A 461,373-nucleotide genomic window follows, 5' to 3' on the forward strand; every position below is an offset into this window, starting at 1 on the left:
GCTTCGTCGTGAATTTGAGCAAGTGATTAACCTCCGACCTGCAAAGCTTTTAAAAGGGATTCGTTCACCCCTAGTTAACCCGAAGGACTTTGATTTACTTGTCGTTCGCGAAAATAGTGAGGGGGAGTACAGTTCTGTTGGAGGTAGAATTTATCAAGGAGAAGATGAAATAGCGATTCAAAATGCTATTTTTTCAAGAAAGGCCACAGAACGGGCGATGCGCTATGCGTTTGAATTGGCGAAGAAGCGCAAACAACATGTAACCAGTGCGACTAAATCAAATGGAATTGTCTATTCAATGCCATTTTGGGATGAAATATTTCAGGACGTAGCGAAGGATTATCCTGAAATCAATACTGACTCACAGCATATTGATGCTTTAGCGGCCTTCTTTGTGACGCGCCCCGAACGTTTTGATGTTATTGTTGCAAGTAATCTATTCGGTGATGTTTTAACAGATTTAGGTGCTGCCATTATGGGAAGCATTGGCGTTGCACCTGCTGCCAATATCAATGTGAATGGAAAGTATCCTTCGATGTTTGAGCCTGTACATGGGTCTGCACCAGATATCATTGGGAAAGGGATCGCAAATCCAATTGGTCAAATTTGGACAGCAAAAATGATGTTAGACCATTTTGGTGAAGAGGAACTTGGCTCGCAGTTGTTGAGTGTTATCGAGAGTGTAACAAGTGCTGGCATTTATACACCGGATATCGGTGGGACTCATTCGACGTCTGAGGTAACAACCGAAATCATTGCAAGATTAAAAGCGTTATAGAAAATGAAAAATTCATACCTATACATTAAAAAACCCCCATATTAAATGGGGGTTAAGGACGATAAACACTATCACATGAACCTGCCTTTGGTTCGTAATAACAATGGTCTTTGAATTGTCCTGCAAATGGTTGACCGTACCATGTAGGTGGACACGGAGCATATGGATTAAAATACCAAAGAGAATACTTTGAAGGATGCTCGCGCCAAAAGGTTAAGGTTTGCCTAGCTAATTTTCTTTCAACCTCTCTTGCTGGGTTATAGAACAGATTCCCTTTTTGTACCGCTTCAAAGGAATAATTGCCACCTTGTACTTGATAAATCACGTCCCTGATTGTTCTTACATCTTTAAAATCTAAACAATCCGCTACAGCTCGATTGACTATGACGTTACCAACCATAAGCATACCCTGTCGCCCTTCGCCTTCAGCTTCTGCCCTCATCATCCTTGCTACTAAATCAACATCCTTGTCTGTATGTTTTACTCTTGCCATTTTCCATCACCTCTACAAAAATTGTATGAAAACACCCTAAAAAGATGTCGGTTTTCCATAAATTTAAACCCAATTTTCAAACAGATATCCATTGGTCACCAAGGATATGCTAATTTTGTTTATTGATCAAACTTCTATAAAAATAGGAAATAATGAAACTTTATTGCTATAGTTATCGTAAATATGTCTAATACGATTAATCATAAGGAGCTGCTAGAAGTGAGTGATATAAAATTAGAAAATCAATTATCCCCTGATTTTCCTAAAATACGATTACTATCTGAATCGATAACGAACATGATCGGATTTTTGGTGCTGGGATTATTGTTTTGGTTGAATTATTATTTTTCCTGGCCAACTTGGGCGTTTTTGATTTTAATTGCATTGCTCGCGTTTGCCATTCTCGGAACGATTTGGTCTTTTATTGAACCCCAATTGCTTTATCGAAACTGGAGTTATCAGTTTGATGATGAATACCTTCAAATGCGTTATGGAGTACTTACGAAAGAGTGGGTGACTGTGCCAATGACGAAAATCCAGTCAGTTTCGACAAGCCAGGGTCCCATCTTGAAAAAATATCAGGCACGTTCCATTAAAATTGAAACTATGGGCTCATCTCATACAATACCTGCTTTGGAAGAGGGTATTGCCCTTGAATTAAGCGAGAGAGTAGCAGATTATGCAAAGTTAAAGGAAGTAGATGAATGATGAAATATCATCCACTCAGTATTGGTTTTAAGATCTATCAACTAATAAAGAATAACTTCATCTTGTTGGTACTTTTGTTTGTTATCCAAAGAGATTCAGAGTCTTGGTACTTTGTGTATGGAAGGTATGCGTTTTTATTATTTGTATTCTTGCGATTGCTTCACATAGTGGCTAGTTGGTTTGTGGAAAAATATGAGTGGAAAGACCGTACATTCCATATTCATAAAGGGATTTTTGTGAAGCGTACAAGCACCATTCCGTTTTCCAGAATCCAAAACGTAACTCGAAAAACCACCCTCTTTCATAAAATTGTTGGTCTAACATCTCTAACATTTGAAACGGCAATGGACGGGGAGGACGATTCCATCCATTTCGACGTACTATCAAAAAAACATGCTGATTTTCTAATTGACCTCGTTCAGACTGGTAAGCAACAGGCGGGAGCACTTAAATTTGAACATGTAGAGCAGATTCATGAAAATCATGCACTAGATTATGCAAATGAAGAGTCAATAGAAAAATACGATGAGAATGTACCAGGATACGTAGAAAATGGACAGCAGAATGTTCTTGAAAAAAGACGTCATGTTCATTTTACGCCAGAGAAGAAGGACTTGTGGAAAGCTAGTTTTACATCCCTAAGCTTCCTAGCTATTATTCCAATTATTTTTGCCGGGCTGGATACGTTAAGACCGTTCTTACCAGATACCAATCAGCTAGAAGGAGTACTTAAGGTCTTGCTTGCAAGTAAATGGCTGTTTGTTATTGTCCTGATTATTGCGATCATTATTGCCGTTACATTTGGTGTAGCTCGAACATTTATCCGGTATGGAAGATATGAAATTTCTTCAGATTCACGATATATCTACATTGACCGAGGGGTACTTGATGAAAGTTATTTTGCGATTGAAAAAAAGAAAATTCAAGGTTTAGAAATAAAGCAGACGTTGATGAAGCGAATATTTGGTTTAGCGGAAGTCAAATTAATCAGTTCTGCCAATCCGAATAAAGGCGATGAATCCATCAATGTGAACTCACTTTATCCATTTTTACCTCTCCAAAAAGCATATGAATTAATTGAAGAATTGCTACCAATCTATCAGGTGAAAACAAGTAAATTAGAAAGGTTACCACGCAAATCGTTGTGGGTTAAATTACTGAAACCAAGCTGGTTATGGCTTATCGTAACAATCGGTTTATTTTACTTTAAACCTGAGCTTTTTGGGATTGAGCAAATCTGGTGGATCTTATCTGTTGTCTTCTTATGCTTCATTATATTGCAGAGGTTTCTTGATTATCATCATACGAGATATGCCGTGAATGAGTCACAGGTACAATGGTGGCATGGTGGACTAACCAGTCGCATGTTTATAACGAAACGGAGACATTTGATTGAAATGTCTTACTCTCAATCGAGATTACAAAGCCTTTTCCAAGTTGCCTCGATTACAACGATGAATCGTTCAACTCCAACACATATTGAGACCATTGATGATATTCCATTACCGTTTGCTCAAGCATTTGAAAAATGGTATATGAAGCGTCAAGAAGATGTAGATCTTGTTGAAGAACATTATAGCTATTGGAAATCATAAGCGCTATCAGTTGCTATCTATCTCCTAACTTGTAATAATAAAGGAAATGGAAAAGAAAGGGGCTAGATTGATGAAAGTTTGTGTAGTCGGTGCGAATGGTCAAATTGGAAAACAAGTGGTGGAGCTTCTAAAGGAAAGTAGTGAGCATACACCCATTGCGATGGTGCGTAAACAAGAGCAAGTAGCCCATTTTGAGAACTTAGGTGTCGAAACCGTTTTAGCAGATATTGCAGATAATGTTGATAAAATAGCAGAAGCCATTACAGGCTTGGATGCGATTGTGTTTACCGCAGGCTCAGGTGGACATACAGGTCCTGATCAAACGTTGTTAATCGACCTTGATGGTGCGGTGAAAACGGTTGAAGCGGCAGAAAAGACAGGCGTTAAGCGCTTTGTGATGGTAAGTGCATTAGGTGCGAATCAACGTGAAAAATGGAATGAGGCAATTCGTCCATACTATGTTGCAAAACATTATGCCGATCGAATTCTTGAACAAAGTGATTTAAGATATACAATCGTTCGACCTGGTGGCTTGTTGAATGAAGAAGGCTCTGGGAAGGTTGCAATTGGGGAGAATTTGACAAGAAACACAATCCCTCGTGCAGATGTAGCAAAAGTGATTGTAGCTTCCTTATCTGAGGAAAATACATATTATCAATCATTTGATCTTGTAAGTGGAGAAATTCCAATTGTAGATGCATTGAAAAATGTAAAAGGTGATTAAAAGAGACGCTTGCGACGGTTCGGTCGCAAGCGTTTTTTTACCTGTCAGCAGGAAATTTTAACCCGATTTGCTTGCGGGCTTCGTCTAATAATTCCATAACTGCAATCGAATTTTCATACGTGTTGACGGTTGATTCTAAGGAACCATTTTTAATCAGTTCGATAAATTCTTTGGTTTCATAATACATGGTGTGGTGCTCCGGGAGGTTAGAGATATCTTCAACTCGACCGTCCCGATAGCGAATTTCAACTTTTTCGGGTTCTGAAATTTTATCGATGAGAATACTGCCTTTTTCACCTTGTATTTCTGAAGGGATAAAGGAGTTCGTGATCTTTGAAAACATCATCGTACCTTCCATGTCCTTGTAATGGGCAAGAATACCGCCTTCACCATCGACACCTGACTCGAGCATAAGTCCACTTGCTTTGATTGAATCTGGCTTTCCGAATAATTGCACCATCGGATAAATACAATATACCCCAATATCCATTAATGAACCGTTTGAAAATTCTGGTTTAAAGGCATTCAATACTGTTCCTTCTTTATACGCATCATAGCGGGATGAATATTGGCAAAAGCTCGCAAAATAACGACGAACCGGTCCGATTTTATATAAGTTCTCCCGAATGCTTGAATAGGAAGGGAGAAAGCCTGATTTGAGCGCCTCCATTAACAGCACTTTATTTTCCTTTGCTGCCTGAATCATTTCCATAAGCTCTCTCGTGTTTGAGGCAATTGGCTTTTCACAAAGAACATGTTTTCCGTGTTTCAATAGACTAATTGCATGAGAGGCGTGAAAGGAAGTAGGACTTGCTATGTACACAGCGTCCACTACATCAGATTGTGCCATTTCCTCAATCGAAGTAAAGGCATACGGTACATGGTGTTTAGTGGCAAATTCCTTTGCGCGCTCATCCGTTCGTGAATAAACAGCGGTTAATGAAAAATCCTCAATTTCATTTGCTGCTTCTAAAAATGAATCTGTAATCCAGTTAGTTCCGATAACTCCAAAACGAATCATAAATTTTCCTCCAAAAGTAAAGCATATATATTCATTATATCAAACATGCAAATTTATAAAAAAATGGTAAAATGGGAGAGCACATAACTTTATTCAGCAGAAGTCCACAATTTGCTGAGATTAATGCAGAAAGAGTTACAAGGTGGTCAAACCGATATTGAATAAAGTTATAGCCTCCGGCGGATGCCACGATTTTTCAGCGGTAATTTTTCGAGCAGTAAGTTCAAAGACTAAGAACGCCACATCGTGTGGCAACGTCTTTATGACCCACTTCCTGTGGGCCTAAAAATCGGGCGCAAATACGCCAAGGCGCATTTGATAGAAGAATAGGGATGAGAATTTTGAAAGTTTTTTTTAGTTCAATTCAATGGCTAGCCTTTATTATTGCTAGTTCCATCGTAGCACCAATCGCGATTGCAGCTCTATATGGAATGGACCCAGTTGAGACAGCGAGTTTTGTCCAAAGGACCTTTCTCGTATTGGGATTATCCTGTTTAATACAAGTGTATTTTGGTCACCGTTTGCCGATCAATGAAGGACCTGCTGGCTTATGGTGGGGCGTATTTATTATTTATGCAAGCTTAGGACCGACATTATATGGTTCAGGTGAAGAAACACTTCGGGCGATTGAAGCCGGTATTTTGGTGAGTGGGATTCTTTTTATGCTCTTAAGTATCTTCGGGATTATTGATCGACTGTCGAAATTATTTACGCCAGTTGTAACAGGCACTTATTTAATTCTACTTTCGCTACAATTGAGCGGTTCCTTTTTAAATGGCATTTTCGGTGTTGGTTACCGTGGTGCAGAGACGGTTAACTTAAAAATCGCCGGTATTTGTTTATTTATTATTTTATTTACCTTTGTTTTTGCCGAAAAAGGACCTCGAGCTTTAAGACAATACTCCGTTTTAATCAGCTTGGCCCTTGGTTGGATTATTTTCGCTGTACTTGGATTAATCGAACCAACCAAAGTTACGTCAACCAAATGGATTGAGGTACCTGAAATCTTTCCTTTCGGTCAGCCAATCTTTGATAGTGGAATGATTACGACCTCGATCCTTGTGACACTGTTGCTTTTAACCAATCTTATAGCGAGTGTTAAGGTCGTTGAACAAGTGCTTCAATCACAAAACGTATCATTAGAAAAAACAAGATTTCGTCCAGCGGGCTTTATGGCAGGAATTAACCAAATGTTAGCTGGTCTCTTCTCAGCGGTCGCACCTGTTCCGATATCAGGGGCTGCGGGATTCATTGCCACTACGAAAATTAATACTCGACTCCCATTCATTGTTGGAAGTTTCATCTTGGTCGGTATTAGTTTCCTTCCGAAAGTGATGAATTTCGTTTCAGGCTTGCCTGCACCAGTGGGGTATGCAACGGTTTTTATCATTTTCGCTAACCTTATGCTCCCGTCTTTAGCAATGTTTGAAAATCTTGAAAACAAATATAAATCCAGACTGATTATCGTTTTTTCGTTATTCGTTGGGGTAGGGGCGATGTTTGTTCCTTCAGAAGCGTTTGCGGATGTACCGCCTATTTTAACTTCAATCTTGAACAACGGTCTTGTGCTTGGAACGCTTGTGGCCGTCTTGATTGAGCAAACCGTTTCAAGACTTGGTTCTAAAAAGAAAGAAAGAGTCTAGTCGGAAGTAGTAGAATTATGCTACTATAGAGAAAAATCTGTTAAAAGTAAGGGAGTTTGTTATACCTTACTTTTAACTTGTGTTTCATAGTTTACTAGAGGTGAATGAATGGATACGGTAAAAATGTATACGGCTTTTACGAAGAAAGCCTTTATGAGATCAGCTGCCTATCGTTTTGACGTGTGGACAAGGCTGGTTTCAAATATCATCTTTTTGTTAATGTGGATGTCAATTTGGTTTGCACTTTATGCTGGCAAAGAAGAGGCGAGTGGAATCTCTTTAACGGCAATGCTTACATATGTTGTTGTCAGTCAATTTTTAACGGCAGTCAATGGTGCTGGAACACCGCTGTGGGAACTTCAAGAAAAGGTTCGTACAGGAGACATTGCACTCGAACTTATGAGGCCATTTGATGTACCGCTACGTTATTTATTTGCTGACTTTGGTAGTGTAGCTTTTTATATGCTGACTGCACTTGTCCCTTTATATGTTCTCTTGTTTTTCTTTGTTGATTTAAGCCTGCCGACATCATGGATGACCTGGATTTTATTTGTTATTTCTGGATTTTTAGGGTTTTTAATTCGATACTGTATTGAGCTGACATTTGGATTATTTACATTTTGGCTTATTGAAACAGGAGGAATAGAGGATATCTTCTATTTTTCTGTATCTCTTTTATCGGGTTCGGTCATTCCGTTGTGGTTTTTCCCAGGTTGGTTGCAAACGTTTGCAGCATATTTGCCATTCCAAGGGATTTATTTTATTCCAAATGCGATTTTTATCGAAGAAATTTCTGGCAAAGATGTGTTTATTTCAATTGGGATTCAGTTGTTTTGGGTAGCTGTGTCTTATGCAATCCTCCGTTTTGTTTGGCGAAAAGCATCAAACAAAGTGATTGTACAGGGAGGGTAAAGGATGACAAAGATTATTGAATATGTTCGTTTGTATTTCCGACTAGTAGGAGCGGGAGTACGTGCCCAAATGCAGTATCGTTTTGCGTTCATCATGCGCATTGTCGGTATGGTCGCGGCCTATACGGGGACGGCGGTAACAATGTGGATTATGCTCTATCAATTTAAAGAACTAGGAAAATGGAATTTTTATGAGCTGTTATTTCTATTTGCGTTAGCTGTTCTATCATGGGGATTCTGTATTATCCTCTTTTTCCATTTTAGAAGTTTGGATACGTATATTGTGAATGGAACCTTTGACCGATTTCTCGTTCGTCCAATCAATCCATTTTTTCATTTTATGGCGATGAAATTTGATATTGGTGCAGCAGGTCAATTTATTTTTAGTATTCTTGTATTTATATGGGTCAGCAATGCCCTTGATATTCATTGGCAATTTGGAAAAGTCCTCTTTTTACTTGGGGCAATTATCGGTGGGATCTTGGTTCAAGGTGGACTGCTTGTTTTCATTTCAGCCATTGCCTTCTGGACGATGAAGTCAGAGCGCTTTTACTGGGTTGTGATGTACCCAGCTCGAAATTTAACAAACTATCCACTTGCTATCTATCCTAAGATTGTTCAATGGGTAACAGCATTTGTTGTTCCTTTTGGGTTTGTAAATTACTTCCCAGCAGCGGTTATATTAGATAAGGACACACCTAATTTTCCTTCTTATATCGGCTATTTTACACCGCTTGTGGGTATCGTGTTTTTTGTGATTGCATATTATGTTTGGATGCTCGGCTTAAGTCGATATAAGAGTGCGGGATCGTGATTAAAGGGGGGATTGTGTCTTGGCCATAATTGAAGTAGAACATTTAAACAAAGAATTTAAAATTGCAAAAAGAGAAACGGGTTTTGTAGGGGCATTAAAAAGTGTCGTAAACCGCCAGTTTGTCACGAAAGAAGCGGTAAAAGATATTTCCTTTTCCATCGAAAAAGGGGAAATGGTTGGATATATTGGACCAAACGGAGCTGGGAAATCAACTACGATCAAAATGCTTACAGGTATTCTTGTGCCATCAAACGGCTCCATTATTGTAAACGGGATTGTACCGTATGAAAATCGTAAAGAAAACGCGAAAAACATTGGTGTCGTGTTTGGTCAACGGACACAGCTATGGTGGGACCTCCCGACAATAGAATCATTTGAGTTATTAAAGGAAATATACCGCGTTCCTGATGCGCGTTATAAAGAGAACATGAATACCTTCTCGGATATTCTTGGCTTAGGCGACTTTTTGAACACACCAGTTCGACAGCTATCGTTAGGTCAACGTATGAGAGCGGATATCGCAGCATCCCTTTTACATGACCCTGAGATTTTATTTTTAGATGAACCAACGATTGGACTGGATGTTGTTGCGAAACAGAAAATGCGTGAATTTATACAGGAAATTAATAAACTTCGCGATGTGACGGTGATTTTAACGACACATGATATGGAGGATATTGAAAAGCTTTGTAAACGAATGATATTAATTGACCATGGCCAAAAGGTCTATGACGGTGATATAGCAGCAGTTAAGTCTCGCTTTGGAAAAATGCGGACGTTGATCGTTGATGTTGAGGAAAATGGCGTTAATCTACACGTTTCAAACGGGGAACTCATGAAAGAGGAAGGGAACCGTAAGTGGATTCGTTTCAACCGTGATGACTTTTCCGCTTCGGACGTGATTTCACAAATTACGCAAACCCATAATATCACCGATTTAACAGTTGAGGAGCCCGAAATTGAGTCGATTATCAGCCGAATTTATCAAGAAGGATTCACGAAGGAAGAAGTTCCGGTGAAAGTCTAGAAGTATATGGTAGAGAAGCTTGAATACTGTCACTATCTCCAAAATACTGTCACTAACATTCACTTGGCACAAAAAAAGCCCCGAATCAACTTCGGGGCTTAACCTATTATCTTAAAAAAACAAATACGCCATTCCAACAATAATTGGTAAGGTAATAAACGTACGCAGTAAGAAAATCAATACTAAGTCCAAGAAAGAAACCGGTAATTTTGAACCAAGTAGCAATCCACCAACCTCTGACATGTAGATTAACTGAGTGATGGATACTCCTGCAATCACAAATCGTGTCAGATCATTTGAAATGTCTGCTCCAATAATGGCCGGTAAGAACATATCTGCAAATCCAATGACCATTGTTTGGGCTGCGGCAGCCGCTTCTGGCACTTGAAGCAGTAAGAGAATCGGTACAAACGGAGCTCCTAAATAGGTGAAGAACGGTGTGAACTCCGCTATAATAAGTGCGATTGTTCCGATTGCCATTACGACTGGAACTACGCCCAGCCACATATCTAACACGTTCTGAACTCCGCCTTTTACCACTTTTGAAAAGTCTCCACTTTTTCTCGCTTGAATGACTGCTTGCTCCATGCCCCACTGAAAACGACCTACATTCGCCGGAATGTTTTCGTCCGCTTTTTGAGTAGTGCCTTCATAATACGTATCCGACTTCCTTGATAATGGCGGGATTCTTGGCATGATGATTGCCGCAACCAAGCCTGCAAGTAAGATTGTGAAATAAAATGGTACAAACATATGCTCTAAACGCATTTGGGCTAAAATAACGACTGTAAATGTGATGGAAACAACAGAGAATGTTGTTCCAATGATAGCTGCTTCCCTTTTTGTATAATAGCCTTCTTCGTATTGTTTATTAGTAAGAAGGACCCCAACGGTTCCATCACCTAACCATGAAGCGATGGCGTCAACAGATGAACGTCCAGGTAATCTGAAAAGAGGACGCATCACCTTTGTTAACAATGCTCCAAATAGCTCTAATAAGCCAAAATCAAGTAACAATGGTAAAAAGAGACCTGCAAATAAGAATACGGAAAATAATACAGGAATCAAATCAAATAGCAACGTTCCACCAGTTGTTTCCGACCAAATTGCGGATGGACCAACCTTGTATAACGTCATAATAGCGAAAATCGTTCCAAGAATTCGTGCAATCACCCATACTGGAGATACATAAAAGAGTCCAGATAAAAAGGGAGATTTTGTAATGAATGAAGGTTTAAAGAAAACGGTCAACATAGAAATAATCCCGGTAATTGTAATCAATGCCGTCATAATATAAGGAATTGAACTGCCTAATAATTCTTGTACAATGTCCGCCAAAATCGCAACCGGGATCGTGAAAGAATCTTTGTATTGAAACGGTACAATAAATAACATAATACCGATTAAAGAAGGGATTAGAAATCTTAAATATTCAGTTGTTGCTGTTTTAACTTGTTGTTTTTGGATTGCCATGTTGTTTCACCTCAAATACTATTCGAAAAAAAGTCACAATGATTACTTTATAACAATTTGCATAAAAATGCGAGGGGTTTTTAAATAAAAATGCTTTCAAACGTATAAAAATACTATTCTGAAAAAGCGGTTATTTCTACCAGCATATTTTTTAGCATTCCCAACTCAAACTAAAACATATATGGGGATACTAAAAGAAAGGAGTTGGATACTGATGAAGAAACGCCAAAAGAAGGACGATGCAACCATTGCAGTTGGAATGGACACAGAAACAGATTTACAAGAGGAAGCAACAATGGAAGAGATAGAAAAGGGCGATTACACACAGGTTACGACGTTGTCTTATGACGAAAATGATCCTAGCTAAAGAAGTCGTTAAGGAGCATATCACCATGGTGATTATGCTTCTTTTTTTGTTTGGTGTCATACTTTCTAACATAATCAATCTAAAAATTTTAAAAAATAGTTGATTTTAATCTATATTTTAGATTAATATTAATAATCATATACATGATGTTATATTTTCTAACATCAAATGTAATGTAAAATAACAGTTTGCTTAGAGGGGGAAGTTGAAAATGGACGTTTCTTACTTAATGAACAGTCTATGGGTAATGGTTGGAGCAATTTTAGTTATTTTTATGTTAGGTGGATTCATACTTCTTGAAGCAGGTTCAACCCGAATGAAAAATGCAGGGCATATCGCAGGTAAAACAATTTTTACATTCGGACTTTCGTCATTAGTGTTTTGGGCAGTTGGATTTGGATTTATCTTCGGTGGCAACGCAAACTTTTTTATAGGATTATCTGAATTCTTTTATTCTGGAAAAGAACTTGATTTAGGTCTTAATTCATCTGTTTTCTTTTTATTTCAATTAGCATTTGCAGGAATAGCGATTACAATTGCAACAGGCGGTTTTGCAGAAAGAGCGAAATTATCAGTGTACCTTGTATTTACCATCCTTTTCGCAGCGATTGTTTATCCAGTGGTTGCTCACTGGATTTGGGGTGGCGGCTGGTTAGCGGAGCATGGCAAGCAAGACTTCGCGGGATCGACGGTTGTTCATTTAACAGGGGCAATGGCAGCTTTTGCAGCCACGATTTTATTGAAACCGCGTATTGGAAAATACAATAAGGATGGTTCATCGAATACTCTGTTTGGACATAACCAAGTGTATACAGCGTTGGGGGTATTAATTCTTTGGATCGGTTGGTTTGGGTTTAATGCAGGTAGTACGGTATCTGTAGATGCTGGATTCTTTGGATTCGTTGCACTAAATACGAATTTGGCAGCAGGGGCTGGAGTGGTAGCGGCATTATTCATTTCATGGATTGTATTAGGTAAATCAGATATTCCGACTATGTTAAATGGTGCATTAGCAGGGTTAGTTGCAATTACAGCATCTTGCGCATTTGTTGATACATGGGCAGCTGTGGTGATTGGTTTTGTAGCCGGAATTCTTGTCTTTTATAGTGCGCGATTCTTTGAAAAGAGAAAGATCGATGACCCGATTTTCGCTTTATCAGTTCACGGAGCAGCGGGTATTTGGGGTACATTATCGACTGGATTCTTTGCAACACCAGAGCTTGCAACGGTTGGTCAGGCTGGATTGTTTTATGGTGGTGGATTCACTCAATTAGGCGTACAGTTCTTAGGGGTTGCGACATCAGGTCTCTATGCATTTGTTGTTTCCTTTATCATTCTTGCCGTTCTTAAAAAGGTGATGGGTGGTCTGCGCGTAACAGAGGAAGAGGAAATTATGGGGCTAGACATTAGTGAGCATGGCAGCTATGGTTATCCTGAAGTTTTCTTAGCTAAAGAAGATAAGTTAAGTTCGTAATAGAAACAGCAAGCCTTCTAGCAATAGAGGAGCTTGCTATCATTATGGTTTAGGGGGTGTATTGATGAGCAAGGACATGCAAACATATGAATCAATTAAAAATTTAAGGGAGCAGTTGATTTTCCAGTATCAGATTGATACAGATTCACTAAACCATTTTCATGATAAGGTGATGAAATATATTTTACATTTGGCACTGGAGCAGCAGGTGCAAAAAACCAAAACTCCTCCCTGTGAATTTGTATGGTTTATTACTGGTAGTGGAGGTCGATTGGAGCAAGGATATGTAAGTGACCAAGATCATGGAATTATCTACGCTGAACATTCAAAAGAAGCTTCTCATTTTTTTAGTGAATTAGGAAAAGAGCTTTCTTACGGTTTATACAAAATTGGATATCCATATTGTGAGGGAAAAATTATGCCATCCAATCCTCTATGGTGTAACTCTGTAGAGGGGTGGCAACATCAGATTTCATTATGGATGGAAGAAGAAAGTTGGGAGGCCATACGTTATTTGCAGATTTTTTATGATTCACGAGTTCTTGTAGGAAGTAATCCATTATTACGTGAGATAAAGTCTCATATGCTTGCCAATCAGGAGGTAAATACAAAACTGATAACAAGGCATTTGGAAAACATTAGGTTTGTCAAAAAAGCGATTGGTCCACTTGGTCAACTTGTCGGAGAAGAAAAAGGAGAATACGTAGGAGCGGTCGATTTAAAGCAGACTGCTTTTCTACCTTATGTAAACGCGATTCGAGTGCTTGCGATCAAAGAAGGCTTGTTAGAAACATCCACGCTTGATCGTATTGAGGCTTTACTAAAGAGAGGATACCCCCCTGATTTTAAGAATTATCTCGAACATTTCAAGCTTTTACTCGCACTAAGGAATAATCTCTACAATCATACTCAGTCTTACGAAGCAAGTCATTTTATACCCATTAAGAGTTTAGATAAAAGACGAAAAAAAGAACTCCGCGACATTTTGAAGAGTGGTTACAAACTACATCAGTATGTTCGTTCAATTATCGTCTAGAGGAGTGGTTGAATTATGGCATTTGAACCATTTGTTCAATTTGTACGTGGGCTTCATGGAAAAATAAATACAAGTGGAATGGGTGGGAATCAAGGCCTTAGTTTTCAACAGGTTGCTTTTCTACGTCAAATTCATAGAGATCTTCAACAAGAGGATAAGTTGACAGTACCGTTAGATGAGCTATCTGTTGTCGTGTTTGATATCGAAACAACGGGCTTCTACCCAGACCAAGGGGATGAAATTATTTCACTTGGTGCAATTAAAGTGGAGGGCGGAGCAATTCGCGAAAATGAACAATTTTATTCACTTGTATCCACTAAAAATGAGGTTCCTCAGAAGATTCAAGTATTAACGGGAATAACATCTGAAACGTTAAAAAATGCCCCACCACTTTCGGAGGTTCTCATTCAATTTTTTGAATTTGCGAAAGGGAATCCCCTCGTAGCACATCATGCGAATCATGAGAAAACTTTCATGCATACAGCAAGTTGGAAGCAATTTCGGACCCCATTTAAACATCGGATTATTGATACCTCCTTTTTATACAGGTTAGTAGAACCGGATTTACGATTAACTAGATTAGAAGACTTATGCGAATATCACCAAATCGCAGTAACAAATCGACATCATGCGTTAGGAGATGCTGTTTTAACAGCCAAGCTTTGGTCACTTTATCTACAAAAAATCCAAGAGTTAGGATGCCGTACATTAAGGGATGTTTATGATCGGCTAGCAAAACTTTAAAGAAGCACTCGTTTAAGGTGTTTCTTTTTTATGTTAATTTTACCCAAATTTATGTTGGACAACTACTGTCGTGCTAAAATTGTAGTATACTAAAATAACGGTCTTACAGAAATGATACTCAGTCCTTAGGAGAATGATAATGTTACAGAAACTCAATAAAAAACTAGAAAAACTTATGCCGCTCATTACACCTACAAGTGTAGTACTTGGTGTTTTATTAACTGCGTATTTAGCTCCGTTTTCATATTTAGTACCGTGGATTTTTGCATTTATCACTTTTTCAGGGGCATTAAGTTCAAGTTTTAGTTCTTTAAAGAGAGCTCTCACTCATCCATTTCCAATCTTGATTGCTCTTATAACTTTACATTTAATCATGCCTGCCTGGGCTTGGGTTGTCGGTCATTTAACCTTTCCTGGTGACAGTTTTACGATCACCGGAATGATTTTAGCAGTTGTGATACCAACCGGGATATCAAGCTTTATCTGGGTGGCAATGAAACATGGTAATATTGCATTGACGCTTTCGATTATATTAATTGATACATTAATTTCACCTTTTGTTGTGCCGTATAGTTTAACTTTGTTTGTCGGCAGTAATGTTGAAATGGATATTCTTAGCATCATGCAAGGCCTCCTTTTTATGGTTGTGCTACCCTCTATCCTTGGTATGCTCGTCAATCATTTTACAAAGGGCAAATGTACAAAATCGCTTAGTCCGACTTTGGCTCCATTTTCAAAGATTGGTCTCGGTGTCGTGGTGATGATTAATAGTGCAACGATTGCGCCTTATTTGAAAAATGTGGACTTGAAACTAATCATGACGGGCGCAGTTGTATTTTTTATCGCGTTTTGTGGTTATATGATTTCATGGGGAATCGGTCGCCTGCTAAAGCTAGAATCTGATGTCATTATCGCCCTTATTTTTACGGGGGGGATGCGGAATATTAGCGCAGGTGCCGTCATTGCGATTGCATTCTTCCCGGCCGAGGTTGCGGTTCCGGTCGTTGTAGGAATGCTCTTCCAGCAGATACTAGCTTCAATCTATGCATTCTTCATTGATCGTGTATACTCATTTGAACGTGTTGAACAAAAGTTCACCGCATAACAAACGTTAGTCATTTGGCTAACGTTTTTCTTTAAAAAAAGATTGAAATATTTAGCCCGAACGCATACGATTATATGTTGGGAGGCCATAAAACCTCCTTATACTAATGTATCGGGGGATACTCACTTGACAGTGACCTTACAAAAAATCACACGTGATAATTGGGAGGAATGTATTGATTTAAAAGTAAGTATGGACCAACAAGGTTTTATCGCTTCAAATCTTTATTCATTAGCAGAAGTACAGTTTTTGCCAAACTTTGAGGCGCTCGCTATTTATGCAGATGATAAAATGGTGGGTTTTACAATGTACGGTTTAGATGAGGATGATCATAATTATTGGATTTACCGTATTATGATTGATGAAAAATACCAGGGGAATGGCTTCGGCACTAACGCTCTTTTGCAGGTAATTGAAAATATTAAAGTTAAACCAGATGCCAAAGAAATCATCATCGGGTATAACCCAGATAATATCGAGGCAGAAAGAACGTATTTACGTACAGGCTTTCAACCGAATGGGGTAGCACCTTGGGGAGAAAAACTCGTTCGTTTGAAATTGATCTAATACGTGAAGAATATAAAAAAATAGCGAAGGAGGACATACATATGGAAGAGGCAAAGTACTGCAAAGAATCCTTTGTTGTGAAGACAAGTAATGTTTTTCCACCTGATACAAATTACCATGGAACCATGTTTGGTGGTAAACTGATGGCCTATATTGATGATGTCGCTTCTATTTCAGCCGTAAGACATTCACGTTCACCGGTTGTTACAGCATCAACAGATTCTGTGGATTTTCTTCATCCGATTAACGAAGGTAGCTCTGTTTGTCTAGAGGCTTTCGTTACCTACACGGGACGCTCGTCTATGGAGGTCTTTGTAAAGGTGATTGCAGAGGACTTATATACGGGAGAACGTCATATTTGCGCACTGTCGTTTTTAACCTTTGTTGCCTTAGATGAGAAGGGGAAACCAAAACCCGTTCCAAAGGTCATTCCGAAGTCTGAAGAAGAAAAGATGCTTCACGAATCAGCAAAAGACCGTGCAGAAAATCGGAAAAGACGCAAAAAAGAAAACGAAAAAATGGCGTCTAAATTTAGCATTGCATTACCTTGGGAAGTATAAAAAAGGTTGTCCATAGTCAATTATGACTCGGACAACCTTTTTCAATTAGCTGCGTTGTTCTTTTAGTAAATCACGAATTTCAGTAAGCAATTGCTCCTCTTTTGATGGAGTTGGATCGGCAGGTTTTTCTTCTTCTTTTTTCTTAAACCGTTGGAAAAAGCGAATAAAGAGAAAAATAGAAAAGGAAATAATTAAAAAGTCCACGACTGTTTGTAGAAAAGCACCGTACATGATTTTTTCACCATTAAAGGGGATTGAAGCTTTAGATATGTCGACTCCACCTAGTAAGAAACCAACTAGAGGCATAATAATATCATTCACAAGTGATGTAACGATTTTTCCAAATGCTCCACCAATGATAACCCCGACTGCAAGATCAATTACATTGCCTTTGAGGGCAAACTTTTTAAATTCATTAATCATGAGTAAATTCTCCTTTCAAACCATTTCTTATTTTACATAAATCCTTGGAAAAGAAAATAGTACATAAGGCTTATCCCTTAAATCTTTCTAATTGGTGGAGCATGTTTTCATTTTTTAAGATTTCAATTTGTCTTTCTCCTAATAAATCGAAGTGGGGGAATCCAGTCCGGTTATGGATATACTTTGAAGGAATGCCATATTGTTTGCCCCAATTTTTAAGTTTTTCAAGGTCAGCACAGCCGACTTTTGTCACGGTCGTCATCCCAGGAAAACGGTCGTCAATCCAATAATGCGTCAAAAACGCAATTTCTCCTTGTGAAACCTTCCTTTTCCACTCGAGAAGCTCCTTGCGTCTAATTCCAAAAGCCATAAAAAGTCTCTCCTCTATACAAACATCTATCTTTATTTTACCCATTATATCAAAAACCTATTGAAATAATAGACTGTGACAGTTGTCTTACGATTTATCATTTTAGTTCTATAACAAAATTTTGCTAATAAAATTGTAACATCATCTTAGAAAAAATCGTAAGGAGTGGGATCTTGAAAAAAGCTAACAAATTTATCGTACATGCAGACCGAGAAAGTGTCTATTCAGTTTTTATGGACCCAATGAAATTAGGCCCATGTTTTCCCGGCTGTAAAAAAGTGAAGCAATTAAGTCCAACAAAATATGAAACATTGGTAGAGGTGAAGGTGCAGTTTGTCCCGATTAAAATTCAGGGAGTTGGGGAGTTAAAAGAGTCAATCGAAAATGAAAAGATTGTCGTAGAAATGAAAGGGAAACCCGTTTCACTTGCGGGCTCCTTTACAAATACCCTTACGGCAAACTTAAAAACAATCGAACCGAATCAAACACTTGTTGAATATGAAATGGACTTTGAAATGACTGGTAAATTAGCTTCAATTGGAGAGCTTTTGATGAAAGGATCAAGCAATAAACAGTCTGAGGAGTTCATGAAAAACGTACAAGAGCTGTTTCAACACACGTAAATGAGAGGTATGGCCAATAATGAAGAATATGGCTGATCATTTGAATTTATGGCTGATACCGAAAAAATATGGGTGATACCCAAAAAATATAGCCGATAGGAAATAGTATCGAAAAAAGAGATTAGTAGAGGGAAACCTACTAATCTCTTTTCCTTTTATCTCGTAGTCTCAACCAAATTCTGCACAATTCGTTCTGGATGTGAATAGACATTTAGCTTTCCTCCGCGGATAAAACCAACGGCAGTTATATTCAGTTCTTCAGCCATTTTAATAGCCAAATCGGTTGGTGCTGACTTTGATAAAACAATCCCAACCCCAATTTTCGCGGCCTTTAATAATACCTCAGAAGAAATTCTACCACTAAACACAATCACTTTATCACGAACAGGTATTTTATGATTTAAGCAATATCCATAGATTTTATCAAGAGCATTATGTCTGCCAATATCGGTTCGATTCACAATCATTTCGTTTGGAGTGCAAAGTGCTGCGTTGTGTACACCGCCCGTATCTTTAAAAACAACACTGCTTTGTTGCATTTCGTTCATTAAGGTTATGCATTCTTCAGGTGTGAGGGTAATGGTTGATGTTGATGTTTTGGCTGTTTTTGAGTCATTCACAAAATAGAATTGTCTACCTTTTCCACAACAGGAACCGATAAAACGCTTTGAATAATATTCCTGGCTTGTTGTCACTTCTTTAGTCGTATCAACATACGCATAGCCTTGGCCTTCATCGATATGGAGACTTTTAATTTCGTCTCTAAAACGGATGACTCCTTCTGAAGCTAAAAAGCCAATTACCAGTTCATCAAGCTCTGAAGGGGTACAAACCATCGTTGCAAATTCCTGCTGGTTCAAGATAATAGTCAAAGGAAATTCAGTCACAATTTGATCTTCCTCATCAAAAAGCTGACCATCTTCAAATTTGATAATCCCTTTTCTAACAGTAATGGAATCCATCATCTATACACCTCACTTTCCTTTCAAGATTGAATAACGCATCTAGTTACTAAATATATAATCATACTTTTATTGGAAGGACAACAATAAAAAATTTTCACTACTCGTAATAGTTAAATAAAAGCTATTGTTTTATTTTGCTAGCTTTGGTAATATTTTATTATATAGTTCACAATATTGACACACTTTTGTCACAGGATAGCGAACCTGTCTCTGCTGCAAAAGGTGCGATTTTGGAAACGATTACTGTTAATTTTGTAGTAGCGAACCTGCTAAGGAAATTAACCGTCATCATCCTTTTTATGCTTATTCAAGCATAAGGCTGCTGGCGGTTTTTTTATTTTTTCTAACTACTGCAAAATGTAACCTATTATTTCAAAACAAAGGAGAGAAGAAATGGAAAAGACAAAAAATCGTTGGCTGATTGCAGCCTCGGCCGTTGGAATTCACTTATCAATCGGTTCTGTTTACGCCTGGAGCGTATTTACAAAACCTCTACAATCAGAATTCGGATGGGATTTAACTGACATCAGCATGACCTTTAGTATCGCGATTCTTTTCTTAGGATTATCAGCAGCTTTCCTAGGGCATTTTGTTGAAAAATATGGCCCTCGCGCATCTGGCATTTTAGCTGCTATATTCTTTGGTGTCGGTATCACGGGATCTGGTCTTGCGATTAACCTAGAATCATTGCCATTATTGTATTTATTCTATGGTGCGTTAGGTGGAATTGGTCTAGGCGTTGGATACATTGCTCCAGTATCAACACTTGTAAAATGGTTCCCTGACAGACGTGGCATGGCAACGGGCCTTGCGATTATGGGGTTTGGATTTGCGTCGTTGATCAGTAGTCCCATCATGCAAAAACTCATTGTATCAGTAGGAATTGCAAATACGTTTTATATTCTTGGAATCTCTTATTTTATCATTATGATCTTGGCGTCACTTTACCTTGCACCACCGAAAGAAGGCTGGTTACCGGCTGGCTTTAAAGAGAAGGTTTCGAGTGGAGCGAAGAAGGTAAAACAGGATTTATCACAATTAACGGCAAACCAAGCGGTAAAGACAAAACGTTTTTATTATTTATGGATTATGCTCTTTATCAATGTTACGTGCGGTATAGCAATCATCTCTGCTGCTTCTCCACTTGCACAGGAAAGCGTAGGCTTAACTCCAGTTGCAGCTGCAGCGTTAGTAGGAGTCTTAGGCGCATTCAACGGGCTTGGTCGAATTGGTTGGGCGTCAGTGTCTGATTACTTAGGGAGGCCTAATACATATACAGTATTTTTCCTTATCCAAGTAATTGCGTTTCCGTTACTACCACATGTGTCGAATCCAGTGTTATTTCAGGTATTACTGGCACTTATTTATACATGTTACGGTGGTGGGTTCGCTGCAATCCCAGCTTACATTGGGGACTTGTTTGGAACAAAACAGCTTGGTGCAATTCACGGCTACATTTTAACGGCATGGGCAGCGGCAGGTCTTGCTGGTCCAATGTTCGCATCTTGGATTCGGGACACAACTGGAAGCTATACACAAAGCTTAACAGTATTTACTGCACTCTTTGCAGTGGCACTAGCGGTTTCACTGCTAATTCGTTTGGATATTAAAAAACTTCGAAAGCAACAATCTACGAATGCTGCTGAGCTTGCTGGTTGACATTCTTTGTAATCTTGATTAACTTTAGGTTAATGAGTAACTAGTAAGAGGTAGACAAAAAATGAATAAATACGAAGCCGAGTTTAGCAATCTAGTAAGGTCGTTTCGGAAAAAGCACATGGGGAAAGGACCTAGCAAAATCACCACAACCTTTTGTAAAAATTGGGCCATATGTGAGATGGAAGGAAACCTATCACCAGTTGAAAAATTTATTGCCGGTGCGGATGAAGGAAAACAAATGCTTCGTGCGGCAAGAACCGAAATGGTAAAAGAAATGTACCGAAAAAATAGACCAGTTGAAATGGAAGAGTTTTTAGGTTCAAACCTAGTTGATCTGTTTGTTGATATTGATATTGATCGAGATTTCGGAATGTCAGTCTTTGTATTTGATCAAGATTTAGAGAAGAAGTTTAAAACAAAATAATCTTGTGTTGGCACTTGGTAGCGACCCTGCTAAAGACTAACCACCGTTTCATTTTTCTATGTAAGTAGAGAATCATGTTTCGGTGGTTTTTTCTATAATTTTAGAGTTTTAGAAGGATTAAGATGTTTAAATGCCGAAAGCTTAGTTAAGATTATTCAGCAATCCCAAGTGCTTTGCTGAATAATCTTAAAGCCTCCGGCGGATGCCACGATTTTTCAAAGGTAGTTTTTCGAGCGAGCTCGAAAAAAATCGGGCGCAAATACGCCATGGCGTATTTGAATATATATTGACTTTGACCATAGACATAGTAATAACGAGAAATGAGGAGAAGGAGGAGTAAGACGTGGGAGAAACAAAGCATCAGGGACCTATAAAATCAACAAAAATGCCACAACCAAAGCATTGGGTCAGTCCAATCCCATTTGGTTTAGGAAAAGTGAAGCCAAAACACATACGAGATACAATGAAAGTTGCATGGGAAAACAAGGACAATCTAGGGTATGCGACTCGTATATTAACGCAAGGTGTTTGTGACGGATGTGCACTTGGTGTTTCTGGACTTTATGATCAAACATTGACAGGTCCACATATGTGCACGACACGTTTAAATGTACTGCGTTTAAGTACAATGCCAGCGATTCAATCGGATATTCTACATGCAGATATCGATGAGCTCCGTAAGCTTAATAGCACTGAACTAAGAAAGCTCGGAAGAATTCCGTATCCGATGATCCGTCGTAAAGGAGAAAGAAAGTTTTCTAGAATTTCCTGGGATGAAGCGATGGACATGATTGCAAATAAAATGAAGAAGTTGAACCCAAAGCAGTATGCATTTTACCTAACTTCCCGAGGGATTACGAATGAATCCTATTATGTGGCTGCTAAGGTATCTCGTTTCTTAGGAACGAACCATATTGATAACGCTTCCCGTATTTGTCATTCACCTAGTAAAACAGCGATGAAGCGTTCTATCGGTGTTGGGGCATCAACATCCAACTATCAGGACTGGATGGGTACAGACGTATTGGTATTCTGGGGAAGTGTTGCATCAAACAGTTCACCTGTTTCAACGAAATACATGCTTGAAGCTAAAAAGCGTGGTACCAAAATTATAGTTATTAACCCACACAGAGAACCTGCAATGGATAAATACTGGATCCCATCTAATATGGAATCTGCCCTATTTGGAACAAAGCTCGCAGATGATTTTTACCAAGTTAGCATTGGCGGAGACATTGCCTTCATGTTTGGAATTATGAAGCATTGGTTTGAAATGGAAGAAAAACAACAAGGTTCTGCGATTAATCATAAGTTCGTGAAGGAACATGTAAATGGGTATGAAGAATTAAAAGCACATGCCAAAGCGCAAAGTTGGGACGAAATTGAGAAGTCATCCGGTGTATCAAAAGAAAGAATCGGAGAACTTGCACAACTTTTAGCCAAAAGTAAAAATGCTGTGTACACATGGGCAATGGGCTTAACGATGCATTCATTTGCAACTGATAATATTTCACAGGTTGCAAATCTTGCCTTGCTTCGTGGCCACTTAGGTCGCAAGTATAACGGACTAATGCCATTTCGTGGACACTCTTCTGTACAAGGTTCTGGTGAAATGGGAGCCGATCCATTTGTACTGCCAGGTGGCGAATTTGATGAAAAAAATAGGAAGCGCCTTGAAGAGATTTGGGGCTTTGAGATACAAAATTGGCAAGGGGATATTGTGGGTGTTACTCTCGAAAATATCGTACTCCCAGAGGATCATGAGCGAAAGGTAAAACTTTATTATATGTCTGGAGGCAATTTCCTTGAAACGATGCCAGACCCTACGTTTGTTGAAAAAGCATTGTCTGAACTAGATATCCGTGTGCATCAAGATATTATTTTAAACACTTCAACACTCGTGGATGCAAAAGAAGCCGTTATTGTTTTACCGGCAAAAACAAGATATGAACAAGAGGGTGGAGGAACTTCAACATCTACAGAGCGCATGGTTTATTTTTCACCTGAAATTGAAGGGAATAAAAATGAAATTGCTGAAGCACGCGCTGAGTGGAAGATCTATGTTGACCTTGCCAAGCGAGTTAAACCTGAAAACGCACATTTAGTTGATTTTAAAAGCGGACAGGAAATTCGCGATGAAATTGCGATTGCCAATCCGAACTACAACGGTATACAACACCTCAAGAAAAAAGGAGATGTGTTCCAATGGGGAGGAGCATGGCTTTGTGAAGGTGGAGTGTGTCCGACTCCGGATGGAAAGGGAAGTCTAATCCCTGTTGATATCCCTGATTTCGGTAAAAAGGAAGAACAATTCGTACTCACGACTCGCCGTGGAAAGCAATTTAATTCGATGATTTATAAAGAGGTTGATCCATTCAATGGGGCTGGACGTTATGATGTATTAATTAATCCAATGGATGCGAAAGAGCTTCGTGTTGCAGACGGTGAAGCAATCGTTGTTCACAATGGCTTTGGAGTATTCCAAGGAAAAGCCAAGTTTGCTGATATCGCCAGAAAAAATCTAGGCGTTCACTTCCCAGAAGGTAACTTTTTATTACCAAGAGGACGCTATGAAAAATTTGCTGGTATTCCTGATTATAATATTGCGGTGTATGTGGAAAAAGCAGAGCGCTTCAATGCTCGAAAAGATACACAATATCAAGAAAAAGAAATTGCGGATGATTTAAATATTGATCCTCCAGCATAACACTATCGCCCCCAAGCCAAAATTGGGGGCATTTTCATGGGCAAAAGCGGGAATGGCTAACAATATACTCTGATTGGATGAAGGGATGTTACCATTGATTTCGTTTCGTGGAGATGCACATAAAATTTATCTTAGGCTAAAAAAGAATATAGAGCATGACTCGACTTTCCAACATGTAAAAGATATGGAGGAAGTCCGAGGTATCAAGTCTTTTTATGAAAAAATTGATTCACACACGTTACAAATCATTTATTACCGCATGTTAAAAGAGCAAAATGGTTCTGGCATCATTCCTATATTAATTACGGCAATCCCGTGGTTTTTGTTTCTTTTTGCAAGCCAATTACAAAAGTTCCTGTTTGGGAAGGGTTATTTGTATTTGATCCTTTTCAGTATCATTTACTTTGCCTTGCTTTTCTTTAGTGTGATTCTTCATTTTCGTGAAAAAGCATGGGCTTCCTTTCACATCCAAATGATTTGTGACATCTTAGAGGAACGAAAAGAAGTTGGGCAATGAATTTGTGGTATCACACTAGGCTTGTTGCTAACTGCAGAAAAGATATTTTGAACAAGTATTGGTGAAGCGCTTTAACAAGAATGTAATAGTTGAGGTTTCGGACAGAAATCGCCGGGAATTATAAAGTTGGGTCAGAATCAGCTGTGAATTCTGACAGCCATCGCCGAAAATTATCAAGTAGAGTCTGAATCAGGTGTGGATTCTGACAGCCATCGCCGGAAATTATCAAGTAGAGTCCGAATCAGGTGTGGATTCTGACAGTCATCGTTGGCAAATAACAAGTGGAGTCCGAATCAGGTGTGGATTCTGACAGTCATTGCCGGAAATTATCAAGTAGAGTCTGAATCAGCTATGGATTCTGACAGCCAACGCCGGAATTTCTTATGTAGAGTCCGAATCAGCGGTGGATTCTGACAGCCATCGCCGGAACTTATTAAGTAGAGTCCGAATCAGCCAGAAATTATGACAAACAACCTTGGAACTAATCGATCTAAGTCTGAAATACCCACATTCCCACTTGCGAACGTACTACAAATCTAGTAAATAAGAAACTTGGTTTCTTCGTTAAGAACATAAAAAAGCATGTCAGCCTAATTAAAGGTGACACGCAATTATTTTTTATCCAGAATATCACTAACTTCCATAGTCACCTGAAGGAAAACCTCAATTTCTTTTCTAATAAAGAAGTTGGATAATAGTTAGTGTTAACAGCCCCATCATGACAGATGAGAGTAACCCTAAGAATAATGGACGTAGGCCAACTGATTTGATCTTTTTGAAATCAGTACCTAGCCCCACACTTGCCATGACCATAATGATTAGAAATTTGGCAACCCCATCTGTTACACTCGTAATCGATGTTGGAAGCGAGAAGATCGTATTGACCGCCACCGCTCCAGCGAAAAATAAGATAAAAATCGGAAATACTTTACTTATTTTGACTTTGCTGCCCGCGGCTCCCTTTGATTTCATAGAAACAATGATAGATAGAATGAGAGTAACTGGTACGAGCATAAGTGTTCGGATCAATTTGATGATGACGGAAGTATCGCCTGCAGCACTGCTATAGCTATATCCAGCAGCTACTACGGATGAAGTATCATGTATTGCGACACCTGCCCAGATTCCAAAAATATGGTCTGGCATGGAAAAAAGTTGTCCTATTAGTGGGTAAAACAACACCGCCAGCACGTTGAAAGCAAAGATGGTATTAATCGCATAGGCGGTTTCTTCCTCTTTTGCACGAACAATGGGGCTTGATGTCACAATGGCTGTAGCTCCACATATCGCCGTTCCAAGAGAAACAAGAATGGGAATATTTCCACTCAACCTAAAGAGCTTGGCCAATAAAAATGTAAAAACAATCCCCGCTAAAACCGCTATTACAACTAATAGAATGGCTTCATATCCTAGTTGAAAGATACTCGCATAACTAAGACCAAAACCAAGTAGAACAATGGCTGTCTTAAGCAACGTTTTCAATGTGTAGGAAATTCCTTCTGAGAAAACAGTCGGAATACCCAAAAAGTTTCGGACCATGATTCCGATGATGATGGCAATTACCGCTCCGCCGATCAACGGAAAATCCTTACCTAATGAGTTCGCCAAAACGCCTATAATAAAAACAAGAGCCACACCAGGAAGTCTATTTCGAAGTGAATGTGTATGCTCTAATAAAAAAGATTTTTTTTCGTAAGATTGTGATACTTGTAGATTTGCATTACTCACGTGTTTCATCCCTCAATATATTTAATAAGTTTTATCTTACCATATCGTGGACACCCTTCACACCTTTAAGTTCTTCCTTTATAATTATCTTATCTATTGATCAAAGACAAAATGTCACGTCCTGTGGCAACGTCTTTGTAAACTCAAATCGTTTTGGACTAAAAAAAGAGGAAGTGAATACTCACTTCCTAACACGAACAGATAAAGAATAAGGAGCTAACACCACACTGTATAGTATGCACAAAGTCATGCGGACATGTGGGGTAGTACACTACGTCAAACGCACATTTTTGCCAAAATCAGTAAAATAATTTTAAAAAGGTGTTTTTTATGATTGAACAAGCGAAACAGGTATTACAGTCGTATTTTGGATATTCTTCCTTCAGACCTGGGCAGGAATCCATTATTGAGAACATTTTAGAAGGAAACGATACACTCGCGATTATGCCAACTGGGGGCGGGAAGTCTTTATGCTATCAAATTCCAGCCTTGATTTTTGAAGGAATAACAATCGTCATTTCTCCTTTGATTTCCTTGATGAAGGACCAGGTAGACACTTTGCTCGGAGTTGGAATTGCGGCTACTTATATCAATAGTAGTATTTCCTTGCAGGAAATTCAGGAAAGGCTGCAGGATGCAAGGCTTGGCCGTTATAAAATCATTTATATTGCTCCTGAACGACTCGAATCCTCTCAATTTCGATCTCTATTATCTTCTATCCCCATTTCAATGATTGCTGTTGATGAAGCACACTGTATTTCACAGTGGGGACATGATTTCAGGCCTAGCTATCGAAACATCCAATATATGATTGCGGAACTTTCGGAAAAGCCAGTTGTTGCTGCATTAACTGCAACCGCAACTGTTGAAGTAAAGGATGATATTTGCAGCCAATTGCAAATTACCCCATCTGCTGTCTTTATTACCGGGTTTGCTAGAGAAAATCTAACATTTAATATCCTAAAAGGTGAGAACAAGCGAGATTTTGTCAAAAGCTTTTTAAAAGAAAATAAGAACCAATCTGGAATTGTGTATGCTGCAACGCGCCGGGAAGTCAATGAACTTCATGCGTTTTTAGAAAAAGAAGGACATTTAGTAGGAAAATACCATGCAGGACTTTCCGATGAGGAGCGAAAAAGGGCTCAGGAGGATTTCTTATTTGATACGGTCAATGTCATGATTGCGACTAATGCGTTTGGAATGGGGATTGATAAAAGTAACGTAAGATTTGTCATTCACTACAACCTCCCGAAAAATATAGAAGCGTATTATCAAGAAGCGGGACGAGCAGGGCGTGATGGTGAAAAAAGTGATTGTTACCTCTTATTCGCTTCACAGGATATCCAGCTACAAAAGTTCCTGATTGAGCAATCGACAATGGATGAAGGCAAAAAAGAGCAAGAATATTATAAGCTACAGCAAATGATTGATTATTGTCATACAGAAAAATGCCTACAAACCTATATTCTAGAATACTTCGGAGAGAACGAAAGTCCCGAATGTGGTCGTTGTTTTAACTGTACGGATGACCGTGAAAAAATAGATGTAACCACAGAATCGCTCATGGTGTTTTCCTGTATCAAACGAATGAAAGAACGATTTGGAAAGACGTTAGTTGCCCAGGTGTTGAAAGGATCAAGAAACAAAAAAATCCTTGAATTAGGGTTTACATCCTTATCCACATATGGCCTGCTCAAGCGATATTCTGAAAAACAAATTGTCGGATTAATCGACTATTTAGCTGCCGAAGGCTATGTCAAACTGACAAACTCACAGTATCCAGTGCTTATTCTTGATGCAAAAGCTCTGCCTGTTCTTAAAGGGGAAGTAAAAATTTATAAGAAGGAACAGGTGATGAAAAAACAGGTTGTAACTGATAATACATTATTTGAAATTCTTCGCGAGGTCAGAAAAGAAATTTCGACCCGGGATCAAGTGCCGCCATATATTGTCTTTTCCGATAGTACATTACGTGAAATGAGTGAAGTGGCGCCGACGGAAGAAAAAGAGTTGCTTGAAATTAAAGGCGTTGCTAAGACAAAACTAGAGCGTTACGGGGAAGATTTCCTTTCTGTGATTCGCAAGTACATCGAGGAGAAAAGTGCAGTTGTCGAATAAAAGGATAGTCGAAAGGCACCACAGTTGATTGTGGTGCCTTTCGTTATGCTTGGAAGAGTTCCTCCATTGCAAGATTACGCTTTTGTTGTTCTTCTTCAGTCACTAAATCATATTTTTTTAATAGGTGAAACAATTCATTTAATGTGAGTTGCGTGTGCTCTTGCTCTAAAAACAGTGCCGCCTTGTTATAGAGTTCGTTGGGCAAAAAGCTTTCCTGGCTCTGGAGCTTTTTAACAACATCGGCTTTCGAATGATCGATATTACAAGTAGACATCAAATTCCCTCCATTTTCCTATTCTATTTTAATTTTAGCACGTTTGTAAGTAGATTAGGAGGATGGAAACTAATATGCTGTTAATGAGAAGCTTGTGGGAAGAATGATTGTTGGAAAACAGTGTTACCTTCATTGTGTTTAGTTGTGTTTAGGAGAAGGCTAACCTGGGGACTACATTACCGTCCTTGCACTTGGATAAAATTAGGAGAGAGCGAACCAGCAAACTTAGTAAACATCCTTGCATTTGGATGAAATTAGGAGAGAGCGAACTAGCAAACCTAGTTAACATCCTTGCACTTGGTTAAAATTAGGAGAAAGCAAACCGGTAACCAGTAACCAATCTATCAACTCCGCAGATGCAAAAAAAGTAGAAGATAGCAATCCTATACCACTGTACACCTAGTGACATCCCACACAACAAGTTTCATAACCATCTGTTAAAATGGGAACAAGAGAGAAGGGGAGGTAAGAGATGGCCTATTTTATTTGGATTCTTTTAAATGCACTACTCGTGATCAGTACGTTTATATACATATGGATTTTTAGGTCGCATGACTCGCAGATCGTCACACTAGGGCAGGTTTTCGCTCAAATCGCAATCATTTTATTTATTGTAAATGTGAATATGTATTTTATCTTTCTCGTCATCCGCAGGACGAAGGTACGGAAACTCAAAATAGCACTTGCGAAAATGTCACGAAAAATGATGAAATCTCATATCAAGCTTGCATTCATCGGAACGATATTAATTGTGTTTCATGGGGGAATCATGCTCGTAAAGCTAGGGGAGTTAATCGGGTATACAAATCCGAAGATGATAAGTGGTATGTTAGCCATTCTATTTTTAGCAATTACTCTTTTTGCAGGATATCTTCGTCATAAAAAATCCTCCGGGTTTCGCCGGAAATTCCATTACACAACGGCTTTTCTTTTTACTTTTCTCTTTTTGTTCCATTTATTTTTACCCATCTAAACACATAAAGAGACCGCCCGCATTTCCGTTCTGGTTAGTCCCGCAACGTTGCGAAGTTGGAAGTGGTGGACGGTCTCAAATATAGTATATGTTTTAGTGTTCAAAAATTATGCGTTTTTTAATGTAGCCATTATACTATTTTTAATGTCTCTCCAAAGCACTTCATCTGTAGTGATCCGTTCTGTGAATGATTTAATAAATGCTTTGAAAGCCGCATCGTATTCAGGAGACTCTTTATCAGGTACATTTGCCTTCAACTCATCAGCAACCGCTTGAGCCTCTGGAGATCTTGGTCCCCATTTGCCCACCTCTTCAAACTCTTTATTAACGAAAATGATGATTGGAATTGAACGGGCTTTACCATTTGTAAGGTATTGATCCATCAACTCTAAATTCTCATCACGGATTAAATAGCGAGTTTCTAGTAAGGCCTCATCTGCAATTCTCATTAAAATAGGGAGATTGACCATTGCATCTCCACACCAATCAGCGGCTAAAATGATTGCTTTTAACTCTTTTTCCTGAAGTGCATGAAGTAATTCTTTGTCAGTTTCGTCTAATTGAAACCCATTATATACTTTTAATAGGTTCTCCTTGTGAACTTGCATGCTGTTAATGTAATCGTATTGGTTCATGCCTTTTTCAAACCATGGTTTTAAGTTTGACATTATGTATTCCTCCTTCAATTTTTAATTGTTTGCATTTACTATAAATGAAAAAGGAAAATCTAACCACAAAGATGCTTATGAAAAGTCTGTAACCGTTTCGTAGAATTCATAGGAATCCTGAGTTGGAAAACGTGGTATAACCGGTTCCCCTTCTATAAGTACATCTGTTACCACGTTATAGTCCCCATTGGATGATGGCATTTCTGTTTGTTCCCATCTCCAACATGCACCTGAAAAAGCAATTTGATTTCCAGCAAGGAGTCTAATCTCATGCAGTACACCATTTAATTCAACAAATCCATATCCGTTATTTGATTCAAGTTTTTGAACTAACTCTTGTTTCGAAATTTTCATTTTTCATTCCCCCAATTATTGATAGTTTTACCTTTGCGCACGCCTATAACCTATCCAAGTATTGTTATTTAAACCGTTCATATTTGGTCGAAAAACGTGACAAAATAGTGGAGCCAAGGAGAAAACTGAGAGCGACTCGCCCAGAAACGAGAAAATTGGCCGACTAAGGCGCCACGTCCTGTGGCAAAGTCGGCACTAGCACTTCCTGTGCGTCGGATACTCCGACTAAGAGGCGCCTTTTGCCTCTTCGGATGAGTTGAAATTTCTCGAGTTTCTAGTCGCTTAAGGTAGACAGGTAATCATCCTTTGGTGATTATGCATGAGGAGTTGAGGATGCGTGAGATGGCAAAGGTCACTAATGGGTTTACTTAAGGACCGTAAAGGCAAAAAAATAGCATTAGCAGTTGATACATCAACAAATCAGGTCCGTTCAGTTTTGATAAACAATATCATAAAGTTTTTTGGTGAAATGATCCCAGAAACACAGCTTGTCCAAGCTGATTTTAAAATAAGAACCATCACACCGATTCAAAACCCTACCATTAAATATTTTACGCATGGCAAGTCCTCCTATACTGAGGTGCTGGAATGGGCGGACGAAGAGAAAATTGATACTCTTTTTTATATAACCGATGTTACCGGTTATTTTTACGATGAGTTAGATGTAAAGGCTGAAGTGTTTTGGCTTGTACCAGATGATTATGTACCAAAAGTCCCGTTTGGCAAGGCAATAAAAGTTGCATAAAGATTGGATGAACGCGTCTAGAATCATGTGGTTCTAGGCGTATTAAATTTGAGGGGAAATCCATATAAATTTTTAAATTAGGCTATTTTGTACTTGACGTATGGTCAGTAAGCAATTATATTTTAATACATTAGTAAATAAAAGGGGGTAATACATATGAGTTTACTTGGTATTGTAAATATCGTTTTTATGGTCTTATTACTACTATTATTGTTTTATATGCAGAAAAAACATGTCTCGTTTTCAAAACGTGTATTTGCAGCACTAGGACTAGGGATTGTCTTTGGTCTCGTCCTACAACTCATTTATGGTGTTGATTCAGAAATCATTTCCGAGTCAATTAGTTGGTTTAATATCGTTGGAAATGGTTATGTGAAGTTTTTACAAATGATTGTTATGCCACTAGTGTTCATTTCCATCGTATCAGCTTTTACAAAAATGAAATTGGCAAATAATATCGGAAAAATTAGTGTTCTAATCCTTGGGATTTTAGTAGGTACAACTGCACTTTCAGCACTTGTTGCGATTGGAACAACGGTTGCATTTGACTTAGAAGCTATTCAAATTGAAGCTGGAGAGGCAGAACAAGCTAGAGGAGCATCTCTAGAAGAACGATATGCTGGTATTCAAGATAAAACATTCCCAGAGCAGATTGTTGACTTATTGCCTGCAAACCCATTCTTAGACTTTACTGGGGCTCGTTCCACATCAACGATTGCTATTGTTATCTTTGCAGCGTTCATAGGGATTGCTTTCCTTGGAGTTCGTCGTAAAGATCCTGAGAATGCAGAGTTGTTTGCGAAAATTATTGATGCCCTTTATTCGGTTATCATGCGCGTTGTAACGTTAATTTTACGTTTAACTCCATATGGAGTTCTTGCGATTATGACACGTGTGACGGCTACGAGTGATTATGGTGCGATATATAAGCTTGGTAAATTTGTTGTAGCATCTTATGTTGCGTTATTGATAGTGTTTGCAATCCATTTATTGTTGATTACATTAGCTGGATTAAATCCAATTACGTATGTGAAGAAGGCTTTTCCTGTTTTAACTTTCGCGTTTACGTCACGAAGTAGTGCGGGTACGTTACCACTTAACATCAAAGCACAAACGAATGATTTAGGTGTTCCAGAAGGAATTGCAAACTTTGCGGGTTCATTTGGACTTTCCATTGGACAAAACGGATGTGCGGGTGTGTACCCAGCGATGCTAGCGGTGATGATTGCACCAACAGTTGGTATTAATCCATTGGATCCAACTTTTATCTTAACAGTCGTAGTGATTGTAGCGATTAGTTCCTTCGGTGTTGCTGGAGTTGGTGGAGGAGCAACTTTTGCTGCCATTCTCGTATTGTCAGCACTTGACCTTCCAGTAGCATTAGCAGGTTTATTGATATCTGTTGAGCCTTTAATTGACATGGGACGTACAGCACTTAACGTTAGCGGTAGTATGACAGCAGGTGTTCTTACAAGTAAAGTAACGAAAGAACTTGACACTGAAACATACACAAACCCATCTCAACAACTAGGTGCATAAGAAAAGCGAAAAATAAGACCCCGATTGTAAGGGTCTTATTTTTTTAATGGTAAAATGTAATTAAAATTAGGCTAGGGGGAAGATTGATTGGATATTCATTTTGACCATGTTGTCCATTATGTTAAAGATCCATATGAGGCAATGACAGCATTTCAACTTCTTGGATTCCATACAGCAAAAGGTGGTAATCATGAGATTTGGGGGACCTATAATTCATTATGTTATTTTAAAAACCTTGCTTACATTGAATGGATTGGGATTAACAATCTAGAGGTTACAAAGAAAGGTAGCCACCCATTTAGCCGTCATTTGTATGAAGATTTTAAACGAGGAGAAGGCCTTTCACAAATTGCCTTTCGGACCAACTCGATAGAAAAAACCAACCAAGAACTTATACAAAAAGGTATCAAAACAATTGGACCTTTCCCAGGCTCCAGAAAGCGACCAGATGGCTCCATTCTCCAATGGTCAATGCTCTTTATTGATCATACCCACCCAATGCCATTTTTCATTGAGTGGGGGGAAGACGATAAAGTTAGGGAACAAGAGCTTGTTGAAAAAGAGGTTTATGTTCCAGACTCAAAATCCATTTCCTTTATTGCATACGCTGTGGAACAGGCAGAGTATCTTGCAGATATTTGGGCAAAAGTATTAAATGGCACAGTTGATAACTCAACGATACCGGGTACTGAACAAAAAGCTATAAAGGTCCATTTTGACACAATCGATGTGTACTTTATTAGCTTAAAGGAACATCCAAGAGGGGAACGTCCTTTTCTAGTTGGAATAGAACCTAAAGCAAAAAAGGAGATTAGTCTCCACGGCGCTAAGTATTTATTGTAAAATGAAAAAGAACCAACCGCTATACACGGTTGGTTCTTACTTTTGGGCGTAATAAAACTTTAATTACATAATTGATGATACATACATGCCGCGGTAGATTTGAAAATCTTAAACAACGAAAGCCCTACCTCTCTTTCGTCCTTTCGGCTCCGAAGCCGGTCCAGTGTGAATAAGTCTTTCCCAAATGTAAAAGATAAAACGTAAAATTAAATTTATCTATATCTATATAAAATAATTATGTTAAATTTAATAGGGAACAAATTTTTATTATACAGGAAAAAATTCTTGTTGTCAAATGGTAATGGGGTGCTTGTCATGTCTATAAAAACACTTTTCAAGAAGAGATTGCTACTTATCTATTTCTTGGCAAGCCTAATATGGATAACTTTCTCTGAATATGTAATTGATCTATTTCCTTCCGTTTATGATAGTTATTATCAAATCGGTAAAGGTTTGATCTTTGTCGTTTTCACAACCGTTCTTATTCATCTTATTATTAAGAAACATGATGCCTATATTAAGGCAATGGAGGAACAAAATGAGTTGTCGACACTGATTAATGCGATGCCTGATTTTGTTTGTTTTAAGGATGGAGAGGGTAGGTGGATCCGTGTAAACGAATATGGAAAAGACCTCTACCAACTTCATGGTAAACCATATAAAAACAAAACAGATAAAGAACTAGCAGAAATGTTTCCGTTCTTTAAAGAGCCATTCTTAGGGTGTGTTGACTCGGATGAGGAAGCCTGGAAACAAGGAATGACTACTCGTATGGAAGAATCATTTCCCGTCCTAAGTGGAGAAATCAAGACATTTGATGTAATTAAGGTTCCTTTATTCGATGATGAAGGAAGTAGAAAAGGTCTAGTCACAATTGGTCGAGATATTTCAAAGGTAAAAGCAGCAGAAGAGCTTGCACTTAGAAGAGAGAAACTCTCTGTGGTAGGAGAATTAGCTGCGGGAATAGCCCATGAAATCAGAAATCCACTTACGACGATAAAAGGCTTTGTCCAATTACAGAAGGAAAAGAATGAAGCAACATCTCATATATCCGACATTATCCTTTCCGAACTGGAACGGATTAATCAGATTGTGAGTGAATTACTCGTATTTTCTAAGCCGCAAAGCAAAATCTTAAAGGAATTTGAATTAAAAGAACTGATCGATTATGTCATCAAGCTCACATCTCACGAAGCTACCCTATATAATGTCAAGGTTATCGTGGAAAATGACGCTGAACATGCTGTTCTTTATGGAGATATGAATGAACTGATCCAAGTGTTTGTCAATGTTATTAAAAATTCAATTGATGCGATGCCAGATGGAGGAAGAACGAAAATTCGTACTAAACTAGTGGGAGATCATGTTCAAATTGAAGTGATTGACACAGGAGTGGGTATCCCCAAAGAGCGACTTGAAAAAATTGGGGAACCATTTTTCACATTAAAAGAAAAAGGAATGGGACTTGGGCTCACGATGAGTAACAAAATTATCCAAGACCATAAAGGAATATTTAAAATTAAAAGTAAGGTTGGATTCGGAACAAAAGTTATCATTACTTTACCTGTCAGACAGACATCACAAAAAGGATAGTTGAAATAAACTCCTTCTTTTTGTTCGTTCACTTTGTCTTTCACATGATTAACACAATTCATTAGAAGGTAAAATAATTGATTTCTTTTTCTTGCTCATATACGATAAGTTTTGTATGTCTAAGCAAAAAGTGGGGAATTAAGATGTCTGTCATTACTATATCTAAAGTTTTGAATAATAATGTCGTCATTGCAGGTCACTCCGACTATGGGGAGGTCGTTTTAATAGGAAAGGGCATCGGCTTCAACCGAAAGCAGAAAGAGGTGCTCGAAACAGCTAGCGTAGAAAAGCTGTTCGTCCTTAAAAATGAAAAAATACAAACGAACTATATTAAGCTTCTACCATATTTAGAGGATGACTTACAGAAAGTGATTATTTCCGCTATTGAGTTAATCAAAAGCAGGGCAGATGCTTCGTTGAATGAACATATCCATGTAGCCTTGACCGATCACTTAATGTATACGGTTGCCAGGGTTTCACAGGGGTTAGAAATTCGAAATCCTTTTTTAATAGAAACGAAAACCATGTATCCTAGGGAATACGATATTGCCAAAGAAGTAATGAAATTATTTAGAGAAGAATGTAATATACACTTGCCCGAGGGAGAAGCTGGTTTTATCGCCCTTCACATCCACAGTGCAATAACCAATAAAGAATTATCAGAAGTAAATCAACATTCTCAACTAATGACAAAATTAGTTCAGTTGGTAGAGGAACAGTTGAAAATGGTGATTGACAAACAGAGCATTGATTATATGAGACTTGTACGACATTTGAGATTCGTCATTGAACGTGTAAAAGTGGGAGAAAAAGTAGAAGAACCAGAAAAAATTACTGCTCTCTTGAAAGAAGAATATCCATTATGTTATAATCTCTCGTGGAAACTCATTAAGGTAATACAGCAAGCGCTGAAGAAACCAGTTTTTGACGCAGAAGCAGTCTATATAACGATGCATCTGCAAAGGCTTCAGAAGAAAATTAAATAGTATACATTGTTTTTAACGTGTTACTGATTCGATCAGGCATGAGTAAAGAGAATGATTGAAATAAGTTTGACAGGATATATTGCCCTTTATGGGGGGAATATTATTCAAGTAACTTCTTTCGATTAACCTCTTTCTCATGCCTTTTTTATGTTTATGCGATTACCTCATGAGAATGAAAAATTAGTAGGGGGTTTTAAACCGTGTTTAAAAAAGTTTTTGGTGTCCTGCAAAAGATTGGTAAAGCGCTTATGCTACCTGTAGCCCTTTTACCGGCAGCAGGTCTTTTACTTGGAATAGGAAATGCGATGCAGCAGGAAACAATGCTTCAATATCTTCCGTTCCTGGAAGCTGATTGGATTCAACTTATTGCTTCGGTGATGGAAGATGCTGGGGGAATCATATTTAGTAATCTAGCCCTTCTCTTTGCAGTTGGTGTAGCGATTGGATTAGCTGGAGACGGTGCAGCAGCACTTGCTGCATTAGTCGGTTATTTAGTTCTAAATCAGGTAATGAGCTCATGGCAGGGAGTTACTCCTGATATGCTTTCTGATAATCCTGCTTTCGCGTCTGTATTAGGAATACCTACATTACAAACAGGTGTATTTGGGGGAATTATTGTTGGTCTTATAGCTGCTTTTGCTTATAACCGCTTTCATGATATTGAAATGCCTTCATTTCTTGGGTTTTTTGCAGGGAAACGATTTGTTCCGATTGCAACTGCCGCGTTTTCTTTTATAGCAGGTCTTTTATTATTGGTCGTATGGCCACCAGTTCAAGAGGCAATGAATAGTGCGTCACTATGGTTGATAGAAGAAGGTTCGTATTTTGCTGTCTTTTTCTTCGGATTAATTAAACGATTATTAATTCCGTTTGGTTTACATCATATTTTCCATGCACCGTTCTGGTATGAATTCGGTTCTTATACAACAACATCTGGTCAAGTCGTCAGGGGAGATATGACGATCTTCTTTGCCCAATTGAAAGATGGAGTGGAAATTACTGCTGGTAACTTTATGGCTGGTGAATTTCCAATTATGATGTTTGGTTTACCGGCTGCTGCGCTTGCTATGTATCATGCTGCACGCCCGGAAAATAAAAAACTTGTAGCTGGTTTATTAGGTTCAGGTGCCCTAACATCGTTCTTAACGGGTATCACCGAGCCACTTGAATTTTCATTTATGTTTGTATCACCTATTCTTTTCTTAATCCATGCAGTGCTGGATGGATTATCATTTGTTTTAATGACAGCGTTGAGTGTTAATATCGGCTACACCTTCTCCGGTGGAGGAATTGACTTTTTCTTATTTGGTATTTTGCCAGGTAAAGAGCCATGGTGGATTGCTATCTTATTAGGTCTCGTTTTTGCAGTTATTTATTATTTTGTTTTCCGTTTTGCAATAAAGAAGTTTAATCTCATGACACCTGGACGTGAAGTAAAAGGTGAAGAGGAAAAGAAAGGGCAGGCTGGAGATCTTGCTTATAACATCCTGAATGCAATGGGCGGACAAGAAAATATTGCCCATCTTGATGCATGTATTACCCGACTACGTGTCTCTGTGAATGATATTAAAAATGTGGATAAAGATGAATTGAAAAAACTAGGTGCAGCTGGTGTGCTAGAGGTTGGAAATAATATTCAAGCCATCTTTGGACCACGTTCTGAAACCATTAAAAGCCAAATGCAAGATGTAATGAGCGGAAAAAAACCCCGTGAAGTAGAAAAGAATCAAATTGAAAAAACAAATCCAGTAAGTAATGAACAACAAAGTGTTGATCGTTTTAATTCACCTATTAAAGGTGAAATAAAGCCAATTACTGAAGTTCCTGATGCAGTGTTTTCTGGTAAAATGATGGGTGATGGTTTTGCAATTGTACCATCTGAAGGTGTCGTTGTTTCACCTGTTGATGGAAAAGTAATTAACTTGTTCCCAACAAAACATGCGATTGGGATTCTATCTAATTCAGGCCGAGAAATTCTGATTCATGTTGGGATTGACACAGTTAATCTTAAAGGACAAGGGTTTGAAACGTTTGTGAGTGAAAATGATAAGGTCGAAAAAGGTCAACAACTTTTAAAAGTTGATTTAGACTTTATTAAGAAAAATGCAACGTCCATTATTACGCCGATTGTCTTTACAAACCTTGCAGAGGGAGAAGAAATCGTTCTTAAAAAGCAAGGAAACATCAATCTTTCTGAAGAAAATATCATCGAGATTACAAAAGGATAATGAATACAACAGGCAGACCTTGGTTAATTCTAGGGGTCTGTCTGTTTTTATTTAAAGGAGCGCAAGAAAGAGAGTTTAGTACTCTCTTTTTTTAAAAGGACAAAATTCATGCAATGCAGGATAATTATGTTGGAAAATACCTACATTTTTGATAAATTTAAATTGTCACATGATTACTAATTCAATAAAAACAGGGGGCAATTATGTCTGCAAAAGAGAATGTTCTAAAAATCAAAGAGAATATTGGGAAAGTCATCATTGGGAAGGATGAAGTGATTGAACTTGTCCTAAATTCCCTTATTAATAAAGGTCATATTTTACTAGAAAGTGTGCCTGGTACGGGAAAAACGATGCTTGCGAAGAGTTTTGCAAAGTCTACTAGTGGTAATTTTAAGCGCATTCAATTTACACCAGACGTACTACCTAGTGATATTACTGGGATACAATTTTTTAATCCGAAAGAGCAGGAATTTCAGCTGCGTCCGGGTCCAGTTATGACTAATATTCTATTAGCCGATGAAATTAACCGTGCAACTCCTAGGACTCAATCAAGTTTGCTCGAGGTCATGGAGGAGCGTCAGGTTACGATCGATGGAGAAACGTTAAAACTTCCATCACCGTTTGTCGTAATCGCAACTCAAAACCCAATCGAATCACAGCAGGGGACTTTTCCATTGCCAGAGGCGCAAATGGACCGTTTCTTTGTCCAAATTGATTTGGGTTATCCAAGCTTTGAAGAGGAAAAGCAAATTATGAGAACCTATCGTCAAAATAATCCGATTGAGGAAATTTTGGAGGTCCTTACAAAAGAAGAGATTATATCAATGCAAGCTGAGGTTGGGCAAGTGAAACTTTCCGATGAAGTAGAAGACTATTTACTAAGAATCGTACATGCAACAAGAAAGCATACTGATGTTGAAGTGGGAGTCAGTCCAAGGGGGACGTTAGCACTTATGAAGGCTGCTCAAGGAAAAGCGTATTTGGATGGGCGTATGTTTGTCACCCCAGAGGATATTAAATATATGGCTCCATATGTCATTTCTCATCGCCTTGTGCTCACGATGGAGGGGTCACTAAAGAAAACGAATCGCCAGGTTATACATGAACTGCTTTCAACGGTTTCTGTCCCGGTGGAAGCTGGAGCAGTGAAGTAATGGACTGGAAACGGCAAATATCCATTGGAAATGAATTGTCGTATATGTCATTTCTTTCTTCTGTTTTTATACTTGTAGGGATTCTCTCACAGGTGTTTTTGCTGCTTTTTGTAGGGGTCTTGTTTCTTTTATATGTATTTGTGAACAAATATTATTTAAAACATGTTGGAAATAAAATCAACGTTTCGATCGATAAAGAAACCGTAAAGCTCTTTAAAGGAGAAGATGGTGATTTTTCACTAACATTAAAGCAAGAAGGTCGTTTACCAATCATAAATGGTCAAATCCGGCTAACTGTAGATCATGTTGTAGGATTTCAGAACGAAAGAAAAATACTAGAGACAGAACAAATCGAACTATCCTTACCACTTACTCTAATAGGAAGACAGGCACAAATCACAATGCTGCCATTTGAAGGGAAGCAAAGGGGAGTTGCGAAAATCCGTACGCTCGAGCTAAGAATTCCTCATTTATTTGGGTTTGGTGAGGCATATCTTCAATATACGAAACCGGTTGCCTTTGAAACGATTATTTTTTCTTCCCCGGAAACGGTTGGAGGGATTGAGAAAATTGTCCCGAAAAATCAGGGAGAGTATCCAATTCGGAGTTCATTTTTTGAAGACATGACACAAATAATCGGAACGAGAGGTTATGTACCAACCGATCCGTTTAACCGGGTGCACTGGAAAGCAAGTGCACGTACAAATCAATTGCAAACGAAGATTTTTGATAAAACAGCTCAATTCTCTTGGACAATTATTATCAATGTACGCGAACGAAAACTAGAAGATTATTTAAGCGGGTTAACGTATATGCTTGAAGCAGCAACATTAAAAAACATTCCATTTGAAGTGTTCGTTAATGTCAGAAGGGCAGGGAGAACCCCTTTTATCCACCTACCAGTAGGAAAAGGAAAGGAACATTTAGCGAAAGCACTGGAATTAATTGCTAGACTTAGTAAGCATAGTGTAACAATTCCATTTCATTTTATGATCCATGCAATCGAAAGACAGCAACAACTTTCACCTTACGTCATTGTGATAGGTGAAATAGAAGAGAACGAGGAACTGATCCTAAGTAGGTTTGCAAGAAAAGGTGTCGATTGTTTTAAACTAATTGAGAATGATGACTCCATTTATTTACAAAAGGCATCCTTGGCAATGAGAAGGGGGGATTCCCATGCGATTTAGTCAGTCTTTACTTAAGTCGTATCAATACGTAATGGAGATGATCCTTCTCTATGTTTTACTAATGTTGTTCTATATTCACACTGACTATTTGCCGCCCATTATACCATTTCTGTTCCTTACGGGCATCGGAGCAGTCATCATTGCATTCCTGTTATCACTGATGAAATCAAATACCCCGTATTTTTTCATTATGTTAATCGTTCCATTGCTTGCACTGGTTAGCAGTGAAATAGGGCTATCTTTTGGGCAAAGTATTGTGATTGCGGCTGTTGTTTGTTATCGAATTATTATCCATTACCACAAGAATCCTAAACTGACAGAAGCTATGATTTTAAATGGTAGTTTACTATTTGGTGGGTTAACTTATTTTGCAGCAAAGGTCCAAGGGTATGTCCACAGTGACCTTATCTTATATTTACTTGTGACTCAATTGCTTTTCTTTATGATTGGAAAAATACTAAACAGTGTAAGTACAAGTTCACTCGTAAAAAAAACAATCGCAACAAAACAGAACACCCGGTCCGTTGTCGGGCTGTTTAGTGGCTTGTTTGTGGGTGCTATTGGTGTCGCGGTTATTTTTCCAATCGTTCTTGTTAAGGGTTTGTCTTTGATTACATCCATTATTGGAACTGGCTTTTATTGGGTTTCAAAGCCACTTTTTAATGCTGTCGAAAATATCGATTCCTATAGAGGTTCTCAGGGTGAAAGTGTTGGAACTTTGAACTGGGAAGAAACCGAAAAGAAAAATCCACTTTTTGAGCTGATCGGTAGCTTTGATATTTGGTTTTATCTATCTATTCTTGGCCTACTTCTATTAGCAGTGATTCTTTTCTTCCTAGCAAAAAAGAGATTTGTAAAAGAAGCTGCTGTGGTTGGCGACGTATACCAATATGCAACGATTACAGAAGGGGTTACAAGTTCTACTGCAAAATGGAGACGTCCAAAACGACAGACACCACAAATAAAAGTACGAAAGCTTATCCTTGAACTCGAAGTGCTCGCAGCAAAGCATGGATTTGGACGATACCATCATGAAAGTGTATCAGAATGGTTAGGAAGAAACCATTTCCTTGACTATCGACTTGTTGAACTCTATGAGAGAGTACGTTATGGGGATGAAGTATTGACCGATGAGGAAAACAAGGCTTGTGAGGAGATTGTTCAGAAAGTAAAAGAGAAGATTAAATCATTAAAGAAGCTGAAATGAAAGAAGAAGAACCTGGGTGTCCAGGTTCTTTTTCATGTTGCTTATTTTTTCTTCTTTTTCTGTTTTTTAGGTGTTCCGCCAATTTCTTCGCCAAATTCTTCGTTATGAGAAACAGTTGGGTTTGCCACTTCTTGGCTTACCTTGTTTTGTCTACCTTTTTTAGCCATTATGTTGACCCCCTTATTGAAATTTATGTTCGATTATTAGTATGTGTTATCTTACGGTATAAAATGAACGAACTTTTATAGTTTTTCCATGAATGTTTCAATTAATTGATTGAATGTATGTGCATGTCTCGTCGGTACTTGATGTCTAGCTTTATTAACAAAGACTCTCTCTGCATTTGGAATTTCCCTCTCTAAAAAACGTTGATAGGAGTGCATGTAGAAATCGAAGGAACCATCAACTAATAGAACAGGGACTATTATATCTTTTAATCGATGTGAACAATTATATTCGAGTCCTCTTATGTACATTTGATAGAGAATATCTACATTTGCTTTTTTTACATATTGTTCAATTTCCTTTTTATATTCTTTTGTTGTACCATGTGCCTTCCCTAATACCTTTGCTAAAACAGATAATCGATTCATTCTAACGGTGGAAATTCCAAGCTTAAATTCTGACCGTAATAAAAATGTGTTCACTTCCGAAAAACCACCAATTAATATAATCCCTTCAACACGATCGGGATTGGAAAGGGCAAATTCTAATGCAATGGACCCGCCATTTGAATAACCACATACGACAACTTTTTCGAATGCTAGTTGATCTATCAGTTGCAGAATATCATTTGCTAATAGTGAAATGGTGATATCCTCTGTTCCTGGATCACTTTTCCCATTTCCACGTAGATCATATGTAATGACTTGAAACTTTTTTGAAAGTGGTTGTTGCAGTTTAAAGGTTACATGTCCCATGCCAGGAGGGTGAACGAAAACAATTGGTTTCCCCTTACCATGGCTTTCGTAATAGATTTGGGTCTGGTTCGTACATCTTATATAAGGCATCTCTTCTTCCTCCAACAAATCAGTGCAAATGATTTTGTTTAGTTTTTGGTTAGATGCTTTCTTTTATGACACAAAAAAGACTCGAATTTCTTCGAGTCTATTTTAAACACTTTGTTTACTATTTTCTTTTAAAATCATTTCAACCGCTTCGGCCACAGATTGAACCACAAATTTTGCTTCTTTTTTCACTTTGTCATGTGCAGTCTCCATCACAAAACTGTAAGGAGTTAAGCGGAACATCGGAATATCATTAAACGAATCCCCAATGCATGCAATTTCCTCTGGTTTTAAAGAAAGATCCTCGAGAAGTTTTCTAATTGCATTCCCTTTACTGATTTGCTTTGGCATAATATCTAAAACATGTTTTTCGGAAATGAACAAATCAATTTCATCTGAATAATCATTAGAAAGTGTTTCGTACGTCTCAACAATATCGTTTTCGAAACCAATCAGGGTAATCTTTGATGGTTTAATTTCTCTAAACTTCGTACTTACTTCTGGATCAATGATGATAGGATGGAACATTCTTTTTTGAACACCCTCAACATACTCATTATTTTCATGGGTGTAATTCGTGTCATAACTACAGACAATCGTAACGAACTTCGGATTCAATACTTTATGATAGATTGCTTCTGCTATTTCGGTTGAGAAGGTACGAGAAAAAATGGACCGATCATCTATGGTTGAAGCAAATGCCCCATTTTGGCTAATTCGATGAAAGTTTTGCCCAATTGATTTTAATACTTCTTTTATTTCAGTATCCATTCGACCCGTGGCGATGCTAATTTGAAGTCCATCTTGTGCGGCCTTGGTTAATGCTTTAGTATCTTCAGGATTTACAGAATTGTCTTCCCGCAGTAGTGTTCCGTCTAAATCACTAACGATCAGTTTGATCAATTTAAGCACCTCCAACTTTATTATGTAGATAAAATACAATATTTGCTTATTATACATGACTACCTTTAAGGATTGTAATCTTTACATGCATTGTTTGTAAAGAATAGTACATTCGATTAATAAGTTATTGTAAATGAAAAACTTTCTCAATTTTCGTTTTAAAACGATTATTTGCCTTTCTGTTGAAATAAGTTCTATTCCTATGCTATACTTTTCGTGTAAAAGGTTAGGTATAAAAGGTAAGAGCATGTTAACCAAATCTAAATCTAAAATTTACATATTTGTAATGTATTACGTGTTACTGATTCGATCAGGCATGAGTAAAGTAGTGGTAAAAGCTATGGGCAAAGAATCACATTTTTTGCATAGGTTTTATCGTCTTTCTCATGCCTTTATTTATTGTATTTAGGGAACACAATAATACTCTTTCTTTACATATCTACCGGAAACGAACAAATACTACAAGTAATTATTATTAAAATAAGTGAAAAGGGGAAATAAACATGGCAGAAAAAACATTTAAAATTACAAGCGAATCAGGGATTCATGCACGTCCAGCAACTGTATTGGTACAGGCTGCTAGTAAATATAACTCAGACATTCAATTAGAATATAACGGAAAGTCTGTAAACCTTAAGTCAATTATGGGCGTTATGTCTCTTGGAATTGGACAAGGCGCAGAGGTTAAAATCGTTGCAGAAGGTTCTGACGAAGCAGAAGTAATCGCTAACTTGACAGAAATTATGGCAAATGAAGGACTTGGTGAATAATGTCTGAAATGATTAAAGGAATTGCTGCTTCAGCAGGTATCGCAATCGCGAAAAGCTTTCGTTTAGAGCATCCTGATTTAACTGTTGAAAGACAAACAATTAGTGACAAGGATGCCGAAATTAAGCGTTTTGAAGAAGCAGTTAATCAATCAAAAGAAGAATTAGAAGCGATTAAGGATCGAGCAAATGTTGAACTTGGGGAAGACAAAGCGGCAATCTTTTCAGCCCATCTTCTTGTTTTAAGCGATCCAGAACTCCTTAATCCTATTAAAGATAAAATAAACTCTGAAAATGTGAATGCAGAGTTTGCGTTACAGGAAGTAGCGAATATGTTCATTACCATGTTCGAAGGAATGGACAATGAATATATGGCAGAACGAGCTTCTGATATTCGTGATGTAACAAAACGTGTTTTGGCTCATCTACTAGGAGTGACCATCTCTAATCCAAGTATGATTTCAGAAGAAGTCATCATTATTGCGGAAGATTTGACTCCTTCAGACACAGCTCAATTAAATCGAAACTATGTAAAAGGCTTTACCACTGATATTGGTGGCCGTACTTCACACTCTGCGATTATGGCTCGTTCCATGGAGATTCCAGCAGTAGTTGGAACAAAAACGGTTACTTCTGATATTGAAAATGGGGTAATGGTTATTGTTGATGGACTTGATGGTGCTGTCATTGTTAATCCATCTGAGGAAGTTTTAGCTCAGTACCGCCAAAAGAAAGAGCAATATGAAGCACAGAAAGCTGAATGGGCTAAACTAAAAAATGAAAAAACGGTTACAAGTGATGGGGAGCATGTAGAACTTGCTGCCAATATCGGAACTCCAGAAGATGTAAAAGGAGTTCTCGAAAATGGCGGAGAAGCAATTGGACTGTATCGTACAGAGTTCCTTTATATGGGTCGTGACCAACTTCCTACAGAGGAAGAGCAATTCGAATCCTATAAAACCGTTCTTGAAAAAATGGAAGGCAAGCCTGTTGTCGTTCGTACACTAGATATTGGTGGTGATAAAGAGCTTCCATACTTAAATCTTCCGAAAGAATTAAATCCGTTCTTAGGATTTAGAGCGATTCGTCTTTGCTTAGAGGAACAGGATATTTTCCGTACACAATTACGTGCGCTACTTCGTGCAAGTACATATGGAAACTTAAAAATCATGTTCCCAATGATTGCAACTCTTGATGAGTTTAGACAAGCCAAAGCGATTTTACTTGATGAAAAAGAAAAGCTTGTAGCGAGTGGAACTTCTGTATCTGATACAATTGAAATCGGAATAATGGTAGAAATTCCTTCCACAGCTGTATTAGCTGACCAATTTGCAAAAGAAGTAGATTTCTTTAGTATTGGCACAAATGATTTAATCCAATATACAATGGCTGCTGACCGAATGAACGAGCGCGTCTCATATCTTTATCAGCCATATTCTCCATCAATCTTACGACTCATTTCAATGGTGATTGAAGCGGCTCATAAGGAAGGCAAGTGGGCAGGCATGTGTGGAGAAATGGCTGGGGATACGATCGCAATTCCAATTCTGTTAGGATTAGGATTAGACGAATTCAGTATGAGCGCAACATCAATCTTACCTGCAAGAACTCAAATCAAGAAGCTTTCTAAAGCTGAAATCGCAAGCTTCAAAGAAAAGATTCTTTCGATGAGCACAACAGAAGAAGTAGTTGAATTTGTAAAAGCAAACTTCATGAACTAAAGAAAAAACGAGTCTAATTCTTATTTAGACTCGTTTTCTTTCATATTGAAAAGGGTTTTTCCATTCCATTAATAACCCATAATTACAGGACTCATCATCATCGAGGTAGTTTTCAATAAGCTGGACAGGACTACGTCCACAACGAAGAAGAAAGGTAATCACGGGATCCTTTAGTTCACCTGTCATTACTTTTTCAATGTATTCTTCGGCACTCAAATCTGTAGCGTGTTTAGAGTATCCGGAAATTCGCCCGCCACCTAATAAACGGTCTAATTTTAAATGTACAACAACCTCATACATCGACTGCATCAACCATTTTCCCAGGCCGAATTTTCGATAGGCTGGGCTCACACAAATATCAACAATGTATAACGTGTTTCCATCTAAAGTATGATTACGTATGTATCCGTTATCTGTGATTTCCTCCCACGTATGTTGTGGATGACTAGGGTCGAATTGAACAATTAATCCAGTCATTGAACCACATATTTGTCCGTCAATCTCGACACATAGGGCACCTTCGGGGAATAGTGTCACATGGTTATGTAATTGTTCCTTATTCCACCATAAGTCAGAAGGAAATGGTGGAGGGAAACTTTCTTGTTGAACACGAATCAGGTTGTCAAAATCATTTTCTTGATAATTACGAATTACGCACTTTTTAGGTGTATTTCCATCAAACACATATATTTCTTTTCGATACATGTTATCACCTCACATCCACATTGTACGTTACATTCAAAGGGATGAGAAGTAAAACTATTCTATTCTTGGTGTGTATCAAAAAACTCATCAACCACATTTTCTATTAAAGCAGGATCTGGTTGCTCCCCTCTAAATGAGAAAGACAATTCCTTGATAAATTCACCATCCCGATAGACATGAATTGCCCCTTTTTGACTAATGACACTATATTCTGTTTCAAACCGATAGCCTTCGCGATCAATCGCACCCATTACAATCTCTCCTCTTTTCTTAATCTTGTTCTTATTGTTCCTCTTTGTTGTGTAAAAAGTACATATTTTTGATAAAACACGCCACGTTAATGGTGAGGAGGTAGAGAAAAATGCCGGACAATGATCGCGATTATCATGAAAGAGACCCTCATTTCGATGGACGCTATGAAGGTATTATCAATGATGATACCGCAGGAAATCAAATAGGGATTAGGTCTGATGTGAATACAGAAAACATGGTTCAACCGAAAAATCCTTATCATATGAAGCCCAAAGTGGATAAAGAAATGAAGAAGTTCCAGGATATTTTTGAAGGAGAGTAAAGTAAAAAGCCAGCAACTATTTAAAGTTGCTGGCTTCCTTCGTATTACTGTTAATTGGTTATCTTAGAACCAAGCAGCTCCGACGATGATTAAAAGAATGAACAATACAACAATCAACGCAAAGCCTCCACCAAATCCGTAGCCACCATAACCATGGCCACCATAACCGTATCCACCGAATCCACATCCGCAGCTCATTATACATCTCCCTTTCTAGTTTATCATTAATCTTTAATTGTCTTAAAGAATTAGTAACCTACAAAAGCAGCTCCTACAATGATCAATAGAATGAACAATACAACAATCAAAGCAAAGCCTGATCCATATCCTCCGCAATTTCCTCCACTCATTTAGAACACCTCCATATCTATTTGTTATATCCTATGGAACATGCGCCGTTTTCGTAAGGTACAAATCCCCAATTTTCCCAGATTTTTTTTGGGAATATATGATATGATAAAAATAAAAAATTAAGGGAGATAACGTGATGGTACATAAAGATGTTTTAAATGAAAATTCGGTTGTGGGGTTTATTGGAATAGGTGTTATGGGAAAAAGTATGGCAGGCCATATCCTTTCGAAAGGATATAAGGTTCTTGTTTATACACGCACGCAAGAAAAAGCGGAAGAACTTGTGAAACAAGGAGCCGTTTGGAAACAGTCTGTAGCGGATATCGCAACTGAAGCGAATATCGTCATTACAATGGTTGGCTATCCCTACGATGTGGAAGAGGTCTACCTTGGTGAAAATGGTCTTTTGGCACATGCAAAGGAAGGAACTTATTTTATTGATATGACAACTTCAACTCCGTCTTTAGCAACTAAAATCTACGAAGAAGCCAAACAAAAGGGGTTGTATTCCTTAGACGCGCCAGTTTCTGGCGGAGATGTTGGTGCAAAAGAAGCAAGGTTAGCTATTATGGTTGGTGGGGATGAAGAGGTATTTGAAGCCTGCAAGCCGCTATTTGAGATTATGGGAGAGAATATTGTGTATCAAGGTCCAGCTGGGTCTGGCCAACATACAAAAATGTGTAACCAAATAGCAATTGCATCCAATATGATTGGTGTCGCTGAAGCAATGGTTTATGCTAAAAAATCTGGACTTGACCCTGAAACGGTTTTAAAAAGTATTTCAACAGGAGCGGCTGGAAGTTGGTCATTAAGCAATCTTGCCCCAAGAATGATAGCAGGCAATTTTGAACCAGGTTTTTATATCAAACATTTCATTAAAGATATGGGAATTGCACTCGAAGAAGCAAAAGCAATGGGAATGGATACACCAGGTCTAGAACTTGCAATACAAATGTATGAAGAACTAGCCGAAAAAGGCGAAGAAAACAGCGGAACTCAAGCCATCTACAAACTGTGGGATTAATGAGTCAAAGGGATCTTTGTCCACGACCTTGCTTAAAGTCATAACGAAATTTATTCACTAACAAGCTCAAGTGCAGTTACCTATTGTTGCATAGGAAACCCTCAAGGAGAAGAAAATAATGATGATTATCTCTAAGGGGGTGCACTAAAAATATGGCAAAGCGTAATAAAAAGAATGATCCTGAACAAAAAAACAAAAAAGGCTTTGATTCAGCTGTAACAGATACTGAGTTCGGTAAGGAATTTGGTAGCGCAGCAGCGAACAAAGCACATAAGAAAAAAGCGAAAAAAGAAAAAGCCTCTAAGAATGACGGTAAATATGAAGGTGGACTTTAATACTTACAAACTCGACAGGCAGGGCTTGTCGAGTTTTTTTACCTTAGGATAGTGATGAATTGCTTTTATAGCTTAAAACAGGTCTTTCTACCTATGGATATGAACTAAACCCTAAATTAATGTAATAGTATAGTAAAAAAATGGTTACCATTATAAAATTTTAAACAGATTTTCGATCTCAAGGATACGTCTAAATCGAAAGGGAGGGGGTTCAACACATGGAGTTTGGCAATCAAACTAGTGCTCAACAGCAATTACCACAAACGCAATGCTCGGTTAATCTTGTGTTAACAGTTACGGTAAACAGTAAAATTCTCTATATATCAAGTAATTGTAAAGAAATCTTAGGTTACACAAATGAAACACTAATTGGATCTTCCATTAAAAACATTATCCATAAGGATGACCGATTCATGCTTGAAAGTTATTTTTTCAATAAGCATGAAGTTTCAGTTTGTGCACTTAGGGTTATGAAGAAAAACGAAGAATTTATTTGGTTCGAAACAACTGTTGAACCTGTTTATTACTCCGATTCCTTCGAATATGACGAAATTTTATTGAAAATGAGATTGCTAGTCGAGCCTGAAAATAGTCGGACACACGAGGAAATCCCTACTAATAACCTATTGTCATCAGTTAATTCGGAAATTGTTCTTCATCAAAATCGATTAAAAGATGCATCCATTCTAATCGATGAGGCTCCATTTCCAATTATCATTTCTAAATTCGGTAGGATTTTATATATGAATAATGAAGTTACGAACTTACTCGAAATTCAGAATCCTATGGATGTTCTGGGAAACTCGATTTATTCATTTATCAATCAAGAATTCCATGAAGTTGTAGAGAAACGAATTCAACAGCTACAAAGCGGGTATCGATTGGGTATTATTGAACAAAAGTGGAAGAAACAAAATAATGATGAAATCTTTGTTGAAGTAAAAGAAGTACCGATTTATATTAATGATGAAATCTATGAATATCTTGTACTACATGATATTTCATCAAGAAAGTCTTTTCATGATATTATCCATAGAAGTCGTGAACGATATCAGCGAATTGTCCAGAATTCTATTGATACAATCGCGGTTATTTATCAAAACAATTGGGTCTTTATCAATGACTCAGGTGTAAAGATGTTTGGGGCGAATAGCTACACAGAAATGCTTGGGAAAAATATATATACCTTTCTCCATCCAGAAAATCACGATCAGGTCAGAGATTTTATCGAAATTGTAAATGCTGAAAAAAAAGAATTTAATTTTAGCAAGCAATCCTGGTATACGATCCAAGGAAAGCAGGTCTATACAGAATTAATCGGGATTCCAACTACTTATTTTGGAGAAGATGCTGTTCAAGTAATCATTCGTGACATATCTGATCGAATCAAAGCAGAAGAATTAATGATTAAATCTGAAAAACTGTCCATCGCCGGACAGCTTGCTGCTGGTATTGCACATGAAATTAGAAATCCATTAACTGCTATAAAAGGGTTTTTACAATTGTTTCATAATGATTTTCAAGGGAAACAAAACTATTTCGATATTATTTTTTCAGAACTGAATCGAATTGAATTGATTTTGAGTGAGCTATTGTTATTGGCAAAGCCATCAGAAATTAAATTCAAAAATAAAGATATCCGAATCATTTTGCGGGATGTTGTAACATTGCTCGAGACGCAAGCTATCCTGCAAGATATCCAAATCAATATCGACTTTATGAATAAAGAGTCCATTATTACATGCGATGAAAATCAGATAAAGCAGGTCTTTATCAATCTTATTAAGAATTCCATCGATGCAATGGATAAGGGCGGTAATATTTTTATTCGTACAATGGCTACGGACGACTCCATTTATATTTTGTTTATAGATGAGGGGTGTGGGATACCAAAATCGATCCTTGATCGAATCGGGGAGCCTTTTTACACAACGAAGGAAAAAGGGACGGGGCTTGGCCTTATGGTTAGTTATAATATTATTGAAAATCATAACGGTGAAATTAAGGTGGATAGCAAAGAAAACGAAGGAACAACCTTTGAGATAAAGCTTCCACGTGTAAATGAGACGGTGTAACTCTTAGAAGTTACACCGTTTTTAATAGGAAAAATAAAAGGCTAGTGCATTTCGCACCAGCCAATTAACTTTATTCAGTTGAAAATCCATAGTATTAAAAATCATTGTAAAAAGAGAAGTCGTTTCAAATACCGGCTGAATAAAGTTAAAGCCTCCGGCGGATGCCACGATTTTTCAAAGGTAAGTTTTCGAGCAAGCTCGAAAAAAATCGGGCTCGCAAATACGCCAAGGCGCATTTGATCTATTGTAAAAAGCTATGTTGAGACAGTAACATATTATATTGTTTTGTTAGTTCCATAAATAATGTTTCATCTTTGTTAATAAGTGATTGGTCGATTTGTTTAAGTAATTGTTCTTTTCTAAAGGAGGCCTGTGATTGGATGAGAACCATTTCGGCTACCTTTTCATACATTTCTTCATCAGGCGTTTGAGAAATTACGACTACCTCATTCTTTTGCTCTTTGTTAAAATGGTTCATTACTTAATCACTCCTTTGATTTTTTCACTTCTTTATAAATCAAAAACCCCTTCACCTTATACATGTAACTAGAATCATTTTATTTAATAATTTCTAGTTGTCTTTCTATTATGAAGGTAATTAGGCAAAAAGTAAAGTATTATTTAGAAAATTTGGATATGTCAGAATTTAGATGAATTGGCAAACTTGGATATAAGGTTCGCGGAATATGAAAAAATGGGCTACTTTCCTAATAAATTTCATAGTATGAAATGAACAACTTTTTAACTTTTTTCAGTTTTGCTGAATAAAGTTAAAAGAATAAAAGGAGGTACCTGTCATGAATCAACCATATGGTGGATATCCAATGAATCCATACACTCGCGTGGTTCCAAACTATTATTATCCTTATTATCCCACAAATGGCTACCAACAGGCTAATTATATAAATACCCCCACTACAGACCAGCAGCAAAGACAAACAGAAGAATTTCAGAATGTATGGAAAGAAGTACGAAAAAATTTAAAGCCTTACTATGATCAATTAGCTGAATTTAATGTAAACCGTAGTTTATCGCAGTATATAGCTATGCAACTTGTCATGTTCACGTTGATGACTCAAAATCAATTCTCAGGTTCTTTAGATCAAAAAGTGAATCAAACGTATCAGGCATTTCGTCGTCAAGCCAACTGGGTCTTTGGTGTGTTATCGCCTTACCGAATTCCGGAACGTGAGCTTGAAAGAATATTTAAAGCGATTATTCGGCTTACTTATGAAAATATTGGCTTTTCACCAGAAAAGAATTGGAGTGAATGGGAAGATCTTGGAGGCTACTTAACATCTGGACCTTCTGTTACTGTACCCGGAAGAAATCAGTTAGATGTCTATGTGCGTGGAAGAAACCGTGTGTTGTATCGGCGGATGTGGAATGGAACTAATTGGACAGATTGGGAATGCCTCGGAGGTACTCTAACATCTTCACCAGCTGCTGTCTCATGGGGACCTGGCAGGGTAGATGTGTTTTCTCGTGGTGAGAATAACCACTTGATTCATAAATATTGGAACGGGTCCACTTGGAGTGAGTGGGAAGATTTGGGTGGAGTCTTAACATCATCACCTGCTGTCTCATCTTGGGCTGAAAATCGCCTAGATGTATTCGGAAGAGGCACAGATCGCCATCTTTATCATAAATATTGGGATGGGGATAGTTGGAGTGAGTGGGAGAACTTAGGTGGTGTTCTTACGTCTGCACCTGGAGCAGTGTCGTGGGGGCCCAATCGTATCGACGTCTTTGCACGAGGTGAAAATAGAGCCCTTTATCATAAGTATTGGAATGGCTCAAGTTGGAGCAATTGGGAAGATCTTGGTGGGCAATTAACTTCAAGTCCAGCTGCATCTTCAAGAGAGCCTAATAATCTTGATGTTTTTGTAAAAGGTACAGACGATCATTTATATCTAAAAAATTGGGATGGAAGCCGTTGGAATGAATGGGAGGACCTTGGTGGTACATTAACATCCGAACCATCCTCAGCCTCATGGAATCGAAACCGAATTGATGTATTCGCTAGAGGAGAAAACAACCAACTTATCCATAAATGGAAATCATAATTTCAATTGAACAGGGGTTGTGGATATGCCTAGATATGTGTGGGGAGTGGATTCAGCGGTAACTGCTGATGAAGAGCTATATACATGTGTAAAATCTAAATTTGGGAACCCGAAATTCTGGGGCCGTTATTTAAGTGAAGGTCCCAATGTTTCAGAAGGACTAACAAGAGCAGAAATTTCATTCTTGCGGAACCGAGGAATCAAGGTTTTGCCTCTCTATAATGTTTTTTCTGATGCAATAGGATATGAAAAAGGGCAGCTTGCTGCAAGAAATGCTGTATTTAATGCAAGACGTCTTGGCATTCCAAACAATGTAGCGTTGTTTGCAAATGTAAAACGTTTTTTAGCTGTAGACGAGGCTTGGATTCGGGGGTGGGTGGAATCAATTTACCCAAGTGGATTCCGTCCAGGGATTTACAACGATCCCGTCAAAGGCGATTTTGCTGTAGCTTATTGTGAGGCTGTCCGAAAAAATAAACAGGTAGCTGTTCATACAATCCTTTGGAGTGCTGAACCTGAGCCTGGGGTGACAAAGGAACGAAATGCACCTAAATACAAACCAATATCACCAAAATGTAAGGCAAATGTATGGGTTTGGCAATATGGAAGAGATTCGGAAGACTGTCCAATTGATACAAATTTAGCTGACCAGCGGGCTTTAAATTACCTATATTAAAAAAACCAGGTACATCGTCCTGGTTTTTTTAATTTTCCTTCCAGCTCAGCGCCTAGCCCCTCGAGGTCACAAGCCAATCCGTCAAGAAGGTCAAAGAGCAACCTTCTCGCCCGCTCGTCTTGTGCTTGTCGGACTTGCACAGGAAGTGCTGACATCGACGTTTGCCACAGGACGTGGCAGTAGTTAGTCGATGTTCCTTTATGAACGCTTGCACATTTGGTTATTAACGATAACTTTCTCCTAGTTTTTTGAATACGGGTTTTTGGTATGTTCGTTTGTTTGGTCGGTTTGTATTCTCGGTTTTTTCTTCAATTCCAACGTATTGCTGTAGCAGGCTTTTTGCTAGAGAAAGTGATAGATAGGTTTTTGGATTTCGATATGTCTGATTCAATTGTCCAAGGTGTGGTAGGCGAGAGAAGTCTTCTTTTGTAGGAGGCATGTGAAAATAATAGTCTCCGGCTGAAATTAAGACATCGGATTGCTGTTGACTATTTTTCGGATTTCTGGAAAAATGTAGTCCTTCCTTTTTGGCTTTCCCTTCGGATATAAGCTTTTCTAGTGCTTTTCGTTTTAGTAAGTATAAGAATTTCGGGTTTGTAGCCGTTTTGGCATGTCGGTTTACAACAAATATGGCACGTGCTAGGTTGTCCACATTTGGTTCAAGCGGGGCTTGATTTACCTGTTTTTTCATACTTTCTCTCCTTTCTATCTTTTATTATACTGGTAGTAGTGTATTTTGACAAATTCATCTAGCTTATCGTTTTCGTTAAATCTTTCAAGTGATTATATAAAAATAATTATTGGAAAATTAAAGGTTTTTGTCGATGTATGCCGAAGAGATAAATATTAATCTGTAGCAGGGAATGGTCTCATGAACAACATTAATCATGTAATTTTGAAGGATAAGCAATTTAGCCACTTTGGTGAGAAAATTGAAGCAATCATCTTTGAAATTATCCTTAAACATATCAAGGATTTAATATATGTCATGAAAGTAGAAGAAGGCGACATTTTTACCTACGTCTTCTTAAATGAAGAAGCAAAGGGGCATGCAAAATTAACGAACTCAAGCCTTGGGAAAACACTTTACGAGGTGTTACCTAATGAAACGGCTGATCATTTGCATGCACAATATAAATCTGTTTTGGAGAAAAGGGAGGCAGTCTCGTTTCAGGATGTTGTGATTCTACCAGATAATAAAGTTGTACACGGTGAATCACTTTTAACCCCAGTCTTTGATGACAAAGGAAATATTCTATTCATCGTAAGTGTCACTCGTGACATCTCTGCAAGGGTTGCTGATAAAGAAATGATTACCTATATGGCCTATCATGATCAACTTACTGGTTTACCTAATCGCAGTTCATTAAAGAAGGACTTAGATAACGCGGTTGCCCAAGCAATAGAGCGTGATCAGGAATTTGCATTAATGTTCATAGATCTTGATCGTTTTAAATTTTTCAATGATTCTATGGGACATATAGCGGGGGACCATTTATTAAAAGAAGTTGGCAGACGGTTATCTTCAATTAGTCAGAGAGGCTATAAGGTTTTCCGTCAAGGCGGGGATGAATTTATCATCATTGTTCCAAATTCATCAAGAGAGCATTCTCAAGCCTTTGCGGAGAAACTGAACCGAATGTTTGAAAAGCCTTTCATACTAGAAAAAAAGGAATTCTTTATTTCAGCAAGTATTGGAATTAGTCTCTTTCCAACTGATGGCAATGATGTTGATACATTAGTGAAAAATGCCGATACAGCCTTGTATCGTGCTAAGGAATTAGGCAGGGCGCTCTATCAATTTTATAGTACTGATTTACAGAAGCAGTCTTCCCATTTGATGCACCTTGAGACAGGTCTTAGAAGGGCTATTGAGAAAAATGAACTTGAAATCTACTATCAACCACAGTTGGATCTTAGTTCAGGTAAGGTGACTAGCTTTGAGGCTTTGTTAAGATGGAATCATCCGACACTAGGGTTTGTGTCACCTGCTGAATTCATACCGATAGCTGAAGATACCGGACTCATTTTATCAATTGGAGAATGGCTCATTCACACAGTTTGTCAGAATTTAAAGCGTTGGAAAGAGAGTGGATATGGGACTGTATCCATTGGTATTAATGTATCACCGAAACAATTCCAACAACCTGAATTAGTAAATATGATTCAACGAAATATTGAGGAGAATCAAATCTATCCAGGTAGTCTTGAAATTGAACTTACCGAGGGAGCCATGTTAGACCCGAAGAAAACACTGCTCACATTGGCGAAATTAAAGGAAATTGGAGTTCGAATTGCCGTGGATGACTTTGGTACAGGCTATTCTTCCTTAAGCTATATAAAAAAATTTCCAATCGATACATTAAAAATCGATAAGTCCTTTGTAAAAGATGTTCTCCGTGATGAAAAGGATGCTGCGATTACAACTACAATCATTCACTTAGCCCAAAGTTTAGGGCTTTCAGTGATTGCTGAAGGGGTTGAAGAGGAACAACAGGTTGAGTTTTTCAGGATTATGGGGTGTCATAAAGTACAAGGCTATTTCTTTAGTAAACCAATACCAGAACATGAGTTGATTGAGCATTATTTAACTAATAAGTAAGAGGATGGCCTAAGGGTCATCCTCTTTCGTTATTTCGATTGTAATGTAAAAATGGAGATTTCAGGTTTTGCTAGAAATCGTAATGGAAGTCTAGTTGTTCCAAGTCCGCGATTAACATAGAGGAACATTTTAGTAGCACCAATTTCATGGGCACCCTCATAATAGATACTTCCTAGCGGGGGAGTAATTAATGGTCCCACAAATGGTAGCTGAATTTGTCCACCATGACTATGACCGGATAATTGCAAATGCGCTCCCACTTCAGCTGCTCGGTCAGCAATATCCGGCTCATGAGCAAGTAGAATTGTATAACTAGACGAATCTACGTTTTGAAAGGCTTGTTCAAAACTAGGACGTCCAAGCATGACATCATCCAATCCCACAATGGTAATTTTTGAATCTCTCAAATAAATTTCCTTCGAACTGTTCATTAAGAGAGTAAAATCGGTTTGTTCCATTAGTTGTTTATAAATCTCAGACCCATAACCCCCATGGTCATGGTTACCGTAAATGGCAAATTTCCCAAGAGGAGCTTCTAAGCGTTTTAGGATCGGGATGAGATGATTGGCAGCTGCATATTTATTAGGCTCATCCATTAAATCTCCGGTGAAAAATAGAAGATCCGGTTTGTAGCTATTGATTTGATCGACGAGATGTGTAAGTTGTTCTAGTGTGTAATAATGCCCAACATGAGTATCGCTAAATTGGACAATCCTAAGATTGTCAAAGTCTTTTGGAATAGTAGGATGTACAATTTTATGAGATGTGATATCTAGCTGTTTTGGCTCAAAATATCGGGCATACCAATACCCGAAAGAGGACGCAATTGCAGCTGTTGCTGCTGTGGCAAACGCCCGTTTAATAAATTGTCGTCTTGTATATTTTTTTGCCATCCTAACCGCCAACCTATTCTTTATAATCAATTGAAGCTATGAGACTAGTGTAGCATATTCATATTCACATAAATTTTAAATATGTATTACAGTTGTAAACAAAATCATGATGTAAGCGGTTTTTTCATCTTGTTTGTCAAAATTCATTCTTTTTTTCACTAGATTTATGAATTTATTGTTTGTATATAAATAAACATGTCAAAATCTGCAATTATTTAACGAACGATTCATATCCACGGGTACTTTAGAACTTGTTAAAATGAGGGTACTTGTACATAACCAGTCACTTAATGAAAGGATGATAATTTGAGCAAGCGAATCTCACTACTACTCATTGTCATTTGTTTAATCGGACTAGTTTCTGTTCCAACAGCTAAAGCGTCATCTAATCAACCTCTTACACAAGAGGAAGCGTTCACATTCTTACAAGAAGCGTTTCAAGCGCAATCTTCACTAACATCTGAATTTCGTACCTATGAAGAAGTTCAACAAGTTCTTGCTCCTTTTTTCCATTCAGATTATGCAAACACATTTTTAGAGGAGAATTTAATAAAGGAAAAAGATGGGTATATTGTGTATGGATCTGATTTTGCCCTCTACTTTGTTCCGTTTTATTCGTATACAGACGAAACAAAAATTTTATTCGATCAAAACGAAAAGAAGATTTTTGTCTATGAGTTATTTAAAGCCCCAGAGTCAGGTCCGGTTGCTTATAAAGATCATTATGAAGTCATCACAATTGAAAAAATAAACTCAAACTGGCTTATTACGGATTTACAATTACAAGATGAAGCTCCTTCTGTAAAAGAGACTATTACACATAAGGAAACAATTAAACAGGATTCAGCATTTTTAACGTGGAATCCCTTTAAAACCACGATTTATTCCTTACTTGAAATGGATAATCGAACATTCACTCATTTTGGATTTTATCAAGGCATCTTTTAAATACCAAAGAAAAATAGAAATCCCAATTGGGATTTCTATTTTTCTTTGTGAAGGGAATCAACAATTCCCATCGCACAAATATCAAGGTCGAGACTAATAATTTCGTATACTTCATGATGTCTTGGAACATTCTTTTCATCAAGATAAGTTCTGATTTCCTTTAAAATTAATTCTTTAATAAAATTTTTATGTTCAACTTCAGTTGCTGAAGGATGTTCGATAAACGATTGCTTCCCAGCATTCACAAAAATAGGTAGCCATAGACGGAGTTGGTCGAACACTTCATTCACATTTGTTGACATCCCGTAATGGCCAAAATAAATAGCCGAGACCCCAAGTTCATTCACTCTTTTTGCAGATTCGAGCATTGCATCAGGACGGAATTGATTAGGAGATGTCGAAGGCAAATACAGTTCAATATTATCTTTGACTAGTTCATGATAATAAATGCCGATTGTGTCACCTGTGAAAATCCCGTTGCTAACAGGGTCATAAATACTAAAGTGATGATTGGCGTGGCCTGGTGTATCGTAAAAAACAAGGCTGCAATTCCGGCCTATTTCCAGTTCTTCCTGATCTGATTTTACAATTAATTTTTCCTCAGGAATTGGCAAAATTGGATCAAATAAAGAATCAAACCTTTTTCCATATACAGCCTTTGCTCCAGCGATCAATCGACTTGGTTCAGCCAAATGTCTTGCTCCCTTAGGATGGACAACGACTTTTGCATTTGGACAGTGCTGTAACAGGAGGCCTGCTCCTCCAGCATGGTCTAAATGAATATGGGTTACAATTATATACTGAACATCAATTGGATCAATGTTTAGCTCTTTAAGCCCCTCTAAAATGTACGGTATAGAAGGACTTGCACTTGTTTCAACAATTGTAATCTTCTCCTCTTTCATTATGTAAGAACCTGTTCGAGCCTTTCTCCCCAAATCATGTGCGTCAATTAGAAATATTCGCTCATTTAGTTGTGTAAGATTTCCCATGTTCTCCTCCCACTTTTTTATTGTTTCATCGCTAATTTTATTGTATTGTTACATAGTAGTTACTGTAAAGGTATTGAAAGAAATATTCTGAATATATAAGTCCGTGAGAAAAATGGTCAATACCGTGGATAGAAGAGAGGATATTGCTCAATCCTAAAAGTAGAGAAAGGAGAGGCTACATATGTCACAGTTACAAGGAATCATATCTCGTCTTATTAGCCTTCAGGAAAATGCAAATGGTGGGGAGCCCCCACAACGTTTTTTTGAAGTAAATGGTGAAAGAAAATGTAGTGTTAAGTATTTTAACAAAACAAGTACATTTGAACTCGAAGTATACCAGCAAGGGGAAAAGCCCAAAACATATCAATTCGATAATATTGACATGATTGCAATTGAAATTTTCGATTTAATTAGCTAATCACACTTCTTAGGCTCGGCACTGTGCTGAGCCTTTTTCTTTCTTCCAAAGTACTAACTCTAAATCACCCTTAAATAATACAAGTTCTCCCCCTAAAATTATGGTAAAATAAAAGAGGAGAATGAAAAATGAAATCTGGTAATATATGAAAATAATTACAATGTGAGGTTGTGAGGCTTACATGTTTGGTCTTCAAAATGAAAATCTATTTGAAACAACAATTAAAGACTTGCTTATTCCTGCAGATAAAGTAGCTCACGTTCAAATCGGGAATAGCTTAGAGCACGCACTACTTGTCCTTACAAAAACGGGATATACCGCAATCCCCGTATTGGACCCAAAGTATAAGCTGCATGGCTTGATTAGTTCAACACATATTCTAGACTCAATCCTTGGATTAGAGCGAATTGAATTTGAGCGTTTAGAGAAAATGAAGGTTGAAGAAGTCATGAACAGGGAAATCCCGCGATTAAATTTAAATGATAATGTCATAAAGGGTCTTCAATTAGTCATCGATCACTCATTTGTCTGTGTTGAAAATGACGATTTAGTATTTGAAGGAATTTTTACCCGTCGTGCTATTTTAAAACAATTCAATAAACAATTAAAAATTAAATAAGTTATTTAAAATCCTCCATGCTGTTCGGGAGGATTTTTTTAGGTGTATAATGATAATTTTTAATAAATCTTTTATACTATAAGTAAAACTTATACCTGTGTGCAGGAGGAAACAATGTGCAATTTTCCGAATTTCAATTATTAGTAGTACTATCATCTGAGTTAAATATGCGAAAAGCATCTGAACGTTTATTTGTTACACAACCTGCGTTATCCCAGCGCTTACAATCGATTGAAAAAGCATGGAATACAAAAATATTTATTCGTTCACAAAAAGGACTCACACCAACACCTGCTGGAGAAAAAATAATTGATTTTGCAAAAGAGGTTGTTGAGAAGGAAGAAAAAATACGGGAGCAGCTACAAGGACTCAATCAAGAAGTGCACGGCACCCTTAAAATTGCGTGTGCGTCCATTATTGGACAAAATTGGCTTCCAAAAGTATTAAAAAAATATGTAAATAAATATCCACATGCTAAAATTTCATTAATTACCGGCTGGAGTAGTGAAATATTAAAAAATCTCTATGACGACACTGTTCATATCGGGATCATCCGTGGCAAACCCGACTGGAAAGGTGCGAAACATCATTTATTAACCGATACGATGTATATGGTTGATACAGAAATCCAAAAAATCGAACAGGTGTGGGAAACAGATCGACCGTTTATTCAATTTAAAAGTGACTCAACTTATTATCAAGAAATTCAGGAATGGTGGCACCGCACCTTTCAATCAACACCACGTCGCACCATTGTGGTTGACCAAATTGAAACATGTAAGCAAATGACCTTAAATGGAATTGGTTATGCGATTTTGCCATCTGTCACTTTAAATGATGATGAAACGAAACACATTTATAAAATTCCTTTAATGAACGAGAATAACGAACCAATGAAACGCGATACATGGTTGGTCGGTTATGATTATGCATTTGAACTAAAACAAGTCCAAGCATTTGTTGAGATGATTAAAGAAAACATAGATTCTTTATGAAATGATTCTAGGAATCGCTATTGTACTGAATTCAATCCACGAATATGTGTAGAATAATCACAGTCTGATTGTGACAAATTACATATATGAGGAGGTGGATGATTAATGGCGAAAATTGGTGTTGAAGGTTCTCTAACAAATGTTCAGCAGGCTCTTCAAGAAAAAGGCTATGAAGTTGTTCAGCTAAAACAGGAAAGTGATGCACAAAACTGTGACTGCTGTGTTGTTACAGGCTTAGATTCAAATGTAATGGGAATGGCTGATACTGTCATGAAAGGGCCAGTTATTGAAGCAAACGGACTATCTGCTGACCAGGTTTGTCAAGAAGTAGAAAGTCGTTTAGGACAGGCGTAAATAAGTGATAGACGAAATGACGAGACTAGGTATTTCACCTAGTCTTTTTTTATAAATCCATCGTTTTTCAAATAATATATTATAAAATTGTAAAGATTGTATAATTTTAAAAAAACGACGGCATTTTACTTGAATCGACAGCTACCTCTTTGTTAAACTAGTCATTGTTGATAGCGATTACCCCATGTATAAACCGTATAAAGCTGGTTATACTTGGATATTGGTGTTAGCGTTATCAATCTACTTATAAAAAATATTTGGAGGTCTTACATATGGCAGAACGTATGGTAGGTAAACAAGCTCCTCGATTTGAAATGGACGCTGTTATGCCAAATAAAGAATTTGGTAAAGTTAGTCTTGAAGAGAACATGAAAAACGATAAGTGGACAGTATTATTTTTCTATCCAATGGACTTCACTTTCGTATGTCCTACAGAAATTACGGCAATGTCTGATCGTTACGATGAGTTTGAAGACCTAGACGCTATCGTTATCGGCGCTTCTACGGATACAATTCATACTCACTTAGCTTGGATTAACACTGACCGTAAAGACAACGGATTAGGGGATCTTAATTATCCGCTAGCTGCAGACACTAACCATGCTATTTCTAAAGAATACGGTGTTCTGATTGAAGAAGAAGGTATTGCATTACGTGGTCTATTTATCATCAGCCCAGAAGGGGAAATGATGTATTCTGTCGTTAACCACAACAACATTGGTCGTGATGTTGACGAAACTTTACGTGTTCTTCAAGCATTACAGACTGGTGGCCTTTGCCCTGCTAACTGGAGACCTGGACAAGCTACGCTTAATGTCTAATAGATAACAAATAACAACAGGGTCTAACGAATGTTAGGCCCTTTAATCCATAATGTGGAGGATAAAATCGATGAAATTACGTGATCAATTGCCTGAGCTTGATGGAGAAAAAGCTTGGTTAAATGGTGAAGTTAGTAAAGCTGACCTTGTTGGTGAAAAACCAACCCTCATTCATTTTTGGTCAATCAGCTGTGGTCTTTGTAAAGAAGCAATGCCTCAGGTGAATGAATTCCGTGACCAATATCAGGACAAGTTAAATGTTATTGCTGTTCATATGCCAAGGTCAGAAAATGATCTTGATTTAGATGAAATTAAGCAAGTTGCCGAGCAGCATAATATCACTCAACCAATCTTTGTTGATAGTGATCTTAAATTGAATGATAAGTTCGAAAACCAATATGTCCCTGCTTATTATGTATTTGATAAAGAAGGCAAGCTTCGGCATTTCCAAGCAGGCGGTAGTGGCATGAAGATGCTAACGAAACGTGTTAACCGCGTATTAGAAGAAACTCAAAATGCTGATTCATAATGAGGTTTGCTCATAAGGCTAAGTCAATTTGACTTAGCCTTATTTATTTTTAAATAAAATATTTAACATTTTCTGAAAATGCACTAGATATTTATTTCGAAAACCGATATATTATATGTTACGTACATTTTAGGTTTTTTATGGAAACACCGAGGGGGGACTCATATGGATACTTTTAGGAAATTAAAGGGGTTTTATTGGCCGTACCGGAAATATTTTTTCTGGTCATTATTTGCCATGATTTTTGTCACAGGAATTACAGTTGTCTATCCAATCGTGCTTCAGATAACCATAGATGAGGTTATCCGGGCAGGAAATTATCAGTATGTACCATATTTAGCATTCGGTTTTATTGCCATCATGATAATTAAAGGGGTAGCTACATATTTCAACCAGTATCTGGGGGATTTATTTGGTATAACGGCTGTTTATAAGGTAAGAAATGCATTGTATGAAAAACTACAACGATTACCTTTTAGTTATTATGATAATGCAAAAACAGGAGACCTAATGTCGCGTTTAACTGCCGACGTTGAGGGGATTCGATTCTTCCTTTCATTTGGATTTGCGGAACTACTTCGCTTTACACTTTTAATTATTTTCAGTTTAATCGTGATGTTCTCATATTCCATTCCACTTACATTGGTAACAATTATGGCATTACCGTTTCTCGCGATTGTTGTTTATCGTTTTGATAAGCGAGTCCACCCAGCATTTCGAAAGGTGAGAAAAACATTTGGTCGCTTGAATACAAATGTTCAAGAAAATATCAGCGGAATTAATACTGTAAAGTCATTATCACGAGAAGAGTTTCAAATCAATAAATTCAACGATTCCAATGAAGATTACCGAGATGTTTCACTTGCTACGTCAAAGATTTGGGCAAAGTTTTTCCCGTTAATGGAGTTTATTGGAAATGTTTGTGTTGTCGCTTTACTATCTTATGGCGGATATTTAGTAATTGGTGGGTCAGTATCATATGGGGAACTCGTCGCATTTTTTAGTTTAGTTTGGTACCTGCTCAACCCAATTATGAACCTTGGTTTTATTATTAATATGTTTTCACAAGCGAAGGCTTCTGGTGAACGTTTACTCGAGATCCTTGAAGCAGATGAGAAAATCTTCGATAAAGAGAATGTTGTTAACAGTGATAGCTTGCAGGGGCATGTAGAATTTAAAGATGTTACTTTAAAGTATACAGAAGATGATGAGGCAGCATTACAGTCGATTTCATTTACAGCTGAACCAGGCAAGGTTATTGGGTTAATAGGGGCAACAGGCTCTGGGAAAACCAGTATTACACAGCTAATGACAAGATTTTATGAGCCGGTAAAAGGCCAAGTCTTTATTGATGGAAGAGATGTTTCAGACTATTCCATTTCTACGTTAAGGAGTAATATTGGATTTGTCATGCAGGAATCATTCTTATTCTCATCCACAATTCGTGCAAATATTGCTTATGGCAAACCGAATGCTTCGATGGAAGAAATTATTGATGCAGCAAAAAGAGCCCAAGCACATGAGTTTATTATGGAGCTTCCAAATGGCTATGATACGATGCTTGGTGAACGTGGTATGGGATTATCAGGTGGACAAAAGCAACGAATTGCAATAGCAAGGTCAATCTGTATTGATCCTAGCATTCTCATTTTAGATGATGCAACAAGCGCAGTAGATATGGAAACTGAATTTTCAATTCAACAGGCCTTAAAGGAAGTAATGAAGGGGCGGACTACATTTATCATTGCACATCGAATTTCTTCGTTGAAACATGCGGATGAAATTTTGGTATTCGATAATGGAACCATCGTTGAACGTGGAACACACGAGGAATTGTTGAAAAGTGAAGGACCATATCAACGCATTTATGATATTCAGTATAAGGATCAAAAAGTTGTCCTACAGTCACAAGTAGGTTAGGTAGGTGAGATGAAATGTCAAAAAATGAAAAACAAGATATAAAACATCGGTTCCATTATTCGACGGACCAAGCAATTGAAAAACCGTTTAACTGGAAACAAATGCTCAGATTATTAAGCTATATGAAACCATATTCAAAAAGTTTATTGCCTTTAGCAATCATCATGGTTTTATTAACCACCGCTGTAAGGTTGATCGCACCTATTTTAATTGGGAAATATACAATTGACCACGCGATTGCGAATAAAGATACAGATTTATTACTGGTCTTAGTTACTACGATTGCTGGGTTATATGCGATTAATTATGTTGCGAACATTTATCGGATCAAATGGACCAATATGCTTGGTCAAAATATAATATACGACTTACGAAAACATCTTTTTACACATGTTCAAGGTCTTTCACATCGATTCTTTGATAAGCGCTCAGCAGGATCTATTTTAGTTCGAATTCTAAATGACGTGAACTCACTTCAGGAATTATTCACAAATGGGGTTATTAATCTATTAATGGATTTTGTGCTCCTATTTGGAGTCATTTTTATTCTTTTCGGTTTAAGTCCAAAGCTTACATTGGCAATCTTAATTATCCTGCCACTGATGGTCTTAATTACAACTAAATTAAGAAGAAAAATTAGAAGATCTTGGCAAACAGTAAGAATCAAGCAATCGATGCTTAACTCACATTTAAATGAAAGTATTCAAGGGATTCGAGTGACACAAGCATTTACTCAGGAAAAAGAAAATATTGAGTTCTTTGATGGTATTAATAATCAAAACTTTGAGAGTTGGAGAGATGCAACCCAGAAAAATGCGATGTTCCGTCCATTTGTTGAAATGACAAATGCGGTTGGAACTGCCATTTTGATTTGGTTCGGGGCTACGCTAATCCAAGCTGACGGACTAACAATCGGGGTATTCGTCTCCTTTGCCTTCTATTTAGGAATGTTCTGGGAGCCTATTTCACGTTTAGGTCAAGTATATAATCAATTACTTGTGGGGATGGCTTCTTCTGAACGTATATTCGAATTTATTGATGAAAAACCAATTGTTGGTGAAAAAGAAAACCCAATTCACTTATCTGATATGAAAGGCAAGATTGAATTCAATCAAGTGGAATTCGCATATGACGAAAGCCGAAAAGCCTTGAAAGGCATTTCCTTGACGATAGACGCAGGTCAAACCATCGCCCTTGTAGGTCATACTGGTTCAGGTAAAACGACGATTGCTAACCTGATTAGCCGCTTCTATGATGCAACAGGTGGAGAAGTAAAAATCGATGGAATCAACATAAGAGAATTATCTCTACAGAATGTTCGTTCTCAAATAAGTGTAGTCCTACAAGATACGTTTATCTTCTCTGGTACGATAAAAGACAATATCCGGTTTGGGAGACCAGACGCAACGGATGAAGAGATAATTGCCGCTGCACAAGCAGTGGGTGCCCATCAGTTTATAGAGAAACTTGTAAATGGGTATGACACGGAAGTTGAGGAAAGAGGGAATATCTTATCAGTTGGGGAACGACAATTATTATCATTCGCTCGTGCACTACTTGCAGATCCTAAGATCTTAATTTTAGATGAAGCAACTGCAAGTATTGATACCGAAACAGAAGTCAAAATTCAACAGGCTTTAAAACAATTATTAAAGGGGCGTACAGCAATCATCATTGCCCATAGGCTATCGACTATTCGTGAAGCGGATAATATATTTGTATTGGATCATGGTGAAATCATTGAACAAGGAAATCACCATGAATTAATGAATCAGCAAGGTGAATATTTTGGATTAGTAAAAGCACAGTTTAAGATGCTTGAGGCCATGTAGAAACCTTAAGAAGGACTAGGAGACCCTAGTCCCTTTTTACTTTCGGAGTGCCACTTCATGAAGGGTGACAGTGATGCTTCCAAATTATAGATTAGTTGTGATACAATCTAAGGTATCTCAATTTGATGGGGGAATAGGTAGTGAACAAAAAAGAGTTTGCGGTAATAGGCCTTGGACGCTTTGGAGGTAGCATATGCCGCGCATTAAGTGATGAAGGCATGGAAGTCATGGCCATGGACCTTGATGAAGATAAAGTGAATGAATTCTCAACTATAGCTTCTCATGCAGTTGTTGGCGATTCAACGGATGAATCAGTTCTCAAGAGCATAGGGATTCGAAATTTTGACTTAGTCATTGTAGCCATCGGGGATAACCTGAAAGCGAGTATATTAACGACCATTATTCTAAAGGAATTAGGGGTCAAGCAAATTTGGGTAAAAGCACAAAATGACTACCATGAGAAAATATTAAGTAAAATTGGAGCGGATCGGATTGTACATCCAGAGCGTGATATGGGAAAACGAATTGCCCATAATATTATCTCAAACAATGTCTTGGATTATCTGGAACTTTCCGATGAGCATAGTATTATTGAAATTGTTGCAGGAAAAAAGATTGATGGGAAGTCTTTAATTGAATTAGATGTACGTGCGAAATATGGGGTAACCATCGTCGCGATGAAAAGGGGAAAAGACATCATTGTATCTCCATCAGCAACCGAGCAGATACATAAAGGGGATATCCTAATTATTATCGGGGCTGACACAGACATTAGCCGTTTCGAAAAAAATCTAATCGAAGAATAAACGTCTCAGCATGAGGCGTTTTTTTTATGGACATATTAAAAACCCACTGAGGAAAGCCTCAGTGGGAATCAACATTGAATATGACAAGGGTTAATGGACTAGCTTAAACCTCCATAATGATCGGTAAAATCATTGGGCGGCGTTTTGTCTTTTCATAGAGGAACGGTGCAAGTGTGTCTGTAATTTCATTCTTAATTTCAGACCATTGGGTCGTGCGACGCTCCATTACTTTATTTAAATGCTTTGTAATCAGACTCTGTGCATCATTGATTAAATCTCCAGACTCACGCATATACACAAATCCACGAGAAATTAAGTCAGGTCCTGCAGCAATCTTAAAGTCCTTCATATTAATACTTACGACAACGATCACAAGACCTTCCTCAGAAAGAATGCGGCGGTCGCGCAATACAATATTTCCGATATCACCAATACCGCTACCATCAATATACACATTTCCTGATGGAATCTTACCTGCAACAGATGCTTCATTCTCACTTAAAGCAAGAACCTCTCCATTGTCCATAATAAAGCAGTTCTCTTCAAATACACCACAATCTACAGCAGATTTCGCGTGCATCTTTTGCATCCGGTATTCACCATGAATTGGCATAAAATACTTTGGCTGCATGAGACGAAGCATTAATTTTTGCTCCTCTTGGCCACCGTGGCCCGAGGTATGGATGTTACTTAGTGGACCATGAATAACATCGGCACCTGCGCGGTAAAGCATATTGATGATTCGACTAACACTCAGTGTATTCCCTGGAATAGGCGATGATGAAAATACGACTGTGTCCCCAGGGATGATTTGAATTTGTCGGTGTGTACCATTTGCAATTCTTGAAAGGGCAGCCATTGGTTCCCCTTGGCTTCCAGTACAAAGAATTACAACCTTATTAGCTGGGAGACGGTTGATTTGGTTAGCATCAATAAACGTATCCTTTGGACATTGAATATAGCCTAAATCATATCCAATTGTGATGGCTGATTCCATACTTCTGCCAAATACTGCAATTTTTCGATCGTTTTGAACAGCGGCTTCAACCACCTGCTGTAGGCGATGAATATTAGATGCAAAAGTAGCAAATATGATACGGCCATCTACCGTTCGGAAAATATCTTGAATACTTTCTCCTACGCGTCTCTCAGACATTGTAAAATGTGGTATTTCTGCATTTGTACTATCTGAGAGCAGGCATAGCACTCCATCTCTTCCAATTTCCGCCATTTTTTGAAGGTTCGCTGGCTCTCCAACAGGTGTGAAATCAAATTTGAAATCTCCTGTATGTACGACTTGTCCAGGAGGTGTTTTTACAACAATTCCGTATGAATCTGGAATACTATGTGTTGTTCTAAAAAACGTAACCGATGTTTTGCGGAATTTTATAATATCTTCTTCTTTAATTTCAATCAACTTTGCTTGGCGAAGTAGTCCGTGCTCTTCTAGTTTGTTACGAATTAAACCTAAGGCAAGCTTACCTCCATAAATCGGTACATTGATTTCACGAAGTAGATACGGAATTCCACCAATATGATCCTCATGACCGTGCGTAATGAATAAACCTTTAATCTTGTCTTCGTTCTTGACTAAATAGCTGTAATCAGGAATCACATAGTCGATTCCTAACAGCTCGTCCTCTGGGAATTTAATCCCAGCATCGATCAGGATAATTTCATCCTGAAACTGTACGCCATAAGTGTTTTTACCAATTTCCCCGAGTCCACCTAAGGCGAAAACAGCTGTTTGATCGTTCTTTACAAATTTCATAATTCATCAAATCTCCAATACATTATAATCTTCATTTAGTTGCTCATACTCAAGATAGGCCCCTTCCACCTTTTGAATATATTCAATGTTAATTTTCCGTTCCTTTAATTTTTGGCGAACCTCAACTTGAGACTCTGCTTCAATATACAAAGTTTTTGTATGTTCTCTTACTGGAACTTCTAATACATCCTCTTGGTAGTAAACTTTAAAAATCATTGCCAAATCTCTCCTTAATTTCCGAAAGTTAGAGTAACTTTTTCTATTATATAAAAATATAACAAGTTTTTCATGTTTTTTCTTGCTTTTCCTAAATATTTCTTAACATTGCATCGCTAATAGGTAAAAAGAGGAGGTTAGTTTAGGGGTTACTATGTATTTTTTTGTTAAAATCATTGAACCGTACACCTAAAGGTCTATTATACCATTGAAGATCATGATAGTACATAACCAGCCCTCCATAACGAAGGGCTCTTTTCGTCACTATTATCTTCAACTTCATTACGAGGTAGGTTTTATGTTATTAATTTTTATGCAATTGATTTCCTTTTTAATAAATCTTGCCACTGCTTCATTATCTTTTTCCGTAACTTTTTTAGCATGACTATCATCTCCTTTTTTCTCAAACTTTAAACATTACAAGAACGTTGCTTTTGGGTTTAAGTTTTGTCCTTATTATGTGGAAAAAAGGGTCAAATTATCATAGCTAATAAAAGAAAGGTAAATTGACTGAAGATGAATAAGTCAATTCTACTTAACAAAAAGCACTTAAAAATTTAGCGGGTGGAAACTTACTTTCTATCGTTCGATAGGTATCGCGTTGTCAGGTTCAGCAAACGGATCTTCCTCATTGATATGATCATAGAACATTACACCATTTAAATGATCTATTTCATGCTGAAAACAAATAGCAGGTAAACCTTTTAGTTTCACAATTACTTCCTCGCCCTCAAGGGTGGTTCCTTTTACCTTGATTTTTGAGTAACGCGGTACATATCCTGGTACAGCCCTGTCAACAGACAAACAACCTTCGCCAGTTGTTAAATAACTCTTTTTAATAGAATGACTAATAATCTTTGGATTAAACAAAGCATAGCTGTATAGCTCATCATTCTCATCTTTTAAATGGACAGCAATCATACGCTTTGACACATTAATTTGCGGTGCAGCAAGCCCTATGCCTGGTCTTAATCCATATTTTTCAGCAATTTCAGGGTTCTGACTGTTTATTACATATTCTAATAGTTCGTTTAGAATTTTGCTGTCTTCCGCTGATGCCGGTAAAGGAACCTCAGCTGCAACCTTCCGTAATGTTGGATGTCCTTCTCGGATAATATTATCCATTGTTATCACAATTATCACTTCCTGATCTTGATGCTTATATTTATCTTAAGTTTAACAAAGGTTTTTTCCTTTTTAAATATAAAAGTAGGCCTCAAGTCTGTTCTAAAGCATGTACTAACTCATATATTTAGTTGAAACCTAAAAAATGTTATGAAATCGTATTATAATATAGTATATTTGAAGTAGCTAAGGGGGAGCAGATATTGAAAAATAATACGTTTAAAATTGTATTTCTTTGTGTTTGTATGAGTTTTCTCTTAATGGGGTGTTTGGGCGGTCCCACACCTGAAGAACAGATTTATGAGACATTAGAAAAAGTGGTAACGGTTGAAAAGGACTTTGAAGAGCAACAAAACCCATTGGTGGAGCTTGAGAAAAAAGAGAAAGAGCTTTACGATGAAATATTAACACTGGGTATGAAAGAATTTGATCAGATTGTTTCCTTATCGAATGATGCATTGGCAATTGTTGGTGATCGCGAAACTAGAATTAACAATGAACAAAAGAGTATCGAAGCCTCCAAGAAGGAATTTCAAAAGGTCGATGCACTTATTTCTGAAATTAAAGAGGACAGTGTAAAGGAAGAAGCAAATGAGCTAGTATCGTTAATGAACGAGCGCTATGAAAGCTATGAGGATTTATACACTGTCTATAAAGAAGCGATCGAGCACGATAAAAAATTATATGAAATGTTTCAAAATGAAGAATTAACATTGGATGAATTGGAACAACAAATTACTCTTATAAATGAAACTTACGAAAAAGTAGTTGCAGCAAATGAAACGTTTAATAAATTGACAGACCAATACAACAAAGCAAAGGTTACTTTTTATCAAAATGCTGGACTAGAAGTTGTCTTTAAAGAGGAATAACAATATGAAAACTGTGAAAGGGCTATCAGTGTTGATAGCCTTTTTGTTTTGGCTATTTTAGGGCATAATCCGAGTAGTATTTTAAAAAATCATTATAAAAGCAGGGTTTTTATAGTACAGATGCAAAATGTGTACTGATACAGTTTGTAAAAATGGGAATTTATACAAAACAGAAAAAAATGGTGGACAAGTAATAAAACAGTAAACAAACAATTTGACGTGTGTCTTACGTTGTTGTAAACTTGGAAATGGATAGGGAGCAGTTGTATTAATTGCTTTACTAAAATAATTAATACAGCTTCATTTAGGAGTCAGAATATCCTTTTCGAGCATGACAAAAAGTTATTACATCTAAAGACTTAGTCCTTTTGGATATAGTGTGTGTTCAAAAAGGAGAATGAAGAGGACCGAGAATTTCAAGGCGACGCAGTTTTGAGTAGCGGAACGTATGCAGTTAATACGTGAGCAACGGAGAAACAAGTCAACGAAGAAATACGATGTGTCATATTTATTCGATTTTTTGAACTTCCTCTTAATTATGTCTTTGAAAAGATATATTTTTGGGTAACCTAATGCTGTATGTTTTGTATCATTCTTAACTTTATACTTGGTTTCTTCACCATCATAAAGTTAAAGCCCCTTACTAGAATGGTCAGGGTGCATTTGATAAAAGAAAATAGGGTAAGAAAGGAAGCGAGAAAAGATGGCTGTAAAAGCAAATGTCTTTGATTTACAAGGGCAACTGGATAAAGTTGCTGAAAACTTTCCTATGTTTCAGATCTTAAATGAAGAAGGAGAAGTAGTTAATAAAGATGCTGTTCCTGATTTAAGTGATGATCAATTAAAAGAATTAATGAGAAGAATGGTTTATACAAGAATCCTTGATCAACGTTCTATTTCGTTAAACCGTCAAGGGCGTTTAGGTTTCTATGCACCTACTGCAGGTCAAGAAGCTTCACAACTTGCATCTCAATTTGCATTAGAAAAAGAAGATTTCATTTTACCAGGTTACCGTGATGTACCTCAAATCGTTTGGCATGGTTTGCCATTATATCAAGCGTTCTTATTCTCACGTGGACATTTCCATGGAAACCAAGCTCCAGAAGGAGTTAATGTACTATCACCACAAATTATCATTGGTGCACAATACATACAGTGTGCTGGTGTCGCTTTAGGTATGAAAAAACGTGGCAAGAAATCAGTTGCAATCACTTATACTGGTGACGGCGGTACTTCACAAGGTGACTTCTATGAAGGAATTAACTTTGCGGGAGCATTTAAAGCACCAGCAATATTTATCGTTCAAAACAACCGGTTTGCAATCTCTACTCCTGTTGAAAAACAATCAGCAGCAGCAACTCTAGCTCAAAAGGCTGTTGCAGCTGGTATTCCAGGAATTCAAGTTGATGGTATGGATCCACTAGCTGTATATGTAGCTGTTAAAGAAGCTCGTGAGCGTGCAGTGAATGGTGATGGTCCAACTCTAATTGAAACAATGACATACCGTTATGGTCCACACACAATGGCTGGGGATGACCCAACAAGATACCGTACATCAGAGCTTGATAATGAATGGGAAAAGAAAGACCCACTCGTTCGTTTCCGTAAGTACCTTGAAGGAAAAGGAATTTGGAATGAAGAGTTAGAGAACCAAGTCATTGAAGAAGCTAAAGAAGACATCAAGAACGCAATTAAAAAAGCGGACGAAACACCTAAACAAAAGGTTACTGATCTTATTTCACATATGTACGAAGAGCTTCCTTTAAATTTAGAGGAGCAAATGGAAATCTATAAAGCGAAGGAGTCGAAGTAAGCCATGGCGCAAATGACAATGATTCAAGCAATCACTGATGCGTTACGCACAGAATTAAAGAATAACCCAGATGTCTTAGTTTTCGGTGAAGACGTTGGAGTTAACGGCGGTGTGTTCCGTGCTACTGAAGGTCTTCAGGCTGAATTCGGTGAAGATCGCGTGTTTGATACTCCACTAGCTGAATCAGGTATTGGTGGTCTTGCTGTTGGTCTAAGCTTACAAGGCTACCGTCCGGTTCCAGAAATCCAGTTCTTTGGATTTGTCTATGAGGTTATTGATTCTATTAGTGGTCAATTAGCTCGTATGCGCTATCGTTCAGGTGGTCGTTACACTGCTCCAGTAACGATTCGTTCACCATTTGGTGGCGGTGTACATACACCAGAACTACACGCAGATAGCTTAGAAGGTTTAATGGCACAGCAACCTGGTCTTAAGGTTGTTATTCCTTCAACACCTTATGATGCAAAAGGACTATTAATTTCCGCAATTCGCGATAACGACCCTGTTGTCTTCCTTGAGCATATGAAGCTTTATCGTTCATTCCGCCAGGAGGTTCCGGAGGGTGAATATACAATTGAACTTGGAAAAGCAGAAGTTAAGCGCGAAGGTACAGACATCACTATGATTTCATATGGTGCGATGGTGCATGAGTGCTTGAAAGCTGCAACTGAGTTAGAAAAAGAAGGCATTTCTGCAGAAGTTATTGACTTACGTACAGTTAGCCCATTAGATATTCCAACAATCATTAGTTCTGTTGAAAAAACGGGACGAGCTATCGTTGTTCAAGAGGCACAAAAACAAGCTGGAATTGCAGCTAACGTTGTTGCTGAAATCAACGATCGTGCAATCTTAAGTTTAGAAGCTCCAGTATTACGAGTAGCTGCAGCTGATACAGTATATCCATTCTCTCAAGCAGAATCAGTTTGGTTACCAAACTTCAAGGATGTAATTGAAACTGCAAAGAAAGTATTGAACTTCTAATATAACTAATCAATCGAGGATTAACTATCCTTATCGGAATAAATAAGCCTGTGGCGTATGAGAGTTCAACTAGATAAGAGGTTCAACAAAGTAGACATGCGCCAAGGCATCTTTGACAAGAAACTAACAATTTTAGGAGGCGAAAACCGTGGCATTTGAATTTAAGTTGCCAGATATCGGTGAAGGTATCCATGAAGGTGAAATCGTAAAATGGTTTGTAAAACCAGGCGATGAAGTAAATGAGGACGATGTTCTATGTGAGGTCCAAAATGATAAAGCAGTAGTAGAAATCCCTTCTCCTGTTAAAGGGAAAGTACTTGAAGTACTTGTAGAAGAAGGAACTGTTGCAATTGTAGGTGATACACTAATTAAGTTTGATGCTCCTGGATATGAGGACCTTAAATTTAAAGGCGATGAATCTGACGAAGCTCCTAAACAAGAAGAAGCTCAGGAAGAACAACCAGCTGCGGCTGCTTCAGAAGCAACAGCACCTGCTGCAGACGTTGATGAAAATCGTCGTATCATTGCTATGCCTTCTGTTCGTAAATATGCACGAGAAAAAGGAATTGACATTAAAAAGGTTGCAGGAAGTGGCGAAAATGGTAGAATAATGAAGTCGGATATTGATGCGTTCACTTCTGGCGGTGCACCTGTTGCTACAGAAACACCTGCAGCTGAAGCTCCAAAAGCAGCAGCGGCAGAAGCAGCGACAGCTCCTGCAAAACAACCAATTCCTGCGGGCGAATACCCTGAAACTCGTGAAAAGATGAGTGGAATTCGTAAAGCAATCGCTAAAGCGATGGTTAACTCAAAACATACAGCTCCACACGTTACATTAATGGACGAAGTAGATGTGACAGAGTTGGTTGCACACCGTAAGAAATTTAAGGCTGTTGCAGCTGAAAAAGGTATTAAATTAACGTACCTACCATATATCGTAAAAGCTTTAACTGCAGCATTACGTGATTTCCCTGCGTTAAATACATCACTTGATGATGCAACTAGCGAAATTATTCATAAGCACTACTTCAATATTGGTATTGCTGCTGATACAGAAAAAGGTCTTCTTGTTCCTGTTGTTAAAGATGCGGATCGTAAGTCAATTTTCTCTATCTCTAATGAAATCAATGAATTAGCTGGAAAAGCTCGTGATGGCAAGTTAGCTCCTAATGAAATGAAAGGTGCATCATGTACTATCAGTAACATTGGTTCAGCTGGTGGACAATGGTTCACTCCTGTTATTAACCACCCAGAAGTTGCTATCTTAGGAGTAGGCCGAATTGCAGAGAAGCCTGTTGTTAAAAATGGTGAAATTGTTGTAGCTCCAGTCCTTGCTTTATCATTAAGCTTTGACCACCGTATGATTGATGGTGCTACTGCACAGAACGCACTCAACCAAATCAAACGTTTGTTAAATGATCCACAATTATTATTAATGGAGGCGTAATACAACATGGTAGTAGGAGATTTCCCAATTGAAACAGACACAATAGTTATTGGTGCTGGACCTGGTGGATATGTTGCAGCGATTCGTGCAGCACAACTAGGACAAAAAGTTACGATTGTAGAGAGAGACACTGTTGGTGGTGTTTGTCTTAACGTTGGATGTATCCCTTCTAAGGCGCTAATCTCCGCTGGACACCGTTATGAAACAGCTAAGAATTCTGAATCAATGGGAATCAAAGCTGAAAATGTAACACTTGATTTTTCAAAAGTTCAAGCTTTTAAAGATAGTGTTGTTAAGAAATTAACTGGTGGAGTTGCAGGACTATTAAAAGGTAATAAGGTTGAAGTTGTACAAGGGGAAGCATATTTCGTAGATGCAAACTCTTTACGTGTTATGAGTGAAAACTCTGCACAAACTTACAATTTCAAAAATGCAATTATTGCTACAGGTTCTCGTCCAATCGAAATACCATCTTTTAAATATTCAAAACGCGTTCTTGATTCAACTGGCGCACTTGGACTTAAGGAAGTACCAGAAAAAATCGTCGTAATCGGCGGTGGTGTAATTGGTATTGAACTTGGTGGTGCTTATGCAAACTTTGGATCACAAGTAACAATTCTAGAGGGAGCAGATGACATCCTTCTTGGTTTTGAAAAGCAAATGACTTCTATTGTTAAAAAGAACCTTAAGAAAAAAGGTGCGGAAATAATTACGAAGGCTCTTGCTAAAGGTGTAGAAGAGACTGAAAATGGTGTAACAGTAAAGTATGAAGCAAAAGGCGAAGAACATTCAATTGACGCAGACTATGTATTCGTAATGGTAGGTCGTCGTGCTAATACTGATGAGCTTGGTTTAGAGCTTGCTGGTGTTAAAATGAATGAAAGAGGCGTAATTGAAATCGATAAACAATGCCGTACAAGTGTAAGTAATATCTACGCAATCGGTGATATTGTTCCTGGACCTCAATTAGCACATAAAGCTTCATATGAAGGTAAAATTGCAGCAGAAGCAATTGCTGGTGAGCCATCAGAAATTGACTACTTAGGCATTCCTGCTGTTGTATTCTCTGAACCTGAACTAGCTACAGTTGGATACAATGAGCAACAAGCAAAAGACGAAGGAATTGAAGTTGTAGCAGCTAAATTCCCATATGCTGCAAATGGTCGTGCGCTAGCACTTGAGGCTACTGACGGTTTTGTAAAGTTAATTACTCGTAAAGAGGATGGACTACTAATCGGTGCTCAGGTAGCTGGTGAAAGTGCATCAGATATTATTTCTGAATTAGGCCTTGCAGTTGAAGCTGGTATGACAGCTGAAGATATCGCAATGACAATTCATGCTCACCCAACTCTAGGTGAAATTACAATGGAAGCAGCAGAAGTTGCTTTAGGATCTCCAATTCATATTGTGAAATAATAAATGTAAAAAAATCGCTCCGAATCCGGGGCGATTTTTTTTACTCATTTTTTTGAACTTGTTGAAGTCGACAAGACGTTTTCAAGGGGAATGATAATTTCTTCTTTGTCGACATTCCCTTCAATTTTTTCAAGGACTTTATCTTGTTCAATAATTAATAAAGAAGGATATTCTTCAACCTTATACTTCGTATACAATCTATTATCTTCAGAAGAAACAACCTTCATATTTGCGATTTCAGTTGGGAATTTATTTCTAAGCTCCAGTAAGGCATCATAATAATTACTTTCATTGTGAAGATTATCTTCATCGGAAAAAAAAATGATTTGTTTTTCTTCGGTTTCTGGCAATGTAGGCTGCGTTTGGTATGAAGAACATGAGGAAAGAAAAATAAAAGAAAGTATGATTAGGGTAAATGCTTTCATTTTGTTAATCACTCTTCCATAAAATAGTCAAAAGTATAGGTCTTTACTTCTAAATTTGTATAATACAAAACACCTATTTTTCAATTTAAATTCATTTTATCATGTATTCATAAAATTCTTTCCAATGTCATCGATTTGTTACATAAATGAAAAATACTACCATATTTCTGTGCATATTAATTAATATAGTAAAAAGAAATTCATAGAGACAAGCATGCGCACGAGGTCTTAGTTCCTTTATTGCTGATAAAAGGGGAGTTTCTTCATGAAGGTATATGTAATTGGATTAATCCAGGTATTAATATGGAGTACATTTTCTTTAGTTACATGGTTATCACGTTCTGATAGTCTTTTTGCGAAAGGTATTTTATTGGGGATCTTTTGTTATCTTGCTTTTTTAATCGCTAACAAAATTGGACTAACACGAAAGAGTTCCTTCTTGATTACGGCCATTTCGTTTTTATTTTTTTTCTCATTTGAAAAAGTTTTTTGGGCGTTTACATAGAAATAGACCACATCTTAGTGATATGGTCTTTTCTTCCTTTATCTAGATTATTGAAGCTATAGAAAACAGATAACCTTAATGGTTATTTTCGTTTGTAAAAATACATGATTCTTCCGTTAAATAGATGTAATTCTCCTTCAAGCTTCTTGGCTAAAAACTTACAGAACTCATTTGCTTTTCCTTTATCGCCAGTGGTTGACACTTGTGGAAGGGTGACTTGGATATATGATTGCTCGATTGTCTCACCGTTTTCACCTTCAAGCTCCTCTTGGCCAACGCCCACTACGATCGCATTATATTTTTGATGATCGGATTTTAAATAAAACCAATTAAGTTCTTGGTTCATCTCTTTAATGTGGTATGGAAAGGCAGCATTGTCGTAATCCCAATCTAGCTGTTGTCCCGTTTTACTTGTAATTTCCTTGTAATAGCTAAAGAGATCTTTTACAACATCTAGTGATACACTGTGTGTGTTTGATGCAGGAACAAGCTTTATGAATGCGTTTTCCAAACTCTTCACTCCTACTCTAGATTGATTAATTATGTATGTTTCTATCTCTACTACTATTCTAGCATTTAATGGGTAATACTTACAACTTTGTGTTGTATGACGTGAATATACATCGTAATTCGACAAGTATGATAAAAAATAACTGAAAATATTTTAAAATGTTATACAATTAACTATTGACGAACCAATTGTGACATACTATTATATAAATAACATAACATAAAACGTTTTCAAATGAAGTTTAAGAATCTACTTTTCGAAAGGGGCTTTGAATAATGGGTACAATCATCTGTCAAACATGTAGTGAAACAATTGAACATTTTGAGTATGAGAAGGTTACAACACTTTATTCAACATGCGACCATTGCGATTGCAATCACGAAGAGAAATAACTTTATAAATAATTAAAAGCATGCAATAAAATTTGCATGCTTCTTTTTCGTCTTTATTATTTAATGGCTTTGTGTTCTTTGATCACTCTCAAGTATTTTAATTCATAATCCTCTGGTCCTTGGACCGGGAGACCTGCTTCAATATTGGTTTGAATATAGGTTAAGTTCTCCTCAGTAATAATTTCTCCAGGGATAAAAATTGGGATGCCTGGTGGATACACCATGATAAACTCAGCAATTACTCTGCCAGCGGATTCTTCAAATGGAACAACTTCTGTTTCAGAATAAAATGCATCCCGAGGTGATAAAGCAAGTACTGGGATATCTGGAAGTAAAACTTCTGGTACAATTCTAGATTCTGAAAGATGTGAAACTTCTTCAGATAAATTCGCAAGTGCAGCAATTAGTAATTCAGCTTCTTTCTTCGTATCACCAGGTGTTACGATACAAAGAATGTTGTAGAGGTCGGACATTTCCACTTCGATATTGTATTTTTCACGAAGCCAAACTTCTGCATCAGAACCTGTAATTCCAAGATCTTTTACAGAAATTATTAATTTTGTTGGATCGAAGTCAAATGTAGCTTTAGAGCCTAAAATTTCACGTCCGATACATTTCAGTTTTTCTATTTCATTGATTTTGTCCCGCATATAGTTGGCTAATTGAATGGTTTTTTCAATCAGGTCATATCCTTCTGTTACTAAGCGTCTTCTCGCAACATCCAAAGATGCTAATAATAAATAAGATGTTGACGTTGTTGTGAGCATACTTAAGATCGTTTGAACCCTGTTAGCTGACACTAAGCCTTCTCTTACATTTAAAATAGAGCTTTGTGTCATTGAACCACCTAGCTTATGGACGCTTGTTGCAGCCATATCTGCACCAGCCTGCATGGCAGATAGCGGTAGCCCATCATGGAAGTGAATATGAACACCATGTGCTTCGTCAACGAGTACTGGTACTTCATAAGAATGAGCAATATCTACAATTTTCTTTAGGTCAGCAGCAACGCCGAAATAGGTTGGATTAATCACAAGTAATCCTTTTGCGTCTGGATGTTGTTCAAGTGCTTTTTTAACAGAGTCTGTGGTGATTCCATGAGAAATTCCCAAAGTATTATCAATCTCTGGATGAATGAATATTGGGACTGCTCCGGAAAATACTATGGCCGACATAACGGACTTATGGACATTTCTAGGTACAATAATTTTGTCTCCAGGTCCACATACAGCCATGACCATTGTCATAATTGCCCCACTTGTACCTTGAACGGAAAAGAAAGTGTGATCTGCACCAAAGGCTTTAGCTGCAAGGTCCTGAGCTTGCTTAATGATGCCTTTAGGTTGATGGAGATCATCTAAGGGTCCGATATTAATGAGATCGATTGAAAGGGCATTGTCCCCGATAAAGTTTCGAAATTCTGGATCAATCCCAGCGCCTTTTTTATGTCCAGGTATATGGAATTGAGTTGGATTCTTTTTTGAGTGTTCAACAAGACCAGTAAATAATGGTGTTACATTTTGTGACAATTGATAACCACACCTCTTTATTTATATTTCAGAATAAAATTGAGTGTTTTATTCTATTTTTTTCTACATAAAACAAATGAATTATAGCATTTCTCTTACCGTTTGCATATAAAAATATTTCTTACTTTTAAATTGTCACAACCAGTAATTATTAAACCTTTTTTGGACTGTTAAACTTTGCTTATACCTTTTACCAGATCGTTATAATTCGCGATTTAACTTTGACTAAAGGAAAAAAAGAGGAGTTTGAAGTAGTAATATCGAAAAGGATTAATGAAAGGTGGGAGTATTATGAATTGGGAAACAAAGATTTCAACTTTATTAGGAATTAAGTATCCAATCATTCAAGGAGGACTTGCGTATTTAGCCTATTCGGAACTTGCAGCAGCAGTATCAAATGCAGGTGGTCTTGGTCAAATCACAGCGATGTCACTTGACACACCAGAAGATCTTCGCACTGAAATTAAAAAGGTAAAAGAACTTACAAACAAACCGTTTGGGGTTAATTATGCGATTGGACAACATGGAAGACCGTTCTCGGACATGCTTGAAGTGGCAATTGAGGAAGAAGTTCCTGTTATCACAATGACTGGCGGAAATCCTGCTCCTATTTTTGATCAATTAAAGGGAGTTAATATGAAGAAACTTGTTCTAGTTGCTGCCAGAAGACAAGCAGAAAAAGCAGAGGAGTTAGGGGCAGACGCTGTTATGGTAGTTGGTCAAGAGGGTGGTGGCCATCTTGGGAGACAGGATATTGGAACAATGGTTCTTATTCCGCAAGTTGTAGATGCAGTTTCCATTCCAGTTATCGCATCTGGTGGTATCGGTGATGGTCGAGGTTTGATGGCTGCGTTAAGCTTGGGTGCAGAAGGTATTGAAATGGGTACACGCTTTATTGCGACGAAAGAATGTGTTCATGCCCATCAAGGATATAAGGATGCATTGATTAACGGAACCGAAAATGATACAGTCGTAATTAAACGATCACTTGGTGCGCCGGGTCGTGTCATTTCAAATGAATGGTCCTCAAAAATCCTAGAGTTGGAAGCGGCAAACAGTGGATATGAAGGATTAAAGGCATACATAAGTGGTCAAGCTAATATGAGCTATATCTATGATGGTAAACTAGATGGAGGATTTGCTTGGGCTGGTCAAGTAATGGGGCTCATCAAGGATGAACCAACAGTCGCTGAGCTGTTTGAGCGAATGATTACTGAAGCTGAGCAAATTAGGTCTAAGTGGAGTAAATAGAGGTGAAGTCGTTTGGATTATCAATACCCGATTTCATATGAATGGAGCACAGACGAGGTAGTCGATGTGATTGCCTTTTTTGAATGTGTTGAAAGGGCATATGAGAAGGGAATCCCAAGGGAAAAAATGATGCAGGCTTATAAACGCTTTAAAGAAATTGTCCCAAGCAAAGCAGAAGAAAAACAAGTTTGTGGAGAATTTGAAGAAACAAGCGGGTATTCTGCATACCGTGTTATTCAAAAAGCAAAAGAAAATACGGAAATAATTAAAATGTAAACAAAAAGGATGTCTTTTACAATAAGACATCCTTTTTGTTATGTAAGCTTGTCGAAAAATGAATTCCTTTTTGAAACTTACTTTGAACTTTCTTGCGCTAACTGGTATAATGAAAGTAACTTTCTGAAAGTTCCATCAATTACTCGTACTAATTCTTCAGCGTTCATATCAACCACTTCGTCTCGAGGAATGTTAATTCCACATAGGATTTCGGCCTTTTTAACAGTTTGTAGTCTTGTGAACATTGATTCAAGTTCTTGTTCGCTCAACTCCTGATGTATTAGAGTTTCTGGTTTTGTGTGATCGACTGACCATACAAAATGGTTTGGGACACTTTCTCTAATTTCTTTCGAGTGCTCCATTAATATATGACCAAATTCTGCCTTGATAGGTGCCTCATAAATGACAGCAAACCAAACAAATAAATGTGTATTCCATAATCCGATTTGAAAATGAGGCAGCATTTTATACCCACGCTTATTATTTGCAAAAGCTACCCAAGTATCTTTAGGTGGATTAATCGTCCTTCTTGCATGTTTTGCAACATGAGCAAACATTTCATCTCCTGAGAGACTCGAGAGTGTAGGGGCAAAATGATTCCCTAACTCCTCTAGTTTTGGTCGAACATGTCTAATTAGGGCATCCATGCGGTCTTCAAGTCCATCTATTGTAAATACATTAAAGTCTTCTTTTGTAAACCCTGTAAAAGCCATTGAAATTTCCTCCTAATGATATTCCTTCTTATATTTTAGCAAAAACATTTAAAAAGCTAAACTAGCATGCTCGAAAATTGAACGTAAAGCTTATCTAGGTATACGCACATATTTGTTACAATACTCTAGTTTTTTTCATAAGATAAAAGTAACTAGCAGAATTAGTCAATATGGGAAAGTGGAAGATCGAAATAGTGGAAAGGGGTGCGGAAATTGAAACAAGTGATAAATGACTTAAAGCGAAAAGACGGAGAAAAACGCTTGGCTGTGTTACGTTTAGAAGTAGATTATGAATTGGCAACCCTTTATGATGCGATGATTGAAAAAGATGAAGAGAAAAAAGCTGAATGTAAAAAGAAATTACAAAAATTAAGCCAAGAAATGATTAAAATTGAAGTATAAATAAGGTGCGAAAGCGAACCTGAGATGGTTCGCTTTCCTTATTGCTTGCATGTCCATAAATAAGTAAAGTATGCTTTTAAAGAAAGATACATAGCACATACTATCCTTTGAGATGAAAAAAGTGAGGTACTGATATGGTAAATTGGGACGAAATAGATAAATATGCAAAACATTGGATAAAAGAGGCGGGGGAACGAATTCGGGATTCTTTTAAAACAAAGCTTGTAGTTGAATCAAAATCAAACCCAGATGACCTCGTGACTAACATGGATAAGGAGACGGAACAATTTTTTATTGGAAAGATTCATGAGACGTTTCCGTCGCACCAAATTCTTGGGGAGGAGGGCTTTGGAGATAAGCTCCAATCCTTAAATGGCATCACTTGGATTATCGATCCGATTGACGGTACAATGAATTTTATTCATCAACAACGTAATTTTGTCATTTCGGTTGCAGTATATGAAGATGGAGTGGGGCAAATTGGCCTTATTTACGATGTTGTTCATGATGAGCTATATCATGCACGTAAAGGTCAAGGGGCTTACTTTAACTCCACAAAAATCGAACCGTTAGGGGAAGTCCCTCTGGAAAAAGCAATTGTAGCCATAAATGCAACATGGGTAACCGAAAATAAACGAATTGATCCTAAAATTTTGATACCGATTGTCAATGCTGTTCGTGGCACTCGTTCTTATGGCTCAGCAGCACTGGAACTGGCTTATGTTGTGACTGGCAGAATTGATGTCTACATTACAATGCGTTTATCACCTTGGGATTTTGCAGCTGGGGTTGTTCTTTTAAATGAAGTAGGTGGGATCGTCACAACACTTGATGGAGAGCCATTAAACTTCTTAAAGGAAAACAGTGTATTTGTTGCAAGACCGAATTTACATAAAGAGATCTTTACCCAATTCTTAAAAAGGAAATAAAATCAAAAATAAAGCGTGAGGAAAGCAGAATTTAGATTCTGCCATTCTCACGCATTTTTTTCTTTGTGGTAAATCCTAAACCTGTCACAATAATTACAGCAATAATAGACAGAATAATACCTAACAGACTTCTTTCAGCAATTGATACTCCAATTAACATTATGCAAACTGCAGTTGCAATCGCGAACAAGAGCATTGGCAAATTTACGTTTTTCATAGTATGGGCCCCTTTCCATAATTTATTTTACAGATAAATGTGTATTATTTCTACTGTTTGGTATATAATGTTTTAGTTCCAGTTCTTTTCGAAAGTAAAAAAATGTAAAATTAATTTATCCTTAAATTGATACTAGGAGATGTGTAAATAGTGACAATACGAAATGATTTACGAAATATAGCAATTATCGCTCACGTAGACCATGGTAAAACAACACTTGTTGATACAATGCTTCACCAATCAGGAACTTTCCGTACAAATGAGCATGTAGAAGAACGTGCGATGGATTCAAATGACATAGAACGTGAACGTGGTATCACCATTCTCGCCAAAAATACGGCAATTAATTATAAAGATACACGAATTAATATCATGGATACACCTGGACACGCTGACTTCGGTGGAGAAGTTGAGCGTATTATGAAAATGGTTGATGGAGTATTATTAGTTGTTGATGCTTATGAAGGCTGTATGCCACAAACTCGTTTTGTATTGAAAAAAGCATTAGAACAAAATCTTACACCTATCGTAGTTGTTAATAAAATTGACCGTGACTTTGCTCGACCAGAAGAAGTTGTAGATGAAGTAATTGACTTATTTATCGAACTTGACGCTTCTGAGGAACAATTAGAATTCCCGGTTGTATATGCTTCAGCTATTAATGGAACGGCAAGTACAGATCCACATCAACAAGATGAAAATATGGAAGCATTATTCAACTGTATCATCGAAAACATTCCTGCTCCAGTTGACAATAGTGAAGAACCACTACAATTCCAAGTAGCATTACTTGATTATAATGATTATGTAGGAAGAATTGGAATTGGCCGTGTATTCAGAGGAACCATGCACGTAGGACAGCAAGTTGCCTTAATGAAATTAGATGGAAGTGTTAAACAATTCCGTGTGACAAAGATATTTGGTTTCTCGGGCTTAAAACGTATTGAAATCCAGGAAGCAAAAGCAGGAGATCTCGTTGCGGTTTCTGGTATGGAAGATATCAATGTTGGTGAAACGGTATGTCCAATTGAACACCAAGATGCTTTACCTGTCCTTCATATTGACGAACCAACTCTACAAATGACGTTTTTAGTTAACAATAGTCCTTTTGCTGGACGTGAAGGGAAATATATAACTTCTCGTAAAATCGAAGAGCGCTTGCGTTCACAGCTTCAAACAGATGTAAGCTTACGAGTTGAGAACACTGATTCACCAGATGCATGGGTTGTTTCTGGTCGTGGAGAGTTGCACTTATCAATTTTAATTGAAAATATGCGCCGTGAAGGATATGAACTTCAGGTTTCGAAGCCAGAGGTTATCGTAAGAGAAATTGATGGCGTTCGTTGTGAGCCAGTTGAGCGTGTTCAAATCGATGTACCTGAAGAGCACACTGGTTCTATTATGGAGTCTATTGGTGCTCGTAAAGGTGAAATGTTAGACATGATCAACAATGGTAATGGGCAAGTGCGACTCATCTTTATGGTGCCTGCACGTGGTCTAATTGGATATACAACTGAATTCTTAACTTTAACTAGAGGATTTGGTATTTTGAATCATACCTTTGATAGCTACAAACCAATGGCATCAGGTAATGTTGGTGGACGTAGACAAGGGGTTCTTGTTTCAATGGAATCAGGAAAAGCTTCTCAATACGGTATCATGGGTGTTGAAGACCGTGGAACTATCTTCGTTGAACCAGGTACAGAAGTTTATGAAGGTATGATTGTTGGTGAACACACTCGTGAAAATGACCTAACCGTTAATATCGTGAAAATGAAACAAATGACAAACATGCGTTCAGCAAACAAAGATCAAACAACAACAATGAAAAAGCCTCGCATCATGTCATTAGAAGAATCACTTGAATACCTAAACGATGATGAGTACTGTGAGGTTACACCAGAATCCATCCGTTTACGTAAGAAAGTTCTTGATAAGAATGAACGTGAAAAAGCAGCAAAACGAAAAAAACTTGCTGAAGTGAATCAATAATGTTGTGAACCTTGTCCCTTTCTGATACTTTAACTTTATACAGCAAAAATCCCTGCTTCTCTAAGTGGGGAACCTGTAAAAAAATATACAATTAATTCAGGGTTCAAAACCCAGCTGTATAAAGTTAAGCCTTCGGCCGATGCCACAGATTTTTTAAAGGTAGTTTTTCGAGTAAGCTCGAAAAAGATCTGGGCGCAAATACGCCAAGGCGCATTTGATAATAGGAAAGTGTGAGAAGGAGGGGTATGAATGGATGTATACGAACATATGTGGCCAGTTGCAAAAACAATCTATAGTTCGACAACTCCAAGTGTCGGTTCAAATATGTTATACATTGTGATCTTGCTTTTGACAATTATTGTCTTCAAGTTAGGTTTTGCAAAGAAGTTGCCATTGTTAAAAAATATTGTGATTTATTTATTTCTTGCCTTAGGGTGTACAATTTTAACGTTTTTAGGTGCATTCCTACCAATAGCAGAAGGATTGGCGATTGCCGCTCTTATTTTAATCATTTATAAAATCCGCCTTCACCAATCAAAAAAAAGTGAAGCGTAAGATAAGGGGGCAACTCAATGAAATCCTTGCAGGATGCAATCTATAATTGGTTAACGATTAAAGTTGTGGCTGAGGCAAGACCTGATGATAAAGCCGCAAAGGAAACGTACGATCTTTTTGAGGATATATTAGTGAATGAGTTTAAACTGAAGGATATCGAAATTGTAAAAGATGATGTTATGTACTTTGTGAAGTATACAATTGACGGGGAAGCAAAAAGTGCAAGGTTTCCGATTGAATTAATCGATATCATGCACGACCAAATTCAGCAACATCCTGATAGATATCAGAACTACGAATAAAACAAAAAAGCCGAGCGGATATGCTCGGCTTTTTGCTTTAAGGTGGATAACTTGTTGCGTTGTCTATCTACATCCAGTTCCAGCGCCTAGCCCCTCGAGGTCACAAGCCAATCCGTCTGGAAGGTCAAAGTACAACCTTCAAGACGTCTCGTCTTGTGCTTGTCAGGGCTGAACAAGGCGCTTGCACATTTGTTTTTACCACCAATCATCGTCTGTTTTCTTTTTTCGGTATAGCTTGAACTTATTTGTTGCGATACGTTCTCTTGTTCTGGTTTCGATGCGGTCATGGCATTCTTGGCACATATATGTATGGATTGGTCGATTTCTCAAACGTTTAGCTTGGCTTGATTCATCCTCGATGTCCTCAATCTTATCACAAATTACACATTTTACTTTCATTTTTATGAACCCCTCTAGTATTATCAAGTATCTTTTTTCCCATTATACAACAACCCACACTTTTCTGACAAAGTTTGTCTTTTTTAGGAAGTTTTTTTATTTGAGTCAGTTGTAACAAGGTCGAGGAGAAACCAAGGTTGAAAGATGGATTTCGGTAGGGTGGATGAAGTCCCGCACGAAGCTCAGGCAGGGTCGTAAAGTCCTTCATAGGGTGTATGAAGTCTCGAACGGAGCAAAGGCGGTATCGTAAAGTCCTTCAGAGGATGGATGAAGTCCCACACGAAGCATAGACATGTGCGTAAAGTCCTTCATAAGGTGGATGAAGTCTCGAACGGAGCAAAGGCGGTATCGTAAAGTCCTTCATAAGGTGGATGAAGTTCCGCACGAAGCACAGTCAGGAACGTAAAGTCCTTCATAGGGTGGATGAAGTCTCGAACGGAGCAAAGGCGGTATCGTAAAGTCCTTCATAAGGTGGATGAAGTCCCGCACGAAGCACAGACACGTGAGTAAAGTCCTTCATAACCTCAATGAAAGCAAAACCAACTTATTTCGCGCTATAAGTCCTTTATCATCACAAAAAATTAAGAACCAATACCCAAAAATAAAATCAGCACGAGAAACCATGTTCTCGTGCTGCAATATCTTTTATTTATTGCCCATTTTATTATTGGACTGATCTTGCTGTTCTTTATCAAATTTCTGTTGTTCTCCTTGTTTAAGCTGGCTATCATTGGTTTTCGTTGGCTCTGTATTGTTATTATCAATTAAATCGCTTGGAATGTCAGGGACTAATCTGCCGACAATCTGGGCCAATTCGTCCAAAATACCTGTAACAGGTCGTCCATCTTCAATTTGCTTTCTCATTTGTTTTAAACGCTCATACGTATCAGCGTCAGCAACTACAATTGCATTTGCTCCATGAGGGTCATGCTGCAGACTTTCAGCAACCGAGTACTTAATTGTTTGTACTCTTGACCGTTCTAATTTTGCATTCACATCAATTCCAACGATTGCATACTTCCCAAGAACAACGGCGGTTGCATCATTTACATTTGGGACACTACTTGCGAGTTCGACAAGATGACTCGCAATTTCTTGTCCTGTTTTTCTGTCAACATGATTTTCAACTGAATTTTGAACTTTTACACGCGTATCTTTCTCATTTTCTCCAGCATTATTTGTTGTACCGCAACCAGAAATAATAAAAATTATAGTTAAGAACAGAAGGATATTAATATATCTCACCGTTTTGCCTCCCATCGTTCAATGTGTTTTCTTTTTTTATTGTTCAATTATTCTTCTATCTTTATGCATTCAGACATATATTTTTATCAAAGGTCGTCCTTATACGAACAAAAAGAGGATTGACTAATATAATAAAATAAAAAATTCTCACACGATGGATAACCTGTTTCACTCCTAAAACAAAAAATGAAACCGACTTGAGTAGGAGGCGTGATTTTGGGGAAAATTTATGTATTAGACACGAATGTATTACTGCAAGATCCCAGAGCAATATATTCATTTAAAGATAATGAGGTTGTTATACCAGCGGTTGTGTTAGAAGAGGTAGACTCAAAAAAACGTTATATGGATGAAATAGGTAGAAATGCAAGGCAAGTTTCAAAACTCATTGATAACTTGCGAAAAACAGGGAAGCTCCACGAAAAAATACAGCTTGAAACGGGTGGTAGCTTAAGGATTGAATTAAACCACAGATCCTTTCATGAATTACAAGATATCTTTGTTGAAAAAACAAATGATAATCGCATCTTGGCTGTTGCCAAAAATCTCTCATTAGAAGAACAAGAAAAAGAAAATGGGAAACAGGTCATTTTAGTTAGTAAAGATGCACTGGTTCGTGTGAAGGCAGATGCATTAGGATTACAATCTGAAGATTTTCTGAATGACCGTGTCGTTGAGGTTGATCATATATACTCGGGGTTCCTCGAGATTTATATAAATCGTAACCTACTTGACCTTTTTTATGAAAAAGGGGAGCTTCACGTTACAGAATTAGTTAACCACCCATTTTATCCAAATCAATTTATCCTTTTAAAAGATGCCCTTGGAGGTTCCTCATCTGCTATTGGAATCGTCGATAAGACAGGCAAAGTCGTTAGAAAGCTTAATTTTAAACAGGATCATATTTGGGGCATTAAACCTAGAAATGTACAGCAAACAATGGCGTTTGAGCTGTTATTACGAGATGATATTCCATTGGTGACTTTAATAGGCAAGGCCGGTACAGGAAAAACCTTGTTGGCCCTTGCGGCTGGTTTGATGCAGACAGAGGATATGGGCAAGTATAAAAAGCTTTTAGTCGCTCGTCCAATCGTACCAGTTGGTAAAGACATCGGATTCTTACCAGGAGAAAAGCAGGAAAAGCTGAGGCCGTGGATGCAGCCAATTTATGATAATCTTGAATATTTGTTTAATACGAAAAAGCCAGGAGAACTTGATGCCATTTTAGCTGGAATGGGTTCGATTGAGGTGGAGGCTTTGACTTATATTCGAGGAAGAAGCATCCCTGAGCAGTTTATCATTATTGATGAGGCTCAAAATTTAACCAAGCATGAGGTTAAAACAATCCTCACTAGAGTAGGGGAAAAAAGTAAAATCGTGTTTATGGGTGATACTGAACAAATTGACCATCCCTATTTGGATGAATACAATAATGGGTTAACATATGTGGTAGAGAAGTTTAAGGACCAAAAAATAGCCGGGCATATTCGATTAGTAAAGGGAGAAAGATCTGGCCTTGCCCAATTAGCTGCTGATATTCTTTAAATAATAAAAGCCTGTCATGTTTCCTGATTAAAGGGTTAGTGACAGGCTCTATTCTCATGTCTAGTTTCAGCGCCTAGCCCCTCGAGGCAAGCTTCACCCCTCCTACGGCGGCCATAGCCTCCTCGTCGGGGTTCCAGCGCTAGTCGGGGCTGAGCAAGGCGCTTACACTTTTCTAAATTATTCAATGATAAAACGAGTTATATGTTTTATTGGGTTTTCACGGTTTGAGCCATTACCAAAATAAAAATGGACAGGACCATCTTCACGTAATGGTTTACCTACATTTGAAAATCCAAGGATCGCATCATATGCTTCACTAAGTGCAATTGTTGTTTCTTGTTCCTTTTGTACGATTTTTAAAGTTGTAGCATCTTCTAATGGTTCTGCATTTTTAATAAAATCACCAAATGGAATACCGTATGTACCGGTCAATATTTTTTCTTTCAAAAATTTCTTTTCTGTTTTAAGAGTTGGAGGGTAGATCGCACCTTCGCGGATTTCTCTATCCCAATGCTTTGAAACTGACTTTGTGTATTCGCTTAAATCTTCTTCTACTTTTTGATTTGAATCGAAATATGTAAGTAAATCTACTCTACGATCATCAAAAATCCACACACTAGGATCAAGTGTAATGTTAAACTTAGTCTTTCCTTCAATCATAATAATCATCGTTAAATCATTCCTTTCATAAATATTATAGAGGTTTTGAAACGTAATAGGAAGTATCAGCACTTTTATTATTGGAGTGAAACCTGATAAATGCCTAATTGTTAATTAGTTCCATTTATAAGAGTACTAGTCTTTTCTATTTATTCTTGCAATTTTACTGTATACAGGTTAATATTTATAGATAGGATTAGGTATCGCTTCGCAAACGGAGGGGTTATGAATTGACTTCAGAGATTTCGGTGAATCACCGTGAAAAAGCACTGTCTTTACTACAAGCAGATGCTGAAAAAATATTAAAACTTATCAAAGTTCAAATGGATAATTTAACAATGCCTCAATGCCCATTATACGAAGAAGTACTGGATACGCAAATGTTCGGATTATCCAGAGAAATAGACTTTGCGGTAAGATTGGGATTAATAGAGAGCAATGAAGGTAAAGAGCTCATCTCAAAACTTGAGCGTGAATTATCCGTTCTACATGAAGCTTCTACCCGAAAGTAGGAATTTTATAGATAAATTAACTCAAATTATCATGACTCTAGGATAATTTGAGTTTTTTTATAATTTGGGTTTACAGTTTTCGCATTTTACAGTATTTTTTATTAAAGGATTTCACTTAATTTTGTTTTAATAGGTTATAAGATAAAAAGAAAATGCAGGTTTTTTGCAATATATATTGCAAAAATATAGTACAATAAATAATTATACCTTGTATTTAGAGGAAGATGCCCAATGCTCAAGAAAATTTTAAAATCATATGATTATACTTTAGTACTTGCTGTTTTTCTTTTATGTTCTTTTGGACTAGTCATGGTCTATAGTGCAAGCATGGTCATTGCCTCAGCTCCTAAGTTTGGAGAAAACCCATCCTTCTTTTTTGATAGACAAAAGATGGCCTTACTAGTAGGTGCAGTTGCATTTTTCGTAACCATGATTTTACCTTATAAACTATATGCTACAAAAAAAATTCTTCTTTTAATTGTCCTAGGTTCAGTTGCGATGCTTTTATTGGTATTTGTCGTTGGACATACAGCCAATAATGCCCAAAGCTGGATCATGGTCGGTGCAAGAGGAATTCAGCCCTCCGAGTTTACAAAGCTAAGTGTTATTATTTATCTTGCTGCAGTCTATTCTAAAAAACAATCCTATATCGATCAATTTGATAAGGCTGTCATGCCACCTATCATATTCACTCTATTTATTTGTATTACAGTTGCCATTCAGCCCGACTACGGTACAGCATTTATTATTGGATTAATTGCCTTAACTGTTATCGTATGTTCAGGGATGGGCATTAGAAGCTTAGGGAAATTATTGTTGCTTGGTCTCATAACCGCTGTACTTTTATCACCGGTTATTTTCTTTCTATCAGATGAGATTTTTTCCCAAGAGAGGATTGGTCGGTTTGTCGGATTTTTAGACCCATTTGGGGAAGCGGAAGATGATGGACATCAATTAGTTAACTCTTACATTGCTTTAGGAGCTGGTGGTTGGAAAGGCCTTGGCCTTGGACAAAGTATTCAAAAGTTTAATTACCTTCCTGAAGCACATACCGATTTCATTATGGCAGTTATTGCAGAAGAATTAGGTTTATTTGGAGTCTTATTTGTATTAATATTGTTAGCATATATTGTTTTTCGAGGATTCCAAATTGCTAGAAAATGTACTGACCCATTTGGTAGTTTACTAGCAGTCGGTATATCATCCATGGTTGCCATTCAAACTTTTATCAATTTAGGTGGTTTGACGGGCCTTATTCCAATCACGGGTGTTACATTGCCATTTATTAGCTATGGTGGATCATCATTATTGTTATTAATGGCATCTATGGGAATTCTAATCAATGTTTCGATGTTTACAAACTATCATTCTATGTATAGTACAAAAGACAAGAAACCACAAAATCAACCAGCTCGTACTTATCAAAAAAACTATGTCTCTTATAGATAACTATTATCTATATGTTGATGATAAATTAACGTTCTTATTTAAAGGAGGATTTATATGGAGAAACGCATCAAGAAGGTACTAGTTGCCAATCGGGGAGAAATCGCAATACGTGTATTCAGGGCTTGTACGGAGTTGCATATTCGTACAGTTGCAATATATTCCAAGGAAGATGCAGGCTCATACCATCGTTATAAAGCTGATGAGGCTTATTTAGTTGGTGAAGGAAAAAAACCAATTGATGCATATTTGGATATTGAAGGAATTATTGAAATCGCAAAAGAAAATGATGTAGATGCGATTCATCCAGGTTATGGATTCTTATCTGAGAATATTGATTTTGCAAGAAGATGTGAAGAAGAGAATATTATTTTCATAGGACCAAAATCCTCTCATTTAGATATGTTTGGAGACAAGGTAAAAGCTAGACATCAAGCGGAAAAAGCGGAGATCCCAGTTATTCCTGGTAGTGATGGCCCTTTGAAAAATTTAGAAGAGGCTGTACGATTTGGAGAAGAACACGGTTATCCAGTCATTATCAAAGCATCTCTTGGTGGTGGCGGACGTGGAATGCGGATTGTCCGTAGTAAGGCTGGATTAAAAGAGTCATACGAACGTGCTAAATCAGAAGCTAAGGCTGCATTTGGTAATGATGAAGTATATATCGAAAAGCTCATTGAAAATCCAAAGCACATTGAGGTCCAAATTATCGGTGATAGTCAAGGTAATATTGTTCATCTATATGAACGCGACTGCTCTGTTCAACGACGTCACCAAAAAGTTGTTGAAGTAGCGCCAAGTGTATCGTTATCAGAAAAATTACGCCAAGACATTTGTGATGCTGCTGTCAAATTAATGAAAAATGTACAGTATTTGAATGCTGGAACTGTTGAATTCTTAGTTGCGAATGGTGAGTTTTACTTTATTGAAGTAAACCCACGCGTACAGGTTGAACATACAATTACAGAAATGATTACAGGAATTGATATTGTACAAACACAAATCCAAGTTGCTGAAGGTCATTCGATACATAGTAATGCGATTGGCATTCCGGCACAAGAAGATATCAAAACACATGGCTATGCAATTCAATCCCGTGTTACAACAGAAGATCCATTAAATAACTTTATGCCTGATACAGGTAAAATTAGTGCCTACCGAAGTGGTGGAGGATTTGGTGTTCGTCTTGATGCAGGAAATGGATTCCAAGGTGCAGTTATTACACCATATTATGATTCATTACTAGTTAAGTTATCTACTCAGGCCTTAACATTTGAACAAGCTGCATCCAAAATGGTCAGAAACTTGAAGGAATTCAGAATCCGTGGAATTAAAACCAATATCCCGTTCTTAGAAAACGTTGTTAAACATGAAAAATTCCTATCAGGAGAATACGATACATCCTTTATTGATTCATCACCTGAGCTATTTATCTTTCCTAAACCAAAGGACCGTGGTACAAAAATGCTTTCCTATATCGGAAATGTAACTGTCAACGGTTTCCCTGGCGTCGAAAAGAAAAGAAAGCCCGTGTTTGATAAGCCGTTTTTACCAAAAGTAAAACATAATGAACCAGTACCTTCAGGAACCAAACAAATTCTAGATCAACATGGCCCAGAAGGCGTAGTGAATTGGGTAAAAGAACAAAAACAAGTCCTCTTCACTGATACAACATTCCGTGATGCGCACCAATCACTACTTGCAACTAGATTTAGGACAACTGATATTAAGCATATTGCAGACCCAACTGCAAGATTATTACCAGAATTATTCTCACTTGAGATGTGGGGTGGGGCTACATTTGATGTGGCGTACCGCTTCTTAAATGAAGAGCCATGGGATCGACTTGCAACATTACGCAAGCAAGCACCAAATATTTTATTCCAAATGTTGCTTCGTGCATCAAATGCGGTTGGTTACAAAAACTACCCAGATAATCTAATTCGTGAATTCGTAAAAGAATCAGCGGAATCAGGAATCGATGTATTCCGTATATTTGATAGCTTGAACTGGGTTAAAGGTATGACACTTGCTATCGATTCTGTTCGCAACAATGGAAAAATTGCAGAAGCTGCGATTTGTTACACAGGTGACATAACAGATCCAACACGTTCAAAATATGATTTACAATATTATAAAGACTTAGCAAAGGAGCTTGAGCAATCAGGTGCACATATGCTAGGTATTAAGGATATGGCAGGCTTACTTAAGCCACAAGCGGCTTATACTTTAATCTCAGCATTGAAGGAAACAGTTTCAATTCCTATTCATTTGCACACACATGATACTAGTGGTAATGGACTCTTTACGTATGCAAAAGCAATTGAAGCTGGTGTTGATATTGTTGACGTAGCAGTGAGTTCAATGGCAGGCCTTACGTCGCAACCAAGTGCAAACTCATTATTATATGCATTAGAAGGTACAGAAAGAAAACCTGAACTTTCTGTAACAGCATATGAAGAGATTGCTCGTTATTGGGAAGGTGCTCGTAAATATTATCACGATTTTGAGAGTGGTATGACTTCGCCACATACTGAAATCTATCAGCATGAAATGCCAGGTGGACAGTATAGTAACCTTCAACAACAAGCGAAGGGAGTTGGCCTCGGTACAAGATGGGAAGAGGTTAAAGAAATGTATCGCCGTGTAAATGATATGTTTGGAGACATTGTGAAAGTAACCCCTTCTTCAAAAGTAGTTGGAGATATGGCGCTCTACATGGTTCAAAACAATCTTACTGAAGATGATATTTATGAAAGAGGAGAAACACTAGATTTCCCTGATTCAGTAGTCGAACTCTTTGAAGGTTTTTTAGGTCAACCGCATGGTGGTTTCCCTAAGGAACTTCAACGAATTATCCTTAAAGGACGTGAACCAATTACAGTTCGCCCTGGAGAATTACTAGAGTCTGTTAATTTTAGCGAGATAAAAGATACTTTAACACATAGCTTACACCGCGATGTAACGAATAAAGAAATGCTCTCTTACGCGTTGTATCCAAAGGTATTTATGGATTATCAAAAAATGTTTGAGCAATTTGGCGATATTTCAATGTTAGATACACCTACTTTCTTTTATGGAATGAGACTTGGAGAAGAAATCGAAGTAGAAATTGAACAAGGAAAAACATTAATTGTTAAGCTTGTTTCGGTAGGTCAAGCTCAACCAGATGGTACAAGGGTTATCTATTTTGAATTGAATGGTCAGCCTCGTGAAGTAATCGTTAAAGATACAAATATTAAATCAACAGTTGTTGCAAAGCTAAAAGCTGATCGCGATAACGAAAACCATATTGGCGCAACTATGCCAGGTACCGTGATAAAAGTATTAGTAGAAAAAGGTGACAAGGTGAATAAAGGGGACCATCTCATGATTACAGAAGCCATGAAGATGGAAACTACTGTACAAGCACCTTACACTGGAATAGTGAAGGATATTCACGTTGCAAACGGTGAAGCTATTCAAACAGGCGATCTCTTACTTGAACTTACAAAATAATCATAGAAAGCCCCAAAGTTTACTTTGGGGCTTTGTTATGCAAAAAAATCCGAGGAGAGCCTCCTCGGATTTTTTGACTTATTGAACTGGAATTGTTTGATTTGCATTTACAGACTCTTCATTCGAATTTTCAGCCGCTGTTCGCAATGCCATCTCATTTTTCTTGCTCCTTGAAGATAATAGAATAAAGTAACTAAAAACTCCAAATAAACAAGCAATAAATAAAGCGTGTGCTAGAGCAATAAATAGATTAAGTCTGGAAAAAATAATGACGGCGCCTGAAGCAACTTGAATCGACACTAAACCAAGAGCAATCATCCAGCCGCGATAGAGAACTTTTTCGTGCTTATAATGCTTGTAAATGCGGATAAAAAGCGATAATACCCAAATGAATAATATACCGGCTAATGCTCGGTGCCCCATTTGAACCCATTCATGAATCTGAGTGGGGAGGCCGATATTGTTGTAAGTACACACAGGCCAATCGGGACAAGCAAGAGAAGCTCCGATATGTCTCACGAGTGCACCAGTATATACAACAACTAAGCTGTAAATAGTTATGGCGTAAAATTGAGTTCGTAGCTTTTCGTCAATCACAAGTGAGTCGGCATCAAACTTTTTATCAATCTCGAAAATAAGCAACGTCAACAATAGTACCGAAGCAAAGGAAATCAGCGAAATTCCGAAATGAAGGGCCAGTACAATATCAGATTGTCCCCACATAACTGCTGCAGCACCAATCAGTCCTTGTAAAACTAAGAAAAAGAAGGATATAAATGCTAAAAATTTCGTTTCTCTGATGTGACCGATTGCTTTCCAAGCCCAAATAGATAAAGCTAATACTAATATCCCCACAACTCCAGAAACAACCCTATGGCTTAGTTCAATGACTAATTCAAACGTTATTTCTTCAGGGATTAACTGTCCATGACATAAAGGCCATGAATCTCCACAACCAGCTCCTGATTCTGTTTTCGTTACAAGCGCACCACCGATTAATACAAATAGCATACCGATCGTTGTTAAAACCGATAACCATTTTAATGAACGGCTCAAAAAATCACCTTCTTACTTTTATAAAACTATAACATGGTCTAGTATTTAACTTTACTTCGCAGATATCCCTAAATTCTACCTTTATTTTTACGATATATATCATACTCAAAGAATAGATAAATTTCAAAGGAACACTCTTATCGATATTACACAATTTACGATTTGTTTACAACCCACACGAAATTGAAAAAAATTTATTATTGTAGTAAAAAAGGTTGAAAAATATGAAGGAGTTTGCTAGAAATAGATAGGGGAATTGTTTTAAATTTCGACAAGTACCTGTAAACAAAAGATTAACACTATTAATATAGTGATAATAGTGTTTAAATAGCGGCTTTGCGGTCATTTAAAGGTCACAAAAAAGTCATAAATTATTAACGAAATGTTCACAAAAAAACTAAAAAATGTGATTTAATATACAGAAAGGGTATTTTTTAATATAATTTATAATATCTACAACATAATAAACTAGATAACATAAAACTTGTACTTTTTATACATACCTCACATCTCGAAAACGCTTTATTTTTATAATTGCGTTTTTTAAGATTGAAGATAGTGCAGAATGATGGTATCACATTAATTGAAAAGAATGAGGCTGATGAGATTGCTGTTAGCAATGTTTGAAAGTATCGTTAATAAAATAAGGAGGCTTCATGATGACGACGACAAGATCTGTACTTAGTGCAGATGAAAAAATACAGAATGAAAAAAATCGTGATCAGGAATATCGAACCACTGCCTATAAAGATTTCCTAGCAATCATAAAAATTGGGATTGTCAATTCCAATCTAATAACCGCCTTTACGGGTGTATGGCTTGCCTTGTTCTTTACGGGCCAAAGCTTTTTGCAGGAAATCGATATCGTTATATATGCGCTAGTCGGTTCTGCATTGGTTATAGCTGGTTCCTGTGCGGTGAATAATTATTATGATCGAGATATTGACCATGTGATGGAACGTACAAAAGTACGTCCAACTGTAACCGGTAGAATTAATCCTAAACATGTTTTAGTATTGGGATTAATACTCATACTAATAGGAACTGGATTTCTACTTCTCACTACAGTTACTGCTGCAGTGATTGGATTAATTGGAGTTTTCTCTTATATCGTTTTATATACAATGTGGTCAAAACGTAGATATACAATTAATACCGTAATCGGAAGTATATCTGGTGCTGTACCTCCTCTTATTGGGTGGGCAGCGATTGACCCAGACTTACACGTTCTTGCGTGGCTCTTGTTTTTTATTATGTTTATCTGGCAACCGCCTCACTTTTTAGCTCTTGCGATGAGACGAGTTGAAGAATACCGTGCAGCAGGAGTTCCGATGTTGCCGGTTGTTCACGGGTTTGCAATGACAAAGAGACAAATCATGATTTGGGTTCTTTGCTTGCTTCCACTTCCTTTTTATATGTTTTCTTTAGGCGGCCTATTTGTAATCATTGCAACTCTCCTAAATATCGGATGGTTAGTCCTCGGTATTAGTGGTTTTAAAAAGAAAGATGATATCAAATGGGCAAAACAGATGTTTGTTTACTCGCTTAACTATTTAACGATCATGTTTGTAACTATGATAATCGTTACTTTAGTGTAAGTGGGTTTCAAAATATAAATAATTCTTCTATATAAAGTAGAAGGATTTAATATCTTTATCATAAAGATAGTAGCAAAATATTATTGAAAGAGGGGTTTGATTAAGCTATGAAAAAATGGCTACCAAAAGTGCGCTTGTTCACACTGTTTAGTTTCATGGCGCTGCTGTTAGCAGGGTGTGGGGAACCATTCGTTTCTGCACTTACCCCAGCAGGGGAAGTTGCGAAAATGCAGTACGATTTAATGATCTTAGCTACATTGATCATGGTCATCGTTATTGCAGTAGTTACAATTATCTTCGTTATTGCCTTAGTAAAATTCAGACGTAAAAAAGGTGACGAAAACAAGATTCCTAAGCAAGTCGAAGGAAATCACACTTTAGAAATTATTTGGACTACTATTCCAATACTTTTGCTTTTGGTTCTTGCAATTCCAACCGTATCTGCAACATTTAAATTAGCAGATGTAAAGGCGATGGAACAAGATGAAGATGCGGTAGTAATAAATGTTACTGCAAATTTATATTGGTGGGAATTTGAATACCCAGGTCATGGTATTGTAACTGCCCAAGAGTTAGTTGTTCCAACAGATGAAAAAGTTTATTTTAACCTTATTGCAGCTGATGTAAAGCACTCATTCTGGATTCCTGCTGCGGGTGGGAAATTGGACACTAATACAGATAACGTAAACAAATTCTGGTTAGAGTTTGACTCTGAAAGTACAGAAGAGGCTGGCGGCTTATTATATGGTAAGTGTGCTGAACTTTGTGGTCCTTCACATGCTTTAATGGATTTTAAAGTAAAACCAGTTCCACGTGCTGAATATGATCAGTGGATTGACAAAATGGTTGCTGCTAAGGATGTAGAACACGTAGCTGCAAATGATGTTGCAAAAGCTGGGGAAGAATTATTTACTGCAAACGGCTGTATCGCGTGTCACGCAATCAACCCAGGTGAAAAGCGTCCGACTGCACCAAGCTTAGCTAACTTCGGTGATCGTTCTAGCATTGCTGGTAAATTAGAATACAACAAAGAAAACTTGAAAAACTGGTTGAAGGATCCTGAATCAATTAAGCCGGGTAACAGCATGACAGGAACCTATGATAATAAAGGTTTATCAGACCAGGATTTAGATGCTTTAGCTGAATATCTAATGGGCCTTAGTGTCGAAGATTAATGTACAAAATTTAGAATAAGGAGGTCACATTGTGAGTACTGTAGCTCAGAAAAAAGGGTTTGGCGCTACTTTATGGGATTATTTAACAACCGTTGACCATAAAAAGATTGCTAAACTTTATTTAATAGCTGGTGGATTCTTCTTCCTTCTCGGAGGAATAGAAGCTCTTATTATTCGTATTCAACTTGCTGTACCAGATAATAACTTTGTAACTGCTGGTTTTTTCAATGAAATCATTACAATGCATGGTACAACAATGATTTTCTTGGCAGCCATGCCGCTTTTATTAGGATTTATGAATGCCGTCATGCCCCTTCAGATTGGTGCACGTGACGTAGCTTTCCCATTTGTTAATGCGTTAGGTTTCTGGTTATTCTTCTTTGGAGGAGTATTCTTAAACTTAAGTTGGTTTATGGGTGGAGCACCTGATGCAGGTTGGACTTCTTATGCTTCGCTTGCATTACACTCCGAAGGTCATGGTATTGATTTCTATGTACTTGGTCTTCAAATTTCGGGTATCGGTACTTTAATTGGTGGTATTAACTTCCTAGCAACTATCATCACAATGAGAGCACCTGGTATGACTTATATGCGTATGCCATTATTTACATGGACTACGTTTGTTGCTTCAGCATTAATACTATTTGCATTCCCTCCATTAACTGTAGGGTTGTTATTAATGATGTTTGACCGTATCTTTGGTACTGCGTTTTTCGTTCCATCAATGGGTGGAAACACAATTATTTGGGAGCATTTATTCTGGATCTTCGGTCACCCAGAAGTTTATATCTTAATTCTCCCAGCGTTTGGTATTTTCTCTGAGATCTTTGCAACATTCTCTAGAAAAAGACTTTTCGGATACTCTTCAATGGTATTCGCAACAGTATTAATTGGTTTCTTAGGATTCATGGTATGGGCTCATCACATGTTTACAACTGGTCTAGGACCGATTGCGAACGCGATTTTCGCAGTTGCTACTATGGCAATTGCTATACCGACCGGTATTAAAATCTTTAACTGGCTCTTCACAATGTGGGGCGGTTCAATTAAATTTACAACACCGATGTTATATGCAGTTGCATTTATTCCATCATTCATTATGGGTGGGGTAACTGGTGTAATGTTAGGTTCTGCACCTGCAGACTACCAGTATCATGATACTTATTTCGTAGTTGCTCACTTCCACTATGTTATTGTTGGTGGAGTTGTATTAGCCGTATTCGCTGGTACTCACTACTGGTGGCCAAAAATGTTTGGTAAAATGCTAAACGATACTCTTGGAAAAGTAACTTTCTGGTTATTTTTAATTGGTTTCCATTTAACATTCTTTATCCAACATTTCCTTGGTCTAATGGGAATGCCACGTCGTGTATTCACATTCTTACCAAATCATGGTTGGGAACTTGGAAACTTAATCAGTTCAATAGGTGCTATTGGTATGGCATTAGGTGTAATTGTTCTTCTTTACAATATTGTAATCACTTCAATTAAAGGGGAGAAGGCAACAGCTGATGCATGGGGAGATGGTCGTACCCTAGAGTGGGCTATTTCATCACCACCACCAGAATATAACTATAAGCAATTACCTTTAGTCCGTGGATTAGATCCTTTATGGGTAGAAAAAATGCAAGGCAAGAAAGAGATGACTCCAGCAGAACCACTTGGAGATATTCATATGCCAAACAGTTCAATCCTACCTTTCATCATTTCTTTAGGACTATTTATTGCAGCTTTCGGGTTCTTACACCATCCAGATGGTGTTAGTTGGTCAGTTCCAGTAATGATCATTGGAGGCATCATCACATTTGGTGCGATGCTACTACGCTCAATTATCGATGATCATGGCTACCATATTCATAAAGCAGATTTAATGGATGATGATGACAAGAAAGGGGTTGAGGCATAATGCATGTAGAAGAAAAATTAACAGCTGAAACTTTTCCTGCAGAGCCTGAGAAAGCGACCCTTGAAGGAAAAAATAAATTTATTGGTTTTTGGCTCTTCCTTGGAGGAGAAACAGTTCTATTCGCTTCCCTCTTTGCAACTTATTTAGCATTAAACAAGAGTAATGGTACAGGTCCATCGTCACAGGATTTATTTGAAATACCACTTGCTTTTACGATGACAATGATTCTTTTAACAAGTTCATTAACAAGTGTGTACTCTATGTACCATATGAAGAACTTCAACTTTAAGAAAATGCAACTTTGGTTAGGTCTAACTGTACTTCTTGGTGCAGCTTTCCTAGGATTGGAAATTTACGAATTTAACCACTATGTACATTTAGGTCATACAATCACAGGAAGTGCATTTGGATCTGCTTTCTATTTATTAGTTGGAACTCACGGTGCTCACGTACTATTTGGACTATGTTGGGCTCTTGCACTTATGATACGAAACGCTAACCGTGGATTAGATTTATATAATGCACCTAAGTTTTATGTCTTTAGCCTTTACTGGCACTTTATTGACGTAGTATGGGTGTTCATCTTTACTGTTGTATATCTAATGGGAATGGTGGGATAAACACATGACAAATAATACTAATAATTCGAATGTTGATTTAGCCTATCGTAGAAGAAAAAGTGCGGAAGAAATGAAGCACCATGTCATTTCTTTTGCTCTCATGATATTCCTTACTATCATTGCCTTTATTGCAGTTGGTTCTGAACAATTTTCACCTTGGTTCGTTGTACCATTTATTATACTTCTAGCGGTGATTCAGGTTATTTTACAATTGTATTACTTCATGCACATGAATCATAAAGGACATGAAGCACCAAAAATGTTCATGTTTTCAGGAGTATTAATTGCTGCTATTACTGTTCTATGCTTCAGTACAATTATTTGGTGGTAAAAGTAGGAGAAAGTCGGTATAATGCCGGCTTTCTTTTTTTAGACACTAAAAGTTCATAAATGGTTTGTTTGCATGACTATTTCCCTAAAGGTATAATTAATAGTATGTGTACATTGTTTATATTATTAAGAGAGGTGAGATAGAGATGTCTATCGATATCTTTGGTTTTCGGGCATTGTGGAGTCCCTATTTTTTAGGATCACTTATCGCCATTTTGATTCTATATTTTATGATTGTTGGTCCATGGAGACATCGATTTACTCATTCTGAACCTACTTCAATTAAGACAAAGATTTTGTTTGTGATTGGAATGGCACTGCTTTATTTTTGCAAAGGAAGTCCGATTGATTTATTAGGCCATATGACTATGACTGCTCATATGACGCAAATGGCAACACTATATTTAATTGTACCGACATTTTTTATTTTGGGTGTGCCTAATTGGCTATGGAGAACCTTTATAAATCTAAAAGTAATTAAGCCACTTTTTACATTTTTTACAAAACCTTTAATTGCTTTAGTTGTATTTAATGGTTCATTTTCTTTATATCATATCCCACTTATTTTTGATTTTGTAAAAACCAATGTGTTCATTCATGCTGCAACAACGACTTTTATTTTTATTGCTGCTTTCTTTATGTGGTGGCCTTTAATTAATAAATTAGAAGAGTGGAACACATTGAGTGGACTTAAAAAAGTTGGTTACATTTTTGCAGACGGTATGTTATTAACACCTGCGTGTGCACTTATTATTTTTTCAGATGTAGCTATGTATTCAACATATACAGAACTTGGGTCATGGGTAACTGCTCTAGAGCTTTGTGTACCAGCCTCAATGCTAGCCAGTCTAAATCTTACTGGACCAGAGATGTTTAATTTCATGCCTCCTCTTGAAGACCAACGTACGGGCGGCGTTATTATGAAAATTATTCAAGAGTTTGTTTATGCGATTTTACTAGGGAAAGTATTCTTTGAATGGGTTCGTAAAGAACGTGAGGAAGAAAAAATACTCGACGAGCAATTACTCAAGCCCCAAACGAATTAATAAAAATATAGAGAGAACGATGTGAGAGAGGTTTACTATGAATTTACCGATTCTGCCTACAGTGAGCACCACTTTTATTGTTTTAAGTGCAGTAACAGTTGCCATCGGTTGGTATCTAATTAAACAAAAGAGAATTGATGCACATAAAAAAGCGATGACGACCGCTGCTATATTTGCATTGATTTTCTTCATTATCTATATGTCGAGAACGTTATTTGTTGGAAATACTTCATTTGGCGGACCTGACGATGTTAAGATATACTATACGATATTTTTAATCTTTCATATATTCTTGGCAACAACAGGTGCAATATTCGGAGTGATTACATTATACCTTGGTTTTAAAAACAAAATTGCAAAGCACCGTAAGCTGGGACCCATCACAAGCATCATATGGTTTTTTACAGCCTTGACAGGTGTAGCGGTTTATTTCTTGTTGTATGTCTTTTACAAGGGTGGAGAAACAACATCGATGTTAAAAGCAATTTTAGGTTTTTAAACAATGGTAGAATGGATTGTTTGTAATATGTATAAGGTGTTCTAGAATACAATATTCTAGAGCACCTTTTTATTTTGTTATTCTATGCACATAATGTATCTTTCTTAGAGGGGAGTGTTAAGGATGATTGAGATCTTTACAGAAAACTTATTATTGGTTCCATGTTCTTTGGATATTGCCAAGTCATTAGTTTTTCATCGCAAAGAACTTGAAAAGCGATCACCTATAACGATTCCACAAAATTGGCCATCTCCATTAATAACAGGTATTCTTCCGTTTTATATAGAACAGCTTGAGAAGGATAAAAATCAATATGGCTGGGGATTATGGCTAATCATTAATTATGCCGATAAACGGATTATTGGCGATATTTATCTTCATGGCAAACCAGATAAGAAAGGTAATGTCCAATTGACGTATACAATGAATCGAGATTATCAGAAAACGAGCTTAACTTATGAAGCGGTGGACGCTTTAATTGATTGGCTTGTTTCACAAGCGGACGCAAAAAAAGTACTTATGGAATGTAGTGATAGTAACTATCAATCAATCCAGCTTTTTGAAAAGCTAGGAATGAGATGTACAAAGAAAGATGGTAAGTTTTTAACTTGGGAACTTCGTAAAGTTATTTAATAAAGAATAATTTTTCTAGACTAGTGCCCAATTCATTCCTTATTGCATATGGTAGGAGTAACCATGGTGGTCTTGAAATTGAGAAGGAGTGTGGTTGGGGTGGTTAGAAAAGCATTAGAAAATGGATCGCTTTATATTAAGAATGATGTATTAGCAATGATTGCGTCGATTTGTGCCGAAGATATTGAAGGGGTTACGATTGTATCAGGATTAAAGGATGGGGTCTCTGGCATTCTTAATCGGAATTTTCATAAAAATGGTATTACCGTAATCGAAGATGAAGAAGAAGGGATTGCCCTTGAGGTAAAAATCGCTATCGAATACGGCTTAGAAATAAAAAAGACATGTGAACTCCTGCAAGCAGCGATTTTACATGAAATAAAAAGTATGACCGGGATTAGCTTATCTAGTCTTACAATTAAAGTGGAAGGTCTTACGAATAAACAACCACTACCATCAACGTAAAAAAAGGAACAGTTACGACTGTTCCTTTTTACATTGCAAGCTTATGCGTTTACAACCGCTTCAATATTTTCTTTTACTTTTGCTAAGATGCGTTCACATTGATCTACTAATGTTTTAGGGAAAACTTCATTTTCGCCATATTCGACACCATGTGGGTAATAGTACTTACCAACGAAAGGTGTAAGTAGTTTAACGACTGCATCAGTTGCATTTTCTTCGATTACTCCCTCAACAGCATGACCTTGTACACGAAGGTAGTAAATATCACCTTTAATCTCAAACTTACGGTCGTATGTAATTCTCTCGTAATCCCACTGACCTGCAAGAATAAAACCTTCTGATCTCATTATGTCAGTTAGTCTTGGTAATTCGATTGTTACGTTTTCAATCCCCGTATTTTCAAATCTCATTTAATATCCCTCCAAAAACCGTCAAACAACGATTTATATGTTCTCAGTATAATAATAGTACGAAAACATGCAAGTTGCAACGTTTGACATTAATATGTCACGAAAAATAAAAAATTATTTTATGTGGAATTTCTTCAGTTTTGGTCAAACTAACAAAGAAAGGAGGGATAAGATGAAGAAATTTCTTTTAATTCTTACGGGTTTATTTTTTATTTTAAGTGGTCCAATGATTGCGAATGGACAAGGTACGACTACATACACCGTGCAGCCAGGTGATACTTTATGGAAGATTTCTGTACGCTATCAAGTTGGTTTGTCCGAAATCATTTCAGCAAACCCGCAGTTTAAAAACCCAAACCTCATTTATCCGGGTCAAAAGGTAACAATTCCAATTCTGGAAAATGTCAAAAGCGTTGAGAATCAGGTTATCTCTTTAACCAATCAACAACGTGCAAAATATGGATTGCCTGCATTGAAAATTGATTGGGAGCTGTCACGTGTGGCACGTTATAAATCTGTGGATATGAGAGACCGAAACTATTTTGACCATACTTCACCTACATATGGCTCACCATTTACGATGATGCGAAACTTTGGGATTTCTTATCGAACAGCAGCTGAAAATATTGCCGCTGGACAAAGAACACCTCAAGAAGTTGTGAACGCGTGGATGAACAGCCCTGGACATCGAGCAAATATTCTTAAAAGCGATGTTACGCATATTGGTGTAGGGTATGCAGAAGGTGGTTCAAAAAGACATTATTGGACCCAAATGTTTATCGGTAAATAAGATTAATAAAGTAAGTTTTTAAAAAGGAGGATACAATGGAATCTGTTCGTGATGTAATGAGTACTGATGTTGAATATTGTACGCCCCTTGATAATGTGTATGAAGTAGCAGTTAAAATGAAGGATTTAGATGTTGGTGCAATTCCTATATTAGAAGATCAAAAGTTAATCGGAATGATCACTGATCGCGATTTAGTTGTTCGAGGGTATGCTGAAAAAAGATCAGGCTCCAATCAAGTAACAAATGTGATGAGTGATAATCTAGTTACTTGCTCACCTGATACGTCACTTGAAGAAGCGTCCGAATTGATGGCAAAACATCAAATTAGACGTTTACCAGTGGTAGAGAATGGTCAATTAGTTGGGATTGTTTCATTAGGTGACTTGGCAACAAATAAAATGTCGGATAATCATGCAGGAGAAGCATTAAGTGACATATCTGAACAGGACCAACTACACTAAATTAACAGGCACCTAATTGGTGCCTGTTTTATTATTCTTTCGTTTAACGCATAAAACTAGGAAAAGTTTAATATATATGATAGAAAATGATTGATGTTAGGAAGTGGTTCTTCTGAAATTGGCTAAGATTGCAGTTACTATCTTACTTTTAGCTTCTAGCATTTATTATATTTCTATCAAACACGGAAGAACAGAAATAGTGAATGGTATTGATGATAATAAGTTGTTATCAAACCATGTAAGTACTGAAAAAACCACTATACCCTATCAAAAGGAGATTCATCAATTTGAAGGGCTCTATTCGTTCATTGGAGTGGAGAGTTCAAAAATAGAAGAAATACTGGGTAAGCCCAACCGAATAGACCGTTCATCCTATGATTATAATTGGTGGGTGTACAACTCTACCCCACAAAATTATATCCAGGTGGGAATCGAAAATGATCGTGTTGTTACCGTGTTTGGAACAGGGAATGATGTACAAGTTGAACCATTTGAAATTGGACAACCTATTGCAGAGTTACGTTCAAAAGGCTTAATAAAACCTAAGGTCTCTTTGAATGTGGACAAAAATCCTTATCGATTTGAGTTAACTGAAGAAGAAATGAATGCTAGACCTTTGATTGCGATGGGGAATGTCTATGTACAAGTATATGTGGATACGTTTACGAATGAGATTTCGAGCATTCGTTTTTTAGATGGAGAGACGTTGATTAAGATTCGTCCCTATGAATTAGCGTATCGAGGTGAATTACTGTCCGCAAAAGAAGTTTCAAAGGTAGAATGGAAGGAAGTAGAACAAGGAAACTCTGCCCAAATTTTAGATATAACCAATGTGATCCGAACTAGACATGGACTTCATCCACTAAAAGTGGACGAAAAGTTAGCGAGTGTTGCATATTTACATAGTAAAGATATGAGTACGAATGAATATTTTGACCATACCTCGCCGACAAAAGGGGGACTAGCTGACCGCTTAGCTAATGGAGAAGTAAGCTATCAACTTGCGGGAGAAAATATTGCGGCTAAATATGTTGACGGTATCGCAGCTGTTGAAGGATGGCTTAATAGTGAGGGACATCGTGAGACTCTTTTAAGTGAGGATTACAATTTTCTTGGGGTAGGTGTCTACGAAAAATACTACACGCAAAACTTTATTCAAAAATGGGAGTAAGCAATGCAACTAAGTGTATTGCTTACTTTTTATTTACTATGATTTGATATTTGTAGAACTGGAAATGATCTTTTGTCCATTCACCAATACACGAAATTTCATCACCTATTTTAATTTGAGCAGGCGTATGTCCATCTCTTAGTGGAATGATCCGTTTAGCTTTAATGATGCCTGTGGCTGTTTTTATTATTAATTCAGTCACGAGAACGAATTTATGATAATAATAGCGTTGCTTTTCTTCGTTCTTACTGATAACTCGACCTTTAATTACGGCTTCTTCTTTTACATTTTCAAGAGCTTTCCAGCTTTCCTCATATTTCTTTCTTTCCTTTTTTGAAAGTACATAAAAATAGACAATAATGAGTGGAATGACAATGGCTGTAACCATTCCTACACCTCGTTATTTTTTGCTTGGACGATCAATAATAAAGAAACTGCCTGTTGCATGAGCAATTAATGTTCCATCGTCACGGAATACTCTTCCCTCAGTCACGCATATTTTTGAACCTCTATGTATCATTTGCGCGACACAGCGTAATTCTTTTCCGATTCCCGGAGCCACATAATTAATTTTCATTTCAGTTGTTACCGCTGCTTTATTGTGAGGGAGGACATGGTGAACTACTGAACCCATAGCAGAATCAAGGAGAGTTGCTGTAATCCCCCCATGGACGATTTTTAATGGGTTTTGAATTAGCTCCGTATTAGGAATGGTAATTTCATAGGTTTGATCATCAAGAACTTTTCGACTTGTTTGTAATAAGCCACCAATATACGATCCATTTTGTTTTGTTTGTTTACGAATTACGGCATCGATTACTTGTTCTAATGCCTGTCTTTCTTCTTCGTTTGCCTCAACGAAAAACGTTTGTAATTTTTGTAGGATACGGTCTTCCATGATAATTACCTCAAATCCATAATATTTTTATTATTCTTATTTTAACAATGATATTGGGCTTAATGCAATTTAAAATGGGCGAACAAATCAATTTATTATAGATAAACTATAGTAGGCAATCGTATGAAAAAGAGGTGATTGGTATGGGAAAAAAACTTCATCCATCCGTTCAAGAATTTAAATCTTTTGTTAAAAAACATCCAATTCTGGTTCAGGAAGTGCGAAAAGGAGTACTTAACTGGCAGGAAGTATATGAAGATTGGTATATACTTGGTGAGAATGATGAGAAGTGGGAAAAATATAAAAATAACAGCAGTAAGACAGAAGAAAGTGAAAAAGAAGATTTTATTGGGAAAATCTTTTCATCCTTTAAAAATGCCGATATGAATAATCTTCAGCAGCAAATCTCAAATGTAAGTGAAGCCATTTCAACGATCCAAGCAGTCATCCATCAGTTTCGTGGAGAAGAAAAGCCGAATCAAGGGCAGTCTTCGCACCGACAACCTCAACCGTTTGCCTTTCGAAAAGACTAGGTGAGAAGGGGGAGTATGATGCGAAAAGATACCTATGAATACCTCAAAACAAAGAAACAGCTTCGTACTTTTGTACGTCAAAACCCAATTTGGTACAGAAAATTAACTAGGAATCCTAATGATTTTCAGAGCCTTGAAATGGAGTCAAAGTCGTATTTTAAACAGACCCTTCCACATAAAGTGCAAAAACTCAACCAGTCTTTAGAAATGGCCTCTTTCACGCTACAAATGTATCAAGGCATGCGACAAAGTGATTAAAGGCAAGGCGACTCTTTAAGAGTCGCTCTTTTTTAGGGAAGGCGGGATATTTGTAATGCGATAGGAAAAACTAGGAAAAAAAGGAGTGGTAGAAAGTTGTACAAGTTTGTTTTGTCCCTTTTTATTCTAAGTTTCCTGTATGTTTATATAGATAAAAATCCGGTTGAGGCTACGATTACTGAGAACGTCTCGAATAAATCAGAACGAACTCTGCATGTGACACACCATGTTAGGGGAAATGATGTATATCTGGAATGCATGATCCAAAATTTTACGTTCAAACAAAGTGGTGGCCATAAGATTGAAGGTGAGGGCCATCTTCATGTTATAGTCGATGGACGTCGGACAGAAAAGATATCCACGGCTGCATTTATCATCAAAGGGCTAACAAAGGGCGAACATACCTTAAAGATTCAAGTAGTCCATAATGATTTAACAAATTACAATCTCGACCACACGATTCATGTTCAAATAAAGTAATAAAGTTATAAAGTATTCATAAGATGCGATTCGTGAAAAATCATGGTATAGTGATTATGGAGGTGTTTTTTTTGATAGCTACAATTGAGAGAGTTGAGATACTTGAAGAGGCGGAAAGCCTAGCATCAATGATTCTACAATCTGAACTGGCTGAGGAGTATCGCAGCTGTTTATATACATTACAAAAGGATAAGGAAGCACAAAAACTGATCGCGGAATTTCAGAATATGAAAGAGAAGTATGATGAGGTTCAACGATTCGGGAAATACCATCCTGATTTTCGAACGGTCTCAAAAGAGACAAGGGAGTTAAAAAGAAAGCTAGATCTTCATGAAACCATTGCTGAATTTAAAAAGGCAGAAGATAATATTCAAAAAGTCCTTGATGAAATCAGCGTGTTACTAGGTGGAGCTGTATCAAAACATATTAAAGTACCAACAGGTAACCCATATTTTGATTCCATCTCAAGCTGTGGCGGCGGCTGTGGTAGCGGCGGAGCATGTGGTTGTCATTAATAGATTAGCAAAAAATATGAATATCCTACCTATATTTTCAGAAAAAAGTAAGTTTTCTACTTTATTTCATATTGTAAAATTTTAACTCATTGTGCTACACTATAAAAAAGTTATTGAAATAAGGAGAAAACACTATGATTGGACAACGCCAAGGAATTATCGTTTGGCTACATTCGCTAAAGCATTCAAAAATGCTGCGTAAATTTGGTAATATTCATTATGTATCAAAACGTCTAAAATACGTGGTCCTTTATAACGATATGGAAAATACCGATTCAATCGTAGAAAAGTTAAATTCGCTTGCCTTCGTAAAAAGAGTAGAGCCATCATATAAACCATTTTTAAAGATTGAATTCGAGAACCGAAAACCAGATCGCGCTAAGGAATACGACTATAAGATTGGACTATAAAAAGCTTATCAAAAGCATCCTGCTTTTGATAAGCTTTTTTTATTGCATCGGTGGTATGTATCGGTTCATTCTTAGAATCCCAATTAAGTGTTGATAATAAAGTTCTTTTTCACTAAACATTGTGGATGGTTTAACATCAAGTGTAATAATGGATAAATCAAGATCATTAGCCAATTCAGCAAAGAGAGAGTACCTCTTATTCGGTTTGATTTCCGGGTTCGGTATTCCTTCCCTACAAATAAAGATAGCTTGAAAATTACCAGGATTTGTTGGTTGGAAAGCTACTGCTATAGAGGATACCTGCCTATCTTGAACGGTAGTGTTAAAGGCAAATAGCTTCGAGACCCTATCCCTATTATTTTTCATAAGCTCTAGAAGTTCATAAATATCAGAGTATCCTTCACCCAACTCTATAAATCGTTGTATCATACTAAATTCCCCTTACTTTCATATTTTCCATGTTTACTGTATCACGATTTGATCAGAATTAACAATTACAAACAAAAAAACCCTGCAAGTTACTTGCAGGGTCCTTCCATTCCATGTTTTTCGTTACCGTTCACATGGAAGAAGGCAAAGGGAGAGGAGAAACCGGAGGAAGAACTTATGGGGAAACGTAAGTCTTCTCCGCGGTTGGCAACAACATCCTCGAATGATGTTGTTAGTACTAATTATGACCAATTGAAAATTGTGTATACATGCTCTAGCGTATTTTTATTATCGAAGTAAAATTTTTGCTGACCTTTCGTCCTCGAATTATTCTTTATTGATTAACAAACGATAATGTTTATGGTAGGATAATGTTATTCATTTTACATAGACAGTGGTGATAGTAGTGAGGGTTGTATCTGGGATAAAGAAAGGTCTGCACTTGAAAGCGGTACCAGGGACGTCTACACGCCCAACAACAGACAAGGTGAAAGAAGCGATCTTCAATATCATCGGTCCCTATTTTGATGGTGGTGTTGGCCTTGATTTGTTCGGTGGAAGTGGCGGACTTGGAATTGAAGCACTTAGCCGCGGGATCGACAAAATGATTTTTGTAGATCGTGATCAAAAAGCGATTCAAACGATAAAAGGAAATTTAGAAACATGTCGCCTTCAGGATCAAGCAGAAGTATATCGAAATGATGCTGTACGAGCATTAAAGGCAATCGTGAAGCGGGACATTACATTTGATGTAATCTTTTTAGATCCGCCTTATAAACAGCAAAAATTAACGGAACTTATTGAAGAAATTAGTAAACATCAGTTGTTAACAAATGCTGGAGTTATTATTGCAGAACATGATTCAGAAGTAGTACTCGAAAAGTCGATCGGAAACTTTGAATTAGTTCGCCATGAAGAGTATGGAATCATTGGTGTATCAATTTTTAGATATGAAGAGGGATGGGAAGGTGAATAGAAATGACAAGAATTGCAGTATGCCCAGGAAGCTTTGATCCTGTAACAAATGGGCATCTTGATATTATTAAAAGAGGCGCAAAAGTATTTGATAAAATTTACGTGTGCGTATTAAATAACTCATCAAAAAAACCTTTGTTTACAGTAGAGGAACGGATCGAACTTTTACAAGAAAGCACAAAGGACATACATAATATTGAGGTTGAATCTTTTCAAGGTTTGTTGATGGACTATGCAAGTCAGAAAAATGCAAATGCAATTTTACGTGGACTTCGTGCTGTTTCCGATTTCGAGTACGAAATGCAAATTACTTCAATGAACCGTATTTTAAATGAAGATATCGAAACCTTTTTTATGATGACCAATAATCAATATTCATTTTTAAGCTCAAGTATCGTAAAAGAAGCTGCAAAGTATCATGGTGAAATTTCAGAGCTTGTACCTAAGCCAGTAGAATTTGCCCTTAAAGAGAAATTTAACACCAACCATCAAGGCTAAGTAGCATATAATACAAACAGTAAAAAGCCCCGCATATTACATGCGAGGGCTTTTCATTCTAGTGGAATAGATACCGATATAACAAAATAAAGATAATATGGTAAAAAGCGGTCCGTAAGTTAATAATCCACTCCATACCGTTTCTACCCATAAAGGTGTATGCTCCGGTATCAACGGAGCGAAGACGCCTGTAGTTTCTTCTGAGCCTTTATTTTTCACATAAAGTGGATTCCATAAAAAGAAGGTGATCACTCCAGCCAAAAAGCCGTGCATAATTCGGGCCATAAAAAATGGCTTAAAACTCACATCAGTTTCCGCTAGAATACTCGCAACCTGTGCTTGAACAGATAATCCGCAAAATCCAAGAATAAAGCTGACAGCAATCACTTTAGGAAGTAAGTCAATGTGTTCTAGTTCACTTGTCATCATCGATCCTGTTGTAATTTCAAATATTCCGGAAATAAGCGGAATGCTGAGTTCAGTTGGCATTTGGAATAGTTTTAATAACACCGATAATCCTGCCCCGATTATGGCAATAACATTAATTAAAGACAGAAGCTTATTAAACACAGAGAATAAAATGATAAATCCACCAATCATTAACAAGGTATGAATAGAGGTGGTTACTGCATCACCTAATAATTGACCAAATGGCCTCTTCTCCTTCAGTCTTGTACGGTGGAGTTCCTGTAAGGCTTTCACAATAATACTCTTTTTCTCTTCATCTTTTGGTGTATGTTCGTCGTCTTTTTTACCATAGAACCTCATAATTAACCCAACACAAAAATTTCCGACATAATGACTAACTGCAAGCAAGATTCCTAACCTTGGGTTTTCAAAAAAACCTACAGAAATGGCGGCGAATATAAAAAGAGGATTTGAAGCATTCGCAAAGGAAACAAGTCTTTCTGCTTCGACCCTAGTAATCTGTTTCTCCTGTCTAAGCCGTGCGGTTAGCTTTGCGCCGGCAGGAAAACCTGAAGCCATACCCATTGCCCATGCAAAACCACCTACACCTGGAACACGAAACAGCGGTCTCATGAGTGGTTCAAATAAGACACCGATAAATTTTACAACACCAAAACCAATTAATAATTCAGAAATGATCAAGAAAGGGAGTAAGGATGGAAAAACGATCTTCCACCACATTTCCAAACCGACCCTTGAGGCTTCGAGTGATTCCTTTGGAAAATAAATTAGTGCAATGGTAAGTAGGGTAATACCTGCTGCAATTGCTACTGTTTTGAACCTAGAACGTATCAATGGTACTCCTCCTATAGAAGTCTTCTTTTCTATACAATTAGTTCATTTAAGTGATAGAATAAGAGAGTCCACAGTTTTCTAAATTTTCTTTTTCTTTAATTTTGACGTCGTGAGTGTAATGAAAAAGTATCAACAAATATCAACCGATGGTTTGTACATCTATTTAAATATACGTGTATAGGTGGCAAATTTAGACCAAAAGTTTGTACAAGTTTTCATTTCTTTTTTCATATACTGTTATAGTTTCAATGTTAGGGGATGATTGTATGAACGAACCTGTAATCGGATTGGCACTTGGATCTGGTGGGGCGAGAGGATTTGCACATTTAGGAGTAATAAAGGTACTATTGGAAGAAAATATTCCAATTCATCTCATCGCAGGAACAAGCATGGGTTCTTTGGTCGCAAGCTTTTACGGCGCAGGGTTGGATATTGACCGATTATATAAGCTTGCACTTGCATTTAAACGCAAATATTATTTAGATTTTACCGTTCCTAAAATGGGATTTATTGCTGGAAAAAGGGTAAAGGAACTAATACGTGTATTCACACACGGCAAAAATATAGAACAACTTGATATTCCAATTGGTATTGTAGCAACTGATTTATTAACAGGTGAAAAAGTGGTGTTTCGAAATGGTCCCGTTGCAGATGCTGTCCGAGCAAGTATTGCCATCCCTGGAATATTTGTACCTGAAAAAATTGATGGTCGAATCCTAGTCGATGGTGGTGTAATTGATCGTGTTCCCATTTCTGTAGCAAAAGACATGGGCGCAGATATCGTTATTGCGGTGGACGTCTCACATGTTAAAATAAATGAAGAGGTTGCTTCAATATTTGATGTCATATTACAGAGTATAGATATTATGCAGAAGGAACTTGTGAAGTATGGGGAATTTTCCTCTGATATCATGATCCGTCCGCATGTAGGACATTATAGTTCCCGTGCTTTTACAAATATTGAGGATATTATCCGAATCGGGGAAGAGGAAACGAGAAAACAACTTCCTATGATCCAAGAGGCAATTGCAAAGTGGAAGGAGTCTGCATTGAATGAAGAGAAAGAGAAATAAAGCGTATTTAAAAGCCCTCGTAATAGGTGTGGTGCTTGCAATTTTGGGCACCTTTATCCAACTCCCATATTACGTGACAAAACCAGGGATGGCCACAGAGCTCGACCCCATCATTAATGTTGAAAATGGCTATGAAGAAGAAGGGGAATTCATGTTAACGACGATTCGCCTTGGCCAAGCCAATATTTTTAGCTATGCATGGGCTAAGTTCCAAAAGTATCATGAAATTTTACCGATTAATCATGTGCGAAGAGACAATGAGAGTGATGAGGAATATACGAATCGTCAATTATTTTATATGGAGGATTCACAGGAATCAGCAATTACGGTTGCCTATAAGTATGCGAACAAACCTGTAACGGTAAAAAATCATGGAATCTACATAATGGGTATTGTCGAGGGAATGCCGGCTGAGAAAGTGTTAAAGCCGGGCGATCGAATTTTTGCAGTAGATGGGAAACAAATTGAAGAACATACAGAATTTATGAAATATGTAGCTGATAAAAAAGAAAATGAAACGATAAACATTGAGGTTGATCGAAATGGAGAAGAGAAAACAGTCTCTGTTTCACTGGCGCCTTTTCCAAAGGATCCAAACAAAATTGGAATTGGAATTGAGTTAATTACAGATCTCGAAGTGGTAGCAGATCCAAAAATTAAAATTGATTCGAAAAAAATTGGTGGTCCTTCGGCTGGTCTCATGTTTACACTTGAGATTTATAATCAGCTAACAGAAAAGGATTTGACACACGGATTACGCATCGCTGGTACTGGAACAATCAATACCAAGGGACAGGTCGGCCCAATAGGAGGGATTGGACAAAAGATAGTCGCGGCGGATAACACAGATGTTGACATATTCTTTGCACCGAATGAAAATGGTGCAGCAGATTCAGACTATCGACAAGCTTTAGAAACCGCTAAAGATATTAAGACAGACATGAAAATCGTTCCTGTAGATACTTTTGAGGATGCACTTCATTATCTTGAGAATCTTGATGAAAAGAGTAAATAAACAATCAGCCGCTTCCAAAATGGATGCGGCTGATTGTTTTATAAATATTTTTGCTGTTCTTCATCATATCTAATCGGTGGAGTAGCATATTCCTGTCGTAGAAGTGACGAGCGAAGTGGTTCAGGGAATATCGCTAAATAGGTTTGAGTAGCCTTTACATCAAGTGTAAATAGTTCATCCGAAAACCCTGATATTTTTGAAACAATGGGAAGTTCTACTTCCTTTTTTATATGATTCAAATAGTTCTGTCCTTTTTGAGACATACCTAGTAAACGAATATAGGTGGCAAGTGGGTTTTCATTGATTGGTTTTAGCTGTTCCTTTGTTGTATTTGTTAATATATGTACGCATAATCGTTGAAGTCTTGTCCATGTGTATCGTTTTGTTTTGATTTTTTCCATAAAGTCCATGAAAGAGGTTGCTTCTGTAATATGGGCTAGCAATCTATTTTCAATTCCTTCTTCGGCCTCATAAATTTTTGCTAATTCATCCGGTGTAGACGTTAGTAACCTATATTTTAATAATGTGAAGTATTCCTCCCACCGATGGAATAATTGGTTCTCTCGAAAATAGGAAGAGAGCCATTTGGAAGTTGAGGGTGGAAGATAATTTTTAATCTGATCCATATTTTTCTCAGTTGAAAATAATGTTTTCCGAATACTAGTTGCACTGGCGATGGATTCATGAGAAAAGGTTTCATCATGATAACCGGCAGATGTTCTCATAATTGTTTCAGCTTTAACGCTACTATTTTGATCATAGATCGCTTTTACGTAATGATAACCTAAAATATTATTTGGTTTTGATAAATCAACGTATGTATCATTATTTGAAAGTGAAGAATAAGCGAGAGAAGCTGCTTTAGGATAGCTATATCCTTTTTTCATATTCTGCCGAGTGGTGGAATCATAGGATTGTTGATTTTTTTCCATAAAATCCACAGTGTTTTTGAAGTCGTCAATTGTTCCATTTTCACTACCAAAGCAAACTTTTTCACAATGAAGTGCACTTAATAGTGATATTGCACCATTCGCAAAGTTTTGTGCTTTCTGAGTGGCAAACGCATATGGTAATTCAATGACGATGTCAACGCCTGCTTCTAACGCCATTTTGGTCCTTGTCCATTTTGAAACAAGTGCAGGTTCACCGCGTTGTAGAAAATTTCCACTCATTACTGCAATCGTACAATCTGAATGTGTTTTCTTTTTTGTTTCTTCAAGATGGTACTTATGTCCATTATGAAATGGATTGTATTCAACAATTACACCTACAGCCTTCATCATTTCACCCTTTTTTCAATGTCTAGCATAAGCGCCTAGCCCCTCGAGGTCACAAGCCGTTCCGTCAAGAAGGTCAAAGAGCAACCTTCTAGCCGGCCCGTCTTGTGCTTGTCAGGGCTGGTCAAGGCCCTTATGCATTTCTATTATAAAACTTTATTTTTAAATATCATTTTTTTGGAAAAGCTGATATAGTAGATAAGTATCTACACTTTAAGTATAGTGTAAAGAAAAAATATTGACAAATGTAATCCGCAAAGCTATAATTACCTTTGTTGCCTTGAGGTGATTTCACTTGAAATGGACAATTAATCAATTAAATCAGTTAGCTCGAAAAGGTCTAATGATTGACGAAACTGTTGATGTAAGAGACTTAATGGAGATTGAGAAATCAATTCGAGATATTTCACCGGTACAAATAACCGGTCGTGCTGATCTCAGCTCCACAAAAGCAAGCTTTCATATAGCAATCTCTGGATCAATGATTTTGCCTTGTTCTCGAACCTTGGTTGATGTAAAATTTCCATTCGAGATCAAAACAACTGAAACGTTTTTACTTAGACAGACATCTGAATTTGACTTAGAGTCGGAAGAGGATGTTCATCAAGTTAAAGGAGAAGTAATTGATTTACTTCCGCTAATCAAGGAAAATATTTTACTTGAAATACCAATTCAGATTTTTTGTGATGATGATTCGGATTCTGAAGATGCAGCACCGCAATCAGGACAAGATTGGGAAGTTATCAGTGAAGATGATAAACAGAACAAGATTGACCCACGGTTAGCAGGATTAGCAAAATTCTTCGAAGACGAATAAAATCCATCTTGATCTACTCTTTTTAAGGAGGTGGGAATAATGGCTGTACCTTTTAGAAGAACTTCTAAAACAAGAAAAAGATTACGTCGTACACATTTCAAATTACAAGTGCCAGGTATGGTGGCATGCCCAAACTGTGGTGAAATGAAATTAGCACACCGCGTATGTAAAGAATGCGGTACTTACAAAGGAAAAGAAGTTGTTAACAAATAATTTGTTAACATGTTAAAGCGTATTGATAACATTGTTATCGATACGCTTTTTACATTGTCTAGATCACTTTCTAACCTCCTCCACTCAAAGAAAACACCTCTGATTCTTTCTAATGTTATTCAATCCAATGTTGCAAATCTCAATTTTTTACCAGTACAATAAGATAAAAAGGCTTAAGGGGTATATCCATGTCAAAATACATAGTGAAACGAGATGAAGAGGGAATCGTTTGGTTTACAATCAATCGCCCTGAAAAATGGAATGCAATCGATTACGAAGTGATGGATGGGCTTAAAAAGACAATCACTGAAGTAGAAGAAAATGATGATGATAAAGTTTTAGTGATTACGGGTACTGGACAAAAAGCATTTTGCTCAGGTGGAGACTTATCTGTTTTTCAAAACCTTAATACAGAGCAAGAAGCATATCAAATGCTTAGTAAGATGGGGATGATTCTATACTCACTTGCTACTTTAACGAAACCAACTATCGCTCTACTGAACGGACTAGCAATTGGAGGTGGCTGTGAGCTTGCGACTGCCTGTGATTATAGACTAGCATCTCGTGGAAGTAGATTCGGCTTTGTTCAAGGGAAACAGGGGATTACTACCGGCTGGGGTGGTGCAACTATCCTATTAGAAAGAGTATCGATTGACAAAGCGTATCACCTTCTTCTAACAGGTGAAATTTTTTCAAGCGAAGACGGTAAAGAGCTTGGTTTTATTCAACATATCTTGTCAGAGGACAATTCTATTATGGAATGCAAAGAATTTATATCTAAAGAATTTTTACATAATACTAAAGTAGTAAATGCATACAAAAAGGTAGTAAATAGGAAATGGTCTGCAACCAGGATGAAGGAGAGAATAACGGAGGAAATCAAGGAGTGTACTACTTTGTGGGTAACTGAAGAACATCTAGAAGCAGTACGTAAAATCATGCAAAAAGAATAATTATTTCCATGCTAGAGTGTGAGTAGTCTATCTTTTCTATTACATGCATATGTATTAATAAAAATGAAGTTTAGGAGGGAAAGATATGACTTCAACACGTCAAGATGCATGGACTCAAGATGAAGATTTATTGCTTGCAGAGGTAGTATTGCGCCATATCCGTGAGGGAGGCACACAATTAGGTGCATTCGAAGAGGTGGGCCGAACATTATCCCGAACCGCAGCAGCCTGTGGTTTTAGATGGAATTCATATGTGCGTAAACAATATAAATCAGGAATTGAACTTGCCAAAAAACAGCGCAAGGAATTGAAGAAACAAACCAATAGTGAACAACTTCAGGATCATTCATCTGAACCAGTGGTCACTGAAAATGTAAATAGCGAACAACAAGAATTGCAATTGAGAGATGTCATTCGGTTCCTTGAAGAATATGAAAAGACGGAAAGTGAGTTCCAGAAGGTCGTAAATGAAAATCGGAACTTGAACACTCAAATAAGTAAGCTTCAAGAACAAGTCAAAACCTTAAAGGCACAAAATAATACGTTAGAAAATAATATTCAATTAATTGAAGAAGATTATAAGGCCTTAATTGAAATCATGGAGCGTGCTCGTAAAATGGTGGTTCTCCAGGAGGATGAAAGAAGTAAGAAGGTTAAATTTCAAATGGATCGAAATGGGAATTTGGAACGTGTTGAGAAATAAAAAGGAAAACAGCTGACAATATGTTCAGCTGTTTTCTTCTTTTGGTGTCTAGCTCCATGCGCCATCGGCTCTCTGGTCTAAGCCAATCCCTTCGCAAGGTAAAGGACACCTTCTGTCAGCGCTTGTCTTATGCTTGTCGCCTAAAGCTGTGCGTCTTGCGCTTTTCTATTTATCAGTCGATTTCATGTACTCCATCTGGGAACCAGAGGAGTGGGTTTTCTCCAAGGTCACGTTCCATATTGTAGGATGCAGGGATAAAGCCCATTTTCTCCCAAAAACCGGCGGATTTCACACGTGGATTAGTTTTAATCGGTAGATTATACGATTTTGCATAATCCACTAATGCTTTCCCATATCCTTTTTGCTGATAATTTGGAAGGACTTCAAGCTTCCAAAGCTCTAAATAATCTTGTGCGGGTTCAAAATATTTATTGAATTTTTTATCTACACGATAAAGACTCATACGTGCCACTAATTTATCACCAAAGAAAATTCCGTAAAACGGTGAAACGCTATCATTTTCAATAATGTTTGATTCAAGGTCTTCCAGCATGGATAATTCTTGAAGACCATATTCTTTAAATGCTTTAAATTCTTCAAGTGTTTTGTAGTTTACTAATAATTTCTCAACCTTTGCCGTATACATTTTGTATCCCCCTTGCGATTCTACTAAGAGAAACTGTAATTATGAATATAAAATCATTATACAACAAAAATACAAAAAATTCTGTAGAAAAATATAGAAAGCGTTTTCAAACAAATGCAGGATTATGTAGATACGTGTAGAAATTATTATGATGGGTGGATTTGATCTTTAACGAAAGGGGAAAAGATCTTGAAAAAAGTATTGATTGCAAACAGGGGAGAAATCGCTTTACGTATCATGAAAACATGCCACGAGATGGGGATTGAAACTGTCGCTATTTATTCAGATGCGGACCAGCAATTACCATTTGTAAAAAACGCAACTGTAGCGCATCGGATCGGTGAGGCACCTGTTATAAAATCCTATCTTCAAATGGATAAAATCCTCGAAATTGCCGAGAAGGAGCATGTTGATGCCATCCATCCAGGTTATGGGTTTTTATCGGAAAATGCAACTTTCGCGAAGGCAATTGCGCAAACGTCGATGGTTTTCATTGGCCCCTCACCCTCGATTATTTCATTGATGGGCGATAAGGTAAAAGCGAGACAAACAATGATTGAAGCGGGTGTCCCTGTTGTACCGGGAAGTAATGAAGGTATTCAAACAATAGAGGAAGCATGTACGCTTGCAGCAGAATATGGCTACCCAGTAATGCTAAAAGCAAGTGGTGGCGGCGGTGGTATTGGGATGATTTGTTGCAATTCTGAGGAAGAACTAGAAAAAGCGTTTCACGCAACAAAGACTAGAGCTAAGACGTATTTTGGAAATGATGAAGTGTTCATTGAAAAATTCATTCCCAATGCAAGACATATAGAAGTACAAATCTTTGGTGACCAACACGGAAACATTGTTCACCTGTTTGAAAGAGATTGTTCGATTCAACGTCGAAACCAAAAAGTAATAGAGGAAACACCTTCTCCATTTTTATCTAATGAAACGCGTGAAAAAATATGTCATGCAGCCAAAAAGGCAGCAGAATATGTGCACTATACAAATGCTGGTACGATTGAGTTCATTGTCGATGAAGAAGAAAATTTCTATTTCTTAGAAATGAATACGAGACTCCAGGTTGAACATGCCATTACGGAAATGATTACGAATACGGATCTCGTAAGGTGGCAAATTCTTGTGGCGAGGGGAGAGAGACTTCCGTTGACACAGGAAGACATATTATCATTAGGTCACTCGATTGAGTTTCGTGTGTATGCAGAAGACCCGGTAAAGTTTTTCCCATCTCCAGGAAAAATAGAGGAATATACATTGCCGGAAAATGTTCCAAATGTACGAATAGATAATGGTTATGAGGTAGGAACAACTGTTACACCCTTTTACGACCCGATGATTGCAAAAATTATTGTGAATGGAAACAGCCGAAAAGAAACGATTGAAACAGCAAAGGACTATCTGAATCAGATTGTAATCAAAGGAATAAAAACGAATATCCCTTTATTCCAACGAATTATGAACGAGGAATCCTTTTTAAAAGGAGAATATACCACAAAATATCTCAATTAATAGGGGGAATTAATATGAAAGAAATAACAGTGAGTATGGCAGGGACAGTTTTACAAGTGTTGGTTTCAGAAGGAGATGAGATTAACGAAGGCCAAGTTGTGGTCATGCTGGAATCAATGAAAATGGAAATACCGATAGAAAGTGGACAGATTGGCAAGGTTGCATCTATTAAAGTAGAAATCGGTGATTTTGTAAACGAAGACGATGTATTACTTGTACTAGAATAGGAGGGTAATAATGCTTCATACAAAGGATTTGGACCAACAGTTAGTAGAAAAAAGCAAAGAAATCGAGTCGGGTGGTCATGAAAAATACCATCAAAAGCTGAAAGAACAAAATAAATTATTTGTTCGTGACCGTCTTGCGCTTTTGTTTGATAAAGGAATATACCAAGAGGATGGAAAGTACGCAAACAATTCAGCGGGCGACCTTCCAGCAGACGGTGTCGTTACAGCAATTGGGGAAATAAACGGACAAAAAGTATGTGTAATGGCAAATGATTCAACTGTTAAAGCGGGTTCATGGGGAGCTAGGACGGTTGAGAAAATCATTCGGATTCAAGAGACTGCTGAAAAGCTTCGTGTACCGCTATTATATTTAGTAGATTCCGCTGGAGCTCGGATTACAGACCAACTTGAGATGTTTCCGAATCGTCGCGGGGCAGGGCGTATTTTTCATAATCAAGTAAAACTTTCAGGTATGATCCCTCAGATTTGTATTTTATTTGGTCCATCAGCTGCTGGAGGGGCTTATATACCTGCATTTTGCGATATTGTGATTATGGTTGATAAAAATGCTTCCATGTATTTAGGTTCGCCAAGGATGGCCGAAAAAGTCATTGGTGAGAAAGTGACCTTAGAAGAAATGGGCGGGGCAAGAATGCACTGTACAGTTAGTGGCTGTGGAGATGTACTTGCTGCCAATGAAGAGGAAGCGATTCAAAGTGCACGACAGTATTTACAATTTTTCCCATCGAATTATTTGAACAAACCCTCTTGTATGGAAGGGAGATTCCCAAAGGAAGGTAAAAGCCTACAAGAGATTATTCCTGTAAATCAGAATGCTCCTTTTAATATGTACGAAGGCATTGATGCCCTCATTGACGAAGGAAGCTTCTATGAGATTAAGAAACTATTTGCTCCAGAAATAATTACAGGGTTAGCACGTATAGATGGAAGACCTGTTGGAATTATTGCTAACCAACCAAAGGTAAAGGGTGGCGTCCTATTTGTAGATTCTGCAGACAAAGCGGCAAAATTTATCACATTATGTGACGCATTCCATATCCCGTTAGTGTTCTTAGCTGATGTTCCTGGGTTTATGATTGGTACAAAGGTTGAAAGGGCGGGCATTATTAGACATGGAGCAAAATTGATTGCTGCAATGAGCTCCGCAACTGTACCGAAAATTTCAGTTATCGTGCGAAAAGCATATGGTGCTGGACTTTATGCAATGGCAGGTCCTGCCTTTGAGCCGGATTACTGTGTCGCACTTCCGACAGCCCAAATTGCAGTTATGGGGCCTGAAGCAGCGGTTAATGCGGTATATTCAAATAAAATTAATGAAATTGAAGACCCAAAAGAGCGGGTCGCTTTTGTTCAACAAAAACAACAAGAGTATAAAGAGACGATCGATATTTACAAGCTTGCTTCTGAGCTAATTGTTGATGATATTGTTCCAGCTGCAGAGCTTAGACGTGTCCTCATTGATCGTTTGGCTGCTTACGAAACGAAGGAACTTGAATTCGGCCAGAAAAAACATCCAGTCTATCCAGTATAAATAAGAAGAATAATTAGACCCCAAGGTATTGCCTTGGGGTTATTTCTGTCTTGGTATGATTTTGCCTACCTTTTATAGTAAGTATCTAGTCATTTTGTCGGGCTTTTTGGTAATATAAAGGTAGGACATACTATGGAGTTGGAACTATGAAAATTGGAATAATTGGTGGGGGTTCTATCGGGTTGTTATTTGCAGGCTATCTTGCAGAATACCATGATGTAACCCTATACACGAGAACTGAACGTCAGGCATCTGAAATTAATCAAAACGGCGTAACAATAGACATTGAAAATACTTCAAATACATATCGAGTACAAGCCGTAACAAGTACAACAAGTGTAATGGGGGAAGATATACTTTTCATCGCGGTGAAACAATACATATTGAAGGACCTCCTTTCACAGATCAAAGATTTAGAAAAGGTACAAACAGTTTGTTTTCTACAAAACGGAATGGGTCATCTTGATTTTATGAAAAAACTTGATAATACGAATATCCTTGTGGGTGTTGTAGAACATGGTGCATTAAAATTCAATGACACTACCATCATACATACCGGCATTGGACGTACAAAGTTAGCGAATTTTAAAGGGGATTTTCCCGCATTTGATATTCCGGTCAAGGAGTTCCAAATCGAATTTCATAGTGAATGGTATGAAATGATAACTTCAAAGCTGATTGCGAATGCTGTCATCAACCCATTAACAGCTTTATATGGTGTTAAGAATGGGAGATTGCTACAAAATGAGTATTTCAAGAACCAAGTGAGGACTTTATTTCGTGAAATTGTGTCTGTCATACCTTGTAATGAAGAACAAATGTGGGAGCTCGTGACGACAATTTGTAAAAATACTGCTCAAAATAAATCATCCATGTTACGAGATATTGAAGAAGGAAGAAAAACGGAAATAGATGCCATTTTAGGATATGTTTTAGCAGAAGCAAAGAAAATAGAGCGGGAAGTAGCGGTAACACAATTTCTATATGATTCTATAAAAGGTATGGAAAGAAGAGGGGGATAGGGAATGATCAATTTTTTTGCCGGTATTGCAGCGACCTTTGTTACAGTTCCTGTGTTTGGTTTTATACTAGTCTATTTAATTAGTAGATTTATAGTGAAAAATAACAGAAAATCATTTTTTCTTTCGGTTGATATTACAACCGTATTTTTCCTCATCGCAGTGCATTATTTATTGCTCGTAATTGTTGGAAAAAGCATGCTTTGGCTAATCATCCTGATCCTTGTTTTTTCCATTTTACTGACTGGTTTTGTGACTTGGAGAAAAAGTCATGAAATAGATACGGTGAAAGTATTGAAGAAATCTTGGCGATTTGTTTTTCTTGCATCTACATTTGCTTATTTTCTTTTACTATTAATCGGCTTGGTTCAACGAATTTTCGTCACAACCATAAATTAATCCATCATGAGCGAATATTTTTGGTTTATAGAAAAAGCGTGCTATACTCATCTAAGATACATACTGGATAAGAAAGGAAGAACAAGAATTTATGGAGGTTTTGGATCTCTCTTTGCCATCATCAAATCGATTAGTCAATGACTATCTTTTAAATAAAATGGATATAGAGAAATTTTTCGATTATGATATACATTCTCCCCTTGTCTATAAGATAAGAAAAAAGGATCTACAAAAAAGACATTTTGAACGTGAAAAACTTGTTGAGCATTTGCTTATCTTTAATAAAAGATTCAATTATCATCAACACACGATCGAGAATATTAATAAGTTACTTGATCCAAGCAGTGTCGTGGTGATAGGTGGGCAACAAGCGGGGATTTTAACTGGGCCATTATATACGATCCATAAAATCGTATCTATTATAAAACTTGCAAAAGAGCAAGAAGAGAAATTAAATGTACCGGTTCTACCAGTGTTTTGGATTGCGGGAGAGGACCATGATTTTGCGGAAATCAATCATCTCTTTGTTAATCTGCAAAATGGTATTCGAAAAAGGGCTGTTCCACAATACCACAATCGTAAAACAATGGTTTCATCGATTGAGATTGAACAAGCGGGCTTTTTAGAATGGATAGAAGAAATCTTCGAGACATATGGTGAAACAACCCATACGAATCGACTTCTGGAACGTTTGACTGGGTTTGCAGAAAAATCAAAAACATATGTTGATTTCTTTGTACAGATTATTAATGATCTTTTTGGAGAAACCGGTCTTATCCTCGTTGATTCAGGATCAAAAGAAATTAGAACCATTCAAGCACAATTCTTAAGAAAAATGGTTGAAAAAAATAGAGAGATCCATGATGGATTGTTGCTTCAACAAGAGGTATTGTCATCTAATCAATACCCAAAAATGATTGAAATGAACGAGTCGAGTGCAAACCTTTTTTATACTCAAAATGATGAACGTATTTTACTTGAGTATAATCTGGAACATGATGTGTTTAGCGGGAAAAACAATGAATGTATACTTTGTGGAGACGAATTGCTTGAAGTTGCGGAGAAACAACCAGAACTTCTAAGTAACAATGTGGTAACAAGACCAGTTATGCAGGAGTTCTTGTTTCCAACACTAGCTTTTATTTCTGGACCTGGTGAGGTTTCATACTGGGCCGAGTTAAAAAAGGTGTTTGCTGTTATGGAGATTCAGATGCCTCCTGTTGTACCAAGACTCATGATGACAATTGTTGAAAGGGCGATAGAGTCTAATATCGAAGAAGTGGGATTAACGATTCAAGCTACCCTTTCTGGAGAACTTACAAAAGTGAAACAGTCATGGTTGGAACAACAAACAGCTGATGTAGACGGGATTATCCTCGATGCGAAAAAAGAAGTAGAGCAAATTCATAAGAAGATACGAAAAGTGGGGCTTGAAGTTGATTCAGGATTAGGGGATCTTCTCTTAAAAAATGCTCAAAACATCCAATCGCAGCTTGATTTCGTGAAGAACACAATTAACCGAAGTATTTTAAACCGTAATGAAATTGAATTGAATCGTTTTAACCGAATTGAAAAATCTCTTCTACCACTTGGCTCTCCACAGGAGAGAGTTTGGAATGTTTTTTACTATTTAAATAAATACGGAGACGATTTTATCCAAGATTTATTAACACTTCCGTTTGAGTTTAACGGAAAGCATAAGGTAGTAAAAATGTAGAATATGACGAAAATCCTCGGAATTCCGGGGATTTTTTTTATTTGGAAAAATATTATAAAAACCGGTGGTGGAAAGTGGGGGATTGTGGTAATATAAAGTCAGAAAGTGGGGACAATAGATATGTTCATGGGAGAATACCATCATACTGTTGATACGAAAGGCCGAATGATTATACCTGCTAAGTTTCGAGAAAACCTAGGAGAAACATTTGTTTTAACTAGAGGTTTAGATCAGTGCTTATTCGGTTACCCACAATCAGAATGGAAAATACTTGAGGAAAAATTAAAAACACTCCCACTTACTAAAAAAGACGCGCGTGCGTTCACACGTTTTTTCTTTTCTGGAGCCATTGAATGTGAACTTGATAAACAAGGAAGAGTAAATATTGCTACACCGTTAGTTTCATACGCTGGGCTTGAGAAGGAATGTGTAGTACTTGGAGTATCAAACCGTATTGAAATTTGGAGTAAGGAGAAGTGGGAAGAATATTTCGCTGCTTCCGAAGAATCTTTTTCTGATATAGCTGAAAATATGATCGGTTTTGATATATAACTTTATTCAGCAGGATTCACTTTTCTTATGGTGTGATGAATGCTTTATTAGTATAATATTTTGGGAGGATTCAAACCCAGACTGAATAAAGTTATAGCCTCCGGCGGATGCCACGATTTTTCAAAAGTAATTTTTCGATCTTAAGATCGAAAAAAATCGGGCGGCAAATACGCCAAGGCGCATTTGAATGAACTCTTGTGTATAAAATAAGTGTATTACTGAATTAAGAGGTGCTAACATGTTCAAACACAAAACCGTTCTATTAGAAGAAGCTGCTGATGGATTGAAGATTCGTCCAGATGGAATATACGTAGACTGCACACTTGGTGGTGCAGGACATAGTTCATACATAGCTTCAAAGCTTTCAAGCAAGGGTAAGCTATATGCTTTTGATCAAGACGATATTGCAATTGCAAATGCAAAGGACAAGCTTGCGGAATATGGTGACATTGTTACCATCATCAAAAGTAATTTTGCCCACATAACTGAGGAATTACATGAACAAGGTGTAACGGCTGTTGATGGAATCCTGTTTGATTTAGGGGTATCATCACCACAATTAGACACACCGGAAAGAGGATTTAGCTATCACCACGATGCACCACTTGACATGAGAATGGACCAAAATGCAACATTATCAGCTTATGATATTGTCAACAACTGGTCATATGAGCAAATGGTAAGAATCTTTTTTCAATATGGTGAAGAAAAGTTTTCCAAACAAATTGCTAGAAAAATAGAGGCTGCAAGAGAAAAGAAACCAATCGAAACGACAGGAGAATTGGTTGAGTTAATTAAAGAGGGTATTCCTGCTGCGGCTAGAAGAACTGGCGGACATCCAGCAAAAAGAATTTTCCAAGCGATTCGAATTGCAGTTAACGATGAATTAAAGGTATTTGAAGATGCTATTCACCAGTCAATTGAGCTTTTAGCAACAGGTGGGCGAGTAAGTGTCATAACCTTCCACTCACTGGAGGATCGGATTTGTAAGGTTGCCTTTAAAAAGGCGAGTGAAGGTCCACCCCTACCACCAGGAATTCCAATTATACCTGATGAATATAAACCTACATTAAAACTTATCACTAGAAAACCGATATTACCTACAGAAGAAGAATTAGAGGCAAACAAAAGGGCCCGTTCTGCAAAGCTAAGGATTGCAGAGAAACTTTGAGTTTCGTGGCTACATTCATTAATAAATAGAAGAGATACTTAAGGAGGGATATGATGGGTAATTTAGCATACAAAGTTAGACAAACAGAAAACTATCAACCAAATCAGGCACCAAAGACACGACCGGAAAGAAGACAGAAATTTCGATTTTCGTTAGGGGAAAAGTTATTAGGGATTATATTCTCTGTAGCTGTGATATTCTTCGCAATTCATATCATATCTAACCAAGTATCAATCTACAAAACAAATATCGAAATCCAACAAATCGAAGCATCAATTAGTCAACAAACAAAAACAAACAATGACCTTTATGTACAAGTTCAAGAACTAAGCGAATATGAGCGTTTATGGGAAAAAGCAAGGGAACTTGGACTTGTCTTAAATGAGAATAACGTTAAAGTGGTTCAAGGAAACTGACCATGAAAATAAAGGTTAAAAATAACAATATAAACAGAGGAGCAGCATTTATTAGTATAATATTTGCTTTGCTCTTTTTTACATTGATGGCAAGATTTGTGTATATCCAAGGTACGGGTAAGGTTGATGGTGTTGTTTTAGCTGCTTTAGCAGAAAAAAAATATACAAAACAAAGAGCAATCGAAGCGAAACGAGGAGCAATATACGACCGCAACGGAAATCCTATTGCTGAGGACACTTCTTCATTTACAGTGGTCGCAATCCTCGACGAAGAATTAACGATAGATGAAGATAATCCGAAACATGTAGTCGATCCTGAAGAAACGGCAAGCAAGCTCGCACCGCTTTTAAAAATGGAAGAAAACGATATGTATAAAATTTTAACAAAGCCTGATCGAAAACAGGTTGAGTTTGGTACGAATGGTCGCGATATTAGTACATCACTAAAGCAAGAAATTGAAGCATTAGAATTGCCGGGCATCGCCTTTAGACGAGAATCAAAACGCTACTATCCGAATGGGACGTTTGCATCACATCTTGTGGGGTATGCCGGTAAAGTAACTGATAAGGAAACAAAAAAGACGGATACCGTCGGGATGTTGGGGGTTGAAAAAGACCTCGATAAATATCTTCGTGAAGAAGATGGTTATATGAAATTTCAAAGTGATACAAAAGGGTATAAGCTGCCGGACGCTAAAGAACAGATAGTAGCTCCCGATAATGGAAGTAATGTTTATTTAACGATTGACCAAACAATCCAAACTTTCTTAGAGGACGCCATGAACATGGCTGTTAAGGAATATAAGCCGAAAAAAGTGATTGGTGTTGTTGCTAATCCAAAGACCGGTGAGATCTTGGCTATGTCAACAAGACCGAGCTTTGACCCAAATGTTAGAAATATCGAAAATTACCTGAATGATGTGATTGCCTATCCTTATGAACCAGGTTCTACGATGAAAATATTCACATTGGCAGCAGCGATAGAAGAGGGAGTCTATAATGGGAATGCAAAATTCGCATCCGGAAGCTATTCTGTGGGTGGAGAAACCATTCGTGACCATAACAGGGTAGGTTGGGGTTCGATTACCTATGATGAAGGCGTGCTTAAATCTTCAAACGTTTCATTTGCAAAGATTGCAAATGAGCAATTGGGTACGGATAAATTATTGGAGTATTTAGGTCGTTTTGGTCTTGACCGACCAACTGGTATTGATTTAGAAGGCGAAGTTGAAAATAAGATAAACTTTAAATGGGAGATTGATAAAGTATCTACGGCATTTGGACAAGCATCTTCTGTTACTCCAATACAGCAGGTTCAGGCCGCAACAGCTATTGCGAACGGCGGAAAGATGATGAAACCATATGTTGTCGATAAAATCGTTGACCCTGATACGAATAAAACGGTTGTCGACCACGAGCCTAAAGTAGCAGGTCAACCAGTGTCAGCCGAAACTGCTAAGCATGTGTTAAATTTGTTAGGTAAAGTGGTAACGGATGGAACTGGAAGACAATATAATCTAGAAGGTTATCAAGTGGCAGGGAAAACGGGTACTGCCGAAATTCCTAGTCCTCAGGGTGGGTATTTATATGGAAGAGGAAATTATTTATATTCATTTCTTGGGATGGCCCCACTGGATAACCCGAAACTTGTTGTTTACGTTGCAGTCCAACAACCAGAGCTTAAGGATACGGACATTGGAAACGAACCAGTTGCGATGGTATTCAATCATGTTATGAAAAACAGCCTACAGTATTTAAATATTCAACCAACTGATCAAAGTTCAGAAAATAACGAGAATGTAGATCAAGAAATAGTAACTGATTCTTATGCAGGAAAATCAAAAGAAGAGGCAATAGCAGCGATCGAAAAGCAAAATCTTAAAGCGACTGTGATTGGAAATGGAAAGAAAATCATTGCTCAAATTCCAAAACAAGGCGAAAAAGTTCTGCCAAATGAACATATATTCCTTCGTACTGACCAAGATGCAACCCTTCCGGACATGACAGGCTGGTCTTTACGGGACGTCATGATGTTAGCTGATTTAACGAATATCAAAGCATCTTATAGTGGAAATGGTTATGTTGTCAAACAAAGCTTAGAGCCAGGATCCATTTTAAAAGATGGAGATAAGCTAACCGTAAATCTTGAAACACCAAATACACCGGGAGAAGAAGAACCCGTTGAAGAAGAGAATAGTGAGAAAGAACAATAAAGGAGCTGATTTTTCAGTTCCTTTTTTGTTGCTTATTTTTTGGATTATCGACGTACAGTGCTTGCGCATTTGATTTGTTCTATTCATTCCTGTACAAGCATATATTTAGACGAGCCTTGGATTTTAAGGAGATTTTCACTTTTTTTAAAGGCGCTTACGTTTTAATAGGAGGTACAACAATATGCGAGTTTCGAATGTAACAGTACGAAGAAGATTATCAATAGTACTATTTATAGGGTTTCTATTATTTCTGATTATTGATGTTCGCTTAGGGTATGTTCAATTTTTTGTAGGAGAAAAGCTAACTGCTCTCGCGAAAGATTCATGGAGCCGGGACATTCCGTTTGAGCCTGAACGAGGGAAAATTCTCGATCGCAACGATGTTGTCCTCGCCACCAATCAAAGTGCTCCAACTGTTTTAGTTGTTCCTAGACAAATTGAAAACCCTGCTGAGGCAGCAGAAAAATTAGCTGCAGTATTAAATATGTCAAAAGAGAAAGCATTTAAAAAAATATCCCAAAATGAGTCAAAGGTATATATCAATCCTGAGGGCAGAAAAATTTCTCATGAAAAAGCGAATGAGGTCCGTGCACTTGGGATAAAGGGTGTTTACATAGCGGAAGATTCGAAGCGTCATTATCCTTTTGGCAGCTACCTTTCTCATGTATTAGGCTTTGCTGGTATCGATAACCAGGGGTTAACAGGCCTTGAGAAAAGTTATGATGAAGAATTAAAGGGCGAAAAAGGAAGTGTTCAGTTCTATTCAGATGCGAAAGGTAGAAGAATGCCAGATATCGCAGATGATTATACACCTCCGAAGGACGGTTTGGATTTGAGGTTAACGATTGATACGAAAATACAAACCGTAATTGAACGGGAACTTGATAATGCAGAAGCACAATATAACCCTGATGGAATCATTGCGATTGCGATGAATCCAAATAATGGAGAAATTTTAGGAATGTCTTCAAGACCTGATTTTGATCCAGCCAACTTCAGGAACGTCCCACAAGAGGTATATAACCGTAACCTCCCAGTTTGGAGTACGTATGAACCTGGTTCAACTTTTAAGATTATTACACTTGCAGCTTCCTTAGAGGAAGGAAAAGTCAACTTAAAGAATGATCATTTTACGGATCCTGGTTTTGCAAAAGTAGGGGGAGCAACACTTAAGTGCTGGAAAAGGGGCGGACATGGGCATCAGACCTTCTTGGAGGTCGTTCAAAACTCATGTAACCCAGGTTTTGTAGAATTAGGTACTAGATTAGGAAAAGATACTTTATTTACGTATATAAAGAATTTTGGATTTGGACAAAAGACTGGAATCGATCTTCAAGGAGAAGGGACAGGAATTCTATTTAAACCCGAAAATGTAGGTCCTGTCGAGTTGGCAACAACAGCATTTGGTCAAGGGGTAGCTGTAACACCGATTCAGCAGGTCACGGCTGTAGCTGCAGCTGTAAACGGAGGGACCTTATATAAGCCATATGTGGCTAAAGAATGGGTGGACCCTATAACAGGTCAGGTTGTTAAACGGAATGAGCCTGAAGCTGTACGGAGTGTTATTTCAAAAGAAACATCTGAACAGGTTCGTTTTGCGCTTGAAAATGTTGTTGCCAAAGGTTCTGGTGGTGGAGCTTATGTGGATGGTTATCGTGTAGGTGGTAAAACAGGTACAGCCCAAAAATCGAAAAAAGGTGGCGGCTATTTACAAAATAACCACATCGTATCCTTTATTGGATTTGCACCGGCGGATGACCCACAAATTGTTGTATACATTGCCGTAGATAACCCTAAAGGTACTGTGCAATTTGGTGGAGTAGTAGCAGCGCCAATCGTTGGAAATATTATGCGTGAAAGTTTACCGTTGCTTGGTATTGAAAAGCGTGATAATCAAATCGAGAAAGAGATCAAATTGTGGACCGATAAAAAATATCTTGAAGTTCCTGATGTGATTGGTTTGACTAAAAAGGAGCTGCAACAACAATTAATGAATATAAAACTAGATATAAGTGGCGAAGGAAATGTTGTCGTTGACCAAGCTCCAAATGCAGGGGAACGAGTTCAAGAAGGAACAACATTACGGATCCATCTCGGGGAAGGCGCAGATAAAAAAGAATCAAAAGATAAGAATTAAGTAGCCAAAGGATTCCCCTTTAGGCTTCTTTTTTCTATAAAAAGGAATACCTTTAATATAGAGGAATAAAATTTTTTGTAAGGTGTCCTTTTGTTAAAAGTCTAATAGGTAAATAGGGTACTAGACAACAGCGTAAGTCTGGAGTAACATGTTAATCTGGTGCCCATTCGACAGAGTAAATCTTTCGAGGGGAAATGGTAAAATTCATGATGAGATTACAAGAATTATTAGCTAACTTGCATGATTTTACGGAAAAAGGTAGTGACAACCCACTTATCACATCTCTTGAAATGGACTCGAGGGCGGTAGGAAAGGGAAGTTTATTCTTTTGTGTAGAAGGTAGTACGTTTGATGGCCATTTGTTTGCAAAGCAAGCGGAAGAACAAGGTGCTGTTGCGATTATTGCTGAAAAAGAAGTCCAGGTGTCCATTCCGGTTATCAAGGTAAAGAACACCCGAAGAACAATGGCTGTGTTGGCTGACGCTTTTTACCATCACCCGACACATCAACTCCATTTAATTGGAGTTACAGGGACAAATGGTAAAACGTCAATAAGTCACATAATTGAGGAGATTTTTAGAGAAGCAGGCCAGAAAATTGGCTTAATTGGAACCATGCATACGAAAATTGGTGAAAAAACCATTGAAATGAAAAATACAACACCAGAATCAATCATGCTGCAAAAGTATTTTAAGCAAATGGTTTCTGAGAATATAAACACCGCAGTTATGGAGGTTTCCTCACATGCCCTAGATATTGGTAGGGTCCATGGATGTGATTTTAATATTGCTGTTTTTTCTAATTTGACTCAGGATCATTTGGATTACCACCAGACAATTGACGAGTATCGTAGAGTAAAAGGTCTGTTGTTTACTGGTTTAGGTAATCGATTTGACAAAGATAATCCCAAATTTGCTGTATTGAATAATGATGACCCTGCTTCAAGGGAATATGCAAGGTCTACTTCAGCAACCATCATCTCATATGGAATTCACCATTCAGCTGATATTATGGCATCAGGTATCCGCATGACCGCTTCAGGAACAGAGTTTACTATAACAACTCCGTTCGGTTCTTACGAGGTGAAAATGAAATTAATTGGTATGTTTAGTGTTTATAATGTGTTGGCAGCAATTGCTACTTGTATCATTTCAAGAATACCTATTACAACCATTATTGCAGCAGTTGAAAAGGTAAAAGGTGTTCCCGGACGTTTTGAAATTGTGAACCTAGGGCAAAATTTTACTGTAATTGTGGATTATGCACATACGCCTGACAGCCTTGAAAACGTTTTGAAAACGGTAAAAGAGTTTTCAAAAGGGAAAATCTTTGTCATTATTGGATGTGGTGGGGATCGTGATCGCTCAAAGCGCCCAATCATGGCCAGGATTGCTGCAAAATTTGCGGATATCCCTATTTTTACATCAGATAATCCTCGCTCAGAAGACCCTGTTCAAATACTAAAGGAGATGGAAGCGGGAGTAGTAGGAGAAACATACTTCACAATCCCTGATCGTGAAAAAGCAATATTTTATGCTATTTCAAATGCGGGTGAGAATGATATAATAATCATTGCTGGCAAAGGACATGAAACTTATCAAATCATTGGGAATAAAGTTCATTCGTTTGATGACCGCCTTGTTGCAGCACGTGCAATTAAGGAGTTGAAATAATTGTTATCCAATCACGATTTATGGATTCTTTTTCAAGAATCATATGGATTAAAGAGTCAAGATTTTTATTTTGAAGAAGTGATTACTGATCCAAACCTCATCACGAAAAAAGGGCTATTTATTTCAATAGAACAAGAAAAAAGGGATGAATTATTAAAGCGAGCGCTATATAATGGTGTGGTTGCAGCAGTTTGGCCCAAGGATGAGAAATTACCGGGATTTCTTCCCAATCATTTCCCTGTATTCGTAGTACCAGAACCACTACCAGCACTTAAACTAATCCTAGAATTCTATCTTAAAAAAATCGAAGAAAATGGGTATGATCAAATGACAAAATTTAGACTATTTAAAGATGAAACTGAAGAAATGATTCAAAACAATCCCATAGTGGATGAAATAACAAAGCTAACAAAAAAAGTAGCAATGTATGAAGAAGGGAGGGGATAAGGATGATAGAAGAAGTAGTCATTTACTCGATAGCAATAGGGTTTATAATAAGTGTCATTCTTTCCCCTATTTTTATCCCTTTCTTACGTAGATTAAAATTTGGACAAAGTATCCGTGAGGAAGGACCTAAATCCCACCAAAAAAAATCGGGAACACCGACGATGGGTGGAATCATTATTCTGGTTTCCATCTTACTAACTACACTATTAGTGTCAAATCGTTTAGGTGAATTGTCTGTTACTACATATTTGCTTTTATTTGTAACAATAGGATATGGGGTACTAGGCTTTTTAGACGACTTTATCAAAGTGGTATTAAAAAGGAATCTCGGTTTGACTTCGAGACAAAAACTGTTTGGTCAAATCGTTATTGCTATCATTTTTTATTTTATTTTCAAACAAAATAATTTTTCAACAGCGATCTCTATACCAGGTACAGATTTTGAGTTTGATCTAAAACTTCTGTATGTACTGCTGTTAATTATATGGTTAGTAGGGTTCTCCAATGCAGTCAATTTAACAGATGGTTTAGATGGATTAGTATCAGGTACAGCAGCAATTGCATTTGGGGCATTTGCGGTTTTAGCTTGGAATCAAGCGCAATATGATGTTGCTATTTTCTGTGTAGCTGTAGTCGGAGCAGTTCTTGGATTCCTCGTATTTAATGCCAACCCTGCTAAGGTGTTCATGGGTGATACAGGTTCACTTGCACTTGGTGGAGCAATTGCGACAGTTGCTATCATGCTAAAGCTTGAAATATTATTATTATTAATTGGTGGCGTATTTGTAATAGAGACATTGTCTGTTATTATTCAAGTCATTTCCTTTAAAACAACGGGCAGACGTGTTTTTAGAATGAGTCCTTTGCATCACCATTATGAATTAGTAGGATGGTCTGAATGGCGAGTTGTTGTGACATTTTGGACTGTTGGATTATTGTGTGCCATTCTTGGAATCTATATTGAGGTGTGGATTTAATTGAAAAAATCAGAGAAGTTTACTAATAAGCATATTTTAATACTTGGACTTGCCAAAAGCGGCTATGCTGCAGCAAGAGTTCTCCATGAGGTTGGGGCTATTCTAACTGTTAATGACCAAAAGCCATATGAAGAAAATGAGGCTGCTCAGGAACTAGAAAAAATGGGAATTAAAGTAGTGTGTGGAGGTCATCCAATTGACATTTTGGATGATCATTTTGACTTTATTATCAAAAATCCTGGAATCCCATATAGTAATCCTATTCTTGTTAAGGCGATTGATAAAGGCATCCCTATTTTAACGGAAGTGGAGTTAGCATATCATATTACTCCAGCCGATTTTATTGGGATTACGGGGTCTAATGGAAAAACAACGACCACCACGTTGATTTATGAAATGCTCGAAAAAGGAGAGAAATCTCCATTAATTGCAGGAAATATTGGAACAGTTTCTTGCGAGGTTGCACAAGGGGCGGCAAAGGAAAATATTATCGTGACTGAGCTTTCTTCTTTTCAATTAATGGGAATTGAAGATTTTGCTCCTAAAATTGCCGTGTTGTTAAATATTTTCGATGCCCATCTTGATTACCATGGAACAAAGGAAGAGTACATTAAAGCAAAGGCGAGAATTTTTGAAAATCAAACAGAAGCTGATTATTGTGTCATCAACTTAGATGACAAGGATGTGATGTTTGCTGCTGAGAATGTAAGAAGTAAGAAAGTTCCTTTTTCAACCACGAAAGTATTACAAGAGGGCGCTTATATAAAAGATCAGGCGATTTATTTTAATGATGAAAATATCATTGAAATTAAAGATATTGTTTTACCAGGTGTTCATAATCTCGAAAACATCTTGGCCGCAGTTGCGGTTGCGAAGCTCGTATCAACACCTAATCGCGCCATTATTGAGGTCTTAACAAGTTTTACAGGTGTTAAACACCGCCTCCAGTACGTCACTACAATTGAAAATCGTAAATTTTATAATGATTCAAAAGCAACTAATATTCTTGCTACAAAGAAGGCAATCTCTGCCTTTGAACAACCGGTTATTTTGTTAGCAGGTGGACTAGACCGTGGAAATGAATTTGATGAACTTGTAGATGAACTAACCCGTGTAAAAGCAATGGTTCTATTTGGTCAAACAGCTAAAAAGCTGGAAAGAGCTGGCCAACTTGCTGGAATAGAAATCGTAAAAACTGTCGATAATGTTGAAGCAGCGGTAAAAGTAGCTTATGATCTTTCAAATGAGGGTGATGTCATTTTATTATCACCTGCATGTGCTAGCTGGGATCAACATAAAACATTTGAAGAAAGAGGAGACATTTTTATAAACGCCGTGCATAAGCTTAAGTAAGGGCTTGGACAATCTAGAGCTCTGAATCTAGAATGTAGAGGTGTTTTGATTGTGACCCAGAGAACGACCCCGGATATCATTTTAATAATTACAACACTTACACTTTTAGCAGTTGGATTAATTATGGTGTACAGTGCCAGTGCAATATGGGCTACATATAAATTCGATGATTCGTTTTTCTTTGCTAAAAGACAATTATTATTTGCAAGTGTTGGAGTCATTGCGATGTTTTTCATCATGAATGTGGACTATTGGACTTGGAGAACCTGGGCAAAAGTCCTTATCATTATTTGTTTTGTATTATTGGTTGCAGTACTAATCCCTGGAATTGGAATGGAACGTAATGGTTCTCAAAGTTGGATTGGCGTTGGAGCATTTTCAATTCAACCATCTGAATTTATGAAATTAGCAATGATTGCGTTTTTGGCAAAATTCCTATCTGAGAATCAAAAGAAAATTACGTCCTTTAAAAAAGGACTAATGCCGTCACTAGGTCTTGTTTTTCTGGCGTTTGGTATGATTATGCTACAGCCGGATTTGGGAACGGGAACAGTAATGGTTGGAACTTGTGTTGTGATGATCTATGTTGCGGGGGCAAGAATCTCCCATTTTGTAGGTCTAGGCTTGATCGGAGTGGCCGGATTTGTTGCTTTAATATTATCGGCTCCGTATCGAATTAAACGGATTACATCCTTTTTAGACCCATGGGAAGACCCATTAGGAACTGGGTTTCAAATCATTCAATCTCTTTATGCAATTGGACCTGGAGGTTTATTCGGTTTAGGTTTGGGGCAAAGTCGACAGAAATTTTTCTACTTGCCAGAACCTCAGACTGACTTCATTTTTGCCATTCTGGCAGAAGAGTTAGGCTTTATCGGTGGTTCGTTTGTCATCATTTTATTTAGTATTCTTCTTTGGAGAGGAGTACGGATTGCTTTAGGTGCACCTGATTTATATGGAAGTTTCCTAGGAATCGGAATTATCGGGATGATTGCGATTCAAGTTATTATAAATATTGGAGTTGTAACGGGTCTGATGCCGGTAACAGGTATTACACTTCCCTTCTTAAGCTACGGAGGGTCGTCCTTAACCTTAATGCTCATGGCAGTCGGTGTCCTTTTAAATATTAGTAGGTATTCAAGGTATTAACCCAAAAACACATGAATATATGTTATACTTAGAAAAAAGTTTAACCCTGTTTACTTGAACAGGGTTAAACTAATTTTAACGATAAACTTCCAAAAACGGGAGGAGTTTCCTTGAAAATAGTTGTTAGTGGTGGTGGAACAGGAGGGCATATTTATCCTGCGCTTGCCTTAATTAAAGAAATAAAAAAACTGAATCCTTCTGCCGAATTTCTCTATATCGGTACAGAAAAAGGGTTGGAAAGCAGTATTGTAACCCGTGAAGGGATACCATTTAAAACAATCCATATCACTGGATTCAAACGAAAGCTTTCCTTTGAAAATATTAAAACAATTACTCGGTTCCTAAAAGGTGTCCAAGACAGTAAGAAGTTGATAAAAGACTTTAAACCAGATGTTGTAATTGGTACAGGCGGTTATGTATGTGGACCTGTTGTTTACGCAGCATCAAAATTACATATACCAACAATCATACATGAACAAAACAGCATACCAGGTCTTACAAATAAGTTTTTAAGTCGATATGTTGACAAGGTGGCCATCTGCTTTGAAGAAGCTGGTCAGTTTTTCCCAAAAGAAAAAGTAATCCTTACAGGAAACCCGCGGGCGTCTGAGGTAATCGGTAAAGACGGAGATGCGGGGAGAGAATCTGTTGGGCTAAATAGTTCCCAAAAATCCGTTTTACTAGTTGGTGGAAGCAGAGGTGCTAAACCACTTAACGACGCATTCTTGAGTGCTTTATCCGAAGTGAAGGAAAAAAATTATCAATTCCTCTATGTTACAGGTGAGGTTCATTATGAAAATGTACTTAATCGGGTAAAGGCGGTTGGAAATCCTGATAATGTAATCATCAAACCGTTTATTCACAATATGCCGGACGTACTAGCAGGTGTTGACCTCGTTGTAGCTCGCGCAGGTGCGACAACTTTAGCTGAACTAACTGCTTTAGGACTACCAAGCATCTTAGTACCAAGCCCATATGTAACAAATAATCATCAAGAGAAAAATGCAAGATCCTTAAGTGATAAAGGGGCTGCCATTTTAAGACTTGAAAGAGATCTTACAGCTTCTCAGCTAATTAAGGACATTGACTCAATTCTATTAGATCCAATAAAACTTGAGGAAATGAAAAAAGCTTCTTCAGAAATAGGGATACCAGATGCCGCTAGTCGTCTATACAATGTAATGAATGATCTAATTTAGGCAAATGTACCATGAAAGCAGCAACGAGCATATACTACAGTAATGTCTGTTCTGAGTCGAGATGCAGATGAAGGAGGTAATCATGGAAAATATAGTGAAAGAACTTCAAGAGTCGAATGTTGGCAAGGTTATAGAGAATGAACCTTTATCTAAGCATACAACCATTAAGATTGGTGGTCCGGCTGATTTATTTATCGAACCAAATAGTGTTGAATCCTTAAAAAAGACCCTTGAAATCATAAAAAAACACGGAATTAAATGGCGGGCCATCGGAAGAGGTTCAAATCTCCTGGTTTCTGACAAAGGTATTGAAGGTGCAGTTATTAAACTAGGAAATGGCATTAATCATATGGACTTACAAGGTACAACGTTAACTGTTGGCGCTGGTTATTCAATCGTAAGTCTCGCTGTACAAATTGCAAGAAAAGGATTGTCAGGACTTGAATTTTCAAGTGGAATTCCCGGTTCCATCGGTGGCGCTGTCTATATGAACGCTGGGGCACATGGGTCTGATATTTCCAAAATATTAACGAAGGCACATATTTTATTCGATGACGGTAGTTTGGAATGGCTTTCCAATGAGGAAATGGAATATTCCTATCGTACTTCAATCCTTCAAAAGAAACGCCCTGGAATTGTAGTAGAGGCAACGTTTCAATTAACTGAAGGGGATAAAGCAGATATTTCGGCAGTCATGAAAAAAAATAAAGACTATCGAAGGGACACTCAACCATGGGATTTACCCTGTGCTGGAAGTATTTTTCGCAATCCACTTCCGCATTATGCTGGTCAATTAGTAGAAAAATCAGGCTTGAAAGGCCATACCATTGGCGGAGCAAAAATATCCGAAATGCATGGTAATTTTATTGTAAATGCTGGAAATGCAAAAGCGCAGGATGTTCTTGATCTCATTCAATTCGTAAAGGAGAAAATCTATACTTTACACGGTGTGCGAATGGAAACAGAAGTTGAAATAATTGGTCGAATCTAGACAGATTCTACACCCATTTCTTAGGAAAATATGATATAATACAATAACATGTATGTGTTACTGTATAAGTTACTAAACGGCATGTATACATGCCGTTTATTCTTTCGTTCAAAGCATTTTTAAAATACATGTTTTTGCTTATATAAAATGGACAGGTTGTTATATTAAGATGATTACAGGAGATTTTTGATTCGCGGGGTGAATGTATTTGGCAAAGCAAAAGGTTGTTACAATAGAAGACCGAATTCCAAAGCTGAAGCAAAGAAGAAAACAAAAAGCTAATCGTCGATTGATTATGTACATAACCTTTTTCTTTTTATTGCTTTCCGGAATTCTTTATTTCCAATCTCCTTTAAGTAAAATCGGCGAGATCACTATTACAGGCAACCAAAATATCACATCCGAACAAATTTCAAAGCTTAGCAAATTGACTGTTGGGACAAGCTTTTGGAAGGTCAATCAGGATGAAGTTAAACAAAATATAAAAGAACACCCTGAAATTAAGGAAGTTACGATTCAAAAGAAATTTCCCAACGATATAAAGATAAATGTCAGTGAGCTAAAAAGGGTAGGATATATAAGTGGTCATAATACTTTTTACCCAATCCTTGAAAATGGGAAGATTATTGAGAATGCCCAAAAATTTGGTTCAAAAGCGATTCCAGTGGATGCGCCAATCTTAGTAGACTGGGATGATGAAGCATTAAAGTTGCTTACAAAGGAACTAAATAAAATCCAACCCTCAATTTCAAAGCTTATTTCTGAAATTCACCATACTCCTACAGAATATGATCCTCTTCAGATGACCCTTTACATGATTGATGGGTATGAAGTTAAAGCTACTGTACGAAATTTCGCGAAGAATATTCCAGCATATCCTACAATCGTCAGTGAATTGGATCCATCTTTAAATGGATATATTGAACTAGATGTAGTGCCAACTTTTATTCCATATGAAAAAGAGAGCACCAGTGAAGAAGGAGAGATGGTAACAGATGAAAGTGAAGGGTAAGCATGTGGTTCTTTCATTTGTCTGCTTAGTCCTTGGCTTTATGATTTCATTCTCGTACCAATTTACAAAAGAACAAATGGAATCAAGTCGGGTCACTGAACAACAATGGAATGAAGAAACAAAAATACGAACGGAATTGAATGAACAAAATGAAAAAAATAATGACCTTCAACTGAAGCTTATTGAAAAACAAAATCAAATACAAGCAATTGAAGAAGAACTTGCGAAAGAGGAACAAGAACAAATTTACTATAATCTTGTTGAAGAAGTAGAAAAGTATCGGATGGTCGTTGGTGAAATTGGTGTAAAAGGCCCAGGAGTTTCAGTTACACTCGAAGATTCCTCTTACGTTCCATCAGGACAAGATGTTAATAATTATTTAGTTCATGAGAGTCATTTATTTAAGGTCATTAATGAACTTTATGTATCAGGTGCCCAAGCGGTTTCGGTAAATGGAAAAAGACTTAGTCATGATTCGTATATATACTGTAATGGACCAGTTGTTGTGGTTGATGGCAAACCATATCCGGCACCATTTGTGATCACTGCAATTGGTGATCCCGATGTCCTCATACCGGCTCTAAATATGAATGGTGGAATTACAGACCAATTGATTCAAGATAATATAGTCGTGAAAATTGAGAACAAAACACAAATTCAAATGGACCCATTACTTCAAGCGAATGAATAAACCGGATGTTTGATATAGAAGGCTAGGTGGTTTTCTTGGACAAAAAAACAGGCATTAGCTTCACTGTGATTACGTGTATAATTGGTTTTATGGTTGCTGTCCAATTCCAAACCATTAAAGAACCTGAAGTGCGAGATACACGTGATTTATGGGAATTGCGTGAGGATTTGAAGCAATCACAAGAATTATATACAGAATTATTAACAAAAATTTATACATATGAAGCAAAGTTAGAACAATACGAGAATCAACGTGATGACAGTAAAATGCTTATTCTTAAAGATACGCTTGATGAATTAAAGAAACAGGCAGGGCTTACTCAAGTATCAGGTCCTGGGCTTACGATTACAGTTGAGCAATCGTTCAATGAAGCAGGAAGACAAGCGACAACTATTTCTCCGAGTTTGTTGAGATGGCTAGTAAATGAATTGAATTCATATCAGGCAAAGGCGATTTCAATTGACGGCCACCGTGTTATTACGACAACGGTCATACGGGAAATTCAAGGAAGACCGAAAATTGATTCGTATTCTCTAAATCCATTACCAATTGAAATAAAGGTCATTGCAGACGATGCTGAACGACTTTATAACAAGTTAAAAGCATCAGAAGCAGAGCGACAATTCTTTATTGATAATTTGCGATTAAAAATATCAAAACCGAGTAAAGTTGTAACAATTCCTGCATTTGATGACCCAATTAGGATTACAGAAATGCAACCTAATATGGAACCAGATAATAAGTGATAAAGGTGGAACATAGTCATGTGGCTTCCAATTTTCGGTCTAATAGTCGGAATCATTCTCGGACTGTTATCGGAGTTCAAAATTCCAGCAGAGTATTCGAATTATTTATCGATTGCCGTTTTAGCAGCTCTTGATACTTTGTTCGGTGGCATTCGTGCACATCTGCAAAATATTTATGATCAGTCCGTATTTGTTTCTGGTTTCTTTTTTAATATTTTATTGGCAGCAAGTTTAGCTTTTCTAGGTGTGCATCTTGGTGTAGACTTGTACTTGGTAGCCGTTTTCGCATTTGGAGTAAGGCTTTTCCAAAATATTGCGGTGATCCGACGAATAATTTTATCCAAATGGAGCCTTTCTCGTGATAAAATAGAAAAAAATTGATTTTTATAAAGGGAAAACCCCTATGGTTGTTGAATATTTTTCATATACAAAAATTATTATGAAAAATGTCAATTGTTGTTCGAAAAATGCTATACGAAATGTGTTATGTGAAAAAGGAGGTGCCACAGAATGAACAGCAATGAAATATGTGTTAGTCTTGACATCGGTACATCCAATGTTAAGGTTATCATCGGTGAGATGGTTGATGATTCTCTTAACATAATAGGTGTGGGTAATGTTAAATCAGAAGGTTTGAAAAAAGGTTCAATTGTAGACATAGATGAAACCGTTCATTCTATTAAGAAGGCAGTTGAGCAAGCAGAAAGAATGGTAGGCATTTCTATTAATCAAGTAGTTGTATCCGTCCCAGCTATCAATGTTCAGTTACAGGATGCACATGGAGTAGTGGCAGTTTCTACTGAGTCTCGTCAAAATCGTGAAATAAGCAATGAAGATGTCCTACGTGTAATCGATGCCGCACAATTTATTTCTCTACCACCTGAAAGAGAAATTATCGATATGATTCCAAAACAATTTATTGTAGATGGATATGATGAAATTAGTGATCCACGTGGTATGTTAGGTGTTAGGCTTGAAGTGGAAGGAACTATTATTACAACTTCACGTACGATTTTACATAACCTGCTACGTTGTGTAGAAAAAGCAGGACTTGATATTACCGCAATTTCCTTACAACCTCTCGCATCAGGTTCAATTTCCTTATCTGATGATGAGAAAAATTTAGGGGTTGCTCTAGTTGATATTGGTGGAGGTTCTACAACTATTGCACTCTTCAATAATGGTCATTTAAAAACAACAAGTGTTCTACCTGTTGGTGGGGACCATATTACAAAGGATTTAGCAATTGGATTACGAACATCTACTGAAGATGCTGAGAAAATTAAAATTAAACATGGACATGCCTTTTACGACGATGCTTCTGATGAAGAAGTATTTGATGTTCCAATTATTGGCAGTGATCAACATGAACGATTTACCCAATTACAAATTTCTGAAATCATCGAAGCTAGATTAGAAGAAATTTTAGAGTTAGCACAAAAGGAAATTAAGAAAATGGGTGTAGGAGATCTTCCTGGTGGCTTTGTTCTTACAGGTGGTGTAGCAAATATGCCTGGAGTATTGGAGCTATCTCAAATTGTGTTACGAAACAATGTTAGAATTGCAAAGCCAGACTATATTGGTGTCAGAGAACCTCAATACGCAACAGGTGTAGGGCTGTTGCAGTTCGCATATGAGCAGGCTAGAATCCAAGGAAGAAAAATAAGTACTACGGTCCAGGTGGAAAATCCTGAAAAAAGACCTGCTAGACAGCCGCAAGCGAAAAGTCACCCTAAAAACTCAAAAGAAGAGCAAAATATCGGGAAAAAAGTTAAAAGGTTTTTCGGTCTCTTCTTTGAATAGTCAGTTTAAAAGAGAAGTATATTTGCAAATTAGGAGGATCTTATAATGTTAGAGTTTGATACAAACGTTGATCAATTAGCTACTATAAAAGTAATCGGTGTAGGTGGCGGTGGAAACAACGCGGTTAACCGAATGATTGAACATGGTGTTCAAGGAGTCGAATTTATCGCAGTTAATACTGATGCCCAAGCCTTAAATCTTTCAAAAGCTGAAATAAAAATGCAAATCGGTGGAAAATTAACTCGTGGTTTAGGTGCCGGAGCCAATCCTGATGTAGGAAAGAAAGCGGCGGAAGAAAGTAGAGAACAAATCGAAGAAGCCCTTAAAGGAGCAGATATGGTATTTGTTACTGCAGGTATGGGTGGTGGAACAGGTACAGGTGCTGCCCCTGTTATTGCTCAAATTTCAAAAGATTTAGGAGCTCTAACAGTTGGTGTAGTAACTCGACCATTCACTTTCGAAGGTAGAAAGCGTCAAACGCAAGCGGCCGGTGGTATTGGTGCAATGAAAGAATCGGTTGACACACTGATCGTCATTCCAAACGACCGTCTTCTTGAAATTGTTGATAAAAATACGCCAATGCTCGAAGCGTTCCGTGAAGCAGACAATGTGTTACGTCAAGGGGTACAGGGTATTTCTGACTTAATCGCTGTACCAGGATTAATCAACCTTGACTTTGCTGACGTAAAAACAATTATGTCTAACAGAGGTTCCGCTCTTATGGGAATTGGTGTTGCAACAGGAGAAAACCGCGCTGCAGAAGCTGCAAAGAAGGCTATTTCAAGTCCATTGCTTGAAACATCAATTGATGGTGCACAAGGTGTCCTTATGAATATTACAGGCGGAACAAACCTAAGTCTTTATGAAGTACAAGAGGCAGCAGATATTGTTGCATCAGCTTCAGACCAGGAAGTTAACATGATTTTCGGGTCTGTTATTAATGAAAACCTAAAAGAAGAAATCGTCGTGACGGTTATTGCTACTGGTTTTACAGAAGCAGAAGTTAACCCAACACGTCCATCTCGTCCTTCATTTGGTGCAAAACCACAAGCACAACAGCATCAGCAACCACAGGTTCAGACTTCGCCAAGAAGAGAAATGAGACGTGAGGAGCCAGTCCAGGAAGTAAATACACGTAATGCAGTACATGTAGAAGAAGAAATTGATGTACCAACATTCCTACGTAACCGTAACAGAAGAGGTTAAATAGAAAAGCGCAAGGCACCCGCCTATCGGCGACAAGCATAAGAACAGCGCTGACAGAAGGCTCTTTTTGCCTTCAGAAGTGATGGGCTTAGACCAGAGAGCCGATGGTGCCTGGAGCTAGCCAATAAAAAAGTCCTCATAAATATATAAAAAGGCATTTGACAATTTAGTTGTCGAATGCCTTTTTTCTATTTTTTCACCTATTTCTTTGGATTCCCCTTCATTCTAACTTAACTGACAAAATAAGAACTAATCTTCCAAAATTTCTCTTTTATTATCGGCATGAAGTGACAGACTTCCATATAAGATGTACTATATACTATTTTTTAAGCTAACTAGTTTACCAAATGCAAAAACATATATCTAGGTGAAGTGACTTTTGGTGAAAGGAGAAATGGGGTGTCTATTTATTTAGATGTAATCTGGTTGTTAAACTTTTTCTTTGACGCCTTATTATTACTATTAACTGCGATGATCCTAAAGCGAAAGATTGTAAAATGGAGAATCTTAGTAGGCTCATTTATTGGATCTTTGTTAGTTCTCTTAGTGGTTTCTCCTTTTGCAGAAATTGGGTCTCATCCGGTTACGAAACTTCTCTTTTCAATTGTAATTGTAGGAGTTGCTTTCGGATATAAACGATTTCGCTATTTTTTACAAGGATTACTAACCTTTTATTTTGCTACTTTCATGATTGGAGGTGGGATGATAGGGGTTCATTACTTTTTAGAATTCGATGTTCAAGTATTTGATGGAACAATCATGACTCAGTCAACTGGCTATGGAAACCCAATTAGTTGGGGATTTGTATTAATCGGCTTTCCACTCTTATGGTATTTTTCAAAAAATAGAATGGATGACATTGAAACGAAGCAAGTTTTCTATGACCAGATTGTTGCTGTGAAGCTTGAAGTAGATGATGTCATCTTACATTTACAAGGTTTGGTCGACAGTGGAAATCAATTGTTCGACCCAATTACAAAAAGCCCGGTTATGATCTTAGACACCACAAAATATGAAGAACTCTTTCCTAAAGCCCTTATGGAACAATCCAAAAATATAGAGCTCTTAACAAATGATTCTTCCACAGAATCTCATAAATGGGAAAGTCGTGTAAGACTTATTCCATATCGTGGGGTTGGCCAAGAACATCAATTCTTATTGGCTGTTAAACCTGACCGAATAACAATCTATCATGGAAATGAAGAAAATATCGTAAAAAAAGGATTGGTTGCATTCAACCATACTACCTTATCAACTGATGGGGAGTATGATTGTATCGTACATCCCAAAATGCTTGTTTCAAGCTCCATTCAGACAGCTTCTTAAGGGGAAATAAAACAAATTAATTCTAATAAATATCATACTCACGTTTTTTACAAAATAGAAGGGAGAACTTATCTGTGGCTAAATTAAAATTAAAACTTACATATTGGTGGTATAAACTTTTAATAAAATTAGGTTTGAAGACAGATGAAATATATTATATTGGTGGGAGCGAAGCCCTACCTCCACCCCTATCGAAGGATGAAGAAGAGGTTCTCTTAAATAAGTTACCGAGTGGCGACCAAGCTGCAAGGTCAATTCTTATTGAAAGAAACCTAAGACTTGTTGTATATATCGCACGAAAGTTTGAAAACACAGGAATAAACATCGAGGATTTAATTAGTATTGGAACAATTGGGTTAATCAAGGCTGTCAACACGTTTAATCCTGAAAAGAAAATCAAACTTGCAACCTATGCATCAAGATGTATTGAAAATGAGATTTTAATGTATTTGCGTCGAAATAATAAAATAAGGTCTGAGGTTTCTTTTGATGAACCATTAAATATTGATTGGGACGGTAATGAACTATTATTATCGGATGTTCTAGGAACAGACGAAGACATCATTACAAAGGATTTGGAAGCGAATGTCGACCGTAAGTTATTAGTGAAAGCCCTGCATCAGTTAAATGATCGCGAGAAACAAATCATGGAATTAAGATTTGGATTAATTGGTGGAGAAGAAAAGACGCAAAAAGATGTTGCTGACATGCTTGGGATATCGCAATCTTATATTTCAAGACTGGAAAAGCGAATTATTAAACGACTTCGAAAAGAGTTTAACAAAATGGTGTAAAGAAAAAATAATTTTCCTTTAAAGCTATTGATTTTGCTGTTTTTATACACTAGCTATGGAAATAGTTGTGAATTCGAAATGCATATTTTTCCCTCTAACGGAGATACTTAACTTTGTACAGCAACTCCTGTTAGGAGGGAAAGAATTGACTCGAAATAAAGTAGAAATTTGTGGTGTTGATACTTCAAAACTTCCAGTACTAAAGAATGAAGAGATGCGGCAATTATTCCGACAAATGCAAAGTGGCGATTTGTCAGCTCGCGATAAGCTCGTAAATGGGAATTTACGACTTGTTCTCAGTGTAATCCAACGGTTCAACAACAGAGGAGAATTTGTGGATGATTTATTTCAGGTCGGATGTATCGGTCTGATGAAATCAATCGACAATTTTGACCTTGGTCAAAACGTAAAATTCTCCACCTATGCAGTCCCGATGATTATCGGCGAAATTCGGCGCTATTTACGAGACAACAATCCTATCAGGGTGTCGCGCTCATTGCGGGACATTGCCTATAAGGCTTTGCAAGTAAGAGAGCGTTTGATGAGTGAAACATCAAGGGAACCTACAGCAGAAGAAATCTCAAAGGTTCTTGAAGTGCCACATGAAGAAATTGTTTTTGCACTTGATGCGATTCAAGACCCTGTATCATTATTCGAACCGATTTATAATGATGGTGGGGATCCAATTTTTGTGATGGATCAATTAAGTGATGAACGAAATCGTGATTCAAATTGGATTGAAGAGATTGCCTTAAAAGAAGGAATGAGACGACTAAATGATCGTGAGAAACTAATCCTTCGAAAACGATTTTTTCAAGGAAAAACACAAATGGAAGTTGCTGAAGAAATCGGAATCTCTCAAGCCCAAGTCTCACGTCTTGAAAAAGCAGCAATTAAACAAATGAATAAGAACATCCAAAATTAATGATGGATTCATCCATTAAATGGACAAGTTATAGCATGAATAGGGTAAATATCAGACATTCGGTGAAGACGAATGTCTTTTTTAACGCCTTTTTATCGTATGAAATTAAAGCCTTCCCACTTCGTCTAATTTTGTCTCATAAAAGGCAGTAAGCCAGTCATATAGTTTACTATAAGGAGGCGGAGGGAAATGGTGAAAATTTCTGATTTTCAAGCGAAGGATGTTGTAAGTGTTGTCGATGGAAAAAGACTTGGGAATATTGGTGATATCGACATTAACTTAACAACTGGAAAGATAGAGTCCATTATTATAGGTGGCTATGGAAAGGTACTAGGCATATTTGGCCGCGAGGAAGAGATTGTGATTCCATGGAGAAACATTATCAAAGTCGGTAAAGATGTGATTTTAGTGCGAACTCAGAATACGACTGAGTAATCGCGCTAAATTTTGACATTTTTCCTAACATATTCTCCTTTCTTTTGCTAAGATGTGATAAAATAGGCAGAAGAAGGGTTCATTTTTCTAAAAATAAAATATTGTCTTCATGTCTAGGTAAGATGTGTTGATAATTGTTGAATAAAAGGATGTTGTTATGAAGCTTGAACCATTTACTCAAAAGGCAGAACAAGTTTTAAATCTTTCCAGTTGGAGCCATATTTCTGATAAACTGGTTGCTGGTTTTACGACTAAAAATGGCGGAGATAGTGAAGGGGATTTTAAATCCTTTAATCTTGGTTTACACGTGAATGATGAGGACAACTCGGTTATTTCAAACCGAAAGCTGCTTGCAGACATTCTCCGCTTTCCACCTGAAAACTGGGTATGCTCAGAGCAAACACATAAAAATAGCATCGCTAAGGTCACTAAAAAAGATCTTGGTGCAGGTGTTTTTACATACGAAGATAGCATCAAGGATACTGATGGGTTATATACAACAGAGAAAAATATTCTGCTAACCCTTTGTTATGCAGACTGTGTTCCACTTTATTTTTTTGCACCATCTAAACAAATCATTGGAATAGCTCATGCAGGGTGGAAGGGAACTGTTCAGGATATTGCAGGTGAAATGATTCGTGCTTGGGGTCATGAAGGTGTTAAACCAGATGGTATCCAAGCAGTAATCGGACCCGCAATTGGTAAATGCTGCTACATAGTGGATGATTACGTTATAAATTTCGTGAAAAATTTGGACAAAATAGAGTCAAAACCTTACGAAATAGTAAGTGACAACCAATATCGGTTAGATTTAAAAGAACTAAACTATCAGCTTATGGTGAGGGCAGGAATTCCTCCGGAAAATATTCAAGTTTCCTCGTATTGTACGTCCTGTGAGAATCAGAAATTCTTTTCGCATCGAAGGGATGCCGGGAAAACGGGAAGAATGATGAGTTTTATTGGCTTTAAGGAGGATTAATTTTAAAATGAGTGTAAAAGAAAATCTAATCTACATACAAGAGAACATAGAACAAGCATGCAAGCGTTCAAATCGGCCTGCAGATTCTGTTTCAATTATTGCTGTAACGAAATATGTAAGTGTTGAAACAGCTAAGGAAGCAATCGAAGCAGGAATTCAACATATTGGAGAAAATCGCGACGAAGGTCTGACAAAGAAGCGAGAAGAACTTGGGAATGAACCAACTTGGCATTTTATTGGGTCTCTTCAAACAAGAAAAGTAAAAAACATTATTGATAAGGTCGACTATATTCATTCGCTCGATCGAATATCGTTAGCAGAGGAAATTCAAAAGCGGGCGAGCGATAAAATAAAATGTTTTGTACAAATCAATGTATCTGGAGAAGAGTCCAAACACGGAATGTCACCGGAAAATCTTGAGTCGTTTATAAAGGAACTTGGAAAATATCCTTCTGTTGAGGTAGTCGGATTAATGACAATGGCTCCGTTTACCGATGATCAAGATGTTATTCGTTCATGCTTCCAAAGACTTCGAAACCTAAGAGACGATGTACAAGCTCTTGGTTTGCCACATGCTCCATGTACTGAATTATCTATGGGTATGTCGAACGATTTCGAAATTGCAATTGAAGAAGGAGCTACCTTCATTCGAATAGGTACTTCATTGGTTGGCAAAGAATTTTAAAAGAGAGGTGTTACAATTGAGTATAAAAACCAAATTTAAAAGCTTTTTTGCATTAGAAGATGAATATGATTATGATGAAGAAGATTATTTTGAAGAAGAGGAAGTAGAACCGACAAGGGCTACAAAACCAGCTGCGAAGCAAAATGTAGTTAGCTTGCAAAGTGTTCAAAAGTCTTCCAAGGTTATTTTGTTTGAACCTCGAGTGTATGCAGAGGCACAAGAAATTGCCGATCATTTGAAAAACAGACGAGCGGTTGTTGTTAATCTCCAACGTGTTCAACATGATCAAGCAAAGAGAATCGTTGATTTCCTAAGTGGAACTGTTTATGCCATTGGTGGGGATATTCAACGCATTGGTGCAAATATTTTCTTATGTACTCCTGACAATATCGATGTGTCCGGAAATATCTCTGAGATTGTTTCTAACGAAGAATTCGCTGAAAAGGGGTGGTAATCGAAAATGGGTATTATTTTCGGTATCTTAAGTCAAGCGCTGGTACTTTATTCGTATGCGCTGATCATTTACATTTTAATGTCTTGGTTTCCAAATGCACGTGAATCTGGGATTGGTCAATTTTTAACAAGAATTTGTGAACCATATCTAGAGCCATTCCGCAGATTTATTCCACCACTAGGGATGATAGATATTTCCCCAATTGTTGCAATCCTAGTGCTAAATTTCGCTGGTAGAGGAATTCATGCTTTGCAAAGCATGTTCTAAAAAGGGCCTTGTTTCAAGGTCCCTTTTCTTTATTTTTGTCTAGCTCCAGGCGCCATCGGCTCGAGGTCATAAGCCAATCGCTTCGGAAGGTAAAATGCACCTTCTGTCAGCGCTCGTCTTATGCTTGTCGCCGATAACCAGGCACCTTGCGCTTTTCTATTTTAAACGAGGTATTATACATATGAATCTATATCAACATTTTCGAAAAGAAGAGCATGCGTTTATTGATCAGGTGTTGGAATGGCAACAGACTGTTCTGAATCAGTACAGTCCTAGGTTAACCGACTTTCTTGATCCACGTGAACAAGAAATTGTGAAACAAGTGGTGGGAACCGGTGGAGATGTCCTTGTTCATTTTTCTGGTGGAAAAGAAGGACTTGAACGAAAACGTGCATTATTGTATCCATCTTATTTTGAGCCAACGGAAACAGATTTTAATCTATCCTATTTTGAGGTGAAATATCCTGTTAAGTTTGTTTCTGTTGACCACCGAAAGGTTCTTGGTTCATTAATGTCTCTCGGTCTAAAACGTTCCAAATTTGGTGATATCCTAACACAGGATGAGCGTATTCAAATTGTTGTTGCCGGGGAAGTTGCTGATTACGTCCGAATGAATTTAACATCTGTGGGAAAGGCAACGATTTCTTTATCAGAGATTGCTGCTTCAGAACTCGTATTCGCACATGAAGAATGGACTGAGCAAACAGTCACTGTTTCCTCCTTACGATTAGATGTTATATTGGCATCCATTTTAAATTTGTCTAGGCAAAAAGTGCAAGTCTTAATAGAAAATGGACTTGTAAAAGTGAATTGGAAAAAAGTTGAACAATCTTCCTTTGAATGTAAGGAAGGAGATGTTCTTTCTGTTCGTGGTTACGGAAGAAGTAGACTTCATTCAATTGAAGGGAAAACAAAGAGAGAAAAATGGAGAATCATTGTAGGAAGACAAAAATAATTGTAAATAATGCAGGAATTTCTTCTTTTTTGTCGAATTGTAAAGTATCATTTGTTTGAAGAATGTTTGAAAAACAAACGCATTTATTAATTTTTGGAGGTGGCATTCGTGCCTTTAACGCCATTAGATATTCATAATAAGGAATTTAACAAAGGTTTTCGCGGCTATGATGAGGACGAGGTTAATGAGTTTCTTGATCAAGTTATTAAAGATTATGAAATGGTTATTCGTGAGAAAAAAGAACTTGAGTCAAAACTTTCAGAGCTAAACGAAAAACTAGGTCATTTTACAAATATCGAAGAAACGTTAAATAAATCGATCTTGATTGCGCAAGAAACAGCTGAAGAAGTGAAACGTAATGCTTCAAAGGAAGCAAAGCTTATCATCAAGGAAGCAGAGAAAAATGCAGATCGTATTATTAATGAATCGTTAGCTAAATCTAGAAAGATATCAATCGAAATTGAAGATTTGAAGAAACAGTCAAAAGTATTCAGAAACAGATTTAAAATGTTAGTGGAAGCTCAGTTAGATATGCTTAACAATGATGATTGGGATCATCTCATGGAATACAATGTAGAGCCTGTTTTTGCAGAATCAGAAGAAAACTAGTATTGACACTTGACTCTTTTGATTAATACGCATATAATTTTAAAACAACTAATTACTTTAATATACTAGCAGCTTTGAAAGGGACAGTAGTTCTTGTCAAACTTATATAGCGAGTCGGGGATGGTGGAAGCCCGGTATAAGTGATAAGAATGAAAATCACCCTGGAGTTCGGTGCTGAACATATAAATTGATTCAAAAGAGATTGTCTTTTGAACATTTCTAAGTAAGCATTTCGCGTCTCATTCACGTTACGAATGTCGAGTGGACGAATGGAAATTCGTCTATAAGGGTGGTACCGCGAGAGGCCTTCTCGTCCCTTTTTGGGATGAGAAGGCCTTTTTCTATTCTGATTAAAGGTATCACAAATCATCCATACTGTAACAAGCTGCAAATAATTAGGAACTATTATTAGGAGGAAATGGTAATGGAGTATAAAGACACGTTATTAATGCCAAAAACAGATTTCCCAATGCGTGGAAACCTTCCGAATCGCGAACCACAGATTCAAGAACAATGGGAAGAAATGAATATTTACCAAAAGGTTCAGGAACGTACGAAAGGTCGTCCATTATTCGTTCTTCATGATGGGCCTCCATATGCGAATGGTGACATTCATATGGGGCATGCATTAAATAAAATCATTAAGGATATGATTGTTCGTTTCAAATCAATGAACGGGTATTGCGCCCCATATGTTCCAGGATGGGATACTCACGGACTTCCAATTGAAACAGCTCTTACAAAAAATAAGAAGGTTAATCGGAAAGCAATGAGCGTTGCGGATTTCCGTAAGCTTTGTGAGGAATATGCCTACGAGCAAATCAATAACCAACGCGAACAATTTAAACGTCTAGGGGTTCGTGGTGATTGGGAAAACCCGTATATCACATTAAAACCAGAATACGAAGCACAGCAAATCAAAGTATTTGGTGAAATGGCTAAAAAAGGTTATATCTACAAAGGACTTAAGCCTGTTTATTGGTCTCCTTCATCTGAATCAGCACTAGCAGAAGCGGAAATTGAATATCAAGATAAACGCTCACCTTCTATCTATGTAGCGTTCCCAGTGAAGGATGGTAAAGGCGTATTAGAAGGTGATGAAAAAATCATCATCTGGACAACAACACCATGGACAATTCCAGCAAACCTTGGAATTAGTGTACATCCTGATCTAGAGTACTCTGTTGTTAGTGTTGACAACAACAAATACGTCGTTGCTTCTGCATTATTAGAAGCAGTAACTAAAGAAATCGAATGGGAAAATGTATCTGTTGTGAAAACATTTAAAGGTCGTGAATTAGAAAATGTTGTAGCCAGCCACCCTATCTATGGTCGCGATTCCCTTGTAATGCTTGGTGAACACGTTACAACTGATGCAGGTACTGGATGTGTACATACAGCACCTGGTCACGGGGAAGATGACTTCATCGTTGGACAAAAATATGGCATCGGCGTGCTTTGCCCTGTAGATGAAAAAGGCTATATGACAGCAGAGGCAGAAGGGTTTGAAGGTTTATTCTATGATGAGGCTAACAAACCAATCACTGAAAAATTAAATGAGGTTGGAGCTCTTCTAAAGCTTGCCTTCATTACTCACTCTTATCCACATGACTGGCGTACGAAAAAGCCAACTATCTTTAGAGCTACAGCTCAGTGGTTTGCTTCTATTAAAGATTTTAGAAACGAACTGATGGACGCTGTTAAAGAAACGAAATGGGTTCCAGCTTGGGGTGAAACAAGACTTTATAACATGGTTCGAGATAGAGGAGATTGGTGTATTTCTCGTCAGCGTGCATGGGGAGTCCCAATCCCAGTATTCTATGGTGAAAATGGGGAGCCAATTATCACAGATGAAACCATTAATCATGTCTCTAACCTATTTAGAGAATATGGTTCAAATGTTTGGTTTGAACGTGAACCTAAAGACTTATTGCCAGACGGATTTACACATGAATCAAGTCCAAATGGTATCTTCACGAAGGAAGATGACATTATGGACGTATGGTTTGACTCTGGTTCATCCCATCAGGCAGTCTTATTAGAAAGAGAAGACCTACAACGTCCGGCAGATCTTTACTTAGAAGGTTCTGACCAATATCGTGGTTGGTTTAACTCTTCTCTATCAACGGCTGTAGCTGTAACAGGTAAAGCACCATATAAAGGTGTACTAAGCCATGGTTTTGCCCTTGATGGTGATGGCCGTAAAATGAGTAAGTCATTAGGAAACGTTGTTGTTCCGGAAAAGGTAATGAAGCAATTAGGAGCAGATATTCTACGTCTTTGGGTAGCTTCAGTTGACTATCAGGCAGATGTTCGTGTATCCGACGCAATTCTAAAACAAGTTGCAGAGGTTTACCGAAAAATTAGAAACACATTCCGTTTCTTACTTGGTAATTTAAGTGACTTCAATCCGGAAACAGATGCAATTCCAGTGAATGAATTGCGTGAGGTAGATCGTTATATCCTTGTTAAATTAAACAAATTAATTGATAAGGTAAAAACATCTTATGAAAATTATGAGTTTGCAGGTGTTTATCATTCCGTTCATAATTTCTGTACAATCGAGTTAAGCTCATTCTACCTAGACTTCGCAAAGGACATTTTATATATCGAGGCAGCGGATCAACATGATCGCCGTTCAATCCAAACTGTCTTATATGAAGCTTTATTAAGCTTAACTAAGCTTGTAACACCGATTCTTCCACATACAGCAGATGAAGTATGGAAGCATATCGATTCTGTTAAAGAGGAAAGTGTTCAATTAGTTGATATGCCAAATTCAGTTGAGATTCCAAATGCAGATGCATTGGAAGCAAAATGGGATTCATTCATGGAACTTCGTGATGATGTTCTAAAAGCTTTAGAAACAGCGAGAAATGAGAAAGTTATTGGAAAATCTTTAGCTGCTAGCATTACTTTATATCCAAACAACGAAACAAATGCTCTTCTCGATTCAGTGGAGGAGAACTTAAAGCAGTTGTTTATTGTATCAGGATTTGCGATTGGTGGCTCATATGAAGAAGCTCCAGAAAATGCACAAGTTTTCGATCAAGTAAAAATCGTTGTAGGTGTAGCAGAAGGTGAAACCTGTGATCGTTGTTGGGTCGTAACACCAACAGTTGGTGAAGACTCAGATCACCCAACACTTTGCACACGTTGTGCATCTGTTGTAAAAGAAAATTACCAAAACTAAAATAGGAAAAACGCCATGAATCCATAGGTTCATGGCGTTTTTTTGCAAAAAATTGGTATCTTGAAATATTTCATTAATAGAACTGTAACCCAACAATTTGCTCGTCTGCCGTCAAAAATTTATGAGAATTACGTAGTATGTAATTAGAAAACATTAAAAAACATTTGAAGATAGGAGGATAAAAAGGACCGCGTCGACAAAAACGCCACTTCCTGTGGCATTGTCGACACTAGCACGTCCTGTGCGTTGAAATTTCAAGGCGGCGCAGCTTTGAGTACCGGAGCGAGGCAACTGCTTGGTTAAACATCCTTGCAGCCTTGCGCTGAGGAGTTGACTTCTAGAATATACTAGTAGACGCAAGCGCATATCGGAGTTAATCACCATTTTCTAGGAGTAATGTTCACAGAAATTCGATGCGTCATTTTTATCCTACAGGAAAAACTTGTTGGCTTTAACGAAAACCATTATGGATAATACTATTTCTACTACCTTATAAAGATGATCTTAAGCATTAATCAAAAGCATGATAAGGAGGCGTTCCAATGAACGATCAGTATGCAGAGATTAAAGCGGAATTGGAATTAACAAAGAAAGAACTAATATCCAGGTTAATGAAGTCAGCACAATATGAGGTAAGTCAAGAACTACTTTTTCAGAATGAACAATCTGAGAAAGAGAAAATTGTAATGAATCATATAAAAGAAGACCTAAGCGACGTCGAAAGAGCTTTAAATAAAATTAATTCCGGCACTTTTGGAATTTGCGAAGAGACTGGTGCTGAGATTCCGATTGAGAAACTACGGATACTTCCAACAGCTCGAACTATTTTCGAATTTTCCTTCACTGATCTATATGACAGAAGTAATGTCATACCCCTTCAGCGTAAAAACCATCTTTCTTTAGTGGAGCAAAAGTGAAACCTTTGCTTTTGCTCTGCTTTAATCCCTTAAATAGATTGTACAGACGTCCATTCATATGCTAAAATTCAAAAGTATAGTTTGTATGGATGGGGGCGTATTCGTGTATTATAATTTAATTGCTTTATTTATCATTTTATTAGATCAGGTTACAAAATGGATGATTGTCCGTTTTATGGAGCTTGGAGATTCGATTCAAATCATTCCTAACTTTTTGTATATAACGTCGCATCGAAACCGTGGTGCAGCATGGGGAATACTACAGGGGCAAATGTGGTTTTTCTATATTGTGACCATTATCGTGGTAGTTATGCTGGTTTTATACATACGGAGCCTCAAACCAAATCAGCGCTTGTTTGGCATTGCGCTTTCATTTATGCTCGGAGGTGCAATTGGTAATTTTATTGACCGTATCTTTCGTAAAGAAGTTGTCGATTTTATAGATACATACATTTTTACATATAACTTCCCTATTTTTAATATTGCCGATTCAGCACTAGTAATTGGTGTTGGCTTGATTTTAATTTTAACTATTTTTGAAGGGAAATTAGAAAAGGAGAAAACAAATGAATCAATTCGAACTAACGATTGAGGATCAACAGCAAAATGACCGAATTGATAAAGTCGTTTCAGCCTTTAACTCTGACTGGTCGAGGACACAAGTCCAGTCTTGGATAAAGGATGGGAATATAAAAGTCAACGGGAATAATGTTAAAACCAATTATAAAGTTAATATAGGGGACCATATTCATATTGACATTCCTGAACCGCAAGCTTTGGATGTGGTACCAGAAGAGATGAACTTAGATGTTTATTATGAAGATGCAGATGTTCTCGTAGTCAATAAACCAAAAGGAATGGTCGTACATCCTGCTCCAGGCCATGTTAGTGGAACGTTGGTAAACGGTCTTATGGCTCATTGCAAGGATTTATCAGGAATCAACGGTGTTCTACGCCCAGGGATTGTTCATCGAATCGATAAGGATACTTCAGGCTTATTGATGGTTGCAAAAAATGATGTTGCGCACGAATCCTTAGTGAATCAATTGGTCGAAAAGTCAGTTACTCGTAAATATAAAGCACTAGTCCATGGCGTCATACCGCATGACCAAGGTACAATTGATGCACCCATTGGACGGGATAAAAAGGATCGCCAAAGTATGACTGTTACAGATGAGAACAGTAAAGATGCAGTGACTCATTTTAATGTATTAGAACGATTTAAAGACTTTACATTTGTTGAGTGTCAGTTAGAAACAGGGCGTACCCATCAAATTCGTGTTCATATGAAATATATTGGTTATCCATTAGCGGGTGATCCAAAGTATGGCCCAAAGAAAACATTAGATCTTGGTGGACAAGCTCTACATGCAGGACTATTGGGCTTTGTTCACCCCAGAACGAATGAATATCTTGAATTTGAATCTCCACTTCCTGCTTATTTTGAGGAACTTCTGGAGAAGCTGCGACATTGATTTTGTTCCTTACAAAAAAGGATTGACAAATTTCGATAATGAACGTAGAATGAACTTAATTAAATGAGCCCCTTTAAGATCAGTCCCGTGAGGCTGAGAAGGAAACGGAACTACATTTGGATTATTGTATCCTCATGTATGAGTGTCTATGTCCTTTCACTTACGGTGAGAGGACATTTTTATTTTAAAGAGGGAATCAATGTTAAGTGAGGTGTAACAAATGGCTGAAACTGATAAAGCTGTAGTTTTAGACAATCAAGCAATTCGAAGGGCTTTAACAAGAGTAGCTCACGAAATCATTGAAAAAAACAAAGGAATAGAGAACTGTGTGATTGTTGGGATCAAGACGAGAGGTATTTACTTAGCAAAGCGCATTGCCAGCCGAATTGAACAAATCGAAGGCAAGAAGATTGCAATTGGTGAATTAGATATTACCTTGTACCGTGATGACTTAACAACAAAAACAGAGGATCGCGAACCAATTGTAAATGGCTCCGATATACCAGTTGACATTACGAATAAAAAAGTCATTCTTGTTGATGACGTGTTATACACAGGTAGAACAGTGAGAGCGGCACTCGATGCCCTCATCGACATTGGTCGGCCAGCACAAATTCAGTTAGCTGTTTTAATTGACAGAGGTCATCGAGAGTTCCCAATACGGGCAGATTATGTTGGAAAAAATATTCCAACTTCTAACTCGGAAAAAATTGTGGTTGAACTAGAAGAAATAGACAATTTAGATCAAGTAACGATTCATAAAAAATAAATAAAGTACCCTTTAAATGTAGTCCAGAGAGGCTAACAAAGGGGTAAACATTCCTTCTCAAAAGATAGGGATTTGTATACCTCTTTGTGTAAAAAACACAAAGATTTTTTTGTTTTGGGTATCTTAAAATGAGGGGGAAATTCAAAAATGAGTAATGATAACCAAAAGATTGTATTAGGGATAAAAGATAAACCATCTCCAGGACTATTCGCAATACTGAGCCTGCAGCATTTATTTGCCATGTTCGGTGCAACTATCCTTGTACCGTATTTAGTAGGAATTAGTCCTGGGGTAGCTCTCATCTCAAGTGGGTTAGGTACACTAGCATTTTTACTTATAACAAAGGGTCAGGTTCCAGCATACTTAGGATCATCCTTTGCTTTCATTATCCCACTTCAATCAGCAATAGCTGCTGACGGTCCTGGTGCTGCTATGATGGCAAGCTTACTTGCTGGGCTTGTATATGGGATGGTAGCCTTGTTAATAAAAGCAACAGGACATAAATGGCTTGTGAAGATTTTACCACCTGTTGTTGTTGGACCAGTTATTATCGTAATAGGTCTTAGCCTAGCTGGTACAGCAGTTGGAATGGCAATGAATGATGCTAGCGGAGCATATAGTCTACAGCATTTTTCAGTAGCATTAGTTACACTAGCAATCGTGATTATAGCAACCATCTTTTTTAAAGGCTTCTTAAACCTAATCCCGGTCTTAATCGGGATTATCGGTGGATACGTATACGCATTATCAATCGGATTAGTGGATTTTACTGCAGTAAAAGAAGCAAAGTGGTTTGAAATGCCAGACTTTATTATTCCGTTTGTTTCATACACACCGCAGTTTTCATTAGATATGATTGCATTAATCGTTCCAGTAGCGGTAGTTACCTTATCAGAGCATATCGGACATCAAATGGTCTTAAGTAAGGTTGTACAAAAAGATTTAATTAAACAACCTGGATTACATCGCTCAATTATGGGTGATGGAGTAGCAACGATGATTGCTTCACTACTTGGTGGTCCACCAAATACAACATACGGAGAAAACATTGGCGTTTTAGCCATCACTCGGATCTTTAGTGTATATGTAATCGGCGGTGCAGCTGTTGTGGCGATTGTCTTTGGTTTCATTGGCAAAATCAACGCCTTAATTAGTACGATTCCAACACCAGTTATGGGTGGGGTATCCATTCTCTTATTCGGAATTATCGCTTCATCTGGTTTACGGATGTTAGTAGATAGCAAAGTTGATCTTGGCGATAATCGTAACTTGGTGATTTCATCAGTTATCCTTGTCATCGGAATCGGCGGAGCATTCATCCGCGTACTTGGCTTTGAAGTTCACGGCATGGCATTAGCCGCAATCATAGGTGTTTTACTTAACCTAATCCTTCCTGGCGGAGTAGTTCCGGAAGACGAAGATATATATGAGACTCATCTTGAGGATGATAACTCTGTTGCATAATGATTCACCTTTTAAAATAACCCAGAGAGGTTATTAAGGGTGTAAGGTTTTTGCGAAAAGGGTATTGGCTTTCTAATACCCTTTTTCAAACAAAACCTTGTTTTACACCCTTACCAATAAAGGTAAGGGTGTTTTTTTATAAGAATTGGAGGAGAGAAAATGAATCATTTACTTACGATGACCGAGTTAAGCATTGAGGATATTGACCGAATTCTATTTGATGCAAGCCTGTTTGCCGAAGGAAACAAATGGAAGCTAGAAAAACAAACATTTGTTGCAAATCTTTTCTTCGAACCAAGTACACGTACACGCTTTAGTTTTGAAGTAGCCGAGAAAAGATTAGGTGCAGACATCCTGCAGTTAGATGAAATGACTTCAAGTGTTCAAAAGGGAGAAAGTCTATATGACACAGTTAAAACCCTTCAATCAATCGGGGCAAATGCAGTCGTGATTCGTCATCCAAAGGATGAGTATTTTAAGGAATTAATAAATGGCATCCATATTCCAATCATTAATGCAGGTGACGGATGTGGTCATCATCCTACACAATCTCTCCTTGATTTATTAACCATTAAACAAGAGTTTGCTAGATTCCAAGATTTAAATGTGTTAATCGTTGGCGATATTCGTCATAGTCGGGTTGCAAGATCCAATGCCGAAGTCTTAACGAGATTAGGCGCAAATGTTCGCTTTTCAGCTCCATTAGAATGGCAAGATGATACAAATCCTAATGGTGAATATGTAGACCTTGATAAAGGCATTAGAGAAGCAGATGTCGTCATGTTGCTGCGTATTCAACATGAGCGCCATGAGTCATCGATGGGCTTAACGAAAGAAGAATACCATGAACAATATGGTTTAACGATTATGCGAAGCAAAAACATGAAAAAGGGTAGCATTATTATGCATCCAGCTCCCATCAATCGTGGAGTTGAAATAGCAAGTGAATTAGTAGAAGCACAAAACTCAAGAATTTTTAAACAGATGGAAAATGGTGTATTCGTAAGAATGGCCGTACTTAAAAGAGTGTTACAACAGGTTGAAGGAGGAATTTTAATATGAGCACATTATTAAAAAATGCAAAAATTTTAAACGAACAAGGTGAATTAGTAAGTGCAGATATCAAAATCACGAATGACTTGATTGAAGCGATGGGTACAAACCTTGATCCAACAAATTGTGAAGTAATTGATGTAGAAGGAATGTTTGTATCAGCAGGTTTTGTTGATGTCCATGTCCACCTTCGTGAACCAGGAGGCGAACATAAAGAAACAATTGAAACAGGAAGTCTTTCGGCAGCAAAAGGTGGATTCACAACAATTGCAGCAATGCCTAACACAAGACCAGTTCCAGATTCAGTTGAACAAATGAATTGGCTGCAGGCAAGAATCCAGGATACGGCTCATGTGAATGTTCTTCCATATGCGGCTATCACCATTCGTGAGCTTGGTCAAGAACTTACGGATATGAATGGATTAAAGGAAGCAGGAGCATTTGCATTCACAGATGACGGCGTTGGAATTCAATCTGCTGGGATGATGCTTGAAGCCATGAAGCAAGCGGCCGCGATTGATATGCCAATTGTAGCCCATTGTGAGGAAAATACGTTAATCAATAAAGGTTCTGTACATGAGGGTGAATTTTCGAAGAAACATGGAATCAATGGAATTCCTTCTGTGTGCGAATCCGTACATATTGCAAGGGATGTTTTATTAGCTGAAGCAGCTGGCTGTCACTACCATGTATGTCATGTAAGTACAAAGGAATCAGTCCGTGTCATCAGAGATGCAAAACGTGCTGGTATCCATGTAACAGCTGAGGTTACACCACATCATTTATTACTATGTGATGAAGACATCCCTAGCCTCGACACAAATTATAAAATGAATCCTCCATTACGTGGAAGAGAGGATTTGGAGGCCCTTATTGAAGGACTCTTTGATGGAACAATCGATTTTATCGCTACAGATCATGCACCACATGCAAGTGAGGAAAAAGCACAGGGAATGGCTCTAGCGCCATTTGGCATCGTTGGTTTAGAGACAGCATTCCCACTTCTTTATACACATTTTGTTGAAACCAACAGAATGACATTAAAGCAATTAGTAAACTTCTTAACCAATAAACCAGCCAGTACATTTAAATTACCATTTGGAACATTAGAAATTGGTAAGAATGCTGACTTAACTGTAATTGATTTAAACGCTACAGAAACAATTGATCCAGAAAGCTTTGTTTCAAAAGGAAAAAACACACCATTTACTGGCTGGGAATGTAAAGGATGGCCGGTCATGACACTTGTAAATGGCAACATTGTATGGCAGAAAGGAAGTGTTCTAGTATGAAGCGACAGCTTATTTTAGAAGATGGAACCATTTTTGTTGGTGAAGGATTCGGAAGTGAGATTGAGAAGTTTGGTGAGGTTGTTTTTAATACTGGAATGACAGGTTATCAAGAAATTTTATCGGACCCATCGTATTGTGGCCAAATCGTAACATTAACCTATCCCTTAATTGGAAACTACGGTGTTAATAGAGATGATTTTGAATCAATCAACCCAGCTATAAGTGGTTTTATTGTGAATGAAGTGTGTGACCAACCATCAAATTTTAGAAGTCAATTTAATTTAGACGAGTATTTTAAGTCAAAAAGTATTCCAGGACTTTCTGGAATTGATACAAGAAAGCTTACAAGAATTATCCGTCAATATTGGACATTAAAAGGTGCTATTTGTGGAATGGATGTCAATGTAAGTGAAGTGATGAACCAACTTGGTGGTCGCACTTTACCCACTGACCAAGTAAAACAGGTTTCTACAAAAGGTTCTTATCCAAGCCCAGGTAGAGGACATCGTGTTGTTTTAGTCGATTTTGGCATGAAACATGGAATTTTACGCGAACTAAATCACCGTGACTGTGATGTAATTGTCGTCCCTTACAATGTAACAGCCGAAGAAATTCTTCGACTAAAACCTGACGGAATCATGCTAAGTAATGGGCCTGGGAATCCAAAAGATGTACCTGAAGCTATTGAAATGATTAACGGTGTTTTAGGGAAGGTTCCTTTATTTGGAATTTGCTTAGGTCATCAATTATTTGCTTTAGCAGGTGGTGCCGATACTGAAAAAATGAAATTTGGACATAGAGGATCGAACCATCCGGTTAAACACCTAAAATCCGGAAAGGTTGCTATTACCTCTCAAAACCATGGCTATACAGTTAATGAAAAGTCTTTAGCTTCTACTAAACTGGAAGTAACACATATAGCACTTAATGATGGATCAGTAGAAGGACTGCGCCATTTAGATTATCCAGCATTCACTGTTCAGTATCATCCGGAGGCCTCACCTGGACCTGAGGATGCAAATAGCTTATTTAACGACTTTTTACAGATGATTGAAAACTTCAAGAAAGAAGGCGAAGAGCTATGCCAAAACGCTTAGATATTAACACTATTCTAGTAATCGGATCAGGTCCAATCGTTATTGGGCAAGCAGCAGAATTTGATTATGCAGGGACTCAGGCCTGCTTAGCATTACGAGAAGAAGGCTATAAGGTAATCTTGGTTAACTCAAATCCTGCAACAATTATGACAGATGTTGAAATTGCAGATAAAGTTTATATAGAACCCATTACATTAGAATTTGTCAGCAAAATTATTCGTAAAGAAAGACCGGATGCAATCCTGCCAACACTAGGTGGCCAAACCGGCTTAAATATGGCTGTAGAACTTTCAAAATCTGGCGTTCTTGAAGAATGTAATGTCGAGATTCTAGGGACAACTCTTTCAGCGATTGAAAAAGCCGAAGATCGTGATTTATTTCGAACCTTAATGAACGAACTGAACGAGCCTGTGCCAGAAAGTGAAATTATCCATAACCTGGACGAAGCATACGGATTTATTGAAAAAGTAGGATACCCCGTAATTGTTAGACCAGCCTTCACCTTAGGAGGTACTGGTGGTGGAATTTGTAACAATGAAGAAGAATTGATTGAAATTGTTACAAGCGGATTGAAAAATAGTCCTGTAACCCAATGTCTACTAGAAAAGAGTATTGCAGGGTTTAAAGAAATTGAATACGAAGTAATGCGCGATTCTGCAGATACTGCAATTGTCGTTTGTAACATGGAAAACGTAGACCCAGTTGGAATTCACACTGGTGATTCAATTGTTGTTGCACCGAGCCAAACATTAAGTGACCGAGAATATCAACTATTACGAAATACATCTTTAAAAATCATCCGCGCACTTGGGATTGAAGGTGGATGTAATGTACAGTTAGCACTTGATCCGTATAGTTTCAATTACTATATTATCGAGGTAAATCCACGTGTGAGTCGTTCATCAGCGTTAGCATCTAAGGCGACGGGGTATCCAATTGCCAAACTTGCAGCAAAAATTGCAGTAGGTTTAACGCTTGATGAGATGATAAACCCTGTGACAGGAAAAACATATGCAGCCTTTGAACCGGCACTTGACTATATCGTTACAAAAATCCCCCGCTTTCCATTTGATAAGTTCGAGTCTGCAAACCGCCGACTTGGAACGCAAATGAAAGCCACTGGTGAAGTCATGGCGATTGGACGTAATTTTGAGGAATCCATACTTAAAGCAGTTCGATCCCTCGAGTCAAATGTTTCTCATATTCAATTAGAGGATGCAACAAATGCAGATCTTGCCACAATTGAAAAGAGGATTAGGAAAGCAGGAGATGAGCGTCTATTCTATCTTGCGGAGGCGATTAGACGTGGCATCACCATCCAACAAATTCATGAGTGGAGTGAAATTGATTTATTCTTCCTCCAAAAATTTGAAAATATAATCACGCTCGAAAACACAATACGGGAAAACAAAGGTGATTTAGAAACATTGACGGTGGCAAAAAAGAAAGGATTTGCTGACTCCATCATCGCGGAGTTATGGAATCGGGCAGAAATTGAAATTTATGAAACTCGTAAACAAGCAGGAATAGTTCCAGTATATAAAATAGTCGATACATGTGCAGCTGAATTTGAATCAGAAACACCTTATTATTATGGAACATATGCGGATGAAAATGAATCAATTGTAACGGATAAGAAGAGTGTTATCGTTCTAGGTTCAGGTCCAATCCGCATCGGGCAGGGTGTTGAGTTCGATTATGCAACCGTTCATTCTGTTTGGGCGATAAAACAAGCAGGCTATGAAGCAATCATTATTAACAATAACCCTGAAACAGTGTCAACTGACTTCAGTATTTCAGATAAGCTATACTTTGAGCCATTAACTATTGAGGATGTTATGCATATCATTGACCTTGAACAGCCTGAAGGTGTAGTTGTACAGTTTGGTGGTCAAACAGCTATCAATCTAGCAAGTTCTTTAGTTGAGCGCGGAGTGAAAATTTTGGGTACGTCTTTAGAGGATTTAGACCGTGCAGAAAATAGAGATAAATTTGAGCAAACGGTTATTTCACTTGGCATACCACAACCTAAAGGGAAAACTGCAACCTCGGTTGACGAAGCAGTTGTCATTGCGGAAGCGATCGGTTATCCAGTGCTTGTGAGACCTTCATATGTATTAGGTGGAAGAGCCATGGAGATCGTTTATCAAACAGAAGAACTTCTTCATTATATGGAAAATGCAGTGAAGATTAACCCGGAACATCCAGTCCTAATCGACCGCTATTTAACTGGTAAGGAAATTGAAGTAGATGCCATTTCTGATGGAGAAACAGTATATATTCCGGGGATAATGGAACATATCGAACGTGCTGGAGTACACTCGGGTGACTCGATTGCCGTATATCCACCACAAACTTTATCAGACCATGTAAGACAACAAATCATTGACCATACGATTGCACTTGCAAAAGGATTAAATATTATCGGTCTATTAAACATTCAATTTGTGGTTTATAACGAAGAAGTCTTTGTTATCGAAGTAAACCCAAGATCAAGCCGTACAGTCCCATTCTTAAGTAAAATAACTGGCGTACCTATGGCAAATATCGCGACTAAGGTAATACTTGGACAATCATTACCATCACAAGGGTTTACAACAGGATTACACCCGGAAATTGAAGGAGTTTATGTAAAAGTCCCAGTCTTCTCGTTTGCAAAACTTCGCAATGTGGACATTTCGCTTGGACCAGAGATGAAATCAACTGGTGAAGTAATGGGAAAAGACTATACGCTAGAAAAAGCATTATATAAAGGCCTAGTTGCATCCGGAATCACGATTCCTAAATATGGATCTGTGTTATTAACAGTAGCTGATAAAGACAAGGAAGAAGCGCTTGAAATTGCAAAACGATTCCACACAATTGGGTATCAACTTTTAGCAACAAGTGGAACTGCTAGCTACTTACAAAAAGCAAACATTCCTGTTACGGTCGTTAATAAAATTGGTGCAGAGGCTCCAAATTTAATTGATGTCATTCGTCAAGGAAAAGCTCAATTTGTTATTAACACATTAACAAAAGGAAAACAGCCTGCTAGAGATGGCTTTAGAATCCGCCGTGAAACAGTTGAGAATGGAGTTGCATGTTTAACTTCACTAGATACAGCTAAAGCAATCGTGAAGGTTCTAGAATCCATGACATTCTCAAGTGAAGTGATGGGTTCCCACGTGCAAAAGCGTGAGGTGGTACATTCATGATTAAAAAGGAACAAATGAAAATTGTGAGTCACACTCAAATCGCAGAGGATATTTTTGAACTAACATTAGCAGGGGATTTGGTTCAGGCAATGAACGATCCAGGACAATTTGTCCATGTAAAAGTCAGTGATGGAATTGACCCGTTGCTAAGAAGACCCATTAGTATTGCAAATATTAATCAAGAAAAGCAAGAATGCACACTGATTTACCGAAAGGAAGGACTCGGCACACGAGTCCTTTCTGAAAAAAACATCGATCAATCAGTCGATGTGTTAGGTCCACTTGGAAACGGCTTTCCTGTTGATGAAGTAGGTATTGGTGAAACTGCCCTGCTTGTCGGTGGAGGAATTGGAGTTCCGCCACTTTACGAATTATCGAAGCGTCTGGTTGCAAAAGGTGTTAAAGTGATTCACGTCCTTGGATTCCAATCAAAATCTGCTGTGTTTTATGAAGAGAAATTTAGTGGATTAGGTGAAACTTATATCGCAACAGTGGATGGAACACTTGGAACGAAAGGATTTGTAACAGATGTCATCTCAAATAACGGTATAACATTTGACACACTTTATTCCTGTGGTCCAACACCAATGCTAAAGGCACTTGAAGTGGCCTTTCCTGATCGAAATGCTTATATCTCTTTAGAAGAAAGAATGGGCTGTGGAATTGGTGCATGTTTTGCATGTGTATGTCATCTTCAAGATGATCCAGACGGTTATACCTATAAAAAAGTATGCAGTGATGGGCCAGTATTTAAGGTTGGAGAGGTGGTACTATGAACAGACTTCAAGTTGAACTACCAGGTTTATCACTAAAAAACCCCATCATGCCAGCATCCGGTTGCTTTGGATTCGGAAAAGAATACTCGAAGTTTTACGATTTGAGTACATTAGGCGCGATTATGATTAAAGCAACAACTGTAGAACCAAGATTCGGAAACCCAACTCCACGTGTAGCAGAGACAAGTGCAGGGATGTTAAATGCAATTGGATTACAAAATCCAGGACTTGAGAAAGTCATGGCTGAAGAGCTTCCGTGGCTTGATCAATATGATGTACCAATTATTGCGAATGTTGCCGGTTCACAAATTGAAGATTATGTTGAGGTAGCAAGGGAAATCTCGAAAGCATCAAACGTTCATGCACTAGAATTAAATATTTCATGTCCAAATGTAAAAACGGGTGGAATTGCTTTTGGTACGATTCCTGAGGTGGCTGCAGAGCTTACGAAATATGTAAAAGAAGCATCAAGTGTTCCAGTATACGTTAAATTATCACCGAATGTTTCAAACATCGTTGAAATGGCAAAAGCAATCGAAGAAGCGGGTGCAGATGGTTTAACAATGATTAATACATTAATCGGAATGCGGATTGATCTTAAAACAGGAAACCCAATTTTAGCAAATAAAACAGGGGGCCTATCAGGTCCAGCCATTAAACCTGTTGCCATCCGAATGATTCATGAAGTGAGTCAGGCAGTGTCGATACCGATTATCGGAATGGGTGGCGTTCAATCAGCTGAAGATGTTCTTGAATATTTTTATGCTGGTGCAAGTGCTGTAGCAGTTGGGACTGCCAATTTTGTGGACCCATATGTGTGCCCGACAATTATTGAAGATCTTCCAAGATTACTAGATAAATATGGTTTTGAGCATATCTCGGAATGTCAGGGAAGGAGCTGGAAGTAATGCAACGACCGTTAATTATTGCTCTCGATTTTCCCAATTTACCATCTGCGAAAGACTTTCTAAAGGATTTTGGGGAAGAGCCACTATTTGTGAAAGTTGGAATGGAGTTATATTATCAAGAAGGACCAGCTGTCATTCACTTTTTAAAAGAACAAGGTCATTCTATTTTCCTAGATTTGAAACTTCATGATATTCCGAATACCGTATATTCTAGCATGAAGCGTCTGGCGGGTCTTGGTGTTGACTTAGTCAATGTCCATGCTGCTGGAGGGCGCGGAATGATGGTCGCAGCCCGCGAAGGACTTGAAGCAGGAACTACAATGGGGCAGTCAAGACCTAAGTGTATTGCCGTCACACAGCTTACGAGTACAACTGAAGAAGTGATGAGAAACGAATTACTAATCGAACGTGATTTGTTAGATGTGGTTGCCCTGTATTCAACTATGACAAAGGATAGTGGCTTAGATGGTGTCGTATGTTCCTCTCTTGAAGTTCCGGTAATCAATAGAAAGCTAGGAACCGAATTTATGACAGTTACGCCTGGAATTCGGCAAGCTAGTGATGAAGTAGGAGATCAAGCCCGAGTTGTAACACCTGAAAAAGCAAGAGAATTAGGATCAACTGCAATTGTCGTTGGTCGATCCATCACACGAGCGAAGAACCCATTACAAACATATAAACAAATGAAAGCAGCATGGGAAGGGGTAGGAGTATGAATAAAGAAATAGCAGCACATTTATTAGAAATCGGGGCCGTATTTTTACAACCAAATGAGCCATTCACATGGTCTTCAGGTTTAAAATCTCCTATTTATTGTGATAATCGAATGACTCTTTCTTTCCCACAGGTTCGCAAGGAAATTGCAAAGGGATTATCTGAATTAATTAAGATTCATTATCCTGAGGTGGAAGTAATAGCTGGAACTGCAACTGCTGGGATTCCTCATGCAGCATGGGTAAGTGATGTATTAAATAGCCCAATGTGCTATGTACGCAGCAAAGCAAAAGCACATGGCAAAGGTAATCAAATTGAGGGCAAAGTGGTTAAAGGACAAAAAGTTGTCGTTATAGAAGACCTTATTTCAACGGGGGGCAGTGCTATTACAGCAGCTGAAGCACTTCGTGAAGCAGGGTGTGAAGTACTAGGTATTGTTGCAATCTTCTCGTATCAACTTCCAGCAGCAACAGCTAGCTTAGAAGCAGCAAATATTTCAGCTCACACCTTAACCGATTATCCAACCTTAATTAATGTTGCGCTTGAAAAAAAAGTCGTGTCTGAAAACGATATTGAAAGTCTGAAGAGTTGGAGAGAAAATCCAGTTGACTGGTATACAACTAAAGCATAATAAACAAGCCCTAGGAATCAAGTGATCCTAGGGCTTGTATTAATTTTTTCATTTATTTTCTTAGCTTTAAAATTAAATCTTCTTGTGGTGTCACATATACAGTTTGTTGATTATCATAGATGACATAGCCAGGCTTTGAACCATTCGGTTTCTTAACATGGCGCACCAGTGTGTAATCAACCGGTACAGAGGATGAATTTTTTGCTTTACTGAAATACGCTGCAATTGTCGCTGCCTCAAGAATTGTATTTGGTAATGGTTGTTTGCTTCTAATAATCACATGTGAACCGGGTATGTCCTTTGTGTGCAACCATATATCATCTCTTGCTGCTAGTTTATTTGTTAAATAATCATTTTGTTTATTGTTTTTACCAACAAGGATTTCTGTCCCATCACTTGCTACATAGAGCTCAACAGAAGGTTTCATAGGTTTCATCTTCTTGTTGCCTTTTTGTTGCTTTTTCTTCAGATAACCTTCTTCCATAAGTTCCTCACGAATTTCTTGCAAATCCTTTGGTGCTGCTGAATCGATTTGTTGTAATAAAGACTCGAAATAAGTAATTTCTTCATTAGCTTTCGCAATCTCATGTTCTACATAGGAAACTGCATTCTTTGCTTTTTGATACTTTGAAAAATAACTTTGCGCATTTTCAGATGGTGATTTTTGTGGATGTAGTGGAATTTTCACCATCTCATTTTCCTCTGAATAGTAATTCAACACTTCAATTTCCTTGTCGCCTCGAGTGATCGCATACATATTCGCTGTCAGAAGTTCACCAAAGAGCTTATATTTTTCAGCTTTTTCAGATTCGACTAAGGTTGCTTCCAGTTTCTTGATTTTTTTCTCGTTTTTTGTTTTTTCATTATGGATAAACCGTTCTAAATCATTGCCTTGCTGCTTAACCCGATCACGTTCAGCTTTTCCAAAATAAAAACGATCGAGCATTTCACTAATCGTAGCGAATGCCTTTGCCTCACCACCAATATGATCTAAAGGAAGGATATAGAAAAAATCCTTTTGGCCCTTTGTTATGATCTGTGGTGTAATTTGATTTTGTTTAATCATCGTAATCATCGATAAAAAAGGATTAGGTAATGTTTTTCGATTAGCTATTCCGGCGCGAAATATAACTTCTTTCGCAAATACAGGGGAGATCCCTGAAAATTTATTCACAATCTGCTGATCTAATCGACCAGCATTAAAGTCAATTTTCCTCAAGAATGTCTCTTCATCGACTGTAAAAGGATTTATCTTTTCCTGAGCAGGCGGAAAAACATATGTATACCCTGGTAATACAGTGCGGTGACGATTGACTGCTGGTGAAATATGTTTGATGCTATCAAGGATTGTCTGTTTTTCCGAATCCACGAGGATGATGTTACTATGTCTACCCATAATTTCAATAATCAGTTGCTTTAGAGAAACATCACCTAGTTCATTGCGGCCTTTTATATCAAAAATGATAATCCTATCCATATCAACCTGACGGATATTTTCGATGATACTGCCTTCTAGATGTTTGCGGAGTAACATACAAAACATCGGCGGCTCCTGTGGGTTATCATATAATTCATTTGTTACATGGATCCGGGCATAACTTGGGTGTGCTGAAAGTAGTAGCTTATGATTCTTTCCATTTGCACGAACCTGAAAGATAAGTTCATTTTTATATGGTTGATAGATTTTTGAAATCCTACCACTATCTAGTGTTTCTTGTAATTCATTCACAATTGCATGTGTGAAGATTCCATCGAATGTCATACGTGTTTCCTCTTTTCCATATCAATAGAAGACAAGGTCTTCTAGTTCCTCTTCAATGTTATTGTACCAATAAATAGGTAACTTAGAAAAAGTATAGCATTTTTTTGGACGAGACTGAATAAGCTTTCATAGATAGAATTTACTTCATCAGAAGTGCGCCACTTCTGATGAAGTAATTCAGCCTCCGGCGGATGCCACGATTTTTCAAAGGTAATTTTTCGAGCATAAGATCAAAGACTAGTTACAGTTACGCCACGTCCTGTGGCAACGTCTTTGTGACCCACATCGTGTGGGCCTAAAAAATCGGGCGGCAAATACGCCAAGGCGCATTTGATTATGATTTAATGTGAGGGGTGTGTAAAAGACGGATGAAGTGGTATGAGCTTAGATCAGAAGAGGTCGAAAAAAAAGTTAATACAAGCCTTTCTCATGGTCTTTCCGACCAAGAAGTAAAGCAGCGACAAAAGCAATTTGGATATAATGAATTGAAGGAAGCAGAACGCCCTTCAGCAATTTTGCTTTTTTTAGCTCAGTTTAAGGACTTTATGGTTCTTGTATTACTTGCCGCAACCTTGATTTCCGGGTTGTTAGGGGAATACATTGATGCTATCGCAATTATGGCTATTGTTTTAATTAATGGATTTTTAGGTTTTTTCCAAGAACGAAAAGCAGAAAAATCGCTTCAAGCTTTAAAGGAACTCTCTGCACCACAGGTGAATGTTTTTCGAAGTAATGAATGGGGTCGTGTTCTTTCAAAGGAACTCGTTATAGGGGATATCATTAAATTCACCAGTGGTGATCGTATTGGTGCAGATGTACGTTTAATTGATGTGAAAAGCTTAGAAATTGAAGAATCCGCACTTACAGGGGAATCTGTTCCTGTTACAAAGCATGTTGAACCGATTCGTGATGGTGATGTATCACTTGGTGACCAAGAAAATATGGCATTTATGGGTACAATGGTTACACGTGGTAGTGGTGTAGGTATCGTAGTAGGAACTGGTATGAATACAGCGATGGGCCAAATTGCAGAACTCCTTCAATCAGCCGAAGCGATGATCACTCCATTGCAAAGAAGGTTGGAGCAATTAGGTAAGATTTTAATTACCGTTGCCTTAATTTTAACTCTCTTAGTTGTAGTCGTAGGTGTTATCAATGGACATGAGCTTTATGAAATGTTCTTAGCAGGAGTTTCATTGGCTGTTGCTGCAATACCTGAAGGATTGCCGGCAATTGTTACTGTTGCGCTTTCTTTAGGTGTTCAAAGAATGATTAAGAAGAACGCAATTGTCCGACGCTTGCCTGCTGTTGAAACTTTGGGCTGTGCCTCGGTCATATGCTCAGATAAAACTGGAACAATGACTCAAAACAAAATGACGGTTACACATCTTTGGTCTGGTGGCAAAACTTGGTCTGTTACCGGTACAGGCTATGATGTAGATGGGAAGTTTTTCTCGGGAGATAGAGAAATCAAACCATCAGAACATAAGACTCTTCAACAATTATTAACTTTTGGAGTGTTGTGTAATAATGCATCATTAAAGCAGAAGGATGATGATATTATCCTTGATGGAGACCCGACTGAAGGAGCATTACTTGTTGCAGGTATTAAAGCGGGACTTACAAATCAATTATTAGTAGAGCAATTTGATATTGTTGAGGAGTTCCCATTTGATTCTGCAAGAAAAATGATGAGTGTCATTGTAAAAGATAGAGCTGGAAATCAATTTGTTGTTACAAAGGGTGCACCAGACGTATTACTAGGTGTTAGTAAATCGGTCCTTTGGGATAATAAACAACAGCCATTAACAGCAGGGTACGAGAATGAGATTAAGGACGCGATTGAGGGCTTAGCTTCGGATGCACTTCGAACGATTGCAGTTGGCTTTAAACAATTACGGCCTAATCAAAAGTTAGTGTCGGAAAGCGAAGCCGAGAGCGAATTAACCTTTATTGGGATTCAAGGAATGATCGATCCACCAAGACCGGAAGTAAAAGATGCCGTTAAAGAGTGTAAAGATGCTGGCATTAAGACGGTTATGATAACAGGAGACCATCTTATTACAGCAAAAGCGATTGCTACACAGCTTGGCATTCTACCTCCAGGGGGTAAAGTGTTAGATGGATATGCTCTTTCGAAAATGGATGTGGAAGAGCTAGAGGAGATCGTCGATGATGTATATGTATATGCAAGGGTGTCACCTGAACATAAATTAAAAATCGTTAAAGCTCTTCAAAGCAGAGGACATATTGTTGCGATGACAGGTGACGGTGTAAACGATGCGCCGGCGATTAAAGCATCCGATATCGGAATTGCGATGGGCATTACAGGTACAGATGTAGCAAAAGAAGCATCATCCTTAGTCTTACTTGATGATAACTTTGCGACGATTAAAGCAGCAATAAAAGAAGGACGAAATATCTATGAAAATATTAGAAAATTTATCCGATATTTATTAGCTTCTAATGTGGGTGAAATACTTGTTATGTTATTTGCGATGCTAATGGGCTTACCATTACCACTTGTACCAATCCAAATCCTTTGGGTTAACTTGGTAACGGATGGATTACCAGCGATGGCGCTTGGACTTGATCAACCAGAGGGGAATTTGATGAAACATGGCCCACGCCATCCAAAAGAAGGGGTTTTTGCAAGAGGCTTGGGTTGGAAAATTGTCAGCCGTGGCTTTTTAATTGGGATAGCAACCCTAGCTGCCTTTATGGTTGTCTATCATAGGGACCCAAGCAATCTTGGATATGCCCAAACCATTGCATTTGCAACACTTGTAATGGCTCAACTTATCCATGTATTTGATTGTCGTAGTGAGCGGTCTATTTTCCACCGGAATCCATTCCAAAATATGTATTTAGTATGGGCGGTTATCTCATCTATCGTATTAATGTTAGTTGTAATTTACTATCCACCATTACAACCGGTCTTCAAGACATTTGCTATTGAACCAAGAGATTGGCTGCTAGTTATAGGAATGTCAGCAATTCCAACATTCCTTTTAGCAGGATCATTATTAACAAACAAGCGTTCCACAGCTCGTGCATAAAGTGTAAGACTTGGATTTTAGTTATAAAACTATGTTATAATTCATGAGGTAATGGAGGATACACTCTATTACCTTTTTTCTTTTTTTTTGTTGAAATGCTTTCAAATACGCCTTGGCGTATTTGCGCCCAGATTTTTTCGAGCTTGCTCGAAAATTTACCTTTGAAAATCTGTGGCATCCGACGGAGGCTTAACTTTATTCAGCCGGAGGTTGGACCACGATTGAATTGTACACTCTGTATGCATTCATCCCCCCACTTAAAAAAGTGGGAGACTTCTGCTGATTAAAGTTAAAAACTATTCGATTTTAATAAACAATGGTAAAATAAGTATAGAATGAAGAAATTTTATCTATAAAGTAATGTCTCTTTTATGTTAGATTGGAAGTGAAAAGATGATAGCAAGTATGACAGGTTATGGTCGTGCCAATAAGGAATTGGATGGCTACACCGTTCATGTAGAACTGAAATCTGTAAACCATCGATTCTGTGAAATCAATATAAGATTACCTAGACAACTACTGTTTCTTGAGGATAAAATAAAAAAAGCGATATTAGAGCATGTAAAAAGAGGACGCGTCGAAGTTTTTTTAAATATTGAAGGTGAAGGACTAGTCACGAAAGCAATTTCCATTGACTGGGATTTATTAGAAGAGCTCGTTTCAACAACCAAAGTCATCCAAGAAAAATACCAACTTAGTGATCAAATTACTTCACAGCAGCTACTTTCAAACGATAATATTCTTTCTATTGAAGAGAAGGAAATGGAGAATAATGAACTGGAATCAACGGTCCTTGAGGTGATTCAAAGTGCTACACTCCAATTAAAACAAATGAGGGAAGCTGAAGGAAAGACATTAATCGAAGTGATTTTCTCTTTTCTCGACCTAGTTGTAGAAAATGTACATACTATTAAAGAATATGCACCAATTGTGGTTACTCAGTATCGGGATCGAATTGAAAAAAGGATCAAAGAATATGTGGGGAATGAATTTGATGAAAATCGTATCCTCACGGAGGTTGCTCTATTTGCGGAAAAAGCTGATATCAGTGAAGAACTGACCCGTCTCGAAAGTCATATTAGTCAGTTTAAAGAAACTGTAAGTACGAATGAACCTATTGGTCGAAAACTCGATTTTATCGTTCAAGAAATGAATAGGGAAACCAACACAATCGGTTCAAAAGCGAATGATCCTACGATTGCTAAACATGTAGTGGAGATAAAAAGTTTACTAGAGAAAATAAAAGAGCAAGTTCAAAATATTGAATAAGCTTGATTATAAAGCCATTATCACGGCAAAAATAGAGGGGTACTTATTGGGGGAGTTTACGTGCAAATCAAATTAATAAATATCGGATTCGGGAATATTGTCTCGGCCAACAGAATTATATCGATTGTGAGTCCCGAATCTGCTCCGATTAAACGAATTATTCAAGACGCTCGTGATCGAGGAATGCTCATTGATGCTACATACGGAAGAAGAACCCGTGCGGTTATGATTATGGATAGTGACCATATTATACTATCCGCAGTCCAGCCAGAGACGGTTGCACAAAGACTATCAAAAGAAGATGAGCTAACAGACGAAGGGTAGGTATTAGAACGAATGAAAGAAAGAGGTTTACTAATTGTTTTATCAGGTCCATCTGGTGTCGGGAAAGGGACTGTTCGAAAAGCTATTTTTTCTCAGCCTGATACAAAATTTCAATACTCCATTTCGATGACGACGAGAAAACCGCGCGAGGGAGAAGTAGATGGTGTAGATTACTTCTTTAAATCGAAAGAAGAGTTTGAGGAATTAATAAAAAATGACAAGCTTCTAGAATGGGCAGAATATGTAGGAAATTATTATGGAACCCCAATTGACTATGTGGAGTCAACCTTACAGGATGGTAGAGATGTCTTTCTAGAAATAGAGGTGCAAGGTGCACTTCAAGTAAGAAAAGCATTTCCAGAGGGGTTATTCATTTTCTTAGCGCCGCCAAGTTTGAAGGAATTAAAGAACAGGATCGTAACGAGGGGTACTGAAACTGATGATTTAATTCTTAACAGAATGAAGGTAGCAAAAGAAGAAATTGAAATGATGGACGCTTATGATTATGTCGTTGAAAATGATCAAGTAGAACTTGCGTGCGATCGAATTAATGCAATTGTAACGGCTGAACATTGTCGAAGAGATCGAGTGTCAAGACGCTATAAAAAAATGCTGGAGGGTGATTTTTAAATGTTAAATCCATCTATTGACTCATTATTAAATAAATTGAATTCCAAGTATACACTTGTAACTGTTGCATCAAAAAGGGCAAGAGAAATGCAAGAGAAGAATAATGGAATGGTACAGAAGCCTGTATCCTTTAAATCAGTTGGTAAAGCATTAGAAGAAATTGATGCCGGTTTACTTTATTATTCGACTGATAATAAAACTGACGTTGATACAACACCAACAATTACTGAATAACCAAAAATAACAACCTCTCATGTAGGTTGTTATTTTTTTAAGAAATGGGGGATTCAAGTGCTAAATAAAAAAATATTACTATGCGTGAGTGGTGGGATTGCGGTATACAAGGCGGCAGCTTTGACAAGCAAGCTGACTCAAGCAGGAGCTCAAGTAAAAGTAATCATGAGCGAATCTGCTATGAAATTTGTTACTCCATTAACATTCCAAGCATTGTCAAGGAATGATGTTTATTTTGATACATTTGATGAAAAAAATCCTGCAGTTATTGCACATATTGATCTTGCAGATTGGGCCGATTTAGTTGTAGTTGCACCTGCAACAGCAAATATAATCGGCAAACTCGCAAATGGAATTGCAGACAATATGATCACGACAACATTGCTTGCAACTACTGTCCCTGTATGGATAGCTCCTGCAATGAATGTCCATATGTATGATCATCCTGCTGTAAAACGAAATATCGAGATCTTAGCTCGGGATGGATATCAATTTATTGAACCTTCTGAAGGGTATTTGGCATGTGGTTATGTTGGAAAAGGACGCCTTGAAGAGCCTGAAAAAATTGTTGAACTTATTACTGCTCATTTTTCTGAAAAACCAATACTACATGGTAAAAAGGTCTTAATAACTGCTGGGCCCACACGTGAGAAACTTGACCCTGTCCGATTTTTCACAAATCGTTCAACCGGTAAAATGGGGTATGCTCTTGCAGAGGCTGCAGGTAAAGCGGGAGCAGAAGTAACCTTGATTTCTGGACCGACTAATCTTCTGGTTCCACCTAATGTTCGAATGATTTCAGTTGAATCTGCAGAAGAGATGTTTACAGAAGTGATGTCCCACTATCAACGAAGTGATATTGTCATAAAATCTGCCGCTGTTGCGGATTATCGTCCAAAGCAAGTCTATGATGGAAAAATGAAAAAGAAAACGGGTGACCTTGTACTAGAACTAGAAAGAACAACCGATATATTAAAAACGTTAGGAGAAAAAAAGAATCATCAATTATTAATTGGGTTTGCTGCTGAAACAGATAATATAGATGAATATGCAAAACGCAAACTTACCTCGAAAAACCTTGACATGATCGTTGCAAATAATGTGACGACACAGGGGGCAGGTTTCGGTACAGATACAAATTTAGTAACGCTTTATAAGAAGGATGGGACACAAAAAGATTTGCCGATGATGACTAAACTTGAAGTTGCAAAAGCAATTCTTCAAGAAGTGAAAAAACTCTTGGATGGCGAGACTAAATGAAAATCGCAAGCATAATCGTCGATGTTCCGGCAATGCAAACAGATAAAACCTATGATTATCAAGTTCCTGATAAATGGAAGGACATCGTCGTACCTGGTATGAGGGTCGTTGTTCCATTTGGTCCCCGCAAAGTGCAGGGATTTGTTATGAGCCTATCAGCTGAGGGAGAAGTGAAAAAGCTAAAGGAAATTCATTCCTTGCTTGACCTTACACCTGCCCTGAACGAGGAGCTTCTTCATATTGGGAAATGGTTAACAGAAAAAACGCTTTGTTTTACAATCTCTGCGTTACAAGCGATGCTTCCATCAGCCATGCGGGCGAAATATGAAAAAGAAATAAGATTACTTGAACCTTCTAACAGAAGTGAATTGGATCCAGCTATACAAGCTTCATTTATCCAACATGATGTGGTGAACTGGGAAGATGCGGAAAAAAATGATTTACTACATATTTACCAAAAGGATATAAAAAAAGGCCTCCTTGAAGTTGTCTACAAAGTAAAAAATCGTAGTAACAAGAAGACAATGAAGCAGGTGCAGCTTTCGATTTCAGCAGATGAGACTGAAAAAATAATCCACGAACTTCCTGCAACTGCTAAAAGACAAAAAGATGTACTAGACTATTTTTTAAAGGACAATAAACCAATCTTTTTAAAAGAACTTATACAGAAGGTTGGTGTGACGGATAGCACGATTCGAACAATGGTCAAAAAGGGCCTTCTTTCAGAAAAAAATGTTGAGGTATACCGTGATCCATATGCGGACAAGCATTTTGAGCAGACTACACCAATGCCACTAACAACTGAACAACAAAACGTGATTTCTCCGATTCTTTCCTCAATTGAGGATGTTCTTCATAAGGTGTTTTTAATGTACGGTGTTACAGGAAGTGGGAAGACCGAGGTCTATATGCAGGCAATTGATGCAGTCTTAAAAAGAGGTAAAGAAGCGATTGTACTTGTGCCAGAAATCTCTCTGACCCCACAAATGGTGAGTCGCTTTAAGGGTCGATTTGGTTCTCGGGTTGCTGTAATGCATAGTGGCCTAGGAATCGGAGAGAAATATGATGAATGGCGAAAGATTTACCGTAAGGAAGTTAGTGTTGTAGTTGGGGCAAGATCTGCTATTTTTGCTCCGTTTGAGAATCTCGGAATCATCATTATTGATGAAGAACATGAATCCAGCTATAAACAGGAAGACAATCCAAGATATCACGCGAGAGATGTTGCAATTTTTCGTGGGCAACTCCATAATGCTCCTGTTATTTTAGGAAGTGCGACACCGACGCTTGAATCATTCGCGCGAGCCTCAAAGAATGTTTATGAGCTTGTAACATTAAAGGAAAGAGTTAATCAAAGGCCACTACCAAGTGTTGAAATCATCGATATGCGCGAGGAATTACGCAATGGTAATCGCTCCATGTTTTCAGGCTCTTTATTTGAAAAATTAACAGAGCGACTTGAACGAAATGAACAATCGGTTTTATTCTTAAATAAGCGTGGACATTCCTCGTTTGTTATGTGCAGGGATTGTGGATATGTCGCAAATTGCCCACATTGTGAAATTTCGCTAACCTATCATAGAACACATCACCGTTTAAAATGCCATTATTGTGGTTACGAAACATTCATGCCTAATACTTGCCAAGAGTGTGGAAGTGAGCACATTCGCTTCTTTGGAACAGGCACTCAGAAGGTGGAAGAAGAACTTGCTAAGGTGTTACCAGAAGCAAGGGTCATTCGAATGGATGTAGATACAACAAGCCGAAAAGGTGCCCATGAGAAGTTATTAAAAGAATTTGGTGATCGAAAAGCTGATATTTTATTAGGTACACAAATGATTGCAAAAGGATTAGATTTTCCAAATGTTACATTAGTTGGTGTATTAACGGCTGATACCATGCTTAACCTGCCAGATTTTCGCTCATCCGAAAAAACGTTTCAGCTTCTGACACAAGTTAGTGGAAGAGCGGGACGTCATGAGTTGCCAGGTGAGGTTGTGATTCAGAGTTATACTCCTGAGCACTATAGTATAGAGCTCGCGAGTCATCATGATTATGACACCTTCTATCAAAATGAAATGAGAATCAGAAAAGCTCATGCCTATCCACCTTATTATTATCTCGCATTAGTAACCGTGACACATCCAGAGTTAACGAAAACGGTGGATGTTGCCGAGAAGATTGCAATCTATTTACGAAAGTCCTTATCTAATCAATCCATCATCCTAGGGCCGGTTACCTCACCGATTGCTCGGATTAATAATAGATATCGATACCAATGCATGATAAAATACAAAAATGAGCCAAATCTTAATAAGCTTTTAAAAGGAATACTAGATCGTTATCAACGAGAAATTTCTCAAAACTCACTTACATTATCAATTGACTTAAACCCATATATTATGATGTAGTTTAAAGTTGTGAAAAAAGAGAGAGACTAGTAGAAAAGCGATAAGCGCGCCCGCTTCTCGGCGACAAGCATAAGACGAGCGCTGACAGAAGGTGCTTTTTACCTTCAGAAGCGATTGTTATGACTCGAGCCGATGGCGCCTAAAGCTAGACATATAAAAAAGTAGAATGTTGGAGGAACACATTTGTCAGTATTACCAATTGTTAAATACCCTAATGAAATACTAGAGGTAGAATGTGAAAAGGTGACCACCTTTGACCGGAAATTGTCAAAACTAATTAAAGATATGTATGATACAATGCTTGAGGCGGACGGTGTTGGCTTAGCTGCCCCTCAGGTTGGAATTGCAAAACAAATCGCAATCGTTGATATCGGAGACGAGAGCGGACTTATTGAACTTATTAATCCCGTGATCCTTGAACGTAAAGGTGAACAGGTAGGTCCAGAAGGCTGTCTCAGTTTTCCGGACCTTTTTGGTGAAGTTACGCGCAATGATTACGTGAAGGTTAGAGCGCAGAACCGAAGAGGGAAAACATACATAATTGAGGCAAGAGAATTCTTGGCCCGTGCGATTCAACATGAAATCGATCATCTCCACGGTATATTATTTACTTCGAAGGTGAACCGTTATTATGAAGAAGGAGAAATTGAAGGGTAGGTAATTACATGGAACGTATAGTATTTATGGGTACTCCAGACTTTTCAGTACCTGTTTTACGTCAAATAATAGAAGATGGATATGAAGTTGTTGCTGTTGTAACGCAACCTGATAGACCAGTTGGTAGAAAAAGAGTTTTAACCCCTCCTCCTGTAAAGGTAGAGGCATTAAAACACAATATTCCAGTCATACAACCAAATAAAATTCGTGAAAAAGAAGAAATTGAAAAAGTTCTAAGTTATGAACCTGATTTAATCGTAACTGCTGCTTTCGGACAAATTCTCCCTAATGAATTATTGGATGCACCTAAGTTTGGTTGTATTAATGTACATGCATCCTTACTTCCTGAGCTTAGAGGTGGTGCACCAATCCATTATTCCATTCTCCAGGGGAAGAAAAAAACAGGTGTTACGATCATGTATATGGTTGAAAAGCTGGATGCAGGGGATATTTTAACTCAAGTTGAAATTCCAATATTAGATACAGACCATGTAGGTTCTTTACATGATAAATTAAGTGTTGCAGGTTCAAAGCTATTATCTGAAACGATTCCTTTGCTTTTAGCAGGTAAAATAACACCAATTAAACAGGATGATTCTAAGGCAACATTTGCATCAAATATTAAACGTGAACAGGAAAAGATAGACTGGACAAAAGATGGAGAGGATATATACAACCATATTCGTGGACTTCACCCATGGCCAGTTGCTTACACTACTTTAAATGGCGATGTAATGAAAATATGGTGGGGCCAAAAGGTACCTTCCTCAACTTCTGCAAAGAGCGGAACGGTTGTTTCAATCGAAAAAGATGGGTTTATTGTTTCGACTGGGAATACTACTTTTATAAAAATCACCCAACTTCAGCCTGCCGGTAAGAAAAAGATGAGTGCAGAGCAATTCCTGATGGGGTCGACTATACAGGTGGGAACTCAGCTAGGAGACAAAAATGACGAAAACTAATGTTCGAAATGTTGCACTTGAAATCTTATTGCAAATTGAAAAAAACCAAGCATATAGCAATCTTCTTTTAAACCAAATGATAAAAAAGCATGAGGTGAAAGGAAAGGATGTAGGTTTACTTACAGAGATTGTATACGGAACAATTCAACGCCGTGATACATTGGATTTTTATTTAGCCCCGTTTTTAAAAAAGAGTAAAAAACTCGATCAATGGGTAAAAATCTTATTAAGACTTTCCTTATATCAAATGATTTATTTAGACCGAGTACCTGAACGAGCTATCTTTTTTGAGGCAGTCGAAATCGCCAAAAAAAGAGGGCATAAAGGTACAGCTTCGCTGGTGAATGGTGTTTTACGTTCCATTCAACGAGAAGGCTTGCCTTCATTAAACCAAATTACCGATGAAGTTGAAAGAATAGCTATTGAAACCAGTCACCCTATTTGGCTTGTCAAACGTTGGGCCCAACAAATTGGAATAGAAGAAACCCGGAAAATGTGTGAAGTGAATTGTACCCCACCGGAGCAAACAGGACGTGTTAATAATTTGGTGACAACGAGAGAAAAGCTTATTCATATGCTAAAAGAAGAAGATATTGAAGCTGTCGAAGGTGATGTGTCTCTTGATGCGATTAAGTCTGTTCGTGGGAATTTGGTTCATTCAAAGACCTTTAAAGAGGGATATTTTACGATCCAAGATGAAAGCTCAATGCTTGTTGCAAGAGCACTCGGTGTTGAAAAAGGTGAACAAATCCTCGATAGCTGTGCGGCACCTGGTGGTAAAACAACACATATCGCCGAATTACTAGGAAACACGGGCAAGGTTTACTCACTTGATCTTCATGAGCATAAAATAAAATTGATTAATGAAGCAGTAAAACGTTTAGGGATTGAAAATGTTGAGACAAAAGCTCATGATAGTCGAAAAGCAAGGGAAATCTTTGAAAGTCAAATGTTTGATAAAATTCTTGTGGATGCACCGTGCTCAGGGTTTGGTGTTATAAGAAGAAAACCGGATATTAAATATACAAAATCGGTATCAGACAATCATAACCTTGCAAAAATACAGTTAGACATACTAACAGAGGTTTCATCTTTATTAAAAAAAGATGGTATACTCGTGTATAGCACATGTACAATAGATTACGAAGAAAATGAAGGTGTAATTAAAACCTTTCTAGAACAAAATCCCGATTTTATACTAGATGAAACAATGCAAAATGATCTTCCTGAAATAGTGAAACCTTATATTAAAAATGGACAGCTCCAGCTTTATCCACATTATTTTGGTACGGATGGATTTTATATTGCAAGATTAAGAAAGCAGGTGTAATGTAATTGGAAGAAGTACAAACAACGAGAAGAAAAAAACAAAATTTACCGAGTTCAAAACCATCAATTTATTCACTTCAATTAGAGGAAATTGAAAACTGGCTCATCGAAAATGGAGAGAAGAAATTTCGTGGAGATCAGATTTTTGAATGGCTCTATTTGAAGCGTGTTACAACATTTGACGAGATGACGAACCTTTCAACTTCATTAAGACAAAAGCTAGCTGAGCATTTTACAATTACGACCCTTAAAACAATCATTCAGCAAACATCAGCTGACGGTACAATGAAGTTTTTATTTGAACTTCATGATGGCTATTCGATTGAAACAGTGCTTATGAGACATAGCTACGGAAACTCTATTTGTGTAACTACACAGGTTGGTTGCCGCATTGGTTGTACGTTCTGTGCTTCAACGTTAGGAGGACTTAAACGTAATTTAGAGGCTGGCGAAATTGTGGCTCAAGTTGTAAAGGTGCAAAAAGCACTAGATGAGCTAGGTGAACGTGTAAGCCATTTGGTCATAATGGGTATTGGAGAGCCATTTGATAACTACGATCAAATGCTTTCATTCCTAAAAATTATAAACCATGATAAAGGTTTAAATATTGGTGCTCGTCATATTACCGTTTCAACAAGTGGGATCATTCCAAAAATCTATAAGTTTGCAGATGAAAAATTACAAATAAATTTTGCAATCTCTTTACATGCACCTAATACTGAAATTAGAAGTAAGTTAATGCCGATTAATCGTGCATATAAACTACCTGATTTAATGGAAGCTGTACGTTATTATATTGATAAAACAGGGAGAAGAATTAGCTTTGAATATGGGTTGTTTGGCGGAGTCAATGATCAAGTTGAACATGCTGAAGAACTAGCAGAGCTACTAAAAGGAATTAAGTGTCATGTGAATTTAATTCCAGTCAATTATGTTCCTGAGCGCGATTATGTTCGAACACCGCGAGAGCAAATCTTTGAATTTGAAAAGACATTAAAGAAGCATGGTGTGAATGTGACAATTCGACGTGAACAAGGTCATGATATTGATGCGGCCTGTGGTCAATTACGTGCAAAGGAGCGTAAAGAGGAGACGAGGTGAACATATGAGGTCGTTCTTTTTGACAAACCGGGGAAAAGTAAGACAAATCAATGAGGATAGCTGTGGTGTATACCATAACAAAGCAGGACAAGTATTAGCAGTAGTGGCTGATGGAATGGGTGGTCACCGAGCTGGTGATGTTGCGAGTAGTATGACAACATCCCAGCTACGGTCTTATTGGGAGCAAGTTGACAAGATCGCGACATCCGAATCAGCAGAAGAGTGGTTAAAAGAGCATATTTCTAAAATAAATTCAAACCTGTATACACATTCACAGGAAAATGATGAATGCAAAGGTATGGGAACGACTGTTGTAGCTGCTATTTGTACAGAGTTGTTCTCAACTGTATCGCATATTGGAGATAGCCGCTGTTATGTTCTAAACAGTCATGGGTTCCAACAAATTACCGAGGATCATTCATTAGTCAATGAACTTGTTCGATCTGGCCATATTTCGAAGGAAGATGCAGAGCATCATCCACGTAAAAATGTCGTTTTACGTGCGTTAGGAACTGAAACACATGTGCAAATGGACCTGAAAACCCTTATTTTAGATGAAGGGGACATGCTCTTAATTTGCTCTGATGGGTTATCAAATAAAGTACCCGAGGCTGAATTAAAAAGCATTCTAGAAAGTGACGAAAGTATTGAAAACAAGAGTGAACAACTTATCCAATTAGCCAATGATAATGGTGGAGAAGATAATATCACACTCGTAATCGTCGATTACACACCTGAAAGTGAGGGAGAATAACCCTATGCTTATTGGAAGACGATTAAGTGGTCGATATAAAATTCTCGAGGTTATTGGTGGAGGCGGGATGGCCAATGTCTATCTTGCACGAGATGTTATTCTTGAAAGAGACGTAGCCATTAAAGTACTTCGTTTAGATTTCTCCAATGATGAAGAATTTATCAAGCGATTTAGAAGAGAAGCGCATGCGGCTACAAGCTTGGCACACCCAAATATTGTAAGTATCTATGATGTTGGTGAAGAAGAGGACATTTATTATATTGTAATGGAATATGTTCCTGGCCAAACTTTGAAACAATACATACAACGAAATGCACCGCTTCATCCAAAAGAAGCGATTAATATTATGTTGCAGTTGACCTCTGCAATCACACATGCCCATCAAAATCAAATTGTTCACCGTGATATCAAACCACAAAATATTTTAATTGATCACGATGGAACGGTTAAGGTAACAGATTTTGGGATAGCAGTTGCGCTAAGTTCAACAACAATAACTCAAACAAACTCTGTACTTGGTTCGGTTCATTATTTATCACCAGAACAAGCGCGGGGTGGAATGTCTACTAGAAAGTCAGATATTTACTCACTAGGTATCGTGATGTTTGAATTATTGACAGGTCGAGTACCTTTTGAAGGTGAATCAGCGGTATCTATCGCCTTAAAGCATCTTCAATCAGATACCCCATCACCAAAAAGATGGAATGCGACCATACCACAGAGTGTTGAGAATGTTATTTTAAAGGCAACTGCAAAAGATCCATTTCATCGATATGATTCAGTTGAAGAGATGGAAGAGGATTTGCAAACTGTGTTATTTCCAAACAGATTAAATGAAGAAAAATTCGTGATCCCTGATATGGATGATGAAGTTACAAAGGCGATTCCAATCATTAAGGATAATAGTCCATTAAAAAGTGCTGAAACAATGGTGAGAGATTCTCAAAAGAACTCAAAATCAGTTGATCAGGACGAACCAAAACCAAAGAAAAAGAAGAAAAAGAAAAATAAGCTTTTAGTTTCTCTGGCCATCATCTTTTTCTTAATTCTTGCTGCTGGAGTTGCTGCAGTAACGATTTTTCCAGCCTTGTTTTTACCGAAGGATGTCGAAGTTCCAGATGTTTCAAACATGACTTACGATCGAGCTGTTAACAAATTGGAGGAAGCTGGATTTACGATTGGTGACACGATTGAAATTAGTGACCAAGAAGTAGAAGAAGGCTATATTGTTCGTACTGATCCTGAAGCAGGAGATTCGGTTAAGGAAGGCGCCACAATTGATTTATATGAAAGTACTGGTAAAAAGAAAGTGGCTTTTAAGGACTATGTCGGTAAGGATTTCGAGGAAGTAAAAGAGAAATTAATTGATAAAGAAAAATATTTAGCTGTGTTTTCAGAAGAAGAATTTTCTGACAGTGCCAAAGGAACAATTCTTAGCCAATCAATTGATGAAGGAGAAGAGGTTGTACCAGAAGAAACAGAAGTAACTTTTACGATTAGTAAAGGACCTGAAACTATTAAACTTGCTGATTTAACAAAATACCCTGCAAATGCACTCGCTGAATATGCGAATAGTACTGGTTTGAATATTGACTCTGCTGAAGAGCAATACTCGGATGAAATCTCTGCTGGCCAGGTGATTTCTCAAACTCCTGCAGCAGGTGCTGAATTAACAAAGGGTGCTAAGGTAAAAGTAATCATGTCAAAAGGTCCTGAGCCCAAGGAGCCAAAAGAAGAAAAACGCACGATAACGATTGATTATACGCCGGATGAAGAGGAAAGCCCGCAGTTAGTGGAAATTTATATTCAGGATGCGAATAATAACATCAACAAGGTTTATGATGATTTTGAACTCAAGGAAAAACGTTCAGTAGAACTTACCTTTGTGATTAACCCAGGTGAAACTGCCGAATACATGGTTTTAATAAATGGAGTATTAGATCAGCGAGATAAAATTCCGTATCCAGAACAATAGGCGTCAAAAGGTATAGGGAATTTTAATCTACCTGACATATTCGTGACGAATGAAATGAAACAAGGAGTGAAACTATGCCAGAAGGCAAAATTATTAAAGCATTAAGCGGATTTTATTATGTCCAAGGTGAAAACAGTGAACTGATTCAATGTCGTGGTAGAGGGGTATTTCGTAAAAATAAAATTACTCCATTGGTGGGAGACCATGTTGTTTTTCAAGCAGAAAACGAAACAGATGGGTATATTTTAGAAGTACTAGAACGGAAAAATGAATTAGTACGGCCTCCGATTGCTAATGTTGATCAAGCCATCTTGGTATTTTCAGCAATTAAACCCGATTTCAGTCCATTGTTGTTAGATCGCTTTCTTGTTTTAGTTGAATCCAACGATATAAAACCTATTATTTGTATTAGTAAAACGGATTTAATTTCTAATGAGTTGTTACAGGAGATTCAGGAGTATGCAAAAATCTACCGAGAAGTGGGCTATCATGTCCTGTTAACTTCAACGAAGGAACGTGAAGGTCTGGACCAGCTTCTGCCTTTACTGGATAATCAGATTTCGGTTTTCGCGGGGCAATCAGGGGTTGGAAAATCTTCATTATTGAATACGCTACGACCGGATCTTGAATTGAAAACGGATGAAATTTCATCATCTTTAGGTCGAGGAAAGCACACAACGAGGCATGTTGAATTAATTGAGGTTGGTAGTGGCCTTGTCGCAGATACACCCGGTTTTAGTTCGTTGGAATTTTTGACAATCGAATTAGATGAACTTTCATACTGCTTTCCAGAAATTTATGATGCAGGAGCAAATTGTAAGTTTCGAGGATGCACCCATATTTCTGAGCCGAAATGCGCTGTTAGACAGGGTATAGAGGATGGTAGTATTGCGCAATTCCGATATGACCATTATGTGAGTTTTTTTGAAGAAATCAAGGATAGAAAGCCGAGGTACTAAGAATGATCAAAATTGCACCATCCATTCTTTCAGCTGATTTTGCAAAGCTTGGAGAAGAGATTAAGGATGTCGAAAATGGAGGAGCAGACTATATTCATGTAGATGTCATGGATGGTCACTTTGTTCCTAATATTACAATTGGTCCGTTAATTGTAGAGGCGATTCGACCAATTACTAAACTGCCATTGGATGTTCATTTAATGATTGAAAACCCTGATCAATACATTTCTGCTTTTGCTAACGCAGGAGCTGACATTATAACGGTACATGTCGAGGCATGCCCTCATCTTCATCGTACCATTCAATTAATTAAATCTCATGGCGTAAAAGCTGGAGTTGTATTAAATCCTGCAACTCCTGTAGATACAATTAAGCATATTATTGAGGATATTGATTTAGTGTTACTAATGACAGTGAACCCTGGATTCGGAGGGCAAAAATTCATTCATTCCGTGCTTCCTAAGATTGAGGAAGTTGCCAGGATGGTGAAAGAAAAGAACTTGAATGTTGAAATTGAAGTTGACGGAGGAGTCAATGAAGAAACAGCAAGGCTTTGTGTCGAGGCTGGTGCTAATGTCTTAGTTGCTGGATCAGCTGTATACAATCAAGTGGATCGGAAAGCAGCAATTGAAAAAATCCGTAATATGTAAAAAAGAGCAGAATGTCTGCTCTTTTTTTTCATACTCTTTTAACAAGGCATACTATGTTTTCGAAATGAAAAAATAGATTGAATTGTACTTTTTTTTATCAAAAGGGCATATGAATGTTTTAAGTAGGATAAAAGAAAATGCTTTTATTTATATGTATGTACTATGGTACTATTTTTTTTCATTTGAATAATATTATAAAGTAGACTGTATGAATTCAATGAAAGTACGTGGATATTTGCATTGAGGAGGGAAAGTATGAAATTTTATACGATTAAGTTGCCAAAGTTCTTAGGTGGTATTGTCCGTGCCATGTTAGGATCATTTAAAAAAGGATAAAAGAGGCACCGCCCTTAGGTGCCTTTTTTTGTGGCAAAAATTATAGCTCTTACACATTTGTAAGAGCTAAAGGTCTTTCTTTATTACACGCGTTCTACTTTACCAGATTTTAATGCTCTTGCAGAAACATATACGCGTTTTGGTTTACCGTCAACTAAAATACGAACTTTTTGTAAGTTAGCTCCCCATTTACGTTTTGAAGCGTTCATTGCATGGGAACGAGCATTACCAGTAGTAGTTTTTCTACCTGTGATTACACATTTACGTGCCATTCTATTTCCCTCCTAACTTGCACAGCAACAATCATACATATCGCTTTCTTCATAGAAATACTTATATAATTTATCATACAAAATCGGATATTGCAATACTTCTTAACGTGGGTTTAAAGGAAAAATACTTGTCAAGACATAGAATTTCGGTAAAGCTATATAATAAAAGGTAATGAATACATGAGCCAACCTGATGAATTACTTTAAAAATCTGTAATGTTATAGTAAAATGACTGTAGCCAAGGTGAACAATTATAAAGGGGGAGACTTGCATGTCCATTGAATTAAAAACGAAATACGGACAAATTGATATATCGAACGATGTAATTGCAACAGTTGCTGGAGGAGCTGCTATCGATTGTTATGGAATCATTGGAATGGCGTCTCGAAAGCAAATTAAAGATGGTATTACTGAGCTTTTACGGAAAGAAAATTTTGCCCGTGGTATTGTTGTTCGTCAAGAAAATGACGAAGTACATATCGACATGTACATAATCGTAAGTTATGGCACGAAAATTTCTGAGGTTGCCCACAATGTTCAATCAAAGGTGAAATATACATTAGACCAAACAGTAGGACTTGCTGTTAGTTCGGTTAATATTTACGTGCAAGGAGTTCGTGTAACGAACCCATAAGAAGGAGGAACTTTGAGTGTCAATTACTACATTAGATGGAAAACGTTTTGCGAAAATGGTGTTATTAGGTGCTACTCACTTATCTAATAACGCAAAGATGGTAGATGCACTAAACGTTTTCCCTGTCCCAGATGGTGATACAGGAACGAACATGAATCTTTCCATGACATCTGGTGCAAAGGAAGTAAAAAATAATGTTACCCCACATATCGGGAAAGTTGGTGCATCCCTAGCGCGCGGATTATTAATGGGTGCACGAGGTAACTCAGGTGTTATCCTTTCTCAGCTCTTCAGAGGCTTTTCTAAGGCAATTGAACAGAAGGAAACTTTAACTGCCGCTGAATTTGCCCATGCATTTGAAAATGGTGTAGAAACAGCTTATAAAGCAGTTATGAAACCTGTTGAGGGGACGATTTTAACAGTTGCTAAGGATGCTGCGAAACGTGCGGTTGATGTAGCAAAAAATGAAACTGACATCATTATCGTGATGGAAGAATTAGTGAAAGAAGCAAAAGCTTCATTGGATCGTACACCTGATCTGCTCCCCGTACTTAAGGAGGTTGGGGTTGTAGACAGTGGTGGTCAAGGTTTATTACTTGTTTATGAAGGTTTCCTTTCTGAACTAAAAGGTGAAACCATTGATAATATGTCCATTTCTTCACCATCAATGAACGAGCTTGTTAACGCAGAACATCATAAAAGTGTTCAAAGTCATATGAACACTGAAGATATCGTGTTTGGTTACTGTACAGAATTCATGGTGAAGTTTGAAGCTGAAAAAACGAGCAAAAATCCATTTGCTGAAGAAAAGTTTCGCAATGATTTAAGCAAATATGGTGATTCATTATTAGTTATTTCAGACGATGATATCGTAAAAGTACATATCCATTCCGAACAACCGGGTGAAGTTTTATCATATGGACAACGGTATGGAAGCTTGATTAAAATGAAGATCGAAAATATGCGAGAGCAGCATACTGCAATTCTAAATGAAGATGAAACACAAACACCTGTACAAGTTAAAAGTAGTAAAGAAAAAGAAAAATTTGCAATTATCACTGTTGCAATGGGTTCAGGAATTACTGAACTCTTTAAGAGTATCGGTGCTCATGTAGTTATCGAGGGTGGACAAACGATGAATCCAAGTACGGAAGATTTTGTAAAGGCAATGGAATCAGTACATGCGGAGAACTTCATTCTTCTACCTAATAACAAAAATATTATTATGGCAGCTGAACAAGCAGCAGCTGTTGTTGAAGCAAATGTTGTTGTTGTCCCATCAAGAACAGTGCCACAAGGGATGTCTGCATTGTTGGCATTTAATCCATCCGGTGAATTGGAAGCAAATCAGTCATCCATGACAGATGCATTAAGTAATGTCAAAACGGGTCAAATCACATATGCAGTCCGTGATACAAATATAGATGGAATTGATATTTCGAAAGATGATTTCATGGGGATTGCTGAAGGTAAAATTGTTGTTACAGATAAAGATAAGCTGAAAGCGGCAAAAGATCTTTTAGCAAAAATCATTTCTGCTGAGGAGGATGAAATTGTTACCATTATATATGGACAAGATGCCTCAGAAGATGATGTGAATGCAATTGTCGAATATCTTGAAGATGAGTTTGAAGATATCGAAGTTGAAGTGCATAATGGTGATCAACCGCTTTACGCATTTATTTTCTCAGTTGAATAAGCTATAAAATAGAAGGGATTTTTCCCTTCTATTTCAATGTTTGGGGACAATTTCCTGTAGCTAAAATAGTTTTAGAGAAATAGAGTAATATGTAGGAACATAGTTTGACCTAACTCCATAATTCTATAGTATGTAAGGAGGAGATAATATGAAATATAGAAGTGTTTTTGATATTATTGGTCCGGTTATGATTGGTCCTTCAAGCTCGCATACAGCTGGGGCAGCTCGTATCGGAAGGGTTGCAAGAAGCTTATTTGGTCGTGAACCAAAATGGGCAAACATCTCCTTCTATGGATCATTTGCAGAAACATATAGAGGCCATGGAACAGATGTAGCAATTATTGGTGGTCTTCTTGATTTTGATACATTTGATGAAAGAATTAAAATTTCATTGGATATCGCCAAAGAAGCAGGCATTCAGATAAAGTTCATCGAAGAAGAAGCTGTTCCTGAACATCCTAATACAGCCAGAGTATTGATTGGTGATGATGAAGGGGAACTAGAGCTTGTAGGTATTTCCATTGGCGGGGGAAAAATTGAGATTACTGAACTAAACGGCTTTAAGCTGCGCTTATCAGGTAATCATCCGGCAATTCTTGTTGTCCACAATGATCGTTATGGTGCGATTGCAGGTGTTGCCAACGTACTTGCAAAATATGCGATCAACATTGGGCATATGGAAGTAGCTCGAAAAGAAAAAGGGATGCAAGCCCTTATGACAATTGAAGTGGATCAAAACATCGAAGGACCTGTCTTAGATGAATTATCTTCTTTACCCAATATTATTAAGGTAGCTAAGATTGTCGACTAAGTTCATTGTTAATTGGATACAAGTTTAATCGACAGGAGGATTTTATATGTTTCGTAATGTTGCTGAGTTAGTAGAGCTTGCTACTTCTAAAAATATGAAAATAGCAGAAGTGATGATCGAACAAGAGGTTGAAGTAACAGGAAAAACTCGTGAAGAAATCATCACGCAAATGGAACGAAATCTTGAAGTAATGGAAAAAGCTGTCGAGAGAGGATTGGCTGGCGTTTCGTCGCATTCCGGTTTAACAGGTGGAGATGCTGTTCTCTTACAGAATTATATACAAAAAGGAAACTTTTTAACGGGTAAAACAGTCTTGGACGCTGTTAGCAAAGCTGTTGCGACTAATGAAGTTAATGCAGCAATGGGAACGATTTGTGCGACTCCAACTGCAGGCTCAGCAGGTGTTGTACCAGGTACTTTATTTGCTGTGAAAGAAAAATTGAATCCAACTAAAGAGCAAATGGTTCAATTTTTATTTACTGCTGGTGCATTTGGATTTGTTGTTGCAAACAATGCTTCTATTTCGGGTGCTGCTGGAGGCTGTCAAGCTGAGGTTGGATCTGCTGCTGGAATGGCTGCTGCAGCGATTGTCGAGATGGCAGGTGGTACTCCACAGCAATCTGCAGAAGCAATGGCGATCACTTTAAAAAATATGCTTGGACTAGTATGTGACCCTGTGGCAGGACTTGTCGAGGTCCCTTGTGTTAAGAGGAATGCGATGGGAGCAGCGAATGCAATGGTTGCTGCAGATATGGCATTGGCAGGAGTTACAAGTCGAATTCCATGTGATGAGGTAATCGATGCGATGTATAGAATAGGTCAGACAATGCCAACGGCACTAAAAGAAACAGCGCAGGGAGGACTAGCGGCAACCCCAACAGGTCGTGCTCTAGAAGCAAAGATTTTTGGGATTTCGCTAAACAAAAGTGAATAGTCAACTCAAGCAACCTGTCACTGAAGTAAAAGGAATAGGCGAGGAGACAGGATTACAGCTTAACGAGATGCACATCTATTCCATTCTTGACCTACTTTTGTATTTTCCATATCGATTTGAAGACTATAGTCTAAGAGACCTTGCAGAGGTTAAGCATGAGGAGAAAATAACGATTGAGGGAAAAGTTCATAGTGAACCACTATTAACCTATTACAATCGTAAACGCTCGCGCTTAACTTTTAGGGTCTTAGTTGGTCGTTACCTTATTACAGCGACCTGCTTTAATCGGCCATATTATAAAAATAAAATATCGTTAAATGATACTATTACGATTTCGGGAAAATGGGATCAGCATCGTCAAACAATAACCGTTAGTGAAATTGTTTTTGGTCCAATGACAAAAGACAATCGGATTGAACCGGTTTATTCAACAAAAGGGAAGATCACCGCTAAAGGAATGAAGCGGTTTATGGCACTTGCTCTTGGGCAGTTTGGTGATCAAATTGAGGACAATCTCCCAGAACAATTATTAACCACATACAAGCTCTTACCTAAGAAAGATGCCATAAAGATCATGCATCATCCATTAAGCCATCAAGATTTAAAACAGGCTAGAAGACGCTTTGTGTATGAGGAGTTTCTCCTTTTTCAGCTGAAGATGCAGGCACTTAGGAAATTTGAACGGGAACAAACGATGGGTTCAGCAATGGACTTTCAGATAGAGAAATTAGAAGGATTCATGAAGGCACTGCCATTTCCTTTAACAAATGCTCAAAATCGGGTTGTTACTGAAATTATCAATGATCTCCGCTCTCCATATCGAATGAATCGCTTGTTGCAAGGTGATGTGGGTTCAGGTAAGACGGTTGTTGCTGCTATTTCATTATATGCCGCAATCCTTTCTGGGTATCAGGGAGCATTAATGGTACCTACAGAGATTTTAGCGGAACAGCATTCACATTCGTTAATGGAGTTATTTTCCGAGTACGGGTTAAATATTCAACTGTTAACAAGCTCTGTCAAGGGGAAACGAAGAAGAGAAATCCTCGAGCAGCTTAAAGCTGGTGAAGTTCATATTTTAGTTGGTACTCATGCTCTAATTCAAGATGAAGTTAACTTCCATAAGCTTGGCCTGGTCATTACAGATGAACAGCATCGCTTTGGTGTTGAACAGCGCAGGATTTTGCGGGAAAAAGGTGAAAATCCTGATGTGCTCTTTATGACGGCAACACCAATTCCAAGAACTCTTGCGATTACTGTTTTTGGCGAGATGGATGTCTCGGTCATCGATGAAATGCCAGCGGGAAGGAAAAAAATTGAAACATATTGGGTGAAGCATGAGTTACTAGAACGGATATTGGTGTTTATCGAAAAAGAGCTTGCTAAAGGTAGACAAGCCTATGTAATTTGCCCTCTGATTGAGGAATCAGATAAGCTCGATGTACAAAATGCAATTGATGTTCATTCAATGCTTTCATTTCATTTTCAAAACAAAGCAAAGGTCGGTTTAATGCATGGTCGATTGTCCGCAGACGAAAAAGAGGATGTAATGAGACAATTTAGTGAAAATGAAGTTCAAATCCTAGTTTCGACAACAGTAGTCGAAGTCGGTGTGAACGTTCCCAATGCGACTTTGATGGTGATTTATGATGCAGAACGATTTGGACTATCTCAACTTCACCAATTGCGGGGACGTGTCGGACGGGGAAGTGAACAGTCTTATTGTATCCTTCTTGCTGATCCAAAATCTGAAGTGGGAAAAGAAAGAATGCGGATCATGACGGAAACAAATGACGGCTTTGTCTTATCAGAAAAAGATTTAGAACTTCGTGGACCAGGTGACTTCTTTGGACGAAAACAAAGTGGTGTTCCCGAATTTAAAGTTGCGGATATGGTCCACGATTACCGCACCCTAGAGGTCGCGAGAAATGATGCTACTAAACTCATAAATTCTCAAGTATTTTGGAAAGATCCATCATACAAACACCTTAGGGAGGATTTATTACAATCCGGTATTTTAGATGGTGAAAAACTTGATTAAACCCATTTCGTTTAGGGCAGCTTGTGAGGAGGATTTCTTCTTGCAATCTGCTTTTTTTAATTATATACTAACTATTAGTACCTAGTCTTAAGAGTGCGGACGGTGTGTTTTTAAATGAGAAAGAGTAAAAAAGAACGGCAAAAACAACTGCAGGAAACAATCCAGGTAAATCCATTTATAACTGATGAAGACTTAGCAGAAAAGTTCTTGGTAAGTGTTCAAACAATTCGATTGGACCGATTAGAACTATCAATTCCTGAACTGCGTGAGCGAATCAAGAATGTTGCTGAAAAAAAATTAGAAGATGAAGTTAAATCTTTACCAATTGACGAGGTTATTGGTGAGATTATTGATATTGAATTAGATGAGAATGCAATTTCTATCTTTGATGTAACACAGGAGCATGTATTTAAACGTAACCATATAGCTCGTGGACATCATCTCTTTGCCCAAGCAAATTCACTAGCAGTTGCTGTCATTAATGATGAGCTAGCACTTACGGCAAAAGCGAATATTCGTTTTACGCGACAAGTAAAACTAGGCGAGCGTGTCGTCGCGAAAGCAAAAGTGAACGGTTCTGAGGAAAAAGGGAGAACTATCGTAGATGTAAATAGCTATGTCGGAAATGAACTGGTGTTTTCCGGTGAATTTACGATGTATCGTTCTAATAAACAAGTTAAAATTGATTCATAATAGAGAACAAACTAGGTATTGAGCATCTGACTACCTAAAAGCAAACAAAAGGAATGATACAAAGATGAAACTTGCAATTGATGCAATGGGTGGAGATCATGCCCCGGAGGAAATTGTAAAGGGAACAATAACTGCATTAAAGCATTATAAAGACCTTGAAGTGACTCTAATTGGTGATGAAGCTAAAATTCGCAAATACTTAACTGAAGATGAAAGAGTCACAATTATACATACAACAGAAGTAATTGAAGGTACGGATGAACCTGTAAGGGCTGTTAGAAGAAAAAAGAACGCATCGATGGTTTTAATGGCGAAAGAGGTTAGTGAGGGACGTGCAGATGCCTGTATTTCTGCAGGAAATACAGGGGCATTAATGACTGCTGGACTCTTTATCGTTGGCCGAATTGAGGGAATTGATCGACCAGCTTTAGCACCGACTTTACCAACTCTAGATAAAAAGGGATTCCTCATGCTTGATGTTGGTGCAAACGTTGATGCAAAGCCTGAGCATTTGCTTCAATATGCGATTATGGGCTCCATCTACTCGGAAAAGGTTCGTGGAGTTGCAAATCCGAGAGTAGGCCTATTAAATGTTGGAACAGAAGATAAAAAGGGCAATGAACTAACGAAACATGCATTCGAAATGATGAAAGCAACAAATCTTAATTTCGTTGGAAACGTAGAGGCAAGAGACCTGCTTGATGGAGTTGCTGATGTTGTTGTTACAGACGGATTTACAGGCAACGTAGCTTTAAAGACAATTGAAGGTACTGCACTTTCTATGTTTAAAATGTTGAAAACAGCTTTTACAAGCAATCTAAAAAGTAAAATAGCTGCTGCTCTATTAATGCCAGAATTAAAGGTATTAAAAAAGACATTAGATTACTCGGAATACGGAGGAGCAGGATTATTTGGATTAAAGGCTCCTGTTATAAAAGCCCATGGTTCTTCAGATGCAAATGGTTTATTTAGTGCCATCCGTCAAACCTATGAAATGGTAGAAAAAGATGTAGCTGGAACAATACGTAAAACATTAGAGGATATGAATCCTACAGTAGACGAATAGGGGGAATAGAGAATGAGTAAGATTGCATTCGTTTTTCCAGGACAAGGTTCTCAGACCGTGGGGATGGGAAAGGAATTAGCAGATTCTTCAGAAACGGTTCAAGATATTTTTACTAGAGCAGACCAAGCACTAGGAGAGGAACTGTCCTCACTTATCTTTAATGGACCACAGGAAAAATTAACACTGACTACTAATGCCCAACCATCTCTTTTAACGACGAGTATAGCGATTCTTGAAAAATTCAAGCAAGCAGAAATAACACCTGAGTACGTAGCGGGACATAGTCTTGGCGAGTATACGGCATTAGTAGCTGCTGGCGCGCTGAGCTTTGAAGATGCTGTGCGTACAGTACGCAAACGTGGCGAATTTATGGAGGAAGCTGTACCTGCAGGCCAAGGCACAATGGCAGCGATCTTAGGGATGAGTAGTGAAGACTTACACGCTGTAACCGAAGAGATATCTGCTTTGGGTCATCCGGTACAGCTAGCGAATATTAATTGCCCTGGCCAAATTGTTATTTCAGGATCTGCTGAAGGGGTAAAGAGAGCTTGTGAATTAGCAAAGGAAAAAGGGGCAAAACGTGCGATTCCACTTGAAGTAAGTGGACCATTCCATTCATCTTTAATGGAGCCTGCCGCTGAAAAATTACGTTCCGTATTGGATCAAATTGAGATTATTGATGCATCTGTTCCAGTAGTGGCTAATGTAAATGCGGAAGAAATGACTTCAGCTGAACAAATTAAAGAAAATCTAGTAAAACAATTGTATTCACCTGTTTTATGGGAAAATTCTGTTCAATATATGCTCGACCAAGGCGTAGATACTTTTATCGAAATTGGCCCTGGAAAAGTTCTTTCCGGTTTAATCAAGAAAGTAAATCGCAGAGTAACAACATATGCAATTAGTGATACAGAAACACTCGAAGCAACAATTCGTGCTCTAAAGGAGGGAAATTAGGATGTTAAATGGCAAAGTAGCATTAGTTACCGGTGCTTCACGTGGAATTGGCCGAACAATTGCAATTGAGTTGGCAAAAGCAGGTGCAAAAGTTGCGGTAAACTATTCTGGTAGTGAACAAAAAGCAAACGAAGTTGTTGATGAGATTAAAGCACTAGGTCAAGAAGCATTTGCGATTCAAGCGAATGTGTCAGATGCAGATTCGGTGACAAATATGGTCAAAGAAGTTATTTCCACTTTCGGCAGTCTTGATATTCTCGTTAATAATGCAGGAATCACTAGGGATAATTTATTGATGAGAATGAAAGAGGAAGAATGGGATGATGTTATTAATATTAACCTAAAAGGTGTATTTCTAAGCACGAAAGCAGTCACTAGACAAATGATGAAGCAACGTTCTGGAAAAATAATTAATATAGCTTCAATCGTAGGTGTTAGTGGAAATCCTGGACAAGCTAACTATGTTGCTGCAAAAGCTGGTGTAATTGGGTTAACTAAAACAGCGGCTAAGGAATTAGCTAGCCGTAATATTACGGTGAACGCTGTAGCGCCTGGATTTATTACGACTGATATGACAGATAAACTTCCTGAAGACGTTAAAAATGAAATGTTAAAACTAATTCCTCTTAATAGATTTGGTGAAACAACCGATATCTCTGGAGTTGTTCTATTCCTTGCATCAGATAATAGCAATTATATGACAGGTCAAACCTTGCATATTGACGGCGGAATGGTAATGTAAATAGAAAAGTGCAAGGCGCACGTTTATCGGCGACAAGCATAAGGCGAGCGCTGACAGAAGGTGTATTTTACCTTCAGAAGCGATTGGCTTATGACCTCGAGCCGATGGCGCCTGGAACTGGACAATACGAAAAACTATTGTAAAGGCTCTTGCGCTTTTCTAGTAAAACAAAATATAATACCTTGAGGGGAGGTGAATGGAAATGGCAGATGTGTTTGAAAGAATTACAAAAATCGTGGTTGACCGCTTAGGTGTTGAGGAATCAGCAGTAACTTTAGAGGCTTCTTTTAAAGATGATCTTGGAGCGGATTCACTAGACGTAGTTGAACTAGTTATGGAACTTGAAGATGAGTTTGACATGGAAATTTCAGATGATGAGGCTGAAAAAATTGCTACAGTTGGTGACGCTGTAAATTACATAAAAAGCCAGCTATAATATTTCTTAGAATGTAAGTCCCGTTAATTAAACGGGGCTTTCTCCTTGGAGGTTCATAAGGTGAAGCGGATAAATAAAGACAAAGGTAATAAATTCGCTCTAAAATTCAAAGCTTTTCAGGAGCGACTTGGAATTCAGTTTCATGATGAAGGATTACTTATTCAAGCATTTACACATTCATCTTATGTGAATGAGCATCGAAAAAAGCCTCACGAAGACAATGAACGGCTTGAATTTTTAGGTGATGCTGTTTTAGAACTAACCATTTCCAAATTCCTTTTTAAAAAGTTTCCAATCATGAGTGAAGGTGAGTTAACAAAGATGCGAGCGGCAATTGTTTGTGAGCCATCATTAGTAACCTTTGCAAATGAATTAAAATTTGGGGAACTTGTTTTACTAGGAAAAGGAGAAGAAATGACGGGTGGTAGAGAGCGACCAGCCTTACTTGCTGATGTATTTGAGGCATTTATTGGAGCACTTTATCTTGATCATGGATTAGAGGTTGTCAACCAGTTTTTAGATAAAACAGTCATACCTAAAATTAATGCGGGTGCTTTTTCTCATGTGATGGATTTTAAGAGTCAGCTACAAGAGCTAGTCCAGCGGGATGGAACTGGTGCTATCGAATATAAGGTTCTCCAAGAAAAAGGGCCAGCCCATAGTCGCGAATTCGTTTCACGCGTTTCTTTAAATGGCGAGGAACTTGGAATAGGCACAGGAAGATCGAAAAAAGAAGCTGAACAACATGCGGCAGAAATTGCCTTAATAAAGCTTAAGAACAAACAAAAATAAGTAGCGTACCCCACGATATCGTGGGGTTATATTTTTGCCTATACAAGTATGGATAGAAAAAGTAATCCAATAAAATACTTGTTTATGATAAAATATGTAGGACTTTAAATTGTAATTGAGGGGGAAGTTTATGTTCCTCAAACGTTTAGATATAGTAGGATTTAAATCGTTTGCTGAAAGAATTGCAGTAGATTTTGTACCTGGGGTTACGGCGGTCGTTGGACCAAATGGTAGTGGTAAAAGTAACATTACTGATGGTATACGATGGGTTCTCGGAGAACAGTCAGCAAAATCATTGCGTGGGTCGAAAATGGAAGATATCATTTTCGCAGGAAGTGATAGTCGCAAAGCACTAAATGTGGCTGAAGTAACATTAACGCTGGATAATGAAGATCAATTTTTACCTATCGATTATCATGAAGTGAGTATAACTCGTCGTGTATACCGGTCTGGTGAAAGTGAGTTTTTAATAAATAAACAAGCATGTCGTTTAAAAGATATTGTTGATTTATTAATGGATTCTGGACTTGGCCGTGAAGCTTTTTCAATCATCAGTCAAGGAAAAGTAGAAGAAATTTTAAGCAGTAAAGCTGAAGAACGACGAAGCATTTTTGAAGAAGCGGCAGGAGTGTTAAAATACAAAACCCGTAAAAAGAAAGCAGAATATAAGCTTGCTGAAACACAGGAAAATTTAAATCGTGTTAACGACATCATTCATGAGCTTGAATCACAAATAGAGCCACTGCAAATCCAGTCTTCGGTTGCGAAAGATTATCTTGAAAAAAAGAAAGAGCTAGAAACAATTGAAGTTGGCTTAACTGTTTATGAAATTGAAGATCTTCATGAAAAATGGGTGAAGCTATCAAAGCTTGTCGAAGAGCATAAAACGCAAGAACTTTCTTTAAACACAAAACTCCAAGGCAAGGAAGCCAAAATTGAAGAACTACGAACTGGAATTGAAGCGGCTGATTCATCAATTCATGAACTTCAACAACTCCTATTAAGGACAAGTGAAGAGCTTGAAAAATTAGAAGGTCGCAAAGAAGTTTTAAAAGAACGTAAAAAAAATGCATCGCAAAACAAAGGGCAGCTTGAAAATTCAATTCTTGAACTTTCCCAAAAGCTGGAGACGCTAAAAGAAAGTAAACAAACAGAGCAGCAAGAGCTTTCGAAGCTAGTTGAAGAAGTTAAAGTACTTGGACAGCAGTTAAAAGAAAAACAAACGTTACTTGCTTCGTATGACCAAAATATTGAAGAGAAAATTGAGAATTTGAAGAGCGATTATTTTGAGTTGCTTAATAAACAGGCTTCTTATCGAAATGAAATTGGCTATATTAAGGAGCAACTTTCGCAGCAGGAAGCGAAAGTAACCCGTTTAGATGAGTCAAATCAAAAATATTTAGTAGAGCGCAAAGAAATTCTTGATGAAAAAGTACGTCTACAAACAAAGCTCTCTGTAATCGAACAAGAGATTAATCACCAAATTGTTTCTTTTAGAGACTTACAAGCAAAGCTTGAGAATGGAAAGAAAAACTATCAGAAGCAAGAAAGCATGCTTTATCAGGCCTATCAATACCTGCAACAAACGAAGTCTAGAAAAGAAATGCTTGAAGAAATGCAAGATGATTATTCTGGTTTCTTCCAAGGAGTAAAGGAAGTTTTAAAGGCAAGAAATGATCAACTCGAAGGAATCGCAGGTGCGATTGCAGAATTAATTCAGGTTCCAAAAGAATACGAGACCGCTGTTGAAATTGCATTGGGTGCGGCGACACAGCATATTGTCGTGGACAATGAAAAAAATGCAAGATCTGCAATCCAGTATTTGAAGAAAAATTCGTATGGTCGAGCAACATTTTTACCGATGAATGTCATAAAAGAACGTTCGATACCTGCAACCCAACTTGTCGCAATTAAAGGACATCAAGCATTTATTGGAGTAGCTTCTGAATTAATTTCCTACGAAGGAAAATATCAATCTGTCATTTCCAACCTCTTAGGAACAATTATCATTACAAAAGATTTAAAAGGTGCGAATGAGCTTGCATCGCTTGTTGGACATAGGTATCGAATTGTCACCCTTGATGGTGATGTTGTAAATCCTGGTGGTTCGATGACTGGGGGAGCTGTCAAACAAAAGTCGAATTCTTTATTAAGTAGAGGCCGTGAACTTGAGGCAATAACAACAAAATTAACGGATATGGAAGTTAAAACAACAGAACTCGAAAAAACGGTCAAAGATAAGAAAAAGCTAATTTCCGAGCAAGAAGAAATGCTTGAAAAGCTCCGTCAAACAGGAGAAACATTACGCTTAAAAGAGCAAACTATTAAAGGTGAATATCGAGAGGTTGCTTTGAAAGAGCAAAATGTGAATGAGCATTTAGAGTTGTATGATGATGAGAAGCAACAATATCAACTAGATAAAGAAAAGATGACAACACGATTAGCAGAGCTTAAGGATAAATTAACTGCTCTTGATGAAGAGCTTCACTCTTTAGACGAGACGATTGCCCAATTGAATTCACAAAAGTCTGACCAGCAAACTTCACGTGAAACGGTACAAACAGAAATAACAGAGCAAAAGATTATTTTAGCGAGAAAAAAACAAGCACTTGAACATCAACAAGAAAAGGTGAATCGATTAGAGGAAGAGTTTGTTGACGTGCACGCTAAGCATACTGACTTAAAAGAGGATCTAGCGCTTCTAGATAATGAATTGACTTCTAGTAACTCAGGTGAATTAGAGCTTGAAGAAGCAGCAAAGAAAAAATTAAATGATAAGAACGAAGCAATCGAAATGATTAGCAACAAGAGAGACCATCGCCTCCAATTACAAATGACACTTGAAGATTTAGAGCGTGAATTAAAGGAATCAAGACGACAGTATAAGCAGCTCGTAGACATACTTCAAGATGAAGAGGTAAAGGTGAATCGCTTAGATGTTGAACTTGAGAATGGTTTAACACATCTTCGTGAGGAATATTTATTAACGTATGAGGCTGCTAAAGAACAATTTCCTCTTCAAATCGAAGTTTCCGAAGCAAGAAAGAAGGTAAAACTGATAAAGCTTGCTATTGAAGAGCTTGGTACTGTCAACCTTGGAGCAATCGACGAATATGAAAGGGTATCTGAACGCTTTACATTCTTGACAGAACAACAAAATGACCTGCAGGAAGCTAAGGATACGTTGTTCCAAGTGATTGATGAAATGGATGACGAAATGAAGAAGAGATTTGAAACTACTTTTACAAGTATTCGTTCCCATTTCGAAAAGGTTTTCCAGGCTTTATTCGGTGGTGGACGAGCAGACCTTCGTCTAACTGACCCAAATGATTTATTGAATACAGGGGTAGAAATTGTTGCTCAGCCTCCAGGGAAGAAACTCCAGAACTTAGGGCTTTTATCTGGTGGGGAAAGAGCATTAACTGCAATTGCATTGCTATTTTCAATCCTTAAAGTACGTCCCGTTCCATTCTGTGTACTTGATGAGGTGGAGGCTGCACTTGATGAAGCAAATGTGTTCCGATTTGCGCAATATTTAAAGAAATTTAGCAATGAAACACAATTTATTGTTATTACTCATCGTAAAGGTACAATGGAAGAAGCTGATGTACTATATGGGATAACGATGCAGGAATCTGGGGTTTCTAAACTTGTTTCGGTTCGACTTGAAGAATCGAAGGAATTTGTATCGCAAACATAGATCGAAAGGGGATTTACATGAGTTTCTTTAAAAAATTAAAAGACAAGATTTCAAATCAGGCTGACTCAGTAACCGAAAAATTTAAGGATGGATTATCAAAAACTCGAAATTCCTTTTCAGAGCGAGTTAATGATTTAGTTGCACGCTATCGAAAGGTTGATGAGGACTTTTTTGAAGAACTTGAAGAAATATTAATCGCAGCAGATGTTGGCGTATCTACTGTGATGGAACTTATTGATGAATTGAAGATGGAAGTCAAACGAAGAAACATTCAAGACACAAAAGACGTCCAAAGTGTGATCTCGGAGAAACTTGTTGAGATTTACCAAGGAAACGAGGAACAATCACCCAAGCTAAATATTCAGGAGGAAGGCCTTACTGTCATTTTAGTTGTGGGTGTTAATGGTGTGGGTAAAACCACATCTATTGGTAAAATTGCAAACCGTTTAAAAAATGAGGGGAAAACTGTTCTTTTAGCGGCGGGAGATACATTCCGTGCAGGTGCAATTCAGCAGCTTGAAGTTTGGGGAGACCGTGTCGGTGTAGATGTAATCAAACAATCAGAAGGTTCAGATCCAGCGGCAGTTATGTATGATGCTGTACAAGCGGCAAAATCCCGAAATGTTGATGTGTTAATATGTGATACAGCGGGACGACTTCAAAATAAGGTCAACCTGATGAAAGAGCTTGAAAAAGTTAAACGAGTCATTGAACGTGAATTACCAGGTGCTCCGCATGAAGTCTTACTTGTTCTTGATGCGACAACAGGACAAAACGCATTAACCCAAGCTAAAACATTCTCAGCAGCTACAGATGTGACGGGAATTGTATTAACAAAATTAGATGGTACAGCTAAAGGCGGAATCGTCCTAGCAATCCGTAATGAACTAAACATTCCTGTAAAATTGATCGGACTTGGGGAAAAAGTAGACGACCTTCAGGAATTTGATGCTAAAAACTATGTGTACGGTCTATTTGCAGACCTTGTCGAGAATGCAGAAGAATAAGTAAAGATATAGAGCCTGATTATTTAGGCTCTTTTTTTAAAGGTAGTTGGACAATGAGTATTTGATAGTAAAGTAAATTAACTTGACAACCCATTGTGAAATAGGTAAACTATTGAGTTGTAAAGGTATTTCACTTAACAAGGGGGAGATACTATGCTTGAAAAAACAACGAGAATGAATTATCTCTATGATTTCTATCAATCGTTGTTAACGCCAAAGCAAAGAAACTATATGTCTTTATATTACTTAGATGACTTTTCCCTTGGTGAAATAGCAGAGGAATATGAGATTAGTCGTCAAGCTGTCTATGATAATATTAAGCGTACAGAGACAATGCTTGAAGAGTACGAGGAAAAACTGTTACTATTTCAGAAATTTCAAGAGCGAAGAAAACTGATTACTGAGCTAAAACGACTTTCACAACAATATGATGATAGCGCAGAGCTTGAAAATGTGATACAGTTGCTTGAGAAATTAGAATAAGGGGCGGTGAAAAAATGGCATTTGAAGGATTAGCCGACCGACTGCAAGGGACACTACAGAAAATTCGCGGTAAGGGAAAAGTATCAGAATCCGATGTAAAGGAAATGATGCGAGAAGTACGTCTAGCACTACTTGAAGCTGACGTAAACTTCAAAGTTGTAAAAGATTTTGTAAAGCGTGTCAGCGAACGTGCTGTTGGACAAGAGGTAATGAAAAGCTTAACACCAGGACAACAAGTTATAAAAGTTGTTCAGCAGGAGCTTACAGCCCTTATGGGTGGAGAGCAAAGCAAAATTGCGGTTGCCAAAAGACCGCCAACCGTTATTATGATGGTTGGTTTACAGGGTGCAGGTAAAACCACAACTACTGGGAAGCTTGCCAACCTATTACGTAAAAAACACAATCGTAAACCACTTCTTGTTGCTGCAGATATCTATCGTCCAGCTGCGATTGACCAATTACAAACATTGGGGAAACAACTTAATATGCCGGTCTTTTCACTTGGAGATCAGGTCAGTCCTGTTGAAATAGCAAAACAAGCAATCGATAAGGCAAAAGAAGAGCATCATGATTATATGTTGATCGATACAGCGGGGCGTTTGCACATTGATGAAGAACTGATGGACGAGCTTAAACAAGTCAAAGAAGTGACTCAGCCTGATGAGATTTTCCTTGTTGTTGACGCAATGACAGGTCAAGATGCAGTCAATGTCGCACAAAGCTTTAATGATCTATTAGGTTTAACAGGTGTTGTTTTAACGAAGCTTGATGGGGATACCCGTGGTGGTGCAGCACTATCAGTTAAAGCTGTTACAAACACACCAATTAAATTTGTGGGTCTAGGTGAAAAATTAGATGCTCTAGAACCATTCCATCCTGAACGTATGGCTTCACGTATTTTAGGGATGGGGGATGTGCTTTCACTCATCGAAAAAGCCCAAGCTTCCGTTGATGAAGATAAAGCAAAAGAGCTAGAAAAGAAATTTAAGTCAATGTCCTTTACATTTGACGATTTCCTCGAACAGTTAGCACAGGTGCGTAAAATGGGTCCTCTTGATGAGGTTCTTGGTATGCTCCCAGGTGCTAACAAAATGAAGGGCCTGAAGAATGTTCAGGTTGATGATAAACAAATCGGTCATGTCGAGGCTATCATTCGTTCTATGACAAAGGCCGAAAGGGAACAACCTGAGATCATCAATTCAAGTCGTAAAAAGCGAATTGCAAAAGGTAGCGGTCGAACTGTTCAAGAAGTAAACCGTCTCTTAAAGCAATTTGAAGACATGAAGAAAATGATGAAGCAAATGACAAACATGACAAAAGGTAAGAAAAAAGGATTCAAATTTCCTTTTATGTAAGAAAAGGTGCAGCTTTTTCTTGAAAAAATGTAGTAATAATAACCATTTCATTGATGTAAAGAAAAAACACTTTACAAACAGATGTGGAACAGTTAATATTATATCTTGTTGAAATATTTTCGGAGGTGCTATATAAAATGGCAGTAAAAATTCGTTTAAAACGCATGGGAGCAAAAAAATCTCCTTTCTATCGTATCGTTGTAGCTGATTCTCGTTCACCACGTGATGGACGTCAAATTGAAACAGTAGGAACTTACAACCCAGTTGTTCAACCTGCAGAAGTTAAAATTGATGAAGAATTAGCATTAAAATGGTTACAAAATGGTGCTAAACCATCTGACACAGTTCGTAACTTGTTCTCAAAACAAGGAATTATGGAGAAATTCCATAACGCAAAAAACGGTAAGTAATGGGTAACTTACAGATGAAAGAGTTAATTAAAACGATCGTACAGCCACTGGTTGATCATCCTGAAGAAGTCGAAGTCACTGAAGACTCAGACGACCGTAATATCACTTATTTGCTAAGCGTAAATAAAGATGATATGGGTAAGGTTATCGGGAAGCAAGGCCGTGTTATTAAGGCGATTAGAACTGTTGTCTATGCAGCAGGAACAGGACATAATAAACGAATTCATCTAGAAATTAACGAATAATCTTAAAAAAGGGAGAGGGCAACCTCGCCCTTTTTTTCTATAAAAAATCATGAGGGTTGTGTACGTGTGAAAATCATCCAAACAGTTGAAGTTAAACAAATCTTAACGGATATTAGCAAAACAAAGCTCATCGATTCATTACAAACCAATAAAGATCAACTACTTAAAGAATGCGAGCAGCTCAAGTTTGAACTAAAAAAGATGGAAAAGCTTAAGAAATTTGATTCTGCGAAAATTAACCTTTATTTCACTAATGAAATGAACCTTAGGCAAGAAAAAATCAAACAATTTGAGTTCCAAATCGAACAAATACATATGCTACCCATAGGCAGTGAAATAAAAGAAAAAGAAGTACAATCTATTATTGATATAAATGTAGGGGATAACTGGGATGAAGTAACAACTGCACGAACAATTATAATTAAAGAAGGAATAGTTGAAGAAATTCGTTAGAGGTGAAATAAATGGACAAGTGGTATAACGTCGGAAAAATTGTAAATACACATGGAATCAAAGGTGAGGTTCGCATAATCTCGAGAACGGATTTTCCTGAAGAACGTTATAAGGTTGGAAATACATTACATATCTTTATAGCAGATAAAGAACCTATTGAAGTTACAGTCCAATCGCACCGAACTCATAAAAATTTCGATTTAGTTACTTTTGAGGGCTACGACAACGTTAATGATGTGGAGAAGTTTAAAGACTCCCTAGTGAAAGTACATGAAAGTCAACTCGGTGAATTGGAGGAAGGAGAATATTACTTCCACGAAATTATTGGCTGTACTGTTATTACAGAGGAAGGCGAAGAATTAGGCGCTATCAAAGAAATATTAACACCAGGTGCGAATGATGTGTGGGTTGTAAAAGGTGGAAAGGGTAAGGAAATTTTGATTCCGTTTATTGATGATATCGTAAAAGAAATTGATATTGAAGAAAAAAGAATCACCATTCACCTCATGGAAGGATTAATCTAACATGAAAATTGATATCTTAACCCTTTTTCCAAATATGTTTAATGGTGTACTTGGTGAATCCATTTTAAAAAAGGCACAAGAAAAAGAGAAAGTTTCGTTTAGAGTCGTAAATTTTCGTGAATATGCCGATAACAAACATCAAAAAGTTGACGACTATCCTTATGGTGGTGGAGCTGGAATGGTATTAATGCCACAGCCCATCTTTGATGCCGTGGAAGACCTTACTACACAAACGGAATCAAAACCTAAAGTGATACTCTTATGCCCGCAGGGAGAGAGATTTACCCAACAGAAAGCCGAACAATTGGCAAAGGAAGATCATTTGATTTTTATTTGTGGTCACTATGAAGGCTATGATGAACGGATAAGAGAAAATCTAAGTACAGAGGAAATTTCAATTGGTGATTTTGTCTTAACTGGTGGTGAACTGGCAGCAATGGTTATCTCAGATAGTGTTGTTCGACTTTTACCAGGAGTATTAGGTAATGAGGACTCACCAGTGCTTGATTCTCATAGTACGGGATTACTAGAACACCCTCATTATACAAGACCTGCAGATTTTAGAGGCATGACCGTACCTGATGTCCTTTTATCTGGAAATCATATGCATATTGAAGAATGGCGGGAAAAAGAATCGCTTAGACGAACATATAATAGAAGGCCTGATTTACTTGAAAGCTATAAACTTTCACCAAAGCAAGAAAAATGGTTAAAAGAAATTAAAATAGATGAAGAGTAACTATTGCAACGGTAACAGGATTATGGTAATATACTCTTTGTGACTTGGGCAAATTGTCCGTTGTCTTATTAAGATGTTCCGCTGCAATGAATGAATATTGGTAAGAGCATCTGTTGGAAGGAGTTGAAAAGACGATGCAAAACATTATTGAAGAAATCACAAAAGAACAATTAAGAACTGACCTTCCTGTTTTCCGTCCTGGAGATACAGTACGTGTACACGTTAAAGTTATCGAGGGTACTCGTGAACGTATTCAGGTATATGAAGGTGTTGTGATTAAGCGTCGTGGTGGTGGAATTAGCGAAACTTTCACTGTTCGTAAGGTATCTTACGGAGTTGGTGTTGAACGTACATTCCCAGTGCATACACCAAAAATTGCGAAGCTTGAAGTAGTACGCCGTGGTAAAGTACGCCGTGCGAAATTATACTACTTACGCGAACTTCGTGGTAAAAAAGCACGTATTAAAGAAATTCGATAATAAACGAGAAAGGAGCTTGTATAAATTTAACAAGCTCCTTTTACATTTGCGCAAATTCTATTTATAATAGTAGGATAATACATACTCTATTCTTATATAAAAAAGTTATTTGGTAGATGAGAAAAGAACAAGTGGAGGAGCAATGATGGCCAAACAAAAAAATGAACTTTGGGAATGGATTAAAGCGCTAGCCATTGCTGTCATATTAGCAGCAGTAATCCGTTATTTTTTCTTTGCACCAATTGTAGTAGACGGGCTTTCAATGATGCCAACCTTACATCACCAAGACCGCATGATTGTGAATAAGATTGGCTATAAGGTTGGTAAACCAGATCGCTTTGACATCGTAGTCTTCCATGCAACCGTCGAAAAAGATTACATCAAGCGGATAATAGGATTACCTGGTGATCGAATTGAATATAAAAACGATATCCTCTACATTAATGATGAACCGTACGAAGAACCCTATCTTGATGAATATAAGAAAAACCTAATTGATGGACCACTTACAGATCCATTTATTTTAGAAGAAGTCCCAGAAGGTCACCTGTTTGTCATGGGGGACAATCGCCGTTACAGTAAGGACTCACGCCATATCGGCCCAGTTCCAATCAGCGAAGTCCTAGGTGAGACAAGCCTAATCTACTGGCCACTATCTGATTTTGGTATTGTAAAATAGGTTATAAGCGACAACTTCCAAAAAAATTAACCATATAAGTTGGTGAAGATATTGACAATTCAATGGTTTCCAGGCCATATGGCAAAAGCGAGAAGACAGGTTACAGAAAAACTCTCTCTCATCGATATTGTATTCGAACTTGTAGATGCTAGGATTCCTGCATCATCCCGAAACCCAATGATTGATGAAATCATAAAAAATAAACCAAGACTTCTCCTTTTGAATAAAGCAGACATGGCCGATCCAAAAGTAACAAAAGAATGGATTTCATATTATAAAGAAAACGGCATACATGCCCTTGCTATTAATTCACAAGAAGGTAATGGCATGAAGCAAATCGTTAGTGAAGCAAAGGTAATTTTAAAAGATAAATTTGACAAAATGGCTGCAAAAGGGATTCGACCACGAGCAATCCGAGCATTAATCGTAGGGATTCCGAATGTCGGTAAATCGACATTAATTAATCGCCTAGCAAAGAAAAACATTGCACAAACGGGCGACCGTCCCGGTATTACGAAAGCTCAGCAATGGATTAAGGTTGGTAAAGAGTTAGAGCTCCTTGATACACCGGGAATTCTATGGCCAAAATTCGAGGACCAAGAAGTGGGTCAAAAATTAGCAACAACTGGAGCTATTAAAGATACAATTCTAAATCTGCAGGATATTGCTGTGTATGCCCTTCGATTTTTAGAAGAAAATTATCCTGAGAATTTAAAAGAACGTTTTGGTCTTGAAGAAATTCCAGATGATATCGTATTGCTATTTGATGAAATTGCCAAACGTCGTGGTAGCATGATGTCTGGTGGATTCGTAGACTATGATAAAACAGCTGAATTAATTATTCGAGAAATTCGAACTGAAAAATTAGGCAGGCTTACATTTGAGAAACCTTAAGGTTCGCTTTATAGCGAGCCTTCATTTTTTTTAAAAGATGACGATATAACTTACATACAGCACTAGAAATTGAAGGTGAAGGCATGTCACAATTGACAATCAAAGATATCGAAAATAAATTATCCATGATACATAACGAACAGGATCAGTTTCTAAAAGACTGTGAAAGGGATTCCCGTAAAGGGGTTCAAGTTCTATTGCAACGATGGAGAAAGAAAAAAGACGAAGAAAAGGCCTTAGAGCAACAATTTAAAGAAATGACCCAATACGAGCAAGGCCTTTATAATAAAGGGTATCGTTTTATAGCAGGTGTCGATGAAGTCGGTCGTGGCCCATTGGCAGGACCTGTAGTTGCGGCTGCTGTCATTTTACCTCAGGACGCCTTTTTACCGGGCGTAAATGATTCAAAAAAACTAACGGAACAAAAGCGAGAGGAATTATTTCATCAAATAACAGAGTGCGCGATTTCGATCGGCATCGGGATCATACCGGCAGAAGTTATAGATGAAGTAAATATTTATCAAGCAACAAAACAAGCAATGAAAAAAGCACTTTTGGCTCTTTCTGAAAAACCCGACCATCTTTTAGTTGATGCAATGGAAATACCAATTGATATCCCACAAACGTCAATCATTAAAGGCGATTCAAAAAGTGTATCAATAGCAGCAAGCTCAATTATCGCAAAAGTGACTAGAGACCGTTTAATGGTTCGCTTAGGTCATGAATATCCACAATACGGGTTCGAAAAGCATATGGGATATGGTACAGCATATCATCTTGATGCGCTAAAAAAATATGGCGTTACAAGTGTACATCGACGTTCATATGCCCCCATTCGAGAGTTAATAGAGGTAAAATGATGATTCCAATTCATTTAATTCAAGCAATATTTAAGAGTGGAGCAGTACAAAAGCTTCACTCTCTTTCAAATTCAAGTCAAGGAGAACAAAAAACACAGAGTTCATCCACCAACCTACCAATCTTATTATCAGCTAATACGAGTGAAATCTCTAGTACCTCTCAACATAGCCCTTTACATCAAATGGACACAGTTGACCTAACATCAAATGATTTAAGCCAATTTCTTCAGCAACAATTTAACTTTCAAACCCCAGATAATAAGAACATTTCACTTCGGATGTCTGGAAGGAAGAAAAACGGGGAAATTGACTCTAATTTTTGTCGTCTACTTTTTTCGCTAGAACTCAAAAATTTAAATGAAGTAGTCATTGATGTTAAGGTTCAAAATCGCATTTTATCACTAGTCATCTATAATCAATCAGAAGGAATTGAGTCTATAATTAGTGATTTGAAATCAACACTCCAAACTAATTTGGAACCTTTAGGGTATCAGCTTTCATCTATAAAAATAAGTAACCCAGTAGACAGGAACAAAGTGATAGGTCAAACTGACTCAACTAAGGTTCATGAAAGAGTAGATTTGAAAATATGAAAAAAATACAAAAGAACAAAGCAAAAATGGCTGTTGCTTTGTCATACAACGAAAAAATAGATTCTGAGCCTAAGGTAGTTGCAAAAGGTAGAGGGCTCGTAGCTAAAAATATAATTGATAAGGCCAAGGAACATAAAGTCCCAATCCAAGAGGATACAGCTTTAGTCGAGATATTAGGTGAACTTAGAATAAATGAGGGGATTCCAGAAGATTTATATCAAGTCATTGCAGAAATTTTTGCTTTTGTTTATCAAATGGATAAAAACCTTGAAGAATCGAAAAAATAGTTTCGTGGTATAGTAAATAAGTCATTATTTGCAGAAAAAAGAACAAATTCATGCGAAATGGTAGACAAGTAGTTAATTCAGTTATAAAATGAAAGCGCAGTCTAATTTTGTCGAGTTAACGTCATAAAGATTTGGGAAAAAAACCTATCTCAGTATGATGTAAATTTCTATGCAAATAAGATTTTTCGGAAAAATTATAATTGTCATAGAAAGTTGAAAAAAGAAAATGTATAATAACATTTGGACTGACAAAAAATTCTTTGCTTTTATACATAAGAATGGAGGATGGGAAATGAATATCCATGAGTATCAAGGAAAAGAGATCCTCAGACAATATGGGGTAGCTGTTCCAAATGGTAAGGTTGCTTTCACGGTTGATGAGGCTGTTGAAGCTGCAAAAGAACTTGGTTCCCAAGTTTGTGTTGTTAAAGCACAAATTCACGCAGGGGGTCGTGGTAAAGCGGGTGGAGTTAAAGTAGCAAAAAACCTAGATGAGGTTCGTACATATGCTAATGAAATCCTAGGTAAAACGCTTGTAACACACCAAACAGGACCAGAAGGTAAAGAAGTAAAACGTCTTCTAATTGAAGAAGGTTGCGATATTAAAAAAGAGTACTATGTTGGACTAGTACTTGATCGTGCTACTTCTCGCGTTGTTTTAATGGCATCTGAAGAAGGTGGAACAGAAATCGAAGAGGTTGCTGAAAAAACACCTGAAAAGATTTTCAAAGAAGTAATCGACCCTGTAGTTGGATTATTACCATTCCAAGCTCGTCGAATTGCTTTCAACATTAACATTCCAAAAGAATTAGTGAATCAAGCTGTTAAATTTATGACTGCTTTATACACTGCATTCGTTGAAAAAGATTGCTCAATTGCTGAAATTAACCCATTAGTTGTAACAGGCGATGGTAAAGTAATGGCACTTGATGCTAAATTAAACTTTGATTCTAACGCATTATACCGTCAAAAAGACGTACTTGAGTACCGTGATTTAGACGAAGAAGATGCAAAAGAAATTGAAGCATCTAAATATGATTTAAGCTATATTTCACTAGACGGAAACATCGGATGTATGGTAAACGGTGCAGGTCTTGCTATGTCTACAATGGACATTATTAAGCACTACGGTGGCGACCCCGCGAACTTCCTTGATGTTGGGGGCGGCGCTACTGCTGAGAAAGTTACTGAAGCATTCAAAATCATTCTATCTGATGAAAACGTTAAAGGTATTTTCGTAAATATCTTTGGTGGAATTATGAAGTGTGATGTAATTGCTGAAGGTGTTGTAACTGCAACGAAACAAGTAGGCTTGGAAATTCCTCTAGTAGTACGTCTTGAAGGAACAAACGTAGATTTAGGTAAAAAGATTTTACAAGAATCTGGTCTGAACATTACAGCTGCTGAATCAATGGCAGACGGTGCACAAAAAATCGTATCACTAGTAGGATAGAAAGGCAGGGGACAAACATGGGTGTTTTTGTTAATAAAGATACAAAAGTAATTGTTCAAGGGATAACAGGTGCTACTGCATTATTCCATACAAAACAAATGCTTGAATATGGTACTAAAATTGTTGGTGGTACTTCACCTGGTAAAGGTGGAACTGAAGTAGAAGGTGTTCCTGTATTTAATACTGTAAAAGAAGCAGTAGAACAAACAGGTGCAACAGCATCAGTAATTTATGTTCCTGCTCCATTTGCAGCAGACGCAATTATCGAAGCAGTTGATGCTGAATTAGACTTAGCAATCTGTATTACTGAGCATATACCAGTATTAGACATGGTGAAAGTGAAACGCTATATGGAAGGTAAGAAGACTCGTTTAGTAGGTCCTAACTGTCCTGGTGTAATCACTGCTGATGAATGTAAAATCGGAATCATGCCTGGGTATATCCATAAAAAAGGACATGTAGGCGTTGTGTCACGTTCTGGTACATTAACATATGAGGCTGTACATCAATTAACTCAAGCTGGAATTGGTCAAACAACTGCAGTAGGTATTGGTGGAGACCCTGTAAACGGAACGAACTTCATCGATGTGTTAAAAGCATTTAATGAAGATGAAGAAACATATGCGGTTATCATGATTGGTGAAATCGGTGGAACAGCTGAAGAAGAAGCTGCTGAATGGGTTAAAGCAAACATGACTAAACCAGTTGTTGGATTTATCGGTGGACAAACTGCACCTCCAGGAAAGCGTATGGGCCATGCTGGTGCGATTATTTCGGGTGGTAAAGGTACTGCTGCTGAAAAGATCAAAACAATGAATGAATGTGGAATTAAGGTCGCTGAAACACCGTCAGTAATGGGTGAAACTTTAATTTCTGTTCTTAAAGAAAAGGGTTTATACGAAAAGTGTAAAACTCACTAATAAATACTCGAAAGAGGCAGTTCTTGTCTAAGAACTGTCTTTTTCTGATGAAAAAAAGGAGAATATATGGACAAATTTCGAGAAAAATTAATACATCTTCATCACTGTCGAGGAATAGGTTGGAAATCAATTTATAAAATTCTACAGCATGATTTGACCCTCTCCAATATCTATAAATACTCCCCATCCTTTTATGAAAAAATCCTTCCATTGTCTAAAAATCAACTAACTATTTTTCTAAAAGATTTGCATTCTTTATCAATCCAAAGTATGCTAAAACAATATAGCGATAATAATGTTGGGATTATTACCATATTTGATCAAGAGTATCCTAGACTATTGAAACAGATTTTTGATCCACCGTGGGTCATTTATACGCTTGGAGACAAATCCTTATTAAATAGTAAGAAATTATTAAGTGTTGTTGGTTCACGTACACCATCATCAACAAGTTTACAGAGTATGAAAAAGGTCTTAGAACCTTTGATTAAGCAAAATTGGGTATTGGTTAGTGGTTTAGCGCGTGGTATTGATACAATGGGACACCAATTAGCAATCCGAAATAATGGAAAAACAATTGCAGTCATCGCTGGCGGTCTTCATCATATTTATCCTCACGAGAACAAAGAGTTGGCAACTACCATCACTCAGAATCATATACTTATTTCTGAATATCCCCCATCCACAAAGCCTGAAAAATGGCAGTTTCCGATGCGAAATCGAATTATTAGTGGTTTAACTCAAGGAACTCTTGTTGTTGAAGCAAAAGAAAGAAGCGGTTCTTTAATTACCGCTGATCAAGCTCTAAACCAAGGCAGAGAGGTCTTTGCGATACCAGGTTCGATATTAGAACCTTCATGTGTAGGAACAAATAAGTTAATCCAATCTGGAGCAAAATTAGTCCTTACAAGTGAGGATATTTTATCAGAAATTCGTACTTTTGAATAAAAATAACTAGTAAAAATGTATAAAAATAAATTTAACAGTTTGACAAACGGTACATGAATATTTAATAATATGGAGGATTTAACTTATTCAGTGGGGTTTAAACCCCGACTGAATAAGTCAAAGCTTCCGGCGGATGCCACAGATTTTTAGAGGTAGTTTTTCGAGCAAGCTCGAAAAAATCTGGGCGCAAATACGCCAAGGCGCATTTGATTACAGTAACTTAGGTAAAATTTATTATAAATGGAAAATTAATTTAACCTCTAAGGAGGAAGCGATACATGTCGGACTATTTAGTCATAGTTGAATCACCAGCAAAAGCAAAAACAATTGAGAGATATTTGGGGAAAAAATACAAGGTAAAGGCTTCAATGGGCCATGTACGAGATCTCCCAAGAAGTCAAATGGGTGTAGATGCAAAAAACGATTTTGAAGTAAAATATATTACAATTCGTGGAAAAGGCCCTGTATTAAAGGAATTAAAGACAGCCGCAAAGAAGGCAAAGAAAGTTTATCTAGCAGCTGACCCCGATCGCGAAGGGGAAGCAATCGCTTGGCATTTGGCTCACTCGTTAGATCTTGATATAACCTCTGATTGTCGAGTTGTTTTTAACGAAATTACAAAGGATGCCATTAAAGAGTCCTTTAAACATCCACGTCCAATTAATCAGGCTCTAGTAGATGCACAACAAGCAAGACGTGTTCTTGACAGATTAGTAGGCTATAATATTAGCCCATTGCTATGGAAGAAAGTAAAGAAGGGTTTAAGTGCAGGACGAGTTCAATCAGTTGCAGTTAGATTGATTATTGATAGAGAAAAAGAGATTCAAGATTTTGAACCGGAAGAATATTGGTCAATCAAAGCGAACTTTTTAAAAGAAAATGAAAATGTACAATTTGAAGGGCAATTTTACGGTGTAAATGGAAAAAAATTAGAGTTAACAAATGTGACTGAGGTAGAAGATATCCTTTCTCAAATTGAAGCTGAATTCTCTGGGAGCGATGAAGAGTTAACAGCAGTGATTTCTAAGAAAGCGAAGTCATTTACCATTACTTCTGTCACAAAAAAAGAGCGAAAAAGAAATCCAGCACCACCGTTTATTACATCTTCCCTACAACAGGAAGCAGCACGTAAATTAAATTTCCGTGCAAAGAAAACAATGATGCTAGCACAACAATTATATGAAGGAATTGACCTAGGTAAGGAAGGAACAGTTGGTCTAATCACATACATGCGTACAGATTCAACTCGAATTTCAGATACAGCCGTTGAGGAAAGCTCCCAATATATTGAACAGACATTTGGAAAACAATTTGTAACAGATACGAAAAGAAAAGAGAAAAAAGGTGCGAATACGCAGGATGCTCACGAAGGGATTCGCCCGACTTCAGTTTTCAGAGAACCAAATAGTGTGAAACAATATTTAAGCAGAGATCAATTAAGATTATATAAATTGATTTGGGAACGATTTGTAGCAAGTCAAATGGCTTCCGCAATTATGGATACGATGAGCGTTGACCTAAATTATGGAGACGTTGTGTTCAGAGCCACTGGTTCAAAAGTTAAATTCCCTGGATTTATGAAGGTTTATGTTGAGGGTAATGATGACAATGTTGAAGAAAAAGAGAATATGCTACCTGATTTAAAAGAAGGTGACCGTGTATTTGCTACAGATATTGATCCGAAGCAACACTTTACACAGCCACCTCCTAGATATACGGAAGCTCGACTTGTTAAAACCATGGAGGAACTTGGAATAGGAAGACCTTCCACTTATGCACCAACTCTTGATACGATTCAGAAAAGGGGCTATGTGTCCTTAGATAATAAACGGTTTGTTCCTACCGAATTAGGGGAAATCGTAGATGAGTTAATGCTTGAATTCTTCCCGAGAATTTTAGATGTAAAATTTACTGCGAAAATGGAACATGACCTTGATGAAATTGAAGAAGGAAAAACAGAATGGATCAAAATAATTGATGAATTTTATCAGGACTTTGAAAAAAGATTAGAAATTGCAGAATCAGAAATGAAGGAAGTAGAAATTAAGGATGAGCCTGCAGGCGTGGATTGTGAAAACTGTGGTCATCCTATGGTTTATAAAATGGGTCGCTATGGCAAATTCATGGCCTGTTCGAATTTTCCTGATTGTCGCAATACAAAACCGATTGTTAAAGAAATCGGGGTTCCTTGTCCGAAATGTGAAAAAGGAAATATTGTTGAGAGAAAAAGCAAGAAGAAAAGAATTTTTTATGGTTGCGATCAATACCCAGAATGTGATTTCCTATCTTGGGATAAACCACTTGCTCGGAAATGTCCGAAGTGTGAAAACCTGTTAGTTGAGAAAAAACTCAAAAAAGGAATTCAGGTACAATGTGCCCAGTGTGATTATAAAGAAGAAACGCAGAAGTAACATGTGGTGGTGAGCAACTTTCAGCTCACCACTTTCCATTTTTCGTCAGAAAAAAGTGGATTTCTTACGCAATTCAGAATTTTGTAAAAAAATCAGAGTTTTTATTTGCAAGGGCTACTAAATTGTGATAATATTTAGTAGCCCTTGTGAGGTGAAAATATTGGAAGATGTGAACAAATCGTTACAGTTATTCAAAGAATATTTACAAATTGAGAAAAATTATTCAGAATATACTATTGTGCATTATGAACAGTCAATTGAACACTTTTTCTTATTTATGAAACGAGAAACGATCTCAAATCTTACTGACGTCACATATTCCGATGTGCGTTTGTATCTAACTGAGCTTTATAAGAAACAATATGCAAGACGTACTGTTGCAAAAAAAATATCAACATTGCGCAGTTTTTTTAATTTCCTATTAAGGGAAAAGCATATTTCTCAAAATCCTTTTATTCTTGTGTCATTACCGAAAAGGGAACAAAGACTTCCCCATTTTTTATATGAAGAAGAATTGGAAAAGCTATTTAAAGTTTCAGATGTTTCAACTAGCTTAGGGAAACGGGATCAAGCTATACTTGAGTTGCTTTATGCGACTGGAATCCGTGTGAGTGAATGCTGTAAGCTTACACTCCAGGACTTGGACTTTTCAACTGGGATTGTGTTTGTTCACGGAAAGGGAAATAAACAGCGATATGTCCCTTTTGGAAGCTATGCTGAGCAAGCACTAACGAACTATATATCCATAGGTCGCAAGGAACTACTTGAAAAAGCTTCAGTACATACAAACCATTTATTTCTTAATTTCCGGGGTGGACCTCTAACAACAAGAGGAGTCAGGTTAATCTTAAATAATATGATAAAGAAGACATCTTCTACCATTCATATTAGTCCACACGTATTAAGACATACTTTTGCTACACATCTTTTAAACGAGGGCGCTGATATGAGGTCTGTACAAGAACTGCTGGGTCATGAAAGTTTGTCATCAACACAAGTGTATACACATGTTACAAAGGATCATTTGCGAAATATCTATAAGTCCTCACATCCACGTGCATAAGGAGGTTGTTTGAGAAATGTCTAATTTTCATGCAACAACAATATTCGCTGTAAAACACAAAGGAAAATCAGCAATGGCAGGTGATGGTCAAGTTACCTTTGGAAATGCCGTTGTTATGAAACATACAGCAAGAAAGGTACGAAAACTATTTCAAGGAAGGGTTATTGCTGGATTTGCAGGGTCGGTCGCAGATGCGTTTACCTTATTTGAAATGTTTGAAGGACGCCTAGAAGAGTTTAATGGAAATTTGCAAAGGGCAGCAGTTGAACTTGCAAAAGAATGGAGAAGCGACAAAGTTCTTCGTAAATTAGAGGCAATGCTGATTGTAATGGATGAGAAGGATTTGCTTCTTATATCTGGAACAGGCGAAGTAATTGAGCCAGATGATGGGATTTTGGCAATTGGCTCTGGTGGGAATTACGCGCTTTCTGCAGGACGTGCATTGAAAAAATATTCAGGTGATCATTTAACTGCAAGAGAAATTGCAAAAGCTTCATTAGAAATTGCAAGTGAAATTTGTGTGTATACAAATGAAAATATTATAGTTGAGGAACTATAAGGAGGGGACTACTTTGAAGACGAATCTAACCCCAAGACAGATTGTAGAAAAATTAGATCAATACATTATTGGCCAACATGAAGCAAAAAGAGCTGTGTCAGTGGCTTTAAGAAATCGATATCGTCGTAACCTGCTTAATGAAAAGTTAAGAGATGAAATTGTACCCAAGAATATTTTGATGATCGGGCCAACTGGAGTTGGTAAAACTGAAATAGCTAGACGACTAGCAAAACTAGTTGGTGCACCTTTTATCAAAGTAGAAGCAACGAAATTTACTGAAGTTGGATATGTCGGACGCGATGTTGAATCAATGGTTCGTGATTTAGTAGAAACGTCAGTTCGCCTCGTTAAAGAGGATAAGATGGTTCAAGTTTCCGAACGTGCTGAGGAAAATGCAAATAAACGAATTGTTGAACTACTTGTCCCAAGCTCTAAAAAGCAAACATCTTATAAAAACCCACTTGAGATGCTTTTTGGAGGCAATAACACTGAGCCTGAAGTAGAGAAAACAAATGAAGAAGAAAGCTTGAGTGAACGAAGAAAGCGAATGGCGCATAAGCTTGCGCTTGGTGAGCTCGAGGATTATTATGTAACTGTCGAAGTAGAGGAGCAACAGGCATCTATGTTCGACCTTTTACAAGGCTCTGGTATGGAAAATATGGGAATGAATATGCAGGATGCATTAAGCAACCTCATGCCGAAAAAGCGCAAAAAGCGTAAATTAACAGTTAAAGAAGCTCGTAAAGTCTTAACAAATGAAGAAGCAGCCAAGCTAATTGATATGGATGAGGTAACACAAGAAGCTGTAAACCGTGCTGAACAGTCAGGTATTATTTTTATCGATGAGATCGATAAGGTTGCAGGTAAAAGTCATAATTCTTCTTCTGCAGATGTTTCAAGGGAAGGAGTCCAACGTGATATTTTACCGATTGTAGAAGGTTCAACAGTTGTCACCAAATATGGTTCTGTTAAAACAGATCATATGCTCTTTATTGCAGCTGGAGCTTTTCATATGTCAAAGCCTTCAGATTTAATCCCTGAATTACAAGGTCGTTTTCCGATTCGTGTTGAGCTAACTAAGTTAACAGTAGATGATTTCTACCGTATCTTAGTTGAGCCAGATAATGCACTATTGAAACAATATTCAGCATTATTAGAAACAGAAGGTATACAACTTGAATTTTCTGACGATGCTATTCGTAAGATAGCTGAAGTTGCCTTTCAAGTGAATCAGGATACAGATAATATTGGTGCTCGTCGTCTACATACAATTTTGGAGAGACTATTAGAGGATCTATCATTTGAAGCGCCGGACATTACGATGGAACAAATCACAATTACTCCTCAATATGTCGATGAGAAATTGAGTACAATTGTGAAGAACAAAGATTTAAGTCAGTTTATTTTGTAAGATTATCAGGAGGAACAAGAAAAATGCAATTATTAGAAAGAACTAGAAAAATTAATGCAATGCTGCAAAATGCAGCAGGTAAACCAGTTAACTTTAAGGAAATGTCAGAAACATTAACCGACGTAATTGGAGCGAATACCTTCTTATTAAGTCGTCGTGGAAAACTTCTTGGTTTTGCCATCAAGCAAACGATTGAAAACGAAAGAATCAAGAAAATGATTGAGGATCGTCATTTCCCTGAAGAGTACACACAAAGCTTATTCAACATTCACGAAACATCCTCTAATCTCGATATTGAAAGTGATTATACTGCTTTTCCAATCGAGAATAAGGAATTGTTTAAGAATGGATTAACAACGATTGTACCTATAATCGGTGGTGGAGAAAGATTAGGAACACTCATCCTTTCAAGACTTGATGAAAGATTTGAAGATGATGACCTCATTTTAGCTGAATATGGTGCAACAGTTGTTGGTATGGAAATTCTGCGTGAAAAAGCGGAAGAAATTGAAGAAGAAGCTAGAAGCAAAGCTGTTGTGCAGATGGCAATCAGTTCATTGTCTTATAGTGAATTTGAAGCAATTGAACATATCTTTGAAGAGTTAAATGGCAACGAAGGGTTACTAGTTGCAAGTAAAATTGCAGACCGCGTGGGAATTACAAGATCAGTTATCGTTAACGCATTAAGAAAGCTTGAAAGTGCTGGTGTAATTGAATCTCGTTCACTAGGAATGAAAGGTACGTACATTAAAGTACTAAACGATAAATTCTTACTTGAATTAGAAAAACTAAAATCACATTAAATTATAAGAAAAACGAAGATGCATTTCCCATCTTCGTTTTTTTATTTGCATGATTATCATAAAAGCGATTTGTAACATAATTTGTCGAGTATTTGAAGTGGAAATATGTACTTGACGATTTTTGTAAAAAACAGGTGAAACTCCTCCTATGAAATTCTATAATGATAAACGGAAACCATGAGTAGAAAGTCCTAAATTGTCGAAAATTATCACTTTTTATCGTAAGCTTCATAGACAGATAGAATTAATTTCATTACAATAATAAAGGAGTTAATACGATTCGTTATATTTATTCGAATGATAGTACTTTTTTGTGAGGGGTCTCTATGAAACTTTTTTCTAATACAATATATTCGCTTGAAAAAGCTTTGGATTATTCAGCTTTAAGACAGAAGGTCATTTCAAATAATATAGCAAATGTGGATACACCAAATTATAAAGCACAAGATGTGAGCTTTAAAAACCTTCTTGCTAATGAGACGGACAGCCTAATGCGAGCTAATCGAACAAATGAAAAACATATCGAATTTACAAGCAGCAAACGTTCAAACAGTCCACTCATTGCCAAGAATGATACTGCATATAACCATAACGGTAATAATGTCGATATCGATAAGGAAATGGCGCTATTAGCAGAAAATCAAATCTATTATAATGCGATAACACAAAGAATTAGCGGGAAATTCAATACATTAAAAACAGTCGTAAAAGGAGGGAACTGAAGGTGTCAATTTTTCATAGCCTCAATACAAGTAGCTCAGCCCTAACTGCGGGACGACTTAGAATGGACGTTATTTCTTCTAATATGGCAAATGTGGATACAACAAGAGGGAAACTTGTAGATGGACAGTGGCAACCGTATAGAAGGAAAATGGTTGTTCAGCAGCCACAAGGTAACAGCTTTTCTTCCCACTTATCAAAAGCAATGAATCAATCAAAAGCAGGAAATGGCGTTAAGGTGACAGGTATCGTCGAAGATCAAACCCCATTTCAGCTCGTATATAACCCAGATCATCCAGATGCAAATGCTGACGGATATGTGGCTCTTCCGAATGTAGACCCTCTAAAGGAAATGGTCGACTTGATGAGTGCTACAAGATCCTACGAAGCGAATGTAACAGTTTTTAATGCGTCAAAAGGAATGTTAATGAAAGCTTTAGAAATAGGAAAATAGGTGATTAGTCATGATTGATAAGATAAATATTGCAACATCGCAGGTTTTGTCGAAGCCTATTATACAGCCAAAGACTGCGAATGCTGTTCAAAAGGAATTTAGCAACTTTTTAAAAGATGCCATAAATAATGTAAATGAAGCTCAACAGACTTCAGATAAAATGACCGAAAAGCTTATTAAGGGTGAAAATGTAGATTTACACCAAGTAATGATTGCTTCTGAGAAAGCAAGTGTGTCATTGCAAACGACACTTCAAATTCGAAACAAAGTTGTGGAAGCATACCAAGAAATCATGAGGATGCAGGTTTAATCCGGGATTTAAATATTCTACTTAGGGGTATGTCATGAAAGAGAAACTACTATTATATAAGACAAAAATAGGAGAGTTTTGGAAAAAACAGTCCAGCTTTCAAAAAGCTACAATAATTGGGTTGCCATTGCTTTTCATTTTCATTATTTCGCTTACTGTGTTTTTTACAACGAAAACAAACCTAGTCCCTATGTATAGCAATCTATCTCCACAGGAAACAGGGCAAATTAAAGCGACGTTAGATTCAAGAGGAATTCAATCAGAAATAGCGGATAATGGATCGACCATTAAGGTTCCAGAGGAATTGGTAGAACCATTAATGGTCGAACTTGCGGCAGAAGGAATACCGGATAGTGGTAACATTGATTATTCATTTTTTGGTCAAAATGCTGGTTTTGGGATGACCGATAATGAATTTAATATGTTAAAACTTGAATCCACTCAAACTGAATTAGCAAATATGATCAAGAGCATCGATGGGATAAACGATGCGAACGTTATGATCAGTATGCCGAACGAAGGAATTTTTGTGAAGGATAGCCAAGCAGAGGCTTCCGCATCAATCGTTCTTAACACGAAACCTGGATATAAGTTGGACGCACAGCAGATAAAATCCTTATATCACTTGGTTTCAAAAAGTATTCCTAACTTACCTACTGATAATATCGTCATAACGAATCAAAACTTTGAGTATTTCGACTTAGAAAATGAAGAAAATGTATCAGTTATCGGAAATGTGGCCTCACAGCTTGATTTGAAACGTGAGATTGAAAGAGATATTCAAAGACAGGTACAGCAAATGCTTGGAACGATGATGGGACCAGATAAGGTTTTTGTATCTGTTACTACTGATATTGATTTCACACAAGAAAACCGTCAAGAAAATTTAGTCACACCCGTTGACCCTGAAAATATGGATGGTATCGAAATTAGTGTTGAGCGTATTACTGAAACCTATACAGGTGAAGGGGCACAGGCTGGTGGAGTTGTTGGGACAGGAGAAACAGATATTCCATCCTATAATGCTGATGGACAAGCTGGTAATGGGGATTATGAACGAATCGAAGAACGTGTGAATAAAGATGTGAACCGTATCACAAAAAATATTGTTGAAGCACCTTATAAAATTAGAGATTTAGGAATCCAGGTAATGGTTGAAGCGCCAGACCCGAAAAATCCTACCTCTATGCCACAAGAAAGTGTCGATGATATCGAGAGAATATTGAGCACTATCGTAAGTACTAGTATTAACCAAGATGAAAATACTGAATTAACACAAGAAGAGATTCAGGATAAAATTGTCGTGTCAGTTCAAGAATTTAGTGGGAAAACGACCACTGTTACTGAATCGCCTACCATTAAAACAATCCCTTTATGGGTTTATATTGTAGGTGGTATTTTAGTCCTTGGCCTAATCATTCTATTATTCTTATTTTTACGTAAAAAGAAAGAAACAGAGATTGAAGAAGAAATCCCTCAATCAGAACCTGTATTCTTTGATCATATTCCAGACGTTAATGAAGAAAAAGAATCGGAAACTACGGTTAGAAGAAGACAATTGGAGAAGCTTGCGAAAGATAAACCTGAAGATTTTGCGAAATTATTACGTTCTTGGTTAGCAGACGAGTAGGAGGTGGAGAAATGGCAAAACGAGATATGCAAATGGGACTTACTGGAAAACAAAAAGCGGCCATTCTCCTCATTTCACTTGGCCCGGATGTTTCGGCTTCAGTGTATAAGCATCTTTCAGAGGAAGAGATTGAGAAACTAACATTAGAAATTTCAGGCGTTCGCAAGGTGGAAGCCAATACGAAAGAACAAATTATGGAAGAGTTCCATCAAATTGCGATGGCCCAAGACTATATCACTCAAGGTGGGATTGGGTATGCAAAAACAGTGCTCGAAAAAGCACTGGGTGAGGAGCAAGCAGGAATTATCATTAATCGCCTAACATCTTCATTACAGGTTAAACCGTTTGATTTTGCAAGGAAAGCAGACCCAGGTCAAATTTTGAATTTCATTCAAAATGAACATCCACAGACAATTGCCTTAATTTTATCGTATTTGGATTCAAGGCAGGCTGCACAAATATTATCTGAATTGCCACAAGAAGTTCAAGCAGATATCGCTAGAAGAATCGCCATTATGGATCGAACTTCACCCGAGATTATCAATGAGGTGGAACAAATCTTAGAGCGTAAACTCTCTGCTACAGTGACACATGATTATACACAAACAGGTGGTATTGAGGCAGTTGTAGAGGTATTAAATGGTGTCGACCGCTCGACTGAAAGAACGATCTTAGATGCACTCGAAATACAAGATCCAGAACTTGCTGAAGAAATTAAGAAGAGAATGTTTGTATTTGAAGATATAGTGACACTTGATAATCGTGCAATCCAACGCGTGATTCGGGATGTTGAGAATGAAGATCTTATGCTTTCCCTTCGTGTTGCAAGTGAGGAAGTCAAGGAAATTGTCTTCAAAAACATGTCGAAGCGAATGGTTGAAACATTTAAAGAAGAAATGGAATATATGGGGCCGGTTCGATTGCGTGATGTTGAAGAAGCACAAACTCGTATTGTAACGGTTATCCGTAGACTCGAAGAAGCAGGTGAAATTGTCATCGCTCGTGGCGGAGGAGATGATATTATTGTCTAACGTAATTAAGTCAGGTTCATTACAGACTACAAATGATTCTCCTAAGAGAGTTATTGGACTTAAAGTTCTACAAACAAAAGAGACGAATCAAGTCGAACCACAGCTAAATTCACAGTTAGTCTCTCAAAAAATAATAGATGAGGCTAGAGAACAAGCGGATAAAATTGTGAAAGATGCGATTTCCTATTCCAACTCACTTAGGCAACAAATATTAGTAGAAAAACGAGAATGGGAAGAAGAAAAACAACTGTTAATCAAAAAAACATCAGAAGATGGCTTTCAAGCTGGATTGATTGAAGGTAGAGAACATGGCTATCAAGAATATAGAGATTTACTTGCTGAGGCACGTAAAATTATTGATCGATCAAAGCAAGATTATGATCAATACCTTGATTCTTCTGAAGAAGTCATTGTTAAGCTCGGCTTGACAGTAGCAGAAAAAATTATTGGGTCTCATCTTTCTGAGAAACCGGAGGATTTTGTTTTTCTTGTTAAAAAGGCGACGAAAGAAGTAAAGGAACATTCTAACATTACAATTCAGGTCAGCCCACATTATTTTCACTATGTAATGGAGCAAAAAGAGGAGTTAATTGCCATCCTTAATCGGGAAACGGATCTTTTTATCTATCCGAATGAAGATTTCAAAGAAGCAGATTGTGTGATTGAATCATCCTTTGGAAAGATTAATGCAAGTGTAGACACTCAGCTTACAGAGATAAAAGAAAAACTTCTTTCTTTGCTATTGGAGGAATAGTTTGTGAAGGCAATCGAGCTGCTAGATCAAATCCATACAATCGATGCATATAAGCGGTACGGTAAGGTGACGAGAGTTGTTGGCTTAATGATTGAATCTCGTGGTCCGGAATGTTCGATAGGCGATTTATGTCATATTTATGTAGGCTTAACACATAAAAGATGTATTCAAGCTGAGGTAGTCGGTTTCCGTGAGGAGCATGTAATCTTAATGCCTTTTTCAAATGTGAAGGATATTTCACCAGGCAGCATTGTCGAAGCGACTGGCAAGCCACTTGATATAAAAGTAGGCTCAGGTTTACTTGGGAAAGTATTAGACCCGTTAGGACATCCGCTTGATGGAAGTGGACTGCCTCGAGGATTGTCGTCAGCACCTACTGAACAGGATCCGCCTAACCCACTATCTCGTCCTCCAATTCAAGAGCCAATTGAGGTTGGTGTCAAAATGATTGATACCCTTTTAACGGTTGGTAAAGGACAACGTGTTGGTATTTTTGCAGGAAGTGGTGTTGGTAAAAGTACATTATTGGGAATGGTTGCTCGAAATACAACTGCTGACATTAATGTAATTGCACTTGTTGGAGAGCGTGGACGAGAGGTAAGAGAGTTTATAGAAAAGGATTTGGGTGAAGAGGGCCTTAAAAGATCGATTCTTGTGGTGGCAACTTCAGATCAGCCAGCTCTTCTTCGAATTAAGGCAGCAATGACTGCTACAGCGATTGCAGAGTATTTCAGAGATAAAGGTTTAGATGTCATGTTAATGATGGATTCTGTCACCCGAGTTGCAATGGCGAGCAGGGAAATTGGCTTAGCGATTGGGGAACCACCAACGACGAAGGGATATACACCGAGTGTGTTTACAACACTTCCTAGACTTTTGGAGAGAACTGGTACCAATCATCTAGGTTCAATTACTGCTTTTTATACAGTACTGGTAGACGGTGATGATATGAATGAACCGATTGCGGACACAGTTCGGGGTATACTCGATGGGCATTTTGTTCTTGATCGAAGTTTAGCTAACAAAGGTCAGTATCCTGCAATTAATGTATTAAAATCGATTAGTCGTGTAATGAATCAAATTACATCAAGCGAACATAAATCTTATGCTGAAAAAATTAGAGGGATTTTGGCCACTTACCTCAATTCAGAAGACTTAATCAATATTGGGGCTTATAAAAGGGGTTCTTCAATTGAGGTTGATGAAGCAATCAGGTATTATCCAAAGATTATTTCTTTCTTAAAACAACAAACCGATGAGAAATTCACGTTTGAAGAAAGTTTACACTTATTGGCACAATTGGCCGAAAAAGGTGAATAAAACAAATGAGTTATAAGTTCAAATTTCAAAAAGTTATGTCGATAAAAGAAAATGAGAAGAATCAAGTTCTCTCAGATTATAAATCATCTGTTAAAGAATTCGAAGAAGCTGCAGAAGCTTTATACGATTCTTTAAAAAAGAAGGAAATACTTGAAGAAAATCAAAGACAGCAGCTACAAAGTGGTTTATCCATTCAGAGTATTCGGCAACAACAGTCTTTCATTACTAGCTTAGAAAAAACAATTATGTATTACCAAAATCTTGTTATAAAAGCAAGGAACAAAATGCAACAGCTACAAACATTGCTAACCGAAAAAAATATTGAAGTTAAGAAATACGAAATCATGCATGAAAAAGATTTTGCAATACATGAGGGACTATTAAAAATGCAAGAAAGTCATATGATGGATGAAATTTCAATCCAACAATATATGTCAAAAGGAAGATAGGTGATCAAATGGAGACAAACGAAAAAGAATACAGCAGATTTCAATGGTTCCTGTTTGTCATTCTTATACCGTCTATCTTTACTTTAGTTGTCGTTTTTGCACTTCTTTCTGTTGCTGGTTTTAAGCCACTTGGAGTTATGAAAGATTTCGTTGCCAAAGTACCAGCAATTAGTTCTCTTATTAGTGATGAAAAAAAAGAGCAGAATCCAGAAGAGGATGAAATAGTAATCGCTGATTTAGAGTCTGAGATACAGGAAAAGGAAACGGAGATTACGCAATTAGAAAACGAATTGGTAACAAAGAGCGATGAAATCGAGACATTAGAAAATGAGATTAATAACCTTTCAGATGAGCTTGTAAAACTCCAGGAAGAACGTTTAGCTAAAAGCAAATCATTAAATGAATTAACCAAAATGTATGAGCTGATGTCTCCGAAAAATGCGGCAAGAATTATTCCGAATTTAAAAGAAGATGAGGCAAGGGAGATTCTTTCAAGTATTGATACTGAAAAACTAGCCGCAATCTTTGAAAAAATGTCGCCTGAGGATGCAGCGAAATTCACTCAATTAATTACCCAATAATGGTTGAACTAGACTTGAAGGGAGGTGAAGTAATGTGAATATGGTAGTGAATTTGGAACCATCAACAGGAGCAATTAGAAAGGCTGTTAAATCAAGTCTGGGTAATGGCTTCCTCCAAGGAAATAGTACTTTACAATTGTCTTTTCGGGAAAAATTAGATGCTATTACAGAGAGCGATCCTAAACTTTTCAAAGATTCTAAGCTAAAGCTTACTCCTAGTCTTGGCGCAGTAAAAGAAGAGGATTCCTCATCTATGGCTTCAACCAACCAAGTCTTATCTGAATTTCAGACTTTTATAAAGGAAGAATTCGGTTTATCTGTTTTAGAAGATGTATTTCTGACACTTCCATCTGATTTGGTCGACCAAATAAAAGGATTTATCACTGGAATTCAAAATGGTGAAATCGAGCTGGAAGTTGGACAAACGTATGGAGAGGCTGAACAATCTGCATTGCTATTAGTAGTTACACATTTAGTAGAAGAAAAACCAGTCATTAATAAGGTTGATCTATTAAACCTACTAACGCAATTGAAGGTCGCTTCTAACGAGGAATTGACAACAAGTCCTAAAGTTTCAAAGGACCCAACCGATATAAAGTCACTTAAGCTTATTCAAGAGTTGATGCAATCGCTAGAAAACAAGACTGCTTTAGTCGAGAAACCATTGACTGAATCTCAGTCGCGTCTTCAATACTTGCAAACTGTACACTCGAGATATTTTGCGGCACCAAAAGGGATTGAAACGACACAGGCGGTTACAGCTGATAAGTTAATGCAAAAAGCAAGTACTCACCAAGTTATAGCAACTTCAAATGAAGCTAATTCTGTAGGTGATATCAGTTCCAACCAACTTTCTAAGGTCGAGCAATTTACTTTACACGTTGAACAAACGAGTAAACCGTTACCGAATCAACAACAATTCATTAAACAGTTTCAAAACATCTTAGCAAGAAGCAGCTTTTTGAATAGTGGCGGGCAGCAAAAATTATTAATTAACTTATATCCAGAACATCTTGGTTCACTACGAATTGAAATTCTTCAAAGTGAAGCAGGTATGATTGCAAGAATCTTGGCTTCAACGAGTCAGGCAAAGGAATTAGTAGAGTCACAGTTAACAAACCTAAAACACTCTTTCTTAGCACAAAACATTTCGGTCGAAAAAATTGAAGTTTCAACACAGCTTCAGTATCAAACTGAAAGAAATCTGCAAAGAGAAAATGAACAACATGGTCAGCAATCAGGAAGACAACAGAAGGAACAAAATAATCAAGAGCCTAATGAGGATGTTTCCTTTACAACTGCTCTATTGGATGAGCTTGTCAATATTAAAGTGTAGGTGGTGATGAATGTGACTACAAAAATAGATTCGAGTCTTTACCTTTCAAATCTAAAGCAAGAAAGAAAAACTGGAAATGATATTTTAGGAAAAGATGACTTCTTAAAGATTTTAATGACACAGCTCCAAAACCAAGATCCAATGAATCCAATGGAAGATAAGGATTTTATTGCTCAAATGGCAACCTTTACTTCACTTGAACAAATGACAAATATGAATAGTACGTTAGAGAAATTCGTGACTAGCCAGAAGGGTGAACAGCTTTTAAAATATAGCTCTATGATAGGAAAAGAAGTTGAATACAGCTTTAAAACTGAAGATGAGAATGGAAATGAAATCATCAATAAAGGACAAGGAATTGTAACATCTGTATCACAAAAATCAGGATATATTGAGCTAGAGTTAAAGGGCGGAACTAAGATTTATAGTGATGAAATTTTAAAAGTGAAGGAACCTTCTAACGAGGAAGAATAGGAGGTGTAAAGATGGATCATCGTATTCTACAAATACAAAATCATCCTTTGTCATTACAAACACGGAACAAAGTGCAGCATAGAGAGCAGCCTACCGTTTCTTTTAAAGATACTCTAGCAAAAGAGTCAGGCTTAGTAATAAGTAAGCATGCACAAAAAAGATTAGATGAAAGAAACATTAACATTCAAGATTCTAAATGGAAAGAAATCCAAACAAAAATAACAGAAGCAAAAACGAAGGGAATTCGAGATTCATTGGTCGTTACCAATAATGCAGCATTAATTGTAAATGTCCCAAATAATACAGTTATCACAGCAATGAATCGAGATGAAGCAAATTCTCAGATTTTCACTAATATTAATGGAACCATTATTTTAGATTAATCATTTATCAGGCTGGACCTTAACAGGAAGCCAAGGTGTGCCGACCGACAGACGCCACCTATAATTGAAAGGGGAAAATAACATGTTACGTTCAATGTATTCAGGAATCAGTGGAATGAAAAACTTTCAAACTAAACTAGATGTAATTGGTAATAACATCGCTAACGTCAATACTTACGGATTCAAGAAAGGGAGAGCAGTATTTTCCGATATGATGAGTCAAACGATTCAAGGTGCAAAAGCTAATGATGGTACAAGAGGCGGTGTGAATCCAAAGCAGGTTGGTTTAGGTTCAACATTATCTACAATTGATACTATTTCTACACAAGGAAGTATTCAATCTACTAACCGTCCACTTGATTTAGCTATTTCCGGATCTGGTTATTTTACTGTATCTGACGGTACAACTGACTTCTATACAAGAGCAGGTAATTTCTATTTAGACGAAACAGGAAAATTAGTAAATGGCAGCGGACTAAATGTTGTGCCAGATATTACAATACCTTCAGATGCCCAAAGTTTTAGTATTGACTCAGCTGGTGTTGTAAGTTATGTAGACAATGCTGGTAATTTACAAACGGCAGGAACATTAGAAATCAGTATATTTGCGAATCCTGATGGACTTGAAAAATTTGGGGATAACCTTTTTATTGAAACGCTCAACTCGGGAACTCCAACAGCAGTAACAGCTGGAAATGGGGGAAGTGGAAAATTAATGGCTGGTGCTCTTGAAATGTCTAACGTTGACCTTTCTGAAGAATTTACAGAAATGATTGTTGCTCAGCGTGGATTCCAAGCGAACACTCGTATCATCACCACATCCGATGAAATCCTTCAAGAACTCGTAAACCTAAAACGTTAAGGGGGTAAGGGGTTTTAGTCAACTCTAAAACCCCGACAAAAAGTGATTACTTTAACGAAATTAAATGATAAAAAGTTTACATTAAATGCATTATATATTGAACAGGTTGAATCCTTTCCTGATACAACCATTACCTTAACAAATGGTAAAAAATTTGTTGTAAAAGAAACAGAAGAGGATGTACATGTGAAGGTTCATGAATTTTATCAAAAAATAAATGTACTTGGCCTTCGTTAATGCTTGGGGAGGATAGGGTGCTATGAAAAATAAGCTTCTTGTGGTAATGGTCATCATTTTAAGTACGATCACATTAGTCGGTACCACTGCATTTGTCATTTTAACGAAGGTGACAGCGGGTGAAGGTGAAAAGGAACCATCGATTGATCAGGTACTTAAAGCGACTGTAGAAATTCCAGAAATCACAACAAAACTATTAAGTGATGATTATATCCGTATATCCTTTAACATTCAAACAGATGGTAAAAAAGGCAAAGTTGAATTGGAAAAACGAGAATTCCAAATAAGCAACATCATTATTAAGGAACTTTCCAATATGACTTCTGAAGAATTTAAAGGTGAAGAAGGAATCGTGAATCTTGAAAATAGATTAAAGGACCGAATAAATGAATTAATGCAAGATGGTACTGTCGTAAAAGTCTATGCGACATCCTTTCTTCCGCAGTAACCAATTTAATTAAATGACGTAATGAGCGGAGGTGGAACCTTGCCTGGTGAAATATTATCGCAAAGTGAAATAGATGCTTTACTTTCAGCCTTGTCAACCGGTGAAATGAATCCGGAAGAACTAAAGAAAGAAGAAAGTGAGCGTCGAGTTAGAGTATATGATTTTAAAAGGGCACTTCGATTCTCGAAGGATCAGATTCGAAGTATCACCCGAATACATGAAAATTTTGCACGATTATTAACAACCTATTTTTCAGCTCAGCTTCGAACGTATGTACAAATCACAGTAGGAACAGCTGATCAAGTGCCATATGAAGAATTTATACGTTCGATTCCCAAAATGACCATTCTAAATGTGTTCGAAATGCCTCCACTCGAAGGGCGAGTTTTACTAGAAGTCAACCCTAATATTGCCTATGCCATGCTCGATCGAGTACTTGGAGGTAAAGGAACAGGACTAAATAAGATTGAGAGTTTAACTGAAATAGAAACAAAAATTATGAGTAATATGTTCGAAAAAGCATTTGATCAAGCCAGGGAAGCATGGGCTAATTTAGTTGAAGTTGACCCAATTTTAACTGATTTTGAAGTGAATCCACAGTTCCTTCAAATGGTTTCTCCAAATGAAACGGTTGTTGTTATCTCACTAAATACTCAAATTGGTGAGACAAGTGGGATGATTAATATTTGTATCCCCCATGTGATTCTTGAGCCAATTATTCCTAAACTTTCGGCACATTACTGGATGCAAACGGCTCCTAGAAAAGAACGGAATACAGAGGAACTGGCCACTATTAAAAACAATCTTAAGGACACAAAATTACCAATTGTTGCAGAATTAGGTACAGCCAATATTGCCATTCAGGAGTTTTTATTATTAGACGTTGGCGATACAATTCAGCTTGACAAAATGATTGAACAGCCAATTGATGTAAAAATTGAAGGTATCCCGAAATTTTATGCGCAGGTTGGTAAGGTAAATAAGAAACAAGCCATTCAAATCCTAAAGGAAATAAAAGAGGGGGGCAGTGAAGATGAATAATGGTAATATGCTATCTCAAGATGAAATTGATGCATTACTTAGAGGTACAGCAGACTTAGACAACGAAGAACCGGTAGCAGACAATAATAGACCCCTTATCGAGGATTTTTTATCTTTAATTGAACAGGACGCACTCGGGGAAATTGGGAACATATCTTTTGGGAGTTCGGCAACCGCTCTTTCTACATTACTTAATCAAAAGGTTGAAATTACTACCCCAAATGTAACGCTTATCCAGAGTTCTCAACTTGCAGATGAGTTTCCACACCCATGTGTAACGGTCTATGTAAACTATACAGCTGGTTTTACAGGAACAAATCTGTTAGTCATTAAACAAAGTGATGCATCCATCATTGCTGATTTGATGCTTGGTGGGAACGGTCTTGCAGCACCAACACACTTAGGAGAACTTCAGTTAAGTGCTGTACAAGAGGCGATGAATCAAATGATGGGTTCTGCCGCAACTTCAATGTCAACTGTCTTTAGCAAGAAAATTGATATTTCTCCACCTAGCATTGACATGCTTGACATGAGCCATAGCAACGGTGTAGAAAATCTTCCGCTTGATGATATTTTAGTGAAAATATCATTTCGATTGAAAATTGGAGAACTTATTGATTCCACAATCATGCAGCTCGTGCCAGTTCAATTTGGAAAAGACCTTGTTGGAGAGCTTCTCTCCCCACAGGCAGAGGTGGTAGCCCCAACAATGGAACGATCGTCTTCCCATGTTGACGATGAAATGTTAATAAAGAATCAACATAATACTGATCACCATGATGTGCAAAATACATCCTATCAACCTACTCAGCAGGTTCAACAACCTGAATATAATCAGCCAGTTTCAAATAGTGGCCCGCAGCATCTAGGAGGATTCCAGGTGAAACAACCCGAAATTCAACCTGCGGTGTTCTCAGAATTTGAATCGATCCATTTACAAGAAGCTGAATCTAGAAACTTAAATATGTTACTCGATATTCCACTTCAAGTTACGGTCGAATTAGGTAGAACCAAACGTTCGATTAAAGAAATTCTTGAATTGTCTGCGGGTTCCATAATTGAGTTGGACAAGCTTGCAGGAGAGCCGGTAGATGTTTTAGTAAACGGGAAACTTATCGCACAAGGTGAAGTAGTTGTTATTGAAGAGAACTTTGGTGTTAGGATCACCGATATTATTAGCCAAAGTGATCGAATAAAAAAATTGAATTAAAAAGTAGGGGGCTATTCTAATGGCACACAGAATTCTTATTGTAGATGATGCAGCATTTATGAGAATGATGATTAAGGACATCCTAACTAAAAATGGATACGAAGTTGTAGCAGAAGCAGCCGATGGAGCACAAGCTGTTGAAAAGTATAAAGAAACTCAACCTGACCTCGTAACAATGGATATTACTATGCCAGAAATGGATGGAATTACAGCATTAAAAGAAATTAAAAAAATAAATCCAAATGCAAAAGTTATTATGTGTTCAGCTATGGGTCAACAAGCCATGGTTATTGATGCTATCCAAGCGGGTGCGAAGGATTTTATTGTAAAGCCATTTCAAGCAGACCGCGTGATTGAAGCAATCAGCAAAACACTAAGTTAACAATAACTTACCGAATAATATAACACCTAAGTCGAGCTTTGTAATTCTATTTATTCAGGAGAGTGGCAACAAAATTGAAATATATTAAAAAAGTTATTCTTGCACTTATCTTCTTTCATGCCTTGCTTGTCACTTTTCCTGTACAAGCTGAAGATGGTCACATTGATAAAAGTGTAAGTGATGCACTTGGAAATCAAGAAAAACAAGTAGATAAAGAGCAGGAAACGGACGCTATTGAAACCGCAGAATCTGCCAATGAACTAACAGCAGGCGATTTTTTTAAAATGATCTTTACAACGTTATTTGTCATTGCACTCATTTACCTATTATTAAAATTTGTTAATAAAAGAAATCGCATGTTTAATCAGCATAGGTTCATTGAAAATCTAGGTGGGACAAGTTTAGGAACAAACCGATCCATTCAAATTGTGAAGGTTGGGGAGCGGATTTTAGTAGTGGGGGTTGGAGATACCGTTCAACTTCTCAAGGAAATCAAAGACACGGATGAAATTAATGAAATTTTGGAACAGCATAATGCATCATTGGATTCCATGATTCAACCTAGAGATATTCTAAACCGGATGATTCAAAAAAGAAAAGAAGTCAAAGATGGGGACCAAACTCATTTTTCCTCCATGTTACAAAAGCAATTATCAGAATTAAAACAAGGGAGAAAGAAAATTGTCGAGCAACTTGAAAATAAGGAGTCTAGTAAAGAATGAATGAATTTATGGAATTTTTTAATACTAGTGCCCCTGAAAATGTATCGACATCAGTTAAACTTCTACTTCTTTTGACTGTTCTTTCACTAGGTCCTAGTATTTTGATCTTAATGACGAGTTTCACAAGGATAATTGTTGTGTTGTCATTTGTTCGAACTTCACTTGGGACACAACAAATGCCTCCAAATCAGGTACTGATCGGACTGGCATTGTTTTTAACCTTTTTTGTGATGGCGCCGACATTAAGTGAGGTCAATGAACAAGCCTTAACCCCTTTGTTTAATGAGGAAATTAATTTAGAGGAAGCCTATAATCGTGCCTCTTTACCGTTCAAGGAATTTATGAGTGTACATACCCGGCAGAAGGATTTGGAGTTATTTTTAAATTACTCAGGAGCTGATAGGCCGGAAACAATAGAGGATATTCCATTGACCGCTTTGGTACCAGCTTTTGCGATTAGTGAGCTTAAAACAGCATTTCAAATTGGTTTTATGATTTTTATACCGTTTCTTGTAATCGATATGGTTGTTGCAAGTATCCTTATGTCCATGGGGATGATGATGCTTCCGCCAGTAATGATTTCTTTGCCGTTTAAAATATTATTATTTGTCCTTGTGGACGGGTGGTATTTAATTGTTAAATCCTTATTACAGACCTTCTAAGAGTAGGTGAACAGTTTGAGTCCTGAAGCAGTTATTTCATTAGCAGAAAAAGGTGTATATACGACTTTAATGATTTGTGGTCCACTATTATTAGTGGCATTAGTTGTTGGGTTGGTAGTGAGTGTGTTCCAGGCGACAACCCAAATTCAGGAGCAAACTCTGGCATTTATCCCCAAAATTATTGCCGTTCTAGTCGGGTTGGTATTTTTTGGACCGTGGATGCTGTCAAGGATGCTCGCATATACGCATGATATTTTTAGTAATTTAACAAGATTTGTAGGGTAAAAAAATGACTGAGGTATATACCTATTTTCCTGCCTTTTTACTTGTACTAGTAAGGGTAACAAGTTTTTTTGTAACGATGCCATTGTTTTCATATCGGACATTACCGGCATCACATCGAATCGGAATTGCTTTCTTTATTTCATGGATTATGTTCCTATCTATGGAAAAACCAATTCTCCAGATTGATGGTTTTTTCATCATGTTAATTCTTAAAGAGGCTATGGTAGGTCTCCTAATTGGGTTAACAGCTTATATGATTTTCGCTGCGATTCAAATTGCGGGAGGCTTTATAGATTTTCAGATGGGGTTTGCCATCGCCAATGTTATTGATCCACAGACGGGGGCGCAAAGTCCATTGATGGGACAATATTTATATACGTTTGCACTCCTCTTTTTATTGGCTATTAATGGTCATCATTTATTGTTGGATGGAATTTTTTATAGCTATGAATTTATTCCAATGGAACAACAAGCTCTGCCATTTGGTGATAAAAATATAGTGGTATTTGTTCTAAAAGCCTTCGGTACAATGTTTATCATTGCATTTCAAATGTCAATGCCAGTCGTTGGTGCATTATTTTTAGTAGATATAGCTCTAGGTATAGTGGCGAGAACAGTCCCACAATTAAATGTATTTGTTGTAGGTCTTCCATTAAAAATCGGGGTTAGTTTTGTTGTATTATTTATCGCGATGACGATGATTTTTATGCTCGTGGGAAACCTGGTCGACAATATGTTATTTACGATGCGAGGTTTAATGGAACTATTAGGAGGAAGCTAGATGTATTTTGTGCGTCTTGACCTGCAATTTTTTGCAGGTGAAAAAACAGAAAAAGCCACTCCTAAAAAACGTCAAGAAACTAGAAAAAAGGGGCAGGTTGCAAAAAGTGCAGATATTAACACCGCCCTCCTGCTGATTTCGATCTTTTTTACACTGCTTGTTTTTGGTGGTTTCATTTTAGATCGTATATTAACTCTTATTAGTCATTCATTTAGTCATTATTTATTGATTACTCCGACTGAACAAAGTGTTCAAGAAATTTTTATTGAACTATCTTTAGAGGCCGCAATTATATTAGCACCGATTATGATTGTTGCCCTTGTCGTTGGAATTGCAGCGAACCTGATGCAGGTTGGTTTTTTATTTTCAACAGAAGCGATTCAAATGAAGTTAAATAAACTTGATCCGATTCAAGGATTTAAACGAATTTATTCGATACGTGCGCTTGTTGAGATGCTTAAATCAATTTTGAAAATTGTTATCGTAGGTGGCGTTACGATTTCGATTCTTTGGTTCCGTTTGGAAGATATTTTGTCTTTGTCACAGAAAACCGTTGGAGCAGCTTTGATTGTTCTTGCCAAACTTACAGTTCAGATGGGGTTATTTGCTGGTGGGGCACTTTTATTCTTATCGTTCTTAGACTATCTTTATCAACGATATGATTATGAAAAAAACATAAGGATGTCTAAGCAGGATATTAAAGATGAATATAAGAAGACGGAAGGAGACCCCCTGATTAAATCAAAAATAAAGCAAAAGCAACGTGAAATGGCAATGAGTCGAATGATGCAAGAGGTGCCAAAAGCAGATGTCATAATTACAAATCCAACTCATTATGCAATTGCTTTAAAATATGATGAATCCAAAATGGATGCTCCCTTTGTAGTTGCAAAGGGTGTAGATTTTGTTGCTGGGCGAATTAAGGAAATTGCAAAAGAGCATGAAATCACGACCATCGAAAACCGTCCTCTTGCAAGAGCCCTCTATGCTGGGACGAATATTGGGGATGCCATACCAGAAGAGTATTTTAAAGCGGTAGCCGAAATTCTTGCTTATGTATACCGCTTGAAAGAAAAGATTTAAACAATATTTAAGAGATTATTACAAATTCCTCATCAACTTATGTGTTTTTTGACTTAAAGGAGAGAAAACAATGCGAGCAAGAGATTTATCAGTTTTATTAAGTGTCATCTTAATAGTTGCGATGCTTATTATTCCATTTCCATCTTGGATGCTAAGCATTTTAATTATTATTAATATTTCTCTTGCATTGTTAGTTCTTTTAACTTCGATGAATATGCAAGAACCACTTCAATTTTCAATCTTCCCTTCTTTACTGCTTCTATTAACCTTATTTAGATTAGGGTTAAACGTTTCTACAACTAGATCTATTCTCGCTACAGGGGATGCCGGTGGGGTTGTGCATACCTTTGGTACCTTCGTTGTTGGTGGGAATGTGGTTGTCGGATTTGTTGTCTTTTTAATCCTTGTTATTATTCAATTTGTTGTTATTACAAAAGGTTCTGAACGTGTTTCTGAGGTTGCAGCACGTTTTACATTAGATGCAATGCCAGGGAAACAAATGAGTATCGATGCTGATTTAAATGCGGGTATGATTTCTGACACTGAGGCCCGCGAGCGCCGTGATAAAGTAAGTAGAGAAGCAGACTTTTACGGGGCAATGGACGGGGCAAGTAAGTTTGTAAAAGGGGATGCAATAGCAGGGATTATTATTGTTCTTATCAACTTGATTTTTGGGTTTATCATTGGAATGACACAGCATGGCTTGGGATTCCAAGAGGCGCTTTCTAAATTTACCCTTTTAACTGTAGGGGACGGTATTGTTAGTCAGATTCCTGCTCTATTAATTTCAACAGCAACAGGGATTGTGGTTACTCGTGCTGCGTCTGAAGGTAATTTAGGAACAGATATTACAAAGCAATTATTTGCATATCCAAAGATGCTATATGTGACTGCAGGGACGATTTTCCTTTTAGGCTTGTTTACTCCAATCCATGATTTTTTAACAATTTCTATCTCAAGTTTTTTAGCTATTGGTGCCTATATGATTTCTAAAAGTAAGGATCAGGAGAATCAATTAGAGCCTGATACTGAAGAAGAAGTACAAGTAGAGGATTTAAAAAGTCCAGAAAGCGTCGTGAGTCTGTTAAATGTCGACCCCATTGAGTTTGAGTTCGGTTATGGATTGATACCGTTGGCTGATACAAACCAAGGTGGAGATATTCTGGACAGAATCGTGATGATCCGTAGACAATTGGCGATTGAGTTGGGGTTAGTGATTCCAGTTGTTAGAATTAGGGATAATATTCAATTACAACCAAACGAATATCGCTTGAAAATTAAAGGTAGTGAAATGGCAAGAGGGGAACTTTTACTTGATCACTTCTTAGCAATGAGCCCAGGTTATGAGGATGATTCGATTGAAGGAATCGATACCATCGAACCCTCTTTTGGCTTACCGGCAAAATGGATATCTGAGGATATGAAAGATCAGGCAGAAATGCTAGGATATACGGTCGTTGACCCTCCTTCTGTTGTGTCAACACACATCACTGAAGTTATCCGAAGGAATGCCAATGAATTACTGGGTAGACAAGAAACAAAGCAACTGATTGACCATCTAAAAGAATCATACCCAATATTAGTAGATGAGGTTACGCCAAACCCACTAGCAGTAGGAGATGTTCAAAAGGTTTTAGCTAAATTACTTAAAGAAAATGTGTCCATTCGGAATCTGCCTATCATTTTTGAAACACTCGCAGATTTTGGACGAATGACAACTGATACAGATTTATTAACTGAATACGTTAGACAATCGCTTGCGAGACAAATAACCAATCAATACATTGTCCAAGGTGAAACAATGAAGGTTGTAACACTATCAGGTAGAGTTGAAAAGTTTGTCGCAGATGGTGTTCAACAAACGGAACATGGAAACTATCTGTCAATTGATCCAAATGTGTCACAATCCATCATTGAAGCGATAGCGAAACAAATCGAAAGTGTTAGTATACAAGAGCAAACACCGATCTTACTATGTTCTCCAGCGGTCAGAATGTATGTAAGACAATTAATTGAACGATATTTTCCGCAAGTTCCTGTACTTTCTTATAACGAGCTTGAGGCGAATGTTGAAGTTCAAAGTGTTGGGGTGGTGAATATAGATTGAAGGTAAAAAAGTATATAGCTACTACCATGCCAGAAGCAATGAAAATGATTCGTGCTGAATTAGGTAGTGATGCGGTAATCTTAAATTCTAAGGTTGTTCAAACAAGAGGGTTTTTCGGCCTTTTTCGTAAAAAGAATTTTGAAGTGATAGCAGCTATTGATTCTGAAGTCCCTAAGAATCAAACAATGCAACCGAAAGAAAAAAATAAAAAACCAGCGGTTATCGATATAAAATCTGAACCAATCTCAATTAAACAAGATATTCCCAAACCTGTAAATACACAACAAGCAAAGGAACCGTCAGAGTCGGCACCAGAACTTGTAAAAGAAATGAAAGAACTAAGAGCTGCAATAAAAGAATTATCTGTTGATAGTAGTCCTTATCCAGCACCTTTACAGGAAATAAATCAAATGCTGATCGATCAAGAAATCGATCCATCCATTCGAAAAGAAATGATGACTACTTTAATGGAAAAATGGTACATGACATCAGATAAAGCATCATTTGAAGAAGTCAAGAAATGGACAAAGGAATGTATGGCTTCCGTCATTTCCGGAGTTGAATACGGTGGCTTAACCTTTCAAAAAAAATATATTAATGTGGTTGGTCCAACAGGTGTTGGAAAAACTACGACCATCGCTAAAATTGCAGCGGACAGCATGTTGAAGGACAAAAAGAAAATTGCCTTTATTACAACGGATACATTTCGAATCGCTGCAATTGAGCAACTAAAAACATATGCAAAAATCCTTAGTGCTCCTGTTGAGGTTTGTTATTCTTTTGATGATTTTAAAAAAGCAAAGGAAGCCTATAAGGATTATGATGTTATATTCATTGATACTGCAGGCAGGAACTTCCGAAATGAAAAATATATTGACGATTTGAATGATTTAATCCATTTTTCAAATGATATGGAAACATTCTTAGTGCTTTCACTAACATCAAAAATGAGCGACATGAAAGTGATTTATGAACAGTTTTCTAAAATTGCAATTTCCAAATTCATATTTACGAAAGTGGATGAAACGGCAAACTACGGAGCGATGGTCAATTTAATTGCTGATTCTGGTATCGGTGTCGCATATTTAACGAATGGTCAAAATGTGCCAGATGATATTGTCGTGGCTACGCCAGCTCTTATCACTAATACTATCCTTGGAGTCGATGAATCATGATAGACCAAGCTACAGCTCTTCGTAACAAGCTAGGATCGATGAATAACGAACAAGACCAACCGAAGACAATAGCTGTAATCAGTGGAAAAGGTGGAGTTGGTAAATCCAATTTCTCATTGAATTTTTCCATTGCCCTATCACAATTTGGCAAGAAGGCTTTGTTGTTTGATATGGATATTGGAATGGGGAATATTGATATTTTAATGGGAATAACAGCCCACCATACGATTGTGGACTTGTTTGAAAAAAATCTATCGATCACAGATCTGCTAATCAAAGGTCCAGATGGCATTGACTATATTGCGGGTGGTAATGGCTTACCTTCGCTGTTTAAGCTGGATGAAAGCAAATCGCAGTATTTAATTGACCAATTGCAATCCGTACTACATGATTATGACTACATTATTTTTGATATGGGCGCTGGTATGTCCGAGGAAAGTGTTAAATTTCTTATGGCAATGGACGAAATATTTGTCATTACCACACCTGAGCCAACCTCTATTACTGATGCATACTCAGTCATTAAATATATTTGTTTATTTGACCAATCGATTCCTATGTATTTGATTGTGAACCGAGCTGATAATGAGTCTGAAGGAATGCAAACCTTGAAAAGATTAAAACAGGCTGTTCTTCAATTTCTAATAAAAGAGATCAACCTACTAGGTGTATTGCTCGATGACAAAACTGTCCAAAAGGCAGTTAGTCACCAAGAGCCATTCTTACTATATGCCCCTAAAGCAGTAATCAGCAAAAATTTACTTGATATTTGCAAAAGTTATCTTGGTAATGAAAAAAATCAGGAGAAAAATCAACATACGTCCTTTATATCAAAGTTACAGCGTTTTTTCGTACGTGGTAGATAGGAGTTTAGCGATGACAAAAATAAATGTTCTTATTGTAGACGATTCAGCATTTATGAGGAAGCTTATTTCAAATTTCCTTCAGGAAGATTCAAGAATTAACGTTATTGGAACTGCGAGAAATGGAATCGATGCCCTGAACAAAATTGAAAAACTCAACCCAGATGTTGTAACGTTAGATGTTGAAATGCCTGAAATGAACGGAATTGAAGCATTACAACGGATCATGAATGAACATCCCCGTCCAGTTGTAATGCTTTCAAGCACAACAAAAGAAGGAACAGACAAAACATTACTTGCGATGCAAAACGGGGCTGTTGATTTTATTCAAAAACCATCAGGACCTATTTCTATTGATCTTCACCTGATAAAAAATGAAATTGTAACAAAAGTACTGAATGCTGGAAAAATAAACGTAACCTTACTTAAAAGTCCAATAAAAATACAAGAAATTTCTAATAATAGAATAGTAGATTATAGTAAAATAGACCTAGAACCAAATAATAGTATGAATAAAATTGTTTGCATGGGTACTTCAACAGGGGGACCTCGGGCTTTGCAACAGGTCCTCCCAGAGTTTCCGAAAAATTATCCAGCACCAATTGTAATTGTTCAGCACATGCCAGCGGGTTTTACTAAATCATTAGCCAACAGGCTCAATGGTTTATGTAATATTACCGTTAAAGAAGCTGAAGATGGGGAAATGTTAAAGGCCGGTACAGCTTATATTGCCCCTGGTGGTTATCATATGAAAATAAAAAAGAGTGGCACTATGCTCGCTGTCAATCTCGATGACAGTGAAATACGGAATGGACACAGACCATCTGTAGATGTCCTATTTGAATCAATTAGTGAATTGAAGGAGATTCAAACAATTTCGATCATCATGACAGGAATGGGAACGGACGGTTCAAGTGGATTAAAAAAACTAAAACAGACTGGACGAGTGGTTTCGATAGCAGAATCGAAGGAAACTTCAATCGTTTTTGGTATGCCAAAAGCAGCTATTGAAACAAATTTAGTTGATAGAGTTGAAAATTTAGAGGATATAGCAAGGACCGTACTTAGCCTTTCATAAGTAAAGGGGTGTTGATAAATGGATATGGATCAATATTTAGAGGTATTTATTGAAGAAAGTAAAGAGCATCTCCAGGCATGTAATGAAAACTTACTGAAATTAGAAAAAGAGCCTGAAAACATTGCAATTGTCAACGAAATTTTCCGTTCTGCCCATACATTAAAGGGGATGTCCGCTACGATGGGATATGAAGATCTAGCGAGTCTTACGCATCAGATGGAAAATGTTCTAGATGGCATTCGTAATACGAAAATAAAAGTAACCCCATCTCTTTTGGATGTTGTTTTTAAGTCAGTTGATTATTTAGAGGATATGATTTTTTCTATTGCTGATGGTGGTGATGGCAAAAAGGATGTTACAGATGTCGTTTTATTACTTAAAAAAGTAGAGAGCGGAGATATAACAACGGCAGAAGAAGCTACTGATTCAGTTGATCAAAATAATGTGGATGAGCCTACCATATCTATAACTAATTATGATGATTTTGAACTGACGGTTATCCAACAATCGAAAGAACAAGGTTTTAATTGTTATGAAATATCGATTCAACTTCGTGAAGATTGTTTATTAAAAGCTGCCCGAGTTTTTATGGTATTTGAGGTTCTTGAACAACTTGGTGAAATCATCAAGTCATTTCCATCAGTCAGCCAGCTGGAGGAAGAACAATTTGATAGTGAATTTCGTGTAACGGTCGTTTCAATGGAAACATCCGAAAATATTGAAAAACAAATTACCAAAGTATCTGAAATAAGCAAGGTAATTGTTAACGACTTTCAAATTAATTCAAATAAGACTCAAGTACATGAACAAATACAGGCACAGGCTGAAGTTGCTCCAACTCTTGCTCCCCAAGAGAAACAAATAACCGATAAAGAGGAGAATCTTTCTTCAAAATCGAACAGCAAGCATGTTGGAAATCAAAAAACAATCCGAGTAAATATTGAAAAACTTGACACTCTAATGAACCTATTTGAAGAGCTAGTCATTGATAGAGGTCGTTTAGAACAGATCTCTCATGATTTAAAACATTCAGAGTTAAATGAAACTGTTGAGAGGATGTCAAGGATATCTGGAGATTTACAAAATATTATCCTTACAATGAGAATGGTTCCGGTCGAGACTGTTTTTAACCGCTTTCCTCGTATGGTTCGTCAATTAGCGAAGGATTTACATAAGAAGATTAATCTTCAAATTATTGGCGCAGAAACTGAATTAGATCGTACTGTAATTGATGAAATTGGTGATCCACTTGTGCATCTATTACGAAATGCACTAGACCATGGCATTGAAACACCAGAAATTAGAATGCAAAATGGAAAACCAGAAGAAGGTACGGTCATTTTACGTGCTTACCATAGTGGAAATCATGTATTTATCGAAATAGAAGACGATGGTGCAGGAATTAGTAGGGAAAAAATTATCCAAAAGGCTGTTAACAAAGGACTGATTGAAGAAAAGACGGTAGAGTCTCTAACAGATAGTCAAGTATTTGATTTTATTTTTTCTTCTGGGTTTTCAACAGCTGAACAAATTTCAGACGTCTCAGGTCGCGGCGTAGGACTAGATGTTGTGAAAAATACGATTGAGTCATTAGGTGGGTCAATCACTATCCATTCTGAAATTGGTAAAGGTTCAACTTTTTCTATACAGTTACCACTCACTTTATCGATCATCGCTGTGATGCTCGTTACGATTCAGAATGAAAAGTACGCAATCCCACTTTCTTCTATTATTGAAACAGCCATCATTAAGAAAAGCGAGATTCTTTATGCTCACAATCAGATGGTAATTGATTATAGAGGTAGGGTCGTCCCATTGGTAAACTTGAAAGATATTTTTGAAGTTCCTACAATTACTGAAGATGATGAAGACTTTTCTATTCTAATTGTGAAAAAAGGCGATAAATCAGCTGGTCTCATCGTTGATTCCTTCGTCGGACAACAAGAGATTGTATTAAAATCACTAGGAAACTATTTAACAAATGTGTTTGCAATTTCAGGGGCAACAATACTAGGTGATGGGCAAGTTGCCCTCGTAATTGATTGTAATGCTTTAATCAAATAGAAAGTAGGATTATAGCAAGTTAAGGAGGATAAGTATGTCTGTACAAGCTGTTGTGTTAAAGGTCATTGTTTTTTCACTCGAGGATGAAGAATATGCAATCCCAGTTTCACAGGTACGTTCGATAGAAAAACTGCAACATATAACTCGGGTTCCTAGAACAGAGCCATTTGTAAAAGGTGTGATTAATTTAAGAGGGGTTGTTACTCCGATTATTGATTTAAGAACCCGTTTTGGTATGGATGAAACGGAGTATCTGGATAGCACAAGAATTATTATAGTTGCGACAGATGATGTTGAAGTAGGATTAATTGTGGATACGGCCAATGATGTAATGGATATCCCAGTTGATTCAATTGAACCACCTCCTGAGATTGTTGGAAGTGTAGAGGTCGAATACTTAGAAGGTGTAGCCAAGCTCGATAAAAGATTACTGATTCTATTAAATTTAGAAATGGTTCTTACCCCCGATATTCGTAAGGGAAAAGAGTAAGGAGCAATCGTATGTCATTTTTTCAATGTATTAATTCTACTCATTTAGATATTTTAAAAGAGATTGGAAATATCGGAGTGGGGCATTCTGCTACTGCTCTTTCAAAGCTTTTAAATCGAAAAATTGATATGCAGGTACCGAATGTAAAAATTGTTTCTTTTGATGAAATGATGGATTTTGCTGGTGGGGCTGAAAATGTTGTTGCGGGTATCTTTTTTCGAATTGAAGGGGATATAACGGGAAATATGTTTTTTATTTTACAGCTCCCACAAGCTACAAAACTAATCCAAGATCTCTTAGGCGACAAGGACTTTTCATTTGAAAGTAAACAAAGTGACATGGGGATATCTGCTTTACAAGAAGTCGGAAATATCTTGTTCGGCTCTTATCTTACATCGTTATCTGATTTTACCCAATTAAATTTATATCCTTCTGTTCCAGGTTTTTCGATCGATATGGTTGGTGCCATCATAGGATATGGTTTAATCGAACTTTCACAAGTAAGTGATTATGCAATCGTGATCGAAACGGCTATTAGTGAAACTGAAAAACAAGAACACAATAATATTAATGGGCATTTTCTATTGTTACCAGATCCCGATTCTTTTGGAAAAATATTTACTGCATTAGGAGTTCAAACACATGAATGAACTTAATCAGATTATAAAGGTTGGGATAGCAGATATGAATGTCATAACTGCACCAAACTTAATCCGAACATCTGGATTAGGTTCCTGTGTAGGTGTAGTCATTTATGATCAACCAAAAAAGGTTGCAGGACTTGCCCATATCATGCTGCCAAGTTCTGCTTCAACAAAAGCCGGGAACATGAATATTGCTAAATATGCCGATACTGCAATTGAGGAGCTTATAAAGAAAATCATCGAAATCGGCGGTAGAGACAAGAGTTTGAAAGCCAAAATCGCCGGTGGTGCTCAAATGTTCCAATTTCAATCTACTAGTGATATTATGCGGATTGGTCCTCGTAATGTTGAGGCGGTAAAAGCAGAGCTAAAACGCTTTAACATCACGATGATTGCATCAGATATTGGTGGGAATAATGGACGAACCATTGAATTTGACCCTGAAACTGCCATCCTCAAAATCCGGACTGTCAATCAAGGAATTAAGGAAATATAGAAAGTAAAAAATATAATACATTCACAATACAAAGAAAAGGAGGAGTAGAATGTCCAGATTATCATCTACAGATCATCAAGAATATTGGCAGAAATGGACCGACTCACGAGACACAGATGCAGGGGATGCCCTTGTCAGAAAATATATGCCGCTCGTTTCATATCATGTACAACGAATATCTGTTACACTTCCGAAGAGTGTAAATAAAGATGATTTAAAAAGTCTTGGGATGATTGGTTTATATGATGCACTGGAAAAATTCGATCCCTCTCGTGATTTGAAATTTGATACATATGCATCCTTTCGAATTAGAGGTGCAATACTTGACGGGCTTAGAAAGGAAGATTGGTTACCTAGGAGTTCAAGGGAAAAAACAAAGAAAGTTGAAACTGCCGTTGAAAAGCTAGAACAAAATTTAATGAGAAATGCCTCAATACCTGAAATAGCAGCAGAAGTCGGAATGAGCGAGGATGAAGTTTATCAAACGATTAATGAAGGCTTCTTTGCCAATGTTCTTTCTATGGACGATTACCAACATGATGACGAGGGCAGTGAAAAATCAGCATTCTCAATTAAGGATCATGCAACTTTAACGCCAGAAGAACATGTCGTAAAAAAAGAAGTAATCAATCAACTGATCAATGTTATCCAACAATTGAATGAAAAAGAGCAGCTAATTATTAGTTTATTTTATAAGGAAGAACTAACACTAACTGAAATTGGACAGGTAATGGGCTTATCGACATCTAGAATATCTCAAATTCATTCAAAAGCACTTTTTAAACTGAAGGATATATTACAAAAACACATCCATTAGAAACGTAATCAAAAGTGAAAGTACAACAAAAAGAAGATTTCAATCAATGCATTTCTTAAAAATAGGAAACGGAAGAAGTGAATCAATTGAGTCTAAAGTTAGTTGAATTACAAGTTGCAATCCCAAGGACACAAGATGCGGGAAAAATACATGAACAACTGATGATGCGTGGCCAGCACATGCAAAATCACATTTCTGCAGAAACCGAAAAAATAGAGAAAAGGAACCGTACCATTGTAAACGAGAACAATAAATCAGAAAATGCACAACTACATAAGGATTCATCATCAAATACATTTTCAAAGCAAACGCCACATATGACTCAAAACCCTGAACAAGAAGAAAAAGAACAACATCCATACAAGGGTAATTTTATTGATTTCGTTGGATAGAGGGAAATTTGAATGACAACCATTTTATTTATAATCTGCTTTGCATTACTTGCATTAGCCTTTTTTTTAATTATTCTTTTATATTTGAAAATGACACAACTAAAAGAAATTGAAATCAAACAAGAACGGTTACTCAAAGAATTTGAAAATGTAATCACTTCATATGTAATGGAAATCAAAGAGGACAATGAAGTGTTTTTAAATAGAATTCAACAAGTTCAACAAACTCGGAACAAGTCAGAAAATAACGGAAATATCGATATCTATGAACTAGAAGGAAAGAGTAAAGAATCGATACAAATAATAGAACCGGATTTAACAACTGAGGATATTCAAGATCTTCTACCTCCTTATGCAAATCAAAAAGAAACTGAACAAAATACTATATCAGAAATAGAATCTACACAAAAAAAAACAGAGGATACTGAAAGTAATGAAGATGTGCTTGTCAAAGACATTGATCATCTCATCAAATTAGGACTCACATATGAAAATATTGCAAAGAAATTAAATAAAGGTCAAACCGAAATTGAACTTTTACACAAATTTCGTCAAAACAACTAATTTTTCTTGATTGAAAGATTTTATTATGATATATTAATTTTTGGTGTTATCACACACGTTCGTAGATTTAAGCATTGGTGCTGTTCAAACAGTTTTGCTTAAAGATGATATGAACGGAGGACAAAAAACCATTAGGAGGATTTATTCATGTCAGTAATTTCTATGAAGCAATTGCTTGAAGCTGGTGTTCACTTCGGTCACCAAACTCGCCGTTGGAACCCAAAAATGAAGCGTTACATCTTTACAGAGCGTAACGGAATCTACATCATCGACCTTCAAAAAACAGTTAAGAAGGTAGAAGAAGCTTATAATTTCGTTAAGGAATTAGCTGGAAATGGTGGAACTATGCTTTTTGTTGGTACAAAAAAGCAAGCTCAAGATTCTGTAAAAGAAGAAGCTGAACGTTCTGGAATGTACTTTGTTAACCAACGTTGGTTAGGTGGTACATTAACAAACTTTGAAACAATTCAAAAGCGTATCAAGCGTCTTAAAGACATCGAAAGAATGCAAGAAGACGGTACTTTTGACGTTTTACCTAAGAAAGAAGTTGTAGGTCTTAAGAAAGAATTAGAACGTCTTGAGAAATTCTTAGGCGGAATTAAAGATATGAAGCAATTACCAGATGCTTTATTCATCATCGACCCTCGTAAAGAGCGTATTGCTGTTGCAGAAGCACATAAATTAAACATCCCAATCGTTGGTATCGTTGATACTAACTGTGATCCAGATGAAATTGATTATGTAATCCCTGCAAACGATGATGCAATTCGCGCAGTTAAGCTTTTAACAGGAAAAATGGCAGACGCTATCCTAGAAGCTAAACAAGGTGAAGAAACATCTGCTTAATGAGCGAAAGGTGATAAGAGGGTTATGCCTTTTATCACCTTTTTTAAGAATTATATATTTTTGCGAAATAAGTCATAATAGAAACAGATTGTCTACACGATATTAAATCGTAAAAATGAAATAGTACATAGTGTTAAATAAGGAGGAAAACATAATGGCAGTTACTGCACAAATGGTAAAAGAGCTCCGTGAAAAAACAGGAGCAGGAATGATGGACTGTAAGAAGGCTCTTACAGAAACTGATGGTGATATGGAAAAAGCAATTGATTACCTTCGTGAAAAGGGTATTGCGAAAGCTGCGAAAAAAGGCGATCGCATCGCTGCAGAAGGTTTAACTTCTATTGAAGTTCAAGGTAATGAAGCAGTTATCTTAGAAGTTAACGCTGAAACAGACTTCGTTGCAAAAAATGAAGGTTTCCAAACTTTAGTAAAAGAATTAGCTGCTCATCTATTAGCGAAAAAGCCAGCTAACGTTGAAGAAGCATTAGAACAACAGATGGACAATGGTACATCAGTTGCTGAGCATGTAAATGCTGCAATCGCAAAAATTGGTGAAAAGCTATCACTTCGTCGTTTTGAAGTAGTAACAAAAGAAGACGGTGATGCATTTGGTGCATACCTTCACATGGGTGGACGTATCGGTGTTCTAACTGTTCTTGGTGGTACTTCAGATAGCGATGTTGCAAAGGATGTTGCAATGCACATTGCTGCTGTAAATCCTAAATATGTAACACGTGATCAAGTTTCTGCTGAAGAAGTTGAGCGTGAGCGTGAAGTGTTAACACAACAAGCATTAAATGAAGGCAAGCCTGAAAATATCGTAGCTAAAATGGTAGAAGGACGTCTTGGTAAGTTTTTCGAAGACGTATGTCTTCTTGACCAAAGCTTTGTTAAAGACCCAGATCAAAAAGTTCGTAAATTTGTCGAGTCTAAAGGTGCTACAGTGAAGAGCTTTGTTCGTTACGAAGTTGGAGAAGGTATCGAGAAGCGCCAAGATAACTTCGCTGAAGAAGTAATGAGCCAAGTGAAGAAATAAAAAGATAACAGGGAACACATTATGTGTTCCCTCTTTTTGAAATGTCTAGTTTTAGCGCTAGCTTTTATTTAAGCGCTAGTACTTTTTCTTTAAAAGATGGAGGTTTTTTATTCGATGAGCGGTGCCAAATATAGACGTGTAGTGTTAAAATTAAGTGGGGAAGCATTAGCGGGTGAACAGGGATTTGGTATAAATCCATCTGTAATCCAGTCTGTTGCAAAACAAGTGAAAGAAATTGCTGAACTTGGAGTGGAAGTTGCTGTAGTTGTAGGTGGCGGAAACATCTGGAGAGGTAAAATTGGCAGTGAAATGGGAATGGACCGTGCAAATGCTGATTACATGGGAATGCTTGCTACAGTGATGAATTCCTTAGCGTTACAAGATAGCTTGGAGAATCAAGGAATCCAAACTCGTGTCCAAACATCTATTGAAATGCGACAAGTTGCAGAACCATACATAAGAAGAAAAGCGATTCGTCATCTTGAGAAGAAGCGAGTTGTCATTTTTGCGGCGGGTACAGGAAATCCTTATTTCTCAACTGATACAACTGCTGCTTTACGTGCTGCTGAAATTGAAGCAGAGGTTATCTTAATGGCTAAAAATAATGTTGATGGTGTGTATAGCGCTGATCCATCTATAGATAAAACAGCCGTGAAATATGAATCATTAACCTATCTTGATGTTATTAAAGAAGGATTAGCTGTGATGGATTCCACTGCCTCTTCACTTTGCATGGACAACGATATTCCGTTAATTGTCTTTTCAATTATGGAAGAAGGAAATATTAAACGTGCCGTACTAGGAGAAAATATCGGAACAATTGTAAGGGGGAAATAACTTTATGGCAAATAACACGTTAAATCAAGTGAAAGATAAAATGTCTAAAGCAGTCCAAGCATTGTCTCGTGAACTAGCAACTGTTAGAGCTGGTAGAGCGAATCCGGCAATACTTGATAAAGTTACGGTTGATTATTATGGGGCACCTACCCCTTTAAATCAGTTAGCTTCTATTAATGTTCCTGAAGCTAGAATGCTTGTTATTCAACCATATGACAAGTCTGCATTAGGAGATATGGAAAAAGCGATTCAAAAGGCTGATTTAGGCTTAAACCCAACAAATGATGGCACTATTATTCGTATTTCAATTCCGCCATTAACAGAAGAAAGACGTCGTGATTTGGTCAAGCTTGTTAAGAAGTATGCAGAAGAGTCAAAAGTTGCGGTTCGAAATGTTCGTCGTGATGGTAATGATGATTTGAAAAAGCTTGAGAAGAATGGTGAAATCACAGAGGATGAATTACGTAGCCTTACAGATGATATTCAAAAATTGACAGATGAATCTATTAATAAAATTGATTCAGTTGCAAAAGAAAAAGAAAAAGAAATCATGGAAGTCTAATCCATTTCAATGTACAATATATTGTAAAAAGACCCTCTTACGTTTACAGGGGGTTTTTTTGTTAATACTGTCTACTAATTAGTTACCTCGAACGAAACGAATGGTAAAATGAGTGAAACTCGATTGAGACGGGTGTTGGAGGACTTGTTCATGTTTGGAAAATTTAAAAAGACAAAAAAGGAGCCAGTTTCTATTTCTGAAGACGAAATAGTAAAAGGGCCAATACCTAACCATATAGCAATTATCATGGACGGAAATGGGAGATGGGCAAAAAAACGATCATTGCCACGAACCGCTGGTCACCATGAAGGAATGAAAGTAGTAAAGAGAGTAACAAAGCTTGCAAGTAGACTTGGAGTGAAGACTTTAACCGTCTACGCATTTTCAACAGAGAACTGGAAGCGTCCAGAGGATGAGGTTAATTATTTATTAAAACTTCCCCAAGAATTTATGGGCACATTTCTACCAGAGCTTATAGAAGAAAATGTACAGGTTCGAATCATGGGGAATAAAGATGCAATACCTGCACATACTCAAAAAGCGGTAGATAAAGCGGTAAACGATACAAAGAACAATACAGGCTTAGTATTGAATTTTGCACTTAACTACGGTGGCCGTGCAGATATCCTGGATGCGGTAAATCAGATTCTTTCAGACTATCGTGAGAAAAACCTCCACAATAAGATTGATGAAGATCTTTTTAATCAATATTTAATGAGTGCTGGTTTAGAAGATCCCGACTTATTAATTCGTACAAGCGGGGAAATTCGCTTAAGTAATTTTATGCTCTGGCAGCTTGCATACACTGAATTTTGGTTCACCGATGTATTATGGCCTGATTTTAAGGAACATCATTTATTAGAGGCCATTCATGCATTTCAAAAGAGAGGTAGACGATTTGGTGGTATATAACCATTACGACCAAATCGTATAAAAAAGGAATGATACAATGAAACAAAGAATTATTACGGCAATAATTGCAGCAGCAGTCTTCCTACCGATTGTTATTTTTGGTGGCGTCCCGTTTACTATTTTAGTCTATTTGATGGGAGCAATTGCGATCTTTGAGCTTTTACGGATGAAGCAAATTAATATTGCATCAATCCCTGGCGTAATCTCTATTATATTGTTATGGGTTATTTTAGTTCCCAGTCAATACAATAATTTCTTTGAGACCCTTCAAATTACGAAGATTGAAATAGTTCTTCTAATTGTTTTATTTATTTTAACGTATACTGTTATTTCAAAAAATAGCTTCAGCTTTGATGATGCTGGCCTTGTGATCCTGTCAGCTCTATACATAGGATTTGGTTTTTATTATATGATTGAAATAAGAGCGATGGGATTAGCATATATATTCTATGCATTCGTTGTTATTTGGACAACCGATTCAGGTGCCTATTTTGTAGGGAGAAAGCTTGGTAAAAATAAGTTATGGCCGGAAATTAGTCCTAATAAGACCATTGAGGGCTTTGTCGGCGGTATTGTGACTGCTATTGTATTTGCATTCATTTTTAACATGATTGCAGATTTATTTGATTCCTTCTTATCACTAATTATCGTGACATTGTTTGTGTCTGTTTTTGGACAAATTGGGGATCTAGTAGAATCTGCGCTTAAAAGGCATTATAATGTGAAAGATTCTGGAACATTACTACCTGGCCATGGCGGAATATTAGATCGATTTGACAGCATGATATTCATCCTGCCAATCCTTTATTTCTTAAGTGCAATTATTCAGTAGTGGTTGTTTATTAGGAGTGAGTTTGTGAAAAAAGTAAGTTTATTAGGAGCTACGGGATCGATTGGGCAACAAACGTTGGATGTAATTGAACAGCATCCTGAAAAACTTCAGCTTGTAGCCATGTCAATAGGGGAAAATGTTACCCTTGGTCGACAAATTATCCAAAAGTTTTCACCGAAGCTTGTATCTGTGAAGTCAAAAGAAACATGTGAAAAATTTAAAAGTGAGTTTTCAAGTAATATCCGATTTGTCTACGGGGATGAAGGATTAATTGAGGTGGCTACTTACGATGAAGCAACCATTGTCCTAAATTCAGTAGTAGGAAGTGTGGGGCTGTTGCCTACATTAAGAGCTATCGAAGCTAAGAAGACGATTGCCCTTGCTAATAAGGAAACGTTAGTTACTGCAGGACATCTAGTAATGGATGCAGCAAATCGGAATGGGGTTCCAATTTTACCAGTAGATAGTGAACATTCGGCTATTTTTCAGTGTCTTCAAGGAGAAAAAGAAAAAAATGTCGAGAAAATCATTCTTACCGCTTCAGGTGGAAGTTTCCGTGACCGAACACGTGAAGAACTTGAGAATGTTACAATTGAGGATGCTTTAAATCATCCGAATTGGTCAATGGGTGCTAAAATTACAATTGATTCTGCGACAATGATGAATAAAGGGTTAGAAGTAATTGAAGCTCATTGGTTATTCAATCTTCCATATGAACAAATTGAAGTACTTCTTCATAAAGAAAGCATTATTCATTCAATGGTCGAGTTCCATGATAGTAGTGTCATTGCACAACTAGGTACACCGGATATGAGAGTACCCATTCAATATGCCTTTTCATATCCAGACCGATTTCCAATGGCTGCATCAAAGGAGAGACTACGACTTTGGGAGATAGGTAAACTACATTTTTCAAAGCCCGATTTTGACAGATTTAGATGTCTTGGGTTTGCATTTCATGCCGGAAAAACAGGTGGAACCTTACCTACTGTATTAAATGCGGCAAATGAAGAGGCAGTTTCAGGGTTTCTAAATGGAAAAATCTCGTTTTTACAAATCGAAGAAATCATTGAGGGAACAATTGAGAAGCATGATACTGTACAACACCCAAGCTTAGATATCATCCAAGAGGTAGATCAACAAACACGGGTCTATGTTCGTGGATTAATAGAGAAAAAATAAAGATTTAGATACACTTTTTATAGTCAATCTAACAAAAGGTGGTTAAATATGTGGAGACTGTGATAGCCTTTATCATTATTTTTGGTGCACTCGTATTTTTTCATGAGTTGGGACATCTTGTTTTAGCAAAGCGAGCAGGAATTCTCTGCCGTGAATTTGCAATTGGGATGGGGCCAAAGGTATTTACCTTTAGAAGAAATGAAACATTGTATACGATTCGTCTCCTTCCGATTGGCGGATATGTTAGAATGGCTGGCGAAGACCCAGAAATGGTTGAAATTAAACCCGGTCATAATATCGGGTTGTTATTCGATAGTGCTGGAAAAGTAGAGAAGATTATCTTAAATAATAAGGATAAGTATCCAAATTTAAGAGTAATTGAGGTTGAGGAAGCAGATTTAGAGCATAATCTTTTTATTTCGGGCTATGAGGATGGAGAGGACGAGGTTCTAAAAAGATTTGAAGTTAGTGAGACTGCGTTTTTTGTGGCCGATGGACAAGAAACTCAAATTGCTCCATATAATCGCCAATTCGCTTCCAAGACGTTATTGCAACGGACACTGGCAATTGCTGCGGGTCCGGCAATGAATTTTGTCCTAGCCTTTATCATTTTAATTGCAATTGGTTTATTACAAGGTACACCAATTGATAAGCCGATTCTAGGAAAGCTAACCGAGGATGGGGCAGCACTTCAAGCAGGTCTCCATGAAGGTGACATTGTTCGTGAGATTGATAATGAACAAGTTTCTACATGGAATGATATTGTAAATATTATTCGCGCAAATCCGGAAGAAGAAATTGGATTTGTAGTTGAACGTAATGGAGAATTACTGGATATACCTGTAACTCCGAAAGCTCAACAAATTGAGGACCAAACAATTGGTATCATAGGTGTTTATGGGCCTGTTGAAAAATCAGTATTGCCTTCCTTAAAATATGGGGTTATGGAAACCTTCATGTGGACAAAGGAGATTTTACTTGGACTTGGAAAGCTGATTACAGGTCAGTTCTCGATCGATATGCTTTCTGGACCAGTTGGAATATATGTATCAACCGATACAGTTGTTCAATCTGGAATCTATTATGTAATGAAATGGGCCGCAATTCTAAGTATTAACCTCGGAATCGTGAACCTTTTACCATTACCTGCCCTTGACGGAGGGAGACTCGTGTTCTTTGCGTTAGAGGCCGTTCGTGGAAAACCAATTGATAAGCAAAAAGAAGGTATGGTTCATTTTATTGGATTCGCCTTATTAATGCTTTTAATGTTGGTTGTAACGTGGAATGATATTCAAAGATTCTTTTTATAAAATAAGCTGAAATTATAATGAGGTGCAAGATATGAAACAAAGTATGACGCTTATACCTACACTACGAGAAGTACCAGCTGATGCCGAAGTCAAGAGTCACCAGCTTTTAATTCGAGCAGGTTTTATTCGACAAAATGCGAGTGGGGTCTATAGTTACCTACCTTTAGCAAAGCGTGTTTTACAAAAAATTGAAACGATCGTCCGTGAGGAAATGGAGCGTGCAGGTGCTGCTGAGCTACTAATGCCTGCATTAACGCCTGCAGAGTTATGGCAGGAATCAGGACGATGGTATTCTTACGGTCCAGAACTAATGCGCCTACACGATCGTCATGAACGTGACTTCGTATTAGGACCAACCCATGAAGAGGTTATTACGAGTCTCGTTCGTGATGAAATTAAATCCTATAAGAGACTACCAATCACCCTTTATCAAATACAAACTAAGTTCCGCGATGAAAAAAGACCTCGTTTCGGGTTATTACGAGGACGAGAATTTATCATGAAGGATGCATATTCATTCCACGCTAATCAAGAAAGCCTTCACGATATCTATGAAAAAATGTATACTGCATACTCCAATATTTTCTCTCGTTGTGGACTGAACTTTCGTGCCGTGATTGCGGATTCTGGTGCGATGGGTGGAAAGGATACTCATGAATTCATGGTGCTTTCAGAAATTGGTGAGGATACAATTGCTTATTCTGATACGTCTACATTTGCAGCTAATATTGAAATGGCGCCTGTTGTTATGGAATATCCAAAAAGTAATGAGTCAGTAAAAGAATTAGAAAAAGTAGAAACAATTGAGAAGAAAACAATTGAAGAGGTTGCTGCTTTCCTTGATGTAACAAAGGAAAAATGCATTAAATCACTCCTTTTCCAAGTAGATGAAAAATTTGTACTTGTATTAGCACGTGGGGACCATGAAGTAAACGATATTAAAGTGAAGAACTTACTAGAAGCAACAAATGTCGAATTAGCAAGTCCAGAGGATACCAATCGCGTTATGGGCTGTACAATTGGTTCATTAGGCCCGATTCAAGTATCGGAAGACATCACTATAATCGCAGACCATGCTGTAGCATCAGTTGTGAATGGTGTTTGTGGGGCAAATGAAGAGAATTATCACTTTATAAATGTAAATCCAGACCGTGATTTTTCAGGAATTCAATATGCAGACCTTCGCTTCATCCAAGAAGGAGACCCATCTCCTGACGGTGAAGGGAAAATAGTATTTGCTGAGGGCATTGAGGTAGGTCATATCTTTAAACTCGGAACACGTTATAGTGAGGCAATGAATGCAACCTTCCTTGATGAAAATGGAAGATCACAACCAATGATTATGGGTTGCTATGGTATTGGGATTTCCAGAACATTATCTGCAGTAGCAGAGCAATCAAATGATGAAAATGGTCTGATTTGGCCTGCAAATCTTGCACCATTTGACCTACACTTAATCCCTGTTAACATGAAGAATGAAGAACAAAAAGTAATTTCCGAATCTTTATATGTAACCCTTAAGGAAAGCGGCTTTGATGTATTATTTGATGACCGTGCCGAACGCCCAGGTGTGAAATTTGCAGATTCTGATTTAATTGGTCTGCCAATACGTATCACAGTTGGAAAACGTGCGGGCGAAGGGATTGTCGAAGTGAAGGTTCGTAAGACAGGGGAAACATTGGAAATAAATATTGAAAATCTTATCGAGACAATTAACAAATATGTAGTAAAATAAATAGTAGAAAAGAAAAGGGTACCTCGGTAGTATGGGGTACCCTAAATATTTGAAATGTGGCAGCGACTTGCCCAGAAACGAGAAATCTGGATACTCCGACAAAGAAGCGTATTTTTGCTTCTGCCGGAGGAGTTGAAGATTCTCGAGTTTCTAGTCGCTGAAACTAGACATTCTGTCTGAAGAGGGGGAACGAGGATGGAATTATCACCACAACAAAAAGAACGGTTTATGGTCTTGCTTCAACAGCTTGAATTAACCGAAGATGCATTAGTTGGACACTTTGCAAATGCAGGTATAGAAAAACTTATGATTGATAAAGAGAAGAAGGCATGGCATTTCTTATTTTCTTTTGAAAAAGTAATTCCAGCAGATGTCATGAGGATATTTTCAACGCAACTACGAACAAAATTCACACATATTGCATCCGTAACCTTCTCATTGCATGTACAATCACAACATGTAACTGAAGAAATGGTACAAGCCTATTGGCCGCTTTGCTTACAAGAATTAGATGGAATTGCACCGCCTATTCTATCTTTATTGCATAATCAACTTCCAACACAACAAGGTCTTAAGCTTCATATCAAGACAAGAAATGACACGGAATCAATTGCGATTAAGAAAAAATACGGGCAATTATTAGGAAATGTGTATCAATCCTACGGCTTTCCTATGTTTACACTTGAAACAGAAATTGAGGCTTCTAATCAAGAGTACGAACAGTTTTTAGAGAAAAAACAACAGGAAGATCAGGAAAGAGCGTTATTAGCTGTTGCTGATATGCAGAAGAAAGAGAAGGAAAAGGATCAGAATACTGTTACTGGTCCGATTACAATCGGATATACAATCAAAGATGAAGAAGATTTTAAAGAAATCAGTTCAATTCTTGATGAAGAACGTAGAATTGCAATTCAAGGATATATTTTCTTTGCTGAAACAAAAGAATTGCGAAGTGGAAGAACTCTTCTAACCTTTAAAATCACAGACTATACGGATTCAATTCTTGTTAAAGTATTCTCACGTGATAAAGAAGATGTCCATCTACTACAATCCATTAAAAAAGGTATGTGGGTCCGCTGTCGTGGTAGTATTCAAAATGATACATTTGTTAGAGATTTAGTCATGCTTGCAAATGATATTAATGAGATACAGCCGATGAACGAAAGAAAAGACACTGCGCCAGAAGGAGAAAAACGTGTAGAGTTGCATGCACACTCTCCAATGAGCCAGATGGATGCTGTAACTTCTATTAGTCAATTAGTTGGCCAAGCTAAAAAATGGGGTCATACAGCGATTGCATTAACAGACCATGCGGTAGCTCAATCTTTCCCTGAAGCTTATTCAGCAGCAAAGAAAAATGGGATAAAGATGATTTATGGTGTCGAAGCAAATTTAGTAGATGATGGTGTCCCGATTGCCTATAATTCACAGCATCGTAATTTAGAAGAGGATACGTATGTCGTATTTGACGTAGAAACGACAGGATTATCTGCAGTTTATAATACAATTATTGAGTTAGCTGCTGTTAAAGTGAAAAATGGTGAAATCATTGATCGATTTGAATCATTTGCAAACCCTCATCACCGATTAAGTGCAACAACCATTGACTTAACTGGAATCACAGATGATATGGTAAGAACGGCACCAGAAGTTAGTGAAGTCCTGGTTAAATTCAAGGACTGGTCTGAGGATGCAATATTCGTTGCCCACAATGCAAGCTTTGATATGGGCTTTTTAAATGTTGGTTATAAAAAGGCGGGGCTTGAACAAGCGACAAATCCAGTAATTGATACGCTGGAACTCGCGAGATTTTTATATCCAGAATTAAAAAACCACCGATTAAATACATTATGTAAAAAGTTTGATATTGAATTAACCCAACATCACCGGGCAATCTATGATGCAGAAGCAACAGGTTATTTAGTCATGAAATTATTAAAAGATGCTGCAGAAAAAGAGATTCAATATCATGATCAGTTAAATGATTATATGGGTCAAGGTAAAGCATACCAACGTTCAAGACCTTATCATGCGACTTTGCTAGCACAAAATGATGTAGGACTAAAAAACTTATTTAAATTAATTTCGATTTCACATATTAATTATTATTATCGTGTACCACGGATTCCACGATCCCAGTTGCAAAAATATCGAGAAGGTATTTTAGTGGGCTCTGCCTGTGACAAAGGGGAAGTATTTGAGGGGATGATGCAGAAATCACCTGAGGAAGTTGAGTCCATTGCTCAATTCTATGACTATCTAGAAGTTCAGCCACCATCAAATTATAGACATTTACTCGAATTGGATTTAATCCAAAATGAGCGTGAACTTAAAGACATCTTGAAAAATATTGTTAACCTTGGGGAAAAGTTGAATTTACCGGTTGTTGCTACGGGGAATGTGCACTATTTAAATCCTAATGACCATATTTATCGAAAAATTTTAGTTCGGTCCCAAGGTGGTGCAAATCCATTAAATCGACATTCATTGCCAGAAGTTCATTTCCGCACAACCAATGAAATGTTAGACTGTTTTTCTTTCCTTGAAAAAGAGAAGGCGAAGGAAATTGTTGTTACGAATACACAAAAAGTCGCAGACATGATTGGTGAAGTGAAGCCAATAAAGGATGATCTGTATACACCTAAAATCGAAGGTGCGGAAGATGAAATTAGGAATATGAGCTATAGTATGGCGCGAAGCATCTATGGAGAAGAATTACCTGAAATCGTTGAGAAAAGGTTAGAGAAAGAGCTTAAAAGTATTATTGGGCATGGATTCGCAGTAATCTACCTAATTTCTCATAAGCTTGTTAAAAAATCACTTGATGATGGATATCTCGTAGGTTCACGTGGGTCGGTTGGTTCATCATTAGTTGCAACGATGACGGAAATTACGGAGGTAAATCCATTACCACCACATTATGTATGCCCAGATTGTAAGCATTCAGAGTTCTTTAATGACGGTTCAGTTGGTTCTGGATTTGACCTTCCAGACAAAGATTGCCCAAATTGTGGAGCGAAGTATAAGAAGGATGGACATGATATCCCGTTCGAAACGTTCCTTGGGTTTAAGGGGGATAAGGTACCTGATATCGACTTAAACTTCTCTGGTGAATATCAGCCTCGTGCTCATAACTATACGAAAGTACTGTTTGGTGAAGAATATGTATATCGTGCTGGAACTATTGGTACAGTTGCTGAAAAAACGGCCTATGGCTATGTTAAAGGTTATGCAAATGATCATAATTTGACGATGCGTGGTGCAGAAACTGACCGTTTGGTAGCAGGTTGTACAGGTGTTAAACGAACAACGGGTCAGCATCCTGGAGGTATTATCGTTGTCCCGGACTACATGGATATCTTTGATTTTTCGCCTATTCAATTTCCGGCTGATGATACAAGTTCTGAGTGGAAAACCACACATTTTGATTTCCATTCTATTCATGACAATGTACTAAAACTTGATATACTCGGGCACGATGATCCGACAGTCATTCGGATGCTCCAGGACTTGAGTGGAATTGATCCAAAAACTATTCCAACCGATGATCCTGAGGTAATGAAAATTTTCAGTGGTACTGAGTCTCTAGGCGTAACCGAAGAGCAAATTATGTGTAAAACAGGTACTCTTGGGATTCCGGAATTCGGAACACGCTTTGTACGTCAAATGCTTGAGGATACAAAGCCGACTACTTTCTCGGAATTAGTTCAGATTTCAGGGCTTTCACATGGTACGGATGTATGGTTGGGTAATGCACAGGAGCTTATCCATAATAATATTTGTACATTAAGTGAAGTTATAGGTTGTCGTGACGATATAATGGTTTACCTTATTTATAAAGGTCTAGAACCATCTCTAGCGTTTAAAATTATGGAATCCGTTCGTAAGGGTAAAGGGTTAACGGATGAGTTTATTGAAGAAATGAAGAAGAATGATGTCCCTGATTGGTATATTGACTCATGTTTAAAAATTAAATATATGTTCCCGAAGGCCCACGCAGCCGCATATGTTTTAATGGCCGTAAGGATTGCATACTTTAAGGTTCATTTACCGTTGCTTTACTATGCAGCATATTTTACAGTTCGTGCAGATGATTTTGATGTAGAAGCTATGGTACGCGGTTCTAGTACAATTCGCGCTAGAATGGAGGAAATCAATGCCAAAGGGCTTGAAGCTTCAACTAAAGAAAAGAACCTCTTAACAGTTTTAGAGTTATCTCTAGAAATGTGTGAACGCGGATTTGCTTTTAATAAGATTGATTTATACCGTTCGAGTGCAAGTGAATTTATAATTGATGGAGATGCCTTAATTCCACCGTTCAATTCGATTCCTGGACTAGGAACAAATGCTGCAATCAATATTGTGAAAGCTAGAGAACAAGGTGAATTTTTATCCAAAGAAGATTTACAGAAGCGTGGTAAAGTATCTAAAACAATTATGGAATATCTCGAAAACCATGGCTGCCTTGAAGATATGCCAGAACAAAATCAATTATCCTTGTTCTAATCAGGACTTTTATTTGCATATAAATAGCGATTATGTTATAGTTTTTATGGAAATGCTATGTATATTACTGGTAAAAGAGTGGGGCTTCCCACTCTTTATTCTTTGGCTGAGGCTAAAAATTGTGTAACAACGTTTATTTAGATGGAACTTCACTATATTTTCCAACTGCCTCCCTGCTATTATAGCAGGGTGTTTTTACACTACTTAGGAAATACTATGAATAAAACAAAGGAATTCCTTATCAGCTTAGGAGGAAAAACATGAGTAAAAAGGTAACACAAATAGTGGAAGAATTAGTGATACCTATTGTAACTGATTTACAGATGGAACTTGTTGATGTTGAGTATGTAAAGGAAGGGAAAGACTGGTTTCTACGTGTCTTTATCGACTCCGAAAAAGGGGTAGATATTGAAGATTGTGGATTAGTAAGTGAAAAATTAAGCGAAAAGCTTGATGAAGTAGATCCCATTCCTTATAACTATTTTCTAGAAGTTTCTAGCCCTGGTGCTGAACGCCCGTTAAAAAAGGACAGTGACTTTGAAAAGGCAATTGGAAAACAAGTGTATGTGAAAACATACGAACCAATCGACGGTGAAAAGATTTTTGAAGGAGTGCTTACTTCATTCGATGGAAAGCTAGTAACAATCAATGTAGTGGTCAAAACACGCAAAAAATCTGTAGAAATTCCGTATGAAAAAATTGCAAATGCAAGACTTGCTGTTACTTTTCATTAATAGGTTTGAGAGAATAAAGGGGGATTAGGAAACTAATGAGTAGTGAATTATTAGATGCCTTAACATTGCTCGAGAAAGAAAAAGGCATTAGCAAAGATATTATTATTGAGGCAATTGAGGCAGCACTTATTTCTGCATATAAGAGGAATTTTAACCAGGCTCAGAATGTAAGAGTAGATTTAAACTTAGCAAACGGTTCTATGCGTGTGTTTGCTAGAAAAGATGTAGTAGACGAAGTGTTTGACCCTAGACTTGAAATTTCTGTAGAAGAGGCAAGAACCATCAATCCTAATTACCAGGTCGAGGACGTTGTCGAAATTGAAGTAACACCAAAAGACTTCGGTAGAATTGCTGCTCAAACTGCGAAGCAAGTTGTAACTCAACGTGTACGTGAAGCAGAAAGAGGAGTTATTTACTCAGAATTCATTGACCGTGAAGAAGACATCATGACAGGGATTGTTCAGCGTCTAGATTCCAAGTTTATCTATGTTGGCTTAGGGAAAATTGAGGCATTGCTTCCATTAAATGAACAAATGCCTAATGAAAAATATAAGCCTCATGACAGAATAAAAGTCTACATAACAAAGGTTGAAAGAACGACAAAAGGTCCACAAATCTTTGTTTCTAGAACACATCCTGGATTATTAAAGCGCCTTTTCGAAATAGAGGTTCCTGAAATCTATGACGGAACAGTTGAAATTAAATCAGTTGCCAGAGAAGCGGGAGATCGTTCTAAGATTTCTGTTCACTCTGATAATTCAGAAGTAGATCCTGTAGGTTCTTGTGTTGGTCCTAAGGGTCAACGCGTTCAAGCTATTGTGAATGAACTAAAAGGAGAAAAAATCGATATTGTAAAATGGTCAGATGATCCAGTAGTTTTTGTAGCAAACGCTCTAAGCCCATCTAAAGTACTTGATGTTATTGTGAATGAAGAAGAAAAAGCAACAACAGTTGTTGTTCCTGACTATCAATTATCATTAGCAATCGGTAAGCGTGGGCAAAATGCTCGTTTAGCAGCAAAATTAACTGGTTGGAAAATTGATATTAAGAGTCAAACAGATGCAGAGCAAGTTGGAATTTACCCTAGAGAAGGCTTTGGATTATTTGACGACGATCACGAAGATGAACATGAGGAAGAAGCATTCGATTTGCAGTCTGAAGAAATCGAGTGAGGTGAAGAAAATTGGTAGGAAATAAAAAAATACCATTACGTAAATGTATTGCCAGTGGTGAAATGAAGCCGAAAAAGGAACTCGTACGAATCGTGCGTTCCAAAGAGGGTGAAGTTTCCATTGACCTTACTGGAAAAAAGTCTGGCCGCGGTGCATACCTAAGTAAAGATAAAGATTGTATCTTACTCGCAAAGAAAAAGAACATTCTTGCTGGTCAGCTGAAAGCCACGATTGATGATTCACTTTATGAAGAATTACTCCAACTAGTAGATAAGGAGAAGCCTTCATAGATGGAAAATAAGGAATGGTTTTCATTATTAGGTCTTGCCAATCGAGCAAGAAAGGTCATTTCAGGTGAAGAACTCGTTGTGAAAGAAATTCGCAATGGAAACGCAAAACTTGTTCTCTTATCTGAAGATGCATCAGCAAACACTACAAAAAAAATTACGGATAAAAGCACGTATTATCAGGTTCAACTTCGTACTGTAAGCGATCGGTATACACTTGGACATGCGATTGGTAAGGATGCCCGAGTAGTTGTCGCGATAACGGAGAGTGGGTTTGCAAAAAAAATTAGTCACTTGCTCGATTAACATATTTGGGGGTGAACATATGAGTAGAATGCGTGTATACGAATATGCAAAACAACAAAATATCTCAAGTAAAGAAGTTATTACAAAGCTTAAAGAGATGGACATAGAGGTAAAAAATCATATGGCAACAATTGAAGGAGATATTTTGAAAAAATTGGATCAAACATTTGGTAAAAAAACAGAAACTGCTAAGGCTACAAGCGAGCAAAGTAAAAATAATAACTCAAAACCAACAGCTAATAATAATGCTACAACTAAAGTGGCTGACAAAAAAGAAGTTAAGAATAAGCCTGCAACTCCTAAAAACCGTGATGCTAAAAAGCCTGAAAATCAAGGACAGAAAAAAGGTTTTCAGTCAAATCATAACAATAATAACAGAAGAAATAAAAACAACAGACAAAAAGGTAATAACCGTCCAAATCATCAACAACAACCGGTTCAACCAAAGCCTGAAAAAAAATTACCTGAAAAGATTACTTTCATTGGTTCATTAACCGTTGGGGAATTAGCAAAAAAATTAGGTAAAGAGCCTTCTGAGATTATTAAAAAGTTATTCATGTTAGGTGTTATGGCAACAATTAACCAGGAGCTTGATAAAGATTCAATCGAATTAATTGCTTCTGAATATGGTGTTGCGGTCGAAGAGGAAATCGTCTTTGACGTTACCGAATTCGAACAGTATGTAGAGGAAGATAAAGAAGAAGATCTAATTGAAAGACCTTCGATTGTTACAATCATGGGACATGTAGACCATGGTAAAACAACTACCCTTGATTCCATCCGAAATACAAAGGTTACGGCTGGGGAAGCTGGTGGAATTACACAGCATATTGGTGCCTATCAAGTTGTTGATAACGGAAAGAAAATAACCTTCTTAGACACACCAGGACACGCTGCTTTTACCACTATGCGTGCAAGAGGTGCTCAGGTTACCGATATTACTGTTTTAGTAGTCGCAGCTGATGATGGTGTAATGCCGCAAACAGTTGAAGCGATTAACCATGCAAAGGCTGCTGAGGTGCCAATTATCGTAGCAGTGAATAAAATGGATAAACCAACAGCAAATCCTGATCGGGTTATGCAGGAATTAACTGAACATGGTTTAGTTCCTGAAGCTTGGGGAGGAGACACAATCTTCGTTCCGATTTCGGCGTTAACAGGAGAAGGAATCGACAACCTGCTTGAAATGATTCTTCTAGTGAGTGAAGTTGAAGAATATAAGGCAAACCCTAAGAGAAGAGCAACAGGTACTGTCATTGAAGCGAAGCTCGATAAAGGAAGAGGTTCTGTTGCTACACTACTAGTCCAAAACGGAACGTTACGTATTGGTGACCCAATCGTAGTTGGAAACACATTTGGTCGTGTCCGTGCAATGGTAAATGATTTAGGCCGTCGTGTTAAGGAGGCAGGTCCTTCTACTCCAGTTGAAATCACTGGACTAAGCGATGTCCCACAAGCCGGTGATCAATTCGTTGTTTTTGAAGATGAAAAGAAAGCACGACAAGTTGGAGAAGCCAGAGCTCAGAAGCAATTAGTCGAGCAACGTAGTGACAAAGTGAAAGTAAGTCTCGAAGATTTATTTGAGCATATTAAACAAGGTGAAATGAAGGAAATTAACTTAATCGTAAAAGCTGACGTTCAAGGTTCTGTTGAGGCTTTAGCAGCTTCTCTTCAAAAAATTGATGTAGAAGGTGTTAAAGTTAAGATTATCCATACTGGAGTCGGTGCGATTAATGAATCCGATATTACACTTGCATCAGCTTCAAATGCAATTGTAATCGGCTTTAATGTACGACCTGATGTGAATGCGAAACGAACTGCAGAAGCTGAAGAGGTTGATATCCGTCTTCACCGCATTATCTATAAAGTAATTGAAGAAATTGAATCTGCAATGAAGGGTATGCTTGACCCTGAATTTGAAGAGAAAGTAATTGGGCAAGCAGAAGTGCGTACAACCTTCAAGGTATCGAAGATTGGTACAATTGCTGGTTCTTACGTAACAGATGGTAAAATCACTCGTGACAGCGGAATTCGCCTAATTCGTGATGGAGTCGTTATCTTTGAAGGAGAAATTGATACTTTAAAACGTTTCAAGGATGATGTGAAAGAAGTTGCGCAAAACTATGAGTGTGGTATAACAATTGCGAAATTCAACGATATTAAAGAAGGAGATATCATTGAAGCATTCGTGATGCAAGAAGTTGATCGACATTGATCGGCTATGTAGAGTGTGAATGCGTCATTTATGATGCGAATTCTTTAAAAGCAAAACGTGCCGTTTTGCAAAGTGTCATTACTCGACTCAAACAAAAGTTTAATATTTCAGTTGCGGAGGTAGACCATCAAGATACATGGCAACGCACTAAACTAGCCATTGTTACTGTATCTTCAAGTCGAAAGCACTCTGAACTCGAATTAAACAATGCTCTAAAGTTTATTGATTCGTTCCCGGAACTAGATCGAACAGTAACCGATTTTGAGTGGTTATAAACGAGGTGATATAAAGATGAGTTTACGACCAAATCGTGTTGGAGAACAAATGAAAAAGGAATTGAGTGACATAATTGGACGGAAGATAAAAGATCCACGCATCGGATTTGTAACTGTTACTGACGTTCAAGTTACTGGAGACCTTCAGCAAGCGAAAGTTTTTATTTCGGTTCTAGGTGATGAAGAGCAAAGGCAAAACACATTAAAAGGTCTTGCCAAAGCGAAAGGCTTTATCCGTTCAGAAATCGGTCAACGTATTCGTTTACGGAAAACACCTGAGATTCTTTTTGAATTTGATGAATCAATTGATTATGGGAATCGAATTGAAACGATCCTACATGAAATAAATAAAGATTCAAATCAAGAATCTAACCGAGAATAGAGTAGAGGATAGGCTTTAATATAAAGTCTATCCCTTTTTTCAATCTATTTAAGAAAAGTGTATAAAAAAACGCCTATCTAAAAGTTTAGGGGAGTGCTCTAAGTGGATGGAATTTTACTGCTTAATAAACCAAAAGGGATGACTTCCCATGATTGTGTCTTCAAGGTTCGGAAGTTAGTGAAAATGAAAAAAGTAGGACATACAGGAACATTAGACCCTGACGTATCGGGTGTTCTACCAATATGTTTAGGAAGAGCGACTAAAATCGTAGAATATGTAACCGCAGCTAATAAGACCTATGAAGGTGAAGTGAAAATAGGTTTCTCAACTACTACAGAAGATGCCTCCGGTGAAGTGGTAGAAGAAAAAAGAGTAGACCGTGATATAACCGAAGATGAAGTGTTGAATGTACTTCATTCGTTAACTGGTGAAATCATTCAAACTCCTCCAATGTATTCTGCTGTTAAAGTCAATGGAAAACGCCTTTATGAGTATGCTAGACAAGGAATGGTAATTGAAAGACCATCTCGTAAAATTACCATACATAAGTTGGAGCTACTTAGCGATATTGTTCAAACCAATCATACAGTATCATTTCGTTTCCGTGTCACCTGCAGTAAGGGTACGTATGTGCGAACGCTCGCTGTACAAATTGGTGAAAAGCTAGGGTATCCATCTCATATGTCTGATTTAATAAGGATCTCTTCTGGTGAGTTTAAACTCCAACAATGTATGACACTTGAAGAACTAGAAAGCATAGTGAAAAATGGACGCATTCAGGAACATCTCCTATCAATTGAAGATGCTCTTTCCCATTTGCCCAAATTAATAATTAATGATAAAGTAGCAGAGAAAGTAAAAAATGGGTCTGTCTTGCCGGTTCCACAGGAGTTAAATAATATCCAGGTTGGAGAACCTATTGCTACCCTACATAATGGTGATATCCTAGCAATATATCAAATGCATCCAGAAAAACCCAATTTGATAAAACCTATTAAAGTATTAGTCAATAATCAAGAATTAAAATAGGTTATTCGTGTAGAAAAGGTGAAATAGAAGTGAAGACGATATATATCACACATCCACATTCCTTTAATCAAACAGATTTGCCACCAACAGTATTGGCATTGGGATATTTTGATGGGGTTCATTTAGGCCACCAGAAAGTTGTTGAAACTGCAAAAAAGGAAGCAGAGAAACAAGGAATTGCCTGCTCTGTTATGTCTTTTGATCCTCATCCATCAATCGTCCTAAAAAAAGATGTTACACATGTTGAATATATAACTCCTTTGCATCATAAAGAAGAGTTATTTGCTCAATTTGATATCGACTATTTGTATATAGTCAATTTCACATCTGAGTTTGCGAGGCTATCGCCTCAACAATTTGTTGAGCAATACATTATCGGTCTTAATGTAAAACATGTTGTTGCAGGATTTGATTTTACGTACGGACGGTTTGGAAAAGGAACAATGGAAACTCTTGCGGAACATGCTAATGGACGATTTACCCAAACAACTGTAGATAAATTAACCTTTAATAATGAAAAGGTAAGTTCAACGCTTATCCGGGATTTTATACAGAGTGGTGAGGTTGACCAACTTCCACCTTTATTAGGTAGATTTTACACAGTAAATGGAATTGTAGTTGATGGTGAAAAACGTGGTAGAACCATCGGCTTTCCAACTGCAAATGTTAAAACGAATGAAGATTATATTATTCCTAAAATGGGCGTGTATGCTGTTCGTTTAAAAGTTGGTTCAAAATGGTATAATGGAGTATGTAACCTTGGGGTTAAACCCACTTTTCATGACAATGTAAAGTTGCCATCAATTGAAGTTCATCTGTTTGATTTTAATGAAGATATCTATAAGGAAAAGGTTATTGTTGAATGGCACAAACGAATTCGTTCGGAAAGAAAGTTTTCTTCCATTGACGAATTGGTGAAACAAATTGGACTTGATAAGGAACAAGCAAAGGAATACTTTGAGAAAATAGACGAACATACTTGCTTTTTATCGTAAAAAGTTGTATTCTAGTTAAGTATGAAAAAGAACCATTGCGTGGCAGTTCGAATCACCAACGTCTGCTAGGTAATCGGGGATACTTATAATAGGAGGTGAATAGGATGGCTATCACACAAGAGCGTAAGAACGAAATTATCAGCGAGTACAAAACTCATGAAAATGACACTGGTTCACCAGAGGTTCAAATCGCTGTCCTAACTGAGCAAATCAATAAGTTAAATGATCATTTACGTACACACAAGAAGGATCATCATTCACGTCGTGGTCTATTAAAGATGGTTGGTAAACGTCGTAATTTATTAACATATCTTCGTAATAAAGACGTAACTCGTTACCGTGAATTAATCAACAAGCTTGGACTACGTCGATAATCTACGAAAAAGCGGGAGCATTCCCGCTTTTTTATTAGGTTAAAAAATGAGGGATTTTTTTCCTCCATTTCTACTATTTGAACAAAAATTCACTTTACATATTTAACGAGTATTGATATGTTCGAATAAATTAGTTCATACTATCATTACATATATTTGAATGTGATTTAGAGAGGGGTACTATTATATGGAACAAGGAAAGCAAGTTTTTTCCATGGACTGGGCAGGCCGACAGCTGACCGTTGAAGTTGGTCAACTAGCAAAGCAAGCTAACGGGGCTGTATTAGTTCGTTATGGAGAGACTGCTGTCTTAAGTACAGCAACAGCATCGAAAGAGCCAAAACCATTGGATTTCTTTCCGCTTACTGTAAACTATGAAGAACGATTATATGCAGTTGGGAAAATCCCTGGAGGATTTATTAAACGTGAAGGTAGACCAAGTGAAAAGGCGATTCTAGCAAGTCGATTAATAGACCGACCGATTCGACCTTTATTTGCTGATGGATTCAGAAATGAAGTTCAAGTTGTCAGTATCGTTATGAGTGTTGACCAAGATTGTTCTTCAGAGATGGCAGCAATGTTTGGTTCGTCATTAGCGTTATCTGTTTCAGATATCCCATTTGAAGGTCCAATAGCAGGTGTTACTGTTGGTAGAGTTGACAATCAATTTATTATCAACCCGTCAGTGAAAGACCAGGAAATGAGCGATATCCATCTAGTTGTTGCCGGCACAAAAGATGCGATCAATATGGTTGAAGCAGGTGCTGAAGAAGTTCCTGAAGAAGTGATGCTTGAAGCAATTATGTTTGGACATGAAGAAATTAAACGATTAATTGCCTTTCAAGAAAAAATTGTTGCTGAAATCGGTAAAGAAAAAAGAGAGATTGTCCTTTACGAGCTTGATTCAGAATTAGAAGCACAAATTCGTGCGAAAGCGGAAGAGGACATTAATAAAGCTGTACAAGTTGCTGAAAAGCATGCAAGAGAAGATGCAATTAATGAAGTAAAAGCTGCAATCTTAGCAGAATACACAGAACAAGAAGTTGACGATGCGACACTTAAGCAAGTGAAAGAAATTTTAAATAAACTTGTAAAAGAAGAAGTTCGACGCTTAATCACTGTCGAAAAAGTTCGTCCTGACGGAAGACAAATCGACGAAATTCGTCCACTTTCATCAGAAGTAGGATTATTATCTCGTACACATGGTTCTGGACTCTTCACACGTGGACAAACCCAAGCATTAAGTATTTGTACACTCGGCGCATTAGGTGATGTGCAAATTCTTGATGGGTTAGGTATAGAGGAAACAAAGCGTTTTATGCACCACTATAATTTCCCTCAATTCAGTGTCGGTGAAACGGGTCCTATGAGAGGCCCAGGACGTCGTGAAATTGGACATGGTGCTTTGGGTGAGCGTGCATTGGAACCTGTTGTACCTAATGAAAAGGATTTCCCATATACGATCCGCCTGGTTTCTGAAGTATTAGAATCAAATGGTTCTACTTCCCAAGCGAGTATTTGTGCAAGTACATTAGCGATGATGGATGCAGGTGTTCCAATTAAAGCTCCTGTAGCTGGGATTGCAATGGGGCTCATTAAATCAGGAGAGCACTATACAGTATTAACGGATATTCAAGGGATGGAAGACCATCTAGGAGATATGGACTTTAAAGTTGCGGGAACATCAAAGGGTGTAACTGCTTTACAAATGGATATTAAAATAGCGGGTCTTTCACGTGAAATCCTTGAGGAAGCATTGCAGCAAGCTAAAAAAGGCCGTATGCAAATTCTAGATTCAATGTTAGCAACACTAACAACCCCTAGAACTCAGCTTTCTAAATATGCACCGAAGATCTTAACATTAAAAATTAATCCAGATAAAATCCGTGATGTTATTGGGCCAAGTGGTAAACAGATCAATAAGATCATTGACGAAACTGGCGTAAAAATTGATATTGAACAAGACGGTACAGTCTTTATTTCTTCAGTTGATGAAGCAATGAACCAGAAGGCCAAGAAAATCATCGAAGATATTGTTCGTGAAGTAGAAGTTGGCCAAATGTACCTTGGAAAAGTAAAACGTATTGAAAAGTTCGGCGCATTTGTTGAAATTTTCAGTGGAAAAGATGGACTTGTTCATATTTCTGAACTTGCTGAAGAACGAGTTGGAAAAGTTGAGGATGTTGTCTCAATTGGTGATGAACTCCTTGTAAAAGTCACTGAAATTGATAAGCAAGGTCGTGTAAACCTTTCAAGAAAAGCCGTTTTACGTGAACAAAAAGAAAAAGAAAAGCAACAACAATAATAATCTTTCTAAAGCCTGGTAAACCGGGCTTTTTAGGTTTTTATTTATATTATGACATCGTTTTTAAAGTTTGAACATTAGCTATTACACTTTTCTCAATTTGTGTTCTACCTTGTCCCTCCCTTACATATTTTCTAGTAAAGAGGGGGATTGTTATGAAAAAAAGGTATATACAATTTATTGCTTTTATATGCATATTATTGGTTTCAATTGGATCATTACATAATCCGTTCACAAATGATTACGTTCAGGGATTAAAAGAAAGTTCTTTAAAAGAAAGCGCTGACGCAATCCCTGTTAGTAGCAAAGGTGACCAACTTTTAAATGAAATTGAAAAAAAGGCAATTGAATATAGTATTCCTGCAGAAGATGCGAAGATTGACCCTGTTTGGAAAGCGACACCTGGCCTAAATGGACTAGAGGTAGATATTAAAGCTTCATATGAAAAGATGAAAAAAGAAGGCGAATTTGATGAAAATAAGCTGGTATATAAGCAGCTATCACCTAAAGTTCATCTTGAAGATTTACCTTCGTCCGCGATTTATCGCGGGAATCCAAACAAACCACTTGTGTCATTTATCATAAATGTTGCATGGGGGAATGAATATATTCCTGATATGCTTGCGACGTTAAAAAAGCATAATGTAAAAGCAACTTTTTTCTTAGAAGGAAGATGGGTAAAGGAAAATCCAGATTTAGCTAAAATGATTGTGGATGCTGGACATGAAGTAGGCAACCACTCCTATACACATCCTGATATGAAAACCTTGTCTTCAGATCTTGTTAGAGAGCAATTAATGAAGACAAATCAGGTCATTGAGGCTGCTACAGGGAAAAAGCCTACCCTCTTTGCTCCACCTAGTGGAAGCTACCGTGATGAGGTCGTTAAAATTGCAGATGAACTCGGTATGAAAACAATTATGTGGAGTGTGGATACAATCGATTGGCAGCGTCCACAACCCCATGTTTTAGTTCAAAGGGTAATGGGCAAAGTCCATCCTGGTGCCATGGTTTTAATGCATCCAACATCACCAACTGCTCAAAGTCTTGAAAGATTAATTATATCTATTAAACAAAAAGATCTTGCTATCGACAACGTTTCTACATTATTAAACGAAGAACGTATCATACTAAAGAAAAAGTAGTGGTGTAAGAACAGGAGGAATCCAGCATTGATTAAAAAGTATACTTGTCAAAATGGTGTAAGAATTGTATTAGAAAACATCCCAACTGTTCGATCAGTTGCAATTGGTGTTTGGATTGGGACAGGATCACGAAATGAAAGCCCTGAGAATAATGGTATTTCTCATTTTCTAGAGCATATGTTTTTCAAGGGTACGAAAACAAGATCTGCAAGAGAAATTGCGGAGTCTTTTGATAGTATTGGTGGACAGGTAAATGCATTCACCTCAAAAGAATACACTTGTTATTACGCAAAGGTATTAGATGAACATGCAAAATATGCACTAGATGTTCTAGCGGACATGTTCTTCAATTCGAACTTTGATGAAGAAGAATTGAAAAAAGAAAAAAATGTTGTCCTAGAAGAGATTAAAATGTACGAAGATACACCAGATGATATCGTCCATGATTTATTAAGTAAAGCTACTTATGAAAATCATCCATTAGGTTATCCAATTCTAGGTACAGAAGAAACATTGGAAACCTTTAATGGTGATAAACTTCGTCAATATATGAATGCTATGTATACTCCAGAAAATGTGGTCGTGTCTATAGCTGGTAATATTGATGAGAACTTTATTTCTGAGGTTGAGGCATACTTTGGTAGTTATTCAGGAAATCAGACGAAATATGAGTTGCAAAAACCTTCATTCCATACAAATAAGATCACTCGAAAGAAAGAAACCGAACAAGCCCATCTTTGCTTAGGCTTTAATGGCTTACAAATTGGAGATAAAGATGTGTACGACCTAATCGTGTTAAATAATATTCTTGGCGGTAGTATGAGTAGCCGTTTATTCCAAGACGTACGTGAGCAAAAAGGATTAGCGTATTCTGTATTCTCTTATCATTCCTCTTATAAAGATACTGGGATGGTCACCATTTATGGGGGCACAGGAAGTAAACAACTTAATTTGTTATTCGAAACAATACAGGATACATTAGCAAAGCTTAAGGCAGAAGGTATCACTGAGAAGGAATTAAAGAACAGCAAAGAGCAAATGAAGGGTAGCCTTATGCTCGGACTTGAAAGTACAAACAGTAGAATGAGCCGAAACGGTAAAAATGAATTATTACTAAAGGAACATAAAAACCTTGATGAAATTTTAGATGAAATTAACGCCGTTAGTGAAAATAGCGTCAATGCAATGGCAGAACGAGTCTTCACAGATGATTTTTCACTTGCATTAATTAGCCCTACAGATGATTTACCGATTAAGCTTTCAAATTGATTTTGATTCTAAAAATGTGGACTACTCCATACACTGTACAAAGGACATGTGAGGGGTGGTCTTTTTGAGGCTAAGTGAATTAAGTGGAAAAGAAATTGTTGATGTAAAACGAGCTGAAAGACTAGGTGTTTTAGGTCAAACTGATTTAGAAATTGATGAGAGAACCGGTCAAATAAAGGCACTCATCATTCCGTCTTTAAAATGGTTTGGACTAAAGAAACAAGGTAATGAAGTTCGCGTATCATGGCAGCATATACGTAAAATTGGTACAGATATGATCATCATTGATATTCCAGATGATTTTGGAACAGAAGAAGCTGAATAGTCATACAATGTTAACCCACGGGATTCCGTGGGTTTTTTCACTTTTTTTTAGAAAAATGTTATTCTGAGCAAATTTCAGCTTGTTCTTTCACCTATTTAAGCAATGCCTCATAGTATGGTGAAGTAAATAAAATTATGGTGATTTTATGGATTGTTGAGGGGCTATCCCTCAAAAAACGAAATGAAGAAACCGAAGTTCACCGACGTGATGACTAACATACACTCGGGGTTCACTTTAGGTAAAAGAAGGTGATAAAACGTATGTTAACTGATATGCATGTGGCTATTATAGGTGGAGATGCACGACAGTTGGAAGTAATTCGTAAACTAATTGAATTAGATGCAAGGCTTTCTTTAATTGGATTTGATCAATTAGATCATGGATTCACTGGAGCTTCAAAAGAACGATTAGACGAAATCGACTTTACAGATATAGATGCGATTATTTTACCGGTATCAGGAACAAACAGTGCGGGAGAGGTTGAAACGATTTTTTCAAATGAAACAGTTGTCTTAACTGAAGATATTCTATCACAAACACCTGATCACTGTGTTGTTTATTCGGGAATTAGCAATTCGTATTTAGATGGGATTATTAAGGCAACCAATCGAAAATTAGTACGTTTATTTGAAAGAGACGATGTTGCGATCTATAATTCCATTCCAACAGTTGAAGGAACCATTATGATGGTGATTCAACATACTGATATAACCATTCATAATTCAAGAGTGGCAGTACTAGGCCTTGGCAGAGTTGGAATGAGTGTTGCTAGAAGCTTTGCTGCTTTAGGGGCAAATGTTAAAGTGGGTGCCAGAAAAACAGAGCATATTGCAAGAATTACGGAAATGGGATTAACGCCTTTTCATCTTTCAGATATTGCTGAAGAGGTTAAGGATGTCGATGTTTGTATTAATACGATCCCACACTTAATCGTGACCGCAAGTGTGATTTCGAAAATGCCTGCCCATACATTGATTGTTGATCTAGCCTCTAAGCCTGGGGGAACTGATTTTAGATATGCAGAAAAAAGAGGGATTAAAGCATTATTAGCACCTGGGTTACCTGGTATTGTCGCTCCAAAGACAGCCGGTCAAATTGTTGCGAATGTATTATCCCAACTACTTCTTGAGTTATTACAACAAAGAGAGGAGAAAGAATAGTATGACTTCATTAAAAGGAAAAAGAATCGGATTTGGTCTTACAGGATCTCATTGTACGTACGATGCTGTATTTCCAGAAATAGTTAGACTGGTAGATGAGGGTGCAGAAGTGATCCCTGTTGTATCTTGGACTGTTCAATCAACCAATACACGTTTTGGAGAAGGCGCAGAGTGGATTGAAAGAATTGAAAAAGCGACAGGGAATAAAGCCATTGATTCGATTGTAAAAGCAGAACCATTAGGTCCAAAAATTCCACTTGATTGCATGGTCATTGCACCACTTACAGGGAATTCAATGAGTAAGTTCGCGAATGCGTTAACAGATTCTCCGGTCTTAATGGCAGCTAAAGCAACATTACGTAATCAATCTCCGGTTGTTTTGGGAATTTCCACAAATGACGCATTAGGTTTAAATGGTGTTAACTTAATGAGATTAATGGCAACAAAAAATATATACTTTATTCCGTATGGCCAAGATGACCCAACGAAAAAGCCAAATTCAATGGTTGCGCGTATGACAATGCTAAGGGACACTGTTGCTGCAGCAATTGAAGGAAGGCAATTACAACCGGTAATTGTAGAAAGATTCCGTGACGGCGAAGAATAACGAAAATTTTTTGAATAAAGGAGAAAGAATGAAAATTCTTCTCTCCTTTAGTACTTGTATGTGGTAAAATATATATCATTAAACGTAAATTAGACGTTCTAGTAATACTAGGAAGGGGAATATCAAATGACAGTAGAAAAAGAATTACATGTTGCGGTTGTAGGTGCTACAGGTGCTGTAGGAATGCAAATGATCAAAACACTTGAAGAAACGGATTTTCCATTAACTAAATTAACTTTATTATCATCAGAACGTTCTGCTGGTAAAAAGATAGAGTATAAGGGTAAAGAAATAACAGTTGAGGTTGCAACACCGGAAAAATTTGAAGGTGTTGATATTGCTTTGTTTAGTGCTGGAGGAGGAGTATCAAAAGAACTTGCTCCTGAAGCAGTTAAGCGAGGTGCAATTGTAGTTGATAACACAAGTGCATTTAGAATGGATGAAAATGTACCATTAGTAGTACCTGAGGTAAACGAAAATGACCTTTTGAAACACAATGGTATTATTGCAAATCCAAACTGTTCTACCATTCAAATGGTTGTAGTTTTAGAACCAATTCGTAAGGCTTATGGTTTATCCAAGGTTATTGTTTCAACATATCAAGCAGTTTCAGGTTCCGGAGTTGCTGCGATTCAAGAAATGAATGAGCAAACGAAGGATATTATCGAAGGTAATGAAGTTACTCCAAAGATCTTACCTGTAAAAGGTGACAAAAAGCATTACCAAATTGCTTTTAATGCGATTCCACAAATCGATAAATTTGAGGATAATGGATTCACTTTTGAAGAAATGAAAATGATTAATGAAACTAAGAAGATTATGCATTTACCTGATCTTCATGTAGCTGCAACTTGTGTTCGTTTACCAGTTGAAACAGGACATTCAGAATCTGTTTATTTTGAAACAACACAAAATGATGTGTCTGCACAAGACGTAAAAGAATTATTATCTTCTGCACCAGGAATTGTATTAGAAGACAATCCAGCAGAGCAAGTGTACCCAATGCCAATTCATGCAGTTGGTAAAAAAGATGTGTTCGTAGGAAGAATCAGAAAAGACTTAGACCAAGATAATGGGTTCCATATGTGGGTAGTATCTGATAATCTACTAAAAGGCGCTGCATGGAACTCCGTACAAATTGCTGGCAGTCTTATAAAGCTAGGCTTAGTAGCAAAATAATCGTTTGAACCAAAACATGAGGTGGTTTCATGAATATCGTTGTTCAAAAATTTGGCGGAACCTCAGTACGGGATGAAGAATCAAGGGAAAGAGCAAAAAAACATATTGAAAGTGCCGTCTCGGATGGATATAAAGTAGTTGTCGTTGTATCAGCTATGGGGAGAATGGGTGACCCATACGCAACTGATACACTTTTAAGCTTAGTGGGGGAGCAAAATCCAACTATTAGTGATAGGGAAATGGATATGCTCGTGTCCTGCGGTGAAATCATTTCTAGTGTCGTTTTTACCAATATGTTAAATCAAGCTGGGATCTCTGCAGCTGCTTTAAATGGTGGGCAGGCGGGTTTCCGGACCAATGGTGATCACACAAATGCTAGAATTATTGAAATGAAGTGTGACCGTCTGCTGCAAACACTCGAAACCCATGATGTGGTAGTAGTCACAGGCTTTCAAGGGATCTCTAAAGTAGGTGACATTACGACATTAGGTAGAGGTGGAAGTGATACATCTGCTGCGGCACTTGGAGTTGCATTACAAGCTGAGTGGATTGATATTTTTACAGATGTAGAAGGTGTTATGACAGCAGACCCACGGATTGTTGGTGATGCGAAGCCATTATCAGTCGTCACATATAACGAAATCGTGAACATGGCATACCAAGGTGCAAAAGTCATTCATCCACGCGCAGTTGAGATTGCGATGGATGCAAAGGTACCCATTAGGGTGCGTTCAACATATTCGGATGCACCTGGAACACTTGTAACAACAATTGATAAACGTCGAGGTGTCGAGGTTAAGGATCGATTAATTACAGGTATTGCACACGTGACAAATGTAACGCAATTAAAAGTTCAAGCAAAAAAAGGCCAATATAATCTTCAAACAGAAGTATTTAAGGCAATGGCCAATGAAAAAATAAGTGTGGATTTCTTTAACATCACACCCAATGGTGTTGTTTATACGGTTTCGGGAGAAATGACAGCCCGCGCGGTTAATAAACTTAAAGAATTGGGTTATGAACCTCAGGTAACTGAAAAATGTGCGAAGGTTGCGACTGTTGGAGCGGGAATGAACGGCGTACCTGGAGTGACTGCACGAATTGTAACAGCACTTTCAGAAAAAGGAATTCAAATCTTGCAATCAGCAGATAGTCTATCAACCATTTGGGTACTTGTTAAAGAATCTGAAATGAAGGAAGCTATTAACGCACTTCATAAAGCATTCCATTTATCTGATGGACCTGTTGGAGCAGAAGTGGTAGACTTTTAAAGGGACAATTAAGGGAACCTCCGTGATGGAGGAGTCCCTTTCTTTAACATATTTGTTTCATATATAATTTTTTAGAGCAAGCCTAGGTTTTTAGTAAATAAGCCTAGCGTAATTGATGGGAGTAGGTGTAAAAGCATGATTGATTTTGGAAGAATCTCTACAGCTATGGTGACACCATTTGATAATAAAGGAAATATCGATTTCGGTAAAACAACTCAGTTGATTAATTATTTAATAAATAATGGTACAGAATCTCTGGTTGTAGCAGGGACAACTGGTGAATCTCCTACGTTATCTTCCGAGGAAAAAGTAGCTCTTTTCCGTCACGTTGTAAAAGTTGTCGATGGTCGAGTTCCAGTAATAGCAGGAACAGGCAGCAATAATACGTATGCATCCATGGAGTTATCAAAAAAAGCACAAGAAGCCGGTGTCGATGCAATTATGCTTGTTGTTCCATATTACAATAAGCCAAGTCAAGAAGGACTTTATCAGCATTTTAAAACAATTGCTGAAAGTACAAAACTACCTATTATGCTTTACAATATTCCAGGTAGATCGGTTATTAATATGTCAGTAGAAACCATTATTAAATTGTCGAAGATACAAAATATCGTTGCTGTTAAAGAAGCAAGTGGAAGCCTTGAAGCAATGACTGAAATAATTGCGAATACTGATGAAAGTTTTGATTTATACAGTGGGGATGATGGGATCACATTGCCGGCTCTTTCTATTGGAGCAAAAGGTGTTGTTTCAGTTGCTGCCCACGTGATTGGTAATGAAATGCAGCAAATGGTAAAAGCATTTTTAACAGGAAACAATACTGAGGCAGCTAGACACCATCAAAAACTTCTACCAATTATGAAGGGACTATTTACGGCACCAAATCCGGTTCCAGTAAAAACAGCTCTTCAAATCAAAGGATTAGACGTTGGCTCTGTTCGTTTACCACTAGTTCCGTTAAACGAACAAGAACGAATTGAATTAACAAAATTAATAGGGAAATAAAAAAACATGTTTAAAAAGTCAATCTTACTGATTGGCTTTTTTTCTTTCACCCACTTTCGAGAATGAAATAGAACCATGTGTTTATACTAAATGGTAAATGGGTTGAAAGGAGAATACGATGAATAATAATCAATACATAAATGCAGATCAACCACAAGGGGATCAGGATAAAAATGAAACAAAGGGCTCATCATTAGTTGATAAGATTCAACAACTAGGACAAACCAATGTCCCTCAAATGTCAAATGACAGTAAAATACATTGCCTTACAATTGTTGGTCAAATTGAAGGACATATTCAATTACCTCCTCAAAATAAAACAACTAAATATGAACATGTTATACCTCAAATTGTTGCGATTGAACAAAACCCAAAAATTGAAGGTTTATTAGTTATTTTAAATACAGTTGGGGGAGATGTTGAGGCAGGGCTTGCAATATCAGAAATGCTTGCGTCGCTCTCAAAACCAACTGTTTCAATTGTTTTAGGAGGCGGTCACTCGATAGGTGTTCCAATTGCCGTGGCTTGTGATTATTCTTTTGTGGCTGAAACGGCGACGATGACAATCCATCCAGTAAGACTAACGGGTCTAGTTATCGGTGTACCTCAGACGTTTGAGTACTTAGATAAAATGCAAGAGCGCGTGGTTAATTTTGTTACAGGGCATTCGCAAATAACCGAAGATAAGTTCAAGGAATTGATGTTTTCGAAGGGTAATTTAACAAGGGATATTGGAACCAATGTTATAGGCTCTGATGCGGTAAAATATGGCCTAATTAATGAAATTGGTGGAATTGGACAGGCGATTAAGAAACTAAATCAGTTAATTGATGAGAGAAATGTTACGGAAGAAAGCGGGCAGATGATTCAATGATTCTATATACTATGATGCCACAAGAGCTAATTTATCCACAAACTGAAATGGAAGAAAGTAATTTTAAGTATGTCGATATTAACGGTGTTTCACTTGCTGTTAGCCATGCCCAAAATGGTGAATATACAATTGAAAGAGTTATGAGTACTGACCCACAGCACTTTTTAGACGGAAGATACTCGCCCGGGCAGAAAATCAAATTATAGTTTACAAAACATTAATTGCTGATTCTTGTGAAATCATTGGTTTGACAAGACGTTTCAGGCTGGGACGAAAGGTTGCTAAAGTGAACATTTATAGAATTAAACCTATCATTTCATCAATTGTCCTAAATTGGTATAATGTGCTATAATTTAACTAATTTCATCACGTAGGCAGCCATAATGTGGCTGCTTCTTTCTTATTATTGATAGGTAGAGTAGGTGTAGTATGGCAAAACGAAAACGTAGACAGTCGAAGCGGAAAGATGAGTGGAAAAAAACTCTTAAATTTGAATTGCTAGGATTATTATTACTAGCTTTAGCTTGTATTGGTTTAGCAAGACTTGGAACGGTAGGAACAGGTCTTGTCTATTTATTTCGATTTTTCCTTGGAAATTGGGACATTCTTGGATTAATTGGATTATTGCTTATTTCACTTTATATTATTTGGAATCGATCCTTACCGAAAGTGATTACTAGGCAATTGATTGGTGTCTACTTAATTATAAGCGCCATGCTGTTATTAAGTCATATTCCATTATTTAATTTACAAACTAACGAAGGCAAATTTACTGATCCGAGTGTTATTAAAAATACCTGGAGCATGTTTTGGGCTGTTGTAAATGGTGATACAAGTACTACTGATTTAGGCGGAGGAATGATTGGATCAATCCTTTTTGCAGCTTCTTATTTTTTATTTGATGAAGCGGGGACAAAAATCATCTCTGTCTTTTTAATCGTCATTGGTGGTGTACTTGTTACTGGAAAATCACTTCACGATACAATTGCAAAAATCTTTGGCCCAGTTGTTTCATTTATACGAAATCAATGGATAGCGTTTATGGATGACATAGTGAATTGGTTTCATCAACGCAAGAACCAGCCTAAAAAAGAAAAGCAGAAAAAGAAAAAGGAGCATAAAAGTAAGGATGCTCAAGTTTCAACAGATGATGATATCGATGAAGCACCTGTTGAAATTCCTATTGAACCGATTATTTCAAACTTTGCGGATAAGGCCTACACAAAAGAACAAGTTGCTCAACCTGAAAAACATCAGCAAAAACAAAAAGTCGCAGAAGAAGATAATGATGAAAAGATGCCAATCACCTTTACAGAAGGTGAGCTTGAGAATGTTGATTATGAGCTACCACCGATTGAGTTGCTACATCCACCAAAGCAAACTAGTCAAAGCGCAGAACATGAAAATATTTATGAAAATGCTAGAAAGCTAGAGAAAACATTCCATAGCTTTGGTGTAAAGGCAAAGGTTACAAAAGTCCACCTTGGTCCTGCTGTAACTAAATATGAGGTATACCCGGATGTGGGTGTTAAAGTTAGTAAAATCGTAAATTTAAGTGATGACCTAGCCCTAGCATTAGCTGCAAAAGATATCCGGATTGAAGCTCCAATTCCTGGAAAATCGGCAGTTGGAATCGAGGTTCCTAATTCTGAAATTGCTGTAGTATCTTTACGTGAGGTACTTGAAGATACTGAACCCCAGCGCTCAGATGCTAAATTGTTAATTGGACTTGGCCGGGATATCTCAGGTGAAGCAAAATTCGCTGAACTAAACAAAATGCCTCACTTGTTAGTAGCAGGTGCAACAGGCAGTGGTAAGAGTGTTTGTATTAATGGCATCATTACTAGCGTGCTTATGAGGGCCAAACCACATGAAGTAAAAATGATGATGATTGACCCGAAAATGGTTGAGTTAAATGTCTATAATGGAATACCACATTTATTAGCTCCTGTTGTGACCGATCCTAAGAAGGCGTCACAAGCTCTTAAGAAAGTCGTAAATGAAATGGAACGAAGATATGAATTATTCTCCCATACCCACACAAGAAATATTGAAGGTTATAATGAATATGTTCGTCGCCATAATAGTGAAGAAGAGGCGAAACAACCAACTCTTCCTTATATTATTGTAATCGTAGATGAACTAGCAGATCTTATGATGGTCGCTTCAACTGATGTTGAGGATTCTATCACTCGTCTAGCACAAATGGCACGAGCTGCTGGAATTCACTTAATCATAGCAACACAAAGACCATCAGTAGATGTTATCACAGGGGTTATTAAAGCTAATATCCCTTCCCGAATAGCTTTTAGTGTATCGTCTCAAACTGACTCAAGAACGATTTTAGATATGGGTGGAGCAGAAAAGCTGTTAGGACGAGGTGATATGTTATTCCTACCTGTTGGAGCATCAAAACCTGTACGTGTTCAGGGAGCCTTTTTATCAGATGACGAAGTTGAAGAGGTTGTTAACTTTGTAATTGCCCAGCAAAAAGCTCAATATCAAGAAGAAATGATTCCTACCGATACCGTTGAAACAACAGAAGAAGTGGATGATGAATTATATGATGATGCTGTTCAGCTTGTAATTGAAATGCAAACGGCATCTGTCTCAATGTTACAACGTAGATTTCGAGTAGGTTATACAAGAGCTGCAAGATTGATTGACGCTATGGAAGCAAGAGGTGTAGTCGGCCCTTACGAGGGTAGCAAGCCAAGAGCAGTGCTAATTTCTTCAAAAAATGAAGAAGTAGGAAGTTAGTTTTTTTCGAGTAAAGTTCCAGTTTGAAAAGCAAGTGTCATTTGACTTATTCTTGACAAAAGAGGAGCGGCTGCTCTTCTTTTTTTTCGACAAATTACGCAATTCTTATTTATTTCTTTTTGAAAAGATGATATATTTAATTCGGATTAACATCGGTCTAACATCAGAGGTCTGATGACTATACATAAAAATGGAGGAGTAGCATATGACTATCAAGTTAGATAATCGACCATTGTACTTGCAAGTAATAGATCAAATCAGACTTGATATCGAAAATGGTGTCTACAAAGAGAAAGAAAAACTACCATCAGAATTTCTCTTAGCAAAGCAATTAGGAGTTAGTAGAGCAACTTTAAGAGAAGCGTTGCGAATTCTTGAAGAAGAAAACGTCATTATTAGAAGACATGGTGTAGGTACCTTTGTAAATGCGAAACCTCTGTTTAATTCAGGAATTGAGCAAATAAGTAGTATTACAGATATGATAATTCAAGCTGGTATGTCACCTGGGACGATCTTTCTATCGAGAACGGTAAAAGAACCTACGGATAATGACATAAAGAGTTTTAGTTGTCCGGAAACTGAAGAACTTACAAAAATAGAAAGAGTCCGTACCGCAAATGGCGAGCCTGTTGTGTACTGTATAGACAAAATTCTTTCAAAAAATTTACCAGCCAATTATTCACATGAGGAATCTCTCTTTGATTTATTGGAAAAAAAAGCAGGAAGAAAAATAACCTACGCGGTTACCTATATTGAGCCGATTGGGTATCACGATACGATTTCGCCAATCTTAAACTGTGACCCTGAGACAGCATTATTGTTATTAAAACAAATGCATTATGATGAAAAAGATGAACCAATTCTTTTTTCACAAAACTATTTTAGAGCGGATAAGTTTTCATTCCATGTCGTTAGAAAACGTGTGTTATAAATTGTAAGTAAAAAGCAAACTTTAAGGAGGTGAATAAGTAATCCGTTACTAACAGATATTTAAAGTAAGGATTTGTTTTTTATTAAAATTTATAGGGGGTTAATCCATGTTTAAAAAGAAAGCTGGTTTTGGTCTTGCATTTCTTCTTGCAGCTGGTACATTATTAGGTGCATGTGGAGGCGCAGACGAAGAAGGAACAGGTTCAGGAGAAGGTAATAATAAAGGTGCCGATCTTAAAGTAGGTATGGTAACTGACGCAGGTACAATTGATGACAAATCATTTAACCAAGGTACATGGGAAGGAATTCTAGCTGCTAAAGAAGAGCTTGGCATTCAAGAAAAATATCTTAAGCCAGCAGGTACAACTGAAGCAGAGTACTTAAAAGAGATGGGCAACCTTTACGATGCAGGTTATAAATTCATCGTAGCACCAGGTTTTAAATTTGAAACTGCAATCTATCAAGCACAATCTAAATATGAAGATGCAAAATTCGTCATTCTAGATGGTAACCCACACAAAGGTGACTTTGTTCCAGCAGTTGCTGACAACAGTGTTGCAGTATTTTTTGCTGAACATGAATCTGGTTTCTTAGCTGGTGTAGCTACTGCACTTGAATTAAAAGAAGGAGAAGCTGGATTTATCGGTGGTATGGAAATTCCAGCTGTTCAAAAATTCAACTGGGGCTTCCAACAAGGTATAGCTTATGCAAATGAAAACCTAGGAACGAATTTTAGTATTAAAGAAGACAATGTAGTATATCAAGGTTCATTTGATAATTCAGCAGCTGGTCAACAAATTGCTGCTCAAATGTATGACCGTGGTGTAAATGTAATCTTTGCTGCTGCTGGTGGTGTTGGTGTAGGTGCGTTTACTGAAGCTAAAAACCGCGCTAAAGCAGGAGAAGAAGTTTGGATGGTCGGTGTTGACGTTGACCAATATTCTGAAGGAATTTATGAAGGTGAAAAATCAATTACTTTAACATCTGCAATGAAGAAGCTTGCACATGCAACTCAAGAAATAATTGAACAAGAGCTTGATGGAAAATTCCCTGGTGGAGAAACTCTAACATATGATGTTAAAAATGATGGAGTTGGTATTCCAGAAGAAAATCCTAACTTAAGCGAAGAAACTGTCAACCAAGTTAAAGAGATTTTTGAAAAGATTAAATCTGATGAAATCAAAGTCTCCGGTGAACAAGGTAATTTAATCAAGTAAGATTAGTTGAAAAAGAGACGGTTGTTTTCATCCGTCTCTTTTGTATATAACCTCAAATGTCAATATCTACACAAGTCTGGTGTAAAAAGGATTTGAGTCTATTAAAAAGGTGAGTGCTACTATGGAATATGTTGTAGAAATGCTGAATATTAGGAAGGAATTTCCTGGTATTGTGGCAAATGATAATATCACTCTTACTTTGAAAAAGGGAGAGATACATGCTCTACTTGGTGAAAATGGGGCAGGGAAATCCACGCTAATGGGCGTATTATTTGGGATGTATCAACCGGAACAAGGAATCATTAAGGTAAATGGTGAACAAGTTCATATTAACAACCCTAATGTGGCAAACCGTCTAGGGATTGGTATGGTGCATCAACACTTTAAGCTTGTTGATAATTTTACAGTTACTGAAAACATCATATTAGGGAGCGAACCATTAAAGGGCGGTGTGGTCCTTGATATTGATAGTGCTGCAAAACGTATTGAAGAATTGTCAAAATATTATGGGCTAAATGTCGACCCGCATGCGAAAATAGAAGACATTTCAGTCGGTATGCAACAACGGGTTGAAATCATGAAAATGCTCTTCCGGGAAGCGGATGTGCTTATTTTTGACGAGCCTACAGCTGTATTAACTCCAAATGAAATAGATGAATTAATGAAAATCATGCGTAATTTAATTAAAGAAGGAAAATCAATCATTATCATTACTCATAAATTAAAGGAAATCAAAGCAGTTGCAGACCGCTGTACAGTTATTCGTCGTGGAAAATATATTGGAACAGTTAATGTTGCTGATTCAAGTGAAGCTAGTTTAGCTGAAATGATGGTTGGTAGACATGTTTCATTTAAAGTTGATAAAGAAGAAAGCAAACCAGGTGAAATGGTATTAGAAATAGATTCTCTTTCTGTGAAAAATAACAGAAAAGTAATGGGGTTAAAGAACTTTTCACTGACTGTTAAGAAAGGTGAAATAGTAGGGATCGCTGGTGTTGAAGGAAATGGTCAATCTGAGCTAGTGGAAGCGATTACAGGACTTCGCAAGGCAGAGTCAGGAAAAATCCTATTAAATGGGGAAGATATTACGAATCTCCCTGTCCGTCAACGAATTGATAAAGGGATTGCCCATATTCCGGAGGATAGACAAAAACGTGGACTTGTTTTAGATTACACACTTCAATCCAATATGGTGTTAGAGGTATATAATAAACGTCCATTTTCAAAACATGGACTTCTGAATGTATCAGCAATGAAAGAGTATGCAAAGAAGATTCTAGAAAACTTCGATGTGCGTTCAGGTGAAGGAGAAGTTTCAATTGCAAGAACCTTATCCGGTGGTAACCAACAAAAAGCGATTATCGGGCGTGAGCTTGAATTAGATCCTGAATTGCTAGTAGCTGTTCAACCAACTCGTGGATTAGACGTTGGTTCAATTGAATATATTCATCAACAATTGATCGCTCATCGAGATAAAGGAAAAGCGGTACTTTTAATTTCACTCGAATTAGATGAAGTATTGCAGCTATCTGATCGAATTGCCATCGTCAACAACGGTGAACTCATTGGGGTTGTTAATGCCTCAGAGACGAACGAAAATGAGGTTGGCCTCATGATGGCGGGTGTAGGTAAGGAGAGAAGCGTATGAGAAATACAATTATTTCATTAATCGCGGTACTGTTGGGGCTAATTGCCGGTGGATTATTAATGTTATTTATCGGTAGTAATCCTTTTGAAGGGTATGCTTACCTTTTCCAAGGCGGATTAAAAAATATATCAAGAATCGGGGATACATTGGCGACAGCAACACCATTGATCTTTACTGGTTTATCGGTTGCTTTTGCTTTCCGTACGGGTTTATTTAATATCGGAGCCTCTGGTCAAATGCTGATAGGTGGGCTGCTAGCAACTGCAGTTGGCTTAACATTTGACTGGTCGAGACCAATTCTTCTCCTTGTAATGATTTTAGTAGGATTTCTTGGTGGCGCTCTATGGGCATTTATACCAGGATTACTTAAAGCAAGATTCAATGTTCATGAGGTTGTTTCAACGATCATGATGAACTGGGTTGCTTATTGGACTGTATATTATGTAGTTCCTGGTTATTTCAAAGGTGAATTCCTTGAAACAGAATCAAAAAAGTTACCAGACGAAGCAACGTTAAGAGCACCATTTTTAACAGATATGTTCCAAGGGTCTTATATTAACTTAGGTTTATTCTTAGGTGTTATTGCGGTTATCATTGTTGGGTTTATCATCAACAAAACTACGTTGGGATTTGAATTAAAAGCAGTTGGTTTCAACCGTCATGCTGCAGAATATGCTGGTATGCGTGTAAATACAAATATTGTTTTATCTATGCTAATTTCTGGTGGACTAGCTGGTCTCGCAGGTGTTGCGATGTATACAGGAAATGCAACGAGCATGCAAATCGGTATCTTACCATCTCAAGGTTTTGATGGTATAGCAGTAGCATTGTTAGGAGCAAACAGTCCGATCGGTGTGTTCTTTGCGGCAGTATTCTTCGGAATCCTTTATTCTGGAACAGGGTTTATGAATGCAATGACGGAAATCCCTCCAGAGATTGCAAATACCATTATAGCTATTATTATCTATTTCGCTGCTACGAGTATATTAATTGAGCGCTTATTGAATAAGTTTAAAAAACGTCGTACTGACAGTTCAGCTGTGAAAAAGGAGGAAGCGTAAAATGTGGGCTTTAGTTGAACAGATTTTTCCATACGCAATTGTTTTTACAATCCCTCTTCTAATAACAGCACTTGGAGGACTATTCAGTGAACGAAGTGGTGTTGTTAACATTGGCTTAGATGGGCTTATGATCTTTGGAGCTTTTGCAGGTGCCCTAACGATCTATTATCTTCAAGATACAATGTCAAACCATAATTTAGTTCTATGGATCGGTTTATTAGTTGCTGCGATTGTGGGAATCCTCTTTTCTCTTTTACACGCATTTGCTAGCATTAACTTAAATGCCAACCAAATTATCAGTGGTACTGCTATCAATATGATTGCTGGTGCACTTACCGTATTTTTAGCTAGAAATATTACAGGTAGTGGGAATATTCGTATTACTAGTGGATTTACACCAACAGATATTCCGGGGCTATCCTCGATTCCTGTTATTGGAGATTTGTTTTTTACGAAAACCTATCCAACTACTTGGTTTATCTTACTTGTTTTATTAATAAGCTCGTTCGTATTATATAAAACAAAGACAGGGCTTCGATTACGTTCTTGTGGTGAATTTCCACAGGCAGCAGAAGCAGCTGGTGTAAACGTTAGAAAGATTCGTTATCTAGGTGTTATACTTTCAGGTGCTTTTTCAGGCTTGGGAGGGGCACTTATCATCGTAACGTATGCAGGGGAGTTTACTGGAACAGTTTCAGGTTTAGGCTTCTTGGCACTTGCATCTTTAATCTTTGGACAATGGAAACCACTTGGGATTCTTGGAGCAACTTTATTCTTTGGTTTTGCAAGTACAGTTGCGAACGTTTCACAAGTTATCCCAGAGCTTGCAGTTGTCCCACCAATCATATTAAAGATCTTCCCATATGTGGTAACTTTAATTGCATTGGTTATCTTTTCTAAATCTTCTCAAGCACCTAAAGCAGCGGGAGAACCATTTGATTCTGGGAAACGATAAGATTATACTTTTAAAGGAATGGCAGAAGTGTCATTCCTTTTTTAAATTGAAATGGGAGGACAATAATGAGCAAAAAAGAATCGTTTTGGGGGCTATTATGCCTCTTCTTAGTGCTGTTAGCCTATATCATTCCTTATGTTTTTTTAACAGATGTAACCGCATGGTACGGCAGTTTTCTATTGTGGATTGTTTTGGCATTAGTCATTATTATAATAAATTACATTCTGACACGGAACTGGAGGTGAGGATTGATGAGTGCTACTTATGTTTGGTGGGGAATTGCCATTTATATTGTGATGTCAATTTTTATCGCCTATTTATCAAGAAGTGAAAAGCAAGTAAATATGGAGGGCTACTTTTTAGGGAACCGAAAAATGAACGGTTTTGTGTCCGCCTTAAGTTATAGCGCAACGACTTATAGTGCTTTTATGATGGTTGGACTAGCTGGTTTAACCTATCGTGGTGGTGTAGGTGCATTAGGTTTTGAAATTGTTTATTTTATGGGGGTTACTCTTGTTGCATTTTTTGGACCTCGTTTTTGGATTGTCGGAAAGAAATTTGGCTATGTGACACCGTCTGAGATGTTAGGGGATCGTTACGATGATAAAAGGGTTGCGGCTATAATTTCGATTTCAAGCTGTATTTTTCTAATTCCATATAGCGCCGTTCAATTAGCGGGTGTGGGGTATTTATTACAAGGGATTACAAATGGGGAGATAAGCTTCACTACTGGAGCGATTATTGCAACTATTTTAGCACTAATTTTTACATATATTTCTGGAATTCGCTCTGTCATGTGGACAGATTCCCTCCAGGCGCTTGTGATGATTGTTTCCTCGAGCCTAGTTGTTATTTTATTAGTAAATGCATTAGGTGGGTTTGGTAGCTTCTTCAACGAATTGCGGACAAGTCATCCAGATTCATTAACAGTACCGGGGAATGGGTACTTTAGTTTCCCTACCTTTTTATCATTAACCATTCCATGGATTTTCTTCAGTCTTTCTAATCCTCAGGTGAGTCAGCGTTTATATATGCCTTCATCTTTAGGAAGTTTACGAAAAATGTTATTAGGTTTCCTCGTATTCGGCTTTATTTATACGATTGTATCGGTAATGTGGGGATATTCGGCGATTTTATTATTCCCAGGACTTGAGAATCCGGATGTAGCAACGCCTAATCTTCTATCTTCCGAACATGTTCCAGTCGTTTTAGGGGTGATCGTCATGGTAGCGATTATGGCAGCAGCTATTTCTACAATCGATTCGATATTATTAACCCTTTCTTCTCTTTTTGCGAGAGATGTATATGGCATGTCCTCTAAAGCGAAGGATGAAAGACAACAATTAAAGGTAGGGAAAATCATTATTCCTGTCATCGCAATTCTCGCTTATGGATTCGCAGAATTACAATTAGATCTAATTGCCGTTCTTTCTGTTGCATCGTCGGCAGGTTTAATCGTAGTGGTTCCAGCAATTATCGGAGCTTTCTTTTGGAAAAGAGGCACCGCAATAGGGGTTATGACTAGTGTTACGATAAGTGGATTAGTTGTAATATTGCTTGAAGCTATGAAGTATAAACCATTTGGCTATGGGTCAGGTGTATGGGGACTGCTTCTTTCTATTGTGTTATTTGTAGGGGTGAGTCTTGCAACTAGACCACCTGAAAAGAAAGCGAATGAATTTTTATCGTATTTAAAAAGTGAACTTTCAAAAAATCAATGATTTAATTAGCAAACTAGTACTAGTACTGGTTTGTTTTTCTTTATTAAGAAAATTTTAGGAGGTGAAACTTGAATTTATTACTAATTTGAGGTTATAGTGATTCTAAGATTAAAAATTAGTTTTGGTTAAAATATAGCCATATAGTGTTTTGCTATGACCAAAAAGGAGGCTATGTATAAGATGTTTTTATTGGATGAAAATGAGCATAAATTAAACGGCTTCACGCTCCATACGGTTAAAACAGATAAATTTAAAACGAATACAATTGTACTTAGAATGAAAGCCCCGCTGGAAGAGGAATATGTTACCCAAAGAGCATTACTTCCATATGTATTGCAAAGTGAAACACCTAGCTACCCCTCAACAACGAGTTTGCGCTCCTATTTAGATGAATTATATGGTGCTGTATTATATGTGGATCTAGCAAAAAAAGGGGAACACCATATTATTACTTTTTTCGTGGAAATAGCAAATGAGTTATTTTTAAAAGATCAATCACCTTTGCTAGACAAAGCAATCACCTTGTTGCAGGAAATTGTACTATCTCCTGTAACAGAAAATGGCGCTTTTAAAAGCAAAGTCGTGGAAAAAGAAAAACGAAGCCTTAAACAACGAATTCAAGCTGTCTATGATGATAAAATGAGATATTCAAATTTACGTTTAGTTGAAGAAATGTGTAAGGATGAGCCTTATCACCTTCATGTGAATGGAAGAATTGAAGATCTAGACAGTATTTCTGCAGAAACTCTCTATAATTATTATCAAAAAGCATTGGCTGAAGATGAAATTGATCTATATATTATCGGAAACATTGAACCTGATAAAGTAAAAGAAGTGGTCTCATCAACATTTACGTTTTCTGAGCGTAGCACACGTCCACAAATTGAATCGAAAACCAAGCAGGTTGAAAAAGTGAATGAAGTAATCGAAAACCAAGATGTAAAACAAGGTAAGCTCAATATCGGCTATCGAACAAATACAACTTATAGTGCCCCAGACTATGATGCTCTTCAAGTGTTTAACGGAATTTATGGTGGTTTTTCACACTCAAAATTATTTATAAATGTTCGAGAAAAAGAAAGCCTTGCATACTATGCAGCATCAAGGGTGGAAAGTCATAAGGGTCTTCTGATGGTGATGTCCGGGATTGATGTAAATAATTATGATCGAGCAGTAACCATTATCAAAGAACAAATGAAAGCAATGATTGATGGAGATTTTACAGAGGATATCCTAGCTCAAACAAAAGCCGTCATTCGAAATCAGTTACTTGAAACAATCGATACATCCCGTGGTATCGCTGAAGTTTTATATCATAATGTTATTTCACAGAAGTCAAGAAAGCTTGAGGATTGGATAGCTGGAATTGAAGCAGTCACAAAGGAGGAAGTAGTCAATGTTGCCAAGAAAGTCGAACTTGATACGATTTACTTCCTTACTGGATTGGAGGGGCGGTCATAATGGATAAAATCACATTTGATCAACTTCAAGAGGTTCTTTTTCACGAGAAACTTGATAATGGTCTTAACGTCTACATCCTTCCGAAAAAAGGATTTAATAAAACATATGCAACCTTCACGACTAATTATGGTTCAGTTGATAACCAATTTGTACCATTAGGGAAGAATGAATTAACGACAGTTCCTGATGGGATTGCTCATTTTTTAGAGCACAAGTTATTTGAAAAAGAAGATGGAGATGTGTTTCAGGACTTTAGTAAACAAGGTGCCTCTGCGAATGCTTTCACATCATTTACTAGAACAGCCTATCTTTTTTCGAGTACATCCAATGTTGAACTAAATCTAGAAACATTAATTGACTTTGTCCAAAGTCCTTATTTTACAGAAAAAACAGTTGAAAAAGAAAAAGGAATCATCGGTCAAGAAATTACAATGTACGATGATAACCCTGACTGGAGACTTTATTTCGGTGTAATTGAAAATATGTACAAAAATCATCCGGTCCGAATTGATATTGCTGGAACAATTGATTCCATTGCCAAAATTACAAAAGATATGCTCTACGAATGCTATGAAACCTTTTATCATCCGAGTAATATGGTTCTATTTGTTGTTGGTCCGATTGACCCGGAAAAAATTATGGCGCAAATCAAATCTAATCAAGCCAAAAAAGATTATCAGGACCAGTCTGAAATCAAACGCCATTTCGAGGACGAACCAATTGAAGTAAACGAAAAGAAGAAAGTACTAGAAATGAACGTCCAATCTTCAAAGTGTATGGTTGGTGTGAAGGCTCTAAATCCTTCACGTAAAGGTGACGAATTACTTAAACAAGAATTATCGATGACGATTCTCTTGGATTGGCTTTTTGGAAAAAGTTCCAAGCATTATCAGGCATTGTATGATGAAGGCTTAATTGATGATACTTTTTCATATGATTACACGGAAGAACAAGGATTTGGTTTTGCGATTGTGGGAGGAGATACCTCAAATCCCGATGAATTATCAGCAAAATTACGAAATATTATGCTCTCAAGTAAAAAACAAGGGATCACTTCAGAAGAATTGGACCGTGTTAAAAAGAAAAAGATTGGAGCATTTTTACGTTCCTTAAACTCACCAGATTATATTGCAAACCAGTTTACAAGATATGCATTTAATGATATGAATTTATTTGACGTCGTTCCTGTAATGGAAAGTATAACTGTTGATGATATAACGAAAACTGGAAATGAAATTTTCGATGAAATTAGAATGACGGAGTGTCAGGTAATACCTAAAAAGTAGTAAATGCTTAAGCATCCTTTACCAAAAGGATGCTTTTTTAAGGGGAAATGAATATGAAGAAATACGCATTAATTACAGGTGCCAGTGGAGGAATCGGAAGCGCTATTGCAAAAGAAGTTGCCAGTTTAGGTTATTCGTTATACCTACATTACAACGAAAATGAAAAGGCGGTAAAAAATTTAGCGGAAGACTTGGTTAGTAAAGGTGTAGAATCATATCTCGTAAAAGCTGATTTAAGTCAAAAAGACGGTGTGGAATCTGTGGTTACTCAATTAAAGCACCCAATTGACACAATAGTTCATAATTCAGGGAAAAGCGTGTTTGGACTAATGACTGATTTTAATCAAAAGACGGTTGATCAAATGGTGCAGCTCCATGTAAGTACACCTTATATGTTAACGCAAGCCCTTCTTCCTACTATGATTACGAAAAAAAGTGGGAATATCATCGTTATTTCATCCATTTGGGGATTAACAGGAGCATCTTGTGAAGTGCTTTATTCCATGGTAAAGGGAGGTCAACTCTCGTTTGTAAAAGCATTAGCAAAGGAAGTTGCGTTAAGTGGAATACGAGTGAATGCGGTCGCACCCGGTGCGATCAATACAAATATGCTCCAGGAGTTCACTGAAGAAGACTTACAAGGTATAAGTGAAGAGATCCCAATGGGGAGAATTGGCGAACCAATTGAGGTAGCAAATACAGTTGGATTTTTACTCTCCGACAAAGCCTCTTATATAACTGGACAAGTTTTGTCTGTAAATGGTGGTTGGCATTGTTAGTTTTTTTAATAAGTGCAAATGAGAAAACGCGACATAAATTTCAATGAATAATTTAGCTTGCAATCGACAAACTAACATTGTATTAACCTTATAAGGAGGGTCACTTATGTCAGTACTAGACAATTTTGAAGAGTGGAAAGATTTTTTAGGTGATCGCTTGCAGCATGCTAAATCTGAAGGAATGGACCAACAAGTTATCAGTAATATGGCTCAACAATTAGGTGATTACCTAGCTAATGAAGTAGAGCCAAAAAATGCTCAGGAAAAAGTATTACGGGACCTCTGGACCGTTGCTTCTGAAGAAGAGCAACAAGCGATTGCAAATGTAATGATTAAACTTGTCCAATAGGTTTGGTAGTAGATGAATGTAGAGAGGATTTTCCTCTCTTTTTTATTTAAGTAAATTTCCCTCAAATTTTTTATACCCCTCTATAAAATATGAATTGATTAGTTTATAATAATAATGATGCAATATTTCATAGTTGGAAATTTTAACCACTGATTGTATGAGGGGCTGGGACACTTGGAGAAAAAAGAGTGGTATTTGGAATATGAAATAGCAAAAAATCGCCCAGGACTCCTAGGGGATATTTCTTCCTTACTAGGAATGCTTTCGATAAATATTGTTACAATAAATGGTGTAGACGATCGCAGAAGGGGCATGCTTTTATTAAGTGATAGCAATGAGCAAATTGAGAGACTTGAATCAATTTTACATACAATGGATACGATAACCGTTACAAAGCTTAGGGAACCGAAGCTTCGTGATAAGCTTGCTGTTAGACATGGACGATATATTCAACGTGACGCTGATGATAAAAAAACTTTCCGTTTTACGCGTGATGAATTGGGGCTGCTTGTTGATTTCATGGCAGAGCTGATTAAGCAAGAGGGTCATAAGTTAATTGGAATTCGGGGTATGCCAAGGGTTGGTAAAACCGAATCAGTTGTTGCTGCTAGTGTTTGTGCGCATAAAAAGTGGTTGTTTGTGTCATCGACATTATTGAAACAAACGATGCGAAATGAATTAATCCAGGATGAATATAATGCTGATAATCTTTTTATTATTGATGGCATTGTTTCAACAAGAAGGGCAACTGAAAGGCATCTACAGCTTGTTAGGGAAATTATGAGACTGCCCGCTGTTAAATTAGTCGAGCATCCGGATATATTTGTACGTCATACAGAGTATACGTTGAATGATTTTGACTATATTATTGAACTTCGAAATAATCCTGAAGAGGAAATTACATACGATATAGAAGACCAACAGTTTTCTAGTTCTGATTTTTCCGGTTTTAATTTTTGAATTTATTAATCGATTAATCCTTTACTGAAAAAGAGAAAAATGCTAGTATTATGAACGCGAATAGACCAATAGGTATCCCGGAATTGGTAGGTGAAAAAAATGACTGAATTAGGATCTCGGCTTAAAGAAGCAAGAGAGCATAAAGATTTAAGCCTTGATGATTTACAGCAAATTACAAAAATCCAAAAAAGGTATTTGGTTGGGATTGAAGAAGGAAATTATAATGTTATGCCAGGTAAATTCTATGTCCGTGCATTCATTAAGCAATATGCTGAGGCTGTGGGACTTAACCCTGAAGAATTATTTGAAGAGTACAAGTCAGAAATTCCTGGTACAAATAACGATGAAATTCCTGAACAAATATCAAGAGTGCAATCAAGAAGACAAATTTCTACAACAAATTCGAAAATTGTTGATAAAGTACCAATCATCATATTGGCTCTTTTTCTTCTTGGTGGTGCAATGACAATCTACTGGTTTGTTTCTAAAAAGGATGTTGCCGAAGAACCAGAAACACAACTAGAGAGTCAGGAAACGGAATACGACGAATCAAATGAACCACCTCCTGTTCAAGATCAACAAAAAGAAGAGCCGAAAGAAGGGGAGCAGGTAGCCGGTGAAACGGATAATACCCCTACAGAAGAAGAGGAACCTGTGGAAGAAACTCCTGCTCAGGAGCTTATAGAGGTTGAAAAAGGTTCCAGTACTGCAACCTTTGAGTTGAAAAATGCAGATTCATTTAAGGTGAAAGTAACGGCGGCAGATGCTGGTCAATCTTGGGTCACACTTCAAAATCGCCAAAACGAAAGATTTATTTATGATACCATTGCGAATGGCGCAACTAAAGAGGTTGATTTAACAAATCAAACTGAAGTGATTTTAACAGTTGGAAGGTCCTCTGATCTTCAAGTCGAAATCAATGGAGAGCCTTTTACGTATCCATTTGATACGGGCCAGATTGTTCGTCAAATTATTACGATAAAGTATACTCAAGGAACTGAAGAATAACAAAAGTCATCATTATGATGGCTTTTTGTTTCGTATAAATGGTATTATCACTATTATAAGAATTTTAGTAAATGTTGGAGGTATAAGATTGTGAATTTACCAAATAAGATTACGGTAGCAAGAATTTGCTTAATTCCACTTTTTTTAATTGTTATGTTTGTTCCGTTTGGCTGGGGTGATGTTTCGATTGGCTCTATGTCCATTCCCGTTGCCCATTTAGTAGGAGCGATTATTTTTATTGTTGCTTCTAGCACTGATTGGATTGACGGTCATTTGGCAAGAAAGCATAATTTAGTAACAAACCTTGGAAAGTTTTTAGACCCTCTTGCAGATAAGCTACTTGTATCAGCTGCATTAGTTAGTTTAGTTCAGTTTGGACTAGCACCTGCCTGGATGGTTGTTATTATTATAAGTAGGGAATTTGCGGTAACTGGCTTACGTTTATTACTAGCCGAGGGTGGAGAGGTTTCAGCAGCAAAAATGCTCGGGAAAATTAAAATGTGGGCTCAAGTAGTAGCTGTTTCTGCATTATTATTACATAACTGGCCGTTTGAATATCTTTCTATCCCATTTGACATGATTGCACTCTGGGTAGCAGTTATATTTACAATTGTGTCTGGTTGGGATTATTTTGCGAAAAACAAAGGTGTCTTTGCAAACTCTAAATAGGATGGTGTGGTTCTTCAATGAATGCTGAAATAATTGCTGTAGGTTCTGAGCTTCTTTTAGGTCAAATCGCAAATACGAATGCGCAGTTTCTTTCCAAACAGCTTGCTGAGCTTGGAATCAATGTGTATTACCATACAGTTGTTGGTGATAATCCCAACCGTTTAGAGGATGCAATAAAAATCTCTCAATCTCGTTCAGATTTAATCATTTTTACTGGTGGTTTAGGGCCTACAAAGGATGATTTAACAAAAGAAACAATTGCAAGGGTAGTAGGTAAACAGCTTGTATTTGATGAAGCTGCCTTACGGAGTATTGAAGATTACTTTAAGAAAACCAATCGCCATATGACCGAGAATAATAAAAAACAAGCACTTGTACTTGAGGGTTCTGAAATCCTTCCAAATGACCATGGGATGGCTCCTGGAATGGGATTTGAAGTTGATAAGATTACATATATGCTCTTTCCTGGACCACCAAAAGAGCTGAATCCGATGTTCCTCTCTTACGGTGGACCATTCTTATTAAAATCACTTGGTGTAGTAGAGCGAATTGAATCTAGGGTGCTGCGTTTCTTCGGGATTGGAGAATCACAACTTGAAACAGAGATTGAGGATTTAATTGACAATCAAACAAACCCTACAATTGCCCCATTAGCTGGCGATGGTGAAGTTACACTTAGACTTACAGCAAAACATAACTCGCTTGATGTTGCAAATCAACTACTAGATCGTACCGAGGCTGAAATAGTAAAAAGAGTAGGTAAGTTCTTATACGGGTATGACTCGACTTCACTTGTTAATGAACTCATGAATATGCTTAAAACTTCAAAGCTTACAATTGCGAGTGCGGAAAGCTTAACGGGTGGTTTATTTTCTGAGGAGCTCACCAATCTAGCGGGTTCGTCAGCAGTTGTGAAGGGTGGCATAGTTTGCTATACAAACGAAGTGAAAGAACATGTGCTTCATGTTAAGAAAGAAACCCTAGATACAGATGGGGCTGTTAGCAGTTCTACAGCAGAACAGCTAGCGGAGAACGTAAAGAAACTTTTAAAATCCGATATAGGGATTAGTTTTACAGGTGTAGCAGGTCCAAGTGAGTCGGAAGGAAAGCCAGTAGGGACAGTGTATATTGGGATTTCTTATTTAGATCAACCGACTAAGGTATTTCCGTTGCAATTAGCCGGTTCCCGTCAAGGTATTCGAGCTAGAACGGTTAAATATGGTTTTTATTATTTACTGCAATTATTAAATGAACAGAAAAACTGATTTTTCACTTTTACAAGATGATCCTGGTGGATCGTCTTTTTTTTATAGAATCAAATGGGGTAATATATAGAGAAAAAGATGAAGGAGAAAAGACAATGATACGAACTAATCAACATATCGTTCCACACTTATGGTATGACAAGGAGGCGAAAAAAGCAGCAGAGTTTTATGCTTCCGTTTTTCCAGACTCAAGAATTACAAATATAATAACACTTCACGATACACCTTCAGGAGATGCCGATTTAGTTTCATTTGAGTTGTTGGGACAGAAGTTTATGGCAATAAGTGCTGGCCCTTTTTTTAAATTCAATCCATCGATATCATTCATTGTCAATTTTGATCCTGCACAAGAAAAAGACGCAAGCGAGAAGCTGAATGAAGTGTGGATCAAATTATCAGAAGGTGGTAAGGTATTAATACCACTTGATAAGTATTTAATTAGTGAGAAATATGGTTGGGTTCAAGATAAGTTTGGTTTGTCATGGCAGTTAATTCTCACCAATCCAGAAGGTGAGAGACGGCCTCCAATTGTGCCTTCGTTATTGTTTGTTGGAGATAAGTGTGGAAAAGCCGAGGAGGCGATTAATTTTTATTTATCGGTATTTAAGAACTCAAAGAAGTGCCAAATCGTCCGCTATCCTCACAATATGGAACCTAATCGAGAAGGAACTATCATGTTTTCTGATTTCATGCTTGAGAACCAGTGGTTTGCCGCAATGGACAGTGCTGAAGAACATGAATTCAATTTCAACGAAGCAATCTCATTTATGGTTTATTGTGATACACAAGAAGAAATTGATTATTATTGGGAAAAGCTGTCTGCGGTTCCAGAAGCCGAGCAATGTGGCTGGTTGAGAGATATGAATGGATTGTCATGGCAAATTGTACCTCGAGAAATGGACAAGATGATGAGCAGTGCTACACCTGAACAAATTGCACGAGTTAATATGGCAATTCTAAAAATGAAAAAACTAGATCTTGGAGAGCTACAGAAAGTATACAAGGATTAATGAAAATACAACTAGTTACATATTTGTTTAGAAGCACTAGTTCATGTTTATTAGATTTACATCTCAGTTCAATTATTAGAAATCAAATAAAATATCATTTACAATAATCATATTGTTGAAAAGGAGGAATACATGATGTTAAATGACAAGCAGTCTAAATCTGAAGCATCCTCAACAGATGGAAAAGATGTTAATGGGGCCTTGAAAGAACTAAATGGCATCAAGAAATTAAAAAGCTTGGACTTTGACAGTTCCTCAGGGTTCGTCTGTGATATTAATACTGGAATTTGTGGTCCAGTAAATCAAAAGAAAGAGGGAAAAGAATGAAAATAACAATTTGGTCAGATTTTGTATGTCCTTTCTGTTTTATCGGGGAGTCCCATTTAGATAAAGCATTAGAAAGTTTTTCACATGCAAAAGATGTTGAAATAGAATATAAAAGCTTTTTACTTATGCCAGATGCGCAATATGTTCCTGGTCAAAATTATGCTGAAACCTTTTCTAGTATGAAAGGAGTTCCATTAGAACAGGCCGAAGCAATGCTTAAACAAGTGACAGACATGGCTAAAAATTCTGGTGTTGAGATCAACTATGATAAAGCTAAACTTACAAGCACATATGATGCACATCGCGTTTTTCAATATGCAAAGGAGCAGGGAAAAGGAAATGAATTTTTCAATCGTTTCTATGCTGCCCATTTTACTGAAGGTGAAGTCTTAAGCGACACAGAAACAGTTGTTCGCTTGGCTGAAGATGTAGGTCTTGATGGGGTGCAAGTACGCAAAGTCATGGAAAGTAAAGAACATACTGATCAGGTGACAAATGACATCTCTGAGGCGCGTTCGGTTGGTGTACAAGGTGTTCCTTTCTTTGTAATTGATAACAAGTATGCTGTTTCTGGTGCTCAACCAGTTGAAGTGTTTAATCAAGTTCTGGATAAGGTATGGGAAGAAGAACATTCCAAGAAATAGAATAGAATCGTTTGTAAACATTTATAAAAATGGCGTAAGTGCATGTGCTTACGTCATTTTTTATCATCGATTTACTATTTTTGAAGTGCTAAAATTCAAATTTGTTGGTCTCTATCTCTTTGAAAATATGATTTTGGACTATCAAAAATTGGATTTAAGGGAAAAAACTATTAATAAAAATAAGCGAATAAATGTTCGACTTTTTGCTTGGCAAATCGAACAAAACATTGTATAGTAATAATAGTTTCACGAATAAAGGAGGAAATATAGTGAGTGATCGTCAAGCGGCCTTAGAAATGGCATTAAAGCAGATAGAGAAACAGTTTGGTAAGGGCTCAATCATGAAGCTTGGAGAACAAACTGATCGTAGAATTTCCACTATATCAAGTGGTTCACTAGCAGTAGACGTAGCATTAGGTGTTGGAGGATATCCAAGAGGAAGAATTATTGAAATTTATGGTGAACAGGTTGTATAAGAAGCAACTATCGCCCGCTTATTAGGAAACTGATAAGAGGAAAGGGGCAAAATCGGAAAACATCTCATTATCGAGACGATTCCGAGGTAATTATGAGAAGTAAAGAGCTCATAACACCGTAACGCGTACCAAGTGAACCTATTTGAAAGAATAGAATATAATCTTGGCAAGAGTGTCCCTTCCCTAACAGATAATGCTGAGGGAGAATATGTACGCTGAGCTGAGTTAGAAATGACTAACTGTAGCCATTTGTTACCAGAGGCAAATGGTGATGAGGGTGACCTCCAGAAGCAAGGATAAAAAGCCTTGTGTATAACAATCCTGCCCGAATCATCTGGTAAAACAACTGTAGCACTTCATGCGATTGCTGAAGTACAAAAAACTGGTGGACAAGCAGCGTTTATTGACGCGGAACATGCGCTTGATCCAGCATATGCACAAAAATTAGGTGTTAACATTGATGAACTATTATTATCGCAGCCTGACACTGGTGAACAAGCATTAGAAATAGCTGAAGCATTAGTACGTAGTGGTGCAGTCGATATTTTAGTAGTTGACTCTGTTGCAGCACTTGTTCCAAAAGCAGAAATTGAAGGTGAAATGGGAGATTCCCATATGGGTCTACAAGCCCGCTTAATGTCACAAGCATTACGTAAGCTTTCAGGTGCAATTAATAAATCAAATACAATTGCAATTTTCATTAACCAGGTCCGTGAAAAAATTGGGGTTATGTTTGGTAAAATTGCTGCTTAATATCCACAGAAACCTATTATGTAGGTGATGTTATGGTAAAAACTTGGTCAAAACTAGAGATAGATTATCTACTAGAAAATTATACTAAATTGGATTTATCCCAAATATCCGAAAAACTAGGAAGAACAACACGCGCTGTTGAAGGTAAGGCAAATAAATTAGGATTAAGAAAAACAAAAACATGGTCTGAAACAGATATCAGTTTTTTAGAGGAAATGTATGAAACTCTGTCTAATAATGAAATAGCACATTTTTTAGATAGAACTATTGGTTCAATAGAGAGAAAAGCTTCGAAGTTAAATTTAAAAAAGCCTGTTGAAACTATAAAAAAAAATAAAAGGAAATGGTCCAGTGAGGATATTGAATTTTTAAAGGCCAATTACAAAAAAATTCCTCCATTAGAAATTTGCCAAAGTTTGGGGATATCAATGGGGAACATGTATAGAATGGCAAAGTATTATGGTCTTCAGGAATCAACTTCAAGTGACAAATTCCATATAAACTCATATAGACCATGGACAGAAGAAGAAACCAATTTTTTAATAGAAAATCACCTGAATATGACTCAAAAGGAAATATCTGAATTTCTAGGTAGGCCTGTAAGCTCAATAATTAAAAAGAAATCTTATATTGGTTTAAAGAAGTATGAACGAAAAAAAGATTGGTCGAGACAAGATATAGATTTTCTGAAGGAAAATTATAAAAGTGGTTCAATCATAGAAATGATGGACCAACTTGGTCGAACTTTTAAAGCTATTCATACAAAGGCTAATGAATTAAACCTTAGTAGAGATACTTCAACATATATTGAGCGTGAAGTTGAGAGTATACTTAGTAATCTAAAGATTCCCTATGAGTCCCAAGTAAATATTAGAGGTTTTGTAGCTGATTTTCAGTTGCGGAACAATAAAATAATTGAAGTTCATGGTGATTATTGGCACTGTAATCCTAAAGTTTATAAAGAGCCAAAAAATGAAACCCAGCGCAGAAAAATTAAGCAAGATCGGATGAAACGTGCTTGTTTTAACGAGTTAGGTTATACGGTACTATATATTTGGGAACTAGATATAAATAATAATTATGATCAAGTTATAAAAATAATTAAGCAGTTTGCCGTCCAATAGAGTAATTTATTGGAGTATTAGAGCGGAATTAAGCGGGGAAACCTAAAGCATTTTTAATAATGTCATGGCAACCCGAACCGAAGGCTATCCGTAATAGGCTAGTCAGGGGCAACGCATAGATCCTGATCCTGTATTTACAGACTATAATGGATCCATGAGGCCGCTCCACCCGAGCACTAATGTGTGGGTGAAAAGATATGCTGAGCTACAAGGAAACTTGTAGAAGTGAGGATAAAAAGCCTTACGATAACACTCTGAACCCAGAAACAACCCCAGGCGGACGTGCGCTTAAATTCTATTCTTCTGTAAGACTAGAAGTTCGTCGTGCGGAACAATTAAAACAAGGTAATGAACTTGTTGGTAATAGAACAAAAGTGAAGGTTGTTAAGAATAAAGTAGCACCACCATTTAAAACAGCTGAAGTAGACATTATGTACGGAGAAGGAATTTCAATCGAGGGCGAAATCATTGATATCGGATCGGAACTTGATATCGTCCAAAAGAGCGGCTCTTGGTATTCTTATAATGAAGAAAGAGTTGGTCAGGGGCGCGAAAATGCAAAACAATTCTTAAAAGAAAACCCTGATGTTCGTAATGAAATCCTTCAGCAAATTAGAAATCATTATGGACTTGACGGTGTTAAAGTAGCACCAGCTGATGAGGAACAGGAAGAGTTTGATTTACAAGACTAATCACCAAAGTCGAGGCACAGTTAATGTGTCTCTTCTTTATTTTCCCCATTAACTTACTTTTTTCAACACGATTGAAAAACCACATTTCCTTCAAAAACCCTTTATAATCACATGGTTACTTAATAAAATTTCCATTTTCATGTAATACTATTTCTGACAGGCCTTGACAATAAAAATTCACAGATTTACAATTAAAATGTATATTTTACATTTTGTTAGAATTAAAACGTTAGAAGCAAAACTCGGTTTGAGCTTTTGCTATTCAGACCCGGAGTAGTCTAAGCTGCTTTCGGTCGTAACCTAAGAATCTGATTAGCTTAAAAAGGCTTTGTGCTGTATATTGTAAAATGTACATGCCGACATTTTGATCTAGCAAGAAAAAGTTTATAGCAAGAGGAGGTGAAGAAGATGGATCCCATTTCTATAATCATCTCCGCTTTGGTTGGCCTGATCGTCGGTGCGATTGTTGGCTTTTATGTTCGTAAGTCTATTGCCGAAACTAAAATTGCTGGTGCAAAAAGTGTTGCCGAACAAATTATTGAAGATGCGAATAGAGAAGCAGATTCATTAAAGAAGGAAGCACTGTTAGAGGCAAAGGATGAAATTCACAAACTTCGTACAGAGGCAGAAAAGGAAATCCGTGATCGAAGAAACGAACTACAAAAACAAGAAAATCGTTTATTGCAGAAAGAAGAGAACCTTGATCGTAAGGATGAAACATTAGATAAACGTGAATCCATGCTAGAAAAGAAAGAGGATTCTCTCGCTCAAAGACAACAGCATATTGAAGAGATGGAAAGCAAAGTGGAAGAGATGGTACACAAGCAACAAGCCGAACTTGAGCGTATCTCTAGCTTAACACGTGAAGAAGCAAAGCAAATCATCCTTGAACGTATTGAAAACGAGCTTTCCCATGATATAGCTATGATGGTTAAAGAAGCAGAAAATCGTGCAAAGGAAGAATCTGATAAGAAAGCAAAAGAAGTACTTTCTCTTGCAATTCAAAGATGTGCCGCTGATCATGTCGCAGAAACTACAGTATCTGTAGTTAACTTGCCTAATGATGAGATGAAGGGACGTATTATTGGAAGAGAAGGACGAAATATCCGTACACTTGAAACACTAACGGGTATTGACCTTATCATCGATGATACACCAGAGGCAGTTATTTTATCTGGCTTTGATCCAATTCGACGTGAAACAGCGAGAATCGCACTTGAAAAACTTGTTCAAGACGGACGTATTCACCCTGCGCGTATTGAAGAAATGGTAGACAAATCAAGACGTGAGGTAGACGAATATATTCGTGAAGTGGGTGAACAAACAACCTTTGAGGTTGGTGTTCATGGACTCCATCCGGATTTAATTAAGATTTTAGGTCGCTTGAAGTATCGTACAAGCTATGGCCAAAATGTCTTAAAACACTCAATGGAAGTATCGTTCTTAGCAGGTTTAATGGCTGCAGAGTTAGGTGAAGATGAAACATTGGCTCGACGTGCTGGACTACTACATGATATTGGTAAAGCGATTGACCATGAAGTGGAAGGTAGTCACGTTGAAATCGGTGTAGAACTCGCCACGAAATATAAAGAGCATCCAGTTGTAATTAATAGTATTGCTTCCCACCATGGTGATACAGAACCAACATCAATTATAGCTGTATTGGTTGCAGCAGCCGATGCGTTATCTGCAGCAAGACCAGGTGCACGAAGTGAGACACTTGAAAACTATATCCGCCGTTTAGAAAAGCTTGAGGAAATTTCAGAGTCGTATGAAGGCGTTGAAAAATCCTTTGCAATTCAAGCAGGACGTGAAGTTAGAATTATCGTAAAACCTGATGCAATCGATGACTTAAATGCACATCGATTAGCTCGTGACATCCGTAAACGAATCGAAGAAGAGTTGGATTATCCGGGTCATATCAAGGTTACTGTAATTCGTGAAACAAGAGCAGTTGAATACGCAAAATAAAAGTGGTCGATTTTTGACCACTTTTTTTGTTTTATTTCACATGTACTTGTTGAATTTTTTCATAAATATCAACTGGGACGTTGAGATTTTTTTGTTTTTGTGCTTCACTTTATAGTGAAAGGGGCTTTTACATGAAGATTTTATTTATTGGTGATGTCGTTGGCTCACCAGGAAGAGATATGATTCGCGAATATCTCCCGAAACTTAAGGCAAAATTCCATCCAGCACTAACGATTATTAATGGAGAAAATGCAGCGTCTGGTAGGGGAATAACAAAGAAAATATATAATCAATTTTTAGAGAATGGTGCCCAAGCCATTACATTAGGGAATCATACATGGGACAATAAAGATATTTTTGAGTTTATTGATACAGCTAAAAACATGATACGACCTGCGAACTTCCCTGAAGGAACACCTGGTCAGGGGATCATGTATAGTAAGGCAAATGGACAGGAAGTTGCGATTATTAATTTGCAAGGACGCACATTTCTTCCTGCTATTGATGATCCATTTAAAAAGTGCGATGAGTTGATTGAGGAAGCACATAAGAGAACTTCCATTATTTTTGTAGACTTTCATGCGGAAGCTACAAGTGAAAAAATCGCTATGGGCTGGTACCTTGATGGACGGGTAACAGCAGTTGTTGGCACACACACACATGTTCAAACCGCTGATAACCGTGTATTGCCAAAAGGTACTGCATTTATAACAGATGTTGGAATGACAGGCCCGTATGATGGAATACTAGGGATGGATAAAGAAGCAGTGATTCATAAATTTAAAACGGCATTACCTGTTCGTTTTGAGGTTGTTGAAGGAAGAACTCAATTAAATGGAGTACTTATTGATGTAGACCATAAAAGTGGGACTGCAAAAGGCATTCAACGAATTCTTATTAATGATGATCATCCATTCTTTGATTAGTAATTTCTGACCAAGGTATCATTGAGATACCTTGGTTTTTTCTTGTTTTTACTAAGTTTTTGAATTTTTAGAAAAAGATTAGAAACAAGCAGGAATACTGGTAGTTTCTAGTGAATATAGTAGTTATGGGATCATTATTCGTTATTCAATTCAGACTCGGGTAATCCCTGGTTGAATAAAGATAGCCTCTGGAAGGGTTTGCGATTATTTTAACATTTAAGAGAATATATAAAACTAAATCGCAAATTTAGCGGTGGTGATTCATTTGTATGGTTCTACCTGTCACTCATGGAACATTGTAAAGAACAAGGAGGAAAGTAGAAATGGAAATATTAAAAGTTTCAGCAAAATCTAATCCTAACTCTGTAGCAGGGGCACTTGCGGGTGTTTTACGTGAGAGAGGAGCTGCAGAAATCCAAGCGATTGGTGCTGGTGCATTGAATCAGGCAGTGAAAGCAGTAGCGATAGCTAGAGGATTTGTAGCCCCGAGTGGAGTGGACCTAATTTGTATTCCAGCGTTTACTGATATTCTAATTGATGGTGAAGAAAGAACCGCTATAAAATTAATCATTGAACCACGATAATACTATGTACTTTTATATAAAGGGGTTAAGTAGTGGATAAGTGGCCTGTTTGTCGAATGTGACAGACAGGTATTTTTGTGTAAAATAAAGGTAAAGGAGCTGATTTGTGTGAAAATATTCGATGCCCATTCTGATGTTTTATATAAAATGTGGATGGACCCTACTATTGATTTTGCAAATTCATCAAAATTACATATTAACTATGATCGATTAAAAGCTTCTGGCAGCAAGGTGCAAAGTTTCGCGATCTATATCCCGGAACAAATAAAACCAGAAAGTCGATTTGAAGTGGCATTAGAAATGGTAGAAATTTTTTATAATAAAGTAGTTGCGTCTTCTCCGTTATTAAAGGTGGTAAGGACAAAAGAAGATATTTTAGGTTTAAAAGAGGAAGAAATAGGTGCTTTTTTAACGTTGGAAGGCTGCGATGCAATTGATCAAAGTATTGTAAAATTACAAACATTATTGAGGCTAGGAGTATCCTCTGTTGGATTAACATGGAATTATGCCAATTTTGTCGCAGATGGCGTGGGTGAACCGCGTGGAGCAGGGTTATCAAGTTTTGGTATAGAAGTTGTAAAAGAACACAATAAGGCGTCGATATGGACAGATGTATCACATCTATCGTTAAAAGGATTTTGGGATGTCATGGAAGTGGCAGATTACCCGATTGCATCTCATTCAAATGCTATGGCAATTTGCAATCACCGCCGTAATTTGCTAGATGAGCAAATTCAAGCATTAATTAAAAAGAACGGCATGATTGGAATTACGTTTGTCCCCCAATTTTTAAGCAATCGAGAAACAGCAACTATCGACGATGTAATCAAGCATCTTGATTATATTTGTTCATTTGGCGGAGAAAATCATGTTGGATTTGGGTCTGATTTTGATGGAATAACAGATACAACTATTGGACTTGAAAACTTTTCAGGGTATGAAGGACTTGTAAACAAATTACTGAAATATTACTCTGAAATCCAAGTGAAGAAATTTTTGTATCAAAATTTTGTGGCGAATTTACCAGCATAAATTAATCATTTTATATCGGTTTAATATAAAATTAATTGAAAAATAAAAAAATATGCATTTTTCACCATAATTTGTTTGCTAAGGGTTGCTTTTTTTCGTTGATAGGTCTAGAATTGAAAGCGTTTAGTACATATCCAACAGTATAAATTTGGATAGCATTTTACACTTCGAATTTGGTATTTTTTTCCGGATTCGTCGTAAGAAATGGTCCATTTTCATTCAATAGAATTTACATATTACCTTCAATACAACTCAGTTGGAAAGTGCTATGCTTAAAAATGAATAAAAATCTTATATATAACGTATTCCAAAGGGGTGTAAGTCATGATCAATCAACTTTCGTGGAAAGTTGGCGGACAACAAGGGGAAGGAATTGAAAGTACAGGGGAAATCTTTTCCATCGCTCTGAATCGTTTAGGTTACTATTTATACGGTTATCGCCACTTTTCATCACGTATTAAAGGTGGACATACAAACAACAAAATACGTGTAAGTACAACTCAAGTTCGTGCAATATCTGATGATCTTGATATTTTAGTAGCTTTTGATCAAGAAACAATTGATTTTAATTTTCATGAGTTACGCGATGGTGGGGTAGTATTGGCAGATGCTAAATTCGGCCCAACCATTCCTGAAAATACTAATGTTCATCTGTATTCTGTTCCTTTTACTGAAATTGCAACTGAACTTGGCACGTCCCTAATGAAAAATATGGTCGCAATTGGAGCTACTAGCTCATTATTAGATCTTGATTTAAATGTGTACCTAAATGTGGTTGATGAAATCTTTGGACGTAAGGGACAGCAAGTTGTTGAGAAGAACATGGAAGCAATCAAAGCCGGTGCAGAATTTCTAAATGATCTACTTAGTGAAGATGTAATAATGAAATTAGAAAAAGCAGACGGCAAGCAACGTATGTTCATGATTGGAAATGATGCTATCGCTCTTGGTGCTCTAGCGGGTGGAGCAAGATTTATGCCTGCATATCCAATTACACCAGCCTCTGAAATCATGGAATACTTAATTAGTAAGTTACCTGAATTTGGTGGAACAGTTATCCAAACAGAAGATGAAATTGCTGCATGTACAATGGCAATTGGTTCTAACTACGCGGGTGTTCGTGCATTTACTGCTTCTGCTGGACCAGGATTATCGTTAATGATGGAATCAATCGGATTATCAGGTATTACTGAAACTCCGCTTGTTATTATTGATACACAACGTGGAGGTCCAAGTACTGGTCTTCCAACGAAGCAAGAGCAATCAGACTTAATGGCAATGATTTATGGAACACATGGTGAAATACCTAAGATTGTTATGGCTCCAAGTACTGTTCAGGAAGCATTCTATGACATTATCGAAGCATTTAACCTAGCAGAAGAATATCAATGTCCGGTTATTTTCCTAACAGATTTACAGCTTTCATTAGGAAAGCAAACTGTTGAACCACTTGATTATTCAAAAATTGAAATCAGACGTGGCAATCTACTTCTTGATGACGAATTACCAGAATTAGAGAATAAAGAATACTTCAAACGCTATGAAGTTACAGAGAGTGGTATTTCTCCGCGTGTAGTACCTGGTGTAAAGAATGGAATTCACCATGTAACTGGTGTTGAACATAACGAACAAGGCAAGCCATCTGAGGCTGCAAGCAACCGTAAGGATCAAATGGAAAAACGACTTAAAAAGACTAAAAACATCCGTTTCAATACACCTGTTCATAAAAACGTTAAACATGAAGAGGCGGACCTATTAGTTGTAGGTTTTAACTCTACTCGTGGTGCGATTGAAGAAGCAATGACTCGTCTTGAAAATGATGGTATTAAAGTGAATCATGCTCAAGTTCGTTTAATCCATCCTTTCCCAACTGAAGAAATGTTACCGTTAATTCAATCAGCTAAGAAAGTATTAGTGGTTGAAAATAATGCTACTGGTCAGCTCGCAAACATTATGAAGATGAATGTAGGACATGCGGACAAGATTACTAACTTCTTAAAGTATGACGGTAATCCATTCCTACCTCATGAAGTTCACACAAAATGTAAGGAGTTGTTCTAATATGGCAACATTTAAAGACTTTCGAAATAATGTAAAACCTAACTGGTGTCCAGGTTGTGGAGACTTCTCCGTTCAAGCAGCGATTCAACGTGCTTCTGCTAATGTTGGACTTGAGCCTGAACAGCTAGCAGTGGTTTCAGGGATTGGATGTTCTGGACGTATTTCTGGATATATCAATGCTTATGGATTACACGGGATTCATGGACGTTCTTTACCAATTGCTCAAGGTGTAAAAATGGCAAACCGTGATTTAACTGTTATAGCTTCTGGTGGTGACGGTGACGGATATGCAATTGGGATGAGCCATACAATCCATGCCATTCGTCGTAATATTGACATCACATACATTGTTATGGATAACCAAATCTATGGTCTAACAAAAGGTCAAACTTCTCCAAGAAGTGAAATGGGCTTTAAAACAAAGAGTACTCCAAAAGGCTCCATTGAGTCTGCACTTTCTGTTATGGAAATGGCATTAACAGCTGGTGCTACTTTTGTTGCACAAAGCTTCTCAACTGACCTTAAAGATTTAACAGCACTAATTGAGGCTGGAATCAAGCACAAAGGTTTTTCTTTAATTAATGTATTTAGCCCATGTGTAACTTATAATAAAGTCAATACATATGACTGGTTTAAAGAAAACCTAACAAAATTAGGTGATCTTGAGGGATATGATCCTTCAGACCGATCAGTAGCTATGCAAACGTTGATGAAGCATAACAGTCTTGTTACTGGGCTCATCTATCAAAATACAGAAAAACCTTCGTATCAAGAACTTGTTCATGGATATGGTGAAGCGCCGCTTGTACATGCAGACTTGAATTTAGATGAAGAAAAGTTTAATAAACTAGTTGCAGAATTCATGTAATACAAACCAAACCCTACTAAGAATTATTCTCTTAGTAGGGTTTTTAATATAGTTTCAGTCAAAATCGGGCTTATGAATACACTAGTCTTTCATAGTTCTTTATATCTTTACTCGTTAATTGTTGAATGATAAAATAGGCATGTATGTCTGTTAGTAGAATAAATCACTTAAAACTGCTAAAATTGTACATTTTTCTACATTTATACGGTTTTATTGTATTAATACTTGTTAAACCTTATACTAGTAAAATGGAATTTTATTTTTTGAAAATGTAGTTTTTCGATAAAGAAAGGAGATACAACATGAACGAAAAACAACGTCTTGAAAGTACTCAAGTAAAACCTGCGGACAAAAAATCCGAAAAGGATTACAGCAAGTATTTTCAATCCGTTTATCAACCACCTTCATTAAAAGATGCGAAGAAACGTGGTAAAGAACAAGTCAATTACTTAAAAGAATTTTCGATTCCTGAGGATATGAAGAATGCAGGAAAAGGAAAACGCTTTTTAATCCGTACGTATGGTTGTCAAATGAATGAACATGATACGGAAATAATGGCTGGCATTTTTATGGAAATGGGCTATGAGCCAACCGAAAATACGAAGGATGCCGACATCATTTTACTAAATACATGTGCGATCCGTGAAAACGCTGAAAACAAAGTGTTTGGTGAAATCGGTCATTTAAAACCTTTAAAACTTGAAAATCCTAATCTTTTAATTGGTGTTTGTGGATGTATGTCCCAAGAGGAATCAGTTGTGAATAAAATCCTTGAGAAACATCAATTCGTTGACATGATTTTCGGTACTCATAATATTCATCGCCTCCCTTATATTGTTAAAGAAGCAATGTTCAGTAAAGAGATGGTTGTTGAGGTTTGGTCTAAGGAAGGGGACATCATTGAAAACCTTCCAAAAGTACGTAAAGGAAATATCAAGGGTTGGGTAAACATTATGTATGGATGTGACAAATTCTGTACGTACTGTATCGTTCCATATACTCGTGGTAAGGAACGTAGCCGTCGCCCAGAAGATATTATTGAAGAGGTACGTCACTTAGCAAGACAAGGCTATCAAGAGATTACCTTACTTGGCCAAAACGTAAATGCGTATGGTAAAGATTTTGAAGATATTAAGTATGGTTTAGGAGATTTAATGGACGAATTACGTAAGATTGACATCCCGCGTATTCGTTTTACAACAAGTCACCCACGTGATTTCGATGATCATTTAATTTCAGTGCTCGCTAAAGGTGGAAATCTTATGGAGCACATTCATCTTCCAGTACAATCTGGAAGCTCACAAGTATTAAAATTAATGTCACGTAAATACACAAGAGAATCATATTTAGAGCTAGTTCGCAAAATGAAAGAACAAATTCCGAATGCTTCATTTACAACTGATATTATTGTTGGTTTCCCAAATGAAACGGATGAGCAATTTGAAGATACACTTTCCTTATATAGAGAAGTAGAATTTGATTCAGCTTATACCTTCATCTATTCACCACGTGAAGGAACTCCAGCTGCCAAAATGGAAGATAATATTCCAATGGAAGTTAAAAAGGAAAGACTTCAACGTTTAAACGCACTTGTTAATGAGATATCTGCAAAGAAAAATCTTGCATACAAAGGTCAAACTGTAGAAGTTCTTGTTGAAGGTGAAAGCAAAAACAATCCAGAAGTACTTGCTGGATACACAAGTAAAAATAAATTGGTTAACTTCAGAGGTCCAAAGTCTGCAATTGGGAAGATTGTAAAAGTGAAAATTATCCAAGCGAAGACCTGGACACTAGATGGAGAAATGATCGAAGAAGCGGTAGAGGTGAACTAAAATGGCACAATTTACAAAAGAACAAATCGTTGAACGCGCAACTGAACTAGCAAAAATGATTGCAGAAACACAAGAAGTTGACTTTTTCAAGCGTGCAGAAGCACAAATAAACCAGAACAAAAAGGTTCAAGAAATTATTGAAACCATTAAAAGCTTACAAAAACAAGCAGTCAATTTTCAGCATTTTGGAAAATCTGAAGCTTTAAAGCAAGTTGAAGAAAAGATTGATAATCTTCAAGCAGAACTAGACAGCATTCCGGTTGTAGAAGAATTTAAGAATTCACAGATTGAAGTGAATGATCTTTTACAGCTTGTGGCGCATACCATTTCTAATAATGTAACAAATGAGATTATTACATCTACTGGTGGAGATTTGTTAGCGGGAGAAACTGGTTCAAAAGTGAATAACAATAGCGGCTGCGGCTGCCACTAAATAAGCAAAAGACAAAAGCGATAAGCTTTTGTCTTTTTTTATTTGAAGAGCATGTCTTTCATCAGGTTTTATTTTTTGCTTGTACGGCTTTGAAAAAAAGGTACATAAATGGGCGAACCCGCATACAATGAACTATACGGTAATCGTAAGTTGAAGTATAAAGAGAACGACAATGCATTTTTTTAGTACTTACTTTGATTTGTTTATTCAACTTTTTTCGGTGTACTCATAAGAAAAGCATCGAAGGACTTGCAAAAAGTTTTTAAAAAGAAATCAGTCTTTAGCACACTAGTCAAATGTCCCGCATAGGATGAATTGAAGATTGATTGAGGAGGGTTTGTTCGAATGTCTGAATACAGAGAGATTATCACTAAAGCTGTTGTAGGTAAAGGACGTAAATTTTCACAGTCTACTTATACCATTTCACCACCTCACCACCCATCAAGCATTTTGGGATGTTGGATCATTAACCACTGTTATGACGCTGAGAAGGAAGGTAACAAAGTAGTCGTGCATGGTAAATTTGATGTCAACGTGTGGTATTCCTATGGTAACAATACAAAAACTGAGGTTGTGACTGAAACACTTTCATACACAGACTACATCAAACTTAAGTATAGAGATGAGAACTTCTTAGGTGATGACTGTGACGTGATTGTTGATGTGTTACAACAGCCAAACTGCTTAGAGTGTACGATATCTCCAAACGGTAACAAAATTCTCGTTGAGGTTGAAAGAGAATTACTTGCAGAGATTATTGGAGAAACAAAGGTTTGCGTACATGTGAATCCAGATGGATGCTATCATGATGATAAGGATTGGGATGTAGACGACGAAGAATTCGAGGATTTAAATCCTGACTTCTTAGTTGGCGATTTAGAAGAATAATTGGAAACTAGGAGGCATGACTTCCTAGTTTTTTTTCATTTAATGGAAGACAAGTCCTGCCCTTTCCTTTTTTAAGTTATGTTATAATATTGGAAGAATGAAAGTGTTGGGGGATTTTTAAATGGCAGAGTATACGCCGATGATAAAGCAATATTTAACGATTAAGGCAGATTATCAGGATGCCTTTTTATTTTTTAGACTAGGTGATTTTTACGAAATGTTTTTTGATGATGCCATTAACGCATCACAAATTTTAGAAATAACTCTAACGGCTAGAGATGGTGGTGCCGATGAAAAAATCCCGATGTGCGGGGTTCCTTATCACTCAGCTGCTGGATATATAGAACAATTAGTGAATCAAGGATATAAAGTTGCGATTTGTGAGCAAACAGAGGATCCGAAACAAGCAAAAGGTGTCGTAAAACGCGAAGTCATTCAATTAATTACACCTGGAACTGTGATGGATGGTAAAAACCTACTAGATAAAGAAAATAATTTTCTAGCAACTGTTTCAAGCTTTTCAGACGATTCTTTTGGATTTGCATTAACTGACTTAACAACAGGTGAAAACCGGGTCTCGTTATTGTCTACCCAGTTTGAAGAGGTTATCGGAGAAATTTATGCGAATGGTGTAAAAGAGGTTGTTGTTTCAACTGAGTTTGACGATAAATATAAAAAAGCAATGATAGAACGGTGCCAGGTAACGATTTCGTATGAAGATAATTGCACAGTTGTTGAACATTTACAACAGCTTACTGAGGGGCTTGAGGACGAGAAATTGATCCTTACCTTTGGAAGATTATTAAATTATTTAATAAAAACGCAAAAGCGCTCACTAGATCACCTTCAACAGGTACGTATTTTTTATACGAATCAATTCATGAAAATTGATTTATATTCAAAACGTAATCTTGAGCTTACTGAAACGATTCGTAGTAAAGGGAAAAAGGGTTCATTACTTTGGCTTCTAGACCAAACAGTTACAGCAATGGGTGGGCGTCTGTTAAAACACTGGATTGACAGACCGTTATTAATTAAAAATGAAATAGAAGCCCGGCTTAACATGGTTCAAACCTTTATTGATCACTATTTTGAAAGATTAGAATTAAGGGCACTATTGAAGGAAGTATATGACCTTGAACGACTGGCTGGACGTGTAGCTTACGGAAATGTAAATGCAAGAGACCTTTTACAACTCAAAAAGTCACTTGAGCAGGTTCCAGGAATTTATCAACTTGTAACACAGTTACAGCATCCATATGCGGACAACCTCAGTAAGCAAATGGACCGTTGTGAATCATTAACTGACCTTCTTAAACGTTCCATTAAGGAATCAGCTCCGATGTCTATCAAAGAAGGAGATATTATTAAAGATGGCTACAATGCCACTCTTGACCAATATCGTGATGCAAGTCGAAATGGTAAAACATGGATTGCATCCTTAGAAAAACAGGAACGAGAGAAAACGGGAATAAAGTCTTTAAAGATTGGATATAACCGTGTCTTTGGATATTATATCGAAGTGACAAAGTCCAATTTACAGCACTTACCCGAGGGTCTGTATGAAAGAAAACAAACTCTAACGAATGCGGAACGTTTTATCACTCCTGAGCTTAAAGAAAAAGAAACATTAATTCTTGAAGCAGAGGAAAAGATTGTCCAATTAGAATATGATCTTTTTCTTGATATTCGCGAACAAGTTAAGAGCTATATCCCAAGACTTCAAACTTTAGCTAAGGTTATTAGTGAGCTTGATGTGCTGCAATGCTTTGCAACGATTAGTGAAGAACGCCATTATTGTATGCCTCATTTTTCTGAGGACAAGCTCTATATTAAAGATGGCCGTCATCCGGTTGTTGAAAAAGTGATGCAGGCACAGGAGTATGTTCCAAATGATTGTGTGATGGAGCAGGGACGGTCGTTGCTTCTTATCACGGGACCAAATATGTCTGGTAAGAGTACGTATATGAGACAGATTGCACTTACCTCTATCCTGGCACAAATTGGTTGTTTTGTTCCAGCAAGTGAGGCTGTTTTACCGATATATGATCAAGTATTTACTCGTATCGGAGCCGCAGATGACTTAATTTCTGGACAAAGTACTTTTATGGTAGAAATGCTTGAAGCAAAAAATGCCATTGTCAATGCAACATCGAGAAGCTTATTATTATTTGATGAAATTGGACGTGGGACATCTACTTATGATGGAATGGCGCTTGCACAAGCTATTATTGAATATATTCACCAAAATATCGGAGCACACACATTGTTCTCTACGCATTATCATGAGCTAACCGATTTAGAAGCGGGGTTAGAAAATTTAGTAAATGTTCATGTAAGTGCGATAGAGGAAAATGATAATGTAGTCTTCCTTCATAAAATTAAAGAAGGTGCAGCAGATAAAAGTTATGGGATTCATGTAGCAAAACTTGCTGAGCTTCCTGAGAACTTAATTGAACGAGCAAAAGAAATATTAAATCATCTTGAGCAAGGTGAAAAAGAAATAGCTGTTACAAAGGAAGAATCGATGGACCTTACAGACAATCTACAGCTTTCATTTTTTGGGGAAACGAAGTCGTCCTACCAAAAAGAAGAAAAGCATGTGTCTACTAAGGAAAAGGATGTCTTGAAATCCATCAAAGATATGGATATTTTAGGACTTACACCATTAGAGGCCATCAATAAGTTATATGAAATTCAAAAACAACTTAAAGGCTAAAAAAAGGTTCATGAATTTTGAATAACCTTATAGAAAATGAGGTGAAGGCATGGGGAAAATCGTCCAACTAGATGACCTTCTTTCAAATAAAATAGCAGCAGGGGAAGTAGTGGAAAGGCCAGCCTCAGTTGTGAAGGAATTAGTTGAGAATGCCATTGACGCAAACAGTACTGTTATTGAAATTGAAATAGAAGAAGCGGGCCTTTCCAAAATTCGAATTATTGACAATGGTGATGGCATGGATAGTGAAGACTGTGTAAATGCCTTTCATCGTCATGCAACAAGTAAAATAAAGGACGAAAATGACTTGTTTCGGATTCGGACATTAGGGTTTAGAGGTGAGGCACTACCTAGTATTGCCTCTGTTTCTGAACTTGAAATGAAGACCAGTACAGGAGACAATTCAGGTACTCATATTCTCATAAAAGGTGGTCAGTTTGTAGAGAAGAAGGCAACAAATAGTCGTAAAGGAACTGACATCACGGTTTCTAATCTCTTCTTTAATACTCCAGCTCGCTTAAAATATTTAAAAACCGTTCATACAGAGCTTGGCAATATTACGGATGCTGTGAACCGGATTGCTCTTGCTCACCCAGAAGTTTCCTTTCGGTTATTGCATAATGGAAAACGTCTTTTATATACAAGTGGTAATGGAGATGTTAGACAAGTACTTGCTGCAATCTATGGTCCAGGAATTGCAAAGCAGATGGTGCCTATTCATTTGCAATCATTAGACTTTAATGTAGAAGGCTTTATATCTATGCCCGAGGTTACAAGGGCATCGAGAAACTATATCTCAACCATTATTAATGGTAGATATATAAGAAATTATCCACTAGTTAAAGCTATTCAGCAAGGCTACCATACCCTATTACCGATTGGAAGATTTCCTATTGTATTGCTCGATATCAAGATGGACCCATTATTAGTTGATGTGAATGTCCATCCAGCAAAACTAGAGGTTAGAATAAGTAAAGAACAAGAACTTAATCAATTAATTGATCAAGGAATTAAGGATGTTTTTAAACATAAACAACTAATTCCGGATGCTATAAATCCGAAGAAGAAGGAAGTTCAAAAATCGGAGCAGCAACAATTTGTATTTCAGCATTCGATAAAACCAGAGCCACGAGAACAGCAAACGTTTGTCCCTAAATTTGTAGAGACAATTCAACATTCGAGGAAAGAAGAACCTAAAATTGAAACACCTACTCAGGTAATTCCATCTATTTATGAAGAAAAATCATATGATACGGAAAAACTGGTGATTGAAGAAAATGACTACACTACTACTGTTGCCTTGGATGAGAATGAAGAGACGGATTTTGAAAGTACTGAAATCAACGTAAACGTAGCTGAACGAGTACCAGTTATGTATCCAATCGGTCAAATGCATGGAACATACATTCTTGCTCAAAATGAGAAAGGTTTATATATTATTGATCAGCATGCTGCTCAGGAGCGAATTAAATATGAATATTTTAAAGAAAGGGTTGGAGAAAATATTTCTGATCTTCAGGAACTTCTTCTTCCGATTACATTGGAATATTCAACGGACGAATGTATCAACATAAATGCGCATAAGCAAGATTTAGAACAGGTTGGAATCTTCCTAGAACCATTCGGCCATAACAGTTACATTGTACGCTCACACCCACAATGGTTTCCAAAAGGTGATGAAAAGGAAGTCATTGAGGAAATTATCGAACAAGTACTTAATGATAAGAAAATAGATATTAAGAAATTGAGAGAAGCAGCAGCGATTATGATGAGTTGTAAAGCTTCTATAAAAGCGAACCATCATTTACGCAACGATGAAATATTTGCATTACTTGAAACGCTCCGTAAAACTAGTGATCCTTTTACATGCCCGCACGGTCGACCAATCATCATACACCATTCGACCTATGAAATGGAAAAAATGTTCAAACGAGTCATGTAAATATACTATATAAGATGGCGGAAAACTCGCTAAATAGGCGAGTTTTCGCTTTATAAGACAAAAGTAGTAGAAAACTATTAATAAGGTTCAAGAAAATTGTTATTTTCTAAGTCAATTTGGTTATAATAATTTAGTATTCGTCTTATTATCTATGTTACGATAATAGTATGAATTGAGGTAAAGGTAGTGATTGATTGGAAGAATTGAAAAAAGAAAAGCTTGTCGTTCTAATTGGTCCAACCGCTGTTGGAAAAACGAAACTAAGTATAGAGCTTGCCAAAAAGCTTAATGCCGAAATTATAAGCGGAGATTCCATGCAAATTTATAAAAGAATGGATATCGGTACTGCGAAAATCACAAGAGATGAAATGGAAGGGATACAACATCATCTCATTGATATTAAGGAGCCACATGAGAGTTTTTCGGTAGCGGAGTTTCAAGAGGTTGTAAGAAAGTTAATAACGGAAATACATAATCGTGGTAAATTACCGATGATTGTTGGGGGTACAGGGCTTTATATACAATCTGTCTTATATGATTATCAATTTACAGATGATGCCTCAAATCCCGAGTATCGGAATATACTTGAAGAAAAAGTTGCTGAAAGGGGAGTTGAACCTTTTTATCAGGAACTAAAAGAAATAGACCCGGCCAGCGCAGAGCGAATTCACCCTAACAATGTAAGAAGAGTCATTCGAGCCCTAGAAATTTATAAAACAACCGGGAAAACAATGACCGAATATTTGGAGGGGCAGAAGCATGAACTTATCTATGATGTTGCCCTAATTGGATTAACAATGGAACGAGAGAAATTGTATGATCGTATTAACCATAGGGTTGACTTGATGATAGAGTCAGGACTGCTTAAAGAGGTTACAACATTCCATTCTCAAGGTTTACGAGATTGCCAATCCATCCAAGCAATTGGCTATAAAGAACTTTATAGTTATTTAGATGGGTCTACATCGCTAGAAGAAGCAATCCAACAACTAAAACAAAATACTCGCAGATATGCAAAGCGACAATTAACATGGTTTCGAAATAAAATGGATGTAAAATGGTTTGATATGTCAGCAAATAATGAGTTTAAAGAAAAATTTAATGAAATTTATAAATATATAGCAGGAAAGCTAGGAATTTAAGAGAATAGATAATAATAAGATGTATTCGATTGTCCAAAATTGGGCAATGACAGTTTCGGCATTTTGTGCTGAAGATTCTAGAGGAGGACATGTCATGAAACAAGCAATCAATATCCAAGACCAAATTTTAAACACACTGCGTAAGGATGGGACATTTGTAACAGTATTCTTATTAAATGGATACCAATTACGAGGATTAGTGAAAGGCTTTGATAACTTTACAGTTCTATTAGAAACTGAAGGGAAGCAGCAACTTATTTATAAGCACGCAATCTCTACTTTCGCTCCACAAAAAAACATTAAACTTGAGCTTGAATAGTAACCGAAAAAACAACCTTACTTTTATCAGTAAGGTTGTTTTTTTCATCTTGTCTAATTTTTCTTCAAGATTTGTAAATTCGCTCATATACATATAGTGTTATGGAATATTTTCCGGGAAAGCGCAATCTTTGACAAAAAGCAAGAGTCTTTTGTAATAAAAGTGAGAAAATTGTAGAAATAAAAAGGGAAAAGGAAAAGTCTAACAATTTACGTCCAGTTCCAGCGCCTAGCCCCTCGAGGTCATAAGCCACTTTAGAATTGAAGGCAAAGAGCGCCTTCTATTCTAAATCGTCTTTTGCTTGTCAGGGCTGAACAAGGCGCTTGCACTTTTGTTTTTTCCTTGGGCTTTTGTCACGAAATTAACCCAACAACGTATAATGTACTGAAATGAGAGGTGAGAGCTCTTGGATCAACAACCCATTACAATGAAGAACAATGGACAAATAAATGTCGTTTTAAATGGAGAGAAAAAGAAATTAAAAGTATTACACTCGACATCTAAAGAAGCCATTTCAACGAAAATCCAAACAAAACATACAGCTCTTAAAGAAATAGAGGAAGAAATGAGCGCTCTTGTAGGTATGGATGAAATGAAGAAAATGGTAAAGGAAATCTATGCTTGGATTTATATTAATAAAAAGCGAGAAGAACAGGGTTTAAAGGTTGGAAAACAAGCATTACACATGATGTTTAAAGGAAACCCTGGAACAGGAAAGACGACTGTTGCTCGATTATTAGGGAAATTATTTCTGCAAATGAACGTCCTATCAAAGGGGCATCTCATCGAAGCAGAAAGAGCCGACCTAGTTGGGGAATATATTGGTCATACGGCTCAAAAGACAAGAGATTTAATTAAAAAGGCTATTGGTGGCATTTTATTCATTGATGAGGCGTATTCTCTAGCTAGAGGTGGGGAAAAAGACTTTGGTAAAGAAGCTATTGATACGTTAGTAAAACATATGGAAGATAAGCAGCACGAATTTGTTTTGATTTTAGCGGGATACTCAAAAGAAATGGACCATTTCTTATCTTTAAATCCAGGATTATACTCCCGTTTTCCACTGGTTATTGATTTTCCAGATTATACAGTTGAACAATTAATGGAGATTTCAGCAAAAATGATGGTGGAACGTGAATATGTCTTCAGTCCAGAGGCGGAAAGAAAGTTACGCGAGCATTTACTCGCTGTTAAAATGGATTCTTACCCCGGAAAATTTAGTAATGGGCGTTATGTTCGGAATATCATCGAAAAATCAATTCGAAGTCAGGCAATGAGATTATTAATCGACGATATGTATAGTAAACAGGACCTTCAGACAATTAGAACACAGGATTTGATTTTCAAAGAATAAACGTGCCGCCTATTACTAGGCGGTTTATTTTATCTCAAATTGGTATAGTTTCAATAAATTTGATATGATAACGTAAGAAAATCACCTTCCATGAAAGTAGGTAAATTGATTGGTAAACGAACAAAAGAAAGAGATCGAAAAAGCGATACTAGTAGGCTGTCAAATTCAAAATGAAGACGAAAGTCGGTTTGAATATTCGCTCGAAGAATTACAATCATTAACTAAAACTGCCAAAGGCCAAGTTGTGATGACTGTTACGCAAAAGCGTGCAAAAGTCCATCCAGCTACATACATTGGAAAAGGAAAAGTGGAAGAGTTAGTGCATCTTGAAGAAGAACTAGAACCTGATGTGATCATTTTTAATGATGAGTTATCTCCAAGCCAAGTAAGGAATCTATCTTCTAGTCTACAAGCCAGAGTGATTGATCGAACCCAGCTGATTCTTGACATCTTTGCTTCTAGAGCAAATTCAAAAGAAGGAAAATTACAAGTAGAGTTAGCCCAGCTCCAGTATCTATTACCCCGATTAACAGGAAAGGGGATTGAATTATCAAGACTCGGTGGCGGTATTGGGACGAGAGGGCCAGGGGAAACAAAACTTGAGACCGATAGAAGACATATTCATAAGCGGATTGATGATATCAAAAATCAATTATCCGTTATTGTACAGCACAGGGAGCGGTATCGCGAACGAAGAAAGAAAAATAATACATATCAAATCGCATTAGTAGGTTATACGAATGCGGGGAAATCGACATTATTTAATAGACTAACCGAGGCAGATTCATTTGAAGAAAATTTATTGTTTGCGACACTTGACCCAATGACTCGAAAAATGATTCTTCCTTGTGGATTAACTACACTATTAACGGATACAGTAGGATTTATTCAAGATTTGCCTACTTCGCTAATAGCTGCGTTTCGCTCTACTTTAGAAGAGGTAAAAGAAGCAGATTTAATTGTTCATGTGGTTGATTCTTCAAATCCTGATTATTTTAACCATGAAAAAACGGTCATAAAGCTTTTAGATGAACTAGGAGTTGAATCCATTCCGATTCTGACCATCTATAATAAGAAAGATAAAGTTCATCCTGATTTTGTTCCTTCTTCAACCTCCAAATCAATTTTAGTCAGTGCATTTGATGAAAATGATTTAGTGATGGTTAAGACAAGGGTAGAGGATTCAATGATCGAGGAGATGAAAGAATACAAGGTTTCTCTACCTAGCTCGGAAGGTAGGCTATTAGCGCATTTAAAACAAGAAACGATTTTGAAAGAACTACGTTACAATGAAGAAGCGGAAAAATACGATTGCACAGGTTTTATTTTTCCTAGTCACTCATTAAATGGTCAACTTGAAGATTTTCATTCATAAAGGGGAAAACATCATGTTTACAGAATTAGATTATGGTAAACTAATCGCAAAATTAGTTGAAGAAACTGAACAACAAATTAAAGAGGTACATACGAAGATTGATAAAAATATCGATTACAATCAATATCAAGTATTAAAAAGCTTTCAAGATAACCGAGTAAGTGATTCTCACTTCATTCCCTCAACGGGTTATGGCTATGATGATATTGGACGAGACACATTGGAAGCGGTGTACGCCCATATTTTTGGGGGGGAAGCAGCACTTGTACGTCCACAAATCATTTCAGGGACACATGCTATTTCGATTGCATTGTTTGGAGTGTTGCGACCGAATGATGAATTGCTTTATATTACAGGAAATCCATATGATACATTAGAAGAAATTGTGGGCATTAGGGGTACAGGAAATGGGTCCTTAAAGGAGTTTCATATTGGCTATAATAAAGTCGATCTAACACCTGAAGGAAGACCTGATTTTGAAGCAATTAAAAAGGCCATTCATGCAAATACAAAAATGATTGGAATTCAGCGTTCAAAAGGATATGCAACAAGACCTTCCTTCACGATTGCAGAAATAAAAGAAATGGTCCGGTTCGTCAAAGAAATTAAGTCTGATGTTGTTGTTTTTGTTGATAATTGTTATGGTGAATTCGTTGAATTACAAGAGCCGTGTCATGTTGGAGCTGATTTAATTGCTGGCTCGCTTATAAAAAATCCAGGAGGCGGACTTGCAAAAACGGGCGGATATTTAGTGGGGAAAAAAGAGCTTGTTGAGGCTTGCTCATATCGAATGACGTCGCCTGGCATTGGAGCAGAGGCAGGGGCATCTCTTTATTCTCTACAGGAAATGTATCAGGGATTATTCCTTGCACCTCATATTGTGGGACAAGCATTAAAAGGAGCCGTATTTACAGCTGCGATATTAGAAAAAATCGGTCTGAAAACAGAGCCGAGCTGGGATAGTGAACGGACAGATTTAATTCAATCTGTTCAATTTGATAACAAAGACATGATGGTTGCCTTCTGTCAAGCAATCCAATATGCTTCTCCAATTAACTCACATGTAACTCCATATCCAAGTTATATGCCAGGGTATGAGGATGATGTGATCATGGCAGCAGGAACGTTTATTCAAGGTGCTAGCATTGAATTAACAGCGGATGGTCCAACACGTCCTCCATACGTTGCATATGTACAAGGTGGACTTACCTATTCTCATGTAAAAATTGCCATCTGCCTTGCTCTTAACCAATTGCTTTCAAAACAACTAATTTCAATAAAAACTGAGGATTAAACTCCTCTTTTTTATTTATATATTCATGTTATGTTTTCTAACATAGTGTTGACAGATAATCTAACATCATATAATATTAACTTATTCATTGCGAAAAGGAGGGTCCCATATGAGTGACGAAATTCGACGTTCCATGCCACTCTTTCCGATTGGAATTGTCATGCAATTAACGGAATTATCTGCAAGGCAAATTCGCTATTATGAGGAAAATGGTTTGATTTCTCCAGCAAGAACTGAAACAAATCGAAGACTATATTCATTTAATGATGTTGATCGATTACTTGAAATAAAGAGCTTGATCGAACAAAAGGTCAATCTGGCAGGAATTAAACAAATATTCGCAGTCCGAAATTCCGGGCAAGTTACGGAAGAAAAACCTGTGGAGCCTGTGAAACAGGAAATAACGAATTCTGAGCTGAGAAAACTTTTAAGGAATGAATTATTACAAGCTGGAAGATTTAAAAAGCAATCAGGTCCGCATCATAATGATATGTCGAGATTTTTTCATTAATAGCATATAGATTACAAAAAACTATACTTACAACTAGGTTTGGGGAGGAAACACAATGTCCAAATATACGAAAGATGATATTTTTCGTTTAGCAAATGAAGAGAATGTAAAATTTATTCGTTTACAATTTACAGATATTCTCGGAACAATCAAAAACGTTGAAATTCCTGTAAGTCAATTAGAAAAAGCATTGAGCAACAAAATGATGTTTGATGGCTCTTCAATTGAAGGCTTCGTTCGTATCGAAGAATCAGATATGTACCTATTTCCTGATTTAAATACATGGGTAGTTTTCCCGTGGACTGCGGAAAAAGGAAAGGTTGCTCGTTTAATTTGTGATATTCATAATGCGGATGGTACTCCATTTGAAGGGGATCCTCGTAACAACTTAAAGAGAGTCTTGAAAGAAATGGAAGAACTAGGATTTACGAATTTCAATCTTGGCCCTGAACCTGAATTTTTCTTATTTAAGTTAAATGAAAAAGGTGAACCAACACTTGAACTTAACGATAATGGTGGTTACTTTGACTTAGCGCCAACAGACCTTGGTGAAAACTGCCGCCGTGATATCGTGTTAGAGCTCGAGGAAATGGGATTTGAAATTGAAGCTTCTCATCATGAAGTTGCACCTGGACAACACGAAATTGATTTTAAATACGAAGATGCTTTAACAGCATGTGATGAAATTCAGACCTTTAAACTTGTTGTAAAAACAATTGCTCGTAAACACGGTTTACATGCAACCTTTATGCCAAAACCATTGTTTGGCGTAGCGGGTTCAGGAATGCACTGTAATCTATCATTATTCAAAGGTGAAGAAAATGCATTCTTTGATCCAAATGCGGACCTACAATTAAGTGAAAATGCAAGACATTTCATTGCGGGTATTTTAAAGCATGCTCCTAATTTTACAGCTGTTACAAATCCAACTGTTAACTCATATAAACGACTAGTACCAGGTTATGAAGCACCTTGTTATGTGGCTTGGTCTGCTCAAAATAGAAGTCCACTTGTTCGTATCCCGGCTTCACGCGGTTTAAGCACACGTGTTGAGGTGCGTTCAGTTGACCCAGCAGCAAACCCTTATATGGCAATGGCTGTATTATTAGCTGCAGGATTAGATGGTATCAAGAACAAGTTGACTCCACCAGCACCTGTTGACAGAAATATCTATGTGATGAATAAAGAAGAGCGTAATGAAGCAGGAATTGTGGATTTACCACCAACCTTATCTCTTGCATTAGATATGCTTAAGCAGGATGAAGTGTTAATCAAAGCGTTAGGCGGACATCTGTTCGAACACTTCATTGAAGCAAAAGAGATTGAATGGGATATGTTTAGAACCCAGGTTCATCCATGGGAGAGAGAGCAGTATTTGACGATGTATTAATAAATGAACCCTTAACACATCCTTGTGTTAAGGGTTTTTTGTTACATAAAAAGGGAACATTTCTAAATGAAATGTTCCCTTTTTAAATTAATGAATTGTGCGGTAAACACCGATGACTTTTCCTAGTATAGATACGTTCTTGAGGATGATCGGTTCGAGCATCGAGTTCTCCGGTTGCAAGCGGAAATGGTCTTTTTCTTTAAAGAAACGTTTTACAGTCGCTTCATCTTCTTCAGTCATAGCTACAACAATATCCCCATTGTTCGCTGAATGTTGTTGTCTGACAATCACATAGTCTCCGTCAAGAATTCCCGCTTCGATCATACTATCGCCCATAATCTCAAGCATAAAGATTTGGTCATCATGTGCAGCAAAACGATCGGGTAATGGGAAGTACTCTTCAATATTTTCCACAGCTGTAATTGGTTGGCCTGCAGTAACCTTACCAATAACCGGGACATTCACAACGTTTGCAGTTGGAATTGTTTCATTTTCGTCAACCTGCAAAATTTCGATGGCACGAGGTTTTGTAGGGTCTCTTCGAATCAACCCTTTGCTTTCAAGTCTAGACAAATGTCCGTGTACTGTTGAACTTGATGCTAAACCAACAGCCTCACCTATTTCCCTTACGGAAGGTGGGTAGCCCTTATCTTTAACTTCTTGTTTTATGTAATTCAATATATCCTGCTGTCTTTTAGAAAGCTTCGTTGTCATCTTCGCTCATCCCCTTGCATTTATATTTTATATGTATCTAAATCTTCTTTTCATAATCTCTCGGTTCAGGTGACCAAGTTATTTCGACAAATACCGAATTTCTTAAGTTGAGTATAGCATGTTTTACTAGATTATACAAACATAAGTTCGAATTTATGTTGACACAAAACAAATGTTCGGTCTATAATAAAAATATAAAATACGAACAAACATTCTATAGGAGTGAAATAAAGATGTTGAGGAAATTACAAGGCGGATTTATCTATTATGTACTATTTGTTTTATTAAGTATGGGAATGGTTATTATTAGTGCAAGCTAAATGCGTAATGTGGATGACTTGTAAAATATCTTTTCATCTAGTACTATGAACTATGATTTAGAAAAGAATAAACAAGGAGTAAAAATTATGCTTTCAAAAGATAAAATTGATCGGATCAATGCTCTTGCAAAAAAAGCGAAGACAGTTGGTCTTACGGATAAAGAAAAAGAAGAACAGCAGGAGCTTCGACAAGAGTACTTACGTGTTTTTAGAAGTTCAATGACTAATACATTACATTCTGTAAAAGTCGTTGACCCTGAAGGTAATGATGTAACCCCAGAAAAACTGAAAGACAGTAAACGGAAAAGATTACATTAATAAAGAATACATAGATTTCTATGTATTCTTTTTTTTTGTGCATACTATCAATGAAAGTACTGCTATGTTTGATGTTAGTTCACAAGAAACTTTTGAAAGGATGTTTACTTTTATGACACAATCACTAACTGACTTGTCGATAGCGTCAATTCGAACACTTTCTATTGATGCAGTTGAAAAAGCAAATTCAGGACACCCAGGAATGCCAATGGGAGCCGCACCCATGACATATGCTCTGTGGACTCGACATATGAAACATAACCCGAAGAACCCAAATTGGTTCAACCGTGACCGATTTGTATTATCTGCGGGTCATGGCTCTGCATTATTGTACAGTATGCTACACCTATCCGGTTACGGCTTAACCATTGATGACTTAAAGCAGTTTCGCCAATGGGACAGTAAAACCCCAGGACATCCTGAGTACGGCCATACTGCAGGTGTCGATGCAACAACTGGCCCGCTCGGTCAAGGTATTGCCATGGCTGTTGGAATGGCGATGGCAGAGCGCCATTTAGCAGGTGTCTACAATAAAGACTCATTAGAAATTGTTAACCATTATACATATGCCATTTGTGGTGATGGTGACCTGATGGAAGGTGTATCAGGTGAAGCTTCATCATTAGCTGGACATTTAAAATTGGGTCGACTAATTGTTTTATATGATTCCAACGATATTTCTCTTGATGGAGATCTTAATCAAGCTTTCTCAGAATCAATCGAACAAAGGTATAAGGCCTATGGCTGGCAATATCTACGTGTTGAGGATGGAAATGATGTAGAAGCGATTGATAAAGCGATAGAAGAGGCTAAAGGAGATTTATCACGTCCAGCACTCATTGAGGTTCGTACGACTATTGGTTATGGTTCTCCAAATCGGGCTGGAAAGTCAAAGGCACACGGAGAACCATTAGGAGCCGATGAATTAAAATTAACGAAGGAAGCGTATAACTGGACGTTTGAAAATGATTTTCACGTTCCTAGTGAGGTCTATACTCATTTTGAGGAAACAGTGAAAAGAACTGGAGAACAAAGCGAACAAGAATGGAACCAAATGTTCAGTCGTTATAAGGAAACTAACCCAGAGCTTGGAAAGCAGTTAGACATGGCGATAGAGGGTAGACTTCCTGATGGTTGGGAGAACACACTGCCAGTTTATGAAGTGGGTAAGAAGCTTGCAACCCGAGCATCTTCTGGTGAAGCATTAAATGCAATCGCCAAAAGTGTGCCGCAATTTTTTGGGGGCTCAGCTGATTTAGCGGGATCAAATAAAACAATGATTAACGGTGCTGCCGACTTTATGCCTAAGGATTACAGTGGTCGGAATATATGGTTTGGAGTACGTGAGTTCGCAATGGGTGCTGCTTTAAATGGGATGGCACTTCATGGCGGTGTTAAGGTATATGGGGGAACATTCTTCGTATTCTCTGATTACTTACGACCGGCCATTCGATTAGCTGCTTTAATGAAAATTCCAGTAACTTATGTATTCACCCACGATAGTATCGCGGTTGGAGAAGATGGACCAACACATGAACCTGTTGAACAATTGCCAGCATTACGTGCAATGCCAAATTTATCTGTCATTCGACCAGCGGATGGAAATGAAACGGCGGCTGCATGGAGAACGGCTATTGAATCGAAAGAAATTCCAACAGCTCTAATTTTAACGAGACAAAACCTACCAACACTAGAAGGAACAGCTGAGAAAGCTTATGAAGGTGTACAGAAAGGTGCTTATGTTATATCACCTGCAAAATCTGGCCAGCCGGCAGCTCTTTTATTAGCAACAGGATCTGAGGTTAGTCTAGCAGTTGAAGCACAAAAACAACTCGCAAGTGAAAATATTGAGGTGTCAGTTGTAAGTATGCCTTCTTGGGACCGCTTCGAGGCACAGTCAAAAGAATATAAAGAGTCCGTTATTCCTACAAATGTGAAAAAACGTTTAGCGATTGAAATGGCAACACCACTTGGTTGGGAAAGATATACTGGTGATGAGGGAGAAATCCTTGGTATCCATGAATTTGGTGCTTCGGCTCCCGGTGAAATCGTACTGAAGGAATATGGCTTCTCAGTTGAAAATGTAGTAAACCGGGTTAAACAACTGCTTCAATAAAAATAAATAGGGGTCAATTCGGGCCCCTTTTCTACATAAACAAAAGTTTCGACAAAACTAGACGATTCTTACTCCAACGTCAGACAAAAATCACAGACTCTTTCGAATATACTATTCTTAATAGGTAGTATTAGGAGGAAAGAGTATGAGAGAATACCACATTTATTTAATAGAAGAAGAATTTGCAACTCATTACTTTGGTCGTGAATCACTAATCTATCATTTATTTTTAGAGCATAACCAATCAAAACATGAACGCAAAGAAATACTCAATAAGCAAATTGAATTTATTACAAGGGCGATTCCATCATTACGTATCCACAAAAAAATTGAAGGAAGCCTAGCTCATTATTCCTATTATAGGCGTCAAAGTCATATGCACACTCTCGAATGGAATGAATTTAATAGCTTTGCAAAACTAACGATACATAATGATTACATCCATTTAGAGTCTACGGGCAGCTATGAAGCTGAGACGGCATTTTTTGAAATCCTTCGTAAATATGATCGTTGTTTCCTAGCAATGGATTTTAAAGTAAACAAATATGGGTGGCTAAACCCGATTAAAGAAAGAAAGTTTGTATAAAAGCTAGGAAAACATAAAACAAATATTGTATAATAGCTAATGGTTTAGTACACTGTAATGAGACAACATGAAGGAGGAAGTTTTTTTATGCAAATGTGGTTAGCTATCTTACTAATCGTGGTAGCTTTACTTGGTGGCGTTGCATTAGGATTTTTTATTGCACGTAAATACATGATGAATTACTTGAAGAAAAATCCACCAATCAATGAGCAAATGCTAAAAGTAATGATGATGCAAATGGGTCAAAAGCCATCTCAAAAGAAGATCAATCAAATGCTAAAAGCAATGAACGGTCAAATGGACAAGCAATAATTACTTGGACATGCATACAACTACCATAAAAAGCCATTTTTCTAGTGAGAATTTCACTGGAAAAGTGGCTTTTTTGTATACATTCTTATAATTCCATTTGATCTACATTAAGCTCGATTAAATTTCCATCAGGGTCCGCACAAAAGATTTGCGCAAAACCGCTGACACTATCCGGTTTTTCTAAGACGGTCACATTATTTATGGATAACCAATTTAATGTGTCATAGTAGTTTTCAACTCTTAGTGCAAAATGTCCTTCGCGACTACTAATACTTTTATCCTTTCGAATTGTTTGAGATTCCGGTAGGTAAATTAAATGTAACTGCTGGTTTCCAATTGCATACCAGGCACCAGGGAAATCAAAATTAGGCCGTTCAATCTCATTTAAACATAGAATATTGCTGTAAAAATCCTTTGCCTTTTCAAGATTCGTTACCGTTAAACTCACATGATGAAGTTCCTTATATTTAATCATGAATATTCACCTCATTTATTCTCTAACCCCATTATAGTAAAACTTTTAAGCAAATAGAATATTTTACACTTATTTCTCACTAAAAGCTTGGAAGCATCTTCCTAGAGTTTTAAAAATTTGGTAAACTATTATGGCACTTATTTCGTCTTTCGGAGGACTATAGGATGAAAATCTTTAAAGATTTAATGTGGTTTTTTAAACAAGAAAAAAAATCTTACATTACTGGTATTTTTTTATTAATGATTGTTGCTTTATTGGAACTAGTTCCACCAAAAGTAATTGGTATGACGGTTGATTTTATTGCACAGGGTACACTGACCAAAGAAATCTTATTTAAGTGGTTGGCTATTTTGTTAGGAACTGCGTGTACCGTTTATATCGTTCGGTTCTTTTGGAGGATTATGATTTTTGGTTCGTCCGTCAAATTAGCTAGATTACTTAGGAACCGTTTGTATGAACATTTTACGAAGATGTCGCAAGGATTTTTCCAAAAAAGAAGAATTGGTGACTTAATGGCACATTCCACAAATGATTTGCAAGCGATTCAACAGACAGCGGGCTCAGGTGTCCTGACATTAGTTGACTCACTAGCAACAGGTGGGTTCGTCTTATTGACGATGGCATTTACAATAAATTGGAAGCTCACTTTAATTTGTCTTATTCCATTGCCGTTTATGGCTCTCTCAACGAATTATTATGGAACTCTATTGTATAGACGGTTTCATAAGGCGCAGGAAGCTTTTTCTAGCCTTAATGATAAAGTACAAGAGAGTGTTAGTGGAATAAAGGTTATTAAAACCTTTGGGCAGGAAGAAGAGGATACAAATGTCTTCCGTAAGCAGTCCGATGATGTTGTGCAAAAAAATCTTTCAGTAGCAAAGGTTGATGCCCTTTATGATCCAACGATTTCATTAATTGTAGGTATTTCTTTCTTTCTAGCACTTGTGTTCGGTTCCAGGTATGTGCTATCTGGTGAAATGACACTAGGAGAATTGGTCACTTTTACAACATACTTAGGTCTGTTAATTTGGCCACTGCTTGCTTTTGGATGGCTATTTAATATAGTTGAACGTGGAAGAGCATCCTATGACCGGGTCTCAAAGCTCCTGGCTGAACCTATGGAAATAAAAGATTGTGAGAATGCGAGTGAGACGACTCCTTCAGGTGATGTCGCTTTTTCGATTACTAAATTTGCATATCCTGGAGAACAAAAACAGACTCTTAATGAGATCTATTTTCACTTAAGGCAAGGCCATACACTTGGTATTGTTGGAAAAACGGGTGCAGGGAAAACGACATTGTTAAAACTATTAATTCGTGAAATAGAAGGCTATGAAGGTAAGATATTAATAGGTGAAAAAGAGATTAAAGGATATACCCTAGACGCCTTAAGAAAAGGTATTGGGTATGTTCCGCAGGATCATTTTCTTTTTTCGGCAACAGTGGCGGATAATATCGCGTTTGCAAAACCGGATGCAACAATAACCGAAGTTTTCGAAGCAGCAAAGCTTGCAAATATCCATGATGATATCTTGCAGTTCACTGACGGATATGAAACAGTTGTTGGTGAACGTGGGGTGTCTTTATCAGGAGGACAAAAGCAGCGTATTTCAATTGCTAGAGCTCTCTTAATGAACCCGGAAATATTAGTTCTTGATGACTCATTATCTGCAGTTGATGCTAAAACAGAAGAGGAAATTTTACGTGCTTTACGAGAAAATCGACAAGGAAAAACAACGATCATCACATCACATCGTTTAAGTGCGATTCAGCACGCCAATCAGATTCTTGTTATAGAGGATGGCAGGATCGCTCAACATGGTACGCATGACGAGCTTATGGAGGAAGATGGATGGTATCGTGATATGTATCATCGTCAACAGCTTGAATCTCTTGTTGAGCATGGAGGGTAGAATATGGACAAAATGACGAAGAAAGACCAAAGGGTTGCATTAATAAGACTGCTTTCCTATACGAAAACGCATACTCGAGAGTTTATTTTTGCATTCCTCTTGCTATTACTTGCAACGATTGCGGACATTGTTGGACCAATATTAATAAAAATTTTCATAGATGATTATTTAACACCACGACATTTACCAGTCCAACCATTAATCTATTTGGGGGCCATTTACCTTTTTATTCATTTTTCAAAGGTAATCCTTCAGTATTTTCAATTGGTAAAGTTTCAAGAAATCGCATTGAAAATCATTCGTGAAATGCGTATTGAGGTATTTTCAAAGGTCCACAAGCTTGGATTAAAGTATTTTGATAAAACACCAGGTGGCAGTATTGTGTCTAGGGTTACGAATGATACGGAAGCAATCAAGGATATGTTTGTAGAGGTTGTTGCGACTTTTGTACAAAACGGTGTCTTTTTAATCGGAATTTTTATTGCGATGTTTTATCTTAATGTCCAGCTTGCTCTCATTTGCTTACTATTAATTCCAATTCTATTTATTTTAATGCAAACTTATCGCAAATTCAGTTCTAAATATTACCACGATATGAGAGAACGGATTAGTCAGTTAAATGCAAAGCTTAATGAATCACTTCAAGGAATGGCTATTATTCAGGTGTTTCGACAAGAGAAAAGACTACGTCGTGAGTTTGCTGAAATCAATGATGCGCATTATCAAGCGGGAATCAAAAATATTAAGCTAGATGGTTTGTTACTGAGACCGGCAGTTGATTTCATCTATATCGTGACAATTATTCTGGTGCTTAGCTTTTTCGGTATTTCATCACTTGAGAGTCCGATTGAAATTGGTGTACTTTATGCATTTGTAAATTATCTTGAACGGTTCTTTGAGCCAGTAAATAACATGATGATGCGTTTATCTCTGCTGCAGCAAGCAGTTGTTGCATCAGGAAGGGTATTTGAACTTCTTGATCACGATGAGCTAGCACCACAAACAATTGGGACCGAAAATCCATCGGTTAAAAAAGGAGAAATTGAATTTAAAAATGTCAGCTTTTCTTATGATGGAAAACGAGATGTATTAAAAAATATCTCTTTTACAGCCAAACAAGGTGAAACAGTTGCTCTTGTTGGTCATACAGGTAGTGGGAAAAGTTCGATTGTAAATTTATTAATGAGGTTTTATGATATTGAACGTGGAGATATTTTAATCGATGGACATTCTATTAGCTCGTATGAAAATAATGAACTTCGTCATAAAATGGGCTTAGTGCTCCAGGATCCATTTTTATTTGTTGGGACCATTAAAGACAATCTTCGTTTAAATAATCCAGATATTACAGATCACGATATTGAAGAAGCAGCTAAATTTGTTCAGGCAGATGGTTTTATTAAAAAACTAGAAGGTGGATATGATTTTCAGGTAGTAGAACGAGGCTCGACTTTCTCAAGTGGTCAAAGGCAACTTCTCGCGTTTGCAAGGACCATTGTGACGAATCCGAAAATATTGGTATTGGATGAAGCGACCGCAAACATCGATACAGAAACTGAGGAAGAGATTCAAAAGGCACTCGAAAAAATGAGGAGAGGAAGAACGACAATCGCAATCGCCCATCGATTGTCAACAATTCAAGACGCGGACCTAATTTTGGTATTACATCAAGGGGAAATTGTAGAAAGGGGAACACATAAAGAATTATTAGCTCAAAAGGGGTTATATTACAAAATGTATTTACTGCAGAATGGCAGTGTAGATCATGTAGAAAATGCAGTTATGTAAAAGCCTTTCATTAATTTGAAAGGCTTTTTTCCGATCTACCCGTATTATATTGATTTAATAGATTGTCTAAATCTTGACTTACTTTAATAGTAGGTGTTGCTGTAAAACCGTGTTTCAAGACAATTTCAACCAGCTCAGTTCTTTTTTGTTCGATTTTAAGTAGAAGTTGTTCTTTAGACACAGGAATAACCCTCTCATTTGTTATTAATCTCCGTCATGGACGAGTTTTTTATAGTATAACATATAATGGTAAATCGATGGTAAATAACTTATTTGGAAATATATTCAACATAAGACTAGGGCTATGACACAAAACGTTCATATTAATAATTATGATTACTGAGGTATTTTTGCTAGAATGATATTGATGAACGAATTAGGAGTTGTTAAAATGGCAGATGTTAATGCATTTCTTGCTTTTGGTGCAGGATTTTTATCCTTTATTTCGCCTTGTTGTTTACCGTTATATCCAGCATTTTTATCTTATATAACAGGTGCATCAGTAAGTGAATTGAAATCAGACAATGCAATGTTGCAAAGACGGAGTATTTTACATACAATTTTCTTTTTAATTGGATTCTCGATTATTTTCGTTATGCTCGGTTTCGGTACATCCTATGTAGGACAAATCTTCAGTGACTATAAGGACTTAATTCGCCAAATTGGTGCAATTTTCATTATATTCTTTGGTCTTGTTGTGCTTGGGATCATTCGTCCTGGATTCTTAATGAAAGACCGCAAAATCGAATTTAAGAATCGACCTGCGGGTTATGTAGGATCTGTTTTTATCGGTATGGCATTTGCAGCAGGTTGGACACCATGCATGGGCCCTATTTTAATGTCCGTTATTGCAATTGCTGGTACAAATCCAGATTCTGCAATGTTGTATATGGTGTTGTACTCTTTAGGATTCTCTATTCCATTTCTTGTCCTTTCATTTTTCATCGGACGATTACAATGGATTCGCAAAAACAGCATGAAAATTGTAAAAATCGGCGGATATGCAATGATAATTATGGGTGTTGTTCTTTATTTTGACTGGATGACAAAAATAATTGCATACGCAACTGCTATTTTTGGAGGATTTACTGGTTTTTAGTCGAAGTTAGCTACTTAAGAAGTAGTTTAAGGGGGACCAGAATAGTGGCTAGAATTCTAGTTGTTGATGATGCTAAATTTATGAGACTTACTCTCACGGATATATTTGTTAAAGCTGGTCATGAGGTTGTTTCAGAGGCTGTAAATGGTATTGAGGCGATTGAAAAATACAAAGAGACAAAACCAGACCTAGTCACAATGGATATCACGATGCCTGAAATGAATGGCATTGAGGCCGTCAAAATGATCAAGGAAATCGATCCAAAGGCACGGATTATTATGTGTTCTGCCATGGGGCAGCAAAAAATGGTCGTTGATGCAATCTCAGCTGGAGCCAAAGATTATCTTGTAAAGCCTTTTGATGCTAGTCGGGTTGTAGAGGCGGTTAATAGAGTATTAAATTAGATATAAACCCATTTAAGATTCATCGTCTTAAGTGGGTTTCATTTGCTAAAAGTGAAATTTCTAGACGATTCATAAAAAGGACTGATTTATTTGGTTATTGCATCTTCTGTTGTCGCGATCATGATGGCGATTTTCGTAACCTTTCTAAGAGCAAAATCTGCCCAAAAACCCGCTTCAGTTAAAAAAATAATTCTGCCTCCCGTTTTCATGAGCACAGGGGCACTTATGTTTGTCAATCCAATGTTTCGCGTGACACCACTGGAGGTCTTAGAGGCCGTTGTGGTAGGAATGCTTTTTTCAATCCTATTAATCAAAACTTCCTCATTTGAGATAAGAGAAAATGATATATATATGAAACGTTCAAAGGCGTTTATTTATATTTTAGTAGGGTTATTGGTCATTCGGATTGTTTTAAAATCGGTATTAAGTACATCAATTGATTTCGGAGAATTGAGTGGAATGTTTTGGATTCTTGCTTTTGCCATGATTGTACCTTGGCGAATTGCGATGTATGTAAAATATAAAAAGCTTGCTTCATCCTTATAAAGAAGAAACCTCGGTAGCCAATACCGAGGTTTCTTCTTTGTAATCTAAAATAATTCTTTATAAGGAGTGACGTCTATTTGTTTTTCTTTTAATGTTTTCAATAGGAATTTATGGTCCCGTTTCGGTGTGGCTATGATATAACCTCTGACCACCAAATCTTGTGAAATTTGTTTTGCTTTTTCTGTTAGAGCTAACTCACCAATTTTTCCAGCGATTTTTTGTCTAGCAACATCACGAAAAAGCTCTGGAACTGGTTTGACTAAATCCTCCAATAACGCTTTCTGCTCATTTGGCCACAAATGACGTGTTTCTTCTATGTAATAATCCTGCCAATCTAAATCAGATTTTCCATCCTCCTTTGGAAGCTTTTTCAAAAACTTTCGGAACATAAAAAAGCCGCCAATTGCAAGAAGTGTAATAAAAATGAATACCCATATTAATATAAACCATAAAAACCAACCAGTTAACTCCCACTGCATGAATTGTTCACCTCAATGCTTCATTATACCTTAACTGTCAAGTTATTTAAAAGAAAGAAACCTTCTTTTATATGAAAATTTCGAGTCGAATAAGACTTCATATTATTCTTTGTGATTGGGAAATATACGGATATGAAAAAGATACTATTTTTTACGTGTATGTTTTTATTCGCATTCGATCTTTATCAGGGGAGTGCCAAAGAATTAGTACGTGTTCGACTTGAAAATTTTGTCGGGGATACGAAAGAAATTCAGATGCGCATCACTGGAGATTATTTCACTATAGACCCGACACTATCATTACAAGAAGGAGTGAACTACCGGTTATATGTCAAAAAAGGGAATCTGTATCTTAGAGGAGGAAAAGTCAATCAACAAGTAGACCATAGCTTTTTATTAATTCCCCGAAACTATGATGAGAATCATCGTGTCTATATTGATGAACGGCCATATTTAGGTGCAATGGAGTTTCAAGTGGAAAATAATCATTATGTGCGTCCCGTTAATCAGCTCCCTTTGGAAGATTACTTAAAAGGGGTTGTCCCACTTGAGGTGTTTTCCTCATGGAATATTGAGGCATTAAAGGCCCAAGCCTTAGCAGCAAGAACATATGCAGTTTCCCGTATGAAAGAAGACATGGATGATACGACTTTCTATCAGGTATATGGGGGATATGCTTGGAATGCACGTACCACACAAGCTGTTGAAGCTACAAGGGGTCAAGTTATCACATATAAAAATAAATTAATTGATGCTTTTTATTCAGCAAGCAATGGTGGTATGACCGAGAATAATAAAAATGTGTGGGGAGGGAAAAGCAGGTCATTCTATCCAATTAAAGAAGATCCGTTTGATCCAGTCCACCCGTGGGAATTTACATTATCGAAAACCCAAATAAATCTTGAAGACATCGATTGGGATTCTATTGATGGATTTGATGGACTCCAGGAAAAAGATAAAGAGATAGCAGCTGCCATGAAAAGATCAATTAATCGTCAAGGTTACCCAGGGGATATAGCCATCCTTTCAATTCCTAAATTTGAGGTGAATACAAAGAAATATCACTCAAAACGTTCCGTGACGGGTTCAATTGAAGTGGAATTTTTACAAAGATTAATTGATGGTACGATCCTTTTAGGAAATGTGACCCTGCATGATGTTAACCTAAATCGAATACGACCGATGATTGGTGGTACGATTTTTAAGAGCTATTATATAGACTCTCTTGAGTCAGATGATACGAAATATGTGATGCGCGGCAGAGGATACGGGCATGGTGTAGGAATGAGTCAATGGGGAGCAAGTATAATGGGAGATAAAGGCAAAAACTATGATGAGATTATCCAATTTTATTTTCCCGGAACGTCAATTACGAATTATGAGCGTAAATAAAATAGAAAGGGTCCTGTAGCTTTCACAGGACTTTTATTTTTATTTTGCTCTTCTTTTTTTTCCGTTTTTCGTTCTTTTTGATATAAATTTCGAGTATTTCGTTTCGAAATAGGGCTTCTATCTTCTTTTTTTCTAATTCGAAAGGAAGGGTCACAACTCTTTCTGTTAATACTGTGTCATTTGGAGGTTTTTCGCAATCTGTTAATTTGATATAGAATGCATCGTTCTGGACGTTTAACTGAATCTGATCGGGCTGATATCCTGATAGTTCAGCCTCGATGATATACTCATTTTGTGTTTCAAATAAATCAATTCGAAATTGATAATCATCTAATAAATATGGGTCTTCGAGAAACTGTTTCATCCAGTCCTCCAAACCATTTAAGGAAAGGGGATTGGAATTATCAAAATTTTTCATGTCTTGACCTCCATGGAATTCTATATTCAGGATATTCACAAGTGTAGGTGTTCGTGATAGTGAAATAATAAAAACGGTACAATCTGTTTGTAAAGTAGGCATAAATCATGTAAAAATAGACGTAAACGTGCTTTAGTGGAGGAATTGAGTATGAAAAATTTGTTTCAACTGCTCCCTGCAATTCATGAGCTGCAAGCTTATCCAGACTTTGACCAGTTTCAAAATAAATATGATGTGGATAAGGAATATCTGACTAGCATCTTAAGGGATGTCGTAAATAACGTTCGGAATGAAATCATAAATGGGGACTGGAATGAAAAGGCGCCTTCAAAGGAAGATATGGTTCGTTTTATATATCGAAAGAGCGAAGAGGAGCTAGTACACAAAACGAAATACTACCTAACCAAAACAATCAATGCGACCGGGACGGTTTTACATACCAATTTAGGAAGGGCTCGACTTAGCGATGAAGCTATTCAACATGTTGTAGAAATCGCGAAGGGGTATTCTAATTTAGAATATAACATGATAGAGGGTACTCGTGGCTCACGACATTCTATTGTGGAGTCACTTCTGACGGAATTAACAGGTGCAGAGAGTGCGATGGTAGTTAACAATAATGCTGCAGCCGTTTATTTAATATTACGTGCTTTGGCTGAGAGCCAAGAAGTCATTGTTTCTCGGGGGCAATTAGTTGAGATTGGCGGTTCATTTCGGATATCAGCGATTATGGAGGAAAGCGGTGCAAGTTTAGTTGAGGTGGGGACAACCAATAAAACACATCTTGAAGATTACGAGAATGCCATTACAGAAAAAACATCGATGGTCCTTAAGGTACATACAAGTAATTTCAAAACAATTGGTTTTACAAAGACTGTTGGTATTTCAGAACTAGTCAAATTAAAGGAGAAAAAAGAAGACCTTGTTATTTATGAAGACCTAGGAAGTGGTGTTCTATACGATTTAAAAGGGCACGGAATTGGGGACGAACCTGTTATAAAGGATGTTTTGGCCCAAGGGGTTGACCTTGTATCCTTTAGTGGTGATAAGCTTCTTGGTGGACCACAAGCGGGTATTATTGCAGGGAAAAAAACATGGATAGACAAATTAAAAAAACATCAACTTGCTCGAGTATTGCGAGTTGATAAATTGACATATGCTGCATTAGAAGCAACGTTATTTTCATATCTAAAAGGCAATTCCTCGACGATTCCAACGATTCGGGATATATTGGCTACTGAAGAAGAGATAAAAGAACGTTGTCAACAGTTTATAGCTTGTTTAATTAAAAAAACGAATCATTATCAATTTGAACTAAAAAAAGACGGTTCACCAATCGGTGGCGGAACAATGCCTGGGGTAGAAGTGCCAACATTTGTGGTTTGTTTGAAACATTCTAAAAAAACAGCGATTGAAATTGCAACATTGCTTCGTCAGCGATCAACACCAATTATTGTACGAATAAAAAATGACGAAATACTTCTTGATTTTCGTACCATAGAACAAGATGAAATTGAAGAAATGGCAGTCGCTTTTGCGAAAATGGATAAAAAGCCGCAGGATTAGCGGCTTTTTATTATCCATGATTGATTACATATCATGTCCTTGGTTATTTTTTTGTCTTGTGTGATTGCGGTTTTTTACTTTTTTTGAACCACTTAATGGTTGCGGTTGGCTTCCTGTACTTTGGCCGCCGTTTGCTCTAATATCCTTAAATGTATTCTTTTCACCCATGTTTTATCCCCCCTTCATATGTATTAGGATAATGTTTTTCCACTTTTTTATGCGACCTAAGTTCTGAATGATTTTCTGGAAAAAAGGTAAGCTATAATTGCAGTAATTACCTTAAGGGAGTTGAACAATATGCCGTATTATAAGGATAAACAGCAAGCTTTCCAAGCAGCACAACAAGGAACAGAGGAAGCGAAAGATGTGTATGCAAATATCGTAAGCAATGATCCTGACTATGGTGCTCATTTAAAGCGATTGAAAAATGAAGTGAATGAAGCCTATCAACAAATTGAAAATGCATTAGAAGTGGCATCTGAGCATCAGAAGGCCAAACTTGAACAGTTTCAATCCGACTTGCAATCCATCATGAATGAAGTTAACGAATAAAAAAAGCCCGCATTAAGCGGGCTCGCCAAATTATATGATTATTGATTTTTCTTTCGCTTTTTATTATTTTGTCGTTGTTCTGCCGTTAATGGCTCATTAGCAAATTCCTCATTATATCCCGCACCTATACCTTGGGCACTTGCGTCATTCATTCCTGGTCGTACATGGTTCGCTTTACGCTTCGACATGCTTTTCACCTCCGACCTTATTTTATTCTTTTTTCACTAAATTATCCTACAAGTCAATAAGAAAAACTTATAGAGCATTATAACAATCTTGTTATTTACTTATGTATATAGTTATATTAATATATGTATGCAGGGAAATTAAATGGGGGAGTATAAAATCTCTTACATTTCGACAATTATTTAAAATTGCGTTATTATTTATACAAAGGGGGCATACATATGGCAAAGCATGATGTATTTAATGCACGTTCTTCTTTTGAAGCAAACGGCAAAAAGTATAACTATTATAGCTTACAAGCATTAGAAGATGCGAAAATTGGTAACGTTTCAAAATTGCCGTATTCCATTAAGGTTCTTTTAGAATCAGTATTACGTCAAGTTGATGGAAGAGTAATTACAAAAGAGCATGTTGAAAACTTAGCAAAATGGGGAACTGATGAATTACAAGAGGTTGATGTACCATTTAAGCCTTCTCGTGTAATTCTTCAAGATTTTACTGGAGTACCCGCTGTAGTTGATTTAGCTTCACTTCGTAAAGCAATGGCTGACATGGGGGGAGACCCACAAAAAATCAACCCAGAAATTCCAGTTGATCTCGTTATTGACCACTCTGTACAAGTTGATAAAGCAGGTACACTAGATTCATTAAAGTTCAATATGGATCTAGAGTTTGAACGTAATGCAGAGCGTTATAAATTCTTAAGCTGGGCTCAAAAATCATTCGATAACTACCGTGCTGTACCACCAGCAACTGGTATCGTTCACCAAGTTAACCTTGAATATTTAGCAAATGTTGTTCATGCTGTTGAAGGTGAAAACGGTGAATTTGAAACATTCCCTGATACACTTGTTGGTACTGACTCTCATACTACAATGATTAACGGTATCGGTGTACTTGGATGGGGTGTAGGAGGAATTGAAGCAGAAGCAGGAATGCTTGGTCAACCTTCATATTTCCCAGTACCTGAAGTTATCGGTGTGAAATTAGTAGGTACATTACCAAACGGTACAACAGCTACTGACTTAGCACTTAAAGTAACTCAAGTATTACGTCAAAAGGGCGTTGTAGGTAAATTTGTTGAATTCTTCGGTCCTGGAGTTTCTCAACTTCCACTTGCAGACCGTGCAACGATTTCTAACATGGCTCCAGAATACGGTGCTACATGCGGATTCTTCCCAGTAGATAACGAAGCGTTAGAATATCTTCGTTTAACAGGCCGTGACGAAGAGCAAGTTAAAGTTGTAGAAGAATATAGTAAAGCTAACGGCTTATTCTATACACCAGATGTTGAAGATCCAACTTTCACAGATGTTGTTGAAATCAATCTTTCTGAAATTGAAGCGAATCTTTCTGGTCCTAAGCGTCCGCAAGATTTAATTCCACTTTCAAAAATGAAAGAAGCTTACCAAACTGCATTAACAGCAACTGGCAACCAAGGATACGGTTTAACTCCTGAAGAAATCAATAAGGAAATTACCGTAAAGTTCAACGATGGCGAAGAAGTACAAATGAAGACTGGTGACATTGCAATCGCTGCAATCACAAGTTGTACAAATACTTCAAACCCATACGTAATGTTAGGTGCTGGTCTTGTTGCGAAGAAAGCAGTTGAAAAAGGCCTAGAAGTTCCTAAATATGTAAAAACGTCTTTAGCACCTGGTTCTAAAGTTGTTACTGGCTATTTAGAAGATTCAGGATTACTTTCATACCTTGAAAAGCTTGGCTTTAGCACTGTTGGTTATGGCTGTACTACATGTATTGGTAACTCAGGTCCATTAGCTCCTGAAATTGAAAAAGCAGTAGCTGAGAATGACTTAGTAATTACATCTGTTCTTTCTGGTAACCGTAACTTTGAAGGACGTATACATCCATTAGTAAAAGGTAACTACCTTGCATCACCACCACTTGTAGTGGCATATGCACTAGCTGGAACTGTTGATGTCGATCTTGAAAAAGAACCAATCGGTAAAGATAAAGACGGTAACGATGTATTCTTTAAAGACATCTGGCCTACTGCAGAAGAAGTTAAGGCAGAAGTTAAAAAGACTGTTACACCTGAGCTATTCAGAAAAGAATATGAGCGTGTGTTTGATGATAATGAGCGTTGGAACGCAATTGAAAGTACTGACGAAGCACTTTATGTGTGGGATGAAGATTCAACATACATTCAAAACCCACCATTCTTCGAAGGCTTATCTAAAGAACCTGGTGAAGTTAAACCATTAAGTGGATTACGTGTAGTTGGTAAATTCGGTGATTCCGTAACAACTGACCACATTTCACCAGCAGGTTCAATTGGTAAAGATACACCAGCAGGTAAATACCTACAAGAAAAAGGTGTTACACCTCGTGACTTTAACTCTTATGGTTCACGTCGTGGTAATGACCGCGTTATGACAAGAGGAACTTTTGCGAATATCCGTATTCGTAACCAAATCGCTCCTGGTACAGAAGGTGGATGGACTACTCACTGGCCAACAGGCGAAGTTATGTCTATCTATGATGCATGTATGAAATACAAGCAAGATGGTACTGGCTTAGTTGTTATCGCTGGTAACGACTATGGTATGGGATCTTCTCGTGACTGGGCTGCGAAAGGTACTAACCTTCTTGGCATTAAGACAGTTATTGCTGAAAGCTTCGAACGTATTCACCGCAGTAACCTTGTATTAATGGGTGTACTACCACTACAATTCAAACAAGGTGAGAATGCTGAAACTCTTGGCTTAACTGGAAAAGAAACAATTGAAGTTCAAATTGACGAAAATGTAAGACCTCGTGACTATGTAAAAGTAACAGCTACTGACGAAGAAGGAAACAAGAAAGAATTTGAAGTACTTGTTCGTTTCGATAGTGAAGTTGAAATTGATTACTACCGTCACGGTGGTATCCTACAAATGGTACTTCGCGAAAAAATGAAAGGTTAATACCCTTTTCTAACTTAGGCAGTTTTGTGGATTTCACAAAACTGCCTTTTAATATTGTCCTTTTACATGGGTAAATTGCTATAATGATAATAGGGAAAACCTTTGATATTGCTTAAATTTACGGAGGATTCAAATGGTTAAAAAAATTATTATTCCACTTATTCTAATTGGCCTGATCGGATATGCTGTTTTTGATTTTGTAGAAGATAAAAAAAGAGGGACAACCGGTATTGAAATTGGTAATATGGCCCCAGATTTTGAACTTCAACTATTAAATGATGAAAATGAAACAATTCGTTTATCGGATTTAAAGGGCAAGAAAGTTGTTGTGAACTTTTGGGCATCATGGTGTAAACCATGTCGAGAGGAAATGCCTGAGATTCAAGAGTTTTATGAAAACAAAAGTGAAGATATTGAAGTGCTTGCAGTCAACATGACAGCTTCTGAAGTAAAGGCAGAAAACGCACATAAATTTGTTGAAGGAAAAGGTTATACATTTCCACTTTTAGTAGATCCAGAAAATCAAGCAAGTAGTGATTATAAGGTATTAGGATTACCTGAAACTTTTTTCATTAACTCCGATGGTACGATTAATGATTTTATAAAAGGACAGATGGACCTAGAAATGTTAGAAGCTAAAGTAGAAAAATTAAAGTAAAACATGTGAACCAACTCGATTTGGTTCTTTTTTTTATGCCTTTTTTAGTGAAAATGCACTTTTTTCTAATTTTTAAATAAATTTTCGAAAATTTGTAATAATTTAATCGTTTTTTGGAGATTATTACTATTACAATGGTAGATAGAGGAAGGTGAGAATATTGAGAAAAGTAAGAAAGGTTTCATTTGCAGATTTGGTTAATGAAAACAAACAGCAATTATTAAAGGACCAAGAAGCAATGGAGCGTATTGAGGCGAGACTTGAGCAAAAAAGATTAGAAAAAGCTGAGTAAATTTCCCATCAAATCTTTTATTTGGATAGAGTATCCACTCTTCTTTTTACATGAGAAAGCCCTTTCCGGGTGATAATGTAAAGGAGGAGGGGTAAATAAAATGCCGAAAAATTATCATAATCAATTTAAAAATAACCAAATTGGTACACAACCACGTGGATTTGGTGGAAATAAAGGGAAAAAAATGCAGGATACATCAGGAAAGCATGCTCAAGTTATGCAAACTAAAGGTGAATAATGCTACCATTAGCACACACGGATAAAAGGACGTTTTCAAAAACGTCCTTTTATTTTTTTTCCAGAAATAAAATGATCATAACTGAAGCAAAATAGAGGTGTATTACTAATACATAGGAGGAATAAGAAATGACGCACAACAGATCTAAACCAGATGATAGAAGTGATAATGTAGAAAGACTACAAGACATGGTCCAAAACACAATTGAGAACATCGAGGAGTCACATGATGCAATGCAATTTTCAAATGAAGAAGAGCGTCAGAGAATCGAGGCAAAGAACGAACGCCGTGAAGAATCGATAGCTGCAATGCGCGAAGAAATAAAAGACGAAGCTGCCGCTCGCGAAAATGGTTATAAGTAAAAAACTTGTAGAGTATGCCACTTTTTTTATGGCGTACTCTATTTTTGTAATTTCTAATTAAATCATTTTTAGGGCTTTTCCAACTTATGTTACTATATATGTAAAGCATCTTTAGAACAAAATAGGGAGAGGTTAGAATTGCTCATTTCAAAAAAAGAAGTCGAAGTACGTTACGCAGAAACAGACCAAATGGGTGTTGTCTATCATGCCAATTATTTAGTTTGGATGGAACTAGGTAGAACACAATTAATTAAAGATTTAGGTTTTAGCTATGCAGCAATGGAGAGCGACGGCATTATTTCTCCTGTAATTGATCTACAGGTTTCCTATAAAAAACCATTACGATATGGTGAAACAGCTTTAGTGAAGACGTGGATTGAACATTATGACGGTCTAAGAGTCATATATGGCTATGAAGTTGTACGCCCAGATGGAGAAGTATCAGTAAATGCGACATCTTCACATGTTTGTGTGAAAAAAGATTCATTTCGTCCAATTTCGATTAGAAAACATTACCCTGAATGGCATAAGGCATATGAAAATGCAAAAAAGCAGGTTGAATAAAAAAAACAAGGCATTTAAGTGCCTTGTTTTTTAGTTACTGTTCTTGATTAAGCCATTGATTCATATGGTTGGTCATTTCATCGTATTTACTTGAAGCATTGCTTAATCCGACGGCGCCGGCATTTTCGAGAGGTACTACCTTAAAGTTTCTGTTATGACTGTTTGATACAAACGTTGGTGTAAATTGCGGGTTTTGAATGCGAATGATGGATTCATCCTTTGATTTTACTTCTTTGACAATTTCAACTTTTAAAACCCCGCCAATATCCTTATAATCCCACATCTGTCCAGATAAGAAATTACCTAATGAGTATATAACGAAGGTTTGATTTCCATCCTTACCTGTTAACCAATCCATCGGTTGTAAGACATGAGGATGGTGACCAATAATGAGGTCAACCCCTTCATCTGCAAGCTGTTGTGCTAATTGTTTTTGTTGATCATTCGGGAGTAATTGATACTCATTTCCCCAATGCATACTTACTGATACGAGATCAGCAATCTCTTTTGCTGCTTTTATATCTTTTTTTATGAGTTCCATGTCAATTAAGTTAACAAGGTGATCTTTTCCCTTAGGGACAGGAATTCCATTTGTCCCATAAGTGTAGGAAAGAAATGCAATCTTAATTCCATTTTGATCTAATACCCTAATTCTACTTTTATCTTCAGGACTCTGGTACCCTCCTGTATATTCCATTCCGATTTTGTTCAAGTAATTTGTAGCACTAATAATCGCCTTCTCACCGCGGTCTAGGGTATGGTTATTCGCAATAGAAACTATGTCTACACCAGCATCCTTAAATGCATCAGCTACCTCATATGGGCTGTTAAAACTCGGATAAGTAGATAATCCGATTTCTGTTCCACCAACAATTGTTTCTTGATTGGCAATCGTAATGTCTGCGTTTTCGAGTAAGTCCTTCACATTTGAAATCATTGGCTTGAAATCATAGCCATTGTCAGTTTTTGCATCATTATATACGGTAGAATGAATCAAAATATCTCCGATTGCTGCTAATGTTATTGATGTTGTAAACGGTTTGAAATTCTGCTCAGTCTTTTTGAATTCATGAGTTTGAGCAATATAAGCCCCTGTTTTTGAATTTGCTTTCACGTTATTTAGAGTGAAATAAATGCCCAATGGGATAAGTAATAGAATCATTGTACTAATGAGATATTTGGTGCTAAATAGTGCCCTTTTTTTCCTTCTGCTTCGTCTCATATAACATTGCTCCCTCACCAGAGTATGATAATTCTACTATAATACAAAACTATGAAAAAATGTTAGAAATTTATCGAATATTGTCAATGATTTGAAGGATGTTTCATCTTTCGAAATAAATTGGCAGGAGAATTTAGAAAACTGTCGAATTATTTGCATGTGGATTGAAATCTAAAGAAGTAGGTGTTTAAGGATGAAATTTCAAAAGCCTGATGTAGAGCAATTTTTTAAAACCTTTGGAATCCAGAATTTTACGATTAGTCCCGACGAAAAACAGGTAGTATTTAGTACAAACTTAAGTGGAAAATATAATCTTTGGGGAATCGACCTGCCTAATCATTTTCCATATCCATTGACTTTTAATGATCAAAGCTGTCAAGAGCTTACTTATGATAAAAATGGTAAATTTTTAATTGCGGGATTTGATAAGGATGGTGATGAAAATACACAGTTATATGCTATTCAGCCGCAAGGAGGGGAATTAAAGCCTATACGAATTCAGGAAGGGCACCGACATATGATTGCAATCCTGTCCAAGGATGGGAAGAAATTATACTATACTTCAACGAAGAATAATGCAATGTGTTTGAATTCATATTGCTATAACCTCGAAACAGAAGAAGAGTTGGTTATGAACGAAGGAAAAGATGCAGCCACCTACTTGTTAGCGCTTAGCCCAGATGAAAGTAGTCAAATATACTTAAAGCATTTTGCCAATACATTTTCCTTAGCCTTTTTACATAAAGAAGGCAACGAAGTACGCTTAACACCAGAGACAGAGCAACAGCACACCGTATCTGATGTCCTATTTACATCTGATACTACGATTTACCTAGTAACGGATTATGATGATGACTTTTCATATCTTGCTAAATATGATGTGACAACAAACACATTCTCTAAAGTTGCTTCGTTCGAAAAGGAAGAAATGAAATCAATTAAATATAACAAACAATCTCAAACAATCTACATTGTGAGTGAAAAGGGTGTTGAGGATTTTCTCTACGGATATCATATTGAAACAGGAGAAGTAGAAAAGTATGATATGCCTTCATCCGTAATTGAGAAACTAATTGTAACAGAAAATGACAACCTGTATGTCCTTGGGCGTTCTGCTACAAATCCGTTTAACATCTATAAGCGTAGTGCTACTGAAAATGTGTGGGAAGCCATTACGAACTATGGAGTTCCTGGAGTAAAAGAAGAAGAACTTGTTCAGCCTGATGTAATCACTTATCCTTCTTTTGATGGTTTAGAGATCGAGGCGTTATTGTTTAAGGCAAACGAGGATGTTTCAAATGGACATGTCATTTTATGGCCTCATGGTGGGCCACAGGCTGCAGAACGAAAGTCATTTAGGGCGATGTTTCAATTTCTAGTGAATCGGGGTTATAGTATTTTTGCGCCGAACTTCCGTGGTTCAACTGGATATGGCTTGAAATTTGCGAAAATGGTAGAGGGCGACTGGGGACATGGTCCTCGTCTCGATAATATCGAAGGACTTGAATGGCTAATTGCGAATGGATATGCAGACCGTGAAAAAATTCTTCTGTTAGGTGGTAGCTATGGTGGATATATGGCACTCTTGCTTCATGGTAAACACCAAGACTACTTTAAAGCTGTCATTGACATCTTTGGACCAAGTGATTTGTTCTCGTTTATTAATTCGGTTCCTGAGCACTGGAAGCCTGTTATGAACCAATGGGTTGGAGATCCGGTGAAAGATCGTGAGAAGTTAATAGAGTTTTCACCTATTACCCACTTAGAAGGTATGGTAAAACCGATGTTAGTTATCCAAGGGGCAAACGACCCGCGTGTTGTAAAAGCGGAATCTGATAAAATCGTACAGGCATTGCAAGATAAAGGTAGGGAAGTTGAATATTTGGTTCTTGAAGATGAAGGGCATGGCTTCTCGAAGAAGGAAAATGAAATCAAAGTAAATCGAAAAATACTAGAGTTTTTTGATCGATTTATTTAAAAAAGAAAGACGTGTGACTATCGATGGTCACACGTCAATTTTCCTTATTCAGGACATAAGCTCTGTTTATAGCCATTTAATTTTTGGTTCTGTTTTATTCTTAATTCGAGCGATGTTTGCTCGGTGTCGATAGAACACGAAAACGGCAAGTAATGAGACAACAATGATTAGCGGGTAATCTGTTTTAATAAAAATACTATAAACAATACTGAATGACACGCAATAAATGGAAACTAGCATAGAAGATAGTGAAACCATTTTCGTCAATTTTAAGAAGATAAAAAAGCATAGTAAAGTTGTAATAAAAAGGATTGGGTTATAACCTAACAGTACCCCACCAGAAGTTGCGACTGCTTTTCCACCTTTAAAACCTGCAAAAATTGGGTACATATGACCTACAACAGCTACCATCCCAACTAATAAAGGAAAATAATCTGGAAATGACCCATTTAATAATAGAGTGGGAAGTAGAGTTGCTAATGTCCCTTTTAAGATGTCTGAACTAGTAACGATTAAGCCAGCCTTTTTTCCAAGTGTCCGAAACGTATTTGTCCCACCTAAATTTCCGCTACCATGCTCCCGAATGTCTATACCATAGCCAATCTTCCCAACGATTAATCCAGAAGGAATCGAACCAAGAAGATAAGCAAGGAGTATAATAATAATATTAAGTACCATACTCTTAACTCCTTTAATAAAATAATAAAGATAAGTGCTTCTTGACACATTGTATCATTCTTTATCGATAATACCATGCTTGTACAAGTATTCTCATTATACAAGATATTTTTACTTACAATGATTTTTTCTTTTAATTTCGACAAAAAAATATTGAAAAACGCTGATGAAATATTCAAATATGTTGAAAATCAAAATTAATGCAGGAATATCTAGGCTTGGGACCGAAATACTATGAGAGATAATATCTGTTAGAATATTTAAAGGGAGGACCCAATAAAATGTCATTGGAAATTCCGACTCGTGCTGAACTCGGTAACATTTTAAAGAAAAGTAAAAGGATTGCTGTTGTTGGTTTATCTGATAATCCTGAAAGAACTTCCAATATGGTGAGTAAGGCTATGCAGGATGCTGGGTATGAAATCATACCTGTAAATCCAACTATTGACGAAGCATTAGGTGTAAAAGCCGTTAAATCAATAAAAGATATCGAAGGACATATTGATATTGTGAATGTTTTTCGAAGATCGGAATATTTAATGGATGTGGCGAAAGAATTTGATGGTATTGATGCGGATGTGTTTTGGTCGCAGCTTGGATGTGTTAGTGAAGAAGCATACAACTATTTGAAGGAACGTGGGATTACTGTTGTAATGGATCGTTGTATAAAAGTTGAACATGCTTTGACAAAATAACAAACCATGAGATAAAATCCTTGTTCTTATACAAGGATTTTATCCTTTTCGCGAGAAAGGTTTGCGAAATTTCGATAAAGATATAAAATAAAAGGTGAGGCATTAAAAAACAAAACATTTGTTCTGTTAAGTAAGAAATAACTAAATTAGTGATACTACTTATATAGAGAGAGGCTATTTATTAGCTATGTACTTGGGTGAAAGGTTAAAAGCCCAAGTGTTTTGTATATGAAAGGGGTATGTTTTTTGGCGAAGCAACAATTTGACTACAATGATGATGCAATACAGGTACTAGAAGGCCTTGAAGCTGTTAGAAAGAGACCTGGTATGTATATTGGAAGCACTGATGGTAAAGGACTTCACCACCTCGTTTATGAAATTGTAGACAACTCGGTCGACGAAGCCCTATCAGGTTATGGGAATCACATCATTGTTAGAATCCATAAAGACAATAGTTTAAGTGTCCAGGATAAAGGACGTGGAATGCCAACTGGCATGCATAAAATGGGTAAACCAACACCTGAGGTTATTTTTACTGTGCTACATGCAGGCGGTAAATTTGGACAAGGTGGGTATAAGGCAAGTGGAGGTCTCCATGGGGTTGGAGCATCGGTTGTTAATGCATTATCTGAATGGCTTACAGTCACGATTAAGCGTAATGGATTCGTATATGAACAGCGCTTTGAAAATGGTGGCAAACCTGCTACTACTCTTGAGAATATCGGAAAAACAAATCAAACGGGTACCACTATTCATTTTAAGCCGGACCCTACGATTTTTAGTACGACTACATTTAATTTTGAAATATTGAGTGAGCGCTTAAGAGAATCAGCGTTCTTATTAAAAGGGCTAAAGATTGAGATTTTTGATGACCGCAATGATCTCCATGAGGTTTATCATTATGAAAATGGGATTGAAGCGTTCGTAGAATACTTGAATGAGGAAAAGGATGTGCTACATCCTGTCGTTTCTTTTGAAGGGGTTCAGAACCGAATTGAGGTAGATTTTGCGTTTCAATTTAATGATGGGTATTCAGAGAATATCTTATCCTTTGTAAATAACGTAAGAACAAAGGATGGAGGTACACATGAAGTTGGATCAAAAACAGCATTGACCCGTGCATTTAATGAATATGCTCGTAAAACAGGACAATTAAAAGAAAAAGATAAAAATCTTGATGGTTCTGATATTCGCGAGGGATTAACGGCGATTGTATCCGTTCGTATTCCTGAAGAATTATTGCAATTTGAGGGACAAACAAAAGGAAAGCTTGGAACTAGTGAAGCACGCTCAGCTGTCGATTCAGTTGTTTCTGAAAACCTCGCTTATTTTCTAGAAGAAAACCCGGATGTAAGTACCCTTCTAGTTAAAAAATCGGTAAAAGCTGCTCAGGCAAGAGAGGCAGCAAGAAAAGCAAGAGAAGAAGCAAGAAGCGGAAAGAAACGAAAGAAATCCGAAGCGTTATTAAGTGGTAAACTAACTCCTGCCCAGTCTAAAAATCCAGATAAAAATGAACTTTATCTTGTCGAAGGTGATTCTGCTGGAGGGTCTGCTAAACAAGGACGTGATCGTCGTTTCCAAGCAGTACTTCCGTTAAGAGGTAAAGTTATTAACACAGAAAAAGCAAAGCTTGCCGATATCTTTAAAAATGAAGAGATTAATACAATCATTCATACAATTGGCGGTGGCGTTGGAGCTGATTTTACTATTTCTGATATCAATTATGATAAGATTGTTATCATGACAGACGCAGATACCGACGGTGCACATATTCAAGTATTGCTTTTAACCTTCTTTTATCGATATATGAAGCCATTAATTGAAGCGGGTAAGATATATATTGCGTTACCACCGCTTTATAAGGTAAGTAAAGGAACAGGTAAGAAAGAAGTCATTGAGTATGCATGGAATGATAATGAATTAAAACATGCTATCGCTAAAGTCGGAAAAGGGTATATGATTCAACGCTACAAAGGTTTAGGAGAAATGAATGCCGACCAGCTTTGGGATACAACAATGAACCCTGAAACGAGAACGCTAATTCGAGTCCGTATCGATGACGTAGCAAGGGCTGAACGAAGAGTAACAACACTCATGGGCGATAAGGTTGAACCGCGCCGTAAGTGGATTGAATCAAATGTTGCCTTTGGTCTTGAAGATGATTCGAATATTTTGGACAATGAAAATTTATCGGTCGTAGAAGGGGAGTAACAAAAAATGGTACAAACAGAACAATTCCGTGATCTACCTCTAGAGGAGGTAATTGGAGATCGCTTTGGTAGATATAGTAAATATATTATTCAAGATCGTGCTTTACCAGATGCAAGGGATGGTCTTAAACCCGTTCAAAGACGAATTCTTTATGCCATGCATGTTGAAGGTAATACAGCTGAAAAAGGCTTTCGTAAATCGGCTAAAACGGTTGGTAATGTAATTGGTAACTACCATCCTCACGGTGACACATCTGTATATGATGCAATGGTTCGTCTAAGTCAGGATTGGAAAGTTCGGAATGTCCTGGTGGAAATGCACGGAAATAATGGTAGTAATGATGGTGATCCACCAGCAGCCATGCGTTATACGGAAGCGCGTCTTTCAAGTCTTGCTTCCGAGCTGTTACGTGATATTGAAAAAAACACTGTTGAATTCATTCCGAACTTTGATGATACAAGTAAAGAACCAGTCGTATTACCTGCGATGTTCCCAAACTTACTTGTAAATGGTTCTACTGGAATTTCAGCAGGTTATGCTACAGATATTCCGCCTCATCATCTAGGAGAAGTTATAGATGGAGTCATCAAGCGTATAGACAATCCAGACTCAACTGTTGATGAACTCATGGAAGTGATTAAGGGCCCTGATTTCCCAACAGGTGGTATTATTCAAGGGATTGAAGGGATAAAGAAGGCCTATGAAACAGGAAAAGGAAAAATCATTGTCCGTGGAAAAGTAGAGATTGAGGATCTACGCGGTGGAAAACAACAAATCGTTGTCACTGAAATACCATATGAAGTGAATAAAGCAAATATGGTTAAAAAAATTGACGAGATTCGATTAGACCGCAAAGTAGAAGGCATAAATGAGGTACGTGATGAAACAGACCGAACAGGTTTAAGAATCGTGATTGAATTGAAAAAAGAGGCAGACGCACATGGAGTGCTAAACTTCCTCTATAAAAATACTGATCTTCAAATAACCTATAACTTTAACATGGTTGCTATTATGGACAGACGACCAGTATTGATGAGCCTGCCAAAAATATTGGATGCATACATTGCCCATCAAAAAGAGGTTATTACCAATCGGTCTCATTATGAACTAGAAAAAGCACGTGAACGTCAGCATGTTGTTGAAGGTCTTATTAAGGCATTATCCATCTTAGATGAGGTTATTGCGACAATTCGTGCTTCAAAGGATAAAAAGGACGCAAAAAATAATTTAATCGATAAATTTGGATTTACAGAACCGCAGTCTGAAGCAATCGTTTCCTTGCAATTATATCGCTTAACAAACACTGACATCACAGCACTTCAGCAAGAATATGATGAGTTAAATAAAAAGATAAGTGAATTAGTTGAAATCCTACAAAATGAACGCAAGCTATTTCAGGTCATTAAAAATGACCTAAAGCGGGTGAAAAAAACCTATGCAGATAATCGTCGTTCAAAAATAGAAGACGAGATTGAAGAAATCAAGATTAATCTTGAAGTTTTAATCCCTTCTGAGGATGTAATCGTAACTGTCACCCAGGACGGTTATGTTAAGCGGACAAGTCCTCGATCATATGCTGCATCAAACGGCCAAGATTTTGGCATGAAGGATACAGATCGACTGTTACACAAATTTGAAATCAATACAACCGATACATTATTACTCTTTACAAACAAAGGGAATTATTTATATATCCCAGTGCACGAGTTACCTGATATAAGGTGGAAAGATCTAGGACAACACGTTGCCAATATCATAAGTATTGATCGTGATGAATTCATTATAGAGGCACTCCCTGTTACGAATTTCGAGTTGCCAGAATATCTACTCTTTATCACCAAAAACGGTATGGTGAAAAAGTCAGAGCTGACTATGTACAAAGCACAACGTTATTCAAAACCACTCGTTGCAATTAATCTGAAAAACGATGATGAAGTTGTATCTGTTCATATCACAAACGGGAATATGGATGTCTTTTTAGTTACACATCTAGGGTATGGACTCTGGTTTGGAGAAGAAGAAGTCAACGTTGTTGGTGCAAGAGCAGCAGGCGTTAAAGGTATTAACCTTAAGGATGGCGATTATGTTGTTGCCGGTTCTATAGTACCACCATCAACGCCAGCTGAGATAAGTATTGTTACACAGCGTGGAGCAGTCAAGAAGATGAAAATCACAGAATTCGAAAAAGCAACAAGAGCAAAACGTGGATTAGTTATGCTTCGTGAGTTGAAAAATCATCCACATCGTATTGCAGGCGCACATTTAGTTACAAATCTAGATGAACTTTTCCTTAAAACACAAAATGGAAAAATCGAATCAGTCGAAATAAAATCCTTACGTCCAAATGATCGTTATAGCAACGGTTCATTCGTAGTTGATACAGATGAAGCGGGAGAAGTAATTGATACATGGATTGTCACAAGTGAGGAAAATTCCGACGAAATAAAATAAAAATCGAAAACAGCTACTATAAGGTAGCTGTTTTTAATTGTGAAATAATATTGTCAACTCAGAAGCATCTATTTTGAAAAATATTTATATTTTAAATATGCCTGCTTTACTGTACAATAATTTTATAAGGATAGAGAGTGGGTAATTTTGCGAAAATGATTAAAAAATATATTAATAAAAGAAATATACTTCTTGTTATATTGGCTGTTGTTTTATTGTATTTATTACCAATGTCAATTTCATTGATTTTGGCCTTTCTTACTGCTCTTTTATTGGAGCCAATTGTCAATTTACTAATAACAAAATACCGGTTTAAACGAATATACTCGGTTACAGTAACGTTTGTTATTTTTATGGTGTTTGTTTTATTTTTAGGATACTTATTAGTCAATGTCATCATTAATCAACTGATCACAGTCGTGAAAAATATACCGTTTTATGTTTCAAGTATTGATACAGACCAAATTATTGCAACCTTTGAAAAGTTTGAAACTTATTTTGAAGATTTACCTAAGGAAGTCTTGGATTCTATTATGAATACCCTGTATTCCTTCCAGGATTTATTAATCGTTGCAGCAAGGAATTTAACAGAGGGGACGTTTAGTTTTGTTTCAAGTCTTCCTCAGCTATTATTAGAGCTAATTGTATATTTAGTAGCAGCTTTTCTTTTCATGAATGATCTACCTGGAATTAAAAACAGGCTTAAAGATATGCTGCAGGAAAGCTCTATTGAAAAAATGAAGATTGTAACAACACAATTGAAAAAGATATTTGTCGGCTTTTTAAAGGCCCAGTTAGTTCTAAGTGGTGTAACTTTTGTTATCACTTATATTGGACTTTGGATTTTAGATGTTAAGTATCTTCTCATTGTGTCATTGCTCATTGTACTAGTCGATTTACTTCCGATATTAGGTACAGGATCATTTATCGTTCCATGGGCCATTTTTGTATTAATTAACGGAAATACGAAACTTGGAATTGGATTATTGATTCTTTTTGTACTTATAACCGTGATTCGAAAAATTATCGAGCCGAAGGTTTATTCGCAAAGTTTCGGTATCAGTGCTTTAGCAGCACTGATCAGTATGTACCTAGGGTTTAAAATAATCGGTATTGTTGGATTATTACTTGGTCCACTAATAGTGATTCTTTATGATTCTTTAACAAAAGCTGGTGTAATTAATCTAAACTTTAAATCAGATAAACTATAGAAAAAAGCTACCATTGAAGGTAGCTTTTTCTTATAAAGATTCTTTTATTTTTGTTTCTAAAAAGCGCTTAAATGCTTCCATATCTTCTAGGTTATCGAATGCAGCTTGTGCGGTTGTATTATTGCCGCCACCTTTTCCATTAAAGTTTTTAAGCTCTTGTTTAAATAACTTTCCACACTCAATGGGAAGTGTTCCATTATGGGAGATAAGTAGTTTGTTTTCTAGTGTAGATGTAAAAATCACACATTGATTGGACGCCTCATTAATTTGTTTTGCAATTCCTTGAAGTTCTTTTAAAGTTTTTTCATTGAATGATTGGATAATGATTGAATCATTATGAGTTTGAATAAGCTCCTGAGCAAGGAACTGATTAAGTTTCCCTTTTAACTCCTCGATTTCTCTCTGGAATTGTTTGTTATCTAGTTCTATTTTAGTGATTTTTTCGATTAGCCCTTCACGATTCGTGCTATATTTGTTTGCTAAGGTTGTTAAAACACTATGTGTAGCTTGATAATCCTCTAAAGCACGGCCACCGAAAATAAAGTATACACGTGTATTTCCTTTGCTTTTTTCCGTTTTTAAAAGCTTCATGAGTCCTAATTCGCCAGTTCTTGACACATGTGTTCCTGCGCATGCAGATGTATCAATACCATCAATTTCAACAATGCGCATTTCATCTCCTTCAACGTCAGGTGTTTTTCGAAGAGGAAGGGTACTCGCTTGTTCTTTAGAAACAAAATATGTTTTAATTTCACGGTTTTCATAGATAGTTTTATTGACCTGATTTTCAATATGTAGGAGCTGATCAGCATCAAATTCAGAAACACTTAAATCAATTGATACGGTATCTTTCCCTAAATGAAAGCTTGATGTGTGGGCATCATACTCTTCAATACAGATGGCTGATAACAAATGCTGGCCAGTATGCTGTTGCATATGGTCATATCGCAGTTTCCAGTCAATTTGACATTCTACAGTCCGGTTTTCCGGGGGATGGGGGAGTTTATGGTACACCTCTCCGGCTTCTGAATAGACATCTAAAACTTGAATATGGTCAATTTGTCCAGAATCAGATGGTTGGCCACCACCTTCAGGGTAAAAAGCGGTGTCCTGAAGGGTTACAAGACAATAATTATCTTTTTTTATAATATTTGTTACAGTGGTTGTCCATTGTGTTAAATAGGGATTTTCATAATATAACTTTTTTGTCATCTAATTCTCGATCCTTTCAATACCAGATAATTAAAACATACAAGAAACGGAATAAAGATTCAATGATTAAAGCTGTTAGTTGTTATAAATAAGAGGGAGGAAGAGCAATTTAATGATAAGAAAGGTGGAACAATGAATGGATGAGAATAAATTGATTATTGGAGAAATTGAAGAAGAAGCATTTGTGTTAACGCAATTCAAGCACATGAATACACAATCTGTAATAAGCAAGGAGAGGCTAGGAGCGATTTGTGATTACTTATCAAGAGAAGTAGATAGTGGGGAACAGGAGCATTATATTACCTTAAATGACCAAATGCCAATTAGGCTTAATCAAGCTGAGATGAGGGAGTTATTAGATGAGTTTATGAACATACGTGGGAAGTTAAATTAAAAGATGGGAAGATAAGGTTTAGAAAAAACCTTCAAGTTTAACATAATTATATTATGTAAACTAGAATATAAGGAAACAAGAGGGAGGGTTGGAACTAACCATTTTGATATTTTTTAATGATAACTTCCATTCCGATCTCAATTAATGTGTTTGTATGTGTATGAAGTCTCCGTGCACGATCTTTTAGTTGTTCATATTGTGAATTACTAAATGTTGTGCCCATTTTGATGCGATCTTTAGGTTTAACTGGGGGTTTAAATTCTTTAGGTTTCTTATAAGTATCTAATACGTAATCAATTCCTTCAGTTAATAATTGATTAAACGGAACTTGTTTGTGGTTTGCAATTTCTTTAATTTGTTCAAGTAAACTGCGACTAACAGTAGTATTTTTGGTAACACGATCGGCATTATGATGTCTAATTTTACTTTCATAAGGCATTTGTAGATCAGCTCCTGAATGAATCAAAGTGTGTAGTTGGATATGTAAGTTAATGAAGAACGCAAATAATAAAGCTTATGGGAACTGTGTTAACTTGATTATATCATGGATTTGCTGTTAAATTTACAATCTTATCTAAGTTCCTAGAATAGATATTATGTAAACTAAATAATAACTCCACAAAACATAAGTATAGCCTTTAGGTGTATATAATTAAAAGCAGTGTAATTTCTGATGTGAAATCCACTGCTTCTATTCTATATATGATTTTATTATTAGTTTTTCAAATACGAGTAACTTTAAAGAGAAACAGATTAGTATATAATATACTTCACTTATTGACCATTCTAGATTCTAGGCAAACACCTTTATTTTGTGACGATGGAAACTCCACCATCAACAATAATATTTTGACCTGTTACAAAGGAAGATTCTTTAGAAAATAACCAGGTTACCACATCTGCCGCTTCGGAAGAGGTCCCCATTCTTCCTAGGGCATTCAGGCTGTTGTACTTTTCTTCTAACCATTCTGATTGCTCTTCGGTCAAGTTATCAAATTTTCGTTCGATCATTGGAGTCCTGATTGCACCAGGTGTAATGGCATTAACTCGAATACCTTTACTTCCATATTCTTGGGCGACTCCGCGGGTTAATGCCAGAATTCCACTTTTCCCAGCTGCATATGCTGTCGTGTATGCCGAACAAATTAAGGCATCCAGGGATGATGTATTAACGATTGAACCACCACCATTTTCAATCATAGCTTGCAGCTCATACTTCATACACAACCAAACTCCTTTGATTGTAGAACCCATCATATGATCGAAGTCTTCTTCACTGAATTCATGTGTCAATGCAGGTGTACCTTCCGCATTTCCCGCATTGTTAAATGCAAAGTCGATTCTTCCAAATGTGTTCACTGTTTCTTTTACCATCTGTTCTACTTCTATTCCTTTGCTTACATCAACTGATAGAAAAAGAACATGTGGACTAATCTGTTTGAGTTTTTCTAAGGCTGAGTTTCCGCGTTCCCTATTACGACCTACTATGACAACTTTTCCCCCCTCATGAAGTAATCGTTCAGCTACGGCTAGTCCAATTCCAGAAGTTCCTCCGGTAATAAGCGCCACTTGATTTTCAAATTTCACACCATCCACCCCTTGTGGTTAGAATTATCTAAATTTTAACACAAAGGGAACCATAACAAAAAACTTTATTTAATTGAATGTTAGGTGCTGTTACTAGTTATTATAAAAAACTTATTACTTACGGTACTGTTCCCTACTATTAATACTAAACTATTAGCAATTGTTACAAATGATAGAGTTAAACAACAAAACCCGCGGCAATATAATATCCACGGGTTTTGCTTGTATTCTATGGTTTTTCGCAATTAAAGCTAGAGGCAGAATTGATATCACCGCTGCCCTTATACTCCGGATAAGTAGGATACTGACACACCGGTCTGGTACGTCCGAAGGTGTTAGAATTTGATCCGTCCCTTTAAGAGTGCCCGGATCCTTGTCTTGTGTGACCCAAGTGTCCAGCGCTTTTACTAGATCTACCTTCAATTTGGTTTTGGCCAAACCTCTCAACAAGTTGGTTATAGTAGGCAATCGAGCAGTCTGGAGTTACCATCTCGTCTTCCGTGCCATGGAGTAAAATGAATTTGCCACCATTCTTTTGGAATTTAGCAACGTAAGCTACCCCTTAACCATGGACGAGTTCGATAAGGACCTATTGGTATTTGGATTAAACTTGTTTTTTTATGTGAATCCATTTTGTAAATCTTATCGCTAATATTCGCATTAAATCCAAGAAGTGGGTGTCCTCCCCACCCAATTGCTGTGGCCGCCAAAAGTAATCTCTGCACCAGCATTCCAGCCTCCATTTGTTGAATCCGGTATCCTCTTAGGCCTAGTGACGTTTTTAAGTGATCTCTATCTCCTGCCACGTGAAAGCAGAGTGGTACTTGGATCAAATTTACATTATCTGCAGACATTCCGTATTGAAGGGTAAGTCGTTGGTCTCCAGGCTCTATCTGTCGTAACGAATGAGTATTGCTATCATAAAAATATGCAGCATCCGGAATTCCCTCTACATTATGAAAACAGCCATACAATGAGATACGGGAATCCTGCCCTTTTATTTCGCTGTCCAAATCATTTCGATACGCGAAGGAATTGGTTGCCTCTTGTAGTAAACAAGCCAATTCCAGTTGGTTTACCTTTCCAAAAGTGAAATCCATGTCTGGTGAAAAACGCTTTTGCAGGACCGACGCAAGGTCGTACGTTAAACGATTCACTTTAGGAAGAGTCACTTTAGGACCTCGACAAAATATTCTCTCCTCGGGCTTGATTTTATAAACTGATTCCGTTGATTCAATAAAAGACTCTTTATTCAACTTTGTTAAGATTGGGTGTTCTTGTATCCTCTGTGATCGTAAATAGTAATTATTATTAATTTCGTTCAATTTAGTAGCCAATTCCACAGAATCGACGTTCCCGTATCTGTCACTTTGATTAATATTCCAGTTTGTCGCTTCTACAGTAAGTGGGATTACCGCATATATGCTTTCTTCTTTTTCGGATAGCCCAAGAAGATGATTGATTGCCTTATCAAGGAATTGGAAGTACACCCCTGTCTCAAACCCAAACCGTTTTGCTACTTCGAGTAACTGTCCAATCAGAACACCCGTATCCAACCCTTGTAAACGGAAGGAAAAGTTGTTGTATTTAAAGAAATTTTTCCAAAACATTGTTGATATAAAAACTGTACCAAAACATGTAGACAAATCAATGCGGTTACCAAGAGCTTGGTTGATATAAAAATCGAAATTGCCTTCTCGTAGTAATACCAATCGATGGTGTGCTACATCATAGTGGTATACCCCAACAGGCAAATCCTCCAATTTCAGATAAACGTATAATTCGTTTGGATATAAAGCTCCACCGGAAGGTACATACCGTCTGTACGACTGCATTAGTTCAACGTCTTGATCCGTTGTGAAGACGGATTGGCTTATTTGACTAAGACCGAATACATACCAAAGAAAATGCCCCATTCTGCTATGAGTAGGTTTGCTGGGGACATCCTGCTCTTCTAGCTTCAACGGGACATCTAAAGTCATTGGAAAACTCTGCAAATCACGGTATAATTTATATGTCAAAGGTGAATCATCCCAATCGACTACCTTATCTGGCGGGCTTACTTTATCAATGTCAAAATGTAAGTTGTGCAGAAATTCATCCAGACTCATCCTACTACCTCCTAGTCATACTTACGGAAACGGGTGTGGATGTGGATTAAGCTGTTCTAGTGTAAGAGGATGATTCTCATACCCTAGTTCCATCGGTACCCTCAATACTCTCTCAAGTCCAGTTATTCGAGTAAGATGGTGTCCGAATGTCATCGGTAACATTCCTGGTATTATTACCTTTACACAGTGAAGTCCATTTCGTAGGGTTTCCGATGTTGTTTGATCCACAACAATTACATCGAGTTTCAATCGACGAAACTCCTGGAGTATGTCTTTAAGATCTTCGGTAAGGTCTGAATGTGGCATCTTCAACTTGAACTCCTCGGCAAATGTTCGCAAAGGACGACTTTCGTGCAGCAAAAACTTTAGTCGCTCTTCCGCTTGTGGCAATCCATAGAGCATGCCATGATCATCCATTTTCCGAACAAGAGAAGAATCTTGCAACATAGTAACATACTCTCCCTTGTTATCTTCGAATTTTTCGTCAAGCGTGAGCATCATACCGGACAATTCATGAACTGCGCTTTTTACAGCTCGAATAGGGTCAGGATGCGCTCCTGCTGCACAAATAATATTTAATCCAACTTTCTTTCTGTTTTTTGCCAATGCCCATACGCTTGGAATTCCGTGTTCCATCGTCGAGTTGAACAAAAATATTTCATATCCTGCCACTGCACGTATACGATCTACCATTAACCCCAATTCCCGATCGTTAGATGAATATGGGTCTATTTGGGGGAGGGACATTTGCGCGTACCAGGTCATCAAAAATGAATCACGTTCCACTACTTCCATTATTCCGTAGAAAATAGCCTCTTCTAAGCTTCCGCCTAATGCACATCCGTTTGAGGTTTCATAGACAAACCCCTCCCCATCGCCTAAACTGTAATAGGCAAGCAACTCTGGAACAAGAATTGGTCGGTCATGCAAAAGTGAATAGCCCCATACCCAATTCATTGAGCGATCAGGATCAAACGGTTTAAATGGAAAACCAGGTTGAGAATATTTTTCCGGTTCATGAATGCCTACTGTGAGAGGATTTAGTGCTTTTCCTTCTAAATTGCGGAAACTATCATGTATGACAGTTCTTTTGCCACGTGGAGCAAGACCACAGTACCGCTCCAAGCCTTCTAATATTGCAGTCAATTCACTTACTTTGTATGAATGAGTCCGTCCGGCAACTCCCTCGTCACCTATCAACAAAGGCAAATTAACACCTACATCGGCAAAAGGCGGCAAGAGGTCATACATCTTACCATTTAAAAAGCCAGTCTTAGGATCCAAATAGTCATTTACTAAAAATGTTTCTAAGTCGTCTATGGAACGGCATCGATAACTGTCAAGGCTGGTCTTAGGAGTTGGTTGGAGAGTAATTTTGGCACCATCTGCTGAATCTTCGGGAAGTCCGCCGCAAACTGAACAAAGAGGGTTAGAAAGAAAGGAATGCCATGAGCTTTTTAGAGTTTGCAAGTTCATTAATAGCAGTTTTCCCTCTGAGTGAGGGATATTTCCTCCTAGAATCCTCTGGACCTCTCCAACTATCAAATAAGCCATCTGCAAAAGACCCGTGTTAGATGCCCAAACATCACGAGTAATTCCTCTTTGTTCCGCAAGGTGTTTCTGCATATCCTGCATTTCTATTCGGTCACGGCCAGCCATGAATCGTCTCATGTCAGCGCATTGGGAACAACCTGTGGAACCTGGACGAACCAACGGACCAACCACACCCTCACCAAATGAAACAAAACCTCGTAACCAGGGGATTCCCTTAGGGCGTAGTAACTCTTCTGCCTTTTGATAGATTGAGGGATTCCAGGCTTCATGCAATACTAAAATCAAATTAGTCTCTTCTGGTATTCCTGAGTCGAGATCGGAATGACGAATTAACATGTAATGGGAGGCCAATTCTTCGGACACATGATCCGCTAAAAAACCTTCTCCGATAATCACCACGTTAGGATTCATCATGTTGACTCCACCTTTCGCAAAAGAACACTACACAGTTCAACTTGTTCCTTTTTCCAAAATGGTTCGATTTGAAGTTCAAATACCAATATTTGTTTATTGTTACGTTCTAATACTTTTAAAGCGGAATTCAAAATCTCAGCATGTATCATCCCTTCAGAAGAAGGAATTTCAAGGTTTAATGGAACAGATTCCTCCAGATGTACCGAAGAAACTTCCAATGCATGAGATGTTCGTAAATCCCCAATGTTTTCTGCCTTCATAATCGCGTGTTCTAACGCGTTTTCCAATGCCTTTGTGATAGTCAATCCTATACCGCTATACCAGCTGTTATTAGTACCAATCCAAACAACAGGGAATCCAGAAACTTTCTCCCCAAAGCCGACAACCGGTGCTCCATTCAACCTAGTCAATACCTGCATATAAAACTGACAGTGCTTATCTTCTAATGATTTCAATTCAACAAGTGAAACAGTATGCTTCCTTTCTACATTATTTTCACTTAGTTCCTTAACTAAACACTTTTGCAATCCCCTGCATACACTTTCTGCTAACGTTTCCCCCATTCCTACACCGATAAATTCGTTTTTTTCTTCAATACTAGCATCTACTTCATTTTGTGGTAGAGTTTTAAAGAAATGATTAAAAAGTTGAGACACATGGGCTTCAATTCCAATCAAACCTGCTTCCCTCCGAGCCTCCACATGAGTCAAACCAGCACAGACTATCTCTGGCAACAGCTTAGCCGGCCCCTCTGACAAAGGGTCTGCTGCCTGAACCCGGCAGAGTGATAAGGGAAGTTGCTTCAAATCCCCTTCTTCCCAGGTATGAAGAATTCCTGTTTCAGGTGATGTCAAATGATTGAATAATAGAAACAATATATCCACATCACCACCGCTAACTTTTTCTTTAATCCGTAAATCTAAATCGTGTATCCGTTTAGCTTCTGCAAATCTCGACACAAAGGGGTGTGGGATGAAGGAATGCCAGTTACCCTCCAGTGTATTTAGATTAAGCAAAAAGAATTGATTATCCTCTTCTTCCAATTTAGTTCTTCTGGTAACCTCCTTGAATAATTCAAAGACGATTACATTTGCAAGCATTGCTCCTGCTATTTGAGAGAAATTGGATAACGGCTGTTCGTTGTGAAGTGCAGATTCGTGTATGCGCCTCCATGCAGATTCCCAACATCCCTTAGATTCAGGACGTACTAGAGGACCTGCCATACCAATGTGTTCTAAACAAATAGCGGGGAGAAATCCCTTCTTCTCTTCTGTACAAATCTTATTAAGAGCCCGCAATTCCTCAACATTACCCTCTTGTGACACATACAAAATGAATTGAAATTCTTCCACGATTTTCCGCCATGAACTCATCCCATCCTTCTGTGGGGTTAACTCATTTACCATTACTTCTGGGTCGGTTTGACGTGCATGTACAACGTGTTCTGACAACCTCTTTCTATTAGTGGATACTTGATCGGTAATAAATACATGGAATTTTGGTAATCCTGATTCGAGTAATGCAGATACCAAAGATACTAAAAATGGACCAGATCCAACTACCAAAACTTTTGACTGACGATAAAGTTGAAAGCGGTATGCGCTTGAATCTCCGAAATTTTCTAGGAATTCAATTTGAGATGCATACTTCTTAGTAACATGAGGTTGCAATTGATGCGGCAAATCTTGACTTACATCCTGAACAAATCCGTTACGATACAATGCTTCTGCGATTTCATATACCCGTTCTCGATATGGTTCGGGTAACCCTTCTGTTAAATTCCCTAACGTGTATTCACCATTGAACATCGGTATTAGCTTTTCAACCCATTTATCAATTGTATTTCCTTCCATACGGAACGAACTTGTATTGTTCCGAAAATATACTCCATTGTTTGCATTAGGGAGAAAAAACGTGTCCCTTTTTACCTTGAGACGCATAGAAGGGGTTAATTTTGTCATTTCGTTCCTCCTTTACAAAATATCCAATTAGGGATTCTATATCATCACTTCACTATAATCCTATGTACAGAAATTTGTCTTATATGTCTAATCTTAGAGAGAAAGCCCCTAAAGCAATTACTTCAGGGGCTGCACTTTTTAATAGGCTAGATTAGTTTAGTAATTACATTCGAATTAATAACCTCCACAACGGTGTCCGCCTCCACAGCGTCCTCCGCCTCCACAACGGTGTCCACCTCCACAGTTTCCACCACAATTAGAGCAACTAAAGCAGCTGAAACAACGGAAACAATTAAAGCAACTAAAGCAGTTAAAGCATCGAAAACAACTAAAGCAACTTGAACATCGTCCAAATGTACCGAATCCACCAATTCCACCTATTTGTCGGGCAGATTCATCATAATACAGATTTGGGTCCCAAGGAACTGCATCACTCGAATGGAAATCCCCAACATTCAACATTTGGAGTTCATTTTGAAAATTGTTCACGAACATTACCTCCGATTATTCATTTAATAAGGGGTGAAAGTACTTTTAAAAGTAAATAGAACGAACAAAATAGAAAACTAAAATGTTTAAGTTATATTGGAAATAATTCAAAGCCTTTCCTCAACAAACTATGAACGATTATTGGGTATTGTGCCTGATTCTAATGCCTATTTTTAATTGGAAAAGGTGAAGATTATGACTTTACCAAAAAGAGATGCTTATAGAATAGCTTGTCCATGCAAATGACCTCATTTTAAGCCAGTTTAGATTCCTCTTATCCATCATCACACTATTTCTAATAAACTATTTTTAGAATATTTCCGTCCTTCAAAAACGTGTTAAATTGTCAAAAAAAGAGGACAATAACTAAAGGATATATCACTTATTAAGGGGGTGGGAATGAACATTCTTATTCTTTTTTATAAAGATTAACGTCATTTTCATAACAGTATTTTTATGAACTAAAAAGCCAATGTCAATTTAATGACATTGGCTTATTTCAACCTCTTTGCCTTATATACTACTTAGATTTAGCTTCTTCGCTCTTTGCTTTGCCAGGAATGAGGTGAACATCGACACTTGGTCCAAATCCACTCCATCTGTAACCTGAGACTTCGACCAGACCGTTCGGTAGCACATCTGAGAGTCTTTCTCTTTTAGAATATTTAATACCGTGGCCTACTGCTTCCACTTTAAAGGTGTAGCGTTTTCCTTGTTTTAGTCCAGTTACGGTATAGCTAGTTTCAGATGTTGTCATTTCCGAATTAATCGGTGTAAATGTCCCGCCATCAGGTTTGATCGGTTGACCGTTCACATATACTCGGTACCCGATTACATCTTGATTTTCTGCTTCTGCTTCATTCCATGAGAGGGAAACGCTTGTTCCGTCTGTGTTGATCTTTGCTTTTAAGTCGCCTTCAAAAGAAGGTGCCCCTATTGGGTAAGATTTAGTTGTTTCAAACTCTAGAACACTATTATATGGAGATTTGTTACCAGCAAGATCCACTGCTTCAACCTCAATATTATATGTTGTGCCAGGTTTAAGACCTGTTAATGTGTATTTATTAGATGTTGCAAATCCTTGTAACTCTTCATTTGCGTAAATATTATAACCCGCTATACCAGTATCATCAGTTGCAGCATCCCAAGTGATAGAAGTCCAAGTAAATCCTGTATACACAACATCTACTTCTTTCCCACTAAAAGTATCACTAGAAGGGATTTTAGTAGTTGATTCTGAGATCTTTGTATTCTCAGGTAAAACTGGAGCTATTTTGTCAGCCTCACCACTTGTTTCCACCTTGATTTCTGGACCATTAGCAGTTCGATTTCCGATTGCATCAGTAGCTTCAACTTTAAATGTATATTCTTTAGCAGGAGTGAGCCCATCAACAGTAAAACTTGTTTGATTAGTTGTTGTATAGTCTTCATTGAGCTTTTCGTCATCTTTAAAAATGGTATACCCCGTAACACCTACATTATCAGTAGCTTCATCCCAAGTTAATGTTACACTTTTTCCATCAGGAGAAGATTCGGCTTGAATACCTGCATTTTCAGACCATACGGGTTGTTGAGTTGCATCTGATGGAGCATCTGTCGTATTCTCAAAAACAAGTCCAGTAGAGTTTTTAATTCTCCATGGATTTCCACCATTATCTTTCACATTTGTAAAAGATACATTACTAAATTTGAAGCCCTTTGCGTAATTCATATTAACAGAATAGACATTATCAAATTTGACATTTCTAAATGTAATATTTTCATGATAAACTTCACCAGCATCATTATTACCATTAACGAGAATAGATTGTTTTTTACTACCGCCTTGATTTCGAACGGTTGTATCTACAATCTCCATGTCTTTAAATTGCGAGATAATCTCCGCTGGTTCGTATAAGATTGAAGCATTTGCATCCGTATAGGAAGATGTGAAGACAAATGGGCCGTCTCCATCAATACCCTCTAAGGCATTGTTTCTGAAAAGGATATTTTTTGCCCCACCACCCATTGGTGTATTTGTCTTACTACGTAAACCAACATCCGTTTTATACATGATATTATCTTCTACTAAGAAGTCCTGGATCCAACCACCTGTATGACTACCAGTAACAACCCCACCGTGCCCTTCGCGAATATAGTTATTAAATATCCAAGCATTTCCTGTAGGTTCACTATTAGCTGCTGCTTGTCCCATACCTGATGCGAAGTTAATAGCATCATCACCTGTATCAACAAAGTTATTGAATACCATGATATTTTGAGAGTCACCGAACTCGTAACCATCGGCATTATTTCCGTCATATGTTTTAGAAATGGTCCCATTTATAACGATATTTTTACTATGAAGGTTTACAATCCCGTGATTTGCAGGATTTAGCTGTGTAATGCCTTCATAGTACATGCCATCTACGCCACGAACAGTAATTAGATTTGAACGTGCAGCATAAGCAGATTTCACATTCATACCTAATTCTTGTGCTGCATATGATTGGTTTGCAGCCAAAATTCCTAAAGTACCATCAGACTCAAGATCTAAAGGGCTCATTTTCCCGTTTTCTACTTTGACATTCCCAGTTACTTTTGAATTATTCCCTGCAACGTAACGTGGTAATTCATTTCCTAGTTCATCGATTGTAGGATGATTCTTATCATACTTCCATCCGTTTCCATCAATAATACCGTTGCCCACGATACGAATGTTTTTTAAACTTCCATAATCGTATGTATGTGCATTGATGAGTGAATATGAGCGCTCATCTGTTGAATAATCATAAAGCCAAAAATTCATACTGTAATCTTCTGCATCTGGAGACCCAAGTAAATATCCATCCACTTGTAATGTCATATCTGATTTAAGCCACAATTCTCCAGAGATAAATTTACCATCCGGAATTAACACCTTTGCACCAGGTGTAGCAGCGTCAATTGCTGCTTGAATAGCTTCCGTATCTTTTGTATCGTCATCCGGGGTTGCTCCAAAATCTACGATATTAAAAATCTCGGGTGCTTTTGTTGTTTTTCCTACAATAATATTGGAAGGTGCTGATTCCACCCCTTCAGCATTTACTGAAGTAACATAAAATTCATAGGATTTATTAGGTTTAAGATTATTGACCTGAAAATTATGGATTAGAATCTTCTCGTGGAAATCATCCTTATCAATATTTTTATAGAAATTATCGATATAGGCTTTCGCTGGTCCACTATTATCCTCTAAAGCGCTTCCAATTTTCTTCTTATTCATGTAGATATTAAAATCAACGATGTCTTTATATTGCTCCGGCTTTTCCCACACAAGAGTGATGCTGTCCTCATCAGAAGCAAGGTTTGGGATCTGTAATTTTACAGGTGATGCAGGTGCATTTGGGGGTGTGTCCGTGTTTGCTTTCGCTGCAACGACACTAAAGCTACTATTAACTAATAATAAAATCAAAAACACAGAGAAAATTACTTTAAATCTCTTCAAATACTGTTCCACCCTTCCCATCTAATTAATAAAAATATGAAACTACTGTTCCTCCTTTCTTTTAAAAGTTATATAAACTTTTATAATGCTGAATGGCACTCAAAAGTTTATTAAAAGGGAATGTAGGATTTCAAAACTATGTTAATCTCTTTTATATAAGTACGTATACAATCATTTTATTGAATATTTAGACTATTTTAGTTACATTTTCCTATACAAAAAGTCCTGTATGAGGAAATGATTACCGTTCAATGAAATGACTATCTTGTTAAACATAAAAAACTACAATTTGAAAAAAACGCTGCTAGGTTAAGTGTTCGTTTAGAAATTCAAATGTGGAAGGGCTGTGCTTTTTTGCCTTCCACATTATATTTCTTTATAAGTCCTTTTTTAATTGAATCTCGACTTACTGTAAGATTTCCATTGGAAATGTGTCTGTATCCAGTTTGTTGTATTCCTTAGAAGATACAGCAAGCATAATTAACGGATAATCCTCTTCATTTTTAAAAGCGTGGACTACCTGTGGCGGTACTTTTAAAACGACATGATCTTCCGCCGAAATATAGAGTTCATCTACCATTCCTGAATCTAAATTCTTCAGTGCCACTTTTGCTCTTCCACTAACAACCACAAAATATTCTAATGTTTTTTTATGATAATGATTTCCTCTAACGCTATCACATTCAGAATATAACACGTAAACCTCTTCGATTTGTTCATTTTCTTCTAGCTGGCTCTTCATGATAATTTTTTTAAGACTTCCGCGCTTATCTTCGAAAGGCTTTATAGAAATTAACTCATAACCTTTTTTCAACTTCCCACTCCCTCTCCGCTCTAGATTTCCAAAAGGTGGTTTACCGTTTTCTCTTTATCTCTTTGTACCGATGAATTTCTCTTCATTTGCCATATACCAATTAATTGTTCTTTTGATCCCCTCTTCTAGGCTTACCTTTGGTTCCCAATTTAAAAGTCTCTTAATTTTAGTTGTATCTGGTTGCTGTCTCCAAACTTCATTTTTTCTATAAGGTATTGCTCCATAATTGGGTTGTTTCTGTAATCCCATTTCTTTGTAAATAATATCTACAAAGTGCTTTAATTTGAAGATTTCACCGTTCCCAATATTGAAGACTTCATGGTTAACAGCTTCATTTTTGGCAGCTAAAACAAATCCATCCATAATATTTTCGATATAACAATAATCCCGGTATTGTTCACAAGGTGTTAAGTTCACTTCTTTCCCTTCTAAAATTGAGAGAATAATATAAGGAAAGAATTTATGGCTTCCCTCTTTTTCACCAAATATTCCAAAAGGCCTTAGCGTGACTAGATTTATGTTGTTCTCCTTTGCAATTTGATGAGCAATGATCGTGGCTGATGCTTTCGTGCTTCCGTAAATGCTATCGGGCTCTAAATATGAATTCTCCCTAATAATCTCCTGTTTATCACCGTACTCCATACATGTACCAACATTAATGAATTTCTTACATCCAATGTCTTTTACGGAATTTAGTAAATTCATTGTCCCCATAATATTTGTGCTAGCAGCAGTAAAATAATCCTTTTGTCTTGAATCTACTCCATAAGCACCAACATGAAAAATAAAATCGGGTTTAATTTGTTTAACAATTTTATCTATTGCGGATGAATCTCTTAAATCCACCAGATGAATATCAATATCTTTTTTATATTCTTCAATTCTCCATAAATCGGATGATTCTCTAACTAGAACTGATACTAGAGCTTCCTCTTGTACCATTCTTTGGACTACATGGGACCCAATAAATCCGTTGGCCCCTGTAATTAAAACCCTTTGATTACTAAAAAAATTTTCCACGATAATCTCTCCCGTAGTTAAAGATGATCAATATGAAAATAATTTAAAGCCTTGTAATCGGCATTACTTCGATGATCACTCTTATAAAAGTGTTCATCTACTGATTTTATTTTTTCCATTTCCTCTTTTACAGCTTTAACATAAGGCGAATAAATGGAATTGATCATATTTTCATTTAAAGTATTTGTGTTGCACAAATCAAATTCAATCTGATTTAGAATGACGAACCCGCTGTAATGATAGGCAAAAAGTTTATCAGCATGTAGACTTTCTTTCACATTCCAAGGCCCCGCTGTTGTATGAGGTGTCTCTATGACCTTCCCAGTTGGAAAATGGTGAATCCATTGGTCTAAATACTTTTGGTCGGCCCAGCGTCCGTCTTCTACGACATCAAAACACCAGTTGACACAATCTTTTTTCCACTTAAAAAGACAGTCAAACGAGATTTCATTTCTGTAAAAACCGATAAGCCCGGAATCGTAAACTCCATATTTTTTTTCTTCTTCAGCAGAAGCCCTTCGTGGAACCATACTGATAGGATGTTGTTCATTCAACTCATGAAATACATTTCTAACATCTGTGAAAAAATACATATCCACATCCGTATAGATGACAGATTTTACAGTATAGTTATTTTTTAATACATATGAAATAAATGAAGCTTTTAGGGTCCGAGAATACTCATCGAAGCTTCTACTATCTTTAATACTTAATAACTCGTTGCCTTCGATGTTTTTTAAAGTAATTAGAATGGCATGATCTAAATTCATTTTGTTCAGTAAGGAATAGGTACGATCATCTAGACAACAAATCCAAAGTCGAAAATTAGGTGTGTGTTTTTTGAGGGAATGATATAGAGCTAAGCCTTGTGCTAGGTTTTTTGCGCTAATGATTGTACAAAGGTCATAGGTCTCATCAGTGGACATGTTCGCTTGAAGGTTAAAGTAATTTCTAACATGATAATCTTTGCTATTTTTTTCGATTGTAAAGGTATTGTCAACAGCTTTAATTTTATCCATTATTTCGTTGCAGGCATTTAGATAAGGGATATAAAGATGTTCAATTACATCATCTCTCTGATTCATGACATAGTGGCAGATGTCAAATACATTACCATCAAAATATTTAAACCCATAATAATGGAAAAATATGACCTTTTCATGATCGATATAAATATCATTACCTGATTTAATGATTGAACGATCATTGTACCGATAATTTATGATATAAGGAGTAAGATTTACTCCGATATTTTCGATTATTCCTACATTTTTAAACCTTTTCATCCAATCGTTTGCATATACTTGATCACTCCAGAGTCCATGTTCCCACTTATCAAAACACCATTCTATTAACTTCTCTCTAAACCAGTGGAGACACTCCATCGCATGCTCATCTCTTTTAAAGCCCATATATCCAGTATTATAGACACCGTTCGTATCCCCTAAGAAACTATGTTCTTCACGCCATTTTTCCTCTGTCAGTGTAATTGAATAGTCTCCCCATTCGGTAAAAATAGGTTCTGGATCAGAGAGAAATAAAGTATCTCCATCTAGCCATACAATATGATTAATTTCAGAGAAATGCTTAAATAAATATAGACATATGGATGCCTTAGATGTCCAGATATACTCCTTGTCATTTCGTGAGTTCTTAACGGATAGTAATTCCTTGTCATCCTTTTCGATTTCTTCCATACTAATGATCGTTGCATGTGGGAGGTTCATTTTCTCGAACAAAGCTTTGGCCTCTTCATGAAGACAAATCATAAAAAACTCAAAATCTTTATCGTGCTTTTCTAGAGAATGGTATAGTAATAGACCTTTATAGGTATAATCCTTGCTAAATGTTGAACAATAATAGTGTTTCAAATGTCTAAACCCCTTCCAAATTAAATTTTCCTAAATGAGTAATCAGGAAGTTTTTCATAAAAGTTGATTAATCGTATATATACCGATAATCAAAAACATTCTTTTGCTCTATCAATTCTTTATTTATTAAAAATTCATTCCACGCTGTTAAAATAACAACATGATTTACTTTTGCAAGTAGCGATTTTAAATTCGGGGAATACTCAATTGGTAGGTTATATGCCTCTTTAAACTCTTCGATTGCCATCGGATCATAAACGATAATATTTTGATATCCTTTTTGCAATAAACCCTCAATAATTGACTTTGCTGGTGTATCCCTTATGTCATTTGAATTTGGTTTGAATGCTAAACCAAGAACTCCGATAGGCTCTTTCTCCCCTGTTTTTTCAGCAATATCATTTACGACATATGCTTTTATTGTCTCGTTTACTTTTAAGGTTCCTTTTAATAGTTCAGGTGAGTAGGAGTTTTTTAATGACTGGTTAACTAAGGCCATCGTATCCTTTGGGAGACAATAACCACCAAATCCACAGCCTGGATAAACATAGGATGTCATTTTTGCGGGATCACCAAACCATCTTTTATCAAGATGCAGAACCTGAAATGATTTTTTTATATCAATCTCTCCGATGCTCTTAGCGATCAATGACTGTTCATTCGCGAAACTAATGAGAGATGCAAGTAAAGTGTTAGATAAATACTTAATAAACTCTGCTGTATTAAGGCTAACCCTATACATTGGAGCATTAAATGATTGATAAATCCTTTCTACTATTTGGCCACTTCTATCTTCTTCTTGACCAATCACAATTCGATCTGGAACCATAAAGTCTTCCCAGGCATACCCTTCTCTTAAAAATTCAGGATTATTGGTTATGCCAATATCAATCCCAACCTTAAAGCCTAGATTTTCTATAAATGGTTTTATACTTTCACTTGTTGTTGATGGAGGAATAGTTGATTTAAGAACCAATACTTTATAATCTGGCTTTTTTATACATGCGGTTATACTTTTAACGGCATCGAATATATAGCGTAAATCAGCACTTCCATCGGCTTTACTCGGGGTTCCTACGCAAAGAAAAATGACTTCACTATTGTCTACTGCTTCCTGTAAATGATCTACAATCTTAAAACCTTTATTTAAATGCTGATTTAATTTCTCATCAAGGTTAGGTTCAAAGAAAGGAATAGTCCCTTTTGTTAACTTCTCTTTTTTTCTTAGATCAATGTCATAGCCATAAACACTGTATCCTTTTTCACTAAATCCTAAAGCTGTTGTTAATCCAACAAAACCAAGACCGATAACGGTAATCAATGAATTTCACCTCTTTCTTTTAAAAAGGTTAGAAAGCGATCCACACCTTCGACAATTGAAATGGAAGGAGTATAATTTAATAGTTTTCTAGCTTTTGAGATATCCGGGCATCTTCTTAATGGATTATGAGTTAAATAGCTCTTCTCTTCCGATTTTCTAAATTCGATTGATTGATTGTAATTAAAAATTCTTTCGCCTGCATCCTTATAAATATCGGCTAATTGTTTTACTGAAATTTCCGGTTTGTCTATGCCTATATTAAAGTAGTCAAACGGTTCATAGAGTAAAGCCTTTAAATAACCAGTAATAGCATCAGTTACGTAACAAAATGTTCGAGTTGGGTTTCCGTCAGAATGCATGATTAGTTTTTGATTCTCAATAACTGCTTTTGCAAAATCAGCTGGTACCCGCTTATCATTCAATCTCATTCCTGGTCCGTAATTATTAAATGGTCTGACAATAGAAATTGGCATTTGGTATTTTTCAGCATATAAATAACAAAGTGTCTCACCAAATCTTTTTGCCTCATCATAGCATGCACGTGGTCCAATCATAGACACATTTCCTCGATAATCCTCGGTAGTCGGAATATACTCTGGAAAAGGATCACCATAGATCTCACTACTTGAGAAAAATAAAAATCCTTTAACTTCTTTACCCCTATAGAAATCAAGCAATGCTCTTAATCCCCAAATATTTGCATCCACTGTTTCCAATGGGAATTTTCTATAATAGGTCGGTGAAGCAATGGAAGCCATGTGAATGATAAAATCTATATCAGCAATTTTTGATGTATCGAACAGTGAAAATTCTGTAATATCAAAAGTGTATAATTCAATCTTTGGATTTAATCTGTTTATGTCCGTAATCCATTTGGGTTTCCCTAGTTTAAAATTATCAATTCCTATAATACTTCTAATTCCTAGTTCTTCTGCGTATTCAGATAAAAAAGACATTAAATAATATCCTAGAAATCCAGCACAACCAGTTATCAAGATTGATGCATCTTTGAGTTTTTCTTTTTCAGACTGTGTAAGATTATTGAAGATATACTGGAGGTCTGTTTGATAGATTGTGTGTTCTTCATTCCTATCCACCTGTATCCACCTCCATTTTATTTATTCCATACCTTCCACTGGGCTTTATTCGAATCCCAAAGCTCTTGTAAATACCTCTTATCTTTTAACGTATCCATCGGCTGCCAAAAACCCGTATGCTTAAATGCCATTAATTGACTATCTTTAGCGAGATTCTCTAATGGCTCCTTTTCAAAAATTGTTTGATCACCATTATTTATATAGTTAAATACTTCCGGTTGTAATACAAAAAAGCCTGCGTTTATCCAACCGCCATCACCTTGTAGCTTTTCTTGAAATTTCTCTACTTTTTGATCAGGTGAAAAGGACAAAGTTCCAAATCTTCCCTTCGGTTGTGTCGCCGTTACTGTCGCTAGTTTTCCATGGGACTGATGGAACTCAACTAGTTGTTTGATATTAATATCCCCAACTCCATCACCATAGGTCAGCATAAAAGGGTTATTTCCGATATAATCCTGGATTCTCTTGATCCGTCCACCTGTCAATGTATTTAGACCTGTATCAGCTAAAGTAACCTTCCATGGTTCCGTAAAACTCTGATGGATTATACACTTATTCTCATTTTGAAAATCAAAGGTTACATCGGAATGATTGAGATAATAATTTGAAAAGTACTCTTTAATAACATGGCTCTTATACCCCAAGCAGATAATAAAATCGTTAAAACCATAATTAGAGTACAGTTTCATAATGTGCCATAGGATGGGTTTATCTCCTATCTCTATCATAGGTTTGGGTTTTAAATAGGTTTCCTCACTAATTCTTGTCCCAAATCCACCTGCCAAAATTACGACCTTCATGTTTTCCCTCCTTTTCATTTCTTATTAACATATTCTGAAATTCTAGTATTGTATAGGTATAAACATACTGTTAACGAAATGTGCATAAGCCACGAAAGATAGGGAATATTTCGAGAGATATTAAGATTGGGATTCGGTTTGAAGACTAGAGAATAAGTTATGGGGTAGTCCATCCAAATGAACTATACAAAATCAAAGAGGAAAAGGCTGAATTGGTGAAAAATTACACTAAAAATTGTTCGAAACGACTTTGTAAATCGGTAATAATTTCAACGGGCTGTTTATTCGTTGTATCATAAAGATGGTTTTTGTTCGGTAAACCTTTTTCAAGATGATCTAATAAATGTAGAGAACCTTGTATTAAAAAATCATCCCCACGCTTATTTAACCGTCTAATAAGTGTTTCTTTATCTGCTCGTAATACAACATAATAAATTTTCACATTAAATTGCGAAATATGTTTGCAAAACCACTGTAATTCACTTCTAACAACATAATCAACAATTACATTCATGTTATTCTCTAAGCAATTCTTTGTTAAGGAAAGGATATTTTTCCAAAGTAGTGATCGCTGTTTTTCCCTAGGAAGTGGCTCTTTTCCTGCGAACATTGATTTAATTCGGTCCCCTTCAATTAAAACAACTTTATCCATCTCCCTAGCAAGTGCCCTCGACAAAGTCGATTTACCAACTCCATATGGACCTGAAATGATGTAAATGGAACTATTGGTTCTATTATTCATATTAAATCTCCTTTCAAAATCCTTGTTAATTGGGGGAATTCATCTTTTTTGGGGGGTCTTGTCCTTACTAAATGGTTTTTCAATTTTATATTAAGGATATGCGTATTCGTATTATCCTGTGCTTATAAATTAAACATTGAGTAAACCTAATGTTGGAGAGCTAGTATTCTTATAAAAAAAGCCAACGTCCTCAACAAGACGTTAGCTAGTTTGACCTTAGCATATATACGAAGTAAGAGTTTGTTTGCCTATGAGGCTCTTTGTACATAACCTTTACTTCTTTTGTTAGATCTAGACTGTATCAAGATAGAAACGACTATCGTAATAAAAGGTAAACTCCATAAAAATATGGCATAAGGAAGATAAGTAGTTACTGGTAATCCCAATACGGTACTACACATAATCGTTAGTACGCTCCATGGAATCATGCCTGGAAATAGCATGGTCGAGTCTGCCATAACCCTTGCTAGGTCAGCTTTTGTTCGGTTATTTATCCAATGAGGCAACAGCGTTCTACCTGTAAGGATAATCGGTAATGTCTGATTCGCAGCAATTAGAGAGATTCCAAAGGTAGCAATGATTGTTTTAACCGAATCTTCAACTAATGTTTTTGATTGATGTAACCAACCGTCGACTAATGGTTGGATGACACGATATTCTTCTAAAAGCCCATTATATGCGCCAGCCAATGCTAAGAAGATAAGAAGCATATACATATTGATAAGGCCCCCGCCCATTCCCTTTATGCCAAAGAATAGGGCATGAAAAAGTTGGTAAAAGGTAGATCCATCGATGAGTGAAATGATGCTAGCTACGATTATACTTGATAGAAAAGCATAAACAATTCCTTTCCGAAATAATACCACGACCATTAAAATAAGTGGCGGTAGTAACTTCATTAAGGATAATTCTTCCCAGTTAAATGCTGTTAGGTCACCTTGATTCAGGCCATATTGAGAATCTAAATAACTGTAAAAAACGATACTAATTAAAATTGCTGGAATAGTAGTTAGTGCCATTGCATGAAATTGCTTCTTATTAGAAATCTCAACCGTGTGTGATAATAACTGAAAAGCGCTTGAAAAAGGTGAGGTTCGATCCCCAACAAATGCTCCAGACAACAATGCCCCAGCTACTATATGAGGTGCCAAATCAATTGAAATAGCACTACTCATGATTGGAATCCCAACTGCACTTAGTGTTCCTATAGAAGTACCTAGCGTCATTGAAAAAAGCATAGCAATGATAAAGGAGAGCAAAAAGAAATGATCAGGTGTAATAATTTGTAATGCAACAGAAACCAATACTTGAATTGTACCTGCTTCGTACCAAGAAGGAAGGATGAAACTAACTAGAAATAGAATGAGAATGACAGTCTGTGTTTTGCTTATTCCCTTACTACATATCTTCCATATTTCACGAAGAGATCTTCCTTTCCTTTTGATTAATGAAATGAGAAATACAAATCCAGGTAAAAATCCAATAAATAATGGGATATGAAAGCTTACAGACAATAAAACTCCTGCAAGTGTAATAATTATGAGCATGCATATCTGACTTAGTGTAAATCTATCGTTGTTCAGTTTTTTCACTCCTACTGCTTTCATTCTTGTACTGTCCAAAAAGCATTATACCATTCATTCCTTTCCGTTAAAACCACAACTAACCCCGTCCCAATAAAGGAACGAGGCTTAATATTTTTTCATACTTTTTGTATATTAGCTTATAACTGATAAACCTTTGAATATTTCTCTTCTAAATAGTTCACTAGATAAGTAGCATTTAAGCTTTCGCCAGTAACTTTCTTAATTAATTCATCAGGTGTATAAATAGCACCGTATTGGTGTATTTTCTCTTTAAGCCAGTTTTGAATGATGCTAAACTCTCCTCTTTCAATATAAACGTAAAAGTCAGGGAGTTCCTTCTTAATCGTATTCAAAATTTGGGCTGCATATAAGTTTCCTAGTGAGTATGATGGGAAGTATCCTAAGCCGCCAAATGACCAATGAACATCTTGTAGCACCCCTAAAGTATCAGTTGGAGGTACAATCCCTAAATAGTCCTTCATCTTCTCATTCCATACATTTGGAAGGTCTTTTACGGCAATATCCCCACTGATGAGTCCTTTTTCTATTTCATAACGAAGCATGATATGTAGATTATAGGTTAATTCGTCTGCTTCAACTCGAATAAATGAAGGCTCAACAATATTAATTGCCCGGTAAAAATCGTTCACATCCAGATTTCCTAATTGGTCAGGGAAATGATTTTGGAGATCTTGGTAAAAGAACTTCCAAAACTCTTCACTACGTCCAACCATATTTTCTAAAAATCTTGATTGTGATTCATGAATTCCAAAGGATGCTCCATTGCAGATTGATGTTCCTTCTAATTCAGGATTTATGTTTTGCTCATATATACCATGTCCTGCTTCATGGATTGTACCAAAGATCGCAGATCGAACATTATCCTCAAGGTAGCGAGTTGTAATTCTGACATCCCCTGTATTAATCGATTGAGCAAATGGATGTACGGTTTCATCAAGTCGTCCTGCATTCATATCAAATCCAATTCGCGGTAGTAAGAATTTATTAAACTCTTTTTGAATCTCTGGATTGTAAAGCTTTTCAAAAACCTCGCCACTTGGCTTAGAAGATGAAAGATTGATTCGATTTAATAAATCGATGCTGCTTTTTCGTAAATCTGCAAAAAGTGGGTCCAGCACTTCAACTGTTAATCCAGGCTCAAATTCATTTAATAATGCATTATATGGATGCCCTTCATACCCATAATACTTCGTAAATTCCTTTTTAATTTCCACAATTCGTTCAAGATATGGAAGATAAACTTCAAAATTATTCGTTTCTCTAGCTTCCTCCCATGCATCATTGGCATTTGAAGTCAACACGATATATTCATTATACAGTTCCGATGGAATGCTTTTTGATTGTTTATAGAAGTTATTTCTTTCTCGTACAGTTGCTTTTGTCACGTCATCTAGTTGCGCATACAATTTATCATCTGTTAATACCTCTAATAGTTGACCCATTTCTTTCGAGATAGATAGCTTAAATATCTCAGTTGATAATGTTCCGATGGAATTGGCAAAAAGTGATCGTCCTTTCTTCGGAGCCATAACTTTTTGATCCCAATCTGCTAGAGCAAGTACACTATTTAGATGTGTGATTTTTTCATCTAATTTTTTAAATTGATCGACCTTTTCTTGAAGTTCAGCATTTATTACTTGTTGGTTAGACATACTATACCCCCATTTCGAGTTTCATCTTGAAGAAATAAAATCGACTGTTCAGTCTATTACCTATTATAAATAAAAATTTCGAAAATTAATAATAAAAAATAACATTTTTCATAAAATCTATTACCATTGTAACTGTTCATTATTACGAACACCTTGATTTCGCATTTCGACAAACTGTCGGGAAATAAAATAGTAGGCGTTATATTGTAATAGCTTTTCAATTTCATTACTATTATCCTACTAAATCAGGCAATTACTATTAGAATAGAAAAAAGCATGAGGCTTATAATCTCCTCATGCTTTCTTAAAACCCTCTTCCCCCACCGCCAGATCTGCCGCCGCCGGAAAAAGATGATCCTCCACCATTATTTGAATTTCTTTGAATCTTTTGTTGTGTGACGCGTGTATTGTAATGACGGTCCATTTTATTGGTTACAGTAAATGAATTAGATTCTAGATAGGTATGCGCTGTTGTCGTCGAGCGCCCTCTGTTGTACATCGCCATTACCCCAACTGAAATAACGCCAACCCCAATTGCAATAGCAAAATAGATTAAAAGTTCTTTAACTAATTCTCCTTGTGAGGTACTTGATGGATAGGAAGTAGAACTATCTGATTGTGCATATCCACCAGAAGAAGATGGTCCTTCAGGAATTCCCTCATTCATCGTAGTCTCAAGGTCAGACAAGAACGCTTTCGCACTTTCACCATACGCTTCCTCTGTTAAATAAGGATAGACATGGTCTAGAATTTCCTCTACGGTCACGTCTGGAAAATAATCAACAATTCGATCGCGTGTAAAGATATACACTTCCCGGTTATCCATGTCAATTAGATACAAAATTCCATCCGCTGTTCCTTCATAACCGAATCCATGAGTATCATAAAAATCGCTGGCGTAATCTCTTGCTGATTTTCCTTCACTATCATCCGTTGTGACAATACGGATATCCATTTGAAATTGTTCAATTAATTGAATTGCTTGCTCCTGCAATTCTGCTTTTTCAGTATCTGAGAATAAACTGGCCTGATCAAAAATATGTTCGTTGTCAGCAAATGTAACGGTCGCAAAAGCTAACAACGTGAGGAGGAAAAATGGGATAAAGAGAACTTTTTTCTTTACCATATAAATAACCCTCCTAACGACAGGACTGCAAAGACACTGGCTGAAATCATACCAAACCATTTACTAGCTCTTCCAATACTAATTGGTAAGTCCCCTGCGATTTTTCCGGTTTGGCCATTCATTGCAAATATATAGGTCTTGCCCTTATATTGGTAGGTAAACATCCAAACGGGTAATAAAACATATTTTGCTTTAACATTCGAGAGCTTTACGTTTGTATTTTGGATCGAGACCGTACTATATCCATGAATGGTACCTTCGAGTAAAGTTCCTATATTATTACGAAGAACGTTGGAAATTCTTCCGTATACATCATTTTGGTTCATATCATACTTTTCGGCAAAAAAGCCAGACAAATAGGACATCGAAAAATCGGTTAAATCGTTATAGTCATAAGGCTCGAGAATGGTCATGAGCTTATCATCCATTTTCTTGGAACCATCTGCTGGTACATCACGGAATATTGCTTTTCCTTCCCGCATCACCTTATAATATTTTGTTTCAGTATACCTGGTATCCCCTCTGGTATAGGTTCTAACTCTTCTAGCTTCGCCCTCAATTTTTCCAGAAGTGTTACTATCAAACAACCAAAATGGAACATAGATTCCTGAAAGTTTTTCGAGCTCTGAATTTGAAGTGAAGAACTTGGGAAGTAGTGGCTTCCCTTTACACCAATTTTTAAATAATTCTTCTGCTTTTTTACGGTCAAGTTTAAAAGGAATGACCATCTCTGGGCGATATTCTCCCTCTAATTGCCTTGGGATAATCGTAGGATTGTGGCAATAATAACAAAAAGTTGCGGCAGTAGTATCATCGGTTACAATTTCTGCTCCGCAACTGCTACACGTATAGCCTGTAGCTTTTTCATCAAATTCCTGATCTAATTCTTTTGCATGATGTATGGATTCTTTACTTGCTTCTGCTTCTTCCTCTGCTTTTTCGTTATTGATGAACTTCTTCACTTCTTCTTCTGTAAATTCACTCAAACAATAATCACAGGTCCAATTTTGGGTTTCAGCTTTGAATGCTAATGGTCCACCACAGTTAATACATTTATAGACTACAACCCCCAACCCTTATCACCTCTATTTCTGCTTGATTTAGCACATCATTAATGTTCAAAACGAGATCCACACTCCGGACAGAATTTTGCATTTTGATTTGCTGGTTTAAATCCACATTTTTGACATGTTAGTTCTTCAGGCTTTTTATTGCCACAGTTTGAACAGAACTTTCCACTATTTTCTTGGCCACATTGACATTTCCAAGTCTCTTTATTTGCTTGTTGTTTGGGTGACCCACATTCCGAGCAAAAATTACCTGTGTTGGTTTGCCCACAAGAACATTTCCATTTATTGGAATTCTCTCCCTGTTGATTTTGCTGTTTTTGCGTTTGCTGCTGCATTTGCTGACGATTCGAATCAGACGCAGCGCCCATAAATCCACTGCTACCTTGCATCCCCATTCCCATGCCTAAAAATCCTTGCATCGATCCCGCATCATTGGAACCAGCGGCTTCTAATCCTCTTGCAATGGCACCTTGGACATATCCTTCACGAACTGACGGGTCCTGAAGCATGGCACCTTGGTTTCTCATGTTTATCAGCTTTTGTGATTCATCATCATACGTAATACTGTTGATTCCCACGGATTCAACCTGCATTCCGCGCATCCGCGTCCAGTCTTCATCAAGGACTTCTGCCATATACTTTGCAAGTTCCATTCCTTTTGAAGTGACATGCGAAATTCGGATCCCATCTGCGGACATTTTGTTGATTGCCGTTTGCAAAGCATTCATATATTCAGATAAGTATTGTCCATTAATGTCATTGATATCAACATTCGATTTATTTCGAGGAATGGCTTCCATGAAAAATTTAAGCGGGTCAACAATTTTTATAGAATAGCTCCCGTGAGTACGTAAAAATAATTCTGCATTATAAAAATTGTCAAAGTAGTTGATCGGGTTACGTGTGCCAAATTTAATCCCTTTTATTTCTTGAAGATTAATAAAATACACTTTTTGAGATGTAGAAGGAACACCACCAAACTTAAAACGATTGAAGGTTTCGTATAAAGCTTCTTCAAATTGACCGTTAAATAAGGATGGTTGAGAAGAGTTTACAACTTGATAATAGCCCTCTTCTGCTGTATAATCCACGATTTTTCCTCCATCAACTAAAAGCATAAATTGATTTGGATACACATGGATGATTGATCCGTTTGAAATCGTGGAATCTGTTCCTTTAAAATTTTGATTTCGACGATCTTTAGCACGTACTTTTACACCAACCGACATAACGGTTGTATCACTCATCTCCTGTGGTTCAATTACCTCAAGCCATTGATCTGCTAAGTTTCCTTTTACCGCACTAACGGCTGCTTTAATAATTCCCATTAAAACCCCTCCTTACAAAACTGAAACCTTATTAACGAATTCGAAATATTTATTTTTACAAATTTCTCTGTAGTAATGTACTACGATTTATTAGGCAATAAGTTTCATATTCAGTTTAATTAAGAAATTTCCGACAAAGAAACAACTGAGTGGAAAAACCACTCAGTTGTTATTATTTCCTATACTAACTAATTACATCAATAGGGTCTGGCAATTAAATCGTTTACTTTCTTAATGAGGCCAAGAATACATTTTGTGCTGCATTTACTCCAGCACCGGGCTCAATGCTATAGGAAAAGTCTTGTAAACCAGCTTCCATTAGGGAAACTGCTTGAAGGACATCACTAGGGAAGCAATAGCCCATATGTCCAAATCTGAAAATTTTGCCTTGGAGATGGCCAAGTCCCCCAGCAAAATCTAGGTGATATTCCTTCTTAAGATGTCCTAAATAGGCTGAAAGATCCAATCCTTCTGGGGCACGGATTGCCGTAATTGTAGGTGATGCATACTCGTTACTCGTTAATAAATCTATTGATAAGGCTTTCATAGATTCCCTAACCATGTTTTTCATGACATCGTGTCGTTCAACCGTTTTTGAAAATCCGCCTTCCTCTTCAATTAAATCGCACACAGCTGATAGACCCATTATGAGCGAAATAGAAGGAGTATTAGGCGTCATTCCTTTTGCTGCCCACTCACGATAGCTTAATAGATTTAAATAATAAGCGGAGGTGTTATTGGCTTCAATTACTTCCCAGGCTCTTTCACTAACAGCTACAAGTGCAAGTCCAGGTGGAAGCATCATCGCTTTTTGTGAACCTGTTACCAATATATCAATTCCCCATTGATCCATTTCAGCAGGGGCTCCTCCAATACAGCTTACCCCATCAACTATAAACAGAGCGTCAGAGTGATTATGAACCACTTCAGCCAGTTGCTCAATCGGATTTAAAATTCCTGTAGAAGTTTCATTATACGTAGTAAAAACGGCCTTAATATTAGATAGCGGTTTCAAAAAATCATTGAGATCTTCCTTTGTACAAGCTTCACCCCAATTTTTAACCAGTTTATGTACAGTTAAGCCATATTTTTCACAAATAGAAACGAAATAATCTCCAAAGGCTCCTACTGTGATGACGACTACTTCATCTCCAGGGGAAACAGTATTTACCACAGCTGCTTCTAATGCTGCTGTTCCTCCTGAGGGAAGAAGTAAAATATCTTGCTTAGTTCCAAAGATAGGTTTCACACGTTGTGTGGCATCTTTGTATAACTTTACAAATTCTTCAGTACGATGACTAAACATATCCTGAGCCATTGCCAGTTCAACTTTTTTCGGAATTGGAGTAGGTCCAGGATGTCTTAGAATAAGTGGATACATATTTATTACCTCCATTTTGACTTCCACACTTATAATCGCTTTAGTTTAATATTGAAGCCAGACCCTGCATGGCTTTCCACATTATTCTAACACATTCGATTGAATTCCGGTGCTTTTTTAGTCGTTACGAAAGCAACAATTACAGCCTGTTTGTATTTTTGTGAAGATTGACGACATCTTTCTATTTTCTATATAAAAGCTTCTGAACGATTTTCATAAAGTCATCAATTGACGGAAAATATGTGCTCTGTTGGTTATACCACTTACGCACTGTATCCACGACCCAAAACGGAACCGCTTTTCCGTCTATCATATGATAATATTCTTCATATCCTTTTTTTAGGTGTTCCCATCGAAAATCATTACCCGGTTGAATGTATTCGGAAACATCAAGGATTTTTGCTCTTCCGTTTTGTAATAATATATTTTTCAGGTGGATATCACGAGGGTTTAGCCCTTTGCTACGAACATAATTTCTTGCTTCCTCCACATCTTCTACAACTTGTTCCGGGATATGAATTCCTTGGAGGATGCAGTCATATAGAGTGATACCTTGCTCGTAGCTTAAAACAAGGTAATGATCTTTAGAAGCAAAGCATTTAGAAAAGAATGATGATTCACCTAGGATCTGATAAACATCTGCCTCAGCCTTAACTTTGGCAACTTTGTCTTTCGCATATTTCTTAAATGCATATTCTGGGGCATTAACAAATTGAAAAACGGCTGCATCTGTGCCGACACCGATACAGTTTAAATCATCAGCATCACCAATAATGGTGACTGGCTCGTTATTTGGGTTTGATAAAACAGTTATGTTAGATAGTGAATCAAAAGCAATTTCCCAATTTCGTTCCACATAATCTCTCCAATCGTCAGCTGAATAAATCATATTTATTTATATGAGTATTTGTTCATTTTACGCATTTAATAAAAGAGATAGCAAGGTATTGGTCTTATTCGTCGCAAATTAAAAAGAGGGCCTTTAACGACCCTCTTTTGCGCATATTCATTTTTTATAATGCCTTTACCCATCTTGCAGCCATCTCAATCCAATTCTCTACTTCAGGCTGAATGTGATTGTCTCTTCCTTTTGACTGCGTTTCCTCTGTACCAAGTGATAGTCCATGAACACCTTCTGGATAAATATGCATTTCGAGCGGGACTTTCTGTTTCAATAAACTTTGTGCAAATAGCATGCTGTTCTCAACAGGAACAGACGCATCTGATACCGTATGCCATAAAAATGTTGGTGGGGTTTCAGACGTTACTTGGTTTTCCAAGGATAAAAATTCTCGTAGCTCTTGGTCCTCAAACTTATCACCTAATAAAGCCCGGAAACTACCCTCGTGAGCATGTGGACCAGAAGAAATAACTGGGTAACTTAGGACTAATCCATTCGGTTTTATTACCTCTTTTGAAAAGGATAATTGTTCTGTTAAAAACTCCTTGTCCCAGAATACTCCTAAGCTAGCAGTTAAATGGCCGCCTGCTGAAAATCCCATGACGATGATTTTGTTGGGGTCAACATTCCAGTTTTCTGCATTGTTACGAATCAAGCCGACTGCATTTGCCAACTGACAAAGGGCTGTCGGGAATACAGATGGTTCCACACTATATCTTAGAACACTTGCATGATAACCTTTACTTAGCATTTGTATAGCAACTGGTTCTGCTTCACGGTCAGACGTATGTACATAGCCACCGCCAGGGCATATGACAATCATAGGTCGTTTACGGTCTGGGTCAATACTTTCCGAATTATTTAGAAGATACGTGAATAATTCAGCTTTTTCGTTATTGTGTTTTAGTTCATGTTTTTCGTGAATCATGTTTTCCCACCCTTTTATAATAATTTCCACCTATATAAATTTTCGACATTTATTATTGACTTCCTTCAGGCAAAACAAAAAAGGAGGTCAGTCCCTCCTTTTTAGATCCATCCTTATTCGTAACGTAATGCATCGATCGGACTAAGTTTTGAGGCTTTGTTTGCTGGTAAGATACCAAAGATGATACCAATGAAAGCGGAGAAGCCTACGCCGATTATGACAATCATTGGACTTACGGTCGCAGTGATTGGTGCAAATTGAGATACAACAATGGTCCCTATCGTTGCAAGTCCGATTCCGAGCATACCTCCTAGTGAGGTTAATGTCGCTGATTCAATTAAAAATTGCAGTAAAATTCGCCCGCGCGTTGCTCCTAGGGCTTTTCGCAAACCAATTTCCCTCGTTCTTTCAGTAACGGAAACCAGCATGATGTTCATAACACCGATGCCACCCACTAATAATGAAATTCCTGCAATACTACCAATGACTAAAGTCATGATTGTAATGACAGTATCGACTTCTTGTTCATATTCAGAAAAATCGTTTACCGTATACATCCCATCCTCGAGTTTTTTGGCCACCGTTAGGGTATCAGCTGCAGAACGACCGATTTCAGATATTCGCTCTGGATCGTCTGCAATTATAGCTAAACGTTCGATTTCTCGATTGCCAAACATCATTGAAATGACTCCTCGTGGCATGAGCATTTCGCCTGATTCATTATACCGATATTGCTCAGGGATAGGTGACTCGTAGACTCCGATTAACTTATAGGGATTACCATTTAGATCGACGATTTCACCAATAATATTTTCTTTATCTTGAAAGAATTTTTCCCTCGCGACAGTATCGATCATCACTACCCGGTTTCTTCCATCGTTATCTCTCGCATTGATTGGTCGTCCCTCAACAATTTGAATGTTTCGAGCTGTAAAGAACTCAGGTCCAACTCCGGTAATTTCCATTTCTCCCTGTTGGTCATTATAGATTAACGGCCCCCAGCCTTGGTTTGTAGCGATAACTGCTTTTACACCTGGAACTTCAGAAAGGGTTTCGACGTCGTCGGATGTTAGTTCAGGTTCCATCCAGAACATCTCTGATTCTTCTTCTCCTTCTTTTGGCATTGGCTGATACCAAATATCGACTGCATTTTTTTCGATACTAAATAATTCCTCTGTCATTTTCGTTTTGGCCCCTTGGCCGATTGCGACAATAATAATTACAGCCGCCACACCAATGATGATTCCCAGCATCGTCAAAATGGACCTAATCTTATGATTCCAGATCGAGGATAATGCTACTTTAAAGCTTTCTAATAGACTCATAGCCTTCTCCTTTGGTCATCCGTTATCAACCCATCCTTTAATGTGATAACCCTATTTGCGTATGCTGCAACTTCATCCTCATGCGTAACAATGATGACAGTTCTACCTTCTTTATTTAGTTGAACCATTAACTCCATGATTTGCTCACTCGTCTTAGAATCAAGAGCACCAGTTGGCTCATCCGCTAATACAATCGAAGGATTATTTACAAGGGCTCTCGCAATTGCCACCCTTTGTTTTTGGCCACCAGAGAGCTCATTTGGCAAGTGTTTGACTCGGTCTCCAAGTCCGACCTTGTCTAACATTTGTTTAGCCCTGTCAATACGTTCCCGCTTCGGAACTCCTGCATAAATTAGCGGAGATTCAACATTTTTTAGTGCATTATGACGTGGTAAAAGAAAGAATTGCTGAAACACGAAACCGATATGTTCATTACGTAATTTTGCTAACTTTCGATCCTTTACGAGTCCTATTTCTTCATCGTTCAATTCAAACGAGCCTGAAGTTGGGGAATCTAGGAAACCAATAATATTCATTAAGGTAGATTTTCCTGAACCAGATGGCCCCATGATGGCAATAAATTCCCCGTCCTCAATGGTTAAATCAATTCCGTGCAAAACGGGTACCTCAAGAGCCCCGTTTCCATACACCTTTGTAATCTTACTCAACTTCATCAAAGGAGGTCACTTCCATTCCATCGTACATTCCTTCATATGGTGTTAAAACCACGAGATCATCCTTATTAACACCTTCAGTGACTTGGATAAATTCATCATTCATTGAACCCGTTTGAACTTCACGTCTTTGTAAGATACCGTCTACTAAGACATACACAACTGCTACTCCACCTTCATCCAAAATAGCCGTATGCGAAATAACGGGAAGAATCTCAGTTCCAGGAATTCTAACTTCTAATGAAACGTGGAACCCATGACGAAGGTCAGTTGTGTCGTCTGTAATTCCCACTTTGAATGGATACATGGTAACATTGCCACCACCCATACCCGGAAATTCTCCACCAGCTCCTCCGTCATCATTTGGAAAATGAGAAACGGATTCGACAACTCCCTTCCATTCTCGGTCCTTGAATACCTTAGGACGGACAATTACTTCTTGTCCCTGTTGAATCTTGACTGCATCAAATTCACTCATTGTTCCAATTACTTTATATGGTTTATTTGAAATGATATGTATGACGGGCTCTGATGCACCTGCTTCAGTTGTTGCAATATTTTTATTCACTTTTACAATGATTCCATCAATTTTACTAACAACTGTCATTTCTTTTTTCTGATTCGTAATTTCCGCGATTCGTTCATTTGCTGCTGTAATTTCTGATTTCGTATTTTCATATTGTAGTTCCATTTGAACCTTTTCACTTGTAAGTTGGTTTACATCTTCAACTGGTGGTTCCTCGACTTTTTGTGGTTCTGTACCTTCTTCAGTCTTTTCAGGTGTCTCAGCAGCCTTTGGTTTTGGTTTGTTTTTTTGTGCAGCAAGGGCTTTTTTTGCTTCCTCAATCCGTTTATTTAGGGCTGCGATTTGATTTTGTTCTGTCTTTGCTCTTACTTGAATTAAGTCTCTTTCCCTAGTAGCTCTAGTTAATTCTGTATCTAGCTTTGAAGAATCATAGACAAATAGCGGGTCTCCTGCTTTTATAGTTTTGTTTTCTTCTACCTTATATTCGCTAATCTCTCCATGTTCTGGATTTAAGAATACCTTTTGTTCACCTTCAGGAACGATTTCACCTGTTACTAGAATTGTTTCGATTAATTCTTGCTCTTTTGCTTTTTGTACCGTTACATTTACTTCCTCAATTTGTTCTCCAACAGATGCCACACTCCTTTCTTTTATGAAAAAGGCAGCTACACCACCCGCGATTACCAGGATTCCGATAATCGACAAGACCCATACTAAAACCTTCTTTTTCTTCAACATACTTCCCCCTATAGTTTTCATTTCATTAAATAGGTAAATTTTGAATCTCTCTATCTCTATATCCTTGTTTAATCCAGTAGATTGCGTTTTTAAAAATATTCAAATTTTACCCTAACCATTAAGACGGCGTGGTTTGCTAAAAGGTTTCAATTTTTTGCAAATATTTTTAAATTTTTACAAAAAAATAGACCACCCAGAGTAAATCTGGTTGATCTTTTGGATTATTTTCTATCTACGCGATATTTCTTAATCGCTTTTATGTCTATTGATTATCTAGGTTGTCCACGTCTTGGTCGTTCGAAATAGCATTCATTACAGATCGCGAAGGAAAAGCCAATTGGTAGGTTCTTTCCACATCGTTTACATACTCTTTTAGTTGGCTGAATACCTGATTTTAAGTGTTCGTGTATTTTATCACTAATTTCTTCCCTTACTCGTTCCCAATACTGAGCTTCTGTCTGTTTTCCTAATTTATAAAGGAATAACAGATGGAGGCCGACCGCTTTATAGGAGAGCTCAAGTTCTTCTAGTCCAGAATCTTTAAGGATTGGATCTGGCAGCGGGAAACCATCGACAATCGCCTCGAGAGTTTTCTTCCATTGGGCACGTAGAGATGGTTCATTTGACGAAAATGGTAGATGCAAAAAGCCATATAGGTCAGGTAACGATAGCTTTGCCTCAATAATTGTATCCTCAATTAACTCATAAAGCATCCGTTCCTCATATAGACTTGCCTTTTTCGTCCCCTCTGGACTCTTGAATTGATCCCATAGATAGAAAAACATTCTCATTTTTCGAGAATACTTTTGAAAACGTTCAAGAACTGCATTTGTTGGAGCGATCGCGAAGCCCTGAAGCGGCGGATCTTCTTGTTCTAATAAACGTGTCATTGTTTTGATATCGCTTGTAAAAGCGACTTTACCGATATCATAAATTCCCCGTCTGCCCGCTCGTCCTGCAATTTGTTTCACTTCCTGAGAGGTTAGCAGCCTTCTTCTCGTTCCATCGAATTTATCATTTTCCAAAAACACTATCCGTCTAATCGGCAGATTTAAACCCATGCCGATTGCATCTGTAGCCACAATAACCGTTGTCTCCCCGCTATTAAAGCGTTGGATCTGTTTTTTTCGAGTTTCCGGTGGCATGCTCCCGTATATCATACTCACACGACGTCCACTTCGTTGTAACTCAGAAGCTGTCTCAAGAACTCTTCTTCTTGAAAAACAAACCAATGCATCCCCTTGTCGCGTTTGATTCAAACGAAAAGATTGAGGTTCTACCTCTAATGGTACATCACGATGATATTCATAAACTTCTACATTTGAATCACCAAGAAGCTGTAAAATCATCCATTTTGCATGAAAGCTACAAATGATATGAACCTCTTGTGCATTTGCATTTGTTATCGCTTTATACCAAGAAAAGCCACGGTCCTTATCCGAAATCATTTGAGCTTCATCTATTACAACTACATCGTAGAAATCCTTTTCTCTTAGCATTTCAACGGTTGCTGAGAGATGGTTAGCCCCTTCAACAAGCTTTTCTTCTTCTCCTGTTTTTAAATCACACGGTACCCCTTCTTCATTCAAGGTTTCATAAATTTCGAGTGCTAATAATCGTAATGGAGCTAAATAAACGCCACTATTAGCTTCCTTCATTCGTTGGATTGCTTGATACGTCTTTCCAGTATTGGTTTCTCCAACATGAAGAACATACTGGATATTTCGGCCAGGTGATAAGTTATATGCTCGTCCGAATATATCCTCAAGCATTCTTTGCTCTTCTTCTTTTTGTCGTCTTAATTCCTCTTTTTCCTTTTCGGAACGTTCTTTTCTCTCGGTTATGTCTTTTAAAAACAGCTGTCTATGTGTGTCCAACTCAAATGGAATGTCAATAAGCTTCATAAGGTCTGACACATATTCCTCTAATATATCCTCAAATAAATCATCCCGAACATCTAGAAAATACTCATAGGCTATTTCCTGTAAAAATGCATCAGATAATGGTTCTTGAAAGCTATTTTGGCAATCTGCGAATATATGTTCAGGCAAGTGCGATTTTAACCAATTGGGCCCGAAATCCATGAGTTGATGTAAAATGAGATCTTCATATTCCTCAATCAAATTTTCCTGATAAAAATAGCGGTTATGCGCAAGTTCAGTTTCTTTGTAAAGATAAGAAGCAAATGTCACATCGTCTGATGATAAAATTATCCCTTTTTGCTCAATCTCGATTGCTAAATGACTCCCTAGTAAATAACGAATCCTTAGATAAAGTTCCTCGTAATGCTCCCCAAGTATTTCGTTGAGGTAAAAGTTTAGCTTGAGAATAAATTTTCTCTTAGTTTCACGGTCCTGTTGCTTCATAATTCGAGCTTCATACTCGGCTCTTGCGGTTTGATATATTTGCTGCCAATCTTCAGGCTGTTTTGCGTATGTCTCTTCTAGCCAACCTATTAAATCATAAGGATGTATATTACGAATTTCAGTTCGAAATAGTTTATTCAGTAGTTTTTTACCAACATCCTCAACTTCAAATCCATGCTCCACTAAATAGGCTTTTTTCTCCGATATAGATGCATGAACTGCTGTATTTAACCAAGCGTTGAGCCAAATTTGTTCGATAAACTGCCCTCGTTCACGGACATACTGCTCAAATGAAGGGGTCGTTTCTTTTGGCTCCATGTAATGATTGATATCATCCAAAACCATCTGTTTTGCTCGATCGACTGCTTGATTATAGTATTGTTCAAGTTGAATGCTCATTAAATTGCTCCTTGTCAAAGACGTATAGTAATTAGTTTATATAGGACTAAAAAAATATATGTATAGGATGATATTACCACAACTATATGTCACGACTATTTGATAAAATTTGAGGATAAACTTTAACAGGAGGACAACATCATGAAAAAACGATCTATCTTCCTTAGTATGTTGGTGGTTGTGATTTTTGGTGGTGGATTTTTAACAGGTTTGTGGCTATCAAACCAAAATCAACATGAAACCAAAATCGGTACTGAAACACCACAATCGTCAAAAAGTCCAGATCAAAAAGCAAAACCCAAACTGGATAAAAAAACGTCAAACGTTTTAGTCGGTTATATACAGGATTTTCGCGACCCCAATCAAATTGATTATTCGAAACTGACACATATTATCTTCTCCTTTGTTCATCCGACAAAGGATGGTCAACTCTTGTTTACGGGTGATCATGCAGTTAAAAACCTTAGAAATATGGTTGCCAATGCCCATAAACATGATACAAAGGCAATGCTTGCCGTTGGCGGTTGGTTCCATATGAATGGCGGAGAGTCCTATGATTACTTTTCAGCAGCATTGGCAAATCCAGCTTCACAGCAAAAACTTGTGAATGAACTGATTAGAGTTGTGGAACAAGAAAATCTAGATGGTATAGATATTGATTTCGAACATCCACGTACAGATGCTGATACGAAACATTTACATCAATTTATTAAAACATTAGGTAGCAAGTTACGTGATCAAAACAAGGAATTATCAATTGCAGTTCACTCAAAAATTCATGGCCAAACCTTAACTGAATTAGCTTATGTGAAATATGAGCCAGCCATGTTTCAATATGTAGACTATGTAAATATTATGGCATATGATGGCCAATGGGACGGTGGTTATCATGCTGAGAATTTATCACCTTACCCGTTTACTGAAAGCATCGTAGGTTACTGGTCTGATTTATTTGATAGTCACAAGCTGCCAAAAGAAAAGCTTGTCCTTGGTGTTCCGTTTTATGCACAGCCAATAGACCCAAACATCAAGCAGGTTTCCTATGAAGCAATAGTGGAAAGTAATCCTGATAATGCCGTAAAGGATACAGTCAATATGAATGGTACAACCTATTATTATAACGGTCAAACGATGATGGCAAGAAAAACAAAGCTTGCCCTAAATCATGGCTTTGGTGGAATGATGATTTGGGAATTAGGCTTAGATGCAAAAGGGGCAAATAGCCTAACGAACACTCTTTATGAATCAATCGCATCGACGACTATAGATCATTACTACTCGATAAAGAAATAAAATAGTTGTTATGTTATTTCATTTTCCATCCATCCTAACAGATGGAGGTGAAAAAACATGGCAAATCGCAATCCGGTCGAATTTACAGGAAAAGTATTAGATAAAAGAAATACCTTAACAGGTCCAAATGATGAAGGTAAAAATGGACATCCGAAGCGACCACAAAATGTTTCGATCAAAGAAAACAAATAAGATTATAAAATATTCTATTCGGGGAATATAACTTCATATAGGATTGGAGGATTTCCCTGTGATTGAGAACAATGATGAAAGGTTACTCACAAATGATAACCCGATTCGAGAACGGATGAAAAAAAGAAATGCAACTGATTTTAGCAGTTCATCGTTGAGACGGATTGCACTCACACAATTAGGTCGTAAACGGTAAAAACGTTAGGGTGTGTCCCTAACGTTTTTTTAGCTTATACGATTGCAAATTGTAGTTCTTCATATAGATTGACATATTCTTTTGAAGAGGCTCCCCAGCTGAAGTCAAGCTTTAATGCTTTTTCAGAAAGCTCCCTCCATTTCTTTGGCTGGAATCGGTAGAACCAAATCGCACGTTCAATGGTATATAACATGTCATGTGCGTTGTAATTCGTAAAGCTGAAGCCATTTCCTTGGTCTGTAAATTCATTGTATGGTTGTACTGTATCCTTGAGACCACCTGTTTCTCTTACAATTGGTAGTGTTCCATAGCGGAATGCAAGTAACTGACCAATCCCACAAGGCTCAAACTGTGACGGCATTAAAAACAGGTCGGAACCGGCATAGATTTTTCGAGAAAGTCCCTCGTCAAAAAAGATATTCGTAGACACTTTTGTTGGATACCGGTATGCCATTTCACGGAATGCATCCTCATAATGACTTTCACCGGTTCCGAGTAAAACAAATTGCACGTTTTGTTTCAGGATTTCTTCAAATACGTGTAAAACAAGATCAATTCCTTTTTGATCGACAAGACGTGTAATCATAGAAATAACAGGTACCTGTTCGTTCACTGGCAGCCCGAGCTGCTCCTGTAAAGCCCTTTTATTTTCCATTTTTCCTTCATATGAATCATAAGATGCAAAAATTGCATTATCTGAAGCGGGATTGTATGCTTTATGATCGATTCCATTGACAATTCCATGCAATTCAAAATTCCGTTTTCGCAAATATCCATCCAATTGTTCTCCAAAATAAGGAGTCTGGATTTCATTTGCATAGGTTGGGCTAACGGTTGTTATCGTATCACTGAAGGCTAATCCTGCTTTCAGGTAGCTGACGTTCCCGTAAAACTCCACTCCGTCTATATGAAAATAGCGATCACTCACATCTAGTAATTCACTTAATACCGATTTTGGGAATACGCCCTGATAGCGTAAGTTATGAATCGTAAATACTGTTTTGATATCCTGATATTCTGATTGATTCGAATAATGTGCTTTTAATAATAGTGGTATTGGTCCAGCTTGCCAGTCATGACAATGAATAACATCTGGCTTTTTGTCTAGATATGGGATTGCTTCAAGTACGGCTCTTGAAAAGAAAGCAAATCGTTCCCCGTCATCATAAAAGCCGTAACTCCCATAGCGTTTAAAATAATATTCATTATCTAAAAAATAATAGCTAATTCCGTTGTGGACTAATTTTTCAATACCACAATATTGTCTACGCCAACCTAATGGCACCTCGATAATTCGTTCTAATTCTAGTTGTTCCTTGTATGTTTCAGCTAAATCTCCATATTTCGGAAGGATAACACTTACATGTACACCTTCCTGTTGTAGTGCATTCGGTAAAGCCCCTATTACATCCCCTAGTCCGCCTGTTTTAATAAATGGAGCACACTCTGATGCTGCGAATAATACGTTCATGATTTTCCCCCTAATCAAATGCGCCTTGGCGTATTTGCGCCCAGATTTTAGGCCCACATGAAGTGGGTCATAAAGACGTTGCCACAGGACGTGGCGTTTTTAGTCTTTAATCTTACTGCTCGAAAATTTACCTCTGAAAATCTGTGGCATCCGCCGGAGGCTTCTAACTTTATTCAGCTAAAGTATTAAACTCCAACCGTATACGATGTTACAGTATCTCAAATTATTATTGGGATACTCCTGAATAAAGTTAGATAATATCAGCTTTTTTAATGACAGTTGGAGAAAGCTCTCCAACGATTACTTTTTCCGATGTGATGTTTACTTGTTTATCTGTAATGACATTTTCAAGGTAGGTACCTTCGTCAATGACACTTTTCTGCATGATAATACTATTTTTAACAGTAGCCCCTTTGCGTATTTTGACCCCTCGGAAAATAATACTATTCTCAACTGTACCCTCAATATCACTGCCGTTTGCAATTAACGAATTGCTGACATTAGAAGTTGTCGAGTATTTGACAGGTGGCTCATGCTTTGTCTTTGTATAAATCTCCCAGTTATCGAAAAAGAATTCCTTTGTCACTTGTGGGTTTAAGAAATCCATATTCGTTTTATAATAGCTTGAAATTGAATGAATAAATGGCATATAACCTTTAAAATGATAGCTGTTTACTTTAAGACGTTGTAAATTCGCTTTAACCACATCTCGGATAAAATCATATTCCCCATTTTCATAGCACTTCGTAATAAGTTCAATTAACAATTTCTTTGAAAAAACAAAGGTTTCGGTACAAACAGGATCTCCCTGTTTTGGAGTTGTATAGAGTTCTAGGTTTTTCACTTTGTCATCAGCATCTAGAATGCATTTATGATAGATTGGTTTATCGACAGGCTCTCCATCATAATCCTTATAAACGACTGTAATGTCTGCACCACTTTCTCTATGGCTTTTGATGACATCATTAAAATTAATTTTATAAACATGATGACCAGGAGATAAAATCACTGTATCCTCATGGGATCTCTTAAAAAATTCAAGGTGATCATAAAATTGCTGGACATCACCAACTATACTTTTGTCCGGGTGGATTGGAGGTAAAATAAACAATCCCCCATTTCGTCGGTCGAGGTCCCATTCTTTCCCATTACCGAGATGATCCATGATTGAACGATATTTGTCCTTAGTGAATACGCCAACCTTTTTAATTTGAGCGTTAATAAAATTGGACATTGTAAAATCGATTAATCGATATCTTCCACCAAATGGTACTGCTGCCAAACAACGATGTTGTGTTAATTCTTTTAAATATTGTTTATCATTTACTAAGTTTATTACGCCAATTACTCGTTCCAATCCCAATCGCTCCTCATGTGATATTTAATTACTAACGGTTAATGGTCTTACAGTATTTTCATCTCCAATTAATGTAATGGCAGCGTCCGGGGCATCAGACCCAATATGAGCTCCATCAGGAATACATAGATCACTTGCAATTATTGCTTTGTGAATCGTCACATTTTTGCCAATTTGAACATTCGGCATGATCACAGAGTCTTTAATAACTGAATTCTCTCCAACCTGTACGTTGTAGGAAAGCACCGAGTGGTCAATCGTTCCTTGGACGATACATCCCTCATTGATCAAAGATTGAGAAATGTCTGCGGCTGCTGATATATATTGAGGAGGATGAGTCGCAATCCCCGTAAAGAATGGCCAGCTTGGATCATGTAGATCAAAGCCCGGAGCATCATCTAACAAGTCCATATGTGCTTCCCAAAGGCTTTCGATTGTCCCAACATCCTTCCAGTAGCTATCAAACTGGTAGGCATATAACTGATTGTTGTCAGCAAGTAACTTAGGGATAATGTCCTTCCCAAAATCATTAGAAGAATGAATATTTCCTTCATCTTCTTTTAAATACTGTTTTAAAAGTTTCCATTTGAATAAGTAAATTCCCATTGAAGCAAGATTGCTCTTTGGATTGGCTGGTTTTTCATCAAATTCAACAATTTTCTTTTCATCGTTTGTATTCATAATTCCAAAACGACTCGCTTCTGCCCATGGGACTTCAATAACCGCAATTGTAGCAGCAGCATCTTTTTTAAGGTGAAAGCGAAGCATCTTACTATAGTCCATCTTGTAAATATGATCGCCAGATAAAATGAGTACATATTCTGGATCGTATTGCTCGATATAATGGATATTTTGGTAGACTGCGTTAGCAGTTCCTTTGTACCAATCTCCGCCGTGTTTTCCAAGGTATGGCGGAAGGACGGTTACTCCCCCATTGTTCCGGTCTAAATCCCAAGGACGTCCATTACTTACATAATTATTGAGTACATGTGGACGGTATTGGGTAATGACACCAACTGTATCAATACCTGAATGAGTACAATTACTTAAAGGAAAATCAATAATTCGGTATTTCCCACCAAACGGAACAGCGGGTTTGGCAAGAGTCGTTGTTAATTCCCCCAATCTTGACCCTTGACCACCTGCTAATACAACTGCAATCCACTTCTTTGACCTCATTTTTTGACGACACCTCTTTTTCTCTTTTTTGTCTCTTTTCTAAAGATACTAATTGCTAAAGGTGGAACTTTAATTGTCATGCTGTATGGTTGATTATGAGCTGGCGTCTTATCAACTGATAAAGTTTCTGCATTAATCTGACCAGAGCCTCCAAATTCCACTGAATCACTATTAAATAATTCTATATAACTCCCAGTTGATGGGACGCCAATACGATAATTTTCATAGACCTCTGTAGAAAAGTTGCAAATGATGATTGAATAATCACCCTTGCGCTTCCCCTGTCTCATGAAGGTAATCACAGATTGGTCGTTATTATCTGGGTCAATCCATTCAAACCCTTCTTGATCATGATCCAGTCTCCAAAGGCTAGAATTCATGCGATAAAAATGTTGAAGCTCTTTAAAATAGGTCTGAAGCTTAGTATGAGAATCATAGTTTAGAAGCATCCAATCTAGTTCCTCAAGCTCCTTCCACTCAGAGAATTGACCGAACTCTCCTCCCATAAAGAGAAGTTTCTTTCCAGGGTGGGTCATTAAGTACCCATATAATAATCGTAAATTAGCAAACTTCTGCCAGTAGTCACCTGGCATCTTATCTAAAAGGGATTTTTTTCCGTGAACAACATCGTCATGTGAAAAAGGTAAAACAAAATTTTCTGAAAACGCATAGAAGAAGGAAAAAGTTAATAAATTATGATGATAACGTCTATCAGACGGATGCAGACGCATGTATTTAAGGACGTCATTCACCCAGCCCATATTCCATTTATAATTAAAGCCTAATCCACCCTCAGAAGTTGGTGCAGTTACAAGAGGATAATCGGTGGCTTCCTCTGCAATCATTAGCACGCCTGGATATCGTTTAAAAATGGCTTCATTGGCTTTTTTAATAAATTCAATTGCCTCCAAATTTTCTTCGCCACCAAATTGATTAAATAGCTTTTCTTGTTGCGGGTTGTCGTGGTTAAGGAAAATTAATGAAGATACGGCATCGATTCGAAAGCCATCAATATGGTACATATCCATCCAAAAAGCAAGATTAGATAATAAGAAACTATGAATCTCCATCTTTGTAAAATCAAAGCTATACGTCCCCCATAATGGTCGGTCAGCTCGTTTTGATTCAGTTGACTCATAAAGAGGAGTTCCATCAAATTTGCCTAATCCGTGCTCGTCACGGCAGAAATGTACAGGTACCCAATCGAGTATGACACCAATGCCTTTTTGATGACATTGATCCACAAAATACATAAAGTCTTCAGGACTACCATGCCTACTTGTTACCGAATAAAACCCTGTTATTTGGTAGCCCCATGACAAATCAAATGGATGCTCCATAATGGGCATTAATTCGATGTGTGTAAACCCATGTTCCACAACATAGTCAATCACATCGTCAGCAAGTTCCCGATATGTATAAAAGCTGCCGTCTTCTTTCTTTTTCCAAGAACCCGTATGTAATTCATAAATAAGCATTGGATTATTGTACGAATCAGCTTTATCTCGATTTTTCAACCATTTCTTATCATTCCACTCATACTGTTCAAGCTTTGTTACAACAGATGCGGTGTTCGGTCTTAGTTCAGAAGAGAATGCAAAAGGATCGGATTTTAACTTCTTTTCACCATTTGCATTTGTGATTTCGTATTTATAAAGATCACCTGCTTTTAATCCCGGAATAAATCCAATCCATACCCCTGAATTCCGAATCTTTTCAAGGACATGCTTACTGCCCTCCCAGTTGTTGAAATCCCCAACAACTGAAACGGATTTTGCATGAGGGGCCCATACTGAAAAGCGTACTCCATCTTCTCCTTTATAGGACATGACGTGTGCGCCAAGCATGTTATAGGCTTCTAATAAAGTTCCTTCGTGAAATAAGTACAGATCGAAGTCACTTGGAAAAAGTTCAACCTCTTTTTCAGCGATTGATTTCACTATTGATATCCTCCTTTTGATATATGTATAGAGAACGCGTGTAATACCAAAAACTTATGTCATTTGTATGAAAATAAACAAAAAACAATAAAACCATAGTATAAAACTGAATAAACACAATTTTGGTATTATTTTTTCACTTTATTATATTAATTCGTTTCAAGGTTGAAATATTCCTTTAGCGAATAATGTTTTTTATTGTCGGATTAAGTAGAATTGAAAGAAAAATATTATTTTCGTGGAGATAAAAAATCAACGAGATACTGAAACCGTTTACAATAAGCGTTGGTTTTTTCATAAATTTTTACATTTTTAAGTAAAATTTTGATATTGCAAAATAATGTAAACGTATATGTGGATACCAGAGGTTTTGTTATTCTGAAATAGTGTTTAATTGTAGTTCAAACGGGGTAGTCAAATATATCTACAAATAAAATTAAAAAAAGCTGCAAACGCAGCTTTTAAGAAATCATTTGTTGAGACATATCTTCTATTTTTGTGAGGAAAATATAGGACATCGCAACTGACCATGCTAATGGAGTGTTTCCATTCGGTCTATTCGTTCCTCCAACATAGAGTTCAGGAACCTCCCAATTATCAGGAACAACTCTCTTTGTTTTAGCTATATATTCACTTGCTTTATGGAATTGCCCTAATTCAAGATAGCAAAGTCCCAACCATGGGAATCCAAAGCACCATTCAGCTTCTTTGCCTTCATTATAATACTGATCGTTTTCGTATCGAATGACACCATACGTACGCTCTAATTTTGAGGAAACGGTTTCAACAATCTTAATGGCAGTATCACGGTCAACCACACGATATGGGAATACAAGGCTAAGCAATGCTAAATCGGTATCTTTTGTTTCACTTTCACGAGGTAATAAATTTCGGAGAGCTTCCTCGCCTTTTTTAATAAGATCTTCATTTACGTTAACAAGTATTTTGACGGCGTTAAGTCCAGCTACACAGGCTCCTAAACTTGAAGCATGGACTTCCATGTTTTCTTCCCACATGCCATTATCCTTTGCTTGCCAATATTGCAAGCATTCTAGATAATCAACAAGCTTTTGTATAATCTCTATATCCTTCTTATCTCGGATTACTTTTTGTCCTAGACGGTATCCTTCTCCAACACCCCATAGGAAGGCTCCAATCGCATCATTCTGGGCATGCCCCCATTCGACTGGCATTTCTTTTAAGTCAGTTGAGTAGCGTGAATGGATATATTCAAACAAATAAATCGGTTTCTTTTTCCGATGGATATCAATTTTCCACTCGTAGCTCTTGAACATATCTAATAAAGCATGATAGGCTTTTGCATATCTTTCTGATGGTTCATTGATAAACGGAAGAACTGTATATACTATGTCTCGAATCCACACATAGCTGTAATCATTGGATAGGCTTGCTGTATAAGCACCATTTGATAATCGCATACGGTCAAGAACCTGAATTGCTTTATTGGTATACATTTCGTATCACCCCATTAGCTTATTTAATATACATTCATTCTTGACATAAATCATATTTATAAAACTCATCAAAGTCATTTTAGGGTCTAAAAAATAAATTAATACTTAATATTAATTTATACTTTATAATATGTAAGCACAACCAAAATGATAACAATTGTCTACTTTTTGTGTGAAACGCCTACATTTTAGTGCATGTCATTCCCGATTTTTCTTGTTTCACAGTAAATGTTTCACGAAATAGCAAAAGACCAAATCAAATTTAGGTGACTTGGTCTTTTCATGGTGGTCTATTTATTTGTTAAAAATTGTTGCGATAATCTCATCCGTTGTCATATTGCTGTTTATTTCGTGTGAGCCAAGCTTTAGGTATTTTGCAACTCCTTTTTTCTCAACAAGATTTGCAAAATCCCAGGCATCTCCGCTTATGATTTTAGCTGAAATTAGTGCTTTTCCAACCTCATAGCTAGTCATACCTTCGGAAACAGTGATCACTGTTTTATGGACAACCGGCTCAGCGGGCTCTTCTTTCACTTCTTCTTTGACTTCTTCTTTTGGTTGTTCCTCGACTTTTTCTGTGTTTTTCGCTCCAGCAATGGCATTGTTCCATTCATCTTCTGTATGAATAACGTAGCCTTCTGCAGCAAGTTGGCTTTTTAGCTCTTCGACAGTTGGTTTTTCCTTAGAGCTTGAACTAGTTGCTTGTTGTGGTCCGGAAAAATATACAACGGCACAAACCGCTGAAGCAAGTAAAAGCCCAGAAGCAAAGCTAGTTAATGTTTTAGCGGTCATTTGCTGCTATTCTCCCTTCTTTTTGTTTTGTAAAAGGAGACAGCATACCTTGTACTTCGATTTCACTTATGTTCTTTTCGTTTGCAATACTTGATACTGAATATCCTCTTTTATATAAATCGAGTACATCACGAAGTAATTCGTGTTGTTCCATATCTGTTGTATCAATTCCTGCTTGATTTTTAAGAATTTCATTATCTAATTCGAGGTTTCTTATTTGCTGCTGCAGCTTATTAATTTCCTCCATAAAACTAATTGAATATAATTCAAGCTCACGCTGTTCTACCTTTTTTGCCTTTTTCGTAAGTGCATAAGATAAAATGAGCAACACTGCTGCTACACCGAATAATATGACTAACGCCCACTCCATCATTGGACATCATCCTTTCAAAGCTTTTTGTCTTACAACAGTCAATTATACAATGAAATAAGACAAATTTCGATTAGTTTCGATAAAATCCTTCCATAGTCAGTGGGAATGGAAGATTTTAACGAGGGAGAAGGAAGGTTTCCCGCCTTTGGACCTATGTACAATGGGGAATTGGAAATTGTTTGATTAAATATTTAACCATTAATTACTAGCTGCTAAAACAAATAGATGCCCCGTTCTATCGAACGAGGCATCCTGTATGCTGGAGTTATTCTTTTACAAATTCTTTTGTACTTCTTACGGTATCAATAGGTCGGACATAGCTCTCAATAGCTTCACGCTTTGACTCGAGAAATGGAGGTAATGATAGCTTTTCTCCGAGTGTTTCATATGGTTCATCCCCCATAAACCCTGGGCCATCTGTCGCAAACTCAAATAGTATTCCAGGAGCTACTCTAGAATAAAGAGAGCCGAAGAAGAAGCGATCAACAAAGCCTGAAGTTTGGAATCCGAAGCCGCGAAGATGTTTGTCCCATGCTTCAAGTACTGACTTATCCTCAACACGAAAAGCAGCATGGTGGACTGTTCCAAAACCTTGTTGTCCTGCTGGAAGAATTGTGTTATGTTCAACAACAACTTGTGCCCCATTTCCACCTTCCCCTACCTCAAATAAGTGAAACGAGCCTTCTTGAGCAATTTCTTTAAATTGTAATACTTTTTCAAGCATTTCCTTAAAGAAATCAAAATGTGCAGTTCTTACAAATAACGGTCCCAAACCAGTGATTGCATATTCTAAAGGAATAGGTCCTTTTTGCCATGGAGTTCCTGCAGGTACACCTTTATTGTTTTCATCCGAAACCAATTGATATTGTTGATCATCAAAGTCAACAAAGGATATGGTTTTCACTCCGAATTGCTCTTTTACACCGAAATGTTTAATATTTAAACGATTAAAACGTTTTTCCCAATAGTCAATCGCAGCGTCTGTTGGAACACGGAAAGAAGTTTTTGAGATTTCATTTGTTCCATGAACCCCTTTTGGAATCCCTGGAAAATCGAAAAAGGTCATATCTGTTCCTGGGCTGCCTGTATCGTCTGCAAAAAATAAGTGATATGTCTGTATATCATCTTGGTTTACTGTTTTTTTGACTAATCTCATTCCTAATACATAAGTGAAGAATTCATAGTTTTTCTCCGCACTACTTGTAATTGCAGTGACGTGGTGTATTCCTTTTAAAGTGTCCATTCTATATGCCCCCATTAGTCTGTCTTGATACTAGTTTCTCCAATGAGTAGTAAACTAATATAATGAAAATAATCTCTTAAGTTAAAATATCTTAAATTCAAGATAATTATATAACGTAATTTAATATGTGTCAATAAAAGCATTGCCAATTCCTTTGTAAGACAGAAAAGTCCCCACCATTTTGTGGGGACTTTATGTCACATTATTCTCCAATAATAACGCGGAGAACATTAGGGCGATCTTTAAAAGTTTTTGTACCAGCTCCGTAGCCAACCGATGTTACCTTCATTGAAGGAAAGCTACAAAATTCTTCAGTCAGGACGGAAACGATTCCTGCCCCTGTAGGAGTTGTGAGTTCAAAACGAATATCACTTTGTTCAATTGGAACTCCTTTTAGAATTTCAAGTGTGGCAGGTGCAGGGACTGGGTAGATACCATGATCAATATGGATTTTACCTGTTCCCACTGGTACGGATGATGATTTAATAGTTGTTATTTCAAGTTGGTGCAATAAGATTGCTGCCCCTACTATATCGATAATGGAATCAACAGCGCCTACTTCATGAAAATGGACTTTGTCCAAAGGAAGTCCATGAATAAGCCCTTCCGCTTCGCCGATTTTTCTGAATATTTTCAGTGATGTTTCCTTTACTTCTGGTGCAAGTTCAGACTCATCTATCATCTTCACAATATCCTTATAGGAACGATGTGAATGGTGATGATGACCATGGCTGTGATCGTGATCATGGTCATGGCTGTGCCCATGACTATGATCGTGTTCATGATGATGGTCGTGGCTGTGCCCATGACTATGATCGTGTTCATGATGATGGTCGTGGCTGTGCCCATGACTATGATCGTGTTCATGATGATGGTCGTGGCTGTGATCATGACTGTGATCGTGTTCATGATGATGGTCGTGGCTGTGCCCATGACTGTGATCGTGTTCATGAGTATGTTCATGGTCGTGATGATGGTGATCATGATCATGCGTGTGATTGCTGCCATCGTTTTTTAAAATGACATCAAATTTTGTTGAAGTGATCCCGTTTTTCACGATCTTTTTCCATTCTAATTCGTATTCATCTTCAAATTGAAGTTTCTTTAATTCCTGAACTAGTATTTGTGGGTCAGCTCCTGCATCTAGTAATGCACCAATTACCATATCCCCACTAATCCCAGAAAAACAGTCTAAATATAGTGTTTTCATCACTTTACGTTCTCCTTCTGAGCAAGTTGGTCAATTAATACTGCGCTGTAGGCACCGCCGAAACCGTTATCGATGTTCACAACACTGATTCCTGATGCACAAGAATTAAGCATCGTTAGCAAAGCTGACAGACCTTGAAAATTAGCTCCATATCCAATGCTAGTTGGGACTGCAATAATTGGATGGGATACGAGCCCTCCAACTACACTTGGCAAGGCGCCTTCCATTCCAGCGACAACCACGGAAACATTTGCGTTTCTAATTTCATCAATGTTATCGAATAAGCGATGGATGCCAGCTACCCCCACATCATAAAAACGTCGAACAGTACTTCCTAATACTTCAGCGGTAATAGCAGCCTCTTCAGCAACTCTTAGATCAGATGTTCCAGCACAAACAATCGCAACATAGCCATCCCTTTGCTTTTGATCTTGCGTAGTGTCCGTCCAATATAGAATTTGAGCTGTTTCATTGTAAACAAACTCAGGATTTGAGTGTAAAATAAAGTCCGCCTTGTCCTGTGAAATTCTCGTTACAAGGACATTGTCTCCACGTCCCTTAATCACATTGACAATCGTTTGAATTTGTTCTTTTGTCTTGCCCTCACCAAAAACAATTTCAGGGAAGCCCTGCCTGTTTTTTCGATGATGATCGATTTTTGCAAAACCTAAATTCTCATATGTTGCAAGCTGTTGTTTCGCATCATCAATACTTAAAGTTCCTTGTTTCACTTGCTTTAAAATTTCTTCTACCATGTTGTTTCACACACCTTAATCGATATGTCGATCGATTTTAGAATCTATGTATATCCTAAAGCGCCAGTATCAATCTGACGCTTTCATTTAGAAATGTTTAATAATATCTTTTTCAATTGCTTCATATTTTGCGTATATATTTTTGTATTTTTCATGGTTCTCCATATTTGGTACGACAGGATCACCCATTGGAATATTGTTTTTGATATCTTCAAATGAGTTAGCTTTACCAATGCTAACAAGTGCCGTCCAAGCTGCACCCCATGCTGCGCTATGATGGCTTTCTGGAACATAAACCTCTTTACCAAATACATCAGCTAGCATTTGAAGCCATAATGAAGAACGTGCCATTCCGCCGTTAACGTATAGTTTTTCAGTCTCTCCAGCTTGTTTTTCTAATGCTTGACCAATTTGGTATAGATTAAATGTGATTCCTTCTAGAACGGCACGCACAAAGTGCTCAGTTTTATGAGTAACAGACATTCCGAAGAAATTTCCACGTGCTTGCTGGTTCCATAAAGGTGCGCGTTCCCCATTTATATAAGGATGGAAAAATAAACCATCAGCACCAGGTCCTACCTTAGCAGCCTCTGCTGTAAAATGATCAAAGCTTTCCTGATAATTAAGAAGTTCTTTTAACCATTGAAGAGCAATTCCACCATTATTTGTAGGGCCACCAACAATAAAATATTCTTCCGAAAAAGCATAACAGAAGGTTTCGTGCTTTGTATTGGATTGGAATCCTTTTGTAAATTGACGAATGGCTCCGCTTGTACCAACTGTTACTGCAACTTCACCAGGGGATATCGCTCCAATTCCTAAATTTGCAAACTGACCATCAGCTGCTCCGATGATAAATGGCATCTCACTTGATATCCCCATTTCATCAGCAATTGTTGGGTTCATTTCGGTTAATCGATAGGTCGGTGGTACGATCTTTGAAAGCATGTTTTCTGTAATACCCGCTTTGTTAAGAACCTCTTCATCCCATTGGAATGTGTTACCGTTAAACATTCCGGTTGCTGATGCCATTGCATAATCAATCACACGTTGATTAAACCATTTTAGAAGTAAATATTCTTTAATGGATAGGAAATAGCTTGCTTGGGTATAGGGAATATAATCATTTTCCCTCATCCAAATGAGCTTAGCTAAAGGTGACATTGGATGAATCGGCATACCGGTTCTTGAAAAAATTTCAAGGCCGTCAGATTCCATAAGTTCATTTGCTTGTTTTGTACTTCTACCGTCTGCCCAAATCAATGCTTGGGAAAGAGCCTCTCCATTATCCCCCATACAAATGATGGAATGCATTGCGGCTGAAATACCTAAGCTAATAATTTCATCTTTGTTTACATTCGCTTGCTGAATAGCCATATTAATTGCTTTTACAGCAGAGCGCTCAATTTCATCAGGGTCTTGCTCAACCCATCCTTGCTTCGGGTAGTAAGAGGTAACTAGATCCTCTGCTTCTGCAACTACCCTACCATCTAAGGTAAAGATTACTGCTTTTGCACTGGTTGTCCCAAGATCGAGACCAATAACGTACTCATGTGACATCCCTACATCTTCCTTCGTTCAATCGTATTTTCGTTGGTTTTCGACTTAATGTTACCATATTATTCTTTCAAAAGAAAAAGCTTTGGAAAGATTCCCAAAGCCTTTTCTAGTTATGATTCGTGTTCAAAAAGGAGGATGAAAAGGACCGAGAATTTCAAGGCGGCGCAGTTTTGAGTAGCGGAACGTATGTACTTTATACGTGAGCAACGGAAAAACAAGCCAACGAAGAAATTCGAAGCGTCATTTTTACCGGACTTTTTGAACATCCTCTCTTAAGAAAGTACTTTATTCATACTTCCACTCTTATACCCTACTAAATCAAGTGTTATATATTTATAGCCAATTTCATTTAGCTTTTTAGTAATGGCATCATGTTTTTCCAAGACAATTTTCATGTCGTTAGGTTCGACTTCAATCCTTGCAATATCTTGATGTGTGCGAACACGAACTTGGCGGATTTCAAGAGATTTAAGGAATTCCTCTGCTCTTTCGACCTTTGTAAGTTTTTCAATTGTGATTTTTTCACCGTAAGCAATTCGAGAAGATAGACATGCGAAGGATGGTTTATTCCAAGTAGGTAAATCGAATTCACGGGATAATTCCCTAATTTCGTCTTTAAAAAGATTTGCCTCTTGTAATGGTCCACGAATGCCTTTTTCCTTAGCCGCCTTCATTCCGGGTCGAAATTCATTCATGTCATCTGCAATGACTCCATATACAACATTGTGATAGCCTTCACGTTCCATAACAGGAATCAGATGATCAAATAGACTGCTCTTACAGAAATAACAACGATTTTTGTCATTTTCTGTGTAGCCTGGAATGGCAAGCTCTGATGTTTCAATCACTCGATGGTTGGCACCTATATGTTTTGCTAGAACTTGAGCTTCCTTAAGCTCAGTTGAAGGATATGTTTCTGAATCAGCAGTTACCGCCAACACATTTTCTTTCCCAAGTGTGTCGACAGCAGCCTTAAGTAAAAAGGTACTGTCAACACCACCGGAAAATGCAACGACAACAGATTCCATCTCTCGGAGAATTGACACAAGCTTTTGATACTTTTCATCGATCATTGTCTTCTCCCCCTTCTCTCCCGGTTGTAAATTAGATATGTCTATTTTATATATATCGCCTCATGACGCATAAAAGAAGTTTGAATTAGATGGTCATGCTTCCAAACCCGCCATCAACGCGAAGGAATGTACCAGTTACAAAGCTTGAAGCGTTCTCTGATGCTAAGAAGACAGCTGCTCCTTTTAGCTCATCTGGGTTCCCGAAACGATTCATTGGAGTGTGACCCATGATGGATGCAATACGCTCTTCACTTAAGATTTTACGATTTTGTTCAGCTGGGAAGAATCCAGGAATAATTGCATTTACACGAATGCCGTGTGGAGCAAATTCTCTAGCTAAGAACTGAGTCATGCTGTTAACACCAGCTTTTGAAACTGAATACGTAAATACTTTAGATAGAGGTGTTGTAGAAGAAACGGAAGAAATATTAATAATACTTCCTTTGCGTTCTTGTTCAATCATTCTCTTTGCGAAAATTTGAGTCGCAACTACATAACCTTTTAGGTTAACGTCCATGATTTTGTCATATTCGTCCATGTCAAGTTCAAAGAATGGAGTAGGACTATTCATACCAGGTGCATTTAGGAGGATATCAATTCCACCTGACCAAGCTACAATTTCATTTGCAGCATTTTCAAGTGATTCACGTGAAAGAACGTCTGCTGCGAAAGCTTTCGCAACGCCACCTTCTGCTTCAATTTCTTTTACAACTGCTTCTGCTTTTTCAAGGTTACGTCCAACGATGGCAACTTTAGCGCCATGTTCAGCAAATCCTTTACAAATAGAAGAACCTAGGACACTATTTCCACCAATAGCTACAGCCGTTTTTCCAGTTAAGTCAAATAATTTAGTCATGTCTATTCCCCTTTTTCTTATGTAATTATACCGAATTCTGTTTATGGGGGCTTAGCCCCCACATAACAAGAATTACTGTAGGTTTCCGTTTTCGTCAAAATCGAAATCGTAAAGATCTGAAGCCTGTTCCATGTTTGGATGTTGATTAATGTAATCAAGTAACGCTTCCGATACTTCAATTTCGCTTACATGTAAGGTATCTTTAATACGAACCATTTTAACCGTTGTAAAATCTAAAATATTACATGTTTTGATTGCTGCTTGGATTGCTTCTTTATCGTTTGGTAATGTTGTTGCAATTTTCGTTGGTGCCACAACTGTTGAAGTAAGTCCATTCGCATAAGTGAAATCGCGGTCCATTTTATCCACAAGTCGTTGTGTCGTAAAGTCGGCAGTACCAACACCGTTTGCATTTCCTTCAGTTTCTGGAGTGAGATCAAGAACAACCATTTTGTTCACTTCAGGACCACCGTGTGCATATGGAGTAGGATAGCGACCCGTAATATTAGGATCCATACCGTCGCCGCTTATATTTTTTCCAATCTGATCGATGACAAGGACATCGATTTGATCGAAGAATAGCTTTGGTAGTAATTTTTTTGCTTGCGCTTGAAGTTCAGGTTCCTTTTCGACAATTTCATCTGGGAGCATAATATCAAGTACAGCAACTTTGTCAAATGCATTTTCGACAGTTGCCACACCAAAAAGAATAGGTGTTTTTTCCATGATCATTTGCGCCATAGCTGGAACATTTTCTGCCATGTATTTAAAACCTAATTGGTGGCAAGCTTCTGCTCCTTTTTGTTTTCCAAGGCCAATACTGATCATCTTCTGAATACCACTTTCTACAGAACCACGGAAGGCTGTATGTGGTTTAACGCGGTTAATAACTACAATACCGTCAGCTTTTGAGGCATATTGATCAATATAAACAGGTAATCCGTTTGCTAATTCCCCCAGCTTTACAACTTCCATGGAAGAGCGAATTTCACAGCCAACACTTTCTTCAGTTACACCAAGATGTTTAAGAACTTCACGTTGTCCCTCTCCTGTTGCACCACCATGGCTTCCCATACTAGGTACGATAAAAGGAGTACCACCTTGTTCTTTAATAAATTGAACTGTTGTTTTCGTGAGGTCAACTAAACGGTCAATTCCACGGCTACCTACAGCAATTGCAATTTCCATGCCAGGTTTAATAGTTTGTTTTACTTCTTCACGTTGCAGTTTATTTGTTAACTCTTCTACTAAATTTTCTATTTTTGAATCATCAAAATTTTGTTTCACTTTGAGCATTTTTGGAACAGGAATATCCCGTAATAACTCTTGGAGAATACCCATGATTAAACTCCTCCTTATATAAACGTTCCATCTATAAAATAAGTTTACGCGTTTTGACAAAATTGTGTCTCTATTTAATCTAAGTTAAATGACAACAAACAATTAGTGGCTCAAAAAGTATGTAATCCCTTACATCGGATGATGTAATTTTAACAAACAAAAGCCGGGGTTCCAATGTTGAAACCCCAACAATGTGTTTTATTCCATCCAGTTTGTATGGAAAGTTCCTTCTTTGTCTACACGTTGATATGTGTGAGCACCGAAGTAGTCACGTTGTGCTTGAAGAAGGTTTGCAGGTAATGTTTCAGTACGGTAGCTATCATAGTATGCAACTGCACTTGCGAAACTTGGTACAGGAATTCCGTTTTCAATAGCAAGTGAAATAACTTTACGTAATGAAGCTTGGTAACCTTCTGCAATTTCCTTGAAATATGGGTCTAATAATAAGTTTGGTAATTGGCCGTCTCGGTCATATGCATCCTTAATTTTTTGTAGGAATTGTGCACGGATGATACATCCACCACGGAAAATCATTGCAATTTCACCGTAGTTTAAATTCCAATTATATTCTTCAGAAGCTACACGCATTTGCGCGAAACCTTGTGCATAAGAAATGATTTTACTTAAGTAAAGTGCTTTACGTACTGCTTCAATAAGTTCTTGTTTATCTCCATTAAATCCTTCAGCAGATGGACCAGAAAGAACTTGACTTGCTTTTACACGCTCATCCTTCATTGCAGAGATGAAACGAGCAAATACAGATTCAGTGATGATTGGTAGTGGAACACCTAAATCTAGTGCGTTTTGACTAGTCCATTTACCAGTACCTTTTTGACCCGCAGTATCAAGAATAACATCAACAAGTGGTTTACCTGTTTCTTCATCCTTTTTAGTGAAAATATCTGCAGTAATTTCAATTAAGTAGCTATCTAGTTCACCTTTGTTCCACTCAGCAAATACTTCATGAAGTTCGTCAGTGCTTAATCCGAGAACATTTTTTAGAATGAAGTAAGCTTCACAAATCAATTGCATATCGCCGTATTCAATTCCGTTGTGAACCATTTTTACATAGTGTCCTGCACCGTTTGGTCCAATATATGTACAACATGGATCGCCTGATACTTTAGCAGAAATTGCTGTTAGGATAGGCTCAACAAGTTCATATGCTTCTTTTTGTCCACCAGGCATAATTGAAGGACCTTTTAATGCTCCCTCTTCCCCACCAGAAACTCCAGTTCCGATGAAGTGGATGCCTGTTGATTCTAATTCTTTGTTACGACGAATAGTATCTTGGAAGAATGTGTTACCACCATCAATTAGGATATCATTTTCTTCAAGATATGGTTTTAGGGAATCAATTGTTGCATCAGTTGCTGGGCCAGCTTTAACCATTAATAAAATCTTACGTGGTTTTTCTAAAGAATTTACAAATTCCTCAATCGTTTTTGCGCCAACAAAGTTTTTGCCAGTTGCTTCATTATTAAGAAACTCTTCTGTTTTTTCATATGAACGGTTAAAAACAGCAACAGAGTATCCTCTGCTTTCTATATTTAACGCTAAGTTTTTACCCATTACTGCTAATCCAACTACACCAATTTGTTGCTTAGACATTTAAATCATACCTTTCTACTTATGTATTCAATGATAGAAAACACATCATGATGTTATTTTGCGTATCTTTTAAAGTGATTATGACAATAATTTTTAAAAGATTATGTAGCGTCCAAATAATTAATTTGTTTCCTAAACTAATTATTTATATATAGAAGAATATACTGTTTGCATCAATTCGTCAACTGTTGAAATTTGTAGTTTCTATGAAGTTCTTAAACTATCTTTTTTATAAATCTCATAAATTTATTAATTGATTATCTTAAAAATAGTGTTACAATGAGTAATAATTTAAATTTTTTGATTTTAAGCATCATTTTATATGGAGGTAACTTAAATGGCAGAATTACGTAGTAACATGATTAAATCAGGGTTTGATCGAGCTCCTCATAGAAGCTTGCTTCGTGCAGCAGGAGTACAAGAAGAGGACTTTAACAAACCATTTATAGCAGTAGTAAACTCATATATCGATATTGTTCCAGGACATGTTCATTTACAAGAGTTTGGAAAAATTGTAAAGGAAGCAATTCGTGAAGCTGGCGGAGTTCCATTTGAAATGAACACAATTGGTGTTGATGATGGAATTGCTATGGGTCATATCGGAATGAGATATTCCCTACCAAGTCGTGAAATTATTGCCGACTCAGTTGAGACAGTTGTATCTGCACACTGGTTTGATGGAATGGTTTGTATTCCAAACTGTGACAAAATCACCCCAGGTATGATGATGGCAGCGATGCGTCTAAACATCCCTACTATCTTTGTTAGTGGTGGTCCAATGAAAGCTGGTCGTGACGCGGCAGGAAATCCACTTAACCTTAATTCTGTTTTTGAAGGTGTTGGGGCTTATCAATCTGGTAAAATTGATGAAGCTAGATTAACAGAAATTGAACAATTTGCTTGTCCTACTTGCGGATCTTGTTCTGGTATGTTCACAGCAAACTCAATGAACTGTCTAGCTGAAGGACTTGGTCTTGCTCTTCCTGGTAACGGAACAATTCTAGCCGTTTCCGAAGAAAGAAAAGAATTTGTTAAAAAATCTGCTAAACAATTAATGAATTTAATAGAAAAAGATATTAAGCCACGTGATATTGTTACAGTTGATACAATCGACAATGCATTTGCTTTAGATATGGCGATGGGTGGCTCAACAAACACAGTACTTCACACTCTTGCATTAGCTAATGAAGCTGAAATTGAGTATTCTTTAGAACGTATTAATGAAATCGCAGCCCGTGTTCCACACTTAGCAAAAATTGCCCCTGCTTCTGACCATCATATTGAAGATGTACACAATGCGGGGGGCGTTAGTGCAATTATTAATGAATTGCTCAAAAAGCCTGGTGCCATTAATGGAGATTGCTTAACGGTTACAGGTAAAACTTTACGTGAAAATGTGGAAGGCTGTGAGATTACCGATCACAATGTTATCCGTCCACTTGAAAATCCACATTCCGAACAAGGTGGATTAGCCATTTTATTTGGTAACCTTGCTCCTGAGGGTGCTGTCGTTAAGGTCGGAGCGGTTGATCCTTCGGTTGGCGGATACCACAGAGGCCCTGCTGTTTGCTATGATTCTCAAGAAGATGCTCTTTCTGGAATCATTGTTGGTAAAGTAAAAGAAGGCGATGTTGTTGTCATCCGCTATGAAGGCCCTAAAGGTGGTCCAGGAATGCCAGAAATGCTTGCTCCTACATCTCAAATTGTTGGTAGAGGTCTTGGTGCAAAAGTCGGTTTAATAACAGATGGACGCTTCTCAGGTGCATCTAGAGGAATCTCAATCGGTCATATCTCTCCTGAAGCTGCTGAAGGTGGCCCAATTGCATTCGTTCAGGATGGCGACATGATTGAATTAGATTTAAATAATCGTAAAATCACATTAGAAATTTCTGATGAAGAATTCGAAAGACGTAGAGCTGAGTGGAAAGGCTTTGAACCTAAAGTGAAAAAAGGCTATCTAGCGCGCTACTCAAAACTTGTAACAAATGCAAGTACTGGTGGGATAATGAAAATATAATATTCTTCACAAATGAAACAGCCCAATTCAAATGAATCGGGCTGTTTTTGTGTGGTTAAGCTCTTTCTAGCATTCTATTAAGAGCAAGAACGGCATCTTGTGCAATTTCTTCTGGAACTTTAATCCTTTGTGTGGTCTCCCTTCTTTCAATCATCTCTAATGACCAAGTTAGATGTGGCAGGTCGATTCGATTCATGGTTAAACAAGCACACAGATGTGGATTAAGTGAAATAATCTCTTTATCGGGATGTTGCTTGATGATTCGTCGAACGAGATTCATTTCAGTCCCGATTGCCCACTGGCTTCCTACGGGTGCCTTTTCAATCATATCAATAATATAGGCAGTTGAACCCGCATAATCTGCAAGAACTACTGTTTCGTATGGGCACTCTGGATGAACAATAATATTCATATCCGGTTTTGAATTACGGATATTCTGTACATTCGATGGTGTAAAATTTTCGTGAACGGAACAATGTCCTTTCCAAAGAATTATTTTTACATCTTCCACTCTTCCTTCACTTTTTAATGTATGATTGATCGGATCCCAAACAGCCATCTGGTCTAGGGGAATTCCTAATTCATATGCCGTGTTTCTTCCTAAATGCTGATCAGGTAGGAATAAGACCCTCTCTTTTTTTGTAAATGCCCATTCCAGCATTTTTTTCGCGTTTGAAGAAGTAACAGTTGCTCCCCCGTTTTTTCCGACAAAGGCTTTAATAGCAGCTGTAGAATTCACGTAGGTCAATGGCAGGATTGTGTCACCAAAAGTCTCCTGTAATTCGCTCCAGCACTTTTGCGTTTGGTGAATATTGGCCATATCAGCCATTGAACAGCCTGCTCTCATATCAGGTAGACAGACTTTTTGTGATTCTGTCGTTAGAATATCGGCTGTTTCAGCCATAAAGTGAACTCCGCAAAATACGATGAACTCCGCATCTTTGTTCTCAGCAGAAATTTGTGCAAGCTTTAATGAATCACCCGTTGCGTCCGAAAACTTAATCACTTCATCCTTTTGATAATGGTGACCCGGTATAAAAAGGCGTTTACCTAGACGAGACTTAATGTGTAAAACGCGTTCTTCCATTTCCTGAGTAGATAACGATTTATATTCATCTGGAAGTACAGCTCCAGATGAGGTATTTTTCATCATTTCTAATATGTTCATCTATGTCCTCTCCTTTGCTTGTTATGAATAAACGATATTTTTAATAGCCTTCTTACGGATAATTTCTTTCTTGTACCAATTATCAGGGTCTTCAAACGGGTAATTTTCACGGAAATGACTACCTCTGCTTTCTGTTCTCATCTTGGCAGAACTGGCAATTAGCCAACCAACGGTGATCATGTTAACGATTTCAAGTTGTTCAATTGTTAACCTTGATGGTGAAACTTCATCAAATTTTCGTTTGCATTTTTCAAACCATTCTATTGCATATTGAAGTCGGTCATCATTACGTACAATCCCTACATTCTCCATCATCATCGTTTGAATTTGAGCCTTTGATGGTAGATTAAGAGTATAGTCTTGTTTACTACCTCCTTTAACAACTGGGTTCACTTTGTTTGGTTTATAATCTACAAGAATATCTTTTGCAACTATATTTCCAAACACAATCCCTTCAAGTAACGAGTTACTTGCTAAACGATTTGCTCCATGCACTCCAGTACATGCGACTTCCCCAATAGCATACAAATTTGGAATAGTTGTCTGTCCTCGTGTATTTGTTTTTACCCCTCCCATTGAAAAATGGGCTCCTGGTACTACGGGTATTAATCCAATTTCTAGTTGAATCTCATTTTTTATGCAAAGGTTCGTGATTGTTGGGAAGCGACTAGAAAAATCGTCAATCATAGAAATATCTAAAAAGGTTTTCTTACCGTTACAGATCTCATTAAAAATGGCACGTGCTACCACATCTCTTGGTGCGAGATCAAGCAAAGGATGGACTCCATTCATGATGGATCTTCCATCCTCATCAACAAGGATGGCCCCTTCTCCCCTCACTGCTTCAGAAACAAGACCACAGGATTTCCCGTCTTTGTGTAACAATGTTGGATGAAATTGAATGAATTCTAAATCACATAGCTCTGCACCGGCACGATATGCCATTGCAAGACCATCCCCCATGATTGTTTTGTCATTTGAAGAAAAGGAGTACAGTCCTCCACATCCCCCTGTTGCTAAAATTGTATAATCTGCAAAATAATCGTAAATCGCATTGTTTTGGGATTTCGCTTTTACGCCAATACAGTGATTGTTTTCAATAAGTAAATCAATTGCTGCTATGTCCTCAATAATTTGTACCCGTTCCTTTACTTTTTCAAGCATGTGCATTACCAACGCTCTCCCAGTAGCGTCACCGCCTGCATGTAAGATTCGTCTTGTGGAATGGGCACCTTCTTTACCTAGTAGCAGATTTTTGTCCTCATCTCTATCGAATTCCATCCCGTTATTCATTAAATTCAATAAATAGCCAGGTCCATTTTGAACTAAAAGTTCAACTGCACTCTCCTTGTTATGATAGCAACCAGCAGAAACTGTATCGTTAAAATGGGAACGCCATGAATCGTCTTTCCCGACACTAGATGCAACACCACCCTGCGCCAATATGGAATTACTATTTGTCACTTTTGACTTTGTGATAATAATCACATTCTTATTCGAACTTAATTGGTACGCAGCGGTTAATGCAGAAATACCACTGCCAATAATAATAATGTTGCTGCTTGGCATTTGAAGAAGCCTCCCTTAGTCTGCGTTATCAATCTAAGTAACTTTTTAGGAGAAAAACTGAATTGAATTTACAACTGTCTTGACACTTATATTTACACAAATGTAGACTAATGACAAGACCTTTTTCGTTGTCCCCTGCTTTTTTAAGTAGATTGAAAGGATGGTAGAGACGATGATTTACTTAGATTATGCCGCAACAACTCCGATTCGTGAGGAAGCATTACAGGTGTTTACTGAGGTTTCGACAAATTATTATGGAAATCCAAGTAGCTTACACGATGTTGGTTCTAATGCGAAGCAATTGCTAGAATTGTGTCGTAAAGAGCTTGCTGATACAATAAATGGGGAACCTGAAGGTGTTTATTTTACAAGCGGAGGTTCAGAATCAAATCACTTAGCGATTCGCTCCCTTTTAGAAGCAAGAAAAGCCAAAGGAAACCACTTGATTACAAGTTCAACAGAACATTCATCTGTTCATCATGTATGTAAGCAGCTTGAAACAGAAGGTTACGATGTTACTTATCTGCCTGCTGATCGATATGGCCAGGTTCGATTAGAGGATTTGCAATCAGCAATTACGGATAAAACCATCTTTGTGTCGATTCAGTTTGCAAACCCAGAAATCGGCACGATTCAACCAATTGTAGAAATTGGGACTTACCTACATGAGAGAAATATTTTATTTCATACTGACTGTGTCCAGGCTTTTGGTAAGATTCCAATTGATGTAAAAAAAGCACATATTGATAGCTTGTCAATTTCTAGCCATAAACTATACGGTCCAAAAGGAGTTGGAGCTTGCTATATACGTCCTTCTGTCATGTGGAAAATGCTAATACCCGGTACCTCACATGAAAATGGATTCCGCCCCGGAACTGTAAATGTACCAGGAATTGCGTCCTTTATTACCGCCGCTCAGTTAATTTGTAGTGAAATGGAAATGAATACTAAGAAAAATCAAGGATTACGCGATAGGCTACTGTCTGGGCTATCGACTTTAAAAAAAGAAATAATTGTTGAAGGACATCCAACTGATCAACTTCCACATATTGTAGGTTTGTCCGTTGTCGGTATACAAGGGCAATATATTATGCTTGAATGCAATCGACATGGCATTGCCATTTCTACAGGAAGCGCATGTCAAATTGGTAAGCAAACCCCATCCAAAACAATGCTTGCAATAGGAAAAACGGAAGATGAAGCTAAACAGCTAATTCGGATATCCTTTGGACGAATGACAACTACAGAGGATATTGACAAGGTAGTGGAAGTGTTAAGGTATATTGTTTAACAGCTTGAAAGTGATATTGGAGTGATTATTATGAGTGGAGATAAAAAATTATTAGGCGAACAACGACGAGAAACGATTATAAAATGGTTAAAGGAAAGCCCCACCCCAATCATTGGTGAGGAGTTATCAAGACGAGCAAATGTAAGCCGCCAGGTTATTGTTCAGGATATATCGTTATTAAAGGCGAAAAATGAACCAATCGTTGCCACTAGCCAAGGATATATCTATTTGCAAGAACAGCCTAAGCAAGAAAATTTCACACGTATTATTGCGTGTAAACACACATCTGAGGAAACAGCGAAAGAACTGAATATTTTGGTTGATCATGGAGTGACCGTACGCGATGTAATTGTGGAACATCCTGTATATGGAGATATTACAGGTTCCTTAATGATTAAGAATCGATTCGAGGTAAAACGTTTTGTCGAAAGAGTAACTGAAACAAAGGCCACCCTTCTCTCGTTGTTGACAAATGGTGTACATCTACATACGATTGAGGCGGATTCCATTGAAAAAATCAATGCAGCCTGTGAAGCCTTACGCGAAGAGAATATCTTATTTAGTGACCAGTAAGATGAATTAAGCAACAGCCTTGTGAGGACTGTTGCTTTTTTTGTTTCTAGAGTAAAAATAGATTGGAGGTTAATCGTACCCTCACTCACTGAACAGAGTCCAAGTGAAGGTCCGAATACAAAATAAACCTACCGTCACCTATGATCACACCATAATCTTACAGATATCATTTGTAAATTCTACTGGGTCTTGAATTGGTAGTCCTTCAATAAGAAGTGCTTGGTTGTACAATAAGTGAGTATATAAATCTAACTTCGTTTGATCGTTTTCAAATGCATTTTTCAATGATTGGAAGACTTCATGTTGTACGTTGATCTCCAGCACTTTATCAGCTTTAATATTTTGGTTATCTGGCATGGCATTTAGGACTTTTTCCATTTCAATGGAGATTTCCCCATCCGTTGATAAGCAGACCGGATGTGTTTTTAGACGTTTTGAAATTCTTACATCCGTTACCTTGCCAGCTAATGCATTTTTCATATATTCAAATAGCTCTTTGTTCTCGTTTTGTTCTTCTTCCGTTGCTTTGTCGTTTTCATTTGGTTCAAAGCCTAGATCGCTGCTTGAGACAGATTTGAATTCTTTTTCCTTGTAATTCATGAGCATTTTAATCGCAAACTCATCAATATCCTCTGTGAAATAAAGGATTTCATAGCCCTTATCGGCCACTAATTCTGTTTGTGGTAGTTTATTGATTCGTTCTACTGAATCACCAGTTGCATAATAAATATATTTTTGATCTTCAGACATTCTAGATACATATTCATCTAATGTGACAAGCTTTTTCTCCTTGGAAGAATAGAAAAGTAACAAGTCTTGAAAGGTTTCTTTATTACTTCCGTAATCACTATACACACCAAATTTTAATTGGCGACCAAAGCTGTCGTAGAACTTTTCATAGTTTTCGCGTTCATTCTTTAACATGTTTTGTAATTCGCTCTTTATTTTCTTATTGATGTTTTTCGCAATAAGCTTTAATTGTCGGTCCTGCTGAAGCATTTCTCTAGAAATATTAAGCGATAAATCCTCAGAATCTACCAACCCCTTAACAAAGCTAAAATAATCTGGAAGCAGGTCGGCGCATTTGTTCATTATTAAAACCCCGTTTGAGTAGAGCTCAAGTCCCTTCTCGTATTCCTTTGAATAATAGTCAAAAGGAATATTTTCAGGTATATATAATATTGCATTATAACGGATCGTGCCATCAACACTAATATGAATATGTTTTAATGGCTTATCAAAACCATAGTGTTTTTCAATATAGAATTTTTCATAGTCTTCATCTGTTAGTTCGCTTTTGTTCTTTCTCCAAATTGGAACCATGCTGTTGATGACTTGTTCCTCAGTAACCTGCTCGTATTCGGATTCGCTTCCTTCTTTAAGTTTACTTGTTGTAACATCCATCTTTATTGGGTAGCGAATGAAATCTGAATACTTTTTAATAATTGATTTTAAGCGGTATTCTTCTAAAAATTCATCATACGTTTCATCTTCAGTGTTTTCTTTGATTTTTAGAATGATATCTGTACCGACTGTATCTTTTACCACCGTTTCAATGGTATATCCATCAGCACCCGTTGATTCCCATTTATATGCTTCTTCACTGCCCAGTGCTTTACTTACGACAGACACAACATCTGCAACCATGAAAGCAGCATAAAATCCAACACCGAATTGACCAATGATATTGTGACCATCTTTAATTTCGGTTTCTTTTTTAAAAGCTAAGGAACCGCTTTTTGCAATTGTTCCAAGATTCGTTTCTAGCTCTTCCTTTGTCATACCGATTCCAGTATCAGAAATGGTAAGAGTTCTGTTATCCTTGTCGGCGATAATATTAATGAAGTAGCTATCTTTATCAAATTGATAACGATCATCGGTTAGCGCCTTATAGTAGATTTTGTCAATCGCATCGCTGGAGTTTGAGATTAACTCCCGTAAGAATACTTCTCTCTGCGAATAAATGGAGTTAATCATCATTTCTAATAACCTTTTAGACTCTGCTTTAAATTGCTTTTTTGCCATACTAAATCCCCTTTCCGTAAATAACTGTGACAATTATATTTTTCTACGTTAGCACTCTTAATCCTGGAGTGCTAACACCCAACTTTTTAATAACATATATTTTTTTCTCTGTCAATCAAGTTGCTAGTTAATCCTTTAAAAATGTGGTGATTTTCTCTTTATGATTTTGAAAGGATTGTTCACCAAGCTTTACGAGAAAATCGATATATTCTGGTGCATCAAATGGAACCTCCCGGCCAAGTTCTTCATTTATGCGAACATAGTTATCACTTAGCAAATGCTGACAATGATAAGTTACCGATTCGGATGACAAATGCAGGGCGAGATCGAGTAGTTTTGGAGTCATTTTCATCGATGAAAGATTAAATGGCAGCCATTTATTTACGCCCCATTCTTTCTTTTTTTCAATCGAGAAGTCAATTTTTTGTAGACCTGTCCCAATTGATAAAATTTGAATATCGGATAAATCCTTCTCAAAATAATGCTGGGCTTCGGTAATACAAACAAGCGAAGGATTATTAGCCCAAAGTCCCCCATCAATGGCTAAATAGTGATTATTAATATTATTTGGTGGGAAAAAGACGGGTGCTGAACATGAAGACAGAACGGCATCCCAAAGCTTTATGGAGTGATCGTCCTGTTCTGCATTTCCATAATTCGTTCGGTGGACAAAAGGTTTTCCATTGGTAATATCAACTGTCGGGATAAGCAAGGGTTTTTTTATATCAAATAATGTAATTTCACCAAAAGCCTCCTGTATATAGTGTCGTAAATATTGATCACTGTACACGCTTTTTAGAAAGCCTATTTTCGCCTGTCTGGTAAAAATCTTTTCCCCGTATTTGATGTAGTTTTCCTGAACGTCTTCCATATTTAGTTTTAGAGTTGCTGAAGCAGCAATGATTGAACCAGTACTCGTTCCTGCAACCATATCAAACATCTCGGAGATGGGTTTTTTATATTCTTTTTCTATTAAGCGTAAAATGGCAACAGCAAAGACTCCGCGAATTCCGCCCCCATCAATGCATAAGATTTTCATATTTTCACCTATTCCCCGTTTTTCCTACTAGTATTCCCTTGGGTGTACATAGGTATAAGCAGCAAAAAAGATGCTTGTAAAAAGGCATCTTAAGTTTGTTCCATAATCGATATGATTTCTTCTGATGTCGGAAATCTTCCTATTTCTTTTTTCGAGAAGACTTTTTCACCATTTACAGTCACTTCAAACACACCACCAGAAGCTGGAATGAGTTCAAGGTTTGTGATGTTTTGTCTAAAGTGTGTTATTAGTTTTTCCGCAAGACCTGCGGCTTTTGGTGCGTAGTTTCACTGCATGCAAAACTCAATTGAGATTTTATACATTATATTTACCTCCTATTTTTTTATCCATACCCGATTCCCCTCTTCACGAAATGTTAATTGCTGTTCATCAAGTAACTCTAAGAAAGGAATGAGATATTTACGAGAAAGTGAAAGGATTTCTTTTGCTTCTGATAAACTAAAACGATCGCTTGTTTGAGCTTGTAGCCTAGCGACAGCTTTGTCAAAAGCATTTTTGTGAACCAATGTGTCTTCACCTAGTAAGAATGCTTGAGTTGTTTTTAATAGATATGCTTTAAGCTCATTTGGTGCTTGATTCTTAATGGCAGATTCTTTTATATAATCCGCCCACTTTTTGGGTTGAATACCATCATTAAGAAGTGATGCTACAATATTCTCCATCGGCCCTTTCGGTAGGTTTGGACAAAAAGTTGCTACTGATAAATATTGTTCATCCTTTTTAATGGCTCTGTTTTGTTCTAGTTCATTTATGCAGTATTCTATTAGATTTTTATCTTGTTTAACCTCTTGAAGAAGTTCAGCCTTACTTATTCCTTTTCGTAAAGGAAATTCTTCGTGATAATTGGTTAATTTTTTGAGGATCACATCATTTAGTTCCGAAACAGTTCGTTTCAAACTATAGCCCTTCTCATTAACTTTGATGTACTTTCCCGATGATAAAATCTCTTCAACTTCTTCCTCTTGTATGGAAGATAGTTGAATTAGCCGAAGTTTTGGTAATAGCTTATGAGTATGAAGTAAAACATCAATGATTTCTGATGGTGAATGTTCCATTTGTTTTTTGAGCATAGTTATGGTTTCTTCACCAAATCTGTATTTCTGAGCTTGTGGCTGAATAATCCATCCACCACCAAGTGTTTCAACCGGGGTAGGTCTTCGTAAAATAAACCTATCCCCGCGGCGTACAACAATTTCTTCATCTAATCGAATCTGACAAGGTACCTCATCCGTTGATTCCTGAACTTCATTCCGATCAAAAAAGACAATTTTCCCATAAGCTTCAGTGGTACCTACATGTAGCTTGACCGGTGAACGTTGCTTTAGTGGAATTGATAGTGATGAAGCAAGCTGCAGTGATACATCAATCGTGTTTGTTACTTGAAAGTTTTCTGAATCTACTAGCACATCACCACGTTTAATCTCGTCTTTAGTTGCTCCGGTAATATTTAATGCTACCCGTTGCCCTGCCTGTGCCTGTTCTGTTTCTTGATTATGTACCTGAATTTGGCGTATTTTAATCTTTTTCTCTGACGGCAAAAGGGTTAATTGACTGTCTTTTGTCACAATGCCTTCAAACACTGTTCCTCTAACAACCGTTCCATGACCTTGTACTGTAAAAGCTTGGTCGATCGGCAAACGAAATGAGCCATTATTATCTCTTTGGTTAAGATTATTGAGTTCCTTCTGAATAGCTTGCTTTAGATCGGGTATTCCGTTTCCAGATAAGCTATCAACATAAAGGATTGGAGCATCCTTATAATCCGTATCGGCGAGTAAATCATTTATCTCATCGACAGCGAGTTCGAGCAACTCTTTTTCTACCCTTTCAATCTTTGAAACCACAATCATACATTTCTTAATGCCCAAAAAATTTAATATTTGAAGGTGCTCTTTTGTTTGTGGCATGACCCCTTCGTCCGATGCAATCACAAGCAACACAAGATCAATCCCAGCAACACCGGCAATCATTTGTCTAATGAATCGCTCGTGTCCAGGTACATCCACGATTGATACGTGAATTCCGTTGTCCAATATAAGGGGTGCATATCCTGGTTCAATCGAAATATTACGCTCTTTTTCTTCTTTTAACCGATCGGTATCAACACCTGTTAATGCTCTCGTGAGGGTTGTTTTCCCATGATCAATATGTCCCGCCATTCCAATGGTGTAATAGACTTCAGTCATTATTTCCCTCCTCTCTTTTTATTTACCGTAGTGTCTACCTTCTACTTTACTAGGAAGCCTGTTGCAAATTCAAGCAGGATGATTATTATTTGCCTTAAAAATAGATTCCTGTATATAATGAAAGGTGTTCAGTTTTGGGGTTGGCTGGGGTGCTGGTGTCCCCCTGGGTCTTCAAAACCCTGAGGGAGGCGCGTGTCGTCTCCGGTGGGTTCGATTCCCACACAGTCCCGCCAATAATGTTTGAAAAATTGAGATGATAAATAGTGTGGAAGGAGTGAAGTTGATGTCTAAGAAGGAAGAAATCATTAAATTGACCTCCCTTTCAACAAAAGCTGGCTGAGGATGCAAAATCGGTCCTGAGGACCTGACGCAGGTTCTGCGTCATTTACCAAAAGCTACGCCAAATCCAAATTTATTAGTTGGTTTAGATACGCCTGATGATGCAGGAGTATATAAAATCAGTGACGATCTTGCGCTTGTGCAAACACTGGACTTTTTCACCCCAATTGTGGACGACCCATATATGTTTGGGCAAATTGCTGCAGCAAATGCTTTAAGTGATGTCTACGCAATGGGAGGAAAACCGATTACGGTCATGAACATCGTCGCCTTCCCTATTAATACATTGGATAAAAGTATTTTAGCCGACATCCTCGCAGGTGCGGCGGAAAAAGTAAGCGAATCAGGAGCTTCCTTAGTTGGTGGACACTCCATCGATGACAAGGAGCCAAAATTCGGCTTATCTGTGACAGGTACTATTCATCCCAATCGAATTCGTGCAAATGTCGGTGCAAAACCAGGTGACCGCCTTATTTTAACCAAGCCAATCGGCGTTGGAATCTTAACAACAGCTATTAAGAGAGACCTGCTAGAGGAAAAAGATATCAAAAAAGTAACTGAAGTCATGGCAACATTAAATAAAAATGCTGCCGAAGTGATGGAAAACTATCACGTCCATGCTTGTACAGATGTTACAGGGTTCGGTCTTCTCGGTCACGCCATGGAAATGGCTGAAGGAAGCCAAGTTGGCATGACGATTCATTACGAAAATGTCCCTATTTTGCCAAGAACAAAAGAACTCGCTGAACAAAACGTAGTTCCAGGAGGAACAAAGAAAAATCATGCTTGGCTAGCAGAACGAATTGAGTATAGTTCTAGTCTTGATGAACTCGATCAACTTATTCTTTGTGATGCGATCACGTCAGGTGGACTCCTTGTTTCTGTTCCAGAAGCTGAATCCGAAAAAGTGCTACAAAAACTACACGAAAACAATGTAGAAGCGTGCATAATTGGTGAAGTAACAAGCGAAAAACCTGGAATTATAAAGGTAATTTAAAGGACTCTAGATTGAGTCCTTTTTAGGTTGATAGGAAATAATAACATTAATGAAATTTACAAAATGAGGTGTCAAATTTGAAAACGAAAACTATTTATGTTCTTTTCCTAGTATTAACCCTCCTTCTTACGGCATGCGGTTCAAATACTAGTGATGAAACCGAAAGTGAGAAAGAAAAATACTTTACAATTGGTGTCATTCCAGTCCAAACGGTTGGTGAGATGGAGACAGCAATGGATAAGCTTCAGACTCTATTAACCGAAAAATTAAACCGCGATGTTACAGTTGAAGTGTATCCTGACTACAACGGTGTCGTAGAAGCGATGAATTATGACAAAATTGATATGGCCTATTTTGGTCCATTAACATATGTTGTCGCCCATGAAAAAAGTGGTGCAAAAGCGATCATCACGCAATTGATTGACGGTGAGCCGTTTTACCATTCTTACATCATAACTCACAAGGATAGTCCGATAAATTCTATCGATGATTTGGTCGCTAACTCAAAAGAAATTGATTTTGCTTTTGGTGATATTAACTCAACATCAGGGTCTCTCATTCCATCTATCGAATTACAAGATCAAGGTGTGTTTAAATCTGAAGATGAGCACAGTTTTAAAACAGTTCGATATACAGGTTCCCATGATGCCACAGCCTTAGCGGTACAAAACCAACAGGTCGGTGCCGGAGCTATCGATAGTGCAATCTATAATCAGTTAGTTGAATCTGGAAAAGTAGATGGTTCGTTAATTAAAACAATTTGGCAATCTGAAAAATTGTTTCAATATCCATGGGCTGTACATAAGGATACTGATGACGAAACCGTCCAAAAACTTAAAGATGCCTTCTTAGCAATTGAAGATGAAGAAATATTAGCAGCGTTTGGCGCGAGTGGCTTTACAGAAGCAACGGATGAGGACTATGAAAGCATCCGAAAAGCTGCAATCAAACAAGGAATTATTAATGAATAGAGCTGATTCATATGTGGTTTAAACGAACTACTTTTCTAACTGTAGTTCTATTGGGTATTGCGACTTTTATTAGTATGAGACTAACTGAATTCGACTTATCAAAATTTCGTGATTTTCGAAATATGGTTGATTTTCTTTCGCAATGGTTTCCTATGGATTACTCCGCATTACCCCGATTACTATGGGATAGTGCTGAGACCCTTGGAATGGCATTTCTGGGAAGTTTTTTGGGGTTAATTATTGCTTTGCCGATTAGTTTTTTTGCGGCAAAGAACACTTCCCCATCTGGCATTATTTACAATTTAGTACGAATTCTAATGAGCTTGGTCCGTTCAATTCCGGAAATTGTGTTCGGCTTGATTTTATTAACAGCACTGGGGCTGGGCCCCTTCCCTGCTGTATTAGCCATTATGTTTCATAATATAGGTGTTCTCGGCAAATTAATTTCAGAACTGATTGAATCGGCTGAACCAGGCCCACAGGAAGCTATGAGAGCAATTGGATCAAAAAACTGGTTGGCATCTCTTTTTAGTATCCTTCCACAAATTTGGCCGAATGTCTTGTCACAATATTTTTATCGGTTTGAGGTCGCGATTCGTACCTCCCTCATACTCGGATTTATTGGAGGTGGCGGGATTGGACAGCGACTATTTAATGATTTTAAAAGCTTTCAATATTCATCTGTGTCGTTGGACGTTTTACTAATCATGCTAATCGTTATTATTGTGGATTCGTTTGGAAGCTACGTTCGGAATAAAGTGATATAAAGAAAGTTTAAAAGCCGGACACAAATAGTGATGATGCTTTTTGAATGGAGGTGTATATGTAATGATTGAATTGAAGGATGTAACTGTTTACTACCCAAATACAAATAGACCTGCATTGAAAACAGTAAATCTTCACCTAACTGAGGGCGAATTTGTCTGTGTACTCGGTAAAAGCGGTGCGGGAAAATCAACACTCATTCGCTGTATGAACGGGCTTCAACAGCCAACAAGTGGTGAAGTATTTTTAGATGGGGAACTTTTTACAAATAAAAATAGTGAAGAACAGCGGCTTGTACGGAGAGAAATCGGAATGATCTTTCAGCATTTTAACCTCATCCCCCGCTTGACTGTGTTGCAAAATACGTTAACAGGCATGTTTGGCTATCGGAGTTCGTTGAAGAATTTGCTTGGGATCTTTTCGAAGGAAGAAATTGACCAGGCAAAACGTGTGTTAGGAGTTGTCGGTCTTTCTGAATTTGAAAGTCGTCGGATTGAACATTTAAGCGGTGGTCAAAAGCAGCGAGTTGGAATTGCACGTGCTTTATTACAAAAACCACGTGTGTTTCTAGGAGATGAACCGGTAGCAAGTTTAGACCCAGGCACAGCTAATCGTATTCTTTCCTTACTAAAGGAATTGCATGAGCGCCATAAACTCCTTTCTGTGATCAATCTTCATGATGTTGGACTAGCAAAACAATTTGCTACAAGAATTATTGCATTAAAAAGTGGTGAAATCATTTTTGATGGAAATTCAAAAGAATTTACTGAAGAAATCTATGAACAAACATATCATTCATGAAAAATATCCCTTCATAGGAAGTAATTGTTTTCTTTTTCGTGAATTGATATAATTTTTTATATTAATAGAAAAGAAGGTACATACTTTGACGAAAAAGAAATTACAATACTGGCTTATTCAGATCCTTTTGATTTTAACGATTGTCTATGTTTCAACGAAAATTACCTTTTTATTTGAACCAATTGGTGTGTTTTTCTCTACCATCTTTTTCCCCATTTTGATTACGGGATTTCTTTATTTTCTATTAAATCCTGTTGTCAAATTTCTTCATCGCCGTAAGGTTCCGAGGAGTTTAGGGATCATCATTATTTACATTGCGTTTTTTGGGTTAATCGTGTTGGCAGTTGGAAATTTAGTCCCAATGGTTACAAAACAATTCACAGCTTTAGGAAATGCATTGCCGGGTTATGCAAATCAAGCAATGGACTTTTTTGAGGGGTTCTCCAAATCCTCTGAATTTAAGTGGATTCAAGATGAACAACAGGATCTCTTAAACACGATGGAAGAAAAATTAATCGCCTTTGCGAATACACTTCCTAATCGTATTACAGGTGGGATTACGCAAATCATTGGGGTTATTACTAATATTGCAATTATTCTTGTGACTGTGCCTTTCCTCTTATTTTATATGTTCAAGGATGGCGACCGTTTTCCACAGGCGATTGTACGTTTTTTCCCTAATGCATATCGGGATGAAGCGCTCACGATTTTAAAAGAAACTGGAGAAACACTTTCTGCTTATATTCAAGGGCAGGTAACGGTAGCATTAGCTGTTGGAACCTTATCGTTTATCGGGTATTTGATTATTGATTTACCGTTTGCGCTTGTCATGGCATTGATTGTTGCAGTAACGAATATTATTCCGTATGTTGGACCATTCCTCGGTGGTGCACCTGCAGTCATTGTCGCATTATTTGACTCGCCTACGAAGGCATTGTTAGTCGTCCTTGTGATTGTCATCGCCCAGCAAATTGAAGGGAATGTCCTTTCGCCTCTAATTCTTGGGAAGACGCTCGATACGCATCCTGCTACGATTATTATTCTTTTACTTGCAGCAGGAAATCTAGCAGGAGTATTAGGGATGATTCTAGCGATTCCAACCTATGCGGTTATCAAAACGATTGTCATCAATATTGTGAAATTCTTAAAAGCCAAGAAAAAGGCCGAGCTAACAACAGATGTGTAAATGAAAACCACGGGACTTATGTTCCGTGGTTTTTTAGACCGATAAATTTAAATACTGTTAAGGCCCATCTCTTTAGCTATTAATTCATAGGATTTGAGTCGATCCTCAGGAGAATGCGTAATGGTTACGATCATAAGTTCATCTGCTTGATATGCTTGTTGAAGCTCAAAGAGTCTATTTTTCACTTCTTTTGGGTCTCCAATGATTACTTTTTGTTTCATTTTTTCAAAACCATCGTAAAGATTCTCGTTATCTAGGTATTCCTTCGCTTCTGAAATGGAGGGAACTCCCTCGTAACCTTCTTTCTTTTCTCTTTGCTTTCCCCAGATATAAGAACTTAACGCAATATCCTCGGCTCTTTCCTTTGTTTCGGCACAAATGGCAGAAACAGTAACAATTACTTGTGGCTTGTCCCCTTCATTTCTCGTTACAAAATTTTTAAGATAGTCTCTTACAATCTCTTCACCATCGTTGTCGCTCATAAATAATCCAAAGGTGTAAGCTAGCCCTTTTTCTGCAGCGAGTTTAGCGCTCTTTTTGCTTGTTCCCAAAAGCCAAGCGACTGGCGGTGATTCTGGGATTGGAGCAGCTTTTAAGTTAGCAAATTCATGGTCAGGTGGAAAATCATGATGTATGAAATGTAGAAGCATATCGATTAATTCTGGCATTTTCCAAACCTGTTGCAAGAAATTGTCGGACAAGGCATTCGTTGCTTCTGCAGAACCACCAGGAGCCCTGCCAATTCCGATGTCTATTCGATTTGGAAATAGTGTGGCAAGCATATTATAGACCTCAGCCACTTTATAAGGCTTATAATGTGGCAATAGAACCGCTCCCGAACCAATTCGAATTGATTTGGTATGAGCTCCAATATAACCGAGCATTACCTCAGGCGCAGGACAGGCTAGTCCTGATAAATCGTGATGCTCAGCAATCCAATATCTAGTGTATCCTAATCGTTCCCCCGCTTGGGCTAGTTTCATCGATTCCACCAATGCTTCTTGCGGTGTTTGATCTGCAGAAATGGGAGCTTGGTCTAAAATACTTAATCGCATCTTTTTGACTCCCTTCTATTCTTCTATTTTACGAAGAGTCAGTCTGAAGTGTCCTACCTTGTCTTTTTCATAAAGATTCGTAATAGAAGTTGAGTATTCTTGGATATTCACTTTATACTCTATATCTCGATCTGGCACTTTTAAGTTAAAAATTCCTTTGTATAATAATGTTGTTACATCATGATATTCTTCGGTTGTTACTTTGAAATCTACTCTTATAAACAATAACTCATCATTTAGCTCTTCATGGTAATCTGTAATATTCAATTTATAATCATCTAAGTATATTTCGGTAACCATTATCAGCACTCCTCTTTATCATTTTTTATTTCCATTACGATGAATAATCCTCTATAGAATTCTTTACGATCCATAATTATTAATCCATTATCTTTAACGAGTTTTTCAGTTTCCCGATTTAGACAACAGCCATCACAAACTTTATTCCAAGCAGGAGTAAGCCAATCCTGTAGTTTTGATAGAAATGGATTTCTCATTTTCACATGTTCAAACATGAGAATTGTTCCATTTGGTTTGCAAACCCTTTTCATTTCAAGTATCGCTTTTTCAGCGTCTGGAATCGTGCAAAATACAAGCGTGGCAACTACGGTATCAAATGTATCATCTTCAAAAGGTAAGTTCTCAGCACCCGCTTGCACAATTTCAATCGGCACAGTAGCATGTGATTTATTTTCAAAGGCTCTGCCCGACATCTGTGGATTAGGTTCGATTGCTGTTACACTGTGAACGTCCCGGTAAAGCGGGAAATTAATCCCTGTTCCTGAACCAAGTTCAAGTACTTGTCCAGTTGCTTTGTTGAGCAAATGGCTACGAATCGAGCTGAACTTTCTTTTTTCAAGTGGTTTCATAAAAAAATCGTATAGCGTTGGAAATAGCGTACTCATTCTCTCAACTCCATTGGCCTTCAATACTTTAATTATATAATAATTGGGATACGGATTTCGAATAATTGGTATGCACTAGGAACATGTAATGCTAAAATGGGTAAGATAAAAATAAGATTGGTTAAGGAGTTGTATGTTTTGAGATTCCAGTGGAATTTAATTTTAGGACTTTTATTTGCACTTATTGTAGCAATCTTTGCGGTAGTGAACGTGGATTCTGTTCGAGTTAATTATGTTTTTGGTTATACAGAAATCCCACTTATTTTAATTATTTTGGGTTCAGCTTTACTAGGTGGCTTAATCGTGGGCATGTTTGGTATCCTTCGTCAATATAGGCAGCAACGTCAAATTAAAAAGCTAGAGAAAGAAATTGAGCAACTTAAGAGTGCGAAAGTTGAGGAAACACCAGTAGAGACAAAAACGGAAGTAAATACAACTGAAAAAGCAGAAAGTGAAAAATAAGGAAAGGTGCTTACCTTTCCTTTTTTCGTTATTTTACCTGCACCCCATCTGCCGGCTCCAATAACCCCATTTCTAAGCAAGTTTCAAGTAGCAATGCTTTTCGTTCTTTCTGAAATTGAATTTCAATTCTTTCACCAGTTACCGACATAATCGTTCCGTGACCAAACACACGATGCTTTACAGCCATACCCTCTTCGATATCGTCTTCCTTTTTAATCGCATTTGGATTATATGGTACGACCGTGTTTTCACGTACCCGCTTTTTCTTTTGTTCTGCTTGTTCTACTCTAACCGGTGGAGAGATAATATTTTTTACATTTGCGACAAATCGTGAACCTGTAACGTCTTTTCCATTTTGTTTTTTATAAGATAAAAGTTCGAGTTCCTGTTCCGCTCGCGTCATTCCCACATAAAACAACCGGACTGCTTCTTCCATTAGACTACGGTTGCCCTCTTTATATGAATTAATCTCATCATGTGAAGGAACTACTCCTTCGATCAGATCAATCATATACACTTTTTTAAACTCAAGCCCCTTTGAACTATGAAAGGTAGAAAGGGTGATGGCATCTTTATTTTTATTAAACTTCGAGGCTTTTAATAGATTTTCCAGATGCTTTAGACGTTCAGCGAATTGTTCCATAGTTTCAAGCGTATCAGCTATTTCCTCGAGTGTTTGGAGCACACTGAATAAATAATCCGTTTTAAATCCAAGCTTCTTACTCATTTCTTTTAGTGTTTTATCATAGCCAAGTTGATTTCTTATTAGCTTAATCGCCTTAAGTGGTTTTGCCCCCTTCATTTGTTGGAAGGTTTTTTTGCATGCTTGAATTTGTTTTATTTGATAGTCTTTTAACCCTTTATTTTGTAGCAGTCGCTCGAAGATGGATTCAGTTGGCTTCTTTTTTGCTAACTCGAACAATTGTTCCCTTGATAGAAAAAAACCACATTTCGTATATATTTGTTCAAAAATATCGATTCGTTTATCTGTAAACGTCATCCTCATAAAATTCAATATATCTTTAACGACCCAATGTGAGAAGAAACGATTATCTGAATCCTTAATATAAAAAGGAATTTGATTCCGATCAAGCTCATTGATTAACATAATTGAAGATGAATTATTCCGATATAGTACAGCGACATCCTTCTTCTTGTCGACACGATCAATTTCTTGGACAATGTATTTTGATTGAAAACGATAATCCTCAAATTGTTTAATCTCAATTGGCTTATTATGGGGATTTTTGGTGAACATATTCTTATCGTAGCGGTCTTTATTTCGCTTAATAAAACGATTAGCAACATGAACAATATCCTTAGACGAACGGTAGTTCTGTTCCATTTTAAGGATAACTGCGTTTGGATACACGTTTTTAAAATCAAGCAAATACTTCGGCTCCGCTCCTCGCCAAGAATAAATTGATTGATCATCGTCTGCCACAACATATAAGTTTTGGTGAGGCTTCACTAGCTTTTCAATAATCGCATGCTGAACAAGCGAGGTATCTTGGCTTTCATCTGTTAGGAGGTAATCATAACGATTTTGATATTTCCGTAGAATCGTTTCATCATTTGAAAATGCATCATTCGCAATCGTAAGCATATCATCATAATCAAGTAAAAGAGATTTTAGATTTGCATTTTTTATCTTTTCATATTCCTCAAAAATGGCTTCGACAAATGGAATATCACACTCAATCTTATTCCACTCATCACGAGGAAGTAGCTTGTTCTTAATATAGCTAATATAGGTAGTTAATTCTTCAAGCTGTTCTTCCGTAATGTTCTCACCATTCAACGATTTAAAAATTTGCCGTAACAGTCTTTTTTTATTAGGCCCACCATCTTGATTTCCTTCAATTAATTGATATGAAATTTGCTGTTTATACACATAATCCCGTACAACCTGGAATGCCAAACTATGAATGGTTGAAAAATCCACTGAATCTACTGAGTGCTCTGGGAAGAAGCGAGAAAATCGTTCTTTCATGTCAGCCGCTGACGCGCGGCTAAAGGTTACGGCCTTAATTCGTGAAGGATGTACTCCTTCTTCTTCAATTAAATATCCGATTCTCATAATTGTAGTGGTCGTTTTACCCGAACCAGGTGACGCTAATAAGAGCAAAGGTCCCCTTGTATGAAGAACGGCCTGTTTTTGTACATTATTTAATTGGACACCAAGCTGTTCCTTCTTTCGATGAAAAAAGCTTTCCCCTTTATTCATGTTAGCCCACCTCCTTCTTACTCAAAATACAATTATAAAGTCTATTATTTTTATTGACAAGGATGTTGAAATCAAAACAAGCTATGACATAAAACAAGGGAATAATAGGTACTTTATAGAGAGAAGAAAAATTGAGGTGATTTATCTTGGATTATCGAATTGAAAAAGACACCATGGGCGAAATTAAGGTTCCAGCTGATGCATACTGGGCTGCCCAAACCCAACGAAGCAAAGAGAACTTTCGGATTGGGACGGAAAAAATGCCGCAAGAAGTGATTGAGGCCTTTGCGATTTTAAAACGAAGTGCCGCCATAGCAAATGAAAAGCTAGGGAAGTTAAATGCAAATAAAACAAAAGCGATTATTTACGCGTGTGATGAAATTTTATCAGGGAATATATACGACCATTTTCCGCTCGTTGTATGGCAAACAGGAAGTGGTACGCAAAGTAATATGAATGTAAATGAAGTTGTTGCTAACCGGGCTAACAAATGGTTAAAGGATAACGGGATTGGTGAACGAATACACCCAAATGATGACGTCAATATGAGCCAAAGCTCCAATGATACCTTCCCAACCGCAATGCATATTGCGGGTGTGAAAGCAATTCATGAACGCCTTCTTCCTGCTATTAAAAAGTTACAAACCACATTAGAAGAAAAGGAAAAGGAATTTGCTAACATTGTAAAAATCGGAAGAACCCATCTACAAGATGCTACTCCATTAACACTCGGTCAGGAAATAAGTGGCTGGGTCCACATGTTGAAACGATCTAAAGAAATGATTAAGGAGTCTACCGAAAAAATGCTCGCCCTTGCGATTGGTGGGACGGCAGTAGGTACGGGCATTAATGCTCACCCAAAGTTTGGGGAGAAAGTAGCGAAGGAAATTGCAGAACATACGGCGTTTGGCTTTTATTCATCCGAGAATAAATTTCATGCGTTAACAAGTCATGATGAAATCGTATTTGCTCACGGAGCTTTAAAAGGATTGGCAGCTGACTTGATGAAAATGGCCAATGATGTCAGATGGCTTGCAAGTGGGCCACGTTGTGGGATCGGTGAAATAACAATTCCGGAAAATGAACCCGGTAGTTCGATTATGCCAGGGAAAGTAAATCCGACCCAAAGTGAGGCACTTACAATGGTTGCGGTTCAAGTCATGGGAAATGATGCTACAATTGGAATCGCAGCAAGCCAAGGAAATTTTGAACTTAATGTGTTTAAACCAGTGATCATTTATAATTTCCTTCAGTCCGTTAGACTTTTAGCTGATTCGATGGAATCGTTTAATACCAACTGTGCCGTTGGGATTCAGGCAAATGAGGCAGTTATCTCTAAATACCTGCAAGAATCTTTGATGCTTGTTACGGCATTAAATCCACATATCGGCTATGAAAAAGCAGCTGCGATTGCGAAGCATGCTCATAAAAATGAGATCTCTTTGAAAGAAGCAGCCTTACAGTTAGGAATTTTAACAGAAGCCGAGTTTGATCAATATGTAAAACCTGAAGAAATGGTACATCCAAAGGAATAAAAAATAGCCTTCCACAATCGGAAGGCTTTCTTTATTAGAGGTTGGAAAACTCCTCTACTAATTCATTAAATTTCTTTAATGAATTTTCAATTGGATATGGAGTTGTAAGGTCCACTCCGGTTTTTTTCAACAATTCGAGCGGGTAGTCGGAGCTACCGCTTTTTAAGAATTCAAGATAAGAAGTGAGTGTTGTTTTGTCCCCTTCTAAAATTTTGGTGGCAATATGAATCGCTGATGCAAACCCGGTTGCGTATTTATATACGTAAAATGGTCGATAAAAATGTGGGATTCGGGACCAACCATATTTTACTTCATCATCGAACACAAGTTCCTCACCATGATACTCTCTAAATAATCCCTCATATACTTCACTAAACGATTCAACATTTAAAGGCAATCCTTGTTCTGCCATTTCGTGTGTTTTCTTTTCGAACTCTGCAAACATCACTTGGGTAAAGAAAGTGCCTTTAAATTTATCGATAAAGTGATTGATTAAGTATTTCTTAACCTCTTCATTTTCTTCATTGTTCAATAAGTAGTTGATTAAAAGGACTTCATTTACAGTTGAAGCTACCTCAGCGACAAAAATACTGTAACGTGCCGTTATTTGCGGTTGATGCTCAGAGCTTAGCTTACTGTGTACGCCATGGCCACATTCGTGAACCAATGTAAACAAACTGTCTAAATCATCCTGATGGTTTAAAAGAATATATGGATGTACACCATACACACCTAGATTATAAGCTCCAGAACGTTTTCCAGGCGTTTCCCGAACATCGAAATAACGAGATGTTCTAAAATCCTTCAGGGTTTGAATATAATCTTCTCCTAGTGGAGCAAGTGCATTGCACATCATTTCAAATGCTTCATCATACGAAATATCCTTCTTTGCCCCACTTACGAGTGGAACACTTAAGTCGTACTGACGAAGCTCATCAAGACCTAATTTTTCCTTGCGGATGCTTGTGTATTTGTGCAAGGCATTGATGTTTTTCTTTGTTGTTTCAATTAGATTTTCATAGACATCTTTTGGAACATTATCTCCGAACAATGCTTTTTCAAGTGCAGATGGATAATGACGCATTTTTGAAATGGTCACATTATTTTTAATGGCGGCCGATAAAGTCGAAGCAATTGAATTTTTCAAATGAACATATGGCTCATAATAGGCTTTATAGGCTTCTTTTCGCTTTTCGCGATCCTCATCCTCGATCAGCTTTGCATATATTCCTCTCGTTAACTCTACCTTCTCCCCATCATCTTTCGTGATCTTTCCAAAGCGAATATCGGCATTATTAATCATACCGTATGTCGTACTTGGTGCAGAAAGAGCTTCGCCTAATTGTGAGAGAATCTCTTCTTGGTCTTTATTTAAAACATGTGGTTTATACCGGTACGATTCAAGTAATTCTTTTTCAAAGTACTGAAGTCCTTCTTCCTCGGCAATGTAACGCTTTAACGTTTCTTCCTCTAAGCTTAATAAGAACGGCATGAAAAAGGAATTCTTTGTGCTCACCTTTACACTAAGCTGTTTAGCTCGGTCTAAATATGATTGTGATTTGGTAACTCGAGTATCTTCATCTACCTTTAGCATGGCATAGGCAAAAAGCTTGTTAAAATGGAAAGATAGTTTTTCACTCAAAGTTAAATACTCACATAACGAATGTCCGTCATGAATATTTCCATCAAATTTTCCTAGCTCTTCCCCCATCTTCTCAATGAGTTTGTAGTCTTCCTCCCATTTACTTAGGTCAGAATAGAGGTCATCTAAATTCCATTTTTCTTGTTCAGGCACTTCAGTTCGTGATGAATACGTAGTTGTCATCGCAATTCTCCTTTGAATTAAATTGAAATTACTTTTATTATGTAAGAAAGAAATATATGATATGAGATAGATATGTTTCATTTTATTGTATATGAATTACATAAATTTGTAAAAAATGAAAGGATGTTCATACATGGCGAACACATTGCCTCATGTAGAGGACTCAGTTGGAACTGTATATCTCCCACCAAAAGGTGATTATGAAACATTTGTTGATGATTCTGACTATGAAGAGAAGGTTCGAGAATGGGGCCTTTCTGTTAAAAAGGAATACTGGTATAAAGAAAGAACACATCAGCGAATCGTGACAATCAAAGGATATGAGGTGTACGGTAAAACTCAAGAACACAATACAATCGTCCTTGAGTTTAAAGATGGGAATCTTACTTGTATTCACCCTGCCTATTTAAAAGAAATGCAGTCTCCAAGCTTTACAAAAGCCGCTATTTCAGACACAACTGTAACTCAGCCGAAGAAAAAGGAAACGGTGAGCAAGGTAGTTGCTGAGCAGCCGACAACAACTGAAACAAATCCAGTAGTTAAAAAGGAACAACCCGAAAAGAAAGCGAAAAAAGAAAAAGCACCAAAAATCGAGCTACCAACAGATAAGGTTCATTTTACCGCTAAGGTCAAACAATTCGCGTTAACATGGAATCATTTTAATGAGGATAATGATGAAGTCATTGTTCTTGAGAATGTGGTCATTCAGCAAGAAGATCCTCTTGAAATTGGACTAGCTTGGTGCTCTCATTCAAAGACATTAAAGAAATTAGAGCTTGAACCAGGGAATACCCTTGAATTTGATGCCAAAATCGTGAAAAAGAAACTTGCAAAAGGCAAGGACGTTGAAGAAGAGTTCATCATTGAGGACCCGGTTCACTATAAAATCAACAACCCGTCAAAACTAAAGAAAAGCTAAAAGAGCATTTTTGTTCTTTTAGCCTTTTTTTGTATACTTCTTTTGATAATGTGAGAGTGCCAGTAGCGGGAAAATATATCGATAGCTGTGATAGTGAATATAAAAATCCCCTGCCATCCCTTGCCCTTTCGGATAGTTTGTCGTCCAGTCATCTCGGTCTACATTTTCGAGAAGAAATTGAATCCCTTTATCAATCGCTTTTGTTCGTTTTTCACTTGCTGAAATAAGCGCATCCAGCGCCCAGGCGCTATGTGTTAATGTACTTGTTTTTAAAGGAACATATTTATTTTTACTATCGCTCCTACAAGATTCACCCCATCCTCCATCCGGATTTTGAATGGATTCAAGCCAGGTAACAGCTTTTTTTATAGCCGAGTACGTTGGTAACACACCAATAGCTCGTAAGCCCGTGACTGCTCCCCATGTTCCGTATATATAACAGATTCCCCACCGCCCATACCATGAGCCATCCTCCTCTTGACTTTTTATAAGCCATTTGATGGCCGATTTAACGGAAGGATGATCTTTAGGGAGATTTGTATATTTACCAAGATACTCAAGTGTTCGGCCAGTCACATCTGCTGACGATGGATCTGTTAATATATATTCTGCTTTTTCGATTGGTAACAAGCTTAGTAGTTTACTATCCGTATTTTTTTCAAAGGCGGGCCAACCCCCATCCTCATTTTGCATGGACATAAGCCAATGCAATCCTAGTTGCCAAGATTGTCTGTAAATAGGTTCTTTTTTTACCGTTCTTGCAATTGATCGCAGTGAAGAAGTTGTATCATCCACATCTGGATGTAGAGTGTTCATGTCTGCAAAGCCCCATCCGCCAGGAGGTCCAGTGGGATTCTGGATGGCCCAGTCCCCGTATTTGTAATGTTGACGATCAAATAAATACTGGTTGGCCTTTTTAATCATTGGATCTGATGCGGGTACCCCTGCTTCTTGTAAGGCATATCCGAGAAGTGAAGTATTCCATATATCAGCAGTAGTATATTGCATATGAGTATGGCCATTTATTTCGGTTTTCATTGTCTTTAAGCCATTAACAGCATTATTAATCAATGAATGATGTTTAGGATAGCCCAAGGAAAGTAATGCAAAAATCATCAGAAATGTGGAACTGAAATATCCTAGAAAAGTTCCGTCAGGCTCTATCCTACGTAGCATGTACTGCTTTGCTTGTTCCAGTGCTACTTGGTGAAGATGTGTAGGTAAACCAATTAAACCTTTGATTGCTTGTTGAATTCCTGAATAAAATGACCGCCATTCGGGTGAATGTCGAAAATCAAACATATCTTCTTCTCTTTTACTGGTTAATTCAGATAAATCAGGACTATTCTTTGTTCTTAGTTGAAATTTTTTATCAGCAAGAATCATAATCGGTGTTAGATTTGCCCTGCCGAATTCTGAAAAACTATAAAAATGAACAGGAAACGAAGTGGGAATTAGAATTATTTCAAGTGGTAGCGGGAAAAATGTTGGCCACTTTTGCTGGCCTGTTAAGGCTAGCATGAATTTTGTGAACATATGGGATCTCTTCAGACCTCCATTTTTCACAATAAACGATTTTGAACGTATCATTCTGGGGTCTGTTTTTTTTATAAGCCCTGAGTATAGAAGTGCGTAATAAGCCTCCACAGTCGCGGATAAATTTCCATCCCCTTCATCATAAAAAAGTTTCCATGCCCCATTCTCTTCTTGCCTGCTTAAAATTCGTTCTGTTAATTGTTGAACTAACTTCTCATCATTTATTTCAAGGCTTCTTAATAAGATAATCATATAACAATCGGTTGAAATTCCTGTTTCAAAGGGATATTTCCATGAGCCATTTGGAGACTGGTCCTTCCTAACTTTTTCAATCAGATCATGTAATTTGTTAGTAACCTTGTCTAACATATAACACCTCCCTTCAACCTACTCCATACATATTCAGCGTAATCCACGAGCATTCATAGAGGAGGTTACACAGATGTGCAAATTTTTCCAAAAGGAGAAGCTCCCACTCTCTGAATCTCTTTTGCAAATCAAAAAAGCGCTAAAAAGACGACAAAGACAAAAAATGTTTCCACCACCTTCAGTAGAAGAGCAGTATTTAATTCAGCGAATACATGCGATAACGGGAAGTCTTAATCTGAATAATATTACGAGGACAAAAGCATATCTGGATTTCTATCATGCCCACCCTGAAATCCATTGGGCATTCCTTGGACATATGGTGTCCAGGAATGGAGGGTGGAATATGACAGATTTAAAGGGTGGCCAGCTTTCTAGACTGTTAACACAGAAAGAAGCGGAGTCTTATTTTTCATTTTTGGAACGGGGGAACTGGTTGATTTTTCAGGATGCGTTTCCTCAATTCTTACTCTACGAGGCTAGTAAACGATATCAGCGAAATTTATTTTACCTACTCCCCCATTTTCATGTTTCGATGTTTATGGAAACGATGTGGAATTATTTCTGGGTGAAACAGGACGCGTATCTACTAACGATGGCTCAAATTATTAATGAGCAAAGCTATCTTGAAAAGCGTATCATTTCAAATACCACTTATAAAAAAGAAGTCCTCGATACACTGGAATTCAAGCTTCAGGATTTATTTGATTTGAATCATATTCTTTTTCCGTTCGAAGAAAAAGGAAAAACTCACTTGATTGGTCAAACCCTCCATCAATTTAAAAGTGTTCGAGAACGTATTTTGTTAGGAAAACGATTGTATTCCATCTTGTTTAGTGATAAAAAGACGCTGAAACTAGTGGAGATGTGGGCAAATAAAGTCCCACATACAGGGTCTAGAAAGGATTACTGGCCGCATATTTTTAATCAAGTGGACGAAGGCTTGCCTGGTACAATATTAAAATCACGTGTGAGATCATGTGAACTTACAAAAGGTTCTCCAAGAATATATAGCCCGCGATTAGAATTGGCTTGGAAAAATAGAAGACATAAGCCTGTTGAAATTGGGGATTGGTATAAGGATTGGGAAGTGATTCATTACCTTACCGATGATAATGAAAACGTGGATGGAGAGATACAAAATGAATACTGTAAAACGCTCGAAAAATTCGAACTCGCAGCAATTGCTAAAAAAGCCATTTCAATATTGGACTAATTTAGGCCTGTTAGTTACAGTCCTAGTTGGCACTCTTATTGGGACATATCTCGACTTGTATTTTGTTGGTAAAGGCTTGTACTCTTTTCCAGAGCGTCCTTTTCCTGAAGTGTTTTCCATTCATATAGGGTTTACCTTACTCGGTTTACCGGTTATGTTAGTTATATTTCTATCTATCTGTCAAAAACTGAATTTGTTTGGAAAGCTTGTTGCTGTGTTCGTACTTGCTTCTGCCATGGCTTGCGGAGAAAAACTGTCTGAAGGCTTTGGCTGGTTTATTCACGAAACCTCATGGAAGCATGTATATTCACTTTTTGGATATACAGTCTATTTATTACTCATGCTAGTTGTCTATTATCTAGTAACAACTAAAAAAACCTGACTCTTTGGGTCAGGTTTTGTCATTATGATCCTAAAACAAATTTACTTCTTTTTTTACTAAGGGATGCATTTACTCCTTGGCTTTGCAACTTAAGAAGGATTTGGTGGATTGTTTTTTTCGTTTTTTTTACAGGGACTGGTTCCTTCGACTTTGCTTCGATAATGCGTTTCGTCATTATTTTAAAACTCCTTTATGAATAAAGATTTCGCTTTTCTCTCTGTTTTTCCTCATTTAAAAACTCGATAAAAAAGTGTAAAGCAAGCTTTGGCTGACTTTGTAGTCTCGAAATATAGTCTTTCTGACGCCCTTCTGTTACTACATCACTCTTTTTAATTCTTTCAATGATATATTCGGAAGAAATTGCTTCCATTTCTTTTTTCTTCAATTTTGCTTCTTTTGATAAGGCAAATCCAATAGCTCCTAGGATTGCAAATATAACAAGTGATGGAATTGCTTCATTTGTAAATGGTATGAAAAATAGTAAAAAACCAAGGTTGATTAGTGAAATCGTGATCAATGGAAATGACCAGAATATATATTTTGAGGTCTTCGCCATGATCGGACTAATTTTCTTATGTAGCTGCTCAAGCTCCTTTGTGATAAATAATGGTAAATTCTTCGTTGTAAATATATTCATTATGAACTCCCTTTCCTTTTTAGTGGATGAGAAAAAGCCTACATCATAATCGACATAGGCCTTAAAAAAACAAAAAAGACCTATACCATGTTATTGGTAAGGTCTTGCTAACAACGTTATAGTTGCCAACAAAGCCGAGAGAAATATTCTCTGTAATGACGACTTTGCTGTAAAAGCTACTCCCCTTAAGGGTATTAAGTTTAAATATTTGATACTTATATATTAACATATTAGCGTTTTTTCAACAACCCTTTAATGAAATTGAGAGGGATTATCTTGTTCATATTTGTCTTTAATTTCTTCAAAAATATTAGGTTGTGACTTATTTGTAGGTTGCTGCTGTTGATTTTGTAGGAGTGGCCCTATCAGTTTTTTAAATTCACCAACCGTTAATGGCTTTGCATCATCCTGTAATTCGTATCCTATTTGCCCATTAGGCTCTAATGTCACATATTTAACATCCTTAATATTTGTAATTCCATTTTGGCGAAGGCGCATTTCCAATTGATCAACAGTAAATCTCAGTTTTTTCATATTTTTTATATTCAAATCACCATTATCTACAATTATTTTCGATTTTCCTGTGATAAACTTCTCAAAAAAATTAAACTTAAGTTGCAAGTATTCCATTAAAATAAGTGATGCAATGAAGATAACTGCTACTCCTATTGTTCTCCAAACACTACTTTCAACTATCGGCTGAATGATAACAGAGCCAATCGAAATCATGACAACCGTTTGAGCTAACGTCATTTGAGATATTGATTTTCTACCGGCTACTCTCAGTAATAAAATGCCTGCCATTACCATTAATATTGCTTTCCATACAAATTCCATATAAAAACATCCTTCCAATGCTAAGAATTAAAACGAGTTATCGATTCATTTCCTATTTTTGGACAATAGTAGAAAAATTATTTAGGAAGTCACCATGAAAAGATTTAACTTATCAATACAATCATCTAGTTGCACTAAAAAACCTTCCGAAAATGGAAGGTTTTGTTTTGAATTAATTTATTGAGTTTTTCGAAGACCTGTGGCGCTGAAATTTTATAGTTACCTCTTAAGCTTTAATGATATCTACGATCCTACCATTAGTGGAGACAATTAGGTCATCTACTTTTAATTCCACTTGCATCCCGATTTTACCAGCACTTACAACAATACTATCAAGATTGTTAGCCTGTTCGTCAATAAAAGTTGGATATGCTTTTTTCATACCAATCGGAGAACACCCACCTCTAATGTATCCTGTGAGTTTTTGGATATCCTTAACCGGTATCATCTCTACCTTTTTAACACCGGATACAGTTGCTGCTTTTTTAAGATCAAGTTCTTCCTCTACAGGAATCACGAACACAAAGATCTCCTTTGTATTGCTGTGGGCTACAAGTGTTTTAAAGACTAGTTTTGGGTCTATTCCGACCTTTTTTGCCACAGAAACCCCATCAATTTTTCCATCATTGCTTTCATATGTATAGATTTCATATGGAATCTTTTTTGAATCTAAAATTCTCATGGCATTTGTCTTTGTATGTCCCTTTGCCATTGTTTGACCTCCAATTATTTATAACCCTAAAATTGTTTTCTTACGTTCTTCTTTTTCTGCTTCAATATGGTATTCAAATAATCCGACATGATTTCCCCAAGGGTCTGAAAATGTAGTCCATTTTACTGGGACATCTTCTCTTGAATAAATATCAAAAGGGTCTATTTTTAAATCATTGATAAGTCTTTCACGCTCATTTTCAAGGTTGTCTACTCCTAATCTTAATGGACCGGAACCTATAGTGCTATCTCCTTCAGCAATTTGAAGCCAGCACCCTGGGAGAAGCTCCCACTCAGCAAACCCTTCATGCGGGATAAAATCAGGCTTTTTCTGAAGCAGCGCTTCGTACCATTTTTGACCCTTAGATATATCAGCGACACGAAACTGAAAAGTCATTTCATAAATCAAGAAAGACCCTCCTCTCTTATTTTATCGATAAAATTCTTTAAACCTAGTCTATATTCCTTTAGTACTTAAGAATAACAGGCAGTACCTTTGCCTGCCTGTATAAAGTGGGAGGTGAACTTACTCTTTACGAGGTAAGCATAAAAGCAAATGTGATACATTGCAATTAATTTACCAGTTTTTCCTTTTTGCTGTAGTTGTTATATGTGCAAGATGATGATTCCCATGCCAAGCGCAGAATCCTAGAAAAACACCTAGTTTCATTTCGCCACCTTCTGGATGAACATAGGTCAGTTGGAATTCGTCCTTTGCAAAGTTTTGTAAAAGAGTCACCCAGCGCTTGTGAACACCATCAATAATTGCTAATGAAGCATCAACTGGTAGAGTCGAATCTGCAAGGTTTGCCCATTCAGCTTCGTCATACGGTTTAATAACTGGATTATTTTCTGTTGCAGCTAATTTAAAACGAATATATGAATTCATCGATGCGTCTGCAATATGATGAACAACCTGTCGAAGTGTCCATCCACCTTCACGATAAGGTGTATCAAGCTGTTGGTCTGTTAAATCCTTCACTGCTGCCCTTACTAATGCTGGTAATTTCTCAATCTCATTAATCCAATTGCTGACTAATTCCCCTGTTAAATCCCCCTGAAATTGGAATTCTCCTATCGGATAACGTTCATCCATCGATATTCCCCTCCTAAAAATTCAAAAATATAAGTCTTATTCCCATTTTAACAAATGCTTGGAAAAATTTCTGCTACACATACTCCGAAGATATTAGAAAGAGATTAAGGTAAATGAGAGAACGAAAGAGAAACTTGGAGGGCAAATCCTGATGGTACTGAAGCTAAGAATGGATTCAAGATATAGGTGAAATTGTTTTTTACAACGGTGAATAGGCGAATCTATCAGGATTCGCCTATTTATATGATTTTTACATAAAAGGTACGTGTTCGTGGACCATCAAACTCACAAAAATAGATACCCTGCCATGTACCCAATAGTAAACGTCCTTCTGTCACAATTACGTGTTGTGATGCGCCGACAGTACTTGACTTCATATGAGCGGCAGTGTTTCCTTCCTTATGACGGTCTAACTCATGATGCCAAGGGTAGACTTCATCGAAACGACGTAACATATCCCGCTTCACATCAGGGTCCGCATTTTCATTTATCGTTATTCCAGCAGTAGTATGGGGGCAATATACGACCACTACGCACTCTTTCATTCTGCTTTGATCAACTACGTCTTGAACTTTATCAGTTACATCGATCATTTGGTCACGCTTATTTGTTTGTAAAGTGAACTTTTGCAGCATGATTAATTTGTCCCCTTCAACAATTATCCAAAGAATAAATCAAGTATGTTTGATGCTTTCGAAGAATCCTTGTTATAAAATTCGGAGTATCCACAACTCTTACAATAGACCACAGTAAAACGATTATTTTGTATATCTAGCATTTTTGTAATCCCTGAACCTGTCATCGAAACATCCTTCGTCCCCGCATTCGTACTTCCACATTTAACGCAGCCTTTACCTTGCATAAAATCCCCTCCATTAAGTTTTAATAGTATTATTTACGGATATATGGGAAATTAGTTTCAAAATTTTTTACTTTTTATTTGTGCAAGAGCCTGGTCGATTGTGGGATACCTAAAAGTAAAACCTTCTTTTACGAGGCGTTCTGGAATAACCCACCTACTTTTTAAAATTAGTTCCGTTTCCGTTCTTATAAAAATCGCACCAAGTTCAAGAAGCCAAGCTGGTGCTGGCAAGCCCAGTCTCCGATTGAAAGCTCTTCTAAGGGCATTCATCAACTCACGATTTGTAATGGGGTTCGGTGTTGAACAGTTAAATACTCCAGATAAGTGGTTGTGGTCCCGAATGTAAAGAATGATATTGAACAAATCTTCAATATGAATCCAACTGAATTTCTGCGTCCCAGGCCCCTGAATTCCTCCTAGTCCAAAGCGAACTAAGTTTTTATAAGGAATCATTACGCCTCCATCTGAACCAAGGACGATCGAAATACGCAGAGCTACTTGCCTTGTTTTCGGTAATGTAAAGGAAAAAAAGGCCTCCTCCCACCTTTTTGCTACCTCTACTGAGAAACCAGTTCCAATTTCACCTCTTTCCTCGGTCATCGGTCTGTCTTCCGCGTGGCGATAGATTGTAGCTGTACTAGAATTAATCCATATGGCTGGTGGATTGTTACATTCTTTTATTGCATCTCCCAATAGTTTTGTTGTTTCTGTTCGTGAATGGAGAATTTCTTGTTTGTTTTTCTCATTGTATCTGCAATTTACAGACTTTCCGGCAAGGTTAACCAGCATTTCAGCATCCTCTAGTGCTTGTATAATCCCTCTTTTATCGTTCCAAGTTATGTTTGGTGCGTTTCTAGAAATAACTTTAACGTCATAGCCAAGTTCAGTGAATTTTTTATAAAAATAAGTACCCACAAACCCAGTACCACCCGCAAGGACGATCTTTTTTTTCATAGCTCCATCCCCTTTTCTATATGTATAAATAGTTTACCATTTTCTGGTGCTAGTTGCGAAAAATGAGTATAATAGATTTGAAACTAAATCGAAAGGTTGTGGAGTATGGTTTACAAGGAACGAACGGAATCTATTGTGATTAGAATTATGAAATTATTACAAAGTAGAAACGAATTAAAAGAAAAACAATATTGTTCAAATCTGATTAAAGGATACGAAGGAGAAGTTTTATTTGATTCTTATACAAATAAGTTAGAGTGCGAATGTTTGGTTATAAATGATTTATTACTCCAATATAATAACACCACATTCCAAATTGACACCCTACTAATTACCCCAGACAAACTGTATATTTTTGAAGTGAAAAATTATGAGGGTGATTATTATTTTGAATCAGACATCCTCTACAAGAAACCAAAAAAAGAAGTCAGCAATCCACTTAACCAGCTTCATCGTAGTGAATCCTTACTGCGCCAAATGCTCCAAAGTTATGGTTTTACAATACCAATTCAAGCTTACGTAGTATTTGTAAACCCTGCTTTCACCCTATACCAAGCATCACTCACAAAACCCATTATCTTTCCAACACAATTACATGCATTTTTCCAAAACCTAAATAAGTCTACTGCAAAATTAAATAAGAACCATCAAGTACTAGCGGACAAGCTACTATCATTGCATATGGAGGAGTCTCCGTATCGTATATTACCAAAATATAAGTATAGTGACTTGCGAAAAGGGATTTGTTGTGTGAATTGTGGGTCACTTTCTGTGAATGTTGTTGGAAGAAAGTGAATTTGTAGTGGCTGTGGTCATGAGGAATTGGTTATCGATGCAGTTATTCGAAGTGTAGAGGAATTAAAACTTTTGTTTGCAGAATATAAGATTACGACGAATTTGGTGCAGGAATGGTGTAGGATTGTGGACTCTAAGAAGAGAATACAGAGAATTTTGGATAAGAGTTATAAAGCTGTTAGCAACAATAGATGGACATACTATGAATAAACAAAGTTAGTTTACAATCATTTTTCTAACAGACAAGCTAATTCGGTATTTCTCTGAGTAGCGTGTCAAAGACATATATTCTGAGAATCGTTGGATTTTGTCCTCGAGAGCGTGTCTCAGGGACAATTAAAAAGAGAACAAACAGTGTTTTGTCTTAGAGCAGCAGTGTCAAAGACATTTAGTCTGAGAATTGCTGGACTTTGTATTAGAGAGCGCGTCTCAAGGACAATAAAAAAGAAGACTGACTAGTTTTGTCTTAGAGAGATACTCTCAGAGACATTTAATCAAAGAGTAAGTTCCGATTGTCTCCGAAGACTTCTCTAATACCAAAAACAGGCACCCAACCTGGGTGCCTGACATTACATAACTCTATATAGACGACGCTTGTTTATTAATCCACGGATGTAAGCGAGCATACAACAGCATGAAGATTGTTGCCACAATCAATCCTTTTAGTAAGTTAAACGGTAGGATTGCGTAAACCACCATTTTGAGTGTTTCTGGTGATGACATCGCCGGGATATTCAAGAAAAAGTTGAATGCCGGTAAGAAGACATAATAGTTAAGAACACTCATGATGATTGCCATCATGGCTGTGCCGCCAATTAATCCGATTGTTAGGCCTAATTTTGTTTTTAATAGTTTAAAAATGTAGTAGGTTGTTAGAACAAATATAATCCCGGCTACAAAGTTTGAGATGTGACCGACGGGTACACCTGTTTCACTGCCGGTAATAAAATAATCAATCATGTTTTTGAATAATTCAACTAAGATACCGGCCATTGGTCCAAAAATAAGTGCTGCTAGTAAAGCTGGAACATCACTAAAGTCGACGTTCAAGAAGCTTGGGAATGTTGGCAATGGAAAATTGAAGAACATTAGGATGTACGAAATCGTACTCAACATTGCAATTGCCACAAATTGACGTAAAGGTATTTTTTTCATTTTTCTTTCCTCTCCTCTTTTGTCGATCCACCTCAAAAGAAGAAAGGTTCAGCTTGTTAAGACATACCCAAATAAAAACCCCCAAGAATAGTTTCTTGAGGGAGTTAATGTAAAGGCATGCTTAATAAACGTTCAAAACGTAAAAATTTTTGAACGCGCAGAACCTCCATCTTCTCCCATCCAGACTATACTGTCGGCTTTGGAATCGCACCAAATCCTGCCTTGCGGCTCGCGGGCTTAGAGAATAAACTCATCACCGCCGGTCGGGATTTTCACCCGGCCCCGAAGATAGATCATTATTTAATTACACTTTATTGTATCAAGTTTATAGATTAATGTGAAGCAATTTGCTTCTAATCGCCCAATAAATAATAAAAGCTCCCACTACTCGAGCAAAAATCAATTACTTTCCATCTACAACTTCTTTTAGTATCTCATACGAACGTTTTTGTTTATTAGGATCATAGATGTACGAAACGGCCATTAGTTCATCGACATTATATTTTTCTTGGAAGCTTGTTAATTGGTTCCGGATGGAATCTTTGCTTCCTAATAATGTAACGCTGGACATAGAAGTTGCCATTTCTTTTTCAGGCTGATTCCACAGTTCATCCATATTATCAACGGGTGGCTGTAACGGGGTTTGTGTACCACGAACAACATTTAGGAAAAATTGTTGCATGGTTGTTAGTTCCCGTTTAGCCTCTTCATCGGTTTCTGTAGCAATTACATTTAGGCAAACCATCATGTATGGTGAGCTTAAATATTCCGATGGTTCAAAACGTTTGCGGTAAATGGAAATTGCTTCTTCCATGAACCGAGGTGCAAAATGTGATGCAAATACATATGGCAGTCCTAATTTGGCAGCCAAATATGCGGAATCCGTTGAGGAACCAAGAATATATATTGGTACATTTGTACCAACTCCCGGATAAGCTTTTACATAGCCTTGTTTTTCCATTGGTCCAAAGTATGTGAGCAAGGCATTTACATCATTAGGGAAAGTATAGACAGAATCATTATGTGAGCGTCTTAAAGCACTTGCGGTCATCATGTCCGTTCCTGGTGCACGGCCAAGCCCTAAATCAAGTCGATCTGGATAAATGGTCGCCATTGTTCCAAATTGTTCAGCCACAACAAGTGGTGAATGATTTGGAAGCATGATACCTCCTGATCCAACCCGGATTTTTTCGGTATGTTCTAATGTATGTTTTATTAAAATTGGTGTTGCTGAACTAACCAGTGTTGGTGAGTTGTGGTGTTCAGCTATCCAATAACGTGTGTATCCCATTTCTTCTGTTGCTTTGGCTAGATCAACCATAGCATCAATTGCGTCTTTCTCATTCTGTCCTTTGCGGATTGGAGCAAGGTTTAGAACGGAGACTGGTATATTTATATTTGTCATTTCATGAATCCCTTCTTCCATTTTTCTTCAGTCCTATTTTATCAACTGAAAGGAAAGAAACAAACTTTCCTGCTTGAGGAAATTTTCCTAGGAATATTCAGACCATTTGCATCAAGTTTATTTAACTAGTGTGTGATAAAATTTTAGACTATAGGATTATTGAAATATTCAAATAACATGACAAAGGGGGCACTTTATGTCAAATCTAAATCTTAATACGCGAATACAGGCACCTACGAGTTATAAAAAGAAAATAGCGATGATTGGCCCAGGTTTTGTTGCAGCGGCAACGGGTGTCGGAACCGGTGACCTTGTCGCAGCATTGGTTGCAGGAGCAGGTTTTGGTCTAGTATTTGTTTGGGCAATTATTCTTGGTTCTATTTTTAAATACTTTTTAAATGAAGGTGTGGGTCGTTTGCACCTTGGTACAGGTAAAACAATCATCGAAGGCTGGCAACAAATGGGGAAATGGGCTACTGGCTATTTCGGTATTTACTCTGTCATTTGGGGATTTGTGTATGGAGCTGCGGCAACCTCTGCCTGTGCTTTGGCAATGAGCGCGATGTTCCCCGTTCTCCCCTTTTGGGCATGGGCTGTTATTCACGCAATCGTAGGATTCCTTCTCATTTGGAGTGGTCGTTATCTCCTATTTGAAAAAGTAATGATGTTTCTAATTGGTCTAATGTTTGTTTCAGTAGTTGGTTCTGCAATGTTATTCCTCCCTAACATTGGTGATTTATTAAAGGGGTTTGTCCCAACTGTTCCAAAAGGTTCCTTCATGCTTACACTCGGACTAATTGGTGGTGTTGGTGGAACAATCACGATGGCTTCGTATGGTTATTGGTTAAGAGAAAAAGGCTGGAAAGGAAAAGAATGGATTCCGATGATGAGGTTAGACGCAAAGGCAGCCTATTTTATGACTGCGTTGTTCACTCTTTCTCTATTAATAGTAGGAAGTCAGTTTCTCTATGGTAGTGGAATAGAAATTCAGGGAGAGCAAGGGTTATATCAATTATCTGAAATGATTGGGGATAAATTTGGTAGCGTATTCACATGGCTCTTCTTAATTGGATTTTGGGCTGCGGCATTTTCTTCTCTTTTAGGAGTTTGGAATGGGGTTCCTTATCTATTTGCAGATTTTGTACGACTAATGAAAAAAGAATATCATCGATCAGTTACTGAAAAAGATCCAGCATATCGTGCGTATTTAGCATGGTTAACCTTCCCTCCTATGCTTCTTTTATTTTTTGGTAAACCAGTTGAATTAATAATTTTGTACGGTGCGCTTGGTGCTCTGTTTATGCCATTTTTATCGATAAGTTTATTGTGGTTGCTTAACTCCAAGCGTGTTGGAAAAGAGTATAGAAATAATTTACTATCTAACATTGTATTAATAGCTTGTTTGATCCTGTTTGTAATTTTATCATTTCAACAATTGGTAGGATTATTCTAAAGTAGATTAAAACGCTTTCTATTCGCATCGATAGAAAGTGTTTTTTTGCTGTGCTAAAGATTGCAAAATTTAATAGTAATAATCTAATTAGTACAAACTAACTAGGAAAAATTAGGTTAAGGTGGAATAGATATGCATTTTTTTGCTTCCCAAGAGCATCTCACTGCGGTTGAATGGATACTCAGAGCAATTGTAGGTTTTGCATTCTTTATCGTGATAGCTAGAATGATGGGGCAGCGAACGATTTCTCAGGTCGGGCTTCTTGACTTTGTTATTGTCTTACTAATTGGAAATATTATTGCTCATCCATTATCAGATGAGGGTTTAGGTTTAAAAGGCTCGATGATTACAATGACTGTAATTTTGATCTTGTATTTGATTGGTATTTTATTAAGTTTACGTTCACATAGAATAAGAAAATTGTTTATCCCCTCTCCTATCCTACTGATTGAAAATGGAAATATACTTTATAAAAATTTGAACAAAGCACGGATTTCAATTGATGTACTATTATCAGAATTAAGGATGAAGAGTACTGAAGATATTCAGAAGGTTGCACTTGCGTTTTGGGAGCCCGGTGGTTCTTTTTCAATCTTTTTAAAAAGTGAACACCAACCATTTACCCCGAGTACCATTAACAAACCTATAAAACCTTTCAATTATCCTAGGACTTTAATCAAGGAGAAAAAGATTGACTTTAACGAATTACAGCAAATTGGTAAAAATGAAGATTGGCTGTTACAAAAAATTTCAACCACCTACAAACATGTTACACTTAATGAAATTCTACTTGGAACAATAGATGAAAATGAAAATGTGACAGTATTTCTATATCACTACTGAAATCTCCAGGGAGTATACCATTTCTCGTAAAACTGTGTATACTCCTAATCTTTACTTACCTTGATTCTCCATATCATATGGTCAAAACTTTCACCCCAGTAATCCTTTAAAATAACATCTGGATTACCAAATTTATTTTCCCAATATTTTTGTGCATTCTTATACCCGCTATCTAAACAAAACTCTTCTATCTCCCTATCCTTTAAAATCGTAAATATAGACTGCAATAACAAGGTGCCAATGCCTTTTCTCTGGTATTTCGGATGGACGAAAACTGTTCCAATTTCAACTAGACCAGAATAAGCATGATGCGTTTTGCAGATTAAACGACTTGCAGGCCCGTACTCAATGGTTCCGACAATTGTACTGTCATGGGTGGCTAGAAGGAAATATCGGTTCTTGCCCCCGCTTTCATAATAGCAGTGGAGATAACTCTTTTTTGTTTCAATTTCCTCGTCTATATCTTTTGTTAAATAAGCTATCCTTTCTTTTGCAAAAGTGTCCATAATGACATCACTAAAAAAGTGATGAAGCTCATCCTTATCTTCGATTTTCGGCCTTCTAATATCTATATCCATTACTAAACTCTCCTCCTTAGAATTCTGTTTCATAACCCTTAACTCCCCTTACTAAAAATACTCCTCTCCCAAATTGGTCATACTAACCAAATGAACATTTTCGATATTGGAGGATTATGGTTTGGAACATTCATGGATCTCACTTATTCCTTTTTTAATTGTAATTGGTATGGCGATTTGGTTAAAGGATATTTTACCTGGACTTGTTTTAGGATTATTGGTTGGGGCAATCCTTGTTACATCTGATATATTAGGTGGAACCCAGCAATCAATTACATATATTGTGACGACTCTATCTGATCCAACTAATATTAAAATCGTAAGCTTTTTATATGTTTTTGGTGGTTTAGTTGGGATGATGAACATTGCCGGGGGTATCAAAGGATTTACGGAATGGATTGGAGAGAAAATCAAGACTGAACGTGGCCTTCTAGGATTAATTTGGCTCACCCTCCCTTTTACCTTTATGATGCCAATGTTTCGGATTATGATGATTGGACCCATCATAAAACAACTCATAAAAAAAATGA

Annotated in this window: 454 protein-coding genes, 1 tRNA gene, 4 pseudogenes, 1 riboswitch and 1 other annotated feature (2 of these 461 running past the window's edge); of the genes and pseudogenes, 341 read left to right on the forward strand and 118 right to left on the reverse strand. The window is 37.3% G+C overall.

From position 1 onward, the window contains the following. On the forward strand, positions 1 to 778 hold the 3' portion of the coding sequence (locus tag ACFSFW_RS03175; RefSeq protein ID WP_388035146.1) for a tartrate dehydrogenase. 281 nt of this gene lie to the left of the window's left edge; the window shows 778 of its 1,059 coding nt (coding positions 282–1,059); its start codon lies off the left edge, out of view; it ends in the stop codon at positions 776 to 778. A 52-nt stretch (positions 779 to 830) separates the two neighbouring features. Here ACFSFW_RS03175 and ACFSFW_RS03180 read toward each other — a convergent pair whose 3' ends face one another. Continuing rightward, positions 831 to 1,271 carry a cell wall hydrolase gene (locus ACFSFW_RS03180; protein ID WP_304212257.1) on the reverse strand — a complete coding sequence of 147 codons (441 nt, stop codon included), beginning with the start codon at positions 1,269 to 1,271 and terminating at the stop codon, positions 831 to 833. Positions 1,272 to 1,490: 219 nt separating this feature from the next. Between ACFSFW_RS03180 and ACFSFW_RS03185 the strand changes: the two genes are divergently transcribed. The 3 genes from ACFSFW_RS03185 (at position 1,491) to ACFSFW_RS03195 (ending at position 4,298) form a co-directional block, all read left to right on the forward strand. Next, the gene (locus ACFSFW_RS03185) at positions 1,491 to 1,979 is read left to right on the forward strand and encodes a PH domain-containing protein (protein ID WP_388035150.1); all 489 of its coding nucleotides are present in this window, start codon (positions 1,491 to 1,493) and stop codon (positions 1,977 to 1,979) included. Continuing rightward, positions 1,976 to 3,574 (forward strand): PH domain-containing protein, encoded by a 1,599-nt coding sequence (locus ACFSFW_RS03190; protein WP_388035153.1) that lies wholly within the window; start codon positions 1,976 to 1,978, stop codon positions 3,572 to 3,574. The genes ACFSFW_RS03185 and ACFSFW_RS03190 overlap by 4 nt, the downstream gene beginning before the upstream one ends. Positions 3,575 to 3,644: 70 nt before the next feature. After that, entirely contained in the window at positions 3,645 to 4,298 is a 654-nt protein-coding gene (locus ACFSFW_RS03195) for an SDR family oxidoreductase (protein ID WP_388035156.1), read from the forward strand. A gap of 37 nt (positions 4,299 to 4,335) precedes the next feature. On the opposite strand, the gene ACFSFW_RS03200 is transcribed toward ACFSFW_RS03195, so the two are convergent. Next, positions 4,336 to 5,319: a Gfo/Idh/MocA family protein gene (locus ACFSFW_RS03200; RefSeq protein WP_388035159.1), complete on the reverse strand. Its 984-nt coding sequence runs from the start codon at positions 5,317 to 5,319 to the stop codon at positions 4,336 to 4,338. 341 nt (positions 5,320 to 5,660) lie between these two features. On the opposite strand from ACFSFW_RS03200, the gene ACFSFW_RS03205 reads away from it, so the two are divergent. The 4 genes from ACFSFW_RS03205 to ACFSFW_RS03220 all read left to right on the forward strand — a co-directional run bounded on the left by ACFSFW_RS03205 (position 5,661) and on the right by ACFSFW_RS03220 (position 9,714). Then, the gene (locus tag ACFSFW_RS03205; protein WP_388035161.1) at positions 5,661 to 6,962 is read left to right on the forward strand and encodes a purine/pyrimidine permease; all 1,302 of its coding nucleotides are present in this window, start codon (positions 5,661 to 5,663) and stop codon (positions 6,960 to 6,962) included. A 108-nt stretch (positions 6,963 to 7,070) separates the two neighbouring features. After that, positions 7,071 to 7,874 (forward strand): ABC transporter permease, encoded by an 804-nt coding sequence (locus tag ACFSFW_RS03210; protein ID WP_304212244.1) that lies wholly within the window; start codon positions 7,071 to 7,073, stop codon positions 7,872 to 7,874. A gap of 3 nt (positions 7,875 to 7,877) precedes the next feature. After that, positions 7,878 to 8,687, forward strand: coding sequence for an ABC transporter permease (locus ACFSFW_RS03215; protein WP_388035165.1), 810 nt, complete (start codon positions 7,878 to 7,880; stop codon positions 8,685 to 8,687). Between the two features lie 19 nt (positions 8,688 to 8,706). Then, positions 8,707 to 9,714: an ABC transporter ATP-binding protein gene (locus tag ACFSFW_RS03220; protein WP_388035168.1), complete on the forward strand. Its 1,008-nt coding sequence runs from the start codon at positions 8,707 to 8,709 to the stop codon at positions 9,712 to 9,714. A gap of 111 nt (positions 9,715 to 9,825) precedes the next feature. Here the strand turns inward: ACFSFW_RS03220 and ACFSFW_RS03225 are convergent, their stop codons facing one another. Next, positions 9,826 to 11,187 (reverse strand): YjiH family protein, encoded by a 1,362-nt coding sequence (locus ACFSFW_RS03225; RefSeq protein WP_388035171.1) that lies wholly within the window; start codon positions 11,185 to 11,187, stop codon positions 9,826 to 9,828. A gap of 214 nt (positions 11,188 to 11,401) precedes the next feature. On the opposite strand from ACFSFW_RS03225, the gene ACFSFW_RS03230 reads away from it, so the two are divergent. From ACFSFW_RS03230 to ACFSFW_RS03260, 7 genes are all read left to right on the forward strand, one after another. Further along, entirely contained in the window at positions 11,402 to 11,554 is a 153-nt protein-coding gene (locus ACFSFW_RS03230; protein WP_388035174.1) for a hypothetical protein, read from the forward strand. 211 nt (positions 11,555 to 11,765) lie between these two features. Then, entirely contained in the window at positions 11,766 to 13,028 is a 1,263-nt protein-coding gene (locus ACFSFW_RS03235) for an ammonium transporter (protein ID WP_388035176.1), read from the forward strand. Positions 13,029 to 13,092: 64 nt separating this feature from the next. Further along, entirely contained in the window at positions 13,093 to 14,064 is a 972-nt protein-coding gene (locus ACFSFW_RS03240; protein WP_388035178.1) for a DUF294 nucleotidyltransferase-like domain-containing protein, read from the forward strand. A 15-nt stretch (positions 14,065 to 14,079) separates the two neighbouring features. Continuing rightward, the gene (locus ACFSFW_RS03245) at positions 14,080 to 14,808 is read left to right on the forward strand and encodes an exonuclease domain-containing protein (protein ID WP_388035181.1); all 729 of its coding nucleotides are present in this window, start codon (positions 14,080 to 14,082) and stop codon (positions 14,806 to 14,808) included. 139 nt (positions 14,809 to 14,947) lie between these two features. After that, complete coding sequence (locus ACFSFW_RS03250; RefSeq protein WP_388035184.1) at positions 14,948 to 15,913, forward strand: bile acid:sodium symporter family protein; 966 nt, start codon at positions 14,948 to 14,950, stop codon at positions 15,911 to 15,913. A 132-nt stretch (positions 15,914 to 16,045) separates the two neighbouring features. After that, positions 16,046 to 16,480, forward strand: coding sequence for a GNAT family N-acetyltransferase (locus tag ACFSFW_RS03255; protein WP_388036015.1), 435 nt, complete (start codon positions 16,046 to 16,048; stop codon positions 16,478 to 16,480). Between the two features lie 41 nt (positions 16,481 to 16,521). Further along, positions 16,522 to 17,040 carry an acyl-CoA thioesterase gene (locus ACFSFW_RS03260; protein ID WP_388035187.1) on the forward strand — a complete coding sequence of 173 codons (519 nt, stop codon included), beginning with the start codon at positions 16,522 to 16,524 and terminating at the stop codon, positions 17,038 to 17,040. A 45-nt stretch (positions 17,041 to 17,085) separates the two neighbouring features. Here ACFSFW_RS03260 and mscL read toward each other — a convergent pair whose 3' ends face one another. Both mscL and ACFSFW_RS03270 read right to left on the reverse strand, forming a co-directional pair. Beyond that, complete coding sequence (gene mscL / locus ACFSFW_RS03265; RefSeq protein WP_388035189.1) at positions 17,086 to 17,463, reverse strand: large conductance mechanosensitive channel protein MscL; 378 nt, start codon at positions 17,461 to 17,463, stop codon at positions 17,086 to 17,088. A gap of 70 nt (positions 17,464 to 17,533) precedes the next feature. Next, on the reverse strand, positions 17,534 to 17,833 hold the full coding sequence (locus ACFSFW_RS03270) for a hypothetical protein (protein ID WP_304212220.1): 300 nt from the start codon (positions 17,831 to 17,833) through the stop codon (positions 17,534 to 17,536). A 173-nt stretch (positions 17,834 to 18,006) separates the two neighbouring features. Between ACFSFW_RS03270 and ACFSFW_RS03275 the strand changes: the two genes are divergently transcribed. Then, positions 18,007 to 18,456, forward strand: a complete 450-nt coding sequence (locus tag ACFSFW_RS03275) for an SRPBCC family protein (RefSeq protein WP_099363205.1) — start codon at positions 18,007 to 18,009, stop codon at positions 18,454 to 18,456. Between the two features lie 155 nt (positions 18,457 to 18,611). Here ACFSFW_RS03275 and fdhD read toward each other — a convergent pair whose 3' ends face one another. Next, entirely contained in the window at positions 18,612 to 19,421 is an 810-nt protein-coding gene (fdhD, locus tag ACFSFW_RS03280; RefSeq protein WP_388035194.1) for a formate dehydrogenase accessory sulfurtransferase FdhD, read from the reverse strand. 393 nt (positions 19,422 to 19,814) lie between these two features. Here fdhD and ACFSFW_RS03285 point away from each other — a divergent pair, with 393 nt between their 5' ends. The 4 genes from ACFSFW_RS03285 to ACFSFW_RS03300 all read left to right on the forward strand — a co-directional run bounded on the left by ACFSFW_RS03285 (position 19,815) and on the right by ACFSFW_RS03300 (position 24,728). Continuing rightward, positions 19,815 to 21,080, forward strand: a complete 1,266-nt coding sequence (locus tag ACFSFW_RS03285; protein ID WP_388035197.1) for an L-lactate MFS transporter — start codon at positions 19,815 to 19,817, stop codon at positions 21,078 to 21,080. A 61-nt stretch (positions 21,081 to 21,141) separates the two neighbouring features. Then, entirely contained in the window at positions 21,142 to 21,504 is a 363-nt protein-coding gene (locus tag ACFSFW_RS03290) for a Na-translocating system protein MpsC family protein (protein WP_309099916.1), read from the forward strand. A gap of 343 nt (positions 21,505 to 21,847) precedes the next feature. Next, positions 21,848 to 24,211: an FdhF/YdeP family oxidoreductase gene (locus ACFSFW_RS03295; RefSeq protein WP_304212204.1), complete on the forward strand. Its 2,364-nt coding sequence runs from the start codon at positions 21,848 to 21,850 to the stop codon at positions 24,209 to 24,211. Between the two features lie 85 nt (positions 24,212 to 24,296). Further along, positions 24,297 to 24,728: a hypothetical protein gene (locus ACFSFW_RS03300; RefSeq protein WP_388035201.1), complete on the forward strand. Its 432-nt coding sequence runs from the start codon at positions 24,297 to 24,299 to the stop codon at positions 24,726 to 24,728. A gap of 675 nt (positions 24,729 to 25,403) precedes the next feature. Here ACFSFW_RS03300 and ACFSFW_RS03305 read toward each other — a convergent pair. Then, entirely contained in the window at positions 25,404 to 26,456 is a 1,053-nt protein-coding gene (locus tag ACFSFW_RS03305; RefSeq protein WP_388035204.1) for a YeiH family protein, read from the reverse strand. A 330-nt stretch (positions 26,457 to 26,786) separates the two neighbouring features. On the opposite strand from ACFSFW_RS03305, the gene recQ reads away from it, so the two are divergent. Then, positions 26,787 to 28,574 carry a DNA helicase RecQ gene (gene recQ / locus ACFSFW_RS03310; RefSeq protein ID WP_388035206.1) on the forward strand — a complete coding sequence of 596 codons (1,788 nt, stop codon included), beginning with the start codon at positions 26,787 to 26,789 and terminating at the stop codon, positions 28,572 to 28,574. A 43-nt stretch (positions 28,575 to 28,617) separates the two neighbouring features. Here the strand turns inward: recQ and ACFSFW_RS03315 are convergent, their stop codons facing one another. Next, positions 28,618 to 28,848 (reverse strand): hypothetical protein, encoded by a 231-nt coding sequence (locus ACFSFW_RS03315; RefSeq protein WP_388035209.1) that lies wholly within the window; start codon positions 28,846 to 28,848, stop codon positions 28,618 to 28,620. Between the two features lie 472 nt (positions 28,849 to 29,320). Here ACFSFW_RS03315 and ACFSFW_RS03320 point away from each other — a divergent pair, with 472 nt between their 5' ends. Further along, positions 29,321 to 29,821 (forward strand): hypothetical protein, encoded by a 501-nt coding sequence (locus ACFSFW_RS03320; RefSeq protein ID WP_388035211.1) that lies wholly within the window; start codon positions 29,321 to 29,323, stop codon positions 29,819 to 29,821. A gap of 107 nt (positions 29,822 to 29,928) precedes the next feature. Here ACFSFW_RS03320 and ACFSFW_RS03325 read toward each other — a convergent pair whose 3' ends face one another. Both ACFSFW_RS03325 and ACFSFW_RS03330 read right to left on the reverse strand, forming a co-directional pair. Next, positions 29,929 to 30,489 (reverse strand): thioredoxin family protein, encoded by a 561-nt coding sequence (locus tag ACFSFW_RS03325; protein WP_388035214.1) that lies wholly within the window; start codon positions 30,487 to 30,489, stop codon positions 29,929 to 29,931. Positions 30,490 to 30,564: 75 nt separating this feature from the next. Next, positions 30,565 to 30,843, reverse strand: coding sequence for a hypothetical protein (locus ACFSFW_RS03330; RefSeq protein WP_388035216.1), 279 nt, complete (start codon positions 30,841 to 30,843; stop codon positions 30,565 to 30,567). 337 nt (positions 30,844 to 31,180) lie between these two features. Here ACFSFW_RS03330 and ACFSFW_RS03335 point away from each other — a divergent pair, with 337 nt between their 5' ends. The 9 genes from ACFSFW_RS03335 to ACFSFW_RS03375 all read left to right on the forward strand — a co-directional run bounded on the left by ACFSFW_RS03335 (position 31,181) and on the right by ACFSFW_RS03375 (position 42,328). Continuing rightward, positions 31,181 to 31,588: a VWA-like domain-containing protein gene (locus ACFSFW_RS03335; RefSeq protein WP_388035219.1), complete on the forward strand. Its 408-nt coding sequence runs from the start codon at positions 31,181 to 31,183 to the stop codon at positions 31,586 to 31,588. 156 nt (positions 31,589 to 31,744) lie between these two features. Further along, on the forward strand, positions 31,745 to 33,127 hold the full coding sequence (locus ACFSFW_RS03340; RefSeq protein WP_304212179.1) for an L-cystine transporter: 1,383 nt from the start codon (positions 31,745 to 31,747) through the stop codon (positions 33,125 to 33,127). 87 nt (positions 33,128 to 33,214) lie between these two features. Continuing rightward, a complete protein-coding gene (locus tag ACFSFW_RS03345) occupies positions 33,215 to 33,970 on the forward strand; it encodes a VOC family protein (RefSeq protein WP_388035223.1) in 756 nt (251 codons plus the stop codon). Between the two features lie 315 nt (positions 33,971 to 34,285). Continuing rightward, complete coding sequence (locus ACFSFW_RS03350; RefSeq protein WP_388035226.1) at positions 34,286 to 35,563, forward strand: ATP-binding protein; 1,278 nt, start codon at positions 34,286 to 34,288, stop codon at positions 35,561 to 35,563. Positions 35,564 to 35,706: 143 nt separating this feature from the next. Next, positions 35,707 to 36,549 (forward strand): glucose PTS transporter transcription antiterminator GlcT, encoded by an 843-nt coding sequence (gene glcT / locus ACFSFW_RS03355; RefSeq protein WP_304212173.1) that lies wholly within the window; start codon positions 35,707 to 35,709, stop codon positions 36,547 to 36,549. 200 nt (positions 36,550 to 36,749) lie between these two features. Next, the gene (gene ptsG / locus ACFSFW_RS03360; RefSeq protein ID WP_388035230.1) at positions 36,750 to 38,777 is read left to right on the forward strand and encodes a glucose-specific PTS transporter subunit IIBC; all 2,028 of its coding nucleotides are present in this window, start codon (positions 36,750 to 36,752) and stop codon (positions 38,775 to 38,777) included. Positions 38,778 to 38,980: 203 nt separating this feature from the next. Then, on the forward strand, positions 38,981 to 39,931 hold the full coding sequence (locus ACFSFW_RS03365) for an AAA family ATPase (RefSeq protein ID WP_388035233.1): 951 nt from the start codon (positions 38,981 to 38,983) through the stop codon (positions 39,929 to 39,931). Continuing rightward, complete coding sequence (locus tag ACFSFW_RS03370) at positions 39,931 to 41,121, forward strand: DUF58 domain-containing protein (protein WP_388035236.1); 1,191 nt, start codon at positions 39,931 to 39,933, stop codon at positions 41,119 to 41,121. Before ACFSFW_RS03365 ends, ACFSFW_RS03370 begins: the two co-directional genes overlap by 1 nt. Continuing rightward, positions 41,111 to 42,328, forward strand: coding sequence for a DUF4129 domain-containing protein (locus tag ACFSFW_RS03375; RefSeq protein WP_388035239.1), 1,218 nt, complete (start codon positions 41,111 to 41,113; stop codon positions 42,326 to 42,328). Before ACFSFW_RS03370 ends, ACFSFW_RS03375 begins: the two co-directional genes overlap by 11 nt. 41 nt (positions 42,329 to 42,369) lie before the next feature. On the opposite strand, the gene ACFSFW_RS03380 is transcribed toward ACFSFW_RS03375, so the two are convergent. The 3 genes from ACFSFW_RS03380 to ACFSFW_RS03390 all read right to left on the reverse strand — a co-directional run bounded on the left by ACFSFW_RS03380 (position 42,370) and on the right by ACFSFW_RS03390 (position 44,238). Then, positions 42,370 to 42,495: a hypothetical protein gene (locus ACFSFW_RS03380; protein ID WP_257215775.1), complete on the reverse strand. Its 126-nt coding sequence runs from the start codon at positions 42,493 to 42,495 to the stop codon at positions 42,370 to 42,372. Positions 42,496 to 42,570: 75 nt separating this feature from the next. Then, positions 42,571 to 43,338, reverse strand: coding sequence for an alpha/beta fold hydrolase (locus ACFSFW_RS03385; protein WP_388035242.1), 768 nt, complete (start codon positions 43,336 to 43,338; stop codon positions 42,571 to 42,573). Positions 43,339 to 43,440: 102 nt separating this feature from the next. Then, positions 43,441 to 44,238 carry an HAD family hydrolase gene (locus ACFSFW_RS03390; RefSeq protein ID WP_388035244.1) on the reverse strand — a complete coding sequence of 266 codons (798 nt, stop codon included), beginning with the start codon at positions 44,236 to 44,238 and terminating at the stop codon, positions 43,441 to 43,443. Between the two features lie 503 nt (positions 44,239 to 44,741). Here ACFSFW_RS03390 and ACFSFW_RS03395 point away from each other — a divergent pair. Next, the gene (locus ACFSFW_RS03395) at positions 44,742 to 45,008 is read left to right on the forward strand and encodes a phosphocarrier protein HPr (RefSeq protein WP_304212157.1); all 267 of its coding nucleotides are present in this window, start codon (positions 44,742 to 44,744) and stop codon (positions 45,006 to 45,008) included. Beyond that, positions 45,008 to 46,726 carry a phosphoenolpyruvate--protein phosphotransferase gene (ptsP, locus tag ACFSFW_RS03400; protein WP_388035247.1) on the forward strand — a complete coding sequence of 573 codons (1,719 nt, stop codon included), beginning with the start codon at positions 45,008 to 45,010 and terminating at the stop codon, positions 46,724 to 46,726. Before ACFSFW_RS03395 ends, ptsP begins: the two co-directional genes overlap by 1 nt. A gap of 24 nt (positions 46,727 to 46,750) precedes the next feature. Here ptsP and ACFSFW_RS03405 read toward each other — a convergent pair whose 3' ends face one another. Next, positions 46,751 to 47,431 carry a GNAT family N-acetyltransferase gene (locus ACFSFW_RS03405; RefSeq protein WP_388035250.1) on the reverse strand — a complete coding sequence of 227 codons (681 nt, stop codon included), beginning with the start codon at positions 47,429 to 47,431 and terminating at the stop codon, positions 46,751 to 46,753. Positions 47,432 to 47,490: 59 nt separating this feature from the next. Further along, a complete protein-coding gene (locus ACFSFW_RS03410; protein ID WP_099363179.1) occupies positions 47,491 to 47,682 on the reverse strand; it encodes a DUF5370 family protein in 192 nt (63 codons plus the stop codon). A gap of 110 nt (positions 47,683 to 47,792) precedes the next feature. Here ACFSFW_RS03410 and ACFSFW_RS03415 point away from each other — a divergent pair, with 110 nt between their 5' ends. Continuing rightward, positions 47,793 to 48,005, forward strand: a complete 213-nt coding sequence (locus ACFSFW_RS03415) for a hypothetical protein (RefSeq protein WP_304212149.1) — start codon at positions 47,793 to 47,795, stop codon at positions 48,003 to 48,005. A gap of 63 nt (positions 48,006 to 48,068) precedes the next feature. Here ACFSFW_RS03415 and ACFSFW_RS03420 read toward each other — a convergent pair. Further along, positions 48,069 to 48,152 (reverse strand): annotated as a pseudogene (locus ACFSFW_RS03420) (YjcZ family sporulation protein); the annotation flags it as partial. Positions 48,153 to 48,253: 101 nt separating this feature from the next. Further along, positions 48,254 to 48,355: a YjcZ family sporulation protein gene (locus ACFSFW_RS03425; protein WP_099363176.1), complete on the reverse strand. Its 102-nt coding sequence runs from the start codon at positions 48,353 to 48,355 to the stop codon at positions 48,254 to 48,256. 137 nt (positions 48,356 to 48,492) lie between these two features. On the opposite strand from ACFSFW_RS03425, the gene ACFSFW_RS03430 reads away from it, so the two are divergent. From ACFSFW_RS03430 to ACFSFW_RS03440, 3 genes are all read left to right on the forward strand, one after another. Beyond that, on the forward strand, positions 48,493 to 49,380 hold the full coding sequence (locus ACFSFW_RS03430; protein WP_304212145.1) for an NAD(P)-dependent oxidoreductase: 888 nt from the start codon (positions 48,493 to 48,495) through the stop codon (positions 49,378 to 49,380). 152 nt (positions 49,381 to 49,532) lie between these two features. After that, positions 49,533 to 49,715 (forward strand): hypothetical protein, encoded by a 183-nt coding sequence (locus ACFSFW_RS03435; protein ID WP_010282879.1) that lies wholly within the window; start codon positions 49,533 to 49,535, stop codon positions 49,713 to 49,715. A gap of 218 nt (positions 49,716 to 49,933) precedes the next feature. After that, entirely contained in the window at positions 49,934 to 51,790 is a 1,857-nt protein-coding gene (locus tag ACFSFW_RS03440) for a PAS domain S-box protein (RefSeq protein WP_388035255.1), read from the forward strand. A gap of 241 nt (positions 51,791 to 52,031) precedes the next feature. On the opposite strand, the gene ACFSFW_RS03445 is transcribed toward ACFSFW_RS03440, so the two are convergent. Further along, positions 52,032 to 52,268, reverse strand: a complete 237-nt coding sequence (locus ACFSFW_RS03445) for an IDEAL domain-containing protein (RefSeq protein ID WP_099363173.1) — start codon at positions 52,266 to 52,268, stop codon at positions 52,032 to 52,034. 319 nt (positions 52,269 to 52,587) lie between these two features. On the opposite strand from ACFSFW_RS03445, the gene ACFSFW_RS03450 reads away from it, so the two are divergent. Beyond that, complete coding sequence (locus ACFSFW_RS03450; protein WP_388035259.1) at positions 52,588 to 53,856, forward strand: PLL family lectin; 1,269 nt, start codon at positions 52,588 to 52,590, stop codon at positions 53,854 to 53,856. A 25-nt stretch (positions 53,857 to 53,881) separates the two neighbouring features. Next, entirely contained in the window at positions 53,882 to 54,532 is a 651-nt protein-coding gene (locus ACFSFW_RS03455) for a glycoside hydrolase domain-containing protein (RefSeq protein ID WP_388035262.1), read from the forward strand. A gap of 223 nt (positions 54,533 to 54,755) precedes the next feature. Here the strand turns inward: ACFSFW_RS03455 and ACFSFW_RS03460 are convergent, their stop codons facing one another. Beyond that, a complete protein-coding gene (locus tag ACFSFW_RS03460) occupies positions 54,756 to 55,223 on the reverse strand; it encodes a YkyB family protein (RefSeq protein WP_099363170.1) in 468 nt (155 codons plus the stop codon). Positions 55,224 to 55,403: 180 nt separating this feature from the next. Between ACFSFW_RS03460 and ACFSFW_RS03465 the strand changes: the two genes are divergently transcribed. After that, entirely contained in the window at positions 55,404 to 57,134 is a 1,731-nt protein-coding gene (locus ACFSFW_RS03465) for a sensor domain-containing protein (protein ID WP_388035265.1), read from the forward strand. Positions 57,135 to 57,163: 29 nt separating this feature from the next. Here ACFSFW_RS03465 and ACFSFW_RS03470 read toward each other — a convergent pair whose 3' ends face one another. Next, complete coding sequence (locus ACFSFW_RS03470; protein ID WP_304212126.1) at positions 57,164 to 58,027, reverse strand: metallophosphoesterase; 864 nt, start codon at positions 58,025 to 58,027, stop codon at positions 57,164 to 57,166. A gap of 306 nt (positions 58,028 to 58,333) precedes the next feature. Here ACFSFW_RS03470 and ACFSFW_RS03475 point away from each other — a divergent pair, with 306 nt between their 5' ends. Then, entirely contained in the window at positions 58,334 to 58,975 is a 642-nt protein-coding gene (locus ACFSFW_RS03475; RefSeq protein WP_388035268.1) for a DUF3993 domain-containing protein, read from the forward strand. Between the two features lie 35 nt (positions 58,976 to 59,010). Here ACFSFW_RS03475 and ACFSFW_RS03480 read toward each other — a convergent pair whose 3' ends face one another. After that, entirely contained in the window at positions 59,011 to 59,967 is a 957-nt protein-coding gene (locus ACFSFW_RS03480) for an MBL fold metallo-hydrolase (protein ID WP_388035270.1), read from the reverse strand. Positions 59,968 to 60,148: 181 nt separating this feature from the next. On the opposite strand from ACFSFW_RS03480, the gene ACFSFW_RS03485 reads away from it, so the two are divergent. The 9 genes from ACFSFW_RS03485 (at position 60,149) to ACFSFW_RS03525 (ending at position 68,261) form a co-directional block, all read left to right on the forward strand. After that, positions 60,149 to 60,385, forward strand: a complete 237-nt coding sequence (locus ACFSFW_RS03485; RefSeq protein ID WP_121445041.1) for a YkuJ family protein — start codon at positions 60,149 to 60,151, stop codon at positions 60,383 to 60,385. A gap of 181 nt (positions 60,386 to 60,566) precedes the next feature. Beyond that, the gene (gene cbpB / locus ACFSFW_RS03490) at positions 60,567 to 61,004 is read left to right on the forward strand and encodes a cyclic-di-AMP-binding protein CbpB (protein ID WP_304212114.1); all 438 of its coding nucleotides are present in this window, start codon (positions 60,567 to 60,569) and stop codon (positions 61,002 to 61,004) included. Positions 61,005 to 61,120: 116 nt separating this feature from the next. Continuing rightward, the gene (ccpC, locus tag ACFSFW_RS03495) at positions 61,121 to 61,999 is read left to right on the forward strand and encodes a transcriptional regulator CcpC (RefSeq protein ID WP_304215872.1); all 879 of its coding nucleotides are present in this window, start codon (positions 61,121 to 61,123) and stop codon (positions 61,997 to 61,999) included. A gap of 105 nt (positions 62,000 to 62,104) precedes the next feature. Then, a complete protein-coding gene (locus tag ACFSFW_RS03500; protein ID WP_099363162.1) occupies positions 62,105 to 62,353 on the forward strand; it encodes a YkuS family protein in 249 nt (82 codons plus the stop codon). 272 nt (positions 62,354 to 62,625) lie between these two features. Beyond that, positions 62,626 to 63,174: a peroxiredoxin gene (locus tag ACFSFW_RS03505; RefSeq protein WP_099363161.1), complete on the forward strand. Its 549-nt coding sequence runs from the start codon at positions 62,626 to 62,628 to the stop codon at positions 63,172 to 63,174. A 70-nt stretch (positions 63,175 to 63,244) separates the two neighbouring features. Next, a complete protein-coding gene (locus tag ACFSFW_RS03510) occupies positions 63,245 to 63,703 on the forward strand; it encodes a TlpA disulfide reductase family protein (protein ID WP_304215868.1) in 459 nt (152 codons plus the stop codon). A 165-nt stretch (positions 63,704 to 63,868) separates the two neighbouring features. Further along, on the forward strand, positions 63,869 to 65,623 hold the full coding sequence (locus ACFSFW_RS03515; RefSeq protein WP_388035276.1) for an ABC transporter ATP-binding protein: 1,755 nt from the start codon (positions 63,869 to 63,871) through the stop codon (positions 65,621 to 65,623). 14 nt (positions 65,624 to 65,637) lie between these two features. Further along, entirely contained in the window at positions 65,638 to 67,455 is a 1,818-nt protein-coding gene (locus ACFSFW_RS03520; protein WP_388035279.1) for an ABC transporter ATP-binding protein, read from the forward strand. A gap of 140 nt (positions 67,456 to 67,595) precedes the next feature. Beyond that, complete coding sequence (locus ACFSFW_RS03525; protein WP_099353603.1) at positions 67,596 to 68,261, forward strand: potassium channel family protein; 666 nt, start codon at positions 67,596 to 67,598, stop codon at positions 68,259 to 68,261. A 103-nt stretch (positions 68,262 to 68,364) separates the two neighbouring features. Here ACFSFW_RS03525 and rnjA read toward each other — a convergent pair whose 3' ends face one another. From rnjA to def (ACFSFW_RS03540), 3 genes are all read right to left on the reverse strand, one after another. Continuing rightward, the gene (gene rnjA, locus ACFSFW_RS03530) at positions 68,365 to 70,032 is read right to left on the reverse strand and encodes a ribonuclease J1 (RefSeq protein ID WP_099363156.1); all 1,668 of its coding nucleotides are present in this window, start codon (positions 70,030 to 70,032) and stop codon (positions 68,365 to 68,367) included. Between the two features lie 6 nt (positions 70,033 to 70,038). Beyond that, positions 70,039 to 70,248, reverse strand: a complete 210-nt coding sequence (locus ACFSFW_RS03535) for a DNA-dependent RNA polymerase subunit epsilon (RefSeq protein WP_099363155.1) — start codon at positions 70,246 to 70,248, stop codon at positions 70,039 to 70,041. A gap of 579 nt (positions 70,249 to 70,827) precedes the next feature. Beyond that, positions 70,828 to 71,382: a peptide deformylase gene (gene def / locus ACFSFW_RS03540; protein WP_388035283.1), complete on the reverse strand. Its 555-nt coding sequence runs from the start codon at positions 71,380 to 71,382 to the stop codon at positions 70,828 to 70,830. A gap of 194 nt (positions 71,383 to 71,576) precedes the next feature. On the opposite strand from def (ACFSFW_RS03540), the gene ACFSFW_RS03545 reads away from it, so the two are divergent. The 5 genes from ACFSFW_RS03545 to lpdA all read left to right on the forward strand — a co-directional run bounded on the left by ACFSFW_RS03545 (position 71,577) and on the right by lpdA (position 77,902). Next, the gene (locus ACFSFW_RS03545; protein WP_304215858.1) at positions 71,577 to 72,245 is read left to right on the forward strand and encodes a YkyA family protein; all 669 of its coding nucleotides are present in this window, start codon (positions 71,577 to 71,579) and stop codon (positions 72,243 to 72,245) included. A 703-nt stretch (positions 72,246 to 72,948) separates the two neighbouring features. Next, positions 72,949 to 74,058: a pyruvate dehydrogenase (acetyl-transferring) E1 component subunit alpha gene (gene pdhA / locus ACFSFW_RS03550; RefSeq protein ID WP_304215856.1), complete on the forward strand. Its 1,110-nt coding sequence runs from the start codon at positions 72,949 to 72,951 to the stop codon at positions 74,056 to 74,058. 3 nt (positions 74,059 to 74,061) lie between these two features. After that, the gene (locus ACFSFW_RS03555; protein WP_304215853.1) at positions 74,062 to 75,039 is read left to right on the forward strand and encodes an alpha-ketoacid dehydrogenase subunit beta; all 978 of its coding nucleotides are present in this window, start codon (positions 74,062 to 74,064) and stop codon (positions 75,037 to 75,039) included. A 148-nt stretch (positions 75,040 to 75,187) separates the two neighbouring features. Next, positions 75,188 to 76,486 (forward strand): dihydrolipoamide acetyltransferase family protein, encoded by a 1,299-nt coding sequence (locus ACFSFW_RS03560; protein ID WP_304215850.1) that lies wholly within the window; start codon positions 75,188 to 75,190, stop codon positions 76,484 to 76,486. 6 nt (positions 76,487 to 76,492) lie between these two features. Beyond that, positions 76,493 to 77,902 carry a dihydrolipoyl dehydrogenase gene (gene lpdA / locus ACFSFW_RS03565; protein ID WP_388035288.1) on the forward strand — a complete coding sequence of 470 codons (1,410 nt, stop codon included), beginning with the start codon at positions 76,493 to 76,495 and terminating at the stop codon, positions 77,900 to 77,902. A gap of 44 nt (positions 77,903 to 77,946) precedes the next feature. Here the strand turns inward: lpdA and ACFSFW_RS03570 are convergent, their stop codons facing one another. Next, positions 77,947 to 78,327: a thioredoxin domain-containing protein gene (locus ACFSFW_RS03570; protein WP_099363148.1), complete on the reverse strand. Its 381-nt coding sequence runs from the start codon at positions 78,325 to 78,327 to the stop codon at positions 77,947 to 77,949. Positions 78,328 to 78,592: 265 nt separating this feature from the next. Here ACFSFW_RS03570 and ACFSFW_RS03575 point away from each other — a divergent pair, with 265 nt between their 5' ends. Next, positions 78,593 to 78,832, forward strand: coding sequence for a hypothetical protein (locus tag ACFSFW_RS03575; RefSeq protein ID WP_099363147.1), 240 nt, complete (start codon positions 78,593 to 78,595; stop codon positions 78,830 to 78,832). Between the two features lie 82 nt (positions 78,833 to 78,914). Here the strand turns inward: ACFSFW_RS03575 and ACFSFW_RS03580 are convergent, their stop codons facing one another. Next, on the reverse strand, positions 78,915 to 79,343 hold the full coding sequence (locus ACFSFW_RS03580; RefSeq protein WP_304215844.1) for a DUF1885 family protein: 429 nt from the start codon (positions 79,341 to 79,343) through the stop codon (positions 78,915 to 78,917). A 275-nt stretch (positions 79,344 to 79,618) separates the two neighbouring features. Here ACFSFW_RS03580 and ACFSFW_RS03585 point away from each other — a divergent pair, with 275 nt between their 5' ends. Next, a complete protein-coding gene (locus ACFSFW_RS03585) occupies positions 79,619 to 79,735 on the forward strand; it encodes a GapA-binding peptide SR1P (protein WP_099363145.1) in 117 nt (38 codons plus the stop codon). 56 nt (positions 79,736 to 79,791) lie between these two features. On the opposite strand, the gene ACFSFW_RS03590 is transcribed toward ACFSFW_RS03585, so the two are convergent. Then, positions 79,792 to 81,264: an aminotransferase class I/II-fold pyridoxal phosphate-dependent enzyme gene (locus ACFSFW_RS03590; RefSeq protein ID WP_388035292.1), complete on the reverse strand. Its 1,473-nt coding sequence runs from the start codon at positions 81,262 to 81,264 to the stop codon at positions 79,792 to 79,794. A gap of 291 nt (positions 81,265 to 81,555) precedes the next feature. On the opposite strand from ACFSFW_RS03590, the gene ACFSFW_RS03595 reads away from it, so the two are divergent. Continuing rightward, positions 81,556 to 82,515 carry an NAD(P)H-dependent flavin oxidoreductase gene (locus tag ACFSFW_RS03595; protein WP_388035295.1) on the forward strand — a complete coding sequence of 320 codons (960 nt, stop codon included), beginning with the start codon at positions 81,556 to 81,558 and terminating at the stop codon, positions 82,513 to 82,515. A 12-nt stretch (positions 82,516 to 82,527) separates the two neighbouring features. Next, on the forward strand, positions 82,528 to 82,791 hold the full coding sequence (locus tag ACFSFW_RS03600; protein WP_388035297.1) for a UPF0223 family protein: 264 nt from the start codon (positions 82,528 to 82,530) through the stop codon (positions 82,789 to 82,791). 77 nt (positions 82,792 to 82,868) lie between these two features. Here ACFSFW_RS03600 and ACFSFW_RS03605 read toward each other — a convergent pair whose 3' ends face one another. Then, positions 82,869 to 83,504 carry a YktB family protein gene (locus tag ACFSFW_RS03605; protein WP_388035300.1) on the reverse strand — a complete coding sequence of 212 codons (636 nt, stop codon included), beginning with the start codon at positions 83,502 to 83,504 and terminating at the stop codon, positions 82,869 to 82,871. 213 nt (positions 83,505 to 83,717) lie between these two features. Between ACFSFW_RS03605 and ACFSFW_RS03610 the strand changes: the two genes are divergently transcribed. Both ACFSFW_RS03610 and ACFSFW_RS03615 read left to right on the forward strand, forming a co-directional pair. Then, entirely contained in the window at positions 83,718 to 83,906 is a 189-nt protein-coding gene (locus tag ACFSFW_RS03610) for a YkzI domain-containing protein (RefSeq protein ID WP_099353586.1), read from the forward strand. Between the two features lie 134 nt (positions 83,907 to 84,040). Continuing rightward, positions 84,041 to 84,835 (forward strand): inositol monophosphatase family protein, encoded by a 795-nt coding sequence (locus ACFSFW_RS03615; protein ID WP_388035302.1) that lies wholly within the window; start codon positions 84,041 to 84,043, stop codon positions 84,833 to 84,835. Between the two features lie 31 nt (positions 84,836 to 84,866). Here ACFSFW_RS03615 and ACFSFW_RS03620 read toward each other — a convergent pair whose 3' ends face one another. Then, the gene (locus ACFSFW_RS03620) at positions 84,867 to 85,052 is read right to left on the reverse strand and encodes a YlaF family protein (RefSeq protein WP_099353584.1); all 186 of its coding nucleotides are present in this window, start codon (positions 85,050 to 85,052) and stop codon (positions 84,867 to 84,869) included. Positions 85,053 to 85,202: 150 nt separating this feature from the next. Here ACFSFW_RS03620 and typA point away from each other — a divergent pair, with 150 nt between their 5' ends. The 3 genes from typA (at position 85,203) to ACFSFW_RS03635 (ending at position 87,901) form a co-directional block, all read left to right on the forward strand. Beyond that, on the forward strand, positions 85,203 to 87,044 hold the full coding sequence (typA, locus tag ACFSFW_RS03625; protein WP_304215831.1) for a translational GTPase TypA: 1,842 nt from the start codon (positions 85,203 to 85,205) through the stop codon (positions 87,042 to 87,044). Between the two features lie 249 nt (positions 87,045 to 87,293). After that, positions 87,294 to 87,599, forward strand: a complete 306-nt coding sequence (locus tag ACFSFW_RS03630; RefSeq protein ID WP_099353582.1) for a YlaH-like family protein — start codon at positions 87,294 to 87,296, stop codon at positions 87,597 to 87,599. A gap of 17 nt (positions 87,600 to 87,616) precedes the next feature. Then, positions 87,617 to 87,901, forward strand: a complete 285-nt coding sequence (locus tag ACFSFW_RS03635; RefSeq protein WP_304215828.1) for a hypothetical protein — start codon at positions 87,617 to 87,619, stop codon at positions 87,899 to 87,901. A gap of 195 nt (positions 87,902 to 88,096) precedes the next feature. On the opposite strand, the gene ACFSFW_RS03640 is transcribed toward ACFSFW_RS03635, so the two are convergent. Continuing rightward, positions 88,097 to 88,300 (reverse strand): YlaI family protein, encoded by a 204-nt coding sequence (locus tag ACFSFW_RS03640; RefSeq protein WP_388035307.1) that lies wholly within the window; start codon positions 88,298 to 88,300, stop codon positions 88,097 to 88,099. A 645-nt stretch (positions 88,301 to 88,945) separates the two neighbouring features. Then, on the reverse strand, positions 88,946 to 89,560 hold the full coding sequence (locus ACFSFW_RS03645; protein ID WP_388035310.1) for a YhcN/YlaJ family sporulation lipoprotein: 615 nt from the start codon (positions 89,558 to 89,560) through the stop codon (positions 88,946 to 88,948). A 201-nt stretch (positions 89,561 to 89,761) separates the two neighbouring features. Here ACFSFW_RS03645 and ACFSFW_RS03650 point away from each other — a divergent pair, with 201 nt between their 5' ends. Further along, positions 89,762 to 91,090 (forward strand): PhoH family protein, encoded by a 1,329-nt coding sequence (locus ACFSFW_RS03650; protein WP_304215825.1) that lies wholly within the window; start codon positions 89,762 to 89,764, stop codon positions 91,088 to 91,090. Between the two features lie 177 nt (positions 91,091 to 91,267). Here the strand turns inward: ACFSFW_RS03650 and ACFSFW_RS03655 are convergent, their stop codons facing one another. Then, positions 91,268 to 91,759, reverse strand: a complete 492-nt coding sequence (locus tag ACFSFW_RS03655; RefSeq protein WP_388035313.1) for a peptidyl-prolyl cis-trans isomerase — start codon at positions 91,757 to 91,759, stop codon at positions 91,268 to 91,270. 221 nt (positions 91,760 to 91,980) lie between these two features. Here ACFSFW_RS03655 and ACFSFW_RS03660 point away from each other — a divergent pair, with 221 nt between their 5' ends. From ACFSFW_RS03660 to pyc, 3 genes are all read left to right on the forward strand, one after another. Then, complete coding sequence (locus ACFSFW_RS03660) at positions 91,981 to 92,262, forward strand: Fpa/YlaN family protein (RefSeq protein WP_099363135.1); 282 nt, start codon at positions 91,981 to 91,983, stop codon at positions 92,260 to 92,262. A gap of 231 nt (positions 92,263 to 92,493) precedes the next feature. Beyond that, on the forward strand, positions 92,494 to 93,711 hold the full coding sequence (gene ftsW / locus ACFSFW_RS03665) for a putative lipid II flippase FtsW (RefSeq protein ID WP_304215822.1): 1,218 nt from the start codon (positions 92,494 to 92,496) through the stop codon (positions 93,709 to 93,711). A 54-nt stretch (positions 93,712 to 93,765) separates the two neighbouring features. Next, positions 93,766 to 97,206 carry a pyruvate carboxylase gene (pyc, locus tag ACFSFW_RS03670; RefSeq protein WP_388035317.1) on the forward strand — a complete coding sequence of 1,147 codons (3,441 nt, stop codon included), beginning with the start codon at positions 93,766 to 93,768 and terminating at the stop codon, positions 97,204 to 97,206. A gap of 78 nt (positions 97,207 to 97,284) precedes the next feature. Here pyc and ACFSFW_RS03675 read toward each other — a convergent pair whose 3' ends face one another. Then, positions 97,285 to 98,262 (reverse strand): COX15/CtaA family protein, encoded by a 978-nt coding sequence (locus ACFSFW_RS03675; RefSeq protein ID WP_304215819.1) that lies wholly within the window; start codon positions 98,260 to 98,262, stop codon positions 97,285 to 97,287. A 659-nt stretch (positions 98,263 to 98,921) separates the two neighbouring features. Between ACFSFW_RS03675 and cyoE the strand changes: the two genes are divergently transcribed. The 9 genes from cyoE (at position 98,922) to ACFSFW_RS03720 (ending at position 106,534) form a co-directional block, all read left to right on the forward strand. Beyond that, a complete protein-coding gene (gene cyoE / locus ACFSFW_RS03680; protein ID WP_304215818.1) occupies positions 98,922 to 99,860 on the forward strand; it encodes a heme o synthase in 939 nt (312 codons plus the stop codon). A 107-nt stretch (positions 99,861 to 99,967) separates the two neighbouring features. Continuing rightward, positions 99,968 to 101,035, forward strand: a complete 1,068-nt coding sequence (coxB, locus tag ACFSFW_RS03685) for a cytochrome c oxidase subunit II (protein WP_304215816.1) — start codon at positions 99,968 to 99,970, stop codon at positions 101,033 to 101,035. Positions 101,036 to 101,066: 31 nt separating this feature from the next. Next, positions 101,067 to 102,941, forward strand: a complete 1,875-nt coding sequence (gene ctaD, locus ACFSFW_RS03690; protein WP_304215814.1) for a cytochrome c oxidase subunit I — start codon at positions 101,067 to 101,069, stop codon at positions 102,939 to 102,941. After that, on the forward strand, positions 102,941 to 103,561 hold the full coding sequence (locus ACFSFW_RS03695; protein WP_099363128.1) for a cytochrome (ubi)quinol oxidase subunit III: 621 nt from the start codon (positions 102,941 to 102,943) through the stop codon (positions 103,559 to 103,561). Before ctaD ends, ACFSFW_RS03695 begins: the two co-directional genes overlap by 1 nt. 4 nt (positions 103,562 to 103,565) lie before the next feature. Next, positions 103,566 to 103,892, forward strand: coding sequence for a cytochrome c oxidase subunit IVB (gene ctaF / locus ACFSFW_RS03700; protein WP_388035322.1), 327 nt, complete (start codon positions 103,566 to 103,568; stop codon positions 103,890 to 103,892). Between the two features lie 145 nt (positions 103,893 to 104,037). Continuing rightward, the gene (gene ctaG / locus ACFSFW_RS03705; protein WP_304215813.1) at positions 104,038 to 104,937 is read left to right on the forward strand and encodes a cytochrome c oxidase assembly factor CtaG; all 900 of its coding nucleotides are present in this window, start codon (positions 104,038 to 104,040) and stop codon (positions 104,935 to 104,937) included. 37 nt (positions 104,938 to 104,974) lie between these two features. Then, entirely contained in the window at positions 104,975 to 105,436 is a 462-nt protein-coding gene (locus ACFSFW_RS03710) for a DUF420 domain-containing protein (protein WP_388035325.1), read from the forward strand. Between the two features lie 123 nt (positions 105,437 to 105,559). Further along, positions 105,560 to 106,069: a GNAT family N-acetyltransferase gene (locus ACFSFW_RS03715; protein ID WP_388035328.1), complete on the forward strand. Its 510-nt coding sequence runs from the start codon at positions 105,560 to 105,562 to the stop codon at positions 106,067 to 106,069. A 99-nt stretch (positions 106,070 to 106,168) separates the two neighbouring features. Further along, positions 106,169 to 106,534 (forward strand): Asp23/Gls24 family envelope stress response protein, encoded by a 366-nt coding sequence (locus ACFSFW_RS03720; protein WP_388035331.1) that lies wholly within the window; start codon positions 106,169 to 106,171, stop codon positions 106,532 to 106,534. A 41-nt stretch (positions 106,535 to 106,575) separates the two neighbouring features. Here the strand turns inward: ACFSFW_RS03720 and ACFSFW_RS03725 are convergent, their stop codons facing one another. Beyond that, a complete protein-coding gene (locus ACFSFW_RS03725; protein ID WP_388035333.1) occupies positions 106,576 to 106,944 on the reverse strand; it encodes a YugN family protein in 369 nt (122 codons plus the stop codon). A 172-nt stretch (positions 106,945 to 107,116) separates the two neighbouring features. Between ACFSFW_RS03725 and safA the strand changes: the two genes are divergently transcribed. The 3 genes from safA (at position 107,117) to ACFSFW_RS03740 (ending at position 109,366) form a co-directional block, all read left to right on the forward strand. Further along, the gene (safA, locus tag ACFSFW_RS03730; RefSeq protein ID WP_388035335.1) at positions 107,117 to 107,734 is read left to right on the forward strand and encodes a SafA/ExsA family spore coat assembly protein; all 618 of its coding nucleotides are present in this window, start codon (positions 107,117 to 107,119) and stop codon (positions 107,732 to 107,734) included. Positions 107,735 to 107,769: 35 nt separating this feature from the next. Next, positions 107,770 to 108,195, forward strand: a complete 426-nt coding sequence (locus ACFSFW_RS03735) for a CBS domain-containing protein (RefSeq protein ID WP_099363121.1) — start codon at positions 107,770 to 107,772, stop codon at positions 108,193 to 108,195. Positions 108,196 to 108,313: 118 nt separating this feature from the next. Further along, positions 108,314 to 109,366, forward strand: a complete 1,053-nt coding sequence (locus tag ACFSFW_RS03740) for a CAP domain-containing protein (RefSeq protein ID WP_388035339.1) — start codon at positions 108,314 to 108,316, stop codon at positions 109,364 to 109,366. 22 nt (positions 109,367 to 109,388) lie between these two features. On the opposite strand, the gene ACFSFW_RS03745 is transcribed toward ACFSFW_RS03740, so the two are convergent. Continuing rightward, positions 109,389 to 109,754: a hypothetical protein gene (locus tag ACFSFW_RS03745; RefSeq protein ID WP_388035342.1), complete on the reverse strand. Its 366-nt coding sequence runs from the start codon at positions 109,752 to 109,754 to the stop codon at positions 109,389 to 109,391. A 12-nt stretch (positions 109,755 to 109,766) separates the two neighbouring features. Beyond that, positions 109,767 to 110,264: a PaaI family thioesterase gene (locus ACFSFW_RS03750; protein WP_388035345.1), complete on the reverse strand. Its 498-nt coding sequence runs from the start codon at positions 110,262 to 110,264 to the stop codon at positions 109,767 to 109,769. A 143-nt stretch (positions 110,265 to 110,407) separates the two neighbouring features. Here ACFSFW_RS03750 and ylbD point away from each other — a divergent pair, with 143 nt between their 5' ends. The 5 genes from ylbD to ACFSFW_RS03775 all read left to right on the forward strand — a co-directional run bounded on the left by ylbD (position 110,408) and on the right by ACFSFW_RS03775 (position 112,460). Next, positions 110,408 to 110,797, forward strand: a complete 390-nt coding sequence (gene ylbD / locus ACFSFW_RS03755) for a spore coat protein YlbD (RefSeq protein ID WP_388035347.1) — start codon at positions 110,408 to 110,410, stop codon at positions 110,795 to 110,797. An 18-nt stretch (positions 110,798 to 110,815) separates the two neighbouring features. Then, on the forward strand, positions 110,816 to 111,055 hold the full coding sequence (locus tag ACFSFW_RS03760) for a YlbE-like family protein (RefSeq protein ID WP_388035350.1): 240 nt from the start codon (positions 110,816 to 110,818) through the stop codon (positions 111,053 to 111,055). Between the two features lie 96 nt (positions 111,056 to 111,151). After that, positions 111,152 to 111,535 (forward strand): hypothetical protein, encoded by a 384-nt coding sequence (locus ACFSFW_RS03765; protein WP_388035353.1) that lies wholly within the window; start codon positions 111,152 to 111,154, stop codon positions 111,533 to 111,535. Positions 111,536 to 111,606: 71 nt separating this feature from the next. Then, positions 111,607 to 112,050: a YlbF/YmcA family competence regulator gene (locus ACFSFW_RS03770; RefSeq protein ID WP_388035356.1), complete on the forward strand. Its 444-nt coding sequence runs from the start codon at positions 111,607 to 111,609 to the stop codon at positions 112,048 to 112,050. A gap of 134 nt (positions 112,051 to 112,184) precedes the next feature. Beyond that, entirely contained in the window at positions 112,185 to 112,460 is a 276-nt protein-coding gene (locus ACFSFW_RS03775; RefSeq protein ID WP_099363114.1) for a YlbG family protein, read from the forward strand. 39 nt (positions 112,461 to 112,499) lie between these two features. On the opposite strand, the gene ACFSFW_RS03780 is transcribed toward ACFSFW_RS03775, so the two are convergent. Beyond that, positions 112,500 to 112,889, reverse strand: coding sequence for a DUF7147 family protein (locus ACFSFW_RS03780; RefSeq protein ID WP_388035359.1), 390 nt, complete (start codon positions 112,887 to 112,889; stop codon positions 112,500 to 112,502). 406 nt (positions 112,890 to 113,295) lie between these two features. Here ACFSFW_RS03780 and rsmD point away from each other — a divergent pair, with 406 nt between their 5' ends. Both rsmD and coaD read left to right on the forward strand, forming a co-directional pair. After that, the gene (gene rsmD / locus ACFSFW_RS03785) at positions 113,296 to 113,865 is read left to right on the forward strand and encodes a 16S rRNA (guanine(966)-N(2))-methyltransferase RsmD (RefSeq protein WP_304215880.1); all 570 of its coding nucleotides are present in this window, start codon (positions 113,296 to 113,298) and stop codon (positions 113,863 to 113,865) included. A 2-nt stretch (positions 113,866 to 113,867) separates the two neighbouring features. Next, positions 113,868 to 114,362, forward strand: coding sequence for a pantetheine-phosphate adenylyltransferase (gene coaD / locus ACFSFW_RS03790; protein WP_388035362.1), 495 nt, complete (start codon positions 113,868 to 113,870; stop codon positions 114,360 to 114,362). A gap of 36 nt (positions 114,363 to 114,398) precedes the next feature. Here the strand turns inward: coaD and spoVV are convergent, their stop codons facing one another. Beyond that, positions 114,399 to 115,625: a dipicolinic acid transporter SpoVV gene (spoVV, locus tag ACFSFW_RS03795; protein WP_388035365.1), complete on the reverse strand. Its 1,227-nt coding sequence runs from the start codon at positions 115,623 to 115,625 to the stop codon at positions 114,399 to 114,401. Positions 115,626 to 115,891: 266 nt separating this feature from the next. On the opposite strand from spoVV, the gene ACFSFW_RS03800 reads away from it, so the two are divergent. Together ACFSFW_RS03800 and ACFSFW_RS03805 are read left to right on the forward strand one after the other, a co-directional pair. After that, positions 115,892 to 116,698, forward strand: a complete 807-nt coding sequence (locus ACFSFW_RS03800) for a patatin-like phospholipase family protein (protein ID WP_304215801.1) — start codon at positions 115,892 to 115,894, stop codon at positions 116,696 to 116,698. After that, on the forward strand, positions 116,679 to 117,713 hold the full coding sequence (locus ACFSFW_RS03805; RefSeq protein ID WP_388035368.1) for a SepM family pheromone-processing serine protease: 1,035 nt from the start codon (positions 116,679 to 116,681) through the stop codon (positions 117,711 to 117,713). The genes ACFSFW_RS03800 and ACFSFW_RS03805 overlap by 20 nt, the downstream gene beginning before the upstream one ends. A 38-nt stretch (positions 117,714 to 117,751) precedes the next feature. Here the strand turns inward: ACFSFW_RS03805 and ACFSFW_RS03810 are convergent, their stop codons facing one another. Continuing rightward, complete coding sequence (locus tag ACFSFW_RS03810) at positions 117,752 to 118,993, reverse strand: nucleotidyltransferase (RefSeq protein WP_388035371.1); 1,242 nt, start codon at positions 118,991 to 118,993, stop codon at positions 117,752 to 117,754. A 292-nt stretch (positions 118,994 to 119,285) separates the two neighbouring features. Here ACFSFW_RS03810 and ACFSFW_RS03815 point away from each other — a divergent pair, with 292 nt between their 5' ends. The 4 genes from ACFSFW_RS03815 (at position 119,286) to gerR (ending at position 121,676) form a co-directional block, all read left to right on the forward strand. Next, complete coding sequence (locus tag ACFSFW_RS03815) at positions 119,286 to 119,807, forward strand: YceD family protein (protein WP_388035374.1); 522 nt, start codon at positions 119,286 to 119,288, stop codon at positions 119,805 to 119,807. A gap of 39 nt (positions 119,808 to 119,846) precedes the next feature. After that, positions 119,847 to 120,020, forward strand: a complete 174-nt coding sequence (rpmF, locus tag ACFSFW_RS03820) for a 50S ribosomal protein L32 (RefSeq protein ID WP_077617716.1) — start codon at positions 119,847 to 119,849, stop codon at positions 120,018 to 120,020. Positions 120,021 to 120,208: 188 nt separating this feature from the next. Beyond that, the gene (locus tag ACFSFW_RS03825; protein WP_388035378.1) at positions 120,209 to 120,973 is read left to right on the forward strand and encodes an enoyl-CoA hydratase/isomerase family protein; all 765 of its coding nucleotides are present in this window, start codon (positions 120,209 to 120,211) and stop codon (positions 120,971 to 120,973) included. An 85-nt stretch (positions 120,974 to 121,058) separates the two neighbouring features. Next, the gene (gene gerR, locus ACFSFW_RS03830; protein WP_304215796.1) at positions 121,059 to 121,676 is read left to right on the forward strand and encodes a sporulation-specific transcriptional regulator GerR; all 618 of its coding nucleotides are present in this window, start codon (positions 121,059 to 121,061) and stop codon (positions 121,674 to 121,676) included. Positions 121,677 to 121,848: 172 nt separating this feature from the next. Here the strand turns inward: gerR and ACFSFW_RS03835 are convergent, their stop codons facing one another. Continuing rightward, positions 121,849 to 122,322: an N-acetyltransferase gene (locus ACFSFW_RS03835; protein WP_099353544.1), complete on the reverse strand. Its 474-nt coding sequence runs from the start codon at positions 122,320 to 122,322 to the stop codon at positions 121,849 to 121,851. A gap of 189 nt (positions 122,323 to 122,511) precedes the next feature. Here ACFSFW_RS03835 and ACFSFW_RS03840 point away from each other — a divergent pair, with 189 nt between their 5' ends. The 48 genes from ACFSFW_RS03840 to pyrE all read left to right on the forward strand — a co-directional run bounded on the left by ACFSFW_RS03840 (position 122,512) and on the right by pyrE (position 173,402). Beyond that, complete coding sequence (locus ACFSFW_RS03840) at positions 122,512 to 123,837, forward strand: acetyl-CoA carboxylase biotin carboxylase subunit (protein ID WP_304215795.1); 1,326 nt, start codon at positions 122,512 to 122,514, stop codon at positions 123,835 to 123,837. Between the two features lie 14 nt (positions 123,838 to 123,851). Then, on the forward strand, positions 123,852 to 124,064 hold the full coding sequence (locus tag ACFSFW_RS03845) for a biotin/lipoyl-containing protein (RefSeq protein WP_388035383.1): 213 nt from the start codon (positions 123,852 to 123,854) through the stop codon (positions 124,062 to 124,064). A 10-nt stretch (positions 124,065 to 124,074) separates the two neighbouring features. Next, positions 124,075 to 125,616 carry an acyl-CoA carboxylase subunit beta gene (locus ACFSFW_RS03850; RefSeq protein WP_304215793.1) on the forward strand — a complete coding sequence of 514 codons (1,542 nt, stop codon included), beginning with the start codon at positions 124,075 to 124,077 and terminating at the stop codon, positions 125,614 to 125,616. Between the two features lie 146 nt (positions 125,617 to 125,762). Further along, positions 125,763 to 126,638 (forward strand): 2-dehydropantoate 2-reductase, encoded by an 876-nt coding sequence (locus ACFSFW_RS03855; protein WP_388035386.1) that lies wholly within the window; start codon positions 125,763 to 125,765, stop codon positions 126,636 to 126,638. Between the two features lie 3 nt (positions 126,639 to 126,641). Further along, positions 126,642 to 127,034, forward strand: coding sequence for a DUF3397 domain-containing protein (locus ACFSFW_RS03860; RefSeq protein ID WP_304215791.1), 393 nt, complete (start codon positions 126,642 to 126,644; stop codon positions 127,032 to 127,034). A gap of 91 nt (positions 127,035 to 127,125) precedes the next feature. Further along, positions 127,126 to 128,751 carry a bacillithiol biosynthesis cysteine-adding enzyme BshC gene (gene bshC / locus ACFSFW_RS03865; protein WP_388035390.1) on the forward strand — a complete coding sequence of 542 codons (1,626 nt, stop codon included), beginning with the start codon at positions 127,126 to 127,128 and terminating at the stop codon, positions 128,749 to 128,751. A gap of 120 nt (positions 128,752 to 128,871) precedes the next feature. Next, positions 128,872 to 129,303 (forward strand): division/cell wall cluster transcriptional repressor MraZ, encoded by a 432-nt coding sequence (gene mraZ / locus ACFSFW_RS03870; RefSeq protein ID WP_099352331.1) that lies wholly within the window; start codon positions 128,872 to 128,874, stop codon positions 129,301 to 129,303. 238 nt (positions 129,304 to 129,541) lie between these two features. After that, entirely contained in the window at positions 129,542 to 130,474 is a 933-nt protein-coding gene (gene rsmH, locus ACFSFW_RS03875) for a 16S rRNA (cytosine(1402)-N(4))-methyltransferase RsmH (protein ID WP_304215789.1), read from the forward strand. Between the two features lie 53 nt (positions 130,475 to 130,527). After that, positions 130,528 to 130,890, forward strand: a complete 363-nt coding sequence (gene ftsL / locus ACFSFW_RS03880; RefSeq protein WP_304215788.1) for a cell division protein FtsL — start codon at positions 130,528 to 130,530, stop codon at positions 130,888 to 130,890. Positions 130,891 to 130,892: 2 nt separating this feature from the next. Beyond that, the gene (locus ACFSFW_RS03885) at positions 130,893 to 133,103 is read left to right on the forward strand and encodes a penicillin-binding protein (protein WP_388035395.1); all 2,211 of its coding nucleotides are present in this window, start codon (positions 130,893 to 130,895) and stop codon (positions 133,101 to 133,103) included. A gap of 181 nt (positions 133,104 to 133,284) precedes the next feature. Next, positions 133,285 to 135,240, forward strand: coding sequence for a stage V sporulation protein D (locus ACFSFW_RS03890; protein WP_304215786.1), 1,956 nt, complete (start codon positions 133,285 to 133,287; stop codon positions 135,238 to 135,240). A 209-nt stretch (positions 135,241 to 135,449) separates the two neighbouring features. Next, positions 135,450 to 136,913, forward strand: coding sequence for a UDP-N-acetylmuramoyl-L-alanyl-D-glutamate--2,6-diaminopimelate ligase (locus ACFSFW_RS03895; protein WP_304215878.1), 1,464 nt, complete (start codon positions 135,450 to 135,452; stop codon positions 136,911 to 136,913). After that, positions 136,914 to 137,360 (forward strand): hypothetical protein, encoded by a 447-nt coding sequence (locus tag ACFSFW_RS03900; protein WP_304215785.1) that lies wholly within the window; start codon positions 136,914 to 136,916, stop codon positions 137,358 to 137,360. A gap of 2 nt (positions 137,361 to 137,362) precedes the next feature. Further along, positions 137,363 to 138,337 carry a phospho-N-acetylmuramoyl-pentapeptide-transferase gene (mraY, locus tag ACFSFW_RS03905; protein ID WP_099363090.1) on the forward strand — a complete coding sequence of 325 codons (975 nt, stop codon included), beginning with the start codon at positions 137,363 to 137,365 and terminating at the stop codon, positions 138,335 to 138,337. After that, the gene (gene murD, locus ACFSFW_RS03910) at positions 138,338 to 139,690 is read left to right on the forward strand and encodes a UDP-N-acetylmuramoyl-L-alanine--D-glutamate ligase (RefSeq protein ID WP_304215784.1); all 1,353 of its coding nucleotides are present in this window, start codon (positions 138,338 to 138,340) and stop codon (positions 139,688 to 139,690) included. A 48-nt stretch (positions 139,691 to 139,738) separates the two neighbouring features. Then, entirely contained in the window at positions 139,739 to 140,839 is a 1,101-nt protein-coding gene (gene spoVE, locus ACFSFW_RS03915; protein ID WP_304215876.1) for a stage V sporulation protein E, read from the forward strand. Between the two features lie 110 nt (positions 140,840 to 140,949). Continuing rightward, complete coding sequence (murG, locus tag ACFSFW_RS03920; RefSeq protein ID WP_304215783.1) at positions 140,950 to 142,038, forward strand: undecaprenyldiphospho-muramoylpentapeptide beta-N-acetylglucosaminyltransferase; 1,089 nt, start codon at positions 140,950 to 140,952, stop codon at positions 142,036 to 142,038. A gap of 82 nt (positions 142,039 to 142,120) precedes the next feature. Continuing rightward, positions 142,121 to 143,029: a UDP-N-acetylmuramate dehydrogenase gene (gene murB / locus ACFSFW_RS03925; protein WP_099363087.1), complete on the forward strand. Its 909-nt coding sequence runs from the start codon at positions 142,121 to 142,123 to the stop codon at positions 143,027 to 143,029. Positions 143,030 to 143,231: 202 nt separating this feature from the next. Next, a complete protein-coding gene (locus ACFSFW_RS03930) occupies positions 143,232 to 144,041 on the forward strand; it encodes a cell division protein FtsQ/DivIB (RefSeq protein WP_304215782.1) in 810 nt (269 codons plus the stop codon). Beyond that, entirely contained in the window at positions 144,025 to 144,732 is a 708-nt protein-coding gene (locus ACFSFW_RS03935; protein ID WP_304215781.1) for a DUF881 domain-containing protein, read from the forward strand. Before ACFSFW_RS03930 ends, ACFSFW_RS03935 begins: the two co-directional genes overlap by 17 nt. A 35-nt stretch (positions 144,733 to 144,767) precedes the next feature. Further along, positions 144,768 to 145,478 carry a DUF881 domain-containing protein gene (locus tag ACFSFW_RS03940; RefSeq protein WP_304215780.1) on the forward strand — a complete coding sequence of 237 codons (711 nt, stop codon included), beginning with the start codon at positions 144,768 to 144,770 and terminating at the stop codon, positions 145,476 to 145,478. Positions 145,479 to 145,496: 18 nt separating this feature from the next. Further along, a complete protein-coding gene (locus tag ACFSFW_RS03945) occupies positions 145,497 to 145,859 on the forward strand; it encodes a small basic family protein (RefSeq protein ID WP_010282644.1) in 363 nt (120 codons plus the stop codon). A gap of 129 nt (positions 145,860 to 145,988) precedes the next feature. Next, positions 145,989 to 147,281: a cell division protein FtsA gene (gene ftsA, locus ACFSFW_RS03950; RefSeq protein ID WP_099363084.1), complete on the forward strand. Its 1,293-nt coding sequence runs from the start codon at positions 145,989 to 145,991 to the stop codon at positions 147,279 to 147,281. A 45-nt stretch (positions 147,282 to 147,326) separates the two neighbouring features. Continuing rightward, entirely contained in the window at positions 147,327 to 148,487 is a 1,161-nt protein-coding gene (gene ftsZ, locus ACFSFW_RS03955; RefSeq protein WP_304215778.1) for a cell division protein FtsZ, read from the forward strand. A gap of 399 nt (positions 148,488 to 148,886) precedes the next feature. Continuing rightward, a complete protein-coding gene (spoIIGA, locus tag ACFSFW_RS03960; RefSeq protein WP_304215777.1) occupies positions 148,887 to 149,813 on the forward strand; it encodes a sigma-E processing peptidase SpoIIGA in 927 nt (308 codons plus the stop codon). Between the two features lie 74 nt (positions 149,814 to 149,887). Beyond that, entirely contained in the window at positions 149,888 to 150,607 is a 720-nt protein-coding gene (gene sigE, locus ACFSFW_RS03965; RefSeq protein WP_099352346.1) for an RNA polymerase sporulation sigma factor SigE, read from the forward strand. A 55-nt stretch (positions 150,608 to 150,662) separates the two neighbouring features. Further along, a complete protein-coding gene (gene sigG, locus ACFSFW_RS03970) occupies positions 150,663 to 151,532 on the forward strand; it encodes an RNA polymerase sporulation sigma factor SigG (RefSeq protein WP_099352347.1) in 870 nt (289 codons plus the stop codon). A gap of 189 nt (positions 151,533 to 151,721) precedes the next feature. Beyond that, entirely contained in the window at positions 151,722 to 151,967 is a 246-nt protein-coding gene (locus ACFSFW_RS03975) for a YlmC/YmxH family sporulation protein (RefSeq protein WP_099363081.1), read from the forward strand. Positions 151,968 to 152,124: 157 nt separating this feature from the next. Further along, the gene (gene pgeF / locus ACFSFW_RS03980; protein ID WP_388035408.1) at positions 152,125 to 152,946 is read left to right on the forward strand and encodes a peptidoglycan editing factor PgeF; all 822 of its coding nucleotides are present in this window, start codon (positions 152,125 to 152,127) and stop codon (positions 152,944 to 152,946) included. 7 nt (positions 152,947 to 152,953) lie between these two features. Beyond that, positions 152,954 to 153,631, forward strand: coding sequence for a YggS family pyridoxal phosphate-dependent enzyme (locus ACFSFW_RS03985; RefSeq protein WP_304215775.1), 678 nt, complete (start codon positions 152,954 to 152,956; stop codon positions 153,629 to 153,631). A 16-nt stretch (positions 153,632 to 153,647) separates the two neighbouring features. Further along, entirely contained in the window at positions 153,648 to 154,085 is a 438-nt protein-coding gene (locus ACFSFW_RS03990; protein ID WP_304215774.1) for a cell division protein SepF, read from the forward strand. Positions 154,086 to 154,091: 6 nt separating this feature from the next. Next, the gene (locus tag ACFSFW_RS03995; RefSeq protein ID WP_099352351.1) at positions 154,092 to 154,352 is read left to right on the forward strand and encodes a YggT family protein; all 261 of its coding nucleotides are present in this window, start codon (positions 154,092 to 154,094) and stop codon (positions 154,350 to 154,352) included. A gap of 181 nt (positions 154,353 to 154,533) precedes the next feature. Next, positions 154,534 to 155,307, forward strand: a complete 774-nt coding sequence (locus tag ACFSFW_RS04000; protein ID WP_304215773.1) for a YlmH family RNA-binding protein — start codon at positions 154,534 to 154,536, stop codon at positions 155,305 to 155,307. A 108-nt stretch (positions 155,308 to 155,415) separates the two neighbouring features. Beyond that, the gene (locus ACFSFW_RS04005; protein ID WP_121446512.1) at positions 155,416 to 155,916 is read left to right on the forward strand and encodes a DivIVA domain-containing protein; all 501 of its coding nucleotides are present in this window, start codon (positions 155,416 to 155,418) and stop codon (positions 155,914 to 155,916) included. 65 nt (positions 155,917 to 155,981) lie between these two features. Next, positions 155,982 to 156,237: a binding site (T-box leader), on the forward strand. 103 nt (positions 156,238 to 156,340) lie between these two features. Beyond that, positions 156,341 to 159,109: an isoleucine--tRNA ligase gene (gene ileS, locus ACFSFW_RS04010; RefSeq protein ID WP_388035413.1), complete on the forward strand. Its 2,769-nt coding sequence runs from the start codon at positions 156,341 to 156,343 to the stop codon at positions 159,107 to 159,109. Positions 159,110 to 159,651: 542 nt separating this feature from the next. After that, positions 159,652 to 160,026, forward strand: coding sequence for a TraR/DksA C4-type zinc finger protein (locus ACFSFW_RS04015; protein WP_304215770.1), 375 nt, complete (start codon positions 159,652 to 159,654; stop codon positions 160,024 to 160,026). A gap of 103 nt (positions 160,027 to 160,129) precedes the next feature. Then, positions 160,130 to 160,618 (forward strand): signal peptidase II, encoded by a 489-nt coding sequence (gene lspA / locus ACFSFW_RS04020; protein ID WP_388035416.1) that lies wholly within the window; start codon positions 160,130 to 160,132, stop codon positions 160,616 to 160,618. Continuing rightward, a complete protein-coding gene (locus tag ACFSFW_RS04025; protein ID WP_304215766.1) occupies positions 160,593 to 161,501 on the forward strand; it encodes an RluA family pseudouridine synthase in 909 nt (302 codons plus the stop codon). The genes lspA and ACFSFW_RS04025 overlap by 26 nt, the downstream gene beginning before the upstream one ends. Positions 161,502 to 161,721: 220 nt before the next feature. Next, complete coding sequence (pyrR, locus tag ACFSFW_RS04030) at positions 161,722 to 162,270, forward strand: bifunctional pyr operon transcriptional regulator/uracil phosphoribosyltransferase PyrR (protein WP_121446517.1); 549 nt, start codon at positions 161,722 to 161,724, stop codon at positions 162,268 to 162,270. Between the two features lie 147 nt (positions 162,271 to 162,417). Further along, positions 162,418 to 163,734 carry a solute carrier family 23 protein gene (locus ACFSFW_RS04035; protein WP_388035419.1) on the forward strand — a complete coding sequence of 439 codons (1,317 nt, stop codon included), beginning with the start codon at positions 162,418 to 162,420 and terminating at the stop codon, positions 163,732 to 163,734. 159 nt (positions 163,735 to 163,893) lie between these two features. Further along, positions 163,894 to 164,796: an aspartate carbamoyltransferase catalytic subunit gene (locus ACFSFW_RS04040; RefSeq protein ID WP_304215758.1), complete on the forward strand. Its 903-nt coding sequence runs from the start codon at positions 163,894 to 163,896 to the stop codon at positions 164,794 to 164,796. After that, the gene (gene pyrC, locus ACFSFW_RS04045; RefSeq protein WP_388035421.1) at positions 164,793 to 166,079 is read left to right on the forward strand and encodes a dihydroorotase; all 1,287 of its coding nucleotides are present in this window, start codon (positions 164,793 to 164,795) and stop codon (positions 166,077 to 166,079) included. The genes ACFSFW_RS04040 and pyrC overlap by 4 nt, the downstream gene beginning before the upstream one ends. Further along, on the forward strand, positions 166,076 to 167,176 hold the full coding sequence (locus ACFSFW_RS04050; RefSeq protein WP_388035424.1) for a carbamoyl phosphate synthase small subunit: 1,101 nt from the start codon (positions 166,076 to 166,078) through the stop codon (positions 167,174 to 167,176). The genes pyrC and ACFSFW_RS04050 overlap by 4 nt, the downstream gene beginning before the upstream one ends. Continuing rightward, positions 167,161 to 170,373, forward strand: coding sequence for a carbamoyl-phosphate synthase large subunit (gene carB, locus ACFSFW_RS04055; protein WP_388035426.1), 3,213 nt, complete (start codon positions 167,161 to 167,163; stop codon positions 170,371 to 170,373). The genes ACFSFW_RS04050 and carB overlap by 16 nt, the downstream gene beginning before the upstream one ends. Further along, positions 170,370 to 171,149 carry a dihydroorotate dehydrogenase electron transfer subunit gene (locus ACFSFW_RS04060; protein ID WP_388035429.1) on the forward strand — a complete coding sequence of 260 codons (780 nt, stop codon included), beginning with the start codon at positions 170,370 to 170,372 and terminating at the stop codon, positions 171,147 to 171,149. The genes carB and ACFSFW_RS04060 overlap by 4 nt, the downstream gene beginning before the upstream one ends. Continuing rightward, on the forward strand, positions 171,146 to 172,057 hold the full coding sequence (locus tag ACFSFW_RS04065; RefSeq protein ID WP_304215749.1) for a dihydroorotate dehydrogenase: 912 nt from the start codon (positions 171,146 to 171,148) through the stop codon (positions 172,055 to 172,057). Before ACFSFW_RS04060 ends, ACFSFW_RS04065 begins: the two co-directional genes overlap by 4 nt. After that, positions 172,057 to 172,773, forward strand: a complete 717-nt coding sequence (pyrF, locus tag ACFSFW_RS04070; protein ID WP_388035433.1) for an orotidine-5'-phosphate decarboxylase — start codon at positions 172,057 to 172,059, stop codon at positions 172,771 to 172,773. Before ACFSFW_RS04065 ends, pyrF begins: the two co-directional genes overlap by 1 nt. After that, entirely contained in the window at positions 172,770 to 173,402 is a 633-nt protein-coding gene (pyrE, locus tag ACFSFW_RS04075) for an orotate phosphoribosyltransferase (protein ID WP_388035436.1), read from the forward strand. Before pyrF ends, pyrE begins: the two co-directional genes overlap by 4 nt. Before the next feature lie 52 nt (positions 173,403 to 173,454). Here the strand turns inward: pyrE and ACFSFW_RS04080 are convergent, their stop codons facing one another. Next, positions 173,455 to 175,164, reverse strand: coding sequence for an Rqc2 family fibronectin-binding protein (locus tag ACFSFW_RS04080; protein ID WP_388035438.1), 1,710 nt, complete (start codon positions 175,162 to 175,164; stop codon positions 173,455 to 173,457). Between the two features lie 368 nt (positions 175,165 to 175,532). On the opposite strand from ACFSFW_RS04080, the gene ACFSFW_RS04085 reads away from it, so the two are divergent. The 16 genes from ACFSFW_RS04085 to spoVM all read left to right on the forward strand — a co-directional run bounded on the left by ACFSFW_RS04085 (position 175,533) and on the right by spoVM (position 193,074). Further along, positions 175,533 to 178,223 (forward strand): calcium-translocating P-type ATPase, SERCA-type, encoded by a 2,691-nt coding sequence (locus ACFSFW_RS04085; protein WP_388035441.1) that lies wholly within the window; start codon positions 175,533 to 175,535, stop codon positions 178,221 to 178,223. Between the two features lie 393 nt (positions 178,224 to 178,616). Then, positions 178,617 to 179,492: a YicC/YloC family endoribonuclease gene (locus tag ACFSFW_RS04090; protein WP_388035443.1), complete on the forward strand. Its 876-nt coding sequence runs from the start codon at positions 178,617 to 178,619 to the stop codon at positions 179,490 to 179,492. Between the two features lie 60 nt (positions 179,493 to 179,552). Beyond that, a complete protein-coding gene (gene remA, locus ACFSFW_RS04095; RefSeq protein ID WP_010282579.1) occupies positions 179,553 to 179,816 on the forward strand; it encodes an extracellular matrix/biofilm regulator RemA in 264 nt (87 codons plus the stop codon). 12 nt (positions 179,817 to 179,828) lie between these two features. Then, positions 179,829 to 180,446 (forward strand): guanylate kinase, encoded by a 618-nt coding sequence (gene gmk / locus ACFSFW_RS04100; RefSeq protein WP_099363059.1) that lies wholly within the window; start codon positions 179,829 to 179,831, stop codon positions 180,444 to 180,446. Next, positions 180,447 to 180,680 (forward strand): DNA-directed RNA polymerase subunit omega, encoded by a 234-nt coding sequence (gene rpoZ / locus ACFSFW_RS04105; RefSeq protein WP_304215730.1) that lies wholly within the window; start codon positions 180,447 to 180,449, stop codon positions 180,678 to 180,680. Positions 180,681 to 180,737: 57 nt separating this feature from the next. After that, positions 180,738 to 181,940, forward strand: coding sequence for a bifunctional phosphopantothenoylcysteine decarboxylase/phosphopantothenate--cysteine ligase CoaBC (coaBC, locus tag ACFSFW_RS04110; protein WP_388035448.1), 1,203 nt, complete (start codon positions 180,738 to 180,740; stop codon positions 181,938 to 181,940). Next, positions 181,937 to 184,351 (forward strand): primosomal protein N', encoded by a 2,415-nt coding sequence (gene priA, locus ACFSFW_RS04115; RefSeq protein WP_388035450.1) that lies wholly within the window; start codon positions 181,937 to 181,939, stop codon positions 184,349 to 184,351. Before coaBC ends, priA begins: the two co-directional genes overlap by 4 nt. A gap of 183 nt (positions 184,352 to 184,534) precedes the next feature. Further along, a complete protein-coding gene (gene def, locus ACFSFW_RS04120; protein ID WP_099363055.1) occupies positions 184,535 to 185,008 on the forward strand; it encodes a peptide deformylase in 474 nt (157 codons plus the stop codon). Between the two features lie 8 nt (positions 185,009 to 185,016). Continuing rightward, the gene (fmt, locus tag ACFSFW_RS04125; protein WP_388035453.1) at positions 185,017 to 185,970 is read left to right on the forward strand and encodes a methionyl-tRNA formyltransferase; all 954 of its coding nucleotides are present in this window, start codon (positions 185,017 to 185,019) and stop codon (positions 185,968 to 185,970) included. After that, a complete protein-coding gene (rsmB, locus tag ACFSFW_RS04130) occupies positions 185,957 to 187,300 on the forward strand; it encodes a 16S rRNA (cytosine(967)-C(5))-methyltransferase RsmB (RefSeq protein WP_388035455.1) in 1,344 nt (447 codons plus the stop codon). Before fmt ends, rsmB begins: the two co-directional genes overlap by 14 nt. A gap of 5 nt (positions 187,301 to 187,305) precedes the next feature. Beyond that, on the forward strand, positions 187,306 to 188,400 hold the full coding sequence (rlmN, locus tag ACFSFW_RS04135; protein ID WP_388035458.1) for a dual-specificity RNA methyltransferase RlmN: 1,095 nt from the start codon (positions 187,306 to 187,308) through the stop codon (positions 188,398 to 188,400). A 4-nt stretch (positions 188,401 to 188,404) separates the two neighbouring features. Next, positions 188,405 to 189,154 carry a Stp1/IreP family PP2C-type Ser/Thr phosphatase gene (locus ACFSFW_RS04140; RefSeq protein ID WP_388035461.1) on the forward strand — a complete coding sequence of 250 codons (750 nt, stop codon included), beginning with the start codon at positions 188,405 to 188,407 and terminating at the stop codon, positions 189,152 to 189,154. A 4-nt stretch (positions 189,155 to 189,158) separates the two neighbouring features. After that, on the forward strand, positions 189,159 to 191,129 hold the full coding sequence (gene pknB, locus ACFSFW_RS04145; protein ID WP_388035464.1) for a Stk1 family PASTA domain-containing Ser/Thr kinase: 1,971 nt from the start codon (positions 189,159 to 189,161) through the stop codon (positions 191,127 to 191,129). Positions 191,130 to 191,203: 74 nt separating this feature from the next. Beyond that, complete coding sequence (gene rsgA / locus ACFSFW_RS04150; protein ID WP_304215713.1) at positions 191,204 to 192,088, forward strand: ribosome small subunit-dependent GTPase A; 885 nt, start codon at positions 191,204 to 191,206, stop codon at positions 192,086 to 192,088. Between the two features lie 2 nt (positions 192,089 to 192,090). Then, on the forward strand, positions 192,091 to 192,738 hold the full coding sequence (gene rpe / locus ACFSFW_RS04155) for a ribulose-phosphate 3-epimerase (RefSeq protein ID WP_388035468.1): 648 nt from the start codon (positions 192,091 to 192,093) through the stop codon (positions 192,736 to 192,738). A 255-nt stretch (positions 192,739 to 192,993) separates the two neighbouring features. Continuing rightward, positions 192,994 to 193,074: a stage V sporulation protein SpoVM gene (spoVM, locus tag ACFSFW_RS04160; protein ID WP_010282530.1), complete on the forward strand. Its 81-nt coding sequence runs from the start codon at positions 192,994 to 192,996 to the stop codon at positions 193,072 to 193,074. 83 nt (positions 193,075 to 193,157) lie between these two features. Here the strand turns inward: spoVM and rpmB are convergent, their stop codons facing one another. Then, positions 193,158 to 193,346 carry a 50S ribosomal protein L28 gene (gene rpmB, locus ACFSFW_RS04165; RefSeq protein ID WP_010282529.1) on the reverse strand — a complete coding sequence of 63 codons (189 nt, stop codon included), beginning with the start codon at positions 193,344 to 193,346 and terminating at the stop codon, positions 193,158 to 193,160. Between the two features lie 272 nt (positions 193,347 to 193,618). Between rpmB and ACFSFW_RS04170 the strand changes: the two genes are divergently transcribed. The 139 genes and pseudogenes from ACFSFW_RS04170 (at position 193,619) to glnA (ending at position 332,676) form a co-directional block, all read left to right on the forward strand. Next, the gene (locus tag ACFSFW_RS04170; RefSeq protein ID WP_388035470.1) at positions 193,619 to 193,981 is read left to right on the forward strand and encodes an Asp23/Gls24 family envelope stress response protein; all 363 of its coding nucleotides are present in this window, start codon (positions 193,619 to 193,621) and stop codon (positions 193,979 to 193,981) included. Between the two features lie 16 nt (positions 193,982 to 193,997). Continuing rightward, positions 193,998 to 195,680, forward strand: coding sequence for a DAK2 domain-containing protein (locus tag ACFSFW_RS04175; protein WP_388035473.1), 1,683 nt, complete (start codon positions 193,998 to 194,000; stop codon positions 195,678 to 195,680). 148 nt (positions 195,681 to 195,828) lie between these two features. Beyond that, complete coding sequence (sdaAB, locus tag ACFSFW_RS04180) at positions 195,829 to 196,491, forward strand: L-serine ammonia-lyase, iron-sulfur-dependent subunit beta (protein ID WP_099363045.1); 663 nt, start codon at positions 195,829 to 195,831, stop codon at positions 196,489 to 196,491. Positions 196,492 to 196,537: 46 nt separating this feature from the next. Then, positions 196,538 to 197,425, forward strand: a complete 888-nt coding sequence (gene sdaAA / locus ACFSFW_RS04185; RefSeq protein ID WP_388035477.1) for an L-serine ammonia-lyase, iron-sulfur-dependent, subunit alpha — start codon at positions 196,538 to 196,540, stop codon at positions 197,423 to 197,425. Then, positions 197,418 to 199,466: an ATP-dependent DNA helicase RecG gene (recG, locus tag ACFSFW_RS04190; RefSeq protein WP_304215700.1), complete on the forward strand. Its 2,049-nt coding sequence runs from the start codon at positions 197,418 to 197,420 to the stop codon at positions 199,464 to 199,466. Before sdaAA ends, recG begins: the two co-directional genes overlap by 8 nt. A gap of 114 nt (positions 199,467 to 199,580) precedes the next feature. Beyond that, positions 199,581 to 200,159 carry a transcription factor FapR gene (gene fapR / locus ACFSFW_RS04195; RefSeq protein ID WP_304215698.1) on the forward strand — a complete coding sequence of 193 codons (579 nt, stop codon included), beginning with the start codon at positions 199,581 to 199,583 and terminating at the stop codon, positions 200,157 to 200,159. A 64-nt stretch (positions 200,160 to 200,223) separates the two neighbouring features. Beyond that, positions 200,224 to 201,225: a phosphate acyltransferase PlsX gene (gene plsX / locus ACFSFW_RS04200; RefSeq protein WP_304215695.1), complete on the forward strand. Its 1,002-nt coding sequence runs from the start codon at positions 200,224 to 200,226 to the stop codon at positions 201,223 to 201,225. A 12-nt stretch (positions 201,226 to 201,237) separates the two neighbouring features. Next, positions 201,238 to 202,182, forward strand: coding sequence for an ACP S-malonyltransferase (gene fabD, locus ACFSFW_RS04205; protein ID WP_304215692.1), 945 nt, complete (start codon positions 201,238 to 201,240; stop codon positions 202,180 to 202,182). A 1-nt stretch (position 202,183) separates the two neighbouring features. Then, positions 202,184 to 202,924 carry a 3-oxoacyl-[acyl-carrier-protein] reductase gene (fabG, locus tag ACFSFW_RS04210; RefSeq protein ID WP_304215690.1) on the forward strand — a complete coding sequence of 247 codons (741 nt, stop codon included), beginning with the start codon at positions 202,184 to 202,186 and terminating at the stop codon, positions 202,922 to 202,924. A 202-nt stretch (positions 202,925 to 203,126) separates the two neighbouring features. After that, positions 203,127 to 203,360 (forward strand): acyl carrier protein, encoded by a 234-nt coding sequence (locus tag ACFSFW_RS04215; RefSeq protein WP_099352471.1) that lies wholly within the window; start codon positions 203,127 to 203,129, stop codon positions 203,358 to 203,360. 60 nt (positions 203,361 to 203,420) lie between these two features. Continuing rightward, complete coding sequence (rnc, locus tag ACFSFW_RS04220; protein WP_304215688.1) at positions 203,421 to 204,152, forward strand: ribonuclease III; 732 nt, start codon at positions 203,421 to 203,423, stop codon at positions 204,150 to 204,152. 130 nt (positions 204,153 to 204,282) lie between these two features. Further along, entirely contained in the window at positions 204,283 to 207,852 is a 3,570-nt protein-coding gene (gene smc, locus ACFSFW_RS04225; protein WP_388035485.1) for a chromosome segregation protein SMC, read from the forward strand. 17 nt (positions 207,853 to 207,869) lie between these two features. Then, positions 207,870 to 208,859 (forward strand): signal recognition particle-docking protein FtsY, encoded by a 990-nt coding sequence (gene ftsY / locus ACFSFW_RS04230; RefSeq protein WP_304215684.1) that lies wholly within the window; start codon positions 207,870 to 207,872, stop codon positions 208,857 to 208,859. Positions 208,860 to 209,012: 153 nt separating this feature from the next. Beyond that, positions 209,013 to 209,342, forward strand: coding sequence for a putative DNA-binding protein (locus ACFSFW_RS04235; protein ID WP_304215682.1), 330 nt, complete (start codon positions 209,013 to 209,015; stop codon positions 209,340 to 209,342). Positions 209,343 to 209,356: 14 nt separating this feature from the next. Then, positions 209,357 to 210,697, forward strand: coding sequence for a signal recognition particle protein (ffh, locus tag ACFSFW_RS04240; RefSeq protein WP_388035490.1), 1,341 nt, complete (start codon positions 209,357 to 209,359; stop codon positions 210,695 to 210,697). 137 nt (positions 210,698 to 210,834) lie between these two features. After that, positions 210,835 to 211,107, forward strand: coding sequence for a 30S ribosomal protein S16 (gene rpsP / locus ACFSFW_RS04245; protein ID WP_077617792.1), 273 nt, complete (start codon positions 210,835 to 210,837; stop codon positions 211,105 to 211,107). 14 nt (positions 211,108 to 211,121) lie between these two features. After that, entirely contained in the window at positions 211,122 to 211,352 is a 231-nt protein-coding gene (locus ACFSFW_RS04250) for a KH domain-containing protein (RefSeq protein ID WP_099363275.1), read from the forward strand. Between the two features lie 66 nt (positions 211,353 to 211,418). Next, positions 211,419 to 211,805 carry a YlqD family protein gene (locus ACFSFW_RS04255; RefSeq protein ID WP_388035494.1) on the forward strand — a complete coding sequence of 129 codons (387 nt, stop codon included), beginning with the start codon at positions 211,419 to 211,421 and terminating at the stop codon, positions 211,803 to 211,805. Positions 211,806 to 211,816: 11 nt separating this feature from the next. After that, positions 211,817 to 212,329, forward strand: a complete 513-nt coding sequence (gene rimM, locus ACFSFW_RS04260; protein ID WP_388035497.1) for a ribosome maturation factor RimM — start codon at positions 211,817 to 211,819, stop codon at positions 212,327 to 212,329. 1 nt (position 212,330) lies between these two features. Next, the gene (gene trmD / locus ACFSFW_RS04265) at positions 212,331 to 213,068 is read left to right on the forward strand and encodes a tRNA (guanosine(37)-N1)-methyltransferase TrmD (RefSeq protein ID WP_099363033.1); all 738 of its coding nucleotides are present in this window, start codon (positions 212,331 to 212,333) and stop codon (positions 213,066 to 213,068) included. 134 nt (positions 213,069 to 213,202) lie between these two features. Further along, positions 213,203 to 213,547, forward strand: coding sequence for a 50S ribosomal protein L19 (rplS, locus tag ACFSFW_RS04270; protein ID WP_010282490.1), 345 nt, complete (start codon positions 213,203 to 213,205; stop codon positions 213,545 to 213,547). Between the two features lie 145 nt (positions 213,548 to 213,692). Continuing rightward, positions 213,693 to 214,226, forward strand: coding sequence for a signal peptidase I (gene lepB / locus ACFSFW_RS04275; protein WP_099352400.1), 534 nt, complete (start codon positions 213,693 to 213,695; stop codon positions 214,224 to 214,226). Positions 214,227 to 214,277: 51 nt separating this feature from the next. Next, positions 214,278 to 215,120 (forward strand): ribosome biogenesis GTPase YlqF, encoded by an 843-nt coding sequence (gene ylqF, locus ACFSFW_RS04280; RefSeq protein WP_304215667.1) that lies wholly within the window; start codon positions 214,278 to 214,280, stop codon positions 215,118 to 215,120. Positions 215,121 to 215,203: 83 nt separating this feature from the next. Then, positions 215,204 to 215,980: a ribonuclease HII gene (gene rnhB / locus ACFSFW_RS04285; protein ID WP_304215665.1), complete on the forward strand. Its 777-nt coding sequence runs from the start codon at positions 215,204 to 215,206 to the stop codon at positions 215,978 to 215,980. After that, complete coding sequence (locus ACFSFW_RS04290; RefSeq protein ID WP_304215663.1) at positions 215,980 to 216,573, forward strand: hypothetical protein; 594 nt, start codon at positions 215,980 to 215,982, stop codon at positions 216,571 to 216,573. The genes rnhB and ACFSFW_RS04290 overlap by 1 nt, the downstream gene beginning before the upstream one ends. Continuing rightward, complete coding sequence (locus ACFSFW_RS04295) at positions 216,570 to 216,860, forward strand: EscU/YscU/HrcU family type III secretion system export apparatus switch protein (protein ID WP_304215661.1); 291 nt, start codon at positions 216,570 to 216,572, stop codon at positions 216,858 to 216,860. The genes ACFSFW_RS04290 and ACFSFW_RS04295 overlap by 4 nt, the downstream gene beginning before the upstream one ends. A 292-nt stretch (positions 216,861 to 217,152) precedes the next feature. After that, positions 217,153 to 218,313, forward strand: a complete 1,161-nt coding sequence (gene sucC, locus ACFSFW_RS04300; RefSeq protein WP_304215659.1) for an ADP-forming succinate--CoA ligase subunit beta — start codon at positions 217,153 to 217,155, stop codon at positions 218,311 to 218,313. 17 nt (positions 218,314 to 218,330) lie between these two features. Then, positions 218,331 to 219,233 carry a succinate--CoA ligase subunit alpha gene (gene sucD / locus ACFSFW_RS04305; protein ID WP_099352406.1) on the forward strand — a complete coding sequence of 301 codons (903 nt, stop codon included), beginning with the start codon at positions 218,331 to 218,333 and terminating at the stop codon, positions 219,231 to 219,233. Between the two features lie 66 nt (positions 219,234 to 219,299). After that, the gene (gene dprA, locus ACFSFW_RS04310) at positions 219,300 to 220,181 is read left to right on the forward strand and encodes a DNA-processing protein DprA (RefSeq protein ID WP_099363027.1); all 882 of its coding nucleotides are present in this window, start codon (positions 219,300 to 219,302) and stop codon (positions 220,179 to 220,181) included. Positions 220,182 to 220,459: 278 nt separating this feature from the next. Further along, entirely contained in the window at positions 220,460 to 222,592 is a 2,133-nt protein-coding gene (topA, locus tag ACFSFW_RS04315) for a type I DNA topoisomerase (RefSeq protein ID WP_304215655.1), read from the forward strand. 160 nt (positions 222,593 to 222,752) lie between these two features. Next, on the forward strand, positions 222,753 to 223,655 hold the full coding sequence (xerC, locus tag ACFSFW_RS04320) for a tyrosine recombinase XerC (RefSeq protein ID WP_388035505.1): 903 nt from the start codon (positions 222,753 to 222,755) through the stop codon (positions 223,653 to 223,655). Between the two features lie 16 nt (positions 223,656 to 223,671). After that, entirely contained in the window at positions 223,672 to 224,214 is a 543-nt protein-coding gene (gene hslV, locus ACFSFW_RS04325) for an ATP-dependent protease subunit HslV (protein WP_099352410.1), read from the forward strand. 13 nt (positions 224,215 to 224,227) lie between these two features. Continuing rightward, a complete protein-coding gene (gene hslU / locus ACFSFW_RS04330; RefSeq protein ID WP_304215650.1) occupies positions 224,228 to 225,625 on the forward strand; it encodes an ATP-dependent protease ATPase subunit HslU in 1,398 nt (465 codons plus the stop codon). A gap of 23 nt (positions 225,626 to 225,648) precedes the next feature. Continuing rightward, complete coding sequence (gene codY, locus ACFSFW_RS04335) at positions 225,649 to 226,428, forward strand: GTP-sensing pleiotropic transcriptional regulator CodY (RefSeq protein ID WP_099363023.1); 780 nt, start codon at positions 225,649 to 225,651, stop codon at positions 226,426 to 226,428. Positions 226,429 to 226,754: 326 nt separating this feature from the next. After that, on the forward strand, positions 226,755 to 227,150 hold the full coding sequence (flgB, locus tag ACFSFW_RS04340; RefSeq protein WP_304215648.1) for a flagellar basal body rod protein FlgB: 396 nt from the start codon (positions 226,755 to 226,757) through the stop codon (positions 227,148 to 227,150). An 8-nt stretch (positions 227,151 to 227,158) separates the two neighbouring features. Then, positions 227,159 to 227,602 carry a flagellar basal body rod protein FlgC gene (gene flgC / locus ACFSFW_RS04345; RefSeq protein WP_388036020.1) on the forward strand — a complete coding sequence of 148 codons (444 nt, stop codon included), beginning with the start codon at positions 227,159 to 227,161 and terminating at the stop codon, positions 227,600 to 227,602. 10 nt (positions 227,603 to 227,612) lie between these two features. After that, positions 227,613 to 227,912 (forward strand): flagellar hook-basal body complex protein FliE, encoded by a 300-nt coding sequence (gene fliE / locus ACFSFW_RS04350; RefSeq protein WP_304215644.1) that lies wholly within the window; start codon positions 227,613 to 227,615, stop codon positions 227,910 to 227,912. Positions 227,913 to 227,946: 34 nt separating this feature from the next. Continuing rightward, on the forward strand, positions 227,947 to 229,542 hold the full coding sequence (gene fliF, locus ACFSFW_RS04355; RefSeq protein ID WP_304215641.1) for a flagellar basal-body MS-ring/collar protein FliF: 1,596 nt from the start codon (positions 227,947 to 227,949) through the stop codon (positions 229,540 to 229,542). 11 nt (positions 229,543 to 229,553) lie between these two features. Beyond that, a complete protein-coding gene (gene fliG / locus ACFSFW_RS04360; RefSeq protein ID WP_099363019.1) occupies positions 229,554 to 230,573 on the forward strand; it encodes a flagellar motor switch protein FliG in 1,020 nt (339 codons plus the stop codon). Next, entirely contained in the window at positions 230,566 to 231,327 is a 762-nt protein-coding gene (fliH, locus tag ACFSFW_RS04365; protein ID WP_304215638.1) for a flagellar assembly protein FliH, read from the forward strand. Before fliG ends, fliH begins: the two co-directional genes overlap by 8 nt. Positions 231,328 to 231,330: 3 nt before the next feature. Beyond that, on the forward strand, positions 231,331 to 232,647 hold the full coding sequence (gene fliI, locus ACFSFW_RS04370; RefSeq protein WP_304215635.1) for a flagellar protein export ATPase FliI: 1,317 nt from the start codon (positions 231,331 to 231,333) through the stop codon (positions 232,645 to 232,647). 5 nt (positions 232,648 to 232,652) lie between these two features. Continuing rightward, on the forward strand, positions 232,653 to 233,096 hold the full coding sequence (gene fliJ / locus ACFSFW_RS04375) for a flagellar export protein FliJ (RefSeq protein WP_304215632.1): 444 nt from the start codon (positions 232,653 to 232,655) through the stop codon (positions 233,094 to 233,096). 8 nt (positions 233,097 to 233,104) lie between these two features. Beyond that, the gene (locus ACFSFW_RS04380) at positions 233,105 to 233,677 is read left to right on the forward strand and encodes a MotE family protein (RefSeq protein ID WP_304215629.1); all 573 of its coding nucleotides are present in this window, start codon (positions 233,105 to 233,107) and stop codon (positions 233,675 to 233,677) included. A gap of 40 nt (positions 233,678 to 233,717) precedes the next feature. After that, a complete protein-coding gene (locus ACFSFW_RS04385; protein WP_388036023.1) occupies positions 233,718 to 235,013 on the forward strand; it encodes a flagellar hook-length control protein FliK in 1,296 nt (431 codons plus the stop codon). A 6-nt stretch (positions 235,014 to 235,019) separates the two neighbouring features. Continuing rightward, a complete protein-coding gene (gene flgD / locus ACFSFW_RS04390) occupies positions 235,020 to 235,487 on the forward strand; it encodes a flagellar hook assembly protein FlgD (protein WP_388035516.1) in 468 nt (155 codons plus the stop codon). Positions 235,488 to 235,498: 11 nt separating this feature from the next. After that, on the forward strand, positions 235,499 to 235,870 hold the full coding sequence (locus ACFSFW_RS04395) for a TIGR02530 family flagellar biosynthesis protein (RefSeq protein ID WP_099363012.1): 372 nt from the start codon (positions 235,499 to 235,501) through the stop codon (positions 235,868 to 235,870). An 82-nt stretch (positions 235,871 to 235,952) separates the two neighbouring features. Beyond that, positions 235,953 to 236,732 carry a flagellar basal body rod protein FlgG gene (flgG, locus tag ACFSFW_RS04400; RefSeq protein ID WP_099363011.1) on the forward strand — a complete coding sequence of 260 codons (780 nt, stop codon included), beginning with the start codon at positions 235,953 to 235,955 and terminating at the stop codon, positions 236,730 to 236,732. Positions 236,733 to 236,774: 42 nt separating this feature from the next. Continuing rightward, positions 236,775 to 236,969: a flagellar FlbD family protein gene (locus tag ACFSFW_RS04405; RefSeq protein ID WP_099352425.1), complete on the forward strand. Its 195-nt coding sequence runs from the start codon at positions 236,775 to 236,777 to the stop codon at positions 236,967 to 236,969. A 22-nt stretch (positions 236,970 to 236,991) separates the two neighbouring features. After that, the gene (gene fliL / locus ACFSFW_RS04410; RefSeq protein ID WP_304215619.1) at positions 236,992 to 237,417 is read left to right on the forward strand and encodes a flagellar basal body-associated protein FliL; all 426 of its coding nucleotides are present in this window, start codon (positions 236,992 to 236,994) and stop codon (positions 237,415 to 237,417) included. A gap of 39 nt (positions 237,418 to 237,456) precedes the next feature. Then, positions 237,457 to 238,458 (forward strand): flagellar motor switch protein FliM, encoded by a 1,002-nt coding sequence (fliM, locus tag ACFSFW_RS04415; RefSeq protein ID WP_304215617.1) that lies wholly within the window; start codon positions 237,457 to 237,459, stop codon positions 238,456 to 238,458. Beyond that, positions 238,451 to 239,668 carry a flagellar motor switch phosphatase FliY gene (gene fliY, locus ACFSFW_RS04420; RefSeq protein WP_304215614.1) on the forward strand — a complete coding sequence of 406 codons (1,218 nt, stop codon included), beginning with the start codon at positions 238,451 to 238,453 and terminating at the stop codon, positions 239,666 to 239,668. Before fliM ends, fliY begins: the two co-directional genes overlap by 8 nt. A gap of 19 nt (positions 239,669 to 239,687) precedes the next feature. After that, positions 239,688 to 240,050, forward strand: coding sequence for a chemotaxis protein CheY (cheY, locus tag ACFSFW_RS04425; RefSeq protein ID WP_099352429.1), 363 nt, complete (start codon positions 239,688 to 239,690; stop codon positions 240,048 to 240,050). Positions 240,051 to 240,124: 74 nt separating this feature from the next. Then, positions 240,125 to 240,772, forward strand: a complete 648-nt coding sequence (fliO, locus tag ACFSFW_RS04430) for a flagellar biosynthetic protein FliO (RefSeq protein WP_304215609.1) — start codon at positions 240,125 to 240,127, stop codon at positions 240,770 to 240,772. Further along, entirely contained in the window at positions 240,769 to 241,434 is a 666-nt protein-coding gene (fliP, locus tag ACFSFW_RS04435; protein WP_099352431.1) for a flagellar type III secretion system pore protein FliP, read from the forward strand. Before fliO ends, fliP begins: the two co-directional genes overlap by 4 nt. A gap of 15 nt (positions 241,435 to 241,449) precedes the next feature. After that, the gene (gene fliQ, locus ACFSFW_RS04440) at positions 241,450 to 241,719 is read left to right on the forward strand and encodes a flagellar biosynthesis protein FliQ (protein WP_099352432.1); all 270 of its coding nucleotides are present in this window, start codon (positions 241,450 to 241,452) and stop codon (positions 241,717 to 241,719) included. Positions 241,720 to 241,723: 4 nt separating this feature from the next. Beyond that, positions 241,724 to 242,500, forward strand: a complete 777-nt coding sequence (gene fliR / locus ACFSFW_RS04445; RefSeq protein WP_388035524.1) for a flagellar biosynthetic protein FliR — start codon at positions 241,724 to 241,726, stop codon at positions 242,498 to 242,500. After that, positions 242,501 to 243,583 (forward strand): flagellar biosynthesis protein FlhB, encoded by a 1,083-nt coding sequence (flhB, locus tag ACFSFW_RS04450; protein WP_304215604.1) that lies wholly within the window; start codon positions 242,501 to 242,503, stop codon positions 243,581 to 243,583. It abuts the gene before it with no gap. A gap of 70 nt (positions 243,584 to 243,653) precedes the next feature. After that, positions 243,654 to 245,690 carry a flagellar biosynthesis protein FlhA gene (flhA, locus tag ACFSFW_RS04455; RefSeq protein WP_304215601.1) on the forward strand — a complete coding sequence of 679 codons (2,037 nt, stop codon included), beginning with the start codon at positions 243,654 to 243,656 and terminating at the stop codon, positions 245,688 to 245,690. Beyond that, the gene (gene flhF / locus ACFSFW_RS04460; protein WP_304215598.1) at positions 245,687 to 246,865 is read left to right on the forward strand and encodes a flagellar biosynthesis GTPase FlhF; all 1,179 of its coding nucleotides are present in this window, start codon (positions 245,687 to 245,689) and stop codon (positions 246,863 to 246,865) included. Before flhA ends, flhF begins: the two co-directional genes overlap by 4 nt. Further along, entirely contained in the window at positions 246,862 to 247,731 is an 870-nt protein-coding gene (locus tag ACFSFW_RS04465) for a MinD/ParA family protein (RefSeq protein WP_304215595.1), read from the forward strand. The genes flhF and ACFSFW_RS04465 overlap by 4 nt, the downstream gene beginning before the upstream one ends. A gap of 10 nt (positions 247,732 to 247,741) precedes the next feature. Continuing rightward, the gene (locus ACFSFW_RS04470) at positions 247,742 to 248,806 is read left to right on the forward strand and encodes a protein-glutamate methylesterase/protein-glutamine glutaminase (protein WP_304215593.1); all 1,065 of its coding nucleotides are present in this window, start codon (positions 247,742 to 247,744) and stop codon (positions 248,804 to 248,806) included. A gap of 18 nt (positions 248,807 to 248,824) precedes the next feature. Further along, the gene (locus ACFSFW_RS04475; RefSeq protein WP_388035530.1) at positions 248,825 to 250,870 is read left to right on the forward strand and encodes a chemotaxis protein CheA; all 2,046 of its coding nucleotides are present in this window, start codon (positions 248,825 to 248,827) and stop codon (positions 250,868 to 250,870) included. A gap of 34 nt (positions 250,871 to 250,904) precedes the next feature. Next, a complete protein-coding gene (locus ACFSFW_RS04480) occupies positions 250,905 to 251,360 on the forward strand; it encodes a chemotaxis protein CheW (protein ID WP_304215588.1) in 456 nt (151 codons plus the stop codon). 11 nt (positions 251,361 to 251,371) lie between these two features. Next, the gene (locus ACFSFW_RS04485) at positions 251,372 to 252,010 is read left to right on the forward strand and encodes a chemotaxis protein CheC (RefSeq protein WP_388035533.1); all 639 of its coding nucleotides are present in this window, start codon (positions 251,372 to 251,374) and stop codon (positions 252,008 to 252,010) included. After that, positions 252,003 to 252,500, forward strand: coding sequence for a chemotaxis protein CheD (locus ACFSFW_RS04490; protein WP_099362995.1), 498 nt, complete (start codon positions 252,003 to 252,005; stop codon positions 252,498 to 252,500). Before ACFSFW_RS04485 ends, ACFSFW_RS04490 begins: the two co-directional genes overlap by 8 nt. Before the next feature lie 49 nt (positions 252,501 to 252,549). Beyond that, positions 252,550 to 253,317: a FliA/WhiG family RNA polymerase sigma factor gene (locus tag ACFSFW_RS04495; RefSeq protein WP_388035535.1), complete on the forward strand. Its 768-nt coding sequence runs from the start codon at positions 252,550 to 252,552 to the stop codon at positions 253,315 to 253,317. Positions 253,318 to 253,403: 86 nt separating this feature from the next. Beyond that, entirely contained in the window at positions 253,404 to 253,709 is a 306-nt protein-coding gene (locus ACFSFW_RS04500) for a hypothetical protein (RefSeq protein ID WP_388035537.1), read from the forward strand. 12 nt (positions 253,710 to 253,721) lie between these two features. Further along, positions 253,722 to 254,273, forward strand: a complete 552-nt coding sequence (locus ACFSFW_RS04505; protein WP_388035540.1) for a hypothetical protein — start codon at positions 253,722 to 253,724, stop codon at positions 254,271 to 254,273. A 147-nt stretch (positions 254,274 to 254,420) separates the two neighbouring features. Beyond that, a complete protein-coding gene (gene rpsB / locus ACFSFW_RS04510; protein ID WP_099352445.1) occupies positions 254,421 to 255,119 on the forward strand; it encodes a 30S ribosomal protein S2 in 699 nt (232 codons plus the stop codon). Between the two features lie 154 nt (positions 255,120 to 255,273). Then, on the forward strand, positions 255,274 to 256,155 hold the full coding sequence (gene tsf, locus ACFSFW_RS04515) for a translation elongation factor Ts (protein WP_099362990.1): 882 nt from the start codon (positions 255,274 to 255,276) through the stop codon (positions 256,153 to 256,155). Between the two features lie 114 nt (positions 256,156 to 256,269). Then, a complete protein-coding gene (gene pyrH, locus ACFSFW_RS04520; RefSeq protein WP_099352447.1) occupies positions 256,270 to 256,992 on the forward strand; it encodes a UMP kinase in 723 nt (240 codons plus the stop codon). Between the two features lie 4 nt (positions 256,993 to 256,996). Then, positions 256,997 to 257,554 (forward strand): ribosome recycling factor, encoded by a 558-nt coding sequence (gene frr / locus ACFSFW_RS04525; protein WP_304215579.1) that lies wholly within the window; start codon positions 256,997 to 256,999, stop codon positions 257,552 to 257,554. Positions 257,555 to 257,704: 150 nt separating this feature from the next. Then, a complete protein-coding gene (uppS, locus tag ACFSFW_RS04530; protein WP_304215577.1) occupies positions 257,705 to 258,466 on the forward strand; it encodes an undecaprenyl pyrophosphate synthase in 762 nt (253 codons plus the stop codon). A 37-nt stretch (positions 258,467 to 258,503) separates the two neighbouring features. Further along, the gene (locus ACFSFW_RS04535; RefSeq protein WP_388035546.1) at positions 258,504 to 259,298 is read left to right on the forward strand and encodes a phosphatidate cytidylyltransferase; all 795 of its coding nucleotides are present in this window, start codon (positions 258,504 to 258,506) and stop codon (positions 259,296 to 259,298) included. A 24-nt stretch (positions 259,299 to 259,322) separates the two neighbouring features. Then, positions 259,323 to 260,480 (forward strand): 1-deoxy-D-xylulose-5-phosphate reductoisomerase, encoded by a 1,158-nt coding sequence (locus ACFSFW_RS04540; RefSeq protein ID WP_304215572.1) that lies wholly within the window; start codon positions 259,323 to 259,325, stop codon positions 260,478 to 260,480. Positions 260,481 to 260,530: 50 nt separating this feature from the next. Next, complete coding sequence (gene rseP, locus ACFSFW_RS04545; protein ID WP_388035550.1) at positions 260,531 to 261,790, forward strand: RIP metalloprotease RseP; 1,260 nt, start codon at positions 260,531 to 260,533, stop codon at positions 261,788 to 261,790. A gap of 31 nt (positions 261,791 to 261,821) precedes the next feature. Then, positions 261,822 to 263,525, forward strand: coding sequence for a proline--tRNA ligase (locus ACFSFW_RS04550; protein WP_388035553.1), 1,704 nt, complete (start codon positions 261,822 to 261,824; stop codon positions 263,523 to 263,525). Positions 263,526 to 263,720: 195 nt separating this feature from the next. After that, positions 263,721 to 268,031, forward strand: a complete 4,311-nt coding sequence (locus ACFSFW_RS04555; protein ID WP_388035556.1) for a PolC-type DNA polymerase III — start codon at positions 263,721 to 263,723, stop codon at positions 268,029 to 268,031. Between the two features lie 260 nt (positions 268,032 to 268,291). Then, a complete protein-coding gene (gene rimP / locus ACFSFW_RS04560; RefSeq protein ID WP_099362983.1) occupies positions 268,292 to 268,765 on the forward strand; it encodes a ribosome maturation factor RimP in 474 nt (157 codons plus the stop codon). Between the two features lie 35 nt (positions 268,766 to 268,800). After that, the gene (gene nusA / locus ACFSFW_RS04565) at positions 268,801 to 269,937 is read left to right on the forward strand and encodes a transcription termination factor NusA (RefSeq protein WP_099362982.1); all 1,137 of its coding nucleotides are present in this window, start codon (positions 268,801 to 268,803) and stop codon (positions 269,935 to 269,937) included. 11 nt (positions 269,938 to 269,948) lie between these two features. Beyond that, positions 269,949 to 270,227, forward strand: coding sequence for an RNase P modulator RnpM (gene rnpM / locus ACFSFW_RS04570; RefSeq protein ID WP_388035560.1), 279 nt, complete (start codon positions 269,949 to 269,951; stop codon positions 270,225 to 270,227). Further along, on the forward strand, positions 270,228 to 270,530 hold the full coding sequence (locus ACFSFW_RS04575; protein WP_099352458.1) for a YlxQ family RNA-binding protein: 303 nt from the start codon (positions 270,228 to 270,230) through the stop codon (positions 270,528 to 270,530). It abuts the gene before it with no gap. A gap of 19 nt (positions 270,531 to 270,549) precedes the next feature. After that, on the forward strand, positions 270,550 to 272,745 hold the full coding sequence (infB, locus tag ACFSFW_RS04580) for a translation initiation factor IF-2 (protein ID WP_388035564.1): 2,196 nt from the start codon (positions 270,550 to 270,552) through the stop codon (positions 272,743 to 272,745). After that, positions 272,742 to 273,020 (forward strand): DUF503 domain-containing protein, encoded by a 279-nt coding sequence (locus tag ACFSFW_RS04585; protein WP_099362979.1) that lies wholly within the window; start codon positions 272,742 to 272,744, stop codon positions 273,018 to 273,020. The genes infB and ACFSFW_RS04585 overlap by 4 nt, the downstream gene beginning before the upstream one ends. A gap of 16 nt (positions 273,021 to 273,036) precedes the next feature. Further along, the gene (gene rbfA / locus ACFSFW_RS04590) at positions 273,037 to 273,402 is read left to right on the forward strand and encodes a 30S ribosome-binding factor RbfA (RefSeq protein WP_077617859.1); all 366 of its coding nucleotides are present in this window, start codon (positions 273,037 to 273,039) and stop codon (positions 273,400 to 273,402) included. 102 nt (positions 273,403 to 273,504) lie between these two features. After that, on the forward strand, positions 273,505 to 274,431 hold the full coding sequence (gene truB, locus ACFSFW_RS04595; protein WP_304215554.1) for a tRNA pseudouridine(55) synthase TruB: 927 nt from the start codon (positions 273,505 to 273,507) through the stop codon (positions 274,429 to 274,431). Positions 274,432 to 274,460: 29 nt separating this feature from the next. Continuing rightward, positions 274,461 to 275,426 (forward strand): bifunctional riboflavin kinase/FAD synthetase, encoded by a 966-nt coding sequence (gene ribF, locus ACFSFW_RS04600; protein ID WP_304215552.1) that lies wholly within the window; start codon positions 274,461 to 274,463, stop codon positions 275,424 to 275,426. A gap of 104 nt (positions 275,427 to 275,530) precedes the next feature. Continuing rightward, the gene (gene rpsO, locus ACFSFW_RS04605; protein WP_010282323.1) at positions 275,531 to 275,800 is read left to right on the forward strand and encodes a 30S ribosomal protein S15; all 270 of its coding nucleotides are present in this window, start codon (positions 275,531 to 275,533) and stop codon (positions 275,798 to 275,800) included. Between the two features lie 187 nt (positions 275,801 to 275,987). Then, a complete protein-coding gene (gene pnp / locus ACFSFW_RS04610; protein ID WP_304215550.1) occupies positions 275,988 to 278,105 on the forward strand; it encodes a polyribonucleotide nucleotidyltransferase in 2,118 nt (705 codons plus the stop codon). Positions 278,106 to 278,260: 155 nt separating this feature from the next. Further along, positions 278,261 to 279,250: a polysaccharide deacetylase family protein gene (locus ACFSFW_RS04615; protein WP_388035572.1), complete on the forward strand. Its 990-nt coding sequence runs from the start codon at positions 278,261 to 278,263 to the stop codon at positions 279,248 to 279,250. Positions 279,251 to 279,277: 27 nt separating this feature from the next. After that, the gene (locus ACFSFW_RS04620; RefSeq protein ID WP_304215545.1) at positions 279,278 to 280,519 is read left to right on the forward strand and encodes a M16 family metallopeptidase; all 1,242 of its coding nucleotides are present in this window, start codon (positions 279,278 to 279,280) and stop codon (positions 280,517 to 280,519) included. A gap of 64 nt (positions 280,520 to 280,583) precedes the next feature. Next, positions 280,584 to 280,844 carry a YlmC/YmxH family sporulation protein gene (locus ACFSFW_RS04625; protein ID WP_099352466.1) on the forward strand — a complete coding sequence of 87 codons (261 nt, stop codon included), beginning with the start codon at positions 280,584 to 280,586 and terminating at the stop codon, positions 280,842 to 280,844. Positions 280,845 to 281,104: 260 nt separating this feature from the next. Continuing rightward, positions 281,105 to 282,004, forward strand: coding sequence for a dipicolinic acid synthetase subunit A (gene dpaA / locus ACFSFW_RS04630; RefSeq protein ID WP_304215541.1), 900 nt, complete (start codon positions 281,105 to 281,107; stop codon positions 282,002 to 282,004). Position 282,005: 1 nt separating this feature from the next. Further along, the gene (dpaB, locus tag ACFSFW_RS04635; RefSeq protein WP_304215539.1) at positions 282,006 to 282,611 is read left to right on the forward strand and encodes a dipicolinate synthase subunit B; all 606 of its coding nucleotides are present in this window, start codon (positions 282,006 to 282,008) and stop codon (positions 282,609 to 282,611) included. Between the two features lie 126 nt (positions 282,612 to 282,737). Further along, entirely contained in the window at positions 282,738 to 283,790 is a 1,053-nt protein-coding gene (gene asd / locus ACFSFW_RS04640; protein WP_388035578.1) for an aspartate-semialdehyde dehydrogenase, read from the forward strand. Between the two features lie 29 nt (positions 283,791 to 283,819). Next, positions 283,820 to 285,061, forward strand: coding sequence for an aspartate kinase (gene dapG, locus ACFSFW_RS04645; RefSeq protein WP_304215535.1), 1,242 nt, complete (start codon positions 283,820 to 283,822; stop codon positions 285,059 to 285,061). A gap of 135 nt (positions 285,062 to 285,196) precedes the next feature. Beyond that, positions 285,197 to 286,066 carry a 4-hydroxy-tetrahydrodipicolinate synthase gene (gene dapA / locus ACFSFW_RS04650; RefSeq protein WP_099362968.1) on the forward strand — a complete coding sequence of 290 codons (870 nt, stop codon included), beginning with the start codon at positions 285,197 to 285,199 and terminating at the stop codon, positions 286,064 to 286,066. Between the two features lie 118 nt (positions 286,067 to 286,184). Further along, positions 286,185 to 286,940 carry a ClpP family protease gene (locus ACFSFW_RS04655; protein WP_099355327.1) on the forward strand — a complete coding sequence of 252 codons (756 nt, stop codon included), beginning with the start codon at positions 286,185 to 286,187 and terminating at the stop codon, positions 286,938 to 286,940. Then, positions 286,937 to 287,146: a YlzJ-like family protein gene (locus tag ACFSFW_RS04660; RefSeq protein WP_099362967.1), complete on the forward strand. Its 210-nt coding sequence runs from the start codon at positions 286,937 to 286,939 to the stop codon at positions 287,144 to 287,146. The genes ACFSFW_RS04655 and ACFSFW_RS04660 overlap by 4 nt, the downstream gene beginning before the upstream one ends. Positions 287,147 to 287,369: 223 nt before the next feature. Beyond that, a complete protein-coding gene (locus tag ACFSFW_RS04665; RefSeq protein ID WP_388035584.1) occupies positions 287,370 to 289,700 on the forward strand; it encodes a DNA translocase FtsK in 2,331 nt (776 codons plus the stop codon). Positions 289,701 to 289,905: 205 nt separating this feature from the next. Further along, positions 289,906 to 290,631, forward strand: a complete 726-nt coding sequence (locus tag ACFSFW_RS04670; RefSeq protein ID WP_304215528.1) for a GntR family transcriptional regulator — start codon at positions 289,906 to 289,908, stop codon at positions 290,629 to 290,631. A gap of 106 nt (positions 290,632 to 290,737) precedes the next feature. Next, positions 290,738 to 291,847 carry a BMP family lipoprotein gene (locus tag ACFSFW_RS04675; protein WP_304215525.1) on the forward strand — a complete coding sequence of 370 codons (1,110 nt, stop codon included), beginning with the start codon at positions 290,738 to 290,740 and terminating at the stop codon, positions 291,845 to 291,847. Positions 291,848 to 291,968: 121 nt separating this feature from the next. Further along, positions 291,969 to 293,495, forward strand: a complete 1,527-nt coding sequence (locus tag ACFSFW_RS04680; RefSeq protein WP_304215523.1) for an ABC transporter ATP-binding protein — start codon at positions 291,969 to 291,971, stop codon at positions 293,493 to 293,495. After that, positions 293,492 to 294,556 carry an ABC transporter permease gene (locus tag ACFSFW_RS04685; RefSeq protein WP_304215521.1) on the forward strand — a complete coding sequence of 355 codons (1,065 nt, stop codon included), beginning with the start codon at positions 293,492 to 293,494 and terminating at the stop codon, positions 294,554 to 294,556. The genes ACFSFW_RS04680 and ACFSFW_RS04685 overlap by 4 nt, the downstream gene beginning before the upstream one ends. Before the next feature lies 1 nt (position 294,557). After that, positions 294,558 to 295,511 carry an ABC transporter permease gene (locus ACFSFW_RS04690; RefSeq protein WP_099355320.1) on the forward strand — a complete coding sequence of 318 codons (954 nt, stop codon included), beginning with the start codon at positions 294,558 to 294,560 and terminating at the stop codon, positions 295,509 to 295,511. A 251-nt stretch (positions 295,512 to 295,762) separates the two neighbouring features. Beyond that, on the forward strand, positions 295,763 to 297,232 hold the full coding sequence (locus tag ACFSFW_RS04695) for a sodium:solute symporter family protein (RefSeq protein WP_304215519.1): 1,470 nt from the start codon (positions 295,763 to 295,765) through the stop codon (positions 297,230 to 297,232). 180 nt (positions 297,233 to 297,412) lie between these two features. Beyond that, entirely contained in the window at positions 297,413 to 298,693 is a 1,281-nt protein-coding gene (gene yfmF, locus ACFSFW_RS04700) for an EF-P 5-aminopentanol modification-associated protein YfmF (RefSeq protein ID WP_388036026.1), read from the forward strand. Continuing rightward, entirely contained in the window at positions 298,693 to 299,979 is a 1,287-nt protein-coding gene (gene yfmH, locus ACFSFW_RS04705; protein ID WP_304215514.1) for an EF-P 5-aminopentanol modification-associated protein YfmH, read from the forward strand. The genes yfmF and yfmH overlap by 1 nt, the downstream gene beginning before the upstream one ends. A gap of 53 nt (positions 299,980 to 300,032) precedes the next feature. Further along, on the forward strand, positions 300,033 to 300,758 hold the full coding sequence (gene ymfI, locus ACFSFW_RS04710) for an elongation factor P 5-aminopentanone reductase (RefSeq protein WP_304215513.1): 726 nt from the start codon (positions 300,033 to 300,035) through the stop codon (positions 300,756 to 300,758). A 106-nt stretch (positions 300,759 to 300,864) separates the two neighbouring features. Then, complete coding sequence (locus tag ACFSFW_RS04715; protein ID WP_099355314.1) at positions 300,865 to 301,107, forward strand: DUF3243 domain-containing protein; 243 nt, start codon at positions 300,865 to 300,867, stop codon at positions 301,105 to 301,107. Between the two features lie 174 nt (positions 301,108 to 301,281). Beyond that, positions 301,282 to 302,067: a YmfK family protein gene (locus ACFSFW_RS04720; RefSeq protein WP_099355313.1), complete on the forward strand. Its 786-nt coding sequence runs from the start codon at positions 301,282 to 301,284 to the stop codon at positions 302,065 to 302,067. Between the two features lie 99 nt (positions 302,068 to 302,166). Next, a complete protein-coding gene (locus tag ACFSFW_RS04725; RefSeq protein WP_304215509.1) occupies positions 302,167 to 303,075 on the forward strand; it encodes a helix-turn-helix domain-containing protein in 909 nt (302 codons plus the stop codon). Positions 303,076 to 303,165: 90 nt separating this feature from the next. Further along, positions 303,166 to 303,744: a CDP-diacylglycerol--glycerol-3-phosphate 3-phosphatidyltransferase gene (gene pgsA / locus ACFSFW_RS04730; protein WP_304215508.1), complete on the forward strand. Its 579-nt coding sequence runs from the start codon at positions 303,166 to 303,168 to the stop codon at positions 303,742 to 303,744. Positions 303,745 to 303,761: 17 nt separating this feature from the next. Beyond that, positions 303,762 to 305,009, forward strand: a complete 1,248-nt coding sequence (locus ACFSFW_RS04735; RefSeq protein ID WP_304215506.1) for a competence/damage-inducible protein A — start codon at positions 303,762 to 303,764, stop codon at positions 305,007 to 305,009. A gap of 95 nt (positions 305,010 to 305,104) precedes the next feature. Next, complete coding sequence (locus ACFSFW_RS04740) at positions 305,105 to 306,019, forward strand: VOC family protein (protein ID WP_388035596.1); 915 nt, start codon at positions 305,105 to 305,107, stop codon at positions 306,017 to 306,019. Between the two features lie 135 nt (positions 306,020 to 306,154). Next, on the forward strand, positions 306,155 to 306,346 hold the full coding sequence (locus ACFSFW_RS04745) for a hypothetical protein (protein ID WP_304215501.1): 192 nt from the start codon (positions 306,155 to 306,157) through the stop codon (positions 306,344 to 306,346). After that, entirely contained in the window at positions 306,343 to 306,990 is a 648-nt protein-coding gene (locus tag ACFSFW_RS04750) for a DsbA family oxidoreductase (RefSeq protein ID WP_388035599.1), read from the forward strand. The genes ACFSFW_RS04745 and ACFSFW_RS04750 overlap by 4 nt, the downstream gene beginning before the upstream one ends. 269 nt (positions 306,991 to 307,259) lie before the next feature. Continuing rightward, positions 307,260 to 307,466, forward strand: a complete 207-nt coding sequence (locus tag ACFSFW_RS04755) for a hypothetical protein (RefSeq protein ID WP_388035602.1) — start codon at positions 307,260 to 307,262, stop codon at positions 307,464 to 307,466. 324 nt (positions 307,467 to 307,790) lie between these two features. Continuing rightward, positions 307,791 to 308,204 (forward strand): annotated as a pseudogene (locus ACFSFW_RS04760) (recombinase RecA family protein); the annotation flags it as partial. A 47-nt stretch (positions 308,205 to 308,251) separates the two neighbouring features. Continuing rightward, entirely contained in the window at positions 308,252 to 309,343 is a 1,092-nt protein-coding gene (locus tag ACFSFW_RS04765; RefSeq protein WP_388035605.1) for a PDDEXK family nuclease, read from the forward strand. Between the two features lie 257 nt (positions 309,344 to 309,600). After that, positions 309,601 to 310,035: pseudogene (locus ACFSFW_RS04770) on the forward strand (recombinase RecA family protein); the annotation flags it as partial. 408 nt (positions 310,036 to 310,443) lie between these two features. Continuing rightward, positions 310,444 to 312,006: a ribonuclease Y gene (rny, locus tag ACFSFW_RS04775; RefSeq protein WP_304215493.1), complete on the forward strand. Its 1,563-nt coding sequence runs from the start codon at positions 310,444 to 310,446 to the stop codon at positions 312,004 to 312,006. 131 nt (positions 312,007 to 312,137) lie between these two features. Continuing rightward, complete coding sequence (gene ymdB / locus ACFSFW_RS04780) at positions 312,138 to 312,932, forward strand: 2',3'-cyclic-nucleotide 2'-phosphodiesterase (RefSeq protein WP_304215490.1); 795 nt, start codon at positions 312,138 to 312,140, stop codon at positions 312,930 to 312,932. A gap of 323 nt (positions 312,933 to 313,255) precedes the next feature. Further along, a complete protein-coding gene (gene spoVS, locus ACFSFW_RS04785) occupies positions 313,256 to 313,516 on the forward strand; it encodes a stage V sporulation protein SpoVS (protein WP_029281188.1) in 261 nt (86 codons plus the stop codon). A gap of 108 nt (positions 313,517 to 313,624) precedes the next feature. Next, positions 313,625 to 314,548, forward strand: coding sequence for a dipeptidase (locus tag ACFSFW_RS04790; protein ID WP_388035609.1), 924 nt, complete (start codon positions 313,625 to 313,627; stop codon positions 314,546 to 314,548). A gap of 324 nt (positions 314,549 to 314,872) precedes the next feature. Continuing rightward, complete coding sequence (locus ACFSFW_RS04795; RefSeq protein WP_304215484.1) at positions 314,873 to 316,609, forward strand: 2-oxoacid:acceptor oxidoreductase subunit alpha; 1,737 nt, start codon at positions 314,873 to 314,875, stop codon at positions 316,607 to 316,609. Between the two features lies 1 nt (position 316,610). After that, the gene (locus ACFSFW_RS04800) at positions 316,611 to 317,477 is read left to right on the forward strand and encodes a 2-oxoacid:ferredoxin oxidoreductase subunit beta (RefSeq protein WP_388035612.1); all 867 of its coding nucleotides are present in this window, start codon (positions 316,611 to 316,613) and stop codon (positions 317,475 to 317,477) included. 302 nt (positions 317,478 to 317,779) lie between these two features. Continuing rightward, positions 317,780 to 319,309: a tRNA (N6-isopentenyl adenosine(37)-C2)-methylthiotransferase MiaB gene (gene miaB, locus ACFSFW_RS04805; RefSeq protein ID WP_304215479.1), complete on the forward strand. Its 1,530-nt coding sequence runs from the start codon at positions 317,780 to 317,782 to the stop codon at positions 319,307 to 319,309. Position 319,310: 1 nt separating this feature from the next. Then, positions 319,311 to 319,742: a regulatory iron-sulfur-containing complex subunit RicA gene (ricA, locus tag ACFSFW_RS04810; protein ID WP_099362946.1), complete on the forward strand. Its 432-nt coding sequence runs from the start codon at positions 319,311 to 319,313 to the stop codon at positions 319,740 to 319,742. 345 nt (positions 319,743 to 320,087) lie between these two features. Then, positions 320,088 to 320,630 (forward strand): outer spore coat protein CotE, encoded by a 543-nt coding sequence (locus tag ACFSFW_RS04815; protein ID WP_304215476.1) that lies wholly within the window; start codon positions 320,088 to 320,090, stop codon positions 320,628 to 320,630. A 121-nt stretch (positions 320,631 to 320,751) separates the two neighbouring features. Continuing rightward, positions 320,752 to 323,349, forward strand: coding sequence for a DNA mismatch repair protein MutS (gene mutS, locus ACFSFW_RS04820; protein WP_388035616.1), 2,598 nt, complete (start codon positions 320,752 to 320,754; stop codon positions 323,347 to 323,349). A gap of 49 nt (positions 323,350 to 323,398) precedes the next feature. Next, positions 323,399 to 325,291 carry a DNA mismatch repair endonuclease MutL gene (gene mutL / locus ACFSFW_RS04825; RefSeq protein WP_388035619.1) on the forward strand — a complete coding sequence of 631 codons (1,893 nt, stop codon included), beginning with the start codon at positions 323,399 to 323,401 and terminating at the stop codon, positions 325,289 to 325,291. A 194-nt stretch (positions 325,292 to 325,485) separates the two neighbouring features. Then, complete coding sequence (gene miaA, locus ACFSFW_RS04830; RefSeq protein ID WP_388035622.1) at positions 325,486 to 326,433, forward strand: tRNA (adenosine(37)-N6)-dimethylallyltransferase MiaA; 948 nt, start codon at positions 325,486 to 325,488, stop codon at positions 326,431 to 326,433. 94 nt (positions 326,434 to 326,527) lie between these two features. Beyond that, entirely contained in the window at positions 326,528 to 326,752 is a 225-nt protein-coding gene (gene hfq / locus ACFSFW_RS04835; RefSeq protein WP_057999880.1) for an RNA chaperone Hfq, read from the forward strand. Positions 326,753 to 327,158: 406 nt separating this feature from the next. Next, entirely contained in the window at positions 327,159 to 328,106 is a 948-nt protein-coding gene (gene spoVK, locus ACFSFW_RS04840; protein ID WP_245864116.1) for a stage V sporulation protein K, read from the forward strand. Positions 328,107 to 328,215: 109 nt separating this feature from the next. Next, positions 328,216 to 329,481: a GTPase HflX gene (hflX, locus tag ACFSFW_RS04845; RefSeq protein WP_388035626.1), complete on the forward strand. Its 1,266-nt coding sequence runs from the start codon at positions 328,216 to 328,218 to the stop codon at positions 329,479 to 329,481. A 13-nt stretch (positions 329,482 to 329,494) separates the two neighbouring features. Then, complete coding sequence (locus tag ACFSFW_RS04850; RefSeq protein WP_388035630.1) at positions 329,495 to 330,775, forward strand: methionine gamma-lyase family protein; 1,281 nt, start codon at positions 329,495 to 329,497, stop codon at positions 330,773 to 330,775. 109 nt (positions 330,776 to 330,884) lie between these two features. Next, positions 330,885 to 331,286: a MerR family transcriptional regulator gene (locus ACFSFW_RS04855; protein WP_099362940.1), complete on the forward strand. Its 402-nt coding sequence runs from the start codon at positions 330,885 to 330,887 to the stop codon at positions 331,284 to 331,286. Between the two features lie 55 nt (positions 331,287 to 331,341). Continuing rightward, the gene (gene glnA, locus ACFSFW_RS04860; protein ID WP_304220195.1) at positions 331,342 to 332,676 is read left to right on the forward strand and encodes a type I glutamate--ammonia ligase; all 1,335 of its coding nucleotides are present in this window, start codon (positions 331,342 to 331,344) and stop codon (positions 332,674 to 332,676) included. An 87-nt stretch (positions 332,677 to 332,763) separates the two neighbouring features. Here glnA and lexA read toward each other — a convergent pair whose 3' ends face one another. Continuing rightward, entirely contained in the window at positions 332,764 to 333,390 is a 627-nt protein-coding gene (gene lexA, locus ACFSFW_RS04865; protein WP_099362938.1) for a transcriptional repressor LexA, read from the reverse strand. A 407-nt stretch (positions 333,391 to 333,797) separates the two neighbouring features. Between lexA and ACFSFW_RS04870 the strand changes: the two genes are divergently transcribed. The 4 genes from ACFSFW_RS04870 (at position 333,798) to ACFSFW_RS04885 (ending at position 337,042) form a co-directional block, all read left to right on the forward strand. Beyond that, complete coding sequence (locus ACFSFW_RS04870; protein ID WP_304220194.1) at positions 333,798 to 334,028, forward strand: DUF896 domain-containing protein; 231 nt, start codon at positions 333,798 to 333,800, stop codon at positions 334,026 to 334,028. Positions 334,029 to 334,140: 112 nt separating this feature from the next. Continuing rightward, complete coding sequence (gene tkt / locus ACFSFW_RS04875) at positions 334,141 to 336,144, forward strand: transketolase (protein WP_304220193.1); 2,004 nt, start codon at positions 334,141 to 334,143, stop codon at positions 336,142 to 336,144. Positions 336,145 to 336,289: 145 nt separating this feature from the next. After that, on the forward strand, positions 336,290 to 336,730 hold the full coding sequence (sirA, locus tag ACFSFW_RS04880; RefSeq protein WP_304220192.1) for a sporulation inhibitor of replication protein SirA: 441 nt from the start codon (positions 336,290 to 336,292) through the stop codon (positions 336,728 to 336,730). A gap of 87 nt (positions 336,731 to 336,817) precedes the next feature. Continuing rightward, positions 336,818 to 337,042, forward strand: a complete 225-nt coding sequence (locus ACFSFW_RS04885; protein WP_099362934.1) for a YneF family protein — start codon at positions 336,818 to 336,820, stop codon at positions 337,040 to 337,042. A gap of 85 nt (positions 337,043 to 337,127) precedes the next feature. Here the strand turns inward: ACFSFW_RS04885 and ACFSFW_RS04890 are convergent, their stop codons facing one another. Next, the gene (locus tag ACFSFW_RS04890; protein WP_099362933.1) at positions 337,128 to 337,517 is read right to left on the reverse strand and encodes a VOC family protein; all 390 of its coding nucleotides are present in this window, start codon (positions 337,515 to 337,517) and stop codon (positions 337,128 to 337,130) included. Between the two features lie 164 nt (positions 337,518 to 337,681). Here ACFSFW_RS04890 and ACFSFW_RS04895 point away from each other — a divergent pair, with 164 nt between their 5' ends. Together ACFSFW_RS04895 and ACFSFW_RS04900 are read left to right on the forward strand one after the other, a co-directional pair. After that, a complete protein-coding gene (locus tag ACFSFW_RS04895; protein WP_388035636.1) occupies positions 337,682 to 339,430 on the forward strand; it encodes an ABC transporter transmembrane domain-containing protein in 1,749 nt (582 codons plus the stop codon). A gap of 3 nt (positions 339,431 to 339,433) precedes the next feature. Further along, positions 339,434 to 341,218 carry an ABC transporter ATP-binding protein gene (locus ACFSFW_RS04900; protein ID WP_304220190.1) on the forward strand — a complete coding sequence of 595 codons (1,785 nt, stop codon included), beginning with the start codon at positions 339,434 to 339,436 and terminating at the stop codon, positions 341,216 to 341,218. Positions 341,219 to 341,228: 10 nt separating this feature from the next. Here ACFSFW_RS04900 and ACFSFW_RS04905 read toward each other — a convergent pair whose 3' ends face one another. Then, entirely contained in the window at positions 341,229 to 341,399 is a 171-nt protein-coding gene (locus ACFSFW_RS04905; protein ID WP_099362930.1) for an aspartyl-phosphate phosphatase Spo0E family protein, read from the reverse strand. A gap of 210 nt (positions 341,400 to 341,609) precedes the next feature. Between ACFSFW_RS04905 and ACFSFW_RS04910 the strand changes: the two genes are divergently transcribed. The 3 genes from ACFSFW_RS04910 (at position 341,610) to ACFSFW_RS04920 (ending at position 343,267) form a co-directional block, all read left to right on the forward strand. Continuing rightward, on the forward strand, positions 341,610 to 342,317 hold the full coding sequence (locus ACFSFW_RS04910) for a cytochrome c biogenesis CcdA family protein (protein WP_099362929.1): 708 nt from the start codon (positions 341,610 to 341,612) through the stop codon (positions 342,315 to 342,317). A gap of 44 nt (positions 342,318 to 342,361) precedes the next feature. Then, positions 342,362 to 342,721 carry a response regulator gene (locus ACFSFW_RS04915; RefSeq protein WP_502306375.1) on the forward strand — a complete coding sequence of 120 codons (360 nt, stop codon included), beginning with the start codon at positions 342,362 to 342,364 and terminating at the stop codon, positions 342,719 to 342,721. Between the two features lie 84 nt (positions 342,722 to 342,805). Beyond that, positions 342,806 to 343,267 carry a CcdC family protein gene (locus ACFSFW_RS04920; protein ID WP_388036029.1) on the forward strand — a complete coding sequence of 154 codons (462 nt, stop codon included), beginning with the start codon at positions 342,806 to 342,808 and terminating at the stop codon, positions 343,265 to 343,267. Between the two features lie 44 nt (positions 343,268 to 343,311). Here ACFSFW_RS04920 and ACFSFW_RS04925 read toward each other — a convergent pair whose 3' ends face one another. Then, positions 343,312 to 343,746 carry a DUF2621 domain-containing protein gene (locus tag ACFSFW_RS04925; protein WP_304220189.1) on the reverse strand — a complete coding sequence of 145 codons (435 nt, stop codon included), beginning with the start codon at positions 343,744 to 343,746 and terminating at the stop codon, positions 343,312 to 343,314. Between the two features lie 132 nt (positions 343,747 to 343,878). On the opposite strand from ACFSFW_RS04925, the gene ACFSFW_RS04930 reads away from it, so the two are divergent. Continuing rightward, complete coding sequence (locus ACFSFW_RS04930) at positions 343,879 to 345,138, forward strand: SpoIID/LytB domain-containing protein (protein ID WP_304220188.1); 1,260 nt, start codon at positions 343,879 to 343,881, stop codon at positions 345,136 to 345,138. Between the two features lie 22 nt (positions 345,139 to 345,160). Here the strand turns inward: ACFSFW_RS04930 and ACFSFW_RS04935 are convergent, their stop codons facing one another. Further along, positions 345,161 to 345,556, reverse strand: a complete 396-nt coding sequence (locus ACFSFW_RS04935; RefSeq protein WP_304220187.1) for an Hsp20/alpha crystallin family protein — start codon at positions 345,554 to 345,556, stop codon at positions 345,161 to 345,163. A 150-nt stretch (positions 345,557 to 345,706) separates the two neighbouring features. Here ACFSFW_RS04935 and selA point away from each other — a divergent pair, with 150 nt between their 5' ends. Continuing rightward, positions 345,707 to 347,122 (forward strand): L-seryl-tRNA(Sec) selenium transferase, encoded by a 1,416-nt coding sequence (gene selA / locus ACFSFW_RS04940; protein ID WP_304220186.1) that lies wholly within the window; start codon positions 345,707 to 345,709, stop codon positions 347,120 to 347,122. A 24-nt stretch (positions 347,123 to 347,146) separates the two neighbouring features. On the opposite strand, the gene ACFSFW_RS04945 is transcribed toward selA, so the two are convergent. Beyond that, complete coding sequence (locus ACFSFW_RS04945; protein WP_099355277.1) at positions 347,147 to 347,290, reverse strand: small acid-soluble spore protein P; 144 nt, start codon at positions 347,288 to 347,290, stop codon at positions 347,147 to 347,149. Between the two features lie 129 nt (positions 347,291 to 347,419). Between ACFSFW_RS04945 and ACFSFW_RS04950 the strand changes: the two genes are divergently transcribed. Then, the gene (locus ACFSFW_RS04950) at positions 347,420 to 347,674 is read left to right on the forward strand and encodes a hypothetical protein (RefSeq protein WP_304220185.1); all 255 of its coding nucleotides are present in this window, start codon (positions 347,420 to 347,422) and stop codon (positions 347,672 to 347,674) included. A gap of 38 nt (positions 347,675 to 347,712) precedes the next feature. On the opposite strand, the gene sspO is transcribed toward ACFSFW_RS04950, so the two are convergent. Continuing rightward, a complete protein-coding gene (gene sspO / locus ACFSFW_RS04955; protein ID WP_077617929.1) occupies positions 347,713 to 347,862 on the reverse strand; it encodes a small acid-soluble spore protein SspO in 150 nt (49 codons plus the stop codon). Between the two features lie 219 nt (positions 347,863 to 348,081). On the opposite strand from sspO, the gene acnA reads away from it, so the two are divergent. From acnA to ACFSFW_RS04985, 6 genes are all read left to right on the forward strand, one after another. Continuing rightward, positions 348,082 to 350,790, forward strand: coding sequence for an aconitate hydratase AcnA (acnA, locus tag ACFSFW_RS04960; protein ID WP_304220184.1), 2,709 nt, complete (start codon positions 348,082 to 348,084; stop codon positions 350,788 to 350,790). A 133-nt stretch (positions 350,791 to 350,923) separates the two neighbouring features. Next, complete coding sequence (locus tag ACFSFW_RS04965; protein ID WP_304220183.1) at positions 350,924 to 351,448, forward strand: TlpA family protein disulfide reductase; 525 nt, start codon at positions 350,924 to 350,926, stop codon at positions 351,446 to 351,448. 160 nt (positions 351,449 to 351,608) lie between these two features. After that, entirely contained in the window at positions 351,609 to 351,740 is a 132-nt protein-coding gene (locus ACFSFW_RS04970; protein ID WP_010282194.1) for an FbpB family small basic protein, read from the forward strand. Between the two features lie 100 nt (positions 351,741 to 351,840). Beyond that, positions 351,841 to 351,978 (forward strand): acid-soluble spore protein N, encoded by a 138-nt coding sequence (locus ACFSFW_RS04975; protein ID WP_010282192.1) that lies wholly within the window; start codon positions 351,841 to 351,843, stop codon positions 351,976 to 351,978. A gap of 128 nt (positions 351,979 to 352,106) precedes the next feature. Then, a complete protein-coding gene (gene tlp / locus ACFSFW_RS04980) occupies positions 352,107 to 352,340 on the forward strand; it encodes a small acid-soluble spore protein Tlp (protein WP_304220182.1) in 234 nt (77 codons plus the stop codon). Between the two features lie 138 nt (positions 352,341 to 352,478). Continuing rightward, a complete protein-coding gene (locus ACFSFW_RS04985; RefSeq protein ID WP_304220181.1) occupies positions 352,479 to 352,904 on the forward strand; it encodes an acyl-CoA thioesterase in 426 nt (141 codons plus the stop codon). A gap of 34 nt (positions 352,905 to 352,938) precedes the next feature. Here ACFSFW_RS04985 and ACFSFW_RS04990 read toward each other — a convergent pair whose 3' ends face one another. Continuing rightward, positions 352,939 to 354,126 (reverse strand): CapA family protein, encoded by a 1,188-nt coding sequence (locus ACFSFW_RS04990; protein ID WP_388035651.1) that lies wholly within the window; start codon positions 354,124 to 354,126, stop codon positions 352,939 to 352,941. A 193-nt stretch (positions 354,127 to 354,319) separates the two neighbouring features. On the opposite strand from ACFSFW_RS04990, the gene ACFSFW_RS04995 reads away from it, so the two are divergent. Continuing rightward, the gene (locus tag ACFSFW_RS04995; RefSeq protein WP_388035654.1) at positions 354,320 to 356,104 is read left to right on the forward strand and encodes a S9 family peptidase; all 1,785 of its coding nucleotides are present in this window, start codon (positions 354,320 to 354,322) and stop codon (positions 356,102 to 356,104) included. Between the two features lie 66 nt (positions 356,105 to 356,170). Here ACFSFW_RS04995 and plsY read toward each other — a convergent pair whose 3' ends face one another. After that, positions 356,171 to 356,782 carry a glycerol-3-phosphate 1-O-acyltransferase PlsY gene (plsY, locus tag ACFSFW_RS05000; RefSeq protein WP_388035657.1) on the reverse strand — a complete coding sequence of 204 codons (612 nt, stop codon included), beginning with the start codon at positions 356,780 to 356,782 and terminating at the stop codon, positions 356,171 to 356,173. A gap of 281 nt (positions 356,783 to 357,063) precedes the next feature. On the opposite strand from plsY, the gene ACFSFW_RS05005 reads away from it, so the two are divergent. The 4 genes from ACFSFW_RS05005 to ytvI all read left to right on the forward strand — a co-directional run bounded on the left by ACFSFW_RS05005 (position 357,064) and on the right by ytvI (position 363,350). Next, the gene (locus ACFSFW_RS05005) at positions 357,064 to 357,477 is read left to right on the forward strand and encodes a CoA-binding protein (RefSeq protein WP_388035659.1); all 414 of its coding nucleotides are present in this window, start codon (positions 357,064 to 357,066) and stop codon (positions 357,475 to 357,477) included. A gap of 228 nt (positions 357,478 to 357,705) precedes the next feature. Further along, the gene (parE, locus tag ACFSFW_RS05010) at positions 357,706 to 359,688 is read left to right on the forward strand and encodes a DNA topoisomerase IV subunit B (protein WP_388035662.1); all 1,983 of its coding nucleotides are present in this window, start codon (positions 357,706 to 357,708) and stop codon (positions 359,686 to 359,688) included. A 6-nt stretch (positions 359,689 to 359,694) separates the two neighbouring features. Next, positions 359,695 to 362,139 (forward strand): DNA topoisomerase IV subunit A, encoded by a 2,445-nt coding sequence (gene parC, locus ACFSFW_RS05015; RefSeq protein ID WP_388035665.1) that lies wholly within the window; start codon positions 359,695 to 359,697, stop codon positions 362,137 to 362,139. 155 nt (positions 362,140 to 362,294) lie between these two features. Further along, positions 362,295 to 363,350: a sporulation integral membrane protein YtvI gene (ytvI, locus tag ACFSFW_RS05020; RefSeq protein ID WP_304220199.1), complete on the forward strand. Its 1,056-nt coding sequence runs from the start codon at positions 362,295 to 362,297 to the stop codon at positions 363,348 to 363,350. A gap of 30 nt (positions 363,351 to 363,380) precedes the next feature. Here the strand turns inward: ytvI and ACFSFW_RS05025 are convergent, their stop codons facing one another. After that, positions 363,381 to 364,562, reverse strand: a complete 1,182-nt coding sequence (locus tag ACFSFW_RS05025; protein WP_388035669.1) for an alanyl-tRNA editing protein — start codon at positions 364,560 to 364,562, stop codon at positions 363,381 to 363,383. Between the two features lie 136 nt (positions 364,563 to 364,698). On the opposite strand from ACFSFW_RS05025, the gene ACFSFW_RS05030 reads away from it, so the two are divergent. Then, entirely contained in the window at positions 364,699 to 364,956 is a 258-nt protein-coding gene (locus tag ACFSFW_RS05030) for a hypothetical protein (protein WP_388035672.1), read from the forward strand. Positions 364,957 to 365,050: 94 nt separating this feature from the next. Here the strand turns inward: ACFSFW_RS05030 and ACFSFW_RS05035 are convergent, their stop codons facing one another. From ACFSFW_RS05035 to ACFSFW_RS05170, 27 genes and pseudogenes are all read right to left on the reverse strand, one after another. Then, positions 365,051 to 365,395 (reverse strand): hypothetical protein, encoded by a 345-nt coding sequence (locus ACFSFW_RS05035; RefSeq protein WP_388035674.1) that lies wholly within the window; start codon positions 365,393 to 365,395, stop codon positions 365,051 to 365,053. Positions 365,396 to 365,763: 368 nt separating this feature from the next. Beyond that, the gene (locus ACFSFW_RS05040; RefSeq protein WP_388035677.1) at positions 365,764 to 366,543 is read right to left on the reverse strand and encodes an SDR family NAD(P)-dependent oxidoreductase; all 780 of its coding nucleotides are present in this window, start codon (positions 366,541 to 366,543) and stop codon (positions 365,764 to 365,766) included. Between the two features lie 229 nt (positions 366,544 to 366,772). Then, positions 366,773 to 367,033 (reverse strand): annotated as a pseudogene (locus ACFSFW_RS24245) (tannase/feruloyl esterase family alpha/beta hydrolase). 52 nt (positions 367,034 to 367,085) lie between these two features. Beyond that, complete coding sequence (locus tag ACFSFW_RS05055; protein ID WP_388035683.1) at positions 367,086 to 368,654, reverse strand: SagB family peptide dehydrogenase; 1,569 nt, start codon at positions 368,652 to 368,654, stop codon at positions 367,086 to 367,088. 21 nt (positions 368,655 to 368,675) lie between these two features. Beyond that, positions 368,676 to 370,619: a TOMM precursor leader peptide-binding protein gene (locus ACFSFW_RS05060; protein ID WP_304220198.1), complete on the reverse strand. Its 1,944-nt coding sequence runs from the start codon at positions 370,617 to 370,619 to the stop codon at positions 368,676 to 368,678. Continuing rightward, positions 370,619 to 372,583 (reverse strand): putative thiazole-containing bacteriocin maturation protein, encoded by a 1,965-nt coding sequence (locus ACFSFW_RS05065; protein WP_388035686.1) that lies wholly within the window; start codon positions 372,581 to 372,583, stop codon positions 370,619 to 370,621. Before ACFSFW_RS05065 ends, ACFSFW_RS05060 begins: the two co-directional genes overlap by 1 nt. A gap of 174 nt (positions 372,584 to 372,757) precedes the next feature. Further along, on the reverse strand, positions 372,758 to 373,078 hold the full coding sequence (locus tag ACFSFW_RS05070; protein WP_388035689.1) for a heterocycloanthracin/sonorensin family bacteriocin: 321 nt from the start codon (positions 373,076 to 373,078) through the stop codon (positions 372,758 to 372,760). A gap of 514 nt (positions 373,079 to 373,592) precedes the next feature. Further along, positions 373,593 to 376,538 (reverse strand): fibronectin type III domain-containing protein, encoded by a 2,946-nt coding sequence (locus ACFSFW_RS05075; RefSeq protein ID WP_388035692.1) that lies wholly within the window; start codon positions 376,536 to 376,538, stop codon positions 373,593 to 373,595. A 406-nt stretch (positions 376,539 to 376,944) separates the two neighbouring features. Then, positions 376,945 to 377,352, reverse strand: coding sequence for a polysaccharide biosynthesis C-terminal domain-containing protein (locus ACFSFW_RS05080; protein WP_388035695.1), 408 nt, complete (start codon positions 377,350 to 377,352; stop codon positions 376,945 to 376,947). 54 nt (positions 377,353 to 377,406) lie between these two features. Continuing rightward, positions 377,407 to 378,372 (reverse strand): NAD-dependent epimerase/dehydratase family protein, encoded by a 966-nt coding sequence (locus ACFSFW_RS05085; protein ID WP_388035698.1) that lies wholly within the window; start codon positions 378,370 to 378,372, stop codon positions 377,407 to 377,409. Positions 378,373 to 378,389: 17 nt separating this feature from the next. Then, a complete protein-coding gene (locus ACFSFW_RS05090) occupies positions 378,390 to 380,243 on the reverse strand; it encodes a glycosyltransferase (protein ID WP_388035700.1) in 1,854 nt (617 codons plus the stop codon). A gap of 67 nt (positions 380,244 to 380,310) precedes the next feature. Then, positions 380,311 to 381,564, reverse strand: a complete 1,254-nt coding sequence (locus tag ACFSFW_RS05095; RefSeq protein WP_388035703.1) for a UDP-glucose dehydrogenase family protein — start codon at positions 381,562 to 381,564, stop codon at positions 380,311 to 380,313. Next, positions 381,561 to 382,661, reverse strand: a complete 1,101-nt coding sequence (locus ACFSFW_RS05100; RefSeq protein WP_388035705.1) for an NAD-dependent epimerase/dehydratase family protein — start codon at positions 382,659 to 382,661, stop codon at positions 381,561 to 381,563. Before ACFSFW_RS05100 ends, ACFSFW_RS05095 begins: the two co-directional genes overlap by 4 nt. A gap of 17 nt (positions 382,662 to 382,678) precedes the next feature. Continuing rightward, complete coding sequence (gene rfbF / locus ACFSFW_RS05105; protein ID WP_388035708.1) at positions 382,679 to 383,461, reverse strand: glucose-1-phosphate cytidylyltransferase; 783 nt, start codon at positions 383,459 to 383,461, stop codon at positions 382,679 to 382,681. A 223-nt stretch (positions 383,462 to 383,684) separates the two neighbouring features. Then, positions 383,685 to 384,203, reverse strand: coding sequence for a P-loop nucleotide/nucleoside kinase family protein (locus tag ACFSFW_RS05110; RefSeq protein WP_388035711.1), 519 nt, complete (start codon positions 384,201 to 384,203; stop codon positions 383,685 to 383,687). 248 nt (positions 384,204 to 384,451) lie between these two features. Further along, on the reverse strand, positions 384,452 to 385,810 hold the full coding sequence (locus ACFSFW_RS05115; RefSeq protein WP_388035714.1) for a Na+/H+ antiporter NhaC family protein: 1,359 nt from the start codon (positions 385,808 to 385,810) through the stop codon (positions 384,452 to 384,454). 116 nt (positions 385,811 to 385,926) lie between these two features. Further along, the gene (locus ACFSFW_RS05120) at positions 385,927 to 387,462 is read right to left on the reverse strand and encodes a carboxypeptidase M32 (protein ID WP_388035717.1); all 1,536 of its coding nucleotides are present in this window, start codon (positions 387,460 to 387,462) and stop codon (positions 385,927 to 385,929) included. Between the two features lie 304 nt (positions 387,463 to 387,766). Next, positions 387,767 to 388,588, reverse strand: coding sequence for a TPM domain-containing protein (locus tag ACFSFW_RS05125; RefSeq protein ID WP_304220158.1), 822 nt, complete (start codon positions 388,586 to 388,588; stop codon positions 387,767 to 387,769). Beyond that, entirely contained in the window at positions 388,582 to 389,661 is a 1,080-nt protein-coding gene (locus ACFSFW_RS05130; RefSeq protein WP_388035720.1) for a TFIIB-type zinc ribbon-containing protein, read from the reverse strand. The genes ACFSFW_RS05125 and ACFSFW_RS05130 overlap by 7 nt, the downstream gene beginning before the upstream one ends. Positions 389,662 to 389,699: 38 nt before the next feature. Next, entirely contained in the window at positions 389,700 to 390,986 is a 1,287-nt protein-coding gene (locus ACFSFW_RS05135; protein ID WP_388035722.1) for an SPFH domain-containing protein, read from the reverse strand. 223 nt (positions 390,987 to 391,209) lie between these two features. After that, the gene (locus ACFSFW_RS05140; protein ID WP_388035725.1) at positions 391,210 to 392,367 is read right to left on the reverse strand and encodes a pyridoxal-phosphate-dependent aminotransferase family protein; all 1,158 of its coding nucleotides are present in this window, start codon (positions 392,365 to 392,367) and stop codon (positions 391,210 to 391,212) included. Between the two features lie 181 nt (positions 392,368 to 392,548). Continuing rightward, the gene (locus tag ACFSFW_RS05145) at positions 392,549 to 393,223 is read right to left on the reverse strand and encodes a serine/threonine protein kinase (RefSeq protein ID WP_304220472.1); all 675 of its coding nucleotides are present in this window, start codon (positions 393,221 to 393,223) and stop codon (positions 392,549 to 392,551) included. 157 nt (positions 393,224 to 393,380) lie between these two features. Next, the gene (locus tag ACFSFW_RS05150) at positions 393,381 to 394,196 is read right to left on the reverse strand and encodes an alpha/beta hydrolase (RefSeq protein WP_304220470.1); all 816 of its coding nucleotides are present in this window, start codon (positions 394,194 to 394,196) and stop codon (positions 393,381 to 393,383) included. Between the two features lie 113 nt (positions 394,197 to 394,309). Next, positions 394,310 to 395,521 (reverse strand): ABC transporter permease, encoded by a 1,212-nt coding sequence (locus ACFSFW_RS05155; protein WP_304220468.1) that lies wholly within the window; start codon positions 395,519 to 395,521, stop codon positions 394,310 to 394,312. Then, entirely contained in the window at positions 395,518 to 396,198 is a 681-nt protein-coding gene (locus ACFSFW_RS05160) for an ABC transporter ATP-binding protein (RefSeq protein WP_388035730.1), read from the reverse strand. The genes ACFSFW_RS05155 and ACFSFW_RS05160 overlap by 4 nt, the downstream gene beginning before the upstream one ends. Then, entirely contained in the window at positions 396,182 to 397,456 is a 1,275-nt protein-coding gene (locus ACFSFW_RS05165) for an ABC transporter substrate-binding protein (RefSeq protein ID WP_388035733.1), read from the reverse strand. Before ACFSFW_RS05165 ends, ACFSFW_RS05160 begins: the two co-directional genes overlap by 17 nt. Before the next feature lie 272 nt (positions 397,457 to 397,728). Continuing rightward, entirely contained in the window at positions 397,729 to 400,224 is a 2,496-nt protein-coding gene (locus ACFSFW_RS05170; RefSeq protein WP_388035736.1) for a DEAD/DEAH box helicase, read from the reverse strand. 141 nt (positions 400,225 to 400,365) lie between these two features. On the opposite strand from ACFSFW_RS05170, the gene ACFSFW_RS05175 reads away from it, so the two are divergent. From ACFSFW_RS05175 to ACFSFW_RS05185, 3 genes are read left to right on the forward strand one after another with little or no spacing between them, the layout of a single operon-like run. After that, on the forward strand, positions 400,366 to 401,517 hold the full coding sequence (locus ACFSFW_RS05175; protein WP_388035739.1) for a glycosyl hydrolase family 18 protein: 1,152 nt from the start codon (positions 400,366 to 400,368) through the stop codon (positions 401,515 to 401,517). Positions 401,518 to 401,574: 57 nt separating this feature from the next. Next, the gene (locus ACFSFW_RS05180; protein WP_304220459.1) at positions 401,575 to 401,709 is read left to right on the forward strand and encodes a hypothetical protein; all 135 of its coding nucleotides are present in this window, start codon (positions 401,575 to 401,577) and stop codon (positions 401,707 to 401,709) included. 58 nt (positions 401,710 to 401,767) lie between these two features. Then, positions 401,768 to 401,905, forward strand: a complete 138-nt coding sequence (locus ACFSFW_RS05185) for a hypothetical protein (protein ID WP_304220457.1) — start codon at positions 401,768 to 401,770, stop codon at positions 401,903 to 401,905. A 34-nt stretch (positions 401,906 to 401,939) separates the two neighbouring features. Here ACFSFW_RS05185 and glgA read toward each other — a convergent pair whose 3' ends face one another. From glgA to gnd, 15 genes are all read right to left on the reverse strand, one after another. Next, positions 401,940 to 403,376: a glycogen synthase GlgA gene (gene glgA, locus ACFSFW_RS05190; RefSeq protein WP_304220455.1), complete on the reverse strand. Its 1,437-nt coding sequence runs from the start codon at positions 403,374 to 403,376 to the stop codon at positions 401,940 to 401,942. A gap of 250 nt (positions 403,377 to 403,626) precedes the next feature. Next, complete coding sequence (glgD, locus tag ACFSFW_RS05195; RefSeq protein ID WP_388035744.1) at positions 403,627 to 404,733, reverse strand: glucose-1-phosphate adenylyltransferase subunit GlgD; 1,107 nt, start codon at positions 404,731 to 404,733, stop codon at positions 403,627 to 403,629. A gap of 24 nt (positions 404,734 to 404,757) precedes the next feature. Continuing rightward, on the reverse strand, positions 404,758 to 405,912 hold the full coding sequence (locus ACFSFW_RS05200; protein ID WP_304220451.1) for a glucose-1-phosphate adenylyltransferase: 1,155 nt from the start codon (positions 405,910 to 405,912) through the stop codon (positions 404,758 to 404,760). Continuing rightward, on the reverse strand, positions 405,909 to 407,852 hold the full coding sequence (glgB, locus tag ACFSFW_RS05205; protein WP_304220449.1) for a 1,4-alpha-glucan branching protein GlgB: 1,944 nt from the start codon (positions 407,850 to 407,852) through the stop codon (positions 405,909 to 405,911). Before glgB ends, ACFSFW_RS05200 begins: the two co-directional genes overlap by 4 nt. A gap of 461 nt (positions 407,853 to 408,313) precedes the next feature. Then, positions 408,314 to 409,327 carry a glycoside hydrolase family 15 protein gene (locus ACFSFW_RS05210; RefSeq protein WP_304220413.1) on the reverse strand — a complete coding sequence of 338 codons (1,014 nt, stop codon included), beginning with the start codon at positions 409,325 to 409,327 and terminating at the stop codon, positions 408,314 to 408,316. Between the two features lie 294 nt (positions 409,328 to 409,621). Continuing rightward, positions 409,622 to 410,119: a hypothetical protein gene (locus ACFSFW_RS05215; protein ID WP_388035748.1), complete on the reverse strand. Its 498-nt coding sequence runs from the start codon at positions 410,117 to 410,119 to the stop codon at positions 409,622 to 409,624. Then, positions 410,109 to 410,492: a hypothetical protein gene (locus ACFSFW_RS05220; protein WP_304220417.1), complete on the reverse strand. Its 384-nt coding sequence runs from the start codon at positions 410,490 to 410,492 to the stop codon at positions 410,109 to 410,111. The genes ACFSFW_RS05215 and ACFSFW_RS05220 overlap by 11 nt, the downstream gene beginning before the upstream one ends. 265 nt (positions 410,493 to 410,757) lie before the next feature. Next, positions 410,758 to 411,735, reverse strand: a complete 978-nt coding sequence (locus ACFSFW_RS05225; RefSeq protein WP_388035751.1) for a ring-cleaving dioxygenase — start codon at positions 411,733 to 411,735, stop codon at positions 410,758 to 410,760. A gap of 202 nt (positions 411,736 to 411,937) precedes the next feature. Further along, positions 411,938 to 412,945 (reverse strand): nickel pincer cofactor biosynthesis protein LarC, encoded by a 1,008-nt coding sequence (gene larC / locus ACFSFW_RS05230; protein ID WP_388036033.1) that lies wholly within the window; start codon positions 412,943 to 412,945, stop codon positions 411,938 to 411,940. After that, positions 412,945 to 413,700 (reverse strand): nickel pincer cofactor biosynthesis protein LarB, encoded by a 756-nt coding sequence (gene larB, locus ACFSFW_RS05235; protein ID WP_304220421.1) that lies wholly within the window; start codon positions 413,698 to 413,700, stop codon positions 412,945 to 412,947. The genes larC and larB overlap by 1 nt, the downstream gene beginning before the upstream one ends. 87 nt (positions 413,701 to 413,787) lie before the next feature. After that, positions 413,788 to 415,260 (reverse strand): gluconokinase, encoded by a 1,473-nt coding sequence (locus tag ACFSFW_RS05240; protein WP_304220423.1) that lies wholly within the window; start codon positions 415,258 to 415,260, stop codon positions 413,788 to 413,790. 272 nt (positions 415,261 to 415,532) lie between these two features. Next, a complete protein-coding gene (gene larE, locus ACFSFW_RS05245; protein ID WP_388035755.1) occupies positions 415,533 to 416,333 on the reverse strand; it encodes an ATP-dependent sacrificial sulfur transferase LarE in 801 nt (266 codons plus the stop codon). Positions 416,334 to 416,418: 85 nt separating this feature from the next. Next, a complete protein-coding gene (locus tag ACFSFW_RS05250) occupies positions 416,419 to 417,189 on the reverse strand; it encodes an SDR family oxidoreductase (RefSeq protein ID WP_099364415.1) in 771 nt (256 codons plus the stop codon). Positions 417,190 to 417,261: 72 nt separating this feature from the next. After that, complete coding sequence (locus ACFSFW_RS05255; protein ID WP_388035758.1) at positions 417,262 to 418,530, reverse strand: nickel pincer cofactor-dependent isomerase, group 22; 1,269 nt, start codon at positions 418,528 to 418,530, stop codon at positions 417,262 to 417,264. Positions 418,531 to 418,728: 198 nt separating this feature from the next. Continuing rightward, entirely contained in the window at positions 418,729 to 420,141 is a 1,413-nt protein-coding gene (gnd, locus tag ACFSFW_RS05260; protein WP_388035761.1) for an NADP-dependent phosphogluconate dehydrogenase, read from the reverse strand. A gap of 337 nt (positions 420,142 to 420,478) precedes the next feature. On the opposite strand from gnd, the gene ilvD reads away from it, so the two are divergent. Continuing rightward, positions 420,479 to 422,158 (forward strand): dihydroxy-acid dehydratase, encoded by a 1,680-nt coding sequence (gene ilvD, locus ACFSFW_RS05265; protein ID WP_304220433.1) that lies wholly within the window; start codon positions 420,479 to 420,481, stop codon positions 422,156 to 422,158. A 55-nt stretch (positions 422,159 to 422,213) separates the two neighbouring features. On the opposite strand, the gene nadA is transcribed toward ilvD, so the two are convergent. Both nadA and nadB read right to left on the reverse strand, forming a co-directional pair. Beyond that, positions 422,214 to 423,326 (reverse strand): quinolinate synthase NadA, encoded by a 1,113-nt coding sequence (gene nadA / locus ACFSFW_RS05270; RefSeq protein WP_388035764.1) that lies wholly within the window; start codon positions 423,324 to 423,326, stop codon positions 422,214 to 422,216. Between the two features lie 21 nt (positions 423,327 to 423,347). Next, positions 423,348 to 424,895: an L-aspartate oxidase gene (gene nadB, locus ACFSFW_RS05275; RefSeq protein WP_388035766.1), complete on the reverse strand. Its 1,548-nt coding sequence runs from the start codon at positions 424,893 to 424,895 to the stop codon at positions 423,348 to 423,350. 172 nt (positions 424,896 to 425,067) lie between these two features. Here nadB and ACFSFW_RS05280 point away from each other — a divergent pair, with 172 nt between their 5' ends. Both ACFSFW_RS05280 and ACFSFW_RS05285 read left to right on the forward strand, forming a co-directional pair. Beyond that, the gene (locus ACFSFW_RS05280; RefSeq protein ID WP_388035769.1) at positions 425,068 to 426,186 is read left to right on the forward strand and encodes an IscS subfamily cysteine desulfurase; all 1,119 of its coding nucleotides are present in this window, start codon (positions 425,068 to 425,070) and stop codon (positions 426,184 to 426,186) included. Between the two features lie 30 nt (positions 426,187 to 426,216). Next, positions 426,217 to 426,759: a transcription repressor NadR gene (locus ACFSFW_RS05285; RefSeq protein ID WP_388035772.1), complete on the forward strand. Its 543-nt coding sequence runs from the start codon at positions 426,217 to 426,219 to the stop codon at positions 426,757 to 426,759. Between the two features lie 144 nt (positions 426,760 to 426,903). On the opposite strand, the gene htpG is transcribed toward ACFSFW_RS05285, so the two are convergent. The 4 genes from htpG to selB all read right to left on the reverse strand — a co-directional run bounded on the left by htpG (position 426,904) and on the right by selB (position 432,030). Continuing rightward, positions 426,904 to 428,784 (reverse strand): molecular chaperone HtpG, encoded by a 1,881-nt coding sequence (gene htpG, locus ACFSFW_RS05290; RefSeq protein ID WP_388035775.1) that lies wholly within the window; start codon positions 428,782 to 428,784, stop codon positions 426,904 to 426,906. 127 nt (positions 428,785 to 428,911) lie between these two features. After that, complete coding sequence (locus ACFSFW_RS05295) at positions 428,912 to 429,823, reverse strand: CBASS cGAMP-activated phospholipase (protein WP_304220445.1); 912 nt, start codon at positions 429,821 to 429,823, stop codon at positions 428,912 to 428,914. An 89-nt stretch (positions 429,824 to 429,912) separates the two neighbouring features. After that, positions 429,913 to 430,146, reverse strand: coding sequence for a SelT/SelW/SelH family (seleno)protein (locus tag ACFSFW_RS05300; RefSeq protein ID WP_304220290.1), 234 nt, complete (start codon positions 430,144 to 430,146; stop codon positions 429,913 to 429,915). Between the two features lie 12 nt (positions 430,147 to 430,158). Next, positions 430,159 to 432,030 carry a selenocysteine-specific translation elongation factor gene (gene selB / locus ACFSFW_RS05305; RefSeq protein ID WP_388035780.1) on the reverse strand — a complete coding sequence of 624 codons (1,872 nt, stop codon included), beginning with the start codon at positions 432,028 to 432,030 and terminating at the stop codon, positions 430,159 to 430,161. A gap of 136 nt (positions 432,031 to 432,166) precedes the next feature. Between selB and ACFSFW_RS05310 the strand changes: the two genes are divergently transcribed. The 6 genes from ACFSFW_RS05310 (at position 432,167) to ACFSFW_RS05335 (ending at position 437,089) form a co-directional block, all read left to right on the forward strand. Beyond that, positions 432,167 to 432,263: transfer RNA gene (locus ACFSFW_RS05310), tRNA-Sec, on the forward strand. A gap of 50 nt (positions 432,264 to 432,313) precedes the next feature. Beyond that, positions 432,314 to 433,366, forward strand: coding sequence for a selenide, water dikinase SelD (selD, locus tag ACFSFW_RS05315; RefSeq protein WP_388035783.1), 1,053 nt, complete (start codon positions 432,314 to 432,316; stop codon positions 433,364 to 433,366). 77 nt (positions 433,367 to 433,443) lie between these two features. After that, positions 433,444 to 434,337 carry a phosphate/phosphite/phosphonate ABC transporter substrate-binding protein gene (gene phnD / locus ACFSFW_RS05320; RefSeq protein WP_388035786.1) on the forward strand — a complete coding sequence of 298 codons (894 nt, stop codon included), beginning with the start codon at positions 433,444 to 433,446 and terminating at the stop codon, positions 434,335 to 434,337. 11 nt (positions 434,338 to 434,348) lie between these two features. Continuing rightward, positions 434,349 to 435,104 carry a phosphonate ABC transporter, permease protein PhnE gene (gene phnE, locus ACFSFW_RS05325; protein WP_304220286.1) on the forward strand — a complete coding sequence of 252 codons (756 nt, stop codon included), beginning with the start codon at positions 434,349 to 434,351 and terminating at the stop codon, positions 435,102 to 435,104. Between the two features lie 61 nt (positions 435,105 to 435,165). Continuing rightward, positions 435,166 to 435,903: a phosphonate ABC transporter ATP-binding protein gene (gene phnC, locus ACFSFW_RS05330; protein ID WP_388035790.1), complete on the forward strand. Its 738-nt coding sequence runs from the start codon at positions 435,166 to 435,168 to the stop codon at positions 435,901 to 435,903. Positions 435,904 to 435,988: 85 nt separating this feature from the next. Then, entirely contained in the window at positions 435,989 to 437,089 is a 1,101-nt protein-coding gene (locus ACFSFW_RS05335) for an AI-2E family transporter (protein ID WP_304220284.1), read from the forward strand. A 47-nt stretch (positions 437,090 to 437,136) separates the two neighbouring features. Here ACFSFW_RS05335 and ACFSFW_RS05340 read toward each other — a convergent pair whose 3' ends face one another. Genes ACFSFW_RS05340 through ACFSFW_RS05350 form a run of 3 tightly spaced genes read right to left on the reverse strand, consistent with a single transcriptional unit; the run spans position 437,137 to position 439,049 of the window. Beyond that, a complete protein-coding gene (locus ACFSFW_RS05340; RefSeq protein ID WP_388035793.1) occupies positions 437,137 to 438,144 on the reverse strand; it encodes an LLM class flavin-dependent oxidoreductase in 1,008 nt (335 codons plus the stop codon). A 15-nt stretch (positions 438,145 to 438,159) separates the two neighbouring features. Further along, a complete protein-coding gene (locus ACFSFW_RS05345; RefSeq protein WP_388035796.1) occupies positions 438,160 to 438,444 on the reverse strand; it encodes a DUF3219 family protein in 285 nt (94 codons plus the stop codon). Between the two features lie 2 nt (positions 438,445 to 438,446). Continuing rightward, on the reverse strand, positions 438,447 to 439,049 hold the full coding sequence (locus tag ACFSFW_RS05350) for a class I SAM-dependent methyltransferase (RefSeq protein ID WP_388035799.1): 603 nt from the start codon (positions 439,047 to 439,049) through the stop codon (positions 438,447 to 438,449). Between the two features lie 138 nt (positions 439,050 to 439,187). On the opposite strand from ACFSFW_RS05350, the gene ACFSFW_RS05355 reads away from it, so the two are divergent. After that, a complete protein-coding gene (locus tag ACFSFW_RS05355; RefSeq protein ID WP_304220281.1) occupies positions 439,188 to 439,511 on the forward strand; it encodes a LapA family protein in 324 nt (107 codons plus the stop codon). A gap of 28 nt (positions 439,512 to 439,539) precedes the next feature. Here ACFSFW_RS05355 and ACFSFW_RS05360 read toward each other — a convergent pair whose 3' ends face one another. After that, positions 439,540 to 441,738, reverse strand: a complete 2,199-nt coding sequence (locus ACFSFW_RS05360; RefSeq protein WP_304220280.1) for an ATP-dependent helicase — start codon at positions 441,736 to 441,738, stop codon at positions 439,540 to 439,542. A 146-nt stretch (positions 441,739 to 441,884) separates the two neighbouring features. Between ACFSFW_RS05360 and fumC the strand changes: the two genes are divergently transcribed. Next, positions 441,885 to 443,273 carry a class II fumarate hydratase gene (gene fumC / locus ACFSFW_RS05365; RefSeq protein ID WP_388035803.1) on the forward strand — a complete coding sequence of 463 codons (1,389 nt, stop codon included), beginning with the start codon at positions 441,885 to 441,887 and terminating at the stop codon, positions 443,271 to 443,273. Positions 443,274 to 443,307: 34 nt separating this feature from the next. Here the strand turns inward: fumC and pepF are convergent, their stop codons facing one another. Next, the gene (pepF, locus tag ACFSFW_RS05370) at positions 443,308 to 445,098 is read right to left on the reverse strand and encodes an oligoendopeptidase F (RefSeq protein WP_388035806.1); all 1,791 of its coding nucleotides are present in this window, start codon (positions 445,096 to 445,098) and stop codon (positions 443,308 to 443,310) included. Between the two features lie 133 nt (positions 445,099 to 445,231). Between pepF and ACFSFW_RS05375 the strand changes: the two genes are divergently transcribed. Then, entirely contained in the window at positions 445,232 to 446,017 is a 786-nt protein-coding gene (locus tag ACFSFW_RS05375) for a hypothetical protein (protein ID WP_388035809.1), read from the forward strand. Positions 446,018 to 446,035: 18 nt separating this feature from the next. Here ACFSFW_RS05375 and shc read toward each other — a convergent pair whose 3' ends face one another. Continuing rightward, a complete protein-coding gene (gene shc / locus ACFSFW_RS05380) occupies positions 446,036 to 447,922 on the reverse strand; it encodes a squalene--hopene cyclase (RefSeq protein WP_388035812.1) in 1,887 nt (628 codons plus the stop codon). Between the two features lie 73 nt (positions 447,923 to 447,995). Between shc and ACFSFW_RS05385 the strand changes: the two genes are divergently transcribed. Next, positions 447,996 to 449,135 carry a DUF2515 domain-containing protein gene (locus tag ACFSFW_RS05385; protein ID WP_388035815.1) on the forward strand — a complete coding sequence of 380 codons (1,140 nt, stop codon included), beginning with the start codon at positions 447,996 to 447,998 and terminating at the stop codon, positions 449,133 to 449,135. Then, complete coding sequence (locus ACFSFW_RS05390) at positions 449,062 to 449,517, forward strand: CBO0543 family protein (protein ID WP_304214054.1); 456 nt, start codon at positions 449,062 to 449,064, stop codon at positions 449,515 to 449,517. The genes ACFSFW_RS05385 and ACFSFW_RS05390 overlap by 74 nt, the downstream gene beginning before the upstream one ends. Before the next feature lie 22 nt (positions 449,518 to 449,539). On the opposite strand, the gene ACFSFW_RS05395 is transcribed toward ACFSFW_RS05390, so the two are convergent. The 9 genes from ACFSFW_RS05395 to ACFSFW_RS05435 all read right to left on the reverse strand — a co-directional run bounded on the left by ACFSFW_RS05395 (position 449,540) and on the right by ACFSFW_RS05435 (position 454,614). After that, positions 449,540 to 449,692, reverse strand: a complete 153-nt coding sequence (locus ACFSFW_RS05395; RefSeq protein WP_304214056.1) for a hypothetical protein — start codon at positions 449,690 to 449,692, stop codon at positions 449,540 to 449,542. 15 nt (positions 449,693 to 449,707) lie between these two features. Further along, positions 449,708 to 450,154: a DUF5392 family protein gene (locus ACFSFW_RS05400; protein WP_388035820.1), complete on the reverse strand. Its 447-nt coding sequence runs from the start codon at positions 450,152 to 450,154 to the stop codon at positions 449,708 to 449,710. A gap of 252 nt (positions 450,155 to 450,406) precedes the next feature. After that, positions 450,407 to 450,991 carry a DUF421 domain-containing protein gene (locus tag ACFSFW_RS05405; RefSeq protein ID WP_388035823.1) on the reverse strand — a complete coding sequence of 195 codons (585 nt, stop codon included), beginning with the start codon at positions 450,989 to 450,991 and terminating at the stop codon, positions 450,407 to 450,409. A 226-nt stretch (positions 450,992 to 451,217) separates the two neighbouring features. Next, positions 451,218 to 451,703 carry a Cys-tRNA(Pro) deacylase gene (ybaK, locus tag ACFSFW_RS05410; RefSeq protein WP_304214062.1) on the reverse strand — a complete coding sequence of 162 codons (486 nt, stop codon included), beginning with the start codon at positions 451,701 to 451,703 and terminating at the stop codon, positions 451,218 to 451,220. An 18-nt stretch (positions 451,704 to 451,721) separates the two neighbouring features. Next, positions 451,722 to 452,111, reverse strand: coding sequence for a VOC family protein (locus tag ACFSFW_RS05415; protein WP_388035826.1), 390 nt, complete (start codon positions 452,109 to 452,111; stop codon positions 451,722 to 451,724). A 168-nt stretch (positions 452,112 to 452,279) separates the two neighbouring features. Continuing rightward, positions 452,280 to 452,798, reverse strand: a complete 519-nt coding sequence (locus ACFSFW_RS05420; protein WP_388035828.1) for a YfiT family bacillithiol transferase — start codon at positions 452,796 to 452,798, stop codon at positions 452,280 to 452,282. 239 nt (positions 452,799 to 453,037) lie between these two features. Continuing rightward, complete coding sequence (locus ACFSFW_RS05425) at positions 453,038 to 453,433, reverse strand: secondary thiamine-phosphate synthase enzyme YjbQ (RefSeq protein WP_388035831.1); 396 nt, start codon at positions 453,431 to 453,433, stop codon at positions 453,038 to 453,040. 23 nt (positions 453,434 to 453,456) lie between these two features. Then, on the reverse strand, positions 453,457 to 453,660 hold the full coding sequence (locus ACFSFW_RS05430) for a zinc ribbon domain-containing protein (protein ID WP_304214066.1): 204 nt from the start codon (positions 453,658 to 453,660) through the stop codon (positions 453,457 to 453,459). Between the two features lie 57 nt (positions 453,661 to 453,717). After that, positions 453,718 to 454,614, reverse strand: a complete 897-nt coding sequence (locus ACFSFW_RS05435) for a TIGR01777 family oxidoreductase (RefSeq protein ID WP_388035835.1) — start codon at positions 454,612 to 454,614, stop codon at positions 453,718 to 453,720. Positions 454,615 to 454,719: 105 nt separating this feature from the next. Between ACFSFW_RS05435 and ACFSFW_RS05440 the strand changes: the two genes are divergently transcribed. After that, positions 454,720 to 455,409: a nuclease-related domain-containing protein gene (locus ACFSFW_RS05440; protein WP_388035838.1), complete on the forward strand. Its 690-nt coding sequence runs from the start codon at positions 454,720 to 454,722 to the stop codon at positions 455,407 to 455,409. Between the two features lie 579 nt (positions 455,410 to 455,988). Here ACFSFW_RS05440 and ACFSFW_RS05445 read toward each other — a convergent pair. Together ACFSFW_RS05445 and ACFSFW_RS05450 are read right to left on the reverse strand one after the other, a co-directional pair. Beyond that, positions 455,989 to 456,564, reverse strand: coding sequence for an ECF transporter S component (locus ACFSFW_RS05445; protein WP_099363305.1), 576 nt, complete (start codon positions 456,562 to 456,564; stop codon positions 455,989 to 455,991). A 164-nt stretch (positions 456,565 to 456,728) separates the two neighbouring features. Then, a riboswitch (FMN riboswitch) is annotated at positions 456,729 to 456,858 on the reverse strand. A gap of 109 nt (positions 456,859 to 456,967) precedes the next feature. Next, a complete protein-coding gene (locus ACFSFW_RS05450) occupies positions 456,968 to 457,969 on the reverse strand; it encodes an LLM class flavin-dependent oxidoreductase (RefSeq protein WP_388036036.1) in 1,002 nt (333 codons plus the stop codon). Between the two features lie 196 nt (positions 457,970 to 458,165). Between ACFSFW_RS05450 and ACFSFW_RS05455 the strand changes: the two genes are divergently transcribed. Together ACFSFW_RS05455 and ACFSFW_RS05460 are read left to right on the forward strand one after the other, a co-directional pair. Next, positions 458,166 to 459,422, forward strand: a complete 1,257-nt coding sequence (locus tag ACFSFW_RS05455) for an Nramp family divalent metal transporter (RefSeq protein WP_388035842.1) — start codon at positions 458,166 to 458,168, stop codon at positions 459,420 to 459,422. 132 nt (positions 459,423 to 459,554) lie between these two features. Then, entirely contained in the window at positions 459,555 to 460,265 is a 711-nt protein-coding gene (locus ACFSFW_RS05460) for a DUF421 domain-containing protein (RefSeq protein WP_388035845.1), read from the forward strand. Between the two features lie 44 nt (positions 460,266 to 460,309). Here the strand turns inward: ACFSFW_RS05460 and ACFSFW_RS05465 are convergent, their stop codons facing one another. Next, the gene (locus tag ACFSFW_RS05465; protein WP_388035847.1) at positions 460,310 to 460,843 is read right to left on the reverse strand and encodes a GNAT family N-acetyltransferase; all 534 of its coding nucleotides are present in this window, start codon (positions 460,841 to 460,843) and stop codon (positions 460,310 to 460,312) included. 121 nt (positions 460,844 to 460,964) lie between these two features. Between ACFSFW_RS05465 and ACFSFW_RS05470 the strand changes: the two genes are divergently transcribed. Further along, positions 460,965 to 461,373 carry the 5' end (the start) of a Na+/H+ antiporter NhaC family protein gene (locus ACFSFW_RS05470; RefSeq protein WP_388035850.1) on the forward strand. 1,007 nt of this gene lie beyond the right edge of the window, so 409 of the gene's 1,416 nt are visible here — the first part of the coding sequence; the start codon lies at positions 460,965 to 460,967; its stop codon lies off the right edge, out of view.

Source organism: Ferdinandcohnia salidurans (assembly GCF_042680725.1).
GTDB classification, from domain to species: domain Bacteria; phylum Bacillota; class Bacilli; order Bacillales; family Bacillaceae_L; genus Ferdinandcohnia; species Ferdinandcohnia salidurans.

Coding starts and splice junctions, on each gene's coding strand:
- ACFSFW_RS03180 (WP_304212257.1), bottom strand. CDS start 1,271: ATGGCAAGAGTAAAACATACAGACAAGGATGTTGATTTAGTAGCAAGG.
- ACFSFW_RS03190 (WP_388035153.1), top strand. CDS start 1,976: ATGATGAAATATCATCCACTCAGTATTGGTTTTAAGATCTATCAACTA.
- ACFSFW_RS03195 (WP_388035156.1), top strand. CDS start 3,645: ATGAAAGTTTGTGTAGTCGGTGCGAATGGTCAAATTGGAAAACAAGTG.
- ACFSFW_RS03200 (WP_388035159.1), bottom strand. CDS start 5,319: ATGATTCGTTTTGGAGTTATCGGAACTAACTGGATTACAGATTCATTT.
- ACFSFW_RS03210 (WP_304212244.1), top strand. CDS start 7,071: ATGGATACGGTAAAAATGTATACGGCTTTTACGAAGAAAGCCTTTATG.
- ACFSFW_RS03215 (WP_388035165.1), top strand. CDS start 7,878: ATGACAAAGATTATTGAATATGTTCGTTTGTATTTCCGACTAGTAGGA.
- ACFSFW_RS03225 (WP_388035171.1), bottom strand. CDS start 11,187: ATGGCAATCCAAAAACAACAAGTTAAAACAGCAACAACTGAATATTTA.
- ACFSFW_RS03230 (WP_388035174.1), top strand. CDS start 11,402: ATGAAGAAACGCCAAAAGAAGGACGATGCAACCATTGCAGTTGGAATG.
- ACFSFW_RS03235 (WP_388035176.1), top strand. CDS start 11,766: ATGGACGTTTCTTACTTAATGAACAGTCTATGGGTAATGGTTGGAGCA.
- ACFSFW_RS03240 (WP_388035178.1), top strand. CDS start 13,093: ATGAGCAAGGACATGCAAACATATGAATCAATTAAAAATTTAAGGGAG.
- ACFSFW_RS03245 (WP_388035181.1), top strand. CDS start 14,080: ATGGCATTTGAACCATTTGTTCAATTTGTACGTGGGCTTCATGGAAAA.
- ACFSFW_RS03250 (WP_388035184.1), top strand. CDS start 14,948: ATGTTACAGAAACTCAATAAAAAACTAGAAAAACTTATGCCGCTCATT.
- ACFSFW_RS03260 (WP_388035187.1), top strand. CDS start 16,522: ATGGAAGAGGCAAAGTACTGCAAAGAATCCTTTGTTGTGAAGACAAGT.
- mscL (WP_388035189.1), bottom strand. CDS start 17,463: ATGATTAATGAATTTAAAAAGTTTGCCCTCAAAGGCAATGTAATTGAT.
- ACFSFW_RS03270 (WP_304212220.1), bottom strand. CDS start 17,833: ATGGCTTTTGGAATTAGACGCAAGGAGCTTCTCGAGTGGAAAAGGAAG.
- fdhD (WP_388035194.1), bottom strand. CDS start 19,421: ATGATGGATTCCATTACTGTTAGAAAAGGGATTATCAAATTTGAAGAT.
- ACFSFW_RS03285 (WP_388035197.1), top strand. CDS start 19,815: ATGGAAAAGACAAAAAATCGTTGGCTGATTGCAGCCTCGGCCGTTGGA.
- ACFSFW_RS03290 (WP_309099916.1), top strand. CDS start 21,142: ATGAATAAATACGAAGCCGAGTTTAGCAATCTAGTAAGGTCGTTTCGG.
- ACFSFW_RS03300 (WP_388035201.1), top strand. CDS start 24,297: ATGTTACCATTGATTTCGTTTCGTGGAGATGCACATAAAATTTATCTT.
- recQ (WP_388035206.1), top strand. CDS start 26,787: ATGATTGAACAAGCGAAACAGGTATTACAGTCGTATTTTGGATATTCT.
- ACFSFW_RS03315 (WP_388035209.1), bottom strand. CDS start 28,848: ATGTCTACTTGTAATATCGATCATTCGAAAGCCGATGTTGTTAAAAAG.
- ACFSFW_RS03320 (WP_388035211.1), top strand. CDS start 29,321: ATGGCCTATTTTATTTGGATTCTTTTAAATGCACTACTCGTGATCAGT.
- ACFSFW_RS03325 (WP_388035214.1), bottom strand. CDS start 30,489: ATGTCAAACTTAAAACCATGGTTTGAAAAAGGCATGAACCAATACGAT.
- ACFSFW_RS03330 (WP_388035216.1), bottom strand. CDS start 30,843: ATGAAAATTTCGAAACAAGAGTTAGTTCAAAAACTTGAATCAAATAAC.
- ACFSFW_RS03340 (WP_304212179.1), top strand. CDS start 31,745: ATGAGTTTACTTGGTATTGTAAATATCGTTTTTATGGTCTTATTACTA.
- ACFSFW_RS03350 (WP_388035226.1), top strand. CDS start 34,286: ATGTCTATAAAAACACTTTTCAAGAAGAGATTGCTACTTATCTATTTC.
- glcT (WP_304212173.1), top strand. CDS start 35,707: ATGTCTGTCATTACTATATCTAAAGTTTTGAATAATAATGTCGTCATT.
- ACFSFW_RS03365 (WP_388035233.1), top strand. CDS start 38,981: ATGTCTGCAAAAGAGAATGTTCTAAAAATCAAAGAGAATATTGGGAAA.
- ACFSFW_RS03370 (WP_388035236.1), top strand. CDS start 39,931: ATGGACTGGAAACGGCAAATATCCATTGGAAATGAATTGTCGTATATG.
- ACFSFW_RS03375 (WP_388035239.1), top strand. CDS start 41,111: ATGCGATTTAGTCAGTCTTTACTTAAGTCGTATCAATACGTAATGGAG.
- ACFSFW_RS03380 (WP_257215775.1), bottom strand. CDS start 42,495: ATGGCTAAAAAAGGTAGACAAAACAAGGTAAGCCAAGAAGTGGCAAAC.
- ACFSFW_RS03385 (WP_388035242.1), bottom strand. CDS start 43,338: ATGCCTTATATAAGATGTACGAACCAGACCCAAATCTATTACGAAAGC.
- ACFSFW_RS03395 (WP_304212157.1), top strand. CDS start 44,742: ATGGCAGAAAAAACATTTAAAATTACAAGCGAATCAGGGATTCATGCA.
- ptsP (WP_388035247.1), top strand. CDS start 45,008: ATGTCTGAAATGATTAAAGGAATTGCTGCTTCAGCAGGTATCGCAATC.
- ACFSFW_RS03405 (WP_388035250.1), bottom strand. CDS start 47,431: ATGTATCGAAAAGAAATATATGTGTTTGATGGAAATACACCTAAAAAG.
- ACFSFW_RS03410 (WP_099363179.1), bottom strand. CDS start 47,682: ATGGGTGCGATTGATCGCGAAGGCTATCGGTTTGAAACAGAATATAGT.
- ACFSFW_RS03415 (WP_304212149.1), top strand. CDS start 47,793: ATGCCGGACAATGATCGCGATTATCATGAAAGAGACCCTCATTTCGAT.
- ACFSFW_RS03425 (WP_099363176.1), bottom strand. CDS start 48,355: ATGAGTGGAGGAAATTGCGGAGGATATGGATCAGGCTTTGCTTTGATT.
- ACFSFW_RS03430 (WP_304212145.1), top strand. CDS start 48,493: ATGGTACATAAAGATGTTTTAAATGAAAATTCGGTTGTGGGGTTTATT.
- ACFSFW_RS03435 (WP_010282879.1), top strand. CDS start 49,533: ATGGCAAAGCGTAATAAAAAGAATGATCCTGAACAAAAAAACAAAAAA.
- ACFSFW_RS03440 (WP_388035255.1), top strand. CDS start 49,934: ATGGAGTTTGGCAATCAAACTAGTGCTCAACAGCAATTACCACAAACG.
- ACFSFW_RS03445 (WP_099363173.1), bottom strand. CDS start 52,268: ATGAACCATTTTAACAAAGAGCAAAAGAATGAGGTAGTCGTAATTTCT.
- ACFSFW_RS03450 (WP_388035259.1), top strand. CDS start 52,588: ATGAATCAACCATATGGTGGATATCCAATGAATCCATACACTCGCGTG.
- ACFSFW_RS03455 (WP_388035262.1), top strand. CDS start 53,882: ATGCCTAGATATGTGTGGGGAGTGGATTCAGCGGTAACTGCTGATGAA.
- ACFSFW_RS03460 (WP_099363170.1), bottom strand. CDS start 55,223: ATGAAAAAACAGGTAAATCAAGCCCCGCTTGAACCAAATGTGGACAAC.
- ACFSFW_RS03465 (WP_388035265.1), top strand. CDS start 55,404: ATGAACAACATTAATCATGTAATTTTGAAGGATAAGCAATTTAGCCAC.
- ACFSFW_RS03470 (WP_304212126.1), bottom strand. CDS start 58,027: ATGGCAAAAAAATATACAAGACGACAATTTATTAAACGGGCGTTTGCC.
- ACFSFW_RS03480 (WP_388035270.1), bottom strand. CDS start 59,967: ATGGGAAATCTTACACAACTAAATGAGCGAATATTTCTAATTGACGCA.
- ACFSFW_RS03485 (WP_121445041.1), top strand. CDS start 60,149: ATGTCACAGTTACAAGGAATCATATCTCGTCTTATTAGCCTTCAGGAA.
- cbpB (WP_304212114.1), top strand. CDS start 60,567: ATGTTTGGTCTTCAAAATGAAAATCTATTTGAAACAACAATTAAAGAC.
- ACFSFW_RS03500 (WP_099363162.1), top strand. CDS start 62,105: ATGGCGAAAATTGGTGTTGAAGGTTCTCTAACAAATGTTCAGCAGGCT.
- ACFSFW_RS03505 (WP_099363161.1), top strand. CDS start 62,626: ATGGCAGAACGTATGGTAGGTAAACAAGCTCCTCGATTTGAAATGGAC.
- ACFSFW_RS03510 (WP_304215868.1), top strand. CDS start 63,245: ATGAAATTACGTGATCAATTGCCTGAGCTTGATGGAGAAAAAGCTTGG.
- ACFSFW_RS03515 (WP_388035276.1), top strand. CDS start 63,869: ATGGATACTTTTAGGAAATTAAAGGGGTTTTATTGGCCGTACCGGAAA.
- ACFSFW_RS03520 (WP_388035279.1), top strand. CDS start 65,638: ATGTCAAAAAATGAAAAACAAGATATAAAACATCGGTTCCATTATTCG.
- rnjA (WP_099363156.1), bottom strand. CDS start 70,032: ATGAAATTTGTAAAGAACGATCAAACAGCTGTTTTCGCCTTAGGTGGA.
- ACFSFW_RS03535 (WP_099363155.1), bottom strand. CDS start 70,248: ATGATTTTTAAAGTTTACTACCAAGAGGATGTATTAGAAGTTCCAGTA.
- pdhA (WP_304215856.1), top strand. CDS start 72,949: ATGGCTGTAAAAGCAAATGTCTTTGATTTACAAGGGCAACTGGATAAA.
- ACFSFW_RS03555 (WP_304215853.1), top strand. CDS start 74,062: ATGGCGCAAATGACAATGATTCAAGCAATCACTGATGCGTTACGCACA.
- lpdA (WP_388035288.1), top strand. CDS start 76,493: ATGGTAGTAGGAGATTTCCCAATTGAAACAGACACAATAGTTATTGGT.
- ACFSFW_RS03570 (WP_099363148.1), bottom strand. CDS start 78,327: ATGAAAGCATTTACCCTAATCATACTTTCTTTTATTTTTCTTTCCTCA.
- ACFSFW_RS03575 (WP_099363147.1), top strand. CDS start 78,593: ATGAAGGTATATGTAATTGGATTAATCCAGGTATTAATATGGAGTACA.
- ACFSFW_RS03585 (WP_099363145.1), top strand. CDS start 79,619: ATGGGTACAATCATCTGTCAAACATGTAGTGAAACAATTGAACATTTT.
- ACFSFW_RS03595 (WP_388035295.1), top strand. CDS start 81,556: ATGAATTGGGAAACAAAGATTTCAACTTTATTAGGAATTAAGTATCCA.
- ACFSFW_RS03605 (WP_388035300.1), bottom strand. CDS start 83,504: ATGGCTTTTACAGGGTTTACAAAAGAAGACTTTAATGTATTTACAATA.
- ACFSFW_RS03615 (WP_388035302.1), top strand. CDS start 84,041: ATGGTAAATTGGGACGAAATAGATAAATATGCAAAACATTGGATAAAA.
- ACFSFW_RS03620 (WP_099353584.1), bottom strand. CDS start 85,052: ATGAAAAACGTAAATTTGCCAATGCTCTTGTTCGCGATTGCAACTGCA.
- ACFSFW_RS03630 (WP_099353582.1), top strand. CDS start 87,294: ATGGATGTATACGAACATATGTGGCCAGTTGCAAAAACAATCTATAGT.
- ACFSFW_RS03635 (WP_304215828.1), top strand. CDS start 87,617: ATGAAATCCTTGCAGGATGCAATCTATAATTGGTTAACGATTAAAGTT.
- ACFSFW_RS03640 (WP_388035307.1), bottom strand. CDS start 88,300: ATGAAAGTAAAATGTGTAATTTGTGATAAGATTGAGGACATCGAGGAT.
- ACFSFW_RS03645 (WP_388035310.1), bottom strand. CDS start 89,560: ATGGGAGGCAAAACGGTGAGATATATTAATATCCTTCTGTTCTTAACT.
- ACFSFW_RS03655 (WP_388035313.1), bottom strand. CDS start 91,759: ATGATTATTATGATTGAAGGAAAGACTAAGTTTAACATTACACTTGAT.
- ftsW (WP_304215822.1), top strand. CDS start 92,494: ATGCTCAAGAAAATTTTAAAATCATATGATTATACTTTAGTACTTGCT.
- pyc (WP_388035317.1), top strand. CDS start 93,766: ATGGAGAAACGCATCAAGAAGGTACTAGTTGCCAATCGGGGAGAAATC.
- cyoE (WP_304215818.1), top strand. CDS start 98,922: ATGACGACGACAAGATCTGTACTTAGTGCAGATGAAAAAATACAGAAT.
- coxB (WP_304215816.1), top strand. CDS start 99,968: ATGAAAAAATGGCTACCAAAAGTGCGCTTGTTCACACTGTTTAGTTTC.
- ACFSFW_RS03695 (WP_099363128.1), top strand. CDS start 102,941: ATGCATGTAGAAGAAAAATTAACAGCTGAAACTTTTCCTGCAGAGCCT.
- ctaF (WP_388035322.1), top strand. CDS start 103,566: ATGACAAATAATACTAATAATTCGAATGTTGATTTAGCCTATCGTAGA.
- ctaG (WP_304215813.1), top strand. CDS start 104,038: ATGTCTATCGATATCTTTGGTTTTCGGGCATTGTGGAGTCCCTATTTT.
- ACFSFW_RS03710 (WP_388035325.1), top strand. CDS start 104,975: ATGAATTTACCGATTCTGCCTACAGTGAGCACCACTTTTATTGTTTTA.
- ACFSFW_RS03715 (WP_388035328.1), top strand. CDS start 105,560: ATGATTGAGATCTTTACAGAAAACTTATTATTGGTTCCATGTTCTTTG.
- ACFSFW_RS03725 (WP_388035333.1), bottom strand. CDS start 106,944: ATGAGATTTGAAAATACGGGGATTGAAAACGTAACAATCGAATTACCA.
- safA (WP_388035335.1), top strand. CDS start 107,117: ATGAAGAAATTTCTTTTAATTCTTACGGGTTTATTTTTTATTTTAAGT.
- ACFSFW_RS03735 (WP_099363121.1), top strand. CDS start 107,770: ATGGAATCTGTTCGTGATGTAATGAGTACTGATGTTGAATATTGTACG.
- ACFSFW_RS03745 (WP_388035342.1), bottom strand. CDS start 109,754: ATGGTTACAGCCATTGTCATTCCACTCATTATTGTCTATTTTTATGTA.
- ACFSFW_RS03750 (WP_388035345.1), bottom strand. CDS start 110,264: ATGGAAGACCGTATCCTACAAAAATTACAAACGTTTTTCGTTGAGGCA.
- ylbD (WP_388035347.1), top strand. CDS start 110,408: ATGGGAAAAAAACTTCATCCATCCGTTCAAGAATTTAAATCTTTTGTT.
- ACFSFW_RS03760 (WP_388035350.1), top strand. CDS start 110,816: ATGCGAAAAGATACCTATGAATACCTCAAAACAAAGAAACAGCTTCGT.
- ACFSFW_RS03775 (WP_099363114.1), top strand. CDS start 112,185: ATGATTGGACAACGCCAAGGAATTATCGTTTGGCTACATTCGCTAAAG.
- ACFSFW_RS03780 (WP_388035359.1), bottom strand. CDS start 112,889: ATGATACAACGATTTATAGAGTTGGGTGAAGGATACTCTGATATTTAT.
- coaD (WP_388035362.1), top strand. CDS start 113,868: ATGACAAGAATTGCAGTATGCCCAGGAAGCTTTGATCCTGTAACAAAT.
- ACFSFW_RS03800 (WP_304215801.1), top strand. CDS start 115,892: ATGAACGAACCTGTAATCGGATTGGCACTTGGATCTGGTGGGGCGAGA.
- ACFSFW_RS03805 (WP_388035368.1), top strand. CDS start 116,679: ATGAAGAGAAAGAGAAATAAAGCGTATTTAAAAGCCCTCGTAATAGGT.
- ACFSFW_RS03810 (WP_388035371.1), bottom strand. CDS start 118,993: ATGAAGGCTGTAGGTGTAATTGTTGAATACAATCCATTTCATAATGGA.
- rpmF (WP_077617716.1), top strand. CDS start 119,847: ATGGCTGTACCTTTTAGAAGAACTTCTAAAACAAGAAAAAGATTACGT.
- ACFSFW_RS03825 (WP_388035378.1), top strand. CDS start 120,209: ATGTCAAAATACATAGTGAAACGAGATGAAGAGGGAATCGTTTGGTTT.
- gerR (WP_304215796.1), top strand. CDS start 121,059: ATGACTTCAACACGTCAAGATGCATGGACTCAAGATGAAGATTTATTG.
- ACFSFW_RS03835 (WP_099353544.1), bottom strand. CDS start 122,322: ATGTATACGGCAAAGGTTGAGAAATTATTAGTAAACTACAAAACACTT.
- ACFSFW_RS03845 (WP_388035383.1), top strand. CDS start 123,852: ATGAAAGAAATAACAGTGAGTATGGCAGGGACAGTTTTACAAGTGTTG.
- ACFSFW_RS03850 (WP_304215793.1), top strand. CDS start 124,075: ATGCTTCATACAAAGGATTTGGACCAACAGTTAGTAGAAAAAAGCAAA.
- ACFSFW_RS03855 (WP_388035386.1), top strand. CDS start 125,763: ATGAAAATTGGAATAATTGGTGGGGGTTCTATCGGGTTGTTATTTGCA.
- ACFSFW_RS03860 (WP_304215791.1), top strand. CDS start 126,642: ATGATCAATTTTTTTGCCGGTATTGCAGCGACCTTTGTTACAGTTCCT.
- bshC (WP_388035390.1), top strand. CDS start 127,126: ATGGAGGTTTTGGATCTCTCTTTGCCATCATCAAATCGATTAGTCAAT.
- mraZ (WP_099352331.1), top strand. CDS start 128,872: ATGTTCATGGGAGAATACCATCATACTGTTGATACGAAAGGCCGAATG.
- rsmH (WP_304215789.1), top strand. CDS start 129,542: ATGTTCAAACACAAAACCGTTCTATTAGAAGAAGCTGCTGATGGATTG.
- ftsL (WP_304215788.1), top strand. CDS start 130,528: ATGGGTAATTTAGCATACAAAGTTAGACAAACAGAAAACTATCAACCA.
- ACFSFW_RS03885 (WP_388035395.1), top strand. CDS start 130,893: ATGAAAATAAAGGTTAAAAATAACAATATAAACAGAGGAGCAGCATTT.
- ACFSFW_RS03890 (WP_304215786.1), top strand. CDS start 133,285: ATGCGAGTTTCGAATGTAACAGTACGAAGAAGATTATCAATAGTACTA.
- ACFSFW_RS03895 (WP_304215878.1), top strand. CDS start 135,450: ATGAGATTACAAGAATTATTAGCTAACTTGCATGATTTTACGGAAAAA.
- mraY (WP_099363090.1), top strand. CDS start 137,363: ATGATAGAAGAAGTAGTCATTTACTCGATAGCAATAGGGTTTATAATA.
- murB (WP_099363087.1), top strand. CDS start 142,121: ATGGAAAATATAGTGAAAGAACTTCAAGAGTCGAATGTTGGCAAGGTT.
- ACFSFW_RS03930 (WP_304215782.1), top strand. CDS start 143,232: ATGTATTTGGCAAAGCAAAAGGTTGTTACAATAGAAGACCGAATTCCA.
- ACFSFW_RS03935 (WP_304215781.1), top strand. CDS start 144,025: ATGAAAGTGAAGGGTAAGCATGTGGTTCTTTCATTTGTCTGCTTAGTC.
- ACFSFW_RS03945 (WP_010282644.1), top strand. CDS start 145,497: ATGTGGCTTCCAATTTTCGGTCTAATAGTCGGAATCATTCTCGGACTG.
- ftsA (WP_099363084.1), top strand. CDS start 145,989: ATGAACAGCAATGAAATATGTGTTAGTCTTGACATCGGTACATCCAAT.
- ftsZ (WP_304215778.1), top strand. CDS start 147,327: ATGTTAGAGTTTGATACAAACGTTGATCAATTAGCTACTATAAAAGTA.
- sigG (WP_099352347.1), top strand. CDS start 150,663: ATGGAAATAGTTGTGAATTCGAAATGCATATTTTTCCCTCTAACGGAG.
- ACFSFW_RS03975 (WP_099363081.1), top strand. CDS start 151,722: ATGGTGAAAATTTCTGATTTTCAAGCGAAGGATGTTGTAAGTGTTGTC.
- pgeF (WP_388035408.1), top strand. CDS start 152,125: ATGAAGCTTGAACCATTTACTCAAAAGGCAGAACAAGTTTTAAATCTT.
- ACFSFW_RS03985 (WP_304215775.1), top strand. CDS start 152,954: ATGAGTGTAAAAGAAAATCTAATCTACATACAAGAGAACATAGAACAA.
- ACFSFW_RS03995 (WP_099352351.1), top strand. CDS start 154,092: ATGGGTATTATTTTCGGTATCTTAAGTCAAGCGCTGGTACTTTATTCG.
- ACFSFW_RS04000 (WP_304215773.1), top strand. CDS start 154,534: ATGAATCTATATCAACATTTTCGAAAAGAAGAGCATGCGTTTATTGAT.
- ileS (WP_388035413.1), top strand. CDS start 156,341: ATGGAGTATAAAGACACGTTATTAATGCCAAAAACAGATTTCCCAATG.
- ACFSFW_RS04015 (WP_304215770.1), top strand. CDS start 159,652: ATGAACGATCAGTATGCAGAGATTAAAGCGGAATTGGAATTAACAAAG.
- ACFSFW_RS04025 (WP_304215766.1), top strand. CDS start 160,593: ATGAATCAATTCGAACTAACGATTGAGGATCAACAGCAAAATGACCGA.
- pyrR (WP_121446517.1), top strand. CDS start 161,722: ATGGCTGAAACTGATAAAGCTGTAGTTTTAGACAATCAAGCAATTCGA.
- ACFSFW_RS04035 (WP_388035419.1), top strand. CDS start 162,418: ATGAGTAATGATAACCAAAAGATTGTATTAGGGATAAAAGATAAACCA.
- ACFSFW_RS04040 (WP_304215758.1), top strand. CDS start 163,894: ATGAATCATTTACTTACGATGACCGAGTTAAGCATTGAGGATATTGAC.
- pyrC (WP_388035421.1), top strand. CDS start 164,793: ATGAGCACATTATTAAAAAATGCAAAAATTTTAAACGAACAAGGTGAA.
- ACFSFW_RS04050 (WP_388035424.1), top strand. CDS start 166,076: ATGAAGCGACAGCTTATTTTAGAAGATGGAACCATTTTTGTTGGTGAA.
- carB (WP_388035426.1), top strand. CDS start 167,161: ATGCCAAAACGCTTAGATATTAACACTATTCTAGTAATCGGATCAGGT.
- ACFSFW_RS04060 (WP_388035429.1), top strand. CDS start 170,370: ATGATTAAAAAGGAACAAATGAAAATTGTGAGTCACACTCAAATCGCA.
- ACFSFW_RS04065 (WP_304215749.1), top strand. CDS start 171,146: ATGAACAGACTTCAAGTTGAACTACCAGGTTTATCACTAAAAAACCCC.
- pyrF (WP_388035433.1), top strand. CDS start 172,057: ATGCAACGACCGTTAATTATTGCTCTCGATTTTCCCAATTTACCATCT.
- pyrE (WP_388035436.1), top strand. CDS start 172,770: ATGAATAAAGAAATAGCAGCACATTTATTAGAAATCGGGGCCGTATTT.
- ACFSFW_RS04080 (WP_388035438.1), bottom strand. CDS start 175,164: ATGACATTCGATGGAATCTTCACACATGCAATTGTGAATGAATTACAA.
- ACFSFW_RS04085 (WP_388035441.1), top strand. CDS start 175,533: ATGAAGTGGTATGAGCTTAGATCAGAAGAGGTCGAAAAAAAAGTTAAT.
- ACFSFW_RS04090 (WP_388035443.1), top strand. CDS start 178,617: ATGATAGCAAGTATGACAGGTTATGGTCGTGCCAATAAGGAATTGGAT.
- gmk (WP_099363059.1), top strand. CDS start 179,829: ATGAAAGAAAGAGGTTTACTAATTGTTTTATCAGGTCCATCTGGTGTC.
- rpoZ (WP_304215730.1), top strand. CDS start 180,447: ATGTTAAATCCATCTATTGACTCATTATTAAATAAATTGAATTCCAAG.
- priA (WP_388035450.1), top strand. CDS start 181,937: ATGAAAATCGCAAGCATAATCGTCGATGTTCCGGCAATGCAAACAGAT.
- fmt (WP_388035453.1), top strand. CDS start 185,017: ATGGAACGTATAGTATTTATGGGTACTCCAGACTTTTCAGTACCTGTT.
- rsmB (WP_388035455.1), top strand. CDS start 185,957: ATGACGAAAACTAATGTTCGAAATGTTGCACTTGAAATCTTATTGCAA.
- ACFSFW_RS04140 (WP_388035461.1), top strand. CDS start 188,405: ATGAGGTCGTTCTTTTTGACAAACCGGGGAAAAGTAAGACAAATCAAT.
- pknB (WP_388035464.1), top strand. CDS start 189,159: ATGCTTATTGGAAGACGATTAAGTGGTCGATATAAAATTCTCGAGGTT.
- rsgA (WP_304215713.1), top strand. CDS start 191,204: ATGCCAGAAGGCAAAATTATTAAAGCATTAAGCGGATTTTATTATGTC.
- rpe (WP_388035468.1), top strand. CDS start 192,091: ATGATCAAAATTGCACCATCCATTCTTTCAGCTGATTTTGCAAAGCTT.
- spoVM (WP_010282530.1), top strand. CDS start 192,994: ATGAAATTTTATACGATTAAGTTGCCAAAGTTCTTAGGTGGTATTGTC.
- rpmB (WP_010282529.1), bottom strand. CDS start 193,346: ATGGCACGTAAATGTGTAATCACAGGTAGAAAAACTACTACTGGTAAT.
- ACFSFW_RS04170 (WP_388035470.1), top strand. CDS start 193,619: ATGTCCATTGAATTAAAAACGAAATACGGACAAATTGATATATCGAAC.
- sdaAB (WP_099363045.1), top strand. CDS start 195,829: ATGAAATATAGAAGTGTTTTTGATATTATTGGTCCGGTTATGATTGGT.
- sdaAA (WP_388035477.1), top strand. CDS start 196,538: ATGTTTCGTAATGTTGCTGAGTTAGTAGAGCTTGCTACTTCTAAAAAT.
- fapR (WP_304215698.1), top strand. CDS start 199,581: ATGAGAAAGAGTAAAAAAGAACGGCAAAAACAACTGCAGGAAACAATC.
- plsX (WP_304215695.1), top strand. CDS start 200,224: ATGAAACTTGCAATTGATGCAATGGGTGGAGATCATGCCCCGGAGGAA.
- fabD (WP_304215692.1), top strand. CDS start 201,238: ATGAGTAAGATTGCATTCGTTTTTCCAGGACAAGGTTCTCAGACCGTG.
- fabG (WP_304215690.1), top strand. CDS start 202,184: ATGTTAAATGGCAAAGTAGCATTAGTTACCGGTGCTTCACGTGGAATT.
- ACFSFW_RS04215 (WP_099352471.1), top strand. CDS start 203,127: ATGGCAGATGTGTTTGAAAGAATTACAAAAATCGTGGTTGACCGCTTA.
- smc (WP_388035485.1), top strand. CDS start 204,283: ATGTTCCTCAAACGTTTAGATATAGTAGGATTTAAATCGTTTGCTGAA.
- ftsY (WP_304215684.1), top strand. CDS start 207,870: ATGAGTTTCTTTAAAAAATTAAAAGACAAGATTTCAAATCAGGCTGAC.
- ACFSFW_RS04235 (WP_304215682.1), top strand. CDS start 209,013: ATGCTTGAAAAAACAACGAGAATGAATTATCTCTATGATTTCTATCAA.
- ffh (WP_388035490.1), top strand. CDS start 209,357: ATGGCATTTGAAGGATTAGCCGACCGACTGCAAGGGACACTACAGAAA.
- rpsP (WP_077617792.1), top strand. CDS start 210,835: ATGGCAGTAAAAATTCGTTTAAAACGCATGGGAGCAAAAAAATCTCCT.
- ACFSFW_RS04250 (WP_099363275.1), top strand. CDS start 211,122: ATGAAAGAGTTAATTAAAACGATCGTACAGCCACTGGTTGATCATCCT.
- rimM (WP_388035497.1), top strand. CDS start 211,817: ATGGACAAGTGGTATAACGTCGGAAAAATTGTAAATACACATGGAATC.
- trmD (WP_099363033.1), top strand. CDS start 212,331: ATGAAAATTGATATCTTAACCCTTTTTCCAAATATGTTTAATGGTGTA.
- rplS (WP_010282490.1), top strand. CDS start 213,203: ATGCAAAACATTATTGAAGAAATCACAAAAGAACAATTAAGAACTGAC.
- lepB (WP_099352400.1), top strand. CDS start 213,693: ATGGCCAAACAAAAAAATGAACTTTGGGAATGGATTAAAGCGCTAGCC.
- rnhB (WP_304215665.1), top strand. CDS start 215,204: ATGTCACAATTGACAATCAAAGATATCGAAAATAAATTATCCATGATA.
- ACFSFW_RS04290 (WP_304215663.1), top strand. CDS start 215,980: ATGATTCCAATTCATTTAATTCAAGCAATATTTAAGAGTGGAGCAGTA.
- ACFSFW_RS04295 (WP_304215661.1), top strand. CDS start 216,570: ATGAAAAAAATACAAAAGAACAAAGCAAAAATGGCTGTTGCTTTGTCA.
- sucC (WP_304215659.1), top strand. CDS start 217,153: ATGAATATCCATGAGTATCAAGGAAAAGAGATCCTCAGACAATATGGG.
- sucD (WP_099352406.1), top strand. CDS start 218,331: ATGGGTGTTTTTGTTAATAAAGATACAAAAGTAATTGTTCAAGGGATA.
- dprA (WP_099363027.1), top strand. CDS start 219,300: ATGGACAAATTTCGAGAAAAATTAATACATCTTCATCACTGTCGAGGA.
- topA (WP_304215655.1), top strand. CDS start 220,460: ATGTCGGACTATTTAGTCATAGTTGAATCACCAGCAAAAGCAAAAACA.
- hslV (WP_099352410.1), top strand. CDS start 223,672: ATGTCTAATTTTCATGCAACAACAATATTCGCTGTAAAACACAAAGGA.
- codY (WP_099363023.1), top strand. CDS start 225,649: ATGCAATTATTAGAAAGAACTAGAAAAATTAATGCAATGCTGCAAAAT.
- flgB (WP_304215648.1), top strand. CDS start 226,755: ATGAAACTTTTTTCTAATACAATATATTCGCTTGAAAAAGCTTTGGAT.
- fliE (WP_304215644.1), top strand. CDS start 227,613: ATGATTGATAAGATAAATATTGCAACATCGCAGGTTTTGTCGAAGCCT.
- fliF (WP_304215641.1), top strand. CDS start 227,947: ATGAAAGAGAAACTACTATTATATAAGACAAAAATAGGAGAGTTTTGG.
- fliG (WP_099363019.1), top strand. CDS start 229,554: ATGGCAAAACGAGATATGCAAATGGGACTTACTGGAAAACAAAAAGCG.
- fliJ (WP_304215632.1), top strand. CDS start 232,653: ATGAGTTATAAGTTCAAATTTCAAAAAGTTATGTCGATAAAAGAAAAT.
- ACFSFW_RS04380 (WP_304215629.1), top strand. CDS start 233,105: ATGGAGACAAACGAAAAAGAATACAGCAGATTTCAATGGTTCCTGTTT.
- ACFSFW_RS04385 (WP_388036023.1), top strand. CDS start 233,718: ATGGTAGTGAATTTGGAACCATCAACAGGAGCAATTAGAAAGGCTGTT.
- flgD (WP_388035516.1), top strand. CDS start 235,020: ATGAATGTGACTACAAAAATAGATTCGAGTCTTTACCTTTCAAATCTA.
- ACFSFW_RS04395 (WP_099363012.1), top strand. CDS start 235,499: ATGGATCATCGTATTCTACAAATACAAAATCATCCTTTGTCATTACAA.
- flgG (WP_099363011.1), top strand. CDS start 235,953: ATGTTACGTTCAATGTATTCAGGAATCAGTGGAATGAAAAACTTTCAA.
- fliL (WP_304215619.1), top strand. CDS start 236,992: ATGAAAAATAAGCTTCTTGTGGTAATGGTCATCATTTTAAGTACGATC.
- fliY (WP_304215614.1), top strand. CDS start 238,451: ATGAATAATGGTAATATGCTATCTCAAGATGAAATTGATGCATTACTT.
- cheY (WP_099352429.1), top strand. CDS start 239,688: ATGGCACACAGAATTCTTATTGTAGATGATGCAGCATTTATGAGAATG.
- fliP (WP_099352431.1), top strand. CDS start 240,769: ATGAATGAATTTATGGAATTTTTTAATACTAGTGCCCCTGAAAATGTA.
- fliR (WP_388035524.1), top strand. CDS start 241,724: ATGACTGAGGTATATACCTATTTTCCTGCCTTTTTACTTGTACTAGTA.
- flhB (WP_304215604.1), top strand. CDS start 242,501: ATGTATTTTGTGCGTCTTGACCTGCAATTTTTTGCAGGTGAAAAAACA.
- flhA (WP_304215601.1), top strand. CDS start 243,654: ATGCGAGCAAGAGATTTATCAGTTTTATTAAGTGTCATCTTAATAGTT.
- ACFSFW_RS04465 (WP_304215595.1), top strand. CDS start 246,862: ATGATAGACCAAGCTACAGCTCTTCGTAACAAGCTAGGATCGATGAAT.
- ACFSFW_RS04470 (WP_304215593.1), top strand. CDS start 247,742: ATGACAAAAATAAATGTTCTTATTGTAGACGATTCAGCATTTATGAGG.
- ACFSFW_RS04475 (WP_388035530.1), top strand. CDS start 248,825: ATGGATATGGATCAATATTTAGAGGTATTTATTGAAGAAAGTAAAGAG.
- ACFSFW_RS04480 (WP_304215588.1), top strand. CDS start 250,905: ATGTCTGTACAAGCTGTTGTGTTAAAGGTCATTGTTTTTTCACTCGAG.
- ACFSFW_RS04485 (WP_388035533.1), top strand. CDS start 251,372: ATGTCATTTTTTCAATGTATTAATTCTACTCATTTAGATATTTTAAAA.
- ACFSFW_RS04490 (WP_099362995.1), top strand. CDS start 252,003: ATGAATGAACTTAATCAGATTATAAAGGTTGGGATAGCAGATATGAAT.
- ACFSFW_RS04495 (WP_388035535.1), top strand. CDS start 252,550: ATGTCCAGATTATCATCTACAGATCATCAAGAATATTGGCAGAAATGG.
- ACFSFW_RS04505 (WP_388035540.1), top strand. CDS start 253,722: ATGACAACCATTTTATTTATAATCTGCTTTGCATTACTTGCATTAGCC.
- rpsB (WP_099352445.1), top strand. CDS start 254,421: ATGTCAGTAATTTCTATGAAGCAATTGCTTGAAGCTGGTGTTCACTTC.
- tsf (WP_099362990.1), top strand. CDS start 255,274: ATGGCAGTTACTGCACAAATGGTAAAAGAGCTCCGTGAAAAAACAGGA.
- pyrH (WP_099352447.1), top strand. CDS start 256,270: ATGAGCGGTGCCAAATATAGACGTGTAGTGTTAAAATTAAGTGGGGAA.
- frr (WP_304215579.1), top strand. CDS start 256,997: ATGGCAAATAACACGTTAAATCAAGTGAAAGATAAAATGTCTAAAGCA.
- uppS (WP_304215577.1), top strand. CDS start 257,705: ATGTTTGGAAAATTTAAAAAGACAAAAAAGGAGCCAGTTTCTATTTCT.
- ACFSFW_RS04535 (WP_388035546.1), top strand. CDS start 258,504: ATGAAACAAAGAATTATTACGGCAATAATTGCAGCAGCAGTCTTCCTA.
- ACFSFW_RS04550 (WP_388035553.1), top strand. CDS start 261,822: ATGAAACAAAGTATGACGCTTATACCTACACTACGAGAAGTACCAGCT.
- ACFSFW_RS04555 (WP_388035556.1), top strand. CDS start 263,721: ATGGAATTATCACCACAACAAAAAGAACGGTTTATGGTCTTGCTTCAA.
- rimP (WP_099362983.1), top strand. CDS start 268,292: ATGAGTAAAAAGGTAACACAAATAGTGGAAGAATTAGTGATACCTATT.
- nusA (WP_099362982.1), top strand. CDS start 268,801: ATGAGTAGTGAATTATTAGATGCCTTAACATTGCTCGAGAAAGAAAAA.
- ACFSFW_RS04575 (WP_099352458.1), top strand. CDS start 270,228: ATGGAAAATAAGGAATGGTTTTCATTATTAGGTCTTGCCAATCGAGCA.
- infB (WP_388035564.1), top strand. CDS start 270,550: ATGAGTAGAATGCGTGTATACGAATATGCAAAACAACAAAATATCTCA.
- rbfA (WP_077617859.1), top strand. CDS start 273,037: ATGAGTTTACGACCAAATCGTGTTGGAGAACAAATGAAAAAGGAATTG.
- rpsO (WP_010282323.1), top strand. CDS start 275,531: ATGGCTATCACACAAGAGCGTAAGAACGAAATTATCAGCGAGTACAAA.
- pnp (WP_304215550.1), top strand. CDS start 275,988: ATGGAACAAGGAAAGCAAGTTTTTTCCATGGACTGGGCAGGCCGACAG.
- ACFSFW_RS04615 (WP_388035572.1), top strand. CDS start 278,261: ATGAAAAAAAGGTATATACAATTTATTGCTTTTATATGCATATTATTG.
- dpaA (WP_304215541.1), top strand. CDS start 281,105: ATGTTAACTGATATGCATGTGGCTATTATAGGTGGAGATGCACGACAG.
- dpaB (WP_304215539.1), top strand. CDS start 282,006: ATGACTTCATTAAAAGGAAAAAGAATCGGATTTGGTCTTACAGGATCT.
- asd (WP_388035578.1), top strand. CDS start 282,738: ATGACAGTAGAAAAAGAATTACATGTTGCGGTTGTAGGTGCTACAGGT.
- dapG (WP_304215535.1), top strand. CDS start 283,820: ATGAATATCGTTGTTCAAAAATTTGGCGGAACCTCAGTACGGGATGAA.
- dapA (WP_099362968.1), top strand. CDS start 285,197: ATGATTGATTTTGGAAGAATCTCTACAGCTATGGTGACACCATTTGAT.
- ACFSFW_RS04655 (WP_099355327.1), top strand. CDS start 286,185: ATGAATAATAATCAATACATAAATGCAGATCAACCACAAGGGGATCAG.
- ACFSFW_RS04660 (WP_099362967.1), top strand. CDS start 286,937: ATGATTCTATATACTATGATGCCACAAGAGCTAATTTATCCACAAACT.
- ACFSFW_RS04665 (WP_388035584.1), top strand. CDS start 287,370: ATGGCAAAACGAAAACGTAGACAGTCGAAGCGGAAAGATGAGTGGAAA.
- ACFSFW_RS04670 (WP_304215528.1), top strand. CDS start 289,906: ATGACTATCAAGTTAGATAATCGACCATTGTACTTGCAAGTAATAGAT.
- ACFSFW_RS04675 (WP_304215525.1), top strand. CDS start 290,738: ATGTTTAAAAAGAAAGCTGGTTTTGGTCTTGCATTTCTTCTTGCAGCT.
- ACFSFW_RS04680 (WP_304215523.1), top strand. CDS start 291,969: ATGGAATATGTTGTAGAAATGCTGAATATTAGGAAGGAATTTCCTGGT.
- ACFSFW_RS04685 (WP_304215521.1), top strand. CDS start 293,492: ATGAGAAATACAATTATTTCATTAATCGCGGTACTGTTGGGGCTAATT.
- ACFSFW_RS04690 (WP_099355320.1), top strand. CDS start 294,558: ATGTGGGCTTTAGTTGAACAGATTTTTCCATACGCAATTGTTTTTACA.
- ACFSFW_RS04695 (WP_304215519.1), top strand. CDS start 295,763: ATGAGTGCTACTTATGTTTGGTGGGGAATTGCCATTTATATTGTGATG.
- yfmF (WP_388036026.1), top strand. CDS start 297,413: ATGTTTTTATTGGATGAAAATGAGCATAAATTAAACGGCTTCACGCTC.
- yfmH (WP_304215514.1), top strand. CDS start 298,693: ATGGATAAAATCACATTTGATCAACTTCAAGAGGTTCTTTTTCACGAG.
- ymfI (WP_304215513.1), top strand. CDS start 300,033: ATGAAGAAATACGCATTAATTACAGGTGCCAGTGGAGGAATCGGAAGC.
- ACFSFW_RS04715 (WP_099355314.1), top strand. CDS start 300,865: ATGTCAGTACTAGACAATTTTGAAGAGTGGAAAGATTTTTTAGGTGAT.
- ACFSFW_RS04725 (WP_304215509.1), top strand. CDS start 302,167: ATGACTGAATTAGGATCTCGGCTTAAAGAAGCAAGAGAGCATAAAGAT.
- ACFSFW_RS04735 (WP_304215506.1), top strand. CDS start 303,762: ATGAATGCTGAAATAATTGCTGTAGGTTCTGAGCTTCTTTTAGGTCAA.
- ACFSFW_RS04740 (WP_388035596.1), top strand. CDS start 305,105: ATGATACGAACTAATCAACATATCGTTCCACACTTATGGTATGACAAG.
- ACFSFW_RS04745 (WP_304215501.1), top strand. CDS start 306,155: ATGTTAAATGACAAGCAGTCTAAATCTGAAGCATCCTCAACAGATGGA.
- ACFSFW_RS04750 (WP_388035599.1), top strand. CDS start 306,343: ATGAAAATAACAATTTGGTCAGATTTTGTATGTCCTTTCTGTTTTATC.
- ACFSFW_RS04765 (WP_388035605.1), top strand. CDS start 308,252: ATGGTAAAAACTTGGTCAAAACTAGAGATAGATTATCTACTAGAAAAT.
- rny (WP_304215493.1), top strand. CDS start 310,444: ATGGATCCCATTTCTATAATCATCTCCGCTTTGGTTGGCCTGATCGTC.
- ymdB (WP_304215490.1), top strand. CDS start 312,138: ATGAAGATTTTATTTATTGGTGATGTCGTTGGCTCACCAGGAAGAGAT.
- spoVS (WP_029281188.1), top strand. CDS start 313,256: ATGGAAATATTAAAAGTTTCAGCAAAATCTAATCCTAACTCTGTAGCA.
- ACFSFW_RS04795 (WP_304215484.1), top strand. CDS start 314,873: ATGATCAATCAACTTTCGTGGAAAGTTGGCGGACAACAAGGGGAAGGA.
- ACFSFW_RS04800 (WP_388035612.1), top strand. CDS start 316,611: ATGGCAACATTTAAAGACTTTCGAAATAATGTAAAACCTAACTGGTGT.
- miaB (WP_304215479.1), top strand. CDS start 317,780: ATGAACGAAAAACAACGTCTTGAAAGTACTCAAGTAAAACCTGCGGAC.
- ricA (WP_099362946.1), top strand. CDS start 319,311: ATGGCACAATTTACAAAAGAACAAATCGTTGAACGCGCAACTGAACTA.
- ACFSFW_RS04815 (WP_304215476.1), top strand. CDS start 320,088: ATGTCTGAATACAGAGAGATTATCACTAAAGCTGTTGTAGGTAAAGGA.
- mutS (WP_388035616.1), top strand. CDS start 320,752: ATGGCAGAGTATACGCCGATGATAAAGCAATATTTAACGATTAAGGCA.
- mutL (WP_388035619.1), top strand. CDS start 323,399: ATGGGGAAAATCGTCCAACTAGATGACCTTCTTTCAAATAAAATAGCA.
- hfq (WP_057999880.1), top strand. CDS start 326,528: ATGAAACAAGCAATCAATATCCAAGACCAAATTTTAAACACACTGCGT.
- ACFSFW_RS04850 (WP_388035630.1), top strand. CDS start 329,495: ATGTTTACAGAATTAGATTATGGTAAACTAATCGCAAAATTAGTTGAA.
- ACFSFW_RS04855 (WP_099362940.1), top strand. CDS start 330,885: ATGAGTGACGAAATTCGACGTTCCATGCCACTCTTTCCGATTGGAATT.
- glnA (WP_304220195.1), top strand. CDS start 331,342: ATGTCCAAATATACGAAAGATGATATTTTTCGTTTAGCAAATGAAGAG.
- lexA (WP_099362938.1), bottom strand. CDS start 333,390: ATGACAACGAAGCTTTCTAAAAGACAGCAGGATATATTGAATTACATA.
- ACFSFW_RS04870 (WP_304220194.1), top strand. CDS start 333,798: ATGCTTTCAAAAGATAAAATTGATCGGATCAATGCTCTTGCAAAAAAA.
- tkt (WP_304220193.1), top strand. CDS start 334,141: ATGACACAATCACTAACTGACTTGTCGATAGCGTCAATTCGAACACTT.
- sirA (WP_304220192.1), top strand. CDS start 336,290: ATGAGAGAATACCACATTTATTTAATAGAAGAAGAATTTGCAACTCAT.
- ACFSFW_RS04885 (WP_099362934.1), top strand. CDS start 336,818: ATGCAAATGTGGTTAGCTATCTTACTAATCGTGGTAGCTTTACTTGGT.
- ACFSFW_RS04890 (WP_099362933.1), bottom strand. CDS start 337,517: ATGATTAAATATAAGGAACTTCATCATGTGAGTTTAACGGTAACGAAT.
- ACFSFW_RS04895 (WP_388035636.1), top strand. CDS start 337,682: ATGAAAATCTTTAAAGATTTAATGTGGTTTTTTAAACAAGAAAAAAAA.
- ACFSFW_RS04900 (WP_304220190.1), top strand. CDS start 339,434: ATGGACAAAATGACGAAGAAAGACCAAAGGGTTGCATTAATAAGACTG.
- ACFSFW_RS04910 (WP_099362929.1), top strand. CDS start 341,610: ATGGCAGATGTTAATGCATTTCTTGCTTTTGGTGCAGGATTTTTATCC.
- ACFSFW_RS04925 (WP_304220189.1), bottom strand. CDS start 343,746: ATGCAGTGGGAGTTAACTGGTTGGTTTTTATGGTTTATATTAATATGG.
- ACFSFW_RS04930 (WP_304220188.1), top strand. CDS start 343,879: ATGAAAAAGATACTATTTTTTACGTGTATGTTTTTATTCGCATTCGAT.
- ACFSFW_RS04935 (WP_304220187.1), bottom strand. CDS start 345,556: ATGAAAAATTTTGATAATTCCAATCCCCTTTCCTTAAATGGTTTGGAG.
- selA (WP_304220186.1), top strand. CDS start 345,707: ATGAAAAATTTGTTTCAACTGCTCCCTGCAATTCATGAGCTGCAAGCT.
- ACFSFW_RS04945 (WP_099355277.1), bottom strand. CDS start 347,290: ATGGGTGAAAAGAATACATTTAAGGATATTAGAGCAAACGGCGGCCAA.
- ACFSFW_RS04950 (WP_304220185.1), top strand. CDS start 347,420: ATGCCGTATTATAAGGATAAACAGCAAGCTTTCCAAGCAGCACAACAA.
- sspO (WP_077617929.1), bottom strand. CDS start 347,862: ATGTCGAAGCGTAAAGCGAACCATGTACGACCAGGAATGAATGACGCA.
- acnA (WP_304220184.1), top strand. CDS start 348,082: ATGGCAAAGCATGATGTATTTAATGCACGTTCTTCTTTTGAAGCAAAC.
- ACFSFW_RS04965 (WP_304220183.1), top strand. CDS start 350,924: ATGGTTAAAAAAATTATTATTCCACTTATTCTAATTGGCCTGATCGGA.
- ACFSFW_RS04975 (WP_010282192.1), top strand. CDS start 351,841: ATGCCGAAAAATTATCATAATCAATTTAAAAATAACCAAATTGGTACA.
- tlp (WP_304220182.1), top strand. CDS start 352,107: ATGACGCACAACAGATCTAAACCAGATGATAGAAGTGATAATGTAGAA.
- ACFSFW_RS04990 (WP_388035651.1), bottom strand. CDS start 354,126: ATGAGACGAAGCAGAAGGAAAAAAAGGGCACTATTTAGCACCAAATAT.
- ACFSFW_RS04995 (WP_388035654.1), top strand. CDS start 354,320: ATGAAATTTCAAAAGCCTGATGTAGAGCAATTTTTTAAAACCTTTGGA.
- plsY (WP_388035657.1), bottom strand. CDS start 356,782: ATGGTACTTAATATTATTATTATACTCCTTGCTTATCTTCTTGGTTCG.
- ACFSFW_RS05005 (WP_388035659.1), top strand. CDS start 357,064: ATGTCATTGGAAATTCCGACTCGTGCTGAACTCGGTAACATTTTAAAG.
- parE (WP_388035662.1), top strand. CDS start 357,706: ATGAAAGGGGTATGTTTTTTGGCGAAGCAACAATTTGACTACAATGAT.
- parC (WP_388035665.1), top strand. CDS start 359,695: ATGGTACAAACAGAACAATTCCGTGATCTACCTCTAGAGGAGGTAATT.
- ytvI (WP_304220199.1), top strand. CDS start 362,295: ATGATTAAAAAATATATTAATAAAAGAAATATACTTCTTGTTATATTG.
- ACFSFW_RS05025 (WP_388035669.1), bottom strand. CDS start 364,562: ATGACAAAAAAGTTATATTATGAAAATCCCTATTTAACACAATGGACA.
- ACFSFW_RS05030 (WP_388035672.1), top strand. CDS start 364,699: ATGGATGAGAATAAATTGATTATTGGAGAAATTGAAGAAGAAGCATTT.
- ACFSFW_RS05035 (WP_388035674.1), bottom strand. CDS start 365,395: ATGCCTTATGAAAGTAAAATTAGACATCATAATGCCGATCGTGTTACC.
- ACFSFW_RS05055 (WP_388035683.1), bottom strand. CDS start 368,654: ATGAGTCTGGATGAATTTCTGCACAACTTACATTTTGACATTGATAAA.
- ACFSFW_RS05060 (WP_304220198.1), bottom strand. CDS start 370,619: ATGAATCCTAACGTGGTGATTATCGGAGAAGGTTTTTTAGCGGATCAT.
- ACFSFW_RS05065 (WP_388035686.1), bottom strand. CDS start 372,583: ATGACAAAATTAACCCCTTCTATGCGTCTCAAGGTAAAAAGGGACACG.
- ACFSFW_RS05070 (WP_388035689.1), bottom strand. CDS start 373,078: ATGTTCGTGAACAATTTTCAAAATGAACTCCAAATGTTGAATGTTGGG.
- rfbF (WP_388035708.1), bottom strand. CDS start 383,461: ATGAAGGTCGTAATTTTGGCAGGTGGATTTGGGACAAGAATTAGTGAG.
- ACFSFW_RS05110 (WP_388035711.1), bottom strand. CDS start 384,203: ATGAATAATAGAACCAATAGTTCCATTTACATCATTTCAGGTCCATAT.
- ACFSFW_RS05115 (WP_388035714.1), bottom strand. CDS start 385,810: ATGAAAGCAGTAGGAGTGAAAAAACTGAACAACGATAGATTTACACTA.
- ACFSFW_RS05120 (WP_388035717.1), bottom strand. CDS start 387,462: ATGTCTAACCAACAAGTAATAAATGCTGAACTTCAAGAAAAGGTCGAT.
- ACFSFW_RS05125 (WP_304220158.1), bottom strand. CDS start 388,588: ATGGTAAAGAAAAAAGTTCTCTTTATCCCATTTTTCCTCCTCACGTTG.
- ACFSFW_RS05135 (WP_388035722.1), bottom strand. CDS start 390,986: ATGGGAATTATTAAAGCAGCCGTTAGTGCGGTAAAAGGAAACTTAGCA.
- ACFSFW_RS05140 (WP_388035725.1), bottom strand. CDS start 392,367: ATGTATCCACTTATTCTAAGACATCCTGGACCTACTCCAATTCCGAAA.
- ACFSFW_RS05150 (WP_304220470.1), bottom strand. CDS start 394,196: ATGATTCACGAAAAACATGAACTAAAACACAATAACGAAAAAGCTGAA.
- ACFSFW_RS05155 (WP_304220468.1), bottom strand. CDS start 395,521: ATGAGTCTATTAGAAAGCTTTAAAGTAGCATTATCCTCGATCTGGAAT.
- ACFSFW_RS05170 (WP_388035736.1), bottom strand. CDS start 400,224: ATGAGCATTCAACTTGAACAATACTATAATCAAGCAGTCGATCGAGCA.
- ACFSFW_RS05175 (WP_388035739.1), top strand. CDS start 400,366: ATGAAAAAACGATCTATCTTCCTTAGTATGTTGGTGGTTGTGATTTTT.
- ACFSFW_RS05180 (WP_304220459.1), top strand. CDS start 401,575: ATGGCAAATCGCAATCCGGTCGAATTTACAGGAAAAGTATTAGATAAA.
- glgA (WP_304220455.1), bottom strand. CDS start 403,376: ATGAACGTATTATTCGCAGCATCAGAGTGTGCTCCATTTATTAAAACA.
- ACFSFW_RS05200 (WP_304220451.1), bottom strand. CDS start 405,912: ATGAGGTCAAAGAAGTGGATTGCAGTTGTATTAGCAGGTGGTCAAGGG.
- ACFSFW_RS05210 (WP_304220413.1), bottom strand. CDS start 409,327: ATGTATACCAATAAAGCAATTCAGGTTCTTGACCGTATGCGATTATCA.
- ACFSFW_RS05215 (WP_388035748.1), bottom strand. CDS start 410,119: ATGACCGCTAAAACATTAACTAGCTTTGCTTCTGGGCTTTTACTTGCT.
- ACFSFW_RS05220 (WP_304220417.1), bottom strand. CDS start 410,492: ATGATGGAGTGGGCGTTAGTCATATTATTCGGTGTAGCAGCAGTGTTG.
- ACFSFW_RS05225 (WP_388035751.1), bottom strand. CDS start 411,735: ATGGACACTTTAAAAGGAATACACCACGTCACTGCAATTACAAGTAGT.
- larC (WP_388036033.1), bottom strand. CDS start 412,945: ATGAAAACACTATATTTAGACTGTTTTTCTGGGATTAGTGGGGATATG.
- larB (WP_304220421.1), bottom strand. CDS start 413,700: ATGGTAGAAGAAATTTTAAAGCAAGTGAAACAAGGAACTTTAAGTATT.
- ACFSFW_RS05240 (WP_304220423.1), bottom strand. CDS start 415,260: ATGTCACATGAGTACGTTATTGGTCTCGATCTTGGGACAACCAGTGCA.
- larE (WP_388035755.1), bottom strand. CDS start 416,333: ATGATCGATGAAAAGTATCAAAAGCTTGTGTCAATTCTCCGAGAGATG.
- ACFSFW_RS05250 (WP_099364415.1), bottom strand. CDS start 417,189: ATGACTAAATTATTTGACTTAACTGGAAAAACGGCTGTAGCTATTGGT.
- ACFSFW_RS05255 (WP_388035758.1), bottom strand. CDS start 418,530: ATGGGTATTCTCCAAGAGTTATTACGGGATATTCCTGTTCCAAAAATG.
- gnd (WP_388035761.1), bottom strand. CDS start 420,141: ATGTCTAAGCAACAAATTGGTGTAGTTGGATTAGCAGTAATGGGTAAA.
- ilvD (WP_304220433.1), top strand. CDS start 420,479: ATGGCAGAATTACGTAGTAACATGATTAAATCAGGGTTTGATCGAGCT.
- nadA (WP_388035764.1), bottom strand. CDS start 423,326: ATGAACATATTAGAAATGATGAAAAATACCTCATCTGGAGCTGTACTT.
- nadB (WP_388035766.1), bottom strand. CDS start 424,895: ATGCCAAGCAGCAACATTATTATTATTGGCAGTGGTATTTCTGCATTA.
- ACFSFW_RS05280 (WP_388035769.1), top strand. CDS start 425,068: ATGATTTACTTAGATTATGCCGCAACAACTCCGATTCGTGAGGAAGCA.
- ACFSFW_RS05285 (WP_388035772.1), top strand. CDS start 426,217: ATGAGTGGAGATAAAAAATTATTAGGCGAACAACGACGAGAAACGATT.
- htpG (WP_388035775.1), bottom strand. CDS start 428,784: ATGGCAAAAAAGCAATTTAAAGCAGAGTCTAAAAGGTTATTAGAAATG.
- ACFSFW_RS05295 (WP_304220445.1), bottom strand. CDS start 429,823: ATGAAAATCTTATGCATTGATGGGGGCGGAATTCGCGGAGTCTTTGCT.
- selB (WP_388035780.1), bottom strand. CDS start 432,030: ATGACTGAAGTCTATTACACCATTGGAATGGCGGGACATATTGATCAT.
- phnE (WP_304220286.1), top strand. CDS start 434,349: ATGTGGTTTAAACGAACTACTTTTCTAACTGTAGTTCTATTGGGTATT.
- phnC (WP_388035790.1), top strand. CDS start 435,166: ATGATTGAATTGAAGGATGTAACTGTTTACTACCCAAATACAAATAGA.
- ACFSFW_RS05340 (WP_388035793.1), bottom strand. CDS start 438,144: ATGCGATTAAGTATTTTAGACCAAGCTCCCATTTCTGCAGATCAAACA.
- ACFSFW_RS05345 (WP_388035796.1), bottom strand. CDS start 438,444: ATGGTTACCGAAATATACTTAGATGATTATAAATTGAATATTACAGAT.
- ACFSFW_RS05350 (WP_388035799.1), bottom strand. CDS start 439,049: ATGAGTACGCTATTTCCAACGCTATACGATTTTTTTATGAAACCACTT.
- ACFSFW_RS05360 (WP_304220280.1), bottom strand. CDS start 441,738: ATGAATAAAGGGGAAAGCTTTTTTCATCGAAAGAAGGAACAGCTTGGT.
- pepF (WP_388035806.1), bottom strand. CDS start 445,098: ATGACAACTACGTATTCATCACGAACTGAAGTGCCTGAACAAGAAAAA.
- ACFSFW_RS05375 (WP_388035809.1), top strand. CDS start 445,232: ATGGCGAACACATTGCCTCATGTAGAGGACTCAGTTGGAACTGTATAT.
- shc (WP_388035812.1), bottom strand. CDS start 447,922: ATGTTAGACAAGGTTACTAACAAATTACATGATCTGATTGAAAAAGTT.
- ACFSFW_RS05385 (WP_388035815.1), top strand. CDS start 447,996: ATGTGCAAATTTTTCCAAAAGGAGAAGCTCCCACTCTCTGAATCTCTT.
- ACFSFW_RS05390 (WP_304214054.1), top strand. CDS start 449,062: ATGAATACTGTAAAACGCTCGAAAAATTCGAACTCGCAGCAATTGCTA.
- ACFSFW_RS05395 (WP_304214056.1), bottom strand. CDS start 449,692: ATGACGAAACGCATTATCGAAGCAAAGTCGAAGGAACCAGTCCCTGTA.
- ACFSFW_RS05400 (WP_388035820.1), bottom strand. CDS start 450,154: ATGAATATATTTACAACGAAGAATTTACCATTATTTATCACAAAGGAG.
- ACFSFW_RS05405 (WP_388035823.1), bottom strand. CDS start 450,991: ATGGAATTTGTATGGAAAGCAATATTAATGGTAATGGCAGGCATTTTA.
- ybaK (WP_304214062.1), bottom strand. CDS start 451,703: ATGGCAAAGGGACATACAAAGACAAATGCCATGAGAATTTTAGATTCA.
- ACFSFW_RS05420 (WP_388035828.1), bottom strand. CDS start 452,798: ATGGATGAACGTTATCCGATAGGAGAATTCCAATTTCAGGGGGATTTA.
- ACFSFW_RS05425 (WP_388035831.1), bottom strand. CDS start 453,433: ATGCTGCAAAAGTTCACTTTACAAACAAATAAGCGTGACCAAATGATC.
- ACFSFW_RS05430 (WP_304214066.1), bottom strand. CDS start 453,660: ATGCAAGGTAAAGGCTGCGTTAAATGTGGAAGTACGAATGCGGGGACG.
- ACFSFW_RS05435 (WP_388035835.1), bottom strand. CDS start 454,614: ATGAAAAAAAAGATCGTCCTTGCGGGTGGTACTGGGTTTGTGGGTACT.
- ACFSFW_RS05440 (WP_388035838.1), top strand. CDS start 454,720: ATGGTTTACAAGGAACGAACGGAATCTATTGTGATTAGAATTATGAAA.
- ACFSFW_RS05445 (WP_099363305.1), bottom strand. CDS start 456,564: ATGAAAAAAATACCTTTACGTCAATTTGTGGCAATTGCAATGTTGAGT.
- ACFSFW_RS05450 (WP_388036036.1), bottom strand. CDS start 457,969: ATGACAAATATAAATATACCAGTCTCCGTTCTAAACCTTGCTCCAATC.
- ACFSFW_RS05455 (WP_388035842.1), top strand. CDS start 458,166: ATGTCAAATCTAAATCTTAATACGCGAATACAGGCACCTACGAGTTAT.
- ACFSFW_RS05460 (WP_388035845.1), top strand. CDS start 459,555: ATGCATTTTTTTGCTTCCCAAGAGCATCTCACTGCGGTTGAATGGATA.
- ACFSFW_RS05465 (WP_388035847.1), bottom strand. CDS start 460,843: ATGGATATAGATATTAGAAGGCCGAAAATCGAAGATAAGGATGAGCTT.